At 70.3% G+C, this 342,660-nt stretch carries 283 protein-coding genes, 7 tRNA genes, 2 rRNA genes, 1 other RNA gene, 2 pseudogenes and 1 riboswitch (2 of these 296 cut by a window edge); of the genes and pseudogenes, 136 read left to right on the forward strand and 159 right to left on the reverse strand.

The window, feature by feature from the left end:
• Positions 1–308: the beginning of a 5-dehydro-2-deoxygluconokinase gene (gene iolC / locus OG965_RS16265; RefSeq protein WP_371652793.1), read on the reverse strand. The gene continues 664 nt to the left of window position 1, outside the view; only the first 308 of its 972 coding nucleotides appear in the window; the start codon lies at positions 306–308; the stop codon falls past the left edge of the window.
• A gap of 141 nt (positions 309–449) precedes the next feature.
• On the opposite strand from iolC, the gene OG965_RS16270 reads away from it, so the two are divergent.
• From OG965_RS16270 to OG965_RS16290, 5 genes are all read left to right on the forward strand, one after another.
• Positions 450–1,352, forward strand: coding sequence for a sugar phosphate isomerase/epimerase family protein (locus OG965_RS16270; RefSeq protein ID WP_371652794.1), 903 nt, complete (start codon positions 450–452; stop codon positions 1,350–1,352).
• 4 nt (positions 1,353–1,356) lie between these two features.
• Positions 1,357–2,376, forward strand: a complete 1,020-nt coding sequence (locus tag OG965_RS16275; protein ID WP_371652795.1) for a Gfo/Idh/MocA family protein — start codon at positions 1,357–1,359, stop codon at positions 2,374–2,376.
• A 345-nt stretch (positions 2,377–2,721) separates the two neighbouring features.
• Entirely contained in the window at positions 2,722–2,925 is a 204-nt protein-coding gene (locus OG965_RS16280; protein WP_101388375.1) for an AlpA family transcriptional regulator, read from the forward strand.
• Positions 2,926–3,055: 130 nt separating this feature from the next.
• Positions 3,056–3,367: a heavy-metal-associated domain-containing protein gene (locus OG965_RS16285; RefSeq protein ID WP_371652796.1), complete on the forward strand. Its 312-nt coding sequence runs from the start codon at positions 3,056–3,058 to the stop codon at positions 3,365–3,367.
• A 126-nt stretch (positions 3,368–3,493) separates the two neighbouring features.
• Positions 3,494–5,770: a heavy metal translocating P-type ATPase gene (locus OG965_RS16290; protein ID WP_371656956.1), complete on the forward strand. Its 2,277-nt coding sequence runs from the start codon at positions 3,494–3,496 to the stop codon at positions 5,768–5,770.
• A gap of 402 nt (positions 5,771–6,172) precedes the next feature.
• Here OG965_RS16290 and OG965_RS16295 read toward each other — a convergent pair whose 3' ends face one another.
• A complete protein-coding gene (locus OG965_RS16295) occupies positions 6,173–7,471 on the reverse strand; it encodes a citrate synthase (RefSeq protein ID WP_371652797.1) in 1,299 nt (432 codons plus the stop codon).
• Positions 7,472–7,650: 179 nt separating this feature from the next.
• Positions 7,651–9,867 carry an ATP-dependent RecD-like DNA helicase gene (locus tag OG965_RS16300; protein WP_371652798.1) on the reverse strand — a complete coding sequence of 739 codons (2,217 nt, stop codon included), beginning with the start codon at positions 9,865–9,867 and terminating at the stop codon, positions 7,651–7,653.
• 300 nt (positions 9,868–10,167) lie between these two features.
• Here OG965_RS16300 and OG965_RS16305 point away from each other — a divergent pair, with 300 nt between their 5' ends.
• Entirely contained in the window at positions 10,168–10,593 is a 426-nt protein-coding gene (locus tag OG965_RS16305; RefSeq protein WP_371652799.1) for a DUF937 domain-containing protein, read from the forward strand.
• 100 nt (positions 10,594–10,693) lie between these two features.
• Here the strand turns inward: OG965_RS16305 and OG965_RS16310 are convergent, their stop codons facing one another.
• Both OG965_RS16310 and OG965_RS16315 read right to left on the reverse strand, forming a co-directional pair.
• The gene (locus OG965_RS16310; RefSeq protein WP_371652800.1) at positions 10,694–11,500 is read right to left on the reverse strand and encodes an SDR family NAD(P)-dependent oxidoreductase; all 807 of its coding nucleotides are present in this window, start codon (positions 11,498–11,500) and stop codon (positions 10,694–10,696) included.
• 140 nt (positions 11,501–11,640) lie between these two features.
• The gene (locus OG965_RS16315) at positions 11,641–12,714 is read right to left on the reverse strand and encodes a LacI family DNA-binding transcriptional regulator (protein ID WP_371652801.1); all 1,074 of its coding nucleotides are present in this window, start codon (positions 12,712–12,714) and stop codon (positions 11,641–11,643) included.
• A 192-nt stretch (positions 12,715–12,906) separates the two neighbouring features.
• Between OG965_RS16315 and OG965_RS16320 the strand changes: the two genes are divergently transcribed.
• The 6 genes from OG965_RS16320 to OG965_RS16345 all read left to right on the forward strand — a co-directional run bounded on the left by OG965_RS16320 (position 12,907) and on the right by OG965_RS16345 (position 19,852).
• A complete protein-coding gene (locus OG965_RS16320; RefSeq protein ID WP_371652802.1) occupies positions 12,907–14,082 on the forward strand; it encodes a Gfo/Idh/MocA family protein in 1,176 nt (391 codons plus the stop codon).
• The gene (locus OG965_RS16325; RefSeq protein ID WP_371652803.1) at positions 14,079–15,233 is read left to right on the forward strand and encodes a dihydrodipicolinate synthase family protein; all 1,155 of its coding nucleotides are present in this window, start codon (positions 14,079–14,081) and stop codon (positions 15,231–15,233) included. The genes OG965_RS16320 and OG965_RS16325 overlap by 4 nt, the downstream gene beginning before the upstream one ends.
• Positions 15,230–16,129 carry a sugar phosphate isomerase/epimerase family protein gene (locus OG965_RS16330; protein WP_371652804.1) on the forward strand — a complete coding sequence of 300 codons (900 nt, stop codon included), beginning with the start codon at positions 15,230–15,232 and terminating at the stop codon, positions 16,127–16,129. Before OG965_RS16325 ends, OG965_RS16330 begins: the two co-directional genes overlap by 4 nt.
• Positions 16,130–16,244: 115 nt before the next feature.
• Positions 16,245–17,039 carry a sugar phosphate isomerase/epimerase family protein gene (locus OG965_RS16335; protein WP_371656957.1) on the forward strand — a complete coding sequence of 265 codons (795 nt, stop codon included), beginning with the start codon at positions 16,245–16,247 and terminating at the stop codon, positions 17,037–17,039.
• A gap of 344 nt (positions 17,040–17,383) precedes the next feature.
• Positions 17,384–19,204 carry a glycoside hydrolase family 3 protein gene (locus OG965_RS16340; protein ID WP_371652805.1) on the forward strand — a complete coding sequence of 607 codons (1,821 nt, stop codon included), beginning with the start codon at positions 17,384–17,386 and terminating at the stop codon, positions 19,202–19,204.
• A gap of 60 nt (positions 19,205–19,264) precedes the next feature.
• Positions 19,265–19,852: a hypothetical protein gene (locus OG965_RS16345; protein WP_371652806.1), complete on the forward strand. Its 588-nt coding sequence runs from the start codon at positions 19,265–19,267 to the stop codon at positions 19,850–19,852.
• 199 nt (positions 19,853–20,051) lie between these two features.
• On the opposite strand, the gene OG965_RS16350 is transcribed toward OG965_RS16345, so the two are convergent.
• The 7 genes from OG965_RS16350 to speB all read right to left on the reverse strand — a co-directional run bounded on the left by OG965_RS16350 (position 20,052) and on the right by speB (position 30,182).
• On the reverse strand, positions 20,052–21,464 hold the full coding sequence (locus OG965_RS16350; RefSeq protein WP_371652807.1) for a S28 family serine protease: 1,413 nt from the start codon (positions 21,462–21,464) through the stop codon (positions 20,052–20,054).
• Positions 21,465–21,592: 128 nt separating this feature from the next.
• On the reverse strand, positions 21,593–21,994 hold the full coding sequence (locus OG965_RS16355) for a hypothetical protein (RefSeq protein ID WP_371652808.1): 402 nt from the start codon (positions 21,992–21,994) through the stop codon (positions 21,593–21,595).
• Between the two features lie 85 nt (positions 21,995–22,079).
• Positions 22,080–22,445 carry a hypothetical protein gene (locus OG965_RS16360; protein ID WP_371652809.1) on the reverse strand — a complete coding sequence of 122 codons (366 nt, stop codon included), beginning with the start codon at positions 22,443–22,445 and terminating at the stop codon, positions 22,080–22,082.
• A gap of 81 nt (positions 22,446–22,526) precedes the next feature.
• Entirely contained in the window at positions 22,527–26,234 is a 3,708-nt protein-coding gene (locus tag OG965_RS16365) for an ABC transporter ATP-binding protein (RefSeq protein ID WP_371652810.1), read from the reverse strand.
• Positions 26,235–26,386: 152 nt separating this feature from the next.
• A complete protein-coding gene (locus OG965_RS16370) occupies positions 26,387–27,319 on the reverse strand; it encodes a serine hydrolase (protein WP_371652811.1) in 933 nt (310 codons plus the stop codon).
• 224 nt (positions 27,320–27,543) lie between these two features.
• Complete coding sequence (locus OG965_RS16375) at positions 27,544–29,214, reverse strand: thiamine pyrophosphate-binding protein (RefSeq protein ID WP_371652812.1); 1,671 nt, start codon at positions 29,212–29,214, stop codon at positions 27,544–27,546.
• A complete protein-coding gene (gene speB / locus OG965_RS16380) occupies positions 29,211–30,182 on the reverse strand; it encodes an agmatinase (protein WP_371652813.1) in 972 nt (323 codons plus the stop codon). The genes OG965_RS16375 and speB overlap by 4 nt, the downstream gene beginning before the upstream one ends.
• Positions 30,183–30,336: 154 nt before the next feature.
• Between speB and OG965_RS16385 the strand changes: the two genes are divergently transcribed.
• The 3 genes from OG965_RS16385 to OG965_RS16395 all read left to right on the forward strand — a co-directional run bounded on the left by OG965_RS16385 (position 30,337) and on the right by OG965_RS16395 (position 33,877).
• Positions 30,337–31,782 (forward strand): PucR family transcriptional regulator ligand-binding domain-containing protein, encoded by a 1,446-nt coding sequence (locus tag OG965_RS16385; protein ID WP_371652814.1) that lies wholly within the window; start codon positions 30,337–30,339, stop codon positions 31,780–31,782.
• A gap of 77 nt (positions 31,783–31,859) precedes the next feature.
• A complete protein-coding gene (locus tag OG965_RS16390) occupies positions 31,860–33,017 on the forward strand; it encodes an acyl-CoA dehydrogenase family protein (RefSeq protein WP_371652815.1) in 1,158 nt (385 codons plus the stop codon).
• Positions 33,014–33,877, forward strand: coding sequence for an acyl-CoA thioesterase (locus OG965_RS16395; RefSeq protein ID WP_371652816.1), 864 nt, complete (start codon positions 33,014–33,016; stop codon positions 33,875–33,877). The genes OG965_RS16390 and OG965_RS16395 overlap by 4 nt, the downstream gene beginning before the upstream one ends.
• A gap of 119 nt (positions 33,878–33,996) precedes the next feature.
• On the opposite strand, the gene OG965_RS16400 is transcribed toward OG965_RS16395, so the two are convergent.
• Together OG965_RS16400 and OG965_RS16405 are read right to left on the reverse strand one after the other, a co-directional pair.
• The gene (locus OG965_RS16400; RefSeq protein ID WP_371652817.1) at positions 33,997–34,776 is read right to left on the reverse strand and encodes a phosphatase; all 780 of its coding nucleotides are present in this window, start codon (positions 34,774–34,776) and stop codon (positions 33,997–33,999) included.
• An 81-nt stretch (positions 34,777–34,857) separates the two neighbouring features.
• Positions 34,858–35,448, reverse strand: a complete 591-nt coding sequence (locus OG965_RS16405) for a TetR/AcrR family transcriptional regulator (protein WP_371652818.1) — start codon at positions 35,446–35,448, stop codon at positions 34,858–34,860.
• 110 nt (positions 35,449–35,558) lie between these two features.
• On the opposite strand from OG965_RS16405, the gene OG965_RS16410 reads away from it, so the two are divergent.
• The 11 genes from OG965_RS16410 (at position 35,559) to OG965_RS16460 (ending at position 48,875) form a co-directional block, all read left to right on the forward strand.
• Positions 35,559–37,190: a carboxyl transferase domain-containing protein gene (locus OG965_RS16410; protein WP_371652819.1), complete on the forward strand. Its 1,632-nt coding sequence runs from the start codon at positions 35,559–35,561 to the stop codon at positions 37,188–37,190.
• A 14-nt stretch (positions 37,191–37,204) separates the two neighbouring features.
• Positions 37,205–39,160, forward strand: coding sequence for an acetyl-CoA carboxylase biotin carboxylase subunit (locus OG965_RS16415; RefSeq protein WP_371652820.1), 1,956 nt, complete (start codon positions 37,205–37,207; stop codon positions 39,158–39,160).
• An 8-nt stretch (positions 39,161–39,168) separates the two neighbouring features.
• Complete coding sequence (locus tag OG965_RS16420) at positions 39,169–40,098, forward strand: hydroxymethylglutaryl-CoA lyase (protein ID WP_371656958.1); 930 nt, start codon at positions 39,169–39,171, stop codon at positions 40,096–40,098.
• Positions 40,099–40,104: 6 nt separating this feature from the next.
• On the forward strand, positions 40,105–41,265 hold the full coding sequence (locus tag OG965_RS16425) for an acyl-CoA dehydrogenase family protein (protein WP_371652821.1): 1,161 nt from the start codon (positions 40,105–40,107) through the stop codon (positions 41,263–41,265).
• 219 nt (positions 41,266–41,484) lie between these two features.
• A complete protein-coding gene (locus OG965_RS16430; protein ID WP_371652822.1) occupies positions 41,485–41,661 on the forward strand; it encodes a hypothetical protein in 177 nt (58 codons plus the stop codon).
• A gap of 99 nt (positions 41,662–41,760) precedes the next feature.
• A complete protein-coding gene (locus OG965_RS16435) occupies positions 41,761–42,789 on the forward strand; it encodes an ABC transporter substrate-binding protein (RefSeq protein ID WP_371652823.1) in 1,029 nt (342 codons plus the stop codon).
• A 2-nt stretch (positions 42,790–42,791) separates the two neighbouring features.
• Complete coding sequence (locus OG965_RS16440) at positions 42,792–43,631, forward strand: siderophore-interacting protein (RefSeq protein WP_371652824.1); 840 nt, start codon at positions 42,792–42,794, stop codon at positions 43,629–43,631.
• Positions 43,632–43,848: 217 nt separating this feature from the next.
• Positions 43,849–45,294, forward strand: a complete 1,446-nt coding sequence (locus tag OG965_RS16445) for an aspartate aminotransferase family protein (RefSeq protein WP_371652825.1) — start codon at positions 43,849–43,851, stop codon at positions 45,292–45,294.
• Positions 45,275–46,549 (forward strand): lysine N(6)-hydroxylase/L-ornithine N(5)-oxygenase family protein, encoded by a 1,275-nt coding sequence (locus tag OG965_RS16450; protein WP_371652826.1) that lies wholly within the window; start codon positions 45,275–45,277, stop codon positions 46,547–46,549. Before OG965_RS16445 ends, OG965_RS16450 begins: the two co-directional genes overlap by 20 nt.
• Entirely contained in the window at positions 46,546–47,100 is a 555-nt protein-coding gene (locus OG965_RS16455) for a GNAT family N-acetyltransferase (RefSeq protein ID WP_371652827.1), read from the forward strand. The genes OG965_RS16450 and OG965_RS16455 overlap by 4 nt, the downstream gene beginning before the upstream one ends.
• A complete protein-coding gene (locus tag OG965_RS16460) occupies positions 47,097–48,875 on the forward strand; it encodes an IucA/IucC family siderophore biosynthesis protein (RefSeq protein ID WP_371652828.1) in 1,779 nt (592 codons plus the stop codon). Before OG965_RS16455 ends, OG965_RS16460 begins: the two co-directional genes overlap by 4 nt.
• A 309-nt stretch (positions 48,876–49,184) precedes the next feature.
• Here the strand turns inward: OG965_RS16460 and OG965_RS16465 are convergent, their stop codons facing one another.
• Entirely contained in the window at positions 49,185–50,768 is a 1,584-nt protein-coding gene (locus OG965_RS16465) for a beta-N-acetylhexosaminidase (protein WP_371652829.1), read from the reverse strand.
• 143 nt (positions 50,769–50,911) lie between these two features.
• Between OG965_RS16465 and OG965_RS16470 the strand changes: the two genes are divergently transcribed.
• The 3 genes from OG965_RS16470 (at position 50,912) to glmS (ending at position 54,080) form a co-directional block, all read left to right on the forward strand.
• Positions 50,912–51,784 (forward strand): DUF4429 domain-containing protein, encoded by an 873-nt coding sequence (locus tag OG965_RS16470; RefSeq protein ID WP_371652830.1) that lies wholly within the window; start codon positions 50,912–50,914, stop codon positions 51,782–51,784.
• Between the two features lie 132 nt (positions 51,785–51,916).
• On the forward strand, positions 51,917–52,195 hold the full coding sequence (locus tag OG965_RS16475) for a hypothetical protein (RefSeq protein WP_371652831.1): 279 nt from the start codon (positions 51,917–51,919) through the stop codon (positions 52,193–52,195).
• Between the two features lie 67 nt (positions 52,196–52,262).
• A complete protein-coding gene (glmS, locus tag OG965_RS16480; RefSeq protein WP_371652832.1) occupies positions 52,263–54,080 on the forward strand; it encodes a glutamine--fructose-6-phosphate transaminase (isomerizing) in 1,818 nt (605 codons plus the stop codon).
• A 123-nt stretch (positions 54,081–54,203) separates the two neighbouring features.
• Here glmS and OG965_RS16485 read toward each other — a convergent pair whose 3' ends face one another.
• Together OG965_RS16485 and OG965_RS16490 are read right to left on the reverse strand one after the other, a co-directional pair.
• The gene (locus tag OG965_RS16485) at positions 54,204–54,773 is read right to left on the reverse strand and encodes a GPR1/FUN34/YaaH family transporter (protein WP_371652833.1); all 570 of its coding nucleotides are present in this window, start codon (positions 54,771–54,773) and stop codon (positions 54,204–54,206) included.
• Between the two features lie 180 nt (positions 54,774–54,953).
• Positions 54,954–55,475: a universal stress protein gene (locus tag OG965_RS16490; RefSeq protein WP_067159339.1), complete on the reverse strand. Its 522-nt coding sequence runs from the start codon at positions 55,473–55,475 to the stop codon at positions 54,954–54,956.
• Between the two features lie 366 nt (positions 55,476–55,841).
• On the opposite strand from OG965_RS16490, the gene OG965_RS16495 reads away from it, so the two are divergent.
• The 4 genes from OG965_RS16495 to OG965_RS16510 all read left to right on the forward strand — a co-directional run bounded on the left by OG965_RS16495 (position 55,842) and on the right by OG965_RS16510 (position 58,733).
• Entirely contained in the window at positions 55,842–56,288 is a 447-nt protein-coding gene (locus OG965_RS16495) for a hypothetical protein (RefSeq protein WP_371652834.1), read from the forward strand.
• 387 nt (positions 56,289–56,675) lie between these two features.
• Entirely contained in the window at positions 56,676–57,908 is a 1,233-nt protein-coding gene (locus OG965_RS16500) for a helix-turn-helix domain-containing protein (RefSeq protein ID WP_371652835.1), read from the forward strand.
• A 5-nt stretch (positions 57,909–57,913) separates the two neighbouring features.
• The gene (gene orn / locus OG965_RS16505; RefSeq protein WP_371652836.1) at positions 57,914–58,516 is read left to right on the forward strand and encodes an oligoribonuclease; all 603 of its coding nucleotides are present in this window, start codon (positions 57,914–57,916) and stop codon (positions 58,514–58,516) included.
• Positions 58,517–58,660: 144 nt separating this feature from the next.
• Positions 58,661–58,733 (forward strand) — tRNA-His (locus OG965_RS16510).
• A gap of 253 nt (positions 58,734–58,986) precedes the next feature.
• On the opposite strand, the gene OG965_RS16515 is transcribed toward OG965_RS16510, so the two are convergent.
• The gene (locus OG965_RS16515; RefSeq protein WP_371652837.1) at positions 58,987–60,027 is read right to left on the reverse strand and encodes a LacI family DNA-binding transcriptional regulator; all 1,041 of its coding nucleotides are present in this window, start codon (positions 60,025–60,027) and stop codon (positions 58,987–58,989) included.
• A 242-nt stretch (positions 60,028–60,269) separates the two neighbouring features.
• On the opposite strand from OG965_RS16515, the gene OG965_RS16520 reads away from it, so the two are divergent.
• The 4 genes from OG965_RS16520 (at position 60,270) to OG965_RS16535 (ending at position 65,137) form a co-directional block, all read left to right on the forward strand.
• On the forward strand, positions 60,270–61,619 hold the full coding sequence (locus OG965_RS16520; protein WP_371652838.1) for an ABC transporter substrate-binding protein: 1,350 nt from the start codon (positions 60,270–60,272) through the stop codon (positions 61,617–61,619).
• 95 nt (positions 61,620–61,714) lie between these two features.
• On the forward strand, positions 61,715–62,674 hold the full coding sequence (locus tag OG965_RS16525; protein ID WP_371656959.1) for a carbohydrate ABC transporter permease: 960 nt from the start codon (positions 61,715–61,717) through the stop codon (positions 62,672–62,674).
• Complete coding sequence (locus OG965_RS16530) at positions 62,671–63,546, forward strand: carbohydrate ABC transporter permease (RefSeq protein ID WP_371652839.1); 876 nt, start codon at positions 62,671–62,673, stop codon at positions 63,544–63,546. The genes OG965_RS16525 and OG965_RS16530 overlap by 4 nt, the downstream gene beginning before the upstream one ends.
• A gap of 52 nt (positions 63,547–63,598) precedes the next feature.
• On the forward strand, positions 63,599–65,137 hold the full coding sequence (locus OG965_RS16535) for a glycoside hydrolase family 1 protein (protein ID WP_371652840.1): 1,539 nt from the start codon (positions 63,599–63,601) through the stop codon (positions 65,135–65,137).
• Positions 65,138–65,263: 126 nt separating this feature from the next.
• Here OG965_RS16535 and OG965_RS16540 read toward each other — a convergent pair whose 3' ends face one another.
• From OG965_RS16540 to OG965_RS16550, 3 genes are all read right to left on the reverse strand, one after another.
• Positions 65,264–66,745 carry a cellulose binding domain-containing protein gene (locus OG965_RS16540; protein WP_371652841.1) on the reverse strand — a complete coding sequence of 494 codons (1,482 nt, stop codon included), beginning with the start codon at positions 66,743–66,745 and terminating at the stop codon, positions 65,264–65,266.
• A 508-nt stretch (positions 66,746–67,253) separates the two neighbouring features.
• Positions 67,254–68,624 (reverse strand): ATP-binding protein, encoded by a 1,371-nt coding sequence (locus OG965_RS16545; RefSeq protein WP_371652842.1) that lies wholly within the window; start codon positions 68,622–68,624, stop codon positions 67,254–67,256.
• Complete coding sequence (locus tag OG965_RS16550) at positions 68,621–69,322, reverse strand: response regulator transcription factor (RefSeq protein ID WP_371652843.1); 702 nt, start codon at positions 69,320–69,322, stop codon at positions 68,621–68,623. The genes OG965_RS16545 and OG965_RS16550 overlap by 4 nt, the downstream gene beginning before the upstream one ends.
• A 120-nt stretch (positions 69,323–69,442) precedes the next feature.
• Here OG965_RS16550 and OG965_RS16555 point away from each other — a divergent pair, with 120 nt between their 5' ends.
• Complete coding sequence (locus OG965_RS16555; RefSeq protein WP_371656960.1) at positions 69,443–69,988, forward strand: hypothetical protein; 546 nt, start codon at positions 69,443–69,445, stop codon at positions 69,986–69,988.
• A 75-nt stretch (positions 69,989–70,063) separates the two neighbouring features.
• Here OG965_RS16555 and OG965_RS16560 read toward each other — a convergent pair whose 3' ends face one another.
• Positions 70,064–70,978, reverse strand: coding sequence for a spermidine synthase (locus OG965_RS16560; RefSeq protein ID WP_371652844.1), 915 nt, complete (start codon positions 70,976–70,978; stop codon positions 70,064–70,066).
• A 7-nt stretch (positions 70,979–70,985) separates the two neighbouring features.
• Positions 70,986–71,438 (reverse strand): hypothetical protein, encoded by a 453-nt coding sequence (locus tag OG965_RS16565; protein ID WP_371652845.1) that lies wholly within the window; start codon positions 71,436–71,438, stop codon positions 70,986–70,988.
• Between the two features lie 230 nt (positions 71,439–71,668).
• On the opposite strand from OG965_RS16565, the gene OG965_RS16570 reads away from it, so the two are divergent.
• Positions 71,669–73,102, forward strand: a complete 1,434-nt coding sequence (locus OG965_RS16570) for a tetratricopeptide repeat protein (RefSeq protein WP_371652846.1) — start codon at positions 71,669–71,671, stop codon at positions 73,100–73,102.
• A 91-nt stretch (positions 73,103–73,193) separates the two neighbouring features.
• On the opposite strand, the gene OG965_RS16575 is transcribed toward OG965_RS16570, so the two are convergent.
• Positions 73,194–73,799, reverse strand: a complete 606-nt coding sequence (locus OG965_RS16575) for a histidine phosphatase family protein (protein ID WP_371652847.1) — start codon at positions 73,797–73,799, stop codon at positions 73,194–73,196.
• A gap of 194 nt (positions 73,800–73,993) precedes the next feature.
• On the opposite strand from OG965_RS16575, the gene OG965_RS16580 reads away from it, so the two are divergent.
• The 7 genes from OG965_RS16580 to OG965_RS16610 all read left to right on the forward strand — a co-directional run bounded on the left by OG965_RS16580 (position 73,994) and on the right by OG965_RS16610 (position 80,298).
• The gene (locus tag OG965_RS16580; RefSeq protein ID WP_371652848.1) at positions 73,994–74,875 is read left to right on the forward strand and encodes a phosphatase PAP2 family protein; all 882 of its coding nucleotides are present in this window, start codon (positions 73,994–73,996) and stop codon (positions 74,873–74,875) included.
• Positions 74,796–75,986 (forward strand): hypothetical protein, encoded by a 1,191-nt coding sequence (locus OG965_RS16585; protein WP_371652849.1) that lies wholly within the window; start codon positions 74,796–74,798, stop codon positions 75,984–75,986. Before OG965_RS16580 ends, OG965_RS16585 begins: the two co-directional genes overlap by 80 nt.
• On the forward strand, positions 75,977–77,563 hold the full coding sequence (locus tag OG965_RS16590) for a hypothetical protein (RefSeq protein ID WP_371652850.1): 1,587 nt from the start codon (positions 75,977–75,979) through the stop codon (positions 77,561–77,563). The genes OG965_RS16585 and OG965_RS16590 overlap by 10 nt, the downstream gene beginning before the upstream one ends.
• Positions 77,560–78,903, forward strand: a complete 1,344-nt coding sequence (locus tag OG965_RS16595) for an AAA domain-containing protein (RefSeq protein ID WP_371652851.1) — start codon at positions 77,560–77,562, stop codon at positions 78,901–78,903. Before OG965_RS16590 ends, OG965_RS16595 begins: the two co-directional genes overlap by 4 nt.
• 244 nt (positions 78,904–79,147) lie before the next feature.
• Positions 79,148–79,489, forward strand: a complete 342-nt coding sequence (locus OG965_RS16600) for a hypothetical protein (protein ID WP_371652852.1) — start codon at positions 79,148–79,150, stop codon at positions 79,487–79,489.
• Between the two features lie 151 nt (positions 79,490–79,640).
• A complete protein-coding gene (locus OG965_RS16605) occupies positions 79,641–80,234 on the forward strand; it encodes a bifunctional DNA primase/polymerase (protein ID WP_371652853.1) in 594 nt (197 codons plus the stop codon).
• Positions 80,225–80,298, forward strand: a tRNA-Lys gene (locus tag OG965_RS16610). Before OG965_RS16605 ends, OG965_RS16610 begins: the two co-directional genes overlap by 10 nt.
• 57 nt (positions 80,299–80,355) lie before the next feature.
• Here the strand turns inward: OG965_RS16610 and OG965_RS16615 are convergent.
• Positions 80,356–81,624 (reverse strand): M6 family metalloprotease domain-containing protein, encoded by a 1,269-nt coding sequence (locus OG965_RS16615; RefSeq protein ID WP_371652854.1) that lies wholly within the window; start codon positions 81,622–81,624, stop codon positions 80,356–80,358.
• A 330-nt stretch (positions 81,625–81,954) separates the two neighbouring features.
• Here OG965_RS16615 and OG965_RS16620 point away from each other — a divergent pair, with 330 nt between their 5' ends.
• Positions 81,955–83,814 (forward strand): putative bifunctional diguanylate cyclase/phosphodiesterase, encoded by a 1,860-nt coding sequence (locus OG965_RS16620; RefSeq protein ID WP_371652855.1) that lies wholly within the window; start codon positions 81,955–81,957, stop codon positions 83,812–83,814.
• Between the two features lie 192 nt (positions 83,815–84,006).
• Here the strand turns inward: OG965_RS16620 and OG965_RS16625 are convergent, their stop codons facing one another.
• Positions 84,007–85,698, reverse strand: coding sequence for a glycosyl hydrolase family 18 protein (locus tag OG965_RS16625; RefSeq protein WP_371652856.1), 1,692 nt, complete (start codon positions 85,696–85,698; stop codon positions 84,007–84,009).
• A 281-nt stretch (positions 85,699–85,979) separates the two neighbouring features.
• Entirely contained in the window at positions 85,980–87,047 is a 1,068-nt protein-coding gene (locus OG965_RS16630; protein ID WP_371652857.1) for an LLM class flavin-dependent oxidoreductase, read from the reverse strand.
• A 132-nt stretch (positions 87,048–87,179) separates the two neighbouring features.
• On the opposite strand from OG965_RS16630, the gene OG965_RS16635 reads away from it, so the two are divergent.
• The 7 genes from OG965_RS16635 to OG965_RS16665 all read left to right on the forward strand — a co-directional run bounded on the left by OG965_RS16635 (position 87,180) and on the right by OG965_RS16665 (position 92,661).
• Positions 87,180–88,565 carry an amidase gene (locus OG965_RS16635; RefSeq protein ID WP_371652858.1) on the forward strand — a complete coding sequence of 462 codons (1,386 nt, stop codon included), beginning with the start codon at positions 87,180–87,182 and terminating at the stop codon, positions 88,563–88,565.
• Positions 88,566–88,607: 42 nt separating this feature from the next.
• On the forward strand, positions 88,608–89,462 hold the full coding sequence (gene ehuB, locus OG965_RS16640; RefSeq protein WP_371652859.1) for an ectoine/hydroxyectoine ABC transporter substrate-binding protein EhuB: 855 nt from the start codon (positions 88,608–88,610) through the stop codon (positions 89,460–89,462).
• On the forward strand, positions 89,459–90,118 hold the full coding sequence (gene ehuC / locus OG965_RS16645) for an ectoine/hydroxyectoine ABC transporter permease subunit EhuC (RefSeq protein WP_371652860.1): 660 nt from the start codon (positions 89,459–89,461) through the stop codon (positions 90,116–90,118). The genes ehuB and ehuC overlap by 4 nt, the downstream gene beginning before the upstream one ends.
• A 56-nt stretch (positions 90,119–90,174) precedes the next feature.
• The gene (gene ehuD / locus OG965_RS16650) at positions 90,175–90,792 is read left to right on the forward strand and encodes an ectoine/hydroxyectoine ABC transporter permease subunit EhuD (RefSeq protein WP_067161058.1); all 618 of its coding nucleotides are present in this window, start codon (positions 90,175–90,177) and stop codon (positions 90,790–90,792) included.
• A complete protein-coding gene (gene ehuA, locus OG965_RS16655; protein WP_371652861.1) occupies positions 90,782–91,576 on the forward strand; it encodes an ectoine/hydroxyectoine ABC transporter ATP-binding protein EhuA in 795 nt (264 codons plus the stop codon). Before ehuD ends, ehuA begins: the two co-directional genes overlap by 11 nt.
• A gap of 177 nt (positions 91,577–91,753) precedes the next feature.
• A complete protein-coding gene (locus tag OG965_RS16660) occupies positions 91,754–92,512 on the forward strand; it encodes an IclR family transcriptional regulator (protein ID WP_371652862.1) in 759 nt (252 codons plus the stop codon).
• A 72-nt stretch (positions 92,513–92,584) separates the two neighbouring features.
• Positions 92,585–92,661: transfer RNA gene (locus OG965_RS16665), tRNA-Lys, on the forward strand.
• A 395-nt stretch (positions 92,662–93,056) separates the two neighbouring features.
• On the opposite strand, the pseudogene OG965_RS16670 reads toward OG965_RS16665, so the two are convergent.
• Both OG965_RS16670 and OG965_RS16675 read right to left on the reverse strand, forming a co-directional pair.
• A pseudogene (locus OG965_RS16670) lies at positions 93,057–94,343 on the reverse strand (hypothetical protein); the annotation flags it as partial.
• 10 nt (positions 94,344–94,353) lie between these two features.
• The gene (locus tag OG965_RS16675) at positions 94,354–95,061 is read right to left on the reverse strand and encodes a helix-turn-helix domain-containing protein (RefSeq protein ID WP_371652863.1); all 708 of its coding nucleotides are present in this window, start codon (positions 95,059–95,061) and stop codon (positions 94,354–94,356) included.
• Positions 95,062–95,198: 137 nt separating this feature from the next.
• Between OG965_RS16675 and OG965_RS16680 the strand changes: the two genes are divergently transcribed.
• Together OG965_RS16680 and OG965_RS16685 are read left to right on the forward strand one after the other, a co-directional pair.
• A complete protein-coding gene (locus OG965_RS16680; RefSeq protein WP_371652864.1) occupies positions 95,199–95,441 on the forward strand; it encodes a hypothetical protein in 243 nt (80 codons plus the stop codon).
• A 130-nt stretch (positions 95,442–95,571) separates the two neighbouring features.
• Positions 95,572–95,808 carry a hypothetical protein gene (locus OG965_RS16685; protein WP_371652865.1) on the forward strand — a complete coding sequence of 79 codons (237 nt, stop codon included), beginning with the start codon at positions 95,572–95,574 and terminating at the stop codon, positions 95,806–95,808.
• A gap of 1,009 nt (positions 95,809–96,817) precedes the next feature.
• Here OG965_RS16685 and OG965_RS16690 read toward each other — a convergent pair.
• Positions 96,818–97,921, reverse strand: coding sequence for a pentapeptide repeat-containing protein (locus OG965_RS16690; protein ID WP_371652866.1), 1,104 nt, complete (start codon positions 97,919–97,921; stop codon positions 96,818–96,820).
• A gap of 319 nt (positions 97,922–98,240) precedes the next feature.
• Positions 98,241–99,038 carry a hypothetical protein gene (locus tag OG965_RS16695; RefSeq protein ID WP_371652867.1) on the reverse strand — a complete coding sequence of 266 codons (798 nt, stop codon included), beginning with the start codon at positions 99,036–99,038 and terminating at the stop codon, positions 98,241–98,243.
• 1,123 nt (positions 99,039–100,161) lie between these two features.
• On the opposite strand from OG965_RS16695, the gene OG965_RS16700 reads away from it, so the two are divergent.
• The 3 genes from OG965_RS16700 (at position 100,162) to OG965_RS16710 (ending at position 103,303) form a co-directional block, all read left to right on the forward strand.
• Positions 100,162–101,262, forward strand: a complete 1,101-nt coding sequence (locus OG965_RS16700; RefSeq protein WP_371652868.1) for a hypothetical protein — start codon at positions 100,162–100,164, stop codon at positions 101,260–101,262.
• A 246-nt stretch (positions 101,263–101,508) separates the two neighbouring features.
• Positions 101,509–102,270, forward strand: coding sequence for a hypothetical protein (locus OG965_RS16705; protein ID WP_371652869.1), 762 nt, complete (start codon positions 101,509–101,511; stop codon positions 102,268–102,270).
• Between the two features lie 289 nt (positions 102,271–102,559).
• Positions 102,560–103,303: a neutral zinc metallopeptidase gene (locus OG965_RS16710; RefSeq protein ID WP_371652870.1), complete on the forward strand. Its 744-nt coding sequence runs from the start codon at positions 102,560–102,562 to the stop codon at positions 103,301–103,303.
• Here the strand turns inward: OG965_RS16710 and OG965_RS16715 are convergent.
• The 3 genes and pseudogenes from OG965_RS16715 to OG965_RS16725 all read right to left on the reverse strand — a co-directional run.
• Positions 103,280–103,465: pseudogene (locus OG965_RS16715) on the reverse strand (hypothetical protein); the annotation flags it as partial. The gene OG965_RS16710 and the pseudogene OG965_RS16715 sit on opposite strands and share 24 nt — an antisense overlap.
• A 516-nt stretch (positions 103,466–103,981) precedes the next feature.
• Entirely contained in the window at positions 103,982–105,016 is a 1,035-nt protein-coding gene (locus OG965_RS16720) for a UvrD-helicase domain-containing protein (RefSeq protein ID WP_371652871.1), read from the reverse strand.
• Positions 105,003–106,601 (reverse strand): ATP-dependent endonuclease, encoded by a 1,599-nt coding sequence (locus tag OG965_RS16725; protein WP_371652872.1) that lies wholly within the window; start codon positions 106,599–106,601, stop codon positions 105,003–105,005. Before OG965_RS16725 ends, OG965_RS16720 begins: the two co-directional genes overlap by 14 nt.
• Positions 106,602–107,102: 501 nt before the next feature.
• Between OG965_RS16725 and OG965_RS16730 the strand changes: the two genes are divergently transcribed.
• The 10 genes from OG965_RS16730 to OG965_RS16775 all read left to right on the forward strand — a co-directional run bounded on the left by OG965_RS16730 (position 107,103) and on the right by OG965_RS16775 (position 112,940).
• On the forward strand, positions 107,103–107,360 hold the full coding sequence (locus OG965_RS16730; RefSeq protein ID WP_371652873.1) for a hypothetical protein: 258 nt from the start codon (positions 107,103–107,105) through the stop codon (positions 107,358–107,360).
• A complete protein-coding gene (locus tag OG965_RS16735) occupies positions 107,341–107,850 on the forward strand; it encodes a DUF6879 family protein (protein ID WP_371652874.1) in 510 nt (169 codons plus the stop codon). Before OG965_RS16730 ends, OG965_RS16735 begins: the two co-directional genes overlap by 20 nt.
• Before the next feature lie 24 nt (positions 107,851–107,874).
• The gene (locus OG965_RS16740) at positions 107,875–108,720 is read left to right on the forward strand and encodes a helix-turn-helix domain-containing protein (RefSeq protein WP_371652875.1); all 846 of its coding nucleotides are present in this window, start codon (positions 107,875–107,877) and stop codon (positions 108,718–108,720) included.
• A gap of 96 nt (positions 108,721–108,816) precedes the next feature.
• The gene (locus tag OG965_RS16745; protein WP_371652876.1) at positions 108,817–109,203 is read left to right on the forward strand and encodes a hypothetical protein; all 387 of its coding nucleotides are present in this window, start codon (positions 108,817–108,819) and stop codon (positions 109,201–109,203) included.
• Positions 109,204–109,220: 17 nt separating this feature from the next.
• Entirely contained in the window at positions 109,221–109,739 is a 519-nt protein-coding gene (locus OG965_RS16750; RefSeq protein ID WP_371652877.1) for an NUDIX hydrolase, read from the forward strand.
• An 83-nt stretch (positions 109,740–109,822) separates the two neighbouring features.
• A complete protein-coding gene (locus OG965_RS16755) occupies positions 109,823–110,068 on the forward strand; it encodes a hypothetical protein (protein ID WP_371652878.1) in 246 nt (81 codons plus the stop codon).
• 61 nt (positions 110,069–110,129) lie between these two features.
• The gene (gene dapF, locus OG965_RS16760) at positions 110,130–110,930 is read left to right on the forward strand and encodes a diaminopimelate epimerase (RefSeq protein ID WP_371652879.1); all 801 of its coding nucleotides are present in this window, start codon (positions 110,130–110,132) and stop codon (positions 110,928–110,930) included.
• A complete protein-coding gene (locus OG965_RS16765) occupies positions 110,927–112,015 on the forward strand; it encodes an ATP-grasp domain-containing protein (protein WP_371652880.1) in 1,089 nt (362 codons plus the stop codon). Before dapF ends, OG965_RS16765 begins: the two co-directional genes overlap by 4 nt.
• Before the next feature lie 12 nt (positions 112,016–112,027).
• The gene (locus OG965_RS16770; RefSeq protein WP_371652881.1) at positions 112,028–112,585 is read left to right on the forward strand and encodes a C39 family peptidase; all 558 of its coding nucleotides are present in this window, start codon (positions 112,028–112,030) and stop codon (positions 112,583–112,585) included.
• Positions 112,578–112,940, forward strand: coding sequence for a glutamate ligase domain-containing protein (locus OG965_RS16775; protein WP_371652882.1), 363 nt, complete (start codon positions 112,578–112,580; stop codon positions 112,938–112,940). Before OG965_RS16770 ends, OG965_RS16775 begins: the two co-directional genes overlap by 8 nt.
• A gap of 231 nt (positions 112,941–113,171) precedes the next feature.
• Here the strand turns inward: OG965_RS16775 and OG965_RS16780 are convergent, their stop codons facing one another.
• A complete protein-coding gene (locus OG965_RS16780) occupies positions 113,172–113,780 on the reverse strand; it encodes a hypothetical protein (protein ID WP_371652883.1) in 609 nt (202 codons plus the stop codon).
• Between the two features lie 659 nt (positions 113,781–114,439).
• Between OG965_RS16780 and OG965_RS16785 the strand changes: the two genes are divergently transcribed.
• The gene (locus OG965_RS16785; protein ID WP_371652884.1) at positions 114,440–116,083 is read left to right on the forward strand and encodes a hypothetical protein; all 1,644 of its coding nucleotides are present in this window, start codon (positions 114,440–114,442) and stop codon (positions 116,081–116,083) included.
• 189 nt (positions 116,084–116,272) lie between these two features.
• On the opposite strand, the gene OG965_RS16790 is transcribed toward OG965_RS16785, so the two are convergent.
• The 13 genes from OG965_RS16790 to OG965_RS16850 form a co-directional block, all read right to left on the reverse strand.
• Entirely contained in the window at positions 116,273–117,847 is a 1,575-nt protein-coding gene (locus OG965_RS16790) for a recombinase family protein (RefSeq protein ID WP_371656961.1), read from the reverse strand.
• A gap of 103 nt (positions 117,848–117,950) precedes the next feature.
• Positions 117,951–118,241 (reverse strand): hypothetical protein, encoded by a 291-nt coding sequence (locus tag OG965_RS16795; protein WP_371652885.1) that lies wholly within the window; start codon positions 118,239–118,241, stop codon positions 117,951–117,953.
• A complete protein-coding gene (locus OG965_RS16800) occupies positions 118,234–119,217 on the reverse strand; it encodes a DUF932 domain-containing protein (RefSeq protein WP_371652886.1) in 984 nt (327 codons plus the stop codon). The genes OG965_RS16795 and OG965_RS16800 overlap by 8 nt, the downstream gene beginning before the upstream one ends.
• A gap of 100 nt (positions 119,218–119,317) precedes the next feature.
• Entirely contained in the window at positions 119,318–119,539 is a 222-nt protein-coding gene (locus tag OG965_RS16805) for a hypothetical protein (RefSeq protein ID WP_371652887.1), read from the reverse strand.
• Positions 119,536–119,808, reverse strand: coding sequence for a hypothetical protein (locus OG965_RS16810; protein WP_371652888.1), 273 nt, complete (start codon positions 119,806–119,808; stop codon positions 119,536–119,538). Before OG965_RS16810 ends, OG965_RS16805 begins: the two co-directional genes overlap by 4 nt.
• 60 nt (positions 119,809–119,868) lie before the next feature.
• Positions 119,869–120,051, reverse strand: coding sequence for a hypothetical protein (locus OG965_RS16815; protein WP_371652889.1), 183 nt, complete (start codon positions 120,049–120,051; stop codon positions 119,869–119,871).
• A gap of 113 nt (positions 120,052–120,164) precedes the next feature.
• The gene (locus tag OG965_RS16820) at positions 120,165–120,752 is read right to left on the reverse strand and encodes a hypothetical protein (RefSeq protein WP_371652890.1); all 588 of its coding nucleotides are present in this window, start codon (positions 120,750–120,752) and stop codon (positions 120,165–120,167) included.
• Between the two features lie 141 nt (positions 120,753–120,893).
• Complete coding sequence (locus OG965_RS16825) at positions 120,894–121,160, reverse strand: hypothetical protein (RefSeq protein ID WP_371652891.1); 267 nt, start codon at positions 121,158–121,160, stop codon at positions 120,894–120,896.
• 129 nt (positions 121,161–121,289) lie between these two features.
• Positions 121,290–122,171 carry a replication-relaxation family protein gene (locus OG965_RS16830; protein ID WP_371652892.1) on the reverse strand — a complete coding sequence of 294 codons (882 nt, stop codon included), beginning with the start codon at positions 122,169–122,171 and terminating at the stop codon, positions 121,290–121,292.
• A 31-nt stretch (positions 122,172–122,202) separates the two neighbouring features.
• Positions 122,203–123,045 (reverse strand): replication-relaxation family protein, encoded by an 843-nt coding sequence (locus OG965_RS16835; RefSeq protein ID WP_371652893.1) that lies wholly within the window; start codon positions 123,043–123,045, stop codon positions 122,203–122,205.
• 145 nt (positions 123,046–123,190) lie between these two features.
• Positions 123,191–125,476 carry a type IV secretory system conjugative DNA transfer family protein gene (locus OG965_RS16840; RefSeq protein ID WP_371652894.1) on the reverse strand — a complete coding sequence of 762 codons (2,286 nt, stop codon included), beginning with the start codon at positions 125,474–125,476 and terminating at the stop codon, positions 123,191–123,193.
• Between the two features lie 357 nt (positions 125,477–125,833).
• The gene (locus OG965_RS16845; RefSeq protein ID WP_371652895.1) at positions 125,834–125,983 is read right to left on the reverse strand and encodes a hypothetical protein; all 150 of its coding nucleotides are present in this window, start codon (positions 125,981–125,983) and stop codon (positions 125,834–125,836) included.
• Between the two features lie 6 nt (positions 125,984–125,989).
• Positions 125,990–126,265: a hypothetical protein gene (locus OG965_RS16850; protein WP_371652896.1), complete on the reverse strand. Its 276-nt coding sequence runs from the start codon at positions 126,263–126,265 to the stop codon at positions 125,990–125,992.
• Positions 126,266–126,528: 263 nt separating this feature from the next.
• Between OG965_RS16850 and OG965_RS16855 the strand changes: the two genes are divergently transcribed.
• Positions 126,529–127,281 (forward strand): hypothetical protein, encoded by a 753-nt coding sequence (locus OG965_RS16855; protein ID WP_371652897.1) that lies wholly within the window; start codon positions 126,529–126,531, stop codon positions 127,279–127,281.
• Here OG965_RS16855 and OG965_RS16860 read toward each other — a convergent pair.
• Positions 127,278–128,363, reverse strand: coding sequence for a hypothetical protein (locus OG965_RS16860; RefSeq protein ID WP_371652898.1), 1,086 nt, complete (start codon positions 128,361–128,363; stop codon positions 127,278–127,280). The genes OG965_RS16855 and OG965_RS16860 overlap by 4 nt on opposite strands.
• Before the next feature lie 440 nt (positions 128,364–128,803).
• Between OG965_RS16860 and OG965_RS16865 the strand changes: the two genes are divergently transcribed.
• The gene (locus OG965_RS16865) at positions 128,804–129,163 is read left to right on the forward strand and encodes a hypothetical protein (RefSeq protein WP_371652899.1); all 360 of its coding nucleotides are present in this window, start codon (positions 128,804–128,806) and stop codon (positions 129,161–129,163) included.
• A gap of 650 nt (positions 129,164–129,813) precedes the next feature.
• Here the strand turns inward: OG965_RS16865 and OG965_RS16870 are convergent.
• Positions 129,814–130,701 carry a J domain-containing protein gene (locus tag OG965_RS16870; RefSeq protein WP_371652900.1) on the reverse strand — a complete coding sequence of 296 codons (888 nt, stop codon included), beginning with the start codon at positions 130,699–130,701 and terminating at the stop codon, positions 129,814–129,816.
• A 93-nt stretch (positions 130,702–130,794) separates the two neighbouring features.
• Between OG965_RS16870 and OG965_RS16875 the strand changes: the two genes are divergently transcribed.
• From OG965_RS16875 to OG965_RS16890, 4 genes are all read left to right on the forward strand, one after another.
• Positions 130,795–130,892, forward strand: a tRNA-Lys gene (locus tag OG965_RS16875).
• A gap of 114 nt (positions 130,893–131,006) precedes the next feature.
• Positions 131,007–131,558, forward strand: coding sequence for a hypothetical protein (locus OG965_RS16880; RefSeq protein WP_371652901.1), 552 nt, complete (start codon positions 131,007–131,009; stop codon positions 131,556–131,558).
• Complete coding sequence (locus tag OG965_RS16885) at positions 131,555–132,037, forward strand: group II truncated hemoglobin (RefSeq protein WP_371652902.1); 483 nt, start codon at positions 131,555–131,557, stop codon at positions 132,035–132,037. Before OG965_RS16880 ends, OG965_RS16885 begins: the two co-directional genes overlap by 4 nt.
• A gap of 116 nt (positions 132,038–132,153) precedes the next feature.
• Complete coding sequence (locus OG965_RS16890; protein WP_371652903.1) at positions 132,154–133,665, forward strand: MFS transporter; 1,512 nt, start codon at positions 132,154–132,156, stop codon at positions 133,663–133,665.
• Positions 133,666–133,737: 72 nt separating this feature from the next.
• Here the strand turns inward: OG965_RS16890 and OG965_RS16895 are convergent, their stop codons facing one another.
• The 3 genes from OG965_RS16895 to OG965_RS16905 form a co-directional block, all read right to left on the reverse strand.
• A complete protein-coding gene (locus OG965_RS16895; protein ID WP_371652904.1) occupies positions 133,738–134,334 on the reverse strand; it encodes a lytic polysaccharide monooxygenase in 597 nt (198 codons plus the stop codon).
• A gap of 148 nt (positions 134,335–134,482) precedes the next feature.
• Positions 134,483–135,664, reverse strand: a complete 1,182-nt coding sequence (locus tag OG965_RS16900; RefSeq protein ID WP_371652905.1) for an SPFH domain-containing protein — start codon at positions 135,662–135,664, stop codon at positions 134,483–134,485.
• Between the two features lie 30 nt (positions 135,665–135,694).
• Positions 135,695–137,299: a peptidoglycan-binding protein gene (locus OG965_RS16905; RefSeq protein ID WP_371652906.1), complete on the reverse strand. Its 1,605-nt coding sequence runs from the start codon at positions 137,297–137,299 to the stop codon at positions 135,695–135,697.
• A gap of 193 nt (positions 137,300–137,492) precedes the next feature.
• Between OG965_RS16905 and OG965_RS16910 the strand changes: the two genes are divergently transcribed.
• The 3 genes from OG965_RS16910 (at position 137,493) to OG965_RS16920 (ending at position 141,990) form a co-directional block, all read left to right on the forward strand.
• Positions 137,493–137,566, forward strand: a tRNA-Lys gene (locus OG965_RS16910).
• A gap of 504 nt (positions 137,567–138,070) precedes the next feature.
• Positions 138,071–140,053 (forward strand): glycosyltransferase family 2 protein, encoded by a 1,983-nt coding sequence (locus OG965_RS16915; RefSeq protein WP_371652907.1) that lies wholly within the window; start codon positions 138,071–138,073, stop codon positions 140,051–140,053.
• Positions 140,050–141,990: a galactose oxidase-like domain-containing protein gene (locus tag OG965_RS16920; protein WP_371652908.1), complete on the forward strand. Its 1,941-nt coding sequence runs from the start codon at positions 140,050–140,052 to the stop codon at positions 141,988–141,990. The genes OG965_RS16915 and OG965_RS16920 overlap by 4 nt, the downstream gene beginning before the upstream one ends.
• A gap of 164 nt (positions 141,991–142,154) precedes the next feature.
• Here OG965_RS16920 and OG965_RS16925 read toward each other — a convergent pair whose 3' ends face one another.
• From OG965_RS16925 to OG965_RS16990, 14 genes are all read right to left on the reverse strand, one after another.
• Positions 142,155–143,165 carry a glycoside hydrolase family 6 protein gene (locus OG965_RS16925; protein ID WP_371652909.1) on the reverse strand — a complete coding sequence of 337 codons (1,011 nt, stop codon included), beginning with the start codon at positions 143,163–143,165 and terminating at the stop codon, positions 142,155–142,157.
• A 329-nt stretch (positions 143,166–143,494) separates the two neighbouring features.
• Positions 143,495–144,175: a class F sortase gene (locus OG965_RS16930; protein ID WP_371652910.1), complete on the reverse strand. Its 681-nt coding sequence runs from the start codon at positions 144,173–144,175 to the stop codon at positions 143,495–143,497.
• Between the two features lie 13 nt (positions 144,176–144,188).
• Entirely contained in the window at positions 144,189–144,770 is a 582-nt protein-coding gene (locus OG965_RS16935) for a hypothetical protein (RefSeq protein ID WP_371652911.1), read from the reverse strand.
• A gap of 125 nt (positions 144,771–144,895) precedes the next feature.
• On the reverse strand, positions 144,896–145,675 hold the full coding sequence (locus OG965_RS16940; protein ID WP_101388451.1) for an HAD-IIA family hydrolase: 780 nt from the start codon (positions 145,673–145,675) through the stop codon (positions 144,896–144,898).
• A gap of 89 nt (positions 145,676–145,764) precedes the next feature.
• On the reverse strand, positions 145,765–147,264 hold the full coding sequence (locus OG965_RS16945) for an alkaline phosphatase family protein (RefSeq protein WP_371652912.1): 1,500 nt from the start codon (positions 147,262–147,264) through the stop codon (positions 145,765–145,767).
• A 178-nt stretch (positions 147,265–147,442) separates the two neighbouring features.
• On the reverse strand, positions 147,443–148,513 hold the full coding sequence (locus tag OG965_RS16950) for a 2-aminoethylphosphonate ABC transporter substrate-binding protein (protein ID WP_371652913.1): 1,071 nt from the start codon (positions 148,511–148,513) through the stop codon (positions 147,443–147,445).
• A gap of 32 nt (positions 148,514–148,545) precedes the next feature.
• Positions 148,546–149,343 (reverse strand): ABC transporter permease, encoded by a 798-nt coding sequence (locus OG965_RS16955; RefSeq protein ID WP_371652914.1) that lies wholly within the window; start codon positions 149,341–149,343, stop codon positions 148,546–148,548.
• On the reverse strand, positions 149,330–150,295 hold the full coding sequence (locus OG965_RS16960; RefSeq protein ID WP_371652915.1) for a 2-aminoethylphosphonate ABC transporter permease subunit: 966 nt from the start codon (positions 150,293–150,295) through the stop codon (positions 149,330–149,332). The genes OG965_RS16955 and OG965_RS16960 overlap by 14 nt, the downstream gene beginning before the upstream one ends.
• Entirely contained in the window at positions 150,288–151,343 is a 1,056-nt protein-coding gene (locus tag OG965_RS16965) for an ABC transporter ATP-binding protein (RefSeq protein WP_371652916.1), read from the reverse strand. Before OG965_RS16965 ends, OG965_RS16960 begins: the two co-directional genes overlap by 8 nt.
• Positions 151,340–152,041 (reverse strand): phosphonatase-like hydrolase, encoded by a 702-nt coding sequence (locus OG965_RS16970; protein ID WP_371652917.1) that lies wholly within the window; start codon positions 152,039–152,041, stop codon positions 151,340–151,342. The genes OG965_RS16965 and OG965_RS16970 overlap by 4 nt, the downstream gene beginning before the upstream one ends.
• A gap of 14 nt (positions 152,042–152,055) precedes the next feature.
• Entirely contained in the window at positions 152,056–153,177 is a 1,122-nt protein-coding gene (locus OG965_RS16975) for a TIGR03364 family FAD-dependent oxidoreductase (RefSeq protein ID WP_371652918.1), read from the reverse strand.
• Positions 153,178–153,312: 135 nt separating this feature from the next.
• Positions 153,313–154,080, reverse strand: a complete 768-nt coding sequence (locus OG965_RS16980; protein ID WP_371652919.1) for a GntR family transcriptional regulator — start codon at positions 154,078–154,080, stop codon at positions 153,313–153,315.
• 44 nt (positions 154,081–154,124) lie between these two features.
• On the reverse strand, positions 154,125–154,874 hold the full coding sequence (locus tag OG965_RS16985) for a hypothetical protein (protein ID WP_371652920.1): 750 nt from the start codon (positions 154,872–154,874) through the stop codon (positions 154,125–154,127).
• A gap of 254 nt (positions 154,875–155,128) precedes the next feature.
• Positions 155,129–156,241, reverse strand: coding sequence for an ROK family transcriptional regulator (locus OG965_RS16990; protein ID WP_371652921.1), 1,113 nt, complete (start codon positions 156,239–156,241; stop codon positions 155,129–155,131).
• A 56-nt stretch (positions 156,242–156,297) separates the two neighbouring features.
• Between OG965_RS16990 and OG965_RS16995 the strand changes: the two genes are divergently transcribed.
• Positions 156,298–157,401 carry a Gfo/Idh/MocA family oxidoreductase gene (locus OG965_RS16995; RefSeq protein ID WP_371652922.1) on the forward strand — a complete coding sequence of 368 codons (1,104 nt, stop codon included), beginning with the start codon at positions 156,298–156,300 and terminating at the stop codon, positions 157,399–157,401.
• Positions 157,398–157,916: a heme-degrading domain-containing protein gene (locus tag OG965_RS17000; RefSeq protein WP_371652923.1), complete on the forward strand. Its 519-nt coding sequence runs from the start codon at positions 157,398–157,400 to the stop codon at positions 157,914–157,916. Before OG965_RS16995 ends, OG965_RS17000 begins: the two co-directional genes overlap by 4 nt.
• A gap of 73 nt (positions 157,917–157,989) precedes the next feature.
• Here OG965_RS17000 and OG965_RS17005 read toward each other — a convergent pair whose 3' ends face one another.
• From OG965_RS17005 to OG965_RS17020, 4 genes are all read right to left on the reverse strand, one after another.
• Positions 157,990–158,847: a fumarylacetoacetate hydrolase family protein gene (locus OG965_RS17005; RefSeq protein WP_371652924.1), complete on the reverse strand. Its 858-nt coding sequence runs from the start codon at positions 158,845–158,847 to the stop codon at positions 157,990–157,992.
• 127 nt (positions 158,848–158,974) lie between these two features.
• Positions 158,975–159,760, reverse strand: coding sequence for a YidC/Oxa1 family membrane protein insertase (locus OG965_RS17010; protein WP_371652925.1), 786 nt, complete (start codon positions 159,758–159,760; stop codon positions 158,975–158,977).
• 132 nt (positions 159,761–159,892) lie between these two features.
• Entirely contained in the window at positions 159,893–160,255 is a 363-nt protein-coding gene (locus OG965_RS17015) for a DUF6412 domain-containing protein (protein WP_371652926.1), read from the reverse strand.
• Positions 160,256–160,462: 207 nt separating this feature from the next.
• Entirely contained in the window at positions 160,463–161,323 is an 861-nt protein-coding gene (locus OG965_RS17020; RefSeq protein WP_371652927.1) for a class E sortase, read from the reverse strand.
• Between the two features lie 86 nt (positions 161,324–161,409).
• On the opposite strand from OG965_RS17020, the gene OG965_RS17025 reads away from it, so the two are divergent.
• Positions 161,410–162,426, forward strand: coding sequence for an SEC-C metal-binding domain-containing protein (locus OG965_RS17025; RefSeq protein ID WP_371652928.1), 1,017 nt, complete (start codon positions 161,410–161,412; stop codon positions 162,424–162,426).
• Between the two features lie 82 nt (positions 162,427–162,508).
• Entirely contained in the window at positions 162,509–165,673 is a 3,165-nt protein-coding gene (locus OG965_RS17030; RefSeq protein ID WP_371652929.1) for a DUF3427 domain-containing protein, read from the forward strand.
• Between the two features lie 8 nt (positions 165,674–165,681).
• On the opposite strand, the gene OG965_RS17035 is transcribed toward OG965_RS17030, so the two are convergent.
• Complete coding sequence (locus OG965_RS17035) at positions 165,682–166,323, reverse strand: ATP-binding protein (RefSeq protein WP_371652930.1); 642 nt, start codon at positions 166,321–166,323, stop codon at positions 165,682–165,684.
• A 201-nt stretch (positions 166,324–166,524) separates the two neighbouring features.
• Here OG965_RS17035 and OG965_RS17040 point away from each other — a divergent pair, with 201 nt between their 5' ends.
• The 3 genes from OG965_RS17040 to OG965_RS17050 are packed head-to-tail and all read left to right on the forward strand — an operon-like array spanning position 166,525 to position 167,941.
• On the forward strand, positions 166,525–167,373 hold the full coding sequence (locus OG965_RS17040) for a helix-turn-helix domain-containing protein (RefSeq protein WP_371652931.1): 849 nt from the start codon (positions 166,525–166,527) through the stop codon (positions 167,371–167,373).
• Positions 167,370–167,585 carry a DUF397 domain-containing protein gene (locus OG965_RS17045; RefSeq protein ID WP_371652932.1) on the forward strand — a complete coding sequence of 72 codons (216 nt, stop codon included), beginning with the start codon at positions 167,370–167,372 and terminating at the stop codon, positions 167,583–167,585. Before OG965_RS17040 ends, OG965_RS17045 begins: the two co-directional genes overlap by 4 nt.
• 53 nt (positions 167,586–167,638) lie before the next feature.
• Complete coding sequence (locus OG965_RS17050; protein WP_371652933.1) at positions 167,639–167,941, forward strand: hypothetical protein; 303 nt, start codon at positions 167,639–167,641, stop codon at positions 167,939–167,941.
• 180 nt (positions 167,942–168,121) lie between these two features.
• On the opposite strand, the gene OG965_RS17055 is transcribed toward OG965_RS17050, so the two are convergent.
• The 5 genes from OG965_RS17055 to OG965_RS17075 form a co-directional block, all read right to left on the reverse strand.
• On the reverse strand, positions 168,122–169,459 hold the full coding sequence (locus OG965_RS17055; RefSeq protein WP_371652934.1) for a DUF445 domain-containing protein: 1,338 nt from the start codon (positions 169,457–169,459) through the stop codon (positions 168,122–168,124).
• 117 nt (positions 169,460–169,576) lie between these two features.
• Positions 169,577–170,227: a DUF1707 domain-containing protein gene (locus OG965_RS17060; RefSeq protein WP_371656962.1), complete on the reverse strand. Its 651-nt coding sequence runs from the start codon at positions 170,225–170,227 to the stop codon at positions 169,577–169,579.
• Between the two features lie 54 nt (positions 170,228–170,281).
• Positions 170,282–171,259 carry an ATP-binding cassette domain-containing protein gene (locus tag OG965_RS17065; protein WP_371652935.1) on the reverse strand — a complete coding sequence of 326 codons (978 nt, stop codon included), beginning with the start codon at positions 171,257–171,259 and terminating at the stop codon, positions 170,282–170,284.
• A 17-nt stretch (positions 171,260–171,276) separates the two neighbouring features.
• The gene (locus tag OG965_RS17070; RefSeq protein ID WP_371652936.1) at positions 171,277–172,164 is read right to left on the reverse strand and encodes an ABC transporter permease; all 888 of its coding nucleotides are present in this window, start codon (positions 172,162–172,164) and stop codon (positions 171,277–171,279) included.
• Positions 172,157–172,957, reverse strand: coding sequence for an ABC transporter permease (locus OG965_RS17075; protein WP_371652937.1), 801 nt, complete (start codon positions 172,955–172,957; stop codon positions 172,157–172,159). Before OG965_RS17075 ends, OG965_RS17070 begins: the two co-directional genes overlap by 8 nt.
• A 216-nt stretch (positions 172,958–173,173) precedes the next feature.
• On the opposite strand from OG965_RS17075, the gene OG965_RS17080 reads away from it, so the two are divergent.
• On the forward strand, positions 173,174–175,669 hold the full coding sequence (locus OG965_RS17080) for a transglycosylase domain-containing protein (RefSeq protein WP_371652938.1): 2,496 nt from the start codon (positions 173,174–173,176) through the stop codon (positions 175,667–175,669).
• Between the two features lie 12 nt (positions 175,670–175,681).
• Here OG965_RS17080 and OG965_RS17085 read toward each other — a convergent pair whose 3' ends face one another.
• From OG965_RS17085 to OG965_RS17095, 3 genes are all read right to left on the reverse strand, one after another.
• Positions 175,682–176,002: a multidrug efflux SMR transporter gene (locus tag OG965_RS17085; protein WP_190091805.1), complete on the reverse strand. Its 321-nt coding sequence runs from the start codon at positions 176,000–176,002 to the stop codon at positions 175,682–175,684.
• Positions 176,003–176,050: 48 nt separating this feature from the next.
• Positions 176,051–176,115, reverse strand: a riboswitch (guanidine-III (ykkC-III) riboswitch).
• Between the two features lie 81 nt (positions 176,116–176,196).
• A complete protein-coding gene (locus OG965_RS17090; protein ID WP_067159470.1) occupies positions 176,197–176,529 on the reverse strand; it encodes a co-chaperone GroES in 333 nt (110 codons plus the stop codon).
• 73 nt (positions 176,530–176,602) lie between these two features.
• Positions 176,603–176,926 carry a DUF3618 domain-containing protein gene (locus tag OG965_RS17095; protein WP_371652939.1) on the reverse strand — a complete coding sequence of 108 codons (324 nt, stop codon included), beginning with the start codon at positions 176,924–176,926 and terminating at the stop codon, positions 176,603–176,605.
• Between the two features lie 154 nt (positions 176,927–177,080).
• Here OG965_RS17095 and bcp point away from each other — a divergent pair, with 154 nt between their 5' ends.
• Together bcp and OG965_RS17105 are read left to right on the forward strand one after the other, a co-directional pair.
• Entirely contained in the window at positions 177,081–177,548 is a 468-nt protein-coding gene (gene bcp, locus OG965_RS17100) for a thioredoxin-dependent thiol peroxidase (protein ID WP_371652940.1), read from the forward strand.
• A 278-nt stretch (positions 177,549–177,826) separates the two neighbouring features.
• Positions 177,827–177,910 (forward strand) — tRNA-Leu (locus OG965_RS17105).
• Between the two features lie 57 nt (positions 177,911–177,967).
• Here the strand turns inward: OG965_RS17105 and rdgB are convergent.
• The 4 genes from rdgB to OG965_RS17125 form a co-directional block, all read right to left on the reverse strand.
• The gene (gene rdgB, locus OG965_RS17110; protein ID WP_371652941.1) at positions 177,968–178,570 is read right to left on the reverse strand and encodes an RdgB/HAM1 family non-canonical purine NTP pyrophosphatase; all 603 of its coding nucleotides are present in this window, start codon (positions 178,568–178,570) and stop codon (positions 177,968–177,970) included.
• 28 nt (positions 178,571–178,598) lie between these two features.
• The gene (locus OG965_RS17115) at positions 178,599–178,982 is read right to left on the reverse strand and encodes a hypothetical protein (RefSeq protein ID WP_371652942.1); all 384 of its coding nucleotides are present in this window, start codon (positions 178,980–178,982) and stop codon (positions 178,599–178,601) included.
• 96 nt (positions 178,983–179,078) lie between these two features.
• Positions 179,079–179,816 carry a ribonuclease PH gene (gene rph, locus OG965_RS17120; RefSeq protein WP_067159486.1) on the reverse strand — a complete coding sequence of 246 codons (738 nt, stop codon included), beginning with the start codon at positions 179,814–179,816 and terminating at the stop codon, positions 179,079–179,081.
• Positions 179,817–180,124: 308 nt separating this feature from the next.
• Positions 180,125–180,358, reverse strand: coding sequence for a glucose PTS transporter subunit EIIB (locus tag OG965_RS17125; protein WP_018517946.1), 234 nt, complete (start codon positions 180,356–180,358; stop codon positions 180,125–180,127).
• A 258-nt stretch (positions 180,359–180,616) separates the two neighbouring features.
• Here OG965_RS17125 and OG965_RS17130 point away from each other — a divergent pair, with 258 nt between their 5' ends.
• Positions 180,617–181,912 (forward strand): PTS transporter subunit EIIC, encoded by a 1,296-nt coding sequence (locus tag OG965_RS17130; RefSeq protein WP_371652943.1) that lies wholly within the window; start codon positions 180,617–180,619, stop codon positions 181,910–181,912.
• A gap of 260 nt (positions 181,913–182,172) precedes the next feature.
• Complete coding sequence (locus OG965_RS17135) at positions 182,173–183,435, forward strand: PTS transporter subunit EIIC (protein WP_371652944.1); 1,263 nt, start codon at positions 182,173–182,175, stop codon at positions 183,433–183,435.
• An 84-nt stretch (positions 183,436–183,519) separates the two neighbouring features.
• Here OG965_RS17135 and OG965_RS17140 read toward each other — a convergent pair whose 3' ends face one another.
• On the reverse strand, positions 183,520–184,272 hold the full coding sequence (locus OG965_RS17140) for an MBL fold metallo-hydrolase (RefSeq protein WP_371652945.1): 753 nt from the start codon (positions 184,270–184,272) through the stop codon (positions 183,520–183,522).
• 211 nt (positions 184,273–184,483) lie between these two features.
• On the opposite strand from OG965_RS17140, the gene OG965_RS17145 reads away from it, so the two are divergent.
• A complete protein-coding gene (locus OG965_RS17145) occupies positions 184,484–184,951 on the forward strand; it encodes a type II toxin-antitoxin system PemK/MazF family toxin (RefSeq protein WP_371652946.1) in 468 nt (155 codons plus the stop codon).
• A gap of 280 nt (positions 184,952–185,231) precedes the next feature.
• On the opposite strand, the gene OG965_RS17150 is transcribed toward OG965_RS17145, so the two are convergent.
• The 7 genes from OG965_RS17150 to clpS form a co-directional block, all read right to left on the reverse strand.
• Positions 185,232–186,182, reverse strand: a complete 951-nt coding sequence (locus OG965_RS17150) for a PLP-dependent cysteine synthase family protein (RefSeq protein ID WP_371652947.1) — start codon at positions 186,180–186,182, stop codon at positions 185,232–185,234.
• A 14-nt stretch (positions 186,183–186,196) separates the two neighbouring features.
• On the reverse strand, positions 186,197–186,484 hold the full coding sequence (locus tag OG965_RS17155; protein WP_371652948.1) for a MoaD/ThiS family protein: 288 nt from the start codon (positions 186,482–186,484) through the stop codon (positions 186,197–186,199).
• Positions 186,485–186,626: 142 nt separating this feature from the next.
• Positions 186,627–186,743, reverse strand: a complete 117-nt coding sequence (locus tag OG965_RS17160; RefSeq protein WP_371652949.1) for a putative leader peptide — start codon at positions 186,741–186,743, stop codon at positions 186,627–186,629.
• A 124-nt stretch (positions 186,744–186,867) separates the two neighbouring features.
• Positions 186,868–187,290, reverse strand: a complete 423-nt coding sequence (locus tag OG965_RS17165; protein ID WP_371652950.1) for a Mov34/MPN/PAD-1 family protein — start codon at positions 187,288–187,290, stop codon at positions 186,868–186,870.
• Positions 187,291–187,377: 87 nt separating this feature from the next.
• Positions 187,378–188,832 (reverse strand): amino acid permease, encoded by a 1,455-nt coding sequence (locus OG965_RS17170; RefSeq protein WP_371652951.1) that lies wholly within the window; start codon positions 188,830–188,832, stop codon positions 187,378–187,380.
• A 339-nt stretch (positions 188,833–189,171) separates the two neighbouring features.
• Positions 189,172–189,753 carry a DUF2017 domain-containing protein gene (locus OG965_RS17175; protein WP_371652952.1) on the reverse strand — a complete coding sequence of 194 codons (582 nt, stop codon included), beginning with the start codon at positions 189,751–189,753 and terminating at the stop codon, positions 189,172–189,174.
• Complete coding sequence (gene clpS / locus OG965_RS17180) at positions 189,753–190,058, reverse strand: ATP-dependent Clp protease adapter ClpS (RefSeq protein ID WP_067159503.1); 306 nt, start codon at positions 190,056–190,058, stop codon at positions 189,753–189,755. Before clpS ends, OG965_RS17175 begins: the two co-directional genes overlap by 1 nt.
• A gap of 158 nt (positions 190,059–190,216) precedes the next feature.
• On the opposite strand from clpS, the gene OG965_RS17185 reads away from it, so the two are divergent.
• Positions 190,217–191,545 (forward strand): nicotinate phosphoribosyltransferase, encoded by a 1,329-nt coding sequence (locus tag OG965_RS17185; protein WP_371652953.1) that lies wholly within the window; start codon positions 190,217–190,219, stop codon positions 191,543–191,545.
• 100 nt (positions 191,546–191,645) lie between these two features.
• Positions 191,646–192,233 (forward strand): nicotinamidase, encoded by a 588-nt coding sequence (locus OG965_RS17190; protein WP_371652954.1) that lies wholly within the window; start codon positions 191,646–191,648, stop codon positions 192,231–192,233.
• A gap of 6 nt (positions 192,234–192,239) precedes the next feature.
• On the opposite strand, the gene OG965_RS17195 is transcribed toward OG965_RS17190, so the two are convergent.
• Positions 192,240–192,545, reverse strand: coding sequence for a hypothetical protein (locus OG965_RS17195; protein ID WP_371652955.1), 306 nt, complete (start codon positions 192,543–192,545; stop codon positions 192,240–192,242).
• 122 nt (positions 192,546–192,667) lie between these two features.
• Positions 192,668–195,076: an immune inhibitor A domain-containing protein gene (locus tag OG965_RS17200; protein ID WP_371652956.1), complete on the reverse strand. Its 2,409-nt coding sequence runs from the start codon at positions 195,074–195,076 to the stop codon at positions 192,668–192,670.
• A 402-nt stretch (positions 195,077–195,478) separates the two neighbouring features.
• On the opposite strand from OG965_RS17200, the gene OG965_RS17205 reads away from it, so the two are divergent.
• On the forward strand, positions 195,479–195,742 hold the full coding sequence (locus OG965_RS17205) for a hypothetical protein (RefSeq protein WP_371652957.1): 264 nt from the start codon (positions 195,479–195,481) through the stop codon (positions 195,740–195,742).
• Positions 195,743–195,767: 25 nt separating this feature from the next.
• On the opposite strand, the gene OG965_RS17210 is transcribed toward OG965_RS17205, so the two are convergent.
• Positions 195,768–196,535: an RDD family protein gene (locus OG965_RS17210; RefSeq protein ID WP_371652958.1), complete on the reverse strand. Its 768-nt coding sequence runs from the start codon at positions 196,533–196,535 to the stop codon at positions 195,768–195,770.
• An 80-nt stretch (positions 196,536–196,615) separates the two neighbouring features.
• Positions 196,616–198,079, reverse strand: a complete 1,464-nt coding sequence (locus OG965_RS17215) for an RDD family protein (RefSeq protein WP_371652959.1) — start codon at positions 198,077–198,079, stop codon at positions 196,616–196,618.
• A 277-nt stretch (positions 198,080–198,356) separates the two neighbouring features.
• Between OG965_RS17215 and OG965_RS17220 the strand changes: the two genes are divergently transcribed.
• On the forward strand, positions 198,357–198,860 hold the full coding sequence (locus OG965_RS17220; RefSeq protein WP_371652960.1) for an SsgA family sporulation/cell division regulator: 504 nt from the start codon (positions 198,357–198,359) through the stop codon (positions 198,858–198,860).
• A gap of 43 nt (positions 198,861–198,903) precedes the next feature.
• On the opposite strand, the gene OG965_RS17225 is transcribed toward OG965_RS17220, so the two are convergent.
• Positions 198,904–200,313 carry an FAD-binding oxidoreductase gene (locus tag OG965_RS17225; protein WP_371652961.1) on the reverse strand — a complete coding sequence of 470 codons (1,410 nt, stop codon included), beginning with the start codon at positions 200,311–200,313 and terminating at the stop codon, positions 198,904–198,906.
• Between the two features lie 97 nt (positions 200,314–200,410).
• On the opposite strand from OG965_RS17225, the gene OG965_RS17230 reads away from it, so the two are divergent.
• Positions 200,411–202,018, forward strand: coding sequence for a tetratricopeptide repeat protein (locus tag OG965_RS17230; protein WP_371652962.1), 1,608 nt, complete (start codon positions 200,411–200,413; stop codon positions 202,016–202,018).
• A 434-nt stretch (positions 202,019–202,452) separates the two neighbouring features.
• Here OG965_RS17230 and hppD read toward each other — a convergent pair whose 3' ends face one another.
• Entirely contained in the window at positions 202,453–203,598 is a 1,146-nt protein-coding gene (hppD, locus tag OG965_RS17235) for a 4-hydroxyphenylpyruvate dioxygenase (protein WP_371652963.1), read from the reverse strand.
• 121 nt (positions 203,599–203,719) lie between these two features.
• Here hppD and OG965_RS17240 point away from each other — a divergent pair, with 121 nt between their 5' ends.
• From OG965_RS17240 to OG965_RS17275, 8 genes are all read left to right on the forward strand, one after another.
• Positions 203,720–204,199 (forward strand): Lrp/AsnC family transcriptional regulator, encoded by a 480-nt coding sequence (locus OG965_RS17240; RefSeq protein WP_283143301.1) that lies wholly within the window; start codon positions 203,720–203,722, stop codon positions 204,197–204,199.
• Between the two features lie 15 nt (positions 204,200–204,214).
• The gene (locus OG965_RS17245) at positions 204,215–204,862 is read left to right on the forward strand and encodes an ABC transporter permease (RefSeq protein ID WP_371652964.1); all 648 of its coding nucleotides are present in this window, start codon (positions 204,215–204,217) and stop codon (positions 204,860–204,862) included.
• Complete coding sequence (locus tag OG965_RS17250; protein ID WP_371652965.1) at positions 204,855–206,123, forward strand: betaine/proline/choline family ABC transporter ATP-binding protein; 1,269 nt, start codon at positions 204,855–204,857, stop codon at positions 206,121–206,123. Before OG965_RS17245 ends, OG965_RS17250 begins: the two co-directional genes overlap by 8 nt.
• Entirely contained in the window at positions 206,120–206,956 is an 837-nt protein-coding gene (locus tag OG965_RS17255) for an ABC transporter permease (RefSeq protein ID WP_371652966.1), read from the forward strand. Before OG965_RS17250 ends, OG965_RS17255 begins: the two co-directional genes overlap by 4 nt.
• Positions 206,956–207,954 carry a glycine betaine ABC transporter substrate-binding protein gene (locus OG965_RS17260; RefSeq protein WP_371652967.1) on the forward strand — a complete coding sequence of 333 codons (999 nt, stop codon included), beginning with the start codon at positions 206,956–206,958 and terminating at the stop codon, positions 207,952–207,954. Before OG965_RS17255 ends, OG965_RS17260 begins: the two co-directional genes overlap by 1 nt.
• 88 nt (positions 207,955–208,042) lie before the next feature.
• A complete protein-coding gene (locus tag OG965_RS17265) occupies positions 208,043–208,681 on the forward strand; it encodes an ArsR/SmtB family transcription factor (protein WP_371652968.1) in 639 nt (212 codons plus the stop codon).
• Positions 208,682–208,727: 46 nt separating this feature from the next.
• Positions 208,728–208,913 carry a hypothetical protein gene (locus OG965_RS17270; RefSeq protein ID WP_371652969.1) on the forward strand — a complete coding sequence of 62 codons (186 nt, stop codon included), beginning with the start codon at positions 208,728–208,730 and terminating at the stop codon, positions 208,911–208,913.
• Positions 208,910–210,217 (forward strand): MFS transporter, encoded by a 1,308-nt coding sequence (locus OG965_RS17275; RefSeq protein WP_371652970.1) that lies wholly within the window; start codon positions 208,910–208,912, stop codon positions 210,215–210,217. The genes OG965_RS17270 and OG965_RS17275 overlap by 4 nt, the downstream gene beginning before the upstream one ends.
• On the opposite strand, the gene OG965_RS17280 is transcribed toward OG965_RS17275, so the two are convergent.
• The 4 genes from OG965_RS17280 to OG965_RS17295 form a co-directional block, all read right to left on the reverse strand.
• On the reverse strand, positions 210,214–211,002 hold the full coding sequence (locus tag OG965_RS17280) for a PDZ domain-containing protein (RefSeq protein WP_371652971.1): 789 nt from the start codon (positions 211,000–211,002) through the stop codon (positions 210,214–210,216). The genes OG965_RS17275 and OG965_RS17280 overlap by 4 nt on opposite strands.
• Positions 211,003–211,101: 99 nt before the next feature.
• Positions 211,102–211,746: an IclR family transcriptional regulator gene (locus tag OG965_RS17285; protein WP_371652972.1), complete on the reverse strand. Its 645-nt coding sequence runs from the start codon at positions 211,744–211,746 to the stop codon at positions 211,102–211,104.
• 453 nt (positions 211,747–212,199) lie between these two features.
• Positions 212,200–213,984, reverse strand: coding sequence for a DEAD/DEAH box helicase (locus OG965_RS17290; protein ID WP_371652973.1), 1,785 nt, complete (start codon positions 213,982–213,984; stop codon positions 212,200–212,202).
• 187 nt (positions 213,985–214,171) lie between these two features.
• Positions 214,172–215,668: an MFS transporter gene (locus OG965_RS17295; RefSeq protein WP_371652974.1), complete on the reverse strand. Its 1,497-nt coding sequence runs from the start codon at positions 215,666–215,668 to the stop codon at positions 214,172–214,174.
• 198 nt (positions 215,669–215,866) lie between these two features.
• On the opposite strand from OG965_RS17295, the gene OG965_RS17300 reads away from it, so the two are divergent.
• A tRNA-Cys gene (locus OG965_RS17300) sits at positions 215,867–215,941 on the forward strand.
• A gap of 57 nt (positions 215,942–215,998) precedes the next feature.
• Here OG965_RS17300 and OG965_RS17305 read toward each other — a convergent pair.
• From OG965_RS17305 to OG965_RS17370, 14 genes are all read right to left on the reverse strand, one after another.
• The gene (locus OG965_RS17305) at positions 215,999–216,616 is read right to left on the reverse strand and encodes a hypothetical protein (protein ID WP_371652975.1); all 618 of its coding nucleotides are present in this window, start codon (positions 216,614–216,616) and stop codon (positions 215,999–216,001) included.
• 60 nt (positions 216,617–216,676) lie between these two features.
• Positions 216,677–219,004, reverse strand: coding sequence for a hypothetical protein (locus OG965_RS17310; RefSeq protein WP_371652976.1), 2,328 nt, complete (start codon positions 219,002–219,004; stop codon positions 216,677–216,679).
• Between the two features lie 93 nt (positions 219,005–219,097).
• Positions 219,098–219,586 carry a hypothetical protein gene (locus tag OG965_RS17315; RefSeq protein WP_371652977.1) on the reverse strand — a complete coding sequence of 163 codons (489 nt, stop codon included), beginning with the start codon at positions 219,584–219,586 and terminating at the stop codon, positions 219,098–219,100.
• Positions 219,587–219,666: 80 nt separating this feature from the next.
• Positions 219,667–221,967 carry a DUF6571 family protein gene (locus tag OG965_RS17320; RefSeq protein WP_371652978.1) on the reverse strand — a complete coding sequence of 767 codons (2,301 nt, stop codon included), beginning with the start codon at positions 221,965–221,967 and terminating at the stop codon, positions 219,667–219,669.
• A gap of 60 nt (positions 221,968–222,027) precedes the next feature.
• The gene (locus OG965_RS17325; RefSeq protein ID WP_371652979.1) at positions 222,028–222,462 is read right to left on the reverse strand and encodes a hypothetical protein; all 435 of its coding nucleotides are present in this window, start codon (positions 222,460–222,462) and stop codon (positions 222,028–222,030) included.
• A gap of 166 nt (positions 222,463–222,628) precedes the next feature.
• Positions 222,629–223,864 carry a type VII secretion-associated serine protease mycosin gene (gene mycP, locus OG965_RS17330; protein WP_371652980.1) on the reverse strand — a complete coding sequence of 412 codons (1,236 nt, stop codon included), beginning with the start codon at positions 223,862–223,864 and terminating at the stop codon, positions 222,629–222,631.
• A 19-nt stretch (positions 223,865–223,883) separates the two neighbouring features.
• Positions 223,884–225,461, reverse strand: coding sequence for a hypothetical protein (locus OG965_RS17335; RefSeq protein WP_371652981.1), 1,578 nt, complete (start codon positions 225,459–225,461; stop codon positions 223,884–223,886).
• Between the two features lie 36 nt (positions 225,462–225,497).
• A complete protein-coding gene (locus tag OG965_RS17340; RefSeq protein WP_371652982.1) occupies positions 225,498–226,028 on the reverse strand; it encodes a hypothetical protein in 531 nt (176 codons plus the stop codon).
• Between the two features lie 236 nt (positions 226,029–226,264).
• Positions 226,265–228,616 carry a xanthine dehydrogenase family protein molybdopterin-binding subunit gene (locus OG965_RS17345; protein ID WP_371652983.1) on the reverse strand — a complete coding sequence of 784 codons (2,352 nt, stop codon included), beginning with the start codon at positions 228,614–228,616 and terminating at the stop codon, positions 226,265–226,267.
• Complete coding sequence (locus OG965_RS17350; protein WP_371652984.1) at positions 228,613–230,382, reverse strand: 2Fe-2S iron-sulfur cluster-binding protein; 1,770 nt, start codon at positions 230,380–230,382, stop codon at positions 228,613–228,615. The genes OG965_RS17345 and OG965_RS17350 overlap by 4 nt, the downstream gene beginning before the upstream one ends.
• The gene (locus OG965_RS17355; RefSeq protein WP_371652985.1) at positions 230,379–231,278 is read right to left on the reverse strand and encodes a xanthine dehydrogenase family protein subunit M; all 900 of its coding nucleotides are present in this window, start codon (positions 231,276–231,278) and stop codon (positions 230,379–230,381) included. Before OG965_RS17355 ends, OG965_RS17350 begins: the two co-directional genes overlap by 4 nt.
• A gap of 290 nt (positions 231,279–231,568) precedes the next feature.
• Positions 231,569–233,218, reverse strand: a complete 1,650-nt coding sequence (locus OG965_RS17360) for a beta-N-acetylhexosaminidase (protein WP_371656963.1) — start codon at positions 233,216–233,218, stop codon at positions 231,569–231,571.
• Positions 233,219–233,426: 208 nt separating this feature from the next.
• A complete protein-coding gene (locus OG965_RS17365) occupies positions 233,427–233,720 on the reverse strand; it encodes a DUF3039 domain-containing protein (protein WP_100578609.1) in 294 nt (97 codons plus the stop codon).
• A gap of 30 nt (positions 233,721–233,750) precedes the next feature.
• Positions 233,751–234,311 carry a YqgE/AlgH family protein gene (locus OG965_RS17370; RefSeq protein WP_371656964.1) on the reverse strand — a complete coding sequence of 187 codons (561 nt, stop codon included), beginning with the start codon at positions 234,309–234,311 and terminating at the stop codon, positions 233,751–233,753.
• Between the two features lie 266 nt (positions 234,312–234,577).
• On the opposite strand from OG965_RS17370, the gene murA reads away from it, so the two are divergent.
• On the forward strand, positions 234,578–235,918 hold the full coding sequence (gene murA / locus OG965_RS17375; RefSeq protein ID WP_371652986.1) for a UDP-N-acetylglucosamine 1-carboxyvinyltransferase: 1,341 nt from the start codon (positions 234,578–234,580) through the stop codon (positions 235,916–235,918).
• 210 nt (positions 235,919–236,128) lie between these two features.
• Here the strand turns inward: murA and OG965_RS17380 are convergent, their stop codons facing one another.
• The 8 genes from OG965_RS17380 to OG965_RS17415 all read right to left on the reverse strand — a co-directional run bounded on the left by OG965_RS17380 (position 236,129) and on the right by OG965_RS17415 (position 245,895).
• A complete protein-coding gene (locus OG965_RS17380; protein ID WP_067159632.1) occupies positions 236,129–236,410 on the reverse strand; it encodes an HU family DNA-binding protein in 282 nt (93 codons plus the stop codon).
• A gap of 385 nt (positions 236,411–236,795) precedes the next feature.
• A complete protein-coding gene (locus OG965_RS17385; protein ID WP_371652987.1) occupies positions 236,796–238,211 on the reverse strand; it encodes an NAD-dependent malic enzyme in 1,416 nt (471 codons plus the stop codon).
• A 382-nt stretch (positions 238,212–238,593) separates the two neighbouring features.
• Positions 238,594–241,029, reverse strand: coding sequence for a UvrD-helicase domain-containing protein (locus OG965_RS17390; RefSeq protein WP_371652988.1), 2,436 nt, complete (start codon positions 241,027–241,029; stop codon positions 238,594–238,596).
• Positions 241,030–241,134: 105 nt separating this feature from the next.
• Complete coding sequence (locus OG965_RS17395) at positions 241,135–241,899, reverse strand: anti-sigma factor (RefSeq protein ID WP_371652989.1); 765 nt, start codon at positions 241,897–241,899, stop codon at positions 241,135–241,137.
• Positions 241,896–242,459, reverse strand: a complete 564-nt coding sequence (locus tag OG965_RS17400; RefSeq protein WP_266980145.1) for a sigma-70 family RNA polymerase sigma factor — start codon at positions 242,457–242,459, stop codon at positions 241,896–241,898. Before OG965_RS17400 ends, OG965_RS17395 begins: the two co-directional genes overlap by 4 nt.
• 127 nt (positions 242,460–242,586) lie before the next feature.
• Positions 242,587–243,153 (reverse strand): ABATE domain-containing protein, encoded by a 567-nt coding sequence (locus OG965_RS17405; protein WP_371652990.1) that lies wholly within the window; start codon positions 243,151–243,153, stop codon positions 242,587–242,589.
• A 135-nt stretch (positions 243,154–243,288) separates the two neighbouring features.
• A complete protein-coding gene (locus OG965_RS17410; RefSeq protein ID WP_371652991.1) occupies positions 243,289–244,428 on the reverse strand; it encodes a uroporphyrinogen-III synthase in 1,140 nt (379 codons plus the stop codon).
• Between the two features lie 135 nt (positions 244,429–244,563).
• Complete coding sequence (locus OG965_RS17415) at positions 244,564–245,895, reverse strand: nitrate/nitrite transporter (protein ID WP_371652992.1); 1,332 nt, start codon at positions 245,893–245,895, stop codon at positions 244,564–244,566.
• 385 nt (positions 245,896–246,280) lie between these two features.
• Here OG965_RS17415 and OG965_RS17420 point away from each other — a divergent pair, with 385 nt between their 5' ends.
• Entirely contained in the window at positions 246,281–247,486 is a 1,206-nt protein-coding gene (locus OG965_RS17420) for a helix-turn-helix domain-containing protein (RefSeq protein ID WP_371652993.1), read from the forward strand.
• A 605-nt stretch (positions 247,487–248,091) separates the two neighbouring features.
• Here OG965_RS17420 and OG965_RS17425 read toward each other — a convergent pair.
• Positions 248,092–248,589, reverse strand: coding sequence for a hypothetical protein (locus OG965_RS17425; protein WP_371652994.1), 498 nt, complete (start codon positions 248,587–248,589; stop codon positions 248,092–248,094).
• A gap of 74 nt (positions 248,590–248,663) precedes the next feature.
• On the reverse strand, positions 248,664–255,875 hold the full coding sequence (locus OG965_RS17430; RefSeq protein WP_371652995.1) for a polymorphic toxin-type HINT domain-containing protein: 7,212 nt from the start codon (positions 255,873–255,875) through the stop codon (positions 248,664–248,666).
• Positions 255,876–256,726: 851 nt separating this feature from the next.
• On the opposite strand from OG965_RS17430, the gene OG965_RS17435 reads away from it, so the two are divergent.
• Positions 256,727–259,897, forward strand: coding sequence for an FG-GAP-like repeat-containing protein (locus OG965_RS17435; protein ID WP_371652996.1), 3,171 nt, complete (start codon positions 256,727–256,729; stop codon positions 259,895–259,897).
• 59 nt (positions 259,898–259,956) lie between these two features.
• Here OG965_RS17435 and OG965_RS17440 read toward each other — a convergent pair whose 3' ends face one another.
• From OG965_RS17440 to OG965_RS17455, 4 genes are all read right to left on the reverse strand, one after another.
• Positions 259,957–261,207, reverse strand: a complete 1,251-nt coding sequence (locus tag OG965_RS17440; protein ID WP_371652997.1) for an acyltransferase — start codon at positions 261,205–261,207, stop codon at positions 259,957–259,959.
• Complete coding sequence (locus OG965_RS17445; RefSeq protein ID WP_371656965.1) at positions 261,204–263,333, reverse strand: bifunctional polysaccharide deacetylase/glycosyltransferase family 2 protein; 2,130 nt, start codon at positions 263,331–263,333, stop codon at positions 261,204–261,206. Before OG965_RS17445 ends, OG965_RS17440 begins: the two co-directional genes overlap by 4 nt.
• 74 nt (positions 263,334–263,407) lie before the next feature.
• The gene (locus OG965_RS17450; RefSeq protein WP_371652998.1) at positions 263,408–264,046 is read right to left on the reverse strand and encodes a hypothetical protein; all 639 of its coding nucleotides are present in this window, start codon (positions 264,044–264,046) and stop codon (positions 263,408–263,410) included.
• Positions 264,047–264,329: 283 nt separating this feature from the next.
• On the reverse strand, positions 264,330–265,289 hold the full coding sequence (locus tag OG965_RS17455) for a LysR family transcriptional regulator (protein ID WP_371652999.1): 960 nt from the start codon (positions 265,287–265,289) through the stop codon (positions 264,330–264,332).
• Between the two features lie 127 nt (positions 265,290–265,416).
• Between OG965_RS17455 and OG965_RS17460 the strand changes: the two genes are divergently transcribed.
• Complete coding sequence (locus tag OG965_RS17460) at positions 265,417–266,694, forward strand: MFS transporter (protein ID WP_371653000.1); 1,278 nt, start codon at positions 265,417–265,419, stop codon at positions 266,692–266,694.
• A gap of 65 nt (positions 266,695–266,759) precedes the next feature.
• Here the strand turns inward: OG965_RS17460 and ssrA are convergent.
• From ssrA to ftsE, 5 genes are all read right to left on the reverse strand, one after another.
• Positions 266,760–267,129, reverse strand: a transfer-messenger RNA (tmRNA) gene (ssrA, locus tag OG965_RS17465).
• 83 nt (positions 267,130–267,212) lie between these two features.
• On the reverse strand, positions 267,213–267,710 hold the full coding sequence (gene smpB, locus OG965_RS17470; RefSeq protein WP_371653001.1) for an SsrA-binding protein SmpB: 498 nt from the start codon (positions 267,708–267,710) through the stop codon (positions 267,213–267,215).
• An 18-nt stretch (positions 267,711–267,728) separates the two neighbouring features.
• Positions 267,729–268,901, reverse strand: a complete 1,173-nt coding sequence (locus OG965_RS17475; protein WP_371653002.1) for a S41 family peptidase — start codon at positions 268,899–268,901, stop codon at positions 267,729–267,731.
• Positions 268,902–268,990: 89 nt separating this feature from the next.
• Entirely contained in the window at positions 268,991–269,908 is a 918-nt protein-coding gene (gene ftsX / locus OG965_RS17480; RefSeq protein ID WP_371653003.1) for a permease-like cell division protein FtsX, read from the reverse strand.
• Positions 269,909–269,957: 49 nt separating this feature from the next.
• A complete protein-coding gene (gene ftsE / locus OG965_RS17485; RefSeq protein ID WP_361381581.1) occupies positions 269,958–270,647 on the reverse strand; it encodes a cell division ATP-binding protein FtsE in 690 nt (229 codons plus the stop codon).
• Positions 270,648–270,916: 269 nt separating this feature from the next.
• On the opposite strand from ftsE, the gene OG965_RS17490 reads away from it, so the two are divergent.
• Entirely contained in the window at positions 270,917–271,108 is a 192-nt protein-coding gene (locus OG965_RS17490) for a hypothetical protein (protein WP_190091860.1), read from the forward strand.
• Positions 271,109–271,208: 100 nt separating this feature from the next.
• Here OG965_RS17490 and OG965_RS17495 read toward each other — a convergent pair whose 3' ends face one another.
• The 4 genes from OG965_RS17495 to OG965_RS17510 form a co-directional block, all read right to left on the reverse strand.
• The gene (locus tag OG965_RS17495) at positions 271,209–272,264 is read right to left on the reverse strand and encodes a hypothetical protein (protein WP_371653004.1); all 1,056 of its coding nucleotides are present in this window, start codon (positions 272,262–272,264) and stop codon (positions 271,209–271,211) included.
• A 282-nt stretch (positions 272,265–272,546) separates the two neighbouring features.
• A complete protein-coding gene (prfB, locus tag OG965_RS17500) occupies positions 272,547–273,650 on the reverse strand; it encodes a peptide chain release factor 2 (RefSeq protein ID WP_371653005.1) in 1,104 nt (367 codons plus the stop codon).
• A gap of 69 nt (positions 273,651–273,719) precedes the next feature.
• The gene (locus OG965_RS17505; protein ID WP_371653006.1) at positions 273,720–274,958 is read right to left on the reverse strand and encodes a serine/threonine-protein kinase; all 1,239 of its coding nucleotides are present in this window, start codon (positions 274,956–274,958) and stop codon (positions 273,720–273,722) included.
• A 125-nt stretch (positions 274,959–275,083) separates the two neighbouring features.
• A complete protein-coding gene (locus OG965_RS17510; protein WP_371653007.1) occupies positions 275,084–276,805 on the reverse strand; it encodes a serine/threonine-protein kinase in 1,722 nt (573 codons plus the stop codon).
• 405 nt (positions 276,806–277,210) lie between these two features.
• On the opposite strand from OG965_RS17510, the gene OG965_RS17515 reads away from it, so the two are divergent.
• The 6 genes from OG965_RS17515 to OG965_RS17540 all read left to right on the forward strand — a co-directional run bounded on the left by OG965_RS17515 (position 277,211) and on the right by OG965_RS17540 (position 289,324).
• Positions 277,211–280,606, forward strand: coding sequence for an FHA domain-containing protein (locus OG965_RS17515; RefSeq protein WP_371653008.1), 3,396 nt, complete (start codon positions 277,211–277,213; stop codon positions 280,604–280,606).
• 385 nt (positions 280,607–280,991) lie between these two features.
• Positions 280,992–282,356, forward strand: coding sequence for an ABC transporter substrate-binding protein (locus OG965_RS17520; protein ID WP_371653009.1), 1,365 nt, complete (start codon positions 280,992–280,994; stop codon positions 282,354–282,356).
• Between the two features lie 14 nt (positions 282,357–282,370).
• Positions 282,371–283,702: a carbohydrate ABC transporter permease gene (locus OG965_RS17525; RefSeq protein WP_371653010.1), complete on the forward strand. Its 1,332-nt coding sequence runs from the start codon at positions 282,371–282,373 to the stop codon at positions 283,700–283,702.
• Positions 283,699–284,577 (forward strand): carbohydrate ABC transporter permease, encoded by an 879-nt coding sequence (locus OG965_RS17530; RefSeq protein WP_371653011.1) that lies wholly within the window; start codon positions 283,699–283,701, stop codon positions 284,575–284,577. Before OG965_RS17525 ends, OG965_RS17530 begins: the two co-directional genes overlap by 4 nt.
• Before the next feature lie 83 nt (positions 284,578–284,660).
• Positions 284,661–286,901 (forward strand): CDP-glycerol glycerophosphotransferase family protein, encoded by a 2,241-nt coding sequence (locus OG965_RS17535; RefSeq protein WP_371653012.1) that lies wholly within the window; start codon positions 284,661–284,663, stop codon positions 286,899–286,901.
• Positions 286,902–287,101: 200 nt separating this feature from the next.
• Positions 287,102–289,324 carry a CDP-glycerol glycerophosphotransferase family protein gene (locus OG965_RS17540; protein WP_371653013.1) on the forward strand — a complete coding sequence of 741 codons (2,223 nt, stop codon included), beginning with the start codon at positions 287,102–287,104 and terminating at the stop codon, positions 289,322–289,324.
• Here OG965_RS17540 and OG965_RS17545 read toward each other — a convergent pair.
• The 3 genes from OG965_RS17545 to OG965_RS17555 form a co-directional block, all read right to left on the reverse strand.
• Positions 289,296–289,670 (reverse strand): hypothetical protein, encoded by a 375-nt coding sequence (locus tag OG965_RS17545; protein ID WP_371653014.1) that lies wholly within the window; start codon positions 289,668–289,670, stop codon positions 289,296–289,298. The genes OG965_RS17540 and OG965_RS17545 overlap by 29 nt on opposite strands.
• A gap of 22 nt (positions 289,671–289,692) precedes the next feature.
• The gene (locus OG965_RS17550; RefSeq protein WP_371653015.1) at positions 289,693–291,258 is read right to left on the reverse strand and encodes a methyltransferase domain-containing protein; all 1,566 of its coding nucleotides are present in this window, start codon (positions 291,256–291,258) and stop codon (positions 289,693–289,695) included.
• A 143-nt stretch (positions 291,259–291,401) separates the two neighbouring features.
• Positions 291,402–292,640 (reverse strand): glycosyltransferase 87 family protein, encoded by a 1,239-nt coding sequence (locus OG965_RS17555; protein WP_371653016.1) that lies wholly within the window; start codon positions 292,638–292,640, stop codon positions 291,402–291,404.
• Between the two features lie 201 nt (positions 292,641–292,841).
• On the opposite strand from OG965_RS17555, the gene OG965_RS17560 reads away from it, so the two are divergent.
• The 3 genes from OG965_RS17560 to rfbD are packed head-to-tail and all read left to right on the forward strand — an operon-like array spanning position 292,842 to position 295,836.
• Complete coding sequence (locus OG965_RS17560; RefSeq protein ID WP_371653018.1) at positions 292,842–293,909, forward strand: glucose-1-phosphate thymidylyltransferase; 1,068 nt, start codon at positions 292,842–292,844, stop codon at positions 293,907–293,909.
• The gene (gene rfbB, locus OG965_RS17565; protein WP_371653019.1) at positions 293,906–294,889 is read left to right on the forward strand and encodes a dTDP-glucose 4,6-dehydratase; all 984 of its coding nucleotides are present in this window, start codon (positions 293,906–293,908) and stop codon (positions 294,887–294,889) included. Before OG965_RS17560 ends, rfbB begins: the two co-directional genes overlap by 4 nt.
• Positions 294,886–295,836, forward strand: coding sequence for a dTDP-4-dehydrorhamnose reductase (gene rfbD, locus OG965_RS17570; protein WP_371653020.1), 951 nt, complete (start codon positions 294,886–294,888; stop codon positions 295,834–295,836). The genes rfbB and rfbD overlap by 4 nt, the downstream gene beginning before the upstream one ends.
• Before the next feature lie 2 nt (positions 295,837–295,838).
• Here rfbD and OG965_RS17575 read toward each other — a convergent pair whose 3' ends face one another.
• The 3 genes from OG965_RS17575 to OG965_RS17585 form a co-directional block, all read right to left on the reverse strand.
• The gene (locus OG965_RS17575; protein WP_371653022.1) at positions 295,839–296,450 is read right to left on the reverse strand and encodes a dTDP-4-dehydrorhamnose 3,5-epimerase family protein; all 612 of its coding nucleotides are present in this window, start codon (positions 296,448–296,450) and stop codon (positions 295,839–295,841) included.
• Positions 296,438–298,792: a glycosyltransferase family 2 protein gene (locus OG965_RS17580; RefSeq protein WP_371653023.1), complete on the reverse strand. Its 2,355-nt coding sequence runs from the start codon at positions 298,790–298,792 to the stop codon at positions 296,438–296,440. The genes OG965_RS17575 and OG965_RS17580 overlap by 13 nt, the downstream gene beginning before the upstream one ends.
• A 124-nt stretch (positions 298,793–298,916) precedes the next feature.
• Positions 298,917–300,164 (reverse strand): CDP-glycerol glycerophosphotransferase family protein, encoded by a 1,248-nt coding sequence (locus tag OG965_RS17585; protein ID WP_371653025.1) that lies wholly within the window; start codon positions 300,162–300,164, stop codon positions 298,917–298,919.
• A gap of 351 nt (positions 300,165–300,515) precedes the next feature.
• Between OG965_RS17585 and OG965_RS17590 the strand changes: the two genes are divergently transcribed.
• Both OG965_RS17590 and OG965_RS17595 read left to right on the forward strand, forming a co-directional pair.
• The gene (locus OG965_RS17590) at positions 300,516–304,130 is read left to right on the forward strand and encodes a CDP-glycerol glycerophosphotransferase family protein (protein WP_371653026.1); all 3,615 of its coding nucleotides are present in this window, start codon (positions 300,516–300,518) and stop codon (positions 304,128–304,130) included.
• Between the two features lie 58 nt (positions 304,131–304,188).
• A complete protein-coding gene (locus tag OG965_RS17595) occupies positions 304,189–305,769 on the forward strand; it encodes a hypothetical protein (protein ID WP_371653028.1) in 1,581 nt (526 codons plus the stop codon).
• Between the two features lie 107 nt (positions 305,770–305,876).
• On the opposite strand, the gene OG965_RS17600 is transcribed toward OG965_RS17595, so the two are convergent.
• Positions 305,877–306,503, reverse strand: coding sequence for a TetR/AcrR family transcriptional regulator (locus tag OG965_RS17600; RefSeq protein ID WP_371653030.1), 627 nt, complete (start codon positions 306,501–306,503; stop codon positions 305,877–305,879).
• A gap of 187 nt (positions 306,504–306,690) precedes the next feature.
• Between OG965_RS17600 and OG965_RS17605 the strand changes: the two genes are divergently transcribed.
• The 5 genes from OG965_RS17605 to OG965_RS17625 all read left to right on the forward strand — a co-directional run bounded on the left by OG965_RS17605 (position 306,691) and on the right by OG965_RS17625 (position 312,828).
• On the forward strand, positions 306,691–307,632 hold the full coding sequence (locus tag OG965_RS17605) for an ABC transporter permease (protein ID WP_371653032.1): 942 nt from the start codon (positions 306,691–306,693) through the stop codon (positions 307,630–307,632).
• Positions 307,625–308,431, forward strand: coding sequence for an ABC transporter ATP-binding protein (locus tag OG965_RS17610; protein ID WP_371653033.1), 807 nt, complete (start codon positions 307,625–307,627; stop codon positions 308,429–308,431). The genes OG965_RS17605 and OG965_RS17610 overlap by 8 nt, the downstream gene beginning before the upstream one ends.
• 59 nt (positions 308,432–308,490) lie before the next feature.
• Positions 308,491–309,747 carry a glycosyltransferase 87 family protein gene (locus tag OG965_RS17615; RefSeq protein WP_371653035.1) on the forward strand — a complete coding sequence of 419 codons (1,257 nt, stop codon included), beginning with the start codon at positions 308,491–308,493 and terminating at the stop codon, positions 309,745–309,747.
• 67 nt (positions 309,748–309,814) lie between these two features.
• The gene (locus OG965_RS17620; RefSeq protein WP_371653036.1) at positions 309,815–310,852 is read left to right on the forward strand and encodes a serine/threonine-protein kinase; all 1,038 of its coding nucleotides are present in this window, start codon (positions 309,815–309,817) and stop codon (positions 310,850–310,852) included.
• A gap of 62 nt (positions 310,853–310,914) precedes the next feature.
• Positions 310,915–312,828 carry a serine/threonine-protein kinase gene (locus OG965_RS17625; RefSeq protein ID WP_371653038.1) on the forward strand — a complete coding sequence of 638 codons (1,914 nt, stop codon included), beginning with the start codon at positions 310,915–310,917 and terminating at the stop codon, positions 312,826–312,828.
• 71 nt (positions 312,829–312,899) lie between these two features.
• Here OG965_RS17625 and OG965_RS17630 read toward each other — a convergent pair whose 3' ends face one another.
• Positions 312,900–317,870 (reverse strand): NAD-glutamate dehydrogenase, encoded by a 4,971-nt coding sequence (locus tag OG965_RS17630; protein ID WP_371653039.1) that lies wholly within the window; start codon positions 317,868–317,870, stop codon positions 312,900–312,902.
• A 503-nt stretch (positions 317,871–318,373) separates the two neighbouring features.
• On the opposite strand from OG965_RS17630, the gene OG965_RS17635 reads away from it, so the two are divergent.
• Complete coding sequence (locus tag OG965_RS17635) at positions 318,374–318,940, forward strand: DJ-1/PfpI family protein (protein ID WP_371653040.1); 567 nt, start codon at positions 318,374–318,376, stop codon at positions 318,938–318,940.
• Positions 318,941–319,071: 131 nt separating this feature from the next.
• Here the strand turns inward: OG965_RS17635 and OG965_RS17640 are convergent, their stop codons facing one another.
• Together OG965_RS17640 and OG965_RS17645 are read right to left on the reverse strand one after the other, a co-directional pair.
• The gene (locus tag OG965_RS17640; protein ID WP_371653041.1) at positions 319,072–319,746 is read right to left on the reverse strand and encodes an HAD family hydrolase; all 675 of its coding nucleotides are present in this window, start codon (positions 319,744–319,746) and stop codon (positions 319,072–319,074) included.
• Positions 319,747–319,827: 81 nt separating this feature from the next.
• Positions 319,828–320,334, reverse strand: a complete 507-nt coding sequence (locus OG965_RS17645) for a hypothetical protein (protein ID WP_371653042.1) — start codon at positions 320,332–320,334, stop codon at positions 319,828–319,830.
• 266 nt (positions 320,335–320,600) lie between these two features.
• On the opposite strand from OG965_RS17645, the gene OG965_RS17650 reads away from it, so the two are divergent.
• Positions 320,601–321,086, forward strand: coding sequence for an Rv3235 family protein (locus OG965_RS17650; RefSeq protein WP_371653043.1), 486 nt, complete (start codon positions 320,601–320,603; stop codon positions 321,084–321,086).
• A 29-nt stretch (positions 321,087–321,115) separates the two neighbouring features.
• Here the strand turns inward: OG965_RS17650 and secA are convergent, their stop codons facing one another.
• The gene (gene secA / locus OG965_RS17655; protein WP_371653044.1) at positions 321,116–323,962 is read right to left on the reverse strand and encodes a preprotein translocase subunit SecA; all 2,847 of its coding nucleotides are present in this window, start codon (positions 323,960–323,962) and stop codon (positions 321,116–321,118) included.
• A 195-nt stretch (positions 323,963–324,157) separates the two neighbouring features.
• On the opposite strand from secA, the gene OG965_RS17660 reads away from it, so the two are divergent.
• Together OG965_RS17660 and OG965_RS17665 are read left to right on the forward strand one after the other, a co-directional pair.
• On the forward strand, positions 324,158–324,793 hold the full coding sequence (locus OG965_RS17660) for a GNAT family N-acetyltransferase (RefSeq protein ID WP_371653045.1): 636 nt from the start codon (positions 324,158–324,160) through the stop codon (positions 324,791–324,793).
• A 73-nt stretch (positions 324,794–324,866) separates the two neighbouring features.
• Positions 324,867–326,036 (forward strand): winged helix-turn-helix domain-containing protein, encoded by a 1,170-nt coding sequence (locus OG965_RS17665; protein WP_371653046.1) that lies wholly within the window; start codon positions 324,867–324,869, stop codon positions 326,034–326,036.
• A 50-nt stretch (positions 326,037–326,086) separates the two neighbouring features.
• Here OG965_RS17665 and OG965_RS17670 read toward each other — a convergent pair whose 3' ends face one another.
• The 7 genes from OG965_RS17670 to mtnA all read right to left on the reverse strand — a co-directional run bounded on the left by OG965_RS17670 (position 326,087) and on the right by mtnA (position 334,710).
• Positions 326,087–326,839: a response regulator gene (locus tag OG965_RS17670; RefSeq protein WP_371653047.1), complete on the reverse strand. Its 753-nt coding sequence runs from the start codon at positions 326,837–326,839 to the stop codon at positions 326,087–326,089.
• A 224-nt stretch (positions 326,840–327,063) separates the two neighbouring features.
• Positions 327,064–327,753 (reverse strand): ribosome hibernation-promoting factor, HPF/YfiA family, encoded by a 690-nt coding sequence (gene hpf, locus OG965_RS17675; RefSeq protein WP_371653048.1) that lies wholly within the window; start codon positions 327,751–327,753, stop codon positions 327,064–327,066.
• A 322-nt stretch (positions 327,754–328,075) separates the two neighbouring features.
• A complete protein-coding gene (locus tag OG965_RS17680; RefSeq protein ID WP_371653049.1) occupies positions 328,076–328,822 on the reverse strand; it encodes a ComF family protein in 747 nt (248 codons plus the stop codon).
• A gap of 116 nt (positions 328,823–328,938) precedes the next feature.
• On the reverse strand, positions 328,939–330,828 hold the full coding sequence (locus OG965_RS17685) for an LpqB family beta-propeller domain-containing protein (protein ID WP_371653050.1): 1,890 nt from the start codon (positions 330,826–330,828) through the stop codon (positions 328,939–328,941).
• On the reverse strand, positions 330,818–332,866 hold the full coding sequence (gene mtrB / locus OG965_RS17690; protein WP_371653051.1) for an MtrAB system histidine kinase MtrB: 2,049 nt from the start codon (positions 332,864–332,866) through the stop codon (positions 330,818–330,820). The genes OG965_RS17685 and mtrB overlap by 11 nt, the downstream gene beginning before the upstream one ends.
• 1 nt (position 332,867) lies before the next feature.
• Positions 332,868–333,557, reverse strand: coding sequence for a two-component system response regulator MtrA (mtrA, locus tag OG965_RS17695; protein WP_188278465.1), 690 nt, complete (start codon positions 333,555–333,557; stop codon positions 332,868–332,870).
• Positions 333,558–333,561: 4 nt separating this feature from the next.
• Positions 333,562–334,710, reverse strand: a complete 1,149-nt coding sequence (mtnA, locus tag OG965_RS17700; protein WP_371653052.1) for an S-methyl-5-thioribose-1-phosphate isomerase — start codon at positions 334,708–334,710, stop codon at positions 333,562–333,564.
• Positions 334,711–334,865: 155 nt separating this feature from the next.
• On the opposite strand from mtnA, the gene OG965_RS17705 reads away from it, so the two are divergent.
• The 5 genes from OG965_RS17705 to OG965_RS17725 are packed head-to-tail and all read left to right on the forward strand — an operon-like array spanning position 334,866 to position 340,328.
• Positions 334,866–336,104, forward strand: coding sequence for a hypothetical protein (locus OG965_RS17705; RefSeq protein WP_371653053.1), 1,239 nt, complete (start codon positions 334,866–334,868; stop codon positions 336,102–336,104).
• A gap of 28 nt (positions 336,105–336,132) precedes the next feature.
• Entirely contained in the window at positions 336,133–336,825 is a 693-nt protein-coding gene (locus OG965_RS17710; protein WP_371653054.1) for a DUF4129 domain-containing protein, read from the forward strand.
• Positions 336,822–338,027, forward strand: a complete 1,206-nt coding sequence (locus tag OG965_RS17715; protein WP_371653055.1) for a DUF4350 domain-containing protein — start codon at positions 336,822–336,824, stop codon at positions 338,025–338,027. Before OG965_RS17710 ends, OG965_RS17715 begins: the two co-directional genes overlap by 4 nt.
• Complete coding sequence (locus OG965_RS17720) at positions 338,024–339,007, forward strand: AAA family ATPase (RefSeq protein WP_371653056.1); 984 nt, start codon at positions 338,024–338,026, stop codon at positions 339,005–339,007. Before OG965_RS17715 ends, OG965_RS17720 begins: the two co-directional genes overlap by 4 nt.
• Positions 339,008–339,017: 10 nt before the next feature.
• Complete coding sequence (locus tag OG965_RS17725; protein ID WP_371653057.1) at positions 339,018–340,328, forward strand: DUF58 domain-containing protein; 1,311 nt, start codon at positions 339,018–339,020, stop codon at positions 340,326–340,328.
• Between the two features lie 103 nt (positions 340,329–340,431).
• Here the strand turns inward: OG965_RS17725 and rrf are convergent.
• Positions 340,432–340,548, reverse strand: a 5S ribosomal RNA gene (rrf, locus tag OG965_RS17730).
• A 77-nt stretch (positions 340,549–340,625) separates the two neighbouring features.
• Positions 340,626–342,660, reverse strand: a 23S ribosomal RNA gene (locus tag OG965_RS17735) (it continues 1,089 nt past the right edge of the window).

Genomic DNA, 342,660 nt, shown 5'->3' on the forward strand with positions numbered 1-342,660 from the left:
TCCGGCGGGAAGATCTCGCAGAAGGTGATCGGCGTCGCCAGGCCCGGCACGCTCTTCACCCAGCGCGCGTCGACCCCGAACTCGCCCAGCTCCGCGCGCAGATACTCCCCGAAGGGGTCCTCGCCGGTGCCGGTGATCACGGCCGTGCGGCGCCCGAGCCGGGCCGCCGCGACCGCCACATTGGAGGGCGAGCCGCCGAGGAACTTGCCGAACGAGGTCACCCGGGAGAGCGGCACGCCGGTCTGGAGCGGGTAGAGGTCCACCCCGATCCGCCCCATGGTGATCACGTCGTACGGAACCGCCTCCATGCACGCCCCCTTCATCGGCGACCCTCGGGCCTGTCCGGCGGATCCAGGTCTAGCGGCCCCGGCCCGGCCCTGTCAATCTTTTGTCCTGACATTCGGACGTAGCCTTGACACCGTTCCGGCGCCCCCGGAAGGCTGGCTCCCATGACGACGGCCAAGACTCGCATCCGGATCGGCTCGGCCCCCGACTCCTGGGGCGTCTGGTTTCCCGACGACCCCCGCCAGGTCCCCTGGTCCCGCTTCCTCGACGAGGTCTCCGGGGCCGGATACGGCTGGATCGAACTCGGACCGTACGGCTATCTCCCCACCGACCCGCGGCGCCTCGCCGACGAGACCGCGCGCCGGAACCTGCGCGTGTCGGCCGGGACCGTCTTCACCGGGCTGCACCACGGCCCGGCGGTGTGGGAGACGACCTGGGAGCACGTCGCGGACGTGGCCGAGCTGACCCGGGCGACCGGCGCCGGGCACCTCGTCGTCATCCCGGCGTTCTGGCGCGACGACAAGACCGGCGAGGTCCTGGAGAGCGCGACGCTCACCGCCGCGCAGTGGCGCGATCTCGCCGGGCAGACCGAGCGGCTCGCCCGCGAGGTGCGCGAGCGGTACGGGCTGCGGATCGTCGTGCACCCGCACGCCGACACCCACATCGACAGCGAGGAGAACGTCGCCCGCTTCCTCGACGCCACCGACCCCGACCTGGTGAGCCTCTGCCTGGACACCGGGCACTACGCCTACTGCGGCGGCGACAGCGTCAAGCTGATCGAGACGTACGGGGAGCGCATCGGCTACCTCCACCTCAAGCAGGTGGACCCGGACATCCTGGCCCAGGTGCATGCCGAGGAGCTGCCGTTCGGGCCCGCCGTGGCCCGGGGCGTGATGTGCGAGCCGCCCGCCGGGGTGCCCGCGCTCGAACCGGTGCTGGCCGCCGCCCAGGCGCTCGACGTCGACCTGTTCGCGATCGTGGAGCAGGACATGTACCCGTGCGATCCGGACCGGCCGCTGCCGATCGCCACGCGCACGCGCGCGTTCCTGCGCTCCTGCGGGGCGTGATCCGATGACCTCCGCACCGCTCGGGATCGCCGTGATCGGCACCGGAAAGATGGGCGCCGACCACGTCCGCCGCCTCACCACCGTGATCGGCGGGGCCCGGGTCGCCGCCGTCGCCGACATCGACGCGGAGCGCGCCAAGGCCGTCGCCGGTCCGATCGACGGCTGCGCCGCCCACACCGACCCGGCGGCCGCGATGGCCGCGCCGGGCGTCGACGCGGTCCTGATCGCGTCCTCGGGCCCGGCCCACGAACCCGCGCTCCTGGAGGCGTTCCGGCGCGGGCTGCCCGTCCTGTGCGAGAAGCCGCTCACCCCGGACCCGGGCGGGGCCCTGCGGGTCCTGGAGGCCGAGACCCGGCTCGGGCGCCGCCTGGTGCAGGTGGGGTTCATGCGGCGGTACGACACGGAGTACGTACGCCTCAAGGCGCTGCTCGACGAGGGCGGCCTCGGGCGCCCGCTGTTCCTGCACTGCCGCCACCGCAACGCCTCCTCCCCCTCGTTCTTCACCACCGAGATGCTGATCCGCGACTCCGTGGTCCACGAGGTCGACGCGGCCCGCTGGCTGCTCGGCCAGGAGCTCACCGCCGTCCAGGTGCTCCGCCCGCGCCCCTCCTCGTACGCCCCGGAAGGCCTGGGCGACCCGCAGCTCGTGCTGTTCGAGACGGCCGGCGGCGCGGTCGTCGACGTCGAGATCTTCGTCAACTGCGGCTTCGGGTACGAGGTGCGCTGCGAGGCCGTCTGCGAGCGCGGCGCCGCCTCGACCGGCGCCGGGACCGGTCCGGTGGTCCGCTCCGGCGGACGTTGGGGCGGCGAGATCCCGCAGGACTTCACGGCCCGCTTCGCCGACGCGTACGACCGCGAGGTGCAGGCGTGGGTGGACGCCACCCGGCAGGGCCGCGTCGAGGGCCCGAGCACCTGGGACGGCTATATGGCGGCCGTGGTCTGCGAGGCGGGCGTACGGGCCCAGCGCTCGGGCGAGCGGGTGGCGGTCGAGCCCGCGCTGGAACGGCCGGGGCTGTACGCGTAGCCGACGGGGCCGGGTTGTAGCCGGCGCCGACGCTGTCGCTGTCGCTGTCGCTGTCGCTGTCGCTGTCGGGAGCGTGCGCCTGCGGTTTCGCATGCCCAGAGCGTGCCCCCGCATGCCCCGACCCTCCCCAGTCGCCCCATTCATCCCCCGTGTCACAACCGTCCCCTTCACGTCACACATGTCTCCATTACGCGGGTCTTGCGTCACAGGGAAGCGACAGCCACACCCCCGCCTCAACTGTCCGTCGTTCAACGGGCACAGGCTGAGTGATCGTCAAGCGCCCGCGCCCAGCTCCCCCGACGGCCGCCAGACCGCCGCTGCGGCGCACCCAGGGAGGTGCCCACCATGACCGACCGACGGCTCTGGTCGTACAAGGAGATCGCCGCGCACATCCGCGTACAGCCGGACACGGTCCGCTCCTATCGCAAGCACGGGCTGCTGCCCCCGCCCGACACCGTCGAGAACGGCAAGCCCTTCTGGTACGCCGACACCATCCGTACCTGGGTCGCGCGCCGCCCGGGGAACCGGAGCCGCAGGGCGAACGACTGACTGAGGAGGTGGAGCGGCTACTGGATTAATACCCCCTAGGGGTATAACGTGGATCCTGTCAGCGGGCCTCGGCCTTCCCGTGGCCCCCTGGTGCACCATGGATCCGTACCGCCCCGAAGAGGAGAACCCCATGACCGCCGAGACCGAAGCCGCCGTCGCCACGACCGGCTCCTGCTGCTCGCCCGCCGGTTCCTGCCACAGCGCCGGCCCGGCCGACGTCCAGGTCGGCTCCGTCACCACCGTCTACCAGGTCTCCGGCATGACCTGCGGGCACTGCGAGGGCGCCGTGTCGGGTGAGATCGGCGAGATCGCCGGCGTCGGTTCGGTGAAGGCCGTCGCCGCGACCGGCGAGGTGACCGTCGTCTCGGCCGCGCCGCTGGACGACGAGGCCGTCCGCGCGGCGGTCGACGAGGCCGGCTTCGAGCTGGTCGGCCGGGCCTGAAAGCCCGATCTTCCTCTTCCGGGCCGTACGACGAGCGCTTCCGCGCCGTACGGCCCGGTCTCTTTTTCAGGAGCTCACGTGGAGAGCAACGTGGAAAGCAACCTGGTCGAGCTGACCATCGGCGGCATGACCTGCGCCTCGTGCGCGGCCCGCATCGAGAAGAAGCTGAACCGGCTGGACGGGGTCGAGGCGACGGTCAACTACGCGACCGAGAAGGCGAAGGTCGCCTTCGGCGACGGCGTCGAGGTGGCGGGCCTGGTCGCGACGGTCGTCAAGATGGGGTACACCGCCGAGTCACTGGCGCCTCCGGAGCCCCCACCGACCCCCGCACCCACGGTGGCCGAGCCCCTGCGGGAGACCCCGGGGGCACCCACCGAGCCCGAGGCGGACCGGCGGGAGCCGATCGCCTCCCGCACCGACGCGGCGGGCGCCGCCGAGAGCCGTGCGGCGCAGGCACTCGCCGCCCTGCGACAGCGGCTGCAGGTCTCCGCCCTGCTCGCCGCGCCCGTCGTCCTGCTCGCCATGGTCCCCTCGCTGCAGTTCGACAACTGGCAGTGGCTGAGCCTGACGCTCGCCGCGCCGGTCGTCGTCTGGGGCGGGCTGCCCTTCCACAAGGCCGCCTGGACCAATCTGCGCCACGGCGCGGCCACCATGGACACCCTCGTCTCGGGGGGCACCCTCGCCGCGTTCCTCTGGTCGCTGTGGGCGCTGTTCTTCGGCGACGCGGGGATGCCCGCCATGCGCCACGGGTTCGACGCCACCGTCGGCCGCGCGGACGGCGCCTCCACCATCTACCTGGAAGTCGCCGCCGGGGTCGTCACCTTCATCCTGCTCGGCCGCTATCTGGAGGCCCGCTCCAAGCGCAAGGCGGGCGCGGCCCTGCGGGCGCTGCTCGAACTCGGCGCCAAGGACGTCGCCGTCCTGCGCGGCGGCGCCGAAGTGCGCGTACCCATCGGCGAGTTGCGGGTCGGGGACCGGTTCGTGGTGCGGCCCGGCGAGACGGTCGCGACCGACGGGACGGTCGTGGAGGGCGCGTCCGCCGTGGACACGTCCATGCTGACCGGCGAGTCCGTCCCCGTGGACGTGAGTGCGGGCGACGGCGTCACCGGCGCCACCGTCAACGCGGGCGGCCGTCTGGTCGTCGAGGCGACCCGGGTCGGCGCCGACACCCAGCTGGCCCGGATGGCCCGCCTGGTGGAGGACGCGCAGAACGGCAAGGCCGAGGTCCAGCGCCTCGCCGACCGCATCTCCGGCGTCTTCGTCCCCATCGTGCTGCTCATCTCGCTCGGCACGCTCGTCGGCTGGCTGCTCGCCACCGACGACATCACCGCGTCCTTCACGGCCGCCGTCGCGGTCCTGATCATCGCCTGCCCGTGCGCCCTGGGGCTCGCGACCCCGACCGCGCTCATGGTCGGCACCGGCCGCGGCGCCCAGCTCGGCATCCTCATCAAGGGCCCCGAGGTCCTGGAGACCACCCGCCGCGTCGACACCGTTGTACTCGACAAGACGGGCACGGTCACCACGGGGCAGATGACCCTGTACGACGTGTACGCGGCGGACGGCACCGACGACAAGGAGGTGCTCCGGTACGCGGGCGCCCTGGAGCACTCCTCCGAGCACCCCATCGCCCGGGCCATCGCCCAGGGCGCCGCCGAGCGGGCCGGGGAACTGCCCGTGCCCGAGTCCTTCCTGTCCCTGCCCGGGCGCGGGGTGGAGGGCGTGGTGGAGGGACACACCGTCTTCGTGGGCCGGGGCGTCGAACTGCCCGCCGCGCTCGCGGCCGCCAAGCAGGCCGCCGAGGCCGAGGGGCGTACGGCGGTCGTGGTGGCCTGGGACGGGGCCGCCCGGGGCGTTCTGACCGTCGCCGACGCGGTGAAGGAGACCAGCGCCGAGGCGGTGTCCCTGCTGCGCGGCCTCGGACTGCGGCCGGTACTGCTGACCGGGGACAACCGAGCCGTGGCCGAGTCGGTGGCCGCCCGGGTCGGGATCGCCGCCGAGGACGTCCACGCCGAGGTGCTGCCCGAGGACAAGGTCGACGTGGTCAAGCGCCTTCAGGCCGAGGGCCGTTCGGTGGCGATGGTGGGCGACGGCGTCAACGACGCGGCCGCGCTGGCCACCGCCGATCTGGGGCTGGCGATGGGCACCGGAACGGACGCCGCGATAGAGGCGTCCGACCTGACCCTCGTACGGGGGGACTTGCGGGTTGCGGCCGACGCGATCCGGCTCTCCCGGCGGACCCTGGCGACCATCAAGGGCAACCTGTTCTGGGCCTTCGGCTACAACGTGGCCGCGGTTCCGCTCGCCGCGGCGGGCCTGCTGAACCCTATGATCGCGGGCGCGGCTATGGCGTTCTCCTCGGTCTTCGTGGTAACCAACAGCCTACGGTTGCGCTCCTTCACCTGATCTCCACAAAGAGAGCTAGATCACAGAGATTATGAGGTAACCATCGGAGCGGTTCGGGAGTCTAAGTGGGCGATGCCGAGGATGTCTTGGGGGACGTCCATGGAATGTCTTGGGGGACGTTCCAGGCAGCGCGTTGGCCGGGGCACGTACAACGGGGAGCTTTGAGCGGCCCACCCGTTACGTACGTACCCCGGCAGACCGCCGGACTCCCGGCCGGATCCCGTGGGGGGAATCCGCACCGGGTAAATGGGAAGCGCCCCGGCCGCCAACCCGTGGGGGGATTGGTGGGCGGGGCGCTTCTGTATGTCTTTTTGGGGGCGCTACGCGCCCCTTAAGGGGCGCGGGGAACTGCGCGACCAGCCACAGCGGACCCGCAGCCGAATCACCGCACCCAGCGAAGCGTTATCGCGCCTCAACCGGCACGAAGTCGCGCAGGACCTCGCCCGTGTAGATCTGGCGCGGGCGGCCGATGCGGGAACCCGGCTCCTTGATCATCTCGTGCCACTGGGCGATCCAGCCCGGGAGGCGGCCCAGGGCGAACAGGACCGTGAACATCTCGGTCGGGAAGCCCATCGCGCGGTAGATCAGACCCGTGTAGAAGTCCACGTTCGGGTACAGGTTGCGCGAGACGAAGTAGTCGTCGGAGAGCGCGTGCTCTTCCAGCTTCAGCGCGATGTCGAGCAGCTCGTCGGACTTGCCGAGGGCCGACAGGACGTCGTGCGCGGCAGCCTTGATGATCTTCGCGCGCGGGTCGAAGCTCTTGTAGACCCGGTGGCCGAAGCCCATCAGACGGACGCCGTCCTCCTTGTTCTTCACCTTGCGGATGAAGGAGTCGACGTCGCCGCCGTTGGCCTGGATGCCTTCCAGCATCTCCAGGACCGACTGGTTGGCGCCACCGTGCAGGGGGCCCCACAGCGCCGAGATGCCCGCCGAGATCGAGGCGAACATGTTGGCCTGCGACGAGCCGACCAGGCGGACCGTCGAGGTCGAGCAGTTCTGCTCGTGGTCCGCGTGCAGGATCAGCAGCTTGTCGAGCGCCGAGACGACGACCGGGTCCAGCTCGTACTCCTGCGCCGGGACCGAGAACGTCATCCGCAGGAAGTTCTCGACGTAGCCGAGGTCGTTGCGCGGGTAGACGAACGGGTGGCCGATCGACTTCTTGTACGCGTACGCCGCGATCGTCGGAAGCTTGGCGAGCAGGCGGATCGTCGAGAGGTGACGCTGCTTCTCGTCGAACGGGTTGTGGCTGTCCTGGTAGAAGGTGGACAGCGCGGAGACGACCGAGGAGAGCATCGCCATCGGGTGGGCGTCCCGCGGGAAGCCGTCGAAGAAGCGCTTGACGTCCTCGTGCAGCAGCGTGTGCTGGGTGATCTCGCTCTTGAACGTCGACTGCTGGTCGACCGTCGGCAGCTCACCGTTGATGAGCAGGTACGCGACCTCCAGGAAGGTCGAGCGCTCCGCCAGCTGCTCGATCGGGTAGCCGCGGTAGCGCAGGATGCCCTGTTCGCCGTCGAGGTAGGTGACCGCGGATTTATAGGCGGCCGTATTGCCGTATCCGCTGTCCAGGGTCACGAGACCGGTCTGGGCCCGGAGCTTCCCGATGTCGAAGCCCTTGTCGCCGACGGTGCTGTCGATCACCGGGTAGGTGTACTCGCCATCGCCGAACCGCAGTACTACAGCGTTGTTAGCGTTCTCGCTCACGTCATCCCTCACCGACGTAGTGCCTCTTCTTCGAGGTGCCCTGACTGTCTCTACCATCCCCCACTTGGCTCAGCAGAGTGCACTCGGGGTCGCCCGTTGGGCTTATTAGCGGCACTCAGTGCCGTCAACCTGCTCATCCTGCCCCCTTCGCCCCGGTTCTGGAAGCCCCAGGTGATGTTTCACACCAAACCGCCCCCTGACAGCCGGTGAGCGAGTGCGGTAAAGCGTCTGCCTGCGGAAACCGTACGCACTGCCTGGCCGATCGCCTTGCGGGACCCCACCAGTACGACGAGTTTTCTGGCGCGGGTGACCGCCGTGTAGAGCAGGTTCCGCTGAAGCATCATCCAGGCGCCCGTGGTGACCGGGATCACCACCGCCGGGTATTCACTGCCCTGCGAGCGGTGGATCGTCACCGCGTACGCATGGGCCAGCTCGTCCAGTTCGTCGAAGTCGTACGGCACCTCCTCGTCCTCGTCCGTCAGCACCGTCAGGCGCTGTTCGTCCAGGTCGAGCGCGGTCACCACGCCGACGGTGCCGTTGAAGACACCGTTCTTGCCCTTCTCGTAATTGTTCCGGATCTGCGTGACCTTGTCGCCCACCCGGAACACCCGGCCGCCGAACCGCTTCTCCGGCAGATCGGGGCGGGCCGGGGTGATGGCCTGCTGGAGGAGGCCGTTGAGGTTGCCCGCGCCGGCCGGGCCTCGGTGCATCGGGGCGAGCACCTGGACGTCCCGCCGGGGGTCGAGGCCGAACTTCGCGGGGATGCGCCGCGCCGCCACGTCCACCGTGAGCCGCCCGGCGTCCTCGGTCTCCTCCTCCACGAAGTGGAAGAAGTCGCTGAGGCCCTGGGTGAGCGGCGGGACGCCGGAGTTGATGCGATGGGCGTTGGTGACCACGCCGGACTGCTGAGCCTGGCGGAAGATCCTGGTGAGGCGCACCCTCGGCACCGGCCCGCCCTCGGCGAGCAGATCGCGCAGCACCTCGCCGGCGCCGACCGAGGGCAGTTGGTCCACGTCGCCGACCATCAGCAGGTGCGCGCCCGGGGCGACCGCCTTCACCAGCTTGTTGGCGAGCAGCAGATCGAGCATCGAGGCCTCGTCGACCACCACCAGATCGGCGTCGAGCGGGCGGTCCTTGTCGTACGCCGCGTCGCCGCCCGGTCGCAGCTCCAGCAGGCGGTGCACCGTCGACGCGTCGGCGCCGGTGAGCTCGGCGAGCCGCTTGGCGGCGCGGCCGGTGGGCGCGGCGAGCACCACCTTGGCCTTCTTGGCCCGGGCGAGCTCGACGACGGAGCGCACGGTGAAGGACTTGCCGCAGCCGGGGCCGCCGGTGAGCACCGCGACCTTGCTGGTCAGGGCGAGCCGCACGGCGTCCTGCTGCTCGGGGGCGAGCTCGGCGCCGGTGCGCGCGGCGAGCCAGGACAGGGCCCGGTCCCAGTCCACGTCCTGGAAGCCCGGCATCCGGTCCTCGCCGGTACGCAGCAGCCGGACGACCTGGGCGGCGAGGGAGAGCTCGGCGCGGTGGAAGGGGACCAGATAGACGGCGTTGACCCGCTCGGCACCGCCCACCGGGCCCGGGACCGGCTCGCGGACGACACCTTCCTCGGCGACCAGCTCGGCCAGGCAGTCGATCACCAGGCCCGTGTCGACCTGGAGGAGCTTCACCGAGTCCGCGATGAGCTGCTCCTCGGGCAGGAAGCAGTGGCCCTGGTCGGTGGACTGGGACAGTGCGTACTGCAAGCCGGCCTTGACGCGTTCCGGGCTGTCGTGCGGGATGCCGACGGCCTGGGCGATGCGGTCGGCGGTGAGGAAGCCGATGCCCCAGACGTCGGCGGCCAGCCGGTAGGGCTGGTTCTTCACCACGGAGATCGAGGCGTCCTCGTACTTCTTGTAGATGCGCACGGCGATGGAGGTGGAGACGCCGACCCCCTGGAGGAAGACCATCACTTCCTTGATGGCCTTCTGCTCCTCCCAGGCGGCTCCGATGAGCTTGGTGCGCTTGGGGCCGAGGCCGGGCACTTCCACGAGGCGCCCCGGCTGCTGCTCGATGACGTCGAGCGTGTCCGTGCCGAAGTGCTCCACGATGCGGTCGGCGATGCGGGGGCCGATGCCCTTGATCAGGCCCGAGCCGAGGTAGCGCCGGATGCCCTGGATGGTGGCGGGCAGCACGGTCGTGTAGTTCTCCACGGTGAACTGCTTGCCGTACTGCGGATGCGAGCCCCAGCGGCCCTCCATCCGCAGCGACTCGCCCGGCTGCGCGCCGAGCAGCGAGCCGACCACCGTGAGGAGATCGCCACCGCCGCGCCCGGTGTCGACCCGGGCGACCGTGTAGCCGTTCTCCTCGTTGGCGTAAGTGATCCGCTCCAGGACCCCTTCGAGCACCGCGAGATTGGACATGATCCGACGCTACCGGTGGGCTCGGACACCGCGGGATGCCTGTGGATAACTTTCCGGTGGGGGGCGGCTGTTGGACGGCCGCCGGAATTCAAGGGGGCCCGGTCCGTATGACCGGGCCCCTCGATTCCCTCCCCTGTCCCTCCCCAGTCGACATTCCCTCGGATCCCCCCGGATCCCTCCCCTGGAACGCCGACGCAAAGTAAGACACCCGTCACGCCACAAGGGTTGTACGACTGCGGGCAGTAATTTTTCCGGAATCTCGACGTGCCGACAAAGGGGGGTGATCGTAGCGTTTCACCCATGAGTGACGATTCCAGCTTCAAAAAGGATGTACTGGATGAGCTGGGGGACGACGGGCTGCAGCAGCTCGCCCAGCAGCTCGGCACGGATCCGGCCGGCGCCCAGCACGTCGTGGAGTCCGCGGCCGCCGAGCTGGCGGACGGGCTGCCCCCGGACGCGGTGGCGTCGGAGGCGGCGGCGCCCCCGCCGGACGCCCGGCCCGAGGACGCGCCCCTGCAGGGTGTGGCCACGCTCGGCGGTCTCGGGGCGGTCGGCGGCGGCCTGGCGGCCGGGGTCCTGGCGAAGGCGACGAAGCCGGTGGCCACGGCGGTCGCGAAGAAGACGGGCCTCCCGGTCGCGACGGTCACGCGGGGACTTGAGCTGCTGGTCCCGGTGGTGCTGGCGGTACTGAGCAAGCGGGGGGCGGCGGGCAAGGGGCCCAGATAGCCCACCGGGACCCCACCCCGCGCCCTAGCCCACCAGGACCGCGCCCCTGGGCCCTGGCCCACCAGGGCCGTACCCCTGGGCCCCAGAGACCCCTACGGGGTCACACCCCCTTCAGATACCCCCCGTCCACCACGAAGTCCGCCCCCGTCGTGCTGCCCGACCTCGGGGACACCAGCAGGGCCACCGCGTCCGCTATCTCCTCGGGGGTCACCAGGCGGCCCGTGGAGACGTTCATCATCTGGGGGGCCAGGGTGTCCATCACCGTGTCGCGGTCCGAGCCCGCCATCGCCGCGATGACGTCCGCCGCGCCGCCCTCCTCGGTCCACCACGCCGTCCGTACCGCCCCCGGCGACACCGTGTTGAAGCGGACGCCCTGCGGGGCGTACTCCTCCGACAGGACCTTCGTGAAGTTGGTCAGGGCCGCCTTCGCCGCGCCGTACTCCGCGTTGCCGACCGCGGGCTGACGCGCCAGGCCCGTCGAGACGTTGACGACGGCGCCGCCGCCCTCGGCGAGCAGGTGCGGCAGGGCCGCGCGAACCGCCCGTACCGCCGAGAACAGGTTGAACTCGAAGATCGCGGCCCAGTCCGCCTCCGGCGCGTCCAGGAACGACGTGCGCGGCAGGCTCACGCCAGGCGGCGGGCCGCCCGCGTTGTTGACCAGGATGTCCAGGCCGCCGAACTCCTCGACGGTACGGGCCACCACGCGCGCGGGGGCCTCGGGGTCCATGAGGTCGGCCGCCACGTGGACGAGCTCGGGGCGGGCCAGCTTCTCCAGCTCCGGGCTGGTGCGGCGGGACACCGCGACCACCCGTGCGCCCTCGTCAAGGAGCGTGCGCACCACCGCGAGGCCGATGCCCTTCGAGGCACCGGTGACAAGTGCGGAACGGCCGGAAAGTTGCAGGTCCATGGGATTGTCTCCTCGGGTGCGGCCCTCGCCCCGGACGGGCGAACCGGAGGCCGTGCACACGATCCTGGTTCGCCGCGGCCCCGCTCGCTGGCGGGAATCCGGCACCGAGTTGGGCCCCGCCGAAGACCGGCGTACGTCCTCTACGCGCGCGTACGTCCCGTCGAGCCCCGGACCATCAACTCGCCGTGCACCGTGGCGATCCCGCCCGGCGGCACCGGCTCCCTGCCCATCGCGAGCCGGCCCGCCCGCGCCCCCGCCTCGTACAGCGGCAGCCGTACCGTCGTCAGGGCGGGGACCGCGTCCGTGCTGAACGGGAGGTCGTCGAAGCCCGCCACCGAGACGTCGTCCGGGATGGAAAGGCCGCGGTCGCGCAGGGCCGCGCAGGCGCCCAGCGCGACCGTGTCGTTGGCGGCCACCACGGCCGTCAACGACGGGTCGAGGCGCAGGAGTTCGATGGTCGCGTCATAGCCGGAGCGGCGGTCGTACGAGCCGTGGACGAGCGGGCCGGGCGCCACGCCCGCGTCCGCGAGCGCGGCCAGGTGGCCCTCGACGCGGTGCCGGGTCGTGGTGCGCTCCTCGGGGCCCGCGACATAGCCGATGCGGCGGTGGCCGAGCGCCAGCAGATGCTCCGTCAGCCGTCGGCTGCCGCCCCGGTTGTCGAAGGTGAGCGTCGCCGCGACGGGCCCGGCGGGCAGGGCCTCGGCCCCGGCTCCGGCCCCGGGAAGCACCAGCGGCGGGCGCCCGCACAGCACGATCCGCGCCCCCGCCTCCGCCAGCCGACTCAGCTTCGCCGCGACCGCCGCCGCGTGGTCGGGGTCCTCCAGGGCGCCGCCGGTGAGGATGACCGCCGCCGCGCGCTGGCGCTGGAGCAGGGTGAGGTAGGTGAGTTCGCGCTCCGGCGAGCCCCCCGTGTTGCAGACCACGGCCAGCTTCTCGCGGGTCCCGGGGCCGCCCCCGATCTCCGACTGGGCGGCGCCCGCCATGATGCCGAAGAAGGGGTCGGCGATGTCGTTGACGAGTATGCCGACCAGGTCGGAGGTGGCGGCGGCGAGCGAACTCGCGGGCCCGTTCAGGACGTAGTCCAGTTCGTCGACGGCTCGCAGGACGCGCTCGCGGGTGGCCGCGGCGACCGGATAGTTGCCGTTGAGCACCCGCGAGACGGTCGCCGGGGACACCCGGGCGCGCGCCGCCACATCCGCGAGGGTCGCTGTCATCTCTGCCTCCGGGCACGTCTCTTGGGCACTTGGGGTGGTCCGCCGCGCGCCTCTTGTCGGCGGCGCTGTGCGCAGGCTAGCGTCCCCCTCGATAGAAAGCGCTTGCTACCGCTGTTACCAGTAGATCACCGCTGGATCACCGTGCCCCGCCGGCCGGTACGGAAGGGGCCGAGGGGATTGAAGGGGCTTCAGATGACACCCACACCCGCACGCCGGACCGTACGGATCGCCATGAACGGCGTCACCGGCCGCATGGGCTACCGCCAGCACCTCGTACGCTCCCTGCTCGCCCTGCGCGACCAGGGCGGCCTGGACCTCGGCGACGGCACGGTCCTGTGGCCCGAGCCCGTCCTGGTGGGCCGCCGCGAGCCCGCGCTGCGGGCGATCGCCGAGCGGCACGGCCTGGCCCACTGGTCCACCGACCTGGACGCCGTGCTCGCCGACGACACCGTGGAGATCTACTTCGACGCCCAGGTCACCTCCGCCCGCCAGGAGTCGATCGCCAGGGCGATCGCGGCGGGCAAGCACGTCTACACCGAGAAGCCCACCTCGACCGGCCTGTCCGGCGCCCTGGAGCTGGCCCGGCTCGCCCGGGACGCCGGGATCAAGCACGGCGTAGTCCAGGACAAGCTCTTTCTGCCGGGCCTGCTGAAGCTGAAGCGGCTGGTCGACGGCGGCTTCTTCGGGCGGATCCTGTCGGTGCGGGGCGAGTTCGGCTACTGGGTCTTCGAGGGCGACTGGCAGAGCGCCCAGCGCCCGTCGTGGAACTACCGCGCCCAGGACGGCGGCGGCATCGTCGTCGACATGTTCCCGCACTGGGAGTACGTGCTGCACGAGCTCTTCGGCCGCGTCACCTCCGTACAGGCGCTGGCGACCACGCATGTGCCGCAGCGCTGGGACGAGGGCGGCAAGCCGTACGACGCGACCGCCGACGACGCCGCGTACGGGATCTTCCAGCTGGAGGGCGGCGCGGTCGCCCAGATCAACTCCTCCTGGGCGGTCCGCGTGCACCGGGACGAGCTGGTCGAGTTCCAGGTGGACGGCACCGAGGGCTCGGCGGTGGCGGGCCTGCGCACCTGCCGCGCCCAGCACCGCGCCGCGACCCCCAAGCCGGTGTGGAACCCGGACCTGCCCGCGACCGAGCCGTTCCGCGAGCAGTGGCTGGAGGTGCCGGACAACACCGGGCCCGACAGCGGGTTCGACAACGGCTTCAAGGCCCAGTGGGAGCTCTTCCTGCGCCATGTGGCCCTCAACACCCCCTATCGCTGGGACCTGTTGGCGGGCGCGCGCGGAGTGCAGCTGGCCGAGCTGGGGCTGCGGTCCTCGGCCGAGGGCCGTCGTATCGAGGTGCCGGAGATCGCGCTGTGAGCCTGCTGCTGCCGCGCGCGGGCGGGGAGCTCGTACGGTACGAGCCGCGCCGGGACCCGGTCGTCGTCGCCCCGGGCGGCCCGCTCACCTCCCGTACGGTCTTCTCGGCGGCGCACGTCGTCGCCGACCCGTACGCCGACACCGCGCCCGAGGGACCGGCGGCCGTCGACTGGGAGACCACGCTCGCCTTCCGCCGCCATCTGTGGTCGCACGGACTCGGTGTCGCGGAGGCGATGGACACCGCACAGCGCGGCATGGGCCTGGACTGGGCCGGGGCCGCCGAGCTGATCCGGCGCTCGGCCGCCGAGGCGCGGGAGGTCGGCGGGCGGATCGCCTGCGGGGCGGGCACCGACCAGCTCTCCCCGGGCGCCTCGCTTCCCGAGGTGACGGCCGCTTACGAGGAGCAGCTCGCCCTCGTCGAAGGCGTCGGAGCCCAGGCGATCCTGATGGCTTCGCGGGCGCTGGCGGCGGTGGCGCGCGGCCCGGAGGACTATCCGGCGGTGTACGGGCGGCTGTTGGAGCAGACCGCCCGGCCGGTGATCCTGCACTGGCTCGGCCCGATGTTCGACCCGGCGCTCGCCGGGTACTGGGGCTCGCCCGACCTCGACACGGCCACCGAGGCGTTCCTGGGGATCGTCGCGGCCCACGCGGAGAAGGTCGACGGGGTCAAGGTGTCGCTGCTCGACGCCCGCCGGGAGGTGGAGCTCAGACGGCGCCTGCCGGACGGCGTGAAGTGCTACACGGGCGACGACTTCCACTACCCCGAGCTGATCGAGGGCGACGAACAGGGCTTCAGCCACGCCCTGTTGGGGATCTTCGACCCGCTGGGCCCGGTGGCCGCGGACGCGGTACGGGCGCTGGACGCGGGCGATCCCGCGGGCTTCCGCAAGCGTCTGGACCCGACCGTCGAGCTCGCCCGCCACCTCTTCGGGGCGCCGACCCGCTTCTACAAGACGGGTGTGGTCCTGCTCGCCTGGCTGGCGGGCCACCAGGACCACTTCACGATGGTCGGCGGCCTCCAGTCGGCCCGCTCGCTGCCGCATCTGGCGCGGGCGTACGAACTGGCCGACGGTCTGGGCCTGTTCCCGGACCCGGAGGCGGCCGAGTCCCGTATGCGCACCCTGCTCACGGTCTACGGAGTCACCTCATGATCCCCCTCGATCCCATGTACCTCTCCCGTCTCAGCATCAACCAGATGACCGTGAAGCAGCTCTCGCTGCCCGAACTCGTCGACGCGTGTGCGGAGTCGGGCGTACCGGGCGTCGGGCTGTGGCGCGAGCCCGTCCGGGCGTACGGCGTCGAGGCGGCCGCGCGGCTCGTCCGGGACGCCGGGCTGAGCGTCACCACGCTGTGCCGGGGCGGCTTCTTCACGGCGAGCGAGCCCCACGCGCGCGTACGTGCGCTCGACGACAACCGGGCGGCGATCGACGAGGCGGCGACCTTGGGCACGGACACGCTGGTGCTGGTCTCGGGCGGACTGCCGGAGGGCAGCCGGGACCTGGCCGGGGCGAGGGAGCGGGTCGCCGACGCCCTGGCCGAGCTCGGGCCGTACGCGCGCGCCCGGGGCGTACGCCTGGCGATCGAGCCGCTGCACCCGATGTACGCCTCGGACCGCTGTGTCGTGTCCACCCTCGGCCAGGCCCTGGAGCTCGCCGAACGGTTCCCGGCCGAGGAGGTGGGGGTCGTCGTCGACACCTACCACGTCTGGTGGGACGACCTGGCCCCGGCCGCCGTGGCCCGCGCCGGGGCGGGCGGGCGCATCCACTCCTTCCAACTGGCGGACTGGATCACGCCGTTGCCCGCCGGTGTCCTGACCGGGCGCGGCCAGCTCGGGGACGGCGTGATCGACCTGTGGGGGTGGTGCGAGCGGGTGGACGCGGCGGGCTACCCGGGCCCCGTGGAGGTCGAGCTGTTCAACGAGGGGCTGTGGGGACGCAAGGGGGTGGAGGTGCTGCGGGAGACCGTGGAGCGGTTCGGGGCGGTGGTGCGGGGTGGCCCGGTCTCGCCAGACGGATCGGTGGAGCCCTCCGGGTCCTCCGTACGGTGACGTCCGCCCGGCATACTGGCCCCGTGGCCGACACACACTCCGCCCCACCGCGCCCCGAGCCCGTCCTGCGGGACCCCCGTCCGGGGGACCTGGGCCTGGCGGACCGGTGAGCGGCGTGCGGTACGCGTTCTCCACCCTCGGGGTGCCCGGCCTCCCCGTCCCCGACGTCGTCCGCCTCGCCGTCGCGCACGGCTACCACGGCGTCGAGCTCCGCGCCCACCCCGAGGAGCCGGTGCACCCCGGCATCGGCGCGCGCCAACGGGCGGACGTGGCCGCTGAGTTCGCGGCGCACGGCGTCCGCGTGCTCACCGTCGCCGGGTACGCGCGCGTGGCCGACCCCGACGACGCCGAGCGGCTGGACGCGCTGGTGGACCTCGCGTACGACCTCGGCGCCTCGTACGTACGCGTCTTCCCCGGCGGCCGGGGCGGCCCCGAGGACGACGGCGTCGCCGTGCGGCGGCTGCGGTCGGTGGCCGCGCTCGCCGCCGACCGGGGGGTGCGGGTCCTGCTCGAAACGCATGACTCGCACCGCACCGGCGCGGCCGTCGCCCGCGTCCTGGACCGGGTCGGCGCGCCCGCGGCCGGCGCGCTGTGGGACGTGATGCACACCTGGCTCGGCGGCGAGAGCCCGGCCGAGTCGTACGCGGCGCTCGCCCCGCACCTGGGATACGTCCAGGTCAAGGACATCGCCTCGGCCCAGGACACCACCCCGCTGCCGCTGGGCGCCGGGGTGCTGCCGCTGGCGGACTGCCTGGCGCCGCTCGACCCGGACGGCTGGCTGTGCTGGGAGTACGAGAAGCGCTGGTACCCGGACGCGGCGGAGCTGCCCGGGCTGCTGACGGCCGGTCGGGAACGGCTGGCCGCGCTGCTCGCGGGGACCGCGACGCCAGCGCCGCCCGTCCGCCCCTGACCCACCCGAACCCCCAACCCCCGACGCCCGGTTCCGTACCTTTTCCCGGAACGCGCCATGGCCGGGAACCCCGCGGTGGCGGGCTCCGTCCAAGTGCCGTACTGCCGGTGAGTCTCCGCAGAGCGGTGTCGGTCCTCGCTGCTGGCTGCGAACGGCCGACTCCCCTCTCCAACCGCCTGCGGCCGGCAGCACAGCCGCCACCGGTGCGCCCCCCTCCGACTGCGCCGGTGGCGGCCGCCCCCTCCTTTTCCGGGTCCGGCGGTGCGCGCCCCCTTGACCGGCAATAACTTTCCGGTTATCCGTTCGGTTTGGAAGTTTCTTCCAGACCTAGGGATGGAGTGCCCGTGTCGCACCGCACCTCCAGACGCACCCTCCTCACCACCGCCGCCGCGACGGCCGCCGCGGCCGCCGTCGGGCCCGCGCTCCCCGCGTACGCCGAGGCGCGCCGCGCCCCGAATGACCGCCTGCGCCGGATCGTCTCCCGGATGTCCCCGGCGGAGAAGGTCGGCCAGCTCTTCGTGATGCGGGTGTACGGACACTCCGCGACCGCGCCCGACCAGGCCGACATCGACGCCAACATGAGCGAGACGGGCGTGCGCACCGCCGCCGAGCTCATCGCCAAGTACCACGTCGGCGGCATCATCTACTTCACCTGGGCGCACAACACCCGCGACCCGCACCAGATCGCCGACCTCTCCAACGGCATCCAGCGGGCAGGCCTGTCCCAGCCCACGCCCGTGCCGCTGCTCATCGCCACCGACCAGGAGCACGGCATCGTCTGCCGGGTCGGCCACCCCGCCACCCTCTTCCCGGGCGCGATGGCGCTGGGCGCCGGGGGCTCGACGCGCGACGCCCGTACGGTCGGGCGGGTCGCCGGGGCCGAGCTGCGCGCGCTGGGGATCCGGCAGAACTACTCCCCCGACGCCGATGTGAACGTCAACCCGGCCAACCCGGTCATCGGCGTCCGCTCCTTCGGCGCCGACCCGGCGGCGGTCGCCCGGATGGTGGCGGCGGAGGTGCGCGGCTACCAGGAAGCGGGGATCGCCGCGACCGCCAAGCACTTCCCCGGGCACGGCGACACCACGGTCGACAGCCACACCGGCATCCCGGTGATCACCCACACCCGTCAGCAGTGGGAGGAGCTGGACGCGCCGCCGTTCCGGGCCGCGGTCGCCGCCGGGATCGACTCGATCATGACGGCGCACATCCAGTTCCCGGCGCTGGACGCGACCAACGACCCGGCGACGCTGTCGCACCCGATCCTCACCGGGATCCTGCGCGAGGAGCTCGGCTACCGCGGGGTGATCGTCACCGACTCGCTCGGTATGCAGGGCGTACGGGACAAGTACGGCGACGACCGGGTGCCGGTGCTCGCCCTGAAGGCCGGGGCCGACCAGCTGCTCAACCCGCCGGACCTGGCGGTGGCCTGGAACGGTGTGATGGCGGCGGTCACCAGTGGCGAGATCAGCACGGCCCGGCTCGACGAATCGATCCTGCGGATCCTTGAACTCAAGGAGCGGCGCGGCCTGTTCAGCCATCCGTACGTGTCGGGGCCCGGCGTGGACCGGGTGGTCGGCACCCGGCCGCACCTCGCCGCCGCCGACGCGGTGGCCGAGCGGACGACGACCCTGCTCGTCAACACGGGCGGGCTGCTCCCGCTGTCGCGGCGAAGCCATCGGAACGTGCTGGTCGTGGGCGCGGACCCGGCGTCGCCGTCCGGGACGACCGGGCCTCCGACGGCCGTCCTGGCCAAGGCCCTGGCCGAACTGGGCTTCACCGCGACCGCACTGTCGACCGGAACCCTGCCCTCGCAGGCGCAGATCGACGCGGCGGTGGCGGCGGCGCGGGGCAAGGACGCGGTGGTGGTGGGCACGTACAACGCGGGGCCGGGCGGGGCACAGGCCCGGCTGGTGGCGGCGCTCGGCGCGACCGGTGTGCCGGTGGTGCACCTCGCGATCCGCAACCCGTACGACATCGCCCACCTCAGCGGGTACACGGCCTCGCTCGCCGCCTACTCCTGGACGGACGTCGAACTGCGGGCGGCGGTACGGGTCCTGGCGGGCCGGGCGGAGCCTGCCGGGCGGCTGCCGGTGGCGGTGCCACGCGGGGACGATCCGGCCCGGGTGCTGTATCCGATCGGATACGGGCTGTCGTACCAGAGATAACCCTCGGGCCCTCTGGCGTGTTTTCGCGGTGAGCGGTCACGCTGGTGCGGGGGGTCCGACATGTACGAGTACGGTGCCGCAAGACTGGTTCGGGCCGTTTCGGCCGCGCTCTGGGCCGGGACGCTGCTGCTGACGGGCTGCCAGCGGGCACCGGCCGCCCCGGCTCCCCCGGCCTCGGCCCCCACACCGTCCTACGGCGCCACGTTCCTCGGGCCCGGGGACTGCGCGGCGCGGGGGCAGGCGTTCCGCGAGGTGCCGTGCACCAGCGAGCGCGCGGTGGCACAGGTCTCCGTGCGCAGCGAGGGGACCCGGGCGGCCGGGGCGGCGGGATGCCCGCTGAACACGGACTTCGTGCTGTACATCGGGGGCGAGGGCGCCTCGGGCTACGCCTGTATGCGCAACCTGGAGGCGCCGCACCCGGGCGACCCGGGGATGGGCGGCGGCCCCTTCACGGTGGTCGGCGACTGCGTGTTCCACGCGGGGGCGGACCAGGTGAAGGAGACGCCGTGCGACGGATCGGGCGCCAACCCACCGGAGTACAGGGTGACTTCCGCGGTCCCCCGCCGCCCCGACTGCCCCGCGTCGACGGCGCTGTACGTGGAGCTGCCGGGGGCCGGGGAGGGGGTGGGGTGCGCGCGACGGCTGTGATCGCCCCACCCCACCCCTTCCCGAAACCCTCCGGGGGAGTCTCCGTTCGTCTGCGGACCGTGCCGGGTTGCTCGCGCAGTTCCCCGCGCCCCTTAAATGCCGCTACGCGGCATCCCCTGGGCGCCCCGAAGGGGCGCATCCAGGGGCGCGGGGAACTGCGCGACCAGCCCCCACTCACCCGCAGACGAACCCCGGGCCCCTACGGCCGCAGCGTCGGCTCGCGCTCGACGGACTGGCGGTCCAGGACCGCGTCGTAACGCGCCAGGGGCTTGGCCTGGGTCGCGGTCGTCGCGGGCACGCCCGCCCAGCGCAGGATCGCCGACGTCGCCGTCGCCTTCTGCTCGGCCGCCAGGCCCGCCACCTTCGAGCCGTGGTTGCCGCCCGCGACCGTGAACACGTACGAGTCACGCGTCCCCGCTCCGAGGCGGAAGCGCTCCGCGCCCCACGGGTCGTTCTGGCCGTACACGTACAGCATCTGGTCGGCGTGGTGCCGGACCCAGGTGTCGACCTGCGGCATCGCCGCCGGGTGGAAGCGCATCGGGATGGAGCGCGGGACGAAGTGGCGCGGGGGCTGGTAGCCGTAGCGGCTCAGACCGCCGAGCCAGGGCTGCTCGATGGTGGGCGAGCCGAGCTGCGTACCCGCCTGGTAGTAGTACGGCGTGTACGGCTCCAGGCCCTGGTCCGTGTAGAACGAGAAGCCGGAGATCGTGTCGACCGAGTCCCAGATCGCCTGGTCGGTCGCGTGCGGCGCGTCCGCCGGGATGGTGCCGCAGTCCGACAGCAGGCTGTACTGCCAGAACCCCCACACGTAGTCGAGCACGACCGCCTCGTACGCCTTGTCGAGGGAGCCGGTCGTGGTGAAGGTGTAGCCGTTGGCCTTCGCGTACTCCGCGTACTTGGCCTCCAGCGGCTTGCGGCGCACCAGCGCCTCGCGCTGCACCGCCTCCAGCTTGTCGCGGCACTCCTTGGTGCCGACGTTCCGGAAGAAGCGGTCGTACGCCGAGTCCTCGTTGTTCACGACGTCGTTGGGGGCGACGTACGCCACCACGCCGTCCATGTCCTTGGGATAGAAGCGCTTGTAGTACGTCGCCGTCATCCCGCCCTTCGAGCCGCCGGTCGTCAGCCAGTTCTTGCTGTACACCGGCTTCAGGGCCTCGAAGATGCTGTGCTGGTCGCTGGCCGCCTGCCAGATGTCCAGCTTGTTCCAGTCCGCCGGGGCGGGCCGGGACGGGGTGAAGTAGCGGTACTCGACCGAGACCTGGTTGCCGTCCACGATCTGGGTCGGCTCGGAGCGGCTCGGGTTGGTCGACACGTTGTAGCCGCTGGTGTACATGACCGTCGGGCGGCCGGTGTCCTTGTGCAGCAGGGTGATCCGCTGCTGGAAGGTGCCCGCGGCGCGGTTGTGGTGGTCCACCTGCTGGGTGAAGTTGAGGACGAAGTACCGGTAGCCGGGGTACGGCTTCTCCTCGATGAGACTCACCCCGGGTATCGCCAGGATGCGGTCCTTTATGTCCGGCTCGGCGGCGGAGGCCGCCCCTGCCGTGGCTCCCGCCACACTCACCGTGCCTATGAGCACGACGAGTGAAAGAAGCCATCTGAGCGTCTTGCGCATGCACTCTCCCCTGGGGTCACGACGTGACGCGATCGTCGTGAACCTAGCGGGGCAACACCCGCACCACCAGACCCAATTGTCCCGCCGCGGTGTTATGGCAGCGTTGTCATCCTCTGCTCAAGGCCCGCTCAACACAGGATCCAGCCCGTGGAGCCGCCGCTGCCCGCCACCGAACCCGACGCCCGTACACAGCGGTTGATCGCGTGCACCGAGACCGGGCCCGCCTGCCGGGTGAACCGGCCGCTGTCCGAGACCGGGCCGCCGCCGCGCGCCTGGATGGTCACCGACATCTGCCGTCTGACGCCGGACGGCTTGGCGACCGCGATCGCGCACGCGTAGCCGTGCGTCTTGTAGACCCGCAGCTCGCCGGTGGCGAACTTGACCGTCTTGACCTGCCGCCCGCCGCACGCGGCCGCCGCGTCGGCGCTCCCCGCACCCGGCCCGAGCACGGTCAGGGCAGCCGTCGCCAGGAGCACGGCCAGACCCGGCCCGGCCCGCCCGCGCAGCCCCCGCGTTCCCCCACCGAACACGCTTACCCCCTTCCGTCACATGAGCGTATGTGAGTACGGACGCGCGGGGGCTACCCGCGGTTGCGCGGGGAGCGGGGCGGTCCCGTCAGGCGTTGCTGAGCAGCATCGCGAGGAAGGTCAGCTCCGCGAAGAGCTGGACGCACAGGCCCGCCGTCCGCAGCTCCTTGACGCGCCGGGCGCGGTCGGGCACGGCCAGTACGAGGACGAGGGCGAGACCGGCGACGGCGAGGGCCCAGCCGAGCGGACTGCCGCCGACCCCGTGGTGGCGGCAGTCCGGGTAGTAGTCGCCGTAGGTCAGACACCGGGAGAACCGGTCCGAGCTGGCCACGACGAGCACCGCGAGAACCACCGCCGGGATCAGCCCGACCGCCGAGAGCACGGCCGCCGAGCGCAGCCGGGGCAGGGAGGTCGTCGGGGTCGGGGCGGGCTCGGACCCGGTGTTCGTGGTCATGCCCCCGATCAAACCGGGGACGGCCCGCCGCGCGGACCGTCCCCGGTACTCATTTCCGTACGTACGCGTACTCAGAGCCGCTCACACCGCCGCGGGCTCGTCCTCGCCGATGAAGGTGCGCCACAGGCTCGCGTACCGGCCGTCCTGGGCGAGGAGTTCGTCGTGGGTGCCGTCCTCGACGACCCGGCCGTGGTCCATCACCACGACCCGGTCCGCGCGGGCGGCCGTGGTGAGGCGGTGGGCGACGACCAGGGTGGTGCGGCGGCCGGTGAGCCGGTCGGTGGCCTGGTTGACCTGGGCCTCGGTGGCCAGGTCCAGGGCCGCGGTGGCCTCGTCGAGGAGCAGGACGTCCGGGTCGACGAGCTCGGCGCGGGCCAGCGCGATCAGCTGGCGCTGTCCGGCCGAGAGGTTGCGGCCGCGCTCGGCCACCTCGTGGAGGTAGCCGCCGTCCAGGGTGGCGATCATGTCGTGCGCGCCGACCGCGCGGGCCGCCGCCTCGACCTGGGCGTCGGTGGCGTCGGGCCGCCCGTAGGCGATGGCGTCCCGGACGGTCCCGGCGAACAGGTACGCCTCCTGCGGGACGACGCCGAGGCGGTGGCGGTAGGCGGTGATGTCGAGCGAGCGCAGGTCGGTGCCGTCGGCGGTGACCCGGCCGCCGGTCGGGTCGTAGAACCGCGCGACCAGCTTGACCAGTGTCGACTTGCCCGCGCCGGTCTCGCCGACGAAGGCGACGGTCTGCCCGGCCGGGATCCGCAGGCTCACGCCCGACAGCGCCTCCTCCTTGTCGCCGTACGCGAAGTCGACGTCCTCGAAGGCGATCTCGCCGCGCAGGGACAGCACGTCCAGCGGCTCGTCGGCCGTCGCCGTGGAGGTCGGCTCGCGCAGCAGCTCCTGGATGCGCTTCAGCGAGACGGCCGCCTGCTGGTAGCCGTCGAAGACCTGCGAGAGCTGCTGTACGGGGGCGAAGAACAGGTCGATGTAGAGGAGGTACGCGACGAGCGCGCCGGTCGTCAGGGTGCCCGCGTCGACCCGGTGGGCGCCCACGATCAGCACCGCGGCCGCCGCGACCGACGACAGGAGCTGGACGAACGGGAAGTACACCGAGATCAGCCACTGGCCGCGGATACGGGCCTTGCGGTAGTCGGCGCTGCGGGCGGCGAACCGCTCGCCGCCGTCGCGCTCGCGGCCGAAGGCCTGGACGATCCGCAGCCCGCTCACCGACTCCTGGAGGTCGGCGTTGACCCCCGCGACCCGCTCGCGGGCCAGCTCGTACGCCTTCACGCTCTGCTTGCGGAAGAAGTACGTGCCGAAGATCAGCGGCGGCAGGGTGGCGAAGACGACCAGGGCGAGCTGGAGGTCGATGACCAGGAGCGCCAGCATGATGCCGAAGAAGGTGACGACCGAGACGAACGCGGTGACCAGACCGGTCTGGAGGAAGGTGGCCAGCGCGTCGACGTCGGTGGTCATCCGGGTCATGATCCGGCCGGTCAGCTCGCGCTCGTAGTAGTCCAGGCCGAGCCGCTGGAGCTGGGCGAAGATCTTCAGGCGGAGGCTGTAGAGGACGCGCTCGCCGGTGCGCCCGGTCATCCGGGTCTCGCCGAACTGCGCGGCCCACTGGATCGCCACGGTCAGCAGGGCCAGGCCCGCGGCCGCCCACACCGCACCCAGCGCCAGCTTGGAGACGCCCTGGTCGATGCCGTGCCGGATCAGGACCGGCAGCAGCAGGGACATGCCCGCGTCGACCGCGACGAGCGCGAGGCTGACGGCCAGCGGCTTGCCGAAGCCGCGCAGCAGACGGCGCAGCCCGTACGACTCCTCGGGCTGCACGGCCCGGGCCTCGTCGATCTGCGGGGTGTCGTCGGCCGGGGGCAGCGCCTCGACCTGGGCGAGGAGCTCGGGGGTCGCCGGCATGCCGCCGGGGGCGGAGGAGACGGGCTTGTCCTCGCGTATCCACAGCGGCGGTGTGATGCCCCGCTCGGCGTCGAACTCGGCGTCCAGCTCGTCCCGTACGGTGTGGTCCTCCACCGCCTCGGCCGGCGCGATGTGGCCGGGCGAGACCGCGCCCAGCTCGTCGGGGTCGGTCAGCAGACGGCGGTAGAGCGCCGAGTCGCGCTGCAGCTCCTCGTGGGTGCCAAGCGCCGCCAGGCGGCCCTCGTCGAGGACGGCGATGCGGTCCGCGAGGTTGAGGGTGGAGCGGCGGTGGGCGATGAGCAGCGTGGTGCGCCCGGCCATCACCGACTTCAGAGCCTCGTGGATCTCGTGCTCCACGCGCGCGTCCACGGCCGAGGTGGCGTCGTCCAGGACCAGCAGGCGCGGGTCGGTGAGGATGGCGCGGGCCAGGGCGACGCGCTGGCGCTGGCCGCCCGAGAGGGTCAGGCCGTGCTCGCCGACCGTGGTGTCGTAGCCGCCCGGCAGCTCGGAGATGAAGCGGTCCGCCTGCGCGGCGCGCGCGGCGGCCTCGATCTCCTCCTGGGTGGCGTCCGGCTTCCCGTACGCGATGTTGGCGCGCACGGTGTCGGAGAAGAGGAAGCTGTCCTCCGGCACCAGGCCGATGGCGGCACGCAGCGAGGCCAGGGTCAGCTCGCGCACGTCGTGGCCGCCGACCAGGACGGCCCCGTGGGTGACGTCGTAGAAGCGCGGCAGCAGCAGCGAGACGGTGGACTTGCCGGAGCCGGAGGCGCCGACGACGGCGACGGTCTCGCCGGGGCGGATCTCCAGGGAGAAGCCGTCCAGGACCGGTCGCCCGTCCTCATACCCGAAGCGCACGTCGTCGAACTCGACGGTGGCCGGGGCGTCGGCGGGCAGCTCCTTGGTGCCGTCCGCGATGGACGGCTCGGTGTCGATCAGCTCCAGGACGCGCTCGACGCCGGCCCGGGCCTGCTGGCCGACGGTGAGCACCATGGCCAGCATCCGCACCGGCCCGACGAGCTGCGCCAGATAGGTGGAGAACGCCACGAAGGTGCCGAGCGTGATCTCGCCCCGGGTGGCGAGCCAGCCGCCGAGCGCCAGCATGGCCACCTGGCCGAGCGCGGGGACGGCCTGGAGGGCCGGGGTGTAGCGGGAGTTCAGCTTGATGGTGCGCAGCCGGCCCGCGAAGAGCTTGCGGCCCACCTCGCGGAGCTTGCCGGTCTCCTGGTCCTCCTGGCCGAAGCCCTTGACCACGCGGACGCCCGAGACGGCGCCGTCGACGACGCCCGCCACGGCGGCCGCCTGGCCCTGGGCGTACCAGGTGGCGGGGAAGAGCCGGGTGCGGCTGAGCCGGGCGATGAACCACAGCGCGGGCGCCACGGCCAGCGCGACCACGGTCAGCAGCGGGGAGAGCCAGGCCATCACGGCCAGCGAGATCAGGAAGAGCAGGATGTTGCCGATGGTCATCGGCAACATGAAGAGCAGGCCCTGGATGAGCTGGAGGTCGCTGGTGGCCCGGCCGACGACCTGGCCGGTGGAGAGCTCGTCCTGGCGCCGCCCGTCGAGCCGGGTGATCGTCGCGTACATGTCGGTACGCAGGTCGTGCTGGACGTCCAGGGCGAGGCGGCCGCCGTAGTAGCGGCGTATGTACGTAAGTACGTACACGACGACCGCCGCGGCTATGAGAAGGCCGGTCCAGACCGCCAGGGACCGAGTGTGGGCCCCGATCACATCGTCGATGATCACCTTGGTGGCCAGCGGGACCAGAGCCATCACCGCCATGCCGCCGAGCGACGACCCGAGCGCCAGCACGACATCGCGCCGGTACCGCCAGGCGTACCCGGTGAGCCGTCGTGCCCACCCCTGCTCTGCCGCCGCCACTGGTTGCCTCCCGTTTGTCCGCTCCACCGGAAGGCTCCAACGCCGTCACCGGCGGATTTCATCCCGCGGCAACATTTGGAAGCGGTTCGGAAGCGAAAGACCCGCCTCTGGTCCTAGGACCGGGCGGGTCTTCCGGGGGCGTACGGGTCGGGCTAGCGGCCCCGGACCGTCGTGACGAGGTCGCGGCCCGCGGGGGCCTCGGGCACCGGCGGGATGGCCTCGCTCGCCACCGTCGGCCGCTGCCACTTCGGCGGGTTCCAGGGCTTGCCGCCCTCGGCCGGGCGGCCGAGGTCCGCGTGGACGGCGCGGGCGACGGCCTCGATGGTGTTGATGCCCTGGCTCATCGAGCTGTTGTCCTCGGTGAGGACGGCGATGCCGTAGTCGTGGCCGCCGTCGGTGAAGGCGCCGATGCTGTGCACCCGCCAGCCGTGCGTGGCGCGCGGCAGCCAGCCGTTCTTGAGCTGCACGGTCGTACCGCCCGGGGCGCCCGCGGGGGTGCCCCAGCGCTGGTCGGACTGGACGCGATTCATCAGGCCCAGCTCGTACTCGCGGGCGTCGTCGCTGAGCACCGAGTTGCGGGAGGTCAGCAGCGCGAGCAGCTTGGCCTGGTCGCGGGCGGTGATCCGGGTCAGGCCCCAGTAGCCGCCGGAGCCCGGCGTCGTCTGGGTCATCCCGGCGGCCTGGAGGAACGCGGACACCTTGGAGGTGCCGAGCTGCTTCCACAGGGCGGTCGTCGAGTCGTTGTCCGACGCGGTGATCATCTTGGTGGCCAGGGCGCGCTCGTTCGAGGTGAGCGAGCGGTGCTGCTTGCCCGCGTCCCACAGCAGCGTCGCCAGCACGGTGGCCTTGACCACGCTCGCGGAGTCGAAGGTGTCGGTCGCCCGCAGCTCGCACTTGGTGCCGGTGGAGCGGTCGTACAGGGCCACGGCCGTCAGCGACGAGCGGCCGCTGAGCGCCGAGGTGATGTCCTTGGACAGCTTGGCCGCGAGACCGGCCTTGTTGGAGGTGCAGGTCACCGATGCGGCGGCGGAGGCCGGCGTGGCACCCGCGACGACCGGCGCGAGCACGCCCGCGGCTACGGCCAAGGAGAGCGCGCCGCGGCGCGCTCTGCGGGATATTCGCGATGTGCGGAGTTGTCTGGGCAAAGCGTTCCCGTCCCCGGAAAGTCATGAGGCGAGCGCACCCCCGTGGTGCGCCCGCCTGAGATGACTCGTCGCGAACGGGAAAGTTGCCCACTGAACCTGTCACAGCTCTGTCACGGGCGGACAGAAACTGGTCGGATTACGGCATTACGGATCGGAACCCGGCACTACAGATGCGTCGGAGCGAACATCCTCAGCACGGCGGGCAGCACGACCACCGAGGGCCCGGGGGCCGCCAGCGCCTTGCCCAGGTCCTCCTGGAGCGACTCCACGCTCGTACGGACCGCCGGCACGCCGAAGGACTGGGCGAGCGCCACGAAGTCCGGGCGGGCCAGCTCGGTCGCGGTGGCCTCGCCGAACGCGTCCGTCATGTACTCGCGCAGGATGCCGTAGCCGCCGTCGTCGACGATCAGCCAGGTCACCGGCAGGTCGTACTGCTTCGCGGTGGCGAGCTCGGCGATCGAGTACATCGCGCCGCCGTCGCCGGAGACCGCGAGCACCGGCCGCGTCGGGTCGGCGGCCGCGGCCCCGATCGCCGCCGGGAAGCCGTAGCCGAGGCCGCCCGCGCCCTGGGCCGAGTGCAGCGCGCCCGGCCAGGCGGACCAGGCCCAGTACGCCAGGATCGTCATGTCCCAGAAGCTGGGCGCGTCGGCGGGCAGGGCCGCCCGCACCTGCGCCAGGATCCGCTGCTCGGCCTCCAGGTCCTGCCCCGCGAGGCGCTCGCGCACCTTGGTGAGGACGGTCCGCACGGACGCGGCCGCCGCCGGGTCGGTGCGCTCGCCCACGGTCTCCAGGAGCGCCGAGAGCGCGATACGGGCGTCCGCGTGGATGCCGAGCGCCGGGTGGTTGGACTCCAGCTTGCCGAGGTCCGCCTCGATCTGGATCACCCGGCCGCGCGGCCTGAACGTGTGGTAGTTCGAGGAGAGTTCGCCCAGGCCCGAGCCGACGACGAGCAGGACGTCGGCGTCCTCCAGGAAGTCCGTGGTGTGCCGGTCCTCCATCCAGGACTGGAGCGAGAGCGGGTGCTCCCAGGGGAAGGCGCCCTTGCCGCCGAAGGTGGTGACCACCGGCGCGTCCAGCCTCTCGGCGAGCGCGCGGAGCTTGCCGGAGGCGTCGGAGCGTACGACACCGCCGCCCGCGATGATCGCCGGGCGGGCCGCGTTCGTCAGCAACTCGGCGGCCACGGCGGTCAGTTCGGGGCGCGGCACCAGCTCGTGCGGGGTCGCGTCCACGGCCGTGACGACCGGCAGCGGGGTCTCGGCGAGCAGCACGTCCTGCGGGATCTCCACCCAGACCGGGCCGTGCGGGGCGGTCAGCGCCGACTCCCAGGCCGCCGCGATCGCGGACGGGATCTGGGACTGGGAGCGGACCGTGTGCACGGACTTCACGACGTCCCGGAACGAGCCCTGCTGGTCGCGGAGTTCGTGCAGATAGCCGTGGCGGCCGCCACCGAGTCCGGCCGTGGGCACCTGACTGGCGATGGCGAGCACGGGGGCGCTCGCCGCGGCCGCCTCCTGGAGCGCGGCCAGCGACATGAGGGCGCCGGGGCCGGTGGACAGCAGCAGCGGGGCCGCCTCGCCGGTGACCCGGCCGTACGCGTCGGCGGCGAAGGCGGCGTTGTTCTCGACGCGCAGACCGACGTACGTCATCGACGAGCGGCGCAGCGCGTCGAACATCCCGAGGGCGTGCTGGCCGGGCAGCCCGAAGACGGTGGTCGCGCCGAGTCCCCGCAGGGTCTCCATGACCAGGTCGCCGCCGATGCGGCCGGGCGGCGGGTTCAGGGCCGCCCGGGTCTGCGCCTCGGTGGGGCGCAGCACCACGTCGTGGTCGTGGGTCACTTGGCGGCCTTGGCCGCCGCGATCTGTCGGGACATGATCGTCGTGAGCTCGTACGCGGTGTGGGAGGCGGCCACCGAGGTGATCTCGGCGTGGTCGTACGCCGGGGCGACCTCGACGACGTCGGCCGAGACCAGGTTGCAGGAGGCCAGGCCGCGCAGGATCTCCAGGAGCTCGCGGGAGGTCATGCCGCCCGCCTCCGGGGTGCCGGTGCCGGGGGCGTGCGCCGGGTCGAGGCAGTCGATGTCGATCGAGATGTAGAGCGGGCGGTCGCCGATGCGCTGGCGCAGCTGGTCGGCGATCTCGTCGGCGCCGCGGCGGTAGACGTCGGCCGAGGTGACGATGCCGAAGCCCATCTTCTCGTCGTCGGTCAGGTCCTGCTTGCCGTAGAGCGGGCCGCGGGTGCCGACGTGGGAGAGCGCCTCGGTGTCGAGGATGCCCTCCTCCACCGCGCGGCGGAACGGGGTGCCGTGGGTGTACTCGGCGCCGAAGTAGGTGTCCCAGGTGTCCAGGTGCGCGTCGAAGTGGAGCAGCGCGACCGGGCCGTGCTTCTTGGCGACCGAGCGCAGCAGCGGCAGCGCGATGGTGTGGTCGCCGCCGAGCGTCATCAGCCGGGCGCCGGTACCGAGCAGGTCGTCGGCGGCGGCCTCGATCGTGTCGACGGCCTCGTTGATGTTGAACGGGTTCACGGCGATGTCGCCGCCGTCCGCGACCTGGGCCAGCGCGAAGGGCGAGGCGTCCTGGGCCGGGTTGTACGGGCGCAGCAGGCGCGAGGCCTCGCGGATGGCGTTGCCGCCGAAGCGGGCGCCGGGGCGGTAGGAGACACCGCTGTCGAAGGGCACGCCGATCACGGCGACATCGGCGGTGCCGACCTCGTCGAGGCGGGGCAGCCGGGCGAAGGTCGCGGGCCCGGCGTACCGCGGGACGCGGGACGAGTCGATCGGACCGCGCGGCGTTTCGTTGCTGCTCATGTGAAGTGCCCTTCGTGATCGGCCCGCGTCGAACCCGGCGGCCTGTGGTTCCCGCGGGCCCGTGCGGCCCGCGCTGGCCACCCTAGGTGGCCGTCCAGCGATACTGAAGTGTACGTTTCCTCCACTTAAGGCCCCACCGATGTACGGAGTGACCATGCCTGCCGAGCCCGCGGCGGCCCCACCCACCACTCCCGTCCCACTGGCCGCCCTGCTCGCCCGGCCGGACCTCGGCCTGCGGCAGATCGCCGGGCCGCCGGGGGCCGAGGTGCACTGGGTGCACACCTCGGAGATGGCCGACCCGTATCCGTATCTGCTCGGCGGGGAGCTGCTGCTCACCGCGGGCGTGCAGCTCACGGACCCGGAGCGCTATGCGGCGCGGGTCGCGGAGGCGGGCGCGGCGGCGCTGGGCTTCGGGCTCGCGCCGGTGCACGACACGGTTCCGGCGGCGCTGGTGGCCGCCTGCGAGCGGCACGGGCTGCCACTGGTCGAGGTGCCGCCGCCGACCACGTTCACGGCGATCGCCCGCGCCGTGTGGGGCCTGATGACCGAGGCCCGCCACCACGAGCTGCGCCGGGTCTCCCAGGCCCAGCAGGGCCTCGCCTCGGCGGCCGCCCGCCCCGACCCGGTCCCGGCGGTCCTGCACCAGCTCGCGACGCGGCTGGGGGGCTGGGCGGGGGTGCTCACGGCGGACGGCGCGGTGCTGGCCGGCTCGGGTCCCGACCGGCCCGACGAGGTGCGGGACGCGGTGCGGCGACTGGCGCGGGTGGTGACGGGTCCGGCCTCCGGCGGCCCCAAGGCGCTGACCGCCACCGACGCCGTCGCCGGGGAGCAGCTCGCCGTCCACGCGCTCGCCGGGGCCCGGGGGCTCGCCCTCGGGGTCGCCGTTCCCGGGCGCGAGGCCGGCGACCACACCATCGCCGGGGTCGCGGCCGTCCTGCTCTCGCTGCTCACCGCCGAGCGGCAGGGCGCGGACGAGGCCACCCGGTCGGCCGCACTGGTGCGGCTGCTGCTCGGCGACGCCCCGGCCGAGGTCGCGCCGCTGCTCGGCGAGGCGCCCTGGACCGTCGTCCACGCGCGCGGTGAGGGCGCCCCGCCCGACCTCGGCAGCCCGCTGGTGGAGGCGGGCGACGGCCACGCGCGCGTGCTCGTCCCCGGCGGGCAGGACGTCGGCCCGCACCCCGGCTGGACCCTGGGGGCGAGCGCCCCCGTGGGGGCCGGGGAGCTGGCCGCCGCCGACGCCCAGGCCGCCCGCGCCCTGCGCCGGGCCGAGGCGGCCCGTTCGCCCCTGGTGCGCCACCGCACCGGCGGCTACGCCTCGCTGGTGGACCCGGCGGAGGCCGCCGCGTACGCGCGCCGGATACTCGCCCCGCTCGCCGAGCCGCTGCTCACGACCCTGCGCACCTGGCTCTCGCTGCACGGCAGCTGGGACCGCACGGCCGTGGCCCTCGGCGTGCACCGCAACACCGTCCGCCAGCGTCTGGCCCGCTGCGCCGCGCTGCTCGACGCGGACCTGGACGACATGGACGTCCGTACAGAGCTGTGGCTGGCACTACGGAGTGCGGCCGGAAGTGCTGAGGCTCACTCTGGACAGTGCGAGTGACCGCCGGGTAACTTCGTATTTCAATCTCTGAGCAAGCGCTTAGCCAAAGTCGCCGCCACCGTCGAAGGAGAAGCTCCGTGCGCCGTACGGTATTCAACGAGGACCACGAGGCGTTCCGGGAGACCATCCGGGCCTTCATCGAGGCCGAGGTCGTCCCGGTCTACGACGAGTGGTTCGCCGCCGGCCAGGCGCCGCGCGACTTCTACTACAAGCTCGCCGAGCTGGGTGTCTTCGGCATCCGCGTCGACGAGGAGTTCGGCGGCGCCGGCATCGACTCGTACAAGTTCGAAGCCGTCATGTACGAGGAGACCTCCCGCGCGGGCGTCCAGTTCGGCGGCTCCGGCGTGCACGTGCTGCTCGGCCTGCCGTACATCAAGACGCTCGCCGACGACGAGCAGAAGAAGCGCTTCCTGCCGAAGTTCGTCTCCGGCGAGGAGATGTGGGCCCTGGCGATGACCGAGCCGGGCACCGGCTCCGACCTCGCGGGCATGAAGACCACCGCGAAGCTCTCCGAGGACGGCACGCACTACGTCCTCAACGGCGCCAAGACCTTCATCACCGGTGGCGTCCACGCGGACCGGGTCATCGTCTGCGCCCGCACCGCCGCCCCCACCGCCGAGGACCGCCGCCACGGCATCTCGCTGTTCGCCGTGGACACCAAGTCCGAGGGCTACTCCATCGGCCGCAAGCTCGACAAGCTCGGCCTGAAGACCTCCGACACCGCCGAGCTGGCGTTCGTCGACGTGAAGGTCCCGGTCGAGGACCTCCTCGGCGAGGAGAACAAGGGCTTCTACTACCTCGGCCACAACCTCGCCTCCGAGCGCTGGGGCATCGCCTTCGGCGCCTACGCGCAGGCCAAGGCCGCCGTCCGGTTCGCCAAGGAGTACGTCCAGGAGCGCACCGTCTTCGGCAAGCCGGTCGCGCACTTCCAGAACACCAAGTTCGAGCTGGCCGCCTGCCAGGCCGAGGTGGACGCCGCCGAGGCCGTCGCCGACCGCGCCCTGGAGGCCCTGGACGCGGGCGAGCTGACCCCGGCCGAGGCCGCCTCCGCCAAGCTGTTCTGCACCGAGGTCGCCCACCGCGTCATCGACAGGTGCCTCCAGCTGCACGGCGGCTACGGCTTCATGAACGAGTACCCGATCGCCCGTCTGTACGCCGACAACCGCGTCAACCGGATCTACGGCGGCACCAGCGAGATCATGAAGACGATCATCGCCAAGGACATGGGTCTGTGACCGAGGCTCTGGATGCCCTGCTCGATCTGCTCGACCTTGAGCAGATCGAGCAGGACTACTTCCGGGGCCGCTCACGCTCGGCGCTCGTACCCCGCGTCTTCGGCGGGCAGGTGGCGGCCCAGGCGCTGGTCGCCGCGGGCCGCACCGTCCCCGGGGACCGGCCGCCGCACTCCCTGCACGCGTACTTCCTGCGCGCCGGGGATCCGGGCGCACCGATCGTCTACATGGTCGACCGCATCCGCGACGGCCGCTCCTTCACCACCCGAAGGGTGGTGGCGGTCCAGCACGGCCATCCGATCTTCCACCTCTCCGCGTCGTTCCAGACGTACGAGGAGGGTCTTGAGCACCAGGCGGACATGCCGCCCGCGCCGGACCCCGAGTCGCTCCCGACGGCGGCCGAGATGCTGCCGCGCCATCTGCCCGCGGACGTCGCCGCCCGTCTGGTCGAGGCCCGCGCGGCCGTCGACCTGCGCTACGCCGACGTACCGCCGTGGGGCAGCGTCGGCACCCCGCGCGAGCCCCGCTCGCAGGTCTGGTTCCGTACGAACGGCAAGCTCGCGGACGACCCCCTGCTGCACATCGTGCTCGCCACCTACGTCTCCGACATGACGCTGCTCGACTCGGTGCTGCTCGCACACGGCCGGGGCGGCTGGGCGGTCGGGGACGTGGTGGGCGCGTCCCTGGACCACGCGATGTGGTTCCACCGGCCGTTCCGGGCCGACGAATGGCTCCTGTACGACCAGGAGTCACCGTCGGCCTCGGCGGGCCGGGGCCTGGGCCAGGCCCGGATCTACACCCAGGACGGCCGTCTGGCAGTCACCGTCATCCAGGAGGGCGTGGTGCGGGTCCCGCGCCCCTGAAGGGCCTGCCTTACGTACGCGGTGACCGCGACCGCCTGCTTTTAGGGGCGCGGGGAACTGCGCGACCAGCCACCCACGGTCCGCAGACGAGAACCCGCCCCCGCCCCCACGGCGCGACCTCAGACCAACTCGGCCGCACCCAGCAGATACTCGGTCATCGGCTCGTAGAACCGGGGATCGACCACGTGGTCGTCCAGCGGCACGGCAACCTGAAGCGTCCCCTCCGCCTCCGCCAGGAACAGCGCGGGGTCGTTGCAGTCGGCGTACCCGATCGCATCGATGCCGCGCTGCGCCGCGCACCCGGCCCAGCCGTGGTCCGCGACGACCAGATCCGGCAGCGCCCGCCCCTCACGCTCCAGCGCATCCAGGATCGCGGCCATCGGCGCGGGCGAGTGCGTGTGCCACAGGGACGCGCCGCGCTCGAAGAGCGAGACGTCCGCGAACTGCACCACACAGCCCTCGTCGGCCAGCACCCCGTCGGGGATGCGCACGATCTCGCAGCCCGCGGCGCGCAGGGCCGCGGCCGTCCTGCTGTGCACGTCGATGAGCGCGCCCGGGTGGCCGGTCGCGAAGAGCACCCGCTGCTTGCCCGCGGCCGCCTTGCGCAGCCGCGCCGCCATCCGCTCCAGGGCGTCGACGGTCAGCTCGGGGTCGATGGTGTCCTGGCCCGTGCGGTGCCCGGGGTCGTCGACGACCCCGCAGCGCTCGGCCATCACCGCGAGCACGTCCTGCTCGTCGGTCCAGCGGTCGCCCAGCTCCAGGCCCAGCCAGTAGTGGCGGTCGCCGTTGGCGAGCTTGCGGTAGTGGGAGAGGTTGTTGTCGCGGGGGGTGGCGACGTCTCCGGCGATACGGGTGCGGACGAGGTGGTCGACGAGAGCGGCACGGCTGGGTATCGGCATGCGCTCCATTCTGCCCCGGTGCGCGGCGGCGGGCTCCGTCCGTCCCGCGCAGTGGACGCGCGCACGCGCGCGTGGCGGCACTCAGCCCGCGAGCGCCGCGAACGCCCCGTGCGCCAGGCGCCGCAGCAGCGCCTCCGTGGCCGTGCGGCCGGGCAGCCCCGCCCCGTACGACCCCAGGTGCGGCGTCGAGTTGAGCAGCCCGAACACCGCGTGCACCGCCGCCCGGACCTCGGCCTCGGACCCCGGGTACAGCTCCCTTACGACCCCGACCCACAGCTCCACGTACTGCCGCTGCAACTGCCGCACCAGCTTGCGGTCGCTGTCGCGCAGCCGGTCCAGCTCACGGTCGTGGAGCGTGATGAGCGCCCGGTCGTCGAGGGCGAAGTCGATGTGGCCGTCGATGAGCGAGCCGAGGACCGCCTCCGGGCCCCCGTCGGCCTCGGCGACGCGCTTGCGGCCGCCGTCGTACAGCCGCCCGCTGATCCCCACGAGCAGCTCCGCCAGCATCGCGTCCTTGCCCGCGAAGTGCCGGTAGAGGCCGGGGCCGCTGATGCCCACGGCCGCGCCTATCTCGTCGACGCCCACGCCGTGGAAGCCGCGCTCGGCGAAGAGGCGCGCGGCCTCGCGGAGGATCTGCTCGCGTCGGGTGGGGGCATCGGTCCGGGTGCTCATGAGAATTCATTCTAGACAACGCGGTTAGCGCTCGTTAACCTGGAGGAAATGAGTTAACGGTCATTAACATCCGGCCGGAAGACTTCGTACGGGCAAGGGGGCTCGACACGATGCAGCAGGCACCGGTCCTTGGGAGCGCGGCAGATCCCGCGTCCGAGGCGTGGCGGGCCAACGAGGAGGCGCACCGCGCCCTCGGCGAGGAGCTGCGCGCCAGACTGGCCGCGGCCCGGCTCGGCGGCGGTGAGCGGGCCCGCGAGCGCCATGTCGCGCGCGGCAAACTGCTGCCGCGCGACCGGGTCGACACCCTGCTCGACCCCGGCTCGCCGTTCCTGGAGCTCGCGCCGCTCGCGGCCGACGGGATGTACGGGGACCAGGCACCCGCCGCCGGGGTCATCGCCGGGATCGGACGGGTCAGCGGCCGCGAGTGCGTGATCGTGGCCAACGACGCCACGGTCAAGGGCGGCACGTACTACCCGATGACGGTGAAGAAGCACCTGCGCGCCCAGGAGGTGGCCCTGGAGAACCGGCTGCCGTGTCTGTACCTGGTCGACTCCGGCGGCGCCTTCCTGCCGATGCAGGACGAGGTCTTCCCCGACCGCGACCACTTCGGCCGGATCTTCTACAACCAGGCCCGGATGTCCGGCGCCGGGATCCCGCAGATCGCGGCGGTCCTCGGCTCCTGCACGGCCGGCGGGGCGTATGTCCCGGCGATGAGCGACGAGGCCGTGATCGTCCGCAACCAGGGCACGATCTTCCTCGGCGGCCCGCCGCTGGTGAAGGCCGCCACCGGCGAGGTCGTCACCGCCGAGGAGCTCGGCGGCGGCGAGGTCCACTCGCGCACCTCCGGCGTCACCGACCACCTCGCCGAGGACGACGCGCACGCCCTGCGGATCGTGCGCAACATCGTGGCCACCCTCCCCGCGCGCGGTGAGCTCCCGTGGAGCGTGGAGCCCGTGGAGGAGCCCAAGGCCGATCCGTACGGGCTGTACGGGGCGGTGCCGGTCGACTCGCGCACGCCGTACGACGTCCGCGAGGTCATCGCGCGCGTGGTCGACGGCTCCCGCTTCCAGGAGTTCAAGGCCGAGTTCGGCCAGACGCTGGTCACCGGCTTCGCCCGGATCCACGGCCACCCGGTCGGCATCGTCGCCAACAACGGCATCCTGTTCTCCGAATCCGCCCAGAAGGGCGCCCACTTCATCGAGCTGTGCGACCAGCGCGGCATCCCGCTGGTGTTCCTCCAGAACATCTCGGGCTTCATGGTCGGACGGGACTACGAGGCGGGGGGCATCGCCAAGCACGGCGCCAAGATGGTCACCGCCGTCGCCTGCACCCGCGTCCCCAAGCTGACGGTCGTGGTCGGCGGGTCGTACGGGGCGGGGAACTACTCGATGTGCGGCCGCGCCTATTCGCCGCGCTTCCTGTGGATGTGGCCCAACGCCAAGATCTCGGTGATGGGCGGCGAGCAGGCCGCCTCGGTGCTCGCCACCGTCAAGCGCGACCAGTTGGAGGCGCGCGGCGAGAGCTGGCCGCTCGACGCCGAGGAGTCCTTCAAGGACCCCATCCGCGCCCAGTACGAACAGCAGGGCAACGCCTATTACGCGACGGCCCGGCTGTGGGACGACGGGGTGATCGACCCGATGGAGACCCGCCAGGTCCTCGGGCTCGCCCTGACGGCCTGTGCCAACGCCCCCCTCCCCCAGCGGGACTACTCGGCGCCCGGCTTCGGCGTCTTCCGGATGTGAGACGGACCATGACGATGTTCGACACAGTCCTCGTCGCCAACCGGGGCGAGATCGCCGTCCGCGTCATCCGCACCCTGCGCGCCCTCGGGGTGCGCTCGGTCGCGGTGTTCAGCGACGCGGACGCGGACGCCCGGCACGTGCGGGAGGCCGACACGGCCGTGCGGATCGGCCCGGCGGCGGCGTCCGAGAGCTACCTCTCCATCGACCGGCTCCTGGAGGCGGCCGCCAGGAGCGGCGCGCAGGCCGTCCACCCCGGCTACGGCTTCCTCGCCGAGAACGCGGCCTTCGCGCGCGCGTGCGCCGAGGCGGGCCTGGTCTTCATCGGCCCCCCGGCGGACGCGATCTCCCTGATGGGCGACAAGATCCGCGCCAAGGAGACCGTGCGGGCGGCCGGTGTCCCGGTCGTGCCCGGCTCCTCGGGCAGCGGTCTCACGGACGGCCAACTGGCCGACGCGGCCCGCGAGATCGGCATGCCGGTGCTTCTGAAGCCCAGCGCGGGCGGCGGCGGCAAGGGCATGCGGCTGGTCCGCGAGGAGGCGGCGCTCGGCGACGAGATCGCGGCCGCCCGCCGCGAGGCCCGCGCCTCCTTCGGCGACGACACGCTCCTGGTGGAGCGGTGGATCGACCGCCCCCGCCACATCGAGATCCAGGTCCTGGCGGACGGCCATGGACACGTGGTGCACCTGGGCGAGCGCGAGTGCTCCCTCCAGCGCCGCCACCAGAAGATCATCGAGGAGGCGCCCTCGGTCCTGCTCGACGAGGAGACCCGGGCCGCGATGGGCGAGGCGGCGGTCCAGGCGGCCCGCTCCTGCGGCTACGCGGGCGCGGGCACGGTGGAGTTCATCGTCCCGGGCAACGACCCGTCCTCGTACTACTTCATGGAGATGAACACCCGCCTCCAGGTCGAGCACCCGGTCACCGAGCTCATCACCGGCCTGGACCTGGTGGAGTGGCAGGTGCGGGTCGCCGCGGGCGAGGAACTGCCGTACGGGCAGGAGGACATCACCCTGACCGGCCACGCCATAGAGGCCCGCATCTGCGCCGAGGACCCCTCCCGCGGCTTCCTGCCCTCGGGCGGTACGGTCCTGGCGCTGCGCGAGCCGCAGGGCGAGGGGGTCCGCACGGACTCGGGGCTGAGCGAGGGCACCGAGGTCGGCAGCCTCTACGACCCGATGCTCTCCAAGGTCATCGCGTACGGGCCGGACCGCGCGACCGCGCTGCGCCGGCTGCGCGCGGCGCTGGCCGACACGGTCACCCTGGGCGTGCCCACCAACGCCGGATTCCTGCGCCGGCTGCTCGCCCATCCGGACGTGGTCGCGGGCGACCTCGACACGGGCCTGGTCGAGCGCGAGGCCGACGCGCTGGTGCCGGACGGGGTGCCGGACGAGGTGTACGCGGCGGCGGCGCTGGTGCGGCAGGAGGGGCTGCGCCCCTCGGCCACCGGCGGCTGGACCGACCCCTTCTCGTTGCCGAGCGGCTGGCGCATGGGCGGCGAACCGGCGCCCCTGGCCTTCCCGTTCCGAGTACCGGGACTCGAACCCGTCACTCATGTGGTGCGGGGCAAGGCCGCCGGGCGGGTCTCCCCCGGCCACGTCAGCGTCGAACTCGACGGCCTCACCCACACCTTCACCACCGCCCCCTCCCCGGAGGGGACCTGGCTCGGGCGGGACGGGGACAGCTGGCACGTGCTCGACCACGACCCCGTCGCGGCGAGCCTCACCGGCGCCGCGCGCGGCGGCCTCGACACGCTGGCCGCGCCGATGCCCGGCACCGTCACCGTCGTCAAGGTGGCGGTCGGCGACGAGGTCGACGCGGGCCAGAGCCTGCTGGTGGTGGAGGCGATGAAGATGGAGCACGTCATCTCCGCCCCGCACGCCGGCACCGTCACCGAGCTGGACGTCTCCCCCGGCTCGACCGTCGCCATGGACCAGGTCCTGGCCGTGGTGACCCCGAAGGAGGAGGACCAGTGACGCTGCCCATGGTCGTACCGGCGCGGGACCTGCCCGCCTCGGTGCGGATCCACGAGGTCGGGGCCCGCGACGGCCTGCAGAACGAGAAGGCCGTCGTCCCCACCGAGATCAAGGCCGAGTTCATCCACCGGCTGGCGGACGCGGGCCTCACCACCATCGAGGCGACCAGCTTCGTGCACCCCAAGTGGGTGCCCCAACTGGCCGACGCCGAGCAGCTGTTCCCGATGCTCGACGGCATCGAGGGCGTGGCGCTGCCCGTCCTGGTGCCCAACGAGCGGGGCCTGGACCGGGCGCTCGCACTCGGCGCCCGCCGCATCGCGGTCTTCGCCAGCGCCACGGAGTCGTTCGCCAAGGCCAATCTGAACCGTACGGTCGACGAGTCGCTCGGGATGTTCGCGCCCGTCGTGGCCCGCGCCAAGGAGCAGGACGTCCACGTCCGGGGCTATCTGTCGATGTGCTTCGGCGACCCGTGGGAGGGAGCCGTCCCCGTCCACCAGGTCGTCCGGGTCGCCAAGTCCCTGATGGACCTGGGCTGCGACGAGCTGAGCCTCGGGGACACGATCGGGGTCGCGACCCCGGCCCACGTCCAGAGCCTGCTCGCGTCCCTGAACGAGGAGGGCGTGCCGACCTCCGCGATCGGGGTGCACTTCCACGACACCTACGGCCAGGCGCTCGCCAACACCCTCGCCGCGCTCCAGCACGGCGTGGCCACGGTCGACGCCTCGGCGGGCGGCCTGGGCGGCTGTCCGTACGCCAAGTCCGCCACCGGAAACCTCGCCACCGAAGACCTCGTGTGGATGCTCCAGGGCCTCGGTATCGACACCGGGGTCGACCTCGGCCGGCTCACCGCCACCAGCGTGTGGCTGGCCGAGCAGCTGGGACGGCCGAGCCCGTCCCGCACCGTCCGCGCCCTCTCCCCCGACTCCCACAAGGAGTGACCCCCCATGTCCCTTGACCACCGGCTCTCAGACGAGCACGAAGAACTCCGCCGTACGGTCGAGGAGTTCGCACACGACGTCGTCGCCCCGAAGATCGGCGACTTCTACGAGCGCCACGAGTTCCCGTACGAGATCGTCCGCGAGATGGGCCGCATGGGCCTGTTCGGACTGCCCTTCCCCGAGGAGTACGGGGGCATGGGCGGCGACTACCTCGCCCTGGGCATCGCCCTGGAGGAGCTGGCGCGGGTCGACTCGTCGGTCGCCATCACCCTGGAGGCCGGGGTCTCGCTCGGCGCGATGCCGGTGTTCCGGTTCGGCACCGAGGAGCAGAAGCGCGAATGGCTCCCCCGGCTCTGCGCCGGTGAGATGCTCGGCGCCTTCGGCCTGACCGAGCCGGACTGCGGCTCGGACGCGGGGGGCACGCGCACGACGGCGGTGCGCGACGGCGACGAGTGGGTCATCAACGGCACCAAGTGCTTCATCACCAACTCGGGTACGGACATCACCGGCCTGGTGACGGTGACGGCGGTGACCGGCCGCAAGCCGGACGGCCGCCCGCTGATCTCCTCGATCATCGTCCCGTCCGGCACGCCGGGCTTCACGGTGGCCGCGCCGTACTCGAAGGTGGGGTGGAACGCGTCGGACACCCGCGAGCTGTCCTTCGCGGACGTCCGCGTCCCGGTGGGCAACCTCCTGGGCGAGGAGGGCCGGGGCTACGCGCAGTTCCTGCGCATCCTCGACGAGGGGCGCGTCGCCATCTCGGCGCTGGCCACGGGCCTGGCGCAGGGCTGCGTCGACGAGTCGGTGAAGTACGCGCACGAGCGCCACGCGTTCGGCCGCCCGATCGGTGACAACCAGGCGATCCAGTTCAAGATCGCCGACATGGAGATGCGGGCGCACATGGCCCGGGTGGGCTGGCGCGACGCCGCCTCCCGCCTGGTGCGGGGCGAGTCCTTCAAGAAGGAGGCGGCACTGGCGAAGCTGTACTCGTCGACGGTCGCGGTCGACAACGCCCGCGACGCCACCCAGATCCACGGCGGCTACGGCTTCATGAACGAGTACCCGGTGGCGCGTATGTGGCGCGACTCCAAGATCCTGGAAATCGGCGAGGGCACGAGCGAGGTGCAGCGCATGCTGATCGCGAGGGAGTTGGGGCTTCCGGCGTGATGCCCGGAGTTCGTCTGCGGCCCGTCTGTGGCTGGTCGCGCAGTTCCCCGCGCCCCTAGAAGCGCCCCTGCGGGGCGCCCAGGGGATGCCGCGGAGCGGCATTCAAGGGGCGCGGGGAACTGCGCGAGCAACCCAGCACGGCCCGCAGACGAACCCGAACGGGTGGCCCCGCGGCGTACACCCCGCGCACCCCCACCCCCGCCAACCACCCTGGGCAGCGTGATCCCACCCACCTGCCCCGCCTGTCCGACGCGCCCGCCGCTGTGGAAGGACACCTCCTCCACCGCGCCCGGCGCCGCGGACCACTGGCACTGGCACTGCACCGCGTGCCGCACGCTCTACGAGCCCACCGCGTCCCACAAGGTCCGCTTCACGTACGCCCCGCTACGGCGGTAGGCACAACCGGGCGACACCCCTACAGATCCTTGTGAGGTTAGGCTAACCTACCCAGGAACTGCCAGAGGCCGACCCCGGCACGTACGAAAGCGGATCGTCATGCCCATTTCCCGAGCGTCCCACCTCTCCCGTCGCGGTCTGCTGGCCGCCGGCGGTGCCATCGGCCTCGGGGCCGCGCTGGCCGCGTGCGGGGACGACGACAAGAAAAAGGGCGACTCGCAGAAGGCTGCCGAGAAGTCCGGCCCCTGGTCCTTCACGGACGACCGCGGCAAGGCCGTCGAGAAGAAGTCCACCCCCAAGACCATCGTGGCCTTCACCGGCACCGCCGCCGCCCTCCACGACTACGGCATCGAGGTCAAGGCCGTGTTCGGCCCGACCAAGACCAAGGACGGCAAGCCGGACGTCCAGGCGGGCGACCTCGACATCAACAAGGTCGAGATCCTCGGCAACGTCTGGGGCGAGTTCAACGTCGAGAAGTACGCGGCCCTCGCACCGGACCTGCTCGTCACGGACATGTGGGAGAAGGACGCCCTCTGGTACGTGCCGGACAACAGCAAGGACAAGATCCTCAAGCTCGCCTCCAGCGTCGCGCTGTGGGCCGCGCAGATCAGCATGCCGGCCGCGCTCCAGCGCCGCGCCGACCTCGCCGCCTCCCTCGGCGCCGACCTGAAGGCCGCCAAGTTCACCGAGGCCAAGGCCCGCTTCGAGAAGGCCGCCGCCCGGCTGCGCGCCGCCACCAAGGCCAACCCCGGCGTGACGGTGATGATCGGCTCCGCCAGCGCCGACCTGTTCTACGTCTCCGCGGCCAAGACGTCCGCCGACACCGCGTACTTCCAGGAGCTGGGCGTCAAGTTCGTCGAGCCGAAGGTCAACGCGCAGGGCTTCTTCGAGGAGCTCAGCTGGGAGAACGTCGGCAAGTACAAGGCCGACGTGATCATGATGGACAACCGCTCCACGGCCCTCCAGCCGGACGCCCTGAAGTCCAAGCCGACCTGGACCGGGCTGCCCGCCGTCAAGGCCGGCCAGATCACCCCGCGCACCACCGAGCCGATCTACTCGTACGACAAGTGCACCCCGATCCTCGAATCCCTCGCCAAGGCGATCGAGACCGCGAAGAAGGTTGCCTGACCATGACGCTGACAGCCGAGACCGCCACCGTCCCCTTCCGACTCTTCGACCTGAGCGTGGTACGGACCCGGCGGCTCGGCCCGTCGCTGGTCAGGATCACCTTCGGCGGCGAGCAGTTGGCGTACTTCGAGGGCGGCGGCCGGGACCAGAGCCTCTCGCTCTTCCTGCCGCACCCCGGCCAGGACGCGCCCGTGCTGCCGCTCACCCAGAACCCGGAGACGTGGTTCGCGGACTACCGGGCGCTGCCCGACGGCGTACGGGCCGTGATGCGCTCGTACACCCTGCGCGAGCAGCGCCGCGAACCCGACGAGGTCGACATCGACTTCGCGCTCCACGAGGACGGCGGCCCGGCGTGCCGCTGGGCCGGCCGCGCCGCGCCCGGGGACCGTGTGGCGGTCCTCGGTCCGGCGGTCGCCGACAACACGGCGGTGCGCTTCCGGCCTCCGGTCGGTACGGACGGGGTCGTGCTGTGGGGCGACGAGACGGCGCTGCCCGCGCTCTCGGCGATCCTGGAGTGGCTTCCCCACGGCACGCCGGCACGGGTGTGGGTGGAGGTGCCGTTCAGCGGGGACCGGATGCCGCTTCGTACCGCCGCGGACGCCCGGATCACCTGGCTGGTGCGGGAGGAGGGGGCGCCCTCGGTGCTGGATGCGGTGCGTGCGGAGGCCTCGCTGCCCGGGGTCGATCCGTATGTGTGGCTCGCCGGGGAGGCGTCCACCATGCGGGAGTTGCGGCGCCACTTTGTGAATGAGCGTCAGGTCGATCGCAGGAACGTTACGTTCGTCGGTTACTGGCGGCGGGGGCGGTCTGAGGACCAGTTGCGCGAGGAAGAGGCGGCGTAGGTCTCGTTGCGCGGCTGCGGGCCGCCTGTGGCTGGTCGCGCCCACGCGGCGGAGCCGCACATGTCACAGCCCCGCGCCCCTACGGGGCTGCGCCCGGGGGGCGAGGATTATTGAGATCGAAGTTAGGTTAGGCTAACCTTACTTCGAGATCGCGGTCCTCGCCCCCTTCCTTCTGCCCGGAGGGCCCGACGAAGTCCCCGATCCGGGAGGACAGTTCATGCGTTCGCACCTGCTCAATGACACGACGGCGGAGAGCTACCGGCGCTCCGTGACCGAAGGAGTCGAGCGGGTGGCGTCGAAACTCGCCGCGACACGCCGCCCGTTCACGGGTGCGAGCGTCGAGGACATCGCCCCGCTCATCGACCGCGTCGACCTCGACCGGCCGCTGGGCGACACCTCCGCCGTCCTGGACGAGCTGGAGGACGTGTATCTGCGCGACGCCGTCTACTTCCACCACCCCCGCTACCTCGGCCACCTCAACTGCCCGGTGGTCATCCCCGCCGTCCTCGGCGAAGCGGTCCTCTCGGCCGTCAACTCCTCGCTCGACACCTGGGACCAGAGCGCCGGCGGCACCCTCATCGAGCGCCGCCTGATCGACTGGACCGCCGGCCGTGTCGGCTACGGCCCGTCCGCCGACGGCGTGTTCACCAGCGGCGGCAGCCAGTCCAACCTCCAGGCGCTGCTGCTCGCCCGCGAGGAGGCCAAGACCGACGACCTGTCGAAGCTGCGGATCTTCTCCTCCGAGTGCAGCCACTTCAGTGTCCAGAAGTCCGCCCAGCTGCTCGGTCTGGGCCGCGGCGCCGTCGTGTCGATCCCCTGCGACCACGACAAGCGGATGCAGACCGTGGCGCTCGCCCGCGCCCTGGAGCGCTGCGCCGCCGAGGGCAACGTGCCGATGGCCGTCGTCGCCACCGCGGGCACCACCGACTTCGGCTCCCTCGACCCGCTGCCCGAGATCGCCGAGCTCTGCGCCCAGTACGGCGCGTGGATGCACGTGGACGCCGCGTACGGCTGCGGGCTGCTCGTCTCGCCGACCCGCCGTCACCTCCTGAACGGCATCGAGCACGCCGACTCGGTCACCGTGGACTACCACAAGTCCTTCTTCCAGCCGGTGAGTTCGAGCGCGATCCTGGTCAAGGACGGCACCACCCTGCGGCACGCCACGTACCACGCGGACTACCTCAACCCGCGCCGGGCCGCCGAGGAGCGCATCCCCAACCAGGTCGACAAGTCCCTCCAGACCACCCGCCGCTTCGACGCCCTGAAGCTGTGGATGACACTGCGCACCATGGGCGCCGAAGGCATCGGCGGGCTCTTCGACGAGGTGTGCGACCTGGCCGTGGAGGGCTGGCGGCTGCTCGCCGCCGACCCGCGCTACGACGTCGTCGTCGAGCCCACCCTGTCCACCCTGGTCTTCCGCTACATCCCGGATGCCGTCACCTCGCCCGCCGAGATCGACCGCGCCAACCTCTACGCCCGCAAGGCGCTGTTCGCGTCCGGCGAGGCGGTCGTCGCCGGCACCAAGACCGGCGGCCGTCAGTACCTGAAGTTCACCCTGCTCAACCCCGAGACGACGGCCGGTGACATCGCCGCCGTCCTCGATCTGATCGCCGGCCACGCCGAGCAGTACCTGGGAGAGAACCTTGTCCACGCAGCCTCGTGAGCCGTACGACTTCATCGGGATCGGCCTCGGGCCCTTCAACCTCGGCCTGGCCTGCCTCACCGAGCCGGTCGACGAGCTCAGCGGCCTCTTCCTGGAGAGCAAGCCGGACTTCGAGTGGCACTCGGGCATGTTCCTGGAGGGCGCCCACCTCCAGACCCCGTTCATGTCGGACCTGGTCACCCTCGCCGACCCGACCTCGCCGTACTCCTTCCTCAACTACCTGAAGGAGTCGGGCCGCCTCTACTCGTTCTACATACGCGAGAACTTCTACCCGCTGCGCACCGAGTACAACGACTACTGCCGCTGGGCGGCCGGCAAGCTCTCCTCGATCCGCTTCAACCAGACGGTGAAGACGGTCACGTACGAGGACGAGGTGTACGTCGTACGCACGGAGGACGGCTCCGAGTTCCGCACCCGGCGCCTCGTCCTCGGCACCGGCACCCCGCCGTTCGTCCCCGAGCCGTGCCAGGGCCTGGGCGGCGACTACCTGCACAACTCCCGCTATCTGGACCACAAGGAGGCGCTCCAGAAGAAGGAGTCGATCACCCTGGTCGGCAGCGGGCAGTCCGCCGCGGAGATCTACTACGACCTGCTGAGCGAGATCGACGTCCACGGCTACCGGCTGAACTGGGTCACCCGCTCGGCCCGCTTCTTCCCGCTCGAATACACCAAGCTGACGCTGGAGATGACCTCGCCGGAGTACGTGGACTACTTCCACGCGCTGCCCGAGGCCACCCGCTACCGCCTGGAGACGCAGCAGAAGGGCCTGTTCAAGGGCATCGACTCGGAGCTCATCGACGCGCTCTTCGACCTGCTCTACCAGAAGAGCCTCAAGGGCCCTGTCGGCACCCGCCTGCTCACCAACTCCTCTCTCAACGCGGCGAGTTACGACACGACGACCGGCACGTACACGCTGGGTCTGCGCCAGGAGGAGCAGGAGAAGGACTACAGCCTCACCACCGAGGGCCTGGTCCTGGCCACCGGCTACAAATACGCCGAGCCGGAGTTCCTCGCGCCGGTCGCCGACCGGCTGAAGCGCGACGGCCGCGGCCGCTTCGACGTGGCCCGCAACTACGCCATCGACACCACCGGCCGCGAGATCTTCCTCCAGAACGCCGCCGTGCACACCCACTCGATCACCTCGCCCGACCTGGGCATGGGCGCCTACCGCAACGCGTACATCATCGGCGAGCTCCTCGGCCGCGAGTACTACCCGGTCGAGAAGTCCATCGCCTTCCAGGAGTTCGCCGTATGAGCACCGTCACCGACATAGGCACCTTCACCGTCCGCCCCCTCGACCCTTTGAAAGACGCCGAGCTGCTGCACGGCTGGGTCACCCACCCCAAGTCCGCGTTCTGGATGATGCAGGACGCGAAGCTGGAGGACGTCGAGCGGGCGTACATGGAGATCGCGGCCGACGAGCACCACCACGCGCTGCTCGGGCTGCACGACGGCGAACCCGCCTTCCTGATGGAGAAGTACGACCCGGCCCACCGCGAGCTGGTCGGGCTCTACGAGCCCGAGCCCGGCGACGTCGGCATGCACTTCCTGGTCGCGCCGACGGGCACGCCGATCCACGGCTTCACCCGCGCGGTGATCACCGCCGTGATGGAGACCCTGTTCGCGGACCCGGCGACCCGGCGGGTCGTCGTCGAGCCCGACGTGGGCAACAAGGCCGTCCACGCGCTCAACGCGGCCGTCGGCTTCGAGGTCGTCGGGGAGATCACCAAGCCGGAGAAGACGGCGCTGCTGAGCGTCTGCACAAGGGCCGCGTTCGAGGCGGCGACCGAGGGAGCGACCCGATGACGACGACCGCTGACATCGCCGTTCCCCACCTCACCCCCGAGCTGTGGGCGCGCGCCAACCGGCTGCTGATCCGCAAGGCGCTCGCCGAGTTCGCGCACGAGCGGCTGCTGAAGCCGCGGCCGCTGGGCGAGGACCGGTACGGCGTGCACAGCGACGACGGCACGGTGGAGTACCGCTTCACCGCCGCGCTGTACGCCCTCGACCACTGGCAGGTCGACCCCGAGTCGATCACCCGCCACGGGGCCGACGGCCAACTCCCCCTCGACGCCCTCGACTTCTTCATCGAGCTGCGCGCGACGCTGGGCCTGAGCGACGAGATCCTGCCGGTGTACCTGGAGGAGATCTCCTCCACGCTCTCCGGTACGGCGTACAAGCTCACCAAGGAGCAGACCCCGGCCGCCGAGCTCGCCCGGGCGGGCTTCCAGGCGATCGAGACGGGCATGACCGAGGGCCACCCGTGCTTCGTGGCCAACAACGGGCGGCTCGGGTTCGGTGTGCACGAGTACGCGGCGTACGCGCCGGAGGCCGCCGCCCCGATCCGGCTGATCTGGCTGGCGGCGCGGCGCGACCGGGCGACCTTCACCTCGGGCGCCGGGCTCGACTACGAGACGCTGATCGCGGCGGAGCTCGGCACGGAGACGCTGGAACGTTTCGCCGCGACGATGGCGGCGCGGGGGCTGGACCTCGCCGACTACCAGCTGCTGCCGGTCCACCCGTGGCAGTGGTGGAACAAGCTGTCGGTGACGTTCGCGGCGGAGGTGGCGCAGGACAGGCTGGTGCCGCTGGGGACGGGCGACGACACGTACCTGGCCCAGCAGTCGATCCGCACGTTCTACAACACGACAGACCCTTCCAAGCACTACGTGAAGACGGCCCTGTCCGTCCTGAACATGGGCTTCATGCGAGGCCTTTCGGCCGCGTACATGGAGGCGACGCCGGCGATCAACGACTGGCTGGCGGGGCTGGTGGAGCGCGACTCCGTCCTCCAGTCGGCCCGCTTCTCGATCATCCGCGAGCGGGCGGCGATCGGCTACCACCACCGCCAGTACGAGCGGGCCACCGACCGCTACTCGCCGTACCGCAAGATGCTGGCGGCGCTGTGGCGGGAGAGCCCCGTGCCGTCGCTTGAGCCGGGCGAGCGGCTGGCGACGATGGCGTCGCTGCTGCACGTCGACGGGGCGGGGGCGTCCTTCGCGGGCGCGCTGATCGCGGAGTCGGGGGTGGGGGCGAGGGAGTGGCTGCGGCGCTACCTGAACGCGTACCTGCTGCCGGTCCTGCACTCGTTCTACGCGTACGACCTGGTCTACATGCCGCACGGCGAGAACGTGATCCTGGTCCTGGGAGAGGACGGCACGGTTTCGCGGGCGATCTTCAAGGACATAGCCGAGGAGATCGCGGTGATGGACCCGGACGCGGTCCTTCCCCCGGCCGTGGAGCGGATCCGGGCGGACGTCCCCGACGACATGAAGCTGCTGTCCGTCTTCACGGACGTCTTCGACTGCTTCTTCCGTTTCCTGAACGCGACGCTCGTGAGCGAGGGCGTGGTCGGGGAGGAGGAGTTCTGGGCGGCGGTGGCGGAGTGCGTCACGTCGTACCAGGCGTCGGTGCCCGAACTGTCCGACAAGTTCAAGCAGTACGACATGTTCGCCCCGGAGTTCGCCCTGTCCTGCCTGAACCGCCTCCAGCTCCGCAACAACAAGCAGATGGTGGACCTGACGGACCCGTCGGGGGCGCTGCAACTGGTGGGCAACCTACGGAACCCGATCGGGGGTTGAGCCCCACCCCGCCCCTTCACCTAAACCCTCCGGGGGTGGGTGGGGGGCGAGGGTGGCCTCCCGGGGCTACGCCCCCGGACCCCGTTCGTCTGCGGGCCGTCTGTGGCTGGCCGCGCAGTTCCCCGCGCCCCTAGAAGCGGATGCCGCGCAGCGGCATTTAAGGGGCGCGGGGAACTGCGCGACCAGCCCCCACCGAGCCCGCAGACGAACGGGGGGTCCGGGGCAGAGCCCCGGGAAGCGAGCCTCAACCCCCACCCGGCCGCCCGCCCAGGGCTTAAGGGAACGGGCGGGGTGGGGGATTCTCCGGGTTCACTCCCACGGCACCACCGGCGACCGATAGAACCCCACCCCCAGCGCCCCCAGCCGCGGCCCCTGCGCCGCCAGCCGGGACCGGTACCCCGGCCAGTCGTGCGTCGCCGCCGGCGACCAGCCGAGCTCCGCGATCCCCGCCACTCGCGGGAACGCCATGTATTCGATGTCCGCGCTCGTCGTCAGCGTCTCCGACCACAACGGCGCCTCCACCCCCAGGACCGCCCCCCGCGGGAGGTCCTTGATGAAGGTGTCCGGGTCCCACCCGTAGGACTTGTCCACGTCCACGAACCCCGCCCAGTCCAGCCCCAGTTCCGTGTTCGCGTCGTACTTCATGTCGAGGTACGCCCGGTTCGCCGGCGACATCACCAGCTTCGTGCCCGCCTTCGCCGCCGCGACGACCTCGGCCTCGTTGCCGTCCGTGCCCCAGTACTGGGCCACCGCCCCGGCGACCGGCCGCGCCCCGGCCAGCTGGTGCCAGCCCATCACCGTCTTGCCGTACTTGCCGACGATCGCCTGCGCCTTGTCCATGAAGGCCACATAGTCGGCGTGCGGCGTCGAGTGCGCCTCGTCGCCGCCGATGTGGATATATCGACCTGGCGTCATCGCCGCCAGCTCCCGCACCACGTCGTCCAGGAACGCGTAGGTCACCGGCTTCGGCACGCACAGTGAGCTGAAACCGACGTCCGTGCCGGTATAGAGGGGAGGTGCGACGCCGTCGCAGTTCAGATGGGCGTACGAGGCGAGCGCCGCGTTCGTGTGGCCGGGGGTGTCGATCTCGGGGACGATTTCCAGATAGCGGCTCGCCGCGTAGCGGACGATCTCCTGGTAGTCCGCCTTGCTGTACGACCCGCCCTTGCCGCCGCCCACCTGCGTCTGCCCGCCGTACGTCGCCAACCTCGGCCAGGAGTCGATCGCGATCCGCCAGCCCTGGTCGTCACTGAGGTGCAGATGCAGCTTGTTGACCTTGTAGAGCGCCAGCTGGTCGATGTACCGCTCCACCTGCGCGGGCGTGAAGAAGTGGCGCGAGACGTCCAGCATCGCGCCCCGGTAGGCATAGCGCGGGCTGTCCTCGATCCTGCCGCCCGCCACCTGCCACGGGCCCCGCTGCCTCGTCCTCTTCTCCACCGACGCGGGCAGCAGCTGCCGCAGCGTCTGGACGCCGTGGAAGAGCCCGGCCGCCCGGTGCGCCGTGAGGGTGACCGCACCCCGGCCGCTCTCCAGCCGGTACCCCTCCTCCCCCAGCCGCGCGTCGCCGGAGAGCCGCAGCCGGATGCCGCCCTGACCGTCGGCCTGCACCGGCAGCGCGTATCCGGTCGAGGGGCGCAGCACATCCGCCAGATACCCGGCGATCCCGCGGCCCTCGGCGCCCGCGGCGGCGTCGACCCGGATCGGGGTGGTGGACGTGATCGTGTACGGGGTGCCGCCCGGCGCGACGGACGCGGGCGCGGGGACGATCTGGCCGAGCGGGCGAGGGGCGCGGGCCGCGGCGGGCGCGGTCGCCGTTCCGGCCCGGGACGTGCCTGCCGCCGCCACCAGCAGCAGCGCGCCGAGCAGGACGGAGACTGTTCTGTGCTGACTCACTAGCGGTTCCCTTCAACGGGGTACGCCGAGCAACCGAACGGAACCATCACTACCGCCCGCCCCATCGGCGGTCAAGGTGTAGACCACTGCGGACCGACCGCCCAACTGCCCGGCGCCGCAAGGCCGGATGGAAGAATCACCTCATGGCGGAAATCATCCAGAAGGACGGGACCTGGAGCTTCGACGGGGACGGCGTGCGCATCGTGCCCGGCAGCGACAAGGGCGTCAGCCTGCTGCGCCGCACGCTCGGCGAGGTCACGGTGCCGCTCGTGGCGCTGGCCGGGGTGGCGTACGAGCCGGGGCGCAAGACCGGGCGGCTGCGGCTGAGGCTGCGGGACGGCGCCGACCCGCTGCTCCAGGTCACCGGCGGCAAACTGGACGACGCCTCCGACCCGTACACCCTGACCGTGGAGACGAAGGGGGCCGCGATCGCCGAGTACTTCGTGGACGAGGTCCGCAACGCCCTGCTGCTCGACTCGGTACCCACCGGGCCGGTCGACCGCTATCTGCTGCCGGGGCCCTCGGTGCCGATCACCGTGACCGCGGGCGACGGAACGGCCGGCTTCGACGGGCGCACGGTCCGCCTTGAGTGGACCTGGCACACCGACGAGGTGAAGACGAGCAGCGGCCCGGCCACCATCGCCCTGGAGGATCTCCATGCGGTGGAGTGGCAGCCCTCGCGGGGCCTGGCGGACGGGCATCTGCGCTTCGTGAGCTCGCCGAACGCGCCCCGGGTCCCCGCCGGGCGCGATCCGCACGCCGTGGAGCTCAACGGCTTCAAGAAGGACCCGCTGATGGCGCTGCTCGCCTCGGCCGTGGTGGCGCGGATGCCGCATCCGCACGCGCCGGAGGCCGTGCCCGTACCGGAGCCCAAGGCGCTCGGCCCCGCGCCCGCCGCCGACGACCCCGACGCCCTGCTGCGGCGGCTGCGCGAGCTCGGGGAGCTGCACGCGTCCGGGATCCTCACGGACGAGGAGTTCAGCCTGGCCAAGCAGGCCGTGCTCAAGCGCCTCTGAGGCGGCCCGGCAGGGCCTCCGGCCCGCCTGCTGGTCCAGACCAGCTCCCCTCCCACCTCGCGATCATGAGAATCCTGCCCGAAATCGGGCAGGATTCTTGCGTATGGTCCCCATACCCCTCAATATCGACGAGTGCTCGAACGTCGCCCGTCGTCCCACGACGACCTCATCGACCACCTGGTGCGCAGCACCGCGCTCCAGCGCGGCGAAGCCGCCCGGGTGGTGCTTGAGGTGCTGGCGTACTTCGACGAGACGTACGAGGAATTCGTCCGCCGCCGCCACCGTGAACTGCAGTCCGGTGGTCTGGTGAACGCGGAGATCTTCGAGCGGATCGCGGCCGAGCTGCCGCACCGCGCCGTGGCGCCACCGGAGCTCTCGCTCCGGCAGCTGCGCCGCATCGTCTACGGCTAGATCGTTCACGGCTGAGGCAGCCGGGCACGCGTACGAACTTTGAACGTCGATGGAGGGGCAAGACTCTATGTGCGGAATCGTCGGTTATATCGGTAAGCGTGATGTCGCTCCCCTGCTGCTGGAGGGCCTGCAGCGGCTGGAGTACCGGGGTTACGACTCCGCGGGTGTGGTCATCAACAGCCCCAAGTCGGGCGCGCTGAAGATGGTCAAGGCCAAGGGCCGCGTCCGCGACCTGGAAGCCCGCGTCCCCAAGCGCTTCACCGGCACCACCGGCATCGCGCACACCCGCTGGGCCACCCACGGCGCCCCGAGCGACGTCAACTCGCACCCGCACCTGGACCCGGAGAACAAGGTCGCCGTCGTCCACAACGGCATCGTCGACAACGCCGCCGAGCTGCGCGTCAAGCTGGAGGCCGAGGGCGTCGTCTTCGCCTCCGAGACCGACACCGAGGTCATCACCCACCTGATCGCCCGCTCCCAGGCCGACTCCCTGGAGGAGAAGGTCCGCGAGGCGCTCAAGGTCATCGAGGGCACCTACGGCATCGCCGTCATGCACGCCGACTTCGCCGACCGCATCGTGGTGGCCCGCAACGGCTCCCCGGTCGTCCTCGGCATCGGCGAGAAGGAGATGTTCGTCGCCTCGGACGTCGCCGCGCTGATCGCCCACACCCGCCAGGTCGTCACCCTTGAGGACGGCGAGATGGCCACCCTCAAGGCCGACGACTTCCGTACGTACACGACCTCGGGCACCCTGACCAACCCCACCCCCGAGACCGTCGAGTGGGAGGCCGCCTCCTACGACATGGGCGGCCACGAGACGTACATGCACAAGGAGATGTCGGAGCAGGCCGACGCCGTGGACCGCGTGCTGCGCGGCCGCATCGACGACCGGTTCTCCACCGTCCACCTCGGCGGCCTGAACCTGGACGCCCGCGAGGCCCGCGGGGTGCGCCGGATCAAGATCCTCGGCTGCGGCACCTCGTACCACGCCGGTCTGATCGGCGCCGGCCTCATCGAGGAGCTCGCCCGCATCCCCGCGGACGCCGAGCCGGCCTCCGAGTTCCGCTACCGCAACCCGGTCGTGGACCCCGACACGCTGTACATCGCGGTCTCACAGTCCGGTGAGACCTACGACGTGCTCGCCGCCGTCCAGGAGCTCAAGCGCAAGGGCGCCCGCGTCCTGGGCGTCGTGAACGTCGTCGGCTCGGCGATCGCCCGCGAGGCGGACGGCGGCACGTACGTGCACGCCGGCCCCGAGGTCTGCGTCGTCTCCACCAAGTGCTTCACCAACACCGTCGTCGCCTTCGCGCTGCTCGCGCTGCACCTGGGCCGCATCCGCGACCTGTCGGTGGCCGACGGCAAGCGGATCATCGAGGGCCTGCGCAAGCTGCCCGGGCAGATCTCCGAGATCCTGGCGATGGAGCCGGAGATCGAGAAGCTGGCCAAGGAGTACGCGGGCGCCCAGTCGATGATGTTCATCGGCCGGGTGCGCGGCTACCCGGTCGCCCTGGAGGCCTCCCTGAAGCTCAAGGAGATCTCCTACATCCACGCCGAGGCCTACCCGGCCTCCGAGCTCAAGCACGGCCCGCTGGCGCTCATCGAGCCCGCGCTGCCGACGGTCGCGATCGTCCCCGACGACGACCTCCTGGAGAAGAACCGCGCGGCGCTTGAGGAGATCAAGGCCCGCAGCGGCCGCATCCTCGCGGTCGCCCACCGCGAGCAGGAGAAGGCCGACCACACCATCGTCGTCCCGAAGAACGAGGACGAGCTGGACCCGATCCTGATGGGCATCCCGCTCCAGCTCTTCGCGTACCACACGGCGCTGGCCATGGGCCGCGACATCGACAAGCCGCGCAACCTGGCGAAGTCCGTCACGGTCGAGTAGTACGTCCGGTACGGCAGGTTCCGTACCGTCACAGCACAAAGAAGCGGCCCCGCACGCGCCACCAGGCGTGCGGGGCCGCTCCCTTGCCTGCCGGTGCCGCCCAACGCACCGGCCTGCGGCTGCCTAGCCGGCGGCCGTCACCCCCCGGCCGGCAGCGCGTCGCGGAATCGCCGTCGGCCAGTTGGCCAGACCCGCCGTCGCCCCGTACCAGGACACCGCGCCCGCGACCGCCGCCACCCAGCCGCCGGCCTTCGCGAGGCCGTCGTTGGTGGCGAAGTCGGCGATCGCGAGGAGCACCAGGGAGACGAACAGCAGGGCGTAGGAGCCCTGCCGGATGGGTCCGTAACCCGCCGCGCCCGCCGCCAGGCTCAGCGCGAGGAGCCCGAACAGGAGCAGGAACAGGCCTGCCGCGTTGGTCGAGAACTTGGAGTCCGCCCCGCTCGCCCAGGTGAACCAGAAGGCGCCCAGGCCCGCGAACGCGGTACCGGTGAAGGCGTCCTGGTCACGGAACGCGACGATCCCGAGGACGAAGAGGCCGATACCGCCGACATAGGTCGCGATCGACACGGCGTCCGCCACGGTGACGCCGTCGACGACCTTGGTGGTGCCGAGGCCGAAGGCGAGCAGAGTGAGTCCGAGTGCGAGGTGGCCGAGAGTGGAAGTGATGCTTCCCGCGGGGGCTTCGTGGTCCACGACGGGCTCCCTTCGTGTGCAGTTGTGCTGCAGTCGTGCTGCTTCCCAGCGACCCTTATGTACCCTTCACAAGGGCACAATCCACCCCCTACCGGAGGGTAGATTCGCCCTGGAACAAAGGGAGTTGACGGCGTCTCAGCAGGGACAACAAACGGACACGGCCGGGTTACGGAATCCGGGTCACGGAATGACGACCACGGGGCGCTGGGCGCGTCGGGCCAGGCGTCCGGCGACCGAGCCGAAGATCCGGCCGACGATGCCGTGCGTGGAGCCGACGACGATCGCGTCCGCCGCGTACTCCCGCCCGACTTCTTCCAGTTCGTGGCAGATGTCCCCGCCGCGCTCGACCAGGATCCAGGAGACCTCGGCGAGATAGTCCGCGCAGGCGAGCTCAAGGCCGAGCACTTCCGTACGGTGATCCGGCACGTCCACGAAGACCGGCGGCTCGCAGCCCGCCCACACGGTGGTGGGCAGCCGGTTGGCGACATGCACGATGATCAGACCGGAACCGGAGCGTCTGGCCATGCCGATGGCGTACGCGAGGGCGCGCTCGCTCGACGTGGAGCCGTCGAAACCGACCACCACTCCATGCCGGAAGGCGGGGTCACAGGACAGACGTGGTTCTTCTGCCGCCTGGAGGTCCGACGTCGGGTCGGCTACCTGCTTGCGGTCCGCGGGTTCGGGGAATTCTTGACCGGCCATGGGTGTCTCGGCGTTTGGATCCTCATGGGAGGGCGTCGGTTGGCGGCGGAGCTGTGTCCGGGAATCATCTTCCCAAGCCCATACCCCCAAGGGTACGGCGACACTCCTCTCCTGCCCAGAGCCGCCGATGCTGCACGGCGTTCCCCGGAGCATGCACGAGCCCGCCCCGGATGGCAATGGCCGATGGCCGGTACAGAGGTCCCTTCTTCAACATTCTGTGCACGTTCGATCCACTTCGGGTGACATCCGGCTGCCCTCCGGCTGTGCTCCGGCTGTGGCCCCGCTGTGTACGCGCAGTGACCGGAACGCGTACCCGCCCGTTAGAGACGCGGCCGTTCCGACGCTGCTTTGACCCTCAGGGAGCCCATGCCCGTGCCCGCCCCGCCGTTCGCCCAGGACGCCTACCCGCCCACTCCGCCCGGCGGCTCCCCCCGGGCCGCGCACACCCCCCGGGGGTCCGGCGCGCCCGCGCCCGCCGGGGGGCCGCCGTGCGCCGAGGGGAGTGCGGAAGGGGGTGCGCACGGCGTGCGGGCGCCCGCCGCAGTTGCCGGGGACTGTGCGGGCGACGTCGTGCGCTGGGCGGCGTTCAGCTGCGTCCTGGTGCCCGTCGTGCTCGTCGTCTACGGTTCCTCGTTCGCCGGGGCGGCCGGCTCGGCGCTCGGGCTCGCGGCGGTCACCGCGGTCTGCCGGCTGCTGCTGCGACACTCCGAGCAGACTGCGCGGACTGAGCGGACTGCGCGGGCGGCCGCGCGGCCGGGGCCCGGTCGACACCGGGGCGATCGCGCAAACGGCGAAAGTTCGCCGTTGGACTGACGCGTTCGTACACACGGACCCGTATGTTTTCAGCCAACTTCCCCTCCCCCCTCTCCCCTGCCCGAAATGGCCTGTCAACCCCCTTGCCACCAGCGGAAAACGGGCACGCGTGGCGGCTTTGGCCATACGGGTACGGGCCATGCATGCGACGCCCACTTCCCTACGGGCGCCCTGGATGAAACCCTTCGTGATCGAATGCTTCGCGCCAAGTTGCCAAGTCGACATAGCGCTGAGTACCGGACTTGTCACGCCGACGCCACAGAACGCAGTAGATTCGATCATGCGTATCGAAGGCTGGGGGACTCGTGCAAAACCAAGGGGAAAAGTGCAGGAGCGACAAGCCCGACAAGAACGGGGAGCCGCGAACACCGAGGGGGGCTTAGCAAAATGAGCCAGGACTCCGCTGCCGCATCACCGGAGGCCACAAGGAAGCTCGCCGGCCGTCGACGCCGGGAAGTAGTAGCCGTACTGCTGTTCAGTGGCGGCCCCATCTTCGAGAGCTCCATTCCGCTCTCCGTGTTCGGGATCGACAGGCAGGACGCGGGCGTACCCCGCTACCGCCTGCTGGTCTGTGCCGGAGAGGAGGGCCCCCTGCGGACCACAGGCGGGCTCGAACTGACCGCGCCCTATGGGCTGGAGGCCATCAACCGGGCCGGCACCGTGGTGGTGCCCGCCTGGCGGTCCATCACCTCGCCGCCGCCGGCGGCCGCGCTCGACGCACTGCGCCGGGCGCACGAAGAAGGGGCCCGCATCGTGGGCCTCTGCACCGGGGCGTTCGTCCTCGCCGCCGCCGGGCTGCTCGACGGCCGCCCGGCGACGACGCACTGGATGTACGCGCCGACGCTCGCCAAGCGCTATCCGTCGGTCCACGTGGATCCGCGGGAGCTGTTCGTCGACGACGGGGACGTCCTCACGTCGGCGGGCACGGCGGCCGGAATCGATCTCTGTCTGCACATAGTGCGGACCGACCACGGCAGCGATGCCGCCGGAGCCCTCGCGCGCCGGCTCGTCGTCCCGCCGCGGCGCAGTGGCGGTCAGGAGCGCTATCTGGACAGGTCTTTACCTGAAGAGATCGGGTCCGACCCGCTGGCCGAGGTCGTGTCCTGGGCGCTGGAGCACCTCCACGAGCAGTTCGACGTGGAGACCCTCGCCGCTCGCGCGTACATGTCACGCCGTACGTTCGACCGGCGGTTCCGCTCGCTGACCGGATCGGCCCCGCTCCAGTGGCTGATCACCCAGCGGGTGCTCCAGGCCCAGCGTCTCCTGGAGACGTCGGACTACTCGGTCGACGAGGTCGCGGGCCGCTGCGGCTTCCGCTCGCCGGTCGCGCTGCGCGGGCACTTCCGCCGCCAGCTCGGCTCGTCCCCGGCGTCCTACCGGGCGGCGTACCGGGCGCGCCGGCCGCAGGCGGAGCCGTCCGGGGGGCCACCGACCCTGGAGACGGTGCCGCCGCAGGCCCTGCCGCAGTCGCGGCGCACGGCGGCGGCGAGCGCCATGGTCGGTCCGTCGGCGATCTCGCACGCGCCGCCGCCGGACCCGGGCAAGTCCGTCTCGGAGCTCTACGCCACGGGTTATATGCGTCCGAGTCTGCCGGGGCAGCGGAGCGGCCCCGTAGGCTGAGGCGCATGAACGACCGCATGGTGTGGATCGACTGCGAGATGACCGGGCTCTCGCTGGCGGACGACGCACTTATCGAGGTGGCCGCCCTGGTCACCGACTCGGAACTGAACGTGCTCGGTGAAGGGGTGGACATCGTGATCCGTCCCCCGGACGCCGCGCTGGAGACCATGCCGGAGGTGGTGCGCGAGATGCACACCGCCTCCGGGCTCCTCGACGAGCTGGCCGGCGGCACCACGCTGGCCGACGCCGAGGCGCAGGTCCTGGCGTATGTCCGCGAGCATGTGAAGGAGCCGGGCAAGGCACCGCTGTGCGGAAACTCGGTCGGCACGGACCGCGGCTTCCTGTCGCGCGACATGCAGGCCCTGGAGAAGTACCTCCACTACCGGATCGTGGACGTCTCCTCGGTGAAGGAGCTCGCCCGCCGCTGGTACCCGAGGGCGTACTTCAACAGTCCGGACAAGAACGGCAACCACCGCGCGCTCGCGGACATCCGTGAATCCATCGCGGAGCTCCGCTACTACCGCGAGGCGATCTTCGTCGCCCAGCCGGGCCCGGACTCGGACACGGCGAAGTCGATCGCGGCCAAGCACGTCCTGCCTGCGGAGTAACCCTTCGGGTGATCTCCGCGGGCGCCCCGGGAGGGGGCCGCGAAACATGTGCGCGAGCACCCTCCCGGACCCTGTACACTTTTTCTCGGCCGGTAGGAAAGCCCCCAGGGGCCTTCCAAGACCACAACAGTCCGGTCACGCATGGTGGGTATAGCTCAGCTGGTAGAGCACCTGGTTGTGGTCCAGGATGTCGCGGGTTCGAGTCCCGTTACTCACCCTGATCGGGAAGGCCCGGTCCGCTTCGGCGGACCGGGCCTTTCTCGTTCCCCGGAAGCTTCGGAAGCTTCCGGGCTGAGAGCCTGTCTTTGAACCCCCGTCGTCCGCCCGGAGGGCGGGCGCAGCGGCGGTCGGTGCGTGCGATCGGTGTGCGGTGTCCCAGGTCATGTGGCGGAGCCACCTGTCCTGGGACCCCGTGCGCCGATCGTGCGTGCCGGGCGTCGGGGCGCAGACGGGGGTTCAAAGACAGGCTCTCAGGTCGACGCCCGGACGATCAACTCCGTCGGAAGCACCAGCCGCGGTCGGGACGGCTCGCCCGCCGCGATCTGGGCCAGCAGCAGCTCCGTCATCGCCCGGCCCATCTCCTCGATCGGCTGGCGCACGCTGGTGAGCGGCGGCTCCATGTGGCGGGCGATCGCCGAGTCGTCGAAGCCGACCAGGGAGACGTCCTCAGGGACCCGGCGGCCCCGCTCGCGCAGCACCTGCCGGGCGCCGGACGCCATCACGTCCGAGGCCGCGAAGACCGCGTCCACCTCCGGGGCCCGGCCCAGCAGATCGGCCATCGCCCGGCGGCCGCCCTCCTCGGTGAAGTCCGCCGGGGATATCAGGTGCGCGGCGGCGGGCAGCCCGGCCTCGGCGAGGGCGGCCCGGTAGCCGTCGAGGCGGCGGCGCGCCCCGTACACGTCCAGGGGCCCGGTGATCGTCGCTATCGAACGGCGCCCGCGCGCCACCAGGTGGGCCACGGCCGCCCGCGCCCCCGCGAAGTTGTCCGAGTCCACCGAGGCCAGCGGCTCGTCCTCGGAGCGCGGGCCGCTGATCACCACCGGCATGTCCAGCTGCTCCAGGAGCTCGGGCAGCGGGTCGTCGGCGTGCACGCCGACCAGCAGGACGCCGTCGACCCGGTGTCCCGTCAGATACTGGGCGAGCCGGCGGCGCTCCCGGTCGCTGCCCACCAGGGTCAGCAGGAGCTGCATCTCCGTCTCCGCGAGCGCCTGGCCGACGCCCCGGACGACCTCCGAGAAGTACGGCTCGGCGAAGAAGCGCGTCTCCGTCTCGGGGACGACCAGGGCGATCGCGTCCGTGCGGTTGGCGGCCAGGGCGCGGGCCGCGCGGTTGGGGACGTAGCCGAGCTCGGCCACCGCCGCCTCCACGGCCGCGCGGGTACGGTCGCTGACCCGGGGCGAGCCGTTGATCACCCGCGACACCGTGCCCCGGCCGACCCCGGCACGCGCCGCCACCTCTTCAAGGGTGGGCCGCCCGGCCCCACGGCCCCGGACCGTGCGAGCTGCTCTCATGCCTGCCTCCCCGTCTCGCCGCACATCGCGGAACTCGGGTGAAAACTAACAGCCTGACCTCGGCCGCGGACTGTCTTTGCCCGCTCCCTTGACACCCTCCCGGACAGTCGCCACCCTTCAACACATCACGACTGGGAGCGCTCCCAACCCTAGGTATCCATACACCTTCCGCACCATCCCCCACTGCACGACTGACCGTCAATCACCCTGCACGGCAAGCCAGTTGGAGGATCACCATGCGTATGCGTACAAGAACAAATGCGACCCGGCGGGTCGCGGCCCTGGCCGTCGTCGCCGCGCTCGGCGCCGGGCTGCTCGCGGGCTGCGCCGACGACGGAGACAGCAAGGACTCCACCTCGTCCGGTTCGTCCTCCTCCAGCGGCGGCGGGGGCGGCGGGGCCAGGACGACGCTCACGGTCGGCGTCTTCGGCGCCTTCGGCCTCAAGGAGGCCGGGCTCTACGACGCGTACATGAAGCTCCACCCCGACATCGAGATCAAGCAGACGTCGATCGAGCGGAACGAGAACTACTACCCGCAGCTGCTCACCCACCTCGGCTCCGGCAGCGGGCTCGCCGACGTCCAGGCCGTCGAGGTCAACAACATCGCCGAGGTCACCGCCACCCAGGCGGGCCGCCTGGAGGACCTCGGCAAGGTGCGGGGCGTCGACAAGGACGCCTTCCTGCCCTGGAAGTGGGGGCAGGCCACCACCAAGGACGGCAAGACCGTCGGCCTCGGCACCGACATAGGGCCGCAGGGCATCTGCTACCGCAAGGACCTGTTCGCCGCCGCCGGGCTGCCCACCGACCGGGAGGCCGTGGGGAAGCTGTGGGCGGGCGACTGGCAGAAGTACCTGGCGGCCGGTGAGCGCTTCAAGGCGAAGGCGCCCAAGGGGGCGGCGTTCGTGGACTCCGCCTCCGGGGTCATGGCCGCCATCACCGGCGGCAGCGCCACCCGCTACTACGACGGGGACGGCAAGGTCGTCTACAAGTCGAACCCGGCCGTGAAGGACGCCTGGGACACGGCGGCCTCGTTCGCCACCCACGGGCTCACCGCCAAGTTGCAGCAATTCCAGCCCAGTTGGGACCAGGGGTTCGCCAACGGAACCTTCGCCACCGTCTCCTGCCCCGCCTGGATGCTCGGCTACATCCAGGACAAGGCGGGCGAGGCCGGGAAGGGCAAGTGGGACGTGGCGGCCGCGCCCAAGCCGTCCAACTGGGGCGGCTCGTTCCTCGTCGTCCCGTCGGCGGGCAAGCACCGCGCCCAGGCCGCCGAGCTCGCGGCCTGGCTCACCGCCCCGGCCCAGCAGGCGACGCTCTTCGAGAAGCGCGGCAGCTTCCCGAGCGCCCGGGCCGCGTACGCCCTGCCCGCCGTCTCCGGCGCCCAGCACGCCTACTTCGGCGGCGCCCCCATCGGGCAGATCTTCGCCAAGGCCGCCGAGGGCACCCCGGTGCAGATCCTCGGCCCCAAGGACCTGATCATCGCGCAGAACCTCGCCGACGTCGGCATGCTCCAGGTCGACCAGAAGGGCCGCTCCCCCCAGTCGGGCTGGGAGGCCGCGGTGAAGGCCATCGACAACGCGCTGGACCAGTGACGGAGCGGCCGGAGGCCGCGGGCACCGGGTCGCCGGGCGCGGCGGCCACCGCGCGACCGGCGGCCACGACCGGGCCCGGTGGCGCCCCGCCGGCGGTGGGTGCGGCCGGCGCCCGGGACCACCGCGCCGAGGCGCGGCGGCGGGCGCGGCGCAGCCGCCGCTACCGGCGCGATGTGCGCTGGAGCCCGTACGCCTTCGTCGCGCCCTTCTTCCTCTTCTTCGCCGCGTTCGGCCTCTTCCCCCTCCTCTACACGGGCTGGGCCTCGCTGCACCAGGTCGAGCTGACCGCGCCGAACGAGATGCACTGGGTCGGGCTGCGCAACTTCTCCCGGCTGATGTCGGACGAGTTCTTCTGGAACGCACTGCGCAACACGTTCACCATCGGCATCATCTCCACCGTCCCCCAGCTCCTGATGGCGCTCGGCGTGGCCCATCTGCTCCACTTCAAGCTGCGCGGCTCGATGTTCTTCCGGGTCGCCGTCCTCACGCCGTACGCCACCAGCGTGGCCGCCGCGACCCTGGTCTTCGTGCTCCTCTTCGGGCGCGACTACGGCATGGTCAACTGGGCACTCGGGCAGCTCGGCCTGGGCCCGGTCGACTGGCAGAACGGCACCTGGACCTCGCAGTTCGCCGTCTCCACGATCGTGGTGTGGCGCTGGACCGGCTACAACGCGCTGATCTATCTGGCCGCGATGCAGGCCATCGCGCCCGATCTGTACGAGTCCGCCGCGCTCGACGGGGCCTCGCGCTGGCAGCAGTTCCGGCACGTCACCGTGCCCTCGCTGCGGCCGACGATCCTGTTCACCTGCGTCGTGTCGACGATCGGCGCGACCCAGCTGTTCGGCGAGCCGCTGCTGTTCAACGGCGGGGCGGGCGCCACGGGCGGCTCCGACCACCAGTTCCAGACGCTCGGCCTCTATCTGTACGAGCAGGGCTGGGTGAACCTCCACCTCGGCCGGGCCTCCGCGATCGCCTGGACGATGTTCCTGATCCTGCTGCTGATCGGCGCGGCGAACTGGCTCATCTCGCGCGCCCTGCGCAAGGAGACGACGTGAACGCCAAGACCACGGCCCCCGCCGCCCCCCGCTCCGGCCACCGTGCCGGGCGTCAACTGCACGGCGGACGGCTCACGTACGCCATCCTGATCCTCTTCACCGCGGGCTCGCTCTTCCCACTGGTGTGGACGGCGATCGCCGCCTCCCGCAGCAACGAGCGCCTCGCCCAGACTCCCCCGCCCTTCTGGTTCGGCGGCAACCTCTTCAAGAACCTGAAGATCGCCTGGACCGACGCCAACATGGGCACGGCCCTGCTCAACACCACGATCGTGGCGGGCTCGATCGCGCTCGGCACGGTCTTCTTCTCCACGCTCGCCGGATTCGCCTTCGCCAAGCTGCGGTTCCGCTTCAAGAACGTGCTGCTCCTGCTGGTGATCGGCACGATGATGATCCCGCCCCAGCTCAGTGTCGTCCCCCTCTACATGATGGTGGCCGAGCTGTCCTGGACCGATCAGCTCCAGGCGGTGATCCTGCCGACCCTGGTCAGCGCCTTCGGGGTGTTCTTCATGCGGCAGTTCCTCATCGAGGCGCTGCCCACCGAGCTGATCGAGGCCGCCCGGGTCGACGGCGCGAGCAGCTGGCGGGTGGTGTGGCACGTGGTCTTCCCGGCCGCCCGGCCCGCGATGGCCGTCCTGGGCATGCTGACGTTCGTGATGGCCTGGAACGACTTCTTCTGGCCGATCATCGCGCTGACCCAGAACGGCAGCCCCACGGTCCAGGTGGCGCTCACCGGACTCGGCCGCGGCTACATCCCCGACCAGTCGGTCATCATGGCCGGCGCCCTCCTCGGCACCCTGCCCCTCCTCCTCGCGTTCGTGCTGTTCGGGCGGCAGATCGTGGGCGGGATCATGCAGGGCGCGGTGAAGGGCTGACCGGGTGCCTCACATCAACCTCCGTCCGCACGACCACGATGGGAGTGCTTCCATGTCCGACTCCACGCCTGACTCCTTGCCCGCATCCGCGCCCGTGCCCGCATCCGACTCCGTGTCCGCATCCGGCTCCGGCTCCGGCTCCGCGCCCGAGGACTTCCCGCCCGACTTCCTCTGGGGCGCCGCCACCTCCGCGTACCAGATCGAGGGCGCGGTCGCCGAGGGCGGCCGCACCCCGTCCATCTGGGACACCTTCTGCCGTACGCCGGGGAAGGTGTCCGGCGGGGACACCGGCGACGTCACCGTCGACCACTACCACCGCTGGCGGGACGACATCCGGCTGATGGCGGACCTGAACCTCGACACGTACCGCTTCTCCGTGTCCTGGTCACGGGTGCAGCCGACCGGGCGCGGCCCCGCCGTCCAGCGCGGGCTCGACTTCTACCGCGCGCTGGTGGACGGGCTCCTGGAGCAGGGCATCCAGCCCTCCCTCACGCTCTACCACTGGGATCTGCCACAGGAGTTGGAGTCCGCGGGCGGCTGGCCCGAGCGGGACACCGCCCACCGGTTCGCGGACTACGCGGGGCTCGTCGCCGAGGCGCTCGGCGACCGGGTGGATATGTGGACCACCCTCAACGAGCCCTGGTGCAGCGCCTTTCTCGGGTACGGATCGGGCGTCCACGCGCCCGGCCGCACCGATCCGGTGGCCGCGCTGCGGGCCGCGCACCACCTCAACCTGGGCCACGGGCTCGCCGCCCGGGCCCTGCGCGCCACGCTGCCGAAGGCCGCCAGGCTGGCGATCAGCCTCAACCCGAGCGCGGTCAGGGCCCGCACCCAGTCGCCCGCCGACCTGGACGCGCGCCGCCGCATCGACGCGCTGGCCAACCGGGTGTTCACGGGGCCGATGTTCAAGGGTGCGTACGACGACGATCTGCTGCGGGACACCGCGCGGCTCACCGACTGGTCGTTCGTCCACGACGGCGATCTCGGCCTCATCAAGCACCCCCTCGATCTGCTGGGCATCAACTACTACACACCCTCAGTTGTATCGGCCGCCACTGACAATCACCCCGGCGACGGCCCTGACCTGCGAGAACCCCGGCCCGACGGCCACGGCGAGAGCGCACACTCGCCGTGGCCGGGCGCCGGTTCCGTCCAGTTCCACCAGCCGCCGGGCGAGCTGACGGCGATGGACTGGTCGATCGACCCGACCGGCCTCTACGACCTGCTGATGCGCTACACCCGGGAGGCGCCGGGCGTACCCCTGATGATCACGGAGAACGGGGCCGCGTACGACGACAAGCCCGCCCCGGACGGCTCGGTGCACGACCCGGACCGCATCCGCTATCTGCACGGCCACCTGGCGGCGGTGCGGCGGGCGATGCGGGACGGGGCGGACGTACGCGGGTACTTCCTGTGGTCGCTGCTCGACAACTTCGAGTGGGCGTACGGCTACGGCAAGCGGTTCGGGGCGGTGTACGTCGACTACGAGACGCAGACCCGCACACCCAAGTCGAGCGCCCGCTGGTACGGGGAGCTGGCGCGGACGGGGGTGCTGCCGGAGGTGCTGCCGGAGGTGGACCCTGACGCGTGATGCCGACGCGCGCGTCCCGCCGGGGGGGGTGAACCGGCGGGGCGCGCGCGGGGGTTGGAGCTACCTGGCTGGGGCTACCGGGCTGGAGCTACCGGGGTCGGGCCACTTGTCGGGCTACTTGTCGGTCTACTTGAAGGCGGCGAAAGCCTTCGTGAAGGCCAGCGGCTCCTGGACGATCGAGGAGCAGGTCGGGTCGGCGGAGTTCTTCGCGCCGCCCGCGCACTGCTTGTCCCGGGCGCCGGACCACATGGCGAGCCGGCCCAGACCCTTGGACTTGGCGAAGTCCACCAGCTGGGTGGCGTCGTCGACCAGATACGTCTCGGTGTTGACGTCGTTGACGCCGATCATCGGGGTGACGGCCACGGCCTTCCAGGCGGCGGCGTCGGAGAGCCCGAGGACGCCCTTGATCTGGGCCTGGGTGGCGGTCGCGGCCTGGATGGCGTACGCGCCCATGTCGCCGCTGTACGCCGGGCCGTAGTCCATCGCCATGATGTTGACGGCCGAGACGGCGGCGCCGTTCTTCTTGGCGTCGGCGACGAGGTCGACGCCGGGCTGGGTGAGACCCTCCGGCATCACCGGCAGCGTGAACGCCACGTCGAGGCCCGGGTGGGACTTCTGGAGCTGCGCGATGGCCTGTGCGCGGCGGGTGTTGGCGGCGGTGTCCGGCAGGGCCGCGCCCTCGATGTCGAAGTCGACCTTGGTGAGCTTGTACGCGTCGATGACCTTGCCGTACGCGGCCGCGAGCTCGGCGGTGCTCTTGCAGACGAGGCCGAGTTCGGAGCCGGACGCGCCGCCGAACGAGACGCGTACGTCGCCGCCCTTGGCGCGCAGGGCGCCTATCTGCGCGGCGACGGCGTCGCTGTTCAGATCGCTGACACCGCCCCAGAGCGGGTTGCAGCCGCCACCGGACGTGATGAAGGCGAGGTGGAACTCCTTCACGCCGGTCTTGGTGGCCGTGTCGACGAGGTCGTACGCGGGGTAGAGCGAGGTGTCGATGTACGGGGCGAAGCGGGTGGTGGTGCCGGTGGTGGGGGGCTGGGGGGTGGTGGTCTGGCTCTGGGTGGGGGTGGGGGTGGGCTTGGAGGTGGGGGTCGCCGTGGCGGTCGGGGTCGGCTTGCTCGTGGGGGTCGGCGCGGTGGTCGGGCGGCCGCTCGGGGCGGGGGTCGCGCCGGTGTCGACCGAGCACTTCTCCTGGTTGATGAGACAGCCGGTGGGGTCGCCCGCGGTGCCGGTGGAGTTGGTGACGAAGCCGACGGTGACGGATGCGCCGGCGGCGAGTCCGTTCTTGTCCCAGGCGGCGGGCTTCACGGTGACATGCTGACCCTTGACGCTCTGCTCGCCGTTCCAGAGGGAGGACAGCTTCGTCCCGGCCGGGAGGTCGAACTCCAAGGTCCAGTCGGCGAGCGCCTTGCCACTGTCGTTGGTGACGACGTACTGGCCGGTGTAGCCGCCGCCCCAGCTGCTGGTCTTCGTGTACGCGGCGCCGACGGAGGCGGCCTGGGCGGTGCCGGTGAGCGCGAAGGCCGCGCCGCCGATGACGGCCGCGGCGACCACGGCGCCGATCGCCTTCGTCTTGCCGCTCGCTCGGCGGCGGTGAGTGCGGGTCATTTTGTGCGCCTGCCTCTGGGGGTTGGGGGTGGGGGTGGGGGTGGTGCGGGTGGTGCGGGTGGGGGTGCGGGCAGCACGCTAGCTCTTGGGAAACGGGCAAATGGGGTGTGGGGGGTGGGGGTTGGATCTCTTAGGGTCCGCTTAAGGGGGGCATGCGACGCGGTTAATGCCCGGGTGGGGGAGGCCCGCTTCCTGGGGCTGCGCCCCGGACCCCGTGTTCGCCTGCGGGTTCGGTGGGGGCTGGTCGCGCAGTTCCCCGCGCCCCTAAAGACCGGCACCTCCAGCCCCGGCGGCACGAAAGTCAGCCCCTCCGGCGTGCAAGGAGGGGGCTCGGGCAAAATCAGCCCCTCCGGCGTTTGAGGAGCGGGGTCCGGGGCGGAGCCCCGAAGCGGGGTGCAGGGGCCGCAGGCCCCGCAAACGGGGGTCCGGGGGCGTAGCCCCCGGGAGACCACCTTTACCCCCACCCACCCCCGGAGGGTCTAGGTGAAGGGGCGGGGTGGGGCATCCATCACGCCGGGGACGGGCGGCGTGGCCGCCGCCGCGCGCGGATTCGGGACGTCGGGGCGGGGCCGACGCCGAGGCCGATCCAGACCCGGATCTCCGTGCCGCCCAGCACCGACCGCCCCAGCCGCACATCACCCCCCGTCGACTCGGCCATCCGCCGCACGATGTCCAGGCCAAGCCCCGTCGAGCCCCCGCCGCTGGACCCGCGGGCCAGGGCCGCCCGCGGGTCCGCGATGCCGGCACCCGCGTCCGAGACCAGGACGATCACCGCGTCCTCGCCGTTGTGGACGTCCACCGAGAACGCCGTCCCCTCCGGCGTGTGCCGGAACACGTTGCCGAGCATCGCGTCGAGCGCGGCGGCCAGTTCGGGCCGGGCGACCGGGATGCGGACGGGGCGGTCGACGCCCGCGAGCCGTACCTCCCGGCCCTCGTCCTCCGCCAGCGCCGACCAGAACGCCATCCGGTCCCGGATGACCTCGGACGCGTCGCACCCGGCGCCCGCCCCGGCCGGCTGGGTCTGCGGCTTGGCCTCCCGCGCCGTACGGATGATCGTGTCGACTTCGCGCTCCAGCTGCTCGACGGCCGCCCGCGTCTGCTCGGCGGCCGGGCCCTCCCCCAGGGAGGCGGCGTTGAGGCGCAGCACCGTCAGGGGGGTGCGGAGCCGGTGGGACAGGTCCGCCGCCAACTCGCGCTCGTTCGCCAGGAGTTGGACCACCTGGTCCGCCATCGAGTTGAAGGCGACCGCCGCCGAGCGCAGTTCCGCCGGGCCCTCCTCCGGCACCCGCGCCCCCAGCTTCCCCTCGCCCAGGTCGTGCGCCGCCCCCGCGAGCCGCTGTGCGGGGCGGACCATGCGTACGCCCAGCCGGTCCGCCACCGCGACCGAGCCGATGACCAGGGCGATACCCACGCCCGCGAGGACCAGCCACGCCGTGGCCACGCCGTTGGTGACCTCGGCCTCGGGCACGTACACCTCGACGATCGCGATCTCGCCCGAGCTCAGCGCGGTCGGCTGGAGGAGGGTGGAGCCGCCGGGGACACCGGAGATGTACGCGCGGACCACCCTCCGGGTGGCCTCCAGGTCCTTCCGCGGCGCCCGCCCCCGGCCGATCTCGACGGGCGCGCCGCCCGGTGCCGCCGGGATGTGCACGGCCATCCGGCCCGCCGCGCCCGCCTGGGTGGAGGCGACGGCCCGTTCGAGCGCGTCGCGGTCGGACGTGATCGACAGGGTCGGCCCGATCGCGGCGGCCTGGCGTTCGGCGTTGGAGAAGGCGCGGTCGCGCGCCATCTCCTTGATGACCAGGCCCAGCGGTACGGCGAAGGCGAGCACCACCATCAGGGTGACGGCGACCGCGACCTTCACCAGCGCCCACCTCATCGGCCGGGCTCCGCCCGTGGTGGCTCCAGCTTCACACCCACCCCGCGCAGGGTGTGCAGATAGCGGGGCCGCGCCGCCGTCTCGCCCAGTTTCCGGCGCAGCCAGGACAGATGGACGTCGATGGTCTGGTCGTCGCCGTACGACTGCTGCCACACCTCGGCCAGCAGTTCCTTGCGCGGGACGACCACACCGGGGCGCCCGGCGAGGAACGCCAGCAGGTCGAACTCGCGGCGGGTGAGGTCCAGGCGCAGCCCGTCGAGCTCGGCCTGGCGGCGCAGCGGGTCGATGGAGAGGCCGCCGACCCGGATCAGCGTCGGGGGCGGCTCGGCCCCGGCGGCCCGCGCACGGCGCAGCACGGCCGTCATCCGGGCGGACAGGTGCTCCACCGAGAACGGCTTGACCAGGTAGTCGTCCGCGCCGTCGTTGAGCAGCCGGACGATCTCCGTCTCGTCGTCCCGCGCGGTCGCGATGATCACCGGTACGTCGGTGATGCCACGCAGCATCTTCAGCGCCTCGGCCCCGTCGAGATCGGGCAGTCCGAGGTCGAGGACGACCACGTCGAACCGGAAATGGGCCACCTCGCGCAGCGCCTCAAGTGCCGTGCCGACGCTCCGTACGGTGTGGGAGGCCTCGGTGAGGTGGCGGATGAGGGCGGAGCGAACGAACTGGTCGTCCTCGACCACGAGCACACTTGCCATGGGCGGCACCGTACGCCATCCGGAGTACACCGGTCCCGGTCGGGACGGGAGCGGGCGGGCACGGGTGAGAGGGGACACGCGTGGGGCGCGTGGTGCAGTATGGCCCCCGATATGACCCCCATGCACCGAGGAATCGTCCACGTCTGCGCCTGGTCGCTCGCCACCGGGGCGGCGGTCACGCTCTCCTGGTGGGGCGTCCACACGGTGATGGCCGGGACGGCGTACGACCCTCCGCGCGCGGTCCCGCTCACCGGCGACGGGCACACCACCCAGGGCGCGGTGCGGCCGCTGGCCTCCTCGACGCAGCGGCCGAAGGACTCGCCTTCGCCGTCCGGACCGGGCAGCCCGTCCACCACGCCCTCGAAGCCGGGGGACGGGAAGCCGTCCGGGAGCCACTCCCCCGCCGGGCCGTCCAAGTCGTCCCCTTCCTACCGCTCTTCGGGGAACGTGAAGGGCTACAACGTCGCCGGCGGCCGTGTCGTCTTCGACATCGGCAGCGCCTCGGCGGAGCTGGTGACGGCGACACCGGACACGGGCTGGCAGATGCAGGTGTGGAAGCAGCCGACGTGGATCCGGGTGACCTTCAGCAAGGGCACGCGCGAGGTGTCGGCCTTCTGCACCTGGTACAACCACGCGCCGACCGTGGAGCTGGACGACCGCGGCTGACGACGGGGACCTGCCGAAACGGCCGTACGAAAAGGTCGTACGGAACGGTCCTACGGAAAGGTCGTACGAACGGTCCTATCGGAACACCGACGGCGGCGGTACGGGCGACGGCTTGGCGGTCGCGTCCGTCACCGGGGCCGCCCCGCCCGTGAAGTCGGCCAGCGCGCGGCCGTGTTCGACGCGCCCCGGGTGCGGGTCGCCCGCGATGCGGCGGGTGAACTCGGCCACCGGCAGCGGCACGTCCGAGGCGAGCAGCACCGCGTTGCCGAACCGCTTGCCGCGCAGCACGGTCGGGTCGGCGGCGAGCGCCAGCTCGGGGAAGAACTGGGCGGCGGTGGCTATCTGGCCGCGCAGATGCGCCAGCGGCGGCCCGTCGGCGAGGTTGGCCGCGTAGATCCCGCCGGGCCGCAGCACCCGGCGCACCTCGCCCAGGAACTCGGCGCTGGTCAGATGGGCGGGGGTGCGGGCGCCGCTGAAGACGTCGGCGACGACCAGGTCGGCCCAGCCGTCCGGGAGCTTGGCGAGCCCTTCGCGCGCGTCCAGGGAGCGCACCCGTATACGGGCCTGCGGATCGAGCGGCAGCTCGCGGCGCACCAGGCCCACCAGCGCCGCGTCGACCTCGACGACCTGCTGGGTGGAGCGGGGGCGGGTGGCCGCCGTGTAGCGGGCGAGGGTGAAGGCGCCGCCGCCCAGGTGCAGCACCTGGAGGGGGCGGCCCGGCTCGGCCGCGAGGTCGATGACGTGGCCGAGGCGGCGCTGGTACTCGAAGGTGAGCCGTTCCGGCGCGTCCAGGTCGACGTGGGACTGGGGGGCGCCGTCCAGGAGCAGGGTCCAGCCGCGCGGCCGGTCCCGGTCCGGGATCAGCTCGGCGAGACCGCCGTCGACCGCCTCCACGACGGCCTCCGGGGCGGCCGGACGACCGCGCCGCCCGCCCGGCGCGGCCTTCGGCCCGCCCTTCGCCCCGCTCTTCGTACCGCTTCGTGCCGCCATCCGACCATTATCGGCCGCCGGCCTCGGTGATGCCGTCCGCGGCCTCGATCAGCCGGGCCGCCTCGCCGAGCGCGACGCGCAGCACGGCGGGGTCGGTGACCGCCACCGCGTCCGGCGGCAGCAGCCAGCCGCCGCCGGAGACCGGCGGCTCGGCGGGCAGCCCCGGGATGCGCAGTCCCCGTCCGCTGGTCTCGGTGCAGGCGCTGCCGGGCACGTCCCAGGCGGCCGCGGTGCCGGGCGGCACCAGGAAGCCCAGGGTGTCGCAGGCGCCGTCGTGCACCACCGGGCCCACGGCCGCCGGGGCGACGGCGCGGCGGAGGATGTCCACCGCCTCCAGGCCCTGGCGCGCGGGCACGGTGACGAGGTCGCAGGGCTCCTCGCCGCCCGGCGGTCCGCTGACGTCCAGGGTGGGCCGGTGCCGCGCGGTAGTCGTGGTCGTCCCGGTGCCATTGATGTCCATGCCGGCCTCCAACAAGGCAACCCCCACGTGGTTTTTGCGGGTTGGCGGTATCCGCATGGTTCAACGCGGGTCCGTGTCAACGGCTACGGCGGTACGCCGCCGCAAAGGATGGCAGTTCATAGCAGATCGCGGGTGAGATATCCCTTTTGTAGCCAAACTTCGGTTGTTGGAGGCGATGTTGCCGGTACGTTCTTCCTCCGCACCACCCCGCCAAAGAGAGCTGCTGAGCCATGGCGACGTCAACGGATCCCAGTGCCGGCGCGAACTCCGCCGCACGGGCCCCCGAACGGGGGCCCGCCAAGGGCCCCAACACCGCGTTCCGGGAGCTTCGGGGGCAGCGCTCGCCCGGTGAGTTCGCGGCGGCGGTGCGCAGGGCGGCGCGCGAGATCGGCGAGCAGGTGGCCTGCGACGCGCGGTACGTCGGACGCGTGGAGGCCGGTGAGATCCGCTGCCCCAACTACGCGTACGAGCGCGTGTTCCGGCACATGTTCCCGGGTTTGACGATGGCGGAGATGGGGTTCTCGGCCCGTGAGGCGGTACGGGGCCGGGGGGCGCGTGCGGGGTGTGGTGCGACCCCGCCGTACACGGCGCATCCGGAACACGACAACGGCACCATCGACCACGAAGAAGAACGTAACGACGAGGAGAGCGACGTGCTGCGTCGCGCATTCATGACCGGCGGCTCCGCCACCCTGGCGGCCGTCTCCCTGGGGCTGCTCCCCGAGCAGGCGGCGGCCGCGCCCCACGACCGCGTACGGCAGCCGGTACGGCGGGTCGGCGAGGCCGAGGTGGGCGCGGTCGAGGAGGCGGTGCGGCGGATCCGGCTGCTCGACGACCGGCACGGCGCGAACGGGCTCTACCGCAGGGCCGCCCAGCCGCTGCGCACCGCGTACGCGCTGCTCGACGCGGGCACCGCGCGCCGCTCCACGGCCGACCGGCTGCAGGCGGGCGCGGGGGAGCTCGCCATCTCGGTGGGCTGGCTCGCCCATGACTCGGGCCACTACGAGGAGGCCCGCTCGCACTACGCGGAGGCGCTCGCCACCGCACGGCTCGCAGGTGACCCGGCCCTTGAGGCGCACGCCTTCTGCAATATGTCGTTCCTGGCCAGGGACGCGGGGCGGCCGCGCGAGGCGCTGCGGGCCGCGCAGGCGGGCGGGCGCGCGGCGCGCCGGCTCGGCTCCCCCCGGCTGCTCGCGCTGCTGAACCTGCGGGAGGCGGGCGGCTGGGCCGGGCTCGGTGACCGGGGGGCGTGCGAGCAGTCGCTCGCCCGGGCGCACGCGCTCTTCGGGCGCGGCCCGGCCGAGCGGGACCCGGAGTGGATGACGTTCTTCGTGGAGGCCGAGCTGGAGATGCTGGAGGCGCAGTGCTGGTCGGCGCTGGGCGACTGGCCCCGGGCGGCCCGCCACGCCCGCCGCGCGGCCTGCCTCCAGGACCCGCACTTCGCCCGCAACCTGGCCCTGTACCGCGCCGAGCTCGCCGACGACCTGGCCCGCGCGGGCGCCCCCACCGAGTCGGCGGCGGCCGGTCACCAGGTCCTCGACCTCCTCCCGGAAGTCCAGTCCACCCGGATCCAGGCCATGCTCGCCGACACGGCCCGCATCCTGGCCCCCCACGCGACGTGCCCGGAGGTGGCGACGTTCCTGGACCGGAGGGCGACGGTGTAGCGCCCCGAAGGGGCGCGGGGAGCTGCGCGACCAGCCCAGCACGGTCCGCAGACGAACGCGGGGTCCGGGGCAAAGCCCCGGTGAAGGGGGCTCACACCTCCAGATGGCCCGTGTCGTTCCACCGCTCGATCGCCGGGTCCCCGTACGCCCACCCCAGTACCGACAGCGACGTCGGGTCGAGCTTGATGCGGGCCGCGAAGCCGATCGGCTCGCCGAGCCAGCGCGCCGCGATCGACCGCAGGATGTGCCCGTGCGCGAAGACCAGCACGTCCCGCGAGGCCGACCGCGCCCATGCGACGACCTCGTCCGCCCGGTCCGACACCTGGGCCAGCGTCTCGCCGCCCTCGACCCCGTCGCGCCAGATGAACCAGTCGGGCCGGCCCGCCTTGATCTCGGGCGGGGTGAGCCCCTCGTACGCCCCGTAGTCGAACTCCATCAGCGCGTCCCAGTCGGTCGCCCGCTCGCCGAAGCCCGCCAGGTCGCACGTCTCACGCGCGCGCAGCAGCGGACTCGTGCGCACCTCGACGTCCGCCAGGCCGTCCCACGGCGCCCGGTGCAACCGCTCGCCGAGCAGCTTCGCGCCGCGGCGGCCCTCTTCGAGCAGCGGGATGTCGGTCCGGCCGGTGTGCTTGCCGGCGAGCGACCACTCGGTCTGCCCGTGCCGGGCGAGCAGGATGCGCGGTGCGGCGGCTGGCATGTCAGGTCACTCCCTGGTGCGCGTGCAGAATGCCGAAAGTTCGGCGGAGGTTCACCTCCATCATCGCGCACCCTTGTGGCCCTCCCTCGCGTCCTTCGGGGGTGGGTGCACTCGCGCACTCACGACCACCGTACGGTTGAACACTTGAACGGGGCCCGAAGGGGCCCTGAAGAAGAGATGGAGAGGGTCCGGAGATGCAGCACCCCGCGCCTCGGCCCCGCTGGTGGACCGAGCTGCCGCTCATCGCCATCGTCTATGCCGCCTATTCGGCGGGCCGGCTCCTGGTGAGCGGCAGCGAATCGCAAGCCGTGGATCACGGCCTGGCGATCCTGCGCATAGAGAAGTACCTGCACATCAACGCCGAGCACCCGCTCAACCGGCTCTTCACCCGCACCCCGTCGCTCGGCATACCCGCGGACTTCGCCTACGCGTCGCTGCACTACCTGGTGACGCCCGCGATCCTGGTGTGGCTGTTCCGCCGTCGCCCGGTGCAGTACCGCGCCGCCCGCACCTGGCTGATGCTCTCCACCCTGCTGGGCCTGATCGGCTTCTCGCTGCTGCCGACCTGCCCGCCGCGCCTGCTCGACGCCTCGCACGGGTTCGTCGACACGATGGCGCAGTACAGCTCGTACGGCTGGTGGGGCGGCGACGCCAGCGCGCCGCGCGGGATGGGCGGCATGACCAACCAGTACGCGGCGATGCCGAGCCTGCACGTGGGCTGGGCGCTGTGGTGCGGTGTGATGCTGTGGCGGTTCGGCGGCCGCCGCTGGACCCGCGCGCTGGGCGTCGCGTACCCGCTGACCATCACGTTCGTGGTGATGGGCACCGCCAACCACTATCTGCTCGACGCGGTCGCCGGGGCGGCCGTGATGGGCCTCGGGCTGCTGCTCTCCCGGCCCGCAATGCGGCTCGCGGACGCGGTGCGCACCCGCGTCGCACCCGGCTCGTTCGGCGCACCGGCCCCGATTGTCAGTGCCGGATGCAAGACTTCCACGGGTGAGCGAATCCCAGGGCAGCGCGTGTCCGACGACTCCACCGCGGGAGCCGACGACAGCCATCCGTCAGCGGCTCGCTGAGCTGCGCGGACCCACCGCCGTGCCACGCCCGCTGGACGCGCGGGCGCTGGCGGCCCTCGCCGCCAACCCGGGCTGCCGGCGGCGCGCGCTGCTCGACGGGGCGGGCGTCGACAAGGGCGCGCTCGCCGAGGCGCTGGGCTCCCCGTCGGCGGCGTTCGGCCAGTCCCAGTTCGCCATCGCGCGCGGCAACACGTTCGAGGCCCGGGTGAAGTCCGACGGCGGTACGGAACTGCTGCGCCTGCTGCACGAGCGCACCGGCGGCGAGGCCCCCGCGGACGCGGCCGTCCCCGACCTGGCCGCGGCCGGTCCCGAGGGCCGGGCCGCCCGGACCGCGCTCGCCCTGCGGGAGGCGACGGCGTCGGGCGGCTGGACGCTTCTGGACCACCCGATGCTGGCCCTGGAGGTGGCGGGCTCCCCCGCCTATCTGGAGCCGGACGCGGTGGTGGTCGCCCCCGACGGCCGCTGGACGGTCGTCGAGATCAAGTCCTTCCCGATGATCGACGCGGCCGCCGACCCGTCCAAGGTCGGCGCGGCGGCCCGCCAGGCGGCGGTGTACGTACTGGCGCTTGAGCGGGTGGCGGGGCTGGTGCGGGGCCGCGGGGCGCCGGACCCGGACGCGACGGCTCCGGCCGTCTCGCACTCCGTGCTCCTCGTCTGCCCCAAGGACTTCTCCAACCTGCCGACCTCCTCGCTCGTCGACGTGCGCAAGCAGTTGTCGGTGACCCGGCGCCAGCTGGCCCGGCTCACCCGGATCGAGGAGATCGCCGACGCGCTGGCGCCGGGTGCCAGCTTCGCGCTGGACCGGCCGGCCCCCGAGCTGACCGACACGGTCGAGTCGGTCCCGGCGACGTACGCGCCGGAGTGCCTGGCCGCCTGTGAGCTGGCCTTCCACTGCCGCGACCGGGCCCGCGCCGTGGACGCGGTGACGGCCCTCGGCCGGGGCCTGCGGGCCGAGCTGGGCGGTCTGACGAGCGTCGGCGCGGTCCTGGACGCCGCGCGCGGCGTCGCGGGCGACCCGTCCGACCCGGCGGTGGCGGCGCTGCGAAGAGCGGCCGCCCTGCGGGCCCAGGCGCTGGAAGGCGCGGCAATGGGAGGCGCCGTATGTCGCTGATCACCACCCTCGCCCGGCTTGAGGCCGTGGCGGCCGGGCGGGCCGCGCCACTGGCCACCGTGCGCCACCGGCACCTGTCCGAGCGCCCGCTCGTCCTCGTACCGCTGACCACCTCCGGCGAGGCCGGGGCACCGCTCGGGGCGCTCGTCGGGACCGACCGCGAGGCGCCCCGCCTGCTCGTCGTGCCCCAGCCGCGCGACCGCGAGCTGCGGTTCGCGTTCCTCGCCGAGCTGGCCGACGCCGTACTGCCGCACCTGGATGCGTACGCGGACGACGTGGAGGCCGCCGAGCGCAACGAGACCGACCCCGAGACCGGCAAGAAGGTCAAGGTCGAGGTCGAGCTGTGCGCCGACGCGCCGCAGATCGTCGTGCCGGGCCGGGCCGCCATCGGCTTCGTACGGCTGCTCGGCCGGTCCATGCGCTTTCGCCGGACCGCCGAGCAGGACCCGGACACCCCGCACCCCGCGCCGCCGCGCGTCCCGCTGCTCGGCCGCTGGCTGACGCACTACGGGGAGCGCGCCCGCGTCCCCGGCTCCGCGCTGCTGCTCGCCGCCACCGACCTGCTGGGCAGGCACTGGGCGACCGGCCAGTCCAGCCTGGAGGACCAGCACCTGGGGGCGCTGCTCGCCTGGATCGACCCGCCCGAGGGCGCCACCGGCGCCGAGGCGGCCCTGCGGGCCGAGCTCGCCCGGGACCGGGACGGCCAGCTGCTGTGCCCGCCCGCGGGCCCCGCCACCGACCCGGCCTTCGACAACAAGCTGCTCGCCCCGGCGATCGACCGCTACGACCGCGCCCGCCAGGCGCTGTACGCGGCGCAGGACGGCGAGGCGGCCGACGCGCGCCTGGGCGATCTGACCCGGGCCGAGCAGGAGATCCGCCGACTGGTCGCGGACCAGCTGCGGCCCACCTGGGAAGCCGTGTGGCAGGCCCTCGACCTGCTGCGGGAGCTGCCCGGGGCGCCGCGCGCGGCGGACCGCTGGACCCGCGACCGCTGGTCGTTCACCGCGCACCGCGACCGGGTGCGGGCCGGTGAGCCGCCGCAGCCGCGCCGCGACGACGCGGTGACGGCGGCGGCCAAGCTCGCCTCGCGCGAGACGGCTCAGGCACAGCTGGAGGCGCAGGAGGCGCTGGACGACCCGCTGGTGATGGCCGGGCGGCGCCTCGCCGGGGAGGCGTTCGCGGGCGAGGTCGTCGATGTGGCGATGGCCTGGTCGGAGTCGAAGCGGCCGAGCCCGCGCCCGCTGGTCACCGTCCGCACCGACGACGCGCCGCACCTGGCCGAGCGGGCGAAGGTGTTCCGCTCGCTGGACGGCAAGCCCCAGTCGGCGGAGTTCGTGGGGTACGAGGCGGACGGCGCGCTGGTGCTGCGGCTGCTCGACAAGATGGGCCGGAGCAAGGACCCGGCGCCCGGCTCGGTGCCGGAGAAGGGCGACCGGGTGTGCTGGACGCTCTTCGAACACGACCAGCGCGGCGGCCCCAAACTGCCGGACCCCGAGGCCACCCCGTGGACCCACGGCGGCCCGCCGGGCGCGGACGCGGAACACCCCGACCCCCTCACCCCGGAGGACCTGCTGTGACCCGTGCCGAGCGCGGCTTCGACCCGGGTGCGGCGGCGGCCGAGGCCACCGGGAGGATCCTTCACGACACGCTGCACGGGCAGGCCCGGGGCGTCGTCGTGGACTCGCCGCCGGGCGCCGGGAAGTCGACACTCGTGGTGCGCGCGGCGCTCGAACTGGCCGCCGCTGGGCGCCCGTTGATGGTGGTGGCGCAGACCAACGCGCAGGTCGACGATCTCGTCGTACGGCTGGCCGAGAAGGAGCCGGAGCTGCCGGTGGGCCGCCTGCACAGCAGCGACGCCGACCCGTACGACAAGGCCCTGGACGACCTCGGGCAGGTACGCAAATCGTCGAAGGCCGGTGATCTGGCGGGCCTGGACGTGGTGGTGTCGACGGCCGCGAAGTGGGCGCACGTCAAGGACGTCGAGCCGTGGGCGCACGCGATCGTGGACGAGGCGTACCAGATGCGCTCGGACGCGCTCCTCGCCGTCGCCGGGCTCTTCGAGCGGGCGCTGTTCGTGGGCGACCCGGGCCAGCTGGACCCGTTCGCGATCGCGGACTCCGAGCAGTGGGCGGGGCTCTCCTACGACCCGTCGGCGAGCGCGGTGACGACGCTGCTCGCCCACAACCCCGAGCTGCCGCAGCACCGGCTGCCGGTCTCCTGGCGGCTGCCCGCGTCGGCGGCGCCGCTGGTCTCCGACGCGTTCTACCCGTACACACCGTTCCACAGCGGTACGGACCACGGCGACCGGCGGCTCTCCTTCGGCGTCCCGTCCGACGGCTCGGCGCCGGACCGGGCCCTGGACGAGGCTGCCGAGGCGGGCTGGGCCCTGCTCGAACTGCCCGCCCGGCACACCCCGCGCACCGACCCGGAGGCGGTACGGGCGGTGGCCCAGGTGGTCCGCAGGCTCCTGGACCGGGGCGGCGCGGCCACCAGCGAGCGCTCCGAGCACCCCGTGCCGCTCACCGCCGCCCGGATCGCGGTCGGCACGGCCCACCGCGACCAGGCGGCGGCGGTACGGGCGGCGCTCGCGGAGCTGGGGGTGACGGGGGTCGCGGTGGACACGGCGAACCGGCTCCAGGGCCGCGAGTTCGACGTGACGGTGGTCCTGCACCCGCTGTCGGGTCGCCCCGACGCGACGGCGTTCCACCTGGAGACGGGCCGCCTGTGCGTCCTGACCTCCCGGCACCGGCACGCCTGCATCGTGGTGTGCCGGGCGGGCGTGGCGGACCTGCTCGACGAACACCCCTCGACCGAGCCGGTCCAACTGGGCGTGACGGTGAAGTTCCCGGACGGCTGGGAGGCGAACCACGCGGTCCTCACACATCTGGCGGAGCACCGGGTGGTGTGGCGACCGTAGGGGCTCTGTGGGGGGCTGGTCACAGCCCCGCGTCCCTTTTAGGGGCGCGGGGAACTGCGCGACCAGCCCCCACCGGCCCGCAGACGAACCCCGGGCCGAAGAACCCGCAGACGAACCCCGGGCCGAAGAAGGGGCGCGGCAGGGGGCGTGCGGGGTGGGGGAGGCCCACTTGCGGGGCGCGGGACAATGGAGGGTGGCCCGGGGCGAACTCCGGGCCGCTGAACTGCGGCAGGAGGAGACACCGATGGCGGAGCCCGAGCGGAAAGAGCAGCGGCTGAGGCCGGCGCCGTTGCTGTTCGAGCCGGCCGAGGCCGCCGCCGACCCGGAGCACTTCTTCGACCTGGAGTCGATCGAGGATCCCCGGGAGCTGCTGTCGCGCTCGACGGAGCTGGCGCTGGCGTTCCGCGCGGCGGCGGACCGGGCGGTGGAGTTCCAGGCGATCGCGGCGGCCCAGCTGGCCGACCCGCGCCGCTTCGACCGCCTCACGGCGGCGGACATCGCGCAGCGGGCGCAGTGGACCGAGGACTACGCGAAGAAGATGGTGGAGTTCGGGCGGGATCTGCTGCGGGGCGCGGAGCCGAAGTAGCCGGGGGCACAGGGGGGGCCGCCCGGCAGGGCGGTCACCAGACCCCCGGCATATGCCGAAAGCCGCGCAAGATACTCCTCCCCGCCCCACCCTGTCCCGGTTTCCGGTAATCCGGCGAGACGGGGCGCCGGGGGCCGCGAATCTGGTGCGCATGAGCATCTTGCAGCGCGATGAGGCCCTGCTCCCCCGTGACGGCCTCGGCGACGTGACCCCCGAGGGCGCGGCCTGGCTGGCGTCGGCGGCGCCGTATCCGCGCAGCACCCTCGCGCTGTGGGAGGCCCGGCCGGGCGCCCCCGTCGTCCTCCCTTGCGGCTCGGCCTTCGACGTGGTCAACGTGCCCGCCGTCTTCGGGCGCCGGATGCTCGACCGGCTGTGGGGCGAGGGGTCCGGCTCCGGGCCGGTCGCCCACCACCGGGGCCGGATGCTGCTCTTCGCCGCCGCCGGCACCGCCCACCGGCTGCCCGCCCTGCTCGACTGGGAGGAGTGGGCCGAGGTGCCGCCGCTGCTCTGCCACGGCACCGGCGACGCGGTCACCGTGCCGGGCCTCGCGCGCCCCGAGCACCCCGGCGCCGCCCGCTGGCTGGTCGCCCCGGACGCCCGCCACCCCTGGCTCCCGGGCCCCGAGGTACTGCTCTGGGCCTGCGTCCGGGCGGCCCGGGACAGCACCCCGGCCGACCGGCGCTTATCGATTTTTCCTCCCGCCGATCAGGGTGCTAAGGTCTACGACGTCAGCAGGCGCCGCTAGCTCAGTTGGTTAGAGCAGCTGACTCTTAATCAGCGGGTCCGGGGTTCGAGTCCCTGGCGGCGCACAGACGGAAAAGGCCCCTCGCGCAAGCGGGGGGCCTTTTCGTGCGCCCAAAACACACCTACGGCGTGACCCGCACCGTCCAGCCCCCCGACCGCGTCCGCCCCGTCGCCTCGATGCGGATGCCCTCCCCCGGCACGGTGAACGTCTCGCCCACGTTCAGCGGCGCGTCCGCCAGCGCCGGGTAGACCGAGTGCTCCCAGCAGGCTCCCGTGTCCGGGTGGGTGTCGAGGACCTCGACGGGACCGGTGCCCGACGCCGTCTCGCTGCGGACCCGGTAGATCAGCAGCCCCGCCGAACAGGTCGTATGGTCGTTGCCCGCCGAGTCCCGTGCCTCGATCGCGACCGCGCTGTCCTCCGAGGTCCGTACGACCGCGAGCCGGACCCCGCCCGGGCCGATCCGCGCGGGCGACTCCGAGAGCGGGGCCAGGGTCAGCCGCGAGGACCCGCGCGTCGCCACGCACGCCACCTGGCGCCGGTCCAGCCACCCCAGCTTCCACTTCTGCCAGCCGAACAGGTCCGGCGCCATCCCGAACTGGCTGCCCATCACGTCCCAGTCGCCGACGTACGTGTCCCAGTCGCCCTTGCCGTCCACCGGGCGGTGGTAGAGGTCCGGCAGGTCGAAGACGTGCCCGGTCTCGTGGGCCAGTACGTTGCGGTCCGGCGGGTGCTGCTCGAAGACCGTGACGACCCGCTTGAGGTCCGTCCCGTCGACCCGCAGCGGCTGGTCGAAGTTGACGACCTTCGTGGCGTCCGAGTCCACGCCCGGCGCGTCCGGGTCCGCGACCAGGTAGACGATGTCGTACGCGGAGAAGTCGACGGCCGGGTCGGCGGCCGTGATGGCGTCGCGCAGGTACTCGGTGCGCCGGTCGGCGTCCCAGTCGCGCTGTATGCGGTAGGCGGTGGACGGCTTCGGCATCTTCACCCAGTCCGGCTGCGGATGGGCCTGGAGCCGGAACTTCCCGTACGAGGCACGGGTGAAGAAGTCGCTGGTGGCGGGAAAATAGTCGGTGGCGAGGTCCTTGGGGGCGGCCACCGGCGACGAGTCCGGGAAGGAGAGGAAGACCATCACCGCGTTGAGCGTGCGCACCGGGCGCGGATAGGCGGTGTTCCAGGTGTCGACTCCGAGCGAGTGGTGTGCGGCGGTACGGGGCAGGGCACAGGGGATCGCGGATCTGGCGGCCACGGCGGGGCCCGCCACAAGGGTGGTGGCGGCGACCGCCGTCAGGGAGGTGAGCGCGGCGGCGGCACTGCGCAGCCGGGCACGCTCCACTCCCCCGGGTGTCAGCTGACGCTCCACGTCGACCTCCGGGTACGGAATGCGGGACACCTCACCCACCTTGTGGTGGTTTGTGTGATTACGCCCTGTTCCGCTGCCCCAGGTGGGTGAGGGGCCCGACACGTGCCCGACACCCCGACGCCTTACAGAAAGTCACAATCGGTCACACGCGGATCGCCCCTGGCCAGGCGTGTGCAGAAACGATCGGCCTTGGCTCCCCGGTGCGCATGATCACCGTCGGGGAGCTGGATCGGCTGTTGCGCCTGCCTCTATGATCGGCACACTTTCCTGCGTGGATTCAGCCCCGGGCGGCTGTCCTCCACCCGGCCGACGGCCCCGACCACATCTCTGTACGACTCGAATGCACAGCGGGAGCGAGCGGTGAGCGGAACCCCCGAAGGACCGGGAGCAGCCCCCGGGACCATGCGGCCGCCGGTCACAGAGCGTCATCCGGAGGGGCCCGCACGGCCCGTCGGCCCACCGCCGGAACGTCACGCGGTCGGGCGCATCGCCGCCGAGCCGCGCGACTACCGCGCGGCGTTCGAGGCGGCTCATCTGGCGATGGCCGTCGTCGACCAGCACGGCACGGTGACCGCCGCCAACACCGCACTGGCCGAGCTGCTCGGCTCCGAGCCCGCCGCGCTGTGCGGCCAGGCCGCCGCCGACCTCGTCGACCTCGCCGCCGACGCCCGCACCTGGCACATCTACCAGGAGGTGCTGAGCGGCAGCCGCTCCCGCTTCCGCTGCACCCGGCGCCTCAAGCACCCCGACGGACACTCCCTCTGGGCCGAGGTCACCGTCTCGCCGGTGCGCGACAGCACCGGCGCGCTGCTCTCGATCACCGACATCAGCGACCGCCGCGAGCTCCAGGCGCGGCTGCGCCACCTCCAGATGCACGACCCGGTGACCCGGCTGCCCAACCGCACGCTGTTCTTCGAGCGGCTCGCGGGCGCCATGGAGGCCTCCACGTACGGGCGCGGCGGCACCGGCCGGATCGGGATCTGCTACCTGGACCTCGACGGGTTCAAGGCCGTCAACGACACCCTGGGCCACCGCATCGGCGACCGGCTCCTGTCGGCGGTCGCGGCCCGCCTCACCCACTGCGCCGACCAGTGCGGCTACGCCCGCAGCGGCGGACACCTGGTGGCACGCCTGGGCGGCGACGAGTTCGCGGTCCTGGTCGAGGACTCGACGGGGACCGAGCAGCTGGCGGACCTGGCGCAGTCCGTACTGGCCGTGCTCCAGCAGCCGTTCGACCTGGCCGGGCAGCGGCTCTCGGTCTCGGCGTCGATCGGCGTGGTGGAGCGGGCGGTCGCGGGGACGACGGCGACGGGCCTGATGCAGGACGCCGACACGACCCTGTACTGGGCCAAGGCCGACGGGAAGGCCCGCTGGACGCTCTTCGACCCGGAGCGCAACGCGCACCGGATGACCCGTCAGGCACTCTCCTCGACGCTGCGGCCGGCCGTGGAGCGGGGCGAGTTCGCGCTGGAGTACCAGCCGCTCGTGGGCATGGCGGACGGGGTCGTGGAGGGCGTCGAGGCGCTTGTCCGATGGAACCATCCGCAGTTCGGCACACTTGCGCCGAATCGGTTCATCGGAATTGCGGAAGAGGACGGGTCGATCGTCCAGCTCGGCGGCTGGGTCCTGCGGACGGCCTGCCGGCAGGCGCGCCGCTGGCAGATCGAGCACCCCGGGGTGCCGCCGATCTTCGTGAGCGTGAACGTGGCCGTGCGCCAGGTCTGGGACTCCGACCTGGTCGCCGACGTCGCGGAGATCCTGGCCGAGACGGGCCTGGCGCCGCACCTGCTCCAGCTGGAGCTGACCGAGTCGGCCGTCATGGGCTCGGCGGGCCGCCCGCTCCAGGCGCTCCAGGCGCTCTCCGACATGGGCGTACGCATCGCCATCGACGACTTCGGCACGGGCTACTCCAACCTGGCGTACCTGTCCCGCCTACCGGTCTCCGTCCTGAAGCTCGACGGCTCGTTCGTCCGGGGCTTCCAGTACGACGAGGGCGGCACGCACCCCAACCCCGCCGACGAGACGATCGTCGAGGCCATGGTCCAGCTCGCACACCGGCTCGGCCTGAAGGTGACGGCCGAGTGCGTCGAGACGTCCCACCAGGCGGGGCGGTTGCGGCGGATCGGCTGCGATACGGGGCAGGGGTGGCTGTATTCGCGGGCGGTGCATCCGGAGTTGATCGCGGCGATGCTGGGGGACCCGGGGTTCGTCTGCGGGTGAGTGGGTGCCTGGTCGCGCAGTTCCCCGCGCCCCTGAATGCGCCCCTCCGGGCCGCCCAGGGGATTGCCGCGGAAGCGGCATCCAAGGGGCGCGGGGAACTGCGCGACCAGCCACAGGAAGCCTGCAGACGCAAGGAAAACCGCCTCACCCCCGGCACGGGGTGAGGCGGCCTCCCCCCGGAGGGGGCTCACATCAGCACGCGCCCAGGTCCTGCCACACACCCCACTCCCCCGTGGTCCCGGGCTCCTCGCCCTGCGTCCACCACTTGGCCTTCCAGTTGTGGCCCTTGTAGGAGACCTGCGTACCGCCCGTGTACGTGCCCGCCTTGTCCCAGGCCGCAGCCGTGCACCCGGAAGTGGGCGGCGTGGTGGGCGGGGTGGTCGGGGGCGTCGTCGGCGGCGTCGTCGGGTCCGGCGTCGAGGACGGGGACGAGCCGACCGCCGTGGCGATCTGGTTCAGCAGCGTCGTCTTGTCGTCGAGCCCGAGCAGCGAGTACATCATCGCGCCCGCCAGACCACGGCTGTGCGCGTAATCCGCCCGCGCCTGGATCGACTTCTGGTTCAGGCCGGTGAAGAACTCGCCGTCCTTGTAGAAGTAGGACGCCTTCGCCTGGTCGTCCCAGAACGTCGTCGCCGCGTTGTCGACGATCCCGCCGAGCTCCTTGTAGTGGGCGATGCCCGGCTGCTGGCTCAGCGGCCGCGCGCCGGACGGGCCGGTCGCGGTCTGGGCGAGGCCGCCCGCGGCGCCCGCCGGGACGCCCTTCCAGCCGCGGTAGTAGAACTCGTACCCGAGCGTGAGCTTGGACGCCGGGAAGCCGCCCGCGATCCCGTACGCCGCGTTCCCGTCCAGCCAGGAGTCGACCGCGTTGGCGATCGAGTACTTCTGGGTGCCCGGCTTGATGACGTCGGTGGGGTCGTTCGCACCGGAGTACAGCGGCGACTGGTGGTACGTGGGCCCGTCGCCGTCCCAGGCGCCGTGCATGTCGTACGTCATGATGTTGGCGTAGTCGAGGTACTGCCCGACCTTGTCGGTCTCGATGTTCTTGATCTTGTCCTGGCCGGCCGGCATCGCCGCCGTCAGCAGGTACTTCTTGCCGCCGTGCGCCGCCCCGTACGCGTCGAGCTGCTTGCGGAACTCGGCTAGCAGCAGCGTGTAGTTCTGCTTGTCCTCGGCGGCGTAGTGGTTGCCGAGGTGGCCGTCGGGCGAGCCGGGGTACTCCCAGTCGATGTCGATGCCGTCGAAGATCCCGGCGGCGGAACCGGCGCCGCCGTAGCCGCCCTCGACCGGCAGGTCACCCTGGATGTACTGCTTGATACAGGACGCCACGAGCTTCTTGCGGCTCGCGTCCGTCTTGGCCGCGTCCGAGAAGTACTTGGAGTAACTCCAGCCGCCGAGCGAGATGTTGATCTTCAGCTTGGGGTACTTGGCCTTGAGCTCCTTGAACTGGTTGAAGACACCGACGATGGGCTGGTCCCACTTGTCGGCGGTGCCGTCCACGCTGTCGGCGGCGCTGAAGGACTTCTGGTAGTCGGCGTACGAGTCGCCCGCGCCGTCACCGGCACTGGCGTTGTTGTCGTCGCCCGCCGCCTTGTTGGCCTCGAAACAGGTGAGGTCGGTGGGGTGGATGTTGCCGAACGAGTAGTTGATGACGTCCAGCTTGCCCGCGATGCCCCGGGTGTCGAGGTGCTTGGGGTAGAAGGCGTTCCCGTACACGCTCCACTGGTCGTAGTACGCGATCTTCACGCCTCCCGTGGAGGCGGCGACGGTCCGGGCGTCCGCGGCGGAGGCGGCGCCGGCCGGGCCGAGGCCCGCGAAGGCGGCCAGCGCGCCGGCGGCGAGCGTCGCGGTCGTGAGGGCTGCGGCTAGAGGTCTGCGGACGGGCACGGTCGGCCTCCGGAGGCTGAGCGGAACGGCGGTTGGAGCAGTGATAGCGATCACCGCGGGGCCGCGTCAATGGTCTGAACCAAATTGAGGACTAGACCAATTTGGGCGCGAAACCGCTCGTCAGGGAGGTGGGCCGGACGCACGAACCGCCCGCCACCATCGGTGACGAGCGGTTTAAGGGTGCCTTATGGATCTTGGGCGGGCCGGTGGACGGGTGGACCACCACCCCCACGAAATCCAGGATTTACCGGCCGGTGATCACCACGGGGGCGCCCCGGAGGTCACGCCGTGTGTGCCCCGTAGACGTCCGCGATCAGCTCGTAGGAGCGCAGCCGGGCCTCGGGGCCGTGCGCGTTCGCGGTCAGCATCAGCTCGTCCGCGCCGGTCCGCTTCTGGAGCGCGTCGAGCCCGTCGCGTACCTCTTCGGCGGTCCCGGAGACCACGTTGGCGAGCCAGCCGTCGACGAACTCCCGCTCCATCGGACTGAAGGAGTACGCCGCCGCCTCCTCCGGGGTCGGCACGAGACCCGGGCGGCCGGTGCGCAGCCGCACCATCGACAGGGCGTTGGTGAGCGTCTGGCGGCGCGCCTCCTGCTCGTCGTCGGCGGCCAGCGCCGAGACGCCGATCAGCGCGTACGGCGCGGCCAGCACCGCCGAGGGCCGGAACGACTCGCGGTAGAGGTCGAGCGCGGGCACGGTGTTCGCGGCCGAGAAGTGGTGCGCGAACGCGAACGGCAGGCCCAGGACCCCGGCGAGCCGGGCACTGAAGCCGGAGGAGCCGAGCAGCCAGATCGGCGGCCGGGCGGCGGGACCCTGCACCGGGCCGGGCACGGCGTGGATGCGGGCGTAGGGGTGCCCGTCGGGGAAGTCGTCGTCCAGGAACCGGGTCAACTCGGCCAGCTGCTGCGGGAACTCGTCCGCGCCCTCGTTCAGGTGATCGGTGCGGCGCAGGGCCGCCGCCGTCGCGCCGTCGGTGCCGGGCGCGCGCCCCAGGCCCAGGTCGATCCGCCCGGGGGCCAGCGCCTCCAGGGTGCCGAACTGCTCCGCGATCACCAGCGGCGCGTGGTTGGGCAGCATCACGCCGCCCGAGCCGAGCCGGATGCGCTCGGTGTGGGCGGCGAGGTGGGCGAGGATGACGGCCGGGGACGAGGAGGCGACGCCGGGCATGGAGTGGTGTTCGGCGACCCAGTGGCGGGTGAAGCCGCGCCGCTCGGCGAGCTTGGAGATCTCCACGCTGGTGCGCAGGGCCCTGTTCGCGGTGTAACCGCTGCCGACCGTCACCAGGTCCAGCACGGACAGGGGCACGGGCGCACTGCCGAACGCCGTCCCTCGAATGTCGTCCACGTCCACCGGTCCGCTCCTCCAGTTCGTGCCGTACGGATACGACCGACCACAACAGGAGGCAGTCTCCGTTTTATTCCCGGCGCGTCCGCCGGCCGCCCCGGACGCTGTCGATCAGCAAACGCGGGTACGAACCCGGTCATGACCGATCCGACGACAGGCCTCACCTCACTCGCCGATCTGACTGCCCGTCAACTCCTGGCCGGATACGGCAAGGGCGACTTCTCCCCGGTCGAGGCGGTCCGGGCCGTCCTCGACCGGATCGCCGCCGTGCAGCCCCGGATCAACGCCTTCGTCCGGGTCGACGCCGAGGCGGCGCTCGCCCGCGCCGAGGCGTCCACCGCCCGGTGGCGGGCCGGGGAGCCGCTGGGGCTGCTCGACGGGGTGCCGGTGTCCGTCAAGGACGCGCTCCCGGTGGCCGGCGGCCCGACCCTGCGCGGCTCCACGGCGCCGGCCGGCCCGGGGCCCTGGGACGTGGACGCGCCCGCCGTGGCGCGGCTGCGCGAGCACGGGGCGGTGTTCGTGGGGAAGACCACGATGCCCGAGTTCGGGTGGAAGGCGGTCACCGACTCCGCGCTCTCGGGGATCACCCGCAATCCGCACGACCCCTCGCGCACGGCGGGCGGCTCCAGCGGCGGCAGCGCGGCGGCCGTGGCGGCCGGGGCGGCGCCGCTCTCGCTCGGCACCGACGGCGGCGGCTCGGTGCGCATACCCGCCTCGTTCTGCGGGGTGGTCGGGCTGAAGCCCACCTACGGGCGGGTGCCGCTGTTCCCGCCCAGCCCCTTCGGCTCGCTCGCGCACCTCGGGCCGCTGGCGCGGGACGCGGCCGACACGGCGCTGCTGCTCGATGTGATCAGCGGCGCCGACTGGCGCGACTGGTCGGCGAACGAGCGCGCCGAGCCGGTCTCGCCGGGCCTGGCGGAGGGCGTGAAGGGCCTGCGCATCGCGTACTCGCCGTCCTTCGGCGGCCAGGTGGCCGTGCGCCCCGAGGTCGCGGCGGCGGTACGGGCGGCGGTGACCCGGCTCGCCGGGCTCGGCGCGTACGTCGAGGAGGCGGACCCGGACTTCGCGGACCCGGTGGCCGCCTTCCACACGCTGTGGTTCACCGGCGCCGCGCGGGCGGTGAACAGGCTCCCGTCGGAGCGGCGGGCGACCCTGGAGCCCGGGCTGCGGGAGATCGCCGAGCAGGGCGCGCGATACACGGCGCTCGACCATCTGGCCGCGCTCGACGTCCGGGCGGCGCTCGGCCACCGCATGGCCCGCTTCCACAGCACCTACGACCTGCTGGTCACGCCGACCCTGCCGATCACCGCGTTCGAGGTGGGCGCGGAGGTCCCCGCGGGGTCGGGCCTGCGCCGCTGGACGGGCTGGACCCCGTTCACGTACCCCTTCAACATGACCTGCCAGCCGGCGCTCACGGTCCCGGTGGGCACGGACGCGGCGGGTCTGCCCATCGGCCTCCAGCTGGTCGCCGCCCGCCACCGCGACGACCTGGTGCTGCGGGCGGCGTTCGCACTGGAGAACTGACCGGGAGGCATGGCGGCGGCGAACGCGGGTAGCGGCGCCGCCATGGTTCGAGCAACTGCACGACGAACGTTTCTCGCCGGAGGAGTCGGCGCGGCCCTCGCCGCCGCCGGCTGTTCCCGGGTGCCCGACGGCGACGCGCTCGGGCGCCTCAGATCGCAGGGCACGGTACGGCTCGGGATCGCCGGAGAGGTCCCGTACGGCTATGTCGACGAGGACGGCCGGTTCACCGGCGAGGCGCCGGAACTCGCCAAAGTGATCTTCAAGCGCCTTGGCATCGACCGCGTCCAGCCCGTCGCCACCGACTTCTCCTCCCTCATCCCCGGCCTCAACTCCCAGCAGTTCGACGTCGTCTCGGCCGGCATGTACATCAACAAGGAGCGCTGCGCACAGGTCCTCTTCGCCGACCCCGAGTACCAGATGCTCGACGCGTTCATCGTGCGCAAGGGCAACCCCAAGGGGCTGCACTCGTACGAGGACGTCGTGCGCAGCCGCGCCCGCTTCGCCACCGGGACCGGTTACGCGGAGATCAAGTACGCCGTGGCCGCCGGGGTCCCGGAGAAGGACATCGTCATCCTCCAGGACCAGGTCGCCGGGCTGAACGCGGTGGAGTCCGGCCGCGTCGACGTGTTCGCCGGGACCGCGCTCACCACGCGCGCCGTGGTGCGCAAGAGCAGCCGCGCCGAGGCCACCGCCCCCTTCGCCGCCATCGTCGACGGCAAGAAGAAGGTCGACGGCGGCGGCTTCGCCTTCCGGCCCACCGACACCACCCTGCGCGACGCGTTCAACGCCGAGCTCCGCAAGATGCGCTCCAGCGGCGAACTCTTCCGGGTCCTGCGGCCGTTCGGCTTCACCCGGGCCGAGATGACCACCCTCACCGCCAAGGAGCTGTGCCGATGACGGCCGGACTGTGGCAGCACTGGGTGCTGCCGGGAATCTGGATCACCGTCCAGCTGACCGTGTACAGCGCGGCGCTGGCCGCCGCCGTCGCCTTCGGGATCGGCATGGCCCGTACGCACCGCTCCCGCCTCGTACGGTTCCTGGCCGGCTTCTACACCGAGGTCTTCCGGGGCACCTCCGCCCTGGTCCTGATGTTCTGGCTGTTCTTCGTGCTGCCGCCGCTGGTGGGCTGGCAGCTGGTGCCGATGTGGGCGGCCGTCCTGGCGCTCGGCCTCTCCTACGGCGCGTACGGCGCGGAGATCGTCCGGGGCGCGCTGAACGCCGTCTCGCCCGCCCAGCGCGAGGCGGGCATCGCGCTGAGCCTCACGCCGTGGCAGCGGATGCGGCTCGTGCTGCTGCCGCAGGCGGTGCCGGAGATGATCCCGCCGTTCTGCAACCTGCTGGTCGAGCTGCTCAAGGGCACCGCCCTGGTCTCGCTGCTCGGCGTCGGCGACGTGTCGTTCGCCGCGTATCTGGTCCGGCTCGCCACCCAGGACAGCGCCCAGATCTACAGCGTGACCCTCGTCGTCTACTTCGTCCTCGCCTTCGGGATCACCCGGGGCATGAAGGCACTGGAGCGCCGCACCAAGGCCAATCTGGGGGTGACGGTCAAGTGACGCACTCGGCTGGGGCAGCGCAGTCCTCCTGGGACTGGTCCGCCGTCTGGGACTTCATGCCGCGCTTCTGGGACGGGGTGCTCGTCACCCTCCAGGTCCTGGCGCTCGGCTCGCTCATCTCGTTCTCGCTGGGTCTGGTGTGGGCGCTCGGCCTGCGCGCGCCGTCCCGGCTGGTGCGCTGGCCGGTGACCGCCGTCACCGAGTTCATCCGCACCACCCCGCTGCTGGTGCAGCTGTTCTTCCTGTTCTTCGTGCTGCCCGAGTGGGGCGTGAAGTTCTCCGCCCTGACCACCGGCGTCCTCGCCATCGGGCTGCACTACTCGACGTACACCGCGCAGGTCTACCGGGCCGGCATCGACGCGGTGCCCAAGGGGCAGTGGGAGGCGGCCACCGCACTCAGCCTGCCGGTGCACCGGACCTGGCTGGCGGTGATCCTGCCGCAGGCGGTCCGCCGGATCGTGCCCGCGCTCGGCAACTACGTCATCTCGATGCTCAAGGACACCCCGCTGCTGGCCGGAATCAGCGTCCTGGAACTCCTCCAGCAGTCGCGCCTGGAGGGTGCGTCGACCTTCCAGTACACCGAGCCGCTGACCGTGGTCGGCATCGCCTTCATCCTCATCGCCTATCCGGCTTCCCTTCTCGTACGAGCCCTGGAGCGCCGCCTTGCCCGCTGACCTCTCCCCCACGCGCACCCCCTCCCCCTCCGACTCCTCCGACTCCGACAGCCCCCTCATCACCTTCGACAACGTCACCAAGCGCTTCGGCTCCACCACCGTCCTGGACGACCTGTGCTTCTCGGTGCGGCCGGGCCGGCACGTCACGCTGATCGGTCCCTCCGGCTCCGGCAAGACCACGATCCTGCGGCTGCTCATGACCCTGGAGACGCCCGACTCCGGGACGATCCAGGTCAATGGGGACCGGCTGTTTCCGGCCGCCGAGAGAGAGCGCCGGGAGGCCCGGAAGAAGATCGGGATGGTCTTCCAGCAGTTCAACCTCTTCCCCAACATGACCGTGCTGCGGAACATCACCGAGGCGCCGGTCCGGGTGCTCGGCCTCTCGCCCGACGAGGCCGAGGCGCGGGCGAAGGAACTGCTCGACCTGGTGGGGCTCGCCGACCGCGCCGACGCAAAGCCCACCCAGCTCTCCGGCGGCCAGCAGCAGCGAGTGGCGATCGCGCGGGCCCTCGCCATGCGGCCCCAGGTGCTGCTTCTCGACGAGGTGACGTCCGCGCTCGACCCGGAGCTGGTGGCCGGGGTCCTGGACGTGCTGCGGGACATCGCGACGACGACGGACATCACCATGCTGTGCGTCACGCACGAGATGAACTTCGCGCGCGATATCTCGGACGAGGTCATGATGTTCGATTCCGGGAAGGTCATCGAGTCGGGTCCACCGGAGAAAATCTTCACGGAGGCCGAGCACGAACGCACGCGCGAGTTCCTCGGCGCGGTGCTCTGACCTCACGTTCCGGCCAGAGACCCTGCCTCTGGCATATGTCAGGCGGATGCGCCCCAGCATATGGGCCGGGGCGCATCATCAATCTCGTCAACACCCCCACCGGAAAGGGGTCTTGGCGGTTATCTTGGAACGGTGAAGCTGTCCACCTTCGCAGCCTCGACCTGCTAGGGGGAAACCGTGGCGCTGAAGCCCGAGCCGACCGCGCCGTTCCACTCAGTGCAGTACGCCTTCCGCGTCCTGGAGACGATCTCCAAGCACGCAGGCGGAGTGACGGACGTCCAGATCGCACGAGAGACCGGTCTGCCGACCGCACACCTCGCCTCCCTTCTCCTCATGCTCCGCTGCGAGGGCTATGTGGAGCAGGTCGCCGACGGGGCGTACGTCATCGGCGACTCCACCGTCCTGCTGGGCTCCGGCGTGGTGCGCCAGCAGGCCCTGGAGGCCCAGCTCCAGAGCACGCTCACCGAACTGCGCGACTCGGTCGGCGCGGCGGTCTACATCAGCCGGTACATCGACGGCGAAGTGAAGATCACGCAGTACGCGGACGGCCCCCGCGCCCCGAAGGTGAACGAGTGGGTGGACTTCCGCTCGGCGGCCCACGCCAGCGCGGTGGGCAAGTGCCTGCTCACCCAGCTCGACCAGAACGGGCGGCGCGACCACCTCTCCCGCCACAAGATCGCCCGGCTCACCTCGCGGACCATCACCAACGAGCGGGTGCTCTTCAGCAAGCTGGACAGCCAGCCCGCGACGGTCCCGGTCCTCGACCTCCAGGAGTACGCGGTGGGCACGGTCTGCGCGGCCGTTCCGCTCACGGCGGGCTCGGCGGTCGGCTGCCTGGCCCTCTCGATGCCGATCGAGCACGCCCACCGGCTGCGCTCGGCAGCGGACACGCTGAACCGGCGGGCGGCGCCGGTGGTGCTGTCGCTGGCGATCTAGGCGTGTCGTTTCTGTGACCCGACGGGGGCAGGAGCACCCCGCCGGACCAGGTAGTATTTTCTCTGTCAGCAGGCGCCGCTAGCTCAGTTGGTTAGAGCAGCTGACTCTTAATCAGCGGGTCCGGGGTTCGAGTCCCTGGCGGCGCACCATCTGCGACCTGGGCGTTCTCTCTTCGGAGAGGACGCCCTTGGTCGTTTTCGGGGTCAGATGCTAGCGAGGGGCTAACGCCACCGTCGTCCGGCCGCCCGGCAGGTGGTTGCCGGACCAGCCCGGCGGCGGCTTCAGCGGCCTGGTAGGCGATCTCCGGCAGCACCGAGGCGTAGGTGTCGGCCGTGATCTGAATCGTCGAGTGCCTGAGCATGGCGGAGACCACTTTCATTTCGGCCCCGGCGGCGAGCGCCAGGGTGGCCGCCAGGTGCCGCAGGTCGTGCAGCCGGACCGGCGGCAGGTAGCCAGGGTGCGGGTACGGGCGGAGCGGGTGCTCGGGGAAGAGCTGATACCAGGTCTGGGGGTCGACGATGCCGTTGGCCTTGAGCCCGCGGACTCGCTGGAAGCCGGTGACTGCTCGACGCGTCAGCGGCCCGAAGACTCCATCGACCGGGAGCCCGAGCGTCGCCTGGACGTCCTCGACGGCCGGGCCGGTGTCGCCGGTGCGCAGGGTGTTGGCCCGCTTGATCATCCGGACGAAGTGACGGCTGACGTAATCGGGGTGCAGCGGCTCGCCGGTCTCAGTGGTGAAGACGTAGTGGCTGTCGGTCCAGGCCGGCCCCAGCAGCTTCCGCTCCTCTTGTTGCCGCTGCCGATGGGCCCGCAGCACCAGGACGGTCATCGAGTCCAGCGCGATGATGCCGTCGCTGTCGTCCTTGGGCCGGGTGACGACGGTCTTCCAGCCCACTTGCACGATCTGCTGGACGATGGCGAGCGTGCCGGTATCCAGGTCAACGTCCGGCCAGCGCAGCCCGACGCCCTCACCGCGGCGCGGCCCCCGAAAGACCAACAGGTGGTAGTAGGCGTAGAGCCGGTCGGCGGTCATGAGACCGAGGAAGGCACCGGCTTGTTCGGGCGTCCAGACCGCCACCTTCGGACGCCGGCCGGAGGCCATCCAGTCGATGACGCGTGGCGCGGTCCAGACGACGGCCTTGGGCCGAGGCGCGCTCTCGACTTCGACGGCCAGCGCCGGGTTGTCGATGATGCGGCGCTGCCGTACGGCGGCGTTGAGCGCTGCCCGGAGCGTGGCATGGATGCGTTGGAGGGTGGCCGGGCCGATCGGTCGCGGGGTGGCAGCGGCGCTCGCCACGATGGCGTCGTAGGCGGTCCGGATCTGCGCTGGCCGGAGCTTCTCCAGCGGGACGTCCCCGAGCTGGGGCTTGAGATAGCGGCGAATGAAACCCTCATACGAACGACGGGTGTTGGCCGCCAACTTCCGTTTGCCGCCGAGCCACTCGTCCAGCCACTCGCCGGTCGTCTGCTGCACGCTGAGCGAGACGCCCGCACTGAAGCGCCGACGGACATCGGCGGGGTCCGGCAGCTGCTGATAGCGGCGGTAGTGATCACGGATAAGGGAGACGATCTCCAGCCGACCGGCGTCGTCGTCTGCCCCGGGTATCTCCAGCAACTGGATAGCCTGCCGCAGCTCGGCGACCGCACTGGTCTGACTGGCGAAGCCACCCCGGGTGATCTGCTGCCGCCCGTGCTCCTGGCGGCCCGCCTCCGACAGCGGCACATCGACGACGTAGGACCAGGTGCCGTGCTTCTTTGCGCAGGCCAGGCGCTTACGGGCCGCGTTGTAGCGGGCCGGACACTTACAGCGCTTATAGGTGGTGCCTTGCATGACACATGCCTTACCTTGCGGCCTGTCCGTCGCCAGGAGTGGCTCCGCGCAGATCGTGTTCCAGCTCGGTCAGCAATTCCCGGGTGATGTGACCGCGCAAGCTGGTCAACTGCCCCTGGGAGGCCGCGGGCAGACGCTGCTGAAGCCGCCGGTCTCGCTCCTGAGACAAGGTCCGGTCCCAGCGTTGCAGCGCCACCAGGTTGACCCACTCCGGCGACGTGCCGACCTTGCGGGCCACGTGCCGTTCGGCCTCGCCGACACTGGCGACCGCCCGCTCCACCAGAGCCGGATCAGCCCTCCCGGATCGTTGCACTTCCGCCAGGAAGTCGGACGTCCGGTTGGTCAGCGCCAGCGACTCGGTGATCTCGACCGCCCGCTCGGGCATGGCCTGCACCGCAGCCGCATCATCGGACAGCAACGCCTTGACCGCGCCCACCGTCAGCCGCGCTCCCGGAGACAACTCGACGAGGTCGTCCGGCTCTCCGACCACGAAGTCGGCCGGCGACACCTCAAAGGCGAGCGCCAGCAGGAGGACTTCCTCCAGCGCTATGCGCCGAGCTCCAACTTCCGCCTGGGCGACAGTGCCGCGGATCCAGGTCGTCAGGCCGTGCCGCTGAAGCAGGGCGGCGGCCTCCTCCTGCTTCAGACCGCGCGCCTTCCTGATGTCTCTCAGGCCAGCGCCGAGTACCTGCCGCAATGGTCGTGGCGTGGGTTCCATGGGGTCACCTCGGGGAGGAAGGTGCCTCAACGGTACGTCGTGGTCTGCTCACAAACAAGAGCGGTTGACTTGTAACAAACTAGGGCGGATCATCTGCTCATATACCAGAGCACACCACCGCAGGTGAGGTGAGCCGCATGGTTGGCATGAGCCGGGCCGAGCTGCTGGAGCTACCGGTCGTCATTGACCTCGTCACCGCCGCCCGCGCCTTGGGCATCGGGCGCACGCGCGCCTTCGAGCTGGCTCGCCGTGGAGAGTTCCCGGTGCCCGTACTACGCGTCGGTGCGACCTGGCGGGTGCCGACAGCACCGCTGCTCGCCACATTGGGATGTAGCCAATACGCAATTGCTGTACAGGACGAACGAGAAGGCAGACAATAAAAGCACCGCACCCCGTCGTCTAACCGCTAGGGCACCGCGCATGCGGGATGAGGGTTCGTGTCCCTCCGGCGTGCGGAACTCGGGCCTTGCCAACAGGGTCAGGCCACCTCCATTCCTTTAGGAGGGTCAGATGTCTAGCGACTACGGCTCGACTACCGGCGACCCAACGCCGGGCGATCACGACGACCCAGTCCCGTCTGACGACGCACTGGCTTATGTCGATCGCTCTACCGAGGAAGTCGCAAAGGAGGAGCAGGAAACCGCCTACCGCAGCGACACCGACACTGCCACCTACCAAGACCGTGTCGCAGAGGGCCGCTTCCATGGCCGCTCGGAAGGCGACCGCGGAGAAACGGGCGGCTACTGAGAAGTAGTTATCACGATCGATGCACCTCACACAGTGCGTGTGAGGTGTCTTTTTGCGACCTCGTGCCACACGGGCAGCATGCATGCGGATTTCTTAGCGTCAATTAGCGCGGGTTAGCTCTGCTTCGCCTCCCATACCTTGACTGTTGCCTGCGCTGTATTCGCAACGGCGTTCACCGAGTTGAGTTTGATGAGCACTGGGCGCCTGTCGTCGGTCAGCATACAAGCGCTAGCTCCCACTGGCATAGAAACCGGATTCGTGCCTTGAGTCTTCGCGAGCAGAGTGCACTCTGCGATGTCCGGAATCTTCCCATTCGGAAGGATCGCCATGTCCACATGAACGAGTGTGGCCGATTTTCCGTCGCTGTTTACGCCGTCAAATTTAATATCCCAGTTAGCCCCCTCCTCTGGCGGGACTAAGTCCAGATTGTGCTCCCCTTTAAGTAGCAGCCGCCCTGACCAGCGAATGGCAGACGAATCGGGCGGAGAGGGGGTGTCGGTCAAAGTGTCAGATGAGCTAGTTGAACTGGGTGGGGTGGCTGTGACGGTAGTGCTCGTAGTGACTGTGGCCGTAACAGTTGCAGAAGTTCCTGTTGGCGAATTGACACCTGCCGCCGGCAGTCCAATAAACCCTACAAGGAACGTGAGTGCTGAAACCGCAGCGCCGATCAAGGAAGCTACGGCGTTCCAATGCTCGGGGGTCTTGCGGGGGCGCGGAGTGCCACTGGTCGTTGGAGTTGAATAAGTCATCGCGCCCCCCGAAATGGACCTTGAGTCTTAATAGTCTCACTCCGGCTATCCACCGCTCCCGTTTCGACTGAGATTGTTACAGTCAAGGCCGGTGGCATTCTGTAATGCTATGGCCAGGGATGCCTCGGCCGATAGCAGATCGGCGCAATGCCGTTTGGACTCACACCGCCTTCAGTTTGAGACATCCCTGGTTCAAGTCGCCGCCTCAAAAAGCGGGCAGAGATGCGCGTGCCGGGCAGAGTTTCAAGGCGGATATATTTTCATTCTTCTAGACAATTACGCTGCTCTGCGGTGAGACCTATCGCACCGTCCAGATGGATATACCGTACGTTCACTTCAGCCAGGTTAACCTCAGTCAAGTTCGCCTCCGTGAAATCAGTCAAGGTGAGGTCAGATCCGGCGATATTCGCCCCTGTTAGATCTGCCCTGCTGAAATTCGTCTTGGCAAGACTCGCTTTATCAAGTCTTGCTTCAGCGAGGTTCGCCCCTATGAACTTAGCGGTAAAGAGGTTCGCCCCAGTCAGGTTTGCCTCAGCGAGATTGGCGCCCGTGAGATCTGCTCCAAAGAGATCAGCGTGCGCCAAGTTTGCCCCGGTGAGATCCGCTCCAGAGAAACTGGCAAGACTCAAATCTGCCCGATAGATCCCAGGGATATAAAAACCCTTATGGGACCACACATCGGCTCCTGTGAGGATCGCACCAGCCAGATGAAGTCCGGAGAGATCAACTACGGCGCTGGAGATATCACCCCGCTGTATGGAACGGACTAGGAGGGCGATGGCCTGCTGGACATCGGCTTCGGGTTTAGGCGGAAGAGCTGCGTGGTTTCGCGGTTTGAGAGTGCGTTGTCGAGCTGCTCGACGTGCTGCCGCGACTCTGCCAGTTGTCGACGCCCGCGCCCCCTCTGCCCGTGGGGCACGCTGCCGAATGAAGGCGTTGAGCACTTGCACCGTGTGGAATGACTGATCCGGAGCGTCTTCGATGATCTGCTCTAGAGCGAGAAGACCGCCCATGCGTCCGTACATCTCCTCAGAGCCGAGATGTTCGAGTGCCTTGGTGAAGCGGTCGGTGACCTGGCCACGACGGCTGAGGCGGTAGTTGAACCCGGTGAAGAGCAATGCGACGCCCGCGCCGAAAACCGCCGCAAGCTGCACGATCGCGGTCCGAAATCCTGTGACTAGGGCAGCGGAACCGTCCTGTAAGCCGGTCCTGCTGAGGTACTTGCCGTCGACCCACCATGGCCCGCGCCAGATCAGCAGCAGTACGACAGCAACGAACACCCCCACACCCACGCCGGCGAGCAGCAGCGATCGCCGCGCTCTCGTCCACATACGCACTCGACGTACCTTGCGGCGAATCTTCATGACCCATGACAGCGCAGTGACACGTATCCACGCCAGACTGCCAGCAGCCTGCCGTGTGCGAGGACAACGGCTGAACGCCCGTTGGCTGATGACTCCTGGTGTCCGACGGAGAACTTAAGACGCCTGCTCCTGCGGCGCCTCCCACGTCCCCGCGCCGCTGCTACGTCTGCTTGGCGACCGGTAATAACCGGTCGCCAGGACTCTCCCAGGCTTGCTGGGCTATCCGCCGAGGAGATGATGATCGGCGGTGTAAAAGCGGGAGGCCGCAGACCTGCCCTACTGCGACGAGTCTCACGCACCACCGACGACTCGGGGCATCCTAGTCGACAGAAAACAGACGACTCTTTCGGAATTCGTCCCGCATGTGAAGCACAGTCGGCGATACAATTCGCTGATCGCGAATGAACGAATCAATCTTGTCCGCTTGCTTGGCAAAGCACTCAAGCACGGGATTCCGCGAATCGGGTTCCTTGCCTCCGGCCGGCTTTCCCAGGTCTTGCCACTGGCGGTACTGGCCTTCAGCAATCTCCGCCAGGCCATCGGATGCCACGATGACAGCATAGTCTGACCTAACCGACTGCCCCTTTCCTGTCACTAGAATTATGCGCAACTCAAAGAGCACAGGATATTGCCCTGAGAAATATCGGTCCAATCCAACTGATACGGTCAGGGCATCCGTCTTGCCAGCCTTGATGTAACTATAGTCATAACCATCTCGCAGATTAGCCACAAAGGTTGCAGGGACGCGCGCCTCCGGCGACACCGCGACGGCATACCGAGTTGTCACGTAACCCCCTCCCGCCCCTCCTGGGCAATTAGTTATATTCAGACGTCCCTTGATCTCAACTTGGACCTCGTTAATCAGCGCGTCACGATCGCCGTTGTTCTGAAGGTTCACCTGAATCGCAGTGTCGGTTTCTTGCTCAGCCGACTCCTTTGCGCCCTCGGCACCGAACACCTCGGATTCAACCTTTACCTTCTTGAATCGCAAGGAGCCGATCTCGATCTGCCCAGCCTTGCGATTATTGATAGAGCAAGTTGCCTTGGTGCACTGGACATTACCGCTCCCGTCACCTTGACTACTAGAGGTGCAGGCCATAAGAGACGCAAAGCTCACGGAAGCAGCCAGGATCTTCGTAGCGCAGTTTAGTTTCATGGTTTTTCACACTTGCTCTGCACGCACTGAATGTTTCCGTCTCCGTCCCCGTGCCGAACAACCAGATCAGGACCTGAAAGCACCAAGATAAGCGCGGCAACGACCGCCCCGGCAACGCCGATCACGGCGCTCCACAGGGTGACCTTATTTGTCATCGTCATGGCCATTGCTCCCCCTCGACACCAGGCACGATCCACAAGGAGCATTACAGCTCAACGGGTCGGCGGCGATAGCAGCAGCCACCTTGTTGCACATTCGGGACAGAAAACTGATCGCTGGTTCGGATGGGAACAGAGGGTTTCCCTGAAGAGCGCACCGAAGATCTGGCTACTCGCGAGTTAAGGAGGTTTCTCAGGGGGCTGGCCGACCTGGTTTGCGCGGCACAGACATCAACCCCACAAAGATCACCAAGGAGCGACGGGCTTCCCGGCAAGCCGTAGAAGCATCAGGGCTCGGCCACGCCTCACGGTCCGCACATCCGTGAGCGACCGATCCCACGAATGATCGCAAGATTGCAGGCAGTGAGCTCCGGAGCCAGCCGCCGGTCCACGAGTCATGATGCTATCCCCCGGTCGTCACCGCTGAGGCTGCCGGGCCCGCGTTGCTAGCCGGCAGACGCCAGGGGCCACCGACATGTGGGCGCACGAGCCAGCGCACGCGCCCCCAAAGCGCCTCGAAGCCAGCGAGCGCCCATCTCGCCTGTCCGCAAGAGCGCTTGCCAACTCTCCGGCATGTCATGGCCAAAGGCGCCATGGTCGAGCCCATCTACTTACAGGTCACCCGGTTGGAAAATGCCACCGAGACGATCAGAAGGAACATCCCGTTTGTCCTCAAATTGACCACGGGTGAAACGGTTCTGCTTTGGCCACAGATTCACGTACCTAGCATGAAGAGGTGCGACCCATCGATATGCCCGCTTGGCGACGGCCGGGGGCGCGCGCACCGAATCGACCTCGATGCACTAGCCTTCGATGGGACTCAAGGCGGCTCTCGTTTCGCGCCTCCGCGAGCGGTGTTCTACCGAGTGCGCGCCTGGAGACTTCTCCCACGGGGAAGCGCCACTCAAACTCCTTATACGGGCGGTATGAGCGAAGGGTTCAACGGGTCAATGGCGCGTAAGGTTTCGCGCGAGCTCTCCGGGCGCATGATCCGCCAGGATCAGGTGGAACGCCTCGTTGAGGTGGTGGAACGTGAGTTTCCCTCATCTTCAGAGCGCAAGTTCTCCATAGCCAACGAGGACGGCGTCTTCACAGACGCGTCCCTCGACACTGTCATGGCAGCAGCAGGCCGACCAACTGTCGTCGATAACTTGACGATTTCTGACCGGGTCGGGGAGAAAGTCTTTGTTTTTGAAGCTAAACCAGGCAGGATCAAGTTCACAGCTGAAGGGGGCGAACAGCACTTCCCGGTGGGGTTCTGCGAAGAGGTCCAGGCGATCCTCAGGACCCGCACCATTCGGCTGCGCCGACTCCTGCCAGCCCGCATGCGGCGCATCACCGACTGGTGCCTGCCCGTCGAAGCGGTCCTGGCGGCCATCGCCATCCTGATCGCGTCGGTCACGGCCGGGTGGCCGACAGCCCTCAGTGTCACCTGCGTCTCCGCGCTCGTACTTCTGACCACCTGGGTCGCGAGGCGACGCTTTTCGACCTACATCTTGTTGAAGGACGATGCTCGGGAGCCCTGGAAGCGCACGGAGAAGCTGGCCCTGGTGGGCCTGACCGTCCCGATCATCGTGGCGCTGATCGTGAACGGTCCGGACTGGGTCAAGGGCGACGGTCCACCGGCGACACCGAAGTCGGGTTCTACCGGGCATTCATCAGACTCCTCTGACGGCCTGGGGTCGCGGGCCGCGACCCCAGGCTTGTCGCGTGACAGCGAGCGCTCACCGCTAACGAAGGTGACGGTCGAGCCCGCGGTCGGTTCGGCCGGCGAACCCTTCTCCCTGACCGGTAAGGGCTTCGAGCCGGACGCCGAGGTCTGGGTGTCACTGATGGCGGGGCCGGGGACGACCTTGTCGTGGCACAAGGCTGAGCGTCATCTCGTTCGAGCGAACAGCAAGGGAGAGATCGGGCCGGAGAAGATCAACGTAGGCCGGAGCGTCTGCTGCTCCGGTGGAACGATCCGAGTAGTGGTCGTACCGGAGGGCAAGACTGCCGCGGCCGAGACCACGTACAAGTTGAAGTGACTGTGGCGAGGGACTCCTGTCCACGTCGGCAAACCTTCATGATTCAACCAGCCTGTTGGGATGCACGTTGGGGTCGAGCCGGTGCCAAACGGTGCCGGTCGGCCTCGGCCTCTCGTGACGCCGCAATCGCGCCAACCTACACAGACTCGACGAGTTCCACCCCGGCCGCCCCATCAGGCCTAGCGACGGCCGCGAGCGTAGGCTGAGAAGTGGAAGTACCTTCGGTGGCCCCCAGAGGGAGACCTCATGTTCCACCTACCTCGCTTCCTCATCCTTCTTGTGGCATCCCTCTTCTGCGCGGGTGCTCTGACCACTGGCTGCGGCGGTGGAGGCGCAAGCGAAGGCGGGTCTGCCGTCGCTAAATGGCTTGCCCACTCCGAGAGCGTCTTCCCCCAGGCCAAGAACCTCATAGAGAAGCACCCCGGCGATCTCACCGAGTTGGGCACGCAGAAGAGGAGCCTGGACGAACTCCTGTCGACAGCCCCCAAGGACCGGCCGGAGGAGGTCTCGACCGCCATCGTCCAAGCGCAGGCCCTTATGAACCAAATGGACGCGATCCGCACGGGTTTGACCCTGGAGGACGACGCCGCCAAGGTGACAGAGGACGCCGTCACCGACTCCTCTCAGGCGAATATCGATCCCGCCCAATGGTCGAAACTGCAGGCTGACATGAAAGAGGCCGCAGCTGACATCATCAAGGACGTCGCGTGCAGCGAGGTGTGGAGCCTGCTGTCGAACAGCCAGAAGCAGAAAATGGGCGAAGCCACCGAGAGCTATGACCACGTGGCCGGCACGCTGGAGGCGGTCCAGGGAAAGGCCGAATCGATCCTCAGTGATCGCTGGTCCATCAGGACCTGGGACAAGTACATCGGCTGGGCCACATACGCACAGGGCGCCTACGAGAAAGCCACGGCGATCGTGGGCTTCCTGCAAGGCGGCTACGTAACGTACGAGGACACTCGGGCCTATTACTACTACGCCCGCTTCTGCCTGAAGCCGCCTGGATAGGCCGAAATTACAGAGGTCTCACACGGCACCAACACCGTGGACAACGCCTGTGGTGGATAGCTCGGACATCCATTGGACGACGGACGGGTGCAAGTCCGCGAGCATCCCGGCGGCAACAGCGTTTCCGGCCTCGGTGAGGAACGCGAACACACTCCGCTCCAGGATCAACTCCCGGCAGATTTCCCCCACATCAGGCCTGACCGGCACCGGGCCAACTCACCCTGCATACCCACCAGAAGTCCATTGGGTGAAGCACACGAGTCAGAAGGGGATCTCCATGATCAGGCGAATGTTCGCGATACTCGCCGCAACTGTCTTGGGAGCCGGAGGGTTGGCCGGCACTGCAAATGCAGACGTAGAGCCTCCCGCCGATGAAGCGTCGGTCACGGCGTACATCAAGAAGACGATTGAAGACAGCGCGTACCCGTACTGGGGCAACTGGCTGAAGAGCCACAACCTCCAGCAAGCCGAGCCGCTGTACAAAATTATCCAAAGGGGTGAAACGTACCAGGATGCATGTGATGGAACCATCAGTAGCTCCGACGTGCCCTCCGCCTTCTACTGCCCGCAGGACGTACGGCAGGATGGCGTGCTGTACGAAGGGGTACTGGTCTTTCCCGTCGAGACCATGCTCGCGATGCAGCTGGGAGAGGTGCACGGTCAATATTCAGAAAAGGCAGGCGAGTTCACGGTCGCGACGACCGTGACACATGAGATGGGTCACTGGGTGCAAGACGTTCTGGTCTACCAGAAGGCCGAGCCTCCGCTCAAGCCAGGGAAGCACACGGAACTGATGGCGGACTGTTTCTCCGGAGTATGGGCAGCAGCCAAGGGTGAAGGGGCCCTAACAGTCGCTGACTTCGAAGCAGCAGTCGAGAGCAGGAAGAAGGCTGGTGACACAAACTTCACCGAACCCGACCATCACGGAACTCCCCAAGAGCGGGCTAATGCCTGGAAGATCGGCTTCTTTGGATTGTCGAACAGCCCGGGAAGCTATCCGGAGAACTGCATCGATGAGTACTGGCGTTCCTGAATATCGGAACCTGCGATCAAACTGCGGCAGCAATGGCTCCAGCCGGTCCCACAGCTCATCCGACACGATCCACGGCGGAGTTCGCGCCCCTGCGCAAACTCCGCAGGGGCGATCTCCAGCGCTTCGGCCAGGCCGAGGATGGCGTCGATGCGTTCGGCGCACGTCTGACCTGGATCAGGAGTAGCAGCCAGGTCAGGCCCTCTGAGCCGGAGGGCGACTGCGCAATCCGAGCATCCCGTGGACCTCTTGCATGGTGGTTAAGCTGGCTCGGCTTGCCAGATCCTCGAAGTACACCATGGTCAGGTTTCCGAACTTCTGCCTCTCGGCGTAGACGTAAGGGGCCATCTTGTCCCAGGTCCTGTGGATCGCGCGTCCATATGCGCCCAAGATGAGTTTCTCATCAGGTTCCTGTAACCGTCCTCGGGCGAATGTCGTTGCGTTAACTCATCCCGGACATATTCCAAGGACTGAGAAAATGGGAGACTCCGGGTCTCCCGGAAAACGTCGATGATTATTGGCAGCACGTTCGAGTCATGAGCCAACTTGAGCTGCCGGCGGGCCATGGTTACTGAGGTTGCGAGTGCTGCTACTGATATAAGCAGAGTAAGCAGATTCCACGCAATTGCACTGTCCATGCGGTCACTGTGCCCATGTTGCTTATCTTCGAAGCGCAGGTCCTTAAGGGATCACGAACGTCACGCTGTACTTAGCCCGCGTCACGGCCACGTACAGCTTGAACCGATCGCCCGCCTGCTCAGGGTCGCGGTTCCGGTAGTACTTGATCATCGGCTGGGTTGGGAAGATCAGCACCCGGTCGAAGGTGCAGCCCTTGGACTGCCCGAAGTTCATGGCCGTCAGGTCTTGCGTGTTGGTCCTCTTGTCCCACCGCAGCACCACCGGCTCATACTGCTCAACGTACGCCTCCACCTCGGCTGGCGTGATGGTGAAGACGCCGTCATGACCCGTGATGTCGGTGTTCTTGGAGGTGGTTCGCGGCAACTCCGGGAAGAGGGCATCGGCGAAGTCACAGATCGCCTGGTTGCAGCGATAGCTTTCGGCTCGATGATCGACTTGGCAGGTGTCCTTACGTTCGGCCAACCAGTCCGCGATGCCGCTGCCCTTGTACTTCTTGTTCTTGGGCCCGTTGTTCGTCGCGAAGGTGGCTTGGCGGGGATCACCAACTATCGTGACCGCGACAGGCGACTTCAGCAGGAGGTCGAGGAGGTCGAGGTCGTAGCCAGCGAGGTCCTGGACCTCGTCGACGTAGATGTGATCGAAGATCTCAGCCAGCCGGTTGATGACTTTGCCACCACTGCAGTAGTCGGCCTCGTAGGCAAACCCGGCCACGGCGTCACGGAACATGTCGCCGTTGGAGTCAAGGTAGTACCGCTTGACGTTCGTCTTACGGATGAACTTGTTGCGCGCGCTGACGAAGTTCAGCCCACGCATCACCCCCACTTCGTCGAGCACAGCGCTCTGGTAGGGGCGGGCGCACTGGTTCAGTAGGAACGTGAACCAGGTCATGACGGTGACGTGGGTGGGCAGCATCCCCGTGCCACCGCTCAAGCGCTCGACCAGCTGGTTCATGTTCTCGGTCGTGTACGTGGTCACGAGCACGCGTTGGGTGGGGTCGCTGAGGACGCCGTCGACGATGTGCTGCGTCTTGCGAGAACCGGCGGCAGCCAGGACGGCCAGGTTGCTATGCGACGGCATCGGCGATGTACCCCGGCATCGTGACGGACTCAGCGGACTCGAAGATGGCCAGCGCGACGTTGGTCTTGCGCGCCTTCATGTACGCAAGCAACTCGTCGTCCGTGGCGAAGGCCGTTCCGAAGATGCTGTTGAGCTTGGCGCGGCCGTTCGCCTTGAGTAGCTGCGGTTCCAGCGTCGGGAAGTCCTTGTCCTCGCCCACGTGCACCGAGATGTTGGGGAAGCCGTCGTAGCTGGCATACCGCGCCTTCACATCGGCCGCATCCTTGCCGTCGTTGTCGGTGACGACCGCGACATGGTTCTGCTCCAGCAGCGACGCGATGTCGAGGAACCGCTTGAAGGACAGGCCGCGAATGTTGATGACGTCGATGGCCTCCTCGGCTGGCAGACAGCCGTGGGCGTCGAGATAGGCGCGCTGGATGACCAACTCGTCGGAGGGCCCCTCGACCAGGATCGACCGGCGGGCCAGGACCACACGCAGCGTGTCGTAGCCCGACAGCTTGCGGAAGTAGTCCTGGGTGCCGACTGGCAGGCTCGACAGACGGAAGCCTTGCCGCGCGGACAGCAAGACGAGGTTCTCTAGGCCCAACTTGTTCAGCACATAGGAGCTGTGCGTGGTGATGAAGACCTGCTTGTCCTGGCACTTGGTGCTGATCTTGCGAATCAGCTTGCCTAGGTTCGGGAACGACAGATGGTTCTCGGGCTCCTCCACCAAGACGATGTGGGCGTCGTCCACTTGCTTGTTCAAGGCGAGGAGAATCTTCAAGGTGCTCTGCTCCCCCTTGCCAACGAACTGGAACGGCAGGTCGTCGAGGTGGGGCACGATGTTGCTTTCCCAGTTGGACTTCTGGGAGACGTCGATGTTCAGGGTCAGCTCACGGTCACTGACCTCGCGCCGCCCGCCACGCAACTTCTTGTTGATCTTGACGATGGCCTCGTCACTGACGAAGTTCTCTCGCAAGCTGCGATAGGCCCGAGCCAGCTCGACCCGCTCGCCGGTCTCCAAGCTCTGGCTGATGATGCCGTTGAGGTAGTAGTCGACGCCACTCTGGAGGTGGATGTTGGCCGCGTCGATCAAGGAGGCCGTGGCAGGGATACGGTGGAACGTGATGCCGTTGCCGCCGAAGTCGAGCCAGTCGACCTTGTAGTACTCGGTGGGCACCAGACGGACCTGCGATGGGCTCTTGATGAACGCGCGGTACTCCGCCTCGTAGTCAGGGTTGAGCGACGCCCGGATACGGACGCCAGGCTCGTCGCTCTTGAGGAGGTTGTTGGTCCCCTTCAAGGTTGGCGGCGCCGCCTTACCGTCCAGGAACAGGTCAATGATGATCTCGGGCGGCCGCGCTACAGCACCATCCCGCAACGCCGCGATGTACTCGTCGACAACGTCCTTGTTGAACAGATACGGCGAAAGCTCCTGCGCCAGGAGTCGACCGCGGATGCGACCGGTCAGCGCGAGGCCGATGGCTTCCAGGAGGGTCGACTTCCCCCGGTCGTTGTCTCCGACCAAGATGTTCATCTTCGGATCGAACTCAAGCGTGAAGTCTTGGAACGTCCGGTAGTTCTTGATGACGATCTTGGTGAGCACAATCCCCCCGGATTACATATGTTCCATTTTATGATCACCCGGCGTTTTTTGCGAGCCTTAAATGAACACCAGTGACAGGAGTCGCTCTGTATACCTGCCGATATGACCGGGGCTCAGGAGCGTAGCAGGCACGTAAGGGGGGCGCCACAAAAGGACCAAAGTAGCACGTAATCGAACTTCCGTTCAATCCGGCTGCGATCACCGCTCGAAATGCGGCGCTCAGGCCGCTGACTGCCCGACAGTCGTGCCAGGCAACGGCAGACACCTCAGGTGGTCGAGCTACCGAACAACTCGACTGGACCCTCAGCAGCTTTGACATCGACGACCAGCCACCCCTGCGATAACGCGGCTGATCTTCACCTCGCACCCGCGTAGCGATCTCCGTAGCCTGCTTCCTCACGGGCACGGCCCTGGCAAGTTCTGGCAAGTTCCTCGCTCCGCAGCGCAGCCAAGGGGCAAGCTCTGGCACACCGATCGTCATCGGCAACCGAGGAGGACATCATGGCCCTGCGGAAGCTCGGTAAGGACCCGGAAAGTCCGAGCGGCGGCTCGCCCACCATCTACCTCGACGAGGAGAAGGACACCTACCTCGTGCAAGGGTGGAAGCTGGACTCCGAGCGCCTGAAGCAGATGGACATCCCCGGCCACGAGTCGGCCGTGGAGATCCCTCGACGAATGGTGCAGTTCTTCTTGGAGGTCAAGAAGAACGACGAGGCCCCCGAGCCGGAGGTGAAGAAGGATGACGGCCCCGACGTTTGAGGAGCTGTTCCGCGACTGCCAGAGGACGGCCGTCCATCTTGAGATGCGGGACGCCTACATGCGGTCGGACCCCGCCTTCATCGACTGGAATGCCGGCAAGCACATCGACCCTGCTGAGCGCTGGGCCGACTGGCTGCGCCTCGTCAAGGAAGCGACCTCGCGTGGCGTCGAGGTCCGCAGGGCTCGGGTGGTCTCCACTCCGGTCAGCGACTACATCCGCTTCGAGTACGACGTGACGGACGGCCTGAACATCGCGGCCGGTGAACTGGTTCGGTGGCTCTCCCGCCGCCAGGCGACCGACATCCCGCTGCCCGGCAACGACTTCTGGTTGTTCGACTCGCGGCTGGTCCTGATCAACCACTTCGACGGCGACAGCGAGAACATGGAAGTGGAACTCAGCGAGTCGCCCGAGCTGGCGCAGCTCTGCGAGGCAGCGTTCGAAGCCGTCTGGAACCGGGCCACGCCCCACGCCGACTTCCAGGCAGTCTGACCGCACGAAGCCCGTCTCAGAGCCATGACCTCGCCATCTTCGAGCGTGCAGGAAGCACGCAAGGCCCTTGGCCAACGCCTGGCTGGCATCCGGACTGAAGCCGGATTGACCAAGCGGGCGTTGGCCAATCGGCTGGGCTGGCACGAATCGAAGTGCTCGCGCTTCGAGAGCGGCACGCGGGCCCCATCCGAGGCCGATATTCGCGCCTGGGCGGCGGCCTGCTCCGCTGCCAGCGAGGCTGAGGATCTGGTCTCCACCGCTCGGGGAATCGAGGGCATGTACGTCGACTGGCGCGGGATGGAGCGCTCCGGTCTCAAGCACGCCCAGGAGTCGGTGCTGCCCCTGTGGGAGCGCACGGAACGCTTCCGTATCTACTCGCCCTCGATGATTCCCGGCCCGGTCCAGACCGCCTCGTACATCAGGGCCTTGCTGACCTCCATCCGCGACCGCCGCGGCCTCGTCGATGATGTGCCGGCGGCCGTGCGAGTCCGCGTGGACAAACAGCAGATCGTCTACGGCCGCCACACGTTCTCCATCCTCTTGGAGGAGAGCGTGCTGCGGACGCGGATCGGTGGCCCGGAGGTGATGGCCGGGCAGCTCGGCTATCTGCTCAGCGCCGCCGCCCTGCCCTCGGTGAGCATTGGCATCATTCCCCAAGACGCCGACCGCTCGGGTGTGTGGCCGGTCGAAGGCTTCTTCCTCTACGACGACCACACCGTCAACGTAGAGCTCGCTTCGGCTCACCTCACGATCACGCAGAAGCACGAACTTGCCCTCTACGCGAGCGCGTTCAGCGAGCTGTACGCCCTGGCTGTCCATGGCACGGCGGCCCGTGAGTTGATCACGGCCGCCATCCATTCTCTCGGGTGACGACCGGGCAAGTTCCGGCACATTCATAGAGCTGCTTGCGCCGGACTTCCTAGCGTGACTGGCACAGCTTGACCAACGTGCCAAGGAGGCCCGGTGATGACCGTGGCAAGCAGAGGCAAGGCGTCGGAGGGAACGGATAGCGGTTGGAGCGAGGCGCTTCCGGTTGATGTGGAGACGATCTCCGACCGTACGGAAGCGGCCCTCTCCCTGAAGCTGGCTACTTCCACCCGCGAGGAAATCGATGGGCCGGTCCCGGCGATTATCGGGCACCTCAACCGCCTGCTCGGCGAGGACTTGGGTGCCGACGAGGACGAGGCCGTACGAGAGCTGATGCGCAAGGGCTACCAGCTCCTCGACCTCAAGAATCGCCCGACCGCGCAGACCCCGTCATTCGGCGTCTTCGTCTATCTCCGAGAGGCCGCCGACACAACGCGGCGGCTCCTGTGGATCTACACCCAGCGGCACGGGCTCGGTGCCCCGTGAGTGTCCGAGACGACCAGGTGGTCAAGGAACTCTCGCACTACGTTCACGAGCACCCGCACGAAGCCATGGCGCTCATGCCCCTGTACGCCGCAGCGCGTGACCATGCCCAGCATCGCGCTTGCCTGCACGACCACCGCTGCCCGCTAGTGATGGCGGGGGCGGTGGTCGTAGACGAACGAAATCGCGTTCTCGCCTTGCGGCACCAGGGCGGCTTCAGCCTGGCGGAGATCGCACCCGAGGCTGCGGACGACTCGCTGAGCGGCGCGGCGCTCCGGCTGCTGGCCGAAGAAGTCGGCGTCCGCGACGTCTGGACGGACCCCGGCCGTGAGGGCCCCTTCCTGATCGACGTAGCCCGCGCCGCTCCGGAGTACGGCCCCCGCCTCAGAGTCGGCTTCCGCTACCTCTTCCGCGCCCACTCGGGCGTCGTGGTTCCCGCCGTGATCGCCACCGGCGCGGCTGCCTGGCTGCCCGCCGCCGAGATCAGGATCCCGGCAGTGCGCGATCGTTTGCAGCGTCACTTGATCGGTGCCGTATGAATCCGCGACGAGAACAAACTGCGTACGTCGCCAGCATTTTGGCGCTGGGCGGTTCGCTCCTGCTGGCCATTTGGAGGCGCTGAATGTACGAGCGCCGGACCCCTGACGCGCCCGCTCGGCCGCCGGCCCCGCTGGGCACCACCGCCGCCGTACGGCGGCCCAACGATGTCCGGGTCGGTGACTTCGTCTATCGCGACGAGATGTACCTGCGGATCAAAGACCTGCGCTCCGCGGGCACCGCTGGACAGCGGGTTCTGATCTTCGACGGGCACTCCCCGTGGGTCTTGAAGGCACCAACGACGACGTACCGCCCCAACGAACTCCTCTGATTCCACTGCCCGTTCGACCATCCCAGGCAGCCGTCACCTCATCAGCCCGAGGAGCTTGGCTATGCAGTTTAGAAAGATCCACGGAGCCGGGAACGACTTCGTCTTCCTCTCCGATCCCGCGCCGGAGGAGGGCAAGGACTGGTCGAAGGAGGCCGAGCGGCTCTGCGCTCGACGTACTGGCGTCGGTGCTGACGGTCTGGTCATCAGCCGACTGATTAGTCACGACCCCTGCCGCCTTGAAGTCGCGTGCTTCAACGCGGACGGCTCGACGGCGACCATGTGCGGCAACGCGCTGCGCTGCGCCGCCTGGCTCGCTCACTGCGACCACGGCTCAAGCGAGATGCACCTCCTCATGGCCGGGGTGACGCACCAGGCCCTCGTCCGCGACGACGGTGTGTGGGTCACCGCCGAGGTCGGGGCGATCCGCCTGCGACTGATGCAGGCGGTTATCAACGGCCGACCAACGTGGTTCGACAGTGCTCACACCGGCACCGAACACGTCATCGCCATCGTGAATGACGTCGATGCGGTCGACGCGACGACGGTAGGGCGACTCGTCCGCCACCACGCCACCGTGTCGCCGCTCGGAACGAACGTCAACTTCGTTCAAGCCCTCGGCGGCCAGGAGCTGAAGATCCGCACCTACGAGCGTGGCGTCGAAGACGAAACCCTGTCCTGCGGCAGTGGAGCGGTCGCAGCCGTCGTTATCGCCACCCTGCGCGGACTGGTCGCCCGTCGCGAGGTCACGATCCACAACCAGGCAGGCGAGCCCCTGACGGTCCGCCCCCACCCCGATCGGCCGGCGCGCACACAGTGGGTCGGCGGCCCGGTCACTCACACCTTTGAAGGGGTACTCGCATGACGCTCTTCCTGGACTCCAACTCGGTCGCGGCTATCCAGCGGGCTGCCCAGGCCCTCCGTGACTGGCGGCAGCACCAGCGTGGGCTGAACGTCGGTCTCGTCTACGGACCGGTGTCGGCCGAAGACCAGCTCTACCACTCGAAGTGCCCGGTGAAGCAGCGCTCCGTCACCGCGCTGGCGGCAGCGCTGGACGAGATCGGCGCTCGCTGGAAGGTCCTTAACCCCTGCGAGCCCGGCTTCATCGAGGAGCTTGCCGGGTGCGACGTCGCCCTCTCGAACCTCCACGGCCCGTACGGGGAGGACGGGCGGTTACAGGGTCTGCTCGACTACTTGCGGGTGCCGTACTGCGGAAGCGGCGTCGGCGCATCGGTGGTGGCGGCGAACAAGGTGCTCTGCAAGCGGGTGATGGAGAGCTTCGGGGTCCCTACGCCCGGCTGGCGCGTGTGGTCCGGCGGCCGCGCGGAATGGCGGGGCCAGGCCGTGATGGTCAAGCCGCCCTTCGGTGGTTCCAGCGTCGGCATGGCGCTGGTCCGCGACGCCGAAGCCCTGCCGGTGGCACTCGCTGACGCGGCTGGCGACGAGGGCGACGTACTTATCGAGGACTACATCGCCGGCGTACCCCTCACCGTCGGGCTGCTGGAACTGCCCGGGGGCAACGTGGTCATCTTCCCCCCACTGGCTACGCAAGCCACCGAAGCGGACTTCTACGACGCCGACACGAAGCTCGATGTCGACTCGCGCCGTTCCGTGATCGTGACGGCGGTCGAGCTGGAACCCGATGTGCTCGGCGAGATCGCCGGACACACCATGGCCTTGTGGCAGGGGCTCGGCTTGCGCGGCTCAGCTCGGGTGGACTTCATCCTCTCCGGGGACGGTCGCCTGTTCGCCCTAGAGGTCAACAGCACACCAGGCATGTCGCGTGACTCGAACTTTGTCGTCGGTGCGGCCATGGTCGGCCTCACTCATACGGACATCGTCCTCGCGATGCTCCACGAAGCCCTGACCCGCCCGCCGTACGATGTGCCCCTGCCCACTCCCGCGTTCGCCAGCTCCACACCGACCCGGGAGGCTGCCGTCTCACCGTAGGAGCACGCCGCTGTGCCGCGCGTCCACGATGTGCCCATGTGCCGACAGCTCATCGCCCCCGAGGAATGGGATCGCCACGGCGGGTGGGCGCTGGGAGACCGGATCGAATGGTCCAACCGGGCCTGCGGCCTCGCGTCACTGCGGATGGTCCTGCTCGCCTACGGCCGCGAGGCTCCGACCGTCACGGAGCTGCTGAAGCTCGCGGTCAAGCACGAGGTTCTGACCCCACGCGGAGCACTCCACGCCGGCCTCGCCAACCTGGCCACCGACCTCGGCGTCCCCGCCCGCGCGGAACCAGTCGCAACCGGAGAACTGCTCGATCGCCTCGACGACGCGCCGCTCATCGTGTCGGTGACCGAGCAGTTCCCCGACGACGGCCGCACGGGCGGCCACCTTGTTATCGCGCGCGGCTACGAGAGCGGCTCAGACCCCAAGATCCTCATCCGCGACCCGTCCGCCTGGGGACAAACGCACGACCGGGTACCACTGAGCCGGTTCGCGCCTTCGTATGCCGGCCGCGCCATCACGTTCACCCCCCCCTGGTTCACAACGGAGAGACCTGGTGACTGAGGCAAAAGATGGCAAGCCCAAGAAGGAGGGCGGCCGAAAGATCGCCGTACTCGGCGAGATGCTGGAGCTCGGCGACGACGCCGTAGAGGCCCACCGCCAGGTCGGGCGCATGGCCGCCGAGAACGGTGTCGATCTGGTGGTAGCCGTCGGTGGCGACCTTGCCAAGCAACTCGCCCTCGCAGCCGGTCATGCAGGCGTACCGGAGCTGGCGATCGTCGCGGACAACGAGACCGCGGCAGCCTTCCTCGCGCCTCTGCTGCGTCCGAGCGACGTGGTCCTCGTGAAGGCGTCCCGAGGCGGCCAACTCTGGCAGGTCGCCCAGGCTCTCACCGGCCAGCCGGTCACTGGGCTCTAGGCGGATACGGTGAAGCCGAATGCTGATCCAGCAGGATCGGGCTAGCCTCAAAAGCAAAGACCTTGACACAGATCATTCGAGGGCGGGGAGACAAGCACGCGAAAGCTCCTGGCGGGCAGAGTGATCTTGGTCGAGAATCTGCCTACCAGGAGCTTCGCCGTTGCGCAGGACGGTCCAACTCACGGTCAGCGCCGCCAACTTGGAAAAGGCTCAGTGCCCCGAGCGGTGGACTTACCAGCGGCCACCGGCGACGTGCGCGGGCTTCCAATAGACGGCGGCCCAGACTCCATGCTTTGCCGTAGCTCCCCAGCCCCTGCTCCAAGATGTCAGCACTTTGCCCGCGTTCGTGCAGAGCCAGGCGGGAACCCTGACGGAACAGGCGCGCACGGCGCGTGTGATCATTCCCCGGGCGATGTCTGCATATGAAGCGATAATCCAGAAGTGAGTTCCGGTTACGCCCGTCGCCAGTGCTTGGACAACATGCCCCTTGTCGGCAGACGTCGCGGAGGCGGCGGTCCTAGCATTCTGCTCCTGTGCATCGGTGCGGACCGTAGCCACACCGGCGAAGGCTTCCTGAACTTCGGCGATGAGTCGCTTCCGGCTCTCCGGAGTTGCCGTCAGATATTCCCACTCTGCCGACTCGACAGCGGTCAGCCCCTGTGGGTTTACCGCGGACTGCTGGGTCGCGATGGTACTAGTCGCCTTCACGGAGTCTTGGGAACTGCTGGGCAGCAGACCGCCGGCCAGCGTGGTCACAACTGCAGCGCCCACCCCCGCAGCAATCCATCGGCGCTGCAGGAATTGGGATACTACGGACTGCTCCGCTTCGCAGGTGTTCACTCGGTGTGCTCCTCTTCGCGATACTTACCAGTACCCCGTGATCGTTCCACGCGAGTCAACGTAAAGCGCGATATGCAATGATCCGATAATCAATTGATCAGCTGTGATCGTCTTTAACCAACTCATAGGCAACTGCCGTCACTCTAGGATCATTTAGAAAGCGTCTTCTTCGAAGTACTCCCGCAGAAGCAGGCACGGCGTCACACTGCGCAGCCTGCCAGCCGGGGAGAAGGCAACGGCAGACGCAACTACGTTGGGCGCTGGCGTACCGAACCATGCTGGAGCGTTAACACCGCTCCCAGACAGGGCCGTTGCTCGTCAGGCAGATCTCCACGTTCCACATCATGATCGTTCCACGATCATGATCAACATTTCAAACAACCCTTAGCGGGGGTTGATTGTTCCCGGGGTACTTGCCGCAGCCCTAGACCGCTCCCTGCTCCAGGCCTACCGTCATGCCTATGCGCCCGCGGTACACGCGTCGTTTGGGATCTTGGCTAGTGGTGAGTTGTCTTCTGCTGTCGCTTGCATCCTGTTCCTCTGATCACCACACGGCATCTGTAACTGCGACTGTGGGCCCACGCGGCGGCAAGGTCGGACCTCAAGACCGCCTTGCACAGCTCGACGTTCCGAGGGGCGGGGCTGCAGAGGGCACCACTGTGACCTTCTCCTCGGAAGATTCAGAGCCACCGAAAACTCTGAGCGACATCGCCAGTCCCCTCTCTGAGGCTGTGGAAATCACTCCGAACCGCCCGATAAGTCACGCGAAGGTCGTCATACGTATCGACCCGGCAGATCTGTCATCGAATAAATCCTTGAAGGCGACACCCGACAATGCCTTCATTGCCATTTTCGATCCCATCTATAAAATCTGGGCGCCGCTCCCTACCACCCATAGCGCAGACTCCCGTGAGCTATCCGCTGAGGCGCCCCATTTTTCAATCTTTCGCGCCTTTTTCGTGAAGCCATCCTTTGCCCCCTGGTGGACGGAGCATATCTCCGGGCTTGCGGCGCTAGTTCACGATACCCTCGTTAAGGCAGGTACCGGGATTCTTGCTGCCGGCTACTCGATGCTCAACGGTGAGCAGGAAGAGATCGACTGCTCCTCTGCGTCGAACAAATGGAAGATCGAGAGTAAGGTCAGCGAAGTACGAGGTTGTGTATCAAGTAACGACGCCGCACCACAAGTACATCTGCGTTCTTCTTTGCGTTACGCGCTCATCAGTTCATCAGCTACACATCCGAGCGCTAGTTACGACCCAGATGATGGGCTGCTTGATAATCTCTCCCGTATCCTTAATGCCAGGATTGGCCTAGTCTATATTCCGGCGCGCGGAACTGCCGATTCCGCACTATTCCCAGTCGCTGATAGTGACGCAAAGCATGAGAGCCTGTCACTCAAGTCCGACTACTTAGCCTTCGCTCTTCGGGCCATCTTCGGAACGCTGGCCTTTGTTCCCAGTTCCGGAAAGTTCCTTGAACTAATCGTCAAGGATGCGTCGATTCGCACCACGGTCGTACGACTGATAGGGGAGAATGCGGACGTTGTCACGGTCGAGCGAGAGATAAGGGCCGTATTGAGTTTGCAGCCGAAGGAGATCTCTCAGAAGCCAGGAATGCTTTCCATTGCGCCAATAGTGGTAGACGCCTTGGAGTGCGCGTCTAAAGGGATTGAGACCGTAAAGGAACGGACGATTAAAGGTGCACTCACGTCGATTGCCCTACTCACCCACACATGCCTGTCGAGCGTCCTGGAAGCCGCAAAGAAGGCTCTGAAGATCGAGACTAGTTCAATTTACGACATCGTTGCCGCTTTCCCCGGAGGGGTGCAGCTGTTTGGTACAATCTGGGACTTTGTCAGGCAAGGAGTGTTCTACGGGGTCGAGTTTACGGTGACGGCTCAGCATCCTGGAACCCCCTTACCGAAGCAATGGGCACGAATAGAGTCGCGTAGTACAACATCAACGAACGTCACATTTCAGCCTTTCGAGCACTTGGAGGGGCAGGCTGCGCAGGATGAATGCCGTAGGGAGGGTATACCGGAAGGATATTGGACGGAGACCTACTGCTCCAATAGTTTCGACAAGTACCCGAACCCGATAATAACTCAGACACTTCCAATCACCTCTACCGCCGAACTCACCTACAAAGGCCGCCGCGACGATCCATATTGCCCAGGAGGTTCAGACCCCTGCCGACGGCCGATTTCAGATCTGCCGCGGCTTTCCGCCAACGCGCCCATGGCTACTTTGACGATCGCGGACGGTAAAGTCACCAAGATCGAACTCCACTGGCGGCCCTAACGCCAGTTCGGCGCGCGGGCTGGATGACCCTCGAAAATTCCGCGCCATGCAGGGCCTCTGTGTATCACAGCATTGACCGTGGCCCACTCTCGGGTAGCCTATCCGGACTGGCTATTGCCCTCTGGCTGCATCTCCATCAGGCGGGGAAACTGGGGAGACGTAGGCCGAGAGGGCAATTAGCCATTGACATTACTGGTTAAACAGAGTACGAATACTGTTGGTGACTGCCCGCCAAGAGTAACGAGAAGCCCCAACGGGGGCTTTTTTCGTCTCTCTTGAGCCGGAATCACTCGGTCCGAATCTGTCGTTTCCGGAGCCTGTCATCGGCAGGATTTCTGTCAGCAGCCAGGTAGCACGAGGGTTGTACTGCGGCTGGAGCTGCACGCCATCCAGAATGAGCTTGTCGAACAGCTCGGTAATCAGCTCGCGTTTCCGGTCGCCGTCCGTGGACTTTGTGAACTCGTCGGCCGCCCGCTGGGTCATCTCAACGAAGCTGAAGGCAGTTTCGAGGTACGACGTGTCCTCGGCTTCCAGCGTCTTGAGCTGCCGGGCGATGTCGGCTTGCTGGGCATGAAGCGAGACCGCTTTCAGGTCGTACTCACCAGCATTGATCCGCCCTTCGAGGCGGTCGTCGTACAGGATGGTCAGCTTGGCCTGGAGTCGTCCCTCTTCCTGCTGGAGCCCCTCCGCAGCGGCCTCTTGCAACGAGAGCTGGGACCGCAGACCGGCCTCAAGCTCGTTCTTGAGCCACGCGGTCAGGCGAGGCCGTGGAGCGTTGAGCCGACGTAAGGCCCCAGCCAGCTGCTCCTCGATCACCTCTTGCCGAACGAAGCGCCGGCGGCTGCACGACCGCGGCTTGGGGCACTTGCCGTACCAGTAGCCCTTGGCAGTCTCCCAGACCAGCAGTCCCTGGCAGGCCGCACACGTCACCAACCCCTGAAACAACGGATGGTGTTTGCGGTAGCGCTGAATCTGGGTGGCACTGCGAGACAGCGTGCGCTGCACCTGCTCGAACAGGTCCACCGCGACAATCGGCTCGTGGCTGCCGGGGTACTGCTTGCCGTTCCACCGGATCACGCCGACGTAGTAGGGGTTGTGCAGCATCCGGAAGACCCGGTCACCCTTGATTGGCTTGCCGTCGATCAACAACCCGCGCTTGGTCATCTCCCGTGCGAGTGACTTCACGGTGAAGCGCTTCGTCTTGGCGAGCTTGAACATCTCAACCACGAGCGGTGCGATACCCGGCACGACCCGCTGGACCCGCTTACCGCTCTCCAACACGTTCTCGTAGCCGGGCGGTGGGACGGCGGGCAACCAGCCTTGGCGCAGCTTCTCCAGCTGGCCTTTGCGCACTTCCTCGCTCAGGTTGTCGGTGTAGTTCTTAGCTACCACCACGTGCATGCCCCAGACGAACTTGTCCTGAGAAGACGAGTTCTTGTGCAGCACGAGCGAGTTCTTGGGGCAGTGCAGTCGGCGCGTGTCGTCGCCCTCCAGCCACTCCTCCACCATGACCGTGTCCTTGAAGTTTCGCAGCAGGCGATCCACCTTCTCGCAGACGAAGTGCAAGATTTGGTGTTTCTTCAGGTAGACCATGGTCTCGTTGAACGTTTTGCGCTGATCGACCTTCGAGGCCGTCTCAGAAATATGGAACGGTTTAACAGCTTTCAGACCGACGCGCTCGCAGTAGTCACGCAGGAAACGCTCCTGGGCTTGCAGCGAGTAGCCCTCTTGTTCTTGCTCCTTGCTCGACACCCTGACCAGGATGACGGCTTGTTTTAAATTCTTACTCGTAGAACCTCCTTCTCCGACACCGTCGGATAGTTAATGGGTTCCCCGCCCGGCTATTATGTGACCTTCCTGGAATTAGTCAAGACTTGTCGCCCTTGGCGGCTTCATGCTCAGCTACTCGACGTTGCACACCGAGCTTGATTAAGGCGGTGTAGAACCGTCCGAGCCAGTCGGCAATTTCCGTAATCTCGGCTAGATCAACGTCTTGGCCGTAGTCTTCGCGAAGAATGGACTGGAGTTCGTCCAGTTGCTGAGCTTGAGTCCGCACAATGGTTGGCATGATAAAAACCCTCGATAAAGTGATGAGAAAGACCCGAACCAGCAGAAGCCGGTCCGGGTCAGATTTGAACGTCAAGAGGTAGTCAGGCACGCACCACCTCCCGTACCAGGCTCAGGGCCCGCGCTTTCAGCGGCTCCGGCTTGATGAGCGTCCGGTTGAGCTTGGTCTCCCACGTACGGGAGCGGCGGACGTGGTCCAGGTACTCGCCTGCGGCCTGTACGAGCCCGTAGGCGGTGTGAGCGACCGGAGCAGTAGTCGGAGACGCCAAAACACCGCGGATGGCCTTACGGGCTTCCTCAACGTTTCTGGCGACTCGCTCAGTGACCAGGCCCTCGGGCGGCATGGGGATGAACTCCCTGACGAACAGCTCCCGTTGCTGGGCGGTGACGGATATGCCGAGCAGTTCGGTAGCCAGTTCCTCGTACGCCCGCATCTCCTGACGAGCGCCGGTGACAGCCTCTCGGGCTTGGACGACGCGGTTGCGCCAGCCCGGCTTGTGCACGAACGAGAACGTGGTGCCGGTGCGGTCGCCTTCGAGTTCGGCGGCGCGGAAGGTGTTGGCGCAGACGATGCGAACCGCGGTGGCTCGCAAGGTGCAGCCGCCGGGTTGGCCGTGCCGGTTGGTGATGGCCAGGTATGGCAGCGTCGGGGACGCGTCGCCGGGCAGGACGATGGGCTCGTCTAGCAGGGCCAGGCACCAGACGGAGCGGCCTTCGTCGAGGGAGCCGGCGGTCTCCCACTTGACGTTGGGCATGGCCAGGACGGCTTCGACGATCTCGCCCATCTCCCCGTGGTCAATGACGGCGTAGGACTCCCGGTTGATCCACAGGGTGGCGCTGGTGTCGGAGCGGGCGATGCGCTGCCAGCCCTCGATGGGCCGGTACAGCGGCCGACCGTGGCCGTCGATGCTGACGAGCTCGTAGACGGACTCGGTGATCGGGTCCCAGGTCAGGCCGGCGAGCTGCCGGGCCTCTTCCCAGGTGGTGGGGTGTTGGTCAACGACCAGGCCCTCGCGGTGCCAGGGCATCTCCCTGACGGAGAACATCGACTCAACGTTGGCAGACATAGCTGCCTCCCTTGATCAGTTCGGACATGAGGAAGGCAGCCCACGCGACGGGTGGACTGCCTGTTGGGTTGGGTGTGAAAGGTGCGATGCGCTGGCCAGGTCAGGTCTCCCTCAGCTCGTTCCAGTAGTAGCCGCAGTTCGGCCCTGGTTGGCCGGTGAACACGGAGATCGGGATCACGTCGGTGTCCTGGTTCTCCCAGCGGTGATGTGCCATCACCCGGAGGACGGCGTTGATCGCCTGGTCGTCCTCGATGACGTAGGTGTACGGCTTCTCGCCGTCGTAGCGCTCTCGCCCGGCGACAGTCACCGTGTAGGTGGTCATGACGGCTCTTCCGCCTGCTCGGCGTAGAAGTGCATCAGCGCCCGTTCGATCAGGACATCTGGGTCCAGGCTCTCTGCCGCTGCCAGGTGCAACAGGTCGGTGAGTAGGTCGCTGATCTGTGTCTCGACGGGTTCGGTGTATTCCCCGTCGCCAGTGGGGAACTCGGACACGTATGCCTCGACTGCGGCCTGTGCCGCCTCCATCTTGATCACGGCGGCCAGTCCTTTCTGCCCGTCGTGCCGTCCGGTGATGAACGGCGCTTCGGACATGAGGAAGGCAGCCCCCGCGACGCGGGGGCTGCAGTGTTGGTCAAGGTGGGAAGGTGCGATCTACTCGGTGTCGACGAACGTCAGCTCGGTGACGTGGAAGCTGGCTGCCGGGTGAAGAGCATCGGCGTAGCCGGTGATGGGCAGGCCGGTGAAATACCGGATCTGCTCCGCCAGCCAGCACCGGGCCAGCACTGCGTCGGACCCGTCCTCGGGCTCGAAGGTGATCTTCAAGGTGAGGTCCATGGCATGACTCCTCTCTGCGGGGAGGCCAGGAATTGGGGAGAAGACACCAGCGACAGGCAGGACTGCCCGCCGCTGGTGCCACGTGGGCCGCCTTAAGAGCAACCCAGAGCGGGCTACACCTCCGAGACGCAGATCCCTGAGACCTCGTAGGTGGAGGTCTCGCTATCGACGTCGTCCAGGCCCGACAGGTCGGGTTGTAGGTACTTCACGGCGTCTTCCTCAGCAGCGGCCTCGCCACTGGGATCGACTTCGTAGCTGCCGGTGATCGTGTACTCGACGCGGACGCGGGTCTCGTACGGCATGAAGTTGAAGGAGGCCAGGAAGTCGTCCAGGCCCTCGCGGCAGATGTCACCGTCTTCGCACCGGGCGATGGCGTACTGGCGGATCATCTCTAGCAGCTGGCTGTGCGACCGGCGCTGGTCGGTGTGGGCCTGGATGGCGACCTGCCGGCAGATGGACAGGGCTTCCACGGCGTCACGCAGCGCGGCTTCGCGCACCATCGGGTCGGCGATGGGCTGAATCTCCAACACCTTGGTGCCGTAGGCGGTGATGCGCCCGGCGAAGTAGACCTCGATCAGGTCGGGGTCAGCGACCCGGAGGACGACGGCGTTGGCCTCGCCGATCTGGACAGCGGCCGGCAGCAGCGCGGCCAGGTCCTGCGGCGGCAGGGTCCGCAGGGTTTCGGTGGTCAGCTCAGTCATGGCTGACTCCTTCCGAATGGAAAAGAACAAGCACTGATTTCAGCGGTGAGGCTCAGCACTCTCAAGCCTTTTCGGGCCGGTGCCCGCCCGACCAGCCATTCACCCCCAGTGGCTGGTCAAGTGGGCACCTGCCCACGCGTTCTACAGGGGCTCTTGGCATCTGTAGCAACCCTCACTGTCAAAACGCTCATCTGACGGCATCACCTTGGGGAACCGGTAGGTGCTGTAGCTATTCTCATCGAAGCGGTTAATGCCTCGGCGCTCCGCCACGACATTCAGGACATGCTCGGTGGAAGGCCACTCGGCGAACAGGTTGAGGTCACTGGTAATGAACAACTCTTTTATGCAATCTGAGCAGTACGCCTCCTCCCCAAAGTAGTAGGCGCTTACATTTTCGGTCGCAGTCATGACTGACCTCCTTGCCATAAGTGGCGGTTACGTTGCTAGAACGTGTGGACGTAGGTGCGTGGGCACAAGCCAAGACAGCCTCCTTTCTCGTAAGTTGGATGCACGGTAGGTTGGGTTATCGAAGTGGTGCTAACGGGCTGAGGTCAGAGCCGAAACTGCGTCGTCCATGGTGCTGACGGTGAACAAGTTCTTTATGCGCTCAGGCTGCCGGGCGAGGATGCTTTGAATGTGGCTGGCGCGGTCGCTGGCTTCCACTACGAGTAGCACGCGGGATGGGACGGTGTGCTCGCGCTCGATCTGGAACTGGGCAAACTTGTAGTAGTCCTCGCATGTCCTGGCGATCCGAATATCCGCCTCAGAGCCGTCATAGAACGTCACCAGCCAAGGCTGGTCTCCGTCCGGAGTTGGCAGCCTAAAGGCTGCATCCGGCCGGATCATGTACTTGTCGTCATAGCTGTCGTTGTCGATTACGCCAATAAATTTGCGCCAACCATCCGGAAAGGCTGCGAATAACTGCGGCTGGGGTCCGCCGTGACGGCAATTCTCGATCAAGCGCACGTAGAGTTCAGTTGCCTTGAGGCGGCGAAGTAAGGCCGGCCCATACGGCATACCTTCTGGCCGTACGACGCCTTCGGGGAGAATGTTTTCGTACCCTCGCAGCGCGCGGTGGCCCGGTGTCACCGTAAGCACTTGGCCCTTCATGCCAGCCCGGTGCTGCCGCACGACTAACTGATACCGGGCCAGGCGTTGGGCGTAGCGTCGAGCCTTGCGCTCACGGGTACTCGGTAAGCTATCCGAAAATAGGTACCGGCCCAGTTGATCCGTCGTTGCGACATACACCCGGGACAGCAGCATTAAAGCGCTGTGTTCCTTGTCGGTTAGTCCATCGGCGCGGCCGCCTTTGAATGGCACCAACAGTCGCGTGAGGGCTTCGATCCCAGTAACGCCGCGATCTCGCAGCTTGGTGGCATGCGCAGTGATGTCGTAATTCTCGGTGATAGATTTGAGCATAGGATTAGTTCCTTTCTGGTTTGTACGTGGGTCAAGATGATTCGGCGGTGGCCGTTGTGTCTTCGAGGCGGTGATGGAGAGCATCAATTGCGTCTGAGTCGGTAGTGACGGTGAACAGTCCTCGGTCCTCAGCTGGCCGCTTGGCGATGACCCGGCGGATGGCGGCAGCGCGGGCTTCGTCTGGAACGATGAAGATGACGCCGGGGAACACCTGATGCTTGTTTTGCTCAACCTCGGTCACTTCGTAGGCCCGGTACACACGGCACTTCTCGGCGATGCGTTTCGGCGACTCGGTGCCCCGGTCGATCTCGATGAACCAGTTGAGACGGGGCTGCTGGTTGAGCCGCAGCCGCACCAGGGCGTCCGGTCGGCAGTACTCCAGCCGGTAGGTCATCGGGTCGCGGTAGCTCCGCCAGGCGTCGGTCTCGGCCTTGAACTCAAGCAGTTCGGAGGTGCCGTCACGCGCCCGCTCCACCAAGCGAACGTACAGCTCGGTAATGGCGAGCCGGTGGGTCAGGAAGGCGTCTGCTGGACGCCAGTCCCGTCGATGGGTGGAGCCTGGCCCAGCTGCGCTGATCAGCTTCGCGCCAGCCTGAGTCAGCAGGTAGACGTAGCCCGGCTTGCCGGGCCAACGCTGACGCGACAGGTCGCGGTAGCGACGTATCAGCCCATGGTCAGCCAGACGATGAAGGTTGCGATGAGCCAAAGACCGGGCCGTGGCCGGAGCGCGAGCACCGAACACGATGCGGGCAACGTGACCGGCGGTGGCCAGATGGACAGCGGCCAGTGCCTTAAGCACCGCCTCCTCGCCGTCCGTGAGGGTGTCGGCCAGGAGAGCCAGTCGGGACGAGGTGATGCGACGGACAGGAGGCATGAGGAGTTCTCCAGTGAGCTAAAGATGATGAAGCGAGGAGGAGAGAGTCGGACGGCTTATGAGGTCAAATCAGGGGTCTGAACAGGTATGACGGCGAGATGGGCCAGCCAGGCTTTTAACAGGCTTTGGAACAGCGGTCTTTGACCTATCCGGTGCCCCGCTGGCTACCCACCCCACTGGCTGGGCGGCGTTTCCTCCGCTCAGCAATCTCTTGCTCGACCTCGTCGCGGTCCCGGCCGTACGTCAGTCGGGAATGGGCACGGGCCTGCTCGCCGAAGCCGGTGACCGGGGGCGGCGGGTTGGTGGCGATGCTGACCGGCGGGCTCACCTGGCCGTTCGCAACGATGGCGGCAACAGCGGTGCGCGGCTCCAACGTCAGCAGGTCTTCCGGCTTCACCTGCGGGCCGAGAGCACGAGCCAGGGTGGTGGCGTCGTCGGGACCGGGCTGGAGGACGACCTTGGTACGAGCCTCGCTCAACAGGGCAGCGCGCAGGTTGGGCGGTACCTGGGTGATGTGTTGCAGCGCCGCGACGATGCCGAGGAAGTGACCGCGGGCGCGGGCCAGCATGTCGGACAGGTTGGCTCCGCTGCGCAGAAAGCGGGCGGCCTCGTCGATGTAGAGGAAAGTCGGGCGGCGCTGCTCACGGGTGACGGCGGCACGGCGCATGGCCGTGTTCCAGACCATGCTGACCAACAGACCGCCCAAGAGGTCTACGGCATAGGAGCCGGCCAGGCCGGAGGGCAGCGCCACCAGCAGGATCTTGTTCTGGTTGACGACCTGCTGCATGGTCCAGGCAGGCTTGGCCTGGCCGAGCATGGCGCGCAGCTGACGGCGGTCGGTCAGGGGCGACACCTTGTTGATGACCGCGCTAACCGCTTGGCCTCGTTCGCCTTCGCTCCAGGCGTTGAAGCGGGAAAAGAACGCGCCCACGGTCGGGGCGAAGGCAGGATCGAGGCGGGCTAGCAGCGAGGCCCGAAAAGCGTCGTCAGTCAGGACGGGTTGGAGTTCCACCAGCGTCATGCCGGGAGTGGCCGCCAGGAGCACGAGGCTGGCCTTGAGGACTTCCTCCAGGCGTGGTCCCCAACTGTCGGCGTTGGCGCGGATGAGTTCCATGACCTGGTCGGCCACCAGCTCAGCGTCGTCTTTGGCGCAGGCCAGGGGGTTGATGCCCACCGGCCGGGCGTCGGCGGCGTCCAGGTAGATGAGGTCGCGCACCCGGTGCTCGGGGATACGGTCGGCCACATCACGGGCTAGGTCTCCGCCGGGGTCGAGCAGGATGACGCCGTGGCCAGCCTGGATATCTTGGGCCAGCTCACCCAGCAGCAGCGTGGACTTACCGGAGCCGGTCGGGCCGGTGACGAGCTGGTGCATGAGACCGTCAAGGGCTGTCACGGCAATGGGTCGCTGCATGCCGTCGTAGGTGGCAGTGCCGAGGACGCGGCCGTAGGAGGGCAACGCCGCGACCGGCGGGAACAGGCGGCCACCGCGCAGACTCAGTCCGGGCAGGGTGGGTCCGGCCAGTGGCCAGCCGACCATCGTGGCCGCTTCCCGGGCGTTGACGTGCACCGGGGCCACGGACGTACCGGTGGCACCGCGGGCCAGCCACTCGGCCGCTCGGCGGGGTAGCCAGCGGGGTACCAACGCCACACCGTTCTGGTCGAGCTGGTGCAGCGTGGCCATCAGCCGCCCCACCAGGAAGTGGGCACGGGCCTGGCTACCGGCGGCAGCGCCAACGGTGCCGACGACGGCGAACCACGGCTCGCTCGTCTTGGCGGTGAAGTCGGCCAGGGCCTGCTTGTCCGGCTTGGCTGGTGGCGCGCCAGTCAGGAGTTGAGCGGCGCGGCTGAGCCACGACGGCAGTAGCTCCCCTCCTACGGAGCGGTGATGCGCCAGTGGGGCGGTTGGGGTCCGTACGGGATAGAGGACGAGCTGGTACAGCAGCGTCTCTTCCTGGCTGACCGGTTGGAAGGTGCTGAGCAGGCTGGTGGCGAAGGTCTCGGGCGCATCCGTCCGCAAAGGACGGGCGGTGGTGGTGAGGCGTATTCGCCGCAGCCAGCGGGCCTCGGGCAGAGCCGGGGCATCGAGGCGAGCGGTGCGCAGGCCCGGCACGATGCCGCGCAGTTGGCGCAGCAGCACGTCGGCCTGGTGCTCGGGCAGCCGCAACCGGTATTCGATACCGGCCGCTTGGCCGACGGTCTCGAACACGGCGCTGTCGCGACCGAACAGCCAGCCCCGCTCCGGCCGGAGCCGGGTGAGGGTGTGCACGAAGGCGGTCACCTGCTGGACGGTCAGGTCACGGGGAAAATCCAACCGATAGGTCAGACGACGTACGTCTCGGGAGAGCTGGTCGCGTTCCCTCAGAAAAAGAATGAAACCGATGGTGACGCTCAAGAGCGTCGAGCCTGCGACGAGCAGTGTGGTGTCGCTCATGGCTGGCCTCCGCTGTGCGGGGCCGCCGAGCCAGGGACCTCTACCGAGACCGTGAAACGATGTCGTACCTCATTGGACATCCACCCCCCTGGCCACAAAAATCCGCCGAAGCGAATGTCATGGCGGTTATGTAGATTGATTGTTTTCTTTTCAACCTACATCTATATCTTAGCATGGAAATGCCCCAATTGTCAATACTTTTAGAACGCTCAGAGAGCGCCCTATCTGTTGACGGCGACCTTTTATATTGGCTTTGGAGCGCCAATCCGGCACATTATTGATGCCGAAGGTCGTGGTGGCGGCGAAGCAATGTTCGGCCCGAAACCCGAACACTTCCGCACGCCCCAGATGGAGGGCCTAGCGGCGGCCGAGGAAGCGAATGGCCAGCAGGCAGAGCACGACCAGAGCGACGAGGTAGCCGAAGATGCCGCTCAGGAACTGGCCGACCATGATGACGGCGAAGGCCGCCGCGATGATGCGCAGAGCGGTCTTCTCGTGCGGTGACATGACCGCTCACGCCTCGCCGTCGAAGTCGGCCAGGGCCTCTGCCAGGTCGTCGAGCAGGCCAAGGATGATCGTGGCTTCGGCGTAGGCCGCTTCCAGCAGCTCGCTCGGCTCCGCGCTGATGAGCTGCTTAGCCATGATGATGGCCCGCAGCCGGGAGCCGGCCATCGTGACGGCCGCAGTACCGAGGCGCGTCGTGCTGCGCAGCTCCTCGTACCGGGCAACGGTCGCCTTCAGCTCAGCGACGTGGAGGTCAGAGCCAGCGAAGGCGGGGTGTTCTTCCATGACGGTGCATCCCTCTTACAGATGGTCCAGGGCACACGGGTAGTGCCAGCACGGACCAGGGTCGGGATCGAAGCAGGCTGGCGACAGAGGTACGCCAGGCGCTTCTGCTGCCGAGAACTCGGCAGGACCAGGATGACCGCTCTGACAGCCGCAGTCAGCAGGTAAATCCACCAATCGCCCGCCAGACCGGCAGGGCTCTGCCGGTTGCCCGACGGACCGGCAAGAAGTTGCCGAGCCAGTGCAGCTGACAGACGCTTAGAACTGTGGAGGACGGCGTACGGGTCATGGTCGCTTCCGCATTGGGTCGGCTCTTGGGCTCGGTCCTGACGGAAGCACTCCCCCACGCCACCATCGTCGTAGCCCTCGATCCGGCAGCGGTTCACCACGCCGTCGTGGGCCGGGTTCGCTTCGACGCCGTCGTGGCCGACCTGATCTGGATGGACCCGGCCTACGAGTACGACTTCGACGGCCTGGACGTCCTCAAGCTCCTGCGCGACAGCAACCGCAGCGCCCCCATGATCATGGCCCTGCACGGCCATGGCATCGAGCGCGACCACCTGGAAGAAGCCGTCACCCAGCCCGAAGTCGTCGGCGTCGTCCAGAAGGCAGCTGGCTTCGGGCAGCCGATTGAGGCGGTACAGATTGCGGCCGCTGGCGGCAGTCTGCCGAAGGCGAAGTTCCCCATCGGCCAGCGTCTGATCTGCCCGTCACTCGACAGCTACTTCAGTAGTGGACGTCGCGGTTGCACGGCAGCCCGGCTTGCGGGGGCCATCGCCGCCGGGCGGGCCACCGACTACCAGTCGCTCGCCGCCGCCACCTGCATGCCGCTCAACACCGTGAACAAGCTCATGAGCTACCTAGGTCCGCTCATTGAGGCTCGGGGTGAGCACGACCCAGCGCTGCCGCTGAACTCGCAGGTGGTGTACCGGTGGTGCGGCGAACACTCCCGCTACCTCTTGAGCTGGCACCGCAGAAGATCGCACCAGATCCGACCCAACAAAAGAGATGCGGGTTAATTGCGTCCATAAAGGACGATCCCGATCTTGGGCGTTATCTTCAAGAGGCCGCTGGGGCATGCGACGGACGACGAGCCCTTGCCCTGCTTGACCGATCTGGGCTCTATTAGAACTTCGGGCTCCTTGAGCGTTCCCGCGACTGCTGAACCATCTAGAGTTATTTGGCCGCATTCCCCTGTCAGTAGATTTACTTTCACAGGGATCGGCTCGCTAATACGCGGGTCAGCTGGCGCCTGGCTGCCGCTCGCGATGAAAACGAAACCCATGATCGCCACAGACAGTAGTACGCCAAACCGAGAAATCCCGCTAACCAGAATATCGTAGCGGCGCTTCGCCTGCATCAGCTGCACATACGTCACGATTTGCTGAACCGACGCCTCAATCCTTGCGCGACTCGGCATCTCCTCGTGCGTCAAGGACTCAAGGGCTTGCGGCTTTTTGCCGCAGTATAGAATTAGAAGATCGATCACTCTGGTGATCCCGAGAGATGCCAGAACCTCACGATAAGAATTTATATATTCACACGGATCTTGCTCTGAGCCATAGAAGAATATCTTTATGCAGTGCCTTATTTTGCGCCCTCCAGTGGGGATGGTTGCGATTATTGGCGAGCCCTGCATAGGGCCTGATTCCGGCAACGGGACAGCTGTCACGCCGAGGGTGTTCTCTATTTCCTCGGGTGTGAGTTTCCCATCCTCAACACTAGCAAGCTGCGCTTCTAGGGTCTTTCTCTCCAGTTCTGAAAGCACGCTCAGCGTGACCGGACTCAAAACAAGCACTCGTGCCGCGCGCAGCAATACCGCGCCGGTCGAGAAGATAGCAACTATGAAACAACCCGAACCAATCGCCTTGGCCACATTGCCGGATGTTGAGGTCAACTGGCTTAGCTGAAGACCCGTGATCAGTACGGCGGTGACCGAGGCAGAAGCAGCGATCACCCATTTGGCTGAACTTCTGATGCTCTCGTTGGCTTGCACGTGGTCAAGCGCAACAGGAGTGGGCGCCACATCGGCAGGAAGAACCGACGAGACTTGAGTGGCAGCCGCTTCAGGAGTGTGTTCGGGTTCAGATTGCGTCGCCATGCCTGTAGCACAACACATCGGTCCATGACTGGCCACCCGGCGGGAGTCCTCCTATGTCCTCGCATGAATCCAAGAGCGGTCGAGAAAAAGAACCACTTTCAAGGCAAGAGATTAGGTTGAGCGATCCCGAGCTGGTATCGGTTAGAGACTTGATTGAAGATCCGGAACGCTTCATACTTCAGGTGACTGAAGGCCTAGCTCCCGTTACAATCACTCGCCATGGACAGTTCGTGGCACTCATCCTCCCAATGGCTAGCACTGGGCTAAGCCGGTACGTGCTCAACCAGAAGCACGACCTCGCCTATTTCGATTCTCTCATTCAAGAAGCTGATGACGGATCCCATCGAACTGCATCACAGCTGGAGGCAGACATCGGGGTTCATGTAGTCAAAGACCTCGACGGAGCGTAATGGAGAGCTAAGACGGCAAAGGGTGCCACGATGAACACCTTCTCGAACTCCTTCACTGAATCGCTGCGTCAACTCAAAGAGCGGGATTCAACAGTTGCCGACCAGGTCTATACGGTGGCACTGTTGCATCTCCCACGCATTCATGACCCATCAGTTGATCGCGACAACGGCTACCTTGAAAATCGAAACACTGGGGAAATATATCGCGCTCGACGCGCAATCACGCCAGAGCGCCGCCACACACTCCTCGACCAGCCTGACCGTGCCGACTTCAACGATGCATATAACTACGTGATTGGATATCGTGGTGACACCCCTCCCGGCTTTTACGTCTGCCTCTTGATACATACTCGGCAACTCAATTTTTGGAATATTGCTGGCCTATGGTAGATTCCGTCTCGCCACATAAGAAAATGATTCTCCCTGGGTTTCCACCCAGGGTTTCATCAAAGTTCAAGCTGCGCTTGCCCGCTGTCGGTCAGGGCGCTAACTCGGACAGTGACGGCTCGCCATCCACGGGCTACCGCCCGAGGTTTTCCGCTGGTAATAATTAGGTCAGTGGAGATTCCCCACTGACCTTTTCAAGCGTGCAGCATTCAGGTAGCATCACGCGTCAAAGTTGAATGTTTCTAGCTGGCGCTTTATTTGATCCTCTACGGCCTTGATCGACTCCTCGTCGATCCCGCACTCAAGGAGCTCTTGGCGTTGGCCTTTCACTGCGCTATCCCACATAGCCTTATTGCGGACTGCCGCAGCATAGTCTTGAAGTAGCTCCTCGCGACTGAGCATGCGCATTCCCTTCAGATTGACCAATCGAGGACATGCGACGATACGGGGCCACGGTACGTCGTCGCCGTAAAATTCAACGGCCTCGTACTGTCACACTTTGATGACGCAGACGATCCCCGTCTCTAGCCGGAGACGTGAGCGTCATGGAACAGCCTCCGAGTGTCTCGCCAACTGCCGTCGAATTACGGCAGGTTGGGTGATTGGAGCGCCTCTAGTTAGAATGATCCAGGATAATCGTATTCTATTTTAATTTAAATATCAACTATCTCTCCGCTGGTAAGGCTTGTACCGTGACCATGGCTCGAAGGAGCCGCGTGCAGCAGCGTGTACATGCCGGCGAACAAGATGGAGCCCAACAGCAACAGAAGGCTGAGGAGCAGGAACAGGCCCAGGCACGTCAACCGAAAGTTGCGCCAGTTCTCAAGCGTCAGCCGAGGCGCGAGCGGCGCTGGACGTCGGGGTGGCGTAGGCCGTGGCGGGGCTGGACGTCGGGGCGGCGCAGGTCTCGGTCGTGGTGGCGGAGGTGGAGGTGGAGGTGGAGCCGGTTCCACCCCGTTGATACAGACCGGCACCAGCACGATGAGGTCGTCGACCACGAGCCGGAGTCGGTCTTCGCGGAGCCCCAGTCCATCGGGCGGTGACAGCGGCCGGCCTCGGAGCCGCAGCCTCACCGCGGAGACGTCGCAGAACGGCCCAGGCTCGACCACCTGCCAGAAGTCTCCACGGTCCTTCAGCACCCAGGCGTAGCGGATGGTCGAGCCGTCGCTGAGGCTCACCGTGACGACCTGGTCGGGGGGTATCTCACCGGCGACGACAGACCCGAAGTCCACCACGTGCGGCTTGATCACAACGACCCGTGGTGGCCGGGGTGGAGGCGGCTCTCGTCTGGGCTCGTGCCTCGCGTTGGCTGCTGCCCGACGGCCGGCGTCGTAGGCGGCTCGCTTGCCCCGGTCCGACAGCGTCTCGTAGGCCAGGTTGAGCAGGATCATCTCTTCGTTGGCCGCCTGGGCGTCCTCGGGCGGGCGACCGTCAGGGTGGGTCTGCCGTATCCGGACACGGAAGGCCTTGCGGATGGCCGCCTTGTCCGAACCCTGCGGCACCCCCAGCACGGCGTACAGATCAATGGACGCGGTGTTCATGACCGCCCCCGTGCTAGCGCGGGGCTAACGCCGCCGCCGGACGATCCTGAACTAGTGCGGATGCGGCCGACAGCACCACACACCGTCTGACCTGCGAGAACGAACGATTCCGTATTCATTCGGCATCATCCGGCTCGTCGTCCGGCTGACTCTTAATCAGCGGGTCCGGGGTTCGAGTCCCTGGCGGCGCACAGACAGCAGAAGCCCTTCGCGAAAGCGAGGGGCTTCTTGCGTTGCCCCCTACATGTTTCCGGCCCACGGCGAACACGCTTGGCACGCCGCCCTGTGCGAGTAATGCTGATTACATGATTACAGCCGAACAGCACGAGCAGCTTCGCGGCTGGTTCTCCGGCCGCATCCCGGACGGTCTCTACGAGCGTCTGGTCGAGGTGGTGGTCGACCGTGAGGAGATCACCGTCGTCGGGCGCGTCCCCGAGCCGAAGCTCGCGGACGACGCCTCCCCCGCCGAGCGCGCCGCCGCCCTCGACGGCCGCATCCAGGAATTCCGCGAGCGCACCCGCGACGAGCGGATCGCCGTGGCCCGCGAGGCCGAGCACCGCTACGGGCGCAAGGTGTCGTGGGGCGCCGAGTGCGGCGGCCGGCGCGCGATGTTCACCCAGGTCTCGGCCCCCGTGATGACCCGCCTGCGGCAGCCCGAACGCCAGGTCCTGGACACCCTGGTGGCCGGCGGGGTCGCCCGCAGTCGCAGCGACGCCCTTGCCTGGTGCGTACGGCTCGTACAGAGTCACACCGACGACTGGCTCGGGGAGCTGCGCGACTCCCTTGAGCGGGTACGGGAAGTCCGCGCCCAGGGTCCCGACCGCGCGTCGGGGCCCGCCGAGGAGGAAAACGCATGAGCGACGCTCCGGGGATCCCCAGCGTCTATGAGTGGATGGGCGGCCAGGAGGCGTTGGACCGCCTGACCGAGGTGTTCTACGGGCACGTGCACAAGGACCCGGTGCTGGCCCCGGTGTTCGCGGCCGCCCCGGCCGAGCACGCCCACCATGTGGCGGTCTGGCTGGCCGAGGTCTTCGGCGGGCCCGCCGACTACACCGCGGCCCACGGCGGCCACGACCACATGGCTGGACGCCACCTCGGCCGCGGCATCACCGAGGAGCAGCGGCGGCGCTGGATCGAGCTGCTGATGGACACGGCCGACGAGGTGGGGCTGCCGGACGACCCGGAGTTCCGGGCGGTGTTCGCGTACTACATCGAGTGGGGCACGCGGATGGCGCTCGTCTACTCGGGCCCGAACCCGCCGCCGGTGGAAGGGACGGGGGCGACGGTGCCGAAGTGGGGCTGGAACCAGACGCCCCCATGGCAACCGAAGGGTTAGCCCAGACCTCTCAACTCGCTTGTGTACGGCCCCTCCCGGGCTTCCGGGAGGGGCCGTACGCATGTCTTATACATTCGTTCTAGACATGCGTATTAAACAGCCGTACAGTTCCTGTCATGACGCACTCACCGAGCACGAACCTCCGCGCCGGGCGCAAGGAGTGGACCGCCTTCGCCGTCCTCCTGCTGCCGCTCCTCCTGGTCTCGATGGACGTCTCCGTCCTCTACTTCGCGATCCCCTCCATCACCCGCGAACTGGACCCGAGCGCCACCCAGCAGCTGTGGATCTTCGACATCTACGCCTTCGCGCTCGCCGGCCTGCTGATCACGATGGGCTCGCTCGGCGACCGGATCGGGCGCCGCAGGCTGCTCCTGATCGGAGCGGCGGCGTTCGGCCTCGCCTCGGTGACGGCGGCGTACGCGACCAGCGCCGAGATGCTCATCGCCGCCCGCGCCCTGCTCGGTGTCGGCGGCGCGACCCTGATGCCCTCCACCATGGGCCTGGTCCGCAGCATGTTCCGCGACGACAAGCAGCGCGGCCAGGCGATCGGCATCTGGTCCGGTGCCATGGCGGGCGGCATCGCGCTCGGCTCGGTGATGAGCGGTGTGATGCTGGAGCACTTCTGGTGGGGCTCGGTCTTCCTGATCAACGTGCCCGCGATGCTGCTGCTGCTCGTCCTGGTCCCGCTCCTGGTCCCCGAGTTCAAGGACCCGGCGCCCGGGAAGTTCGACCTGCTGAGCGTGCCGCTGTCGATGGGCGCGGTGCTGCCGGTGGTCTACGGGCTCAAGGAGTTCGCCGCCGAGGGCTTCAGCGTGGCGCGGCTGGCTTTCGTCGCCGGCGGCCTCGCGGTCGGCTGGGTCTTCGTCCGCCGCCAGCGCACCAAGAAGGACGCGATGATCAGCCGCGAGCTCTTCCGCGACCGGGTCTTCGGCGCCGGGATCTCGCTCAACGCGGTCGCCGCCTTCGCGATGATGGGCTCGGCGTACTTCACCACGCAGTACCTCCAGTCGGTGCTCGGCATGGGCACGATGGAGGCGGCCCTGTGGTCGATGGCCCCCTCGCTCGCGGTGGGCATCGCGGCGCCGACGTCGACCGCGATCGCCGCCAAGGTGGGCAAGGGCCCGGTCATCGCGTCCGGCTTCGTGATCGGCTCGGCGGGCTACGGCATCCTCGCCTTCACCGGCACCGACTCCCTCTGGATCCTGCTGACCGGCGCCGCGGTGATCGCCAGCGGCATCGTCGCGGTGATGGCGCTGGTGTCGGACATGGCCCTGGCGTCGGCCCCGGCCGAGAAGGCCAGCTCGGCGGCCGCGCTCCTGGAGACCGGCCAGGAGTTCGGCGGCGCGCTCGGCATGGCGGTCCTGGGCTCGGTCGGCACCGCGGTCTACCGCTCCGACATGCCCGACTCGGCCCCGCCGGCCGCCCGCGAGACCCTGGGCGCGGCCGTCGCCACCGCCGACCACACCGTGCTGGCGGCGGCCCGGGAGGCCTTCGTACACGGCATGCAGTACGCGGCGGTCGGCGGGACGGTGCTGCTCCTGGTCACGGCGGGCGTGACGGTGGCCCTGCTGCGCAGGACCAGCGCGCAGGCCCCGGCCCCGGCGCCGGAGGGTGAACTGGTGGCGTGAGCCACGTATATACGCGACCGCCGGGCGGGCTCACTTCGAGCCTGCCCGGCGGTCGTGGTGTCCGGACCGGACCTAGAACTGGACGTCCGAGCAGGAGTAGAACGCGTTGCCCGTGTCCGCGATCGTCCACACCGCCAGGACCAGATGGCGCCCGGACTTGCCGGAGGGGATGGTGCCCTGGTGCGAGAGGGTGGCCGGGGGCTGCTTGTTGTAGAACGGGACGGTGAGGAAGGGCTGCGGGTCGAGCGCCGCGCGGGTGAGCTTCTTGCTCGGGTCCCAGCCCTGCTTGGTGAGGTAGTACCGGAAGTCCGTGGTGGCGTGCCTGGCCGTGAACTGCCAGCGGAAGGTGTACGTCTGACCTGCCGTCAGCTTGGTGGTGGGCCACCCGGTACCGCCGCGCGGGTCGTCGAGCTGGGCGAACCGGCTGTTGCCGCCCGCACAGAGCGTTCCGTCGGCGGGACCGGCGGCCGGGAAGCCCTTGGGGCCCTCGACCGACTGCGGCTCCCAGATGATCTCGCCGCAGTTCTGGACCGTGCCGTTGGCGCACACCTTCTGGCGGCTCAGGGGCTGGTCGGTGTAGCCGTGGCTGTTGGCACTGGAGGTGGCGAGCAGAGAGGTGCCCGCGGCCGCGAGCGCGACCACGGCCGCGCCCAGCTTCTTCTTTCGCATGCTGACGCTCCTGGAGAACGTGGGGGAGTTCTGGGGACGTGGCGCACGCGTGCAAAATCTGGTCTGGACCAACTCACAGGCTATTCCCGCCAGTTGAGCATGTCCAGACCAATCGCAACGCGGCTTCCACCCCGCAACTCCCCCGCGTTCAGGCGCCTTCGGCCCCGCCCCTGCCCGTGTAGAACGCCACCGTCAGGTCCTTCACCAGCACCCTGCGCTCGTAGTCGTCCAGCTCGACCAGACCGCGCGAGGTGAGCCGGGCGACCGTGTCGTCGACCGCGTCCACCACCGAGCTCAGCACCTCGTCCCGGTGCCGGGCGTCGATCGCCGCGATCCGCCGCCGCCGCATCGCCGCCGCCACCTCGGGCGCGTACTCGATCCGGACGGGCTGGGCCGCGTACACCTCGATCCCCACCGGCTCCGCCTCCGCCTTCAGCAGCCGGGTCAGCGCGTCCCCGACGGCCTCCGCGTCGCGCAGGGTCGGGGCGTCCTCGTGAATGGGGGTCCCCCCAGCGGTAGCGGGGGGAGCGTCGGCCGGGAGCTGCGAGAGGACTCGGGCCGTCGCCGCCTCCACCTGGTCGCGCAGATAGACCACATGGTCCTCGACGGCCAGGGCCGCCCGCGCGGTGTCCTTGACCCGCCACACCACGAGCACCACGGCCCGCAGCGCCGTGCCGTCCGCGTCGACCGCGGGCATCGGCTCGCTGCGCCAGTGCCGCAGGCGTACGTCGACCCGGCGGCGCAGCAGCAGCGGGTTCATCCACACCAGCCCCGTGCGCCGCACGCTCCCCCGGTAGTCGCCGCAGAGCGAGAGCACCCAGGCGCACCCGACCCGGCCGCGCCCGAGCCCGCCGAAGCAGACGACCGCGAGAGCCGTGCCGAGCACGAGCAGCGCCCAGCGCGCGGGCCCCATGACGCCGGGCCCACCGGCGTCCGTATACGAAGTCAGCCGCAGCGCGCCCGTCACCGCCGCCGGGAGCAGCCCGGCCGACCAGACCACCACCGCGCACCCCGCGAGCGCGGCCAGCCCCGCCGCGACGGCCACCGCCCCCGGCACCACGGACCCGGCCCGCTCGACGAGTTCGGGGTCGCCGGGCGTGGCGGGCCGCACCGGCGCACGCACCGGCCGTGCCGCGCGCCGGGCCGGGGCGGCGCGGGCCGGCCCGGGCCCCGGCTGCGGCACCACGGGGGTGGGGCCGCTGTCGTCCCGGAACAGCAGGTGCACCGGGATCTCGGCGGTGGACTCGCCCCTGATCACCGCGACCCGGCGGGCACCGGTAGCGGGGACCCCCTCCTCGGGGGTGGGCGTGGGATCCGCTGTCGTCTGCATCGATGTCTCCGTCATGGGTGGGGGAGAGAGCTAGAGGAAGAGCCGCCGCCAGGTCTCGGGGCCGGGGAAGCCGTCGGCCGCGCCGCCGCGCCAGCCCTGGGCGCGCTGGAACGCCTCGACGTTGCGCCGGTCGGCCTCGCTCCAGCGCGGGCCGGGACCGGAGGTGTAGTACCGCCCGAACCCCTTCCGCAGGAGCTGCCGCCCGAGCTCGGTCACGTACGCACTGGACTGCCCCGGCCGGAAGTACCCCCGGCCGGGATAGCCGGGCACCCGCCCCCAGCCCGCCTGACCGGCGACGGTAGGCCCGGCGGGAGCACCCAGCGGACCCGGCGCGCCCTGCACCGGGGATGCGGGGGTCTGGGTCGCGGGGGCCGGGGGCGCAGGGGGCTCAGCCGTCGGGGTGGGGGGCGCAGGGGGCTGAGCCACCGGGGGCGGGGCCGTCGGAGGCTGAGCTGTCGGAGGCTGGGCCGCGGGCACCTGCGCGGCGGGCACCTGAGCCACCGCCGGCTGAGCAGCCGGCGGCTGGGGCGGGGTGGTCGCCACTGCCGCCGTCAGACCCCCCGTCACTCCGCCCGCGGCAGGGATGTCCTTGCCCGTGCCCCGGACCAGCAGGCTCCAGGTCTGGGCGCCCGGCAGGCCGTCGGCGCTGCCGCCGGTCCAGCCCTGGGCGCGCTGGAAGGCCTGGGTGGCCCTGCGGTCCGCGTTGCCCCAGCGAGGGCCGGGGCCCTCGGTGTAGAAGCGCTTGCCGCCGCGCGCCACCAGCATCTGGCCGAGGCGGGTGACGTACGCGTTGTTGGCGCCCGGCCCGAAGGCGCCCGCACCCGGGAAGTTCGCGGCGAGCGCCGCCGGGGCGGTCTGCTCGACGGCGGGGCCGCCGGTGCCGGTGCCGACGCCCTTGTAGCGGTAGGGCAGATAACGGCTGGAATTGCTCCAGTACCCGTACGGCGTCGCCTGCTTCCGGGCGAGCGGGGGCGTCTGCTCGTACGCGATGTAGTAGGTGTGCGTGTAGTCGGTCCAGCCGCCGAAGATCACGACGTGCGAGCCCTTGGTCGGGTTGTCGGGGTTGTGGAAGAGCAGCATGTCGCCGGGCTGGAGCTCCTCCTTGGTGATCCGCACCGCGAAGCTGCCCAGGCTGCCGGTCCACTCGTTGGTGCCGAGGCTCCAGGCCATCGAGACGAACCCGGAGCAGTCCTGCCGGTACCCGTCCGACCAGTACTTCTCCATGCTGTACGGGACCTGCGCGGTCACCCACTTCTTCGCCCGGTTGATGATGTCGGCCCGGTTCATCGGCTGGAGCCTGCGCGGCGGCGGCTCGTCGGGCGGCACGGCGGTGCTCCCGTGCAGCGCGCCGGTGGCCCCCTGCTCGGTCGCGGGCCCGGCGTCGAGGCCGACGGCGTCGCCTCCCGCGGCGGCCCGGTCGTGGCCGGTGTCCGACGGCCGCACGGTGGCGGCCGCGGTCCCGGCGCCGAGGACCACGCCCGCCGCGGTCGCGAGCACCAGCGCGCGGCGGGCGCCGTGGGCGGCCGGGTGGCCCCCGGCGCGCAGCGGCAGGGCAGCGGCCCGCCGCCGGTCCGCGCACCCGGCGCACCCGCACTCGCCCGCCGGCTCGTACTCCTCGAACACCGGCACCGTCATGGGCGTCACCTGCCACTCTCGGCGATCTTGTGGTCGTTGAAGATCTTTTCTCCGCTTGTGCACGGGCCACAGCTTTCCAACCGTCCACATACATCGCATTTTGACGGATCAAAACGGATGAAACGAACATCTCACCGCGTGGCGCTGGTCAGAACCACCCTTCTGAGTCCGGTAGAGTTCTCGATGTCAGCAGGCGCCGCTAGCTCAGTTGGTTAGAGCAGCTGACTCTTAATCAGCGGGTCCGGGGTTCGAGTCCCTGGCGGCGCACAGACAGCCACAACCCCCTCACCATCGGTGAGGGGGTTGTGGTCGTTTCCGGGCGTGCGCCAGCGCCTCCCGCGCCGTTCAGCGCATGGCACTGCCACGGGAGCTCCATCCGAAATCCGCACGCCCTGCACAAGCACCCCGTAAAGCCCGCCTATGACCGGTAAACACCTCGTTTCACCCTTGCGATCAAGCCGCCGGGCGTAGAAACCTGGCTGGGGGCCATCGGTTCCAAGGGGGTGTGCGGCTCCATCAATTGGAAGCCATGTGTGTGGTTCGGAGGGGAATGTCCCGGTTGCTCGGACCGCGGGGTGGGGGCCCCGTTCATGAATCGGTGCCGATGAAGGCATCATGCAACCGGAAGGGCCTCCTCACATGTCTGGATCAAGGGGTGCGGCCCGCCCTTTGACCGACCATCAGTACGTCCGCGCGGTCGAGGGGGACAGACGCGGACGACGGAACAACGACACACACGCAAGCTGACCTTTGCGTGCGGGGGGATGACTCATGACGTCGACGCCGACCGGCGCCCGGCACCACGATGACCCGTCCCAGACCACTCAGCTCCGGCTCCCGCCGCATCTGCGGCCCGGGGCCCGGCAGCGGCTGAAGAAGTCGCTGCCGCGCTACGACTACGAGCACTACAGCAGGCTGGCCGGCCCACTCACCCAGCCGGACCCGGAGACGCCGTACCGCGTGCGCTACCGGTCGCTGCTCTCGCAGGAGCCGCACCGGATACGCGCGGCCCTGCTGCTCGGCGCGGCCCCGCTGGTCTCGCTCGGCCTGTTCGCCTGGCTGATGCAGCCCGAGCACTGGACCAAGCGCGACCACGCCTCGCAGTCCCTGCTGGTCCTGGACATCGTCATGCTGGTCTCGATCGGCCTGATCGAGCTCTTCCGGACGATGAACGTGCTCTCCAACGCGCACGCCACGCTGGTCGCGCGCGACCCGATCCCCGTGGTGCCCGAGACCGGCACCAAGGTCGCCTTCCTCACCTCCTTCGTGCCCGGCAAGGAGCCGCTGGAGATGGTGACCAGGACCCTGGAGGCGGCGGTCCGCATCCGCCACCGCGGTCTGATGCACGTCTGGCTGCTCGACGAGGGCGACGACCCGGCGGTCAAGGAAGTGTGCGCGCGCCTGGGCGTGCACCACTTCTCCCGCAAGGGCGTCGCACGCTGGAACCAGCCCAAGGGCCCGCACCGCGCCAAGACCAAGCACGGCAACTACAACGCCTGGCTTGAGGCGCACGGCGGCGACTACGACTTCTTCGCCTCCGTCGACACCGACCACGTGCCGCTGCCCAACTACCTGGAGCGGATGCTCGGTTACTTCCGTGACCCGGACGTCGGCTTCGTCATCGGCCCGCAGGTCTACGGCAACTACGACACCTTCGTCACCAAGGCCGCCGAGTCCCAGCAGTTCCTCTTCCACGCGCTGATCCAGCGGGCCGGCAACAAGTACGGCGCGCCCATGTTCGTCGGCACCAGCAACGCCGTGCGCATCAGCGCGCTGAAGCAGATCGGCGGTCTGTACGACTCGATCACCGAGGACATGGCGACCGGCTTCGAGATGCACCGCCACGCGAACCCGGCGACGGGCAACAAGTGGCGCTCGGTCTACACCCCGGACGTGCTGGCCGTCGGCGAGGGCCCGACCGCCTGGACCGACTTCTTCACCCAGCAGCTGCGCTGGTCCAGAGGGACGTACGAGACGATCCTCAAGCAGTACTGGAAGGGCATAGGCACCCTGCCCTTCGGCAAGCTCTTCAACTACACGATGATGATCATCTTCTATCCGATGTCGGCCCTCAACTGGATCCTGGCGGCGCTCAGTTGCGCCCTGTTCCTCGGGCTCGGCGCCTCCGGCGTGCAGATCGACCCGGTCGTGTGGATGATGCTCTACGGCAACGCCTCGGCGCTCCAGGTCGGGCTCTACATTTGGAACCGGCGCCACAACGTCTCGCCGCACGAGCCGGAGGGCTCCGGCGGGATCGCCGGCATGGTGATGTCGGCGCTCTCCGCGCCCATCTACGCCCGCTCGCTGATGGACGCCGTACTGCGCCGCAAGAGCTCCTTCGTGGTGACCCCCAAGGGCGACTCGTCCAGCCCGGACACCCTCTTCGGCACTTTCCGCATCCACCTCTTCTTCATCGCCCTGTTCGGCGGCTCGCTCGTCTCGTCGTTCTTCAACGGCCACAGCCACCCCGCGATGGTCACCTGGGCCACCCTGGCCATGCTGATCACCGCCGCGCCGATCATCGGCTGGCGGTGGACCGTACGGGCGGAGAAGAAGAAGCGGGGCAAGCGCAGGCGCTCCGGCCCGCCGTCCGCCCCGCAGGAGGCCCCGCACCAGCAGGAGCGCCCCGAGTGGGCGCCGGGGCCGCCGCAGGCCGAGCCCCAGCAGCCCGGCGCCGCGCGGCCCGGCGCCCAGGAGAGCGGCGAGCCCGCAGACCAGACCGTGCAGATCGCCCTTGGGGGACGTAACCCATGAGATACCGTCCGACCCGCCGTACCCGCCGCTGGGCGATCGGTACGGCGGTGGTCGTCGCGCTCGCGGGCGCCAACGGGCCCTGGCTGTACCGGTTCTCCTCGGACCAGTACCACGACTACAAGATCAACCAGCCGGGGTACAAGGCGGACAACGGCCACTGGGACATGGTCGCCATGCCCAAGGAGTTCCGGCTCAACACGATCCACGCGGCGCTGCTGCACACCGGCAAGGTCCTGCTGGTCGCCGGGTCGGGCAACAACGCCAAGAACTTCGACGCGAAGAAGTTCGACACGGTGCTGTGGGATCCGGAGAAGAACACCTTCAAGAAGATCCCCACGCCCAACGACCTGTTCTGCACCGGCCACACCCAGCTGGCCGACGGCAAACTGCTGATCGCGGGCGGCACCAAGCGGTACGAGAAGCTCCAGGGTGACGTCACCAAGGCCGGCGGCCTGCTGATCGTCCACAACGAGGACCCGGACAAGCCGATCACGCTGCCCGCGGGCACCCGGTTCACCGGCAAGACCAACGGCAAGACGTTCGTCTCCAAGGACCCGGTGCTCGTCCAGCGCGCCAAGAAGGTCTTCGACAAGAAGACCGGCAAGTTCCTGCGCACCGAGGCCGGGCTCGGGCGGATCTACGTCGAGGCCGAGGAGTCCGGCACCGAGCACGAGACCGGCACCGAGGACAACTACCGCGTCCAGGGCCTCAACGGCTCCGACACCCGCAACGTCTACGGCATCGCGCAGAAGCTCGCCCTGGACAAGAAGGACTTCCAGGGGATCAGGGACGCGTACGAGTTCGACCCGGCGGCCGAGCGGTACATCACGGTCGACCCGATGAACGAGGCCCGCTGGTACCCGACGCTGACGACGCTCGCCGACGGCAAGGTCCTCGCGCTCTCGGGGCTCGACGACATCGGGCAGCTGGTGCCGGGCAAGAACGAGGTGTACGACCCGAAAACAAAGAAGTGGACGTACACCAAGGGGGTCATGCAGTTCCCGACCTACCCGGCGGTGTTCCTGCTCCAGAACGGCAAGCTGTTCTACTCGGGGTCCAACGCGGGGTACGGGCCGGACAACGTCGGCCGCGACCCGGGCATCTGGGACTTCGCCGGCAACAAGTTCAGCAAGATCCCCGGGCTGAGCGACCCGGGTGAGATGGAGACGTCCGGGACGGTGCTGATGCCTCCCGCCCAGGACGAGAAGTACATGGTGATCGGCGGCGGCGGGGTCGGCGAGTCGGCCAAGTCGTCGAAGAAGACCCGGATCGTGGACCTCAAGAACCCCAACCCGTCCTTCAAGGACGGCCCTTCGCTCGCCGAGGGGACGCGGTACCCGATGGCGTCCGTGCTGCCCGACGACACCATGCTCATCAGCGGCGGCTCCACGGACTACCGCGGCCGGGGCGGCTCCAACCTGCACCAGGCGCGGATCTACGACGCGAAGACGGGGGCCATGCGGCGGGTCGCGGACCCGGAGGTCGGCCGCAACTACCACTCCGGGTCGATCCTGCTGCCCGACGGGCGGGTCGTCACGTTCGGCGGGGACTCGCTCTACGCGGACAAGGACGACACCAAGCCGGGGGTGTTCGAGCAGCGCATCGAGATCTACACGCCGCCGTACCTGTACCGGGGCGGCGGCAAGCAGCCCGACCTCGGCGAGGGGCCCAAGTCCCTGGCGCGGGGCGGCAGCGGGGTCTACAAGTCGAAGGACGCGGCGGCCGTGAAGACGGCCCGGCTGATCCGCCCCAGCGCGACCACGCACGTCACGGACATCGACCAGCGGTCGATCGCGCTGGACGTCAGCAAGACGGCGGACGGCGTCCAGGTCACGGTCCCCAAGAACCGCAACCTGGTCCCGCCGGGGTGGTACATGCTGTTCGTGACGGACGGGTCGGGGGTGCCGTCGAAGGCGGTGTGGGTGGAGGTGCCGTAGGGGGGCCCGGGGTTCGTCTGCGGGTGGGTGGGGGCTGGTCGCGCAGTTCCCCGCGCCCCTAGGTAGTTAGGGGCGCGGGGAACTGCGCGAGCAACCCAGCACGGTCCGCAGACGAAGCACCCGGCCGCCCGGCTGAGGGCTCTCGGGAAGGGGCGGGGTGGGGCCTACTTACTGTTCGCCGCCAGGCCCAGCGCGTACTGCGCCCACCACTCCCCCGCCTTGGGCCCCCCCTTGCAGTCCCCGTCCGACTCGCCGGGGCGCTTCACCCACACGTACGCGTCGATCAGCGCGTCCCCCGTCCGCGTCGTCGGGCGCTCGCCCAGTGCGCGGCCGGGCGGGTTGCACCAGGTCTCCTTGGGGTCGCCGCCCGTGTAGGGGCCGTTCCCGTTGCGGCTCGTGTCGATCACGAAGTGCTTGCCCGACAGCTTCGCGGAGAGCTGGTGGCCGAACTCCTTGCTCGCGGCGGTCGTCTGGAAGTTGGAGACGTTGACGGCGAAGCCGTCGGCCTCGTCCACGCCCGCCCGCCGCAGCGGCTCGTCCAGCGCGTCCGGCCGCTGCCAGCCCGCGTTGCCCGCGTCCACGTACACCTTCACGCCGGGCTGCCGCTTCAGCCGCTCGACCGCCTTCCTCAGCAGGTCGTACCGCTCCTCCGCGAACTGCTGCGGCGTACACCCGTCGACCAGGTGCAGCACCGCGTCCGGCTCCAGGACCACCGTGGCGCCCCGGTCCCCGATCCCCTTCGCCACCTTGTCGACCCACGCCCGGTACGCGTCGCCGTCCGCCGCGCCGCCCTTGGAGAACTGGCCGCAGTCGCGGTGCGGGATGTTGTAGAGCACGAGCAGCGCCGTGCGGTCGGCCTTCGCCGCCGCCTCGGTGAAGCCCTTCGCCTCCGACTCCGGGTTCTCCGGGCCGATCCACTCCCCGACCGGCTGCTCCGCGATCTTCGCGATCAGCGCGGCCTTGGAGTCGTCACCGCTCTTGCGGTACTCGGCGGCCTGCCGTGAGGCGTTGCCGTCCGGATTGACCCAGAACGGGTCGGTGCCCTTCGGCTGCTGCGCCACTTCGGGCTTCTTGTCGGCGTCCGAGGAGGACGAACAGGACGTCAGCAACAGCGCCGTTCCCACGGCTGCCACAGCCACCCCGACCGCGCCCGTCCGCGCACCACTCCGGAACATCCGACCCCCCTCAACCGCACTTTCCCGGACGCTTCCCCCGATCCATCGTGGCACACCCCCGCACCCTCACGATCCCGTGCCCACCGAGCGCACACAGAAGGCGACTTGGCGTCATCGCCCTCTAGGCCGAAAGCGCACACCGGTTCTACAGTGGTCGCATCGGCCCCAGTTCCCGGCCACAGTTCGACGTCGGTCCACCGAACCTCCCGCGCAGGTGCCGGGCTCCTCCCGCAGCCCGTGCGCCCGCGGTCGAGGACCAGCCCGGCCGGCGGCTCCGGGGGGAGCGGGTCGTCGGCCGGGCCAGGTACGGAGGGCGTGCCGCCGTGCGCTCAGGACCTGGCCGCCGCCGCGGGCCGTACGTCCGTCAGGTAGGCCGACACCACCACGTTCGCCGTGTACGTGCGCGCCTTGCGGTCGTAGGTGCCCCCGCAGGTGATCAGCCGCAGCTCCGCGCGCCCCGCCTCGCGCGGCCCGTACACCTTGTGCGCGTCGAACCGGTCCCGCCCGAAGACCTGGACGTCGTCGATGGTGAACTCGGCGACCGACCCGTCGGTCCTGGTCACCCGCACCTTCTCGCCGGGGCGGGTGGCGCTCAGGCCGTAGAAGACGGCGGGCTTGCTCTCGGTGTCGACGTGGCCGACGAGCAGCGCCGTGCCCGGCCCGCCGGGCTGGGCCCCCGCGCCGAACCAGCCGACCGTGCCCGGCCGGTCGTACGGCGGCGGATCGACCGCACCCGAGGTGTCGAGGCCACGCGGCACGACGGGCGCGGTCACGCCTATGGAAGGGATCTCGACACGCTGCGGCGGCGCCGCCTTCACGGGGTCGTGCGCGGGCGGCAGGGGTACGCCCAGCGGGCGCCCCACGGCCGCCACGTCACCCGTGGTGGGCGCCGAGCTGCCGCCGGGGCCGTCGGTGGCCTCGCGGCCCCACAGCCACAGGCCGAGCAGCAGGACCGCCCACGCCACCCCGGTCAGCAGCCGCCCGGTGCCGGACGTGTGCTCGGAGGACATCGGCCCGGCCGGCTCAGTCGCTCCGGCGCCGGCGCCGCGCGCTGCGGCCCGCCACCGCGACCGCCGCCACGGCCGCCAGGGCCAGGCCGATCACCGCGTGCCGGGTGCCCGGGCCCTGCTCGGTGGCCTGCCGGTCCGCGAGCTGCGCGGCGCCGCCGCCGCCCGCGTGGACGGGGGCGTGCGGGGTGGCGCGGTGGTCGGGGTGCTCGTTGGGGTGCTGGTTGCCGTCGTGGTGGCCGGAGCCGCCGTGGACGACCGTGACGCGGCCGGAGGCCTGGCCGGAGCTGTCCTTGCAGTTCACCCAGATGTCATAGCTGCGCGCCTGGGCGTCCGAGCGGATACGGGCCTGCGCGAAGAGGCCCCCGTCCGCCGCCGGCGCGAACTGCGCCTGCGAGACGAAGGCCTCCGAGGTCCCGACGGCCTGCCGGCCGCCGCACACGCTGACCCGCAGGTCCACCTCACCGCCCGGGGCGGTCGTGGACGGCGTCACCGTCAGTGAGCCGTGCGGCTCGGACTCCGCGGTGGCGGCCGCCACCGGCATCAGAGCGGTGGCGGCCGCCACGGCCGCACAGAGCGTGACCTGTCGAAAGCGCATCGTGAACCTCCTGTAAGGAAGATTCACGCCGCGCAGGCTCTCCCGCATCCCGAGCAGGTCCGAATGGTGCCGCCCGGACAGGGGCGCGGGGAACTGCGCGACCAGCCACCCACGGCCCGCAGAGACTAGATCAGCTTCACCAAGTCGGCGATCGAGTCGACGGTCTTGGACGGCCGGAACGGGAAGTTCTCGACGTCCTCGGGCCGGGTCAGTCCGGTCAGCACCAGAAACGTCTGCATCCCCGCCTCAAGCCCCGCGAGGACATCCGTGTCCATCCGGTCGCCGATCATGGCACTGGTCTCCGAGTGCGCGCCGATCGCGTTCAGCCCGGTCCGCATCATCAGCGGGTTGGGCTTGCCCGCGAAGTACGGCTTCTTGCCGGTCGCCTTGGTGATCAGCGCGGCGACCGCGCCGGTCGCGGGCAGCGGGCCCTCGGTGGAGGGACCGGTCTCGTCCGGGTTGGTGCAGATGAACCGCGCCCCGCCGTTGATCAGCCGGATCGCCTTGGTGAGCGCCTCGAAGCTGTACGTACGGGTCTCGCCCAGGACCACGTAGTCCGGCTCGTGGTCGGTCAGGACGTACCCGATGTCGTGCAGCGCGGTGGTGAGCCCCGCCTCCCCGATCACGTACGCCGTGCCGCCGGGCCGCTGGTCGTCCAGGAACTTGGCGGTGGCGAGCGCCGACGTCCAGATGTTCTCGACCGGCACGTGCAGGCCCATCCGGGCCAGGCGGGCCTGGAGGTCGCGGGGGGTGTAGATGGAGTTGTTGGTGAGGACCAGGAAGGGCTTGCCCGACTCCTTCAGTCCCGTGAGGAAGGCGTCCGCACCCGGGATCGGCGTGCCCTCGTGGATGAGGACCCCGTCCATGTCGGTGAGCCAGGATTCGATCGGCTTGCGCTCTGCCATGGGGCGGACTCTCCTGCGGTGTGCGCTGGACGAAGAACTGGACGGTGCCGGGTGCACCGCGTTGTGCGTGCCGACACCGCCCAGCCTAATCAGGAAGCCGAGATCTTGACCTGGTCGATCACCCAGTACCAGTTGTTGCCTCCGGTGTAGCGGAAGCGCACCTGGGCGGTGGTGGCCCCGGCGGGCACGTTCAGGGTGAGCGACTCCGCCTTGGCGACGGTGTCCGAGGCGTACGTCTTCACCGTCACCGGCGCCGCCCCGTCGTAGGAGACCAGCACCTCGCCCTTCTGCGGACTCTCCTGGAGGTAGTGCGTCACGTACGAGAGCGTCGCCGGGGCGCCGCCGCGCACCGGCCAGGCGGGGCTGATCAGGGTGGAGTCGAAGGTGCCGGTGAAGGACTTGTCGGTCCACTCGTCGCCGTCGGCCACCGCGAAGACGTTCCGGGCCCGGACGTTGGACTCGCGCTGCTGGTCGCGCTGGGCCTTGGTCCAGAACTCGTCGGTGGTGAACGACCAGCCGCGCCACTCGGTGACCCCGCCGGTGCCCATGCGGGAGTTGTCGACGGACCACCCGGCGGGCGGGGTGTGGGTGAAGCCGACGACGCCCGCGCCGATGCCGCTCTCGTCGACCGGCGTCTTCAGCTGCGGGCGCAGCGCGTCGAAGTCGTCCGGGGAGGGCTGCGAGATCGGGCGTCCGTCGAGCCCCCACGCCGGGTCGATGGCGACGCCGAGGTGGGCGAGCGCGGAGGCGGCTACGTCGGGCATACGGACGTCGTACCGGACCGAACCGGGCGTGGTGGTCCCGCCGGTGGCGATCAGGAACGTCTGGCGCTCCTGCCAGGTGGAGCCGCCGTGGCCGCCCGGGTCGGTGTGGCCGTGGTCGGCGGTCACCAGCACCAGCCAGTCCTCGTCGGCGTGGGAGGCCCGGGAGGCGACGGCGTCCACCAGCTGCCCGACCTGGGTGTCCACGCCGTGGATCGCGTCCAGGTACTGCTGGCTGGCGGCCCCGTACGTGTGCCCGGCGTGGTCGACGTTGTCGAGCTGGACGAAGACCGCGTCCGGGCCGGCGGTGTTCCCGAGCTGCGCCACGGCCCGGGCGGTGGTGCCCGTGTCGTACTCGGCGCCGGGCGTCGAGACCCGGGTGTCGACCTTCGAGGAGAAGATCGTGTCGGTGATCGGCGCCCAGGAGGAGACCGCGTACGTGGACAGCGAGGGCTTCGCCGTCTCGATACGGGTGAGGAAGTCCGGGTACTGGGCGAAGCGCTGCCCGGTGAAGGCGTTGTCCTTGACGTTGTGCTTGTCCGGCCAGACACCGGTGATGATCGTGGACCAGCCGGGGCCGGACATGGTGGGCGCGAAGGGGTTGGCGTAGAGCGAGCTCGCGGCCGTGAGGCCGTTCGCCATCAGGGACTTGAGGCGGGGCGCGTCGGCGTCCTTGACGCGGTTGAGCAGCGTGCCGTCCAGGCCGATCACCAGCACCTTGGGGGTGCGGGCCGCGGCCCGGGCGACGGAGGCGAGGGGGCCCGCGGCGGCCGCGAGGGCGGCGGCGCCGGCGAGCAGTGAGCGGCGGGAGATTCCTGACGGGGTCACGTGGTCCTCCGGGGACGAAGAGGGCGGGCGCGGGCAGGACGACGCCCCTGGCGGTGCAGGGGCGTCGGGGACCGCGCCCCATAGGGGCGCGGGGCTGTCACATGTGCGGCTCCGCCGCGCGGGCACGACCAGCCACAGCCGGCCCGCAGACGAATCACCGCAATTTCCAGCGGATCGCTCAGCTACCGGTCGCGGACTTCCAAGCGTCCACGTACGACGGCAAGTTCGTGCTGATGTCGAGCCAGTTCGGCTCGAAGATCTCGACGCCCTGGAGCAGCTGGGCGAGGGCCGTCGCGTTGGGGTCGGTGGCCTTCACGTCCGTACGGGCCGCGAAGCCGCCGCCGATGGCGCTGGCTTCCCGCTGGGCCTGCTCGGTGAGCATGAAGTCGAGCAGCTTCTTGCCGTTGGTGGTGTGCGGGGCCTTGTCGACGAGACCGGCGGCGTACGGCAGCGCGAAGGTGGTGGGCTTGCCGGGGCCGGTCGCCGGGAACCAGATGCCGAGGTTGGGCATGCTCTTGGCCTGGGCGTAGTTCATCTGTACATCGCCGTTGGCAACGCGGAGTTCACCCTTGTCCACCTTGGGGGCGAGCTTGCCGGTGGAGGCGGACGGGCCGACGTTGTTGGCCTGGAGCTTCTTCAGGTACTCCATGGCGGCCTCCTTGCCGCCGAAGTCGTGCATCGCCTTGATGACGACGGCGGTGCCGTCGCCCGCGACGCCCGGGGTGGAGTACTGGAGCTTGTTCTTGTACTTGGAGTCGAGCAGCTCCTCCCAGGTCCTGGGGGCCTGCGGGAGCTCCTTCTTGTTGTAGATGAACCCGAAGTAGTTGTTGACGACGGCCGTCCACTTGCCCTTGGAGTTCTTCTGCGCGTCCGGCACCTTGTCGGCGCCGGCCGGGGTGTAGGGCTGGAGCAGGCCCTTGGTGTCGGCCTGCTGGATGAACGGCGGCAGCGTGACCAGCACGTCGGCCTGGGTGTTGGACTTCTCGCGGACGGCGCGCTGCACCATCTCGCCCGAGCCGCCCTCGACGTACTTGACCTTGATGCCGGTCTTCGCCTCGAAGTCCTTGAAGACCTTGTCGTACCAGCCGTCGCCCTTCTCGCCCTTCAGGCCGTCGGCGCTGTAGACCGTGACGACCTTCTCGTCGGACTTGGAGTCGGCGGAGGAGGAGCCGCCGCAGGCGGAGAGGGTCGCGGCGAGGGCGAGGCTGCCCGTGACGGCGGCGAGCGGGGTGAGGAGGCTTCTGCGCATGACGTTTCGAACTCCTGGTTTCTGTCTGCCGGTTATCTGAAACTGGCTTTGGTACGGATACGGGAGACCGCGAGCAGTACGAGCAGGGTCGTGCCCATGAGGACCACGGCGACGGCCGCGCCGGTGAAGAGCGAGCCGCGGTCGGTGGCGGCGAAGATCTGCACCGGCAGGGGTGTCCAGTCCGGCGGATAGAGCATCATCGTGGCGCTCAACTCGCCCATGGACAGGGCGAAGCAGAGCCCCGCGGCCGCGTTGAGCGACGGCAGTAGCAGCGGCAGCCGCACGCGCCACAGCACGTACGAGGGCCGGGCGCCGAGGCTGGCGGCGGCCTGCTCGTACATCGGGTCGAGCCTCAGGATGGCGGCCGAAACCGACTGGTAGGCGAACGCCGTGACAAGAACGGTGTGCGCGAGGATCACGATCCAGCGCGTCCCGTTGAGCAGGAACGGCGGCTTGGAGAACGCGACGAGGACCGCGAGGCCGACGACCACCGAGGGGACGGCGACGGGCAGCACGAACAGGGCGTCCATCGCCTGCTTGCCGCGCTTCTTCAGCGAGGCGGCGGCGAGGGCCGCCCAGGCCCCGACGGTGAGGGCGAGCACGCTGGCGGTGAGCGCGGTGACCAGGCTGGTGGTGAGGGCCTGGAGGGAGTCGCCGGTGGTGGCGGCGTCGTAGTGGCCGGTGGTGAAGCCGGACGGGAAGGCGCCGGACCAGTTGGTCGCGAACGAGGCGGCGACCACGACGAGGAGCGGCAGGGCGAACAGGGGCAGGAAGAGGGCGAAGAACACGATCCAGGTGGCCCAGCGGCCGCCACGGCTATGCACCAACACGTCGGCTCACCACCCGGTAGAGGCCGTACAGGCCCACGGAGATCGCGATGTTGACGACGGCGACGACGCAGGCGGCCGGGTAGTCGGACTCCAGGATCGCCTTGCTGTAGACGAGCATGGGGAGGGTGGTGACCCCTTTCGCGCCGGTGAAGAGCACGATGCCGAATTCGTTGAGGCACATCACGAGGACGAGCGAGCCGCCGGCCGCGAGCGCGGGCAGCGCCTCGGGCAGTACGACCTGCCGCACGATCCTGGCGGGCCGGGCGCCCAGCGAGGAGGCGACCTCCAGCTGTGCGGTGTCGAGCTGCGAGAACGCGGCGAGCAGCGGGCGCATCACGAAGGGCGTGAAGTACGTGATCTCCGCGAGGAGTACGCCCCAGGGGGTGGTGAGGAACTGGAACGGCCCCGTGTGCGCGCCGGTGACGTCCGTCCACAGCCCGTTGGCCATGCCGACGGTGCCGTAGAGGAAGAGCAGCGCGAGCGTGATGAGGAAGGACGGGAAGGAGAGGAACACGTCGATGAACCGGGCGACGGCCTTTCCGCCGGGGAACGGTACGAACGCGATGACCAGCGCGAGCACGAACCCCAGCACCAGACACCCGGCCGTGGCCCCCGCCGCGAGCCACACCGTGGTCGTGAGCGCGTCCCGGAACGCGGCGGAGGCGAACACGTCCCGGTAGGGCGCGAGCGAGAGCCCGTCACCCCCGTCCGGGGTGAACGACTGCTTGACGACGAGCCCGAGGGGATAGAGGAAGACGAGCCCGAGGGCGAGGACGGGGGGGAGTGCCCACGCCAAGGGCGGCACCGCCCGCCGGGACCCGGCCTCGCGGCCGGTCGCCGCGCCGACATGGCGGTCCTTCGACTGCGGACCGTCCGTGGCTGGTCGCGCCCGCGCGGCGGAGCCGCAGGTGTCACCGTCCCGCGCCCCTGAGGGGGTTCGCAGCTCAGCCATCCCCGACCCCTGCCCCCAGCAGCACCGCGTCCTCCGCCGCGAAGTGCAGCGTGACCTCGTCACCGAGTGCCGGGGTCGCCTTGAGCTCGCGCAGGTCGGCCTTGATGCGGTGGCCGTCCACATCCACGTACAGCCGGTGCGTCGAGCCCCGCCACTGGACCTCCGCGATCCGCCCACGCAGGGCGTTCGGGCCGTCCCCGAGCCCGACGAGGTGCGGGCGTACGCACAGCGTGGCCGCCGCGCCCACCGCGACCGCGTCCGTGGCCACCGTCAGCGCCGTGCCGCCGAACGACACGTAACCCGAACCGACCTGCACGGGCAGCAGGTTGGCGTTGCCGACGAAGGACGCCGTGAACTCCGTACGCGGGCGCCGGTACAGGTCCTGCGGCGTGCCGCAGTCCCGCAGCCGCGCCCGGTCCATCACCGCGATCCGGTCCGCCAGGGTCAGCGCCTCGACCTGGTCGTGCGTGACGTAGAGGATGGAGACGTCCGGCAACTCGCGGTGCAGCCTGGCGAGTTCGGTCAGCATGCCGGAGCGCAGCTGGGCGTCGAGCGCCGACAGGGGCTCGTCCAGGAGCAGTACTCCCGGCCGTATCGCCAGCGCCCGCGCGATCGCGACGCGTTGCTGCTGCCCGCCGGACAGCTCGCGCGGATAGCGCCGCGCGTACGCCGCCATCCCCGTCATCTCCAGCGCCTGGGCGACCCGCCCGGCGATCTCGCCCTTGGCGACGAGCTTCTGCGCCTTGAGCCCGAAGGCGACGTTGTCGGCGACCCGCATGTGCGGGAAGAGGGCGTACTGCTGGACGACCATCCCGATCCCGCGCCGGTGCGGCGGCAGCGCCGTGACGTCCCGGCCGCCGATGAACACCCGCCCGGAGGCGGGCCGCACGAACCCGGCGACGGCCCGCAGCGCGGTGGTCTTGCCGGAGCCGGACGGCCCGAGCAGCGCCATGACCTCGCCGGGCTCGACGGTCAGGTCCAGCGAGTCGAGGACGGTGTTCCCGCCGTACGCGACGCTCACCCCGTCGAAGCGGATGCCGCCGGTCACGACGCTTCCGCCCGCGCCAGCACGTCCGGCAGCTCCGCCACCGAGCCGAGGACATGGGTGGCCCCCGCCTCGTACAGCGCGTCCTTGCCGTGGGCGCCGGTCAGCACCCCCGCGACGACCCCCGCCCCGGCCCGGACCCCGCTGAGCATGTCGTACGAGGTGTCCCCGGCCAGGGCGATCCGCCGCACCGAGTCCACCGCCCCCGTCCGCAGGAACGCGGCGAGCACCATGTCCGGGTACGGGCGCCCCCGGCCGCCCGCGTCGGCCGGGCACAGGGTGAGCCCGACCAGGTCGCGCCAGCCGAGCGCGCCGAGGATGGCGTCCTGGGTGACGCGGGCGAAACCGGTGGTCAGGACGACCGTGCGGCCTTCGGAGCGCAGCCGCTCGATGGCTTCGCGGGCGCCGGGCAGCGCGCTGACGCGGCCGCCCGCGACGAGTTCCCCGTACGCCTCCTCGAAGGCGGTGTTGGCCCGGCGCGCCCGGCTCTCGTCGCCGAACAGGTGCCGGAAGACGGAGATTTTGGACTCGCCCATGGTGGCGCGGACGTAGTCGACCATCGTCGCGGGGTCCTCGCCGAGGCTGCGCGCGGCGGCGGCGAAGGCCTGCTCGACGAGTCCGCCGTCGGCGACGGTGGTGCCCGCCATGTCCAGCACGACCAGGTTGTACGTGGTGTTGGCGTTGCTGTTGCTGTTGCTCATCTTCATCGACTCCCTTACCAGCCCAGCTCGTTGGCCGTGCGCTCGGCGATCGCGGGCGAGCAGGTCATGCCGCGCCCGCCCGGCCCGGTGACCAGCCACACCCCGTCGCGCACCTGCTGGCGGTGGACCACCCGGGAGGTGTCGGTGCACTGCGCGTACACCCCGGCCCAGCGGTGCCTGATCTTCGGCAGCGGGCGGCCGAGGAAGGACTCGACGACGCGGGTGAGGTGCTCGTACGGCTCCTCGGTGACGTCGAAGGCGAAGGGGTGCTCGTACTCGTGCGTGTCGCCGATGGTCAGCCCGCCGTCCGCGCGCTGGACCATCAGCAGCTGCATCTTGTGCGCGGCGGCCGTCGGGTCCTGCGCCTGGCCCGCGTTGAGCGCGTCGAGCGCCTCGCCCGCGTACGCCGGGTAGTAGCGGAAGCTGTCGGCGTCCGCGACGGACGTGGTGAGCGGCTCGCCGAGCGGCTCGGTCTGCATCATCTGCAGACGTACGCGGCGTACGGGCAGGTCGGGCACCAGCTCGCGGACGAGGCCGCCGAGCCACGCTCCCGTGCACAGGACGACGGCGTCGCCGGTGTGCACGTCACCGTGGTCGTCGCGCACCGCGTTCTGCCCGATGACCTCGCGGACTTCACGCCCCCCGAGGAAGGTGTACCGCCCGGACCTCAACAGCTCGTCCTTGAGGGCGAGTTGGGCGGTACGGGGTTCCACCGCGGCATCCCGCTCGCACCACAGTGCGGCGACGAAGTCGCCGCGCAGGGCGGGGTTGAGGGCGCGCGCCTCGTCGGCGGTGAGCAGCTTGTAGCCACGGGCCGCCGCGTCCTCGCGGGCCAACGCGGCCTCGGCGACGGCCAGTTCGAGGTCGTTCCGTACCGGGGTGAGCGAGCCGCAGGCCCGGAAGCCCAGCCCCGGCACGCGCTCCCCGATGCCCTCCCACAGCTCACGGGCCCGCAGGGCCGTGTCCAACTCCTCGCCGCCCGCCCGGCCACTGACCCATATCTGCCCGAAGTTGCGGAGCGATGCCCCGCGCGCCTCGCTCTCGCGCTCGATCTGTACGACCTCGTGGCCGCGTTCCACTGCGTGCCAGGCGTGCATGGTTCCCACCACGCCGGCTCCAACGACGATGACTCTCACGGCGTGAACAGTCCTCGCGGCGGGTGGACCGAGTGGGTCGGGACGGCGACGGGACGGTGAACGCCCCTTCAAACTTGGGCTAGACCCGTTATCGTTACGTTATAAACGATGCCGGTTCTGCCTGGCTATGTCCCCTCAATCGCCTCTGTTCCCGAGGTGGGTGGTGAAGGAGAACCGGTCGCCCCGGTAGAGGGTGCGTACGCGTTCCAGGGGCAGCCCGGCGGTGTCGCGCGAGACGCGGTGGATCAGCAGCATGGGGAGCGCGGGCGGGGTGCCGATCAGCAGGGCCTCGCGCGGGGTGGCGAGGACGGTCTCGATGCGCTCGTCGGCGTCCCCGAAGGCGATGCAGAGCCGGTCGTGGAGGTAGGCGTAGAAGGAGGAGTCCGGGGTGAACTCGCTGTCCAGGCGCGGCACTCGGGCCACGGCGACGTATGTGCTCTCCAGCCCCATGCGCTCGTCGTCCGCGAGCAGCACGCGCTCCATGTGCCAGACGGGCTCGCCACGCTCAAGACCGGTCTCGGCGGCGAGCGCGGGCGGGCAGGGGAACCGGTCGAGCGAGATGAGATGACGTCCGGGCCGCCGCCCCTGCCTGCGTACGCCTTCCGTATAGCTCGCGAGCGAGAGCGGCTGCTCCAGCTTGGGCCCGGCGACGACGGTGCCGCGCCCCTGCCGCCGCAGCCGCCCTTCGAGCAGCAGCTCACGCAGCGCCTGCCGCACGGTCTCACGGGCGACCTCGTACCGCTCGGCGAGATCTCGCTCGGTGGGCAGCAGCCCACCCTCCCCCAACTCATCGATCAACGCGGCCACTTGGGCCTTCACGGCGTAATACTTGGGAATACGCCCGTGTTCCGGGATGCCGGACCGAATGGGGGCACCGGGGGCTTGGTCGTTCGGGTAGTCCACGGGGGGGATCGTTGCACGTGGCGAGGGCCATGGGCGCGGCCCCCTCAGCGCCGCCGCAACCGCCGCGCCCCGACGAGCAGCGCCAGGCCCCCGAGAACCAACGCGCCGACGACGGCCGGGGCCGGAGGCGAGCCAGGACCCGTGTCCGCCAGCTCCGGCGGCCCCGCGAGCTGCGGGGTCGGCGCCTCCGGGCCGATGCCGAACCGGTAGCCCCCGGACTCCCCGACCCACTCCCCGTCGTCCCCCCGCCGCTGCACGACCGCCGCGTTCGCCGTGACCTCGTTCGGCCGGGTGTCGGCCGTGAACCCGAGCCGGACCTTCACGGTGACGGTCTCCCCCGCGCCGATCACGAACCCGGGGAAGCCGTCGTCGAACACCCCGATGTGCTCGTCCGCGTCGGTCCGCTCGAACGGAACGGGGCGCGGGCGCCCGCCGCCGCCCACCGCGTCGTAGAACTCCAGCTTGGCCTGGGAGTCCTTGAGCGTCCGGTCCCGGTCGACGAGCACGACCACGGGGTGGATGTTGCGGCAGGTGTGCGCGGTGGTGTTGGTGAGGTCGACGTACCAGAGCTGCGCGCCCCCGCCGGGGCGGTACTCGGCCGGCCCGCCGTGGATCCGCGTGTCCACGGGGAAGTCGGCACCGACCCGGTCCCCGCAGACGGGCTGGTTGGCGACGGAGAGCGCCGCGTGCCCCTGCCGCCCGCGCGGCTCGCTCTCGTCGGCCGCCGCACCCGACGTCCCGGTCAGCGCCGCGGCCGCGGTCACTGAGATGGCGAGGGCGTTGCGCAGTCGCATGAGGGACCTCTGCTGCTCGCGGGCGTACGTGCTCCGGGACCCTGCCACGCGGACGCGCCGCCCCGGTGCGACCGCACCCCGCCACGCCGTGCCGGCGGGCGAAGTCCGCCCTATCAGCCCAATATCGGCAAGTACGACTGATGGCGGTCCGGCAGCCGGCCCGGCACCCCGGACCGCCGAGCCGAGCCGAGCCGAGCCGAGACGGCCGGGCGGGCGGGCGGGCAACCACACACCCCCCAGCCCCGCACGCCCCCTCAGCCCCGCTCGCCGCCCAAGGCGCCCGCGCCCACGCCCCCATGCCCGAACACCGGCCCCAGGATCAGCCGAGCCGCCCCCTCCGCCACCGCGTGCGGCCCGCCCGGCGCCACCGACACCGGGACCGCCCGCGCGTCGCCGCCCCGGCGGGCCCGCTCCTCCAGGACCGCGCGGACTCCCCGCACGAACCCGTCCTGCGCGCCCATGACCGTACGGCCGCCGAGCAGTACGCGGTCGATGTCAAGCAGGCCGACGAGGTTCGCGGCGCCGACGCCCAGGAAGCGGGCGGCGGCCGCGATGTCGCCGCGGGCCACCGACGACAGGCACAGCGCCTCGATGCAGCCGCGTGCGCCGCAGTCGCAGGCGGGGCCGCCGAGCAGGATCGTCTGGTGGCCGAACTCGCCCGCGCCGGTGCGCGAGCCGCGCAGCAGCGTGCCGCCCAGGACGAGTCCCGCGCCCAGGCCCGTACCGAGGTGGAGGTAGGCGAAGGAGTCCGCCGGGCCGCGCAGGGCAAGGCCCAGGGCCGCGGCGTTGGTGTCCTTGTCGAGGACGACCGGCAGGCCGAGGCGCGCGGTGAGCGCGTCGCGCAGCGGGAAGCCGTTCCACTGCGGGAACCCGGTGATCCGGTGGAGCACCCCGGTGTGGTGGTCGAGCGGTCCGGGGCTGGCCACGCCGACGCCGAGTATCGGGCGCCCCCCGATCAGCGCCTCGGCCTGCTCGGCGGCGGCCCCCACCACCGTGTCGTGGCCCGCGCCGAGGTCGAGCGGCACGGTACGGACGCCGACGAGCGTGCCCGCGAGGTCGACCAGGACCGCGGTGAGCTCGTCGCGGTCGAGGTGCAGCCCTATGGCGTGCACGGCGGACGGCACCAGCTTGAGCACCGTGCGCGGCTTGCCGCCGGTCGAGGCGCGGCGGCCCGCCTCGGTCGCCGTCCCCTCCGCCCGCAGCCGCGCGGTGATCTTGCTGACGGCCTGCGGGGTGAGCCCGGTCCGCTCGGCGAGCTCCAGTCTGCTGATGCCGGCGTCCCCGGCCGTACGCAGCAGATCGAGCACCAGCGCGGCGTTGTGGCTGCGCAGGGCCGGCAGGTTGGCTCCCGAGTTACTCCTGTTCACCCTCCCATTCTCTCCTGCGCTTGCACTTTGGCAACAGCGTTGCTTAAGTAGGGGTCATGAACGCTCGTACGGACACTGACTTCCGCGCCGGAACCGACCTCCGCGTCGGACTCGTGGGCTACGGCCTGGCGGGATCCGTCTTCCACGCCCCGCTGATCGCCGCGACCGAGGGGCTCACCCTCGACACGGTCGTCACGTCCAGCCCCGAGCGCCGCGAGCAGGCCCGCGCCGAGCACGGCGACGGGCTGCGGTTCGCCGCCTCCCCCGACGAGCTCTTCGACGCCGGTCTCGACCTCGTCGTGATCGCCTCCCCGAACAAGACGCATGTGCCGATCGCCACCGGCGCCCTCAAGGCCGGGATCCCGGTCGTCGTCGACAAGCCGCTCGCGGGCACGGCCGCCGAGGCGCGCGGCCTCGCCGCCCTCGCCGAGGAGCGCGGCCTGCTGCTCTCGGTCTTCCAGAACCGCCGCTGGGACAACGACTTCCTGACCCTGCGCGCGCTCATGGCGTCCGGCGAGCTCGGCGAGATCCAGCGCTTCGAGTCCCGCTTCGAGCGCTGGCGCCCGCAGCCCAAGGGCGGCTGGCGCGAGTCGGGCGACCCGGCGGAGATCGGCGGCCTGCTGTACGACCTGGGCAGCCACCTCGTCGACCAGGCCCTGGTCCTGTTCGGCCCGGCGCTGCGGGTGTACGCGGAGGCCGACGTACGCCGCCCTGGCGCCCAGGCCGACGACGACACCTTCATCGCGATCACCCACGCGGGCGGCGTGCGCTCGCACCTGTACGTGAGCGCGACGACGGCCCAACTGGGCCCCCGCTTCCGGGTGCTCGGCTCCGCCGCGGGCTACGTCAAGTACGGCCTCGACCCCCAGGAGTCCGCCCTGCGCGAGGGCAGGCGGCCGGGCGACGGCGAGCCGTGGGGCCTGGAGCCGGAGGGGATGTGGGGCCGCGTCGGCTCCGGGGAGTCCCCGCTGACCGGCGGCGGCCGCCCCACCCCGACCCTGCCGGGCGACTACCCCGCGTACTACACGGCGATCGCCGCCGCCCTGCGCGAGGGCGGCGAGCCGCCGGTCACCGCGCACGAGGCCGCGGCGGCCCTCGACGTCCTGGAGGCGGCGCGCAGGTCCGCGCGCGAGGGCGTCACGGTGGAGGTGGCGCTGTGACGACCCCGCCCCCGTCCTCCACGGCGACCTCCACCACGACCTCCACCGCGTCTTTCACCGTGCCCGAACTGGAGGCGCAGGAGGCCGAGTTGGAGCTGGCGCGCTTCACGTACGAGGACGCGTGGGCGCTCGGCACGCTCCTGCGGGAGCTGGCGGTGGCCCGCCGCGCCCCGGTGACGATCGACATCCACCGCGGCGCCCAGCAGCTCTTCCGCTGCGCCCTGCCGGGCTCGACCCCGGACAACGACGCCTGGGTCGACCGCAAGCGCCGCGTCACCGAGCGGTACGCGGCCGCCTCGTACCTGGTCGGCGCCCGCTTCCGCGCCAAGAACACCACCTTCGAGGCCTCCTCCCGCCTCGACCCCGACACCTACGCGGCCCACGGCGGCTCGTTCCCGCTGCGGGTGACGGGCACGGGCGTCATCGGCACGGTGACGGTCTCCGGCCTGCCGCAGGTGGAGGACCATGCGCTGGTGGTGGAGGGGTTGCGGGCGTTCAAGGGGCGGGAGGGGTAGGGGTGTACGGGGGCCGGGGCGGCGGCCCGGACCCCGGTTCCCCCCGGCTGCCCGCACCCCCGCCGGGCGTCGCCTACGCGTCCTTGAGCTCCTGCCGCTGCCGGCCCAGCCCCTCGACCTCCACCTCCACCACGTCCCCCGCCCGCAGATACGGCTTCGGCTCCGGCTGTCCCATCGCGACGCCCGCCGGGGTGCCGGTGTTGATGACGTCGCCGGGGTAGAGCGTCATGAACTGGCTCACGTAGCGGACGACCTCCGCGACCGGGAAGATCTGGTCGGCCGTGGAGCCGTTCTGCTTGAGCTCGCCGTTCACCCACAGCCGCAGCGACAGCGCCTGCGGGTCCGGGACCTCGTCACGGGTGACCAGCCAGGGGCCCAGCGGGTTGAACGTCTCGCAGTTCTTGCCCTTGTCCCAGGTGCCGCCGCGCTCGATCTGGAACTCGCGCTCGGACACGTCGTGCGCCACCGCGTACCCCGCGACGTACGCCAGCGGGTCCTCGTCGTCGGCCACATAGCGGGCCGTGCGCCCGATGACGATCGCGAGCTCGACCTCCCAGTCGGTCTTCACCGACCTGCGGGGCACCAGGACCGTGTCGTTCGGGCCGACGACCGTGTCCGCCGCCTTGAAGAAGACGACGGGCTCGGCCGGGATCGCCGCCCCGGTCTCGGCGGCGTGGTCGTGGTAGTTCAGCCCGATGCACACGACCTTGCCGATCCGGGCGACCGGCGGGCCGACGCGCTGCCCGGCCGCGTCGAGCGCGGGCAGCACACCGGTGTCGGCCGCGGCCCGTATCCGGTCCAGGGCGAACTCGTCGGCGAGCAGGTCGCCGTCGATGTCCGGCACGAGGCCGGACAGGTCCCGCAGGGTCCCGTCGGCGGCGAGCAGCGCGGGGCGCTCGTTGCCCGCCGTGCCTACGCGCAGCAGCTTCATGGTCAGTCTCCCTAGGTCGAGCGTGGCCCGGCCGATGGGTCGCGGCCATCGGAAGGATCGTTCGATCCTCCAAGGTCGGCGTCCACTAGGCAAGACCCAGTTCACACATCGGACTTCCCCCGAGCTCTTAAGGAGCAGGGGGGACCCCCACCGCGGCAGTAGCCACGGGGGCCTGAGCCGCCTCCCGGTACAGATACGCCCGCTCCAGCGCCGACCACGTGGTGCTCGTCACCACGTACAGCGCGGCCGCCAGCGGCACCACCGCGACCGTGATCAGCGTGCCGAACGACATCAGCGGCATGAACTTCGTCATCGCGCCCAGACCCGGCACCCCCTCCTGCTGGTCGGCCGGGACCAGCGGCTGCGTGGCGAGCTGCCGCTTCGTACGCCCGTAATTGAAGGTGGCGACGCCGGCGACGAAGACGAAGAGGCCCAGGTAGACCAGCCCCTGCCCGCCTATGAGCCCGCCGTGCCCGAGCGCGTCCGCCCAGCGGCCGCGCAGCGGGGCGGAGAGCAGGGTGTGGTCGAGCAGCGTGGTGTGTCCGCCGCCGAAGCCGGAGTCCGAGAACAGCTGGTAGAGGAGGAAGAACGCGGGCAGCTGGAACAGGCTCGGCAGACACCCGGAGAACGGCGACACCTTCTCCGCGGCGTGCAGCTCGGCGACCGCCTTGCGCAGCCGCTCGGGGTCCTTGCGGTGCTTCTTGCGCAGCTCGGCCAGCTGCGGCTGGAGCTTGGCGCGGGCCTGCTGGCCCTTGGCCGCCTGCCGGGAAAGGGGGTGCACGGCGAGCCGTACGAGCATCGTGAACAGCACGATCGCGGCGGCGGCCGCGGAGCCGTGGAAGAGCGGCTGGACCAGGTCGGCGAGGCGCTCGACCAGGCCGGCGAATACGTCGAATACATCGGGTACGGACATGGAAGCCTCCGGAGTCACGTCTGGGGGCGTGCGGACGCGGCTGCGCTCAGGGCGACAGGGCATGGGTGCGTACGCGCGCGGGACAGAGCGGCGTGACGGCCCGGCGGAGGGCGGTGAGAAAGAGGTGCAGCCCTACGCGACCGTCATGGCGAGGCGGCCGGGGGCTCGGGGCCTGGGCCGCCCGGAGGCGTCGGGATCGCGCTGCGGCAGGAAGGCGGTGCGCCGCTCGCGGTCCCGTATCGCGGTGCGTATGCGCGTACGCGGCACCTTGGGCACCGCGCGGGAGGCGAGCAGCGCGCAGACGGCGAGGGCGGAGCCGGCCGCGGCGGTGGCGGCCAGGGCGACGGCGCCGGAGAGCGTGCCGCCGTTGACGAGCAGCAGCTCGGCGAGGAGGAAGAGGAGCAGCCCGAAGGAGAGGCGTCCGGAAAGGCGTCCGGAGAGGCGGGAGGGCAGGCGGAAGGACGACCACGGCGACGTCGTGCGGCTGCCGGTCATGCTTCCCCCCTCGTCCAAGCCTCTGGGCACCCACCCGAGCACGTGTCGCCCGAGCATGTGTCCGCTTCTGACTCTTCTGACGTTATACACGACGGCTCGGACAATCGGACCGGGACCGCCGGTCGGGGGCGGCGGCTACGGGGCCGGGCCGGTCAGGCTGGCCGCGTGGCTCAGCGCGGCCGCACGGACCAACGCGGCCGCATCGAGCTAACGCGGCCGCATCGAGGCGAGCTTCCCCCACACGACGAGCCGGTACCGGGAGGTGAACTCGGGGGTGCAGGTGGTGAGGGTGATGTAGTAGCCGCGCTCGCCGTATCCGTACTTCGTACGGACATCACTGCGCGGCACGGGCGCGATCACCCCGCTGTCCCGGGCGGAGGTCTGGGGAAGCGTCCTGTCCACCACGTAGGTGAAAACGGCGTCCCGCGTCTCGACGACGAGGCGGTCCCCGGGCCGGAGCCGGTTGATGTAACGGAAGGGCTCGCCATGGGTGTTGCGGTGCCCGGCGAGCGCGAAGTTCCCGGCCTGCCCGGGCTGCGCGGTCCCGGCGTAGTGCCCCGCGTACCCCTTGTCGAGCACCCCGTGCTTGCTGATCCCCTCGGCGACGGGGGCGGTGACGCCGAGGGAGGGGAGGCGGAGGACGGCGTAGGCGCGGTCGGTGGCAGCGAGGGGGTTGGGGGCGGGCGCGGCGGGCTTTTCGGCGGGGCCTGGCGGGGTGGCGGGCCCGACGGCACCCACGGGCGCGGACCCCACCCCGGAGCCACGCTCCTCCACCCGGCCTCCCCGCCCCCACTCCCGCTCCAACGTCCGTACGGTCTGCCGGGCCTCGTGCCGGGCCTCGCGGTTGGTCCACCACAGCTGATGGGCGACGAGCAGGAGGAGGACGAGCCCGAGGGTGACGACGGCTTCGGCACCGGCCCAGAGGGTGCGGCCGAGGGGACGGAGGGTGGGGCGCGCACGTACGGGGCGCGCGGGTAGCGATGCACGCCCTGCCCGTACGGACCGCCCGGCGCGCGCCAGAACCGCCCGCCAGCGCGAGCGCCCCTGCACCACCACCGGGATCCGCACGCGCGCACCATAAGGGCTGCCCCGTCAACTCACCAGGGCCGGAACACCCCTCCGCTTGGGCCCCGCACAGCAGTACGGTGTCCCTCATGCGCCCCGACACGCCTGCCGATCACACCGATCACACCGCCGAAGCCGAGCGTCTGCTGCGCACCGCAGCGCAGTACCCCGAGGACCATGAGCCACTCCTCCTCCAGGCGGCGGCCCACTTGGAACTGGCCGGCGACCGCGAGCGCGCCACGACGCTCTACGACCGCCTCCTCGCCGCCGAGCCCGAGCACCCGGCCCTGATCAAGGCCTTCAAGGCGGCGAACCTCTGGGAGTACGGTCACGAGGCGGAGGCGCGGGCGATCATCGAGGGCATCCGCGGCTCGGCGCCCCGGGACCCGGCCCCGTGGGAGATCGTGGCGGAGACGCTGGAGACGCACGACGAGCTCGACGCGGCGCACGCGACCCTGACGACGGCGCTCACGCTCCTGCTCCCCGCCGACGACCCCACGGCGGACATCCCGTACCCCACCCAGTCCTTGCTGACGGCCCGCCACCGCGTACGCCGCCTACTCGCCCTCGACCACGACGCCTGGGACTCCCTGGCGGACCGCCTCCACCGCGCCGAAATCACCCTGGACGAACTCCACGACCCCAAGCGCCTGTGGTCCCTGGGCTCGGACGACCCGGCGGAACTGAAGGCGGAACTGGCACGCCTGCGCACCGAGTTGGGCACGTACCGAGCGGCCCTCTCCCGCCCGTTCCCGGTAGCGGTCCTGCACTGGCCGTCCGCGGAACTGGACGAACTCCTGGCGGCCTACCCGTCCCTGGCCACGGAATACCCCACCCACGCGGCCCACCTCCTGGACATCGAGGCGTCGCTGCGCGAACTGTCGGCAACGGGCACGGCAAACCTGGGAATCGTGACAGGCACGGTCCCGTCCTACGAGGCCTTCGCAGCATCCGAGTCCTCGTCCCCGTCCAACGCGGACCTCCTCCCCCAGTACGCCACGACCCTGGCAGCCCGGGGGCGGGCTGTGGCTTGGCCGCCTCGGCGGGGGGAGGGGTGTTGGTGCGGGTCTGGTCGGGGTTATGGGGAGTGCCACGGGGCAATGTGACGGCCGCCGTCTGCGCTGTCAGTGGCCTTTGTTAGAACTGAGTCGCAGCGGAATCAAAAACCCAGCGACCCAGGGAGAGGCCGTGGCGGATTCGGGGGATTTCACTCAACCGATCACCGGCGTGTACGAGGAACTCATCACGCAGCAGGTACAGGACCGGATCGACAGCCTGGGCGCCAGCGGGTGGAAGGTGGTCGAGGCCGAGGTAAGCCCCGAGTCCTCACCCCACGTACTCGCCCGGCATGTCGCTGCGGCCGTGCAGCGCCAGCTGCGTCAGCTTCCACAGGACAAACAGGTAGCCGCGGCCAATCGCATCATGGCGGCGTTCGCCGAGGACCCGGAGACGTCCTCGGCGAACGGGGATTCAACGAACCTCATCGTCGACGGCCCCCGGCAGCTACTGGCCCTCGCCGAGCAGGAAGCGCCGGGGGTGTACGCCATGCGTCCACTCACCCCGCTCTCCGAAGCGGCCCTGATCACCAACGCCCCTGACGATCCCAGTCTGGGCAGCGAGCTGCGGGCGGAGCTGGCCACCGCCGACCGCATCGATCTGCTCTGCGCCTTCGTGAAGTGGTACGGCCTTCGCGTACTGGAAGACTCGCTGCGCGCCGCGAAGAAGCGGGGCGTCCCCATCCGGGTCATCACCACCACGTACATGGGCGCCACCGATCGGCACGCCCTGGACCGGCTGGTGCGGGAATTCGGCGCGGAGGTACGCGTCAACTATGAGATCCGGTCCACCCGACTGCACGCCAAAGCGTGGCTGTTCCGGCGTAACACGGGATACGACACCGCGTACGTCGGCAGCTCCAACCTCTCCCGAGCTGCGCTTCTCGACGGCCTGGAGTGGAATGTCAGGCTCTCCTCCGTGGCCACGCCCACCGTTCTCGACAAGTTCGAGTCGACCTTCGACGCGTACTGGAGTGACAGCGCGTTCGAGCAGTACGACCCGGACACCCACGCGGAGCGCTTGGACGAGGCCCTGGGGCTTGCAGGCGGCACCCGCACCTCGGCCGAGTCGAAGATCAGCCTTTCCGGGCTCGAAGTGCGTGCCTTTCCCCACCAGCGCGACATGCTGGAGCGCCTCAACGTCGAGCGTGAGGTCCATGGCCGTCGCCGCAATCTGCTGGTGGCGGCGACCGGCACCGGCAAGACCGTGATGGCCGCGCTGGACTACCGGGATCTGCTCCAGAACCGGGGCAAGGATCTGCGGCTCCTGTTCGTGGCCCATCGCAAGGAGATCCTCAGACAGGCGCGGCGCACCTATCGCGAGGTCCTGGACGACGCCTCGTTCGGAGAGTTTCTCTACAACGGCGAAGAGCCGCGCACCTGGAAGCATGTCTTCGCCAGCGTGCAGTCACTCACTGAGCAACGCTTGGCGCTGCTGGCTCCGGACCACTTCGACGTCATCGTCATCGACGAGTTCCACCACGCCACGGCGAACACCTACCGGCAGGTGATCTCTCACTTCCAGCCCGAGGAGGAGGACCAGGCGCCAGAGCTACTGGGCCTGACGGCCACCCCGGAGCGGATGGACGGATTCAACGTCCAGGACGAGTTCTTCGACGGCCGCATCGCCGCCGAAATGCGCCTGTGGGAGGCGCTGGACAACGACCTGCTGTGCCCGTTCCACTATTTCGGCATCCCCGACGGTACCGATCTGAAGGCACTGACCTGGCAGAAAGGCTCATACGACGTCGGTGAGCTCGGCAGCGTCTACACCGGCAACCACGCCCGCGCACGACTGGTCGTGAAGGCCATACAGCAGAAGATCTCCCAGCCGGGCTCCATGCGCGCGCTCGGATTCTGCGTGACGAAGGCCCATGCGCACTTCATGGCCGAATTCTTCAGCCAAGCAGGCTTCAAGGCCCGCGCCCTCGACAGCGACTCGTTTCCGGCAGAGCGCGACGCAACCCTGGAGGCCCTGCGCGACGGCAGACTCCAAGTGATCTTCTCGGTCGACCTGTTCAATGAAGGACTCGACATTCCCGATGTCGACACCTTGCTGCTTCTACGGCCCACGAACAGCGCCACGGTCTTCCTCCAGCAGCTGGGGCGCGGTCTGCGCCGCACCCCGGACAAGCCGGTCCTGACCGTGCTCGACTTCATCGGTGAGCACCGCGCTGAGTTCCGCTTCGAGGAGCAGTTCCGTGCTCTGACGAACCTCTCCCGCAACCGGCTGGTCGACAACCTGGAGCGCGGCTTCCCGCAGCTCCCTTCCGGCTGCCAGATCGTCCTGGAGGGGGTGGCCAAGGACCTCGTCCTGGACAACGTCCGCACCCAACTGAAGGCAGGCATACGGACACTGGCCTCCGAGGTGAAGGCGTACGCCGAGCTGGGCCTCTCCGAGTACCTCACCGAGAGCCGCCGGGAGATCAAGGAGCTCTACAAGGGCTCCAACTCCTGGACGCGCATTCTGCGTTACGCCAAGCTCATCCCGGACGAGGCGCCACCCGGCGAGGACCAGCTCCTCAAGCGTGTCCACGCGTTCCTGCACGCCGATGACCGCGAGCGGGTCGAGGCGTACACCCGGCTGCTGGAGGACGACGCCCCTGCGTACGCCGATCTCAACGCCAAGCAGCAGGGCTACGCCCGCATGCTGTTCTTCAACCTGTGGGACACAGCAGGCGGGTTCTCCAGCTACCAGGAGGGCCTCGACTCGCTCCGAGAGCAGCACGCGCTACGGAGCGAACTCCGCCAGGTGCTGGCTCACGTCCATGAGCGCACGGACCACCTCCCGCTGGCGATGGAATCGCCGCACCACGGGCTCCCGTTGAAGATCCACAGCGCGTACAACCGGTCGGAGATCCTGGCCGCGCTCGGTGTCGCCCAGCTGGGCGGTCAGATGCCGGGCTCGTTCGCGCAGGGTGTGGCGTGGGTGGACGCGCTCAAGACCGACGCACTGCTGATCACCTTGGAGAAGAACGAGAAGGACTTCTCCCCGACCGTGCGCTACAAGGACTTCGCCCAGAGCCCCTCTCTCTTCCACTGGGAGTCCCAGAGCACCACATCGGCCGAGTCCCCGACCGGGCGGCGCTACCGCAACCACGCCGAGCAGGGCAGCCACGTCCTGCTCTTCATGCGCCGCTACAAGGACACCGACATCGGCAAGTCCCAGCCCTGGATGCTCCTGGGCCCGGCAACGTATGTGGATCACCGGGGAAGCAAGCCGATGGCCATAACCTGGCGGCTGCACAACGACCTGCCGGCGGACGTGTGGACGTATGCGCACATCATTGCCGGGTGACCGAGTCTTTATGACTTAGGCAGGTCAGCTTCGAACTGCCTCTTGGCATGGCCCAGCGCAAGCCCTGGGCTGCAGCCGTTGGCGTGTAGCCAGTGGAGGAAGTCGCCGATCGCTTCGATCGCGGCTTCCTCACCGGCGAGCCGGCTGAGCGGATCGCGCGCCTCGGGTGATGCTCCATAGAGATGCAGGAGCACTTCTGCGCGAGCGGTACGACCCCGAGGGCCCGTGTGAGTGTCTAACTCGTCGAGGGTCGTGCCAAGTTCACACCACGTGATCTTGGAGTCCGCCTGCAAAATCACTCCCCAGCGGTCCGTGACTGCGTCCACCAGAGCTATTCCCCGGCCCTGTTCAGAGGCCGTGTCCGCCGCGAGCAGCGTGGGCAGCACGCGCGTGTCAGGGTCGTGGATCTCGATGCGCAAGAAGGTGTCATTCATCGAGACAGCGAGCGTAGTGGGCGTTCCGGCGCCGACGTGCACGATCACGTTGGCCACCAGTTCGCTTACGCAGAGCTGGGCGGTATCGACCAACTCGGGCAGACCCCACATGCCCAAGTGGAGCCTCATGATCCGACGAAGAGCGGCCACCTCTTCCGGCTCGGCTAAGAACGGGAGAGTCCATGCCTTCCTCGGCATGCACTGATCGACATCCATGCCCTCACCTCTGTCAGTTCGCGCGGGACCGGTGGCGGCACTGACGCGCCTTTGCCCGGTCCCCGCTGTGGCGATAGCTGGGAGCATGGCAGCGCTCATCCCTGCATGCAATTTGCACGAAGAGATTCCCACGATCGAGCGATTGGCAGCGCACCGACCTTCCAGAGAGACTGAACGTCCTATACAGCAGAGGGAGTTGAGGTGGCCAGTTCCCCGACCGCTCGTCGTCGCCGACTGGCGATCGAGCTCAAGAAGCTGCGCGAGAGCAACGGACTGACCTGCAACCAGGTCGGCGAGGCGCTGACCTGGAGCGGTTCCAAGGTCAACCGGCTGGAGACCGGAAGCGGGCGCGTCCAGCCGTCCGATATCGATGCCCTGTGCCGCTTCTACAAGACGAGTGACGACCTGCGCGAACTTCTCATGACGATGGCCAAGGACTCAAAGATGCGTGGCTGGTGGCAGGCTCACGGCACGGGAGTGCCACGCTGGTTCACCGGTTACGTCGGGTTCGAGCAGGCCGCATCGAACATACGTCAGTACCAGTGCGAGTTCGTTCCCGGCCTGATGCAGACACCGGAGTACGTAGCCGAGTTGCATCGGGCTTCGAACCAAATGTCTGCGGCAGATCTCGAACGTGCGGTGAATGTCCGCATGGAACGACAAGCCCTCCTCACCAGAACTTCGGCCCCGGACGCGTGGTTCATCGTGCACGAGAGCGCGCTGCATCATGTGATGGGCGACCGCAAGCTGATGCACGATCAACTTGAACGCATGCTGACAGTAGGCAAGTTGGGCAATGTCACCCTGCAAGTACTGCCGTTCACTGCAGGCAGCTATCCTGCGACCGGCGCCTTTACCATTCTCGGGTTTCCCGAACAGGAAGACCCCGACCTCGTCTATCGAGATGGCCTGACCGATGCCACTTACCTGGACACGCCGCATGATGTAGGCGAGTACACAAGGGCCTTTGACAATCTACGAGCCCTCGCGTCGAGTCCAGCTCATTCAACGTCTTTGATCAGGCACGTAATGGAGGAGCATTCCCGATGAGCACCAAGCCCCACTCGTCCGTCGACGGCGGATGGTTCAAGAGCACCTACAGCAACGGATCCGGCGGGGAGTGCGTCGAGACGATCCTCCTCGCCCCCGGCATGGCCGTCCGCGACTCCAAGCACCCCCAAGGGCCCCGCCTCACCTTCGCCGCCCCCAGCTGGGGAGTCTTCGTCGCCGCCGTGCAGGCGGACCGGATGCGGGCTGCCTGACGTCTCCCATTAGCCTCGGAGTGGACAGTCCACAGAGGCGCAGGAGGCACAACATGGCCAAGGTTCCGGCAGCAGCTATAGCCGCGGGCGGGCTCGTAGGTGGGTACGGGGTTGCCCGGTGGACCAAGAAGCGGCCGCTCGGTGGGGTCACGCTGGCCGCCGCCGGGGCCGTGGCCGCGCGGGAGTGGAAGCAGGCCGCCGGGACCAAGGCGGCCGTCGGGCTCACCGCGGCCTATGTCGCCGCGTTCGCCGGGTCGCACCCCCTGGCCAAGAAGGTCGGCGCCTGGCCGTCCGTGTTCGCTGTGGCGGGTGGGGTTGCCGTGGCCTCCTGGGCCGTCACCAGGAAAAATGCCTAGCCGAGAACGGGAACCGTTTGAACGCGGGGAACGACTCGTACGTACGTAACACCGCACACTGCGACTCCCCGCAGGATGGACCGCTGGGTGCGTGGCCACGCAGAGCAGGGACAGGACTGCGGTCACGCGCCCAGCAGGGGACTGGAGGGGAGCCGGGCCGGGCCGAGCCACAGATCAGGACTAGCCCCCCACCCCTCTCGCCACCGCAAAGATCACCACCCCCGCCAGCGCCCCCACCACCGTCCCGTTGATGCGGATGAACTGGAGGTCGCGGCCGATGTGGGCCTCGATCTTCCTCGACGTGTCGTCCGCGTCCCACGAGCGGACCGTGTCCGTGATCAGGGACGTGATCTCCGCGCGGTACGTGGAGACCACGTACGCCGACGCGTCCTGGACCCAGCCGTCCACCTTCGACTGGAGGCGGGTGTCCGTCGACAGGCGGGCGCCCAGGGACAGCAGGGACGCCCTCGCCCGCAGGCGCAGCTCGCTGCGCTCGTCGTCCGCCGCCGCGATGATCATCGCGCGGACGGACGACCATGCTGACGCGATCACGTCCTGGACCTCGGGGCGGGACAGGACATCCGACTTCAGGCGCTCCACCTTCGCCCGCGTCTCCGTGTCCGACTGGAGGTCCGCCGCGAAGTCCGCCAGGAAGCGGTCCAGCGCGCCCCGGGCCGGGTGTGCCGGCATGTCCCGCATCTCCGTTACGAAGCGGAGCAGTTCCTTGTAGACCCGCTCCCCCACCTTTTTGTCCACGAAGCGGGGGGTCCAGCCGGGGGCGCCGCCCTGGACCGCGTCCATCACGGAGTCCCCGTGCAGCACCAGCCAGTCGTGCGCCCTCGCGCACACCAGGTCCACCACTCGGCGGTGGCCGCCGTCCGCGACCACCTTCTCCAGGGTCTTGCCGATGCCCGGGGCGATCTCCGCCGCGTCCGCCCGGCGGGTGATCGCCTCGCCCACCACCGCCTGGACGTCCGAGTCCCGCAGGACCGTGAGGGCGCCTCGCAGTGCCGTGGCCAGCTCTGACGTCACTCTGTCCGCGTGGGACGGCTCCGCCAGCCAGGCGCCTACCCGGCCGCCGATTCCCAGGGCGCCCAGCCTCGTACGTACCACCTCCGGGGAGAGGAAGTTCTCCCCTACGAACGAGCCCAGCGACTCGCCCAGCTGGTCCTTCTTGTTCGGGATGATCGCCGTGTGCGGGATCGGCACGCCCAGCGGGTGGCGGAACAGGGCCGTCACCGCGAACCAGTCCGCCAGCGCGCCCACCATCCCCGCCTCCGCCGCCGCCGCGACGTACGCCGCCCAGGAGCCCGCGCCGGAGCGGTCCGCCCAGGTGGCCAGGGCGAAGATCAGCGCCACCAGGAGCAGCAGGCCGGTCGCCGTGGCCTTCATGCGGCGCACGCCCCGGCGCTTCTCCTCGTCCGCCGCCGTGTACGAGAACGCGGACGTCAGGCCGCCAGGGGCTGCCTGCCTGCCAGGGCCCGGCTCCCCCGCCCTGGCCGAATCAGTACGTTCCATTCGCTCCGCCCGTCCACGCGCACGCACCACCCCGTACGCAATTGTCCCTACATGAGGGACTCCCGGGGCGCACGCCGAGTTCCCGCGGGAAGGGTGAATCCGCCGAAGCGGCTCAGCTCAGCGCAGTTCCTTGCGGGGCCCGCCCGCGACCCCCCGCTTCGCCGTCTTCCGCTGCTTGCGCTCCACCCCGATGCCGCCCATCAGGGCGAATCCCGTCACCGTCACCCGCGGCGAGCCCGGTGTGCCCTCGCCCGTCGCCCTGTCGCCGAAGCCGCCCATCAGGCCGAAGCCGCGGACCCTCACCGTCAACTCGGGCGGGACCGTCACCCCCATACCGCCCATGATCGTGAAGCAGCGGATCACCGTCTCGGCGGACTCGAAGCGGGCCTCGCGCAGATCGATCTCGCCGCCGCCCCACATCGCGAACGCGGTGAACTTCCGGCCGACCGTCCACGTACCCCTGCGGCCGAACCCTCCCCAGAAGGCGAAGGCGCCCCGCGAAGTGGCCGTGCCGCCGATCCTCGACGGCCAGTCGACCTCCCCGGACGAAGCAGATGAAGCAGCTGAAGCAGGCGAAGCAGGTACCGAAGGTGGGCGAACCCCCGGCGCCGGCAGGTCCCGTACCAGCGGCGCCAACTCCCCGTGCGTACGCGCCTTGTACGTCGCCTCCAGGCGCTCCTCGAACTCCTCCATATCGAGCCGCCCCTCGGCGACCGCGTCCCGCAGCGCCTCGGCCACCCGCTCGCGTTCCGCGTCCGATGCCCGCATCTCGGGGAGACCCGCCCCCGAAGCCCCCGAAGGTTCACTCGTCATACCGTCAGCCTAATGAAGGCCCCGGTCGGCGTACATCCGAGCGATCACCGACTCGATGTCCGGCTCCCGCACCGACAGGTCCACCAGCGGATACCGCTCCGCGATCTTCGCCACCAGCGGCGCCGCCGACGCCGTGGCCGGGAACGCCAGCCACTGCCTCGGCCCCTCGACCTTCACCACGCGCGCGTCCATGCGCGCGTCCGCGAGGTCGATCGGCGCGAGCTCGCGCTCCAGGTCGACCACCAGGGTGCGCTCGCTGCCGCCGACCTCGTGCAGCCCGGCCAGCGCGCCGTCGTACACGAGGCGGCCGTGGTCGATCACCATCACGCGCTTGCAGAGCTGTTCGATGTCGGTCAGGTCGTGGGTCGTCAGGAGGACGGTCGTGCCGAGCTCCGCGTTCAACTCCCGCAGGAAGGTGCGTACTTTCGCCTTGCTCACCACGTCCAGGCCGATGGTCGGCTCGTCCAGGTACAGCACCTCCGGGTCGTGCAGCAGGGCCGCCGCGATGTCGCCGCGCATCCGCTGGCCCAGCGAGAGCTGGCGCACGGGCACGTCCAACAGCTCGCCCAGGTCGAGGAGTTCGACGCAGCGGTCCAGGTTTTCGCGGAAGCGGTCGTCCGGGATGCGGTACATGCGGTGGGCCAGGCGGTACGAGTCGTACAGCGGCAGGTCCCACCAGAGCGTGGTGCGCTGGCCGAAGACCACGCCGATGCGGCGGGCCAGACGGGTGCGCTCGCGCGAGGGGTCCAGGCCCGCCACCCTCACCCGGCCGCCGCTCGGGGTCAGGATGCCGGTGAGCATCTTGATGGTGGTGGACTTCCCGGCGCCGTTGGGACCGATGTAGCCGACCATCTCGCCGCGCGGCACCGCGAAGGTGATCCCGTCGACCGCCCTGACCTGCTTGCGCTCGCGCCGCAGCCGCCGCCCGTTCTTGCGGCGGACCTCGAAGACCTTCTCGACGCCGTCGAGTTGGATCACATCGCTCATTGTCGCAACGCCTCTCGTCAGCTTCCCGTACTCCGGTACGCCCGCACGCCCGCCCGCCACGCGGCCCCCGCCAGCGCGCAGCAGCCGGCCGCCACCAGCGGCGGCGTGAACGCCAGCCAGCCCGGCAGGTCCAGCGGGTACGGCCGGTCGAGCACGTACATCGCGGGCAGCCAGTTCACGAAGGCCAGCGGGACCACGAAGGTCACGCCGCGCACCATGTCCTTGGCGAAGACCGTCGGCGGGTACTGGAGCATCTGGTTCCCGCCGTACGTGAAGGAGTTCTGCACCTCGGAGGCGTCCTGCGCGAAGAACTGGAACGCCCCGCCCGCCACGAACACCGCCGAGAAGATCGCCGCGCCGCTCAGCAGCATCAGCGGGATCAGCAGCGCCCGCAGGGGCGTCCAGTGGACGTCGAGCGCCGGCAGCGCGTAGCCGAGGACGAGGAGGCCCTGGGTGATCCGGCCGAGGCGGCGCAGCGCGAACCGGTCCGCCGCGACCTGGGCGAGCACCGGCACCGGGCGCACGAGCAGCGTGTCGAGCGTGCCGTCGCGCACCCGGCGGCCGAGCCGGTCCATCGACCCCATCACCAGGTCCGCGAGCCCGAACGCGGCCCCCGACGCGCCGTACAGGAACGCCACTTCGGGCAGCGTGTAGCCGCCCAGCGCGTCGATGTGCGAGAACATCAGCAGGATCGCCACGAAGTCGAGCCCGGTGGCCAGGAAGTTGCCAAGGGCCGTCATCAGGAAGGACGCCCGGTAGGCCAGCGTGGAGCGGATCCACATCCCCGCGATCAGGCGGTACGCGCGGATGCCCTCGGCGGCGCCGCGCAGCCGCCCGGCCCGTGCCTCGCGCCAGGACTCCGGGGCCGCCGCCCCGGCCACCCCGTCGGCCACCGTCTCAGCCACCCTGCACCACCACCCGCCGCGTCGCCGCCGCCTGGAGCAGCCGCCCGACGCCGAGCAGCAGCGCGGCCCAGCCGAGCTGGAAACCGTACGCCCGCGCCAGGCCCCAGCCGGTGTGGCGGCCGAGCAGGACGTCGGCCGGGATCTGGAGCAGCGCCGACCAGGGCAGCGCCCGCGCCACCTCGCCGAGGGCGCCGGGGAAGACGTTGAGCGGCAGCAGCATCCCGGAGAAGAAGATCCCGCCGAGCCAGGCCATCTGGGCCATGCCCGCCCCGTCGAGCAGCCAGAACGCGGAGAGCGCCACCAGATAGCGGATCGAGAAGCTGACGAGGACGCCGAGGAAGACGGCGAACAGGAACGCCAGCCACGTCAACGGGTCGGCGGGCAGCGCCAGGTCGAAGGCGAGCGCGCCGAACGCCAGCGGCACCAGACCGCGCCCCAGGAGGTGGAAGGCCGCCCGGCCCACGTCACCCGCCAGCCACCACAGTTGGAGGTCGGCGGGGCGGTACAGGTCGATCGCGATGTCACCCGTACGGATGCGTTCGATGAGCTCGTCCTCGAAGCCGCCACCCATCATCGCGACCGTCATGATGAGGGCCTGGCCCAGCCACACATAGGTCAGTGCCTCGGCCTGGTCGTAGCCGCCCAGACGAGGGCGGACGCTCCACAGGGCCATATAGGTGTAAGCCATGATCGCGCCGAAGACGGTGTTGGTGAACACCCCTGCGGCGGTGGCGATCCGGTACGTCGTATGGCGCCGGAACCCACCCGCGGCAACAACCGCGTAGAGCCGCACCCCACACCTCCCTGTCCGGTCCGTGTATGAAGGGGCCATGCCCGACCCTGCCCGAGCGCCGCACCGCGCGCGTGCGTCACCGTGCGGAGAGCCGGGGCACCAAAGCGCCCGACCCTAGTGCCGTCCGGCGTCCACCGCGACGGCTTTTCCACCGCCGGACGTGCAATATGGGCGTACAACGCGAATCACCCGATACAGCGCAGTGGCGAGAGAGACATGAGCGACGACGAGCAGCCACCCCGGCCCCCTCAGGGCTGGGCCCCTCGGGACCTCAGCGCCACCGGCCCGGAGGCCCCCGCCGCCCCGGGCGGCGACGCGGAGGGCCCGGGCGAGGAGACCGGCAAGGGCAAGAAGAAGCGGCCCAAGCGGACCGGCTGGCGGCGCGTCATCCCCACCTGGCGGATGGTCCTCGGCACCGTCCTCGTCGTCGCCCTGCTGCTCATCGGCGGCTTCATCGCCGGCTACACGCTCGTCCACATCCCGCCCGCCAACGCCACCGCGACCGCCCAGTCCAACGTCTTCCTGTACGCGGACGGCAGCCAGCTCGCCCGGGACGGCGAGATCAACCGCGAGAACGTCCGGCTCGCGCAGATCCCGCTCACCGTCCAGCACACCGTGCTCGCCGCCGAGGACCGCGACTTCTACTCCGAACGGGCGGTCGACCCCAAGGCGATGGTCCGCGCCGCCTGGAACACCCTCACCGGCAAGGGCAAGCAGTCCGGCTCCACCATCACCCAGCAGTACGTGAAGAACTACTACCTGGGGCAGGAGCAGACGATCAGCCGCAAGGTGAAGGAGTTCTTCATCGCGATCAAGCTGAACCGCGAGGTCAGCAAGTCGGACATCCTGGAGGGCTACCTCAACACCAGCTACTTCGGCCGCAACGCCTACGGCATCCAGGCCGCCGCCCAGGCCTACTACGGCAAGGACATCGAGAAGGTCACCACCGCCGAGGGCGCCTACCTCGCCTCGCTGCTCAACGCCCCCAGCGCGTACGACGTGGTGGCGCACCCGGAGAACAAGGCGAAGGCCGTGGCGCGCTGGAACTACGTGCTCGACGGCATGGTCAAGAAGAAGTGGATGACCCCGGCCGAGCGGGCCGCCGCCACCTTCCCGGTGCCGGGCAAGGCGCGGCCCGCGGCCGGGATGGCCGGGCAGCGCGGCTATGTCGTCGAGGCCGTCAGGGACTATCTGACCAGCAACAAGATCATCGACGAGAACACCCTGGCCAAGGGCGGCTACCGGATCACCACCACGCTCCAGAAGGCCAAGCAGGACGCGTTCGTCGCCGCCGTCGACGACAAGGTGATGTCCCAGGTCAGCGCCGACCGCAAGGTGGACCGCAACGTCCGGGTGGGCGGCGCCTCCATCGACCCGGACAGCGGCAAGGTGCTCGCGATGTACGGCGGCATCGACTACACCAAGCAGTACGTCAACAACGCGACCCGCCGCGACTACCAGGTCGGCTCGACGTTCAAGCCCTTCGTCTTCACCTCGGCCGTCGAGAACGCCTCCAAGACGCAGGACGGGCGCACCATCACCCCCAACACGATCTACGACGGCACCAACAAGCGCTTCGTACAGGGCTGGTCGGGCACCCCGTACAACCCCTCGAACGAGGACGACAGGTCGTACGGGCCGATCACCGTCCGGTCCGCCACCGACCTCTCAGTGAACGCGGTGTACGCGCAGATGGCCGTCGACGTCGGCCCCAAGAGCGTCCGGCAGACCGCCGTGAGCCTGGGCATCCCCTCCAGCACGCCCGACATGCCCAACGGACCCTCCATCGCGCTCGGCACCGCGACCGCCTCCGTCCTGGACATGACCGAGGCGTACGCGACGCTCGCCAACCACGGCAAGCACGGCACGTACACGATGGTCGAGTCCGTCACCAAGGACGGCGAGAAGGTGGAACTGCCCGCACAGGACGACAAGCAGGCCGTCACCCGCGAGGCCGCCGACACCACCACCTCGATCCTCCAGAGCGTGGTGGAAGGCGGCACCGGTACGGCCGCGCAGGCCTCGGGCCGTACGTCCGCGGGCAAGACCGGCACCGCCGAGGACGACAAGGCGGCCTGGTTCGCGGGCTACACGCCCGATCTGGCCACCGTGGTCGCGGTGATGGGCCAGGACCCCGACACGGCCGCCCAGAAGCCGCTGTACGGCGCCCTCGGCCTGCCCCGGATGAACGGCGGCGGGCCGCCCGCGCAGGTGTGGGCGCAGTACACGGCCGGCGCGCTCAAGGGCACCGAGCCGCAGGACTTCGACCTCCAGCTCCAGGAGGGCGCGTCCGTGCCGCCGCCGGTCGAGACCCAGGCCCCCAACCCGAACCCGCCGGGCCAGACCGAGGGCCAGGACCAGGGCCAGACGCAAGGGCAGACCCAGGGCCAGACGCAGGGCCAGACCCAGGGCGGGACCACCAACGGCGGCGCCACCACGGGCGGCACGACGACGGGCGGGACCACCGGGGGCACCACCGGAGCCACCACCGACGGAGGCACCACGACCGGCGGCACCACCGGCGGACCGACCGACGGAGGCACCACCACGGGCGGCACCACCGACGGCGGCGCCACCGGAGGAACCACGGACGGCGGGCCCACCAACGGCGGGACGACGGCGGGCACGGACGGCGGCCCCACCACGGGCGGCACGACGACGGGGACGACGGCCGGCGGCGCCAACCGCCCACGCCGCCAGCCGCGCGCGTAGGAGCGGTCCGGGTCAGTGGCCGGAGGTGGCCTTGAGACCGACCACGGCCACCAGGAGCAGACAGACGAAGAAGATCCGGGCGGCGGTCGCGGGCTCACCGAGCACCACCATGCCGAGCACCGCCGCACCGGCCGCGCCGATGCCCACCCAGACGCCGTAGGCGGTACCGATGGGCAGGGTCTTGGCGGCCTGCGAGAGCAGCATCATCGAGGCGACGATCCCGACGCCGGTGAAGAGGCTGGGCCACAGCCGGGTGAATCCGTCGGTGTACTTCATCCCGATCGACCAGCCGACTTCGAGCAGACCGGCGACGAGCAGCAGAACCCAGGCCATGACAGGCACCTCCGAGAGACGTACGCGCGCGTACGTCCGCACGCGCGGGGTGCGTCGTCTTGTCGTAACCCGGTACGACGCGTCTCGTCGGGGTGCTTCAAAGATAGCAAAGTGCGGCGAAAGGGCAGCGAAAAGGGCTGGTGACAGGGGTCACCAGCCCTTGGCGTCCGCCTTTGGGACGGGGCCAGACGGGGTCAGAGATACAACCCGGTCGAGTCCTCCGACACCCGCTCCGAGGCGACGGCGTGCAGATCGCGCTCCCGCATCAGTACGTAGGCGATGCCGCGCACCTCGACCTCGGCGCGGTCCTCGGGGTCGTACAGCACCCGGTCGCCCGGCTCGACGGTCCGGACGTTCTGCCCGACCGCGACCACCTCGGCCCAGGCCAGCCGCTTGCCGACGGCGGCGGTCGCCGGGATGAGGATGCCACCGCCGGAGCGCCGTTCGCCCTCGGGTGTGTCGGACCGGACCAGCACGCGGTCGTGGAGCATCCGGATGGGCAGCTTGTCGTGGGTGTTCTCGCTCACGGACCGAACCTACCTGCCCCGGCCCCCGGCGTATGCCGAAGGGCCGGGGAGAAGCAGGACGAGGAGGCGGGGGTCAGTCCCGGCGCCTCTTGGCCGACGACATGGCGAGCAGCCCGACGAGACCGACGGCCAGGAGCGCGACCGGCACGATGCGCTCGACGCGGGGCGCGCCGTCCTCGCTCACGAACTGGGCCTTCACGTCCGAGACGGTCCGGTTCACGGCGACGAAGGCCCGGCCCGCGGTGCGGTCCACGGCCGAGGCGACCTTGGCCTTCGCGTCGCCGACGATCGTCCCCGGGTGCAGGCGCACGCCGATCTCGTCGAGCGTCACCGCGAGCTGGTCCCGGCGGCTCCTGATGTCCGCCTCGATCTGCGCAGGGGTCCTGGCTTCCGACACTGCGCCGCCTCCGTCGTTTGCTGGGGTACGGGGTGTTGTACGTGGTGTTGCGTCATCGACAGTCTGTCAGCTCCGCCGCCGATGCACTGTCACAGGCCCCCATTAGGCTCTGCTGGAGTACGCCACACCCCCGCCCCTTCCGGAGGAAGATCCCATGAGCGAGCGACTCGTCCCCGGCGACACCGCCCCCGCCTTCACCCTGCCCGACGCGGACGGCAACGAGGTCTCGCTCGCGGACCACAAGGGCCGCAAGGTCATCGTGTACTTCTACTCGGCCGCCCTCACCCCCGGCTGCACCAAGCAGGCCTGCGACTTCACGGACAACCTGTCCCTCCTGGCCACCGCCGGCTACGACGTGATCGGCGTCTCCCCCGACAAGCCGGAGAAGCTCGCGAAGTTCCGCGAGAAGGAGTCCCTCAAGGTCACCCTCGTCAGCGACCCGTCGAAGGAGGTCCTGGAGGCGTACGGGGCGTACGGCGAGAAGAAGCTGTACGGCAAGACGGTGACCGGCGTCATCCGCTCCACGGTGATCGTGGACGAGGAGGGCAAGGTCGAGCGCGCGCTGTACAACGTGAAGGCGACGGGGCATGTCGCAAAGATCATCAGGGATCTGGGGATCTAGGACCGGGTTCCGCCGTGCGAAACGGCCCGTGCCGCGCTCTGTGCGGTACGGGCCGTTGCCGAGTCCGGGAAGTGGCAGGGGCACCGGATCACCTTGCAGATCGACCACGTCGACGGAGACTGGCACGACAACCGCCAAGAGAACCTGCGCTACCTGCGCCCCAACTGTCATGCGGCCACGGAAACGTGGTGCCGCCGCAAAGGGAGACCGCCCCTCGCCGGGTGACTCGCCCTCGCCGTACACTGAACGCCGCCGGTCGAGCGCCATGACCGGGTTGAGCGGCCGTGGTGGAACTGGCAGTCACGCCGGGTTTAGGTCCCGGTGGGGTAACACCCGTGGGGGTTCGAATCCCCCCGGCCGCACCGCAAACGGCCTGCGAATCGGAGGATCGATACGCAGGCCGTTTATGTGCCCCGCCCTCAGCCCAACAGCTCCCGCACCACCGGCACCAGCGACCGGAACGCCTTGCCCCGGTGGCTGATCGCGTTCTTCTCGTCTGCCGTCAGCTCCGCGCACGTGCGCGTCTCGCCCTCCGGCTGGAGGATCGGGTCGTAGCCGAAGCCGCCCGTGCCGGTGGGCTCGTGGCGGAGGGTGCCGAGCAGGCGGCCCTCGACCACGCGCTCCGTGCCGTCGGGGAGCGCCAGGGCTGCCGCGCAGGCGAAGTGGGCCCCGCGGTGGTCGTCCGCGATGTCCGAGAGTTGGGCCAGGAGCAGGTTCAGGTTGGCCTTGTCGTCGCCGTGGGTGCCGGACCAGCGGGCGGAGAAGATGCCGGGGGCGCCGTTGAGTACGTCCACGCACAGGCCCGAGTCGTCCGCGACGGCGGGGAGGCCGGTGGCCTGGGCCAGGGCGTGGGCTTTGAGGAGGGCGTTCTCGGCGAAGGTGACGCCGGTTTCCTTGACGTCGGGGATCTCGGGGTACGCGTCGGCGCCGACGAGTTCGTGGGGCAGTCCGGCGTCCGCGAGGATCGCGTGGAGTTCGGTGATTTTGCCGGCGTTGCGGGTGGCGAGGATCAGGCGGGTCATGCCCCCAGTATCGGGGGCGGGCCCGGCGTCACGGTGTGCAGACCTTGCCGACTTCCTTCGCCGCGTCCTTGACGGGGCTGATGTCCGGCGTGCTGTCGCCGTTCTTGATCGCTGAACGGACGTTGGCGACCGCCTTGTTGAGGTTGTCGACCGCCTTGGAGAGGTCGGCGTTGTCTGTCTTGTTCTTCAGGGACGACAGGTTCTTGTCGATGTCGTTGAGGGCCTGGTCCGCCTGTGTCGGGTTGTCGGTGGCGTTGGACACGGCGCGGCCGAGGTCGTCGACGCTGGAGGCGATCGCGTCGGCCGTCTGGACGCAGTCGAGCGCCTTGCTGACCGCGCTGCATCCGACGGCGGGCAGGGCGAGGGCGGCGGTGACGGCGGCGAGCGCGAGGGCGCGGCGGCTGCGGCGCATGGGCGGGTCCTCCCCGGGGTGTACGGACGGGCGTACGGTTCGGCCCGTACGCCCGTGTCGGTAGGGACGCCGGGAGCGGCCCTCTTGGTTGCCTCTTTACTCGCCGAGCGTGCGGCCGAGCGCCTCGACCTGGAGTGCCGCGAGGTCGGCGCAGCCGCCGGTGGCGAGGTCGAGCAGCGCGTTGAGCTCCTTGCGGTCGAACGGCTCGGCCTCGGCGGTGCCCTGGACCTCGACGAAGCGGCCGTCGCCGGTGCAGACGACGTTCATGTCGGTCTCGGCGCGGACGTCCTCCTCGTAGCAGAGGTCGAGGAGCGGGGCGCCGTCGACGATGCCGACGGAGACGGCCGCGACCGTGCCGGTGAGGGGCTGGCGGTTGGCCTTGACCAGCTTCTTGGTCTGGGCCCAGCTGACGGCGTCGGCGAGTGCCACGTACGCGCCGGTGATGGCGGCGGTGCGGGTGCCGCCGTCGGCCTGGAGGACGTCGCAGTCGAGGACGATCGTGTTCTCGCCGAGGGCCTTGTAGTCGATGACGGCGCGGAGCGAGCGGCCGATCAGGCGGCTGATCTCGTGGGTGCGTCCGCCGATCTTGCCGCGTACGGATTCGCGGTCGCCGCGGGTGTTGGTGGAGCGCGGCAGCATCGAGTACTCCGCGGTCACCCAGCCCTCGCCGCTGCCCTTGCGCCAGCGGGGGACGCCTTCGGTGACGGAGGCGGTGCAGAAGACTTTGGTGTCGCCGAAGGAGATGAGGACGGAGCCCTCGGCGTGCTTGCTCCATCCGCGTTCGATGGTGACGGGGCGGAGCTGGTCGGGGGTGCGGCCGTCGATACGAGACATGCCCCGAGCCTAGCCCGTGGGCGTCTCGCTCCTGGGGGCATGCCCCCCGGCCCCCCTTCCGGGGCTTCGCCCCCGCCCCCGTTCCGGGCTTCGCCCTGGAACGCCTCGTTCGTCTGCGGACCGCGGGGGGCTGGTCGCGCAGTTCCCCGCGCCCCTAGGTAGTCCGCCGCAGCCTGAGAACCCAGCTCGGCCATAGTCCTTAAGGGGCGCGGGGAACTGCTCGACCAGCCCCCGCGGTCCGCGGACGGGCACCGGCAAAAGGGGCCCCTCCCGTCCCGGAAGGGGCCCCTCTCAGCGACTCGCGTCGCTCACATCATGTCTTCGATGTCCGCCGCGATCGGGTCGGCGTCGGTGCCGATGACGACCTGGATCGCGGTGCCCATCTTGACGACGCCGTGGGCGCCGGCGGCCTTCAGCGCGGCCTCGTCGACCTTGCTCGGGTCAATGACCTCGGTGCGGAGGCGGGTGATGCAGCCCTCGACCTCTTCGATGTTCTCGATACCGCCGAGCCCGGCGACGATCTTCTCAGCCTTGCTGGCCATGTCTGTCTCCCTGTTCTTTCAAAGAACGCTGTGGCGGCGCACCGCAGGTCCGGCCGACCGCAGTTCCGCTTTGTCACCGTAACGCACGTTTGGCCCAGTTACGCGAGCGAGCGTCCGCGCGCTGGCCAAGGATGGCGATCACCGGTACCGCGCCCGTGCGGCCAGGCTCCGGACGATACCGCAACTGGTCTACACCAGTGTGCAACGCATCCCGGAACTGGCTTGTTCCGGCGGGACGTACGGGACGGAGGGTCGCCGATGAGCGCGGACAGCGCGGCAGTGGACCGGCCGAAGTGGTGGAACGGTGCGTTCCAGAACCTCCAGAAGATGGGACGCAGCCTCCAGCTGCCGATCGCCGTCCTGCCGGCGGCCGGCATCCTCAACCGGCTCGGCCAGCCCGACGTCTTCGGCAAGGACGGGCTCGGCTGGACCGACGTCGCCAAGGTCATGGCGGGTGCGGGCGGCGCGCTGCTCGACGCCAACATCGGGCTCCCGCTGCTGTTCTGCATCGGCGTGGCCATCGGCATGGCCAAGAAGGCGGACGGCTCCACCGCGCTCGCCGCCGTGGCCGGATTCCTCGTCTACTACAACGTGCTGCACCAGTTCCCCAAGGACTGCGCCGCCGGGGCGAAGGTGATCTCGGCGGGGTGCCAGGCGAACGACGGAACGGTCGCGGCCTTCACATACCAGAACCCGGGCGTCTTCGGCGGCATCGTCATGGGCCTGCTCGCCGCCTGGTTCTGGCAGCGCTACCACCGGGTCAAGCTGGTCGACTGGCTCGGCTTCTTCAACGGCCGCCGGCTCGTCCCCATCATCATGTCGTTCGTCGCCATCGCCTTCGCCGCGATCTGCCTGTGGATCTGGCCGCCGATCGGCGACGGCCTGGAGAACTTCAGCGACTGGCTGGTGGGGCTCGACGCCTGGGGTTCGGGCATCTTCGGCGTCGCCAACCGCGCGCTGCTCGTCATCGGCCTGCACCAGTTCCTGAACGTGCCCATCTGGTTCCAGTTCGGCAGCTTCACCAAGCCGGACGGGACCGTGGTGCACGGTGACATCAGCATGTTCCTGGCGGGCGACCCGGACGCGGGCCAGTTCACCACCGGCTTCTTCCCGATCATGATGTTCGCGCTGCCCGCGGCCGCGCTGGCGATGACGCACTGCGCCAAGCCGCACCGCCGCAAGCAGGTGGGCGGTCTGATGCTGTCGGTCGGCCTGACGTCGTTCGTCACCGGCATCACCGAGCCGATCGAGTACTCGTTCCTCTTCATCGCCCCGCTGCTGTACGTGATCCACGCGGTCCTCACCGGTGTCTCGATGGCGGTGAGCTGGGCACTGGGCGTCAAGGACGGCTTCAGCTTCTCGGCCGGACTGATCGACTACGTCATCAACTGGAACCTGGCGACAAAGCCGTGGCTGATCATTCCGATCGGTCTCGCCTTCGCCGTCGTCTACTACGTGATCTTCCGGTTCGCGATCATCAAGTTCGATCTGCCGACTCCCGGGCGCGAGCCGGAGGAGCTGGAGAAGGAGATCGAGCGGGAGAACACGAAGTAATAACGGCGGGATAACCAAGCGGTTGTACGGCAGAGGCCTCGGACCCCAGGGTCCGGGGCCTTTGTCCGTCATGCCGGAATGTATGGCTCAGCACACAGAAATTGCAGGTTCCTTATCTAACCCTCACCGTGCTACAACTGGTCTACACCACTCAATGGTGTAGACCACGCGGGCTTAACCGCGTTCCCCCCTTGAGACGCCGCCGTCCCCCCGTACTTTTCCATGTCCCCGGGCGGCGCCTTGCCAACTGGAGGAAGTTGATGAGTACGGCCACCGCTACGGCGGCGCCCGCGAAGAAGCGGGGTGCCGGCCTGTTCCAGGGTCTGCAGAAGGTCGGTCGCAGCCTGCAGCTGCCGATCGCCGTACTGCCGGCCGCGGGCATTCTGCTCCGCCTCGGTCAGGACGATGTCTTCGGCAAGGACGGCCTCGGCTGGGACAAGGTCGCCAAGGTCTTCGCGACCGCCGGTGACGCGGTCTTCGCCAATCTGCCGCTGCTGTTCTGCGTCGGTATCGCGATCGGTTTCGCCAAGAAGGCCGACGGCTCCACCGCGCTCGCCGCGCTCGTCGGCTTCCTGGTCTACAAGAACGTGCTCACCGCGTTCCCGGTGACCGACGGCGTGGTCAACACCACCGCGAACAAGGGCGTCGACGTCGCCGCGACGTACAACGACCCCAAGGTCTTCGGCGGCATCATCATGGGCCTGCTCGCCGCGGTGATCTGGCAGAAGTACCACCGCACCAAGCTGGTCGACTGGCTCGGCTTCTTCAACGGCCGCCGGCTGGTCCCGATCATCATGGCCTTCGTCGGCACCGCGATGGGTGTCTTCTTCGGTCTGGTCTGGGAGCCGATCGGCGACGTCATCACCAACTTCGGTGAGTGGATGACCGGCCTCGGCGCCGTCGGCGCGGGCATCTTCGGTGTCGTCAACCGCGCGCTGCTGCCCATCGGCATGCACCAGTTCGTGAACACGGTCGCCTGGCAGGAGATCGGCGACTTCAAGGACTCCACCGGCACCATGTGGCACGGCGACCTGCCGCGCTTCTTCCACGGCGACCCGACCGCCGGCCAGTTCATGTCCGGCTTCTTCCCGATCATGATGTTCGCGCTGCCGGCCGCCGCCCTGGCGATCACGCACTGCGCCCGCCCCGAGCGCCGCAAGGCCGTCGGCGGCATGATGATCTCGCTCGCGCTGACCTCGTTCGTCACCGGCATCACCGAGCCGATCGAGTTCGCGTTCATGTTCATCGCGCCGGTCCTGTACGTGATCCACGCGGTCCTGACCGCCGTCTCGATGGCCGTCACCTGGGCGCTGGGCGTACACCACGGCTTCAGCTTCTCCGCCGGTGCGATCGACTACATATTGAACTGGAACCTCGCGACCAAGCCGTGGATGATCATCCCGATCGGTCTCGTCTTCGCCGCGATCTACTACTTCGTCTTCCGCTTCGCGATCACGAAGTTCAACCTCACCACTCCGGGCCGTGAGCCCGAGGAGGAGATCGAGGACCTGACGAAGGCGTAAGCCTCACGGGTTACTGAGCCTCACGGGTTACGCGAAAGGGCCCCCGGCACCACTCGGTGCCGGGGGCCCTTTCCGTACGTCCGCTCAGACCTCGTAGACCGCTCCCGGCGCCGCCAGCTCCACCGGGCCCGGGTACGCCCCACGGGCGTCCGTCAGGTTGACCTCGCCGTCCGTCCACGGCGGGATGTGGGTCAGGACCAGGCGGCCGACCCCGGCGCGGGCGGCGTGTTCGCCTGCCTCGCGGCCGTTGAGGTGGAGGGCCGGGATGTCCTCCTTGCCGTGCGTGAAGGACGCCTCGCACAGGAAGAGGTCGGTGCCCTCGGCCAGCTCGTGCAGCGCCTCGCAGACACCGGTGTCGCCCGAGTAGGTGAGGGACGCGCCACCGTGCTCGATGCGGATGCCGTACGCCTCGACGGGGTGGCAGACCCGCTCCGTACGGACCGCGAACGGGCCGATGTCGAACGAGCCGGACTTCAGGGTGTGGAAGTCGAACACCTCGCTCATGGAGGAGCTGGACGGCGTGTCCGCGTACGCCGTGGTGAGCCGCTGCTCGGCGCCCTCCGGCGCGTACACCGGCATGGGGGCGCAGCGTCCGCCCTCGTGGCGGTAGTACCGGGCCACGAAGTAGCCGCACATGTCGATGCAGTGGTCGGCGTGCAGATGGCTGAGGAAGATCGCGTCGAGGTCGTAGAGACCGATGTGGCGCTGCAGCTCGCCCAGGGCGCCGTTGCCCATGTCGAGGAGCAGCCGGAAGCCGTCGGCCTCGACGAGGTAGCTCGAACAGGCCGATTCCGCGGACGGGAACGACCCGGAGCAGCCGACGACGGTGAGCTTCATGGAGCGTGAACCTCCGGGAGCGGCAAGGGAACGGGGAGGGCGGCGGGAGGTCGTGCGGTCCGTCGAGCGTAAGGCGCCGCACTGCCGGTCGCTCCTCAGTGGCGGGCCGTTGTGGGGGAACTCACCTGCGCTGTCACCGGTTCGGGCGGAGTGCGAGCGGAGCGCGCGCGGGGGGCGTGCGGGGGGCGGGCCGCCGGGTAACGTCTGCGGTATGGACACGTCGTGGTGGCTCGCGGTGATCGCCGTGGTGGTGGTCGCGCTGGGGGCCGCGGTGGTCGACGGGCGGGGGCGCGGTCGGTCGCGCCCGGCTCGGCCCGGGGGGCGCGTACGGCCGCCCGGGCGACCTGCCGGTCCGCGCCGGGCGCCCAAGCGGCGGCCTCAGCCGGGTGAGATCTGGTGGGCGGACGTGCCGTACGAGGACGGGCCCGGCTCGAAGGACCGGCCCTGTCTCGTGTTGTCGGTACGGGGGGACAGCGCGCTGGTCGCGAAGATCACCAGCAAGTTCCACGAGGAGCAGGCCGGGGTGATTCCGCTGCCGCCGGGGACGGTCGGGGACGCGCAGGGGCGGCCGAGCTTCCTGGAGACGGATGAGCTGCGTGACGTGGCGCTGTGGGAGTTTCGGCGGCGGGTGGGAGTGGTGGATCCTACGGTGTGGGATCAGGTGCGGTACCTGGCGTGACGCCGGTTGCCCCCCACCCCGCCCGTTCCCTAAACCCTCCGGGGGTGGGTGGGGGCTGAGGTGGTCTCCCGGGGGCTACGCCCCCGGACCCCCGCTGGGGCTGCGCCCCGGACCTCGTTCGTCTGCGGGCCGCCTGTGGCTGGTCGCGCAGTTCCCCGCGCCCCTTAGGGCACCCCACTCCTCAGGCGCCGGAGGGGCTGGAGGTGCCGGCTTTTAGGGGCGCGGGGAACTGCGCGACCAGCCCCCACCAACCCGCAGGCAGAACACGGCCCCGTACGGGCTACGCCCAGAGCTGTCCCTGCAGCGTCTCGATCGCTTCTTCCGTCGTCTCCGCCGTGTAGACGCCGGTCGACAGGTACTTCCAGCCGCCGTCCGCCACCACGAACACGATGTCCGCCGGTTCGCCCGCCTTGACCGCCTTCTTGCCCACGCCGATCGCCGCGTGCAGGGCCGCGCCCGTGGAGACGCCCGCGAAGATGCCCTCCTCCTTGAGGAGTTCGCGGGTGCGGGTCACCGCGTCCGCCGAGCCGACCGAGAAACGGCTGGTCAGGACCGACGCGTCGTACAGCTCGGGGACGAAGCCCTCGTCGAGGTTGCGCAGGCCGTACACCAGGTCGTCGTAGCGCGGCTCGGCCGCGACGATCTGGACGCCGGGGACGCGCTCGCGGAGGTAGCGGCCGACGCCCATGAGCGTGCCCGTGGTGCCGAGGCCCGCCACGAAGTGGGTGATCGAGGGGAGGTCGGCCAGGATCTCCGGGCCGGTCGTCGCGTAGTGCGCGCCCGCGTTGTCCGGGTTGCCGTACTGGTAGAGCATCACCCAGGACGGGTTCTCGGCGGCCAGCTCCTTCGCCACCCGCACCGCCGTGTTGGAGCCGCCCGCCGCGGGGGACGGGACGATCTCCGCGCCCCACATCTTCAGCAGGTCGCGGCGCTCCCGGGAGGTGTTCTCGGGCATCACGCAGACGATGCGGTAGCCCTTGAGCTTCGCCGCCATCGCCAGCGAGATGCCGGTGTTGCCGCTGGTCGGCTCCAGGATGGTGCAGCCGGGCGTCAACCGGCCCGCCTTCTCGGCCTGTTCGATCATGTGGAGCGCGGGGCGGTCCTTGACCGAGCCGGTCGGGTTGCGGTCCTCCAGCTTCGCCCAGATGCGGACGTCGTCCGACGGGGACAGTCTGGGGAGGCGGACCAGCGGGGTGTTGCCGACGGCGGCCAGCGCGGAGTCGTAGCGCATGACGGCGATCAGCCTCAGACCATGCCGCCGGCCACGGCCGGCAGGATCGTCACGCTGTCGCCGTCGGACAGCTCGGTGGTGATGCCCGCCAGGAAGCGGACGTCCTCGTCGTTGAGGTAGACGTTCACGAAGCGGCGCAGCTCGCCGCCGGCGGCCTCGTCGACCAGTCGCTCGCGGATGCCGTTGTGACGGGTCTCCAGGTCCTTGAAGAGCTCGTCGATGGTCGCCCCGCTGCCCTCGACGGCCTTGGCGCCGTCGGTGTAGGTGCGGAGGATGGTCGGGATGCGGACCTCGATGGCCATGGCGTGGGCTCCAGTCGGAAGGGAGAGAAGGCGAGAAGGGACGAGAGGGGAGAGGAAGGCGAGGGGCTCGCGGCTCGCGCGGGTGCCGCGGTGGTACGGGTCGTGCGTACGGACGTACGGGTCGTGCGCGGGCGGCCGTGGCTCAGGCGGCGGTGGGGCGCGGACACATCGCGCTCGCCAGGCGGCACAGGTCGACGTGCAGGCGCGCCACGAGCAGCGGGCTGCTCGGCTTCTCTTCGCTCACGTCGTGGGGAACCATGCGGTCATCGTATCGATTCCCGGTCCGCTTCCCGGAGTGTGATCTCAGATGGCGGACGCATTCCGCTCAGGATGCGGGCAGGGCCCCCGGGCGCGGCCGCCCCGTCGCGCGCCCCGCGTACGGCTCAGTACGCCTCCACCACCTTGACCTCTTCCTCCTCGATCTTCCCGTCCACGATCCGGTACGAGCGGAACTGGAAGTCGCCGAGGCCGTCCGTGTCCGCCGTCGACACCAGGACGTAGTGGGCGCCGGGCTCGTTCGCGTACGTCACGTCGGTGCGCGAGGGGTACGCCTCGGTCGCCGTGTGCGAGTGGTAGACGATCACCGGCTCCTCGTCCCGGTCGTCCATCTCGCGGTACAGCTTCAGCAGGTCCTGCGAGTCGAACTCGTAGAACGTGGGCGAGCGGGCCGCGTTCAGCATGGGAACGAACCGCTCGGGGCGGCCGGTGCCGGCCGGGCCTGCGACCACGCCGCACGCCTCGTCGGGGTGGTCGGCGCGGGCGTGCGCGACGATCTGGTCGTACAGGGCCTGGGTGAGGGTCAGCATGAGCGCAAGGATAAGCAGACGGGCCGTCCCGTACCGAGGAGTGGTACGGGACGGCCCGAATGGTGAGAACCGGCGGCTGCGCGAACGCTACGAGCGCTTGGCGAACGCCTTGTTGTCTGGGTTGCGCGCCTTGAGGACCAGGTACGAGACGCCCAGGATCAGGCCCCACAGCGGGGCGCAGTACAGGGAGACCCGCGAGTCCTTGTCGACGCCCATCATCACGATGACCATGAAGATGAACAGCAGCGCGAACCAGCTGGTGAACGGGGCGCCCGGGGCCCGGAAGGTGGACTGGGGCAGCTCGCCGCGGTCGGCCTTGGCGCGGTAGCGGATCTGGCAGACCAGGATCATGATCCAGGCCCACATGCCGGAGATGGTGGCGAAGGAGACGACGTAGTCGAAGGCCTTGCCCGGCGCCTTGTAGTTGATCCAGACGCCCACCAGCATCAGCGCGGCCGAGACCGTGGTGCCGATCAGCGGGGTGCCGCTCTTGGTCAGCTTGGTGAAGACCTTCGGGCCCTGGCCGTTGAGCGCGAGGTCGCGCAGCATGCGGCCGGTGGAGTACATGCCCGAGTTGCAGGAGGACAGGGCGGCCGTCAGGACCACGAAGTTGACGACCGCGGCGCCGACGCCGAGGCCCATCTTCTCGAAGGCCGCGACGAAGGGGCTCACGCCCGGCTGGAACTCGTGCCACGGGACGACCGAGAGGATCATGATCAGGGCGCCGATGTAGAAGACGGCGATGCGCCACGGCACGGTGTTGATGGCCTTGGGGAGCGTCTTCTCGGGGTCCTTGGACTCGCCCGCGGTGACACCGACCAGCTCGACGGCGAGGAAGGCGAACATCACGATCTGCAGGGTCATCAGCGTGCCGCCGATGCCCTTGGGGAAGAACCCGCCGTCGTTCCAGAGGTTGGCGACGGTGGCGGTGTCGGCGGCGTCCGAGAAGCCGACGGTGAGGATGCCGGCGCAGATCAGGATCATGCCGACGATGGCCGTCACCTTGACCATCGAGAACCAGAACTCCAGCTCGCCGAAGAGCTTCACCGAGATCAGGTTCACCGCGTACAGGATGAGCGTGAAGACCAGCGCGTACAGCCATTGCGGGACGTCGTTGTGCGTCCAGAAGGCCATGTACTGGGCGGCCGCGGTGACTTCGGTGATGCCGGTGACGACCCAGAAGAGCCAGTACGTCCAACCGGTGACGAAGCCCCAGAACGGGCCGACGAACTCACGGGCGTACTCCGAGAAGGAGCCCGAGACCGGGCGGTACATGAGCAGCTCGCCCAGCGCCCGCATGATGAAGAAGATGACCAGGCCCGCGATGGCATAGGCCAGGATGAGGCTGGGGCCGGCCTTGGAGATGGCCTTGCCCGCGCCGAGGAAGAGCCCGGTGCCGATGGCTCCGCCGATCGCGATCATCTGGATCTGGCGGGCGCCGAGGCCCCGCTGGTATCCCTCGCCCTCGGCTGCGCCGTGGGCGGTCCCCACGGCCTCATTGCCGGAGCGGTCGTCCTGCTTGTCGACCTGCGCTGAGGTCATGGTGGTGCGCCTTTCTCCATGCTGACCCGCTCGCTTCGATGAGTGAAGCCGCGGATCAGGTCCTGATCCCCCCGGATGTGGATGGAGTGCCACCGGCGGTCAGCCGGCCGAAGCGCCCCAGGGAACATGGGTGGCGTGCCCTGGTGGTCGTGAAGATTTATCACGTCTTTACGGGTGATCCACTGGGGTGACTGTGGCGCACGCCACAGGGAAGACCGGACAAAGCGCGCAGGAAACCGCAAACCATACCGTTGCGGTAATCGGATCGTTATGCGGATTTGAGCGTCCGCTGAGCGAACAGAGCGGAAACAGCCGTCTCCGGCCACGCCAGGGGCGCGGTCAGGCCATCAGCGTCTCGACGAGCGTCTCCTGAAGCCCGCCGAGCCAGAGGTACGCCATGACCATCGGCTTGCGCGGGTCCTCGTCCGGCAGCCGGTACAGCTCGCCGCTCTCGTCCTCGTCGGTGACATCGAGGCGGGTCCCGATGGTCAGACGCAGGTCGTTGAGCGCGCCCAGCCAGCGCCGCGAGTCGTCGGCGGACAGCTTGAGGACCGCCCCGCCGTCGCCCCGCGGGGTGAGCGAGTCGAGGGCGCGCACCACCGCGAGCGCGTCGTCGCGCTTGCGGGAGCGCAGGTCCTTCTCGGTGAAGCGGCGGAACTCGGCGGCGGAGGCGCGCAGTTCGTCGCTCTCACCGCTGTCGTACGCGTCGGGGAAGAGCCGGGCCAGCGCCGGGTCGGCGGGCGGCTCGCTGGGGCCCTCGGCGAAGAGCGCGGCCAGCGGGTCCTCGCCCTCCATCGGCTCGTCGCCGGGGCCGATCAGCTCAAGGAGCTGTACGGCCAGGGAGCGCAGGATGGCGATCTCGACCTCGTCGAGCGCTACGGCGGCGCCACCGCCGGGCAGCGGGTCGAAGTAGCCGGCCATCAGCCGCGGTCCTGGGTGAGCGTGGCCCACAGCCCGTAGCCGTGCATCGCCTGCACATCGCGCTCCATCTCCTCGCGGCTGCCGCTGGAGACCACCGCCCGGCCCTTGTGGTGGACATCGAGCATCAGCTTGCGGGCCTTGTCCTTGGGGTAGCCGAAGTAGCTCTGGAAGACGTACTGGACGTAGCTCATGAGGTTGACCGGGTCGTTGTGGACGAGCGTCACCCACGGCACATCGGGTTCGGGGACGGCGAAGGTCTCTTCCGCCGACTCGGGGCGTTCGATCTCGACCGGGGCAACACTCACGTCTGTGGACGACCTTCGTCTTCTTTGCCGGGGGTCCGGGGGTTCTCCCCCGGGAAGCACAGCCTCACTTACCCAATGCTGCCACTCGGGGACCGCAGTCGCACAAACGGGCCCCCGAAATCGTCACTCTGACGCGAAGAGGAGTAGCATCCAGCACCATGAACCCTGCGGACCTTGGGCTGCCGGTGGACGTGCCGTCGACCGCGCTCTTCACGGACCAGTACGAGCTGACCATGCTCCAGGCGGCACTGCGCGCCGGGACGGCCGACCGGCGGTCGGTCTTCGAGGTCTTCACCCGGCGGCTGCCGGACGGACGCCGGTACGGCGTGGTGGCCGGGACCGGCCGGGTCCTGGACGCCGTGGAGAACTTCCGCTTCGACGCGGGCGTCCTCGGCTTTCTGCGCGAGCGCGCGATCGTCGACGAGCCGACCCTTCAGTGGCTGGCCTCGTACCGCTTCTCGGGCGACATCTGGGGCTACCCCGAGGGCGAGGTCTACTTCCCGGGCTCGCCGATCCTGCGGGTCGAGGGCTCCTTCGCGGAGTGCGTGCTCCTGGAGACCGTGATCCTGTCGATCCTCAACCACGACTCGGCGATCGCCGCCGCCGCGTCCCGGATGTCCGCGGCCGCGGGCGGCCGGGCGCTGATCGAGATGGGCGCCCGGCGCACCCACGAGCTGGCCGCCGTGGCCTCGTCCCGGGCCGCGTACGTGGGCGGCTTCACCACCACCTCGGACCTGGCGGCCGGGTTCCGCTACGGCATCCCCACCGTCGGCACCAGTGCGCACGCCTTCACCCTGCTCCACGACAGCGAGCGGGACGCCTTCCGGGCCCAGGTGGACTCGCTGGGCCGGGGCACCACCCTTCTGGTGGACACCTACGACGTGGCCGAGGCGGTCCGTACCGCCGTGGAGATCGCGGGCCCCGAGCTCGGCGCCGTCCGGATCGACTCCGGGGACCTGCTGCTCGTCGCCCACCGGGTGCGCCAGCAGCTCGACGAGCTGGGCGCGACGAAGACGAGGATCGTGGTGACGTCGGACCTCGACGAGTACGCCATCGCCTCGCTGGCGGCCGCGCCCGTGGACGCGTACGGCGTCGGCACCCAGCTGGTCACCGGCAGCGGGCACCCCACCTGCTCCATGGTCTACAAGCTGGTCGCCCGCGCGCAGAGCGCGGACCCGAAGGCGCCGCTGGTGCCGGTGGCGAAGAAGTCGATGGGCGGCAAGACCTCGATCGGCGGCCGCAAGTGGGCCGCCCGGCGCACCGACGCCGACGGGATCGCGGAGGCCGAGGTCGTCGGCACCGGCCCGGTCCCGGCCGAGCTGGCCGACCGGCAGCTGCTCGCCGAGCTGGTCAAGGGTGGCGTGGTGGTGGCCCGCGAGCCGCTGGACACCGCCCGGGAGCGGCACATCGCGGCGCGCGGCGCGCTGCCGATGTCCGCGATCCAGCTGTCGCGGGGCGAACCGGTACTGCCCACGGAGTACGCGTAAGGCCGCACGTCCGGGCCTTTGCACCCCAATTGCCCCCTGCCGGACCGGGGTCGGAGTCTCTACGCTCGTTGAACAGCCCCCTGACCGAAGGACAGCCGACATGCACCGCGCGTTGATCGTCGTAGACGTTCAGAACGACTTCTGCGAGGGCGGCAGCCTCGCGGTCACGGGTGGCTCCGACGTCGCCGCTGCCATCACCGACCTGATCGGCCAGGCCGCCGGGTCCGTCTACCGCCATGTGGTGGCCACCCGCGACCACCATGTCGACCCGGGCGACCACTTCTCGGCGCACCCCGACTTCCGGCGCTCCTGGCCGGTGCACTGCGTGGCCGGGACGGAGGGCGTGGGCTTCCACCCGAACTTCGCCCCGGCGGTCGCCTGCGGCGCCATAGACGCGGTCTTCGACAAGGGCGCCCACGCGGCCGCGTACAGCGGCTTCGAGGGGCGCGACGAGAACGGGGTGGGCCTGGCGGAGTGGCTGCGGGCCCGAGAGGTCACCGAGGTCGACGTGGTCGGCATCGCCACCGACCACTGTGTACGGGCCACGGCGCTGGACGCGGTGCGGGCGGGCTTCGCCACGCATGTACTGCTCGATCTGACCGCCGGCGTCTCCGAGGAGACGACCGCTCGGGCGATCGAGGAGCTGCGGGCGGCGGGCGCGGAGCTGTCCGGCAAGCCGGTGGTCTGAGCCCCGCTACGGCCGCAGCAGCGCCCGTATCGGGTGCCAGAGCTCCTCGGCCTCCGGCTGCGGCGCGGTGCGCCACAGGAGGCCGTCCGGGTGGTGCAGGACCGCCGTGATCTCGTCCGGCGTGGGCGGCTCGGTGTTGCCGCGCAGATAGACCGCGCGCAGGCCCAGGTTCCGCAGCCGGGTCAGGGCGCGGGCCCGGTTGGCCGCATGGACCAGGACGCGCACCTGGCGGCCGTCCCCGGCGGGGCTGGGCAGCGTGAGCGCGACGACGACGCTGCCGTTCGGCAGCTTGCTGAAACCTCCGCCAGGCATGGCGTACCGCTCCCCCGTGAGACGTCGTGTCAATAAGGACTCGTAGGACGCACCTAAACACGATCGGCCGCCGCCCGCTAGAGGGCGACGGCCGATCATGGTTTGACCTGCGGTTTTGGGAACTACTTGGTCGACGGACCAACCTTCACGGTGATCGTCGAGCCGTCCTTGGGCTGCTGGACGATGGAGATCCGGGTGTTGGTGTCAGGAACCAGCACGCTTCCCGTGGGGTTCTCCTTGTACCAGTAGGTGCCCCGGTGGTCGTCGAACATCGGCACGCCGGACTGCGGGCGGACCGTGGTCGCCACGTCGGCCTTGTGCAGGGTGAGCGCGCCCGTCGGGTAGAAGCTGAAGGTCGCGTCGAACGGCGTGATCTTGTTGCGCATCAGCGTGCCGTCCGCCCACTTCAGCGGCTTGGCGTGGGCGTCGATCGGCAGGATCTGGCCGTGGCCCGGGTGGACCGAGACGTTGTTGTCCTTCTGGGACAGGTCCCAGAGCCAGATGAGCAGACCGGGCTGGTACGCGTAGTGCTCCACCCAGGACGGGCGGGTCTTGGCGAAGCCGAAGTTGTACGGGCCGACCTTGAGGGTCTCGTCGTACGACACGAACTGGCGGTTCTCCGCGATGTAGTACTGCGGGTAGTCGTTGGTGAACGACTCGCCGATGCGGGAGAAGTTCTTCAGCGTCCAGCCGTTGTCGTCGCCCTCGCCACCGTCGGTGAAGAGCGCGGCGCCGTCGGCGTTCACGGTGATCGCGTCGGCGGTGAAGCCCTTGCCGCCCGCGCCGCCGTCAGTGGCGTAGCGGAAGCGGAGGTCGATCTTCTTGCCCGCGAAGGCGTCCAGGTTGTACGAGAGCTTCTTGTACGCGCCCGACACGTCGGTCAGGGCCGGCTTGTCGCTGGGGTCGCGGCTGATCTGCTTGCCGTCGGCGGTGCCGTCCAGCGCGGTCCAGGTGGCGCCGCCGTCCGTGGAGGCCTCGGCGTACAGGAAGTCGTAGTCCAGCTCGATGTCCCACCAGCCCTGGAGGTCCAGGGAGGCCTTGGACTTGCCGGACAGGTCGACCGGGCGGGTCAGGGTGTTGTTGAGGTTGTCACCCATCCCGCTCCACCACTGCTTCGTGCCCTCGGCGGGCTTCACGACCGTGGTGGTGACGGGCTTCTTCGGCAGCTCGACGACGAGCGCCTGCTTGTCGTTGGTGTTGTACTCCGAGACGCCCAGCTTGGTGGTCGAGTGCGTCGCGGCCTTGGCCGTGCCGTAGTTCAGCCAGCCCAGCTGGAGCTTGTCCCAGGCGGTCATGTCGCCCGGCATGTCGCCGATCGAGTCCTTGCCGGTGCCCAGCCAGGAGCCGGCCGACATCAGGGACCAGAAGCCGACCGAGTTCTCGGCGGTGTTCGTGGTGTCGTAGAGGTCCGGCAGACCGAGGTCGTGGCCGTACTCGTGGGCGAAGACGCCGAGGCCGCCGTTCTCCGGCTGCATCGTGTAGTCGCCGACCCAGATGCCGGTGTCGCCGATCTGCGTGCCGCCGGCCTTGTTGGTCGCCGGGCCGGTCTTGCCCGCGTCCGTGCCGTAGGCGTACGAGCGGTGGGCCCACAGGGCGTCGGTCTTCTGCGCGCCGCCGCCGGCCGACTCGTCCTCGCCCGCGTGGACGATCTGGAAGTGGTCGATGTAGCCGTCGGGCTCGTTGAAGTTGCCGTCGTTGTCGAAGTCGTTGCGGTCCCACTGGTCGTACTGCGCCAGGGTCGCCTTGATCTGCTCGGTGGTCTGGCCCTTGGCCTTCTGGTCCGCGGCCCAGGCGTTGACGCCGTCACGGACCAGGTCCATCACGTTGGAGCAGTTGGTGGCGCCGCAGTAGTTCGAGCCGTAGCGGGCCTCGTTGGCGGGGACGCGGACCCAGTCCGTGACCGTGCCGTCGACCGAGTAGCGGCCCGAGGAGGTCTTCTCGTAGTACGTCTTCAGGGAGTGCTTCTGGGTGCCGTCGGCGTTCTTGCCGGTCCCGAAGTACAGGTCCTGGAAGTGCTGCCGGCTGTAGTCCTTCTGCCAGGCGGTGGAGTTGTCCTTGGCGCGGTCCGGCTGCTGGATCGTGTTGTGCGCCGGGCCGGCCGTGCCCCCGTACTTGAGGACCGGCGGCTTGGGGCCGGTCGGGCCGTCCGGGTCGAACGTGGTCGTGCTGTCGATCTGGTCCCCGAAGTCCACCAGGACCGTGAAGATCTTGTCGGTCTTCTCGCGGCCGAGCTCGACGTACTTCTTGTCGTCGAGCTGGACGACCTTGGAGGCGCCGCGCTGCTGCACCTTCTTGTCGCCCGCGATGACCTTCTGCAGCGCCGCCTGCCGCTGCTGCTCCCGCTGCTTGGTGAACGGGCCCGGAATGTCGTCGATGTGCTTGGCCGAGCCGGTGCCCGGGTCCCGCCGCTCGACGGGTGCCGGGGCCTTGGTGTCGGCCTGGGCGGTGGCGAACGCGGAGCCTATCGCGCCGGTCGTGGCCAGGGCCACGAGTATGGCGGCAGCTCTGACCGCTCGTCTGTTGCTGGTCACTTGATGATGTCCTCCCCCGCGGCCGCAGGCACGGACCGGGGGTGAGGGGTCTGGTCTCCGGTGCGCGGCACGCGTCTCAAGTGACGACATTGGACCGGAGTTGCCAAAGAAAAGACAGATCTTGACTTGGGTCAGCCAATTACATTATGTAGAGCCGCACTTCCGCTATCCGAACGCTTCCGATGTGCTACCCAACCCGGACATCGGGTGCGCCTGTCTCGCCTGTCGGAATGCGGAATGACTCCGTGCGCCCCCCGTGCACCGGCACCGTGGGTTAGGTCACGCTTACCGGCGGTTCCGTGGGGGCAAGCACCGTCGTAGAGTCGCTTGACAGTGCGATCCGGTTGCCCGGTCGAGAGACCCGCCCCCATCCGATGCCTGCCCCCGAGGACGGATACCGCCATGCCGCGTCCGACTGCAGCACAGCTCGCCTACGGTTCGGCCACCGTCGTCTTCTCGACCGTAGCCATGATTCTTCTCTCCCAGACCGACTCGGGCGTCGGGGTGGGAGTGATAGTGCTCGCCGCGCTCCTGCTGGGGCTACTGGTCGCCGTGACGGTCCCCATGCCGAAGGCGGCGCGCACGGTTCGTACGAACCGCGCCGCCGCCGTCGAGGAGAGCGCCGAGCCTGGGGCGCGCGTACCGGCCGACTCGGTACGGAGCTGACCCTCCGCACCGAACCGGCCCCGGGTCAGGGGGCGGTCGAGACCACCACCGTCTTCCCGGCCTTGTCGTGCAGGCCCTGTTTGTAGGGCTTGTCCGTGAGGATCGTGATGATGAGGATGATCTGCCACAGACACGGACAGCACAGCAGGGCGGGCAGCCACAGCACGGCCGTGCGGGCCAGGGCGGCGCTCGTGGTGGGCACGCTGCCGTCGTTGAGCATCGCGACCCGCAGGTTCAGCAGCTTCTTGCCGACCGTCTGACCGTCCCGCTTCAGCATGATGGTGTCGTACGCGAGATACGCCACGATGCCGATGAGGTTCCAGGCGAGTCCGCTGCCGCTGTACGCCCGGCCGATGACGTCGGAGGTGTCCTCGCCGCTCCTCGTCTGGTACACCCAGCGGTCCGAGGTCGCCCACTCCAGCAGGCCGAGCGGGATCGCGATCAGCAGGGCGTCGATGATGCGGGCGAGCAGCCGCCGCCCGAAGTCGGCGAGCGGCGGCATCCCGCTGAGCGGATCGGGACCGCCGTACTGGTTTCCCCCGCCGTACGGGTCGTACGGCGGCGGGGTGCTGCCATAGGGCGAACCGGGGGGCGGCGTGCCGTAGGGGCTTCCGGGGGGAGGGCTGCCGTACGGACCGCCGCCGGGGGGAGGGGCGCCGCTGCCCGGAGGTGGGCCGCCTCCGGGGGGCGGGCCCTGGCTCCAGCCGGGAGAGTCGGACGGCTTCTTGAGGAACGGGTCGTTCTCGGGCGGCTCGTCCTCGGGCGGCCGGCCGGGGGGCGGTTCGTTGCTCATGTCCGCAGTGCACCGCGCGGGGTGGGGCCCCGCAACGGCACGGGGCCCGTTCGGGGTACGGCCGCCGCCCGGCCCCGGCGTCAGGTGCCCGCGACGAAGGTGCGGGCCGCCTTGTCGTGCCAGCACTGGCGCCACGGGCGGTCGAACAGGCACCACACGACGTTGACCACGCCGACGGCGAGGACGCCGAGGACGCCGTAGACCAGCCAGCGGCGCAGGGCCGCGCCGAAGGCCGGCGGCTCGTGCGACTCCAGGTCGCGCACCTGGACCCGCAGCAGCCGCTTGCCCAGCGTGCGGCCCCACTTGGCGGTGGGCAGCGCCTCGTAGAGCAGGCCGAGGAGCAGGAAGGCGCCGAGCACGATCGCGAGATAGCCGGCGGTGGTCGCGTCCAGGAGGTACACCGTCACCGTCTCGCCGGACAGCTTGGCGGCGTCGATCTTCTCCTGGATGTGGTCCGCGCCCTTGATCCAGAGCGGCACGGCGAGCCCGGCGACGGCCCCGCCGAGCACCACGGTGTCCACCAGCCGGGCGGCGAGCCGCCGCCCGAGACCGGCGGGCCGGGCCGCGGCCTGCGCCCGCGCGGCCCGCAGGAACGGGTCCTCCACGGGCGGCTTCCACGGCACCACGGGCTCTCCGGGACCCGAGGGCTCCTCGGGCCGCGCCAGCTGGTGCACCTGCTGCGCCCAGGACGCGGAGCCCCCGCCGGACCCGGTGGTGACGGGCGAGGAGGGCGGGGCGGCCTGCTGCGGCACGGAGGGCGGCGCGGCGGCCTGCTGTTGCTGTACGGGGGCGGGCTGCTGCGGGGCGACCGGCGCCGAGGGCAGCGCGGCCCGGGCGGGCGCGGGCCGGACGGCCGCCGGGGCGCCCTGCGGCTCGGCCCGGCGCGGGTCGGCCACCCGCGGGTCGCCCCCGACGCGCGGGTCCCCGGGCCACTGCCGGCCCGGCAACGGCTGCGCGGGCAGCGACTGCACCGGCACCGGCGCGCCCGACGGGGCCTGGGCGCGCCCCTGGCCCTGCGGAACGGGGGCCGGGTCGGCGGGCAACGGCACGGCCGCCCCGGCCCGCTGGGACGCCGGTCCGGCGGGCAGTGGAAGCGGCTGCGGCCGCCCGGTCTCCGGCTGCGCCGGAAGCGGCTGGGGCACCTGCCCCGGCGCCGGGTCCCCCGGCTGCCCCCACGAGATCCGCCGCGCCGCGTCGTCGCCGAAGCCCGACTGGTGGGAGGCGTCGGCCTGCCAGGCCGGGGCCGGGTCGGGGCGGCTGCCGTGGAGGGGGACGGGGTCGGGCTCGTCGAGGAAGACGGGGCCCGTCTCCTCCACGGCGGGCGCGGGCATCGGCATCGGCGGGGCCGAGGCGAGGGCGGGCGCCGCCGGGGCCGCACCGGCCGGCGGCACGGGCATGGCTTCGCCCTCGGCCGGGGCGGGCCGGCTCGTACCGGGCACCCAGGCGGCGCCGTTCCAGTACCGGACATATCCGGGGATGGACGGATCTGGATAGAAGCCTGCGAAGGGGGTTCCGTCGCCGGTTGCCGGGGTGGGGGCGCTCATCACGGTCCCGTATCTGCTCGTGGGCCTCGTCAATACAAGGGTCCACATCTACCAGACGGGCGACCGCCACCGGGCGGGTCCGTCGGTACCGACCACTATCCGGTCAACGTGGAGGCGTGCCCCACCCGCCCGGGGACCGGGGCGGGAACCCCCGTGCGGGCCATTTCCCGGGCCGCCGGAAAAATTTTCCGGAAGTCGCGTCATAGCGGCGCCGCAGCCCGCTCTCTCCTGGTGCGGCCCGATCCCGGGCTCGTACGCGGAGAGGAAAGGCACTGTCATGCACACCGTGGTGGAACGCGAGCTGGAGCTCAAACTCGTGCTGTCGCCCGAGCGCAGCATCCCGGTCCCGGCCCGGCTGACCTATCGCACGGACGACCCGTACGCCGTGCACATCACCTTCCACATCGGCACCGATCACCCCGTCAACTGGACGTTCGCCCGTGAGCTGCTCGTCGAGGGGGTGTTCCGGCCGTGCGGTCACGGCGACGTCCGGATCTGGCCCACCAAGGTGGACGGGCGCAGCGTGATCCTGATGGCGCTCAGCTCGCCGGACGGCGACGCGCTCCTGGAGGCGCCGTCCGCCCAGGTGTCGGCGTGGCTGGAGCGGACTCTGCGGGTGGTCCCTCCGGGTTCTGAGACCGAGCAGCTCGGCATCGACGACGGCCTCGCCGAGCTGCTCGCGCCCACGACCGGCCGCGCGACCGGCCGCAGCCGCGCCGAGGAGCTGTATCTGAACGACCCGTGGCCCTCGGACGAGTCCCGGCCGGAGGAGGGTGCGTGACGGGAGAGGAAACAGGCGTACAGGGCACAGGAGTAACGGTTGTTCAGAACAGCTTGCCGGGGTTCAGCAGCCCCAGCGGGTCGAAGGTGCGCTTGACCGCGCGCTGCATCTCCACGCCCACCGGGCCGAGTTCGCGGGCCAGCCACTCCTTCTTCAGCACGCCCACGCCGTGCTCGCCGGTGATGGTGCCGCCCAACTCCAGACCGAGCGCCATGATCTCGTCGAAGGACTCCCGGGCCCGCCGCGACTCGTCCTCGTCGGCGGCGTCGAAGCAGACGACCGGGTGGGTGTTGCCGTCCCCGGCGTGCGCGCAGACGCCGATGGTCAGGTCGTACTTGACGGCGATCGCCGTGGTCCCCTCCAGCATCGCGGCGAGCCGGGAGCGCGGGACGCAGACGTCGTCGATCATCGTGGCCGACTTGATGGTCTCCAGCGCCGTGAGCGCCAACCGCCTTGCCTGGAGCAGCAGTTCGGACTCGGCAGCCGACTCGGCCGGAACCACCTCGACGGCTCCCGCGGCGGTGCACAGCTCCCCCACGGCGGCCAGGTCGGCGGCGGGGTCGGGGGTGTCGAAGGCGGCGAGCAGCAGCGCCTCGGTGCTGTCCGGCAGACCCATGTTCGCCATGCGGTTGACGGCCCGTACGGTCGTACGGTCCATGAGTTCGAGCAGCGACGGGGTGTGGCCGCGCTCCATGATCGCGCAGACCGCGTCGCAGGCGGCGGCCACCGAGGGGAACTCGGCGGCGAGCACCAGCTGCTCGGGCGGTGCGGGCCTGAGCGCGAGCACGGCCTTCACCACGATGCCGAGGCTGCCCTCGGAGCCGACGAAGAGCCGGGTCAGGTCGTATCCGGCGACGCCCTTGGCGGTGCGCCGGCCGGTCTCCAGGAGGCGGCCGTCGGCGAGGACCACGTCGAGGCCCAGGACGTACTCGGCGGTCACCCCGTACTTCACACAGCACAGCCCGCCGGACGCGGTGCCGATGTTGCCGCCGATGGTGCACTGCTCCCAACTGGACGGATCCGGCGGGTAGTAGAGCCCGTGTTCCATGACTTTCCGGGAGAGCACGGCGTTGACGACACCGGGCTCGACGACCGCGACCCGGTCGACCGGGCTGATCTCCAGGATGCGGTCCATCCTGACCAGGGACAGCACGACGCATCCCTCGGTCGCGTTGGCGCCGCCCGAAAGGCCGGTGCGGGCGCCTTGCGGCACCACCGGGACGCGCAGCTCGGTGGCGGTGCGCATCACGTGCTGGACCTGCTCGACCGTACGCGGCAGGACGACCACGGCCGGGGCCCCGGCGGCGCAGAAGCTCGCCATGTCGTGGGCGTAGGAGGCGGTGACGTCCGGGTCGGTGATCAGCGCGTCGGCGGGCAGGCCCGCGCGCAGCCGTTCGAGGAGGGCGCCCGGCTCGGGGGCGGGCGTGGCGACGGGCTCGGCTCCATCGTTCATGATCCCAGCGTGGCACCCGGGGCCATCGGTGTGAACCCTGCGCGGCCCGGCGGGCGCGGGCGGGATGTGCTCTTCGTATGGACGCACAGTGATCGCCATGGAGACCGAACACGAATGGCCGCCGCACCGGCAGACCCTGACGCTGCCGCCGCCGTCCCGGCCGAGGCCGCTGGAGCCCGCCGGGCCGCCGCCCGCCCGCACCGCGCGCCGCACGATGATCGGCGCGGCGGTGGCCGCGCTGCTGACCGCCGGGGTCCTCGTGGTCCTGCCGCAGACCCGGATCGGCGGCGGCCACGACGCGCCGCCGCCCGCGCCGGGACCGGTCGCGCGGGCGCTGACGGCCGTCGGGGCCGGGGCGCCCGCGGCGGCCGCCGATCTGACCGCGCTGATCGCGGACCGGCGGGCGTGGGTGCGCACGCACCCCTCGGACGACGCCTCCTGGGCGGTGCTCGGCTCCGCCTATCTGGGGCGCGGGCTGCGGGCGGCGGACTCCTCGTACTATCCGCGCGCCGAGTGGGCCCTGCGCCGCTCGCTGGCGGTCCGACCGGCCGCGCGGGGCAACGCGGACGCGCAGATCGGCCTCGCGGCGCTCGCCAACGCGCGCCACGACTACGGGGCCGCTCGGACGCTGGCCGAGGAGGTCCGGCGGCGCGAGCCCAAGCGCTGGACGGTGTATCCGGTGCTGATCGACGCGTACGGGGGTCTGGGTGACCTCAAGGGCGCGAGCAAGTCGGTGGAGCAGCTGCTCGATCTGCGCGGCGGCTCGGTGGCGCTCGCCGCGTCGGGGGCGGTGTACCGGGAACGGGGCTGGCGCGAGGACGCGGCGGTGACGCTGACCGAGGCGGCCGCGTACGCCACGACGCCGGTCCAGAAGGCGGACTGCCTGCGGCAGTTGGGCGACCTGGCGTGGGACCGGGGCGAGCCGGCGGAGGCCCTCGCACAGCACTCGGCGGCGCTGCGCACGGATCCGGGCGGGCACGCGGCGCTGGCCGGGAAGGCGCGGGCCGAGCTGGCGCTGGGCCGTACGGGGGCGGCTCGCCACGACTACGCGGCGGCGGTCGCGCGTCAGCCGCGTCCCGAGTACCTGTTGGAACTGGGCGAGTTGTACGAGTCGCTGGGGCTCGGGGCGGACGCTCGCGCCCAGTACGCGCGGCTGCGCGCACGGGCCGCCTCGGACGACGGGCACGGGGTGAGCGACGCGCTCGTCCTCGGCCGCTTCGAGGCGGACCACGGGGCGCCGGAGTCGGCGGTGGAGCGGCTGCGCGCGGAGTGGCGGCGCGCGCCGAGCGCGGCCGTGGCGGATGCGCTGGGGTGGGCGCTGTACCGGGCCGGGGAGTCGGAGGAGGGGCTCGCGTTCGCGAAGAAGGCGGCGGAGAAGGGGGGGCGGAGCGCCCTGTTCTCCTATCACCGGGGGGTGCTGGAGCGGGAGCTCGGGCAGTCCGGTCCGGCGCGGCGCGATCTGGAGGAGGCGCTGCGGACGAATCCTTCCTTCTCGCCGCTGCTTGCGCCGAAGGCTCGGGAGGGGTTGGAGGGGTTGGGGGAGCTGCCGGAGGGGGGGCCGAAGGATGTGTACGGGTACGTGCCGGATCCGCCGGGGGCGGGGTCGGGGTCGGGGGCTTCCGGCTCGGCGGGGTCCCCGTCGACGGGGTCGGCCACCCAGAAGCCGACGGGGTCGGGCTCGAAGCCGCCCAAGCGCAAGCAGTGAATCCCCCCACCCCGCCCGTTCCCTTAACCCTCCGGGGGTGGGTGGGGGTGGAGGTGGTTTCCCGGGGGCTACGCCCCCGGACCCCCTCTGCGGGGCCTGCGGCCCCTGCACCCCGCTTCGGGGCTCCGCCCCGGGTCTCCGTTCGCCTGCGGGCCGACTGTGGCTGGTCGCGCAGTTCCCCGCGCCCCTAAAAGGGGCCCGCACCTCGCACGCCCGAGGGGCTGGAGATGCCTAAGGGGCGCGGGGAACTGCGCGCTCAGCCCCCACCGAACCCGCAGGCGAACACGCAACCGGCCACCGGCCAGCCCCCACCCACCCGCAGACAAACTGCGGCCCCCGTCCGGGAAAATACCGCGGCCCCCACGGGTCAGGTCCGTGGGGGCCGCAGGGTTCGACCGTAACTCAACTACCGTATTCGCACGGCCAGTTGCAGGTCACAGATTGCCCCGCTTCTCCTGCTCCCGCTCGATCGCCTCGAAGAGCGCCTTGAAGTTGCCCTTGCCGAAGCCCATCGAGCCGTGGCGCTCGATCATCTCGAAGAAGACCGTCGGCCGGTCCTGCACCGGCTTGGTGAAGATCTGGAGGAGGTAGCCGTCCTCGTCCCGGTCCACGAGGATCTTCAGCTCGCGCAGGGTCTCGACGGGCACCCGGGTCTCGCCCGCCCACTCGCCGAGGGTGTCGTAGTACGAGTCCGGCGTGTCCAGGAACGCCACGCCCGCGGCGCGCATCGCCCGTACCGTCGAGACGATGTCGTTCGTGGCGAGCGCGATGTGCTGGACGCCCGCGCCCCCGTAGAACTCCAGGTACTCGTCGATCTGCGACTTCTTCTTGGCGATGGCCGGTTCGTTGATCGGGAACTTCACCTTCAGCGTGCCGTCCGCGACCACCTTCGACATCAGCGCGCTGTACTCGGTCGCGATGTCGTCGCCCACGAACTCCTTCATGTTCGTGAAGCCCATGACGTTGTTGTAGAACGCCACCCACTCGTTCATCTTGCCGAGCTCGACGTTGCCCACGCAGTGGTCGATCGCCTGGAACGTGCGCTTGGCCGGCGGCTCGACCATCGGGTCGGCGGCGACGAAGCCGGGCAGGTACGGGCCGGTGTAGCCGGACCGGTCGACCAGGGTGTGGCGGGTCTTGCCGTACGTGGCGATCGCCGCGAGGACGACCGTGCCGTGCTCGTCCTTCAGCTCGTACGGCTCGGCCAGGCCGGTCGCGCCGTGCTCGGTGGCGTACTTGTACGCCGCGCGCGCGTCCGGCACTTCGATGGCGAGGTCGACGACGCCGTCCCCGTGCTCGGCCACGTGGTCGCTCAGGAAGCGGCCGTGGTCGGTGGACGCCTTGATGACGGAGGTGAACACGAAACGGGCGGAGCCGTTGGTCAGGACGTACGAGGCGGTCTCGCGGCTGCCGTTCTCCGGTCCGGAGTACGCGACGAGCTTCATGCCGAAGGCGGTCGAGTAGTAGTGGGCGGCCTGCTTGGCGTTGCCCACGGCGAAGACGACCGCGTCCATTCCCTTCACCGGGAAGGGGTCGGCCTGCCGTGCGGTGTCGGGCGTGTGATCGATGGTCTCAGTCATAGCGGCAGGCTCCCCCCGTCCTGCAAGGTGCGCAATAGTTTGTGTTTGGAGTGTGCAATCTGCTCAGTCGCTGGGCAGGCTTCACCCCCTTTCTGTACATCGTGACCATCCGGAGTGGCTCATGGCGATCGATCATCTGGACGGGCGACTCATCGTGCTCCTGGCGCGGGAGCCGCGTATCGGGGTCCTTGAGGCGTCCCGTCGGCTCGGCGTGGCGCGCGGCACCGTCCAGGCCCGGCTCGACCGGCTTCAGTCGAATGGAGTCATCCGGGGATTCGGCCCGGACGTCGACCCGGCGGCGCTCGGGTACCCGGTGACCGCCTTCGCGACCCTGGAGATCAAACAGGGCCAGGGCGCCGACGTACGGGCGCACTTGGCCACCGTGCCCGAGGTCCTGGAGCTGCACACCACCACCGGGCACGGCGACATGCTCTGCCGCCTGGTGGCCCGCTCCAACGCCGATCTCCAGCGGGTGATCGACCGGGTCGTCGGTTTTGATGGCATCGTCCGGGCCTCCACGGCGATCGTCATGGAGAACCCCGTTCCGCTGCGGATCATCCCGCTGGTGGAGCAGGCCGCGGAGGACTCTGTCAGAGGCTGAGTGAGGTGGTGTGGTGTGAGCTTCTGGAGCTATCTGTCCAGCCGGCATCAGCAGCTGCTCACTGACGCCTTCCAGCACGCCAGCGCGGTCTTCCAGTGCATGGTGATCGCGACCGTCCTCGGCGTCCTGATCGGCGTCCTCACGTACCGCAGCGGCTGGGCGGGCGCGCTGGCCGTCACCTCCACGTCGATGGTCCTCACCATCCCCTCCCTCGCCCTGATCGGTCTGCTGATCCCGCTGGTGGGGCTCGGGGTCGCGCCCACCGTCATCACGCTGACGCTGTACGGGCTGCTGCCGATCGTCCGCAACGCGATCGTCGGTCTGCGCGGAGTCGATCCTTCGCTCGTGGACGCGGCCAAGGGCATCGGGATGTCGCGCCCGGCCCGGCTGCTCCGGGTCGAGCTGCCGCTGGCGTGGCCGCCGATCCTCACCGGGATCCGGGTGTCGACGCAGATGCTGATGGGCATCGCCGCGATCGCCGCGTACGCCTCCGGCCCGGGGCTCGGCAACGAGATCTTCCGCGGTATCGCCTCGCTCGGCAGCGCCAACGCGATCAACCAGGTGCTCGCGGGCACCCTCGGGATCGTCGTCCTCGCCCTGCTCTTCGACGCCGCGTACGTCCTGATCGGCCGACTGACCATTCCCAGGGGGATCCGTGCCTGAGCCGTCCGACGCCACCACCGAGACCCGGGCCGCCGCCACCTCCGGCGCCTCCATCGAGCTGGAGAACCTGACCAAACGCTATCCGGGCAACCCCGGCCCGGCCGTGGACAACGTCAGCATGGAGATCAAGGCGGGCGAGACCGTGATCTTCGTGGGGCCCTCCGGGTGCGGGAAGTCGACCACGCTCAAGATGATCAACCGGTTGATCGAACCGTCATCCGGTCGCATCCGGATCAACGACGAGGACGTCACCGACATCGACCCGGTGAAGCTGCGCCGCAAGGTCGGGTACGCGATCCAGTCGTCCGGGCTCTTCCCGCACATGACGGTCGCCGAGAACATCGCGCTCGTACCGAAGATGGTCGGCTGGTCCAAGTCGAAGGTGAAGGACCGGGTGGAGGAGATGCTCGACCTGGTCGGGCTCGATCCGCGCGAGTTCCACGGCCGCTACCCCCGCCAGCTCTCCGGCGGACAGCAGCAACGGGTCGGTGTGGCACGGGCGTTGGCGGCGGATCCGCCGGTGCTGCTGATGGACGAGCCGTTCGGCGCGGTCGACCCGATCACCCGCGACCACCTCCAGGACGAGCTCATCCGGCTCCAGCACGAGCTGCACAAGACCATCGTGTTCGTCACCCACGACTTCGACGAGGCGATCAAGCTGGGCGACCGGATCGCGGTGCTGCGCGAGCGTTCGCACATCGCTCAGTTCGACACCCCGGAGGCGATCCTCACCAACCCGGCCGACGACTTCGTGTCCGGGTTCGTGGGGGCGGGCGCGGCGCTGAAGCGGCTGAACCTGACGCGCGTACGGGACGTGGAGATGGCCGACGTGCCGACGGTCACCGTCGACGACCCGCTCCAGTCGATCTTCAACAAGCTGCGCAGCGGCCCGCACAACGAGCTCCTGATGCTGGACCGGCGCGGGCGCCCGTACAAATGGCTGCGGCGCGGCGACCTGATGCGGGCCAAGGGGTCGCTGGCGCGGGCCGGGCAGCTGGTGCACGACACGGTGACCCGGGACGCGACCCTGCACGACGCCCTGGAGGCGGTGCTCATCGACTCCGGCGGCCGGGTCGCGGTGACCGGGCGGCGCGGCGAGTACATCGGCGTCGTCGACATGGAGACCCTGCTGAACTCCGTCCACGAGCTCCTGGAGGCCGACCGGCTGGCCGCCGTCGAGCACCAGCACGACCTGGAGGAGACCCGCCACCATCTGACCGAGCAGGAGCTGGAGGGTTCGGACGGCGGTGCGGACGGATGAGCACCGCACCCGGGCGCCCGCCGGGCGAGCACGAGGCCGGCGGCCACGTCTTCCGCGACGACGAGGCGGAACCCGCCCCGGCGCCCGCGCCGCCGAGGCGCCGGATCACCTGGCAGAAGCTGGTGCTGCTGCCCGCGGTGGTCGCGGTGGTCCTGCTGATCGCCTTCGTCTGGATCACCAACGTCCAGCTGGACTCGATCGCGAAGAACTCCCTCGACAACGGCAATGTGCAGCTCCGGCTCTGGCAGCACGTGAAGCTCACCGCCGTCTCCACCTTCTGGGTGCTGCTCGTGGCGATCCCGCTGGGCATCGCACTGACCCGGCGCGGGCTGAGCCGGGCCGCCCCCCTGGTCACGGCGGTCGCCAACATCGGCCAGGCGACGCCGGCGATCGGGCTGCTCGCCCTGCTGGTGATCTGGCTGGGCATCGGCCCCTCCACGGCGGTCATCGGCATGGTGATCTACGCGGTCCTCCCGGTGCTCTCCAACACGGTCGCGGGCCTGAAGGCGATCGACCCGCAGCTGGTGGAGGCCTCGCGCGGCATCGGCATGTCGGCGCTCGGCACCCTGGGCAAGGTCGAACTGCCGCTCGCGGTCCCGCTGATCCTCGCGGGCGTGCGCACGGCGCTCGTCCTGAACGTCGGCACGGCCACGCTGGCCACGTTCGGCGGCGGTGGCGGGCTCGGCGACCTGATCACCTCCGGGATCCAGACCCAGCGCATGCCGGTCCTGGTCCTCGGGTCGGTCCTGACGGTCGCGCTCGCCCTGCTGGTGGACTGGCTGGCCTCGCTGGCCGAGGTGGCGCTGACCCCGCGCGGACTGGAGGTGGGGTGATGCGTCGCGTACGTACGAGGTGGACGGCGGGGTGGGCGCGGGCGGCGGGCGCCCTCGTCCTGCTGTCGCTCCCGCTCTCCGGCTGCGGCCTCACGAGCGGCTCGCCGATGGTGGACGACGTCCGGCCGGGCTCGGTGGGCCAGGGCCGCCCCCTCAAGGGGGCCTCCCTGACGGTCACTTCGAAGAACTTCAGCGAGAACATCATCCTCGGCCAGATGGCCGGTCTGGTCTTCAAGGCGGCCGGCGCCGATGTCGTCGACCGCACCAATCTGCCGGGCTCGATCAGCGCGCGCGAGGCGATCGTCAAGGGCGACGCGGACGCGATGTACGAGTACACCGGCACGGCGTGGATCACCTACCTCGGCCACAGCAAGCCCATCACCGACCCGCAGGCGCAGTGGCGGGCGGTGCGGGACGCGGACGTGCGGAACGGGGTGACCTGGCTGCCCCAGTCGACGCTCAACAACACGTACGCGCTCGCCATCAGCAAGCGGAACAACGCGAAGTACAAGCTCAGGACGCTCTCGGAGGTGGCCGCGCTGACGAAGAAGGACCCGTCGGCGGTCTCGGTGTGCGTGGAGAACGAGTTCGCGTCCCGGAACGACGGGCTGCCGGGCATGGAGAAGGCGTACGGGATGTCGATCCCCGCCTCCAGGATCCAGAAGATGGACGCCGGGATCATCTACACCCAGGTGTCCAAGTCCAGCTCCTGCCTGCTGGGCGAGGTCTTCACGACGGACGGCCGGATCAAGGCGATGGACCTGGACGTCCTGACCGACGACCGGCACTTCTTCCCCAACTACAACGCGGCCCCGGAGCTGCACGCCTCTACGTTCGCCAAGTACCCGGCGATCGCCGCCCTGTTGAACCCGGTGAGCGCGAAGCTGACGACGGAGGTCGCGCAGGACCTCAACGCCCGGGTGGACGTGGAGGGCCGCGATCCGCACGACGTGGCGAAGGAGTGGCTGGTGGAGCAGGGGTTCATTCGGAAGGGGTGAGGGGTCCCGGGTTACAAAGAACCTCTTGCAAAGAGGTTGATGCAAAGAAAGGCTTGCAACTAGTTCTTTGCACGTCTACGGTTGCGTCATGAGCGAGCACGACGACCCGAAGCCCGAAGCCTCGAAGCCCGAATCCGAGAACCCCGAAGCCCCGAAGAGCGAGCCCCGCGAGCGCACGCTCGACGCGCGCTCCCTGCGAGGCCTGGCCCACCCCCTGCGGATCCGCCTGCTGGCGGCGCTGCGGCACGACGGCCCGGCCACCGCCTCCCAGCTGGGCGAACGGCTCGGCGAGTCCAGCGGCGCCACCAGCTACCACCTGCGCCAGCTCGCCGCGCACGGCTTCGTCGAGGACGCGCCCGAGCACGGCAAGGGCCGCGAGCGCTGGTGGCGGGCCACCCACGACGGCACCAGCTTCACCGAGGAGCTGCACCACGACCCCGACCCCGAGGTGCGCGGCGCCGTCAACCTGTTCATGCACGAGATCGCGACCATCCACACCCAGGAGCTCTCCACCTGGCTGGGCACCGCGAGCGACTGGCCCGACGAGTGGTCCACCAGCTCGGACATGAGCGACTTCACGCTCCGCCTCACCGCCGAGCAGCTGCGCGAGCTCAACGAGAAGACGCACGAGCTCATCGAGACCTACCGCGACCTCGCCCACGCCGAGGACGAGGACACCGCCCAGGTCCGCGTCCACCTGCACGCCTTCCCGCGCAAGAGCCACTGACCCGAATCACGAGCCCCGCACCACGAGCAGCGAAGGGATCACGCACATGCTGCCCTCCACGCACCTCACCCTGCACGAAGCCCGCGCCACCGAACTCCGCGAGGAGGCGGCCGACTACGCACTCATACCGCGTGATCGTCGCCGCATACGCACCCAAGTCGGCCTGCGACTGGTCGAGTTGGGCACCCGCCTCGCCCAGCCCCCCACGCGCCACCGCACCCGTATCGCATGAAAGACGACGGGGGGCAGAGCACACAGATACGTACACGCACTCCACTGGCCGCCGTCCTGACGGCCAACACCGTTTCCACCGCGGGCAGTTCGCTGACCATGATCGGCGTCCCGTGGTTCGTTCTGGAGACCACCGGGAGCGCCGGGCGGGCCGGGGTGGTGGCCTTCTGTGCCACCCTGCCGATCGTGGTGGCCGCGCTGATCGGGGGCCCGGTCATCGACCGCCTCGGCCGGCGGCGGGTGAGCGTCGGCTCCGACCTGGTCTGCGCGCTCGCCGTCGGGGCCATCCCGCTGCTGCACTTCGCCGGCGCGCTCCACTTCTGGCTGCTGTGTGCGCTGATGGCGCTCGAAGGGCTGGCCGTCACCCCAGGCCGGACCGCCCGCTACGTCCTGGTCCCCGATCTCGCCGAGCGCGCCGGTACGACCCTGACCCGCGCGGCCAGCCTCTTCGACGCCGTCCAGCGCGGCGCCAGGATGGCGGGCGCCGCGCTCGCCGGACTGCTGATCGCGCTGGTCGGCGCGGAGTCCGTACTGCTCCTGGACGCGGCGACGTTCGCCGCGTCCGCGCTCCTCGCCGCCCTCGGCATACGCGGTATCCGCGCGGCCGAGCCGGTACGGGACGCGGCGCCGGTCTCCCTCGCCACCTACCGGGCCGAACTCCGCGAGACGTACGCCTTCCTGCTGCGCGCCCGGCTGCTGCTCGCGGTCAGCGTGATGGTCATGGTCACCAACGGCCTCGACCAGGGCTGGAACGCCGTCCTGCTGCCCGTGCACGCCGAGCGCGAGCTGGGCGGCGCCACCCAACTCGGCCTGCTGACCGCCTCGTTCGGCGCGGGCGGACTGTTCGGCGCGCTGCTGTACGGCGCGGTGGGCCACCGGTTCCCCCGGCGCGCGGTGTTCACCACCGCCTTCGTCCTGGCGGGCGCGCCGCGCTTCGTGGTCGCGGCGCTGACCGGCTCGGCGCTGCCGCTCGCCGCCACGATGGCGCTCGGCGGCCTCGCGGGCGGCATGCTCAACCCGATCCTGACGACGGTGACGTACGAACGTGTCCCGCAGGAGCTGCGCAGCCGGGTGTCCGGGGCGCTCACGGCCGGGTGCGAGCTGGCGATGCCGCTCGGTGGCCTCGGCGCGGGCCTGCTGGTGGACGGCGCGGGGGCGCGGGGCGCGCTGCTGGTGGTGGGCGCGGTGTATCTGGCGACCACGCTGAGCCCTCTGGTGTTCCCGGCGTGGCGGACGATGGACGCGGCCCAACTCCCGCAGCGGGGAACCGAGTCGAAACGCGCCGCGACGACCGTCAGCGGCTAACAGCTCGGTACGTCGCCGCCCTTGTCCAGGGCCTTCAGGGCCGACACCGCGCCCGACAGGGTCGTGACGGGGATCAGCCGCAGCCCGTGCGGCAGCTCGGCGCGGGCGTCCGAGCACTCGGCCTTCGGCACGAGGAACACGGTCGCGCCGTCCCGCCGGGCCGCCCGCGTCTTGAGCGAGACGCCGCCGACCGCGCCGACGCTGCCGTCCGCGTCGATCGTGCCCGTACCGGCGATCGTACGGCCGCCGGTGAGCTCGCCGCCGGAGCCGTTGCCGTCGAGCTTGTCGACGATGCCGAGGGAGAAGAGCAGCCCGGCGCTGGGCCCGCCGACGTCGGCCAGGTTGAGGGTGACCTTGGCCTGGTGCGGACCGAGGTGGAGGTAGTTCAGGGCGGCCGCGGTGGCGCTGTCCTGCGACTCCTTCATCTCGGCCCGGTTGTGCTCGGTGATCTCCTTGTCGCTGCCGCCGCTCGGGTAGACCGAGTCGCGGGGCATGACGGCCTGGTCGGTACGGAACCAGGCGCGCACCACGTCCGCGATCCCGACGTCGGCGGACGGCCCGGTCGCCTCGATGGTCGTCATCCGCAGCTGCCCGGTGGTGTGCCGGGCGGGCCTGCCCTCGATGGTGATCACCGGGCTGCCCTTGTCGTCCCCGAGCACGTTCGCGGTCAGCCCCGGCTGCGCCACCGAGAACGGCAGCGGCGCGAAGCCGACGACGGCGAGCAGCGCGACGACGGGGGCGGAGCCGATGGCGAGGTTGCGGAGGCGTGAGTGACGGGAGTGCACGGACCCAATGTATCGGGGCGCGGTCGGCTGCTCACCGGGGCTCCGCTCCGGGCCCCGCGTTCGGCTGCGGACCGTGGCCCCGCGCGCCAGCCGGTCAGCTCACCGCAGCGCGTCCGCGACCTCCCGCGCCGCGTCCACCACCCTCGGGCCGACCCGCTCCGGCACGGCGTCCGCGAGCATCACCACGCCCACGCTCCCCTCTATCCCCGTGATCCCGACCAGCGGAGCGGCCGCACCGCTCGCCCCGGCCTCCAGCTCGCCGTGGGTGAGGGTGAAGCCGGGGTCCACGAGGCCGCCGGCCTGGCGGGCGGAGAGGATGGCGCGACCCGCCGCGCCCCGGTCGAGCGCGTGGCGGAACCCGGCCCGGTAGGCCACGTGATAGTCGGTCCACGTCGGCTCGACGACGGCGACGGCGAGCGCGTCGGCCCCGTCGACCAGCGTGAGGTGCGCGGTCGCCCCGATGTCCTCGGCGAGCGAACGCAGTGCGGGCAGGGCCGCCTCCCGTACGAGGGGATGGACCTGCCGGCCGAGGCGCAGCACGCCGAGGCCGACCCGGGCGCGGCCGCCCAGATCACGTCGTACGAGAGCGTGCTGTTCCAGTGTGGCCAGCAGACGGTAGACCACCGTCCGGTTGACCCCGAGTTTGTTGGACAACTCGGTGACGGTCAGGCCGTGGTCGGTGTCGGCGAGCAGCTTGAGGACACGCAGTCCCCGGTCGAGCGTCTGAGAGGTCTCCGCGGTCACGACGCCCACTCCTTATGGTGAGTCGCGGCGGCTCCCCACGGGATCGCGGCACCGGTCCCATCGGCGACGCGCACAGAGGCCGCCGGCAGGCCATGGCACCGGCTGCGCTCCGCGGCGGCGCTGCCACGGGGCGTTTTGCATGGCGGGACAGTAGCGATCGGTCCCGCTCAGCGGAAGCCCTCGTCCAGAATCCGGGCGCGCACGTTGACGACCCGGGGCATTGCTCCTGGTTCAGGACCTAAGTCCAGGGTGCCCGGGACCTTCGTCGCCGCGGGCGACTTTGCCTTCCCATTACTGTTGCGTTGTGCGAGGGACGTCCGTGGGGGCCGGCCCTCGCCACCCGATCCCGTCCCCACGGGAGAGGGCGGGGCCCGGCGTCGCACCCGGGCCCCGCCGACGGCATGGGGGCAGCCAACTCCCGTACACAAACAGGCGGTTACCGGGCGGGCGGACTCACTTCATCCGCGTGGCCCACTCCTGCACCTTCTTGATCCGCTCCCGGAGCTGCCCGGCGGTCGCCTCGGCACTCGGCGGTCCACCGCACACCCGCCGCAGCTCGGTGTGGATGACCCCGTGCGGCTTCCCGCTCTGGTGGACGTACGCGCCGACCATCGTGTTCAGCTGCTTGCGCAGCTCCAGGAGCTCCTTGTGGGAGACGACGGGCCGCCGCTCGGCGGGCATCTCCAGGAGGTCGGCCTGCTCGGCGGGCTTCTGCCGGCTGTGCGCGATCTGCCGGGCCTGCCGCTTCTGGAGCAGCAGCTGCACCTGGTCGGGTTCGAGGAGCCCCGGGATACCGAGGTAGTCCTGCTCCTCCTCGCTCCCCGGGTGCGCCTGCATCCCGAACTCGGCGCCGTCGTACAGCACCCGGTCGAAGACGGCGTCGGACTCCAGGGCCTCGAAAGGCAGCATGTCCTGGTCGCCCGTGTCCTCGTCCTGCTGCTTCTCGGCCTCGGCGAGGAGCTTGTCCTCCTCGGCGTACGGGTCCTCCTCGCCGCCCTTCTTGGGCTTGTCGAGCACGTGGTCGCGCTCGACCTCCATCTCGGAGGCGAAGCTCAGCAGGGTCGGGATGGTCGGCACGAACACGGAGGCGGTCTCGCCGCGCCGCCGCGACCGTACGAAACGGCCGACGGCCTGGGCGAAGAAGAGGGGCGTGGAGATGGTGGTGGCGTACACGCCGACGGCGAGCCGGGGAACGTCGACGCCCTCGGACACCATCCGAACGGCGACCATCCACCGATCGTTGCTCGCGCTGAACTCGTCGATCTTCTTCGAGGCACCCGTGTCATCGGAAAGAACGACGGTGGCCTTGTTGCCGGTGATCTCCCGGATGAGCTTGGCGTAGGCGCGGGCCGAGTCCTGGTCGGTGGCGATGACGAGCGCACCGGCGTCCGGGATGCCCTTGCGGACCTCGGTCAGCCGCTGGTCGGCGGCGCGCAGCACGTTCGGCATCCAGTCGCCGCGCGGGTCGAGCGCGGTGCGCCAGGCCTGCGAGATGGCGTCCTTGGTGAGGGGCTCGCCGAGCCGCGCCTCGATCTCGTCCCCGGCCTTGGTGCGCCAGCGCATGTTGCCGCTGTACGAGAGGAAGATGACGGGCCGCACGACGCCGTCGCCGAGGGCGTTGCCGTACCCGTAGGTGTAATCGGCGGAGGACCGCCGAATCCCGTCGTTGCCTTCCTCGTACGTGACGAAGGGAATGGGATTGGTGTCGGACCGGAAGGGGGTGCCGGTGAGGGCGAGGCGCCGCGTGGCGGGATCGAAGGCCTCAAGACAGGCCTCACCCCAGGACTTCGAGTCACCCGCGTGGTGAATCTCATCGAGGATGACGAGGGTCTTGCGCTGCTCGCACCGGTTGCGGTGGAGCATGGGCCGCACGCCGACACCGGCGTACGTCACGGCGACCCCGTGGTAGTCCTTGCTCAACGGCCCCGCGCTGTAGTCGGGATCCAGCCGGATGCCTATCCGCGCCGCCGCCTCGGCCCACTGCTTCTTCAGGTGCTCGGTCGGCGCGACGACGGTGATCTGCTGCACGACGTGGTGGTGCAGCAGCCACGAGGCGAGCGTCAGCGCGAACGTCGTCTTGCCGGCGCCGGGCGTGGCGACGGCGAGGAAGTCACGCGGCTGCTCCTGGACGTACCTCTCCAGCGCCCCCTGCTGCCAGGCACGCAGCTTGTTGGCCGTACCCCAGGGGGCACGCCCGGGAAAGGCGGGTGAGAGGTGGTGGGAGGCGGTAGTAGTCACGGTCTCCGGGTTCGTGCGGTCGGGTGCGGCGGGCAACGCGTATGCGCGGCGACGGACGGGACGCCCACGCTCACGTACGTACGACAACCGGGCCACCTTACCGGTGGGGCGGGGGCGAATCCGGGTCGGCGGGGCGGGTGGGGGTGAGGGGTGAGCGGGTTCACAGGGGGTGGGGCGAGGCCGGACCTCACCGTTCGCGCAGCCGCACGCCCACCCAGGCCCCCACCACCGCGACCCCCGCCATCGGCAGGAACACCGCCGCGAACGCCCCCGGGTGCCCGGACGACCCGGCTGCCTCCACCGCGTCGTGCGCGGCCCCCACAGACCCGCCCCCCAGCGCCGCGAACGCCGCCCCGCCCCCCGCGAGCAGCAGCACGTTCGACAGCCCGTCCGAGATCTGGAGGGCCGCCGAGTTCGCCCCCGCCTCCTCCGGCGCCGAAAGCTTCAGCAGCAGCACGCTCGTGGAGGCGATGACCATCCCCATCCCGAAGCACCCCACGCCCCAGGCGACCGCCACCACCCACACCGGCACCCAGGAGATCAGCACGCTGGGCGCCGCAGCGATGGCCGCCGCGACCATGAGCATCCCCACCACCATCAGCCGCTCCCGGTACGGCTCGGCCCACGGCCGGGCCTGCACGTACGACCCGAGCGCCCACGTCGCCCCGCCCGCCGCCAGCGAGAACCCGGCCATCGTCGGCGACAGCCCCCGCTGCGTCACCAGCATCAGCGGTACGAAGGACTCCGCCGCGATGAACGACCCCGCCGCGATCCCCCGCAGCAGCACCACGGACGGCAGCCCCCGCACCGCCCGGTACGTCCCGCGCGGCAGCAGCGCCCGCCGCCCCGCGACGGCGGGCACCAGCAGCGCGCCGCCCGCCACGGCCGGCACCAGCGACAGCCACCGCAGGTCCTGCCCGGCGTACTGGAGGAGCCCTGCCCCCAGCGAGATCATCAACGCCAGCCGGATCTGCCGCCGGTCGAACGCCTCGACGGGCGCGTCCGGGTCGGCGGGCCCGGAAGCCATACGCCGTATGGCAGGCAGGGCAAGCGCCAGTGGAAAAACGACAAGGGCAGGAATCCCGACGAACACCCACCGCCACCCGAGGTGCTCGGTGACACTGCCCGCCGCCAGCGGCCCGACCACCGACGGCACCACCCAGCTCGCCGCGAAGGCCGCCATGATCGCGGGCCGCATCGGCTCCGGGTAGGCGCGCCCGACCACGACGTACAGCGCCACGATGACCAGCCCGCCCCCGAGCCCCTGCACGGCCCGCCCGGCGATGAACATCCACATGTTCACCGCCGTCCCGGACAGCAGCAGCCCCGCCCCGAACGCCGCTATCCCCACCGCGAGCGCCCCCAGCGGCCCCCGCCGGTCCGCCCACTGCCCGGCGACGACCATCCCGAACAGGCTGGTCGTGAAGTACGAGGAGAAGGCGAACGCGTACAGCGACACCCCGTCGAGCTCCCGCGCCGCGACCGGCATGGCAGTCCCGACGGCGGTCGCCTCGAAGGCGATGAGGAGGACGACGGCGATGGTGCCGATGCTGAGAGCGCGATGTGACTTACCAAGAATGCCGACGGTTCCGCCGGGTTCGCCGGTTCCGCCGGGTGCGGCGGGAAGGTCGATGGTGGAGGCGGACGAGGTGACATCCGCGTCGGCGGACTCCAGGGCGCTCATGAGCCCACAGTAAGGGCCAAGAACCCCTTTGACCCCTGTCCAGAGACGGTCCCCCACCTCAGCATTTGGTCGTACGCCCCAGGCCCCACCCCCACCCCGCCCACCCCACATGAACGCAACATGGCAGTCCCATTGCAGCCCCCAAGCTCCCCTTCCCCACTCCTCCCCCACCCCCTACGTTCAAAGAAGCCAGCACACGGCCGTGTGCCCGAGTGGCTGAGGGGCTCGCCTGCAAAGCGAGTTACGCCGGTTCGATTCCGGTCACGGCCTCCAAACCCCGAGAGCGGGCGCCCCACGACATGGGGGCGCCCGCTCTGGCCGTTCAAAGCCTCATGCAACCGGCTGCAGGACCAACGGATCCGGCAACCCACCGGAGTTCTCGCACTCCATCTTCTTGGCGAGCTTGAGCGAAGCGGCGTGCAGCACCCTTAGGGACGCCTCCCGGAACTCCCGCGTATTCGGCGTCTTCCTGTTGCTGTGGGCCGCCACCCGGCCATGGACCCGAACAGGCCGGCTCCGAGACGCACCCGACTCCGGGCTCACGCACTCGAAGTACAAGGATGACTCGCCCGCCTTCGCCCATGCCTTCTTCCCCAGTCGATACAGCTGAGAATCCATCGGATGCTGCTTGTCCGTCACGTCCCAAGGGGCGTAGACGTCGAACTGAACATGGAAGCTCCCCCGCCTCTCTTCTCCGGCGATCACACAGAGAGTGGAGCTGGTGCGCGACCAGTTCACACGTTTCCGATGCTCGTCCTCCAGGAACTTCGCTGCTTTCGAGAGATCATCCGCAGACGTATTAACAAAAAGGCTCGTCCCGGTCAGCTTCTGCAAGGAATCTGCCCCCACGCGTTCCGAGAACAAGCCGTCACAGACGCGCGACGCGGCAAGAGGCTTGTCTTCATCACCGCCTCCGCCACACGCCGATAGCACGGCACCGAGAATCAATGGCGCTCCCGCTATCCAGACGCTCTTCCGCCCGCGCACAAGCCTTCCCTTCCCGCTCGATCAACCAGTCTCGGGGTCGTTACCCTGCTGGTTCTCCCTGTCGTTCCCTCTCCCGTAACCGAGATCGAAGGCGTCTTTCAAATCGCGCGAGAAGTCATCATTCAAGTCGATGCCATGCTGCCGCCGGAAGTGAATCAGCGGCGCCTGTGCACTGACTTCCCCTCCTCTGTAAATCAAGGTCTTATTGTCCCTGATTTCACCTTCGATCTTTTCCTTGCGACTCTCGGCCGACTTGTCCGACCAGTCGCCGACGACCTGCCCAGCAAGCTGTTCCAGCGCACCGTGGCCCGTGTCAACGGCGAGCGGAACGACGATCGCAGCGGCTCCCGCCGCCGCAGCGGACGCCGGCAGGAAGGCGACACCTGCGGCAATCGCTGAGGTCGTGCCGAATTCGACCCAGGCGGAGCGCTTCGCGTGCGCCTTCTCGTACTCCTCGTACTTCTTGTTTCCTTCCGCCTCGACCTGATCCGCCCGCGACTGGTCGAGCATGCCCTGGACCTCGGCGCCTGTGCCGACCGCAGCGCGCGCCGCACCGTGGTCGATCTTGCCGTCCACTCCTACTTGGGCCTCCAACACGCTGGTGGTGTACAGCCGTTCGGCGGTCGAGACGGCGGCGTACGCATCCGGGTGCTGCCCAAGCGCGCTCAAGAACTTCCGGGCCGGCAATTGATCGAACTGGGCGTGAGCATCGGGCTCCCTGTGGGGCGCGAACACGCTTTGACTTTCATTGCTCTCAAGCGCCCAGTTGATGTCGTCGACGTACCCGGCAGCCATATTTCCCAGACTGTCGGCCAACGCTTCCTGATGTTTGAGCAGTTTCGTGTCTTCCCCGTACTTCGAGACGACATCGGTCATGATCCCGACCGACGTCTCGTCCCGGCGCAGCTCCGGGCGAGGGTCGTCCCAAGCATGCCCGAGCGTCGCCGCCTCCAACGCATGCCCGAACGCATCCGTCGTATAGGCCGCGGACTTCTTGGCATCACCCGGATCATGACCGTCGATGTCAGGGAAGGACTTGTACCCTTCCTTGCCGAAATAGTCCAGGTAATTATCAATCGGATCGGACTTGTCCTTGCCCAAATCCGCCGCCCCGCTCCCCACCGTCCCGTCCTCGTTGTACGCGGTCGGATCGGCCGAGAAGAACTGCTTCGACGCCTCCGGGCTGTGGCCGAGCGCCTCCAGCATGGACGTCACCGGGTCGTAGCCGGAACCGTTCACCCCGGACGGGTTGAACGGATTCTTCTGCCAGCCCCCGACCGGCTTCGTGTCGGCGAACAGGTACGGGTTCTTCTGATGTAGCTGAACCACATGCTCGGCGATCGGATTGAGGAACTTGGGGTCGTAGTTCCCGTACCGCATGATCCCGCCGAGCAACTGGTACCCGTACGGCGGATTGGGGTCGTACTTCCCGAGCGAAATGCGCTCGGTGCCGAGCTTCCGCAGCTCGCCGCCCCAACTGTCCGGCAGATGCCACTTGTTGTCGGGATCGGTCGCGGTGGCCAGATTGAGCCCGAGGTTCTTCTGCAGCTCCTGGACGTCCTTGAGCCGCTCCTTGTCGACCTTCGCATAGTCGTACGTATCGGTCGACAATTTCCCGAAGAACTCCAGCGCGCCCTTCGGCCCCAGCTTCGCGTAGAACGTCGTGGCGAACTCCGCCGACCCGTGATTGTCCCGCAACAGCTCGTTGAGCTTCTGGAGTTCGGTGTGGGTGATGGCCCGCCCCTTGGCGGCGAGGTCGAGAGCCCGCTGCGCCTCCTCCGCGTCCAGGCTGGAGAACCGGGGCGCGGTGAAGTTATTGGCATCCGTGACGTTCGCCGCCAGCGCCCGCTGCAGCGCCTCATCGGCGTCGCCGCACTCGTCGACCAGTGCCTCGATCCGCCGCTGCCACTCCGCGAGGTTGTCGTTCTGCTTCTTCAGTTCAAGGGAGAAGTCCGGTTCGTGGCGGGCGGTGTAGTCGCCGGAGAGGGAGTAGCGGGCGGTGACCTTGCCGTGCGCATCGACGACGATGCCGGACTTCTCCGAACCATCAACGATCTTCTGCAACTCGTCCTTCACCCGCTTGAACGCCGCATACCCATCGGCCAGGACCGCGTGGATCCCCCTCGCCTCCGCCGCCGCGTCCTCGAACTCCTTCGCCGTCTTGCCAATGAACTGCCTGGTCACACCCGCATTCACCCCGGCCCAGTCAGCCGCATCGGCATGCGCCTTCATCCCTTTACGGGCCTCTTCAGCAAGAGACTTGAGCCTGGAGACCATGTCCGACCAGTCATCCACCGCCGTCTTCAACTTGTCGAGCGGCGCATTCACCACGTCGTCGTACGTGAGCATGTCCTGATACCGACCTTGATGGCTCGAAGTCCGTTACGTGCGGCGGCTACGCGTGGCGGCCTACTTCAGATACTCATCGACCCGACAGGCCGCTCACGGAGCGGTGGCGTTGGCGCATTTCAACTCGCGTTTGGCGAAGTCGACGTACTGCTGCATGAGAGTGGTGAGGGTCTTCCGAGATTCAGCGGTCTCGGGAGCCTTGTTCGCGGTGAGCTCCAGCTCGACATACTTGGCCGACTTGGGCAAAGCGAGATTCCTCGGCAGGTCCGGGCGCTCGCACAAGAACACGGAACCGGCTCCGCCATCCCAGACGAATCCCTCGTCTCCCGCCGCGATACGTGTGCCGCGATTCAGGGCCCAGCCATTCCACTCGGTCCCCTTGCCGCTCCTTCTGCGCTCCGCCCATGCGACGAACCGTGCATCGCCGTCGATGTACAGGGTGCAGTACGTGCTCGATTTCGCTCCGAACACATCGAATGGGCGCTTGTTCACCAGTTCCGCCTTGCCGCCATGGGGCAGCAAGGAGGCGGTCGATTTTCCGGTGAAAGCCCCCCAGCACATACTCTTTGGCAGGCTCGGCACGGAATCGTTACTTTCCGAGCAGCCGCTCAAAATCAATAGGCCGACGATAGTGCCTCCCGAAGCACGGGCCGCGCGTCCTATCACTTTCCACCGCCCCTGGGTGCCGTGCTGTCCACAGAATCTCGCCCCACCGAGAAGCCAACTGCCGCCGAGGAGGAAGCTGTTCCTTGGTACTCGCGGATGTCCGGCTTGGACAGACCAGCACTCTGACCAGCCGTACTCACCGCGTCCCGCGCCGCCTGCTTGGCCCTGGACTCGGCCGTCGTATAAGCGCCTGCGGCCTCCTGGCTCGCCTCCGCCGAGGTGTCTTTTTGAGCCTTGTCCACGATGGACTTTGTGATGTCCTCTTGGAGCCACTCCACGGCATCGCCCCCGACCGGCAGCATCTCCACATACTTCGCACCGACCGCGCTGATGATTCGGTTGGTCCAGTCCGCCTTGTCCTGGAGGGCCTCATTGAACTTGGCGTCATCAGCAGAGTGCTGCTCATGGATCGCCTCAACCCGCGCCTCGGCCATGATTCCCGCGATCTGTCCACCGGGAAGAACCGCGTTGCGCAGCGCCTCGCCGACATCCGCCCCATGGTTCTCCGGATGGGCGAACACATCGCGTACCAGGAGCGTGGTGTACGCCTGCTGCGCATGGGTGAGGGCGCCATAAGCGCCGGGGTCCTGTGCCACCGCTGCCAGGAAGTGCGTCATCTCCCCTGGTTTGAATACCGCCATCACGCCGAACGGCTTCGCCTGCTCCGCCCCGTTCTCCGCCGACGCCTGCAGATCAGGCATGTACTCCGCAGCCATGTTCCCGAAGTTCCCCGACAGGCCCTCCAGGGGGCCCGGCGCGTCGTCGCCGCCGAGGATGAGGGACGGGTCGGCGCCGATCTTCGACACGACGCGCTCCATCACCTTGGCCATCTGCTCGGTGTGCTCAACAGGCTTCGCGTCCTCGTCGCCCGGTACTCGGCCCGTGACCGCCGCCTCCAGCGCGTTCCCCGTCGCCTCCTGGAGCGGGGAGCCGGGCGGGGCGCCGGGCGTCGTGTCGAACCAGTCTGCGGTCGGCTTGCGGTCGAGGGCGTAATCGACCATGCCCTGGGCGTGCCCGTGGACGCCCTTGACCGCCTTGTCGGCGGTCGTGACGATCCCGTCCCCGTTGCTGTCCTCGCGTACGGGCTCGTTGAAGAACGCCGTGGACGCCTCGGGGTTGTTGCTCATGGCCTGCATCAGGCCGGTCATCGGGTCGAAGCCACGGCCCCCGTCCTTGTCCTGGTTGAACGCCATGGACTGGACGAGCGGCATGTTCTGGTTCCAGATGCCGGGGTTCTTGTGATCCATGCCGACCATGTCGCGGCCGATGGGGACCAGGAACTCCTTGTCGTACTCGCCGTTTCGCAGGATCGAGGCCAGCGCCTGGTAGCCGTACACCTTCGTGCCGACGCCCGCGAACCCCCCGACGTCGATCGGCTTGTGGCCGGCCCGCATCATGTCGAGCGTCCACCCCGCGTCCAGATGCCCCGGCGTCTTGGTGTTCGTGGCTATGCCGAGCATCGACCCCATGTCGTTCTGGATGCGGTGGACCATGTCGGCCCGGTCGTGTCCGGCGGGGCCGAGGCCCGTCGCGTCGAGCGACATCTTCGTATAGAGCTCCAGCGTGCCCTCGGCCCCGAGCCGCCGGTAGAAGTCGGTCGCGAACTCCGGGTCCTTCGCGTGGTCCGTCATCACCTCTTCGAGCTGCCGCAACGCCTCGACGTTGCGCGCGGTTCCGCCGTCGCCCGTGGACTTCCGGGCCAGTTCGATGGCCCAGGCCGCTTCCTCGTCGTCGAGGCTCTCGAACTTGGGCGCGCTGAAGTTGTGCTCGTCCGGCACATTGGCCGCCAGTGCCCGCTGCAGCGCCTCGTCCGCGTCGCCGCATTCGTCGACCAGTGCCTCGACCCGCCGCTGCCACTCCGCGAGGTTGTCGTTCTGCTTCTTCAGCTCAAGAGAGAAGTCCGGTTCATGGCGGGCGGTGTAGTCACCCGAGAGGGAGTAGCGGGCGGCGACCTTGCCGTGCGCATCGACGACGATGCCGGACTTCTCCGAACCATCAACGATCTTCTGCAACTCGTCCTTCACCCGCTTGAACGCCGCATACCCATCGGCCAGGACCGCGTGGATCCCCCTCGCCTCCGCCGCCGCGTCCTCGAACTCTTTCGCCGTCTTGTCAATGAACTGCCTGGTCACACCCGCATTCACCCCGGCCCAGTCAGCCGCGTCGGCATGCGCCTTCATCCCTTTACGGGCCTCTTCGGCGAGAGACTTGAGCCTGGAGACCATGTCCGACCAGTCATCCACCGCCGTCTTCAGCTTGTCGAGCGGCGCGTTCACCACGTCGTCGTACGTGAGCATGTCCTGATACCGACCTTGATGGCTCGAAGTCCGTTACGTGTGGCGGCTACGCGTGGCGGCCTACTTCAGATACTCATCGATCCGCGACACCGCGATCAGCTCGCCCCCGACGCGCTCGTCGTCCTTGGCGTGGGCGGCCATCGAGTAGTCGAGGTGGTTGGAGATCTGCGCGCAGGCGTCGCTGAGCGTGCGCAGCTGGGTGTCCCACTTGGCGCGGACCTTCGCCAACTCGCCGCCGCTGGTGAAGTTGCGGGCGCTCAGGGCGGTCGCGGCGGCACCGGTGGATTCGCGTGCGTGATTACCGTCGCGCTTGAGCCCGTCGTGGAGCTTGAAGGCGTCCCCGCCGACCACGCCGAGGTCGTCGCGCTGGACGCTGAGGTCGGCGGCGCCGGGGGCGTTCGCCCCGCTCGGCCCGTTGTCGGCGCGATTCAGCCGCATGGCCACGTTGGCGGCCGCGCTGGCGTGCGCCTGGCGCCACTCTTCCTCGAACGACATGCGGATCCCGCCCCCGTACGCCCCCGGACAACTCTTTACCGTTTCCACAACGTACGGACGCCGCGCTCTTCGCGCCAGCACATGGTCTGGCTATGGGATTACGTGGCCGTTTCATCCCCCCTGAATGGCTGGGATGGGGCGGGTGGGTTGACGGAGGCGCCCTGTTCTACGTGGTGCGGCGCCGCCGCGACCGTACGAGCGGTACGGCCACGGCCGCCCCGACGACGGCCACCGCCCCGAGTCCGATCCACAGGCCTGTGTTGCTGCCGCTGTCGCCGTTGTCTCCGTTGTCGCTGGATGCCGCTTCCGGGGCTGTGGGCTTGGGAGTGGCGGGGGTACTTGAAGGGGCCTGGGGGGAAGGGGAGTTGGTGTTGGGCGCGGCCAGGTCGGGAAGCGGGTACTCGTTCGCCGGGCCGGGGTCGCCGGGGCTCGTCAAAGCGATACGGGGGCGGACGACTCCGTACCCGATGTAGTCCGTGCGCTTCTCCCCGTTCCGGGGGCCGCCGGCCGTGTTGAGCATGACTCTGAGGACCTGGTTGTTGGTCCACTGGGGGTACTTGGACCAGATCAGGGCGGCGGAGGCGGAGGCGAGGGCGGTGGCGTCGCTTGTGCCGTGGCTGGTGCAGATCTGGGTGCCGCCGCCGCAGGCTTCCACCATCTCGTCGCCAGGGGCCGCGAGGTCGATCTGTGATCCGTGCTGCGACTCCTTGGTCGCTTCGATCTTCTTGTCTACGGCTGCCACGCCTACGGCGCCAGGCGTGGCAGCCGGATATTCGACCTGATTGCCCTTGTCGCCGCTGTTGCCAGCAGAGGCGAAGACCAAGGAACCCTTGCTCAGGGCGTACTTCACAGCGCTAGCGAGCTCGTCGGATCCTTCCGGCGCGCCTTGTGACACGTTGATCACCTTGGCATCATGATCCGCCGCGTAGCGAATTCCCTCGCTCAGCTTCTTTACGAACATCGGAATGTTCGTGAGTTTCGATCCTTCATCCGCCTTTGGGAGCCTGACCGGAAGAATCTTCGCGCCGGGCGCCAAGCCGTAAGCCCCGTCTCCTGCCGACCGCTTGCCGGTACCGGCGATCAACGAGGCCATGGCGGTCCCGTGACCCTTGTAGTCGGTGTGCTCGTCGCCGTTCTGACTGGAAAGGTTGAGGCCGGGGAGCACCTGGCCACGGAGGTCAGCGAGACTGTCATCAACGCCGGTGTCGACGACCGCGACGGTAATCCCCTTGCCCGTACTGATCTTCCACATCTCGTCCGCCTGCATGGCGTCGAGATGCCACTGGCGCTCGCGGACGGTCTCCGCGTGAGCAGGTGTGGCGGCAATGCCCACCAGCAGGGCCCCCAAGGCGACGGACACGGCACGGCCGTGCCTCATGACTCGATGGCTGCTGGTAGACATGCGCTTCCTTCGTACGGGCTCAGTCGATTACAGGCGGCACAATACGGCGGTCGCTCTGCTGCCAGGTCTCTTCGTCCTCGGTGAGGTAGTCGGGACGCTCGCCTCCGCGCTCGTCCCGCCGCCCGGCGGCGCCGTGCGTGCCAGGCGGGATCATGCCGCCCCGCCCGGCCCGACCTGCCTGAGAGCCGCCTTCCGTGTTGCGTACGAGACCGGAGCCGCCCTCGGTGAAGGGGCGGCCGCTTCTGGTTCCGGGCTCGGTCGGGCGACCGCCGACGATGCCGCCGGGCTCGCCCGCCAGGCGGCGGCCGCCGGAGAACCCACCCCGGGTGCCGCCTCCGCTGGTGCCGCCGCCCGGACCGTGGGCCATCGGTGGTCGGCCCTGCGTCGTGCCCTCGTGACCGACGACGGTGCCTCGGGGGATGCCGCCCGTCGGACGACCGGTGCTGGGCGGTACCTGCCGGCCACCGACGATGCCGTTCTCACGCGGGAGCTTGCTCGGGGGGACACCGCCCACGGTGCCTGGCCCGGTCAGGGCAGGGCCGCGGAGCCCGCCGGTCGACTGTCGCCCGCCCACGACACCGGGGGCGGGCAGGCCGGTCTTGCCGCCTCTGACGCTTGGAGGCGGCACGATCCCGACGGGTGCCGGCAGGCCGTCCGGCCTGGAGAGAGGTGGCGGAGAGGTTGTGACGTCAGGGCCGACGGGAACGACGGAAGTCGGCGGCGGCAGCGTATCCACGCCGTCGATGACCGTACCGACAGGCCGATCAGGCACATGAGTTGGAGGGGTCACTGCGGCCGGGGTCACCGTGTGAGGCGTCCCCGTAGTGCCGCCCGTTGTCGATGGAGTCGCCAGATGACCGCCCGTCTGCGAGGTCGATGTCCTGCTCCCTCGGGTGGACGACGTCTGGCTTCCCTGAATGTACTGCTGCCCATGGCGGTCGAGATCCGGCGGCACAAACACCGCCGGCGGCGCCGGAAACACCGGCGGCCGGAGCGCCGCTATCTGCTCCCCCGACTGCACATACGCATCCGCCAACCGCTTAAGCTCCCGTACCGCCTCCTGCCGCTGCCCCTCCATCTTCTCGTTGAGGCCGGTCAGCTTGGCCGAGGCGTCTCTCGCGTCCTTCTGGCCGTCGGGGTCGTGGTGGGCGGCCACGTACAGCTTCTGGGTGTCGGTGGCTTCCTTCTTGAGGGCGGGGTCGTACTCCGGGACCGAGGACTTGACCTGGGCAATGGCGTTCGAGACGGCGTCGAGGTTGGTCGCCGCGGCGTTGCTGTACTGGCCCAGGCCCAGCGTGGCCATCGCCGCGTCGTGGCCCCAGTCGGTGAACGCCTTCGCGCCCTCGCCCGTCCAGACGACGCGGCTCATGTGGGTCTTCAGGTCGTCACCGATCTCGGTGATCGTCGCGGCCGCGTCGGCGAGCTTCTTGGCGAGGTTGGTCGCCGAGTCGCCCTTCATGCCCTGGACCATGGTCCAGAGTTCCTGATGCGACTTGTGCTCGAAGTCCGTCCGCTCCACCGGCGGCGCCTTCGGCGCCCCCTGCCCCCGCTCCTGACCCGGCCCCGGTCCCCGCTTCTGCCCCTTGTTCTCAGCCATGTCGCCGCACCGCCTCCCCCTGGAATCCACGCCCCATCAGATCGTCCCGCCCGTCGCACCCTTGTCCGGTGCCGGCGCCTTGGGCGCGGCCGCGCCGGGCGTGTCCGCCCCGTACAGCTCCTGCTGGCGGTGCAGTTCCCCGGCGATCGCCCGCATCCGGTCCCGTACGTCCGCGTCCACGCCGTCGTAGCCGTTCTCCGCCGCCAGGACCGCGATGCACAGGCCCTCGATCTGCATGCCGAGCGCCTTGGAGAGCTGGCCGATCTGGTTGTGGACGACCTCGTACACGCCGTACAGGAACGTGCTCTCCTTCAAGTCCTCCGGGCCCAGCTCGGACTTGGCCAGGCGGTCGGCGCCGATCTTGACCGACGCCGCCTCCGAGTCGTTGAGCTTGGTGAGCAGCGCGTCGACCCGCTTCTTGAAGGTGAGCATCGACTCGGCCTCGCGCGCGAGGTCGGCCGCCGCCACGACAGCGGCGCCGGCCGCCCCGCCGATGACCGGCATCAGCGCGAGCACCGGTGCCAGCGTGTTCACCCCGGGCCCCACGTCCCCGCCGTCCTGCGCCACAGTCGCCTCCCCGTTCCCCGTTCCCCCACTGCTTCAGAAGTAACTGTAGCCAGCACCTCTGACACAGAGCACTCCCTCATGGGTCAATTGGTTCCCTGGGATGGGCATTTGGGGATGCAGAAGGGCCAAATCCGTTCGGTGTGCCGAGTCGCGTACGCGCACGCGTACGAAAGTACGCATACGAAAGTACGCATACGAAAGCGGGGCGGGTCATCGCCCGCCCCGCCTCCCCACCACTACGCGCCCGCAGCGCCCGCGGCGCCCACCGCGCCCGCCACCACCGCAGCCTGCGGCCGAATGGGCAACCGGTTGACCGGCCGCCCCGTCGCCGCCCGTACCGCCGACGCGACCGCCGCCGGGGACGTCACCACCGGGACCGCGCTCGCCGGCTTCGCGCCGAAGGGGGCGACCACGTCGCGCTCCTCGACCAGTTTGACGATGCGGATGTCGGGGGCGTCCAGGGCCGTGGGAAGGGCGTAGCCCGTGAGGTCGGGGTGGCGGACCAGGCCGCGGGCCGTGCGGAGGTTCTCCGTCAGGGCCGCGCCGACGCCCTGCGTCACACCCGCCTCGATACGGGCCGCCAGCTGGCCGGGGTTCAGGATCCGGCCCACGTCCTGGGCGACCGCCAGTTCCACCACCCGGACCGAGCCAAGCTCGATGTCCACGTCCACCACCGCGCGGATCGCGCAGAAGGCGAGGCCCACGAAGGCGTCGCCCTGGCCCGTCTCGTCGAGGGGCTCGGTGGGGTGCGGGCGGCACTGGGCCGTGGCCCAGAGTTCCTTGCCGTCCATCGCCTCGGTGACCGTCGTGGAGAGGACGCCGTCGTACGACGTGATCTTGCCGTCGGCGATCTGGAGCAGCTCCGTCGACATGCCGAACTTGTGCGCCAGGGGCTGGAGGAGTTGCGTGCGGACCATTTTCGCCGCTCGCTCCACCGCTCCCCCGGACACCCACGTGTGGCGGCCGTGCGACGCCGGGCCCGCGGGAGGCTGGTCCGTGTCCACCGGGGCCACGTGGACCTCTTCGATGCCCAGCGTCTCCTGGACGATCTGGCGGGCGAGGGTGGTGAAGCCCTGGCCCGTGTCCACCGCCGCGCAGATCACCGTGGCCACGCCGTCCTGCACCTTGACCGTGGCCGTCGACACCTCGTCCGTGCCCTCGGCGCCCAGCATGTGCACCATGCCGAGCGCGTAGCCGACGCCCCGGCGCACCGCGCCCGGCTCGCCCGCACCCTCGGGGCCGCCCGGCAGCAGCCAGTCGTCCTCGGGGTCGTCCTTGGGGAGGGTGGGGAGGGGGAAGTCCCGTACGGAGGTGAGGAGTTCGGCCACGGGGGCCGGGCACGTCACCGTCTGGCCGGTGGGGAGCAGGTCGCCCGTCGCCAGTACGTTGCGCAGCCGCAGCTCCGCCGGGTCCAGGCCCAGCTTGGCCGCCAGTTTGTCCATCTGGCCCTCGTAGGCCGCGCACACCTGCATCGCGCCCTCGCCCCGGACGTGGCCGGAGGGCGGGTTGTTCGTACGGACCGCCCAGCCCTCGACGAAGGCGTGGGGGACCACGTACGGGCCGCAGGCGAAGGCCACGGCCGCCGCCAGGGATTCCGACGAGGCCTCCGCGTACGCGCCCGCGTCCAGCAGGATCTGTGCCTCCACCTTCACCAGACGGCCCTCCGCGTCCGCGTGGTGGCGGTAGCGCAGCAGCGTCGGGTGGCGGTGGGCGTGGCCCAGGAACGACTCCTCGCGGGTCGCCGTGAGCTTCACCGGGCAGCCGGTGCGCAGCGCGAGCAGGCCCAGCGCGAGCTGGAAGCCGGAGTCCTCGCGGTCGCCGGTGGCGCCGGGGACGCCGGTGACGACCACCTTCACGCGCTCCGGGTCCAGGCCGAAGCACGCCGCCGCGAGGTCGCGGTCGGCGTGCGGGTCGGTGGAGGCGGTGTAGATCTCCACGCCGCCGTCGGGGCGCGGCACCGCGAGCCCCGCCTCGGCGCCGATCGGGGCCGGGTCCTGGCGGCCGATCCGGTACAGGCCCTCCACCACGACCTCGCCGGTGACGTCCGGGTCGCCGTACTGGAGCGGGATGTGGCGGATCAGGTTGCCGTCGGGGTGCAGGGGTTCGGCGGCGAACGCCTTCTCGGGGTCGGTGACCGGCTCCAGGAGCTCGTACTCGACCGCGATCGCGGCCGCCGCCAGGCGGGCCGTGTCGGGGTGGTCGGCGGCCACCGCCGCGATCGGCTCGCCGTGGTGGCGTACGACGTCGGCGGCGAAGACCGGGCGGTCCGCGATGCCCCGGCCGTGCGCGGCGTCGCCGGGCACGTCGGCCTGCGTCACCACGGCCCGTACGCCCGGCATCTCGACCGCGGCCGAGGTGTCGATCGAGACGATACGGGCCGAGGCGTGCGGCGAACGCAGCACGGCCGCCCACAGCAGGCCCTCGGCCCACAGGTCGGAGGCGTACGGGAAGGTGCCCTCGGTCTTGGCGCGCGCGTCGGCGGGGCGGAGCGAGGCGCCGAGCCCGTGGCCGGGCACGGGCGGCTGCTCCGGGCCGGTGCCCGTCCCGTCGACCGCCGCGGTCGTCGCGGTGGCTGCGTCGTTGCTCACGCCATGCCTCCGTCGTGGGTGTGCGGGGGCTGGACGCCGCCCGCGCCGGGCCCCGCCTGATGCGGAATACGGGCTTCTTCGCCGGTCGTGGTGGCTGCGGACGCCTCGCTCGCGGCGGCCGACTGCGCCTCGCGCCCGGCCACCACCTCGCGTACGGCGTCGAGCACGCCCCGGTAGCCGGAGCAGCGGCAGAGGTTGCCGCAGAGCGCCTGCCGGGTCTCCAGCTCGGTCGGCGAGTGGTTGCCTTCGAGCAGGTCATGGACGGTCATGGCCATGCCCGGGATGCAGAAACCGCACTGCACGGCCCCGCACTCGGCGAGCGCGCGCTGCACGTCGGAGGGTTCGCCTTCGACGGCGAGGCCCTCGACCGTACGCACCTCGGAGCCGGCGGCGGTGGCCGCGGGCACCAGGCAGGAGGCGACGAGGCGGCCGTCGACCTGCACGTTGCAGGCACCGCACTCGCCCTGCGAGCAGCCGTCCTTGGCCCCGGCGAGGCCGAGCCGCTCGCGCAGCACATAGAGCAGCGACTCGCCGACCCACGCCTCGGTGACGGGCCGGTCGGTGCCGTTGACGCGCAGGACGTAGGAGGCACGGGGGTGCTCCAGGTCGGCGGCGGGCGGCAGAACCGGCTCCGGCTCGGGGGCCGGGAGGGGGATGGCCACGGGCTCGGGCTCGGGGTCCGGAGCCGCTTCCCGTACGGGTTCCGGTGCGGGCTCGGGCTCCGGCTCGGGCTCCGGGAGCGGTTGGGCCTGGGCCGCGTGGACGGGCTCGGGCAACGGCTCGGCGGCGGGCGCGGGGACCTCGGCCGGGTCCGCACCCGGCACGTCCTCGTCCGCCGGGTCCGCACCGGTCGCGTCCGTCGGGTCCGCCTCGGCCCGTACCTCCTCGCGCGGCTCCTCCCGTACGTCCGTCGCCAGCGCGGCCGACCAGGGCGCGGGCGCGCCGCCCGGCAGGGTCGCCCCGGGGCCGGGCGGGTTCCAGGACAGAACGGGTTCGGCGCGTACGGGCGCGGGGGCCGGGAAGTCCACGGGCGCGGAGACGTCCGCGGGGGCGGCGAACTCGGTGGGCGCGGAGAGGTCCAGGGACTCCTGGTGGTGGGCTTCCGCGGCCGCCCGGTGCGCCTGGTGCGCCTGCTCGGCGAAGTCCGCCACGCGCGCGTCGGCGGCCTCCGCCTCCACGGCAGGGTCGGGCTCGGGCTCGGGCTGCGGCTGCTCCGTCGCCCAGGGCGCGGACGCGCCGCCGGGCAGGGTCGCCGGAGGCGTCGTGCCCCACTGCTCAATGAGCGAGGATGTACTGAATTCGCCCGATTCATCCGGCAGTTCGCCGTCGGCGACCGGGATCGTCCACTGGCCGGTCAGCGAGGCATCGTCCGAGAAGTTCCACTGGCCGGTGGCGTGCCGGTCCTGCAGCCGCTCGCCCAGCGGGTCCGGCTGCGGGGGCTCGGGCACGGCGGACGCGTCGGGCCACTGCACCGACCGCACCTGGCTCTCGCCCCGGTCCGGCTCGGGCGGCCCCGGGATCGTCCAGGCGCCGGTCGCGGCCGGGTCGGTCCCGGCGGCGGGCGTCAACGGCACGATCATCGGCGGCACATAGCCGTGCCCCGGCGCGGCCAGCGGGTCGCCGCCGAGCAGCGCGTCCAGGTCCGCGGGCAGCTGGACGAAGGCGGTCGCGCCGTCGTCGTACTCGCCGCCCTGCGGGACCGGCTGCCAGCCGCCCGTCCCGCGCGCGCGGTTGTCGCCGTAGCCGGCGTCGTGGTTGTCGCTCACGACAGCGCCCTCCCCAGTGCTCGTCGGGCCAGCGCGGCGACCGTGCGCCGCAGGTGCAGTACGGCGGGAGACAGCGCGGGGGGCTCCGTGCCGTCGGCCGCCGGTACCGGGTCCGGGATGCAGGCGGCGGCCACGTACTCGCCGAAGGCGTTGAGCGCCTCCGGGGCCAGCGCCGCCCGCTCGCCGTCCCAGTCGATCAGGGAGGCGATCCAGCGCTCGGCCTCCAGGGGCCGCAGCGGCATCGGCGCGATCGCGCCCACCGCGCAGCGCACCCCGCGCCGGGCCGGGTCCAGGACGACGGCGACCGAGGCGGTGGCGCGGCCGGGGCCGGTGCGGCCGGTCGCCTTGAGGAAGACCTGGGGGGCGTGCAGCAGGGGCACGCGGACGTGGCCGATGAGTTCGGCGGGGGCGAGCATCTCGCGCCCGGCCAGCAGGTGCGAGACCGGGATCTCCCGGCGGGCGCCCTCGGGACCGGCGATGACCAGGGTGGCTTCGAGCGCGGCGAGCACGGGCAGCGCGTCGCCGGCGGGCGCCGCCGACGCGATGTTGCCGCCGAGGGTGCCCGCGTTGCGGATCTGCGGGGGGCCGGCGGCGCGCGCGGCCGCGGCGAGCGCCGGGATGAGCGCCGCGAAGTCCGGGCGCCCCATCCGCGCGTGCGTGAGCCCCGCGCCGAGGAGCGCGTGGCCGTCCTGGTACTGCCAGCCGCGGATGTCGTTGATCCGGCCGAGGCCGACGAGGCCCGCGGGGCGCAGCAGGCCCCGGTTCACCGCCGCCATCAGATCGGTGCCGCCCGCGACGGGCACGGCGGCGGGCATGGCGGCGAGCGCCGCCACGGCCTCGTCGAGCGAGGCCGGCAGTGTCACCGACTGCGCCGCCTGCGGTGCGTGCGTGGTCAACCCAGCTGCCCCTTCCCGGTGTCCCGGCCGTCCCGACTGTCCCGCCAGTGTGTGCCTGTGCGTGGCCGTACCGTACGTGCTCACCGCCCGGACGTGGCAACTCTGGCACATCTTCCGAGCCGCCCGACGCGAGGGTCCGCGAAGGACAGATCCGTCCCGGACCAGGGGAATGGTCCGGATTCACGGTTGTTGTGCGACTTATCCGTGCGGAACAGTGCCGGACAGTGCGGAACAGTCACCGATCACGGTTCCAGGCTCCCGGGCTGCGGGACCCCGTCTTGCGCCCCGGCTCACACGTTTGGGGGCGACCCGTCGATCGGGCGTCCGAGACTGCCTTTCATCTTTTCGGGGGCGGGGCGCTTTTGCCAGGGCAACGGGCCGCCGGGGGGCCGGTAGCCGACGCCGAGGGCGTCAAGTCGGGCGTAGTGCGACCGCATTCGCCGCTCGAATCCGGCGAAATCGCGTGCCGCGGGGGCGGGCAGCGCCGACCACGCCACCTCCGCGAACGCCGCGAGCCGGGGGAACACCTGGTAGTCCACGCGCCCCTGGTCCTGCATCACCTCGGTCCAGACATTGGCCTGAGTGCCGAGCACGTGCCGCGCCTCGGCCTCGGTCAACTGGGGCGGCACGGGCTCGAAGCGGTAGACGTCCTCCAGGGTCCGTACGTAGCCGATGGGCATCGGCTCGTCGGGCCCGGCCGCCTGCCGGTGGTCCAAGTAGACCTGCTGCTCGGGGCACATGACGACGTCGTGGCCCGCCCGCGCGGCCTCGATGCCGCCCGCGTAGCCGCGCCAGGAGGAGACGGCGGCGCCGGGCGCCAGACCGCCCTCCAGGATCTCGTCCCAGCCGATGAGGCGGCGGCCCCGGTCGGCCAGCCAGCGGGCGAAGTGGCGGATGAACCAGGACTGGAGCTCGTCCTCGCCCGCGAGCCCGAGCTCCTTGATACGAGCCTGGGCCGCGGGGGACGCCTTCCACTGGTCCTTGGGGCACTCGTCGCCGCCGATGTGGACGAACGGCGAAGTCGCGGCGGGGAAGAGGTCGAGCACCTCCTCCAGCACTCCCTCGTAGAAGCGGAGGGTGTTGTCAGTGGGGGCGAGTACGTTCGGATTGACGCCCCAGGTGTCCCAGACGGAGAGGCGGGTCGTGTCGATGACGTCGGTGTTGCCCAGTTCCGGGTACGCGGCGATGGCCGCCTGCGAGTGGCCCGGGATGTCGATTTCCGGAACCACCGAGATATGCCGCTCGGCGGCGTACGCGACGATCTCGCGGATGTCGTCCTGGGTGTAGAAGCCGCCGTGCGGCATCTCGTCCCACAACTCCGAGGCGCGGTGGCCGTACTTGGTCCGCGCGCGCCAGGCCCCGACCTCCGTCAGCCTCGGGAAGCGCTTGATCTCGACGCGCCAGCCCTGGTCGTCGGTGAGGTGGAAGTGGAAGACGTTGAGCTTGTGCGCGGCGAGCAGGTCGAGGTAGCGCAGCACCCCGTCCTTGGGCATGAAGTGGCGTGAAACATCCAGCATCAGACCGCGCCAGGCGAACCGGGGCGCGTCCTCGATCACCTGCTGCGTGATGCCGCGCCAGGCGCCCGGGTCCGCACACGCCTTGCGGTACGCGTCGGGGCCGAGCAGTTGACGCAGTGTCTGCGCGCCCCAGAACACCCCGGCCGCGCTGCCGCCGACGATCTCGACACGCTGGGTGACGCTGAGGCGGTACGCCTCTGGGGCGAGGGCGGGGTCGACGCGGAGGGCGATGGTGCCGGGGGCGCCCGCCTCCCCCGGCGGGAGCGGCCGCCCGAGGGCGACGCCGACGGTGTCCCGCAGCCAGCGGGCGACGCGTTCGGTGCCGGGTCCGGCGGCGAGCGCCGTATCCGGGCCGAGGACGTACGCACAGCGCCAGGGGCCGTCGACGGAGACCGGCGCGGGTATGAGGTCCGCAGAAGTCATGGCCATGGGGCACACGGTAACCCCGGTATTACGTCGACTGCGGGCCGTCTGTGGCTGAGCGCGCAGTTCCCCGCGCCCCTAAAAGCGCCCCTCCGGGCCGCCCAGGGGATTGCCGCGCAGCGGCATTCAAGGGGCGCGGGGAACTGCGCGCTCAGCCCCCACCGAACCCGCAGACGAACTCCGGGCCGAGAAGGCGGCTCGGCAGGACCTACTTCTTGTCCTTGCCGCCCTTGTCCTTGTCCTTGTCGCCACCCGCGCCCATGGACTCGTAGATCTCCTTGCACATCGGGCAGACCGGGTACTTCTTCGGGTCGCGGCCCGGCACCCAGACCTTGCCGCAGAGCGCGACGACGGGGGTCCCGTCGAGCGCGCTCGCCATGATCTTGTCCTTCTGGACGTAGTGGGCGAAGCGCTCGTGGTCGCCGTCGCCGTTCGACACCTGAGGTGTCGGCTCTACGAGGGTCCCCGTACCTGCCCCGCGCTCGGGCTCAAGAGTGCTCATAAGTTCCTAGCGTACTGAAGCGCGGCGGCATCAGTTCAGCGAAGGGTCGTCCGGGTACGTCGCCACCATCGCCAGCTCGCTGCGCTGGCGGCGCAGCACCGCCCGCCACAGGGACTCCGGCTCCGGGGACGAGACGTCGCCCGGCTCGGACTCCACCACGTACCAGGCACCGTCGGTCAGCTCGGCCTCCAGCTGGCCCGGGCCCCAGCCCGAGTACCCGGCGAAGATCCGCAGCGAGCCGAGGGCGGCGGCGAGCAGCTCCGGCGGCGCCTCCAGGTCGACCAGGCCGATCGCCCCGTACACCCGGCGCCAGCCGAGCGGCCCCTCGTCACCGGGGATCACGGCGACGCCGAGCGCGGAGTCGAGGGAGACCGGGCCGCCCTGGAAGACCACCCCGGGCGCACCGGCCAGGGACGCCCACGGCTCCAGGATGTCGCCGACGCCCACCGGGGTCGGGCGGTTGAGGACGACACCGAGCGAGCCCTCCTCGTCGTGGTCGAGGAGCAGCACCACCGCGCGGTCGAAGTTCGGATCCGCGAGGGCGGGGGTGGCGACTAGCAGCCGCCCTGTGAGCGAGGACACCTCGGTCATGCCGACATGATCCCGCATCTTCGCCTCCTGGGGGGAGCGCACGGCAGCAATGGGGCGCACCGGCTTTCCGGCCACCGCCCCGCGGTGTGCGCAGTGCGTGCCCGGCCGGGTCTCCAGTGGTGACCCTCCGCCGAACTCACCTCAGCGGAGCGTGTTGTGGCGAATTCATTACGGTTGCGAACCCCCCTTGGCCTTCCAGGACATGGGTAGAAGCCCCTTACCCTTTTCTCTGGCCCCCTGCCCGACGATTCCGGAACGCGAGATTCATGACCGGCACAGACGATGTACTGCTTGTCCACGGCGGCACCCCGCTGGAGGGCGAGATCCGCGTCCGCGGCGCGAAGAACCTCGTGCCGAAGGCGATGGTCGCCGCCCTGCTCGGCAGCGGTCCGAGTCGGCTGCGCAATGTGCCCGACATCCGCGACGTACGCGTCGTACGCGGCCTGCTGCAGCTGCACGGCGTCACGGTCCGCCCCGGCGAGGAGCCGGGCGAGCTGATCCTCGACCCGTCGCACGTCGAAAGCGCGAACGTCGCCGACATCGACGCGCACGCGGGTTCGTCGCGCATCCCGATCCTGCTCTGCGGCCCGCTGCTGCACCGCCTCGGCCACGCCTTCATCCCGGGCCTGGGCGGCTGCGACATCGGCGGCCGGCCGATCGACTTCCACTTCGAGGTGCTGCGGCAGTTCGGCGCGACCATCGAGAAGCGCGACGACGGCCAGTACCTGGAGGCCCCGCAGCGGCTGCGCGGCACCAAGATCCGGCTGCCGTACCCGTCGGTGGGCGCGACCGAGCAGGTCCTGCTGACGGCCGTGCTGGCCGAGGGTGTGACCGAGCTCTCCAACGCCGCCGTGGAGCCCGAGATCGAGGACCTCATCTGCGTACTGCAGAAGATGGGCGCGATCATCGCCATGGACACCGACCGGACCATCCGGATCACCGGTGTCGACAAGCTCGGCGGCTACACCCACCGCGCCCTCTCGGACCGTCTGGAGGCCGCCTCCTGGGCGTCCGCCGCGCTGGCGACCGAGGGCAACATCTACGTCCGCGGCGCCCAGCAGCGGTCGATGATGACCTTCCTGAACACCTACCGGAAGGTCGGCGGCGCCTTCGAGATCGACGACGAGGGCATCCGCTTCTGGCACCCGGGCGGCCAGCTGAAGTCGATCGCCCTCGAAACGGACGTGCACCCCGGCTTCCAGACCGACTGGCAGCAGCCGCTGGTCGTGGCGCTGACGCAGGCCACGGGCCTGTCCATCGTCCACGAGACGGTGTACGAGTCGCGGCTCGGCTTCACCTCGGCGCTCAACCAGATGGGCGCGCACATCCAGCTGTACCGCGAGTGCCTGGGCGGCTCGGACTGCCGCTTCGGCCAGCGCAACTTCCTGCACTCCGCGGTCGTGAGCGGCCCCACGAAGCTCCAGGGCGCCGATCTGGTGATCCCGGACCTCCGGGGCGGTTTCTCGTACCTGATCGCCGCGCTGGCCGCCCAGGGGACGTCCCGGGTGCACGGCATCGACCTGATCAACCGCGGTTACGAGAACTTCATGGAAAAGCTGATGGAACTGGGAGCAAAGGTGGAGCTCCCCAACGGCGCCCTGAGCTGACCTGCCGCTCCGGCCCCTCCCCGCCCCTTCCCCAAACCCTCCGGGGGCGGGAGGGGGCGGAGCTGTTTCCCGGGGGCTACCCCCCCGGCCCCCGCAACCCGGCACGACCCGTGGACGAACACCGGGCCCGGCGCAAGCCGAAGGGCGGCCACCCCCCTCCACGGGGGTGGCCGCCCTTCGTCTTTCAGCTAAGCGGCCTGCCAGGGGCGCTTACTTGCCCTTAGCGGCTTCCTTGAGCTTCGAGCCCGCGGAGACCTTCACGCTGAAGCCGGCCGGGATGTCGATCGGGTCGCCGGTCTGCGGGTTACGAGCGGTACGAGCGGCACGGTGGGTGCGCTCGAAGGTCAGGAAGCCGGGGATGGTGACCTTCTCGTCGCCCTTGGCGACGACCTCGCCGACCGTCTCGGCGAGAGCGGCCAGAACGGCGTCGGCGTCCTTGCGGGTCACCTCGGCGCGGTCGGCCAGCGCGGCCACCAGCTCACTGCGGTTCATGTTCTTACTCCCGTGTTCTTCTTGCCTGTGGGGCGTGCCACGCGGCGGAAGCCGCATGTTGGGTACAGCGAAGCCGATGCTGCCAGGGCCCTCGGACAGTCCCCGGACCCGGGTCCGTGTCGGACCCTCGCGCCCGGTTACGCATCCTGCCCCCACCTGTGGCGGGAAAGCCAATCCGGCACCCTCCGGAGTCACACGAAAAGCGCCACAGCCCCGTCGTGGTGACGCTCCGTCGACTCCCTGGGGACTCGCTGGAACCGCAGGGGCGGATGCGGGTTCATGGTCCGCCACCCTACGGGCGGCCCCACAGCGCCGCATCCCGCGACGCGCCGGAGGTCAGGCGGACGTGGGGCCGGTCACAGCCCCACGCGCGCCCCCGGTGTCCCTAGAGCGCGGCCTGGGCCGCCGTGCGCACCGCGCCCGCCACCGCGCCCGCGACCTTGTCGTTGAAGACCGACGGGATGATGTAGTTCGCGTTCAGCTCGTCCTCGGTCACCACGTTCGCGAGGGCAGTCGCGGCGGCCAGCATCATGTCCGTGTTGACCGTGCGCGACTGGGCGTCCAGGAGGCCGCGGAAGACGCCGGGGAAGACCAGCACGTTGTTGATCTGGTTCGGGAAGTCCGAGCGGCCGGTGGCCACCACGGCCGCGCTCTGGCGCGCGACGGCCGGGTCGACCTCGGGGTCGGGGTTCGCGAGCGCGAAGACGATGCCGCCTTCGGCCATCGCGGCCACGTCGTCGCCGTTCAGGACGTTGGGGGCGGAGACGCCGATGAAGACGTCCGCGCCGACCACGGCCTCGCGCAGGGACCCGGTCAGGCCCTCCGGGTTGGTGTTCTCGGCGATCCAGCGCAGCGAGGCCATGTCGGAGTCGCCGTCGGCGCCGGCCAGGTCCGCGCGGCCCGAGTGGACGACGCCCTGGATGTCGGCGACGACCGCGTTCTTCACGCCGGCCGCCAGCAGCAGCTTGAGGATGGCCGTACCGGCCGCGCCCGCGCCGGACATGACGACCCGTACGTCACCGATGCCCTTGCCCACCACGCGCAGCGCGTTGGTCAGCGCGGCGAGCACCACGATCGCGGTGCCGTGCTGGTCGTCGTGGAAGACGGGGATGTCGAGGGCCTCGCGCAGCCGGGCCTCGATCTCGAAGCAGCGCGGCGCGGAGATGTCCTCCAGGTTGATGCCCGCGAAGCCGGGGGCGATCGCCTTGACGATCGCGACGATCTCGTCGGTGTCCTGGGTGTCCAGGCAGAGCGGCCAGGCGTCGATGCCCGCGAACCGCTTGAAGAGGGCCGCCTTGCCCTCCATGACCGGGAGCGCGGCCTTGGGGCCGATGTTGCCGAGGCCGAGGACGGCCGAGCCGTCGGTGACGACCGCGACGGAGTTGCGCTTGATGGTGAGGCGGCGGGCGTCCTCGGGGTTCTCGGCGATCGCCATGCACACCCGGGCGACACCCGGGGTGTAGATCATCGAGAGGTCGTCACGGTTGCGGATGGGGTGCTTCGACTGCATCTCGATCTTGCCGCCGAGGTGCATCAGGAACGTACGGTCGGAGACCTTGCCGAGGGTGACGCCCTCGATCCCGCGCAGCTTCTCGACGATCTCGTCGGCGTGCGCGGTGGAGGTGGCCGCGATGGTGACGTCGATCCGCAGCTTCTCGTGGCCGGAGGCGGTCACGTCGAGGCCGGTGACCGAACCGCCGGAGGACTCCACGGCCGTGGTGAGCTGGGAGACCGCCGTTCCGCTGGCGGGCACCTCCAGCCTGACCGTCATCGAGTACGAGACGCTGGGCGCCGTTGCCATGACCGGGTTCCTCTGCTTTCCCTAGCTTCGTTGCTAGCGCCGCCGGACTGTTGCCCGACAACGCCATCCGATGTTCGCACCTACTGGCTGGTAGCCGGTAACGCGCCAATGATTCCGGAAAACACTTTCCACCATACGAGAGATGATCGATCAGCGGAAGCCCCGAAAACTACAACAGGCCCACGCCATCCGCAGATGACGTGGGCCTGTCGCTCACGTTAAGACACCGACCCGCCATGCTCGCCTCGCGGCAAGTGGTCGCTCGAAGCGACTAAGGTTGGGCCCGGGGGCTTGGATCGAGCCGGTGCCGTACCCAGGCTAACAAACCACCCCGGCAAGTGATTCAGGCATCGCGAGTTGACCCGGGCGTTTTTTCCCGCGCTCAGTCCCGCAGCAGGTCAGGCACCCCGTCCGCATCCGGCTCGTCGCGCTCGCCGGAGATCACGGTGAGCTGCTGGGTGGCCCGGGTGAGCGCCACGTACAGCACGCGCAGCCCGGCGGGCGACTCGTCGGCGATCTCCGCCGGGGAGACCACCACCGTGGCGTCGTACTCCAGCCCCTTCGCCTCCAGGCTGCCGAGCGCCACCACGCGCTCGCCGAGCCCGGCCAGCCAGCGCGCCGCCTGCTCGCGCCGCCGCATGGCGACCACCACGCCGACCGTGCCGTCGACCTGGTCGAGGAGGCGGGCCGCCTCCTCCCGTACGGACTCGGCGAGGTCGTCCCGTACAACCGAGCTGCGTCCATTGTTCGTTGTCACAAAACGCGGCTCGACGCCCGTGGAGCGGACCGCCGCCGGGGACTTCATGCCCGGCATCGCCAACGCCAGCACCCGGGCGGCCAGTTCCGCGATCTCGGCCGGGTTGCGGTAGTTCACGGTCAGCTCGAAGCGGCGGCGGGGGCGGGAGCCCAGCGCCTCGTCGCGCGCGGCGCCCGCCTCGTCCGGGTCGGACCAGGACGACTGGGCCGGGTCCCCGACGACCGTCCAGGTGGCCGTGCGGCCCCGGCGGCCGACCATGCGCCACTGCATCGGCGTGAGGTCCTGCGCCTCGTCGACGATGACGTGCGCGTACTCGGTGCGCTCCAGCGCCAGCCGCTCCGCCCGCTCGCGCTGGGTCTCCTCGCGGTGCGGCATCAGCTCCTCAAGGCCGGTGAGCGCGTCCAGCGGGTCGTACTCGCGCTTCTTCCTGGGCCTGGCCGGGGTGCCGAGCAGCGTCTCCAGCTCGTCCAGGAGCGCCACGTCGTGCACCGACAGCGGCCCGTGGCCAGTGGCGTCGAGCCGGGAGAGCGAACGGGCCAGACGCCGGGTCTCGCCGGGCGTCAGGACCCGCCGTGCCCAGCGGCCCAGGCGCCGCTCGTCGCCCATCGCCGCGAGCACCCCGCGCGGGGTGAGCTCGGGCCACCAGGCGTCCAGGAACGCGATGAAGCTGTCCTCGGAGGTGATGTCGTCGTCGAACGAGGACCGCAGCTCGGCGGCGAGCTCCGGGTCCGTGTGCCGCCCGGCCGCGCCCGATCTGCCCCACAGGGCGTCCAGGAGCAGCTTGCGGGCGCGCGGGCGCAGCAGGTTGACCGGGGCGGTCCCGCTCAGCGCGTTGTGCCGGATCCGCCGCAGCTCCTCGGACTCCAGCTCGACGCGCCGGCCGAAGGCGACGACGCGCAGCCGGGTGGGGGTCACCGCGCTCTGCTCGGCCGCCGGCTCCTCGCCGAACGAGAGCTGGCCGTTGTCCTGCGGCGCGGCGCCCCGGGCCGGGTTGCCCCGCCGGGTCCTGCCCCGCGCCGGGTCCGCCGTCTCCAGGGCCCCGCGCGCCGCCTTGCGCAGCACATGGAGCATCCGGGACGAGCCCTTGATCCTGGCCACCGCCGGGTCGTCGTACGCCGTGGCCTCGGCGCCGTCGACCAGGTTGCCGACCGCGCGGATCGCCACCTGGCCCTCCTCGCCGAGCGAGGGCAGCACACCTTCGGTGTACGCCACGAGCAGCGGGGTCGGGGAGACGATCAGGATGCCGCCCGCGTAGCGGCGGCGGTCCTGGTAGAGCAAATAGGCGGCGCGGTGCAGCGCGACGGCGGTCTTGCCGGTGCCGGGGCCGCCCTCGACGTAGGTGACGGACGCGGCGGGCGCCCGGATCACCAGGTCCTGCTCGGCCTGGATGGAGGCGACGATGTCCCGCATGGTGTGGCTGCGGGCCTGGCCGAGCGCGGCCATCAGGGCGCCGTCGCCGATCACCGGCAGCTCGGCGCCGTCGAGCGTCGCGGTCAGCTCCGGGCGCATCAGGTCGTCCTCGACCCCGAGCACCTTGCGGCCCTTGGAGCGGATGACGCGGCGGCGCACCACCCGGCCCGGGTCGACCGGCGTGGAGCGGTAGAACGGCGCGGCGGCGGGTGCGCGCCAGTCGATGACCAGCGGCGCGTAGTCGGAGTCCAGGACGCCGATACGGCCGATGTGCAGCGTTTCGGCGATCTCGGCGTACTTGCCGCCCTCGCCCTCGCGTACGGCCCCCTCGGCGGGCTCCACGGCCGTGTAGGCACCGTCGGGGCCCTTCTTGCCGTCCTTGCCGAGCAGCAGGTCGATCCGGCCGAAGAGAAAGTCCTCGAATTCGTTGTTGAGGCGGTTGAGGTGGATCCCGGCCCTGAAGACCTGGGCGTCCCGTTCCGCCAGCGCTCCGGGCGTTCCCACCTGGCCGCGCTGGGCGGCGTCGTTCATCAGGAACTCCGCCTCGTGGATCTTCTCCTCCAGGCGGCGGTACACCTTGTCCAGGTGTTCCTGTTCGACTCCGATCTCGCGGTCTCTGACCGAGTCGACAGCGGCTTCCTGCGCGGCCACCGGGGCCCCCTTCTGACGTGCATTGGGCAGCCGTCAACCGTACGCGAAGGGGGCCGGTCTGTCAGGCGGTGACCGGCCGGTGATCGGGCGGAGATCACCTGCCGGTCAGGCCGGGACGTCCACCAGGGCCTTGCCGTCGAGGGTCCGGACCTCGAAATGGTCAATCTGGTCCCGGTTCATGGCGGTACCGCCGTGCACGTACAGCGGGTACTCCGACTCCTTGCGCGGGCTGTCCTTGATCCCGTACCCCCACTTGGGCACCGCCCAGGTGGTCACCGTCTCCTGCGCGCCGTCCTTGCCGATCGCGATGAGGCTGCACTTCAGCGGGCCCTTCACGTTCTTCAGCTGCAGAACGGTGTGGGTGCCCCAGCCCTTCTTCTCGGTGCCGACGGTCGCGCTGACGCCGGTCGTCGCGTCGGTCGCCGCCACCTTCTGGGTCATGTGGTTGAAGAAGGCGTCCTCGGCGGGGCTGGTCGGGTGCGGCTCTGCGGGCTGGCTCGCCACAGGGCCGCCGGAGTCGTCGGAGGTGGCCACCACGGCGATCGCCGGACCGCCGATGATCAGCGCGGCGGCGGCCGCCACCAGGTACGTGGTGCGCCGCCTGCGCCTGGCGCGCTGCGCCGCCACCTCGTCGATGAGCCGCTCGCTCATGCTCGGCGGGGCCGGGCGCAGCGGGCGGTCGGCGGGGCCGGGGAACTCCTTGAGGGTGGAGAGGAGCGACTCCATGCCGCCGAGCTGGTCGAGCTCGGCCGCGCACAGGTCACAGCCCGCCAGGTGCGCCTCGAAGGCGGTGGCCTCGGCGTCGTCGAGGATGCCGAGCGCGTACGCCGCGACCGCCTCGTGTTCGGACTGGTACTCCGGCGTGGTCATGCCGTCACCCCCCGTTCCTCCAACGCGAGTTTCATGGAGCGCAGGGCGTAGAAGACGCGGGACCTGACGGTCCCGCTCGGCACGCCCAGCGCCTCGGCCGCTTCATTGACCGTACGTCCTTTGAAGTACGTCTCGACCAGCGCCTCGCGATGTGCGGGCGTCAGGTCGTCGAGCGCGTCCGAGAGCGTCATCAGCCACAGCGCCTTGTCGATCTCGTCCTCCGCGGGCATGACCTCCAGCGGCGACGGATCGACCTCCTGCGGCCGGGCCTGCCGGCTGCGGTGGCCGTCGATGACGATGCGCCGTGCGACCGTCACCAGCCAGGGGCGGACCGAACCGGTCGCTCTGTTGAGCTGACCGGCGTTCTTCCAGGCACGGATGAGCGTCTCCTGCACGACGTCCTCGGCCCGCTGGCGGTCGCCGGCGACGAGACGGAGCACATACGCGAGCAGCGGTCCCGCGTGCTCGCGATAGAGCGCCCGCATCAGCTCCTCGTCGGGAACGGAGCGGTGCCGGGCGCCTTGCGGACGGTCATCGGCCACGGCGGCATCCTTGCGCACCAGAACCTCCCGGTCGAGACCCTGCCGGCGCGCGGATCGCGTACCGGCTCATCCCTCCATACGGGCGGTTGTCCTGAACCATTCAAATCAGCGCGAGATTTTTGTTTACGGAGTGCCCGCACGGTCTTCACAAGGCGGCGGCCGCGGTGCGCCGCCGGTGGCGCGCCACCCGCTCCCGGTTGCCGCACACCTCGCTGGAGCACCAGCGGCGCCGCCGTCCGCGCGAGGTGTCCAAGTACAGCCGGAAGCAGTTGTCGCCCTCGCACTGGCGCAGCCGGGACCGGTCCTGCGGGTCGGTGAGCAGCTCCACCGCGTCCCGGGCGACCACGGCGAGCAGCGCGGTGCAGTCGGGGGCGCCGCTGAGGGTGCGCACCAGCCGTCCGTCGGCGCCCCGGATCGCACGTACGCCCGGGGGTGCGGCGGCGGCCAGGGCATTGACCCGCTCCAGGGCCGCGGCCGCCGCCCCGCCCCGGCCGCCGAGCTCGGCGTGGACCAACTGCCCGATGTAGTCGCGCAGTTCGGCGAACCGGACCAGCCACGCGCCGTCGGCCCCCGCAAGCGGGGTGCCGACCGGCACGAGCCCGGCACCGACGAGCCACTGCCCGAGCCGCCCCGCGCTGTCCAGTTGATCGCTGTCGTACGCCCCGGTCGCCACCAGATCCAGACAGATCCGCCCGGAGTCGAACCGCAACATGCGCCACCGCCTTGGGGGTTACCGGTGAGTGCCGTACCCCCAGAGTGCCCGCCCGGGGGCGGCGCCGGAAGCCCTCCTGCCGGGCGCGGCGGGAGCGGCCCGCAGCCGGGACCGGCGCCCTCGGCCGTCCCCTCCTCAGTCATCCCCGTACTTCGCGTCCGACCCCGGGTCGAGAGCCAGCCGGTAGCCGCGCTTGACCACGGTCTGGATGAGCTTGGGGGCGCCCAGGGCGGTACGCAGCCGGGTCATCGCGGTCTCCACCGCGTGCTCGTCCGTGCCCGAGCCCGGCAGGGCCCGCAGCAGGTCGGCGCGGGAGACCACCCAGCCGGGGCGGGCGGCGAGGGTGCGAAGCAGCGACATCCCGGCGGGCGGGACGGGCCGCAGCTCGCCGTCGACCAGGACCGCGTGGCCGCGGATCTCCACCCGGCGCCCGGCGATCGGCAGCGCCCTCGCCCGGGCGGGCAGTTCGCAGCAGAGCAGCTGGACCAGCGGCCCGAGCCGGAACCGCTCGGGCGCCACCGTCTTGATCCCGCGCGCCTGCAGCGGCAGCGCGGTGACCGGCCCGACGCAGGCGGCCAGCACATCGCGGTCGAGCGCGCCAAGCAGCTCGGTGAGCAGCCCGCGCTCCTCGGCCCGGGAGAACAGGGACGCGGCGGCGGGCGCGCTGGTGAAGGTGAGCGCGTCGAGTCCGCGCGCCACGGTGAGGTCGAGCAGCCGGTCGAGCGGACCGAGGTCCTCGGGCGGCAGCCACCGGTAGACGGGCACCCCGACGACCTGGGCGCCGCCGGCCCGCAGCGCCTCCACGAAGCCGGGCAGCGGTTCGCCGTGCAGCTGGACGGCGATCCGGCGGCCCTCGACGCCCTGCTCCAGGAGCCGGTCCAGGACCTCGGCCATCGAGTCGGACGACGGCGACCACTCCTCGGTGAGCCCGGCCGCCCGTATCGCGCCCTTCGCCTTCGGCCCCCGCGCGAGCAGTTCGGTGGCGCCGAGCCGGGCGAGCAGCGCCTCGCCGAGCCCCCAGCCGTCGGCGGCCTCCACCCAGCCGCGGAAGCCGATCGCCGTGGTGGCGATGACGATGTGCGGCGGCTCGTCGATCAGCTCCTTCGTGGCCGAGAGCAGCTCGCTGTCGTTGGCGAGCGACACGATCCGCAGGGCGGGCCCGTGCACCACCGCGCCGCCGCGCCGCTGAAGGAGCGCCCCCAGCTCTTCGGCGCGGCGGGCGGCGGTGACTCCGACCGTGAACCCGGCGAGGGGTCCGTGCTGTGTGTCGACCATGGCTCTCCAACCGGGGTGGTGCGGCGGTTCGCACCGAGCCTGTCAACCCCGCGTGACAGGCCCGGTTCGCGCGCGTGTCCCCGGTGTTACGGCGAGGACGGCCGCGACGCGCTCCCTGTGTCCTATTAGACCTCGTCAGACCTCGGCGTATACGGGTTCGGAGGGTGCGGCCGCGGCCGCCGGACGGCGAAGGTACACCGCCCAAGTGGCCGTGAAACAGAGCGCGTAGAAAGCGAGGAAGGAGACGAAGGCGGCGGTTCCGGTGCCATTGGTCATGAACGACTGGCGGAAGGCGAGGTTGATCGCGAGCCCGCCGAGCGCGCCGACGGCGCCGATCAGCCCCATCGCGGCCCCGGAGAGCCGCCGCCCGTAAGCGGCCGCGGTCTCCCCCTCCATCCCCTTGGACACGGCGGTGGCCTGGAAGATCGCCGGGATCATCTTGTACGTGGAGCCGTTGCCGAGCCCGCTGAGCACGAAGAGCGAGATGAATCCGACGAGGAAGACGCCGAGCGACTTCTGTACGGACGCAAAGATCACGACCCCGGTCGCGGCGGACATCGCTGCGAACGTCCACAGCGTGATCCGCGCACCCCCGACCCGGTCGGCGAGCGCCCCGCCCACGGGCCTGATCAGCGAGCCGAGCAGCGGCCCGATGAAGGTGAGCGAGGCGGCCTGCAGCGGGGTGCGCCCGAACTGGGTCTGGAGTACGAGCCCGAAGGCGAAGCTGTATCCGATGAACGACCCGAAGGTCCCGACGTACAGCAGCGACATGATCCACGTATGCCGATCGCGCACGGCTTCGAGAGCAGCCCCCGTGTCGTTCTTCACCGGCGCCAGATTGTCCATCTTCAGCGCGGCGCCGATGGCGGCGGCGACGATGAGCGGCACGTACACGCCGAGCACGATGCGGGGATGAGTGGCCCCGGCGGTCCCGATCACCAGCAGCCCGATGAGCTGCACGACGGGCACCCCGATGTTGCCCCCACCGGCATTGAGTCCCAGAGCCCACCCCTTCTTCCGCAAGGGGAAGAAGGAGTTGATGTTGGTCATGGAGGAGGCGAAGTTCCCGCCGCCGATGCCGGCGAGGGCGGCGACGAGCATGAAGGTGGAGTACGAGGTCCCGGGCTCCATCACGACGTACGCGGCGGCGGTCGGGACGAGCAGCGACAAGGCGCTGAAGATGGTCCAGTTCCGGCCACCGAACTTGGCGACCGCGAAGGTGTACGGGATCCGCACGAGCGCCCCGACCGCGGTGGCGGTCGATATCAGGAAGAACTTCCCGGCGGGGTCGACGTGGTAGGCGGGCCCCATGAAGAGGACCATCACCGACCACATGGTCCAGATGGAGAACCCGATGTGCTCGGAGAACACGGAGAACCACAGGTTCCGCCGGGCGACCCGCTCCCCGGTCCGCTCCCAGAAGACCTCGTCTTCCGGATCCCACACTTCGATCCAACGGCCGTTCATTGACGCCTCCCTGGTCGACGGTTCGTAGCGCGGTGGTGCGGCGCACGGGGCCGGTCTCTGATGACTGCGACTGCTTGATGACTGTTTCCGGACACCGACGGTAGGGAGGCCGGGTTTCACCCCCGTGCCGCCGCGTGACCGCCGGGCAACCTTGTGTTCACGGGGGAAGAGATGGTGCGGTGAGGCCCGCCCCCGCTGCTGCGGCGGCAACTCTTCACGGGGAGGTGTGCGTGGCGGAACAGGGGGTGTCCGCAGTCGCACAGCGAGGAGGGGGCACGGGCTGACGCCTGGGCATGGCCCGCCCGCCGAGGGCCGGGGCTGATCCGCAGCCTTCGAGCGGCAGCCAGGAGTAACGTCGGTGTATCGAGATCCGAAGGGTTTCAGGATGCCGTACGCCGACGACAGCACCCCGGACCGTATCGGGCGGCGCATCGCCAGAGCGCGCAAGGCTCGTGGCCTCACCCAACTCCAGCTCGCCCAGCGCATCCCGTGCTCGAAGTCCCTGATCGCCCAGGTTGAGCGGGGCCACAAACCGGCCACCCCATCGCTCACCGCCGGTGCCGCCCGCGCGCTCGGCGTCCGCCTGGACCAGCTTACCGGGCAGCCGTACGAAGATCCACAGCGCGGCCGGGTGCACGCGATGGTCCCGGACATCCAGACGGCCATGCTGTCGTGGGACCTGCCACAGGAGGACGTGCCGGTCCGCTCCCGTCCCGAGTTGGCGGCCGATGTGGCCCGCGCCTCCGCGCTCGGCCGGGCGGGCCGGTACGCCACCCTTGGCCGGATGCTTCCACCGCTCCTCGACGAGTTGTCGAGCGCCTGCCACGCGGCGGACGGGACCGAGCGCGAGCGCCTGTTCGGGCTCCTGGCCGAGGCGTACTCGGGGGTGACGGCGATCGCGTACACCGTGGGCCTGTTCGACCTGCGCTCCCAGGCGATGGATCGCGTCCAGTGGGCGGCACGGGAGTCCGCCGACCCGCTGCGCGTCGGCCGGACGCAGTGGCAGCGGGCCACGCTGTTCTTCCAGGCGGCAGCGTACGACCGTGGGCTGCGGCTTCTGGACCGCGTACGCCACGACTTGGGCGAGGACATCGCGCGCATGGACGCGCCGGGGCTGAGCGTGCATGGCGCGGTGCACCTGCGCTCAGCAATGTTCGCGGCGAGGGCGGGGAACGCGGGTGGCACCCACGCGCACCTGGACGCGGCGGCGGACGCAGCCCGCTGTCTCGGCCGCGACGCCAACCACTACGGCCTCGAATTCGGCCCCACGAATGTGGCGATGCACCGGCTCGGGGCGGCGGTGGAACTACACGACGGCCTGGAGGTCGCCCGCCTGACCCGCGAGGTTCGGTTGCCTGCCACGGTGGCTCCCGTGCGGGCGGGCCACTGGTACATGGACGCGGCGAAGGGGTGGCTGGACCACGGAAACCGGGAGCAGGCGTTTGCCGCTCTGCGGGCGGCGCGGAGGGCAGCCCCGGAACAGACCCGCAACCACCCGCAGGTGCGCGAGACGTTCCTGACCTTGTTACAGGAAGAGCGCCGCACGAAGGAGTCACTGTCGGGGTTCGCGGCTTGGCTCGGCGTGACGTGACGGTGTTTCACGAGCTGTGAAACTCGCGGGCTTGGCGTCGCAGCAGCATGAACGGACGGGAGCCCCGCGACTGCGTGAGCGGTCGGGGCGTGGGTCACCGCTGACGAGGAGCGCCGGCATGCCGCGCTGCACTGTCCCCATGTTCAATCCACCGGCGAACACGGCGAGCCACGCCGCAGAACAACTCCCTGGTCGGCAGAGGGCCAAACCGGTCGGGCTTGGCCTGTGCTGGGAGCCGATGCCCGGAAATCCCGCCCGCAACTGCACCATAAAGGGCGGCCACAACGGACCACACCTCCACGAGTACTCGGGCATCCGTTGGGACCGATCCGAGGGCCAGGCATGACCGCGCCCGACCGGCGGGAGCCGCGCGCCGCACTGACCCTTCGGGTATCGCAGGACGGCGGCCGCACCTGGGGCCCCCGACGCGCAATCCGGATCACCGGGCTCGCCTTACCGGAGCTCACCGCCGTGTGGCCGCCCTGTACGTGTGCCAGGTGCGGCCCGGCAACACAACAGAAAGGTCTTCCCTGTGATCCACACCTTGGGCAGTTCAGGATCTGAAACATTACCCGGTCGCGAGGTGGTCCTGGCGAAGCCCATGCCTATCCGTACGAAGAAGTAGCACTCGCCGGAATCTGGTAACCGACCGCAAGATTCTTGTCGAAGATCACGACTAGAGCATCGGGCATATACGTGAATCCGGCCCCTTCGGCCTCACCTAGCGCAACTACCAAACTCGACCTATTGAAGAATTCAAAACGGAACGCCCAAGGCATTTCACTGGAACCCTCATTAGGAATGTGCCAGGCTGGGCTGACACTCACAATTGACTCACCGAGGAATCTCCCCCAATCGACATGAGAACTCACATCGATCACATCCCCCGGCAATTGAGCGTCTGGCTCACCGGAAGTCCTGAGTTGAATTTCCAATCCCTCATCGACGCCATTCATAGACCAGGACAGAACCAACGCAGCCCCGCTGGCCATAACCAGTTGAACAGCCATGTCGACTTCGTGGGCACGATCCGCCCTGTGCCCTTCAGGCCAGCCGTCACCCTGCGGCACCACATAGTGGACCGCCTCCACAGCTTCTCCCACAATAGCGGCCTGCAGGGTAGCAAGGTCGGCGCCATCATGCGCCCGCGCAGCCCATGGCCGAATTATCAACATAACTAATACCGCCCGAAGTACTGGAACTGGCCGCGAGAGTCGAACGTCGCCCCGATTCCTCGCCCACCAGCCGAGTCCGGCATGATGTAGCGCGTTCCACCGGAAAAGTTCCCAGAGTTAACCGGCGACGTAACGGTTCCTGGGTTGGTCAGGATATCATCGAGGAGATCCTGACCGGTTGAATCCAACTCCTTACCTGGCACTACAGGAAGATCCCCACGATTCATGTGCTTCTGATACTCACGCCCCGCATGGGTTCGATTCCCCTTAGCCGGACGCGTCCCACTTTGCGAAAGGGCATCCAGATCCGGATCGCACAGCGTGGAATTATGAACAAGGACCGGGGTTACCCCTGCTAGCACATAGTACGTGTGAAGGCCGTCCACGGTTAGGTTGTAGGTGCGAGCATGATCTGCATGCCCCCTATTGGAAGTGACCGTCACCGCTTTGCCGTCAGGGGTACGCAGTTTAGTGCCCGGCTCAATACGTCCCGCCGCTACCCACGCATGGGCGGATTCGGACCAGAAAGGATGCTCATGAGTTGCGGTGAGCTTCTTCGGTCCATCCTTCGTGGAAATGGTGAGCTCATTGAAGTACTTATCGCTGTCAGTGACGATCAGTCGCGTCACTCTACGCTTGCCGGTCTTACCTGTAACCGGGTCAGTCGCAACGACCTCGTCGCCGATTTTTACCGACTCGATGCTCTTGTCGCGACCATCACCCATGAGCACCTTGGTGCCCGCAAGGAAGCACTTGCAGGGACTGGGCGCCGAAGAGCTGGATCCCCCCTTGATTCTCTGCCCCGAGAACCCGCCGCCAATGGACCTTGCTCCGGCACCCATCTCGCCACCAGCGAAGAGGAATCCACCCCTGCCGGTGGAATTGAGGACCATTCCCTTGGCGCAGTCCATGACATTGCATACGAGGCGCACCCAGTGCCGCAGCTGCGCCTGAGCGTCAGGATTGTCGCGTTCGACCAGGTAGTCATCCTTCTGTGGGTATCGATTGGCGTCCAGGTAATAGCGGTAGAAGAGCCTCGTGAACTGGTCTTCGTTCTTCCAGTTGTTCGGAACCCAAACGCCCGGAAATATCTCGTGACGCTTTCCATCAACCTTCAGGGCGCCACTTTCGGCGCCAATCTTCGTTTTTTTGCAACTGCCCTTATGGCACGACCCCGCCCCTGGCCTATCAGGGTCTATGGGGCCATCAGTGATGATGTCGCCGCTGCCATCCCCCTTCGGCGTACCAACACCGCACTGGTCAGCCCGGCACAGACCGGAAGGGTCGCTCGTCGTGACCGGGTTGTTCCCGCTGTACGCGTACCCGTTCATCTGCACGGGATCCGAGTCGATGATGATCGGGTCCGCCGAGAGGAAGCGACCGTTGGCTTGGTCGTACTCCCGAGCCCCCAGATGCGTAAGCCCCGTCGCCGTGTCGTCGACCCCGACGCCCAAATAGCTCCGCTTGTTCGGCCAAGCCCCCGGCTTCGCCCCCCGCACCTCCCCATACGGCTTGAAAGCCCGCCGCGTGATCGGCTGCCCCGGCGACTCCTCCACCGAAGTCGATGCCGTCCCCAGCTGGTCGCTCACCAGAACGCTCAGCTTGTGACCCGACGTCGCGCCATCCGTCGTCGACCGAACCACCGTCGGCGCCCCGACCTGGCCGTAAGAGCGACTCGCCCGCGTGATCTTCCCCGCCGCCGTAGTCAGCTCCGTCTCGCCCAGGTACAGCACGCTGCCCGCCGGTGAGTTCTCCAGGACGCGGTTGCCCTCGGCGTCGTAGACGTACTGCGTCTTGACGCCGTCGACCGTCGCCGTGTCGACCTTGCGATCCTGGGTCCAGGTGAAGCGCTGGGTGACGTCGGCCAGGTCGCGGACCGTGGTGTTGCCCGTGCGGTCGTACTCGTACGCGCTGCCACTGCCTGACGGAGTCGAGGTGACGTCCGTCAGCACGTGGGGCTGGATCAGGGTGCTCGGGCTGGTTCCGTTGCCCGTGATCGTCGTGCCGTAGCCATACCGGAAGGACACGTCCTTCGTCGCGTCCGCCGGGTCGTGCTTCACCTGCGTCGCGCGGTTGCCGAGGACGTCGAAGGTGTAGCTGTCCCAGTAGCCCGTCGCCCCGCCCGCGACCGAACCCGCCGCCGGGGCAGCCGCCTTCAGCGAAGCGGTGAGCGCCGCGTCCGGGGTGTTCTTGTCGGAAACAGCGTCGGCCGCGTTGGCGATCGGGCCGCCCGACGCCGTGCCGTCCCCGTTGTATCCCCACTGCTGGCCGCTGTCGGACTTGCAGCCCACCGACGTGGTGCCCGGGGTGATGTTGGACGTCCAGGCGTGGGCCAGCTGCCCCATCGCGTCATACGTGAAGCACTGGTTGTCCCAGACGGACGTGCCCGCGTCCGTGAGCTGGCGGGCGTTGGACGTGACGTTGCCCGCGACGTCGTAGGAGTAGAAACTGCTGTTGATTCTGTGCGAGTTGGTCGTCTCGCGGTCCGTGACCGTGCGCTGGAGGCGGCCCGTGTGCTCGTCTACGAAGTTCGTCGTCCAGACCCGATACGGCTGGGGGCCGCTCACCACGCGCAGCGGCTCGCCGTACGGGGAGTACGTGACGTCCGTCGTGTACCAGCTCTGCCCCGACGTCGACTCCGCCAGGCCGTCGCTGTTGTAACGCGTGACGACCTTCTCTGCGGCCAGACCACCCACCGCCGGCAGCGTCACCGTCAGCGGTTTGCCGGTCGGCGTGTACTCGTAGGCGTACTTGTACGTGCCGGACACACCCGTCGTCATGGCGTTGGCCGGGACGACCGTCTCCTTGCCGGTCGGGCGATAGCCGGTGTCGTAGCCGGTGACCCGGTTGATGTAGTCGCCACTCTTGTCGTGGCGGATCGACTCGACGGGCTGGCCCAGTGCACCCGGCAGGGTGTCGAAGGAAAACTCCTTCACCGGCGGGGCCGTCGTCGAGCCTTCGCGGACCGCGACGATCCGACTCAGCTCGTCGTACGACGTGTACGTGCTGCCCCGGGAGTCGGTCACGCTGACCAAGCGGTCCGCGTCGTCGTAGCCGGACGTCGTCTCGCCCGTGTCCGGGTCGGTCGAGGCGATCAGACGCTTGCGGGCGTCATAGGTGTACGTCCAAGCGTTGCCCGCCGGGTCGGTGACCTTCGAGCGGTTGCCCCGGGCGTCGTACTCGTAGCTGGTCTGGCGGTACTCCGTGGACTGCGGGTTGGTGAAGTGCTGGATCGCCGTCACCCGGCCGCGCGCGTCAGTGAAAGTCTTGATCGCTGGGGCCGCGCCACCCGCCGGAACCGCGAACGTGCTGGTGTCCTGGTAGCTGGTGGTCGCCGCGTAGACGGACTTGCCGCTGAAGAGCGTGGACGCCCGGACAGGGCGCTCCAAGCCGTCGTACGTCGTACGCGTCATGCTCGGCACCAGGCTGTCCGAGGCGCGTTTGAACTGGGCGGACTGCGGGTCCCCGGCCGCCAGGTAGGGGTTCGTCTGCTCCCGGATGAGGCCGTGGTCGTCGTAGCGGGTGTCCGCGATGATCCGGCCGGGCCCGTGCGCCTCGCTCTGCGTCTGCACGGCGCGCATCAGGCCGTCGTAGACGGTGACCTGCTTGGCGTAGGTGCCGTCGTCCTTGACGTTCTCGACGGTGACGGCGGTGGGCTTGGTCGTCGTGTCCGTCGCCACCGCCATCTGGTAGGTGATCTTGACGTCGGGCGTCTGGGTGCCCGAGGAGCGCACCGGAGTCCAGCCCTTGACGAGGCGGCCGAGCGCGTCGTACTCGCTGCGTGCCACACGGCCGTTGGCGTCGGTGACGGTCAGGGGGAGCGCACGGCCGGGGTCGAGCGTCGTGGTGGTCGCGAAACCCTTGGGGTTGATGATCTTTGTCGAAGTGACGGGTCCACCCGCATCACCGGGCGTGTACTGGGTCTCGGTGGTCCCGACCAGCGGCTTCTTCACCGTGCGGACGCGACCGAGCGGGTCGTACGTCATCGTCACCGCAGGGCCGAAGGCGCTGCCCGCGCCATTGGTCTCCGTGATCGTGGTGGCGAGCCCCTTGGCGGGGGTCTCGCCGTAGCCCAGCCCGTCGTACGACGTCCGGGCGGCTCCCGTGAGCTGCGTCGCCACATCCGCGTTGGCGTAGTCGGCACACGACGTGCTCGTCGAGCGGATCTGCTTGGGGAGCCCGATGAGATTCGTGGACTCGTTGTGGACGTAGTCCGTCTTGGCGCAGGTGTAGTCGCTGAGCGTCTCGCCGCCGGTCCCGTTGGGCTGAACCACAGCGGTCTGGACCTCGATGGGCAGACCGTGGTCGTCGTCGACCTTGGTCGTGGTGCGGACGGCCTGCCAGCTGTTGTCGACCGTCTGGATCGCGTCCGAGCGCTCCACTCCGGTGCGGTGAGCGAGCAGGGCTCCCGCTCCGCCGTCCCGGTCCCGCGAAGCCGTCTGCTTGGACCAGGGGAAGCTGAGGGTGCGCTTGAGCACCCGGCCGCCGCTCCCGTCGTACGTGATCGACTCGGCTGTCATGCCTCCGTACTGGGGCTGGTCGTCGGCGATCAGCATCACCGCACCCGTGGAGTCCTTGACCGCACCGCCCGCGCCACGGAAGTAGCGGCTGACCGAATACGACTGGGTTTGCGGGTTGCCGGCGGTCGGCGTGTTCTTGCTGCCCTTGGTCGTGGCCACCTGCTGGAAGCCCCGCCACTCGCTGTATGTGCGCAGGTCGGGCTTGGTGAACTCGTCGTCGCTCTTGCCCCAGGCCGCGCCCGAGTAGGAGTAGTTGGTCGTGATGCGGTCGGAGACGCCGGTGATCCGGTCGGTCTCGGTGACCGAGTCCACGAGGTACTTGTTGAACCAGGAGAGTGCGGGCTTCTCCTCCTCGCCATCCGGCGACCACCGCACCGGGTAGCAAGTGCCGGTGTTCTTGTCCTGGTCGACCGACGGCTCGGTGCGGCAGCCGCCCTTGTACCGGACCTCGATATCGGCGCCGTGCTCCGTGGCGACCGTGCCGATACGCGGGCGCGTGAAGCCCGGCCGGGGGTCACTGGACGACTTGGGGACCAGGTTGGGGAGCTGCTTGTCCTTGAGGTAGCTGCGCAGGGGGTGGTCGCTGCCCACGACGTACGGGCCGAAGCTGACGCCCGCGCTGGACATGAGCGTGCCGGTGCTGTCGCCGGGGGCGTACCCACGGCGGGTGATCTTGGTGAGCCACAGACCCGGCGAGGTGTCGTACCAGTCGCGCGGGAAGCTCTGCTCAAGGTTGTACGTGTCGACCTTGGCCAGACCCGTGACACCCGGGCGGGCGCCCTCGGTTGTGACCGACTCCAGGCGCTTGCGGGTCCAGAACGAGGGGAAGGCCGGGCAGAGCTTGGAGTCGGACTTGCAGTTCAGGTTGCCGGGGACGTCCCACCAGGGGCGGTACGAGGCTGGGTCCGCCGTATTGTTGAACTTGGCCTCGTCGCAGGCGGTCGCGCCGGCCAGGCAGCGCTCCTTGGTGTTGAAGACGACGCGGGCCGAGGGCGTGGTGAGCGAGCCGGTGCGCAGCCCGTACTCGACGCTCGTCGGGTAGCCGCCGCGGATGTACTTCTCGGGCGACTTGAACTTCTTGTTGGGGGCGTAGTAGTTCGTCTCCTGGGCCCAGTTGACGATCATCGCGTTGCCGTGGACGTCAACGACCTTGTCCAGGCCCCAGTGCCAGGCCTGCTGCTTCTTCGTCGTGCCCTCGGCACAGCGGGAGTCGGCGAACGCGGTGGCGTAGCAGGGCTCGCCGGGATGGTTGCCGTAGACCGGGACGGTGAAGACGGAGTTGGTGTCGGCGTGGCTGCCGCCCACCTTGTTGAGGCCGTAGAAGTACTGGGTGCCGTCGGCGGTGGTGACCACCCAGTACTCGCCGTTGTTGTCCCCGTTGTCGCCGCCGGACTTGAGCTCGACGCGGGTGCCGTCGTCGTTCTGCGGGCGGTAGATGTCCGTGTTGCCGACCCGCACCAGCTCGGTCGTCCGGCCGCCGAGCGACATGACCGCGTTGTACGAGACCCAGCACAGGTCGGACGTCTTGTACTTCTTGTCCTTGTTGTTGGGCGCTCCGGCGTCGGTGTCCTTGCGGTCGTCCTGGCAGGCTCGGTAGCGGCGCTCGATGTGGCCGGGCTCGTACGTCCAGCCCTCACCGATCCACGAAGCCTGCGGCGACGTAGTGGACGTCTTGCCGTCGACGGTCTGGGACGAGTACTCGAAGGAGATCTTCGGGGCCGGGCCCGCGGGGGCGGGCGGCACGGTCACGGGGTACGACCAGCTGAAGGCGCCGGACGCGTTTCCGGCCGCCCACTTGCCGTCGCCGGCGAGCGGGGTGGCCTTGAACGAACCGCCGTTGCCCGCGCCGGAGTCGACCGCGCCGACAACCGCCTTGTCACCGCCCGCGGCGACTGGCTGGACGTATGCCGCCTGCATCACGCCGGAGGGGGCCGCAACCCGGGGAGCAGCGGCCGGGGTCACCGTGCCGTCGGCGGCGGTGTCGACGGTCGCGGTGATCGTCTTGCCGCCGGAGTCGTTGGCCGTCTCCAGGTCCTGGTAGGCCCAGCACTCCTCCACGTCGGGCGTGGTCAGGTAGCACTCGGGAAACTGCACGAAGTGCAGCCGGGAGGCCCAGTCGGCGCCGTAGAGGTTCTCGTACGTCTTGTAGTCGAGCTGCACGGAGACCGGGACGGAGGCGCCTGCCGGAGCCGTCACGGTGACGATCGCGCCGTCCACGCCATCGGACTCGACGGCCGTACGCGCGGACACGCCCACCTGCCACGTGCCCGTGGGCACGGCGGCTCCCGGAGCCTGGCCGAGTTTCACCGGGAGCGTGCCCACAGGTTCGAGACCGGCAGGTGTCGCGGCGGCGGATCCCGCCCGGAAGGCCGTCTGCTGCGCGGTGGAAGAGAAGGTGACCGAAGCGGTGCCCGCGGCGGGGGGCGTGGTGGTGCCCGTGGGTGCGTCCGTGGTGTTCGCCGGAGGCTCGACGTCGATGCGGTCGAGCTTCGGATCCAGGGTGCCGCCCTTGATCAGCTGCTCCTGGCGGAGGTTCTCCAGGGCCAGGCTCTGATCATGACGCGGTGCCTCGTCGTTGGCCGGGTCCGGGGGTTGCGCCAGCGCGGGCGTGGGCAGCAGGGCGATCGCCAGGGCCGTGCAGACGGCTGAAAGCACGGATGCCCGGCGGCGCCGACTGCGTGCGGACGGCGGCATGACAAACACGGTGAGGTCCCCCCGGACGTCAACGGGCGGCACCTGAAAGGAACGCAGGTGATGCCGCTTCAGAACGCGCTGATTCTGTGCGCCGCCTGTGAAGAAAGCCAGGCATTTACGTGATCAGTGAAAATAGCCACGCCGCGTATCGCCTCAACTAAACCATCGGGGCAGGGAGCACGACATGCCGCCCAGGAGAGCAGGAATAGATACTGATCGGCGGAGAACAGATAGCTCAGTCTGTTCGGGATCAACTGTCACTAATCCACTCATGGATATGCACCGGTCAGCAACGAAAAGCGAGCAATGGATGGGGTCATTTCCGTTCGGAGGACCTGGTTCGACTTTCGCGCGCACAGCAACCGCACAGCTGCCGAAGGTGAGTCACCGAGTGCAAGGGGTGACAGATTGGGCGTGACGACGCCCCCCTCTTGAGCAATGATCTGGTCGCATCTTCACGTCTCGCGCACAGAAGCGGCAGGGCGTGACGACAGGAAGTGCCCGGTCGGCAGTCCGTCGCGACGCCGGCACGAGGGGGGAAGGGAACCTCGCGCATGACGAGCAGAGCGCGCCGCATGCCCGGACGCAAAGCAACAGCCGCCATAGCAGCGGCCGTTGTGGTGGGTTCGGGCGTGACCTATATCGGCCTGAATGATTCCGGGAGCAGCCACAAGAAGCCGCGGTCCACCGAAAACGCCGCACCACTGGACGAGGCCGGGGCTGCGGCCAGGGCGAAGCGGACCGGAAAGGCGGTGGAGGCAGCGGCACTGCGTACCGCGTATTCGACCACCTGGGCCCGCCCGGACGGAATGCTCCAACGGCGCATCCACACAAGTCCAATCCGAGCCAAAGTGGGTGGCGAATGGAAGGCGATCGACCCCACTTTGATCAAGGTCAACAACGGCTGGTCCCCCAAAGCGACGAACGTGCGGATGACCTTCTCCGCCGGCGCCTCCGGCAGCGGGACCGAGCACGCCTCGCGTGACCAGGCCCGCCGAGTTCCCCTGCTCGCACCCGCCGCGCCCAACGCCACCACCGCGACCGGCAACGCCCTCGTCACCCTGTCGACCGGTGGCCACGACATCGTGCTGACCTGGCCGGGGCCGATCCCCCAGCCGGTGATCGACGGCTCGCGTGCGCTCTACCCGGAGATCCTGCCGGGCGCGGACCTGGTCCTCACAGCCGACGACGGCGGGTTCGCCCAGCTCCTGGTGGTGAAGAACCGGCAAGCCGCGGCCAATCCGCAGGTGGCCCGACTCGCGTACGGGCTCTCCTCCCCCGATCTCAACTTCGTGCTGGACCCCACCACACGCATCCTCACCGCGAAGGACAGCGGCGGCGGCGACATCGCGGAGTCGCCCACCCCGCTCATGTGGGACAGCGCCGGCGTCACCGCCACCACCGACGGCGGTGGCGGGGGAACGAGCTCACCCCCACCGCCCGAGCCGACACCGACGGACACACCCGACGGTTCGACGAGCGGCGGCGAGACGCCCACGGCCTCGCCCGAGCCGTCCAGCGCCACTGACGACACCGACCGGGGCGACACCTGGAAGGAGGTGCTGCCCGGGCCGTCGGACGACGCGCCCGACCCTTCGGTCGTCCGGCCCAACCTCACGCCTCCTCCGATCCCGCCGGAGGCGTCGCCCGAGCCCACCCGGACCGGACCGGACGCGACCCTCGGCCTGCCCGCCCTCGCCGGACCGCAGCCCGAATCCCACGGTGCACTTGCCGACGTCGATCTCCAGGGTTCCAACTGGATCCTGACCGCAGATCAGGAGTTCCTCAACGACTCCTCCACCGTGTATCCGGTCTTCATCGACCCTTCGGTCAAGAAGCACACCAACGACTGGACCACGGCCTACGACCGGCACCCGAACGCCAACTTCTACAACGGCCGGAACTTCAACAAGGGCGGCACGCATGAGGCGCGGGTGGGCTTCGAGTCCGACACCTGGGGAACCTCCCGTTCCTTCTTCACCATCGGCTGGGACTCCGACCTCAAGGACGCCATCGTCTCCGACGCGACGCTGCGCATCCTGGAGACCTACTCCTGGTCGTGCGACGCGCGACGGATGGACATCTATCTCACCGGTGAGATCAACTCCAAGACGACTTGGAACAACGCCCCGAAGATGACCAGCGGCAACAAGCTGGCCAGCCGGTCCTTCGCTCACGGCTGGAAGTCCGGTTCCTGCCCGGACGCGTACGAGGCCTTCAAAATCACGGGCACGGCACAGCGTGCTGTCAGCAGGGGCTGGGGCACCATGACCATCGGCATACGCGCCGCGACGGAGGACTCCCAGTACGCCTGGAAGAAGATCCAGGCGGACGGCGGCAACGACCCGTACGTCGACCTCTCTTACAACCGGCGCCCCGAGCCCCCGACCGGGCTCGACCTCGACCCGGATCTCAGCTGCGACACCACCGCCCCGTACGTCAACGTCGGTGCCTCTCAGCTGACTTTCTGGGCCGGCGCCAAGGACAGGGACGACAACCTGGCCTCGCTCCGCTTCCAGCTGTGGCGAGCGGGCACCAGCCCCACCAACAACAACCTCCTGGGAAACAAGGGCAACGTCTCCGTCGGCAGTCAGACGTCGTCCGCGAGGGTGCACACCGACCCGTTCTCGACGAGCGGACTGCAGAGCGGGGGCACGTACTCGTGGCGCGTCATCGCCGTAGACAAGTACGGCGCCACGTCGACCAGATACTCCCCTGGCGGCGACATCCCCTGCCGGTTCGTCTTTGACAACCAGCGGCCGAGCCCACCCATCGTCACCTCGACCGACTTCCCCGACGCCGACCAGAGTGACAACGGCTTCTGGAACGACCCCGAGGACTCCCTCTGGAGCACCCAACCGTTCGGCAAACCCGGCACATTCACCTTCCGGACGGCTCAGGCAGACGTCGCGAAGTTCGAGTACAGCTACAACGGCGGCTCGTACAACTTCTCGGTCACCAGGACCGGAGCGCTGACCACCGTCGCGAACGCCAAGCCGCCCATGGCAGGCCCGGTCGTCCTGTACGTACGGGCCGTGGATGCGGCGAACAACAGGTCCGAACCCCGCAAGTACCTCTTCTACGTGACCCCACGGGACTCCGCCGACGCCCCCGGTGACCTCACTGGTGACAAACTCCCCGACCTCATGGTCGTCAGCGGCGACGGTGACCTGCGCACCTACCCTTCCCAGGCCCTGGCGGACCTGTCCAAGGGCACCGGTGGCCTCGGCTACTCCATGTCCGGCGGCTACCGAGGCAACCCCGACAAGGACCCCACCGGTGGCGACGGCAGGCCGATCTACACCGCGGCCCCGAGCGGCTACTGGAAGAACACGCTCATCGCGCACCTCGGTGACGTCTATGGAGGCGACGGTCTCCAGGACCTCGTCGCCGTCCGCGAAGGCAAGCTGTGGGTCTATCCCGGCGACGGGTACGGCGCCGTCAACGTCGACAAGCGCCAGGAGATCCTGCTGCCGTCGAACGCGCCCAGCCCGGCCTCCATCACCCAGATCGTCTCCGCCGGGGACGCCACCGGTGACGGCAAGCCGGACTTCTTCCTGCGGGTCGGTGACGCCTTCTGGGCCCTGGTCGGCTACAACGGCGCTACCGTCGACCAGGCGGTCCAGTTGTCACCGGACGCTTGGAGCAGCCGCGACATCGTCACCGTCCAGGACGTCACGGGCGACGGCACCGCCGATCTGATCTACCGCAGCGACAGCGCCGGGCAACTCGCGCTGCGCGTCGGCAAGAAGGCCGCCACCGGCGGGGTCGATCTGAAGTCGCTGGCCAGTGCCGCGGGCTCCGCCAACGGCTCCGACGGCGTCTACGGCGCCTCCAGTTGGGGGCGGAGCAACATCCGGCTCCTCTACGGCACCCCTGACGCCGACGGAGACGGCATCCCCGACGTCTGGGTGGTCAAGGCCGACGGAACCGTCCGCTTCTACTCCGGTGGCCGCACCACCATGCCGACCGCCGGGATCCAGATCAACAGCGGCTGGCAGTCGAAGCTCGCCATCGGCTGAACGCAGAGGAGGGGCCCCGGACACACCGTCCGGGGCCCCTCCTCGTTTTCCTCACGCGCTCAGCGCTTCCCCCCTGCGGACCTGCCGTCCGGCCACAGTCTCGGGCTGCGCTTGGCGGCCACGTCCTCGACCCAGCCGAAGCTCAGGACGCACAGGCCGATCAGTACCCAGGTGAAGGCGAGCACCGGCCAGGCGCTGTCAAGCAGCCACGGCACGCTCTCGCCCAGGGAGCCGAGGCCCCACAGCTGGTCCCACATCGTCGCCGCGGCGAGGATGCACACGTTGTGCCAGAGGTAGACCGTCACCGCGCGCGAGTTGAGCAGGGTGATCAGCCGGTCCCAACGGCGCAGCCGCGGCGGCCACTCGGACCACGAAGGGCTGAAGTGGAGGAGCAGCAGCACGGCGCCGAACGACCAGAGGGCCTGGGCGAGCGGGATCCCGTCCAGCTCGTTCTCGCCCCCGAAGTCGTTCCGCATGGCCCACCAGAGGCCGATGCTGAGGATGAACGGGGCCACCGCCGGGACGATGTACCGCGGAACGCGGCTCAGGACGCCCTGCTGATGAGCCATGCCCAGCACCCAGCAGGCGCCGAACGTGGAGAAGTCGGTGATCGCGGAGTCGATCCGCTCCGGAAGGTCGAAGCTGCCAAAGGTCATGACCGCCGAGAGCACCAGCGGCGCAAGGATCGTCGTCCACGGCACCTTCCGCAGGTAGTGCAGGATCAGCGGCGACAGCAGGACATACCAGAGGTAGGCGCGCAGGTACCAGAGCGGCTCGGCGACGTTGCCCGCCCAGGAACCGTCCAGGAAACCGTGGACGCCGGCGAGGTCGGACGCGTACGGGGGATCGCTCAGCGGGACAATCCAGAACAGCAGATGCGTCCACCACCACCCCGGGTGCCCGTCCGCGTCGGGCCCCCAGCCCTGGGCGACCATGCCGGTGACACCGATCGCACCCAGCAGCCACATCGGCGGCAGCAGGCGCCGCATCCGGCTGCGGATCACCTGGGGGGCCGGGCGCTTGAGCGAACGCCCCATGAGGTTGCCGGCGAGCGCGAACATGACGCCCATGGACGGGAAGGCCAGCGGCAGCCAGGACCAGCTCATGAGGTGGTAGAGGACGACACGGAACAGGGCAAGCGCCCTGAGCAGGTCGAAGTAGCGGTCGCGGCCGGGCTTGCTCGGTGCGGGCGCTTCGGGCTTGTGCCGCAGGGCCGCCGGCGGAGACAGATAGCGGGAGTCCGCTCCCTGCTCGTTGGTGCCGTACGGTCCGGGCTGCGGCCAGGCGCCCGCGGGCTCGGTGGTGGTCATGCGACGGGCCTCCGGTCGACGTTCTCCTTGCTGTTGCGCTGCGTCGGAATCCCCCCCGGCGCCTCCACAACCCCCGTGCGCCGCAGCTTCTGCCACCGCAGTCGGCCCCCGGTGAGGGCGGTGATCCAGGACTGGAGGAGCACCACGTACATCAGCTGGCGGTAGAGGACCTGCTGGAGCGGGAGCGACACCAGGTGGGTGAGGCGTTCTCGGTCCAGGCGGAACGCGTAGGCCGCGCAGACCAGTTGGATCACCAGGACGCCCAGCCAGGCCACCACGGTCTTCTGGGTCGGGCCGAAGACCAGGCCGTACAGGAGGAACACGTCGATCAGGGGGGCGAGGAGCGGGGCCAGGACCATGAAGAGGGAGACCAGGGGCAGGCCGACGCGGCCGAAGCGGCCCGAGGGGCCGCGCTCGAAGACCGCGCGGCGGTGCTTCCAGATCGCCTGCATGGTGCCGTACGACCAGCGGTAGCGCTGCGACCAGAGCTGCTGTACGGACTCCGGCGCCTCGGTCCAGGCGCGCGCGTTCTCCGCGTACACGACGCGCCAGCCGTCGCGGTGCATCGCCATGGTGACGTCGGTGTCCTCGGCGAGGGTGTCCTCGCTGATGCCGCCGACCCGCTCCAGGGCGGTGCGGCGGAAGGCGCCGACCGCGCCCGGGATGGTCGGCATGCAGCCCAGCACGTCGTACATCCGGCGGTCCAGGTTGAAGCCCATGACGTACTCGATGTGCTGCCAGGCACCGATGAGCGAGTCGCGGTTGCCCACCTTGGCGTTGCCCGCGACCGCGCCGACCTTGGGGTCGCCGAACGGCTGCACCAGCTCGCGTACGGTCGACGGCTCAAAGACGGTGTCGCCGTCCATCATCACGACGATGTCGTAACGGGCGTTCCTGATGCCGTTGTTGAGCGCCGACGGCTTGCCGCCGTTGACCTGGCGGACCACCCGGACGTTCGCCAGCCACATCGCCTCGACGATGTCCGCGGTGCCGTCGGTGGAGCCGTCGTCGACGACGATCACCTCGATGGGGTGGTCGCTGGCCATCAGCGAGCGCACGGTGTTGGCGATGCACTCGCGCTCGTTGTACGCGGGGACGATCACCGAGACCGGCTCGGTGACCTCGGGGCCCCAGCGGAATCCGCGCGCCCGCACCTTGCGCGCGTGCAGGAACGACAGGATCAGCATCAGGCCGAACCGGGCGAAGACCAGCACGCCGATCACGGCGAGCCCGCCCACCAGGACGTCGGTGGTGTTCTCGGAGACCTGGACGGCGAAGACGAACGCCTTGCCCTTCCACAGGTCGATGCCGGTGACCGGGGTGTGCGCGCTCGGCGCGTTCAGGGCCTCGGTCAGGTTCACGAACGTGTAGCCCTTGCCCTGGAGCTGGGGCAGGAAGGTGTCGAGCGCGGCCACGGTCTGCGAGCGGTCGCCGCCGGAGTCGTGCATCAGGACGATGGCGCCCTTGCCGTGCTTGGGCGTGGCGTTCTTGATGATCGTCTTGATGCCGGGGCGCTGCCAGTCCTCGCTGTCCGTGGAGTCGAGCGCGGTGATGTACCCGCGGCTTCCCACGTACTTGATCACCGGCCAGTTCTGGTCGTCGATCGCGTCCGCGAACGACGAGTACGGCGGCCGGAAGAGGGAGGTGCGGATGCCGGCGGCGCCTTCGAGGGCCAGCTGGTTCTGCGCGAGCTCCCAGTCGATGCGGGCGTGCGACTGGTAGGAGAGGTCGGGGTGGTTGAAGGTGTGCAGGCCGACCTCATGGCCCTCGTCGACCATCCGCTTGACCAGATCGGGGTAGCGGGCGGCGTTGGCGCCGGTGACGAAGAAGACGCCGTGTGCGTGGTACTTCTTCAGCTGGTCGAGCACCTTCGGGGTCCAGGTGGGGTCCGGGCCGTCGTCGAAGGTGAGCACCAGTTTGTGCTTGGGGATGTCGAGGCTGGTGGGCTTGCCCGTGCCCCGCGCGTCGATGACCGGTCCGCCGTCCAGGATGCGCTCGGGCACCGTGTCGGTGGACGCGTCCGGGCGGATGCGGTGGTCGGCGAGTATCTCGTTGTGGACGTACCCGCGCAGCATCAGCATCGCGAAGAGGGCGACGAGGAAGAGCAGGGGCAGCAGATAGCGCATCGGCAGTCTGCGGCGTCTTCGTGTGCGGGGGGTCGTGGCGGAAGTCGTACGACGGGTCGTACGGCGAGGGGCTTTCACGTGCTGGCTCCAGAGGGCGGAGTCGGCTTCGTCGACAGGCCCGTCGGGCTGCCGGACGTGCCGGTGGGGAGGCCGGGGCCCGCCGAGTGGCCGCCGGTCGGCTTCGCGCTCTGCGAGGTGCCGGGGTGCGGGGAGGCGCCGGTGGGCTTGCCGGAGTTCTTCGTCCTGCCCGGCTTGGGGGTGCCGGAGGCCTTGGCTCGTGCGGAGCCGGTGGCCGAGGGGTGCTTCCTGCCCTTGGCGGGGACGCTGGGCCTGGTGCCCGGGCGGGTGGCGCGGGAGTCGGTGGGGGCCGGTGTGACCTGGACCGTCTCCGTCGTCTTCTCCTTGGCGGCGGGGCCGGGTATGCCGAGCCAGGGCGCGCGGGAGCTGCCGCCGAGCAGACTGCCGACGAGCATGACCGCGTAGCAGGTGCATGCCAGCCCGAATACCCAGCCGAGCCGGCGCAGGTTCTTGCCGCGGCGGCCGCTCTCGTCCACGAAGACGGGGCCGTCGAGGTCACCGGCGGGGACCGGCGCCTGCGCCAGGTCCTGAGCCGGGAAGCGGGCCTGGACCTGGGTCCGGGCCTGCGTCTGGTCCTGAGTCCGGCCCTGCGCCTGGGGGTTACCAGGCAGACGTCCGGCGACGTTCAGTTCCATCGTGAAGTCGTCGAGAGGCCTACGGGGCTCCTCGAACGGGTTCAGGGGTCGCCCTTGAGGGGCATCTTTTCGCCAATTGTCCACTTTGCGTACGCACTTCCCCACTGGATGGTTCGCGGGTTGCGCGCACTCCTCTAGCGGGCACTGCGTTCCGGACCGGGTCCCCACCCGTTCCACGCACCCCCACTACCACACCGCACCCGGGGAATGAATGTAGCGCACGCCGCTGTGAGCCAGGTTCACGCGCCAAGTCTTGTTCCTCAACTGGAACACCAGAGCGGCATCAGCAGGACATGAGGGACAGATCGCCCTCCGGAAGCCAGTAATCAGGGGGCAGTTCGAGCCACCCGGCGGCCTTTCCCATCCGCCGGGCGACCTCCCTGAGAACCTCCAGGCCAGGGTGATGCAGCCCCTTGCGCCACACCAGCGACACCGGTGACAGCGGTACGGGAGCGGTCAGCGGCCGCAGCACCATCCCGGGTATCTCCATGAAGTCCGTGCTGGCCAGCACGGACCAGCCGCGCCCCAGCACCACCCGGGCGAACTCCTCCTTCCCGGAGATCTCCGGGAAGGGCGCGGCCAGTTCCGCACCCCGCCCCGCGAAGAGCCGCGCGGCCAGATCCGTCCACTCGGCGGTGGCCGGATTGCCCGCCCCCGCGTACAGCGTCTCGCCCGCGAGCGCGTCCACCGGCACCTCCTCCAGATGCGCGAGCCGGTGCCCTTCAGGAAGCAGCGCCGCCATCCGCTCGTACCGCACCGGCTGGTGCGAGAGGCCCGCGAGCACCGAGGGGTCGAGCCCGGCGACCCGGCCGAAGGAGACGTCGAGGCGCCCGGCCAGGATCTCGGCGGCGGCCCCGGTGAGCCCGCTCAGATAGCGCGCCACGAACTCCTGTCCGGTCGCCGCCTCGCGGGCCCGCACCAGCACCCGGTGGCCGGTGCCGACCGAGGCGCTGACGTCGACGAGCAGCGGACGGGCCTCGGCCGCCAGGACCGCCCGGAGCTCGTCGTGCGCGGCGAGCACCCGGCGCGCGTACGGCAGCAGCCGCTCGCCGTCGGCGGTGAGCTCCACCGCGCGCGTGGTCCGCACGAACAGCTCGGCGCCCAGGTCGCGTTCGAGCCGCCGCACGTCCCGGCTCAGCGCCTGCTGGGCGACGAAGAGCCGGGCGGCGGCCCGGGTGAAGTGCAGCTCGTCGGCGACGGCGGTGAACGCGCGCAGCAGCCGGGGGTCGATGTCCTGGGTCACGGACGGCAGTCAACCGCACCGACGCCGACAGCAGAAGACCTTCGTCGGGCCACTGACAACAGAAGTGCGTGAATGGCCTCTGATCAGGTGTTGGACGTCCGTATCCGGCCCGGGCGAAGCTCGGTGCATGCCGCAGCTGATGACCGTCTCGGGTTCGACCCTGGTGCTCGCCGGGCCCGTTCCGTACGAGCGCGAGCCCCGCCGAAAGGCCCGCGAGAAGGCCGTTCGGACCGCCCCCTACCGCCGTCTCTTCGCCGTCCCCGGCGCCCGCGCCTTCACTCTGGGCAACCTCGTCGCCCGGCTCCCCATGGGCATGTTCAGCGTGAGCGCCGTGATCATGATCGCCGGGTCGCGCGGCTCGTACGCCCTCGCCGGAGCCGTCACCGCGACCGGCCTCGCCGCGACCGCCCTGGTGGCGCCCTGGACGGCCCGTCTGGTCGACCGCCACGGCCAGGCCCGGGTCGCCGTGCCCGCCACCGCGATCGCGGTCCTCGGCTCACTGGCGCTGCTGCTCTGCGTACACCTCGACGCGCCGGACTGGACGCTGTTCGCCGCGTACGCCGCGACCGCCACCACCCCGAACACCGGCGGGATGTCGAGGGCCCGCTGGGCGCACGTCCACCGGGGCGACCCGGCGGCCCTGCACACCGCCAACTCCTTCGAGCAGGCCGTGGACGAACTGTGCTTCATGCTCGGCCCGGTGGCCGCCGCGTTCCTGTGCACGGCCCTGTTCCCGGAGGCGGGCACGCTGATGGGCGCGGTGCTCCTGATGACGGGCATGCTGATCTTCTCGGCCCAGCGCTCCACGGAACCGCCGGTGGCCCCGCGCACCACCGCCCGCTCCCCCCTGCGCTCCCCCGGCCTCGCCCCGCTCCTGGCCGTCTTCCTCGCCACGGGCGCGGTGTTCGGCTCGATGGAGGTGGTGACCCTGGCGTACGCGTCCGGGCTCGGCCACGGCCCGTCGGGCGGCGCGGTCCTCGCCCTCCAGGCGGCCGGTTCGGGTGCGGCGGGCCTGGTGTACGGCTCGGTGCGGCCCGCGCGTTCCGTCTCCCGGCGGCTCCTCGGGTGCGTCGGGGCGATGACGGCCCTGATGTGCCTTCCGCTGCTGGCGGCGCGCACCGGTTCGCTGGTGGTCCTGGCCGCCGCCCTGCTGCTCGCGGGTGCGGCGACCGCGCCGACCATGGTCACCGGGATGACCCTGGTCCAGCGCCTCACGCCCGAGGGCCGGCTGAACGAGGGGATGACCCTGGCGGTGACCGCGATCCTGGGCGGCATCGCGGCCGGCTCGGCCACCGGCGGCTGGCTCACCGACCACACGTCCGGCCCGACGGCCTACCTCGCCCCGGTCTGCGCGGCGGGCCTCGCACTGGTGGCGTGCGCGGCGGGCCCGGCGCGGCGCGCGTGAGGGCGTACGACGAAGGCCCGGTCGCTGCGATAGCGGCCGGGCCTTTGTCTCACATCACATGGGAATTGTGGAGATGGCGGGAATCGAACCCGCGTCCAACGGTGCAGAATCAGGGCTTCTCCGTGTGCAGTTCGCTGCGATTTTCTCAGCCCCGGAGATCACGCGAACAAGTCTCCGACGGGCTCAGTCACTGTTTGATTTCCTTCTGTGCCCCGTGACCGGGCTCAGAAGTTTAGATCCCTTGATGATGCCAGGATCCGGGTCGGGATCACCCCCGGGCTGACACTTCGCAAGTCGCTACTTAGGCAGCGAGGGCGAAGGAATCGCGCTTGGTGTTGGCGATTATAGGTTGCGACATATGGTTAACGAGATCATTGCCGCTTCCTCGACACGCTTCCCCTGCTTCGACATCCGCTGTCGAAACCGATCATCCCCATGTTTTGTTAACAATGTGCTCCACCCCGGGGGGCGGTGCTGAAGCCATGGTACGCGACGCGGACCGCGGCTCGCCAGGATATTTACGCCCGCTGGCGGCGGCGGGCCGCCGAGACCGCCCGGTTCGTCTCACGGGTGTCCTGCTTCTCCCGCAGCGTCTGGCGCTTGTCGTACTCCTTCTTGCCCTTCGCCAGCGCGATCTCGACCTTCGCCCGGCCGTCCTTGAAGTACATGACCAGGGGCACGATCGTGTGACCCGTCTCCTGCGACTTCGACTCCAGCTTGTCGATCTCGGCGCGGTGCAGCAGCAGCTTCCGCTTGCGCCGCGCGCTGTGGTTGGTCCAGGTGCCCTGTGCGTACTCCGGCACATGGACGTTGTGCAGCCAGGCCTCGCCCCCGTCGATCTGCACGAACCCGTCGACCAGCGACGCCCGCCCTTGGCGCAGCGACTTCACCTCGGTACCGGTGAGCACGAGACCGCACTCGTAGGTGTCGATGATGAGGTAGTCGTGGCGTGCCTTCTTGTTCTGCGCGACGAGCTTGCGGCCGTCGCCCTTGTCCTTGTCTTTTGCCTTAGCCATAGTGCGGCCATTTTCGCACTACGACCGGCCCCCGAGGCCACTCAATACTGCCTCGGCCCGCTCCTGGGCACGCTCGGTGACCGGTACGTCCGGAGTGATGCCCTTCCCGTCGACGCCGTGGCCCGCCGGGGTGCGGTAGTGACCGACGGTCAGCTCGGCCACCGAGCCGTCCGGCAGATCGGTCGGCATCTGGACCGAGCCCTTGCCGAAGGTGCGCGAGCCCACCGTGACGGCCCGGCCCCGGTCCTGCAGGGCCCCGGTCAGCAGCTCGGCCGCACTCATGGTGCCACTGTCGACCAGCACGACCAGGGGGCGGGCGGTGTCGCCGGACCGGTCCGCGTACAGCGCGCGCTGGCGGCCGTGCACGTCGTACGTGGCGACCAGGCCGCCGTCGAGGAAGGCGGAGGCGGCCGAGGCGGCCTCGGTGACCAGGCCTCCGGTGTTGCCCCGCAGGTCGAGCAGGACCCCGGCGCCGCCGGGGGCCGCGCGGACCGCCGTCCGTACCCGCTCGCCCGAGCCCTTGGTGAAGGCCGCCACCTTGATCATCACGTCGCCGCCCGACAGCTCGCTCACCGTCACGGCCTCGGTGGTGAGCTCGGCCCGCCGCAGCGACTCGCTCCAGGTCCGCCCGGCCCTCTCCAGGCCCAGGACGACCCGGCTGCCCGGGGTGGCCCCGTCGCCGCGCAGCAGGGCGACGACCTCGGTGACCGGCAGGGTGTCGAGCGCGCGGCCGTCAATCGTACGGAGCCGGTCGCCCGCCCTGATCCCGGCGCGGGCGGCCGGGCCGCCGGGCTGGAGGCGGGTCACCTCGACGCGGCCGTCGGCGGTGCGCCGGGCCCAGAGGCCCACGCCCGTGTACCGGCCGTCGAGGGCGTCCTCGAACTGCTCGTACGCGCTCTGCCCGTAGACCGCGCCCCAGCGGTCGCCGCTGCGGCTGACGGCCTCGGCGGCCGCCTCCGTCACCGACTTGCCGTCGGCCACCGCATCGGCGGCGGCCCGGGCCACGTCGGCGCCGCGGTCGCGGGGCTCGGTGGCGGAGGCGGGCAGCGCGTGCAGCGGGGCGCGGCGCTCCTCGGCCTGCGGCAGCGCACCGGTCACCGCGGCGGTCGCCAGGACCGAGACGAAGACCAATGTCAGAGTCGCCCCGCGGCGCACTCCGCGGGACCTGGGACAGCTGTCCGGACCTGACATGGCGTCGAGTCTAGGACAACGCGAGGGCGCCGCAGGGGCTGTTGCTCCTACGGCGCCCGGGGCGCATCTCACACGCTGAAGCGCCCGCGTCACACCTTCAGGTACTTGCGCAGCGCGAAGAACGCGGCGAGGGCGGGCATCAGCACGCTCGCCGCGAGCACCAGCGGCAGCTTGGCCAGGACCGCGTCCCAGCCGATGAAGTTGATCAGGTTCAGCTTGTGCGACAGGTCGAGGCCGTGGTCGATCATGAAGTAGCGGCCGACGATCAGCATCCCGGAGGCGGCGATGCCACCGAGGACGCCGGCGAAGGCGGCCTCCATGATGAACGGCGCCTGGATGTAGAAGCTCGACGCACCCACCAGGCGCATGATGCCGGTCTCGCGCCGTCTGCTGAACGCGGAGACGCGGACCGTGTTGACGATCAGCATCAGCGCCACGACCAGCATCACCGCCATGACCAGGACCGCGGCCACGTTCATGCCGCCGAGCAGGCTGAACAGGTTCTCCAGGATGCCCTTCTGGTCCTGTACGGACTGCACGCCGTCGCGTCCGGCGAAGGCGGTGGCGACCACCTTGAACTTCTCCGGGTCCTTGAGCTTGACCCGGAACGACTCCTGCATCTGGTCCGGCGTGATCGAACCGGCCATCGGCGAGTCGCCGAACTGCTCCTTGTAGTGCTTGAACGCCTCGTCGGCCGACTCGTAGCTGACGGTCTGGACGATGTCCAGCTTCTTCAGGTCGCCCTCGATGTCCTTCTTCTGCTGGGCGGTGACGGCGCCCTTGGAGCACTTGGCGACGGACTCGGCGTCGGCCTTGTTGCAGAGGAAGATCGAGACGTTGACCTTGTCGTACCAGTAGCCCTTCATGTTGTTGACCTGGTCCCGCATCAGCAGCGAACCGCCGAACAGGGCCAGGGACAGGGCCACGGAGACGATGACGGCGAACGTCATGGTCAGATTGCGGCGGAGACCGACACCGATCTCCGAGAGTACGAACTGCGCGCGCATGGCGACTGGTTAAGCCTTTCCGTGCTGAACGGGCTCGATGCTCAGCGCATCAATGCTGGTAGCCGTAGACGCCGCGCGCCTGGTCACGTACGAGACGGCCCTTTTCGAGCTCGATAACACGCTTGCGCATCTGGTCGACGATGTTCTGGTCGTGGGTCGCCATGATCACGGTGGTGCCGGTCCGGTTGATCCGGTCCAGGAGCTTCATGATGCCCACGGAGGTCTGCGGGTCCAGGTTGCCGGTCGGCTCGTCCGCGATCAGCAGCATCGGCCGGTTGACGAAGGCCCGCGCGATGGCGACGCGCTGCTGCTCACCGCCGGAGAGCTCGCCCGGGCGGCGGTCCTCCTTGCCGCCGAGCCCGACGAGGTCGAGCACCTGGGGCACGGCCTTCCTGATCTCCCCGCGCGGCTTGCCGATGACCTCCTGGGCGAAGGCGACGTTCTCGGCCACGGTCTTGTTGGGGAGCAGCCGGAAGTCCTGGAAGACGGTCCCGAGCTGGCGGCGCATGTGCGGCACCTTCCAGTTCGAGAGCCGGGCCAGGTCCTTGCCCAGCACGTGCACCTGCCCTTGGCTGGCGCGCTCCTCGCGCAGGACGAGTCGGAGGAAGGTCGACTTCCCGGAGCCGGACGAACCGACGAGGAAGACGAACTCACCCTTCTCGATGTCGAGGGAGACGTCCCGCAGAGCGGGATGGCTCTGCTTGGGATATGTCTTGGAGACGTTGTCGAATCGGATCACGGTGCACCACGGTCGCCGGGAATAGGTGTGCGTGACACTACGCGAACCGGCCTGGGCCGTGCAGGCACCGTCCGAGGATGTTCCGGGGATGCGCCTTATGTCCTGTTGGCGGCGGCTCATGGACGCCCTCGCGGGGGCAGAATCCGGCGGGGCGCGCCGAAACGCGCGGGAGCTGGCACAGTGGTAGGGGGAACGGTTGCGTTTCCCTGAGCGTTGTGCGGAGCAGTAGGTGCATACGGCGGCTCCGCCGCGCGGGAGGAGGAAAGCGCATGACCTATGACCGATTGGTGTGCGCGAACTGCGCGGCGCCGGTCAGCGAGGGCCGCTGCCCCGTCTGCCGGGCCAACCGCGCGCGGCTGCAGCAGGAAGGCCCTTGGGGCGGTCTGAGCCCGGCGGCGCTGGTGACGCTGCTCGTGGTGCTCGTGGCCGCGGTGGCCCTGCTGGCCCACCAGACCGTGTAACGACGTCATACGAACGTGGGGCCCGGGGTGCGCTGCACCCCGGGCCCCACGTCGTTCAGATCCGCTGATCCGCCGATCCGCCGATCTGCCGGCGATCCGATCAGACGGCCGTACGGCCGCCGACCAGGCGCGGCATGAACCGGAAGCCGATGCCACCGGCGATCATCGTCGCGGCACCGAGCAGCAGGAACGTGGTCTCGCCCGCACCGGTCTCGGCGAGCTCGTCCTTGGCCTTGCCCTGCTCGACCGGCTTCGAGCTGACGTTGTCGGTGTCGGTGTTGTCCGGGCAGTCGGCGCCGTCGAGCGAGACGGTGCAGGTGCCGCCGGTACCACCGGTGCTGGAGCCGCCCGTGCTGGAGCCGCCGGTGGCGGTGGACCCGCCGGTGGAGGACCCGCCGGTGGTGCTGCCACCGGTGGCGGAGGAGCCGCCGGTGCTCGTGGTGCCGCCCGTGCCGGTGGTGCCGCCCGTGCCGGTGGTGCCGCCCGTGCCGGTGGTGCCACCGGTCGAGGTGGAGCCGCCGGTGGTGCTGGTGCCGCCCGTGGACGACGAACCACCGGTGGACGAGGAACCGCCCGTGGTGGACGAACCGCCGGTGGAGGACGAGCCACCCGTCGACGACGAACCGCCCGTGGTGCTGCTGCCACCCGTGGACGAGGAACCGCCCGTGGTGGACGAGCCGCCGGTGGAGGACGAGCCACCCGTCGAGGACGAACCGCCCGTGCCGCCGGTGTCGGCGCCGCCGATGCCACCGGTCGACGACGACGAACCGCCGGTGGACGAGCTGCCGCCGGTGGACGAGGAACCGCCCGTGGAGGACGAGCCGCCGGTGGACGAGCCACCCGTCGACGACGTGTCACCCGTGGTGCTGCTGCCGCCCGTGGAGGACGAACCGCCGGTGGACGAGGAACCGCCCGTGCCGCCGGTGTCGGCGCCGCCGATGCCACCGACCGTGCCGGTGCCGCCGTCCGATTCGCCCTGGACGCCGAGACCGACGTCCACACCGCTCTTGTCGACCTCGGCCTTGGCGCTGATGGGGCCGATGTTGACATCGACACCGGCGGCCTGGGCCGCACCCGCGGCGGTCAGGGACGCGCCTGCCGCGATCACCGCGCCCGCGGCTATCCGTGCAACGCGGACCCGCGTCATTTTGGTCATCTGCCTGCTACCCCCAGTAGCTAATTCGTCATGGAGCAGCGCCGGGGGGCCGCGGGACTGGGAGATCCGTTTCCGTCGCCCCCGTCACACGCGCCCCGGAAATACGCATGCCGCGCGTCAGCCTTCCGCACTCCTAAGAATCGCGTCAAGGCCGTTGCGTACGGAATGCCCGGATTAGGGCGACTTGCCCGTCGTACGGGATTGCGACTGTGACGTAAAAAGGGAACTGCCGCTCAATGAACGGCAGTTCCCTTGTCGACAAAGCCCCGAAAAGGCAGTCGGTTACTTCTCCTGCTGCTTGCGCCAGCGAATTCCCGCTTCCAGGAAACCGTCGATCTCGCCGTCGAGCACCGCCTGCGGGTTGCCGACCTCGAACTCGGTGCGCAGGTCCTTGACCATCTGGTACGGGTGCAGGACGTACGAACGCATCTGGTTGCCCCAGGAGCTGCCGCTGTCCTTGAGGGCGTCCATCCTGGCCCGCTCCTCCTGGCGCTGGCGCTCAAGGAGCTTGGCCTGGAGGACGTTCATGGCGCTCGCCTTGTTCTGGATCTGGGAGCGCTCGTTCTGACAGGAGACGACGATGCCGGTCGGCAGGTGCGTGATCCGGACCGCGGAGTCGGTGGTGTTGACGCCCTGGCCGCCGGGGCCCGAGGCGCGGTACACGTCCACGCGCAGCTCGGACTCGTCGATCTCGACGTGGTCGGAGGACTCGACGACCGGGAGGATCTCGACGCCCGCGAACGAGGTCTGGCGGCGGCCCTGGTTGTCGAACGGCGAGATGCGCACCAGGCGGTGCGTGCCCTGCTCGACGGAGAGCGTGCCGTACGCGTACGGCGCCTTGACGACGAAGGTGGTCGACTTGATGCCGGCCTCTTCCGCGTACGACGTCTCGTAGACCTCGGTCGAGTAGCCGTGGCGCTCGGCCCAGCGCAGGTACATGCGCTGCAGGCGCTCGGCGAAGTCCGAGGCGTCGACGCCGCCGGCCTCGGCACGGATGTTGACCAGCGCCTCGCGCTCGTCGTACTCGCCGGACAGGAGCGTGCGGACCTCCATCTCGTCCAGCGCCTTGCGCACGGAGACCAGCTCGGTCTCCGCCTCCGCGAGGGTGTCCGCGTCGTCCATCTCCTCGGCGAGCTCGAAGAGCACACTGAGGTCGTCGATCCGGCCGCGCAGCGCCTCGGTCTTGCGGACCTCGGCCTGGAGGTGCGAAAGCTTGCTCGTGATCTTCTGGGCGGCCTCCGGGTCGTCCCACAGGGACGGCGCGGCTGCCTGCTCCTCAAGCACGGCGATATCTGCCCTCAGCTTGTCGAGGTCCAGGACGGCCTCGATCGACCCCATGGTCGAGGAGAGGGACTTCAGCTCTTCGGATACATCGACGACTGCCACGGGTCCAGCGTAACGGCTGTGCGCAAGGACGTTTCCCCCGCGGCGTGCCATCGCCGGACGGGGCCGGGCCTACGGGGTCGCCGGGACCGAGTGCTTGGAGTCCTGCGGCGGCTCGTCCTTACCGTCGCCGCCTCCGCTCGTCGCCAGCCAGCCGCCGACCGCCACCGCCGCCGTCAGGGCGACCGCAGAGGCGCCCAGGATCAGTCGGCGCTTGCGGACCTGGTCCGCGCGGTGGCGTGCGGACCCCGGGCGCGGGGTGCCTGCCGGGCGGGGGGCGCGGGCCGTGCCAAGGGGGCCGCCCGCCAGTTCGTCGGGGGCGGGGACGCGCATGCTGGTGTGGGTGTCGCGGTTGGAGTCCAGGGGGGCGCCCGGCACCAGGGGCACCGCGCCCCGGCGGGGCCTGCCGGAGGAGGGGGCGGGCTCCTCGTACACCTGCTCCTCGGGCTCCTCGGCGTCCGGCTCGTCCACGTCCAGCGGCGGCATCCCCGCCACCAGCGGCAGCAGCTCGCGCAGGCGGGCGGAGAGCTCCGAGGCGCGCAGGCGGGAGGCCGGGGCCTTGGCGAGGCACTGGACGACCAGCTGCCAGAGCTCGTCGGGGATGCCGGGCAGCGGCACCACGGTCTCGGTGACGTGGCGGCGCAGGACCGCGCCGGGGTGGCCGCCGCCGAAGGGCGTGAAGCCCGCCAGGAGCTCGTAGAGCACCGTCGCCAGGGCGTAGATGTCCACCGCCGCCCGGGGCGGGAGGCCCTCGACGATCTCGGGGGCCAGATAGTCGGGCGTGCCGATGATGCGGGTGGCCTTGGTGCGGCGGGGGGTATCGATCAGCTTCGCCACGCCGAAGTCGGTGAGGAGCGCGGGGTGCGCGCCGCCGGGGCCGAGCGGGCCCTGCATGTCCAGGAGGATGTTCTCGGGCTTGACGTCCCGGTGCACGACGCCGGCCGCGTGCGCGGCGGCCAGGCCGTCGGCCACGTCCGCGACGATCGCCACCGCCGCCTCGGGGGCGAGCCGGCGCTCGCGGTCGAGCCGGGTGCGTACGTCCGTACCCCGCACGAGGTCCATGACCAGGGCGAGGTCGTTGCCGTCGACGACCAGGTCGCGCACGCCCACGACGTTCGGGTGGTCGAGGCCGAGCAGCGCGGTGCGCTCCTGGACGAAGCGGCCGACCAGCTCCTGGTCGGCGGCGAGGTCCTCGCGCAGCAGCTTGATGGCGACGGGCCCGTCAGGCCCCTCGCCTAGCCACACCGTGCCGGCGCTGCCCCGCCCCAGAATCTGGTGGGCGGTGTACCGGCTGCCGATATTCCGTGCCAAGACTGCTCCCTCAGCGGCTGGCTGTGCACGCCGAGGCTACGCGGCCGGAAGGCCAACCTTCACTTCCGAGGGGGAAATCACCCCCTGGAAGTCGACAAATCCACGAAGTCGGCGTGGCGCGCGCCTCAGTTGCCGTCGAGTTTGCCGATCCAGCCCGACACCTTGTCGACGGCGTCGCCGATGGCCTGCCAGTAGCTCTTGCCCTCGGCCACCCAGTCCTGGAGCGGGGTCAGCTCCCAGATCAGCCAGCCCGCCACGAACAGCAGGACGAGGGTGAACAGACAGCCCTTGAGGCAGCCGAGGCCCGGGATCCGCATCGGGTTCGCGTTGCGGCGGCGCGGCTCGCGGGGCGCGGGAGCCTGCGGCTGCTGCGGCTGGGGCGCCTGCGGCGGGGCGTACTGCTGGCGCTGCTGATGCTGGGGCGGCGGCGCGTACTGCTGGTGCTGCGGGGGCTGCGCGTACGGCTGGGGCTGCTGCGGCTGCCGGTACTGCTGAGGCTGGGGCTGCTGCTGGGGGTACTGCTGCTGAGGGCGCTGCGGAGGCCGCTGTTGCTGCGGCGGCTGGGGCTGCTGCGACTGGCGGTGCGGGCGGCGGCGCAGCGGGTCCTGCTCCGGGTCCAGGTACTGGACCTGCGTCTGCTCGTTGCGGTCGCGGGCCGCCTGGAGCTGGGACTGCCAGGGGTGCGGCTGCTCGGGCTGCTGCGGGTCGAGGCCCTGCTGGCCGAACTGGTTCTGGCCCTGCGGCACCGGCGGCATCACGGCCGTCGGATCGGCCGCGCCCCGGCTGGGCAGGACGGCGGTCGGGTCCGCCGCTCCGGACGTGTTCGGCAGGTACGAGGTCGCCGCGTTCGGATCGTTCTGACCGTACGAACCCGCGTTGCTCGGCAGCACCTGGGTCGGGTCGGCCGCGCCGGGCGTCTCGGGGACGGGCGCGGGCGCCGGGTCGGGCGCGAGCAGCGCGCCGACGCCGTCGGCCGCCTCGACCTGGGCCGCGCTGGAGTGCACCCCGATGCCGTCGGCCACGACGCGCAGGGCGCGCGCGAGGTTCTCGGCGCTCGGCCGCTCGTCCGGGTTCTTGCGCAGACAGCGCTCTATGACCGTCCACAGCGGGCCGGGGACGGTGGTGGGGCGGCGCGGCTCCTCGCTCAGATGCCGGTGCAGCACCTCCAGAGCGGTCCCGCCCGCGAACGGCGGACGCCCGGTGACCAGCTCGTAGATCAGGATTCCGGCACCGTAGATGTCGACGGCGGAGGTCTGCGGGCGACCCTCGGCGGACTCCGGCGCCACGTACGCGGGCGTGCCCACGAACTCGTGCGTACGGGTCAGGCCCGGGGAGTCCGCGAGGCGCGCGATGCCGAAGTCGGTGAGCATCGGGTGCATGGCGCCGCCGCGCTCGTCGAGCAGGACGTTGGCGGGCTTCAGATCGCGGTGGACGACGCCGTCGGCATGGCTGGCGGCGAGCGCGTCCGCGATCTGCGCGGTGAGCAGGGACGCGGCGACCGGGGTGAGCGGGCCGTTCTCGCGCAGGTAGCGGTGCAGGTCCGGGCCGTCGATCAGGTCCATGACCAGGGCGAGCAGATCGCCCTCGACGACGAGGTCGCGGGTGCGCACGATGTTGGGGTGCGTCAGGCGCAGCAGCACCGACCGCTCGCGCAGGAACCGCATCACGACGTCGGCGTCGTTGGCCAGCTCCTCCTTGAGGACCTTGATCGCGACGGTCTCGCCGGGCTGGCCGGCCACGGCCGCCTCGGCACCCGCCGCCTCCCGCTGGCTCGCGCGCCAGACGGTGCCCGTGGCACCGCGTCCGAGCGGCTCTTCGAGCAAGTACTTGCTGCCTACCGGCCGCACGTCATGCGCTCCCTGCTGGTCTGGCTGGTTCCGGGTCTCTTCGGGTGTCCCCGAACCGCCCACTGTAGTGCCGCCGACTGTCACGACGGCTGTGCGACGACTGTGGCGGCGCGGGCCCACACGCTCCGGGTGTTCGAAGGGAAGACGCCACCTTCGTACGGAAGGTTGCCGAACGGTCGTGCCGAAGCGGGGTGAGCGATTCCGACGAGGTGCGCAACCAGCCACTTTGCGGCCACATTTGCGTCGAGAGCCGACCATTCAAGATCACTTGGAGGTGGGGGGCGGGCGTGTTGTCAGTGGCAGGTGCGAGGATGCCCTCAGCACGACATGTGTGCCTGGTGGGGGGAATCACAAGGGCCTTCCCTCCGTGCCCGGCACCCCCGCGCAGAAGGGACCGCCGAGGCGATGCAGATCCGGCTGACCGTCCTCGCGCCGCGCAGCGGCCACGCTGCGGCGCGCGCCTGCGACGTGCTCGTGACCGCGCCCGCCGGGACCGCGCTCGCGGCCGTCGCCTCGGGCCTCGCCACGGCCGCGTCCGGCTCCGAGGTGTCCAGTGCGGTGGTGCTCTACGCGGGCCGGGAGCGCCTCGACCCACAGCGCCGCGTGCTCGGCGAACCGCCGCTGGTGGACGGGGCGGTGCTGTCCCTGTCGTCCCCGGCCGACCCCGCCTCGTACGCATACGCGGAGTACGCGTACGAGGAGCACGAGGAGGCGGCCCAGGCCCGGCTCTGCGTCGTCGCGGGGCCGGACGCGGGCGGGGTCCATCTGCTGCACGGCGGCCAGATCCGCGTCGGCCGCTCGGCGGACGCCGACGTTCCGCTGGACGACCCGGATGTGTCCCGGCTGCACTGCGCGGTCACGGTCGGCGAGGGCGGCCGAGTGTCGGTGGCCGACCTGGGCTCGACGAACGGCACGCGCGTGGACGGCGCCCCGGTCGGCCAGCACCCGGTGCGCCTGCCGGTGGGCGCGCTGCTGCGCCTCGGGGAGTCCGCCCTGCGACTGAGCACCGGCGCCCCGCCCCCGCAGCCGCTGCCCACGGTGCCGGACGGGGAGGGGCACGTCCGGGTGACCCCGGCCGCCTCGCCCCCGCAACCGCCGTCGGGGCCGGTGGCGTACGGGGAGGGAGCCCCGGCCGGGGCTCCGGTCCCGCACGGCGCGGAGACCGCCCGGGTGCCGTCCCCGCGCGCGTCGAGCGAGCCGGGCCCCGCCGGGCACGGCCCGACGACCCACGGCACGGGGAGCGCGCCCGCGCCCGGGGGCCACGGCCCGGGTGACCCGGCGGAGGACGGCGGGCGGCCGCACGGGCAGGGCGGCGACGAGGGTTTCGGACAGGGTCGTACGGAGGGCGGGTACGGCACGTACGGCGGCGTCTCCGGGCCGCGGGGCGGAAGCGGCCAGGCAAGCGGTCGGGCTCAGGTGCCCGGCGCGCGGGGCGAGGGCTCCGAGGTCCACGGGCCCGGGGCGGGCCATGGCCATCAGACTTACGGCGCGGGGCCGGGCAGGGACGACCAGGCCTACGGCGACGGCGAGGGCGCCGGCGGCCAGGCGTACGGCCCCGGTGCGAGTCGGCGGGTCGGGACACCTCCGCGCGGGACCCGGATGCCGGAGGACGTCGAGCACGCGCGCGTGGACGACGGGGCGCCGTCCCGGCGGCGCGGCGGGATCGGCGCCTGGGCACGGCGGCTGGCCGGAGGGCGCGGGGAGGACGTGTACGAACCGGCGCCCGCCGAGGCCGCGGCCGTGGCGCCGGGCGGCGCCCCGCCCGCGCCGGAGCGGTGGCCCGACCCCGCCGCGCTGCTGCTGACCGCGCTGGGACCCGGGCCCCGGCTGTGGGAGCGCCGCCCCGGGCACCCGGAGGAGCTGGCGATCCGGGTCGGGACGGCGGACCGGGGCGAGCTCGCGGCCGTGCCGGTCACCGTGGGGCTGCGGGAGGTCGGCTCGCTCGGCCTCGCCGGGCCCCGCGCCCGGCTGAACGGCCTGGCGAGGGCGGCCGTGGCCCAGCTGGCGGCGCTGCACGCGCCGGCCGACCTGGAGATCGTCCTCATCAGTACGGAGCGCGGCCGCAGCCTCCAGATCCGTACCGCGGAGTGGGGCTGGCTCGGCTGGCTCCCGCATGCGCGCCCCGGGCACGGCCAGGACTGCCGACTGCTCCTCGCGTACGACCGGGAGCAGGCCACGGCCCGTACGACCGAGCTGGTCCGGCGCCTGGACGACAGCCCGCTCGGGCCGGGCTGGGCGTCCGCCGACGCGGCGGCCGTGGCCGACGCGACCCGCCGCTACCGGGGTCCGTACACGGTGGTGATCGTCGACGGCGACCCCGGCTCGTCCGTGCTGCGCGAGACGACGGCCCGGCTCGCGTCCGCCGGGGGCGCGGCGGGCATCCATCTGCTCTGTCTCGCCGAGACGCCGGCCGCCTCGCCGGTGTCGCCGGTGGAGGCGACGTACGAGTCGGCGTGCGCGGTCTCGCTCCCCTTCCGCGAGTGCGGGGCGGCGGCGCTGCTGAGCGGGGACGTGGCCACGGCGCTGCGGCTGCTGCGCACCGCGGGCGGCCGCCCGGCCGGGCACGGCACGCTGGCGGTGGTGGACGCGGTGTCGGCGGCGTGGGCGGAGCGGTTCGCGCGGGCGCTGGCGCCACTGCGGGCGGGCGACGGAACCACCGCGCCAGGGCGGCCGCCGGTGGCCCTGCCCCGCTCGTCCCGGCTGCTCGACGAACTGGGCCTGGCCCGGGCCACCCCGGCGTCCCTCATGGCGCGCTGGGAGTCGGCGCCGGACGGCGCGGTGGTGCTCGGCACCGGGCCGCGCGGCCCGGTCGGGGTCGGCCTCGCCTCCGACGGGCCGCATCTGCTGATCGAGGGACCGGCGGGCAGCGGGCGTACGGAACTGCTGCGGGCGGTCGCCGCGTCGCTGGCGGCGGGGGCGCGGCCGGACCGGCTGGCTCTCGTACTGGTCGACGGGGCGGGCGGGGAGCGCGGCGAGGGCCTGCGCGCCTGCACCGAACTCCCCCATGTCTCCACCCACTTGGTGGCCTCGGACCCGGTCCGCATGCGGGAGTTCGCGCAGGCACTGGGGGCGGAGCTGAAGCGGCGGGCGGAGCTGCTGGGGGATCTGGGCTTCGCGGAATGGGTGGCGCGCCAGTCGCAGGAGGTGGCGGAGCGGATGGTCGGGCCGCGCTCGCCGGCCGCCGGTGAGCAGGGCGGCGACCAGCGGGGCGATGCGGACGCGCCGTCCACCAGCACGCTGCGGCTGCGGCCGCTGGGGCGTACGCGTACGGAGGCGGGGCCGCCGCCCCTCGCACGTCTCGTCGTCCTCGTCGACGACCTCGACGCCCTGGTCGCACCCGCGCTCGGCAGCCCCGGGCGGCCCGCCGCGGGGTCCGTGGTGCGCGCGCTTGAGGCGGTGGCGCGGGACGGGGAGCGGCTGGGGGTCCACCTGGTCGCGACATCGGCCCGCCCGGACCGTACGGCGGACACGGAGCTGGCGCGGGGGGTACGGAACGTGGTGCGGCTCGACGCGCCGCCGGTCGTGCCGTCGCCCGAGGAGCCTTCGCCGGGGCGGGGGCGGCTGTTCGGGGCGGACGGTTCGGTGACGCCGTTCCAGGGCGGGCGGGTCACGGGGCGGATACCCCGGACGGCGACGCTTCGTCCGACGGTGGTCCCTTTGGAGTGGGAGCGGATGGGGGATCCGCCGGCTCGGCGGCCGGTGCGGGAGCTGGGGAACGGGCCTACGGATCTGGCGTTGCTGGCCAGTGCGTTGGAGAGGGCGGGGCGCGTGGTGCACGCGGCGGCGCCAGCGGGTCTTTGAGCCCCACCCCGCGAAACCCTCCGGGGGTGGGTAGGGGGGTGGGTTCCCCGGGGACTGCGCCCCCGGACCCGCTTCGGGGCTGCGCCCCGGACCTCGTTCGTCTGCGGGCCGACTGTGGCTGGTCGCGCAGTTCCCCGCGCCCCTAAAAGGGGCCCGCACCTCGCACGCCGAACAGGCTGGAGTTACCTAAGGGGCGCGGGGAACTGCGCGACCAGCCCCCACCGGGCCCGCAGACGAACCCTCCCGCACCCCCACCCCCCCCTGACGCCACGTCACGACCCCATCACGATCGCCCAGTTGATGTCGATCGCGCTATTGCGGGCCCCCCGCACCCGGCGTAGGACTGTCCGGACGGGACGACCTCGGCGGCGGGAGGCGGCAAGCCATGCGTACAGGCACGCGTACAGGTCGGAAGCTGGTCGGGATGGCGATCATCGGGGCGCTCGCCCTCACCGCCACCGCTTGCGGGGACGACGACAAGGACGACGGCGCGAAGCCGGACAAGAGCAAGTCCGGCAGCCCGGCCACCCTCACCCTCCCCCGTCTCGACGGGCAGAAGATCGAGGTCGCCGCCGTGTGGACCGGGCCCGAGCAGGCCAACTTCGTCAAGGTGTTGAAGGAGTTCGAGAGCCGGACCGGCGCCACCGTCACCTTCGTTCCGGCCCAGGACCCCATCGTCAACTTCCTGGGGACCAAGATCGCCGGTGGCAGTCCGCCGGACGTGGCCATGCTGCCGCAGGTCGGGGCCATCCAGCAGGCCGTGCAGAAGAAGTGGGTCAAGCCCGTCGGGCCGGAGGCCAAGGCGCAGCTCGCCAAGAACTACTCCAAGGTCTGGCAGGACCTGGGCGCGGTCGACGGCACCCAGTACGCCGTGTACTTCAAGGCCGCCAACAAGTCCCTCGTCTGGTACAACACCAAAGTCTTCGATGCGGCGGGCGCCCAAGTCCCCAAGACCTGGAAGGACTTCCTCGCCACCGCCGACACCATCTCCGCCTCCGGCGTCACCCCCGTCTCCGTCGGCGGCGCCGACGGCTGGACCCTCACCGACTGGTTCGAGAACATCTACCTCTCCCAGGCGGGGCCCGAGAAGTACGACCAGCTGGCCAAGCACCGGATCAAGTGGACCGACCCGTCCGTCAAGGACGCCCTGACCACCCTCGGCCAGCTCTTCGGCAAGCCCGCCCTCATCGCCGGCGGCGCGACCGGCGCCCTCCAGACCGAGTTCCCCGCCTCCGTCACCCAGACCTTCACCGGCGGCGACCAGCCCAAGGCCGGAATGGTCTTCGAGGGGGACTTCGTCAGTGTCAACATCGGGCAGACCTCCGCCAGGATCGGGACGGATGCGAAGGTCTTCCCGTTCCCGGCTGTTGGCGCCAAGGCGCCCGTCGTCACCGGTGGGGACGCCGCCGTCGCGCTCAAGGACACCAAGGGCGCCCAGGCCCTGCTGACCTGGCTGGCCTCCCCGGACGCCGCCAAGGTGTGGGCCGCCTCGGGCGGTTACATCTCGCCCAACAAGGCCACCGACCTCGCCGCGTACCCCAACGACGTACAGCGTGACATCGCCAAGGCCCTGATCGCGGCCGGGGACGACGTGCGGTTCGACATGTCCGACCAGGCGCCGCAGTCCTTCGGCGGGACGCCGGGGAAGGGCGAGTGGAAGGACCTTCAGGACTTCCTGAAGAACCCGAAGGACGTCGGCGGTGCCCAGGCCAAGCTGGAGGCCGACGCGGCCGCGGCGTACAAGAGCTGACCGGGCCGCCCGCCATGACCGCCGCCCCGGCACCCTCGCCCGCTCCCCGTACCCGCAAGAGCGTGACCAGGACCCGTGCCTACCTCGCCGCCGGGTTCCTGCTTCCCGCGCTCGTCCTGCTCGGCGCGCTCGTGGTCTATCCGATCGGGTACTCCGTCTACCGCTCGTTCTTCGACCAGTCGGGCGACGGCTTCGCCGGGGTCGACAACTACAAGACCCTCTTCACCGACGACACCATCCTGACCGCCGTCAAGAACAACGCGATCTGGGTGGTCTGCGCCCCGACCATCGCCACCGCACTCGGGCTGATCTTCGCCGTACTGACCGAACGGGTGCGCTGGGGAACGGCGTTCAAGCTGATCGTCTTCATGCCGATGGTGATCTCGATGCTCGCCGCGGGGATCATCTTCCGGCTGGTGTACGAGCAGGACCCGGACCGGGGGGTCGCCAACGCCGTCTGGGTGGGGGTGCACGACACGTTCGCCGAGTCGGCCGGGTTCCCCCGGGCCCATCCGCTGCCCGCCGCCCCGCTCAAGCCGGGCGGCAGCGGCTCCTTCGTCACCAAGGACGCGGTCCGCGCCGGGCAGCCCGCGCTGCTCCCGCTCGTCGGGGTCGCCGCCGACAAGATGCCGTCGTCCGCGAAGGCGGCGAAGGCGGCGGCCGCCGGTCCCGGCGAGATCACCGGTACCGCCTGGCTCGACTTCACCAGAGGGGGCGGTGGCACCCCCAACACCATCGACTCCAAGGAGCTCGGCCTCAAAGGCATCAAGATCGAAGCCGTCCGGGACGGTCATGTCGTCGCCACCGCCACCGCGCGCGCGGACGGTACGTTCACCCTTCCCGCCAAGGCCGACGGGGCCCAACTGCGGCTGCCCCGCAGCAACTTCCGCGAGCCCTACAACGGCGTGAACTGGCTCGGCCCGACCCTCGTCACCCCCGCCATCATCGGCTCGTACATCTGGATGTGGGCCGGGTTCGCGATGGTGCTCATCGCGGCGGGACTCGCGGGGCTGCCGCGCGAACTGCTGGAAGCGGCGCGGGTGGACGGCGCCAACGAGTGGCAGGTCTTCCGGCGGGTGACCGTGCCGCTGCTCGCGCCCGTCCTCGCCGTCGTCCTCGTCACGCTGATGATCAACGTGCTGAAGATCTTCGACCTGATCTTCATCATCGCGCCCGGCTCCAGCCAGGACGACGCCAATGTCCTGGCGCTCCAGCTCTACCGCTCCTCGTTCGGCACGGACGCCGACCTCGGCGTCGGCAGCGCGATCGCGGTCCTGCTGCTGATCCTGGTCGTACCGGTGATGCTCTTCAACATCCGCAGGATGCGGCGGGAGGCCCGACGATGACAGTCGTAGGAGTCGTCAAGGCCAAGCAGTCCCTGCCCGCCCGGATCGCCGCCCGGGCCGGTGGCGGCGCGCTGCGCGTCTTTCTCATCCTCGTCGGGCTCTTCTGGCTGATGCCGACCGTCGGGCTGCTGCTGTCCTCGCTGCGCAGCCCCTCCGACATCGCCTCCACCGGCTGGTGGAAGATCTTCAACGAGCCGTCCCAGCTCACCTTCCACAACTACTCCAACCTGCTGGACAACAGCACGATCACCGACTCGCTCCTCTCCACCGTCGTGATCACCGTGCCCGCGACCGTCCTGGTCGTCGTCATCGGCTCGTTCGCCGGATACGCCTTCGCCTGGATGGACTTCCCCGGCCGCGACTGGTGGTTCATGGTCGTGGTGAGCCTGCTGGTCGTCCCCGTCCAGGTCGCCCTCGTACCGGTCGCCAAGCTCTTCGGCGAGGTCGGGATCTTCGAGACGACGGTCGGCGTCATCACCTTCCACGTCGCCTTCGGCCTGCCCTTCGCGATCTTCCTGCTGAGGAACTTCTTCGCGGAGATCCCCCGGGAGCTCCTGGAGGCCGCGCGGCTCGACGGGGCGGGCGAGATACGCCTGTTCACCCGGGTCGTGCTGCCGCTCGGCGGCCCGGCGATCGCCTCGCTCGGCATCTTCCAGTTCCTGTGGGTCTGGAACGACATGCTGGTCGCGCTGATCTTCGCGGACTCCAAGCACCCGCCGATCACGGTCGCCCTCCAGCAGCAGGTACGGCAGTTCGGCAACAACATCGACGTCCTGGCGCCCGGCGCCTTCGTCTCCATGGTCATCCCGCTGGCCGTCTTCTTCGCCTTCCAGCGCCAGTTCGTGTCGGGGGTGATGGCGGGCGCCGTCAAGTAGCCCACGTCAAACGGGCGCCGCGGCTTTACCCCGTCTGCCACCACCGGCGTAACCCGCTCGCGCCCTCCGCCGTTCTACGGGCCATGCCCCGGTTCAGCGTGATCGTCCCCGTGTACAAGGTCCAGGCCTATCTCCACGACTGCCTGGGCTCGGTGCTCAGTCAGTCGTACGACGATCTGGAACTGATCGCGGTGGACGACTGCTCACCAGACGCGTGCGGCGCGATCATCGACGAACACGCCGCCCGCGACCGCCGTGTCACCGCCGTGCACCTGGACACCAACACCGGCCTCGGCCCGGCCCGCAACGCCGGACTCGCCCATGCCACCGGCGACTACGTCGTCTTCCTCGACGGTGACGACACCCTCACCCCGGGCGCCCTCCAGGCCGTCGCGGACCGGCTCAAGGAGACCGGCGACCCGGACGTCCTGCTGTACGACTACGCGCGCACGTTCTGGTCGGGCGAGCAGGTCCGCAACAAGTCGGCCGCCCAGCTCGCCGAGGCCGGGCCCGCCACCTTCCGGCTCGCGGACCGGCCGGGGCTGCTCAAGCTGCTCAGCGTGGTGTGGAACAAGGCGTACCGCCGCGAGTTCATCGAGGAGCAGGGCTTCAGCTTCACGCCCGGCTTCTACGAGGACGCGCCCTGGACGTATCCGGCGCTGATGGCCGCCGATTCGCTCACCACGCTCGACCGGGTCTGCGTCCACTACCGCCAGCGCCGCCAGGGCAGCATCCTCTCCACCACCAGCCACCACCACTTCGACCTCTTCGACCAGTACGACCGGGTGTTCGCGTTCATCGACGCGCGCCCCGAGCTGGCCCCACTGCGGCCGCTGATCTTCCGGAAGATGGCCGACCACTTCCTCACCGTGTTCACCACCCGGGTGCGGCTGCCGCGCGGCAGCCGCACCGAGTTCTTCCGCCGCGCCCGCGCCCAGTACCGCCGCCACCACTCCCCCGGCGGCGGCCCGCGCACCCTCCGCGTCCGGGTGCGGCACGGCCTGGTCCGGCTCGGCGCCCACCGCACCTATCTGGGCCTGGGGGCGCTCAGCGCGCTGCGCGCCCGCGCGGGCCGGCCGCTGCGCGCGCTCGGCCGCGCGCTGCGCTCCGGAGTGCTCCACTTGCACTACCGGGTCCAGCTGCGTCTGCCGGTGCGGGACGAGGCGGTCTTCAGCGCGTACGGGAACCGGGGGTACGCCTGCAACCCGGCCGCGATCGAGGCGAAGGTGCGGGAGCTGGTGCCCCGGGTGCGGACCGCCTGGGTCGCCGCGCCCGCGCATCTGCACACCGCGCCGCCCGCCACCCGCAAGGTGGCGCCGGACACCTTCGCGTACTGGACGGCGCTCGCCCGCGCCAAGTACCTGGTCAGCAATGTGGAGTTCGACGGCCGACTGGTCAAGCGGGACGGCCAGGTGCTGCTCCAGACCCATCACGGCACCCCGCTCAAGACCATGGGCCTGGACCTGATGGACCGCCCGGCCGCCGTCCGCGACACCGACTTCGCCCATCTGGTCGCCCGCAGCGACCGGTGGGACTACAGCCTCTCCGCCAACCTGCACTCCACCCTCACCTGGGAGCGCACCTACCCCTCGGGCTACACCACGCTCGAATACGGCTATCCCCGCAACGACGTCTTCCACGGGGCGAGCGCCGCCGACGTGGCCCGGCTCCGCGACGGCCTGGGCATCCCCGCCGACGCCACCGCCGTCCTGTACGCGCCGACCCACCGCGACTACCGGCGCGGCCAGCACCGCCCGCTCGACCTGGAGCGCGTGGCCCGCACGCTCGGCCCGGAAGTCGTGCTGCTCACCCGCGCCCACTTCACGTACGGGGCGCCGCTGGCGGACCAGGACGTGCACCCCCGGATCATCGACGTCAGCGGGCACCCGTCGGTCGAGCAGCTGTGCCTGGCCGCCGACGCGCTGGTCACCGACTATTCGTCGCTGATGTTCGACTACGCCAACCTGGACCGCCCGATCGTCATCCACGCGGACGACTGGGAGGCCTACGAGGCGGCCCGCGGCACCTACTTCGACCTGCGGGCCTTCCCGCCGGGCGCGGTCGCCCGCACCGAGGACGAGCTGATCGACATCTTCACCACCGGCCACTGGCGCGGCTCCCGCTCGGCCCAGCTGAGGGCCGCGTTCCGGGCCCGGTTCTGTCCGTACGACGACGGGCACGCGGCGGAGCGGGTGGTGCGGCGGGTGTTCCTGGGCCAGAGTGCCGGTCTGCCCCCGTTCGTACCGGTCGAGGACCGCCGCCCGGCACCGTCGGCGGCCCTGCCGACGACCACGGTCCAGCGGGAACTGGCGGGCCTGGTCTAGCACCCCGCCCCACCGCTGTGGGCAATCGTGCCGCTGGGGCGGCACGGGTGGGCACAGCGGCACCCCCGTCCCGCCGGGCTGCGCACCCCGCCTTGACCCCGCTCCCGCCGGAGTCACGTCGTCTGCGGACCGTGGAGGGCTGGTCGCGCAGTTCCCCGCGCCCCTTATGGGCCTTCGGCCCCCGAAAAGAGGTCCCCGCGTTGCCCCGTTTCACCGTCGTCGTCCCCGTCCACGAGGCCCGCGGGCTCCTCCGCGAGTGCATGGAATCCGTACTGCGGCAGCGACTCGCCGACATCGAGGTCATTGGCGTCGACGACGGGTCGGTGGACGGGTCCGGGCGGCTGCTCGACGAGCTCGCCGCCGCCGACCCGCGCGTACGGGCGGTCCACCTGGCCGCGCCCGTGAGCGCGGGCGAGCGGCGCGACGCCGGGGCCGGGCAGGCCCGCGGGGAGTATCTGCTCTTCCTGGAGCCGGGGCTGGTCCAGCTGCCGGGGGCGCTCGACGCGATCGACGGGCGCCTGAAGGCGGCCGGGGACCCGGACGTGCTGCTCTTCGGGCATCTGCGCACCCCGTTCCTCGGTACGGCCGAGCCGACCCGCTCCCTCGACGTGCTGCGCGCGGCCGGGGACGCGGTGACCACCGCCGCCGGGCGGCCGGGTCTGCTCGGGGTGGCCCCGGTGAGCTGGAACCGGGCGGTGCGGCGGGAGTTCTGGCGCGACGGGGGCCTGCGGTTCGGCTCCGGCGAGCGGGCCGAGGCGATGTGGGCGCTCGGCTCGCTCATCGCGGCCGGATCGGTGGCGGCCCTCGCCACTCCGTGCGTGGACCACCGCCAGCAGCGCCCGCTCCCAGGGGCGCACCAGGACCGCCGCGAGGTCGTCGCCGCGTACGACGCGCTGCTCGCGGACGTCGCCGCCCGGCCCGGGGCGGAGGACCTGCGCGGGCCGCTGTACGCGCTGGCCGTACGGGAGTTGCTGAAGACCTACGCGGGCGCGCGCGGGCAGCGGCGGGCGTACGTCCGGGCGGTGGCCGCGTTCAGCCGGACCCACCGCCCCGTCGGCCACCGGGCGGGCGGCGGGCGGTCCGGGGTGCGCGGTCGGCTGCTCACCGAGGGCCGGTCCCTGACGCTGGCCGCGCTCGACCGGGCCCTGGCGGCCCGCCGCAGACTGCGCTCGCGCGTCCGCGCCCTGCGCAAGTCCGGTCTCCGCACGCTGTTCCGGCACTACTACCGCCTCCAGCGGCTCCTCCCGCTCGACCCCCGGCTCGCGGTGTACGCCTCGTACTGGAACCGGGGTGTGAGCTGCAACCCGGCGGCCGTCCACCGCAAGGCCGCCGAACTCGCCCCGCACATCAAGGGCGTGTGGGTGGTGGCCAGGGCGGAGGCGGCGGACGGGCACGCCTTCGTGCTGCCGGACACCCTGGCGTACTGGCGGCTGATGGCCCGCGCCCGCTACTTCGTCAACAACGTCAACTTCCCCGACCACCTGGTCAAGCGCCCGGGCCAGCTCCACCTCCAGACCCACCACGGCACCCCGCTCAAGCGCATGGGCCTGGACCAGCTCGCGTATCCGGCCGCCGCCAAGGGCTTCAGCTTCCGCCGGTTCCTGGGCCGCGTCGACCGCTGGGACTGGTCGCTTTCCGCCAACCCGCACTCCACCGAGACCTGGTCGCGCGCCTACCCGGGCGCGGTGCGGCACCTGGAGTCGGGCTATCCGCGCAACGACGTGTACGCGACGGCGACCGCCGAGTCCGTCGCCGCCGTCCGCCGCTCGCTCGGCATCGCGCCGGACCGCCGCGCGATCCTGTACGCGCCGACCCACCGCGAGTACGAGCGCGGCTTCTCCGGCGCCGTGGACCTGGTCCGCGTCGCGGACACGCTGGGGCCCGGCACCCTGCTGCTGGTGCGCGCCCACTACTTCTACGCGTCGGCCGGGCTGCCGGAGCACCCCGGGCTGCTCGACGTCTCGGCACACCCCCGGGTCGAGGAGCTGTGCCTGGCGGCGGACGCGCTGGTCACCGACTACTCCTCGGTGATGTTCGACTACGCCAACCTGGACCGCCCGATCGTCGTCCACGCCCCCGACTGGGAGGTGTACCGAACGGTCCGCGGCGTCTGCTTCGACCTCCTCTCGGGACGCCCGGGAGACACCCCGGGCGCGGTCACCACCAGCACGGACGAGCTCATCTCCTGTTTGCGGGACGGCGGTTGGGACAGCCGCGCCAACGCCGTGCTGCGGGCCGCCTTCCGGGAGCGGTTCTGTGCGTACGACGACGGGCGCGCCGCCGAGCGCGTGGTGCGCACGGTGTTCCTGGGCGAACCCGCCGACGTGCTGGGGCCGGTGGAGCCCGTCCGGCGCGCGGTCCCGCCACTGCCGGGCCGGACCGGCGCCCGCCGGGTCACCGCTGCTGGCCGGCCATCACCGTGAAGAGCCCGACGACCACCAGCAGCGAGCCCGCCCACGTCCACCCAGACGTCCGCTCATGCAGCACGGTCGAGCTGGCGAGCACGATCAGCAGGTACCCCAGGGCGTTGAAGGGGTACGCGATGGACAGCGGCACCCGGGCCAGCGTCGACATCCAGGCGACGGCCGAGACGGCGAAGACGACCAGGCCGGCCACGATCCACGGGCTGGTGGCGGCCCGCAGCGCGATCGAGCCGCCGCCGTGCTCCACGGCGACCGCGGCGGTGCGCATGCCGTGCTTGAGCATGATCTGACCGCCCGCCGAGGAGAACACCGCGAAGAGCAGCAGGGCGAGGCTGGACAGGTTCAACGTCCTTCTCCTGACCGGGACTTCACACGCCCACGCGGTCGGCGGGGGTGTACTGACGGTTGAGGATGTCCTGTACATCGACGTGCTCCCCAGCGATGATCGTCTCCGCCGCGTGCGGCGTGAGCAGGGCGATGTGCTGATAGCCGAAGAGGGTCGGCCGCAGCCGCACGAGCAGCCGGGAAAGACCGCCGAGCGTCCCCGCCACCGCGCGCCCCACCAGGCCCTGCCCGCCGAGCAGCGCCCAGAAGGGCGCCCCGGTCGAGGTCGTGGCGAGGATGTCGTACCCCGCGCCCTGGACCGTGCGGCGCAGGCTGGCGCGGGTGAAGAAGCGCAGATGCGTCTCGTCGAGGATGCCGCGCCGGTCGTACCCGAACACCCCGAGGACGACGCGCAGCCGGGCGTACCAGTGGCTGAAGTTCGGTACGGACAGCAGCACATGGCCGCCCGGGCGCAGGACCCGGGCGATCTCGGCGAGGACGCGCTCGGGCCGGGAGAGGTGCTCGATGACGTCCCCGGCGACCACGTAGTCGTACCCCCGCCCGATCTCCTCGGGCAGCCCCTCCTCAAGGTCCGCGAGGAAGAACCGCGTACACCTCTCGCGCACGCCCGCCACCTCGACGCAGTCGACGCCGGTCACCTCGTGGCCCAGCGCCTCCAGGCGCTCTGCGAACAGGCCTCCGGAGCAGCCGAGGTCCAGAACGCGGCCCGGCGGGAGGGCGCGCATGCGGTCCAGGATGACGGAGTGGGAGGAGCCGTCGCCCTCCTTGAAGGCGTATCCGTCGGGCTTGGGAATCCACGGGCAGGTGCCGAACCCCTTGGCCGCGAGCCGGTATTCGAGGACGTCCTTCACCACGTCCTTGGCGTACTTGAGCCCGTTGACGTAACAGATCTCGTCGCCGTAATAAGTGGGAATGGGGATTTCCCGGATTCGCATTCCCGCGTCGACGAGCTGGACGATGATCTGGGTGTCGAAGTCGAAGGCGTCCGTATTGCGGTCGACGGGGAGCCGGCGCAGGGCGGCGACGCTGTAGGCGCGGTAGCCGCAGTGGAATTCGGTGAGCCGGGAGCCGAGCAGCGAGTTCTCCAGGCGGGTGAGGACGCGGTTCCCCAGCCATTTGTAGAGCGGCATTCCGCCGCGCAGGGCGCCGCCCCGGTCCATCATGCGCGAGCCGAACACGGCGTCGGCCTCGCCGTTCTCGATGGGCGCGACCATGTCGGGGAGGAGTTCGGGGGCGTACTGCCCGTCGCCGTGCAGCAGGACGACGATGTCGAGCCCGCGCTCGGCCGCCAGCGCGTACCCGGCCTTCTGGTTTCCGCCGTAGCCGAGGTTCTTGGTGTGCCGCATGACGACGGTACGGGGCATGCCCTCGGCCTGGGACCAGCGGCATCCGGCGGTGAAGGTGCCGTCGTGGCTGGCGTCGTCGAGGATGAGGATCTCGTCGATACGGGAGCGGAAGTCGGCCGGGATGCGGTCGAGGGTCCTCTCCAGCGTGGTCTCGGCGTTGTAGGCGACGACGAGGATGCCGATGCGGGGTTTTTGACCTGAGCGGTCGACGGCTTCGGGGGTGCGGGCGGGCGGCGGCTGCACGGGCGTCTCCAGGGGTGACGTGGGTTGGGGGGCCTCATAAGGGGGCGCGTGTTTGTCTGCGGGCCGGTGGGGGCTGGTCGCGCAGTTCCCCGCGCCCCTTAAGTGCCGCTGCGCGGCCAGCCCACCACCGGCCCGCAGGCGCATCACCGCACTTCCAGCGGCGCGCTTGGAGCCGGAACCGGAACCGTGGTGGCCGTGTCCGGGGCGGGGGCAGCCGGGCCCCGCTCGCGCGCCCGGAACACCGCCGCGTACCCCGAAGCGATCCCCACCAGCAGCGCCGTCCAGGCAACCGCGCCCAGGACCTGCTGGTCGTAGGTCCAGCGGGTGGGCTTCTGGATCGTGTAGACCCAGGAGGCGAGGACTCCGGCGAGCGCGCTGTACGCGAGGCCCTCCCACAGGCCGATCGCGAAGAGCGCCGCGACCGGCCAGGCCAGGTACTGGACCCCGGAGGCGGTGCTGAGCAGCAGCAGCACGCTCAGGCTGATCGCGACGGCCAGCGGCGCGCGGTCCGGGCGGCGCCAGGCGGGCCAGACGCCCGCCGCCACGCAGACCAGGACCACCACGAAGTGGCCGGGCCCGCGCAGCACGGCGATCGACTCGTTGGAGAAGCCCAGCCACTCGGCGAACTTGACGATGCCCCACAGCCGGAAGTTGCCGCCCTTGTATTCGAGGACGTTGGCCCGCAGCGCACCCGGCACGGTCGCCAGCACCGGCCCCCACACCACGAGCAGCACCGCGCCCAGGGCCGCCGAGAAGCGCGCGAACTCCCGCCGCCCGCCCCGCCAGGCCGCCACCGCGAGCACGGGCAGCGCCACCACCGGCACGAACTTGACGCTGATGGACAGCGCGGCGACCACTCCGGCGGCCACCGGCGCCCGCCGGTCCGCGAGCAGCCAGGCGGCGGCGAGCGCCAGGGTGACGGCGACCGAGTCGGTGTTGCCGTGGTAGCCGGACGTCGGAATCAGAACGGGCGAGAGCGTCACCCCGATTCCGCAGGCGACGGCCGTCCGCAGCGAGCGGCGCCGCCGTACGATCTCGAACACGAGCAGCGCGGCCGCGAAGTCCGCGAGGCAGGCGGGGGTGCGGATCAGCGTGCCGAACTCGATGCCGAGGCGGGCGATGCGGTCGAGTCCGAGCAGCATCCAGCCCGCCAGCGGGGGATGGTTGTAGACGGGAAGCCTCGGCATCGGATGCGCATAGATCCGTACCGGTCCGACCTTCTCGATGTGCTGGGCGAAGGCCCAGAAGAAAAAGACGTCGGCGGGGCCCCGAGTGCGGGCGGCGAACACCATTTTCGCGAGGAATCCGACGGCGGCCACGGACCCGACAATGAGCCTGCCATGCCGTACGTACCGGCTCATCCCGAATGTCTGCTCGCTCATGGCGAGCGAACGTACCAACCACCGGCCCGAATTCACCGGAGCGATCAACGCACTTTCACCCCGGGGCCGTTGTTCGCCTGCGGATCCTGGGCAAAAGCACCCGCCCGGAAATCACCCGTATGGTTCACCACCAGGCGTAATCCCCGGCTTCAGCTCTCGTTCACTACCTGTCCCTCGCCTCCCAGACTCCGGTGGTCCCCAGTGAAAGCACTCGTCCTCTCCGGCGGCGCCGGCACCCGGCTGCGGCCGATCACCCACACCTCGGCGAAACAGCTGGTGCCGGTGGCCAACAAACCGGTGCTGTTCTACGGGCTGGAGTCGATCGCGGCCGCCGGGATCACGGACGTCGGCATCATCGTCGGGGACACGGCAGAAGAGATCCGGGCGGCCGTCGGCGACGGCTCGCGGTTCGGCCTCACCGTCACCTACATCCCGCAGCACACGCCGCTGGGCCTGGCCCACGCGGTGCTGATCGCCCGCGAGTTCCTCGGCGAGGACGACTTCGTGATGTATCTGGGCGACAACTTCGTCGTCGGCGGGATCACCGATCTGGTCGACGAGTTCCGGGCCGCCCGCCCGGACGCCCAGATCCTGCTGACCAAGGTGCCCGACCCGCGCTCCTTCGGCGTCGCGGAGCTGGACACGGACGGGCGGGTCGCGCGCCTGGAGGAGAAGCCGTCGCACCCCAAGAGCGATCTGGCCCTGGTCGGCGTCTACCTCTTCACCCCGGCCGTGCACGAGGCCGTCCGCGCCATCACCCCCTCGGCGCGCGGCGAGCTGGAGATCACGCACGCCCTCCAGTGGCTGATCGACCGGCGGCTGAAGGTCAGTTCGACGGTGATCTCCGGCTACTGGAAGGACACCGGCAACGTCGAGGACATGCTGGAGGTCAACCGCTCGGTCCTGGAGCTGCTCACCCCGGCCCACGAGGGCTCGGTCGACGACGCCACGGAGATCATCGGGCGGGTGCGGATCGGCCGGGGCGCCACCGTGCGCGGCTCGCGGATCGTGGGCCCGGCGATCATCGGACCGCGCACGGTCGTGGAGAACTCCTACATCGGCCCGTCCACCTCGATCGCGGAGAACTGCCGGGTGACCGACAGCGAGATCGAGTACTCGATCGTGCTGAGCGGCTCGTCGCTGCACGGCGTCGGCCGGATCGAGGCGTCACTGATCGGCCGTGACGTCGAGATCACCCCCGCCCCGCCCACCCCGGCCGCCCACCGGCTCGTCCTCGGTGACCACAGCAAGGTGCAGATCTCCGCATGACCCACCGCATCCTCGTCACCGGCGGCGCCGGGTTCATCGGCTCGCACTACGTCCGTACGCTCCTCGGGCCCACGGGCCCCGGCGACGTCGCGGTGACCGTCCTCGACAAGCTCACCTACGCGGGCTGCCCGGCCAGCCTCGACGAGGTGCGCGCCCACCCCGGATTCGCCTTCGTCCAGGGCGACATCTGCGACACCCGGCTCGTCGACAAGCTGATGGGCGAGAACGACCAGGTGGTGCACTTGGCCGCCGAGTCGCACGTCGACCGCTCGATCCTGGGCGCCGCCGAGTTCGTCACGACCAATGTGCTCGGCACCCAGACCCTGCTCGACTCGGCGCTGCGCCACCGGCTCGGCCCGTTCGTCCACATCTCCACGGACGAGGTGTACGGGTCGATCGACTCGGGCTCCTGGCCGGAGGAGCACCCGCTGCGGCCCAGCTCCCCGTACGCGGCCTCCAAGGCCTCCGCCGACCTGGTGGCGCTCTCCTACCACCACACCCACGGCCTGGACGTGCGGGTGACGCGCTGCTCCAACAACTACGGGCACCACCAGTTCCCCGAGAAGCTGATCCCGCTGTTCATCACCCGGCTCCTGGACGGCGGCACGGTGCCGCTGTACGGGGACGGGCTCAACGTCCGCGACTGGCTGCACATCGACGACCACGTGCGGGCGATCGAGCTGGTCCGCACCGGCGGGCGTCCCGGCGAGATCTACAACATCGGCGGCGGCACCGAGCTCACCAACAAGGAGCTGACCGGGCTGCTGCTCACGGCGTGCGGCGCGGACTGGGACAAGGTGGTGTACGTCGAGGACCGCAAGGGCCACGACCGGCGCTACTCGGTCGACTGCGCCAAGATCCGCGCCGAACTCGGCCACACGCCCCGCAAGGACTTCGCCGAGGGCCTCGCGGAGACCGTCGACTGGTACCGCGAACACCGGGACTGGTGGGAGCCGCTGCGCCGCAAGGCCGCCCTGTGAGCGGGAGTTGGCTGGTCACCGGGGCGGGCGGGATGCTCGGCCGGGATGTGGTGGCCCGGCTCGCGGGGCGCGACGCACACGGGCTCGACCGCTCGGCGCTCGATCTGACGGACGCGGAGGCGGTGGCGGCGACGGTGGCCGGCGCCCGCCCGGACGTCGTCGTCAACTGCGCCGCCTGGACGGCCGTCGACGACGCCGAGACCCGCGAGGACGAGGCGCTGCGGATCAACTGCGAGGGCGCGTCCCAGCTGGCGCGCGCCTGCGCCCGCGCCGGGTCGGTGCTGCTGCACGTCTCCACCGACTACGTCTTCGCGGGCGACGCCACCGCCCCGTACCCGGAGAGCGCCCCGCCCGGCCCCCGCACCGCGTACGGCCGGACCAAGCTGGCGGGCGAGCGGGTCGTGCGCGCGCTGCTGCCGCGGACCGGCCATGTGGTGCGGACCGCCTGGCTGTACGGGGCGGGCGGCGCCAACTTCGTACGGACCATGATCCGCCTGGAGTCGGCGCGCGAGCACCTGGACGTCGTGGACGACCAGCGCGGCCAGCCCACCTGGACCGCCGACCTGGCCGACCGCCTCGTCCGGCTCGGCGAGGCGGCGCTCGCCGGGGCCGCGCCCGCCGGGTACTGGCACGGCACCAGCGCGGGACACGGCACCTGGTACGAGCTGGCTCAGGAGACGTTCCGGCTGCTGGGCGCGGACCCGGCGCGGGTGCGGCCCACGACGAGCGCGGCCTATGTCCGGCCCGCGCCGCGCCCCGCGTACAGCGTCCTCGGGCACGAGCGCTGGCGCGAGGCGGGCCTGGAGCCGATGAGGGAGTGGCGGGCAGCCCTCGCCGAGGCGCTGCCCGCGCTCGTGGCGGCCGAGCGCCCCGAAGGGGCGCGGGGCACTGCACGATCAGCCGACGGCGGCCCGCGGCCGAACGACCGCGCACCCAGCGGGGCGTAACGTCACGGCTGAGCCGGAACCAGCGTCCGCTGCCGCGCGTACCAGGCCGCACACGCCTCGTACGACGGCAGCAACCCCCGTTCCCCGGCCTCCGCGACCCCGGGCGCCGCCGCGTCCTTCGGGGAGAGCAGCGGGGTGAGGTGCGTCGGCCACTCGATGGCCAGGTCCGGGTCGAGCGGGTGGACGCCGTGCTCTCGGGCGGGCGCGTACCCCTCGGAGCAGAGGTAGACGACCGTCGCGCCCTCGGTGAGCGCCATGAACGCGTGCCCGAGGCCCTCGGCGATGTGGACGGCCCGGTGGTCGCGGTCGTCGAGCAGGACCTGCTCCCAGCGCTTGAAAGTGGGCGAGCCGGTCCGCAGGTCCACCACCACGTCCAGGACCGACCCGCGCACACACTTGACGTACTTCGCCTGCCCGGGCGGCACGTCCGCGAAGTGGACGCCGCGCAGGGTGCCGCGCGCCGACACCGAGCAGTTGGCCTGTGCGAGTCCGAGGCCGTGGCCGGTGGCGGTGGCGAACCGGTCGCCCTTGAACCACTCGTGGAAGCTGCCCCGGCCGTCCAGGAACACCTGCGGCTCGACGACCCAGGCCCCTTCGATGCTCAACTCCCGCACGGGTCACCATCCTTGGAGGGTGCCGACTTGGAGGGTGCCGACTTGGAGGGTGCCGACTTGGAGACCGTGAGGACCAGGTGGTCGTGGCCGTGGCGGCGCACGCCGACCTCCCGTCCGGCGATCGTGCGCGCGGCAGGGAGTGCGGGATGGGCGGCGGCCGGGACCCGCACCGGGGCCTCGCCCAGGGACAGCTGCCACTCCCCCTCCCCGATCAGCGTCAGCGCCTCGTACGCCGACTCGGCCCGGAACCGGCCGTCCGCGCACCGGACCGGCAGCTCCACCTCTTCCTCCTCGGCCCCGGCACGGCGCAACTGGAGCGGGACGGCCGGGCCGCCGCCTCCGTAAAGACCCTGAAGAACAAGCGAGTTGTCGGTCCAGGTCACGCTCTCGGTGTACGCGTGGGGCAGCTGGTCGGTGAGGACGGCATTGCCCCAGGCGCTCACGGTGAAGGCCAGCTCGCGGCCCCCTGGGACGGTGTGGCGGCCGAGCGGCAGACCGGGGGGCGCGGCGACGGGGAGCCGTTTGCCGTCCGGTCCGACCAGCTGGACGCTGTACGCGTCACCGGGCCGGGACTCGCCGTGCGGCGCCCTGACCGGGCCCCGGCCGCGTACGGCGGCGAGCTCGTCCAGCGGCACCTCGGCGGTGAACCGCTCGCCGTCGCGCGCGAGGGGGACCTGGATCGCCGCGTCCGAGTGCCAGTGGCCGAGCCGCAGCGCGCTCGCGCGGGTGCGGGTCTCGCCGGTGAGCGTGAGCACGCCGGCGTGGCTGTCGTGGCCGGTCAGCCAGGTCTGGACGCGCTCGGCGTTCAGCTGGAGGCGGCCGCCCGCGAAGACCGGGACGATCCTGGTGTGCTCGTCGAGGTAGTGCACGTCCAGCTGCGCGCCCCCGTCCCCGACGCCGCCCCGGCGCGCCACGCCGTGGCCGAGCACGCCGCCGAGGCCCCCGCTGTGGCCGAGCACCCCGAGCACGAGTTTCCAGGTGGTGGTGGCGGACTCGGTGAGCAGCCGGGCCGGGTCGACGGTGATCTCGAAGCCCGCCCAGTCGTAGCCGTGCAGCTCCTGCCCCGAACGAGTGGTGATCGCGGGGTCGTTGATCCTCTTCAGCCGCAGCGGCAGGGCGCGCCGGTCGGGCGTACGCAGCCAGGCGGCCTTCAGCGCGTGCCGCCGAGCCCGGGCCGGGAGGTTGCGGATGTAGCCGTACCCGGTGAGCCGCAGCGTGCCGTCGCGCCACTCGGCGCCGGTGAGCCGGGCCTCCAGCGGCAGGTCGCCGGGGGCGAGGGCGCGGACGGCGCGCGGGAGGGGCGCGGTGAGCATCGGATACTCGGCGGTGCGGCAGCGCAGCCCGCGCACCCGGTGCGTACGGGGGCTGCGGCGCTCGAACTCCAGCAGGCCGAGCAGCTCTTCCAGGCGCCGCGCGCGGGCCAGGTGCCACTTCACCCGGTGGTGCAGCGGCAGCCCGGCGAACACCTCGGGGTCCACCTGAGCGGTGAACTCCCCCGTGTGCTCCAGGAACGCCTCCCGGTAGGCCGCGTCGCCCTCGGGCAGGGCCTGCATGAAGTACCAGAGGTCCTCGCACAGAACCGACTCGTCGTAACGTTTCCTGTGCTCGGGCGTCCCCGCGAGCCCCCGGCTGACGCCGAGCACCGCCGCCGTACGGTCCACCACCCCGCGCACGACCGCGCGCCTGTTGGTGATCGAACTGTCCCTGAAGCGCCAGTAGTAGACGGCGTCCTCGATGACGTCGACGGAGCGGGCGGCGAAGTGGGCGGGCAGCACGACCGGGATGTCCTCGTACAGCACCCCTTCGGGGAAGGCGAAGGAGTGCGCGTCCCAGAACGCGCGGCGGAACACCTTGTTGCAGGCGATCCGGTCCAGGAGCAGCGACCAGTCCCTGGTGACATGAGTGGCGGGGCGGGTGGAGCGCATCGGCTTGGTGAAGAGCGGATGCTGCTTGAGCCGGCCGCCGCCGGTCAGCCGCAGGACGTTGCCGGAGGCGAAGTCGGAGCCGGACTTGTCGAGCGCGCCGGTCAGCAACTCGAAAGCGCGCGACGGCAGTACGTCGTCGCTGTCGACGAAGGCGAGGTACTCGATGCCGGGGGCGGTGTGCGCGACGCCCGTGTTGCGGGCCGCGCCGAGGCCGCCGTTCTCCCTGCCGACCACCCTGAACCGGTCGTCCCGCGCGGCGAATTCGCGGGCGACGTCGGCACTGCCGTCCGTCGAGCCGTCGTCCACGAGCACCACGTCGAGGTCCTGGAGGCTCTGCCGGGCCAACGACTCCAGACACGCGCCCAGATGCTCCTCGACGTTGTGGACGGGGACGACGACGCTGAGGCGGGGCGTCATACGGAAGCACCTTCCTGCCGGCGGACGGGGGCGGAACCCGCCCCACGCGTGCTCAACCCCCGAACGCGGGGGCAGTCACCTCAGCCCGTCCATCCGGGTGACGGGGCCGGGCCCGGGCCCGGGCTCAGGTCCGGGTCCGGGTCCGGGTCCGGGTCCGGGTCCGGTCCGTTTCGGGTCCGGGTCCGTTTCGGGGTGGCCGCTCGTCGAGGAAGAGGCGGCGCACGACCCGTTCCGCCGCGTGCCCGTCGTCGTACGGGCAGAAGCGCGCCCGGAACGCCCCGCGCAGCCCGGCACTCGCCTCCGAGTCCCAGCCACCGTCCCGGAACAGCCCGATCAGCTCGTCGTCACTGGTGGAGAGGGCACCAGGGGTGTCGCCGGGGCGCCCTGAGAGGAGGTCGAAGTACGTACCCCGGGTGGCCCGGTAGGCCTGCCAGTCCGGTGCGTGCACGACGATCGGACGGTCGAGGCAGGCATAGTCGAAGAGCAGCGACGAATAGTCGGTGATCAGCGCATCCGAGGCGAGGCAGAGGTCCTCGACACGGGGGTGCCCGGTGACGTCCACGACCCGGGGATGAGTATCGGCGAGCCCCGCCGAGGTCCCGTGGAAGTAGTGCGCCCGCACCAGCAGGACGTACTCGTCACCGGTCTCCCGCACGAATCTCTCCAGATCGAGCGGGGGCGAAAAGTGGCCGGCCCCTTCGTCCCGGTGGGTCGGGGCGTAGAGGAGCACGCGGCTCCCGGGTGCGATGCCGAGAGAGGCGCGAATGGCGGCCACCTCGTCCGAAGTGGCGGTGAAATACCGGTCGTTGCGCGGCTGGCCGAGATGCAGCTGCTCGTACGCGGCCGGGTAGACCCGTTCCCAGACCTCGGCCGCGTGGGGGTTCGCGGCGAGGCTGAAGTCCCACTGGCCGACGTGCGCGAGGATCTTCTCGAAGTCCATGCCACGGGCGGAGGCCGGATAGCGGCGCTGGTCGAGCCCCATGGACTTGAGCGGGGTCCCGTGATGGGTCTGGAGATAGACCTGCCCGTCCCGCTTGCTGAACCCACCGGGAAAACTGGAGTTGTTGACGAGGTACGTGGCCGTCGCCATGACCCGCCAGTACGCCCGCGACCCCGCGACGACGTGCTCCACCCCGTCCGGCACCCGCCCGACGTGCCGACTGCCCACCACCCACACATGCCGCAGCCGAGGCACGATCTCCAGCGCCTTGGCGTGAATGGCGGCGGGATTACAGGCAACACCCCGATTCCAGTACGCCCCGTGGACGACGAGGTCCGGGTCGAGGGGCCGGTGGAGATCGACACGGTAGAGAAGACGGAGGATGCGGGCGCGGATGTGTTTTTTGGCGCGCGCGGCCAACTCCCGGGCCACGCCCCGACGCCCGCTCCCGCCGCTGCCACCGCTCCCGCTGCCACCGCTGCCGCCACCACCCCGGCTGCTGCCGCCGCCACTCCCGCTCCCGCTGTGGGCAGTTGTGCCGCTGGGGCGGCACGGGTGGGCACAGCGGCACCCCGCCCCCGGGCAAGTACGCACCCCGCCCCCGCTCCGCACCCACGCCTCCGCGTCCGCCTCCGGCATGGCAGCCGAGCGTAACCACCGGCCACCACCCCCGGCGCGCACCGTCACCCGATCGGGGCACGATCGGTAACCAGTACAGGACACCCGGGTTGACCGGGCGTGAACCCACCGCAGCCCGTTCCCCCGGAAGCGCCGGTACCGCAGGTGCCAAAGCCCCAGGCACCACCACCGCCCGCGCCGAGGCTGAGCGTGGTCGTCCCCGTCCACAACGTCGCCCCCTACCTGGAGGAGTGCCTCACCTCTCTGGCCGCGCAGACCATGACCGCCCTCGACGTGGTCCTCGTGGATGACGGCTCGACCGACGACAGCCCCCGCATCGCAAGGGAGTTCACCCGCCGGGACGCCCGCTTCCGTTACGTACGGCAGCCCAACGCCGGGCTCAGCGCCGCCCGCAACACGGGCGTCGCGCACACCGCCCCCGGCACCGAGTACCTCGCCTTCGCCGACAGCGACGACGTCCTGGCACCCCACGCCTACGCCCGGCTCACCGCCTCCCTCGACGCCTCCGGCTCCGACTTCGCCTCCGGCAACGTATGGCGCCTGGACCCGGGCGGGCGGCGCCAGGCCTGGCAGTACCGCTGGCTCACCGCCGACCGGATCGGCACCCACATCACCCGCGACCCTCGACTGAGCACCGACCGCGTCGCCTGGAACAAGGTCTTCCGCCGCTCGTTCTGGGACCGCCACGGATTCACCTTTCCGGTGGGCCGGCTGTACGAGGACACCCCGGTGGTGATTCCGGCGCACCATCTCGCCGACGCCGTGGACGTCCTCCGCGACCACGTCTACTACTGGCGGGTGCGCGAAGGCTCGATCACCCGTCTGCGCACCGACGTCCGGGGCGTACGGGACCGGATCGCCGCGTGCGAGGACGTCAGCGGGTTCCTGGCCGGGGCCAGGCCGGATCAGCGGCGGCACTACGACACCTCCTGTCTGCGGGACGACTTCGTCTACTTCCTGGAGGGCCTGCCGATGGGCGGGCCCGCCTACCGGGCGGCCTTCATGACCGGCGCCCGGGCGTTCCTGGAGCGCGCGGGCACGGACGTCACCCGGGGGCTGCCGCCCGACCTGCGGGTCAAGTGGCAGCTGGTGCGGGAGGACCGGCTCGCGGAGCTGGTCGAGGTGCTGGCCTTCGAGCAGGCCAACGGGGTGGGTACGTACACGGTGCGGGGCGGCCGCGTCTCGTACCCGGGCGTCGGAGCGCTGACGGGCCGCGCCGCCCGGGTGCGGCGCGGTGAACTGCCGGTGGTGGCCCGGCTGTCGGCGGTGGAGCGGCAGCCGGACGGAACCCTGCGCCTGACCGGCTTCGCGTACGTACGCAACGCCGGTCCGGGCAGGCTGGTGCTCGCGCTGGCCCAGGAGCACGGCACCCGCCGGCTGCGCCGCTTCCCGACCCGCACCATCAGCCTGCCACTCGCCACTGACAACGCCGCCCAAGAGCTCCACGACTACGACCGCTCGGGCTTCGAGACCACACTCGACCCGGCCCGCCTCGGTGAAGGCGAGTGGACGGTGGGCGTGGTGCTCGCCGGAACCGGGGCCGGCGGCGGCACGATCCGACGGGCCGCCATCCGCCCCCTGGGCCGCTCCGAGGACCAGCCCCGGGTGTACGAAGTGGCCGACGGGAGACGGCTGGTGGCCGCGTACCGGGAGGGCCGGTTGGTGCTGTCGGTACGGCGGTACGGGGCGCGGGTGGAGGCCCACCGGGCGGTCGAGGCACCCCTGCCCGGAACTCACGGGGCCGAGGCATCCCGGCTCGCGGACGCGGGGGTGGGCGAGGGCGAGGGCGTGGACGCAGGCACGTGCACCAGCACCGGCACGGACGGGCGTGCGGGCACGGGCACGGACGAGAGCACCGGCACCGGCACGGCCCCAGCCCCAGCCCCAGCCCCAGCCCCAGCCACCATCGAGCTCCTGGGCCGGCTCCACGGCCCCGCCCCCCACCCCACCCATCTCTCCCTGCACCACCCGCCCTCCGGCACGGAGTTCAGCTTCCCTGTGCGGGAGCGGCGGGACCGTGCCGGGTTCGCCGTGAGGGTGCCCCTCGCCGGGCTCACCGGCGTACCGCCCGCGCCCCACATCGCGCCCCGGGGCGTGGAACCCCCGGACGCGGACCGCTGGGAGGCCCGTTTCCGGTATCCCGACGGGAGCCTGGGCACGGTCCCGGCCGTGCTGGACCTGGCTCCCGGGCGCGCCCTCGGCCGTCTGTGCCTGCGCGCGGACGCGGCCGGGAACCTGGCGGTCGAGCTCACCCGGCGGCCGCTCGCCGACACGGTCGCCTGGGCCGCCGACGGCACTCTGACCGTGGCGGGGACGTGGGGCGCGGACGATGTCCGGGACGCCGCCGCCCGCCTGGTGCTGCGCCACACCGTTCTGCGCGAAGAGGTCGCCGTGCCGGTCGCCCGGGACGGCGTGCGCTTCCGGGCGACCGTGCCTCCGGAAACGACGGCCTCCCTGGTGGAGGGCCGCTGGTCCACACTTCTGGGTGACTTTCCGGTACGCCTGCTGACATCGGCCGGTGCCGCGCTCCCCCGCCAACACAGCCTCGCCGGACGCGGGTTCACCGCGGCCCGCCGCCACGGCGACCGGCTGGAGCTCGTCGCCGGGTCGCCCCTCGCCGAGGCCGAGCGCGGGGCGTACCGGCAGCGCGGGCTGCGGACGGCGTACTACCCGGACCGGCGCCGCCACGGCCCGTTGAGCGACACCGTCCTGTTCGCGGGCGGCGACTCCCCGCGCGCGGTGCTGGCCGAACTGGGCGGCCGGGACAGCGGATTGACCCCGCTGTGGGTCACCGGCGACCGGCTGCGCGCGGCCCCGCCCGGCGCCGCGCCCGTCGAGCAGTACAGCCGTGGCTGGTACGAGGCGCTGGCGACCGCCCGGCACATCGTCACCGACGACCACCTGCCCGAGTGGTTCGAGCGGCGGCCGGGGCAGACCGTCGTGCAGACCTGGCACGGCACCCCGCTCGGCCGGATCGGCACCGATCTGACCGGCACCCCGCACGCCGACCACCGCCGTATCGAGGCACTGCCGCGCCTGGCCCGCCAGTGGTCGCTGCTCGTGTCGCCCAGCCGGTGGGCCACGCCGGTGCTGCGCCGGGCCCTCTCGTACGACGGCGAGGTCCTGGAGGCGGGCAACCCGGCCAACGACCCGCTCCTCGCGCCCGGCCGGGACCGCGTCCGCGCCCGGGTGCGCGCCGCCCTCGGCGCGGGCCCCGACGCGCGCGTGGTGCTCTACGCGCCCACCTACCGCACCCACCTCCCCCTCGACCCCGGCCACCCCGCCACCCACCGCTTCGACCCGGCCGGGCTCGACCTCGTCGAGCTGGAGCGCAAGCTCGGGGAGGACCACCTCGTACTGGTGCGGCGCCACGCGCGCGTAGCGGGAGTCGCGCCCGGCGGCCGTGACGTCTCGGCGCACCCCACGACATCCGGGCTGCTGCTGGCCGCCGACGTCCTGGTCACCGACTACTCCGGGCTGATCTGCGGCTTCGTCCACACCGGCCGCCCGATGCTCTTCCACACGTACGACCTCGCCCACTACCGCGACACCGCGCGCGGCTTCTACGCCGACTTCGAGGCGCTGGCCCCCGGCCCGCTGCTCACGGACACCGGCGCCGTGGCGGAGGCGCTGCGGGAGCCGGAGACGGTCGCCGCGGCCCACGCGGACGCGTACGCGGCCTTCCGCACCGCGTTCTGCGACCTGGACGACGGGCGGGCGGCGGCCCGGGTCGTCGACCGGCTGACGACGGGCTGCTGATCGGGTGATCGAGGCGGGATGCCGGGACAGATGCGGACCCCCACGGAACCGATGACCTGTGCGTACCTTTCCTCCCACCGGCCCCGCCCGGCTTCCGGCGCCCCGGCGCGCGGCCGTCCGCCCCGCCGACGCGCCGCCCCCGGGTCCCGCCTGGCGCGTCACGCCGTACTTCGTGCTGGGCGGGGTGTTCTGGCTGGTGATATCGGCGGCGGCCTGGCGGGTGCCGATGTGCTGCGACCTCGGCACGCACGCCGCCGTGGTGGAGCGGCTGAAGGCCGATCTGCTCAACCCCGCCCACCCGATGGCCGACCTGCCGGGCGCGGGCAGCCCGTACTACTCGCCGTACTCGGTGGTCCAGGGCCTGTTCGCGCACCTCACCGAGCTGCCCGGCCGGGTGGTGGTGCGGCTCTTCGGGCCGGTCAACCTGCTGGTGCTGATCACCGGACTCGGCCGCTTCACCCGGCTGTTCTCCACGCGCGCGTGGGCGCCGGTGTTCGCGCTGGCCTTCTCGGCGGTGCTGTGGGGCACCGCCGTGACGTGGTGGAGCGGGTTCCTCGGCCTGCTGTCGATGACCGGCAACCTGTCCTACCCGAGCACGTTCGCCATCGGACTCACCTTTCACATCTGGGCCCTGACAGGCCGTATGACGGAACGTTCTTCCAGCACCCCTCGGTGGCGCGCGGCCCCGCTGGAGTACGCCGCGCTCGGCGTACTGACCGGCGTGGTCGTCCTCGTCCACCCGATCATCGCGATCGCCGCGGTGCTCGGCACGGCCGGGCTCGCCCTCGCACGCGAGGGGGCGTGGAGCCGCGCGACGGCCGCCCGCTGTGCGCTGGCGGGGGCGGGCGCGCTGGCGGTGACGGTGACCTGGCCGTACTGCGACATCTTCACACTCGTCGGTGACACCGGCATCGATTCCATGCACAGGGCCCTATATGAAGATCTGACCGGCCGTTACTGGCTGGCGGCCCTGCTCGGCGCGCCCGCCCTGCTGCTGCGCCTGCGCCGCGACCGGCGCGATCCGCTGGCGCTGATGACGCTGCTGTTCTGGCTGGTCGTCCTGTACGGCTGGGTCAGCGGCCACTACACGTACGGCCGGCTGCTCGCGGTCGCCCCGGTCCCCGCGCAGGTCGCGCTCGCCGTCGAGCTGGCCCGGCCGCTCCCCTGGTCCACGGCCCGCCGCGCGCTGGCCCCGCTCGCGGCGGCCGGGGCGTGCCTGGGGTTCGTCTCGGCCCAGGCCGGGGCGGTGACGCCGAGCCTGGGGGTGCGGGGCGTCGAGCGCCCGCCGCACTGGGACACGTACGGCTGGGCCGCCCAGCACATCCCGCCCGGCGAGACGGTCCTCGCGGACGACTACTACGTAGTCCGTTCACTGCCCGGGTACGGGCCCTTCCTGGTCGCCCCGGTCTGGCCCGACCCGGCGCTGGCGGAGCCCGAACGGCTGCGCCGCAAGGCGGCGGTGAAGCGGTATCTGTCCCCGTCGACGCCCCGCCACGCGCGCGCGGCCATCGCACGCCGCTACGGCGTCCACTGGCTGCTGCTCACACCCGAGGAACGCCTCCCCGAGGAGGCCGTGGTGGTCGCGTTCAGCCCGCACAGCGGCGAGGTGCTGGCGAGGGTCGAGTACGGGAGGGGGTGAGGGGCGGGGCCTCGGGCGCGACGACGCGCACGCCTCACGTACGTAGTACGACGGCTCGCACGCCTCACGTACGTAGTACGTAGTGAACGCCCGGCCCCGTCGCCGTCTCAGCCCGTCGCCTTCAGTGCCGCCACGGCCGACGTGGCCAGATCGTCCAGGTACCCCTTCGGCAGGTCGCCCCGGACCACCACGAGCCGCCAGTACAGCGGGCCGACGATCAGGTCGAGGGCCCGGTCCGGGTCGGCGCCCTCGGGGAGTTCGCCGCGCTCCACGGCCTCGCGCACGACGACCGCCGCGACGCCCTTCTGGCCGTCGAGCAGCGCCTTCTTGATGGCGTCGGCGATCTCCGGGTGGCGGACGGACTCGACGAGCAGGTCCGGGATCACCTGGGAGGCGACCGGGTGGCGCAGGGCGAGCGACGCCACCGCGAGCAGCGCCCGGATGTCCCCGTACAGCGAGCCCGTGTGGGGCACCGGCAGGCCCTGCGCGGCGAAGGCGGACACCAGGTCGAGGACCAGGCTCAGCTTGGACTTCCAGCGGCGGTAGACGGCCGTCTTGCCCACTCCGGCGCGGCGTGCGATGCCCTCGATCGACATCCGGGCGAACCCGACCGACGCCAGCTCCTCGAACACGGCCTTGCGGATGGCCTCGGTCACGTCGGAGCGCAGCACGGCGGCACCGGCCGGGGTGCGGCGCTGGGGTGCGGCGGGGGCCGGGGCGTCCGAGTTGGTCATGTCTTGAGCATAGCGATACGACGAGACGGTTGCGTTGCGACGTCATCCCGTCCTACTCTCACCGTTACGACGATACGGACCCGTCCCGTCGTAACCTCGGGTTCACCGCCCGGCCACACCCCGGCCTTGAGACACCGCGTCCCCGCGAAGAGCACCCGTCCGCGAAGCCACGTCGAAAGCGATCGTTGTGAGCCAGACCGCAGCACCGCCGGCCCCGCCGGTCCCCGCGCAGGACACCCGGCCCGTCGACCCCGACCAGGGCCTGGGCGCCGCCGAACTGGCCGCCAAGTACGGCCTGACGGTCAGCGGAGCCCGGCCGACCCTGAAGGAGTACGTCCACCAGCTCTGGGAGCGCCGCCACTTCATCTCGGCGTTCGCCACCGCCAAGCTCACCGCGCAGTACAGCGAGGCGAAGCTGGGCCAGATCTGGCAGCTGATGACCCCGCTGCTCAACGCGACGGTCTACTACTTCATCTTCGGCATCCTGATGGGCACCAAGCAGGGCGTCCCGGACTACATCCCGTTCCTGGTCACCGGCGTCTTCATCTGGACCTTCACCGCCAACTCGATCATGTCGGGCACACGCGCGATCACCGGCAACATGGGCCTGGTGCGCGCCCTGCACTTCCCGCGCGCGTCGCTGCCCATCGCGCTCGCGCTCCAGCAGCTCCAGCAGCTGCTCTTCTCCATCGCCGCGCTCGCGATGATCCTGGTCGCCGTCGGCGTCTACCCGGCGATGTCCTGGCTGATCGCCGTCCCGGCGCTGATCCTCCAGGCCATGTTCAACACCGGTCTGTCGCTCGCGATGGCCCGGGTCGCCAGCAAGACCCCGGACGTCTCGCAGCTGATGCCGTTCGTCCTGCGCACCTGGATGTACGTCTCGGGCGTCATGTGGAGCCTGCCGCAGCTGATGACCCGCAGCTCGCTGCCGCACGGCCTGGTGAAGGTCCTCCAGTACAACCCGGCCGCCGTCTACATCGACCTGATGCGCTTCGCGCTGATCCACAGCTTCAAGGCGAAGCAGCTCCCGCCGCACGTGTGGGCCGTCGCGGGCGGCTGGGCGCTCCTCGCCCTGGTCGCCGGGTTCATCTACTTCTGGAAGGCAGAGGAGAAGTACGGCCGTGGCTGACAGCACTCCCGCCGTGATCGGCGCCTCCACCGCGCTCGGCGCTCCCACCGTGATCGCCGAAGACGTCCACGTCGTCTACAAGGTCAACGGCGGCTCCACCAAGGGCAGGGGCAGCGCGACCTCCGCGCTCAGCCGGATCGCCTCCCGCAGGGCCACCCCGGGCATCCGCGAGGTGCACGCCGTCAAGGGCGTCAGCTTCGTCGCCCGCAAGGGTGAGGCGATCGGCCTGATCGGCTCCAACGGCTCGGGCAAGTCGACCCTCCTCAAGGCCGTCGCCGGGCTGCTCCCGACCGCCGAGGGCAGGATCTTCACCCAGGGCCAGCCCTCCCTGCTCGGCGTCAACGCGGCACTGATGAACGACCTCAGCGGCGAGCGCAACGTCACCCTCGGCGGACTCGCCATGGGCATGTCCCGCGAGGAGGTCCGGGACCGCTACGACGACATCGTCGAGTTCTCCGGGATCAACGAGAAGGGCGACTTCATCTCGCTCCCGATGCGTACGTACTCCTCCGGCATGGGCGCCCGGCTGCGGTTCTCCATCGCCGCCGCCAAGTCCCACGACGTGCTGCTGATCGACGAGGCGCTCTCCACCGGCGACGCCCGCTTCCAGCGGCGCAGCCAGGAGCGGATCGAGGAGCTGCGCGCCGAGGCGGGCACGGTCTTCCTGGTCAGCCACAGCAACGGCACCATCAAGCAGACCTGCGACCGGGCCATCTGGCTGGAGTCGGGGGTCCTGCGGATGGACGGCCCGGCCGAGGAAGTCGTCGCCGCGTACGAGGAGTACACCAAGAAGAAATAGGGTCAACCTCCTACAACTAGTACGAATAAATATCCCAAACCGGTCTAAACTTCTGGTCGATGACGACCCAGCAGCTGCGCATCCCCGCCCCGTCCGCCGCCCCCGACCCGGGCGCCGCCGGCCGCCGCACCCGGTACGCCGCCGTCGCCGCCACCTGGCTCGCCACGCGCGCGTTGATGCTGTTCCTCCTCGTCGACGACTCGATCGGCGTCGGCGGAGTGACCGGCGAGGTGTACGTCCTGTACCGCCAGTGGTACGAGCAGCTGACCGCCGGTCACTTCCCGTACGGCGACCCCACCTGGCAGTACCCGCCGGGCGCGGGCGCGGTGATCCTCGCCCCCTCACTGCTGCCCTTCCTGACCTTCTTCCAGGCGTTCGTCGCGCTCACCCTGGCCGCCGACGCGCTGATCGCCTGCGCCCTTGTACGGGCCGGGGCCCGGGCGGGCGGCAGCGCGGCGGGGGCCTGGCTGTGGGTGGGCGGCCTGCCGCTGCTGCTCCACCTCCCGTACGGCCGCTACGACGTCCTGGTCACCGCCCCGGCCGTGGCCGCCCTGCTCTGCGTACGGCGCAGACCGCGGCTCGGCGGGGCGCTCGCGGGCCTCGGCGCCCTCGTCAAGGTCTGGCCCGCCCTGACCCTGATCGGCACCCCGCGCGGCCGCACCACGCGCGCGTCGTGGACGGCGGCGCTCGGCGCGGCCGCCGCCCTGCTCGCCGTCCTCGCCCTCGGCTTCGGCCACACCCTCGACTTCCTGCGCCAGCAGGGGAACCGGGGCGTGCAGATCGAGTCCCTCGGCGGCACCGGCCTCCAGCTCGCGCACCTGCTCGCGCACTGGCCCGGCCGGGTCGTCTACCGGTACGGGGCGATGGAGTACACCGGCCCGTACGTGTCGAGCGTGGCCGCCCTCGCGCTCACCCTGACCGCGGCCGCGCTCTGCTGGCTGCTGCTGTGGCGGGTCAGGGCGCGCCGGTGGACGGCGGCCACCCCGGCCGACGCGGCGCTCTGCGCGGTCCTGCTGTTCACCGTGACCAGCCGGGTGATCAGCCCGCAGTACCTGATCTGGCTGCTCGGCCTCGCCGCCGTGTGCCTGACCTCCCGGCAGACCAGCCAGCGGCCCGTCGCACTCCTGACGCTGCCCGCCGCGGCCCTCAGCGCCCTCGCCTTCCCTACCCTGTACGACCAGGTCATGGCCGGGACCGCGGTCGGCACCTCGCTGATGGTGCTGCGCAACGGACTGCTGCTCGGCGCCGCGCTGCTCTCCTGCCGGCGCCTGTGGACGGCGACGGCCGCGCGGCCCGTTGTCAGTGGGCCGCGATAGTCTCGTTCCTCATCGGCAGGAGGGCCTCGGCAGCGCCGCAAGAGGCCCTGGGGGAAGGGGGATCGAGGTGTCCGACACGCGTTTTCCGCCGCTGCGCGCGGACGACCCGCGCCAGATCTCCGGCTATGTCCTGGAAGCCCGCATCGGCGAGGGCGGCATGGGCACGGTCTACCTCTCCCGCACCCGCGGCAGCCAGCCGGTGGCACTCAAACTGATCCGCAGGGAGTACGCGGAGAACGAGGAGTTCCGCCGCCGCTTCGCGCGCGAGGTCGAGGCCGCCCAGCGGGTGTACGGGGCCCATGTCGCCCCCGTCCTGGACCACTCGGCGCAGGGCCCCCGCCCCTGGCTCGCCACCCGCTACATCCCGGGCGTCCCGCTGGACGACGCCCTGGAGGCGCACGGCCCGCTGCCGCCCGGGGCCGTGCTGCACCTGCTCGCCTGCGCGGCCCGCGCGCTGGACTCCGTGCACCACGCCGGGGTGATCCACCGCGATGTGAAACCCGGCAATCTACTGCTCGCCGCCGACGGCCCCTGGCTGCTCGACTTCGGCATAGCCAAGGCCGCCGGGGCGGTCCGGCTCACCACCACCGGAAGGCTGGTGGGCACCCCGAAGTACATGTCGCCCGAGCACGCCCTCGGACGTGAACTCACCCCGGCCGCCGACGTCTTCGCGCTCGGGCTGCTCGCCGGTCTCGCCGCAACCGGGCAGCATCCGTACGGGCGGGGCAACGCCCTGGCGGTCGCCACGCGCATCGCGGGCACCGACCGCGAGCCGCCCGACCTCACGCAGTACCCCGAACCACTGCGCGAGGTGCTCCGGCTCTGTCTGGCCGCCCGGCCCGAAGAACGGCCCGCCGCCGCCGAGTTGGCCGCGCTGTGCCGCCGGCTGTCCGGCCGCGGCCCGCTCGACTTCGCGGACTGGCTGCCCGCGCCGCAGCTGGCCGCGATCGCCGCGAAGGAGGCGGCGGTTCGGCTGCGGATGGCGCTGCCGGACGCCCCCACGGTCCCGGCGATGCCCCCGACGGCGCCGCTGACGGTGAGCGACCCCGACGCGGCCGAGTTCATCCGGCGGGTGCGCGGGACCAGGCGTTCCGAAGCTGAGTAGTACCGGCGGCTGCTGCCCGCGTAGGCTCTGCGCCCGCAGTAGTTGACGGCACGTCGGGTGCCATGATCGGGGGAGGAACCATCAGCAGATCCGGCGACACACTCAGTCCACTCGGGCCCGAGGACCCGCGCGAGACCGCCGGCTACCAGCTCCTCGCCCGTATCGGCGAGGGCGGTATGGGCACGGTCTACCTCTCGCACACCCGTGGCGGACAGCCGGTCGCGCTCAAGGTGATCCGCCGGGAGTACGGCCAGGACGCCGACTTCCGTCGCCGCTTCGAGCAGGAGGTGCAGGCCGCCCGCCGGGTGCAGGGCTACCACATCGTGCCCGTGGTGGACCACGACACCAGCGGCGCCCAGCCCTGGCTCGCCACGCAGTACGTGCCGGGCCTCTCGCTGCACGACGCGCTGACCTCGTTCGGCCCGCTGCCGCTGCCCGCCGTCTTCCAGCTCATCGGCTGCGCGGCCCAGGCCCTGACCGCCGTGCACGCCGCCGGGGTGATCCACCGCGATCTGAAGCCCAGCAACGTGCTGCTCGGCTCCGGCGGCCCGTACGTGATCGACTTCGGCATCGCGCGCGCGGCCGACGCCACTCAGCTCACCGCGAGCGGCGGCATGATCGGCACGCCGCAGTACATGTCGCCCGAGCACGCGCTGGGCGAGCAGCTCACGCCCGCCAGCGATGTGTTCTCGCTCGGTCTGATCGCCGCCGTCGCGGCCACCGGCCGCCACCCGTACGGCGACGGCGGCGCCATCACCGTGGCCGCGCAGATCGCCAACTCCGCGCACCGCCCGCCGGACCTGAGCGGCTACCCGGCGGAGCTGCGCCCGCTGTTGGAGTGCACGCTGACCGCCGACCCGGCGCGGCGCATCACCCCGGCCGACCTCGCCCCGCTCTGCGAGCAGGCGTCGGGGCGCACCCTGCGGGACTTCACCGGCTGGCTGCCGGCGGCGGTGGCGGCGGAGATCGTCCGCAGTGAACAGACGGCCGCGACGCCGCCGAAGCCCGCCCCGGCCCAGCCCCCGCTGCCGCCCACCGCGGCCCCGGCGATGCCCCCGGCCCCGCCGCACACGGCCCCGCAGGCCCCGCAGGCCCCGCCGACGACGCCCCCGGCCGCCCAGGCACCGCCCGCCCCGCAGACGGGTCCCCAGCCGGGCCCGGTTCCCGGGTACGGCACGGCGTACGGCGCTCCATACGACACGGGGTACGGCGCGGGCTACGGCACGGCACCGCAGCCCGCCGTCCACCCCCACGCCCACCCCCACGCCCAGGCCCACGCCCAGGCGCCCGCCCCCGCCCCGGCGCCGAGTGCGCCGCAGAAGAAGCCGAAGCGCCGGATCCGTACCGTCCTCATGGCGGCCGCCCTGGTCGTGGCGGTCGGTGCGGGCGCGGCCGCGGCGGTCTGGATCACCCAGGGCAAGAAGGACGACGGCGACGACCAGGCCAAGGGCGGCACGACGCAGTCACCCGCCGCCAAGAACCCGCCGAAGCAGTCCCCGGCGGCGGACTCCACGCCCTCGGACGGGGCGAGCGACGACAGTTCGGCGCCGCCCGCCAACGTCACGTACACGGTGGTCTTCCAGGACAAGCCGATCACCCTGCGTACGCCGGAGTCGCTCTCCACCACGCAGATCGACTTCGACATCCCGGCGGTGGACCCGACCGGCAAACTCGCCTACGACAACACCGAGTTCGAGGCGCGTGACGACCGGCTGGACTTCAAGCAGGCGCTGGGCAAGGCGAACGGCACCACGCCGGAGCTGTGCCGCGAGGGCGCGCTGCAGAACCCGCTGCCCAACTCTGCCTCGGCCCAGGCACTCAACGACGACCATCTGATCCAGGCGGGCGACACCATGTGCTCGCTCACCACCAAGGGCAATCTGGCCATGTGGAAGATCACCAAGGTGACCCCGTCCACGGACAACAACATCCCGGCGTTCGAGGGCACGGTCACGCTCTGGAAGGCGACGCGCTAGGAACGCGACGCGTTGCGTACGCCTGAGGGGCGGCCACCGGTCACAACCGGTGGCCGCCCCTCAGCCTTTGGCTAGCTGTGCGTACGCAGCAGCGTCCGCATGGTCCGCATCGCGACCGACAGGTTCGCGAGATCGAACGCGTCCGAGCCCTGGATCTCCTCCAGGGTGGTGCGGGCGCGGCCGAGGATCGCCGCGTTCTTCTCCTCCCAGGCCTTGAAGCGCTGCTCGGGCGACGAGGTGCCGTTGCCGACCGAGAGCACGTCCTGGGTGAGCCCCGCGTGCGCCGCGTACAGGTCCTCGCGGATGGAGGCGCGGGCCATGGACTGCCAGCGGTCGGCCCGCGGCAGCTCGATGATCCGGTCCATCAGCTGGGTGATCCGCAGCCGGTCCGCGAGGTCGTAGTACACCTCGGCGACGGCCAGCGGGTCCTTGCCGGTGCGGCCCGAGATCGCCACGATGTCGAGCGACGGGAACGCGGAGGAGAACCCGGCGACCCGGCGCGCGAGCACGTCCGGCACCCCGGCCGCGGTGAGCTCGTCCAGGATCGACTGGTACCACTCCAGGTCCGCGCCCTTGAGCATCTTCGCCAGCTCGCCCCAGACCTTCTCGACGCCCTCGGCGAAGTCGGTGATGGTCTCGGCGATCTGGAGCGGCTGCGGCCGGTTGTTGAGCAGCCAGCGCGTGCCGCGCTCGACCAGACGGCGCGAGTGCAGCCGGATGCGGGTCTGGACGTCGGCGTCGACCTTGTTGTCGAGCGCCTCGACCGCGTCCCACACCGCGCTCAGGCCGAAGATCTCGCGGGCCGCGGTCTGCGCCCGGACGATCTCCTCCATGGACGCGCCGGTCTCCTCCCGCAGTCGGTGCAGGAAGGTCGAACCACCGGTGTTGACCGTGTCGTTGACCAGGACCGTGGTGACGATCTCGCGGCGCAGCGCGTGCCCGTCGATGGCCTCGGCGAACTTCTCGCGCAGCTGCTTCGGGAAGTACGCGTGGAGCAGCTTCTGCAGGTACGGGTCGTCCGGCAGGTCCGTGTGGACCAGCTCGTCGGCCACCGTGATCTTGGTGTACGCGAGCAGGACGGCGAGCTCGGGCTGGCTGAGCCCGCGCCCGTTGTTGAGCAGCTCGCGGATCTGGCGGTCGGTCGGCAGGAACTCAAGACCCCGGTCCAGATGGCCGTCGCGCCCGAGGCGGCGCATGAACCGCTGGTGGGCGTGGAGCAGCGACGGCGACTGCGCGACCGCGTTGGCCAGGGCCGTGTTCTGCGCGTAGTTGTTGCGCAGCACCAGCTGGCCGACCTCGTCGGTCATCTGGGCGAGGATCTTGTTGCGCTGCTTGACGGTCATGTCGCCGTCCGTGACCAGACCGTTGAGCAGGATCTTGATGTTCACCTCGTGGTCGGAGGTGTCCACGCCCGCGCTGTTGTCGATCGCGTCGGTGTTGACCTTGCCGCCGTTGCGGTCGAACTCGATCCGGCCCAGCTGGGTCAGACCCAGGTTGCCGCCCTCGCCGACGACCTTGACCCGCAGGTCCTCGCCGTTGACGCGGATCGCGTCGTTGGCCTTGTCTCCGACGTCCGCGTTGGACTCGGCGGACGACTTCACATACGTACCGATGCCGCCGTTCCACAGCAGGTCCACCGGCGCCTTGAGGATCGCCTGCATCAGCTCGGCGGGCGTCAGCTTGGCGACGTCCGGCTCGATGCCGAGGGCCGCGCGCATCTGCGCGTTGACCGGGATCGACTTGGCGGTACGCGGGTGGATGCCGCCGCCCGCGGACAGCAGCTCCTTGTTGTAGTCCGCCCAGGAGCTGCGGGGCAGGTCGAACAGGCGGCGGCGCTCGGCGTACGAGACGGCCGCGTCCGGGGCCGGGTCGATGAAGATGTGGCGGTGGTCGAAGGCGGCCACCAGGCGGATGTGCTCGGAGAGCAGCATGCCGTTGCCGAACACGTCACCGGACATGTCACCGACACCCACGACCGTGAAGTCCTGGGTCTGGCTGTCGTGGCCGAGCTCGCGGAAGTGCCGCTTGACGGACTCCCAGGCACCGCGCGCGGTGATGCCCATGCCCTTGTGGTCGTATCCGGCGGAGCCGCCGGAGGCGAACGCGTCGCCGAGCCAGAAGTCGTAGCTGATCGCCACGTTGTTGGCGATGTCCGAGAAGGTCGCGGTGCCCTTGTCGGCGGCGACCACCAGGTAGGTGTCGTCCTCGTCGTGGCGCACCACGTCGGCCGGCGGCACGACCTCGCCCGCCACCAGGTTGTCGGTGATGTCGAGCAGCGCCGAGATGAACGTCTTGTACGAGGCGATGCCCTCGGCCAGCCACGCGTCGCGGTCCACGGACGGGTCCGGGAGCTGCTTGGCGACGAAGCCGCCCTTGGCGCCGACCGGCACGATGACGGTGTTCTTCACCATCTGCGCCTTGACCAGGCCGAGGATCTCCGTACGGAAGTCCTCGCGGCGGTCGGACCAGCGCAGACCACCGCGCGCGACCTTGCCGAAGCGCAGGTGCACGCCCTCGACGCGCGGCGAGTACACCCAGATCTCGAACGCCGGGCGGGGCGCCGGCAGGTCCGGGATGGCCTGCGGGTCGAACTTCATCGAGACGTACGCGTGGGGGTTGCCCTCGGCGTTCTTCTGGAAGTAGTTCGTCCGCAGCGTCGCCTTGATGACGGTGAGGAAGGAGCGCAGGATGCGGTCCTCGTCGAGCGAGGCGACCTGGTCGAGCGCCCCGTCCAGCTCTTCGAGCAGACCGTCGATGAGCTCGGTACCCGCGCTCTGGCGGCCCGGCGACATCCGCGCCTCGAAAAGCGAGACCAGCAGCCGGGTGGTGTGGACGTTGTCGCGGAGGGTGTCCTCCATATAGTCCTGGCTGAAGGTCGAACCGGCCTGGCGCAGGTACTTGGCGTAGGCGCGCAGCACCATCGCCTGGCGCCAGTTGAGCCCGGCGCGCAGCACCAGCGAGTTGAAGCCGTCGTTCTCGGCGGCGCCGGTCCAGGTGGCGGCGAAGGCCTCCTGGAAGCGCTCGCGGGCGTCGTCCGCGAGGTAGTCGCCGTTGCCGTTGAGCTTCTTCGGCAGGCGCAGGCCGAAGTCGTAGATCCACGCGTGCGTACGGTCCGCGCAGCGCAGCTCGTAGGGGCGCTCGTCGGTGACCTCGACGCCCAGGCGCTGGAGGACCGGCAGCACGGCCGAGAGCGAGACCTGCTCGCCGATGCGGTAGATCTTGAACCGGCGCTCACCGGGCGCCGCGTTGACCGGCTCGTACAGCGAGAGCGCGAAGTCCTTGCGGCCGTGGGTGAGCTGCTCCAGGTGGACCAGGTCGGCCACGGCGGCGCGCGGCGAGTGGTCGGCCTTGTAGCCCTCGGGGAAGGCGTGGCCGTAGCGGCGCAGCAGCTCGGCGGCGCGCTCCTCGCCGCACTCGGCGTTCAGCGCGTCCGAGAAGCCGTCGGCCCAGGAGCGGGCGGCCTCCACGAGCCGGGCCTCGATGCGCTCGGTGTCGGCGTCGGTGAGGTCGGGCAGCACGGTGCCCGCCGGCACGCGGACCACGAAGTGGAGCCGGGAGAGGATCGACTCGGTGTTCCAGGCGGTGAAGTCGACGCTGGTGCCGCCGAGCTCTTCCTTGAGGATGTCGATGAGCCGCAGCCGCACGCCCGTGGTGTAGCGGTCGCGGGGCAGGTAGATCAGCGCCGAGTAGTAGCGCCCGTACTCGTCCTGGCGCAGGTAGAGGCGCAGCCGGCGCCGCTCCTGGAGGTAGAGCACCGAGGTGACGATGGAGCGCAGCTGGTCGGCCGGGGTCTGGAACAGCTCGTCGCGCGGGTAGGTCTCCAGGATCTGGAGCAGGTCGCGGCCGTCGTGGCTGTTGGGCGAGAACCCGGCGCCGCGCAGCACCTCGTCGACCTTGCGGCGCACGACCGGGACGCGGCGGACCGACTCGGTGTACGCGGCCGAGGAGAACAGGCCGAGGAAGCGGCGCTCGCCGATCACGTTGCCGTTGTCGTCGAACTTCTTCACCCCGACGTAGTCGAGGTAGGAGGGCCGGTGCACGGTGGACCGGCTGTTGGCCTTGGTGAGCACCAGGAGCTTGTGCTCACGTGCCTTGGCGCGCGCGTCGGCGGGCAGCCGCTCGAACGACGGGCTGACCGGGTGCCTGTCGTCGCCCACGTGCTGCGGGTCGGAGCGCAGGATGCCGAGGCCGGTGCCGGGCACGGCCGCCAGCGAGTCGTCCTCGCGCAGCTCGTACTCGCGGTAGCCGAGGAAGGTGAAGTGGTCGTCGGAGAGCCAGCGCAGCAGCTCCCGGGCCTCGTCCACCTCCTCGTCGCGCAGGTCGCCGGCCTTGGGCTCCTTGGGGAGCTCGTCGGCGATGCGCAGCGAGGCGTCGCGCATCTTCTCCCAGTCCTCGACGGCTTCCCGTACGTCGGACAGCACCCGCAGCAGATCGGCGGTGATCTGCTTCAGGTCGGCGCGGTCCGTCTCACGGTCGATCTCGACGTGGATCCAGGACTCGGTGAGCGCGTCGTGCGGCAGGCCGCCGGTCTGGGCGGCGGTGTCCAGGACCTCGATGAGCTTGCCGGTCACATCGCGGCGGACCACGACCTGCGGGTGGATCACGACGTGGATGCCGCGGCTCTGGCGGGAGAGCTCGTTGGTGACGGAGTCCACGAGGAAGGGCATGTCGTCGGTGACGACCTCGACGACCGAGTGGCTGCACGTCCAGCCGTTCTCCTCGACGGTCGGGGTGTGCACCCGGACGCTCGCGGTGCCCTGCGGGCGGTTTTCGGCCAGCCTGTAGTGCGACAGGGCGGCGCCGAAGACGTCGACCGGGTCGCGGTCGGCCAGGTCCTCGGGAGCGGTGTGCAGGTAGTAGCGCTGGAGGTACCCGAGGACGACGTCCTGGCCAGGACCTTCCTCCCCCGTGGACCCGGTAGTGGCTGCCCGGTCCTGGGGGGCGCCCCCCAGACCGCCGGGGCCCCCCAACGGGCTGTTCTCAGCTACCCGGGCGGCCCGTGCGAGCAGCTCGGCCTTGGCTTCGTCCAGCTTGGTCTGCATGTCCTCTGGCTCCTGTCGCGCGCCGTTGCGTGACGTAGGTAGAAGCGGCGCAACGCCACGACGCGGGGTGTCCGGTCGAAGTCGACGTTATGCCGCGATGAGAGATGCCCGGGTCGTTACTGGCCATTTTCGGCGAAGGGCCCGGGATACGGGAATCAGCGAGGGCCCGGGCACTGTGGCACTCCGGGCGCAGGGCAGGGGCGTCAGTGCCCCTGCGGGATATCGCGCTGATCACGGGTCAAGGCTATCGTCCCGCCCCCCCGAACCGTCACGAGCCGTATGTGTACAAAAGCGGGGCCCGAAGTTTGACACTCTGGACAGCGACGCGCGCCGTCCGCGTGCCCTCTTGGCAAACCGGCCGGGCCGGGGCACGTTTGCCCCGTACGCGCGGTGCGCCGAGCGGCACCGCGCACCGCACCGCGCACACCCCGAGGAACAGCGGGGCGAAGAGCCCCGCGCACCCTGTACGAGCCAGGCACGCACGGTCGACTCCGGGAGCACCGATGGCAGCCAAGATCCTGATCGTGACCGGCGACGCGGCGGAGTCGCTGGAGGTCCTCTACCCCTACCAGCGGCTGCGCGAGGAGGGCTACGACGTCCACATCGCCGCCCCCGCCCGCAAGAAGCTCCAGTTCGTGATCCACGACTTCGAGCCGGGCTTCGACACGTACACCGAGAAGCCGGGCTACACCTGGCCGGCCGACCTGGCCTTCTCGGAAGTCGATCCCGGCCAGTACGCCGCACTGGTGATCCCGGGCGGCCGGGCGCCCGAATACCTGCGCAACGACCCCGAGCTGCGCAAGCTCCTGAAGGCCTTCTTCGACACGGACAAGCCGGTCGCCCAGATCTGTCACGGTCCCCTCCTGACCGCCGCGATCGGCGGCCTCAGCGGCCGCCGGGTCACCGCGTACCCCGCCCTCGAACTCGACATGCAGGCCGCCGGCGCCAGCTTCCGCGACGCGGAAACGGTCGTCGACGGCACCCTGGTCTCCGCCCGCGCCTGGCCGGACCACTCCGCCTGGATGCGGGAGTTCCTCACGGTGCTGCGGGCGAAGGCGCCGGTGACGTAGCCGGGCGCGGCACGCCCCCCTCTGAAACACCCCTGAGCGCCCCTGAACACCCCTGGGCGCCGTGTGCGGGGCGTCTCCGGGCGTCCCGCACCATCCGGCGCCGCAGAGCCCACCGGGTGCGTACGAGGCCGTCAGCCCGCCAGCAGCTCCGCCGTCTCGACCGCTTCCGCCAGCGTGTCCACCACCGGCACCCCCGCCATCGCGAGGCTGGCCCGGCTGTGCGATCCGCCGGTGAACAGCACCGCCCGCGCGCCTACGTGCGCCGCGGCCACGGCGTCGTCCACCGCGTCCCCGATCACCACGATCCGGTCGGCGGATATCCCCTCGCCCGCCTCCCGCAGCAGCGTCAGATGCCGCACCATGTGCTCGGCCTTGCTGCCGTGCGAGGGGCCGGTGCGTCCGTCGACCCTCAGGAAGTGCTCGGTGATGCCGTGCCGCCGCACGATCGGCACCAGGTGCTCGTGCGGCGCCATCGACAGCAGCGACTGGCTGCGCCCGGCCGCCCGCCGCGCGGCGAGCAGCTCGGCCGCGCCCGCCGTGAGCGCGCAGGCGTCCGCCCGGCGCCAGTAGTGCTTGTGGAACGCCTCGTCCATCACGAGCCACTCCGCCTCGGTCGGCAGCCGTCCCATCAGCCGCTCGTAGAAGCGGGGTATCGGCACGCAGTACAGCTCGCGGTACCGCTCCAGCGTGATCGGCTCCAGGCCGAGCTCCGCGAAGGCGGCGTTGGTCGCCTCGATGACCGCGGCGATGTCGTCGAGCAGTGTGCCGTTCCAGTCCCAGACCAGATGCGTCGTGCGCTTCCCCATGCCAGAACGGTACCCACCCCCACTGACAACGGACCCCGCTCGGGCCCATGAGGTGCCCAAGAGCGCAGGTCAGCGGGGCTGTCAGCCGATCAGGTTGGGAATCTCCTGCACCCCGAACCACAGCAGCTCGTGGTCCTCGGCCCCGTCGACCGTGAACTGCGCGTCGTCGTCGCCCTGGTCCGCCGCGCCCAGCGCGCCGGCCGCCGCGGCGACGTCGGTGACCGCGTCGTCCGAGTCCACGTGCACCGCGGCCGCCTTGGCCAGCGGCACCGGGCCGGGGATCCGCACCTCGCCCAGCGCGCTCGCGTCCAGACTGCGGTCGGGGTCGGCCGAGGCGGCCCCGTCGGGCACGTCCACGGCGACCACGACCCGGCGCCTGGCGGCCTCCGGATCCCCGGCGAGCAGCCGCAGCGACGCGGCCGCGGCCCGGCTCAGCGCCGCGTACTCCAGCTCCTCGATGTCGTCCGAGACGTACCACTCGCGCAGCCCCGGCGTGACGGCGTAGGCGGTCAGCGGGCCGGGGCCGAGCTCTCCCGCCGTGTGCGCCGTCGCGAGACCAGGGAGGGTCAGAGGGAGGTACACGCGCATGACAGGCCGCTCTTTTCTGGTCGGAAGACGCACTCAGGATACGTGCGGGAGTCCCCCTTCGGGTTGCCCGCGCGGCACCGGAGGCCTCGGGTGCATGGCGCCGGATTCCCCGCCGCGACCGGCCCCGCCAGGCCTCGCATCACCCTGATAGGTGAATCTCCCGGGCCCCGCCCCGCCCGTCCCGACGCCCTTGCGACCGGCGCCGCCGCCCCCGTACAAGATCCCCAACAGAAAGCTACTGGCCGGTATCAAAGGGGGCGACAGAGATGAACAGGACCGACAGGGCGCGGACCGACTCGCGGACCGACAGGACCCGACCTGCGGGCCGCGGCGACCGCGTGGGACCGGGCAGCGACCGGGTGGGACCGGGGCCCGGCAGGCCGGGCGCCACCGCCGCGCTCGCGCGGCGCCGACGGCTGCCCCGCTACTGGTTCGCGGAACGCCTGCTCGCCGTCCTCAGCGGCCACCGCCCGGTCCACTGGATGCTGGGGCACACCGTCGGCGAGGCGTACGAGCAACTGGTGCTGCTCGCCCCCGCCAGCCCGCTGCGGGCCTCGGGCCGGCCGGTGGTGCGGCACTGCGACGAGTACGTGCCCCAGCCGGGCGTCATCGAGGCGTTCGCCCGCATCGGCGCCGGCGACCACGTACGCGCCATGGCCTTCCGCCTGGAGCAGGGCGCCGACCTGCGCTGGCGCTGTGCGGCCGTAGAAGTGGGGCCGGGCACCCGTACGGTGCCCGGCCCCACCCGCTGACTGCGCGCCTCGCGGCTGCGCCCCTGCGGCTACTTCTTGCGGCGGCGGCCGCCCGTGCTCTTCTGGGCCTTGCGGCGCTCCGCGCGGGTCATGCCGTCGGCCTCGGAGCGGGCCGGCTCGTCGCCGTTGTCGAAGTCGCCCTCGACGACACCGCCCTCGCCGTCCACCGTCGGGGCGGAGAAGTGCAGCCGGTCCGGGCGCTGCGGGGCGTCCAGGCCCTTGGCCCGGATCTCCGGACGCGCCCCGGCGGGCTCCTTCTCCAGCGACGGCTTGTCGGAGGGCGCCGCGTCCTCGACCGGGACCTCCTCGACCTGCTGCTCGACCTGGACCTCCAGGTTGAACAGATAGCCGACGGACTCCTCCTTGATGCCGTCCATCATGGCGTTGAACATGTCGAAGCCCTCGCGCTGGTACTCGACCAGCGGGTCCTTCTGCGCCATGGCACGGAGGCCGATGCCCTCCTGGAGGTAGTCCATCTCGTAGAGGTGCTCGCGCCACTTGCGGTCGAGCACCGAGAGGACCACGCGCCGCTCCAGCTCACGCATGATCTCGGAGCCGAGCTGCTCCTCGCGCGCCGCGTACTGCTCGTGGATGTCGTCCTTGATGGACTCGGCGATGAACTCGGCGGTGATGCCCGCGCGGTCGCCCGCCGCCTCCTCCAGCTCCTCCACGGTGACCTTCACCGGGTAGAGCTGCTTGAAGGCGCCCCACAGCCGGTCCAGGTCCCACTCCTCGGCGAAGCCCTCGACGGTCTCCGCCTGGATGTAGGCGTCGATGGTGTCGTCCATGAAGTGCTGCACCTGCTCGTGCAGGTCCTCGCCCTCCAGGACGCGGCGGCGCTCGCCGTAGATGACCTCGCGCTGGCGGTTGAGCACCTCGTCGTACTTCAGGACGTTCTTACGCGTCTCGAAGTTCTGCTGCTCGACCTGCGACTGGGCCGACGCGATCGCGCGCGTCACCATCTTGTTCTCGATCGGCACGTCGTCCGGCACGTTCGCCATCGACATGACGCGCTCGACCATCTGGGCCTTGAACAGGCGCATCAGGTCGTCGCCGAGCGACAGGTAGAAGCGGGACTCGCCCGGGTCGCCCTGACGGCCGGAGCGGCCGCGCAGCTGGTTGTCGATCCGGCGCGACTCGTGCCGCTCGGTACCGAGGACGTAGAGACCGCCCAGCTCCGTGACCTCGTCGTGCTCGGCCTTGACGGCCTGCTCGGCCTTCTCCAGCGCGGCGGGCAGGGCCGCGGCCCACTCCTCGATGTGCTCCTCGGGGTCGAGGCCGCGCTGGCGCAGCTCCGCCTCGGCGAGGTCGTCCGGGTTGCCGCCGAGCTTGATGTCCGTACCACGGCCGGCCATGTTGGTGGCGACGGTGACGGCGCCCTTGCGGCCGGCCTGGGCGATGATCGGCGCCTCGCGCTCGTGCTGCTTGGCGTTGAGCACCTCGTGCGGGACACCGCGCTTGGCGAGCTGCTGCGAGAGGTACTCGGACTTCTCGACCGAGGTGGTGCCGACCAGGATCGGCTGGCCCTTCTCGTGCTTGTCGGCGATGTCGTCGACGACCGCCTCGAACTTCGCGACCTCGGTGCGGTAGATCAGGTCGGACTGGTCCTTGCGGACCATCGGGCGGTTGGTCGGGATCGGGACGACACCGAGCTTGTAGATCTGGTGGAACTCGGCCGCCTCGGTCATCGCCGTACCGGTCATGCCGGAGAGGCCGGGCTCTTCCTTGCCCTCCTGGTCGTGACGCTTGTAGAGGCGGAAGAAGTTCTGCAGGGTGATCGTGGCGAGGGTCTGGTTCTCGTCCTTGATGTCCACCCCTTCCTTCGCCTCGATCGCCTGGTGCATGCCCTCGTTGTAGCGGCGGCCGGCGAGGATACGGCCGGTGTGCTCGTCGACGATCATGACTTCGCCGTCCATGACGACGTAGTCCTTGTCCTTCTTGAACAGTTCCTTCGCCTTGATGGCGTTGTTCAGGTAGCCGACGAGCGGGGTGTTCACCGACTCGTAGAGGTTGTCGATGCCCAGCCAGTCCTCGACCTTGGCGACGCCGGGCTCGTGGATGGCGACGGTGCGCTTCTTCTCGTCGACCTCGTAGTCGCCGGTCTCCTCGATGCCCTTCAGCGGGTTCCCCGCCTCACCCTTGGTGAGGCGCGTGACCAGCTTGGCGAAGTCGCCGTACCACTTGGTGGCCTGGTCGGCCGGGCCGGAGATGATCAGCGGCGTACGCGCCTCGTCGACCAGGATCGAGTCGACCTCGTCGACGATCGCGAAGTTGTGGCCGCGCTGGACGAGCTCTTCCTGGGACCACGCCATGTTGTCGCGCAGGTAGTCGAAGCCGAACTCGTTGTTCGTGCCGTACGTGATGTCGCAGGCGTACATCGCGCGGCGCTCGGCGGGCGACATGTTGGCCAGGATGCAGCCGACCTCAAGACCGAGGAACTTGTGCACCCGGCCCATCATCTCGGAGTCGCGCTCGGCCAGGTAGTCGTTGACCGTGATCAGGTGCACGCCCTTGCCGGAGAGCGCGTTGAGGTACGCCGGGAGCGTGCCGACGAGGGTCTTGCCCTCACCGGTCTTCATCTCGGCGACATAGCCGAGGTGCAGCGCGGCGCCGCCCATCATCTGGACGTCGTAGTGGCGCTGTCCGAGGACGCGCTTGGCGGCCTCGCGGACGGTGGCGAAGGCTTCCGGGAGCAGGTCGTCCAGGCTCTCGCCGTTCGCGTACCGCTCCTTGTACTCGTCGGTGAGGGCACGGAGCTCGGCGTCGGAGAGGTTCACGAAGTCCTCTTCGATGGAGTTGACCTGGTCCGCGATGCGGTGCAGCTTGCGCAGGATCTTGCCTTCGCCTGCACGCATGAGCTTTGAGAGGACGGACACGGGGGTTGGTCTCCTTGCCGGTCGGGCCTGGCGCGGTCGAGTACGGTTGACTACTTCTGGGCAACGGCCATCGTATGCGAGGACCCGCCCACGCCGGGAGGTCTGCCATGACGACAACGGACAGGGCGCCCGGAAGGTGCCGGGAAACACGAAAAGCCCTGGCGTGCGATCCGGCCCCGCGCGGAGAATCGGCCGATGGACCCAGTCATCCTCAGCACCGAGCGCCTGCTGCTGCGCCCCGTCGGCCCGCAGGACGCGGACGGGGCGTACGCGGCCTGTCAGGACCCCGACATCCAGCGCTGGACCACCGTCCCCTCGCCGTACCTGCGCGAGCACGCCGAGGCCTTCACCGGCACCTTCGCGCCCAACGGCTGGCGGGACGACTCCGAATTCACGTTCGCGGTACGTCTTAGGGATACCTCCGGGGCGGGTGAGGCCGACGAGGTCGCCGGGACCGGTGCGACTGAGGGGGCGGCGGCAGAAGGCGCACTGGTGGCGATGGTCGGCGTCATGCGACGCGGCGAGAACGTCGCCGAGCTGGGGTTCTGGGCGGCCAAGGAGCACCGGGGCCGCGGCTATATGACCGAAGCTGCGGTGGCGGCGGCCCGCTGGGCCTTCGAGTCGGCGGGCGTCGAGCGCCTGGAGTGGCGGGCGGAGGTCGGCAACGCGGCCTCGCGCGCGGTGGCCGAGAAGGCGGGCTTCACCATGGAGGGCACCCTGCGCGCGGCCCTCGTCCACGGCGGCACCCGCCGCGACAGCTGGGTGGGCGGCCTCCTCCCCAGCGACCTGGGCCTGCCCACCACGCGCGCGTACCTGCCGTCCCGGGGGTGAGGCGAGCGCGGCCGGGCCCCGGCCGGGGACGCTCCCCGGTGGATTGTCAGTGCCGCCGTCTATCGTGCGGAACATGACCAGCCTGCCGCGTCCCGCCGCCCAACTCTCCGCCGACGAGGCCCGCCGCATCGCCCTGCGCGCCCAGGGCTTCATGGGCGCCCCCGACCGCAGGGGCGGGGTGCGGGGCGTGCTGCGCCACCTGGGCGCGGTCCAGCTCGACACGATCTCGGTCCTCGCCCGGTCGCACGAGCTGATTCCGTACGCACGCCTGGGCGCGGTGGGCCGCAAGGCGGTGGACGGGGCGTACTGGACGGACGGCCACGCCTTCGAGTACTGGTCGCATGCCGCCTGCATCCTCCCCGTGGAGGAGTGGCCGCACTTCGCCTTCCGCCGGCGCGCCTACCGCTCCCGCCCGCACTGGCACCACGACCTGCCCGACGGGGCGTACGAGCAGGTGATCAAGCAGCTGCGGGCCGAAGGCCCGCTGACCGCGACGGACTTGGGCGGCGCCAAGAACAAGGGCGAGTGGTGGGACTGGTCGGAGTCCAAGGTCGCCGTCGAACGCGCGCTGATGTACGGCGAGGTGGTGTGCACCGAACGACGCGGCTGGAAGCGGGTGTACGACCTGGCCGAGCGCGCCATCCCGGACGCCTTCCTCCACGACGAGCTGGACGACACCGAGTGCCTGCGCCGACTCGTCGCGCTGGCGGGCCGCTCCCTCGGCGTCGGCACGCGCGCGGACATCGCGGACTACCACCGCCTGAAGGGCGAGCAGGTGGACGCGGTGATCGCCGACTCCGGCCTGGTGCCCGTCACCGTCCAGGGCTGGGACAAGGCCGCCTGGGCGGACCCTGAGGCGCTGGCCACCGAGCCGCGCGGACGCCACCGCACCACGCTCCTGTCGCCCTTCGACTCGCTCATCTGGGACCGCGCGCGCACCGAGCGGATCTTCGGCTTCAGCCACCGGCTGGAGGCCTACACCCCCAAGCCGAAGCGGGTGTACGGATACTTCGCGATGCCCCTGCTTGCGGGCGGCAGGCTGCTCGGCCGCGCCGACCCCGCCCGTGAGGGCCGCACGCTGGTGGCCAAGCAGGTCTCCCTGGACACACCGAAGGCCATAGCCCCGATGGCCCAGGCCCTGCTGGAGGCGGCGCAGTGGGTGGGCTGCGACGCCGTACGGATCGAGCGCGCCGACACCCCGGGGATCGCCCGGGAGCTGACGGCGGCGATCGCGGCGGCCTGAGCCGAGCCCGGCCAAAGGAGCGCCGCGCGGCGGATCGGTCCGGGCAGGCCCTAGCGGATCTCCAGAATCTTCTCCCGCATCGCGTAGACCACCGCCTCCATCCTGGAGTGCAGCTGCAGCTTCTCCAGGATGTTGCGGACGTGGTTCTTCACGGTGTTCTCGGAGATGAACAACTCCTTGGCGATGTCGCGGTTGTTCATCCCCGTGGCGACGAGCTTGAGCACCTCAAGCTCGCGGTCGGTGAGCCTCGGCGCGGGCACCAGCCGGCGCTCGTCGGTGCGCTGGATCATCGACTTGAACTCGGTGAGCAGCTTCGACGCCATCGACGGGCTGATCTGGGACTGGCCGTCCGCCACCGCCCGGATCGCGGTCGCCACCTCGTCGGTGGAGATCTCCTTGAGGAGGTAGCCCGTCGCACCCGCCTTGATCGCGTCGTAGAGGTCGGCCTCCTCGTCGCTGATCGTCAGCATGATGATCTTCGCGCTGGGGGCCACCTCCTTGATGGAGGTGCAGGCCTCGATCCCGCCGCGCCTCGGCATCCGTACGTCCATCAGCACGATGTCGGGAAGCAGGTCCGCCGCCTTGTCCACGGCCTCCGCCCCGTCGCCCGCCTCGCCGACGACCTGGATGTCCTCCTCCGCGGCCAGCACGATCTCCAGGCCCCGGCGGAACAGCGCGTGGTCGTCGACGACCAGGACCCGGATCGGCTCCTTGCGCGATCCGGAGGCTTCCATGCCGGTGGGAGCCCCGTCAGAACCGTCCGGGGCCGACCCGTCGTGCACCGGCCCGAAGCTGTCTGCCATCGTTCCTCCCCCTGAAGGCCATGGCCCGAGTTGGTGTTGCTGCACCAACCGCGCTCCGAGGAGGAGCGGTTGGCGTGCGACGCCATGATTTCATGCCCGGCCGACAGAGCGGTGGTCCAGTAGTCGCACAATGGTGCCCCTGGGGGCGCACAAGCGCTCCAGGGGCATCACCGCACTCTGGTACGGCGCGCCGCACGGATCCGTTCAGCGCGCCGCCGACCTGGTCATCCGCCGAGCGCTCCACCGGCGCCGCCCGCGTCCTCACCGGCGAGCGGGTCCGATTCCAGATGAATCACGCCGTAGTCGTAGGCGTGCCGCCGGTAGACGACACTGGGCTGCTTCGTCTCGGAGTCGACGAAGAGGTAGAAGTCGTGCCCGACCAGCTCCATCTCGTAGAGCGCCTGGTCGAGCGTCATCGGGGCGGCGACATGGGTCTTCTCGCGGACCACAAGCGGGCCTTCGCCCTGGACTTCGACCGATCCCATCCGGGTGATGGGGACGCCCTCCTCCGGCGTACGGTTCACGAGCTCCCCACTTCCGTTCAGCTCCGCGGCGTCCGGCACCACGACGGCCACTTCGGCAGCCGACAGCCGACCGCTGCCCCTGCGCGTGTAGCGCTTGTCGTGCTGCTTGCGCAGCCGCGCCTCCAGCTTGCTGTGGGCCAGGTCGAGGGCTGCGTACGGGTCGCCTGCCGCCGCCTCCGCCCGGATCACCGGGCCACGCGAGTGCAGCGTGATCTCCACTCGGTCAGAACGGTCGGCCTGCCGCGGGTTGTGTTCCTTGGACACCTCGACGTCGAGGCTGATTACCTTGCCGTCGAGCTTCTGGATCTTCTCCAGCTTCAGCTTCTCGGCCACGTGCTTGCGGAACCGCTCGGGTACCTCTGTCTTGCGGCCCTTGACGACGATGTCCACGCAGAACTCCGTTCCCGGATCACTCCGCCTTCACTGCGGAGCATCTCCCTCTTGCACCAGACTCCGGTGACCACCGGAGTCTCGGACTGGGCGACTTTCACCTCCTCCTCCCCCGTGGGGAAGATCGCCACCCCACCGACTTCAGGGTCGGGGAAATACCCAGAAGGCCGTGCATTCAGTGAGGCTCAGCTCTCGCCATTCCTCACAACCGAACATAGCTCGCTCGGACGGGTGTCGGCACCCGCTACTCGCACGTACCTCCGTTCCGGTGTTTTCTCCCTCTCACTACCTGCAACGATGCAAGTTCCCTGTCAGTTCCGGTTTATTCGAAGGATGCCGCGGTGGACGCGACGACCGCGGCCGCCGCCGTTCGTCGTGCGAATCCCGGAATCGTGTGCGGCGGGGCATCGACGGCCGCCCCGGTCGCCGTCCTGCCGGCGCCCGTGACGGCCCGGGCCGCCTCCACCAGTGAGGCTCCCGTGGTCATCAGGTCGTCCACCAGGACCACCCGGCCGCCCTCCAGCAGCCTGTCACCGCCCGCCGGCACCTCCAGCGCCCCGCTCAGATTCGCCAGCCGCTGCCGGGCGCTCAGCCCCGACTGGTCCGCCACCGCACGCCGCTGGCGCAGCACCGCCGCCACGCGCGCGTCCGTGCCCGTACGCCGCAATTCCCCGGCCGCCGCCAGGGCGATCCGGCGTGCCGGATCATGCCCGCGCGCCCGCACCGCCCGCCGCGCCGACGGCACCGGCACGAGCAGCAGCGGCCCGTCCCGGGGCGCTCCGGCGGCCGCGCGCACCGCGCCCGCGAGCGCCTGCCCGAGGGCCCCGGCCAGCCCCAGGGCGCCCCGTTCCTTGTGCGCGAGCAGCACCGCCCGTACGGCGTCCTCGTACACGGCCGCCGCGTACACCACCGGCAGTCCCGCGGGCTCGGGGGCAGGCCGGACCCGCCGTGCCCGCACACCGAGCAGCGCCGCCGCACACCGCTCGCACAGCGCGGTACGGGGACTGCCGCAGCCGCCGCAGGCAACCGGCAGCACCAGCCCGGAGATCTCCTGCCACCATCCCCGCATGGCATCCACTCTGCCAACAGGAAGGCGGCCCGGCCACCCCTGTGGACAACCCACCGGGGCGACCGAGCCACCGTCACCGGAACGATCGAGCGTCCACCGCCGGGGCGGCGGGGCCGTCAGCCCGGGTAGACCGGCGAGGAGCCCGTCTTGACCGCCGTCTTCCAGTTGGCGCCCGGCGGCAGCCGTACGATGCCGTCCTCCTTCGAGTGCGCCACCAGCGGCAGCCGCTCGTCGTCCGCGGCGGCGATCTCGGTCACCCGGTTGGCGCCCGGCAGATTGCCCGCGGCCGAAAGCGAGCCGTCCGTCTGCATATAGCGCAGCTGCTGCTGGAGCCCGCCGGACTCCTTGCCGACCACGACGAGGCGGCTGCGACCGGCCCAGGAAACGGCCGTCACATCCTCCATCTGCGGCGCTCCGGGGCGCAGTTCCACCACGGAGACCTGCGGGTGCTCCGGGTCGCCGATCCGCTCCACGCGGCCGATCCGCAGCGTCGTGTGGCCGCCCTCGTTCACCAGGAGCGCGATCCGCACCCCGTCCGCCGACATCCGCACCTGCTCGATGCGCGCCCCGTTCAGACCGGCGACATCGACCTCCTGCGGCTGGCCCTCGCCATGGTCGAGGCGGAGCAGCCGGAGGTGGCCCGGGTCCCGGTCGGCCACCCACAGGTCGTTGCGCCCGTCCCAACTCGGCGCCGAGAGCCCGTCCTTCGGGTCCTTGCTCTGGCTGGTCACGAGCGTCTTCACCAGCTCGCCGTCGTACACGATCGGCGCCACGTACATCGAGCGGCCGTCGGTCGTCACCCCCGCCGCGCGCCTCTCGTCCCGCTCCACGGCGACCGTACGCAGCCGCTGCTCGGCCCGGCCGAACGGCCCGGGCACCAGCTCGGTGACCACGTCCCCGTCCGTGCTGTCGACGCCGTCGGTGCTGTCCGCACTGTCACGCGCACCGGCGCGCATCCGCGCGAGGCGCCCCTGCGCGTCCACGAAGTACTGGCCGGGCTTGGGCGAGATGCGGTCCGGGGCGTACCCCTCGGCCTGGTCGCCGCCGAGCACGCACAGCTGCGAGCCGTTCGCCCGGTCCAGCTCCACCTGGCCGACCCGGGTCGCCGTCAGATCCCGCAGCGTGAACAGCAGTTGGGCCGCCATCTTGCGGCACTGGCTCCCGCCGACGTTGGACGCCCGCTCGTTGAGCGGCACCTTCAGCGCGTTGCGGTCGTCGAACGAGAGCGACTTGGTGCCCTCCTTCAGCGCCGTACCGCTCGGGAAGCGCGAACCCACCACCGGCCGCAGCCAGTTGGTCGGCCCCTCCAGAACGGCCATGACCGTCTGGGTGACCAGGTTCATCTGCGTCTCGGGATCGTTGCGCTGACGCACGTACACCGGATCGGCGACCAGCCGGTCCTGCCCCGACGCGAAGTAGTACTTGTTGACGGAACGGTAGATGCGCTGGAAGTCCGACTGGCCCAGCAGCAGCCCCTCGGGCAGGGCGTCGATGCGCCATTCCTTGCCGCTGGGCGTGTTCTGCCGTACGAGATGGATCGTCTCGTTGTACGCCGACTTCTGCCCGGCCGGCTGGTAGGCGTGCTGCTTGTCCACCACGGCGACCGGCTTCCCGGTCACCCTGAACGTGAAGCTCGAACTGTCGTCCTTGTCGTTGGTCCGGTTCGGCTGCGGGTTCGGCCCGTCGGCCAGCACCGTGGTCGCCAGATCCGGCTTCCAGGTCCGCGCGGCCTGCGGCGTCAGATACTTGCGGGCCGTCGCGAACTGCGGGTCGTCACTGGTCATCGCCTCCAGGAACCCGTCGACTATCTCGTCGGCGGCCGCCCCCTCGCGCGGCGGCACCGCGTACACCTGCACCTGCGAGTCGGCGCGCTGCGAGGCCTGCACCGCGTGCACGTCACCGCTGTCGGGCATCGACGCGCACCCCGCCACCAGCACACCGCCGCAGCCCAGCAGCGCGGCCGACCGCAGCCGACGGCCGCGGCCCCTCCCCCGATCAGCGCCCACGAGCCGATTCCTCCTGGTCGGCGGCTGCCGGGGCAGCCGCTCTGTCAGCAGCCTGCGATGGTACGGATTCGCCCTCCACGCGCGCGTCACTGACCCGGGGCACCACTCTGGCCCCGCCGCCACCGGGCAGCGCGGTCGGATCGGCGGCCGGCCCGGACGTCCTCGGCGGGGCCGGGGGCCGGGGCGGCACGGGCAGCGAGGAGCGGGTGGCGGCGGGCTGGACGGGCACGCTCGCCAGCCGCAGCCCGTTGCCCTGCTCAGCGGCCGCGCCCTGGCGGGCACGCTCGCGCGCGGCCCGCGAGTCCTCCGGCTCCAGCGGTATCGGTGATCCGCGCAGCGGCTCGTCGGCCGTACGCGGCAGCGTCAGCCGGAACTGGGAGCCGCCACCGGGCTCGCCCCAGGCCTGCAGCCAGCCGCCGTGCAGCCGCGCGTCCTCGACCGCGATCGACAGTCCCAGACCGGTGCCTCCGGTCGTCCTGGCCCGGGCCGGGTCGGCCCGCCAGAAGCGGTTGAACACCCGGGTCGCCTCGCCCGGCTTCAGGCCCACGCCGTAGTCGCGCACCGCGATCGCGACGGCGCCGCCGGCCGTGCCCATCCGCACCACCACGTCCCGGCCCTCGCCGTGCTCCACGGCGTTGACCACGAGGTTGCGCAGCACCCGCTCGACCCTTCGGGCGTCGGCCTCCGCGACCACCGGCTGGTCGTCCCCGACCACCCGTATCCGGGTGCCCTTGCGCTCGGCGAGCGGCTCGGCACCCTCGATCACCCGTCGTACGACGTTCCGCAGGTCTATCGGCTCGGCCTCCAGGGCCGCCGCGCCCGCGTCGAACCGGCTGATCTCCAGCAGGTCGGCGAGCAGCGACTCGAACCGGTCGAGCTGCCCGGCCAGCAGCTCCGCCGACCGCGCCGTCACCGGATCGAAGTCGACGCGCGCGTCATGGATGACGTCCGCGGCCATCCGTACGGTCGTCAGCGGCGTACGCAGCTCGTGCGAGACGTCCGAGACGAACCGCCGCTGCATCCGCGACAACTCCTCCAGCTGCTGGATCTTGATCTGGAGGTTCTGCGCCATCTTGTTGAAGGCCTCACCGAGCCGCGCGATGTCGTCCTCGCCGGTGACCTTCATCCGCTCCTGGAGCTTGGCCGCGGAGAGCCGCTCCGCGATCTGCGCAGCCATCCGGACCGGGGTGACGACCTGCCGCACCACCAGCCAGGCGATCGCCCCGAGAAGCACCACCAGGAACAGCCCGGCGGTCGCAAGGGTGCCCTTGACCAGGCTCAGCGTCTTCTCCTCCTGCGCCAGCGGGAAGAGGTAGTACAGCTGGTAGGCCTGGCCGTCGACGTCCTTCAGCTTGGTCCCGATGACCAGCCCCGGCTTGGACTCCTGCCCGTCGAGGTACTTGATCGAGGCGTACGTCTTGAACGCGCCCGTGCCCTGGTCGACGTTTTCCCGCAGGCTCTGCGGGACGCTGGAGACCGGGTCCACGCCGCCCGAGGCGCGCGGGCCCCGGTTGCTGGAGGGCGAGTCCTCGGAGTCGGCGCTCAGCGCGACCACGTAGAACGCACCCTGCCCGCCGCTGGCGAGCTGGGTCACCAGCTCGCTGCGCCAGGTCACCGAGCTTCCGGCCCGCCCGTCCGAGCCGCCGTCGTCCTGTCCGCCCGGCGCCGCCGGGGCGCTGGCCTTGTCCTTGGCCACGGCGAAGCCGCCCGCGGACTGGCTCTCGGACGCCTTCTCCTTGGTGACGAGGAGCCCGTTGCGCACCTGACCGATGACAACGAACCCGAGCAGCAGCACCACACCCAGCGACATCAGCAGGGTGGAGGCGACCACCCGCAGCTGGATGTTGCGCCGCCACAGCCGCACCGCGGGCAGCAACGGACGCCGCACCCAGCGCACAAAGAGCCTCAGCACGGGGCTGCCGGGCGTGCCCTCCTGGAGGATCCGCCCGCCCCATGACTTCTTACGTCCCTCACCAGCAGCCCGCCCCCCACGGACCCCGGGCTTCCCGGGCTTCGGAGCAGCACCGCCGCGGGACATGTCAGCTCGGTCCGGCCTTGTAACCGACACCACGGACGGTCACCACGATCTCCGGACGCTCGGGGTCCTTCTCGACCTTCGAGCGCAGCCGCTGGACGTGCACGTTGACCAGCCGCGTGTCCGCCGCGTGCCGGTACCCCCACACCTGCTCCAGGAGCACCTCGCGGGTGAACACCTGCCACGGCTTGCGGGCCAGCGCGACCAGCAGGTCGAACTCCAGCGGGGTCAGGGCGATGGACTGCCCGTCCCGCTTCACGGAGTGACCCGCCACGTCGATCACCAGATCACCGATCGCCAGTTGTTCCGGCGCCGGCTCCTCCGACCTCCTCAGGCGCGCCCGGATACGGGCGACCAGTTCCTTCGGCTTGAACGGCTTCACGATGTAGTCGTCCGCCCCGGACTCCAGGCCGACCACCACATCCACGGTGTCGCTCTTGGCGGTGAGCATGACGATCGGCACACCTGACTCGGCCCTGATCAGCCTGCAGACCTCGATGCCGTCCCGTCCGGGCAGCATGAGGTCCAGCAGTACCAGGTCCGGCTTGGCCTCACGGAATGCCGCCAGTGCCTTGTCGCCGTCCGCTACGAACGACGGCTCAAAACCTTCTCCACGCAGCACAATGCCGAGCATCTCGGCCAGCGCGGTGTCGTCGTCGACGACAAGGACGCGTCCCTTCATAAACGTCATCATCCCATTAGCTAATCGTTACCTGGCGTGACCTGGCACACAGCTCTCTCAGCCCACCCCCCGTCACGGGGGAGAGCACACCTTCCTCGGTGACTATCGCGGTCACCAGCTCGGGGGGCGTCACATCGAAGGCAGGGTTGTACGCCTGCGTCCCCAGCGGCGCCACGGGCAGTCCACCGCCGGCCCCCCACCCGGCCGCAGAGATCTGCGGTCCGGTGAGCTCCGTCACCTCCTGCCCGGGGCGCTGCTCGACCTCGATCGCCGCCCCGTCGGGGGTTTCCAGGTCCACCGTCGTGACCGGCGCCACCACGATGAACGGCACGTGGTGGTACTTGGCGAGCACCGCGAGCGGATAGCTTCCCACCTTGTTGGCCACCGACCCGTCCGCGGCGATCCGGTCCGCCCCGATCAGCACAGCGTCCACCTCCCCCGCCGCGAACAGCGAACCCGCAGCATTGTCGGTCAGCAAGCTGTACGCCATTCCGCTGCGGGCCGCCTCGTACGCGGTCAGTCTGGCTCCTTGCAGCAGCGGTCGCGTCTCGTCCACCCACAGCCGCCGCAGCCGGCCCGCCCGGTGCGCGGCCAGTGCCACCGCGAACGCGGTGCCCTCGCCGCCGGAGACCAGCCGCCCGGTGTTGCAGTGCGTGAGCACCCGGTGGCTGCCGCCGGGCAACAGCTCGTCGAGCAGTGCCAGGCCGTGCGCCGCCATCCTGGCACTGGCCTCCGCGTCGGCACGGTGCAGGGCCTTCGCGGCCGCCAGCGCCACCGCCCCGGCCTCCTGCGAACCCGCGCCCTTGTCGACGGCCGCCTGATACGCGCCCAGGGCCAGCCGGACCCCGTACCCGAGGTTCACCGCGGTGGGCCGCGCCGCCGCCAGCAGAGCCGCGGCCTCCTGCACGTCGTAGCCGCGCACCCCGGCCAGCGCCACCCCGTACGCCCCGGCGATCCCCAGCAGCGGCGCCCCGCGGACGGCCAGCGTCTGGATGGCGTGCACCAGCGCCGGCACATCCGTACAGACCAGCTCGACCTCCTCGGCCGGCAGCCGGGTCTGGTCGAGGAGCACCAGCACCGGCCCCTCCGGCGGCTCGTCCCAGCGCAGCTGTGCCAGTCCCGGCGGCTCGGAGCCCACGGTGGATCGCACCTCGTGATCGGCCATCCGCCCAGTCTGCCCGGTGAGCCGCCGACAATTGAAGGTGCTAACGAGATACGGGGGCCGGTCCGCGGCCCGGGACCGCATGGCACGATGGCTGCCAACCCCAACGAGCCGGCTCGCCGAGCTGGTCCCACGACCAATCCACGAGGTGGACGACCGTGAACGACTCTCCGGGCTGGGCTTCGCCCGGATCGGCCCCCTCCGACGGCGAGGACTCCGGCACGCCCGGGCAGCCCGAGCCTTCCGACCGGGCCCGCGCGTCCTCCCAGTGGTCCCGGAACCAGCCTCCGGCGGGCCAGTGGTCGCCTCCGGCCGCCACCCCGGGCCAGGGCACGCCCCCGCCTCCTCCGGGCCGTCCTGGGCCCCAGCAGGGCGGCTGGGGCCAACCTCCCGCTCCCGGCGGCAACTGGAACTCCGGCTGGGGCCCCGCGCCCGCCGCCAAGCCCGGCGTCATCCCGCTCCGCCCGCTCGGGGTCGGCGAGATCCTCGACGGCGCGGTGTCGACGATGCGCGCCCACTGGCGCACAGTCCTCGGCCTCACCATCACGGTCGCCGTGATCACGCAGATCGCGGACATCCTCGTCCAGCGCTACCTCCTGCCGGACCCTCCGGAGATCGACCCGAACGCCACCGGCACCGAGGCCATCGACCAGGCCTTCGACTCGCTGCGGTCGAGCCTGCTCAGCCTGCTGCCCATCGGCGTCCTCGCACTGATCGGCACGCTCTTCGTCACGGCGGTCCTCACCATCGTCATCAGCCGCTCCGTCCTGGGGCGCCCGGTGACGCTGCGGGAGGCCTGGGCGGAGGCCCGGCCGAGGCTGCTGCCCCTGCTCGGCCTCCTCGTGCTGCTGCCCTTGATGGCGGGCGCGGTCGTCGGCATCGGCATCCTCCCCGGGGCGCTCATCGGATCCGACGCGGGCGCGGCCCTGGCCGGGCTCGGCGGGCTGGCCGCCGTCGTGGTCGTCATCTGGCTGCTGGTCCAGTTCAGCCTCGCCGCCCCCGCGCTGATGCTGGAGCGTCAGGGCCTCGTCAAGTCCCTGCGCCGGTCCGCCAAGCTGGTCCGCGGCGCCTGGTGGCGGATCTTCGGCATCACGCTGCTGACGCTGCTCCTGACGTTCATCGTCTCGATGATCATCGCGATCCCGTTCACCGTGATCGGAACGCTCGTGGACGACGGCAGCGCCGGCAGCCTCTTCTCCGGGACCAGTTCCGACTTCGGCTGGCCGTTCCTGATCATCACCGGGATCGGCGCCGTGATCGGCTCGGCCATCACCTACCCGATCTCCGCCGGTGTGGCCGCGCTGCTCTACATCGACCAGCGCATCCGCCGCGAGGCCCTCGACCTCGATCTCGCCCGCGCCGCGAACCTGCCGGGCCACGAGACTCCCGGGAGCTGATGCGGTGTCCGCAGCGGGGGGCACAACCATGGTGCGACTGCTGGTCCGAGCGGCCGGCGAACCACCGGTGGACACTCCGCGCGTGCCCGCCCGCGAGGCGGCACGACGCGAACTGTCCAAACCGATGTACCACGAGAGCGACCCGAACCTCCTGGAGCGCGCCCTCAACCGGTTCTGGGACTGGGTCGGCGGCCTGTTCGACGCCGCCTCGGGCGCGGCCCCGGGCGGCGCGCTCGGACTGGTCGCCATCGCCGTGTTCGTCCTGGCCCTGATCGCCGCCCTGTGGTGGCGGCTGGGCACTCCGAAGCGCGCTGTCTCCACCGTCGGCACGGTCTTCGACGACCGCCCGCGCAGCGCCGCAGAGCACCGCGCCGCCGCCGAGGCCCACGCCGCAGCCGGCCGCTGGACCCAGGCCGTCCAGGAACGGATGCGCGCGGTCGTCCGCTCTCTGGAGGAACGCGCCCTCCTCGATCCGCGCCCCGGCCGCACCGCCGACGAGGCCGCTGCCGAGGCTGGGCGTCCGCTGCCCGGCCACGCCGACCGACTTCGCGCCGCCGCCCGCGAGTTCGACGACGTCACGTATGGGGGCCGTACGGCGAACGAGGCCGCGTACCGCCGCCTGTATGACCTCGACACCGATCTGGAACGTACGAAGCCGGATCTCAGCGCCCTCGCCCAGCGCCCCACAGCGCAAGCGACTGCCCGGGGAGCCGCCGAATGACCGGCACCCAGGCTCCCGCCAGCGCTGCCTCTCCCGCTTCCACGTCCACCGACGCGACGCCCCGTCAGATCTGGACGCGCACCCGCGGGCTGCTGCTCGCCGCCGTGATCCTCCTGGTCGCCGGGATCACCCTCGCCGCCACCCGCTCCGGCGACCAGCACGGCCGCCTCGACCCCCGGTCGGCAGACCGCTACGGCAGTCGCGCCGTCGCCGAACTCCTCAGGGGCCAGGGCGTCTCCACACGCGTGGCCACCACTCTCGACGAAGCCACCCGCGCCGCAGGTCCGGACACCACGCTCCTGGTCACCGTCCCCGATCTGCTCACGGCATCCCAGCAACACCGGCTTCACGCCGCCACCACCGAGTCCGGCGGACGCACCGTGCTGCTCGCCCCGGGCGCGCCCTCCCTTCCCGTACTCGCCCCTGGCGTACGGGAAGAGGGCTCGCTCCCGGTCAGCAACCGCGAGCCGAACTGCTCCCTGCCCCTGGCCGCCCGCGCCGGAAGCGCCGACACCGGAGGTGTCCGCTACACCGCCGACGGCCAGGCCGGCGACGCCTGTTACCCCGCAGGCGGACTGCCCACCCTGCTCCGGATACAGACTTCCGCTCACGGCGACACCGTCCTGCTCGGCGCCCCGGACATCCTCTACAACCACCGTCTCGACAAGCAGGGCAACGCCTCGCTCGCCCTCCAACTCCTCGGCTCCCGCCCCCATCTGGTCTGGTACCTCCCCTCGCTCGGTGATGTCTCGGCCACCGACGGCGGTGACCGCAGCTTCTTCGACCTCATCCCGTCCGGCTGGCTCTGGGCCACCCTCCAGCTCACCCTCGCGGCCGCCCTCGCCGCCATCTGGCGAGCCCGCCGCCTCGGCCCGCTGGTGACCGAGCAACTCCCGGTCGCCGTCCGCGCGTCCGAGGCCACCGAGGGCCGAGCCCGCCTCTACCGCAAGGCCAACGCCCGCGACCGCGCGGCCGACGCCCTGCGCTCGGCCACCCGCACCCGGCTTGCCCCCCTCCTGGGCGTGCCCGCCGCCTCGGCGCACGCGCCCGAACTCCTCGTCCCCGCCGTCTCCGCCCGGTTCCCATCAGCCGAACGGGACCTTCATGTCCTGCTCTTCGGCCCGGCCCCGGCCGACGACGCCGCACTGGTCCGCCTCGCGGACGAACTCGACGCCCTCGAAAGAGAGGTACGCACCTCATGAGCGACCGAACCCCGGCGACCGCAGCGAACCCGGACACCGCCCGCGCCTCCCTGGAGGCCCTGCGCGCCGAGATCGCCAAGGCCGTGGTCGGCCAGGACTCCGCCGTCACGGGCCTGGTCGTGGCCCTGCTGTGCCGCGGCCATGTCCTCCTCGAAGGAGTCCCCGGCGTCGCCAAGACGCTCCTCGTGCGTTCGCTCGCCGCTTCGCTCGAACTCGACACCAAACGCGTCCAGTTCACCCCCGATTTGATGCCCAGTGATGTCACCGGCTCTCTGATCTACGACGCCCGCACCGCCGAGTTCTCCTTCCAGGCCGGCCCGGTGTTCACCAATCTGCTGCTCGCGGACGAGATCAACCGCACGCCTCCGAAGACCCAGTCCTCTCTCCTCGAAGCCATGGAGGAGCGTCAGGTCACGGTCGACGGCACGCCGCGCCCACTCCCCGAGCCCTTCCTGGTCGCCGCTACGCAGAACCCCGTCGAGTACGAGGGCACCTATCCCCTGCCGGAAGCCCAGCTGGACCGCTTCCTGCTGAAGTTGACGGTGCCTCTGCCCTCGCGCGCGGACGAGATCAACGTCCTCGCCCGTCACGCCGAGGGCTTCAACCCTCGTGACCTCCAGGCGGCCGGAATCCGCCCGGTCGCGGGAGCTGCCGACCTCGAAGCGGCTCGCGCCGCCGTCGCCAAGACCTCGGTCTCCGCAGAGATCACCGGCTATGTCGTCGATATCTGTCGTGCCACGCGTGAATCCCCCTCACTCAGCCTCGGTGTCTCTCCCCGAGGCGCCACCGCTCTGCTCTCCACCGCTCGCGCCTGGGCCTGGCTCACTGGCCGGGACTATGTGATCCCCGACGACGTAAAGGCCTTGGCCCTCCCCACACTTCGCCATCGCATCCAGTTGCGTCCCGAGGCGGAGATGGAGGGCGTCACCGCCGACTCCGTCATCACCTCGGTCCTCGCCCACGTCCCCGTCCCCCGCTGAGACGGCGACCGTGGCTCTCACCGGACGCACTGCTCTGCTCGCCGCTCTCGGCTCCGTCCCCGTCGGCGTATGGGCCCCGAGCTGGGCGGGAATGCTCGCGGTCAACGCCCCCCTCACACTCGCAATGATGTGCGACTACGCCCTCGCCGCGCCAGTGCGAAAGCTTCAATTCACCCGAAACGGTGATACATCAGTTCGACTAGGTGACGCCGCTGAGGTCGTCCTCACCGTCACCAACCCCTCTGGACGCCCCTTGCGGGCCCAGCTCCGCGACGCCTGGCCGCCCAGCAGCTGGGCTTCCGACGCCGAACAGAACGCCTCCCGACACGCGTTGGCGGTTCCGGCCGGCGAACGCCGCCGCCTCACCACGGCTCTGCGCCCGACCCGGCGGGGCGACCGCCACTCCCAGCAGATCACCGTCCGCTCATACGGACCGCTCGGCCTCGTCTCCCGGCAAGGCAGCCACCACGTCCCCTGGACCGTGCGCGTGCTGCCGCCGTTCACCAGCCGCAAGCACCTGCCGTCCCGACTGGCCCGGCTGCGCGAACTCGACGGCCGCACCAGCGTGTTGACCCGAGGGGAAGGCACCGAGTTCGACAGCCTGCGCCCCTATGTCCCCGGCGACGACACCCGCTCCATCGACTGGCGCGCCACTGCCCGGCAGAACGCCGTCGCCGTACGCACCTGGCGGCCCGAACGCGATCGTCACATCCTCGTCGTCCTCGATACGGGGCGCACGTCGGCGGGCCGCGTCGGAGACGTCCCCCGCCTGGACGCCGCCATGGACGCCACTCTGCTTCTCGCCGCACTCGCCTCCCGCGCAGGCGACCGCGTCGACCTCCTCGCGTATGACCGTCGTGTACGGGCCCAGGTACAGGGCCGTGCCGTCGGCGAACTCCTGCCCTCTCTGGTCAACGCACTCGCGCCCCTAGAGCCCGAGCTGGTGGAAACGGATGCCCGAGGCTTGAGCACCGCCGCGCTCGCCAACGCTCCTCGGCGTTCCTTGATCGTGCTGCTGACCAGCCTGGACGCAGCCCCCGTGGAGGAAGGCCTGCTCCCCGTTCTCCCGCAGCTCACGAAGCGCCACACAGTCCTGGTCGCGGCGATTGCCGACCCCCACATCAAGAAGATGGCGGAGTCACGTGGCACTGTGGACGCCATTTACGAAGCGGCCGCTGCCAGCCGCACGCAGGAACAGCGACGCCGCACGGCTGAACAGCTGATGCGCCATGGCGTTACCGTCGTGGACGCCACCCCGGATGAACTTGCTCCGGCGTTGGCCGACGCATACCTGGAGCTAAAGGCTGCGGGCCGACTCTGATTGGGGCGGGTTGGGACAGAGGAAGTCCGACCTGAACGGGCCCTGAACGCAAAAATGCCTCAACCCCCGGCCCAAAAGGGCACGGGGGTTGAGGCTAAAGATTGTTCGGCGGCGTCCTACTCTCCCACAGGGTCCCCCCTGCAGTACCATCGGCGCTGAAAGGCTTAGCTTCCGGGTTCGGAATGTAACCGGGCGTTTCCCTAACGCTATGACCACCGAAACACTATGAAATTAACGATGCTGGTGTAGACACAGCTGTTCGTTATTTCAGAACTAACACAGTGGACGCGAGCAACTGAGGACAAGCCCTCGGCCTATTAGTACCAGTCAGCTCCACCCCTTACGAGGCTTCCACATCTGGCCTATCAACCCAGTCGTCTACTGGGAGCCTTACCCTCTCAAGGAGGTGGGAATACTCATCTCGAAGCAGGCTTCCCGCTTAGATGCTTTCAGCGGTTATCCTTTCCGAACGTAGCCAACCAGCCATGCCCTTGGCAGGACAACTGGCACACCAGAGGTTCGTCCGTCCCGGTCCTCTCGTACTAGGGACAGCCCTTCTCAATATTCCTGCGCGCGCAGCGGATAGGGACCGAACTGTCTCACGACGTTCTAAACCCAGCTCGCGTACCGCTTTAATGGGCGAACAGCCCAACCCTTGGGACCGACTCCAGCCCCAGGATGCGACGAGCCGACATCGAGGTGCCAAACCATCCCGTCGATATGGACTCTTGGGGAAGATCAGCCTGTTATCCCCGGGGTACCTTTTATCCGTTGAGCGACGGCGCTTCCACAAGCCACCGCCGGATCACTAGTCCCGACTTTCGTCCCTGCTCGACCCGTCGGTCTCACAGTCAAGCTCCCTTGTGCACTTACACTCAACACCTGATTGCCAACCAGGCTGAGGGAACCTTTGGGCGCCTCCGTTACTCTTTAGGAGGCAACCGCCCCAGTTAAACTACCCATCAGACACTGTCCCTGATCCGGATCACGGACCCAGGTTAGACATCCAGCACGACCAGAGTGGTATTTCAACGACGACTCCACAACCACTGGCGTGGCCGCTTCACAGTCTCCCACCTATCCTACACAAGCCGAACCGAACACCAATATCAAACTGTAGTAAAGGTCCCGGGGTCTTTCCGTCCTGCTGCGCGAAACGAGCATCTTTACTCGTAGTGCAATTTCACCGGGCCTATGGTTGAGACAGTCGAGAAGTCGTTACGCCATTCGTGCAGGTCGGAACTTACCCGACAAGGAATTTCGCTACCTTAGGATGGTTATAGTTACCACCGCCGTTTACTGGCGCTTAAGTTCTCAGCTTCGCCAAGACGAATCTTGACTAACCGGTCCCCTTAACGTTCCAGCACCGGGCAGGCGTCAGTCCGTATACATCGCCTTACGGCTTCGCACGGACCTGTGTTTTTAGTAAACAGTCGCTTCTCGCTGGTCTCTGCGGCCACCCCCAGCTCAGGAAGCAAGTTCCCTCACCGGTGATGGCCCCCCTTCTCCCGAAGTTACGGGGGCATTTTGCCGAGTTCCTTAACCATAGTTCACCCGAACGCCTCGGTATTCTCTACCTGACCACCTGAGTCGGTTTAGGGTACGGGCCGCCATGAAACTCGCTAGAGGCTTTTCTCGACAGCATAGGATCATCCACTTCACCACAATCGGCTCGGCATCAGGTCTCAGCCTTAATGTGTGACGGATTTGCCTATCACACGGCCTACACCCTTACCCCGGGACTACCACCGCCCGGGCTGGACTACCTTCCTGCGTCACCCCATCGCTTACCTACTACCACCTTGGATCGACGGCTCCACCACTTTCCTTTCCCCGAAGGGTCCGGAACGGCTTCACGGCCTTAGCATTAATGGATTCGATATTGGGCGTTTCAAAGCGGGTACCGGAATATCAACCGGTTGTCCATCGACTACGCCTGTCGGCCTCGCCTTAGGTCCCGACTTACCCTGGGCAGATCAGCTTGACCCAGGAACCCTTAGTCAATCGGCGCACACGTTTCTCACGTGTGTATCGCTACTCATGCCTGCATTCTCACTCGTGAACCGTCCACCACTAGCTTCCGCTGCGGCTTCACCCGGCACACGACGCTCCCCTACCCATCCATACGCCCGTTGGGGCTATGTGTATGAATGACACGACTTCGGCGGTACGCTTGAGCCCCGCTACATTGTCGGCGCGGAATCACTTGACCAGTGAGCTATTACGCACTCTTTCAAGGGTGGCTGCTTCTAAGCCAACCTCCTGGTTGTCTCTGCGACTCCACATCCTTTCCCACTTAGCGTACGCTTAGGGGCCTTAGTCGATGCTCTGG

This window comes from Streptomyces sp. NBC_00224 (genome assembly GCF_041435195.1).
In the GTDB taxonomy this organism is placed as follows: domain Bacteria; phylum Actinomycetota; class Actinomycetes; order Streptomycetales; family Streptomycetaceae; genus Streptomyces.

Bases quoted from the DNA above. Each gene is read 5' to 3' on its own strand.
- OG965_RS16270 (WP_371652794.1), top strand. From the start codon at position 450: ATGACGACGGCCAAGACTCGCATCCGGATCGGCTCGGCCCCCGACTCC.
- OG965_RS16275 (WP_371652795.1), top strand. From the start codon at position 1,357: ATGACCTCCGCACCGCTCGGGATCGCCGTGATCGGCACCGGAAAGATG.
- OG965_RS16280 (WP_101388375.1), top strand. From the start codon at position 2,722: ATGACCGACCGACGGCTCTGGTCGTACAAGGAGATCGCCGCGCACATC.
- OG965_RS16285 (WP_371652796.1), top strand. From the start codon at position 3,056: ATGACCGCCGAGACCGAAGCCGCCGTCGCCACGACCGGCTCCTGCTGC.
- OG965_RS16290 (WP_371656956.1), top strand. From the start codon at position 3,494: ATGACCTGCGCCTCGTGCGCGGCCCGCATCGAGAAGAAGCTGAACCGG.
- OG965_RS16300 (WP_371652798.1), bottom strand. From the start codon at position 9,867: ATGTCCAATCTCGCGGTGCTCGAAGGGGTCCTGGAGCGGATCACTTAC.
- OG965_RS16305 (WP_371652799.1), top strand. From the start codon at position 10,168: ATGAGTGACGATTCCAGCTTCAAAAAGGATGTACTGGATGAGCTGGGG.
- OG965_RS16310 (WP_371652800.1), bottom strand. From the start codon at position 11,500: ATGGACCTGCAACTTTCCGGCCGTTCCGCACTTGTCACCGGTGCCTCG.
- OG965_RS16315 (WP_371652801.1), bottom strand. From the start codon at position 12,714: ATGACAGCGACCCTCGCGGATGTGGCGGCGCGCGCCCGGGTGTCCCCG.
- OG965_RS16320 (WP_371652802.1), top strand. From the start codon at position 12,907: ATGACACCCACACCCGCACGCCGGACCGTACGGATCGCCATGAACGGC.
- OG965_RS16330 (WP_371652804.1), top strand. From the start codon at position 15,230: ATGATCCCCCTCGATCCCATGTACCTCTCCCGTCTCAGCATCAACCAG.
- OG965_RS16345 (WP_371652806.1), top strand. From the start codon at position 19,265: ATGTACGAGTACGGTGCCGCAAGACTGGTTCGGGCCGTTTCGGCCGCG.
- OG965_RS16350 (WP_371652807.1), bottom strand. From the start codon at position 21,464: ATGCGCAAGACGCTCAGATGGCTTCTTTCACTCGTCGTGCTCATAGGC.
- OG965_RS16360 (WP_371652809.1), bottom strand. From the start codon at position 22,445: ATGACCACGAACACCGGGTCCGAGCCCGCCCCGACCCCGACGACCTCC.
- speB (WP_371652813.1), bottom strand. From the start codon at position 30,182: ATGAGCAGCAACGAAACGCCGCGCGGTCCGATCGACTCGTCCCGCGTC.
- OG965_RS16385 (WP_371652814.1), top strand. From the start codon at position 30,337: ATGCCTGCCGAGCCCGCGGCGGCCCCACCCACCACTCCCGTCCCACTG.
- OG965_RS16400 (WP_371652817.1), bottom strand. From the start codon at position 34,776: ATGCCGATACCCAGCCGTGCCGCTCTCGTCGACCACCTCGTCCGCACC.
- OG965_RS16405 (WP_371652818.1), bottom strand. From the start codon at position 35,448: ATGAGCACCCGGACCGATGCCCCCACCCGACGCGAGCAGATCCTCCGC.
- OG965_RS16410 (WP_371652819.1), top strand. From the start codon at position 35,559: ATGCAGCAGGCACCGGTCCTTGGGAGCGCGGCAGATCCCGCGTCCGAG.
- OG965_RS16415 (WP_371652820.1), top strand. From the start codon at position 37,205: ATGTTCGACACAGTCCTCGTCGCCAACCGGGGCGAGATCGCCGTCCGC.
- OG965_RS16420 (WP_371656958.1), top strand. From the start codon at position 39,169: ATGGTCGTACCGGCGCGGGACCTGCCCGCCTCGGTGCGGATCCACGAG.
- OG965_RS16425 (WP_371652821.1), top strand. From the start codon at position 40,105: ATGTCCCTTGACCACCGGCTCTCAGACGAGCACGAAGAACTCCGCCGT.
- OG965_RS16435 (WP_371652823.1), top strand. From the start codon at position 41,761: ATGCCCATTTCCCGAGCGTCCCACCTCTCCCGTCGCGGTCTGCTGGCC.
- OG965_RS16440 (WP_371652824.1), top strand. From the start codon at position 42,792: ATGACGCTGACAGCCGAGACCGCCACCGTCCCCTTCCGACTCTTCGAC.
- OG965_RS16445 (WP_371652825.1), top strand. From the start codon at position 43,849: ATGCGTTCGCACCTGCTCAATGACACGACGGCGGAGAGCTACCGGCGC.
- OG965_RS16455 (WP_371652827.1), top strand. From the start codon at position 46,546: ATGAGCACCGTCACCGACATAGGCACCTTCACCGTCCGCCCCCTCGAC.
- OG965_RS16460 (WP_371652828.1), top strand. From the start codon at position 47,097: ATGACGACGACCGCTGACATCGCCGTTCCCCACCTCACCCCCGAGCTG.
- OG965_RS16470 (WP_371652830.1), top strand. From the start codon at position 50,912: ATGGCGGAAATCATCCAGAAGGACGGGACCTGGAGCTTCGACGGGGAC.
- glmS (WP_371652832.1), top strand. From the start codon at position 52,263: ATGTGCGGAATCGTCGGTTATATCGGTAAGCGTGATGTCGCTCCCCTG.
- OG965_RS16490 (WP_067159339.1), bottom strand. From the start codon at position 55,475: ATGGCCGGTCAAGAATTCCCCGAACCCGCGGACCGCAAGCAGGTAGCC.
- OG965_RS16495 (WP_371652834.1), top strand. From the start codon at position 55,842: ATGCCCGTGCCCGCCCCGCCGTTCGCCCAGGACGCCTACCCGCCCACT.
- OG965_RS16500 (WP_371652835.1), top strand. From the start codon at position 56,676: ATGAGCCAGGACTCCGCTGCCGCATCACCGGAGGCCACAAGGAAGCTC.
- orn (WP_371652836.1), top strand. From the start codon at position 57,914: ATGAACGACCGCATGGTGTGGATCGACTGCGAGATGACCGGGCTCTCG.
- OG965_RS16515 (WP_371652837.1), bottom strand. From the start codon at position 60,027: ATGAGAGCAGCTCGCACGGTCCGGGGCCGTGGGGCCGGGCGGCCCACC.
- OG965_RS16520 (WP_371652838.1), top strand. From the start codon at position 60,270: ATGCGTACAAGAACAAATGCGACCCGGCGGGTCGCGGCCCTGGCCGTC.
- OG965_RS16535 (WP_371652840.1), top strand. From the start codon at position 63,599: ATGTCCGACTCCACGCCTGACTCCTTGCCCGCATCCGCGCCCGTGCCC.
- OG965_RS16540 (WP_371652841.1), bottom strand. From the start codon at position 66,745: ATGACCCGCACTCACCGCCGCCGAGCGAGCGGCAAGACGAAGGCGATC.
- OG965_RS16545 (WP_371652842.1), bottom strand. From the start codon at position 68,624: ATGAGGTGGGCGCTGGTGAAGGTCGCGGTCGCCGTCACCCTGATGGTG.
- OG965_RS16550 (WP_371652843.1), bottom strand. From the start codon at position 69,322: ATGGCAAGTGTGCTCGTGGTCGAGGACGACCAGTTCGTTCGCTCCGCC.
- OG965_RS16555 (WP_371656960.1), top strand. From the start codon at position 69,443: ATGCACCGAGGAATCGTCCACGTCTGCGCCTGGTCGCTCGCCACCGGG.
- OG965_RS16560 (WP_371652844.1), bottom strand. From the start codon at position 70,978: ATGGCGGCACGAAGCGGTACGAAGAGCGGGGCGAAGGGCGGGCCGAAG.
- OG965_RS16565 (WP_371652845.1), bottom strand. From the start codon at position 71,438: ATGGACATCAATGGCACCGGGACGACCACGACTACCGCGCGGCACCGG.
- OG965_RS16570 (WP_371652846.1), top strand. From the start codon at position 71,669: ATGGCGACGTCAACGGATCCCAGTGCCGGCGCGAACTCCGCCGCACGG.
- OG965_RS16575 (WP_371652847.1), bottom strand. From the start codon at position 73,799: ATGCCAGCCGCCGCACCGCGCATCCTGCTCGCCCGGCACGGGCAGACC.
- OG965_RS16580 (WP_371652848.1), top strand. From the start codon at position 73,994: ATGCAGCACCCCGCGCCTCGGCCCCGCTGGTGGACCGAGCTGCCGCTC.
- OG965_RS16590 (WP_371652850.1), top strand. From the start codon at position 75,977: ATGTCGCTGATCACCACCCTCGCCCGGCTTGAGGCCGTGGCGGCCGGG.
- OG965_RS16600 (WP_371652852.1), top strand. From the start codon at position 79,148: ATGGCGGAGCCCGAGCGGAAAGAGCAGCGGCTGAGGCCGGCGCCGTTG.
- OG965_RS16605 (WP_371652853.1), top strand. From the start codon at position 79,641: ATGAGCATCTTGCAGCGCGATGAGGCCCTGCTCCCCCGTGACGGCCTC.
- OG965_RS16635 (WP_371652858.1), top strand. From the start codon at position 87,180: ATGACCGATCCGACGACAGGCCTCACCTCACTCGCCGATCTGACTGCC.
- ehuB (WP_371652859.1), top strand. From the start codon at position 88,608: ATGGTTCGAGCAACTGCACGACGAACGTTTCTCGCCGGAGGAGTCGGC.
- ehuC (WP_371652860.1), top strand. From the start codon at position 89,459: ATGACGGCCGGACTGTGGCAGCACTGGGTGCTGCCGGGAATCTGGATC.
- ehuD (WP_067161058.1), top strand. From the start codon at position 90,175: ATGCCGCGCTTCTGGGACGGGGTGCTCGTCACCCTCCAGGTCCTGGCG.
- OG965_RS16675 (WP_371652863.1), bottom strand. From the start codon at position 95,061: ATGGAACCCACGCCACGACCATTGCGGCAGGTACTCGGCGCTGGCCTG.
- OG965_RS16680 (WP_371652864.1), top strand. From the start codon at position 95,199: ATGGTTGGCATGAGCCGGGCCGAGCTGCTGGAGCTACCGGTCGTCATT.
- OG965_RS16685 (WP_371652865.1), top strand. From the start codon at position 95,572: ATGTCTAGCGACTACGGCTCGACTACCGGCGACCCAACGCCGGGCGAT.
- OG965_RS16690 (WP_371652866.1), bottom strand. From the start codon at position 97,921: ATGAAGATTCGCCGCAAGGTACGTCGAGTGCGTATGTGGACGAGAGCG.
- OG965_RS16700 (WP_371652868.1), top strand. From the start codon at position 100,162: ATGAGCGAAGGGTTCAACGGGTCAATGGCGCGTAAGGTTTCGCGCGAG.
- OG965_RS16705 (WP_371652869.1), top strand. From the start codon at position 101,509: ATGTTCCACCTACCTCGCTTCCTCATCCTTCTTGTGGCATCCCTCTTC.
- OG965_RS16710 (WP_371652870.1), top strand. From the start codon at position 102,560: ATGTTCGCGATACTCGCCGCAACTGTCTTGGGAGCCGGAGGGTTGGCC.
- OG965_RS16720 (WP_371652871.1), bottom strand. From the start codon at position 105,016: ATGCCGTCGCATAGCAACCTGGCCGTCCTGGCTGCCGCCGGTTCTCGC.
- OG965_RS16730 (WP_371652873.1), top strand. From the start codon at position 107,103: ATGGCCCTGCGGAAGCTCGGTAAGGACCCGGAAAGTCCGAGCGGCGGC.
- OG965_RS16735 (WP_371652874.1), top strand. From the start codon at position 107,341: ATGACGGCCCCGACGTTTGAGGAGCTGTTCCGCGACTGCCAGAGGACG.
- OG965_RS16740 (WP_371652875.1), top strand. From the start codon at position 107,875: ATGACCTCGCCATCTTCGAGCGTGCAGGAAGCACGCAAGGCCCTTGGC.
- OG965_RS16745 (WP_371652876.1), top strand. From the start codon at position 108,817: ATGACCGTGGCAAGCAGAGGCAAGGCGTCGGAGGGAACGGATAGCGGT.
- OG965_RS16755 (WP_371652878.1), top strand. From the start codon at position 109,823: ATGTACGAGCGCCGGACCCCTGACGCGCCCGCTCGGCCGCCGGCCCCG.
- dapF (WP_371652879.1), top strand. From the start codon at position 110,130: ATGCAGTTTAGAAAGATCCACGGAGCCGGGAACGACTTCGTCTTCCTC.
- OG965_RS16765 (WP_371652880.1), top strand. From the start codon at position 110,927: ATGACGCTCTTCCTGGACTCCAACTCGGTCGCGGCTATCCAGCGGGCT.
- OG965_RS16800 (WP_371652886.1), bottom strand. From the start codon at position 119,217: ATGTCTGCCAACGTTGAGTCGATGTTCTCCGTCAGGGAGATGCCCTGG.
- OG965_RS16805 (WP_371652887.1), bottom strand. From the start codon at position 119,539: ATGACCACCTACACGGTGACTGTCGCCGGGCGAGAGCGCTACGACGGC.
- OG965_RS16810 (WP_371652888.1), bottom strand. From the start codon at position 119,808: ATGTCCGAAGCGCCGTTCATCACCGGACGGCACGACGGGCAGAAAGGA.
- OG965_RS16815 (WP_371652889.1), bottom strand. From the start codon at position 120,051: ATGGACCTCACCTTGAAGATCACCTTCGAGCCCGAGGACGGGTCCGAC.
- OG965_RS16820 (WP_371652890.1), bottom strand. From the start codon at position 120,752: ATGACTGAGCTGACCACCGAAACCCTGCGGACCCTGCCGCCGCAGGAC.
- OG965_RS16825 (WP_371652891.1), bottom strand. From the start codon at position 121,160: ATGACTGCGACCGAAAATGTAAGCGCCTACTACTTTGGGGAGGAGGCG.
- OG965_RS16830 (WP_371652892.1), bottom strand. From the start codon at position 122,171: ATGCTCAAATCTATCACCGAGAATTACGACATCACTGCGCATGCCACC.
- OG965_RS16835 (WP_371652893.1), bottom strand. From the start codon at position 123,045: ATGCCTCCTGTCCGTCGCATCACCTCGTCCCGACTGGCTCTCCTGGCC.
- OG965_RS16840 (WP_371652894.1), bottom strand. From the start codon at position 125,476: ATGAGCGACACCACACTGCTCGTCGCAGGCTCGACGCTCTTGAGCGTC.
- OG965_RS16845 (WP_371652895.1), bottom strand. From the start codon at position 125,983: ATGTCACCGCACGAGAAGACCGCTCTGCGCATCATCGCGGCGGCCTTC.
- OG965_RS16850 (WP_371652896.1), bottom strand. From the start codon at position 126,265: ATGGAAGAACACCCCGCCTTCGCTGGCTCTGACCTCCACGTCGCTGAG.
- OG965_RS16860 (WP_371652898.1), bottom strand. From the start codon at position 128,363: ATGGCGACGCAATCTGAACCCGAACACACTCCTGAAGCGGCTGCCACT.
- OG965_RS16865 (WP_371652899.1), top strand. From the start codon at position 128,804: ATGAACACCTTCTCGAACTCCTTCACTGAATCGCTGCGTCAACTCAAA.
- OG965_RS16870 (WP_371652900.1), bottom strand. From the start codon at position 130,701: ATGAACACCGCGTCCATTGATCTGTACGCCGTGCTGGGGGTGCCGCAG.
- OG965_RS16880 (WP_371652901.1), top strand. From the start codon at position 131,007: ATGATTACAGCCGAACAGCACGAGCAGCTTCGCGGCTGGTTCTCCGGC.
- OG965_RS16885 (WP_371652902.1), top strand. From the start codon at position 131,555: ATGAGCGACGCTCCGGGGATCCCCAGCGTCTATGAGTGGATGGGCGGC.
- OG965_RS16890 (WP_371652903.1), top strand. From the start codon at position 132,154: ATGACGCACTCACCGAGCACGAACCTCCGCGCCGGGCGCAAGGAGTGG.
- OG965_RS16895 (WP_371652904.1), bottom strand. From the start codon at position 134,334: ATGCGAAAGAAGAAGCTGGGCGCGGCCGTGGTCGCGCTCGCGGCCGCG.
- OG965_RS16900 (WP_371652905.1), bottom strand. From the start codon at position 135,664: ATGCAGACGACAGCGGATCCCACGCCCACCCCCGAGGAGGGGGTCCCC.
- OG965_RS16905 (WP_371652906.1), bottom strand. From the start codon at position 137,299: ATGACGGTGCCGGTGTTCGAGGAGTACGAGCCGGCGGGCGAGTGCGGG.
- OG965_RS16915 (WP_371652907.1), top strand. From the start codon at position 138,071: ATGACGTCGACGCCGACCGGCGCCCGGCACCACGATGACCCGTCCCAG.
- OG965_RS16920 (WP_371652908.1), top strand. From the start codon at position 140,050: ATGAGATACCGTCCGACCCGCCGTACCCGCCGCTGGGCGATCGGTACG.
- OG965_RS16925 (WP_371652909.1), bottom strand. From the start codon at position 143,165: ATGTTCCGGAGTGGTGCGCGGACGGGCGCGGTCGGGGTGGCTGTGGCA.
- OG965_RS16930 (WP_371652910.1), bottom strand. From the start codon at position 144,175: ATGTCCTCCGAGCACACGTCCGGCACCGGGCGGCTGCTGACCGGGGTG.
- OG965_RS16935 (WP_371652911.1), bottom strand. From the start codon at position 144,770: ATGCGCTTTCGACAGGTCACGCTCTGTGCGGCCGTGGCGGCCGCCACC.
- OG965_RS16940 (WP_101388451.1), bottom strand. From the start codon at position 145,675: ATGGCAGAGCGCAAGCCGATCGAATCCTGGCTCACCGACATGGACGGG.
- OG965_RS16950 (WP_371652913.1), bottom strand. From the start codon at position 148,513: ATGCGCAGAAGCCTCCTCACCCCGCTCGCCGCCGTCACGGGCAGCCTC.
- OG965_RS16960 (WP_371652915.1), bottom strand. From the start codon at position 150,295: ATGGCTGAGCTGCGAACCCCCTCAGGGGCGCGGGACGGTGACACCTGC.
- OG965_RS16970 (WP_371652917.1), bottom strand. From the start codon at position 152,041: ATGAGCAACAGCAACAGCAACGCCAACACCACGTACAACCTGGTCGTG.
- OG965_RS16985 (WP_371652920.1), bottom strand. From the start codon at position 154,874: ATGCGACTGCGCAACGCCCTCGCCATCTCAGTGACCGCGGCCGCGGCG.
- OG965_RS16995 (WP_371652922.1), top strand. From the start codon at position 156,298: ATGAACGCTCGTACGGACACTGACTTCCGCGCCGGAACCGACCTCCGC.
- OG965_RS17005 (WP_371652924.1), bottom strand. From the start codon at position 158,847: ATGAAGCTGCTGCGCGTAGGCACGGCGGGCAACGAGCGCCCCGCGCTG.
- OG965_RS17010 (WP_371652925.1), bottom strand. From the start codon at position 159,760: ATGTCCGTACCCGATGTATTCGACGTATTCGCCGGCCTGGTCGAGCGC.
- OG965_RS17015 (WP_371652926.1), bottom strand. From the start codon at position 160,255: ATGACCGGCAGCCGCACGACGTCGCCGTGGTCGTCCTTCCGCCTGCCC.
- OG965_RS17025 (WP_371652928.1), top strand. From the start codon at position 161,410: ATGCGCCCCGACACGCCTGCCGATCACACCGATCACACCGCCGAAGCC.
- OG965_RS17035 (WP_371652930.1), bottom strand. From the start codon at position 166,323: ATGGATGTCGATCAGTGCATGCCGAGGAAGGCATGGACTCTCCCGTTC.
- OG965_RS17045 (WP_371652932.1), top strand. From the start codon at position 167,370: ATGAGCACCAAGCCCCACTCGTCCGTCGACGGCGGATGGTTCAAGAGC.
- OG965_RS17050 (WP_371652933.1), top strand. From the start codon at position 167,639: ATGGCCAAGGTTCCGGCAGCAGCTATAGCCGCGGGCGGGCTCGTAGGT.
- OG965_RS17055 (WP_371652934.1), bottom strand. From the start codon at position 169,459: ATGGAACGTACTGATTCGGCCAGGGCGGGGGAGCCGGGCCCTGGCAGG.
- OG965_RS17060 (WP_371656962.1), bottom strand. From the start codon at position 170,227: ATGCGGGCATCGGACGCGGAACGCGAGCGGGTGGCCGAGGCGCTGCGG.
- OG965_RS17065 (WP_371652935.1), bottom strand. From the start codon at position 171,259: ATGAGCGATGTGATCCAACTCGACGGCGTCGAGAAGGTCTTCGAGGTC.
- OG965_RS17080 (WP_371652938.1), top strand. From the start codon at position 173,174: ATGAGCGACGACGAGCAGCCACCCCGGCCCCCTCAGGGCTGGGCCCCT.
- OG965_RS17085 (WP_190091805.1), bottom strand. From the start codon at position 176,002: ATGGCCTGGGTTCTGCTGCTCGTCGCCGGTCTGCTCGAAGTCGGCTGG.
- bcp (WP_371652940.1), top strand. From the start codon at position 177,081: ATGAGCGAGCGACTCGTCCCCGGCGACACCGCCCCCGCCTTCACCCTG.
- rdgB (WP_371652941.1), bottom strand. From the start codon at position 178,570: ATGACCCGCCTGATCCTCGCCACCCGCAACGCCGGCAAAATCACCGAA.
- OG965_RS17115 (WP_371652942.1), bottom strand. From the start codon at position 178,982: ATGCGCCGCAGCCGCCGCGCCCTCGCGCTCGCCGCCGTCACCGCCGCC.
- rph (WP_067159486.1), bottom strand. From the start codon at position 179,816: ATGTCTCGTATCGACGGCCGCACCCCCGACCAGCTCCGCCCCGTCACC.
- OG965_RS17125 (WP_018517946.1), bottom strand. From the start codon at position 180,358: ATGGCCAGCAAGGCTGAGAAGATCGTCGCCGGGCTCGGCGGTATCGAG.
- OG965_RS17130 (WP_371652943.1), top strand. From the start codon at position 180,617: ATGAGCGCGGACAGCGCGGCAGTGGACCGGCCGAAGTGGTGGAACGGT.
- OG965_RS17135 (WP_371652944.1), top strand. From the start codon at position 182,173: ATGAGTACGGCCACCGCTACGGCGGCGCCCGCGAAGAAGCGGGGTGCC.
- OG965_RS17140 (WP_371652945.1), bottom strand. From the start codon at position 184,272: ATGAAGCTCACCGTCGTCGGCTGCTCCGGGTCGTTCCCGTCCGCGGAA.
- OG965_RS17145 (WP_371652946.1), top strand. From the start codon at position 184,484: ATGGACACGTCGTGGTGGCTCGCGGTGATCGCCGTGGTGGTGGTCGCG.
- OG965_RS17150 (WP_371652947.1), bottom strand. From the start codon at position 186,182: ATGCGCTACGACTCCGCGCTGGCCGCCGTCGGCAACACCCCGCTGGTC.
- OG965_RS17155 (WP_371652948.1), bottom strand. From the start codon at position 186,484: ATGGCCATCGAGGTCCGCATCCCGACCATCCTCCGCACCTACACCGAC.
- OG965_RS17160 (WP_371652949.1), bottom strand. From the start codon at position 186,743: ATGGTTCCCCACGACGTGAGCGAAGAGAAGCCGAGCAGCCCGCTGCTC.
- OG965_RS17165 (WP_371652950.1), bottom strand. From the start codon at position 187,290: ATGCTGACCCTCACCCAGGCCCTGTACGACCAGATCGTCGCGCACGCC.
- OG965_RS17170 (WP_371652951.1), bottom strand. From the start codon at position 188,832: ATGACCTCAGCGCAGGTCGACAAGCAGGACGACCGCTCCGGCAATGAG.
- OG965_RS17175 (WP_371652952.1), bottom strand. From the start codon at position 189,753: ATGGCCGGCTACTTCGACCCGCTGCCCGGCGGTGGCGCCGCCGTAGCG.
- OG965_RS17185 (WP_371652953.1), top strand. From the start codon at position 190,217: ATGAACCCTGCGGACCTTGGGCTGCCGGTGGACGTGCCGTCGACCGCG.
- OG965_RS17190 (WP_371652954.1), top strand. From the start codon at position 191,646: ATGCACCGCGCGTTGATCGTCGTAGACGTTCAGAACGACTTCTGCGAG.
- OG965_RS17195 (WP_371652955.1), bottom strand. From the start codon at position 192,545: ATGCCTGGCGGAGGTTTCAGCAAGCTGCCGAACGGCAGCGTCGTCGTC.
- OG965_RS17205 (WP_371652957.1), top strand. From the start codon at position 195,479: ATGCCGCGTCCGACTGCAGCACAGCTCGCCTACGGTTCGGCCACCGTC.
- OG965_RS17210 (WP_371652958.1), bottom strand. From the start codon at position 196,535: ATGAGCAACGAACCGCCCCCCGGCCGGCCGCCCGAGGACGAGCCGCCC.
- OG965_RS17215 (WP_371652959.1), bottom strand. From the start codon at position 198,079: ATGAGCGCCCCCACCCCGGCAACCGGCGACGGAACCCCCTTCGCAGGC.
- OG965_RS17220 (WP_371652960.1), top strand. From the start codon at position 198,357: ATGCACACCGTGGTGGAACGCGAGCTGGAGCTCAAACTCGTGCTGTCG.
- OG965_RS17225 (WP_371652961.1), bottom strand. From the start codon at position 200,313: ATGAACGATGGAGCCGAGCCCGTCGCCACGCCCGCCCCCGAGCCGGGC.
- OG965_RS17230 (WP_371652962.1), top strand. From the start codon at position 200,411: ATGGAGACCGAACACGAATGGCCGCCGCACCGGCAGACCCTGACGCTG.
- hppD (WP_371652963.1), bottom strand. From the start codon at position 203,598: ATGACTGAGACCATCGATCACACGCCCGACACCGCACGGCAGGCCGAC.
- OG965_RS17240 (WP_283143301.1), top strand. From the start codon at position 203,720: ATGGCGATCGATCATCTGGACGGGCGACTCATCGTGCTCCTGGCGCGG.
- OG965_RS17255 (WP_371652966.1), top strand. From the start codon at position 206,120: ATGAGCACCGCACCCGGGCGCCCGCCGGGCGAGCACGAGGCCGGCGGC.
- OG965_RS17260 (WP_371652967.1), top strand. From the start codon at position 206,956: ATGCGTCGCGTACGTACGAGGTGGACGGCGGGGTGGGCGCGGGCGGCG.
- OG965_RS17265 (WP_371652968.1), top strand. From the start codon at position 208,043: ATGAGCGAGCACGACGACCCGAAGCCCGAAGCCTCGAAGCCCGAATCC.
- OG965_RS17270 (WP_371652969.1), top strand. From the start codon at position 208,728: ATGCTGCCCTCCACGCACCTCACCCTGCACGAAGCCCGCGCCACCGAA.
- OG965_RS17275 (WP_371652970.1), top strand. From the start codon at position 208,910: ATGAAAGACGACGGGGGGCAGAGCACACAGATACGTACACGCACTCCA.
- OG965_RS17295 (WP_371652974.1), bottom strand. From the start codon at position 215,668: ATGAGCGCCCTGGAGTCCGCCGACGCGGATGTCACCTCGTCCGCCTCC.
- OG965_RS17310 (WP_371652976.1), bottom strand. From the start codon at position 219,004: ATGCTCACGTACGACGACGTGGTGAATGCGCCGCTCGACAAGTTGAAG.
- OG965_RS17320 (WP_371652978.1), bottom strand. From the start codon at position 221,967: ATGCTCACGTACGACGACGTGGTGAACGCGCCGCTCGACAAGCTGAAG.
- OG965_RS17325 (WP_371652979.1), bottom strand. From the start codon at position 222,462: ATGTCGTTCGAGGAAGAGTGGCGCCAGGCGCACGCCAGCGCGGCCGCC.
- mycP (WP_371652980.1), bottom strand. From the start codon at position 223,864: ATGTCTACCAGCAGCCATCGAGTCATGAGGCACGGCCGTGCCGTGTCC.
- OG965_RS17335 (WP_371652981.1), bottom strand. From the start codon at position 225,461: ATGGCTGAGAACAAGGGGCAGAAGCGGGGACCGGGGCCGGGTCAGGAG.
- OG965_RS17360 (WP_371656963.1), bottom strand. From the start codon at position 233,218: ATGACTTCTGCGGACCTCATACCCGCGCCGGTCTCCGTCGACGGCCCC.
- OG965_RS17365 (WP_100578609.1), bottom strand. From the start codon at position 233,720: ATGAGCACTCTTGAGCCCGAGCGCGGGGCAGGTACGGGGACCCTCGTA.
- OG965_RS17370 (WP_371656964.1), bottom strand. From the start codon at position 234,311: ATGACCGAGGTGTCCTCGCTCACAGGGCGGCTGCTAGTCGCCACCCCC.
- murA (WP_371652986.1), top strand. From the start codon at position 234,578: ATGACCGGCACAGACGATGTACTGCTTGTCCACGGCGGCACCCCGCTG.
- OG965_RS17380 (WP_067159632.1), bottom strand. From the start codon at position 236,410: ATGAACCGCAGTGAGCTGGTGGCCGCGCTGGCCGACCGCGCCGAGGTG.
- OG965_RS17385 (WP_371652987.1), bottom strand. From the start codon at position 238,211: ATGGCAACGGCGCCCAGCGTCTCGTACTCGATGACGGTCAGGCTGGAG.
- OG965_RS17395 (WP_371652989.1), bottom strand. From the start codon at position 241,899: ATGACCACGCCGGAGTACCAGTCCGAACACGAGGCGGTCGCGGCGTAC.
- OG965_RS17405 (WP_371652990.1), bottom strand. From the start codon at position 243,153: ATGTTGCGGTTCGACTCCGGGCGGATCTGTCTGGATCTGGTGGCGACC.
- OG965_RS17410 (WP_371652991.1), bottom strand. From the start codon at position 244,428: ATGGTCGACACACAGCACGGACCCCTCGCCGGGTTCACGGTCGGAGTC.
- OG965_RS17415 (WP_371652992.1), bottom strand. From the start codon at position 245,895: ATGAACGGCCGTTGGATCGAAGTGTGGGATCCGGAAGACGAGGTCTTC.
- OG965_RS17420 (WP_371652993.1), top strand. From the start codon at position 246,281: ATGCCGTACGCCGACGACAGCACCCCGGACCGTATCGGGCGGCGCATC.
- OG965_RS17430 (WP_371652995.1), bottom strand. From the start codon at position 255,875: ATGCCGCCGTCCGCACGCAGTCGGCGCCGCCGGGCATCCGTGCTTTCA.
- OG965_RS17440 (WP_371652997.1), bottom strand. From the start codon at position 261,207: ATGACCACCACCGAGCCCGCGGGCGCCTGGCCGCAGCCCGGACCGTAC.
- OG965_RS17445 (WP_371656965.1), bottom strand. From the start codon at position 263,333: ATGCGCTATCTGCTGCCCCTGCTCTTCCTCGTCGCCCTCTTCGCGATG.
- OG965_RS17450 (WP_371652998.1), bottom strand. From the start codon at position 264,046: ATGGAACTGAACGTCGCCGGACGTCTGCCTGGTAACCCCCAGGCGCAG.
- OG965_RS17460 (WP_371653000.1), top strand. From the start codon at position 265,417: ATGCCGCAGCTGATGACCGTCTCGGGTTCGACCCTGGTGCTCGCCGGG.
- smpB (WP_371653001.1), bottom strand. From the start codon at position 267,710: ATGGCTAAGGCAAAAGACAAGGACAAGGGCGACGGCCGCAAGCTCGTC.
- OG965_RS17475 (WP_371653002.1), bottom strand. From the start codon at position 268,901: ATGTCAGGTCCGGACAGCTGTCCCAGGTCCCGCGGAGTGCGCCGCGGG.
- ftsX (WP_371653003.1), bottom strand. From the start codon at position 269,908: ATGCGCGCGCAGTTCGTACTCTCGGAGATCGGTGTCGGTCTCCGCCGC.
- OG965_RS17490 (WP_190091860.1), top strand. From the start codon at position 270,917: ATGACCTATGACCGATTGGTGTGCGCGAACTGCGCGGCGCCGGTCAGC.
- OG965_RS17495 (WP_371653004.1), bottom strand. From the start codon at position 272,264: ATGACCAAAATGACGCGGGTCCGCGTTGCACGGATAGCCGCGGGCGCG.
- OG965_RS17515 (WP_371653008.1), top strand. From the start codon at position 277,211: ATGCAGATCCGGCTGACCGTCCTCGCGCCGCGCAGCGGCCACGCTGCG.
- OG965_RS17520 (WP_371653009.1), top strand. From the start codon at position 280,992: ATGCGTACAGGCACGCGTACAGGTCGGAAGCTGGTCGGGATGGCGATC.
- OG965_RS17525 (WP_371653010.1), top strand. From the start codon at position 282,371: ATGACCGCCGCCCCGGCACCCTCGCCCGCTCCCCGTACCCGCAAGAGC.
- OG965_RS17530 (WP_371653011.1), top strand. From the start codon at position 283,699: ATGACAGTCGTAGGAGTCGTCAAGGCCAAGCAGTCCCTGCCCGCCCGG.
- OG965_RS17535 (WP_371653012.1), top strand. From the start codon at position 284,661: ATGCCCCGGTTCAGCGTGATCGTCCCCGTGTACAAGGTCCAGGCCTAT.
- OG965_RS17555 (WP_371653016.1), bottom strand. From the start codon at position 292,640: ATGAGCGAGCAGACATTCGGGATGAGCCGGTACGTACGGCATGGCAGG.
- rfbB (WP_371653019.1), top strand. From the start codon at position 293,906: ATGACCCACCGCATCCTCGTCACCGGCGGCGCCGGGTTCATCGGCTCG.
- OG965_RS17580 (WP_371653023.1), bottom strand. From the start codon at position 298,792: ATGACGCCCCGCCTCAGCGTCGTCGTCCCCGTCCACAACGTCGAGGAG.
- OG965_RS17600 (WP_371653030.1), bottom strand. From the start codon at position 306,503: ATGACCAACTCGGACGCCCCGGCCCCCGCCGCACCCCAGCGCCGCACC.
- OG965_RS17615 (WP_371653035.1), top strand. From the start codon at position 308,491: ATGACGACCCAGCAGCTGCGCATCCCCGCCCCGTCCGCCGCCCCCGAC.
- OG965_RS17625 (WP_371653038.1), top strand. From the start codon at position 310,915: ATGATCGGGGGAGGAACCATCAGCAGATCCGGCGACACACTCAGTCCA.
- OG965_RS17630 (WP_371653039.1), bottom strand. From the start codon at position 317,870: ATGCAGACCAAGCTGGACGAAGCCAAGGCCGAGCTGCTCGCACGGGCC.
- OG965_RS17635 (WP_371653040.1), top strand. From the start codon at position 318,374: ATGGCAGCCAAGATCCTGATCGTGACCGGCGACGCGGCGGAGTCGCTG.
- OG965_RS17640 (WP_371653041.1), bottom strand. From the start codon at position 319,746: ATGGGGAAGCGCACGACGCATCTGGTCTGGGACTGGAACGGCACACTG.
- OG965_RS17645 (WP_371653042.1), bottom strand. From the start codon at position 320,334: ATGCGCGTGTACCTCCCTCTGACCCTCCCTGGTCTCGCGACGGCGCAC.
- OG965_RS17650 (WP_371653043.1), top strand. From the start codon at position 320,601: ATGAACAGGACCGACAGGGCGCGGACCGACTCGCGGACCGACAGGACC.
- OG965_RS17660 (WP_371653045.1), top strand. From the start codon at position 324,158: ATGGACCCAGTCATCCTCAGCACCGAGCGCCTGCTGCTGCGCCCCGTC.
- OG965_RS17665 (WP_371653046.1), top strand. From the start codon at position 324,867: ATGACCAGCCTGCCGCGTCCCGCCGCCCAACTCTCCGCCGACGAGGCC.
- OG965_RS17670 (WP_371653047.1), bottom strand. From the start codon at position 326,839: ATGGCAGACAGCTTCGGGCCGGTGCACGACGGGTCGGCCCCGGACGGT.
- OG965_RS17680 (WP_371653049.1), bottom strand. From the start codon at position 328,822: ATGCGGGGATGGTGGCAGGAGATCTCCGGGCTGGTGCTGCCGGTTGCC.
- mtrB (WP_371653051.1), bottom strand. From the start codon at position 332,866: ATGTCCCGCGGCGGTGCTGCTCCGAAGCCCGGGAAGCCCGGGGTCCGT.
- mtrA (WP_188278465.1), bottom strand. From the start codon at position 333,557: ATGATGACGTTTATGAAGGGACGCGTCCTTGTCGTCGACGACGACACC.
- mtnA (WP_371653052.1), bottom strand. From the start codon at position 334,710: ATGGCCGATCACGAGGTGCGATCCACCGTGGGCTCCGAGCCGCCGGGA.
- OG965_RS17710 (WP_371653054.1), top strand. From the start codon at position 336,133: ATGGTGCGACTGCTGGTCCGAGCGGCCGGCGAACCACCGGTGGACACT.
- OG965_RS17715 (WP_371653055.1), top strand. From the start codon at position 336,822: ATGACCGGCACCCAGGCTCCCGCCAGCGCTGCCTCTCCCGCTTCCACG.
- OG965_RS17720 (WP_371653056.1), top strand. From the start codon at position 338,024: ATGAGCGACCGAACCCCGGCGACCGCAGCGAACCCGGACACCGCCCGC.